The sequence below is a fragment of the Acinetobacter sp. BZX-2 genome, from assembly GCF_055179795.1.
Genome location: NZ_CM143686.1, coordinates 2,882,378 through 3,343,750 on the forward strand (window position 1 = coordinate 2,882,378; position 461,373 = coordinate 3,343,750).

Annotated in this window: 392 protein-coding genes, 14 tRNA genes, 3 rRNA genes, 1 other RNA gene and 9 pseudogenes (1 of these 419 running past the window's edge); 175 read left to right on the forward strand and 244 right to left on the reverse strand. The window is 38.0% G+C overall.

Going from position 1 to position 461,373, the window contains the following annotated elements:
- Window positions 1-17 precede the first annotated feature (17 nt).
- The 5 genes from moaCB to ACY45D_RS13595 all read left to right on the forward strand — a co-directional run bounded on the left by moaCB (window position 18) and on the right by ACY45D_RS13595 (window position 3,939).
- Window positions 18-941, forward strand: coding sequence for a bifunctional molybdenum cofactor biosynthesis protein MoaC/MoaB (gene moaCB, locus ACY45D_RS13575; protein ID WP_463107212.1), 924 nt, complete (start codon window positions 18-20; stop codon window positions 939-941).
- On the forward strand, window positions 938-2,176 hold the full coding sequence (locus tag ACY45D_RS13580; protein ID WP_463107213.1) for a molybdopterin molybdotransferase MoeA: 1,239 nt from the start codon (window positions 938-940) through the stop codon (window positions 2,174-2,176). The genes moaCB and ACY45D_RS13580 overlap by 4 nt, the downstream gene beginning before the upstream one ends.
- 163 nt (window positions 2,177-2,339) lie before the next feature.
- Window positions 2,340-2,933, forward strand: coding sequence for an NTP transferase domain-containing protein (locus ACY45D_RS13585; protein WP_463107214.1), 594 nt, complete (start codon window positions 2,340-2,342; stop codon window positions 2,931-2,933).
- 243 nt (window positions 2,934-3,176) lie between these two features.
- Entirely contained in the window at window positions 3,177-3,428 is a 252-nt protein-coding gene (locus ACY45D_RS13590; protein ID WP_089603885.1) for a MoaD/ThiS family protein, read from the forward strand.
- Between the two features lies 1 nt (window position 3,429).
- Window positions 3,430-3,939: a molybdenum cofactor biosynthesis protein MoaE gene (locus ACY45D_RS13595; RefSeq protein ID WP_463107215.1), complete on the forward strand. Its 510-nt coding sequence runs from the start codon at window positions 3,430-3,432 to the stop codon at window positions 3,937-3,939.
- Window positions 3,940-3,992: 53 nt separating this feature from the next.
- Here the strand turns inward: ACY45D_RS13595 and ACY45D_RS13600 are convergent, their stop codons facing one another.
- The gene (locus ACY45D_RS13600; RefSeq protein WP_463107216.1) at window positions 3,993-5,069 is read right to left on the reverse strand and encodes an AraC family transcriptional regulator; all 1,077 of its coding nucleotides are present in this window, start codon (window positions 5,067-5,069) and stop codon (window positions 3,993-3,995) included.
- 136 nt (window positions 5,070-5,205) lie between these two features.
- Between ACY45D_RS13600 and ACY45D_RS13605 the strand changes: the two genes are divergently transcribed.
- Entirely contained in the window at window positions 5,206-6,660 is a 1,455-nt protein-coding gene (locus ACY45D_RS13605; protein ID WP_463107217.1) for a coniferyl aldehyde dehydrogenase, read from the forward strand.
- A 318-nt stretch (window positions 6,661-6,978) separates the two neighbouring features.
- Here the strand turns inward: ACY45D_RS13605 and ACY45D_RS13610 are convergent, their stop codons facing one another.
- From ACY45D_RS13610 to ACY45D_RS13630, 5 genes are all read right to left on the reverse strand, one after another.
- Complete coding sequence (locus ACY45D_RS13610) at window positions 6,979-7,596, reverse strand: ATP-binding cassette domain-containing protein (protein WP_463107218.1); 618 nt, start codon at window positions 7,594-7,596, stop codon at window positions 6,979-6,981.
- Between the two features lie 4 nt (window positions 7,597-7,600).
- Window positions 7,601-8,293 (reverse strand): molybdate ABC transporter permease subunit, encoded by a 693-nt coding sequence (gene modB, locus ACY45D_RS13615; RefSeq protein ID WP_463109490.1) that lies wholly within the window; start codon window positions 8,291-8,293, stop codon window positions 7,601-7,603.
- Window positions 8,293-9,030, reverse strand: coding sequence for a molybdate ABC transporter substrate-binding protein (gene modA, locus ACY45D_RS13620; RefSeq protein WP_463109491.1), 738 nt, complete (start codon window positions 9,028-9,030; stop codon window positions 8,293-8,295). Before modA ends, modB begins: the two co-directional genes overlap by 1 nt.
- 134 nt (window positions 9,031-9,164) lie before the next feature.
- Window positions 9,165-9,704 (reverse strand): molybdopterin-dependent oxidoreductase, encoded by a 540-nt coding sequence (locus ACY45D_RS13625; protein WP_463107219.1) that lies wholly within the window; start codon window positions 9,702-9,704, stop codon window positions 9,165-9,167.
- A 12-nt stretch (window positions 9,705-9,716) separates the two neighbouring features.
- Window positions 9,717-11,726 carry a TonB-dependent receptor plug domain-containing protein gene (locus tag ACY45D_RS13630; protein ID WP_463107220.1) on the reverse strand — a complete coding sequence of 670 codons (2,010 nt, stop codon included), beginning with the start codon at window positions 11,724-11,726 and terminating at the stop codon, window positions 9,717-9,719.
- Window positions 11,727-12,359: 633 nt separating this feature from the next.
- Here ACY45D_RS13630 and ACY45D_RS13635 point away from each other — a divergent pair.
- Window positions 12,360-13,442, forward strand: coding sequence for an iron-containing alcohol dehydrogenase (locus ACY45D_RS13635; protein WP_463107221.1), 1,083 nt, complete (start codon window positions 12,360-12,362; stop codon window positions 13,440-13,442).
- Between the two features lie 47 nt (window positions 13,443-13,489).
- Window positions 13,490-14,986: a CoA-acylating methylmalonate-semialdehyde dehydrogenase gene (locus ACY45D_RS13640; RefSeq protein ID WP_463107222.1), complete on the forward strand. Its 1,497-nt coding sequence runs from the start codon at window positions 13,490-13,492 to the stop codon at window positions 14,984-14,986.
- 68 nt (window positions 14,987-15,054) lie between these two features.
- Here ACY45D_RS13640 and ACY45D_RS13645 read toward each other — a convergent pair whose 3' ends face one another.
- The gene (locus tag ACY45D_RS13645; RefSeq protein ID WP_463107223.1) at window positions 15,055-15,807 is read right to left on the reverse strand and encodes an IclR family transcriptional regulator; all 753 of its coding nucleotides are present in this window, start codon (window positions 15,805-15,807) and stop codon (window positions 15,055-15,057) included.
- Window positions 15,808-16,390: 583 nt separating this feature from the next.
- Between ACY45D_RS13645 and ACY45D_RS13650 the strand changes: the two genes are divergently transcribed.
- The gene (locus ACY45D_RS13650) at window positions 16,391-17,737 is read left to right on the forward strand and encodes a sphingomyelin phosphodiesterase (protein WP_463107224.1); all 1,347 of its coding nucleotides are present in this window, start codon (window positions 16,391-16,393) and stop codon (window positions 17,735-17,737) included.
- A 13-nt stretch (window positions 17,738-17,750) separates the two neighbouring features.
- Complete coding sequence (locus tag ACY45D_RS13655) at window positions 17,751-18,674, forward strand: lipase secretion chaperone (RefSeq protein WP_463107225.1); 924 nt, start codon at window positions 17,751-17,753, stop codon at window positions 18,672-18,674.
- Window positions 18,675-18,983: 309 nt separating this feature from the next.
- Here the strand turns inward: ACY45D_RS13655 and glpK are convergent, their stop codons facing one another.
- Window positions 18,984-20,468, reverse strand: coding sequence for a glycerol kinase GlpK (glpK, locus tag ACY45D_RS13660; protein WP_463107226.1), 1,485 nt, complete (start codon window positions 20,466-20,468; stop codon window positions 18,984-18,986).
- Between the two features lie 130 nt (window positions 20,469-20,598).
- Between glpK and ssrA the strand changes: the two genes are divergently transcribed.
- Window positions 20,599-20,957, forward strand: a transfer-messenger RNA (tmRNA) gene (gene ssrA / locus ACY45D_RS13665).
- A 376-nt stretch (window positions 20,958-21,333) separates the two neighbouring features.
- Window positions 21,334-22,527 (forward strand): Fic family protein, encoded by a 1,194-nt coding sequence (locus ACY45D_RS13670; RefSeq protein WP_463107227.1) that lies wholly within the window; start codon window positions 21,334-21,336, stop codon window positions 22,525-22,527.
- 121 nt (window positions 22,528-22,648) lie between these two features.
- Here ACY45D_RS13670 and def read toward each other — a convergent pair whose 3' ends face one another.
- Window positions 22,649-23,128 carry a peptide deformylase gene (gene def, locus ACY45D_RS13675; RefSeq protein WP_463107228.1) on the reverse strand — a complete coding sequence of 160 codons (480 nt, stop codon included), beginning with the start codon at window positions 23,126-23,128 and terminating at the stop codon, window positions 22,649-22,651.
- A gap of 226 nt (window positions 23,129-23,354) precedes the next feature.
- Between def and ACY45D_RS13680 the strand changes: the two genes are divergently transcribed.
- Window positions 23,355-23,558 (forward strand): amino acid transport protein, encoded by a 204-nt coding sequence (locus ACY45D_RS13680; RefSeq protein ID WP_463107229.1) that lies wholly within the window; start codon window positions 23,355-23,357, stop codon window positions 23,556-23,558.
- Between the two features lie 15 nt (window positions 23,559-23,573).
- Here ACY45D_RS13680 and ACY45D_RS13685 read toward each other — a convergent pair whose 3' ends face one another.
- The gene (locus ACY45D_RS13685) at window positions 23,574-24,743 is read right to left on the reverse strand and encodes a GGDEF domain-containing protein (RefSeq protein ID WP_463107230.1); all 1,170 of its coding nucleotides are present in this window, start codon (window positions 24,741-24,743) and stop codon (window positions 23,574-23,576) included.
- Between the two features lie 864 nt (window positions 24,744-25,607).
- On the opposite strand from ACY45D_RS13685, the gene ACY45D_RS13690 reads away from it, so the two are divergent.
- The gene (locus ACY45D_RS13690; protein ID WP_463107231.1) at window positions 25,608-27,098 is read left to right on the forward strand and encodes a long-chain fatty acid transporter; all 1,491 of its coding nucleotides are present in this window, start codon (window positions 25,608-25,610) and stop codon (window positions 27,096-27,098) included.
- Between the two features lie 89 nt (window positions 27,099-27,187).
- Here the strand turns inward: ACY45D_RS13690 and ACY45D_RS13695 are convergent, their stop codons facing one another.
- Window positions 27,188-27,802 carry a carbonic anhydrase gene (locus ACY45D_RS13695; RefSeq protein WP_463107232.1) on the reverse strand — a complete coding sequence of 205 codons (615 nt, stop codon included), beginning with the start codon at window positions 27,800-27,802 and terminating at the stop codon, window positions 27,188-27,190.
- Between the two features lie 326 nt (window positions 27,803-28,128).
- On the opposite strand from ACY45D_RS13695, the gene ACY45D_RS13700 reads away from it, so the two are divergent.
- A complete protein-coding gene (locus ACY45D_RS13700; protein WP_463107233.1) occupies window positions 28,129-29,163 on the forward strand; it encodes an alpha/beta fold hydrolase in 1,035 nt (344 codons plus the stop codon).
- 10 nt (window positions 29,164-29,173) lie between these two features.
- Entirely contained in the window at window positions 29,174-30,184 is a 1,011-nt protein-coding gene (locus ACY45D_RS13705) for a hypothetical protein (RefSeq protein ID WP_463107234.1), read from the forward strand.
- Between the two features lie 29 nt (window positions 30,185-30,213).
- Here the strand turns inward: ACY45D_RS13705 and nfuA are convergent, their stop codons facing one another.
- Window positions 30,214-30,852 carry a Fe-S biogenesis protein NfuA gene (gene nfuA / locus ACY45D_RS13710; RefSeq protein ID WP_463107235.1) on the reverse strand — a complete coding sequence of 213 codons (639 nt, stop codon included), beginning with the start codon at window positions 30,850-30,852 and terminating at the stop codon, window positions 30,214-30,216.
- Window positions 30,853-31,219: 367 nt separating this feature from the next.
- Between nfuA and ACY45D_RS13715 the strand changes: the two genes are divergently transcribed.
- Entirely contained in the window at window positions 31,220-32,770 is a 1,551-nt protein-coding gene (locus ACY45D_RS13715; protein ID WP_463107236.1) for a hypothetical protein, read from the forward strand.
- Between the two features lie 96 nt (window positions 32,771-32,866).
- Here the strand turns inward: ACY45D_RS13715 and ACY45D_RS13720 are convergent, their stop codons facing one another.
- A complete protein-coding gene (locus ACY45D_RS13720) occupies window positions 32,867-34,486 on the reverse strand; it encodes an inorganic phosphate transporter (RefSeq protein ID WP_463107237.1) in 1,620 nt (539 codons plus the stop codon).
- Window positions 34,487-34,949: 463 nt separating this feature from the next.
- On the opposite strand from ACY45D_RS13720, the gene metH reads away from it, so the two are divergent.
- On the forward strand, window positions 34,950-38,639 hold the full coding sequence (gene metH / locus ACY45D_RS13725; RefSeq protein ID WP_463107238.1) for a methionine synthase: 3,690 nt from the start codon (window positions 34,950-34,952) through the stop codon (window positions 38,637-38,639).
- A 48-nt stretch (window positions 38,640-38,687) separates the two neighbouring features.
- Here metH and ACY45D_RS13730 read toward each other — a convergent pair whose 3' ends face one another.
- The 5 genes from ACY45D_RS13730 to ACY45D_RS13750 all read right to left on the reverse strand — a co-directional run bounded on the left by ACY45D_RS13730 (window position 38,688) and on the right by ACY45D_RS13750 (window position 44,220).
- Window positions 38,688-39,977, reverse strand: coding sequence for a hypothetical protein (locus ACY45D_RS13730; RefSeq protein ID WP_463107239.1), 1,290 nt, complete (start codon window positions 39,975-39,977; stop codon window positions 38,688-38,690).
- A gap of 258 nt (window positions 39,978-40,235) precedes the next feature.
- Window positions 40,236-40,529 (reverse strand): cold-shock protein, encoded by a 294-nt coding sequence (locus tag ACY45D_RS13735; RefSeq protein ID WP_463107240.1) that lies wholly within the window; start codon window positions 40,527-40,529, stop codon window positions 40,236-40,238.
- A gap of 146 nt (window positions 40,530-40,675) precedes the next feature.
- A complete protein-coding gene (locus ACY45D_RS13740; RefSeq protein ID WP_463107241.1) occupies window positions 40,676-42,202 on the reverse strand; it encodes a DHA2 family efflux MFS transporter permease subunit in 1,527 nt (508 codons plus the stop codon).
- 6 nt (window positions 42,203-42,208) lie between these two features.
- Complete coding sequence (locus ACY45D_RS13745; protein WP_463107242.1) at window positions 42,209-43,366, reverse strand: HlyD family secretion protein; 1,158 nt, start codon at window positions 43,364-43,366, stop codon at window positions 42,209-42,211.
- Window positions 43,367-43,692: 326 nt separating this feature from the next.
- The gene (locus ACY45D_RS13750) at window positions 43,693-44,220 is read right to left on the reverse strand and encodes a thioesterase family protein (RefSeq protein WP_463109492.1); all 528 of its coding nucleotides are present in this window, start codon (window positions 44,218-44,220) and stop codon (window positions 43,693-43,695) included.
- Window positions 44,221-44,327: 107 nt separating this feature from the next.
- Here ACY45D_RS13750 and hemB point away from each other — a divergent pair, with 107 nt between their 5' ends.
- Window positions 44,328-45,341 carry a porphobilinogen synthase gene (gene hemB, locus ACY45D_RS13755; RefSeq protein ID WP_463107243.1) on the forward strand — a complete coding sequence of 338 codons (1,014 nt, stop codon included), beginning with the start codon at window positions 44,328-44,330 and terminating at the stop codon, window positions 45,339-45,341.
- 159 nt (window positions 45,342-45,500) lie between these two features.
- Window positions 45,501-46,610, forward strand: coding sequence for a glycine oxidase ThiO (gene thiO, locus ACY45D_RS13760; protein WP_463109493.1), 1,110 nt, complete (start codon window positions 45,501-45,503; stop codon window positions 46,608-46,610).
- Between the two features lie 46 nt (window positions 46,611-46,656).
- On the opposite strand, the gene ACY45D_RS13765 is transcribed toward thiO, so the two are convergent.
- From ACY45D_RS13765 to ACY45D_RS13775, 3 genes are all read right to left on the reverse strand, one after another.
- Entirely contained in the window at window positions 46,657-47,553 is an 897-nt protein-coding gene (locus ACY45D_RS13765) for a TIGR01777 family oxidoreductase (protein ID WP_463107244.1), read from the reverse strand.
- A gap of 53 nt (window positions 47,554-47,606) precedes the next feature.
- Window positions 47,607-48,056, reverse strand: coding sequence for an ABZJ_00895 family protein (locus ACY45D_RS13770; protein WP_463107245.1), 450 nt, complete (start codon window positions 48,054-48,056; stop codon window positions 47,607-47,609).
- 371 nt (window positions 48,057-48,427) lie between these two features.
- A complete protein-coding gene (locus ACY45D_RS13775; RefSeq protein ID WP_463107246.1) occupies window positions 48,428-49,645 on the reverse strand; it encodes a multidrug effflux MFS transporter in 1,218 nt (405 codons plus the stop codon).
- Between the two features lie 143 nt (window positions 49,646-49,788).
- Here ACY45D_RS13775 and yccS point away from each other — a divergent pair, with 143 nt between their 5' ends.
- From yccS to ACY45D_RS13795, 4 genes are all read left to right on the forward strand, one after another.
- Window positions 49,789-51,963 carry a YccS family putative transporter gene (gene yccS / locus ACY45D_RS13780; protein WP_463107247.1) on the forward strand — a complete coding sequence of 725 codons (2,175 nt, stop codon included), beginning with the start codon at window positions 49,789-49,791 and terminating at the stop codon, window positions 51,961-51,963.
- 99 nt (window positions 51,964-52,062) lie between these two features.
- Window positions 52,063-52,623 carry a hypothetical protein gene (locus ACY45D_RS13785; protein WP_463107248.1) on the forward strand — a complete coding sequence of 187 codons (561 nt, stop codon included), beginning with the start codon at window positions 52,063-52,065 and terminating at the stop codon, window positions 52,621-52,623.
- A 168-nt stretch (window positions 52,624-52,791) separates the two neighbouring features.
- Entirely contained in the window at window positions 52,792-55,476 is a 2,685-nt protein-coding gene (locus ACY45D_RS13790) for a PepSY domain-containing protein (RefSeq protein WP_463107249.1), read from the forward strand.
- A gap of 275 nt (window positions 55,477-55,751) precedes the next feature.
- Window positions 55,752-56,537: a YdcF family protein gene (locus ACY45D_RS13795; protein ID WP_463107250.1), complete on the forward strand. Its 786-nt coding sequence runs from the start codon at window positions 55,752-55,754 to the stop codon at window positions 56,535-56,537.
- A gap of 38 nt (window positions 56,538-56,575) precedes the next feature.
- On the opposite strand, the gene ACY45D_RS13800 is transcribed toward ACY45D_RS13795, so the two are convergent.
- From ACY45D_RS13800 to ACY45D_RS13845, 10 genes are all read right to left on the reverse strand, one after another.
- Complete coding sequence (locus tag ACY45D_RS13800) at window positions 56,576-57,046, reverse strand: DUF2750 domain-containing protein (protein WP_463107251.1); 471 nt, start codon at window positions 57,044-57,046, stop codon at window positions 56,576-56,578.
- A 72-nt stretch (window positions 57,047-57,118) separates the two neighbouring features.
- A tRNA-Val gene (locus ACY45D_RS13805) sits at window positions 57,119-57,194 on the reverse strand.
- A 103-nt stretch (window positions 57,195-57,297) separates the two neighbouring features.
- Window positions 57,298-57,374: transfer RNA gene (locus tag ACY45D_RS13810), tRNA-Asp, on the reverse strand.
- A gap of 8 nt (window positions 57,375-57,382) precedes the next feature.
- Window positions 57,383-57,458: transfer RNA gene (locus ACY45D_RS13815), tRNA-Val, on the reverse strand.
- Window positions 57,459-57,565: 107 nt separating this feature from the next.
- Window positions 57,566-57,642 (reverse strand) — tRNA-Asp (locus ACY45D_RS13820).
- A 5-nt stretch (window positions 57,643-57,647) separates the two neighbouring features.
- Window positions 57,648-57,723: transfer RNA gene (locus ACY45D_RS13825), tRNA-Val, on the reverse strand.
- A 76-nt stretch (window positions 57,724-57,799) separates the two neighbouring features.
- A tRNA-Asp gene (locus ACY45D_RS13830) sits at window positions 57,800-57,876 on the reverse strand.
- Window positions 57,877-57,920: 44 nt separating this feature from the next.
- A tRNA-Asp gene (locus ACY45D_RS13835) sits at window positions 57,921-57,997 on the reverse strand.
- Window positions 57,998-58,019: 22 nt separating this feature from the next.
- A tRNA-Val gene (locus tag ACY45D_RS13840) sits at window positions 58,020-58,095 on the reverse strand.
- Window positions 58,096-58,397: 302 nt separating this feature from the next.
- Window positions 58,398-58,760, reverse strand: a complete 363-nt coding sequence (locus ACY45D_RS13845) for a YbaN family protein (RefSeq protein ID WP_463107252.1) — start codon at window positions 58,758-58,760, stop codon at window positions 58,398-58,400.
- A 291-nt stretch (window positions 58,761-59,051) separates the two neighbouring features.
- On the opposite strand from ACY45D_RS13845, the gene ACY45D_RS13850 reads away from it, so the two are divergent.
- The 3 genes from ACY45D_RS13850 to ACY45D_RS13860 all read left to right on the forward strand — a co-directional run bounded on the left by ACY45D_RS13850 (window position 59,052) and on the right by ACY45D_RS13860 (window position 64,410).
- Window positions 59,052-59,429 carry a VOC family protein gene (locus ACY45D_RS13850; protein WP_463107253.1) on the forward strand — a complete coding sequence of 126 codons (378 nt, stop codon included), beginning with the start codon at window positions 59,052-59,054 and terminating at the stop codon, window positions 59,427-59,429.
- A gap of 106 nt (window positions 59,430-59,535) precedes the next feature.
- Complete coding sequence (locus tag ACY45D_RS13855; RefSeq protein WP_463107254.1) at window positions 59,536-60,804, forward strand: exonuclease SbcCD subunit D C-terminal domain-containing protein; 1,269 nt, start codon at window positions 59,536-59,538, stop codon at window positions 60,802-60,804.
- Window positions 60,805-60,813: 9 nt separating this feature from the next.
- Window positions 60,814-64,410, forward strand: coding sequence for an SbcC/MukB-like Walker B domain-containing protein (locus ACY45D_RS13860; protein WP_463107255.1), 3,597 nt, complete (start codon window positions 60,814-60,816; stop codon window positions 64,408-64,410).
- A gap of 62 nt (window positions 64,411-64,472) precedes the next feature.
- Here ACY45D_RS13860 and ACY45D_RS13865 read toward each other — a convergent pair whose 3' ends face one another.
- The 5 genes from ACY45D_RS13865 to ACY45D_RS13885 all read right to left on the reverse strand — a co-directional run bounded on the left by ACY45D_RS13865 (window position 64,473) and on the right by ACY45D_RS13885 (window position 68,593).
- Window positions 64,473-64,880 (reverse strand): hypothetical protein, encoded by a 408-nt coding sequence (locus ACY45D_RS13865; RefSeq protein WP_463107256.1) that lies wholly within the window; start codon window positions 64,878-64,880, stop codon window positions 64,473-64,475.
- A gap of 95 nt (window positions 64,881-64,975) precedes the next feature.
- Window positions 64,976-65,737 (reverse strand): hypothetical protein, encoded by a 762-nt coding sequence (locus tag ACY45D_RS13870; protein ID WP_463107257.1) that lies wholly within the window; start codon window positions 65,735-65,737, stop codon window positions 64,976-64,978.
- Window positions 65,738-65,966: 229 nt separating this feature from the next.
- A complete protein-coding gene (locus ACY45D_RS13875; RefSeq protein WP_463107258.1) occupies window positions 65,967-66,764 on the reverse strand; it encodes a hypothetical protein in 798 nt (265 codons plus the stop codon).
- 138 nt (window positions 66,765-66,902) lie between these two features.
- Window positions 66,903-67,700 carry a thioesterase family protein gene (locus ACY45D_RS13880; protein WP_463107259.1) on the reverse strand — a complete coding sequence of 266 codons (798 nt, stop codon included), beginning with the start codon at window positions 67,698-67,700 and terminating at the stop codon, window positions 66,903-66,905.
- A 206-nt stretch (window positions 67,701-67,906) separates the two neighbouring features.
- Complete coding sequence (locus tag ACY45D_RS13885) at window positions 67,907-68,593, reverse strand: YggS family pyridoxal phosphate-dependent enzyme (RefSeq protein WP_463107260.1); 687 nt, start codon at window positions 68,591-68,593, stop codon at window positions 67,907-67,909.
- 347 nt (window positions 68,594-68,940) lie between these two features.
- Between ACY45D_RS13885 and ACY45D_RS13890 the strand changes: the two genes are divergently transcribed.
- Window positions 68,941-69,978 carry a type IV pilus twitching motility protein PilT gene (locus ACY45D_RS13890; protein ID WP_463107261.1) on the forward strand — a complete coding sequence of 346 codons (1,038 nt, stop codon included), beginning with the start codon at window positions 68,941-68,943 and terminating at the stop codon, window positions 69,976-69,978.
- A gap of 24 nt (window positions 69,979-70,002) precedes the next feature.
- The gene (locus ACY45D_RS13895; RefSeq protein ID WP_463107262.1) at window positions 70,003-71,121 is read left to right on the forward strand and encodes a PilT/PilU family type 4a pilus ATPase; all 1,119 of its coding nucleotides are present in this window, start codon (window positions 70,003-70,005) and stop codon (window positions 71,119-71,121) included.
- Window positions 71,122-71,205: 84 nt separating this feature from the next.
- Here the strand turns inward: ACY45D_RS13895 and fur are convergent, their stop codons facing one another.
- Window positions 71,206-71,643 carry a ferric iron uptake transcriptional regulator gene (gene fur / locus ACY45D_RS13900; RefSeq protein ID WP_089606454.1) on the reverse strand — a complete coding sequence of 146 codons (438 nt, stop codon included), beginning with the start codon at window positions 71,641-71,643 and terminating at the stop codon, window positions 71,206-71,208.
- Between the two features lie 112 nt (window positions 71,644-71,755).
- Here fur and ACY45D_RS13905 point away from each other — a divergent pair, with 112 nt between their 5' ends.
- Window positions 71,756-72,154 carry an outer membrane protein assembly factor BamE gene (locus ACY45D_RS13905; RefSeq protein ID WP_089606453.1) on the forward strand — a complete coding sequence of 133 codons (399 nt, stop codon included), beginning with the start codon at window positions 71,756-71,758 and terminating at the stop codon, window positions 72,152-72,154.
- A gap of 83 nt (window positions 72,155-72,237) precedes the next feature.
- On the opposite strand, the gene ACY45D_RS13910 is transcribed toward ACY45D_RS13905, so the two are convergent.
- The 11 genes from ACY45D_RS13910 to ACY45D_RS13960 all read right to left on the reverse strand — a co-directional run bounded on the left by ACY45D_RS13910 (window position 72,238) and on the right by ACY45D_RS13960 (window position 83,630).
- Window positions 72,238-72,576 carry an RnfH family protein gene (locus tag ACY45D_RS13910; RefSeq protein ID WP_463107263.1) on the reverse strand — a complete coding sequence of 113 codons (339 nt, stop codon included), beginning with the start codon at window positions 72,574-72,576 and terminating at the stop codon, window positions 72,238-72,240.
- Entirely contained in the window at window positions 72,576-73,658 is a 1,083-nt protein-coding gene (locus tag ACY45D_RS13915) for a hypothetical protein (protein WP_463107264.1), read from the reverse strand. Before ACY45D_RS13915 ends, ACY45D_RS13910 begins: the two co-directional genes overlap by 1 nt.
- A 197-nt stretch (window positions 73,659-73,855) precedes the next feature.
- Window positions 73,856-74,311: a bacteriohemerythrin gene (locus ACY45D_RS13920; protein WP_463107265.1), complete on the reverse strand. Its 456-nt coding sequence runs from the start codon at window positions 74,309-74,311 to the stop codon at window positions 73,856-73,858.
- Window positions 74,312-74,789: 478 nt separating this feature from the next.
- On the reverse strand, window positions 74,790-75,635 hold the full coding sequence (locus ACY45D_RS13925; protein WP_463107266.1) for a class II glutamine amidotransferase: 846 nt from the start codon (window positions 75,633-75,635) through the stop codon (window positions 74,790-74,792).
- A gap of 156 nt (window positions 75,636-75,791) precedes the next feature.
- The gene (locus ACY45D_RS13930) at window positions 75,792-76,568 is read right to left on the reverse strand and encodes a GNAT family N-acetyltransferase (protein ID WP_463107267.1); all 777 of its coding nucleotides are present in this window, start codon (window positions 76,566-76,568) and stop codon (window positions 75,792-75,794) included.
- A gap of 154 nt (window positions 76,569-76,722) precedes the next feature.
- A complete protein-coding gene (argB, locus tag ACY45D_RS13935; RefSeq protein ID WP_463107268.1) occupies window positions 76,723-77,628 on the reverse strand; it encodes an acetylglutamate kinase in 906 nt (301 codons plus the stop codon).
- A 60-nt stretch (window positions 77,629-77,688) separates the two neighbouring features.
- Window positions 77,689-79,152: a phosphomannomutase/phosphoglucomutase gene (locus ACY45D_RS13940; protein ID WP_463107269.1), complete on the reverse strand. Its 1,464-nt coding sequence runs from the start codon at window positions 79,150-79,152 to the stop codon at window positions 77,689-77,691.
- Window positions 79,153-79,370: 218 nt separating this feature from the next.
- Entirely contained in the window at window positions 79,371-79,823 is a 453-nt protein-coding gene (dut, locus tag ACY45D_RS13945; protein WP_463107270.1) for a dUTP diphosphatase, read from the reverse strand.
- 206 nt (window positions 79,824-80,029) lie between these two features.
- Window positions 80,030-82,069 carry a UvrD-helicase domain-containing protein gene (locus ACY45D_RS13950; protein WP_463107271.1) on the reverse strand — a complete coding sequence of 680 codons (2,040 nt, stop codon included), beginning with the start codon at window positions 82,067-82,069 and terminating at the stop codon, window positions 80,030-80,032.
- 172 nt (window positions 82,070-82,241) lie between these two features.
- Window positions 82,242-82,874 (reverse strand): OmpA family protein, encoded by a 633-nt coding sequence (locus ACY45D_RS13955; RefSeq protein WP_463107272.1) that lies wholly within the window; start codon window positions 82,872-82,874, stop codon window positions 82,242-82,244.
- A 105-nt stretch (window positions 82,875-82,979) separates the two neighbouring features.
- Window positions 82,980-83,630 (reverse strand): OmpA family protein, encoded by a 651-nt coding sequence (locus ACY45D_RS13960; RefSeq protein ID WP_463107273.1) that lies wholly within the window; start codon window positions 83,628-83,630, stop codon window positions 82,980-82,982.
- 239 nt (window positions 83,631-83,869) lie between these two features.
- Here ACY45D_RS13960 and ACY45D_RS13965 point away from each other — a divergent pair, with 239 nt between their 5' ends.
- The 6 genes from ACY45D_RS13965 to ACY45D_RS13990 all read left to right on the forward strand — a co-directional run bounded on the left by ACY45D_RS13965 (window position 83,870) and on the right by ACY45D_RS13990 (window position 88,687).
- The gene (locus tag ACY45D_RS13965) at window positions 83,870-84,787 is read left to right on the forward strand and encodes an acyltransferase (protein ID WP_463107274.1); all 918 of its coding nucleotides are present in this window, start codon (window positions 83,870-83,872) and stop codon (window positions 84,785-84,787) included.
- Between the two features lie 103 nt (window positions 84,788-84,890).
- Window positions 84,891-85,967 (forward strand): preprotein translocase subunit SecA, encoded by a 1,077-nt coding sequence (locus ACY45D_RS13970; RefSeq protein WP_463107275.1) that lies wholly within the window; start codon window positions 84,891-84,893, stop codon window positions 85,965-85,967.
- A gap of 125 nt (window positions 85,968-86,092) precedes the next feature.
- Window positions 86,093-86,836: a septum site-determining protein MinC gene (gene minC, locus ACY45D_RS13975; RefSeq protein WP_463107276.1), complete on the forward strand. Its 744-nt coding sequence runs from the start codon at window positions 86,093-86,095 to the stop codon at window positions 86,834-86,836.
- A gap of 62 nt (window positions 86,837-86,898) precedes the next feature.
- Complete coding sequence (gene minD, locus ACY45D_RS13980) at window positions 86,899-87,711, forward strand: septum site-determining protein MinD (RefSeq protein WP_010115379.1); 813 nt, start codon at window positions 86,899-86,901, stop codon at window positions 87,709-87,711.
- 3 nt (window positions 87,712-87,714) lie between these two features.
- Window positions 87,715-87,987: a cell division topological specificity factor MinE gene (gene minE / locus ACY45D_RS13985; protein ID WP_004722763.1), complete on the forward strand. Its 273-nt coding sequence runs from the start codon at window positions 87,715-87,717 to the stop codon at window positions 87,985-87,987.
- 412 nt (window positions 87,988-88,399) lie between these two features.
- Window positions 88,400-88,687, forward strand: a complete 288-nt coding sequence (locus tag ACY45D_RS13990) for a PA4642 family protein (RefSeq protein ID WP_010115377.1) — start codon at window positions 88,400-88,402, stop codon at window positions 88,685-88,687.
- Between the two features lie 105 nt (window positions 88,688-88,792).
- On the opposite strand, the gene rhtC is transcribed toward ACY45D_RS13990, so the two are convergent.
- The 3 genes and pseudogenes from rhtC to ACY45D_RS14005 all read right to left on the reverse strand — a co-directional run.
- Window positions 88,793-89,413: a threonine export protein RhtC gene (gene rhtC, locus ACY45D_RS13995; RefSeq protein WP_463107277.1), complete on the reverse strand. Its 621-nt coding sequence runs from the start codon at window positions 89,411-89,413 to the stop codon at window positions 88,793-88,795.
- A gap of 171 nt (window positions 89,414-89,584) precedes the next feature.
- Window positions 89,585-91,915: pseudogene (locus ACY45D_RS14000) on the reverse strand (DNA translocase FtsK); the annotation flags it as partial.
- A 242-nt stretch (window positions 91,916-92,157) separates the two neighbouring features.
- Window positions 92,158-92,761, reverse strand: a pseudogene (locus ACY45D_RS14005) (DNA translocase FtsK 4TM domain-containing protein); the annotation flags it as partial.
- A gap of 293 nt (window positions 92,762-93,054) precedes the next feature.
- Between ACY45D_RS14005 and trxB the strand changes: the two are divergent.
- The 4 genes from trxB (at window position 93,055) to ACY45D_RS14025 (ending at window position 97,315) form a co-directional block, all read left to right on the forward strand.
- Window positions 93,055-94,008 carry a thioredoxin-disulfide reductase gene (gene trxB, locus ACY45D_RS14010; protein ID WP_463107278.1) on the forward strand — a complete coding sequence of 318 codons (954 nt, stop codon included), beginning with the start codon at window positions 93,055-93,057 and terminating at the stop codon, window positions 94,006-94,008.
- Window positions 94,009-94,122: 114 nt separating this feature from the next.
- Entirely contained in the window at window positions 94,123-95,676 is a 1,554-nt protein-coding gene (locus ACY45D_RS14015; protein WP_463107279.1) for a methyltransferase regulatory domain-containing protein, read from the forward strand.
- Window positions 95,677-95,745: 69 nt separating this feature from the next.
- The gene (gene aat, locus ACY45D_RS14020; protein ID WP_463107280.1) at window positions 95,746-96,477 is read left to right on the forward strand and encodes a leucyl/phenylalanyl-tRNA--protein transferase; all 732 of its coding nucleotides are present in this window, start codon (window positions 95,746-95,748) and stop codon (window positions 96,475-96,477) included.
- A 22-nt stretch (window positions 96,478-96,499) separates the two neighbouring features.
- A complete protein-coding gene (locus tag ACY45D_RS14025) occupies window positions 96,500-97,315 on the forward strand; it encodes an arginyltransferase (RefSeq protein WP_463107281.1) in 816 nt (271 codons plus the stop codon).
- Window positions 97,316-97,677: 362 nt separating this feature from the next.
- On the opposite strand, the gene rimI is transcribed toward ACY45D_RS14025, so the two are convergent.
- The 8 genes from rimI to ACY45D_RS14065 all read right to left on the reverse strand — a co-directional run bounded on the left by rimI (window position 97,678) and on the right by ACY45D_RS14065 (window position 107,982).
- A complete protein-coding gene (gene rimI / locus ACY45D_RS14030; protein WP_463107282.1) occupies window positions 97,678-98,136 on the reverse strand; it encodes a ribosomal protein S18-alanine N-acetyltransferase in 459 nt (152 codons plus the stop codon).
- 429 nt (window positions 98,137-98,565) lie between these two features.
- Complete coding sequence (locus tag ACY45D_RS14035) at window positions 98,566-99,447, reverse strand: metal-dependent hydrolase (RefSeq protein ID WP_463107283.1); 882 nt, start codon at window positions 99,445-99,447, stop codon at window positions 98,566-98,568.
- A gap of 254 nt (window positions 99,448-99,701) precedes the next feature.
- Window positions 99,702-101,192, reverse strand: coding sequence for a flavin-containing monooxygenase (locus tag ACY45D_RS14040; RefSeq protein ID WP_463107284.1), 1,491 nt, complete (start codon window positions 101,190-101,192; stop codon window positions 99,702-99,704).
- Window positions 101,193-101,720: 528 nt separating this feature from the next.
- On the reverse strand, window positions 101,721-102,911 hold the full coding sequence (gene tuf / locus ACY45D_RS14045; RefSeq protein WP_463107285.1) for an elongation factor Tu: 1,191 nt from the start codon (window positions 102,909-102,911) through the stop codon (window positions 101,721-101,723).
- Window positions 102,912-103,004: 93 nt separating this feature from the next.
- A complete protein-coding gene (gene fusA / locus ACY45D_RS14050) occupies window positions 103,005-105,143 on the reverse strand; it encodes an elongation factor G (RefSeq protein WP_463107286.1) in 2,139 nt (712 codons plus the stop codon).
- A gap of 190 nt (window positions 105,144-105,333) precedes the next feature.
- Complete coding sequence (gene rpsG / locus ACY45D_RS14055) at window positions 105,334-105,804, reverse strand: 30S ribosomal protein S7 (protein WP_005190966.1); 471 nt, start codon at window positions 105,802-105,804, stop codon at window positions 105,334-105,336.
- Window positions 105,805-105,984: 180 nt separating this feature from the next.
- Window positions 105,985-106,359 carry a 30S ribosomal protein S12 gene (gene rpsL, locus ACY45D_RS14060; RefSeq protein WP_002050319.1) on the reverse strand — a complete coding sequence of 125 codons (375 nt, stop codon included), beginning with the start codon at window positions 106,357-106,359 and terminating at the stop codon, window positions 105,985-105,987.
- Between the two features lie 147 nt (window positions 106,360-106,506).
- Window positions 106,507-107,982, reverse strand: coding sequence for an EcsC family protein (locus tag ACY45D_RS14065; protein ID WP_463107287.1), 1,476 nt, complete (start codon window positions 107,980-107,982; stop codon window positions 106,507-106,509).
- Window positions 107,983-108,219: 237 nt separating this feature from the next.
- On the opposite strand from ACY45D_RS14065, the gene ACY45D_RS14070 reads away from it, so the two are divergent.
- From ACY45D_RS14070 to hemJ, 7 genes are all read left to right on the forward strand, one after another.
- Window positions 108,220-109,311: an ATP-binding protein gene (locus ACY45D_RS14070; protein WP_463107288.1), complete on the forward strand. Its 1,092-nt coding sequence runs from the start codon at window positions 108,220-108,222 to the stop codon at window positions 109,309-109,311.
- 2 nt (window positions 109,312-109,313) lie between these two features.
- Window positions 109,314-111,974, forward strand: coding sequence for a DUF5682 family protein (locus tag ACY45D_RS14075; protein WP_463107289.1), 2,661 nt, complete (start codon window positions 109,314-109,316; stop codon window positions 111,972-111,974).
- A complete protein-coding gene (locus tag ACY45D_RS14080) occupies window positions 111,967-113,163 on the forward strand; it encodes a VWA domain-containing protein (RefSeq protein WP_463107290.1) in 1,197 nt (398 codons plus the stop codon). The genes ACY45D_RS14075 and ACY45D_RS14080 overlap by 8 nt, the downstream gene beginning before the upstream one ends.
- Window positions 113,160-115,304 (forward strand): hypothetical protein, encoded by a 2,145-nt coding sequence (locus ACY45D_RS14085; protein ID WP_463107291.1) that lies wholly within the window; start codon window positions 113,160-113,162, stop codon window positions 115,302-115,304. Before ACY45D_RS14080 ends, ACY45D_RS14085 begins: the two co-directional genes overlap by 4 nt.
- A gap of 117 nt (window positions 115,305-115,421) precedes the next feature.
- Entirely contained in the window at window positions 115,422-119,255 is a 3,834-nt protein-coding gene (locus ACY45D_RS14090; RefSeq protein ID WP_463107292.1) for a DUF4132 domain-containing protein, read from the forward strand.
- Between the two features lie 286 nt (window positions 119,256-119,541).
- A complete protein-coding gene (locus ACY45D_RS14095) occupies window positions 119,542-120,774 on the forward strand; it encodes a beta-ketoacyl synthase N-terminal-like domain-containing protein (RefSeq protein ID WP_463107293.1) in 1,233 nt (410 codons plus the stop codon).
- Between the two features lie 77 nt (window positions 120,775-120,851).
- Window positions 120,852-121,304 carry a protoporphyrinogen oxidase HemJ gene (hemJ, locus tag ACY45D_RS14100; RefSeq protein ID WP_089606157.1) on the forward strand — a complete coding sequence of 151 codons (453 nt, stop codon included), beginning with the start codon at window positions 120,852-120,854 and terminating at the stop codon, window positions 121,302-121,304.
- Window positions 121,305-121,358: 54 nt separating this feature from the next.
- Here the strand turns inward: hemJ and ACY45D_RS14105 are convergent, their stop codons facing one another.
- From ACY45D_RS14105 to ACY45D_RS14135, 7 genes are all read right to left on the reverse strand, one after another.
- Window positions 121,359-121,784, reverse strand: coding sequence for a hypothetical protein (locus ACY45D_RS14105; protein WP_463107294.1), 426 nt, complete (start codon window positions 121,782-121,784; stop codon window positions 121,359-121,361).
- Window positions 121,735-122,352, reverse strand: a complete 618-nt coding sequence (locus ACY45D_RS14110) for a hypothetical protein (RefSeq protein WP_463107295.1) — start codon at window positions 122,350-122,352, stop codon at window positions 121,735-121,737. The genes ACY45D_RS14105 and ACY45D_RS14110 overlap by 50 nt, the downstream gene beginning before the upstream one ends.
- 55 nt (window positions 122,353-122,407) lie before the next feature.
- Window positions 122,408-123,526 (reverse strand): acyltransferase family protein, encoded by a 1,119-nt coding sequence (locus tag ACY45D_RS14115; RefSeq protein WP_463107296.1) that lies wholly within the window; start codon window positions 123,524-123,526, stop codon window positions 122,408-122,410.
- Between the two features lie 142 nt (window positions 123,527-123,668).
- Window positions 123,669-125,099, reverse strand: a complete 1,431-nt coding sequence (locus ACY45D_RS14120; protein ID WP_463107297.1) for an amino acid permease — start codon at window positions 125,097-125,099, stop codon at window positions 123,669-123,671.
- A 151-nt stretch (window positions 125,100-125,250) separates the two neighbouring features.
- On the reverse strand, window positions 125,251-125,622 hold the full coding sequence (locus tag ACY45D_RS14125; protein WP_463107298.1) for a RidA family protein: 372 nt from the start codon (window positions 125,620-125,622) through the stop codon (window positions 125,251-125,253).
- Window positions 125,623-125,654: 32 nt separating this feature from the next.
- Window positions 125,655-126,758: an alanine racemase gene (alr, locus tag ACY45D_RS14130; RefSeq protein WP_463107299.1), complete on the reverse strand. Its 1,104-nt coding sequence runs from the start codon at window positions 126,756-126,758 to the stop codon at window positions 125,655-125,657.
- 81 nt (window positions 126,759-126,839) lie between these two features.
- The gene (locus tag ACY45D_RS14135) at window positions 126,840-128,099 is read right to left on the reverse strand and encodes a D-amino acid dehydrogenase (protein WP_296280309.1); all 1,260 of its coding nucleotides are present in this window, start codon (window positions 128,097-128,099) and stop codon (window positions 126,840-126,842) included.
- Between the two features lie 138 nt (window positions 128,100-128,237).
- Here ACY45D_RS14135 and ACY45D_RS14140 point away from each other — a divergent pair, with 138 nt between their 5' ends.
- Together ACY45D_RS14140 and ACY45D_RS14145 are read left to right on the forward strand one after the other, a co-directional pair.
- The gene (locus ACY45D_RS14140) at window positions 128,238-128,702 is read left to right on the forward strand and encodes an Lrp/AsnC ligand binding domain-containing protein (protein WP_010115212.1); all 465 of its coding nucleotides are present in this window, start codon (window positions 128,238-128,240) and stop codon (window positions 128,700-128,702) included.
- A 79-nt stretch (window positions 128,703-128,781) separates the two neighbouring features.
- Window positions 128,782-129,525, forward strand: a complete 744-nt coding sequence (locus ACY45D_RS14145; protein WP_463107300.1) for a sporulation protein — start codon at window positions 128,782-128,784, stop codon at window positions 129,523-129,525.
- 59 nt (window positions 129,526-129,584) lie between these two features.
- On the opposite strand, the gene ACY45D_RS14150 is transcribed toward ACY45D_RS14145, so the two are convergent.
- Window positions 129,585-130,229, reverse strand: coding sequence for an HAD-IA family hydrolase (locus tag ACY45D_RS14150; protein ID WP_463107301.1), 645 nt, complete (start codon window positions 130,227-130,229; stop codon window positions 129,585-129,587).
- 106 nt (window positions 130,230-130,335) lie between these two features.
- On the opposite strand from ACY45D_RS14150, the gene ACY45D_RS14155 reads away from it, so the two are divergent.
- Window positions 130,336-131,103, forward strand: coding sequence for a hydroxymethylpyrimidine/phosphomethylpyrimidine kinase (locus ACY45D_RS14155; protein WP_463107302.1), 768 nt, complete (start codon window positions 130,336-130,338; stop codon window positions 131,101-131,103).
- Window positions 131,104-131,387: 284 nt separating this feature from the next.
- Complete coding sequence (locus ACY45D_RS14160; protein ID WP_463107303.1) at window positions 131,388-131,870, forward strand: hypothetical protein; 483 nt, start codon at window positions 131,388-131,390, stop codon at window positions 131,868-131,870.
- Window positions 131,871-131,935: 65 nt separating this feature from the next.
- Here the strand turns inward: ACY45D_RS14160 and ACY45D_RS14165 are convergent, their stop codons facing one another.
- The 16 genes from ACY45D_RS14165 to ACY45D_RS14240 all read right to left on the reverse strand — a co-directional run bounded on the left by ACY45D_RS14165 (window position 131,936) and on the right by ACY45D_RS14240 (window position 147,391).
- Window positions 131,936-132,601 carry a nuclease-related domain-containing protein gene (locus ACY45D_RS14165; protein WP_463107304.1) on the reverse strand — a complete coding sequence of 222 codons (666 nt, stop codon included), beginning with the start codon at window positions 132,599-132,601 and terminating at the stop codon, window positions 131,936-131,938.
- Between the two features lie 33 nt (window positions 132,602-132,634).
- Window positions 132,635-133,117, reverse strand: a complete 483-nt coding sequence (locus tag ACY45D_RS14170; protein ID WP_463107305.1) for a methylated-DNA--[protein]-cysteine S-methyltransferase — start codon at window positions 133,115-133,117, stop codon at window positions 132,635-132,637.
- 209 nt (window positions 133,118-133,326) lie between these two features.
- Window positions 133,327-133,644: a quaternary ammonium compound efflux SMR transporter SugE gene (gene sugE / locus ACY45D_RS14175; RefSeq protein ID WP_463107306.1), complete on the reverse strand. Its 318-nt coding sequence runs from the start codon at window positions 133,642-133,644 to the stop codon at window positions 133,327-133,329.
- Window positions 133,645-133,895: 251 nt separating this feature from the next.
- Window positions 133,896-134,969: a copper resistance protein B gene (locus ACY45D_RS14180; RefSeq protein WP_463107307.1), complete on the reverse strand. Its 1,074-nt coding sequence runs from the start codon at window positions 134,967-134,969 to the stop codon at window positions 133,896-133,898.
- Window positions 134,956-136,968, reverse strand: a complete 2,013-nt coding sequence (locus ACY45D_RS14185) for a multicopper oxidase domain-containing protein (RefSeq protein WP_463107308.1) — start codon at window positions 136,966-136,968, stop codon at window positions 134,956-134,958. The genes ACY45D_RS14180 and ACY45D_RS14185 overlap by 14 nt, the downstream gene beginning before the upstream one ends.
- Before the next feature lie 58 nt (window positions 136,969-137,026).
- A complete protein-coding gene (locus ACY45D_RS14190; protein WP_463107309.1) occupies window positions 137,027-137,422 on the reverse strand; it encodes a hypothetical protein in 396 nt (131 codons plus the stop codon).
- Between the two features lie 445 nt (window positions 137,423-137,867).
- The gene (gene rpe / locus ACY45D_RS14195; protein WP_463107310.1) at window positions 137,868-138,554 is read right to left on the reverse strand and encodes a ribulose-phosphate 3-epimerase; all 687 of its coding nucleotides are present in this window, start codon (window positions 138,552-138,554) and stop codon (window positions 137,868-137,870) included.
- 203 nt (window positions 138,555-138,757) lie between these two features.
- The gene (locus ACY45D_RS14200) at window positions 138,758-139,909 is read right to left on the reverse strand and encodes a M48 family metallopeptidase (protein ID WP_463107311.1); all 1,152 of its coding nucleotides are present in this window, start codon (window positions 139,907-139,909) and stop codon (window positions 138,758-138,760) included.
- Window positions 139,910-139,942: 33 nt separating this feature from the next.
- On the reverse strand, window positions 139,943-141,049 hold the full coding sequence (locus tag ACY45D_RS14205) for a YjgN family protein (protein WP_463107312.1): 1,107 nt from the start codon (window positions 141,047-141,049) through the stop codon (window positions 139,943-139,945).
- Window positions 141,050-141,282: 233 nt separating this feature from the next.
- Window positions 141,283-142,119 (reverse strand): S-formylglutathione hydrolase, encoded by an 837-nt coding sequence (gene fghA, locus ACY45D_RS14210; RefSeq protein ID WP_463107313.1) that lies wholly within the window; start codon window positions 142,117-142,119, stop codon window positions 141,283-141,285.
- Between the two features lie 46 nt (window positions 142,120-142,165).
- On the reverse strand, window positions 142,166-143,602 hold the full coding sequence (locus tag ACY45D_RS14215) for a C13 family peptidase (protein ID WP_463107314.1): 1,437 nt from the start codon (window positions 143,600-143,602) through the stop codon (window positions 142,166-142,168).
- Between the two features lie 121 nt (window positions 143,603-143,723).
- Window positions 143,724-144,542, reverse strand: a complete 819-nt coding sequence (locus ACY45D_RS14220) for a class I SAM-dependent methyltransferase (protein ID WP_463107315.1) — start codon at window positions 144,540-144,542, stop codon at window positions 143,724-143,726.
- A complete protein-coding gene (locus ACY45D_RS14225; RefSeq protein WP_463107316.1) occupies window positions 144,536-145,360 on the reverse strand; it encodes an undecaprenyl-diphosphate phosphatase in 825 nt (274 codons plus the stop codon). The genes ACY45D_RS14220 and ACY45D_RS14225 overlap by 7 nt, the downstream gene beginning before the upstream one ends.
- 32 nt (window positions 145,361-145,392) lie before the next feature.
- Window positions 145,393-146,058, reverse strand: coding sequence for a tRNA (adenosine(37)-N6)-threonylcarbamoyltransferase complex dimerization subunit type 1 TsaB (tsaB, locus tag ACY45D_RS14230; protein ID WP_463107317.1), 666 nt, complete (start codon window positions 146,056-146,058; stop codon window positions 145,393-145,395).
- 157 nt (window positions 146,059-146,215) lie between these two features.
- Window positions 146,216-146,752: a gamma carbonic anhydrase family protein gene (locus ACY45D_RS14235; RefSeq protein WP_463107318.1), complete on the reverse strand. Its 537-nt coding sequence runs from the start codon at window positions 146,750-146,752 to the stop codon at window positions 146,216-146,218.
- A 24-nt stretch (window positions 146,753-146,776) separates the two neighbouring features.
- Window positions 146,777-147,391 (reverse strand): CoA pyrophosphatase, encoded by a 615-nt coding sequence (locus tag ACY45D_RS14240; RefSeq protein ID WP_463107319.1) that lies wholly within the window; start codon window positions 147,389-147,391, stop codon window positions 146,777-146,779.
- A 124-nt stretch (window positions 147,392-147,515) separates the two neighbouring features.
- Here ACY45D_RS14240 and ACY45D_RS14245 point away from each other — a divergent pair, with 124 nt between their 5' ends.
- Window positions 147,516-148,064 carry an NUDIX hydrolase gene (locus ACY45D_RS14245; RefSeq protein WP_463107320.1) on the forward strand — a complete coding sequence of 183 codons (549 nt, stop codon included), beginning with the start codon at window positions 147,516-147,518 and terminating at the stop codon, window positions 148,062-148,064.
- 103 nt (window positions 148,065-148,167) lie between these two features.
- On the opposite strand, the gene filF is transcribed toward ACY45D_RS14245, so the two are convergent.
- The 6 genes from filF to filA all read right to left on the reverse strand — a co-directional run bounded on the left by filF (window position 148,168) and on the right by filA (window position 156,407).
- On the reverse strand, window positions 148,168-150,117 hold the full coding sequence (filF, locus tag ACY45D_RS14250) for a putative pilus system protein FilF (RefSeq protein WP_463107321.1): 1,950 nt from the start codon (window positions 150,115-150,117) through the stop codon (window positions 148,168-148,170).
- A 10-nt stretch (window positions 150,118-150,127) separates the two neighbouring features.
- On the reverse strand, window positions 150,128-151,462 hold the full coding sequence (filE, locus tag ACY45D_RS14255) for a putative pilus assembly protein FilE (RefSeq protein WP_463107322.1): 1,335 nt from the start codon (window positions 151,460-151,462) through the stop codon (window positions 150,128-150,130).
- A complete protein-coding gene (gene filD, locus ACY45D_RS14260; protein WP_463107323.1) occupies window positions 151,462-153,126 on the reverse strand; it encodes a putative pilus system OmpP1/FadL family transporter FilD in 1,665 nt (554 codons plus the stop codon). Before filD ends, filE begins: the two co-directional genes overlap by 1 nt.
- An 11-nt stretch (window positions 153,127-153,137) precedes the next feature.
- A complete protein-coding gene (gene filC / locus ACY45D_RS14265) occupies window positions 153,138-154,370 on the reverse strand; it encodes a putative pilus system protein FilC (RefSeq protein ID WP_463107324.1) in 1,233 nt (410 codons plus the stop codon).
- A 51-nt stretch (window positions 154,371-154,421) separates the two neighbouring features.
- The gene (filB, locus tag ACY45D_RS14270; protein ID WP_463107325.1) at window positions 154,422-155,258 is read right to left on the reverse strand and encodes a putative pilus system C39 family peptidase FilB; all 837 of its coding nucleotides are present in this window, start codon (window positions 155,256-155,258) and stop codon (window positions 154,422-154,424) included.
- Between the two features lie 195 nt (window positions 155,259-155,453).
- Window positions 155,454-156,407: a putative pilus system protein FilA gene (gene filA / locus ACY45D_RS14275; RefSeq protein ID WP_463107326.1), complete on the reverse strand. Its 954-nt coding sequence runs from the start codon at window positions 156,405-156,407 to the stop codon at window positions 155,454-155,456.
- Between the two features lie 260 nt (window positions 156,408-156,667).
- Between filA and ACY45D_RS14280 the strand changes: the two genes are divergently transcribed.
- A complete protein-coding gene (locus ACY45D_RS14280; protein WP_463107327.1) occupies window positions 156,668-157,999 on the forward strand; it encodes an anthranilate synthase component I family protein in 1,332 nt (443 codons plus the stop codon).
- Between the two features lie 24 nt (window positions 158,000-158,023).
- Here the strand turns inward: ACY45D_RS14280 and hisC are convergent, their stop codons facing one another.
- Together hisC and hisD are read right to left on the reverse strand one after the other, a co-directional pair.
- Entirely contained in the window at window positions 158,024-159,121 is a 1,098-nt protein-coding gene (hisC, locus tag ACY45D_RS14285) for a histidinol-phosphate transaminase (RefSeq protein ID WP_463107328.1), read from the reverse strand.
- A 202-nt stretch (window positions 159,122-159,323) separates the two neighbouring features.
- A complete protein-coding gene (gene hisD, locus ACY45D_RS14290; RefSeq protein ID WP_463107329.1) occupies window positions 159,324-160,625 on the reverse strand; it encodes a histidinol dehydrogenase in 1,302 nt (433 codons plus the stop codon).
- Window positions 160,626-160,861: 236 nt separating this feature from the next.
- On the opposite strand from hisD, the gene ACY45D_RS14295 reads away from it, so the two are divergent.
- Complete coding sequence (locus tag ACY45D_RS14295; RefSeq protein ID WP_463107330.1) at window positions 160,862-161,293, forward strand: carboxymuconolactone decarboxylase family protein; 432 nt, start codon at window positions 160,862-160,864, stop codon at window positions 161,291-161,293.
- A gap of 1 nt (window position 161,294) precedes the next feature.
- Complete coding sequence (locus ACY45D_RS14300) at window positions 161,295-162,176, forward strand: sigma-70 family RNA polymerase sigma factor (protein WP_463107331.1); 882 nt, start codon at window positions 161,295-161,297, stop codon at window positions 162,174-162,176.
- Between the two features lie 29 nt (window positions 162,177-162,205).
- On the opposite strand, the gene hisG is transcribed toward ACY45D_RS14300, so the two are convergent.
- The 5 genes from hisG to ACY45D_RS14325 form a co-directional block, all read right to left on the reverse strand.
- Window positions 162,206-162,895, reverse strand: coding sequence for an ATP phosphoribosyltransferase (gene hisG / locus ACY45D_RS14305; protein ID WP_463107332.1), 690 nt, complete (start codon window positions 162,893-162,895; stop codon window positions 162,206-162,208).
- Window positions 162,895-164,160, reverse strand: a complete 1,266-nt coding sequence (murA, locus tag ACY45D_RS14310) for a UDP-N-acetylglucosamine 1-carboxyvinyltransferase (protein WP_463107333.1) — start codon at window positions 164,158-164,160, stop codon at window positions 162,895-162,897. The genes hisG and murA overlap by 1 nt, the downstream gene beginning before the upstream one ends.
- Before the next feature lie 6 nt (window positions 164,161-164,166).
- The gene (gene ibaG, locus ACY45D_RS14315) at window positions 164,167-164,418 is read right to left on the reverse strand and encodes a BolA family iron metabolism protein IbaG (protein ID WP_010116465.1); all 252 of its coding nucleotides are present in this window, start codon (window positions 164,416-164,418) and stop codon (window positions 164,167-164,169) included.
- Window positions 164,419-164,561: 143 nt separating this feature from the next.
- A complete protein-coding gene (gene hpf, locus ACY45D_RS14320; RefSeq protein ID WP_463107334.1) occupies window positions 164,562-164,900 on the reverse strand; it encodes a ribosome hibernation-promoting factor, HPF/YfiA family in 339 nt (112 codons plus the stop codon).
- Between the two features lie 183 nt (window positions 164,901-165,083).
- Complete coding sequence (locus ACY45D_RS14325; RefSeq protein ID WP_463107335.1) at window positions 165,084-166,541, reverse strand: RNA polymerase factor sigma-54; 1,458 nt, start codon at window positions 166,539-166,541, stop codon at window positions 165,084-165,086.
- A 520-nt stretch (window positions 166,542-167,061) separates the two neighbouring features.
- Between ACY45D_RS14325 and ACY45D_RS14330 the strand changes: the two genes are divergently transcribed.
- The 4 genes from ACY45D_RS14330 (at window position 167,062) to ACY45D_RS14345 (ending at window position 170,334) form a co-directional block, all read left to right on the forward strand.
- Window positions 167,062-167,961 carry an amino acid ABC transporter substrate-binding protein gene (locus ACY45D_RS14330; RefSeq protein ID WP_463107336.1) on the forward strand — a complete coding sequence of 300 codons (900 nt, stop codon included), beginning with the start codon at window positions 167,062-167,064 and terminating at the stop codon, window positions 167,959-167,961.
- Between the two features lie 93 nt (window positions 167,962-168,054).
- Complete coding sequence (locus ACY45D_RS14335) at window positions 168,055-168,897, forward strand: amino acid ABC transporter permease (RefSeq protein ID WP_463107337.1); 843 nt, start codon at window positions 168,055-168,057, stop codon at window positions 168,895-168,897.
- A 2-nt stretch (window positions 168,898-168,899) separates the two neighbouring features.
- A complete protein-coding gene (locus ACY45D_RS14340; RefSeq protein WP_463107338.1) occupies window positions 168,900-169,577 on the forward strand; it encodes an amino acid ABC transporter permease in 678 nt (225 codons plus the stop codon).
- A gap of 13 nt (window positions 169,578-169,590) precedes the next feature.
- On the forward strand, window positions 169,591-170,334 hold the full coding sequence (locus ACY45D_RS14345) for an amino acid ABC transporter ATP-binding protein (RefSeq protein ID WP_463107339.1): 744 nt from the start codon (window positions 169,591-169,593) through the stop codon (window positions 170,332-170,334).
- A 198-nt stretch (window positions 170,335-170,532) separates the two neighbouring features.
- Here ACY45D_RS14345 and ACY45D_RS14350 read toward each other — a convergent pair whose 3' ends face one another.
- From ACY45D_RS14350 to ACY45D_RS14380, 7 genes are all read right to left on the reverse strand, one after another.
- A complete protein-coding gene (locus ACY45D_RS14350; protein WP_463107340.1) occupies window positions 170,533-170,964 on the reverse strand; it encodes an energy transducer TonB in 432 nt (143 codons plus the stop codon).
- On the reverse strand, window positions 170,939-171,589 hold the full coding sequence (locus ACY45D_RS14355) for a TonB family protein (RefSeq protein WP_463107341.1): 651 nt from the start codon (window positions 171,587-171,589) through the stop codon (window positions 170,939-170,941). Before ACY45D_RS14355 ends, ACY45D_RS14350 begins: the two co-directional genes overlap by 26 nt.
- 166 nt (window positions 171,590-171,755) lie before the next feature.
- A 5S ribosomal RNA gene (rrf, locus tag ACY45D_RS14360) occupies window positions 171,756-171,870 on the reverse strand.
- Window positions 171,871-172,037: 167 nt separating this feature from the next.
- Window positions 172,038-174,928, reverse strand: a 23S ribosomal RNA gene (locus ACY45D_RS14365).
- 379 nt (window positions 174,929-175,307) lie between these two features.
- Window positions 175,308-175,383: transfer RNA gene (locus ACY45D_RS14370), tRNA-Ala, on the reverse strand.
- A gap of 66 nt (window positions 175,384-175,449) precedes the next feature.
- Window positions 175,450-175,526: transfer RNA gene (locus tag ACY45D_RS14375), tRNA-Ile, on the reverse strand.
- Between the two features lie 59 nt (window positions 175,527-175,585).
- Window positions 175,586-177,122 (reverse strand): 16S ribosomal RNA (locus ACY45D_RS14380).
- Together the 16S, 23S and 5S rRNA genes with 2 tRNA genes alongside form the textbook arrangement of a ribosomal RNA operon.
- A 576-nt stretch (window positions 177,123-177,698) precedes the next feature.
- On the opposite strand from ACY45D_RS14380, the gene ACY45D_RS14385 reads away from it, so the two are divergent.
- From ACY45D_RS14385 to ACY45D_RS14405, 5 genes are all read left to right on the forward strand, one after another.
- Window positions 177,699-178,649, forward strand: a complete 951-nt coding sequence (locus ACY45D_RS14385) for an MlaA family lipoprotein (protein ID WP_463107342.1) — start codon at window positions 177,699-177,701, stop codon at window positions 178,647-178,649.
- A 123-nt stretch (window positions 178,650-178,772) separates the two neighbouring features.
- Window positions 178,773-179,741, forward strand: a complete 969-nt coding sequence (gene gigA, locus ACY45D_RS14390) for an RsbU family protein phosphatase GigA (protein WP_463107343.1) — start codon at window positions 178,773-178,775, stop codon at window positions 179,739-179,741.
- 113 nt (window positions 179,742-179,854) lie between these two features.
- The gene (gene gigB, locus ACY45D_RS14395) at window positions 179,855-180,379 is read left to right on the forward strand and encodes an anti-anti-sigma factor GigB (RefSeq protein WP_463107344.1); all 525 of its coding nucleotides are present in this window, start codon (window positions 179,855-179,857) and stop codon (window positions 180,377-180,379) included.
- Between the two features lie 35 nt (window positions 180,380-180,414).
- Window positions 180,415-181,239, forward strand: coding sequence for a carbon-nitrogen hydrolase family protein (locus ACY45D_RS14400; RefSeq protein ID WP_463107345.1), 825 nt, complete (start codon window positions 180,415-180,417; stop codon window positions 181,237-181,239).
- A 220-nt stretch (window positions 181,240-181,459) separates the two neighbouring features.
- Complete coding sequence (locus ACY45D_RS14405; RefSeq protein WP_266130144.1) at window positions 181,460-181,885, forward strand: organic hydroperoxide resistance protein; 426 nt, start codon at window positions 181,460-181,462, stop codon at window positions 181,883-181,885.
- Window positions 181,886-182,003: 118 nt separating this feature from the next.
- Here ACY45D_RS14405 and ACY45D_RS14410 read toward each other — a convergent pair whose 3' ends face one another.
- Entirely contained in the window at window positions 182,004-182,885 is an 882-nt protein-coding gene (locus tag ACY45D_RS14410; RefSeq protein ID WP_463107346.1) for an SEC-C metal-binding domain-containing protein, read from the reverse strand.
- Between the two features lie 468 nt (window positions 182,886-183,353).
- Between ACY45D_RS14410 and ACY45D_RS14415 the strand changes: the two genes are divergently transcribed.
- On the forward strand, window positions 183,354-183,713 hold the full coding sequence (locus ACY45D_RS14415; protein WP_463107347.1) for a hypothetical protein: 360 nt from the start codon (window positions 183,354-183,356) through the stop codon (window positions 183,711-183,713).
- A gap of 66 nt (window positions 183,714-183,779) precedes the next feature.
- On the opposite strand, the gene gspE is transcribed toward ACY45D_RS14415, so the two are convergent.
- Complete coding sequence (gene gspE, locus ACY45D_RS14420) at window positions 183,780-185,267, reverse strand: type II secretion system ATPase GspE (protein ID WP_463107348.1); 1,488 nt, start codon at window positions 185,265-185,267, stop codon at window positions 183,780-183,782.
- 99 nt (window positions 185,268-185,366) lie between these two features.
- On the opposite strand from gspE, the gene ACY45D_RS14425 reads away from it, so the two are divergent.
- Both ACY45D_RS14425 and ACY45D_RS14430 read left to right on the forward strand, forming a co-directional pair.
- Window positions 185,367-186,188, forward strand: coding sequence for a hypothetical protein (locus ACY45D_RS14425; RefSeq protein ID WP_463107349.1), 822 nt, complete (start codon window positions 185,367-185,369; stop codon window positions 186,186-186,188).
- A gap of 16 nt (window positions 186,189-186,204) precedes the next feature.
- Window positions 186,205-187,143 (forward strand): mechanosensitive ion channel family protein, encoded by a 939-nt coding sequence (locus ACY45D_RS14430; protein WP_463107350.1) that lies wholly within the window; start codon window positions 186,205-186,207, stop codon window positions 187,141-187,143.
- A 511-nt stretch (window positions 187,144-187,654) separates the two neighbouring features.
- Here ACY45D_RS14430 and ACY45D_RS14435 read toward each other — a convergent pair.
- A complete protein-coding gene (locus tag ACY45D_RS14435) occupies window positions 187,655-191,224 on the reverse strand; it encodes a DUF2339 domain-containing protein (protein ID WP_463107351.1) in 3,570 nt (1,189 codons plus the stop codon).
- Window positions 191,225-191,407: 183 nt separating this feature from the next.
- Here ACY45D_RS14435 and polA point away from each other — a divergent pair, with 183 nt between their 5' ends.
- Window positions 191,408-194,173, forward strand: a complete 2,766-nt coding sequence (polA, locus tag ACY45D_RS14440) for a DNA polymerase I (RefSeq protein ID WP_463107352.1) — start codon at window positions 191,408-191,410, stop codon at window positions 194,171-194,173.
- A gap of 151 nt (window positions 194,174-194,324) precedes the next feature.
- Here the strand turns inward: polA and ACY45D_RS14445 are convergent, their stop codons facing one another.
- The 6 genes from ACY45D_RS14445 to ppx all read right to left on the reverse strand — a co-directional run bounded on the left by ACY45D_RS14445 (window position 194,325) and on the right by ppx (window position 200,197).
- Window positions 194,325-194,687 carry a hypothetical protein gene (locus tag ACY45D_RS14445; protein ID WP_463107353.1) on the reverse strand — a complete coding sequence of 121 codons (363 nt, stop codon included), beginning with the start codon at window positions 194,685-194,687 and terminating at the stop codon, window positions 194,325-194,327.
- 309 nt (window positions 194,688-194,996) lie between these two features.
- A complete protein-coding gene (locus ACY45D_RS14450) occupies window positions 194,997-195,566 on the reverse strand; it encodes a YggT family protein (RefSeq protein ID WP_463107354.1) in 570 nt (189 codons plus the stop codon).
- 28 nt (window positions 195,567-195,594) lie between these two features.
- A complete protein-coding gene (gene proC, locus ACY45D_RS14455; RefSeq protein ID WP_463107355.1) occupies window positions 195,595-196,425 on the reverse strand; it encodes a pyrroline-5-carboxylate reductase in 831 nt (276 codons plus the stop codon).
- On the reverse strand, window positions 196,422-197,813 hold the full coding sequence (tilS, locus tag ACY45D_RS14460; protein WP_463107356.1) for a tRNA lysidine(34) synthetase TilS: 1,392 nt from the start codon (window positions 197,811-197,813) through the stop codon (window positions 196,422-196,424). The genes proC and tilS overlap by 4 nt, the downstream gene beginning before the upstream one ends.
- Entirely contained in the window at window positions 197,750-198,574 is an 825-nt protein-coding gene (locus tag ACY45D_RS14465; protein ID WP_120384872.1) for an acetyl-CoA carboxylase carboxyltransferase subunit alpha, read from the reverse strand. Before ACY45D_RS14465 ends, tilS begins: the two co-directional genes overlap by 64 nt.
- Before the next feature lie 102 nt (window positions 198,575-198,676).
- The gene (gene ppx, locus ACY45D_RS14470; protein ID WP_463107357.1) at window positions 198,677-200,197 is read right to left on the reverse strand and encodes an exopolyphosphatase; all 1,521 of its coding nucleotides are present in this window, start codon (window positions 200,195-200,197) and stop codon (window positions 198,677-198,679) included.
- A gap of 293 nt (window positions 200,198-200,490) precedes the next feature.
- Here ppx and trxA point away from each other — a divergent pair, with 293 nt between their 5' ends.
- The 3 genes from trxA to ACY45D_RS14485 all read left to right on the forward strand — a co-directional run bounded on the left by trxA (window position 200,491) and on the right by ACY45D_RS14485 (window position 203,079).
- Window positions 200,491-200,817 carry a thioredoxin gene (gene trxA, locus ACY45D_RS14475; protein WP_463107358.1) on the forward strand — a complete coding sequence of 109 codons (327 nt, stop codon included), beginning with the start codon at window positions 200,491-200,493 and terminating at the stop codon, window positions 200,815-200,817.
- Window positions 200,818-201,148: 331 nt separating this feature from the next.
- Entirely contained in the window at window positions 201,149-202,417 is a 1,269-nt protein-coding gene (gene rho, locus ACY45D_RS14480; protein WP_120384869.1) for a transcription termination factor Rho, read from the forward strand.
- 380 nt (window positions 202,418-202,797) lie between these two features.
- Entirely contained in the window at window positions 202,798-203,079 is a 282-nt protein-coding gene (locus ACY45D_RS14485; RefSeq protein ID WP_089606022.1) for a hypothetical protein, read from the forward strand.
- Window positions 203,080-203,258: 179 nt separating this feature from the next.
- Here the strand turns inward: ACY45D_RS14485 and ACY45D_RS14490 are convergent, their stop codons facing one another.
- From ACY45D_RS14490 to pheS, 3 genes are all read right to left on the reverse strand, one after another.
- Window positions 203,259-203,555: an integration host factor subunit alpha gene (locus ACY45D_RS14490; RefSeq protein WP_010117259.1), complete on the reverse strand. Its 297-nt coding sequence runs from the start codon at window positions 203,553-203,555 to the stop codon at window positions 203,259-203,261.
- On the reverse strand, window positions 203,552-205,933 hold the full coding sequence (pheT, locus tag ACY45D_RS14495; protein WP_463107359.1) for a phenylalanine--tRNA ligase subunit beta: 2,382 nt from the start codon (window positions 205,931-205,933) through the stop codon (window positions 203,552-203,554). The genes ACY45D_RS14490 and pheT overlap by 4 nt, the downstream gene beginning before the upstream one ends.
- 240 nt (window positions 205,934-206,173) lie before the next feature.
- Window positions 206,174-207,154 (reverse strand): phenylalanine--tRNA ligase subunit alpha, encoded by a 981-nt coding sequence (pheS, locus tag ACY45D_RS14500; protein WP_463107360.1) that lies wholly within the window; start codon window positions 207,152-207,154, stop codon window positions 206,174-206,176.
- Window positions 207,155-207,371: 217 nt separating this feature from the next.
- Between pheS and ACY45D_RS14505 the strand changes: the two genes are divergently transcribed.
- Window positions 207,372-208,391, forward strand: a complete 1,020-nt coding sequence (locus tag ACY45D_RS14505) for a hypothetical protein (protein ID WP_463107361.1) — start codon at window positions 207,372-207,374, stop codon at window positions 208,389-208,391.
- 164 nt (window positions 208,392-208,555) lie between these two features.
- On the opposite strand, the gene ACY45D_RS14510 is transcribed toward ACY45D_RS14505, so the two are convergent.
- From ACY45D_RS14510 to ACY45D_RS14520, 3 genes are all read right to left on the reverse strand, one after another.
- Window positions 208,556-209,041, reverse strand: coding sequence for an N-acetyltransferase family protein (locus ACY45D_RS14510; RefSeq protein ID WP_463107362.1), 486 nt, complete (start codon window positions 209,039-209,041; stop codon window positions 208,556-208,558).
- 195 nt (window positions 209,042-209,236) lie between these two features.
- Window positions 209,237-209,434 (reverse strand): hypothetical protein, encoded by a 198-nt coding sequence (locus ACY45D_RS14515; RefSeq protein ID WP_463107363.1) that lies wholly within the window; start codon window positions 209,432-209,434, stop codon window positions 209,237-209,239.
- A gap of 127 nt (window positions 209,435-209,561) precedes the next feature.
- Window positions 209,562-209,939 (reverse strand): hypothetical protein, encoded by a 378-nt coding sequence (locus ACY45D_RS14520; protein WP_463107364.1) that lies wholly within the window; start codon window positions 209,937-209,939, stop codon window positions 209,562-209,564.
- A 62-nt stretch (window positions 209,940-210,001) separates the two neighbouring features.
- Between ACY45D_RS14520 and ACY45D_RS14525 the strand changes: the two genes are divergently transcribed.
- Window positions 210,002-210,406, forward strand: coding sequence for a DUF1398 family protein (locus tag ACY45D_RS14525; RefSeq protein ID WP_463107365.1), 405 nt, complete (start codon window positions 210,002-210,004; stop codon window positions 210,404-210,406).
- An 84-nt stretch (window positions 210,407-210,490) separates the two neighbouring features.
- On the opposite strand, the gene rplT is transcribed toward ACY45D_RS14525, so the two are convergent.
- The gene (rplT, locus tag ACY45D_RS14530; protein WP_004723060.1) at window positions 210,491-210,850 is read right to left on the reverse strand and encodes a 50S ribosomal protein L20; all 360 of its coding nucleotides are present in this window, start codon (window positions 210,848-210,850) and stop codon (window positions 210,491-210,493) included.
- A gap of 11 nt (window positions 210,851-210,861) precedes the next feature.
- Complete coding sequence (gene rpmI / locus ACY45D_RS14535; RefSeq protein ID WP_002054552.1) at window positions 210,862-211,056, reverse strand: 50S ribosomal protein L35; 195 nt, start codon at window positions 211,054-211,056, stop codon at window positions 210,862-210,864.
- A 226-nt stretch (window positions 211,057-211,282) separates the two neighbouring features.
- On the opposite strand from rpmI, the gene ACY45D_RS14540 reads away from it, so the two are divergent.
- A complete protein-coding gene (locus ACY45D_RS14540; RefSeq protein WP_463107366.1) occupies window positions 211,283-212,551 on the forward strand; it encodes an MFS transporter in 1,269 nt (422 codons plus the stop codon).
- 138 nt (window positions 212,552-212,689) lie between these two features.
- Window positions 212,690-213,445 carry a TonB family protein gene (locus ACY45D_RS14545; protein ID WP_463107367.1) on the forward strand — a complete coding sequence of 252 codons (756 nt, stop codon included), beginning with the start codon at window positions 212,690-212,692 and terminating at the stop codon, window positions 213,443-213,445.
- 52 nt (window positions 213,446-213,497) lie between these two features.
- Here the strand turns inward: ACY45D_RS14545 and ACY45D_RS14550 are convergent, their stop codons facing one another.
- From ACY45D_RS14550 to ACY45D_RS14560, 3 genes are all read right to left on the reverse strand, one after another.
- Window positions 213,498-213,923, reverse strand: coding sequence for a YqaA family protein (locus ACY45D_RS14550; protein ID WP_463107368.1), 426 nt, complete (start codon window positions 213,921-213,923; stop codon window positions 213,498-213,500).
- 26 nt (window positions 213,924-213,949) lie between these two features.
- On the reverse strand, window positions 213,950-214,237 hold the full coding sequence (locus ACY45D_RS14555) for a hypothetical protein (protein ID WP_463107369.1): 288 nt from the start codon (window positions 214,235-214,237) through the stop codon (window positions 213,950-213,952).
- Between the two features lie 70 nt (window positions 214,238-214,307).
- The gene (locus ACY45D_RS14560) at window positions 214,308-214,925 is read right to left on the reverse strand and encodes a glutathione S-transferase N-terminal domain-containing protein (protein WP_463107370.1); all 618 of its coding nucleotides are present in this window, start codon (window positions 214,923-214,925) and stop codon (window positions 214,308-214,310) included.
- A gap of 402 nt (window positions 214,926-215,327) precedes the next feature.
- Here ACY45D_RS14560 and ACY45D_RS14565 point away from each other — a divergent pair, with 402 nt between their 5' ends.
- Complete coding sequence (locus ACY45D_RS14565; RefSeq protein WP_463109494.1) at window positions 215,328-215,717, forward strand: hypothetical protein; 390 nt, start codon at window positions 215,328-215,330, stop codon at window positions 215,715-215,717.
- An 89-nt stretch (window positions 215,718-215,806) separates the two neighbouring features.
- Here the strand turns inward: ACY45D_RS14565 and infC are convergent, their stop codons facing one another.
- From infC to ACY45D_RS14595, 6 genes are all read right to left on the reverse strand, one after another.
- A complete protein-coding gene (infC, locus tag ACY45D_RS14570) occupies window positions 215,807-216,358 on the reverse strand; it encodes a translation initiation factor IF-3 (protein ID WP_463109495.1) in 552 nt (183 codons plus the stop codon).
- Window positions 216,359-216,363: 5 nt separating this feature from the next.
- Window positions 216,364-218,286 (reverse strand): threonine--tRNA ligase, encoded by a 1,923-nt coding sequence (gene thrS, locus ACY45D_RS14575; protein WP_463107371.1) that lies wholly within the window; start codon window positions 218,284-218,286, stop codon window positions 216,364-216,366.
- Between the two features lie 170 nt (window positions 218,287-218,456).
- Complete coding sequence (locus ACY45D_RS14580) at window positions 218,457-218,942, reverse strand: YecA family protein (protein WP_463107372.1); 486 nt, start codon at window positions 218,940-218,942, stop codon at window positions 218,457-218,459.
- Between the two features lie 403 nt (window positions 218,943-219,345).
- Entirely contained in the window at window positions 219,346-220,506 is a 1,161-nt protein-coding gene (locus tag ACY45D_RS14585; protein WP_463107373.1) for an alanine racemase, read from the reverse strand.
- A gap of 56 nt (window positions 220,507-220,562) precedes the next feature.
- On the reverse strand, window positions 220,563-221,840 hold the full coding sequence (locus ACY45D_RS14590; protein ID WP_463107374.1) for a D-arabinono-1,4-lactone oxidase: 1,278 nt from the start codon (window positions 221,838-221,840) through the stop codon (window positions 220,563-220,565).
- Window positions 221,841-221,852: 12 nt separating this feature from the next.
- Entirely contained in the window at window positions 221,853-223,577 is a 1,725-nt protein-coding gene (locus tag ACY45D_RS14595; protein WP_463107375.1) for a neutral/alkaline non-lysosomal ceramidase N-terminal domain-containing protein, read from the reverse strand.
- Window positions 223,578-223,698: 121 nt separating this feature from the next.
- On the opposite strand from ACY45D_RS14595, the gene ACY45D_RS14600 reads away from it, so the two are divergent.
- The gene (locus ACY45D_RS14600) at window positions 223,699-224,745 is read left to right on the forward strand and encodes an AraC family transcriptional regulator (RefSeq protein WP_463107376.1); all 1,047 of its coding nucleotides are present in this window, start codon (window positions 223,699-223,701) and stop codon (window positions 224,743-224,745) included.
- Window positions 224,746-225,228: 483 nt separating this feature from the next.
- Window positions 225,229-226,875, forward strand: a complete 1,647-nt coding sequence (locus ACY45D_RS14605; RefSeq protein WP_463107377.1) for an acyl-CoA synthetase — start codon at window positions 225,229-225,231, stop codon at window positions 226,873-226,875.
- Window positions 226,876-227,035: 160 nt separating this feature from the next.
- Here ACY45D_RS14605 and yjgA read toward each other — a convergent pair whose 3' ends face one another.
- From yjgA to mazG, 9 genes are all read right to left on the reverse strand, one after another.
- Window positions 227,036-227,575 (reverse strand): ribosome biogenesis factor YjgA, encoded by a 540-nt coding sequence (gene yjgA / locus ACY45D_RS14610; protein ID WP_463107378.1) that lies wholly within the window; start codon window positions 227,573-227,575, stop codon window positions 227,036-227,038.
- Between the two features lie 2 nt (window positions 227,576-227,577).
- Window positions 227,578-227,847 carry an HPr family phosphocarrier protein gene (locus tag ACY45D_RS14615; RefSeq protein ID WP_120384174.1) on the reverse strand — a complete coding sequence of 90 codons (270 nt, stop codon included), beginning with the start codon at window positions 227,845-227,847 and terminating at the stop codon, window positions 227,578-227,580.
- Window positions 227,844-228,695, reverse strand: coding sequence for an RNase adapter RapZ (rapZ, locus tag ACY45D_RS14620; protein WP_463107379.1), 852 nt, complete (start codon window positions 228,693-228,695; stop codon window positions 227,844-227,846). Before rapZ ends, ACY45D_RS14615 begins: the two co-directional genes overlap by 4 nt.
- Before the next feature lie 26 nt (window positions 228,696-228,721).
- Window positions 228,722-229,567, reverse strand: a complete 846-nt coding sequence (gene panC, locus ACY45D_RS14625) for a pantoate--beta-alanine ligase (protein ID WP_463107380.1) — start codon at window positions 229,565-229,567, stop codon at window positions 228,722-228,724.
- A 2-nt stretch (window positions 229,568-229,569) separates the two neighbouring features.
- The gene (gene panB, locus ACY45D_RS14630) at window positions 229,570-230,379 is read right to left on the reverse strand and encodes a 3-methyl-2-oxobutanoate hydroxymethyltransferase (RefSeq protein ID WP_089606000.1); all 810 of its coding nucleotides are present in this window, start codon (window positions 230,377-230,379) and stop codon (window positions 229,570-229,572) included.
- 44 nt (window positions 230,380-230,423) lie between these two features.
- Complete coding sequence (gene folK / locus ACY45D_RS14635; RefSeq protein ID WP_463107381.1) at window positions 230,424-230,909, reverse strand: 2-amino-4-hydroxy-6-hydroxymethyldihydropteridine diphosphokinase; 486 nt, start codon at window positions 230,907-230,909, stop codon at window positions 230,424-230,426.
- Window positions 230,906-232,378, reverse strand: coding sequence for a polynucleotide adenylyltransferase PcnB (pcnB, locus tag ACY45D_RS14640; RefSeq protein WP_463107382.1), 1,473 nt, complete (start codon window positions 232,376-232,378; stop codon window positions 230,906-230,908). The genes folK and pcnB overlap by 4 nt, the downstream gene beginning before the upstream one ends.
- A gap of 148 nt (window positions 232,379-232,526) precedes the next feature.
- The gene (locus tag ACY45D_RS14645) at window positions 232,527-232,982 is read right to left on the reverse strand and encodes a ComEA family DNA-binding protein (protein ID WP_463107383.1); all 456 of its coding nucleotides are present in this window, start codon (window positions 232,980-232,982) and stop codon (window positions 232,527-232,529) included.
- A gap of 7 nt (window positions 232,983-232,989) precedes the next feature.
- Window positions 232,990-233,754, reverse strand: a complete 765-nt coding sequence (gene mazG / locus ACY45D_RS14650) for a nucleoside triphosphate pyrophosphohydrolase (protein WP_463107384.1) — start codon at window positions 233,752-233,754, stop codon at window positions 232,990-232,992.
- A 104-nt stretch (window positions 233,755-233,858) separates the two neighbouring features.
- Between mazG and ACY45D_RS14655 the strand changes: the two genes are divergently transcribed.
- Window positions 233,859-234,635 carry an SDR family oxidoreductase gene (locus ACY45D_RS14655; protein ID WP_463107385.1) on the forward strand — a complete coding sequence of 259 codons (777 nt, stop codon included), beginning with the start codon at window positions 233,859-233,861 and terminating at the stop codon, window positions 234,633-234,635.
- A gap of 120 nt (window positions 234,636-234,755) precedes the next feature.
- Here ACY45D_RS14655 and ACY45D_RS14660 read toward each other — a convergent pair whose 3' ends face one another.
- From ACY45D_RS14660 to cysM, 4 genes are all read right to left on the reverse strand, one after another.
- Window positions 234,756-237,062 carry a RelA/SpoT family protein gene (locus ACY45D_RS14660; RefSeq protein WP_463107386.1) on the reverse strand — a complete coding sequence of 769 codons (2,307 nt, stop codon included), beginning with the start codon at window positions 237,060-237,062 and terminating at the stop codon, window positions 234,756-234,758.
- Window positions 237,063-237,089: 27 nt separating this feature from the next.
- Window positions 237,090-238,484 carry a 23S rRNA (uracil(1939)-C(5))-methyltransferase RlmD gene (rlmD, locus tag ACY45D_RS14665; protein WP_463107387.1) on the reverse strand — a complete coding sequence of 465 codons (1,395 nt, stop codon included), beginning with the start codon at window positions 238,482-238,484 and terminating at the stop codon, window positions 237,090-237,092.
- 8 nt (window positions 238,485-238,492) lie between these two features.
- Window positions 238,493-239,314: a 3'-5' exonuclease gene (locus tag ACY45D_RS14670; RefSeq protein WP_463107388.1), complete on the reverse strand. Its 822-nt coding sequence runs from the start codon at window positions 239,312-239,314 to the stop codon at window positions 238,493-238,495.
- 72 nt (window positions 239,315-239,386) lie between these two features.
- The gene (gene cysM, locus ACY45D_RS14675) at window positions 239,387-240,310 is read right to left on the reverse strand and encodes a cysteine synthase CysM (protein WP_463107389.1); all 924 of its coding nucleotides are present in this window, start codon (window positions 240,308-240,310) and stop codon (window positions 239,387-239,389) included.
- A 312-nt stretch (window positions 240,311-240,622) separates the two neighbouring features.
- On the opposite strand from cysM, the gene ACY45D_RS14680 reads away from it, so the two are divergent.
- The 5 genes from ACY45D_RS14680 to rsfS all read left to right on the forward strand — a co-directional run bounded on the left by ACY45D_RS14680 (window position 240,623) and on the right by rsfS (window position 246,659).
- Window positions 240,623-243,430, forward strand: a complete 2,808-nt coding sequence (locus tag ACY45D_RS14680) for a GacS-like sensor histidine kinase (RefSeq protein WP_463107390.1) — start codon at window positions 240,623-240,625, stop codon at window positions 243,428-243,430.
- Window positions 243,431-243,577: 147 nt separating this feature from the next.
- A complete protein-coding gene (locus ACY45D_RS14685) occupies window positions 243,578-244,366 on the forward strand; it encodes a crotonase/enoyl-CoA hydratase family protein (RefSeq protein ID WP_463107391.1) in 789 nt (262 codons plus the stop codon).
- Window positions 244,367-244,426: 60 nt separating this feature from the next.
- Complete coding sequence (locus ACY45D_RS14690) at window positions 244,427-245,308, forward strand: NAD(P)-dependent oxidoreductase (protein WP_463107392.1); 882 nt, start codon at window positions 244,427-244,429, stop codon at window positions 245,306-245,308.
- Between the two features lie 53 nt (window positions 245,309-245,361).
- Window positions 245,362-246,156, forward strand: coding sequence for a hydroxypyruvate isomerase family protein (locus ACY45D_RS14695; RefSeq protein WP_463107393.1), 795 nt, complete (start codon window positions 245,362-245,364; stop codon window positions 246,154-246,156).
- Between the two features lie 101 nt (window positions 246,157-246,257).
- The gene (gene rsfS, locus ACY45D_RS14700; protein WP_010113766.1) at window positions 246,258-246,659 is read left to right on the forward strand and encodes a ribosome silencing factor; all 402 of its coding nucleotides are present in this window, start codon (window positions 246,258-246,260) and stop codon (window positions 246,657-246,659) included.
- A gap of 90 nt (window positions 246,660-246,749) precedes the next feature.
- Here the strand turns inward: rsfS and ACY45D_RS14705 are convergent, their stop codons facing one another.
- The 7 genes from ACY45D_RS14705 to ACY45D_RS14735 all read right to left on the reverse strand — a co-directional run bounded on the left by ACY45D_RS14705 (window position 246,750) and on the right by ACY45D_RS14735 (window position 254,681).
- Window positions 246,750-247,994 (reverse strand): ammonium transporter, encoded by a 1,245-nt coding sequence (locus tag ACY45D_RS14705; protein ID WP_463107394.1) that lies wholly within the window; start codon window positions 247,992-247,994, stop codon window positions 246,750-246,752.
- 482 nt (window positions 247,995-248,476) lie between these two features.
- Complete coding sequence (locus ACY45D_RS14710) at window positions 248,477-249,016, reverse strand: TonB-dependent receptor domain-containing protein (protein WP_463107395.1); 540 nt, start codon at window positions 249,014-249,016, stop codon at window positions 248,477-248,479.
- 20 nt (window positions 249,017-249,036) lie between these two features.
- Window positions 249,037-250,644 carry a TonB-dependent siderophore receptor gene (locus ACY45D_RS14715; protein ID WP_463107396.1) on the reverse strand — a complete coding sequence of 536 codons (1,608 nt, stop codon included), beginning with the start codon at window positions 250,642-250,644 and terminating at the stop codon, window positions 249,037-249,039.
- A gap of 281 nt (window positions 250,645-250,925) precedes the next feature.
- On the reverse strand, window positions 250,926-251,630 hold the full coding sequence (locus ACY45D_RS14720; RefSeq protein WP_463107397.1) for an XAC2610-related protein: 705 nt from the start codon (window positions 251,628-251,630) through the stop codon (window positions 250,926-250,928).
- 133 nt (window positions 251,631-251,763) lie between these two features.
- Window positions 251,764-253,218, reverse strand: a complete 1,455-nt coding sequence (locus ACY45D_RS14725; protein ID WP_463107398.1) for an NAD(P)(+) transhydrogenase (Re/Si-specific) subunit beta — start codon at window positions 253,216-253,218, stop codon at window positions 251,764-251,766.
- 3 nt (window positions 253,219-253,221) lie between these two features.
- The gene (locus tag ACY45D_RS14730) at window positions 253,222-253,542 is read right to left on the reverse strand and encodes a proton-translocating transhydrogenase family protein (protein WP_463107399.1); all 321 of its coding nucleotides are present in this window, start codon (window positions 253,540-253,542) and stop codon (window positions 253,222-253,224) included.
- 11 nt (window positions 253,543-253,553) lie between these two features.
- Window positions 253,554-254,681, reverse strand: a complete 1,128-nt coding sequence (locus tag ACY45D_RS14735) for a Re/Si-specific NAD(P)(+) transhydrogenase subunit alpha (RefSeq protein ID WP_463107400.1) — start codon at window positions 254,679-254,681, stop codon at window positions 253,554-253,556.
- Window positions 254,682-255,593: 912 nt separating this feature from the next.
- Between ACY45D_RS14735 and ACY45D_RS14740 the strand changes: the two genes are divergently transcribed.
- A complete protein-coding gene (locus ACY45D_RS14740; protein WP_463107401.1) occupies window positions 255,594-256,520 on the forward strand; it encodes a DMT family transporter in 927 nt (308 codons plus the stop codon).
- A gap of 34 nt (window positions 256,521-256,554) precedes the next feature.
- Complete coding sequence (locus tag ACY45D_RS14745) at window positions 256,555-257,427, forward strand: LD-carboxypeptidase (RefSeq protein WP_463107402.1); 873 nt, start codon at window positions 256,555-256,557, stop codon at window positions 257,425-257,427.
- Between the two features lie 87 nt (window positions 257,428-257,514).
- Here ACY45D_RS14745 and ACY45D_RS14750 read toward each other — a convergent pair whose 3' ends face one another.
- The gene (locus ACY45D_RS14750) at window positions 257,515-258,111 is read right to left on the reverse strand and encodes a hypothetical protein (RefSeq protein WP_463107403.1); all 597 of its coding nucleotides are present in this window, start codon (window positions 258,109-258,111) and stop codon (window positions 257,515-257,517) included.
- A 101-nt stretch (window positions 258,112-258,212) separates the two neighbouring features.
- Window positions 258,213-258,725, reverse strand: a complete 513-nt coding sequence (soxR, locus tag ACY45D_RS14755) for a redox-sensitive transcriptional activator SoxR (RefSeq protein WP_463107404.1) — start codon at window positions 258,723-258,725, stop codon at window positions 258,213-258,215.
- A 73-nt stretch (window positions 258,726-258,798) separates the two neighbouring features.
- Here soxR and ACY45D_RS14760 point away from each other — a divergent pair, with 73 nt between their 5' ends.
- Together ACY45D_RS14760 and ACY45D_RS14765 are read left to right on the forward strand one after the other, a co-directional pair.
- Entirely contained in the window at window positions 258,799-259,230 is a 432-nt protein-coding gene (locus ACY45D_RS14760) for a RidA family protein (protein WP_463107405.1), read from the forward strand.
- Window positions 259,231-259,252: 22 nt separating this feature from the next.
- Window positions 259,253-260,443: an MFS transporter gene (locus tag ACY45D_RS14765; protein ID WP_463107406.1), complete on the forward strand. Its 1,191-nt coding sequence runs from the start codon at window positions 259,253-259,255 to the stop codon at window positions 260,441-260,443.
- 87 nt (window positions 260,444-260,530) lie between these two features.
- Here the strand turns inward: ACY45D_RS14765 and ACY45D_RS14770 are convergent, their stop codons facing one another.
- Window positions 260,531-261,175, reverse strand: coding sequence for a hypothetical protein (locus ACY45D_RS14770; protein WP_463107407.1), 645 nt, complete (start codon window positions 261,173-261,175; stop codon window positions 260,531-260,533).
- A gap of 289 nt (window positions 261,176-261,464) precedes the next feature.
- Window positions 261,465-261,872, reverse strand: a complete 408-nt coding sequence (locus ACY45D_RS14775; protein WP_463107408.1) for a PoNe immunity protein domain-containing protein — start codon at window positions 261,870-261,872, stop codon at window positions 261,465-261,467.
- Here ACY45D_RS14775 and ACY45D_RS14780 point away from each other — a divergent pair.
- Both ACY45D_RS14780 and ACY45D_RS14785 read left to right on the forward strand, forming a co-directional pair.
- The gene (locus ACY45D_RS14780; protein ID WP_463106851.1) at window positions 261,866-262,243 is read left to right on the forward strand and encodes an IS630 transposase-related protein; all 378 of its coding nucleotides are present in this window, start codon (window positions 261,866-261,868) and stop codon (window positions 262,241-262,243) included. The genes ACY45D_RS14775 and ACY45D_RS14780 overlap by 7 nt on opposite strands.
- Before the next feature lie 62 nt (window positions 262,244-262,305).
- Entirely contained in the window at window positions 262,306-262,770 is a 465-nt protein-coding gene (locus ACY45D_RS14785; RefSeq protein WP_463109496.1) for an IS630 family transposase, read from the forward strand.
- On the opposite strand, the gene ACY45D_RS14790 is transcribed toward ACY45D_RS14785, so the two are convergent.
- The 3 genes from ACY45D_RS14790 to ACY45D_RS14800 form a co-directional block, all read right to left on the reverse strand.
- Window positions 262,757-263,428 carry a PoNe immunity protein domain-containing protein gene (locus ACY45D_RS14790; RefSeq protein ID WP_463107409.1) on the reverse strand — a complete coding sequence of 224 codons (672 nt, stop codon included), beginning with the start codon at window positions 263,426-263,428 and terminating at the stop codon, window positions 262,757-262,759. The genes ACY45D_RS14785 and ACY45D_RS14790 overlap by 14 nt on opposite strands.
- A 26-nt stretch (window positions 263,429-263,454) precedes the next feature.
- The gene (locus ACY45D_RS14795; protein WP_463107410.1) at window positions 263,455-264,732 is read right to left on the reverse strand and encodes a hypothetical protein; all 1,278 of its coding nucleotides are present in this window, start codon (window positions 264,730-264,732) and stop codon (window positions 263,455-263,457) included.
- Window positions 264,733-265,141: 409 nt separating this feature from the next.
- Complete coding sequence (locus ACY45D_RS14800; protein WP_463107411.1) at window positions 265,142-265,948, reverse strand: helix-turn-helix transcriptional regulator; 807 nt, start codon at window positions 265,946-265,948, stop codon at window positions 265,142-265,144.
- A 68-nt stretch (window positions 265,949-266,016) separates the two neighbouring features.
- Between ACY45D_RS14800 and ACY45D_RS14805 the strand changes: the two genes are divergently transcribed.
- On the forward strand, window positions 266,017-266,430 hold the full coding sequence (locus tag ACY45D_RS14805) for an Mpo1-like protein (protein WP_463107412.1): 414 nt from the start codon (window positions 266,017-266,019) through the stop codon (window positions 266,428-266,430).
- 120 nt (window positions 266,431-266,550) lie between these two features.
- On the opposite strand, the gene ACY45D_RS14810 is transcribed toward ACY45D_RS14805, so the two are convergent.
- The 4 genes and pseudogenes from ACY45D_RS14810 to ACY45D_RS14825 form a co-directional block, all read right to left on the reverse strand.
- The gene (locus ACY45D_RS14810; RefSeq protein ID WP_463107413.1) at window positions 266,551-268,389 is read right to left on the reverse strand and encodes a monovalent cation:proton antiporter-2 (CPA2) family protein; all 1,839 of its coding nucleotides are present in this window, start codon (window positions 268,387-268,389) and stop codon (window positions 266,551-266,553) included.
- Window positions 268,390-269,040: 651 nt separating this feature from the next.
- Window positions 269,041-271,017, reverse strand: a pseudogene (gene uvrB / locus ACY45D_RS14815) (excinuclease ABC subunit UvrB).
- 288 nt (window positions 271,018-271,305) lie between these two features.
- Window positions 271,306-271,650 carry a DUF488 family protein, N3 subclade gene (locus ACY45D_RS14820; RefSeq protein WP_463107414.1) on the reverse strand — a complete coding sequence of 115 codons (345 nt, stop codon included), beginning with the start codon at window positions 271,648-271,650 and terminating at the stop codon, window positions 271,306-271,308.
- A gap of 219 nt (window positions 271,651-271,869) precedes the next feature.
- Window positions 271,870-272,247, reverse strand: a pseudogene (locus ACY45D_RS14825) (integrase); the annotation flags it as partial.
- A gap of 121 nt (window positions 272,248-272,368) precedes the next feature.
- On the opposite strand from ACY45D_RS14825, the gene dusA reads away from it, so the two are divergent.
- Window positions 272,369-273,391 (forward strand): tRNA dihydrouridine(20/20a) synthase DusA, encoded by a 1,023-nt coding sequence (gene dusA / locus ACY45D_RS14830; protein WP_463107415.1) that lies wholly within the window; start codon window positions 272,369-272,371, stop codon window positions 273,389-273,391.
- 80 nt (window positions 273,392-273,471) lie between these two features.
- Here the strand turns inward: dusA and ACY45D_RS14835 are convergent.
- From ACY45D_RS14835 to ACY45D_RS14920, 18 genes and pseudogenes are all read right to left on the reverse strand, one after another.
- Window positions 273,472-274,023: pseudogene (locus ACY45D_RS14835) on the reverse strand (plasmid pRiA4b ORF-3 family protein); the annotation flags it as partial.
- A gap of 39 nt (window positions 274,024-274,062) precedes the next feature.
- The gene (locus ACY45D_RS14840) at window positions 274,063-274,827 is read right to left on the reverse strand and encodes a tRNA threonylcarbamoyladenosine dehydratase (protein WP_463107416.1); all 765 of its coding nucleotides are present in this window, start codon (window positions 274,825-274,827) and stop codon (window positions 274,063-274,065) included.
- 140 nt (window positions 274,828-274,967) lie between these two features.
- Window positions 274,968-277,726 (reverse strand): annotated as a pseudogene (acnA, locus tag ACY45D_RS14845) (aconitate hydratase AcnA).
- A 142-nt stretch (window positions 277,727-277,868) separates the two neighbouring features.
- On the reverse strand, window positions 277,869-278,690 hold the full coding sequence (locus ACY45D_RS14850) for a TatD family hydrolase (protein ID WP_463107417.1): 822 nt from the start codon (window positions 278,688-278,690) through the stop codon (window positions 277,869-277,871).
- Window positions 278,690-279,652: an RsiV family protein gene (locus ACY45D_RS14855; protein ID WP_463107418.1), complete on the reverse strand. Its 963-nt coding sequence runs from the start codon at window positions 279,650-279,652 to the stop codon at window positions 278,690-278,692. The genes ACY45D_RS14850 and ACY45D_RS14855 overlap by 1 nt, the downstream gene beginning before the upstream one ends.
- 138 nt (window positions 279,653-279,790) lie before the next feature.
- Entirely contained in the window at window positions 279,791-280,606 is an 816-nt protein-coding gene (locus ACY45D_RS14860; RefSeq protein WP_463107419.1) for a hypothetical protein, read from the reverse strand.
- A gap of 94 nt (window positions 280,607-280,700) precedes the next feature.
- Window positions 280,701-282,293 carry a peptide chain release factor 3 gene (locus tag ACY45D_RS14865; protein WP_463109497.1) on the reverse strand — a complete coding sequence of 531 codons (1,593 nt, stop codon included), beginning with the start codon at window positions 282,291-282,293 and terminating at the stop codon, window positions 280,701-280,703.
- Between the two features lie 821 nt (window positions 282,294-283,114).
- Window positions 283,115-283,636, reverse strand: a complete 522-nt coding sequence (locus ACY45D_RS14870) for a hypothetical protein (protein ID WP_463107420.1) — start codon at window positions 283,634-283,636, stop codon at window positions 283,115-283,117.
- A gap of 239 nt (window positions 283,637-283,875) precedes the next feature.
- The gene (locus tag ACY45D_RS14875) at window positions 283,876-284,205 is read right to left on the reverse strand and encodes a DUF192 domain-containing protein (RefSeq protein ID WP_463107421.1); all 330 of its coding nucleotides are present in this window, start codon (window positions 284,203-284,205) and stop codon (window positions 283,876-283,878) included.
- Between the two features lie 2 nt (window positions 284,206-284,207).
- Window positions 284,208-285,083: a type II secretion system F family protein gene (locus ACY45D_RS14880; RefSeq protein WP_463107422.1), complete on the reverse strand. Its 876-nt coding sequence runs from the start codon at window positions 285,081-285,083 to the stop codon at window positions 284,208-284,210.
- 1 nt (window position 285,084) lies between these two features.
- A complete protein-coding gene (locus tag ACY45D_RS14885; RefSeq protein ID WP_010117325.1) occupies window positions 285,085-285,921 on the reverse strand; it encodes a type II secretion system F family protein in 837 nt (278 codons plus the stop codon).
- Complete coding sequence (locus ACY45D_RS14890) at window positions 285,922-287,628, reverse strand: ATPase, T2SS/T4P/T4SS family (RefSeq protein ID WP_010117324.1); 1,707 nt, start codon at window positions 287,626-287,628, stop codon at window positions 285,922-285,924.
- Entirely contained in the window at window positions 287,606-288,958 is a 1,353-nt protein-coding gene (locus ACY45D_RS14895) for a type II and III secretion system protein family protein (RefSeq protein WP_010117321.1), read from the reverse strand. Before ACY45D_RS14895 ends, ACY45D_RS14890 begins: the two co-directional genes overlap by 23 nt.
- Window positions 288,951-289,790: a Flp pilus assembly protein CpaB gene (gene cpaB / locus ACY45D_RS14900; protein ID WP_010117320.1), complete on the reverse strand. Its 840-nt coding sequence runs from the start codon at window positions 289,788-289,790 to the stop codon at window positions 288,951-288,953. Before cpaB ends, ACY45D_RS14895 begins: the two co-directional genes overlap by 8 nt.
- A 189-nt stretch (window positions 289,791-289,979) precedes the next feature.
- Window positions 289,980-290,558 (reverse strand): hypothetical protein, encoded by a 579-nt coding sequence (locus tag ACY45D_RS14905; protein WP_463107423.1) that lies wholly within the window; start codon window positions 290,556-290,558, stop codon window positions 289,980-289,982.
- A 41-nt stretch (window positions 290,559-290,599) separates the two neighbouring features.
- A complete protein-coding gene (locus tag ACY45D_RS14910; RefSeq protein WP_463107424.1) occupies window positions 290,600-291,328 on the reverse strand; it encodes a hypothetical protein in 729 nt (242 codons plus the stop codon).
- A gap of 16 nt (window positions 291,329-291,344) precedes the next feature.
- Complete coding sequence (locus ACY45D_RS14915) at window positions 291,345-292,724, reverse strand: Tad domain-containing protein (protein WP_463107425.1); 1,380 nt, start codon at window positions 292,722-292,724, stop codon at window positions 291,345-291,347.
- Between the two features lie 157 nt (window positions 292,725-292,881).
- Window positions 292,882-293,163, reverse strand: coding sequence for a Flp family type IVb pilin (locus ACY45D_RS14920; protein ID WP_010117315.1), 282 nt, complete (start codon window positions 293,161-293,163; stop codon window positions 292,882-292,884).
- Window positions 293,164-293,295: 132 nt separating this feature from the next.
- Between ACY45D_RS14920 and ACY45D_RS14925 the strand changes: the two genes are divergently transcribed.
- From ACY45D_RS14925 to ACY45D_RS14945, 5 genes are all read left to right on the forward strand, one after another.
- Window positions 293,296-294,366: a TadE/TadG family type IV pilus assembly protein gene (locus ACY45D_RS14925; protein WP_463107426.1), complete on the forward strand. Its 1,071-nt coding sequence runs from the start codon at window positions 293,296-293,298 to the stop codon at window positions 294,364-294,366.
- Window positions 294,367-294,390: 24 nt separating this feature from the next.
- Window positions 294,391-299,274, forward strand: coding sequence for a polymorphic toxin type 15 domain-containing protein (locus tag ACY45D_RS14930; protein WP_463107427.1), 4,884 nt, complete (start codon window positions 294,391-294,393; stop codon window positions 299,272-299,274).
- 11 nt (window positions 299,275-299,285) lie between these two features.
- Window positions 299,286-299,990, forward strand: a complete 705-nt coding sequence (locus tag ACY45D_RS14935; RefSeq protein ID WP_463107428.1) for a GAD-like domain-containing protein — start codon at window positions 299,286-299,288, stop codon at window positions 299,988-299,990.
- Window positions 299,991-300,217: 227 nt separating this feature from the next.
- Window positions 300,218-301,267: a hypothetical protein gene (locus tag ACY45D_RS14940; RefSeq protein ID WP_463107429.1), complete on the forward strand. Its 1,050-nt coding sequence runs from the start codon at window positions 300,218-300,220 to the stop codon at window positions 301,265-301,267.
- The gene (locus ACY45D_RS14945; protein ID WP_010115249.1) at window positions 301,267-301,758 is read left to right on the forward strand and encodes a hypothetical protein; all 492 of its coding nucleotides are present in this window, start codon (window positions 301,267-301,269) and stop codon (window positions 301,756-301,758) included. Before ACY45D_RS14940 ends, ACY45D_RS14945 begins: the two co-directional genes overlap by 1 nt.
- 181 nt (window positions 301,759-301,939) lie before the next feature.
- On the opposite strand, the gene ACY45D_RS14950 is transcribed toward ACY45D_RS14945, so the two are convergent.
- From ACY45D_RS14950 to ACY45D_RS15000, 11 genes are all read right to left on the reverse strand, one after another.
- Window positions 301,940-302,860: a recombination directionality factor gene (locus tag ACY45D_RS14950; protein ID WP_463107430.1), complete on the reverse strand. Its 921-nt coding sequence runs from the start codon at window positions 302,858-302,860 to the stop codon at window positions 301,940-301,942.
- 128 nt (window positions 302,861-302,988) lie between these two features.
- Window positions 302,989-304,044 (reverse strand): YqaJ viral recombinase family nuclease, encoded by a 1,056-nt coding sequence (locus tag ACY45D_RS14955; protein WP_463107431.1) that lies wholly within the window; start codon window positions 304,042-304,044, stop codon window positions 302,989-302,991.
- 232 nt (window positions 304,045-304,276) lie between these two features.
- Window positions 304,277-305,308: a DUF932 domain-containing protein gene (locus ACY45D_RS14960; RefSeq protein ID WP_463107179.1), complete on the reverse strand. Its 1,032-nt coding sequence runs from the start codon at window positions 305,306-305,308 to the stop codon at window positions 304,277-304,279.
- Between the two features lie 250 nt (window positions 305,309-305,558).
- On the reverse strand, window positions 305,559-306,182 hold the full coding sequence (locus tag ACY45D_RS14965) for a hypothetical protein (RefSeq protein WP_463107180.1): 624 nt from the start codon (window positions 306,180-306,182) through the stop codon (window positions 305,559-305,561).
- A 43-nt stretch (window positions 306,183-306,225) separates the two neighbouring features.
- Entirely contained in the window at window positions 306,226-306,537 is a 312-nt protein-coding gene (locus ACY45D_RS14970; protein WP_463107181.1) for a hypothetical protein, read from the reverse strand.
- Between the two features lie 4 nt (window positions 306,538-306,541).
- Entirely contained in the window at window positions 306,542-306,826 is a 285-nt protein-coding gene (locus ACY45D_RS14975; protein WP_463107182.1) for a hypothetical protein, read from the reverse strand.
- A 637-nt stretch (window positions 306,827-307,463) separates the two neighbouring features.
- Entirely contained in the window at window positions 307,464-308,525 is a 1,062-nt protein-coding gene (locus ACY45D_RS14980) for a hypothetical protein (protein ID WP_463107432.1), read from the reverse strand.
- Complete coding sequence (locus tag ACY45D_RS14985; protein ID WP_463107433.1) at window positions 308,525-309,799, reverse strand: hypothetical protein; 1,275 nt, start codon at window positions 309,797-309,799, stop codon at window positions 308,525-308,527. Before ACY45D_RS14985 ends, ACY45D_RS14980 begins: the two co-directional genes overlap by 1 nt.
- 265 nt (window positions 309,800-310,064) lie before the next feature.
- Entirely contained in the window at window positions 310,065-311,030 is a 966-nt protein-coding gene (locus ACY45D_RS14990) for a YagK/YfjJ domain-containing protein (RefSeq protein WP_463107434.1), read from the reverse strand.
- Between the two features lie 242 nt (window positions 311,031-311,272).
- Complete coding sequence (locus tag ACY45D_RS14995) at window positions 311,273-313,651, reverse strand: hypothetical protein (RefSeq protein ID WP_463107435.1); 2,379 nt, start codon at window positions 313,649-313,651, stop codon at window positions 311,273-311,275.
- Between the two features lie 405 nt (window positions 313,652-314,056).
- Window positions 314,057-314,920 carry a hypothetical protein gene (locus tag ACY45D_RS15000; RefSeq protein WP_463107436.1) on the reverse strand — a complete coding sequence of 288 codons (864 nt, stop codon included), beginning with the start codon at window positions 314,918-314,920 and terminating at the stop codon, window positions 314,057-314,059.
- 191 nt (window positions 314,921-315,111) lie between these two features.
- Here ACY45D_RS15000 and ACY45D_RS15005 point away from each other — a divergent pair, with 191 nt between their 5' ends.
- Window positions 315,112-315,333, forward strand: coding sequence for a hypothetical protein (locus ACY45D_RS15005; protein WP_463107437.1), 222 nt, complete (start codon window positions 315,112-315,114; stop codon window positions 315,331-315,333).
- Here ACY45D_RS15005 and ACY45D_RS15010 read toward each other — a convergent pair.
- From ACY45D_RS15010 to ACY45D_RS15030, 5 genes and pseudogenes are all read right to left on the reverse strand, one after another.
- Complete coding sequence (locus ACY45D_RS15010) at window positions 315,326-316,525, reverse strand: tyrosine-type recombinase/integrase (RefSeq protein WP_463107438.1); 1,200 nt, start codon at window positions 316,523-316,525, stop codon at window positions 315,326-315,328. The genes ACY45D_RS15005 and ACY45D_RS15010 overlap by 8 nt on opposite strands.
- A 218-nt stretch (window positions 316,526-316,743) precedes the next feature.
- A pseudogene (locus ACY45D_RS15015) lies at window positions 316,744-316,815 on the reverse strand (hypothetical protein); the annotation flags it as partial.
- Window positions 316,816-316,989: 174 nt separating this feature from the next.
- Window positions 316,990-318,006 (reverse strand): Fic family protein, encoded by a 1,017-nt coding sequence (locus ACY45D_RS15020; RefSeq protein WP_463107439.1) that lies wholly within the window; start codon window positions 318,004-318,006, stop codon window positions 316,990-316,992.
- A gap of 229 nt (window positions 318,007-318,235) precedes the next feature.
- Window positions 318,236-320,296 (reverse strand): bifunctional diguanylate cyclase/phosphodiesterase, encoded by a 2,061-nt coding sequence (locus tag ACY45D_RS15025; RefSeq protein WP_463107440.1) that lies wholly within the window; start codon window positions 320,294-320,296, stop codon window positions 318,236-318,238.
- Window positions 320,297-320,519: 223 nt separating this feature from the next.
- Window positions 320,520-322,703 (reverse strand): carboxy terminal-processing peptidase, encoded by a 2,184-nt coding sequence (locus tag ACY45D_RS15030; RefSeq protein WP_463107441.1) that lies wholly within the window; start codon window positions 322,701-322,703, stop codon window positions 320,520-320,522.
- Window positions 322,704-322,899: 196 nt separating this feature from the next.
- On the opposite strand from ACY45D_RS15030, the gene nagZ reads away from it, so the two are divergent.
- Both nagZ and ACY45D_RS15040 read left to right on the forward strand, forming a co-directional pair.
- Window positions 322,900-323,919, forward strand: a complete 1,020-nt coding sequence (gene nagZ, locus ACY45D_RS15035) for a beta-N-acetylhexosaminidase (protein WP_463107442.1) — start codon at window positions 322,900-322,902, stop codon at window positions 323,917-323,919.
- 86 nt (window positions 323,920-324,005) lie between these two features.
- Entirely contained in the window at window positions 324,006-324,860 is an 855-nt protein-coding gene (locus ACY45D_RS15040) for a class I SAM-dependent methyltransferase (protein ID WP_463107443.1), read from the forward strand.
- Between the two features lie 228 nt (window positions 324,861-325,088).
- Here ACY45D_RS15040 and ACY45D_RS15045 read toward each other — a convergent pair whose 3' ends face one another.
- Complete coding sequence (locus ACY45D_RS15045) at window positions 325,089-326,420, reverse strand: alpha/beta fold hydrolase (protein ID WP_463107444.1); 1,332 nt, start codon at window positions 326,418-326,420, stop codon at window positions 325,089-325,091.
- Window positions 326,421-326,723: 303 nt separating this feature from the next.
- Here ACY45D_RS15045 and ACY45D_RS15050 point away from each other — a divergent pair, with 303 nt between their 5' ends.
- From ACY45D_RS15050 to pta, 3 genes are all read left to right on the forward strand, one after another.
- Complete coding sequence (locus ACY45D_RS15050) at window positions 326,724-327,989, forward strand: glutamate-5-semialdehyde dehydrogenase (RefSeq protein WP_463107445.1); 1,266 nt, start codon at window positions 326,724-326,726, stop codon at window positions 327,987-327,989.
- Window positions 327,990-328,348: 359 nt separating this feature from the next.
- A complete protein-coding gene (locus tag ACY45D_RS15055) occupies window positions 328,349-329,566 on the forward strand; it encodes an acetate/propionate family kinase (protein WP_463107446.1) in 1,218 nt (405 codons plus the stop codon).
- 54 nt (window positions 329,567-329,620) lie between these two features.
- Entirely contained in the window at window positions 329,621-331,759 is a 2,139-nt protein-coding gene (gene pta, locus ACY45D_RS15060) for a phosphate acetyltransferase (protein ID WP_463107447.1), read from the forward strand.
- Between the two features lie 145 nt (window positions 331,760-331,904).
- On the opposite strand, the gene ACY45D_RS15065 is transcribed toward pta, so the two are convergent.
- Complete coding sequence (locus tag ACY45D_RS15065) at window positions 331,905-334,112, reverse strand: TonB-dependent receptor (RefSeq protein ID WP_463107448.1); 2,208 nt, start codon at window positions 334,110-334,112, stop codon at window positions 331,905-331,907.
- 403 nt (window positions 334,113-334,515) lie between these two features.
- Here ACY45D_RS15065 and ACY45D_RS15070 point away from each other — a divergent pair, with 403 nt between their 5' ends.
- The 4 genes from ACY45D_RS15070 (at window position 334,516) to ACY45D_RS15085 (ending at window position 339,164) form a co-directional block, all read left to right on the forward strand.
- Window positions 334,516-335,856, forward strand: a complete 1,341-nt coding sequence (locus ACY45D_RS15070; RefSeq protein WP_463107449.1) for an MFS transporter — start codon at window positions 334,516-334,518, stop codon at window positions 335,854-335,856.
- A 566-nt stretch (window positions 335,857-336,422) separates the two neighbouring features.
- On the forward strand, window positions 336,423-337,949 hold the full coding sequence (locus tag ACY45D_RS15075; RefSeq protein ID WP_463107450.1) for a fumarate hydratase: 1,527 nt from the start codon (window positions 336,423-336,425) through the stop codon (window positions 337,947-337,949).
- An 86-nt stretch (window positions 337,950-338,035) separates the two neighbouring features.
- Complete coding sequence (locus tag ACY45D_RS15080; protein WP_463107451.1) at window positions 338,036-338,587, forward strand: DUF2059 domain-containing protein; 552 nt, start codon at window positions 338,036-338,038, stop codon at window positions 338,585-338,587.
- A 49-nt stretch (window positions 338,588-338,636) separates the two neighbouring features.
- The gene (locus ACY45D_RS15085) at window positions 338,637-339,164 is read left to right on the forward strand and encodes a DUF2059 domain-containing protein (protein ID WP_463107452.1); all 528 of its coding nucleotides are present in this window, start codon (window positions 338,637-338,639) and stop codon (window positions 339,162-339,164) included.
- Window positions 339,165-339,292: 128 nt separating this feature from the next.
- Here ACY45D_RS15085 and ACY45D_RS15090 read toward each other — a convergent pair whose 3' ends face one another.
- The 4 genes from ACY45D_RS15090 to tig form a co-directional block, all read right to left on the reverse strand.
- Window positions 339,293-340,042 (reverse strand): DUF2846 domain-containing protein, encoded by a 750-nt coding sequence (locus ACY45D_RS15090; RefSeq protein ID WP_463107453.1) that lies wholly within the window; start codon window positions 340,040-340,042, stop codon window positions 339,293-339,295.
- Between the two features lie 167 nt (window positions 340,043-340,209).
- Window positions 340,210-341,520, reverse strand: coding sequence for an ATP-dependent Clp protease ATP-binding subunit ClpX (clpX, locus tag ACY45D_RS15095; RefSeq protein ID WP_463107454.1), 1,311 nt, complete (start codon window positions 341,518-341,520; stop codon window positions 340,210-340,212).
- Window positions 341,521-341,555: 35 nt separating this feature from the next.
- A complete protein-coding gene (clpP, locus tag ACY45D_RS15100; RefSeq protein ID WP_010115288.1) occupies window positions 341,556-342,167 on the reverse strand; it encodes an ATP-dependent Clp endopeptidase proteolytic subunit ClpP in 612 nt (203 codons plus the stop codon).
- A gap of 188 nt (window positions 342,168-342,355) precedes the next feature.
- Window positions 342,356-343,687, reverse strand: a complete 1,332-nt coding sequence (gene tig / locus ACY45D_RS15105; protein WP_463107455.1) for a trigger factor — start codon at window positions 343,685-343,687, stop codon at window positions 342,356-342,358.
- A 270-nt stretch (window positions 343,688-343,957) separates the two neighbouring features.
- Here tig and ACY45D_RS15110 point away from each other — a divergent pair, with 270 nt between their 5' ends.
- From ACY45D_RS15110 to rdgB, 10 genes are all read left to right on the forward strand, one after another.
- Window positions 343,958-346,144 (forward strand): TonB-dependent receptor domain-containing protein, encoded by a 2,187-nt coding sequence (locus tag ACY45D_RS15110; protein ID WP_463107456.1) that lies wholly within the window; start codon window positions 343,958-343,960, stop codon window positions 346,142-346,144.
- A 213-nt stretch (window positions 346,145-346,357) separates the two neighbouring features.
- Window positions 346,358-348,685, forward strand: coding sequence for a TonB-dependent receptor (locus ACY45D_RS15115; RefSeq protein ID WP_463107457.1), 2,328 nt, complete (start codon window positions 346,358-346,360; stop codon window positions 348,683-348,685).
- A gap of 593 nt (window positions 348,686-349,278) precedes the next feature.
- Window positions 349,279-351,600, forward strand: a complete 2,322-nt coding sequence (locus ACY45D_RS15120; protein WP_463107458.1) for a catecholate siderophore receptor Fiu — start codon at window positions 349,279-349,281, stop codon at window positions 351,598-351,600.
- 81 nt (window positions 351,601-351,681) lie between these two features.
- The gene (locus ACY45D_RS15125) at window positions 351,682-352,365 is read left to right on the forward strand and encodes a Fe2+-dependent dioxygenase (protein ID WP_463107459.1); all 684 of its coding nucleotides are present in this window, start codon (window positions 351,682-351,684) and stop codon (window positions 352,363-352,365) included.
- Window positions 352,362-353,474 (forward strand): alpha-hydroxy acid oxidase, encoded by a 1,113-nt coding sequence (locus tag ACY45D_RS15130; RefSeq protein ID WP_463107460.1) that lies wholly within the window; start codon window positions 352,362-352,364, stop codon window positions 353,472-353,474. Before ACY45D_RS15125 ends, ACY45D_RS15130 begins: the two co-directional genes overlap by 4 nt.
- Before the next feature lie 279 nt (window positions 353,475-353,753).
- Complete coding sequence (gene leuA / locus ACY45D_RS15135) at window positions 353,754-355,451, forward strand: 2-isopropylmalate synthase (protein ID WP_463107461.1); 1,698 nt, start codon at window positions 353,754-353,756, stop codon at window positions 355,449-355,451.
- A gap of 444 nt (window positions 355,452-355,895) precedes the next feature.
- The gene (gene metX, locus ACY45D_RS15140) at window positions 355,896-357,056 is read left to right on the forward strand and encodes a homoserine O-succinyltransferase MetX (protein ID WP_463107462.1); all 1,161 of its coding nucleotides are present in this window, start codon (window positions 355,896-355,898) and stop codon (window positions 357,054-357,056) included.
- Window positions 357,056-357,649, forward strand: a complete 594-nt coding sequence (metW, locus tag ACY45D_RS15145; protein ID WP_463107463.1) for a methionine biosynthesis protein MetW — start codon at window positions 357,056-357,058, stop codon at window positions 357,647-357,649. The genes metX and metW overlap by 1 nt, the downstream gene beginning before the upstream one ends.
- Window positions 357,646-358,239 carry a tetratricopeptide repeat protein gene (locus ACY45D_RS15150; RefSeq protein ID WP_463107464.1) on the forward strand — a complete coding sequence of 198 codons (594 nt, stop codon included), beginning with the start codon at window positions 357,646-357,648 and terminating at the stop codon, window positions 358,237-358,239. The genes metW and ACY45D_RS15150 overlap by 4 nt, the downstream gene beginning before the upstream one ends.
- Before the next feature lie 453 nt (window positions 358,240-358,692).
- Entirely contained in the window at window positions 358,693-359,316 is a 624-nt protein-coding gene (gene rdgB / locus ACY45D_RS15155) for an RdgB/HAM1 family non-canonical purine NTP pyrophosphatase (RefSeq protein WP_463107465.1), read from the forward strand.
- A gap of 114 nt (window positions 359,317-359,430) precedes the next feature.
- Here the strand turns inward: rdgB and ACY45D_RS15160 are convergent, their stop codons facing one another.
- Window positions 359,431-360,306, reverse strand: a complete 876-nt coding sequence (locus ACY45D_RS15160) for an AEC family transporter (RefSeq protein WP_463107466.1) — start codon at window positions 360,304-360,306, stop codon at window positions 359,431-359,433.
- Between the two features lie 375 nt (window positions 360,307-360,681).
- On the opposite strand from ACY45D_RS15160, the gene ACY45D_RS15165 reads away from it, so the two are divergent.
- The 5 genes from ACY45D_RS15165 to ACY45D_RS15185 all read left to right on the forward strand — a co-directional run bounded on the left by ACY45D_RS15165 (window position 360,682) and on the right by ACY45D_RS15185 (window position 365,878).
- A complete protein-coding gene (locus ACY45D_RS15165; RefSeq protein WP_463107467.1) occupies window positions 360,682-361,827 on the forward strand; it encodes an agmatine deiminase family protein in 1,146 nt (381 codons plus the stop codon).
- Between the two features lie 95 nt (window positions 361,828-361,922).
- Window positions 361,923-362,147, forward strand: a complete 225-nt coding sequence (tatA, locus tag ACY45D_RS15170) for a Sec-independent protein translocase subunit TatA (RefSeq protein WP_010114514.1) — start codon at window positions 361,923-361,925, stop codon at window positions 362,145-362,147.
- 17 nt (window positions 362,148-362,164) lie between these two features.
- The gene (tatB, locus tag ACY45D_RS15175) at window positions 362,165-362,638 is read left to right on the forward strand and encodes a Sec-independent protein translocase protein TatB (protein WP_010114512.1); all 474 of its coding nucleotides are present in this window, start codon (window positions 362,165-362,167) and stop codon (window positions 362,636-362,638) included.
- Between the two features lie 74 nt (window positions 362,639-362,712).
- Window positions 362,713-363,429 (forward strand): twin-arginine translocase subunit TatC, encoded by a 717-nt coding sequence (gene tatC / locus ACY45D_RS15180; protein ID WP_463109498.1) that lies wholly within the window; start codon window positions 362,713-362,715, stop codon window positions 363,427-363,429.
- Window positions 363,430-363,709: 280 nt separating this feature from the next.
- Window positions 363,710-365,878 carry a PhoX family protein gene (locus ACY45D_RS15185; protein ID WP_463107468.1) on the forward strand — a complete coding sequence of 723 codons (2,169 nt, stop codon included), beginning with the start codon at window positions 363,710-363,712 and terminating at the stop codon, window positions 365,876-365,878.
- A 279-nt stretch (window positions 365,879-366,157) separates the two neighbouring features.
- Here the strand turns inward: ACY45D_RS15185 and ACY45D_RS15190 are convergent, their stop codons facing one another.
- A complete protein-coding gene (locus ACY45D_RS15190) occupies window positions 366,158-366,952 on the reverse strand; it encodes an NRDE family protein (protein WP_463107469.1) in 795 nt (264 codons plus the stop codon).
- Window positions 366,953-367,045: 93 nt separating this feature from the next.
- Here ACY45D_RS15190 and lgt point away from each other — a divergent pair, with 93 nt between their 5' ends.
- The 3 genes from lgt (at window position 367,046) to ACY45D_RS15205 (ending at window position 368,804) form a co-directional block, all read left to right on the forward strand.
- Window positions 367,046-367,870 carry a prolipoprotein diacylglyceryl transferase gene (lgt, locus tag ACY45D_RS15195; RefSeq protein WP_463107470.1) on the forward strand — a complete coding sequence of 275 codons (825 nt, stop codon included), beginning with the start codon at window positions 367,046-367,048 and terminating at the stop codon, window positions 367,868-367,870.
- Between the two features lie 80 nt (window positions 367,871-367,950).
- Entirely contained in the window at window positions 367,951-368,331 is a 381-nt protein-coding gene (locus ACY45D_RS15200) for a hypothetical protein (protein WP_463107471.1), read from the forward strand.
- 98 nt (window positions 368,332-368,429) lie between these two features.
- Window positions 368,430-368,804: a hypothetical protein gene (locus ACY45D_RS15205; protein WP_463107472.1), complete on the forward strand. Its 375-nt coding sequence runs from the start codon at window positions 368,430-368,432 to the stop codon at window positions 368,802-368,804.
- Window positions 368,805-368,911: 107 nt separating this feature from the next.
- On the opposite strand, the gene ACY45D_RS15210 is transcribed toward ACY45D_RS15205, so the two are convergent.
- The gene (locus tag ACY45D_RS15210) at window positions 368,912-369,439 is read right to left on the reverse strand and encodes a CHAP domain-containing protein (RefSeq protein ID WP_463107473.1); all 528 of its coding nucleotides are present in this window, start codon (window positions 369,437-369,439) and stop codon (window positions 368,912-368,914) included.
- Between the two features lie 787 nt (window positions 369,440-370,226).
- Here ACY45D_RS15210 and thyA point away from each other — a divergent pair.
- The 6 genes and pseudogenes from thyA to ACY45D_RS15240 all read left to right on the forward strand — a co-directional run.
- Window positions 370,227-371,069 (forward strand): thymidylate synthase, encoded by an 843-nt coding sequence (gene thyA, locus ACY45D_RS15215; RefSeq protein ID WP_463107474.1) that lies wholly within the window; start codon window positions 370,227-370,229, stop codon window positions 371,067-371,069.
- Window positions 371,070-371,163: 94 nt separating this feature from the next.
- On the forward strand, window positions 371,164-371,676 hold the full coding sequence (locus ACY45D_RS15220) for a dihydrofolate reductase (RefSeq protein ID WP_463107475.1): 513 nt from the start codon (window positions 371,164-371,166) through the stop codon (window positions 371,674-371,676).
- A 26-nt stretch (window positions 371,677-371,702) separates the two neighbouring features.
- The gene (locus tag ACY45D_RS15225; RefSeq protein WP_463107476.1) at window positions 371,703-372,764 is read left to right on the forward strand and encodes an Lnb N-terminal periplasmic domain-containing protein; all 1,062 of its coding nucleotides are present in this window, start codon (window positions 371,703-371,705) and stop codon (window positions 372,762-372,764) included.
- A 121-nt stretch (window positions 372,765-372,885) separates the two neighbouring features.
- On the forward strand, window positions 372,886-373,329 hold the full coding sequence (locus ACY45D_RS15230; RefSeq protein WP_463107477.1) for an META domain-containing protein: 444 nt from the start codon (window positions 372,886-372,888) through the stop codon (window positions 373,327-373,329).
- A 215-nt stretch (window positions 373,330-373,544) separates the two neighbouring features.
- A complete protein-coding gene (gene msrA / locus ACY45D_RS15235; RefSeq protein WP_089604303.1) occupies window positions 373,545-374,063 on the forward strand; it encodes a peptide-methionine (S)-S-oxide reductase MsrA in 519 nt (172 codons plus the stop codon).
- A gap of 86 nt (window positions 374,064-374,149) precedes the next feature.
- Window positions 374,150-374,299, forward strand: a pseudogene (locus ACY45D_RS15240) (peptide-methionine (S)-S-oxide reductase); the annotation flags it as partial.
- Between the two features lie 122 nt (window positions 374,300-374,421).
- Here ACY45D_RS15240 and ACY45D_RS15245 read toward each other — a convergent pair.
- The 5 genes from ACY45D_RS15245 to ACY45D_RS15265 all read right to left on the reverse strand — a co-directional run bounded on the left by ACY45D_RS15245 (window position 374,422) and on the right by ACY45D_RS15265 (window position 378,076).
- A complete protein-coding gene (locus ACY45D_RS15245; RefSeq protein WP_463107478.1) occupies window positions 374,422-374,826 on the reverse strand; it encodes an ExbD/TolR family protein in 405 nt (134 codons plus the stop codon).
- Window positions 374,826-375,449 (reverse strand): MotA/TolQ/ExbB proton channel family protein, encoded by a 624-nt coding sequence (locus tag ACY45D_RS15250; RefSeq protein WP_463107479.1) that lies wholly within the window; start codon window positions 375,447-375,449, stop codon window positions 374,826-374,828. Before ACY45D_RS15250 ends, ACY45D_RS15245 begins: the two co-directional genes overlap by 1 nt.
- A 12-nt stretch (window positions 375,450-375,461) precedes the next feature.
- Window positions 375,462-376,211, reverse strand: a complete 750-nt coding sequence (locus ACY45D_RS15255; RefSeq protein WP_463107480.1) for an energy transducer TonB family protein — start codon at window positions 376,209-376,211, stop codon at window positions 375,462-375,464.
- A 220-nt stretch (window positions 376,212-376,431) separates the two neighbouring features.
- Entirely contained in the window at window positions 376,432-377,298 is an 867-nt protein-coding gene (gene purU / locus ACY45D_RS15260; protein WP_463107481.1) for a formyltetrahydrofolate deformylase, read from the reverse strand.
- A gap of 85 nt (window positions 377,299-377,383) precedes the next feature.
- Window positions 377,384-378,076: a TetR/AcrR family transcriptional regulator gene (locus ACY45D_RS15265; protein WP_463107482.1), complete on the reverse strand. Its 693-nt coding sequence runs from the start codon at window positions 378,074-378,076 to the stop codon at window positions 377,384-377,386.
- A 114-nt stretch (window positions 378,077-378,190) separates the two neighbouring features.
- Between ACY45D_RS15265 and ACY45D_RS15270 the strand changes: the two genes are divergently transcribed.
- From ACY45D_RS15270 to ACY45D_RS15285, 4 genes are all read left to right on the forward strand, one after another.
- Entirely contained in the window at window positions 378,191-379,639 is a 1,449-nt protein-coding gene (locus ACY45D_RS15270) for a coniferyl aldehyde dehydrogenase (RefSeq protein WP_463107483.1), read from the forward strand.
- A 165-nt stretch (window positions 379,640-379,804) separates the two neighbouring features.
- Window positions 379,805-380,041, forward strand: coding sequence for a 50S ribosomal protein L28 (gene rpmB / locus ACY45D_RS15275; protein ID WP_000048256.1), 237 nt, complete (start codon window positions 379,805-379,807; stop codon window positions 380,039-380,041).
- A gap of 12 nt (window positions 380,042-380,053) precedes the next feature.
- Window positions 380,054-380,209, forward strand: a complete 156-nt coding sequence (gene rpmG, locus ACY45D_RS15280; RefSeq protein ID WP_003654787.1) for a 50S ribosomal protein L33 — start codon at window positions 380,054-380,056, stop codon at window positions 380,207-380,209.
- Between the two features lie 150 nt (window positions 380,210-380,359).
- Window positions 380,360-382,078 carry a cation:proton antiporter gene (locus ACY45D_RS15285; protein WP_463107484.1) on the forward strand — a complete coding sequence of 573 codons (1,719 nt, stop codon included), beginning with the start codon at window positions 380,360-380,362 and terminating at the stop codon, window positions 382,076-382,078.
- Window positions 382,079-382,169: 91 nt separating this feature from the next.
- Here ACY45D_RS15285 and ACY45D_RS15290 read toward each other — a convergent pair whose 3' ends face one another.
- The 5 genes and pseudogenes from ACY45D_RS15290 to ACY45D_RS15310 all read right to left on the reverse strand — a co-directional run bounded on the left by ACY45D_RS15290 (window position 382,170) and on the right by ACY45D_RS15310 (window position 385,888).
- Window positions 382,170-382,448, reverse strand: coding sequence for a hypothetical protein (locus ACY45D_RS15290; protein ID WP_120382982.1), 279 nt, complete (start codon window positions 382,446-382,448; stop codon window positions 382,170-382,172).
- A gap of 109 nt (window positions 382,449-382,557) precedes the next feature.
- Window positions 382,558-383,061 (reverse strand): DUF6586 family protein, encoded by a 504-nt coding sequence (locus ACY45D_RS15295; protein WP_010114408.1) that lies wholly within the window; start codon window positions 383,059-383,061, stop codon window positions 382,558-382,560.
- Between the two features lie 73 nt (window positions 383,062-383,134).
- Window positions 383,135-383,497, reverse strand: a pseudogene (locus ACY45D_RS15300) (ASCH domain-containing protein).
- Window positions 383,498-383,556: 59 nt separating this feature from the next.
- Window positions 383,557-383,808 carry an RNA recognition motif domain-containing protein gene (locus ACY45D_RS15305; RefSeq protein WP_010114406.1) on the reverse strand — a complete coding sequence of 84 codons (252 nt, stop codon included), beginning with the start codon at window positions 383,806-383,808 and terminating at the stop codon, window positions 383,557-383,559.
- Between the two features lie 88 nt (window positions 383,809-383,896).
- On the reverse strand, window positions 383,897-385,888 hold the full coding sequence (locus tag ACY45D_RS15310; protein WP_463107485.1) for an ATP-dependent helicase: 1,992 nt from the start codon (window positions 385,886-385,888) through the stop codon (window positions 383,897-383,899).
- Between the two features lie 314 nt (window positions 385,889-386,202).
- On the opposite strand from ACY45D_RS15310, the gene ACY45D_RS15315 reads away from it, so the two are divergent.
- The 3 genes from ACY45D_RS15315 to ACY45D_RS15325 are packed head-to-tail and all read left to right on the forward strand — an operon-like array spanning window position 386,203 to window position 389,631.
- Window positions 386,203-387,315 (forward strand): S41 family peptidase, encoded by a 1,113-nt coding sequence (locus ACY45D_RS15315; protein ID WP_463107486.1) that lies wholly within the window; start codon window positions 386,203-386,205, stop codon window positions 387,313-387,315.
- A 55-nt stretch (window positions 387,316-387,370) separates the two neighbouring features.
- The gene (locus ACY45D_RS15320) at window positions 387,371-388,480 is read left to right on the forward strand and encodes a S41 family peptidase (protein ID WP_463107487.1); all 1,110 of its coding nucleotides are present in this window, start codon (window positions 387,371-387,373) and stop codon (window positions 388,478-388,480) included.
- Between the two features lie 35 nt (window positions 388,481-388,515).
- Window positions 388,516-389,631, forward strand: coding sequence for a S41 family peptidase (locus ACY45D_RS15325; protein ID WP_463107488.1), 1,116 nt, complete (start codon window positions 388,516-388,518; stop codon window positions 389,629-389,631).
- Between the two features lie 201 nt (window positions 389,632-389,832).
- On the opposite strand, the gene ACY45D_RS15330 is transcribed toward ACY45D_RS15325, so the two are convergent.
- On the reverse strand, window positions 389,833-390,963 hold the full coding sequence (locus tag ACY45D_RS15330) for a glycerate kinase family protein (RefSeq protein WP_463107489.1): 1,131 nt from the start codon (window positions 390,961-390,963) through the stop codon (window positions 389,833-389,835).
- Between the two features lie 45 nt (window positions 390,964-391,008).
- The gene (locus ACY45D_RS15335) at window positions 391,009-391,164 is read right to left on the reverse strand and encodes a hypothetical protein (RefSeq protein WP_157998079.1); all 156 of its coding nucleotides are present in this window, start codon (window positions 391,162-391,164) and stop codon (window positions 391,009-391,011) included.
- 152 nt (window positions 391,165-391,316) lie between these two features.
- On the opposite strand from ACY45D_RS15335, the gene ACY45D_RS15340 reads away from it, so the two are divergent.
- On the forward strand, window positions 391,317-391,766 hold the full coding sequence (locus tag ACY45D_RS15340; RefSeq protein WP_463107490.1) for a carboxymuconolactone decarboxylase family protein: 450 nt from the start codon (window positions 391,317-391,319) through the stop codon (window positions 391,764-391,766).
- 121 nt (window positions 391,767-391,887) lie between these two features.
- Here ACY45D_RS15340 and ACY45D_RS15345 read toward each other — a convergent pair whose 3' ends face one another.
- From ACY45D_RS15345 to ACY45D_RS15375, 7 genes are all read right to left on the reverse strand, one after another.
- The gene (locus tag ACY45D_RS15345) at window positions 391,888-392,454 is read right to left on the reverse strand and encodes an HdeD family acid-resistance protein (RefSeq protein WP_010114393.1); all 567 of its coding nucleotides are present in this window, start codon (window positions 392,452-392,454) and stop codon (window positions 391,888-391,890) included.
- Between the two features lie 130 nt (window positions 392,455-392,584).
- Entirely contained in the window at window positions 392,585-393,343 is a 759-nt protein-coding gene (locus tag ACY45D_RS15350; protein WP_463107491.1) for a hypothetical protein, read from the reverse strand.
- Window positions 393,344-393,395: 52 nt separating this feature from the next.
- A complete protein-coding gene (locus ACY45D_RS15355) occupies window positions 393,396-393,842 on the reverse strand; it encodes an NUDIX hydrolase (RefSeq protein WP_463107492.1) in 447 nt (148 codons plus the stop codon).
- An 89-nt stretch (window positions 393,843-393,931) separates the two neighbouring features.
- Window positions 393,932-396,577, reverse strand: a complete 2,646-nt coding sequence (gene topA, locus ACY45D_RS15360; RefSeq protein ID WP_463107493.1) for a type I DNA topoisomerase — start codon at window positions 396,575-396,577, stop codon at window positions 393,932-393,934.
- Between the two features lie 29 nt (window positions 396,578-396,606).
- Window positions 396,607-397,056: an ammonium transporter gene (locus ACY45D_RS15365; RefSeq protein ID WP_463107494.1), complete on the reverse strand. Its 450-nt coding sequence runs from the start codon at window positions 397,054-397,056 to the stop codon at window positions 396,607-396,609.
- A 325-nt stretch (window positions 397,057-397,381) separates the two neighbouring features.
- Complete coding sequence (locus ACY45D_RS15370) at window positions 397,382-398,428, reverse strand: hypothetical protein (RefSeq protein ID WP_463107495.1); 1,047 nt, start codon at window positions 398,426-398,428, stop codon at window positions 397,382-397,384.
- A 173-nt stretch (window positions 398,429-398,601) separates the two neighbouring features.
- A complete protein-coding gene (locus ACY45D_RS15375; RefSeq protein WP_463107496.1) occupies window positions 398,602-398,847 on the reverse strand; it encodes a SlyX family protein in 246 nt (81 codons plus the stop codon).
- 34 nt (window positions 398,848-398,881) lie between these two features.
- Here ACY45D_RS15375 and ACY45D_RS15380 point away from each other — a divergent pair, with 34 nt between their 5' ends.
- The gene (locus tag ACY45D_RS15380) at window positions 398,882-400,792 is read left to right on the forward strand and encodes an ATP-binding cassette domain-containing protein (RefSeq protein WP_463107497.1); all 1,911 of its coding nucleotides are present in this window, start codon (window positions 398,882-398,884) and stop codon (window positions 400,790-400,792) included.
- A gap of 145 nt (window positions 400,793-400,937) precedes the next feature.
- On the opposite strand, the gene ACY45D_RS15385 is transcribed toward ACY45D_RS15380, so the two are convergent.
- Complete coding sequence (locus tag ACY45D_RS15385; RefSeq protein ID WP_463107498.1) at window positions 400,938-401,915, reverse strand: acyltransferase family protein; 978 nt, start codon at window positions 401,913-401,915, stop codon at window positions 400,938-400,940.
- A gap of 30 nt (window positions 401,916-401,945) precedes the next feature.
- Window positions 401,946-402,497, reverse strand: a complete 552-nt coding sequence (locus ACY45D_RS15390) for an O-acetyl-ADP-ribose deacetylase (RefSeq protein ID WP_463107499.1) — start codon at window positions 402,495-402,497, stop codon at window positions 401,946-401,948.
- A gap of 180 nt (window positions 402,498-402,677) precedes the next feature.
- Here ACY45D_RS15390 and ACY45D_RS15395 point away from each other — a divergent pair, with 180 nt between their 5' ends.
- Window positions 402,678-403,613, forward strand: coding sequence for an LpxL/LpxP family acyltransferase (locus ACY45D_RS15395; RefSeq protein WP_463107500.1), 936 nt, complete (start codon window positions 402,678-402,680; stop codon window positions 403,611-403,613).
- Between the two features lie 417 nt (window positions 403,614-404,030).
- Here the strand turns inward: ACY45D_RS15395 and ACY45D_RS15400 are convergent, their stop codons facing one another.
- Window positions 404,031-405,140, reverse strand: coding sequence for an endonuclease/exonuclease/phosphatase family protein (locus ACY45D_RS15400; RefSeq protein WP_463107501.1), 1,110 nt, complete (start codon window positions 405,138-405,140; stop codon window positions 404,031-404,033).
- Window positions 405,141-405,325: 185 nt separating this feature from the next.
- Between ACY45D_RS15400 and asd the strand changes: the two genes are divergently transcribed.
- The 5 genes from asd to truA all read left to right on the forward strand — a co-directional run bounded on the left by asd (window position 405,326) and on the right by truA (window position 411,323).
- Complete coding sequence (gene asd, locus ACY45D_RS15405; protein WP_463107502.1) at window positions 405,326-406,444, forward strand: aspartate-semialdehyde dehydrogenase; 1,119 nt, start codon at window positions 405,326-405,328, stop codon at window positions 406,442-406,444.
- Window positions 406,445-406,605: 161 nt separating this feature from the next.
- Window positions 406,606-408,135, forward strand: coding sequence for a FimV/HubP-related protein (locus ACY45D_RS15410; protein WP_463107503.1), 1,530 nt, complete (start codon window positions 406,606-406,608; stop codon window positions 408,133-408,135).
- 48 nt (window positions 408,136-408,183) lie between these two features.
- Complete coding sequence (locus tag ACY45D_RS15415) at window positions 408,184-409,494, forward strand: hypothetical protein (RefSeq protein WP_463107504.1); 1,311 nt, start codon at window positions 408,184-408,186, stop codon at window positions 409,492-409,494.
- Window positions 409,495-409,542: 48 nt separating this feature from the next.
- Entirely contained in the window at window positions 409,543-410,517 is a 975-nt protein-coding gene (locus ACY45D_RS15420; RefSeq protein ID WP_463107505.1) for an asparaginase domain-containing protein, read from the forward strand.
- An 8-nt stretch (window positions 410,518-410,525) separates the two neighbouring features.
- Window positions 410,526-411,323: a tRNA pseudouridine(38-40) synthase TruA gene (gene truA, locus ACY45D_RS15425; RefSeq protein ID WP_463107506.1), complete on the forward strand. Its 798-nt coding sequence runs from the start codon at window positions 410,526-410,528 to the stop codon at window positions 411,321-411,323.
- Window positions 411,324-411,458: 135 nt separating this feature from the next.
- On the opposite strand, the gene ACY45D_RS15430 is transcribed toward truA, so the two are convergent.
- Window positions 411,459-412,469 carry an AraC family transcriptional regulator gene (locus tag ACY45D_RS15430; RefSeq protein ID WP_463107507.1) on the reverse strand — a complete coding sequence of 337 codons (1,011 nt, stop codon included), beginning with the start codon at window positions 412,467-412,469 and terminating at the stop codon, window positions 411,459-411,461.
- A 228-nt stretch (window positions 412,470-412,697) separates the two neighbouring features.
- Here ACY45D_RS15430 and infA point away from each other — a divergent pair, with 228 nt between their 5' ends.
- Entirely contained in the window at window positions 412,698-412,919 is a 222-nt protein-coding gene (infA, locus tag ACY45D_RS15435) for a translation initiation factor IF-1 (RefSeq protein WP_001284370.1), read from the forward strand.
- 461 nt (window positions 412,920-413,380) lie between these two features.
- Window positions 413,381-413,788 carry a hypothetical protein gene (locus tag ACY45D_RS15440; RefSeq protein WP_463109499.1) on the forward strand — a complete coding sequence of 136 codons (408 nt, stop codon included), beginning with the start codon at window positions 413,381-413,383 and terminating at the stop codon, window positions 413,786-413,788.
- A 52-nt stretch (window positions 413,789-413,840) separates the two neighbouring features.
- On the opposite strand, the gene leuB is transcribed toward ACY45D_RS15440, so the two are convergent.
- The 4 genes from leuB to leuC form a co-directional block, all read right to left on the reverse strand.
- Window positions 413,841-414,920: a 3-isopropylmalate dehydrogenase gene (gene leuB, locus ACY45D_RS15445; protein ID WP_463107508.1), complete on the reverse strand. Its 1,080-nt coding sequence runs from the start codon at window positions 414,918-414,920 to the stop codon at window positions 413,841-413,843.
- Between the two features lie 42 nt (window positions 414,921-414,962).
- The gene (locus ACY45D_RS15450; protein ID WP_463107509.1) at window positions 414,963-415,532 is read right to left on the reverse strand and encodes a hypothetical protein; all 570 of its coding nucleotides are present in this window, start codon (window positions 415,530-415,532) and stop codon (window positions 414,963-414,965) included.
- A 105-nt stretch (window positions 415,533-415,637) separates the two neighbouring features.
- Window positions 415,638-416,288 (reverse strand): 3-isopropylmalate dehydratase small subunit, encoded by a 651-nt coding sequence (gene leuD, locus ACY45D_RS15455; RefSeq protein WP_463107510.1) that lies wholly within the window; start codon window positions 416,286-416,288, stop codon window positions 415,638-415,640.
- 99 nt (window positions 416,289-416,387) lie between these two features.
- On the reverse strand, window positions 416,388-417,836 hold the full coding sequence (gene leuC / locus ACY45D_RS15460) for a 3-isopropylmalate dehydratase large subunit (RefSeq protein WP_463107511.1): 1,449 nt from the start codon (window positions 417,834-417,836) through the stop codon (window positions 416,388-416,390).
- Between the two features lie 357 nt (window positions 417,837-418,193).
- Here leuC and ACY45D_RS15465 point away from each other — a divergent pair, with 357 nt between their 5' ends.
- Window positions 418,194-418,442, forward strand: coding sequence for a DUF2061 domain-containing protein (locus tag ACY45D_RS15465; RefSeq protein WP_463107512.1), 249 nt, complete (start codon window positions 418,194-418,196; stop codon window positions 418,440-418,442).
- Between the two features lie 50 nt (window positions 418,443-418,492).
- Here ACY45D_RS15465 and ACY45D_RS15470 read toward each other — a convergent pair whose 3' ends face one another.
- Complete coding sequence (locus ACY45D_RS15470) at window positions 418,493-419,347, reverse strand: glycine-rich domain-containing protein (protein WP_463107513.1); 855 nt, start codon at window positions 419,345-419,347, stop codon at window positions 418,493-418,495.
- 213 nt (window positions 419,348-419,560) lie between these two features.
- On the opposite strand from ACY45D_RS15470, the gene ACY45D_RS15475 reads away from it, so the two are divergent.
- The gene (locus ACY45D_RS15475; protein WP_010116966.1) at window positions 419,561-420,418 is read left to right on the forward strand and encodes a LysR family transcriptional regulator; all 858 of its coding nucleotides are present in this window, start codon (window positions 419,561-419,563) and stop codon (window positions 420,416-420,418) included.
- A gap of 146 nt (window positions 420,419-420,564) precedes the next feature.
- Here the strand turns inward: ACY45D_RS15475 and ACY45D_RS15480 are convergent, their stop codons facing one another.
- Together ACY45D_RS15480 and ACY45D_RS15485 are read right to left on the reverse strand one after the other, a co-directional pair.
- On the reverse strand, window positions 420,565-420,807 hold the full coding sequence (locus ACY45D_RS15480; protein WP_463107514.1) for a DUF2789 domain-containing protein: 243 nt from the start codon (window positions 420,805-420,807) through the stop codon (window positions 420,565-420,567).
- Between the two features lie 262 nt (window positions 420,808-421,069).
- On the reverse strand, window positions 421,070-421,720 hold the full coding sequence (locus tag ACY45D_RS15485; protein WP_463107515.1) for an HAD family hydrolase: 651 nt from the start codon (window positions 421,718-421,720) through the stop codon (window positions 421,070-421,072).
- A gap of 183 nt (window positions 421,721-421,903) precedes the next feature.
- Here ACY45D_RS15485 and ACY45D_RS15490 point away from each other — a divergent pair, with 183 nt between their 5' ends.
- Entirely contained in the window at window positions 421,904-422,407 is a 504-nt protein-coding gene (locus tag ACY45D_RS15490) for an RNA pyrophosphohydrolase (protein ID WP_120383019.1), read from the forward strand.
- Between the two features lie 77 nt (window positions 422,408-422,484).
- Window positions 422,485-424,779 (forward strand): phosphoenolpyruvate--protein phosphotransferase, encoded by a 2,295-nt coding sequence (gene ptsP / locus ACY45D_RS15495; RefSeq protein WP_463107516.1) that lies wholly within the window; start codon window positions 422,485-422,487, stop codon window positions 424,777-424,779.
- A 29-nt stretch (window positions 424,780-424,808) separates the two neighbouring features.
- On the opposite strand, the gene ACY45D_RS15500 is transcribed toward ptsP, so the two are convergent.
- Complete coding sequence (locus ACY45D_RS15500) at window positions 424,809-424,997, reverse strand: DUF7230 family protein (RefSeq protein ID WP_463107517.1); 189 nt, start codon at window positions 424,995-424,997, stop codon at window positions 424,809-424,811.
- Window positions 424,998-425,214: 217 nt separating this feature from the next.
- Window positions 425,215-425,892, reverse strand: coding sequence for a hydrolase (locus tag ACY45D_RS15505; RefSeq protein WP_463107518.1), 678 nt, complete (start codon window positions 425,890-425,892; stop codon window positions 425,215-425,217).
- Window positions 425,893-426,010: 118 nt separating this feature from the next.
- On the opposite strand from ACY45D_RS15505, the gene ACY45D_RS15510 reads away from it, so the two are divergent.
- The 3 genes from ACY45D_RS15510 (at window position 426,011) to ACY45D_RS15520 (ending at window position 428,587) form a co-directional block, all read left to right on the forward strand.
- On the forward strand, window positions 426,011-426,907 hold the full coding sequence (locus ACY45D_RS15510) for a LysR substrate-binding domain-containing protein (protein WP_463107519.1): 897 nt from the start codon (window positions 426,011-426,013) through the stop codon (window positions 426,905-426,907).
- 292 nt (window positions 426,908-427,199) lie between these two features.
- Window positions 427,200-428,015 (forward strand): alpha/beta hydrolase, encoded by an 816-nt coding sequence (locus ACY45D_RS15515; protein ID WP_463107520.1) that lies wholly within the window; start codon window positions 427,200-427,202, stop codon window positions 428,013-428,015.
- A 122-nt stretch (window positions 428,016-428,137) separates the two neighbouring features.
- Window positions 428,138-428,587, forward strand: a complete 450-nt coding sequence (locus ACY45D_RS15520; RefSeq protein ID WP_463107521.1) for a winged helix-turn-helix transcriptional regulator — start codon at window positions 428,138-428,140, stop codon at window positions 428,585-428,587.
- A 63-nt stretch (window positions 428,588-428,650) separates the two neighbouring features.
- Here ACY45D_RS15520 and ACY45D_RS15525 read toward each other — a convergent pair whose 3' ends face one another.
- The gene (locus ACY45D_RS15525) at window positions 428,651-430,312 is read right to left on the reverse strand and encodes an acyl-CoA dehydrogenase family protein (protein WP_463107522.1); all 1,662 of its coding nucleotides are present in this window, start codon (window positions 430,310-430,312) and stop codon (window positions 428,651-428,653) included.
- An 80-nt stretch (window positions 430,313-430,392) separates the two neighbouring features.
- Here ACY45D_RS15525 and ACY45D_RS15530 point away from each other — a divergent pair, with 80 nt between their 5' ends.
- A complete protein-coding gene (locus tag ACY45D_RS15530) occupies window positions 430,393-431,007 on the forward strand; it encodes a TetR/AcrR family transcriptional regulator (RefSeq protein WP_463107523.1) in 615 nt (204 codons plus the stop codon).
- A gap of 38 nt (window positions 431,008-431,045) precedes the next feature.
- On the opposite strand, the gene ACY45D_RS15535 is transcribed toward ACY45D_RS15530, so the two are convergent.
- On the reverse strand, window positions 431,046-432,035 hold the full coding sequence (locus tag ACY45D_RS15535; RefSeq protein ID WP_463107524.1) for an AraC family transcriptional regulator: 990 nt from the start codon (window positions 432,033-432,035) through the stop codon (window positions 431,046-431,048).
- Between the two features lie 46 nt (window positions 432,036-432,081).
- Window positions 432,082-432,912, reverse strand: a complete 831-nt coding sequence (locus tag ACY45D_RS15540; RefSeq protein WP_463107525.1) for an oxidoreductase — start codon at window positions 432,910-432,912, stop codon at window positions 432,082-432,084.
- Between the two features lie 729 nt (window positions 432,913-433,641).
- Between ACY45D_RS15540 and ACY45D_RS15545 the strand changes: the two genes are divergently transcribed.
- The 3 genes from ACY45D_RS15545 (at window position 433,642) to ACY45D_RS15555 (ending at window position 436,099) form a co-directional block, all read left to right on the forward strand.
- Window positions 433,642-435,165, forward strand: coding sequence for a catalase (locus ACY45D_RS15545; protein ID WP_463107526.1), 1,524 nt, complete (start codon window positions 433,642-433,644; stop codon window positions 435,163-435,165).
- Between the two features lie 93 nt (window positions 435,166-435,258).
- Window positions 435,259-435,705 (forward strand): thiol-disulfide oxidoreductase DCC family protein, encoded by a 447-nt coding sequence (locus ACY45D_RS15550; protein ID WP_463107527.1) that lies wholly within the window; start codon window positions 435,259-435,261, stop codon window positions 435,703-435,705.
- Window positions 435,692-436,099: a DoxX-like family protein gene (locus ACY45D_RS15555; protein ID WP_463107528.1), complete on the forward strand. Its 408-nt coding sequence runs from the start codon at window positions 435,692-435,694 to the stop codon at window positions 436,097-436,099. The genes ACY45D_RS15550 and ACY45D_RS15555 overlap by 14 nt, the downstream gene beginning before the upstream one ends.
- Before the next feature lie 54 nt (window positions 436,100-436,153).
- On the opposite strand, the gene ACY45D_RS15560 is transcribed toward ACY45D_RS15555, so the two are convergent.
- Window positions 436,154-437,269, reverse strand: a complete 1,116-nt coding sequence (locus ACY45D_RS15560) for an MBL fold metallo-hydrolase (protein WP_463107529.1) — start codon at window positions 437,267-437,269, stop codon at window positions 436,154-436,156.
- Between the two features lie 2 nt (window positions 437,270-437,271).
- Window positions 437,272-438,210, reverse strand: a complete 939-nt coding sequence (locus ACY45D_RS15565; protein WP_463107530.1) for a cation diffusion facilitator family transporter — start codon at window positions 438,208-438,210, stop codon at window positions 437,272-437,274.
- Window positions 438,211-438,337: 127 nt separating this feature from the next.
- On the opposite strand from ACY45D_RS15565, the gene ACY45D_RS15570 reads away from it, so the two are divergent.
- The 3 genes from ACY45D_RS15570 (at window position 438,338) to ACY45D_RS15580 (ending at window position 440,888) form a co-directional block, all read left to right on the forward strand.
- Window positions 438,338-438,850 (forward strand): GNAT family N-acetyltransferase, encoded by a 513-nt coding sequence (locus tag ACY45D_RS15570; RefSeq protein WP_463107531.1) that lies wholly within the window; start codon window positions 438,338-438,340, stop codon window positions 438,848-438,850.
- A gap of 201 nt (window positions 438,851-439,051) precedes the next feature.
- Entirely contained in the window at window positions 439,052-439,957 is a 906-nt protein-coding gene (gene hcaR / locus ACY45D_RS15575; protein WP_463107532.1) for a DNA-binding transcriptional regulator HcaR, read from the forward strand.
- 253 nt (window positions 439,958-440,210) lie between these two features.
- Entirely contained in the window at window positions 440,211-440,888 is a 678-nt protein-coding gene (locus ACY45D_RS15580) for a DUF1345 domain-containing protein (protein ID WP_463107533.1), read from the forward strand.
- A gap of 127 nt (window positions 440,889-441,015) precedes the next feature.
- Here the strand turns inward: ACY45D_RS15580 and ACY45D_RS15585 are convergent, their stop codons facing one another.
- From ACY45D_RS15585 to ACY45D_RS15600, 4 genes are all read right to left on the reverse strand, one after another.
- Window positions 441,016-441,621, reverse strand: coding sequence for a glutathione S-transferase family protein (locus ACY45D_RS15585; RefSeq protein WP_463107534.1), 606 nt, complete (start codon window positions 441,619-441,621; stop codon window positions 441,016-441,018).
- 51 nt (window positions 441,622-441,672) lie between these two features.
- Window positions 441,673-442,386 carry a helix-turn-helix transcriptional regulator gene (locus ACY45D_RS15590; RefSeq protein WP_463107535.1) on the reverse strand — a complete coding sequence of 238 codons (714 nt, stop codon included), beginning with the start codon at window positions 442,384-442,386 and terminating at the stop codon, window positions 441,673-441,675.
- Between the two features lie 84 nt (window positions 442,387-442,470).
- Window positions 442,471-443,139: an HAD-IA family hydrolase gene (locus ACY45D_RS15595; RefSeq protein WP_463107536.1), complete on the reverse strand. Its 669-nt coding sequence runs from the start codon at window positions 443,137-443,139 to the stop codon at window positions 442,471-442,473.
- A 179-nt stretch (window positions 443,140-443,318) separates the two neighbouring features.
- A complete protein-coding gene (locus tag ACY45D_RS15600; protein WP_463107537.1) occupies window positions 443,319-444,257 on the reverse strand; it encodes an RluA family pseudouridine synthase in 939 nt (312 codons plus the stop codon).
- Window positions 444,258-445,023: 766 nt separating this feature from the next.
- Here ACY45D_RS15600 and ACY45D_RS15605 point away from each other — a divergent pair.
- From ACY45D_RS15605 to ACY45D_RS15665, 13 genes are all read left to right on the forward strand, one after another.
- A complete protein-coding gene (locus tag ACY45D_RS15605) occupies window positions 445,024-448,413 on the forward strand; it encodes an Rne/Rng family ribonuclease (protein ID WP_463107538.1) in 3,390 nt (1,129 codons plus the stop codon).
- 269 nt (window positions 448,414-448,682) lie between these two features.
- Complete coding sequence (locus ACY45D_RS15610; protein ID WP_463107539.1) at window positions 448,683-450,524, forward strand: long-chain-acyl-CoA synthetase; 1,842 nt, start codon at window positions 448,683-448,685, stop codon at window positions 450,522-450,524.
- A gap of 184 nt (window positions 450,525-450,708) precedes the next feature.
- Window positions 450,709-450,784: transfer RNA gene (locus ACY45D_RS15615), tRNA-Lys, on the forward strand.
- Window positions 450,785-450,803: 19 nt separating this feature from the next.
- A tRNA-Lys gene (locus ACY45D_RS15620) sits at window positions 450,804-450,879 on the forward strand.
- 104 nt (window positions 450,880-450,983) lie between these two features.
- Window positions 450,984-451,059 (forward strand) — tRNA-Lys (locus ACY45D_RS15625).
- Window positions 451,060-451,251: 192 nt separating this feature from the next.
- Window positions 451,252-451,324, forward strand: a tRNA-Lys gene (locus ACY45D_RS15630).
- 466 nt (window positions 451,325-451,790) lie between these two features.
- Window positions 451,791-453,032: an MFS transporter gene (locus ACY45D_RS15635; protein ID WP_463107540.1), complete on the forward strand. Its 1,242-nt coding sequence runs from the start codon at window positions 451,791-451,793 to the stop codon at window positions 453,030-453,032.
- 11 nt (window positions 453,033-453,043) lie between these two features.
- The gene (locus tag ACY45D_RS15640; protein WP_463107541.1) at window positions 453,044-454,426 is read left to right on the forward strand and encodes a NarK family nitrate/nitrite MFS transporter; all 1,383 of its coding nucleotides are present in this window, start codon (window positions 453,044-453,046) and stop codon (window positions 454,424-454,426) included.
- A gap of 229 nt (window positions 454,427-454,655) precedes the next feature.
- Complete coding sequence (locus ACY45D_RS15645) at window positions 454,656-458,357, forward strand: nitrate reductase subunit alpha (protein WP_463107542.1); 3,702 nt, start codon at window positions 454,656-454,658, stop codon at window positions 458,355-458,357.
- 21 nt (window positions 458,358-458,378) lie between these two features.
- Window positions 458,379-459,920, forward strand: a complete 1,542-nt coding sequence (narH, locus tag ACY45D_RS15650) for a nitrate reductase subunit beta (protein WP_463107543.1) — start codon at window positions 458,379-458,381, stop codon at window positions 459,918-459,920.
- Window positions 459,920-460,588: a nitrate reductase molybdenum cofactor assembly chaperone gene (gene narJ / locus ACY45D_RS15655; RefSeq protein ID WP_463107544.1), complete on the forward strand. Its 669-nt coding sequence runs from the start codon at window positions 459,920-459,922 to the stop codon at window positions 460,586-460,588. Before narH ends, narJ begins: the two co-directional genes overlap by 1 nt.
- Complete coding sequence (gene narI / locus ACY45D_RS15660; RefSeq protein ID WP_463107545.1) at window positions 460,588-461,277, forward strand: respiratory nitrate reductase subunit gamma; 690 nt, start codon at window positions 460,588-460,590, stop codon at window positions 461,275-461,277. Before narJ ends, narI begins: the two co-directional genes overlap by 1 nt.
- A gap of 76 nt (window positions 461,278-461,353) precedes the next feature.
- Window positions 461,354-461,373: the start of a HesA/MoeB/ThiF family protein gene (locus tag ACY45D_RS15665; protein WP_463107546.1), read on the forward strand. The gene runs 745 nt beyond the window's last position; 20 of the gene's 765 nt are visible here — the first part of the coding sequence; it begins with the start codon at window positions 461,354-461,356; the stop codon falls past the right edge of the window.

A 461,373-nucleotide genomic window follows, 5' to 3' on the forward strand; every position in this document is an offset into this window, starting at 1 on the left:
AATTTTCGGAATATTTTATGAAAAATGTCGGCATGAAGCCTGAGAGCTATCGAATTGCTACTGCAACTTCTGAACTGCTTGCACCAGCACATTGTTTACAACTTCTTGCAGATGGCAATACCGAAAAAGGTGATGCACTGAAAACAGCACGAATTGCTGGAATTTTAGCTGCAAAACGTACAGATGAACTGATCCCTTTGTGTCATCCTTTACCAATTTATCGTGCCGATGTTGATTTTGAATTACTCGCTGATCGAGTCATTATTCAAGCGACTGTTGAAACCATTGCACCAACGGGCGTGGAAATGGAAGCGCTCACCGCAGCCAGTCTTGCAGCATTAACCATTTATGACATGCTCAAACCACATTGCGAACCGCATGAACTGATTATTCAACAATGTAAATTAGACCTGAAAAAAGGCGGAAAATCGCATTATAAACGCCATTTACGTCAAGCTGTTTCAGCAGCAGTACTGGTACTGTCTGATACAGTTGCAGCAGGCCGAAAACCTGATACTGCGGGACGCTCAGTGGTAGATACCTTAAACGAAGCAGGTTTTGATCCGATTCATTATCAAATTTTACCTGATGAAGCAGATCAGTTAAAAGAATTGGTCTTAAAACTAACACAATCCTATGCTTGCGTGATTACTGTGGGTGGAACGGGTATTGGTCAACGAGATATTACTGTCGATACTTTAAAGCCTTTACTTGAACGCGAATTAAATGGCTTGATGGAAGCAGCGCGTGCATTTGGACAAAAACGCACACCTTATGCAGCGATGTCTCGTGGCATTGCAGGCTTTATCGATCGTTCACTGGTGATTACCCTACCGGGAAGTCGTGGTGGTGCAAGTGAATCTATGGCAGCAATTTTGCCTGCCTTGGTGCATATTTTTGATGTGAGCCGAAATCTGCCGCATCCCGGAGGTTATGAATGAGTTGCTCTGGTATCGGTTTAATTACACTTGATCAAGCTTTAGCTCACTACAGTTCAGTCAAAACACTGACCGTTATTTCTGTGCCATTAATTCAAGCGCATCAGCATGTTCTAACATCAGATGTGCAATCAACGGTTTCACTGCCATTGTTTACACAAAGTGCTGTCGATGGTTACGCGCTTAGAAGTGAAGATATACTAGCAGGTATCACTGAATTTGAACTGGTTGGTGAGATTCGTGCAGGTATAGCTGAGCAAGTAGAGATTCAAACAGGTCAAACGGTTCGTATTTTTACAGGTGGAAAACTTCCAGATTCGGCGGATACTGTTGCACGACAAGAGATCATCATACGTACAGACAATCAGGCTATTTTAAATCAAGCTTTAGAAAAAGGGACAGACATTCGTTATCAAGGCGAAGAACTCTCTGTCGGGACAATACTTGCACATAAAGGCCAGCGTTTAGGTAGTGGTTTAATCGCAGCGTTGAGTATGGCAGGCGTGCAGGAAGTACAGGTCTATAAACAACCTAAAATTGCTGTGTTGATTACAGGTGATGAAGTCAGTACTCAACTTGATAATGAGTCTAAAGTTTTCGATGCAAATGCACCGATGATTTTAACGTGGCTAAATGAACAAGGCATAACTGATGTACATTTAGAACATGTGATTGATGATGAAGATATGCTCACTCAAGCATTATCCAATGCAATGAATCACTATGATCTCGTCATTACCACAGGTGGAGTTTCTGTTGGAGATTATGATCTGATTCGACCTGTTTCTATGGCTTTGGGTGCCAAAGAAATCTTCTGGCAAGTTGCTCAAAAACCGGGTAAACCGCTTTATTTTGCAGAATATCAACCAAGCAGTATTAAAACTGGTATTGATAGCCACTGTACTTATTTACTTGGTTTACCGGGTAATCCCGCGGCTGTACTCACCTGTCTGGCTGTACATGTATCAACCTTAATGGCGACATTACAAGGCATAGATTCACCTGCACCAGTTTGGAAAAAAGCTCGATTCACAGAAACAGTCAAACAAGACAGTCGTGAACAATTATTACGCATGGTGGTTAATGTAGATGATTACGGTCAATTGACCGTTTCGAAACTAGGAAAGCAACAGTCACACATGCTGAGTAATTTGAATCAAGCCAATGCCATTGTTCGTATTCCAGCTAAATCTGATACAGCTGTGTCATTGGACTATATCGATTTTATTACGATTTGAAGGCGAATTGATTGCGACTAGTGAAGTATTCTGCATTACATTATGGGTGGTCACATTCATTATTTTGCGCTATTTAAAAGCAAATGCAGAAGTTTCAAAATAAATCATTCAACATCCATTCAAATATCATATATAGCTTTTAGGTAGAGATCAGGTAAATAGAATGCAAGACTACCCTGCAACAGCACTGGTCATTTTAGCAGGTGGGCAGGCTACACGAATGAATGGTGAAAATAAGCTTTTACAAAGCTTTGACCATGAAATTCAATTGTTAAAAATATATAAAGCTTTTCTAGGCCAAGTTGATGAAATATGGATCAATAGTCATAGAGACTATGATCGTTATTTAGAATTGATCTCTGATATTGGCTATTTTAAAGATGAGACCAATGGTTTTTTAGGGCCATTAATCGGCATGAAAAGTGCATGGTCACATGTTCAGTCTGATTATGTTTTATTTATCCCATGCGATATTACCGAGATTCCACAAGATATATTGTTGTATCTACATCAAGCTTTAGAACAAAATCCATTATCTTCCGTGGCTTATGTTTCTATCAACGAGCAAGCACTCTACCCTTTCTGCTTACTAAAACGCAGCAGTGTTGAGACACTGTCTAAGCATCTTGATCTCCAACAACTAAGTTTAAGACGATGTTTTGCAGAACTTGCACCACAAATAGTCAATATTCAGAATCAAAATCTGAATTACCATAGCCTGAACTCATTTGAAGAGTTGCAACAGTATCAGAAATAATCAATTGAAGATTTAATAATTTAATAGATAGATTATCAAAGGATATAAAGACTCAGTTGAGTGAGCAGGCTGTATTAAAAAATGGACGACCAAGTGAGTTTACAAGACAAGTGAGCAAGGTCACGTTCACACATTTACTTTTCGATTTTTGATGATTAAATTGGATAATGCTAAAGTGTGAATATCTATTTAATATCTATAAATGACTTATCATTTTTAAGCAGTTCCAATATAGAGGCAGATATGCAGGAAATTAATATCAAGGTTGAATCTTATGGTGCGATTGAAAAACACCTACCTGCTGACCTCAGCCTAAGTTGTGCATCAAATAGTTTGGTTGCTGATGTATTAGAGCAAATTAAAGGGCAATATCCTTCAGTTTCCGAGATGATAGAACGCTGTGCCTGTGCAATCGGTGAAGATATTATTTCCCGCCAAAGTGTCTTAGAGAAAGACAGCACCTTAGTTTTACTCTCACCTGTTGCAGGAGGTTGATATGCTACAGTTTGCTCGCATCCAAGATACTCCACTGAATTTAGATCGTTTTGACACCATTCAGGCTTTTCCAGAATGTGGTGGAACAGGTATTTTTATTGGTACGGTACGAAATCACCATGAAGGACGTGCAGTTCAAGCGCTCAAATATACAGCCTATGCACCTGTTGCAGAAAAAATGATCCGAGCGATTGAACAAGAAATACAAGAAAAATACGGTATTGGTTACGTCCGTGTTATTCATCGTATAGGAACATTAGATATTGGTGATAAAGCCATTATTGCGATTGCCTACGCTCCTCACCGTAGAGAAGCATTTCAAGCCTGCGAAGAAGCAGTTGAACGAGTGAAACATGAAGTTCCTGTATGGAAAGAAGAATTTTATACAGATGGAAGCAGTCAATACGTTGCGGGTTGTTGTATTCGCCAAGACCATGATCACACCCATGGCGATGAAAAACACCATCATCATTCAGACGAACCCCATTTTCATAGACATACGCATACATAAATGTATCTGTGTTGAAATACAGGGTGGATCTGAGTGGTATTGAGACGACGCTTTTACATAAGACGCAGATTAAAAGTATGATCTAGCTGTAATCGATATGCGTTGGGAGAGATTCCAGTCCAATGTCGATAGGCTTTTCTAAAATTTGATGTATCCGAAAAACCAAGCCGTGCTGCGATTTCATCAATAGTTAAAGTCGTTCCTTGCAAATATTCATCTGCAAGTCGCCGTCTTGTGCTGTCTATGATATCTTGATAACTGATCTTGTGATCTGCCAAACGGCGATACAATGTTCTTTTCGAAAGATGTAAACGTTCAGCCATTTGTTGAGCTGTCGGAAAACTATCCACTTGATCCATGAGAACAAGCCGTATGGTTCTGATTAATTCAGGCGTTTCATCATCCTCTATTCCGAGCATTCGCTCACAAAAAGATTTACACATATTAGCAGTCATTGGATTGGCATTTGGACAAGCAACATCAAGCCATTTCAAGTCAAAGTGCCATTGCAACACGCCTGTATCAAACTCAATTGGACAATGGAAAACCTTTTGATATTCATCTGCATACTCAGGGGCTGGATAAGGAAGTAACAGCTTTTTTGCCTGAAATGGTCCTTCCAATACACTCTCAATCAAAGTCTGCATTGAACTGAACCAAAATTCACAAATCAAGGGTAATAACTTGCCTAAAGCAATGACTTCTTTTCCTTCAAAAATTGCAGCATCTTGCTCAATTCGAAAAGACTTCTGTAGCACTGGGCCAGCCAATTTAATATGGCGAATACCTAATTCCACAGCTTGTTGAAAGTTTTTAGAAGAATAAAGTGCATAACCATAAATACCGAAATCTGAAAGTCTTTGTTTCTGTCCAGCTTTCATTCCGATCAATGGATCTTTCGATAATCGTAAGATATTCTGAAATAATTGTAATTTTTGGTATTGTGTAATCTGAGATGTCGCATTGTTCAGAACAGTATAGGTGATTCCTGTTCCTTGAAGTAGTTCCTGTAAAGAGTGTCCTTGTCGCAGCATTTCATCAATTAGACTGGTTAAGCCTTGTATGACAGTGCCTTGACCTAATGCTGAAGTATCATAACGTGCTTCAATGAAACTATGTTGTTGAGTCATTTTATTTACACCACCCATCGCACAAGACACTTAATGGCACTAAATTACCTCTCATTGTCTCAATTTAACATCGACTCTTCGTCCTATCAAGCATAAAATTTAACCTAGAATCAGTATAAATGGAGTAACAGCAGAAATGACGATCTTACAGGAAGTAGGCCATCCAGCACATGCTCATATGCAATCAGTCTTTGACAGACAAAGTGCTGCATTTAAAGCTGCGCCCTATCCCGATTCAGATTCACGCCGAACACACATCATCAAATTAAAAAAACAAATTATTCGTTATCAAGATGCAATTGCAACAGCAATCAATACAGATTTCAGTTCAAGATCTGTAGATGAGTCAAAACTACTGGATTTACTCGGTTCTGTTCTGGAAGCTGAACATGCGATAAGTCATTTACGCCGTTGGATGCGCCCAAGTAAGCGCAGCACAGAGTTACTCTTTCTATCCAATCGCTTATGCGTCCAATATCAACCCAAAGGTGTGGTTGGCGTGATTGTACCGTGGAATTTTCCTGTTTATTTAGCACTTGGTCCTCTCGTTGCAGCGCTTGCAGCAGGAAACAGAGTCATGATCAAACTTTCTGAGCTAACACCTGCAACCAATGCAGTGATGCGAAGAATGCTTGCCGAAATTTTCACAGAAGATCAAGTTGCTGTTTTTGGAGAGGAAATTACCAATCCAGCGGCATTTACCTCTTTGCCTTTTAATCACATTGTTTTTACAGGCTCTCCTGCAATCGGTCGTGTGGTGATGCGTGCTGCTTCAGAAAGCCTAACCCCTGTAACACTTGAACTTGGTGGTAAATCTCCTGCCCTTGTTAGTCGTCACTATCCACTGGCAGATGCTGCAAAGCGTATTTTGCATGGTAAAGCAACAAATAGCGGTCAAATCTGTGTTGCACCAGACTATGCATTAGTGCCTAAAGAAAACGTTGAACAATTTGCAGCAGAATGTAAATCTAATTTCACAGCCATGTATGGCAATAATATTCACAATAATGATAATTACACTTCAATAATCAATGAACGTCATTTAAAACGTATTCAAGAAATTTTAGCGGATGCACAACAAAAAGGTGCTCAAATCATTGCTTGTGGTGAATACAATCCTGAGCAAGATGCACGACGTATGCCTGTTCATATTGTGCTGAATTGCACAGCTGACATGCGTATTATGCAAGAAGAACTGTTTGGCCCTGTACTTCCTGTTGTAGCATACGACACCCTGCAAGATGCGATTCAGTATATTAATGCAGGTGAACGACCATTGGCTTTATATTGCTTCACGCATGATTCACAAGAACGTGATCATATTTTAAAACAAACACATTCAGGTGGCGTTACCGTCAATGACTGGGGCTGGCATGTGGTCAATCACGATGCACCTTTTGGCGGAATCGGAAACTCTGGAATGGGAACCTATCATGGCGAAGAAGGTTTTAGAGAGCTTTCACATGCAAAAACAGTGTTTATGCGCCACCGTTTCTTTCCAACCCAATTGTTCTATCCGCCTTATGGCACTTGGTTACAAAAACTTGCGATACGCTTTTTCTTAAAGAAAGCAGATCCTAATGTTAAATAAAGTCGAATGGATACAAATATTAAAAAGCACCTCTACCCATGTTAGGTAATGCCAGTCAATTGTGCATTTTTAAATCCTCCCCTTGCGGAGCATGCTCCGCAAGGGGATCTAAAATTATTTTAGATTCTCAATAGTTCCCCTCTTTTCCTTGCGCCATATATGGCTCAGGGTTAGGGGAGATTCTTAAATGAGTAATCACTAAATTACTCTTAACTGATCAGCACTAACCCATATTAAGTGCTTTTTAAATTTATTCCATATTTTGACTTTAGTTCAATCATCCGTACTAAATCAATTCAGCATTTTGCTCAAAACAACCTAAAGCAACCAAATATGTTCTGTTAATTGCCTAATTTCACTCATATCATGGCTGACATACAACATCGGAATATCTGTTTCTTGTAAAACTTTTTGAAAGAAAGGAATGATTTCTTGTTTATGTGCCGCATCAAGAGCTGATAAAGGCTCATCTAATAATAATAATTTTGGCGAATATAATAATGCTCGTCCTAATGCAATCCTTTGCTTTTCTCCACCAGAAAGTTTCATCGGCATACGACTCAGCAAATGATTTAATTTCAGTAATTCAATAATATAGTCTGGATCAAAACGCTGCTTTTCACTTGCAACCCGTTTATATCCAAACAATAAATTACGCATAACCGTCATATGTGGAAATAACTGAGCATCTTGAAAGACTAAACCCACGCTACGTTGTTGCGGACTTAAATTGATTCCTTGTTTTGAGTCAAACCAAGTTTGACCTTTGATTTTAATCCACCCATTTTCAGGAGTATTTAACCCTGCAATTGCATGTAAAATACTGGTTTTCCCTGAACCAGAAGCACCAAAAAGACCGATTACATGATGTTCAGATGTATATGTTTGATCGAGTTTAAATTTTCCTAAATTTAACTGAATATGACAATCAATCATCCAATTAACGCCCTCTCTTTTTTTTCTGATAGCGATGGAACCATTGTGCAAACCATAAGGCAAAGAATGCAACCGTTAATGAAAGGATGATTAGACGCCATACTGCATGTTCAGTATCAGGTTGTTGCATCAAACTATACATCGCCAATGGCAATGTTCTGGTTTCACCCGCAATATTTCCTACAAAAGTGATTGTTGCGCCAAACTCTCCAAGACTTCTGCAAAAACATAAAATTGCACCCACCAATATGCCACTACTCGCTAAAGGCAAAGTGACATAAAAGAACGTTCCAAAAGAAGACGCACCTAATGTTTTTGCAGCCATTTCTAAACGTTGATCAACCAACTCAATTGCGAGGCGAATAGACTGCACCAATAACGGAAAGCCCATCACCGCAGAAGCCAAGACCGCTCCTTTCCAATTAAACGCTAAATTGAGTCCAAACTGTTCTAAATATTGTCCCAATACGCCACGACTACCGAAAACTTGCAATAACAAATAACCTGGTACAACCGGAGGAAGCACCAAAGGTAAAAATACTAAAGTTTCAAATAACGATTTTCCAAAAAATTCTTTTCGAGCCAAAACCCAACCCACTGCGAGTGCAGGGATCAGGCTAAACGCCAAGCAAGCGGCTGCAACTTGGCAAGATAGTTTAAGAACTTCAAGCTCTTCAGCGGATAAGGAAAACACGATTATTGAGCAGGTAATAAGACAGTAAAACCATATTTCTTAAACACTGCATTGGCTTGTTTACCCTGTAGGAATTGATAAAACGCCGTAGCAGTTGAATTATTTTTGACTAATCCAAGTGGATAAACAATCGGGGTATGCGTACTGATTGGAAATACCCCAACCACTGTGACATCTTTACTGATCGCAGCATCAGTTGCATATACAATACCCAACTGACATTCACCACGTGCAACGAAGTTTAAGGCAGCTCTCACATCTTCAGTTTCAACCAAACGTGGTGCTAATTTTTGCCACCAGCCAAGTGAGGTTAAAGCTTGCTTGCCATATTTGCCTACAGGCACACTTTTGGTATCACCCGTACAAATTTTGCCTTGAAATGCGGTCGATGGATCGAAGTTTTTGTCCATTTTTATTTTGATAGGTTTAGATTTGGGTGAAATCAAAACCAAACGATTTCCCAGTAAATTAACGCGTTTATTTGATTCAATTAATTTTTTATTTTGTAAGTAATTCATCCACTGTTCATCGGCAGAAATAAACACATCAGCAGGTGCTCCAGCTTCAATTTGTTTAGCTAAGGTTGATGACCCTGCATAGGAGGTTTTTACTTCTACTTTTCTCTGCTTTTCAAATAGATGATCTAAATCAGTCATTGCATTGGTTAGACTTGCTGCAGCGTACACAGTAACAGATTGTTCCGCATGCGCATTCGCTCCGAAAAGCACACCACAACACATCACAACAGTTTGAATATTCTTCTTGTTAAAAATGAGAGACATCTTGTTCCCCTATCAAAGTTATATCGTTTTCGATATGTTTTTAAAAATATATTGATAAATAGATTAAATGAACAGCGCTAAAAAAACCACCATTAATTAGAAACTTTCAACACAGTAATTTTTTTCAACCACTTTACATAACGTGGCCCAGTTGCAGTATCTTGTGTAGAAATTAATGCGATTTCCCCTGATTTTGCATTTAAAAACTGATCATTTTCTTGGTATACCACCATTACACCTTGTCCTATAGCCGTATTAAACAGCTCACTCCAAGAGAAAATAACCTTATAGCCATCCGTCGCTTCTGCAATGACGACTGTTTTTTTGAAATCATGATGATCAGATGTTATCAGTTCAGCTTTATTGAGTAAGTCTCTTAATAAAACACCTTTAAATTTTAAAGTTGGACGACGAACTTCACCTTTCATCGTCACAATCGCAACATTCTGACTATGCTGTTTGGGAAATAAAGTCAGTTCTTTAACACTTAGTGTTAACTTATTTTTTACAAGACCATCTATAGTGAGTTGTTGACTTAGGACTTGATTGGTATGTTTTTCAACTTCTGAGTGTGCATAAACAGTATGATTTAAACTGAGAAATACAACACATGATAAAAATAGATTACGCATATTTTATTTCCTTTAAAATGAAAAATTTAGATTTGTAAACCACATTCGCCCTGCACTCGGATAGCCATCTGCTAAAGCATAATTTTTATCTGTAATGTTATTTATCCCTGCACTGAAATTCCATTGTCCAGTTCTATGTTTAAGCGCATACGACAGTTGAATATTGGCGATTTGATAACCTGAAAGTTTCAATGTATTTGATGCCCAACGACTGCTATTTCGTTCAATTTCTGTTTGTATTTTCAAACGTTCTATTGGCATTAACACAAGGTAACTGCTGAGTTTATGTTGTGGAATATCAGTAATTTTCTTTGCTGAATCTGTTTTATTCTTCAACTTTAAATAGGTGTAATTGCCTCCATAACTCAACCAGCTTGTGGGCTGATATTCAAGACCTAGCTCAGTACCTGCAATATGGATCTGACCAATGTTTTGCATTTGAGACTTATTGCCTTGGACATTTGCGACAGATTGAATTTTGTCCTGAATATCACTATAAAAAAGAGCGGTTTGTAGATTGAGTTGGTCGTAAAGCTTTCCTTTATAGCCCAACTCATAGTTCAAGGCTTTTTCTGCATGTAAACTCGGGTTTTCTATAAAAGTGCCCAAACGTTGAGAATAACGATCTTTTAAAGTCGGTAATCGTGTTTTTTTCGCAATCGTTGCATATAGCTGAGCATGATCAAATTCATTATAAAATACGCCCATTTGTGCATCTAACGCAGTTTGTTTATCGGGCAAAGCATACGGATTTCCAACACTAAATACCTTTTGAGGTTCTAAACGATGTTGGCTGATTCCGAGTGAAAGAAAAGTCTGATTCAGCAATTGAATATTGTCTTCCAAACCAATAGACCAAATTTTATCTTCAAAATGAGTATTTTTGTTTTTGTCCGCATCTAACTCTTGATGCTCATCCGTTTTGTAGTGGCTAATAACGCTGAGTTGGTGTCCTTTCAAACGATCAGATTCTAAAATGATTGAAGCACCATTCACACGATCATTATAAATGCTACGACCTGTACCCACGCTACCTTGACCAGAGGTTTTCAATTGTTCATAACGGTCATTGGTATAGGAATTCAATTCATTTTCATAGCGATCATGATAAGCCCGAATTTTTAAAGACTCTTTTGAAGTTAAAGCAGTTGTTGAATTAAAATACAGACTTTCTTTATCCCAATACGGCCACTTCCAATAGCGAATCGCCGTTGTTCCCGTTGTCGGTGGATTACCTTTTTCACCATCTTGCTTGATATAACTTAAAGCATATTCATCTGTTGGGTTTGGCGTAAAACCAAGTTTAAGTGAATATTTGCTGTCTTTACTTTGAGAATTATTGCGTAATCCACCATCTTCAGTCGCAGTCGCTTGAAAATCTGAGGATAATTTAAAACCATCCCGTTCTAGATAAGATGCAGCTGTTTGAATATACCAATTCTCTTGCTTGCTTCCTAAATTTATAGCAGCTCTGCGTTGTTGCCCTTCTCCAACGCCCAAACGAATATCCCCCTCAAATGCTCGTTGAGGTTTACGACTGACTAAGTTAATCGCACCACCTAAAGTATTTGCACCATATTGAATTGAACTGAAACCTTTAGCGACCTGAATTTCGGCTAAATCTGCTGTGGTAAAACGATTGAAATCAACATAACCATCATAAGGAACATAAACGGGTATTCCATCAATAAATAAGGGAACTTGACGTGCATCAAAACCACGCACATAGATCATTTGTTCATTTCTAGAATTATTTGAACTGGTAACCCCTGACAATAGATTTAACGCATCGCCAATGTTGTTGTGGTTAAACTGCTGCATCTTTTGATCATCTATTTTCGAAGCAACTTGATCAAACTGATTCTGTTCAGCCGTGATACGAATTGCACCAAGTTGAAAGATATCTTGCTGTTGATTGAGTGCAATATCATTCGCAAATGCCCATTTGGGTGCAGCAACCCCCATCAAAAAAATAGCACTATATTTATGTAAAGCATTTAATCTGAATATAGAATTCCTCACGTCTCATCCCCCTGAATGAATTTTAAAATTAATATTTATCTTTATATTCCAGTAAACATATCGAATCGCAAATAAAAACACCTATGCCTTTTCACTGATTTAAATGTTCGGTCATAGACGCTTTGTTTGGTTCCTACAACGAGAAATAGCCCTTGTTGTTATTTTATTCTAGTCCAAGAAGCACATATGTCAATAAAATTAAACTCACCTATAAGAATAACTTAAGATGAGTAGCCTATTTTTTGCTGAAGCTACCCTGTTATTGATAACAATACACGTCTCTTTATAGAAATTATAGAAAAGCCCAATATCACATTATTTATAAAAATAAATTTTATTTCATGAATCGATACTGATCCCTTTATATGCTGAAAAATTTTCTATTGACTTAAGTCTGATTAAATTATATACATTAATAATGATACAATATGTATCATTATACAAGATATGATATTTAAAATGATCAGTTCTATATAGGAGTGAGTTGTTCTTAACCTTGTTTATCAATCTGGCATATCAAGGATCCAACATGACTATTCCTCTGTTTGCATTAAGTGGTGTATTACCCATGACACAATATTTGCCCCATTTTTAAAATATGAATTATTTTCAAATATTTATAAGGATATAAAGATGTCACATAGCATAAACCTACCTCGAATTATGGAAATTGGGAAAAATTCCCGAAGTAAACTTCCAGACATTCTCAAGTCTTTGGGGGCTAAAAATCCGTTAATCATTACCGATAAAATGATGGTTTCATTAGGATATATCGAAAAAATTCAACAGCTTTTAAAAGAGGCAGAGATATATGCCGATTATTTTGATGAAACCATTCCAGAACCGACCTCTGGTTCTATCGCTGCGGGTGTGCAACATGTAAAAGACCATCAATATGATGCAATTATTGCTGTAGGCGGTGGCAGTCCAATTGATAGTGCTAAAGCGATTAGCATTTTAGGTAAATTCGGTGGCGAAATACGTGACTATAAATTCCCTAGACAAGTCAATGAAGTAGGTCTTCCGATTATTGCGATTCCTACAACTGCGGGGACAGGGTCAGAATGTACCCGATTTACCATTATTACTGATGATCAAAGCAGTGAAAAAATGCTCTGCGCAGGATTGGGCTTCTTACCTGTAGCGGCAATCATTGATTATGAATTAACCATGTCATTACCCGCACGTACAACAGCGGATACAGGTATTGATGCCTTAACCCATGCCATTGAAGCCTATGTCAGTAAAAAGGCAAATGCCTATAGCGATGCTCAAGCAATTGCAGCCATGAAACTGATTGGGCCAAATTTACAAACGGTTTATCACCAACCTGATAATGAAATCGCACGAGAAAAAATGATGCTCGGCTCTACATTAGCAGGGATAGCATTTTCCAATGCCATGCTGTTACCTATGATTACCTCATATTCCATACAAGCAGCGCCTGAGCGTTATGCAGATTGTGCAAAAGCGATTGGTATCGCAAATGAGGATGATGATCATCAAGTAGCAAACCAAAAACTGGTTCAGGCACTTATCAATATTAATAAAGATCTACAAGTGCCAACCCTAGCCGAATTTGGCGTGAGCAAACAGACCTTTGATGATCTTGTTCAAACCATGGCAGAACAAGCCTTGGCATCTGGATCACCTCTCAATAACCCACGTGTACCGAGTATTGCTGAAATGGTTTCACTGTATCAGCAACTTTGGTAAACGCTACATCATTAATTTTTTATAACAATTTAAAGAGGAAGTCACACATGGATATCATTGGACATTTAATTAATGGTCAACTCAACTACGATCATACAAGAACTCAACCTGTATATAATCCTTCAACAGGTGAGCACAGCAAAGAAGTTGCTATTGCCAGTAAAACCACAGTTGAACAAGCCATTGCTGCCGCAGAAGCTGCATTTCCAGAATGGCGTGATACCCCCGTGATTAAACGTGCCCGTGTCATGTTTAAATTTAAAGAATTACTCGAACAAAATGCAGATCAAATTTGTGCCTTAATTGGCCAAGAACATGGAAAAATTGTGCATGATGCTGCTGGTGAGTTGCAACGTGGAATTGAAAATGTGGAATACGCATGCAGTGCTCCTGAGTTTTTAAAAGGCGAATTTAGTAAAAATGTAGGGCCATCGATTGATTCTTGGAGTGAGTTTCAACCTTTAGGTGTCGTCGCAGGTATTACACCTTTTAACTTCCCTGCCATGGTGCCGTTGTGGATGTTTCCGATGGCAATCGTTTGTGGCAATACTTTTGTACTTAAACCGTCTGAAAAAGATCCATCATCTACTTTATTTATCGCTCAATTACTCAAACAAGCAGGCTTACCTGATGGGGTGATGAATGTTGTTAATGGTGATAAAGAAGCAGTAGATACTTTACTGTATGACAAGAGAGTTCAAGCAGTGAGCTTCGTTGGTTCTACAGCAATTGCTGAATACATCTATCAAACAGCGACCTCTACAGGTAAACGCTGCCAAGCCCTAGGCGGTGCAAAAAACCATGCGATTGTAATGCCCGATGCCGATATTGATAATGTTGTTAGTTCTTTATTAGGTGCAGCTTTTGGTTCATCTGGTGAACGCTGCATGGCGCTTTCAGTGGCGATTGCTGTCGGTGATGATATTGCAGATTTAATGATTTCTAAATTATCTGACGCTATCCGTAAACTTCAATACGGACCCTTTTCTGACAAAACCAATGATTTCGGCCCAGTGATTACAGCACAACATAAAGCAAAAGTTGTAGGCTACATCGACAGTGCAGCACAACAAGGCGCTACAATTGTAGTTGATGGTCGAAATGCAGCACCTCAAGGTTATGAAAATGGCTTCTATGTCGGCGCAACGCTAATCGATCAAGTGACATCAGATATGATCAGCTATAAAGAAGAAATCTTTGGCCCTGTCTTACAAGTCATGCGAGTAAAAACCATGCAAGAAGCTATGGATCTGATTGATAACCATGAATACGGTAATGGGACTTGTATCTATACGCGTGATGGTGAAGCTGCCCGTTACTTTAGTGATCACATCAAAGTTGGAATGGTTGGAATAAACGTACCGCTACCTGTACCTGTGGCATATCATAGCTTCGGTGGTTGGAAACGCTCATTATTTGGTGATTTATATGCCTACGGCCCTGATGGCGCTCGTTTTTACACGCGTCGTAAAACCATTACTCAACGCTGGCCTACAGCCAATGTTCGTGAAGGCGCACAATTTGCAATGCCAACATTGAACTAAACTATTTCATTGGAAAGAGCAAATTGCCAAGCTATTTGCTCTTTTTTATTCAGTTTTATTCGATCTTTTTATTCAAAATCAATAAGCTGATTGAGATCATTTGCAGCCTGACGTAACAAGGGTTCAAAAGCCAGTAAATCATCCAAAGATTTGCGTATCGTAGGTGCATGAGTATATAAACAAGCAACGATGGTATCTTTCCTTTGAATCGGCACAGAACATGCCACCATCCCTGAAATAAATTCTTCGTTATCTGTTCCGATCTGATGAAGGAAAATATCATTTAAGTTTTGTTCGAGTAAAATGGAATCGGTAATTGTATTTTTCGTTAGCTGCGTAATCGGTAAATTTTCTAAAATTTTCTTACGTTTACTTTCTGGCTGAAAGCTTAAAAATAATTTCCCACTTGAGGTACACCATAAGGGAACGGTTGAACCCACAGGTAAATAAACCTGTAATGGCCAATTTGCTTGTACCCGATCTGTATACAGCATTTGATTATTACTTAATATTGCAATTCCACAAGTTTCATTGATTTGATCTGACAGTTTTTGAAGTATAGCCAGTCGTTCCATCTTTCGTGGTTCTTGTTCCCAAGAACTCATCAATAATTTATAAGTTCGGTCACCGATAATATACCCCCCATATATATCATTTTTGATAAACCCTTCTTGTTCTAAGGTTTGTAATAAACGGTGAATACTCGGTTTTGGAATATCTAATTCAATGGCAAGGTCTAAGGGTGTAGGCGGATGTTTAGCTGTAGAAATCGCTTCGATAATGTCTAAAACTCTAGTAATTGATGACCCTTTTTTACTCATTTTGACTGCCAATAAAAATTGCTTAATTTATACTTTATTGTAACCGACAAAAGCTTGGTTAGATAATATTGACTCTATCTACCCTAAACAATTTTCTCACTCAAACGTCTAGCTCATTTAAGGCTTGATATATGTACATGCATCACTAAGTTTAAATAAAAATTATACTTTCATTTCTTAAGAATGCTCGCTTCACTTTAATGGGTTTCAATGATTATTTGAATTGTTTATTTAATTCAAAAAATTTTAAATAAAAGAATACTATACGTATTACTTTTCAGATTTTGCCCATTTATTATAAAAATGATGTGTTACTTTTCCATTTTCATTTTTGAATCATTCTTACTTTACTCCCAAAAAAATAATTCGTTACTTTTCTCCTATCATATTGAAAATTATCAATAACATATTGTTTTATATAAAATCAGATGAATAACCGCGAATTTAAATGATTTAGCAACATTTTTTCATTATTATAATTTTCGAACAAATAAAAATCATAAAATTTTCATTAATGAATAATTTAAAAAATTATTGATTATGTTTTGTTCGCAAATAATTAAACGTTATGGAGAGATGTATTATGGGGCTGAAGAGCTTAAAATTAAGCGCAGGAGTAGCGCTACTCGTGGGAGGTTTTGCAACGCAAAACGCACTGGCTGACTCTTATGTATTTGTTACGAACACCACACCACAAACAGTAACAATACAAGCCACTCAAACAGGGACACATATTTTACAACAAGGAAATGAGTGGGCTCAGGAAGCAACACAAATCGCGCCTTACGAGACTAAGCGTGTCCTTCGTATAAACCGCTATACAGGTTTAAAGACTGGGAAAACTTATAACTTTGATACAGTGATCAGCAGTGGTAGTTCTAAAATCACTTTGAAACAAACCATGACTGGAACATGGACTGGCAGTAATATTAAACACGGTATTCAAACAGCTTCGGCAACGTCACCGTGGTATTCAGACCGCAATGTCTATCGTCTCAATACCACTTATGGTGGTTTATCTGCTCAAGCTGCTGTTAAAGCTGAATATACAGGTGGCTACGATGATTTCCATTACACAATTCATCAAAACACCGTGCAAGAACCTGTTTCTAACAACGCTGATGAATTAAAAGTCCTGACGTATAATATTTATGCGCTACCAATGGTTGCGAGTAAAATTAGTGAACGTTTGGCTGAGTTACCAAATCACTTAAATGGCTACGATGTGATTATGATGCAAGAAGCTTTTGCATCTTCTCGTACAGGAATGTTGAACCAATTAGCACAACAATACCCATATCAAACCCATATTCCAGTAGGTTCTGGTTATAACTTATTTGACAGTGGTTTGGTCATTGTGAGTCGTTATCCAATTGTAAAAACTGCACAACTGATTTACCCAGATTGTACAGGTACAGATTGTTTTGCGGATAAAGGCGTATTGTATGCAGAGATCATTAAAAATGGTAAAGCGTATCATGTGACTTCAACCCATACAGCATCATTTGATACAGATGAAGCACGTGCGCTTCGTCAAGTTCAATTCCAACAAATTCGCCAATTGGTTAACCAACAAAACATCCCGAGTTTTGATGCTGTATTGATGGGTGGCGATTTTAACGTTAACAAGTTTTTATGGCCGCAAGACTATCAAAATATGTTGACTAACCTGAATGCAACAGCACCAATCAGCACAGGTTACACCGCGTCTACATTTGACCCGCGTGTCAATAAACTTGCTGGTGCAGCAGGTTCTGGTGGTACAACAGTTGAATATCTTGATTATGTCGTAGCTTCAAATACGCACCGCCAACCGACACAATCTCGCAATGATGTTCGTATCTTACGTACTACAGCTGACCCATTGTATATGACGTGGGATCTTTCGGATCATTTCCCTGTAATGGGACAGTTTAATTACAGTCCATAAAACGGAAAGCTGTATGAATAAAAGACTATTGCTAACAATTATTATTGTTTTAGCGGTCTTGGTTGCCATTGTAGTTTGGAAGAGCACCGCCTCTTCCGCTACAGTCCAGCAAGCAAAGCCATCATCACCTGACTCATCAACGCATGCAGCCGATGAAACCATGCAAAACAAAAGCAAGGACGAACTACTGCAAACAAACCTATTGAAACAATTACAAAGCTTACAAAAGCAACCAGGAAATATCACCCAATTTCTCAATGACTTTAAAGTAAACTGTCAGGTAGAAGACTGTGATGCTGCTTTAGCAAAAGCACTAGCAAACTACCCTGATCAAACATTTGCGCAGTTGGTTGAGAATTTAATAAAACGTATGCCGCAATATGAACAACGTATGCAAAGTACTGTGTTATCAACATCTTTATCACCTAAAGCGCGTTTTGATGCCTTATGGAAAATAAGAGAACAAACTTTGGGGCAAGCAGAAGCTATGCTTGGCTTTGGACAAGAACGTGATTATGCGGATTATCGTTTTGCGTACCAAGATTTAGCACAAAATCCAAACCTTAGTGCCGAGCAACGTTTAAAAGCTTTTGAAGAACTACAACGCCAATACCCAAATAGCAATCAACAGGAAAGTAAAATTGGGCTTTATGAGCAAGCTGTAACCCTTCTCAACCAAGGTCAAAATAAGACTGCTGAAACAGAGCGTTTAAAGCAGGAATTACAACAGCGTTACCTCACCCAACAGGAACGACAAGAGATCCAACAACGAGACCAACGTGAGGTTCAACAGCAACAACAAGCCAACCAATATCAACAAGCGGTCAGTCAATTACAGCAAGAGATGGAACCAATGAAAGCCCAACTCCCTGATGCTGAATGGCAAAAACAATATCAAGCACGTTTAGAAGACTTACGCCTTAAAATGTTTCCATAAAGTCTATTCCGCGATCTATATTTACGTATAGATCGCGGAATATTTAAGTGCTTTAAATTGTCATTTGTCTAAAGTTGATGATGTATAAATGAACTTAATCAATAATAAACTTAACTCATAAGCTATCTACAAAATTTTCAATTCAATCATTAACTTAAAATTAATTTGTGAATAAATTCATCTATAAGCCTGATGTAGCCAATAAAATCATGTAACACGTTGAATCACATACAGCTAACTTGAATTTAGCTGTATGTGATATGTGTTTAAATGATGGATTGATAAATTCATTTACCCCAATAGCATTGATCAAGCATGCGATTTGGTACGTTGCAATGCTTCATTCCATAAAGTTAAATGATACTGTCGCTGATCTTCACTCATATTCGGTTCAAAAGCTTTATCTAACTTCCATGATTCTGATATCTCACTTAAGTTATTAAAAATTCCTGCCCTCAACCCAGCTATGGCCGCAGCACCCCAAGCCGTTGATTCTAAAAGTTTCGGACGTAAAACAGGTACATTTAAAATATCAGCTTGGAATTGCATTAACATATCATTCTGACTTGCACCACCATCTACCCTTAACTCTTTTAAGGGTTGTGAAATATCAGATTGCATTGCGGTTAAAACATCTGACACTTGAAATGCAATAGACTCTAATGCAGCACGGGCAATATGAGACTTATTTGTACCACGAGACATTCCACACAATAATGCACGTGCATCACTATCCCAATGTGGTGCACCAAGCCCAGTAAATGCAGGAACAAGTACCACGCCATCCGTATCAGTCACTTGGCGAGCGAGGCTTTCTACTTCAGCACTATTTTCAATAATGCCTAAACCATCACGCAACCATTGCACAATAGCACCAGCCATAAATACACTCCCCTCAAGTGCATAATGCGGTTGCTTTTGACAGCTCCAAGCCAAGGTTGTCAATAACTGGTTTTTACTAAACTGGATCTGAGTTCCAGTATTAAAAAGCATGAAGCAACCCGTACCATAGGTATTCTTTGCTGTTCCTGCTTCAAAACAAGATTGACCAAATAAAGCGGATTGCTGATCACCTAAAACACCACAAATTGGAATTTCTGCACCAAGCAAACCAGAAGCGGTGTTGGAAATATAACAATCAGAATGAATAATCTTAGGCAGTACCGATGCTGGAATATTAAATAATTCAATCAATTCAGCATCCCATTGTTGGGACTCTAAGTTCATGAGCATCGTTCTAGAGGCGTTACTGGCCTCAATCACATGTTCAGAACCTTGGGTTAAATTCCAAATCAGCCAACTGTCCACTGTTCCAAAAGCAACATGACCTTGTTCAGCAAGTGCTCGTAAACCATCGACATTTTCCAGCAACCAAACTAATTTTCCTGCACTAAAATAAGGATCTATTCTTAAGCCTGTTTTTTTATGAATTTTGCTAGCAAGATCATTTTGAATCAGTTGATTACACCAATCTGTTGCACGGCGGTCTTGCCAAATAATTGCAGGTGCAAGTGGGCGCCCACTACGCTTATCCCAAACAATTGTAGTCTCCCGCTGATTTGTTAAACCCAGTGCTTTGATATCTTTGGCAAGCAATCTCGCTGATGCAATCGCTTGCTGAACAACACCAATTTGTGTTGTCCATATTTCCATAGCATCTTGTTCAACCCAACCTGAGTGTGGTGTCTTAATTTGTGTTTCTCGCTGGGCAGATGCATAGACTTTTCCATGCTCATCAAAAATAATTGCTCTGCTAGAGGTCGTTCCTTGATCAAGTGCGAGTAAATAGCTCATCTTTTCTTGTTTTAACTCTTGTAAAATGTTGATAGTAACGCAATTATATATTCAAACGCGTCATTTGCTATAACTGGCATGAATTATCTGCATAATTTATAACAGTTATGTTATGATAGCGTCGTTATCTGGGGATGTTATTGGCTTCGACGCTGATGATGAAGCTCATAGATGCATGCCGAGAGCGCATTTTCTCTCGTAAATCAAATTTGCATATTTTAGTCGCAAACGACGAATCATACGCTCTAGCTGCCTAAGGGCAGCTTGTCCGCTTCACTGAATACTTGTGGTCAGTGAACCCGACCGAAGCGCACGCACACAAGTCCGTATAAAGTCACGCCTCGGGGCTTTATACCAAACTTAGAGGATCGCGTTTTGTACCCTGTTCGTCGGGTCACTTAATGTTAAAATAATTGACGATATCTAAGCATGTAGTATTCTCGAGTGTAGTGTTGGCGGACGCGGGTTCAACTCCCGCCATCTCCACCAAATACCTTCCAAAACTTAGCAAAATATGCCAAGTTTTAAAGACAAAAGGCTTGAATCCTAAGGGTTTAAGCCTTTTTTCTTGCCTAGACATAACCGAACATAACTAGCTATAGTGTTGCTTTCCATGTATCCCCTTATGTATCCTTTAACAAATATTGAACTCAAGGGATACACGGATAAATGAAAAGATCAGAAATTAAACGTCGTTGCCTAAAAGCTTTTAATAATTTGATATTTAAGGGATAAAAAACAACCTATTTTATTTGACATTTTCTTTGACATTTTCTTTGACATTTTTCCAAATAAAATTTGACTAAATATATGAAATCAAATATTAATACCTTAACATTTTCTTTGACATTTTCACTGACAAATTATGCCAGAACAAAGTAAAACTTGGTTAAACGACACGACTCTTAGAGTTATGACATATAAGTCAGGCTCTTTTACATTTCAGTTAGGCTTTGAATTAAATAATGTTCAAGCCATGTTAGATAGAGTAAATGACTCACAAAATCGCTTTAATAAAACCCCTAGCCTATCTTTAATTATTGACCAAGTCCAAGAAAAAGTACTTGCTAGTAGTATTTATAGTACAAACACTATTGAGGGTGGCCAATTTACAGAAAAAGAAACAGCAGATATTTTAAAATTAGACCCGAATACTATTCAAAAATCAGAAGAAAGAAGACTAACCAACTTAAAAGAATCTATTGAATGGATTAAAAAATTTAGTTCAAAGCAATTAAGCCCTACAAAGGGAAAAGCTTTTGAACTTTCCACGATGTTCCAGCTACATACACTTGTATCTCAAAATTTAGAAGATCAACATAATCCAGCAGGACAGTTAAGGAATAATCAGCCATTCCAAAAAACAATCGTTGGTAATGATACTCATGGGGGAACTTATAGACCGCCTAAATGCCTAGAAGATATTGAATATTTAGTTCAAGCATGGGTAGAGTGGCTAAACAGTCCTCATATCATCAATCAACCCGTCGTTATTCGTGCTTGTTTAGCTCATTATTATTTTGAGTTAATTCATCCATTTTGGGATGGGAATGGTCGTACTGGTCGTTTGATTGAAATGTTTATCTTAGAACAATCAGGGTATGGGTTTAGTTCTTCAGCGATATGGAAATATTACCAAGTCAATATTCATGAATATTTTGCGTTATTTAATCACTGTCGCAAACAAGCAGATAAAAAGCAGGAGAACCCTAACCAGCTATTTATTGACTTTGTACTTAAAGGAATGTTTGAAATCATTGAATATTTACATGATGAAAGTAATAAACTAATTGAATTTCTGCTGTATCAAACAGCGTTGAATAGTGCCAAATTTAGTAAGAAAATTTCTGATCGACAATTTAATTTGATCCATAATTTAATGAGAGCTATTGGAGAAAATAGTAAGTTTTTATCTAAAGCGGATTTATATCGAAACCCACAAATTCAGATATTATATAACGGTAAGGTAGAAAGAACCTTTTATCGCGATGTGGATAAATTAATTGAGTTAAATTTCTTATCTGAGCAAGATGGACTCATTCTCATCGGTAGTGGATAACGAACCATTGAAACTCACTTTACGTTGAGCTGTTTTCGTGAACAGATTTTTTAACATTTTATAGATAGATCAATCTGAATTGCTTTGGGTTTCATACAGATATTTACGATAAACTAATAACCTAAAGACGCTCTATAAATAATATGCCATCTAAATGATCAACTTCATGTTGTATGATTCGGGCAGGAAAACCACTAAAATCCTGTATGATCTTTTCACCATTTAAAGTGCAATACTGCACTGTTATTTGTTCAGCCCTCTCAACTAACCCTCTTTCATTTGGAACACTTAAACAACCTTCTTCACCTAAAATGACTTGTGTTGATTTTTGAATGATTTCAGGATTAACCATTACGATTGCATCCATTTCAGGCGCATCTGGATATCTTGGATTTGCACGAGAAGCAACGATAATCATTCTTTTCGAAATATAAACTTGCGGTGCTGCAATTCCAACACCATTACGATTTAACATGGTTAGATGCATCGCATCAGATAGCTCTTGGAGCCAAATGCTAGAAAATTCCGTTTCAGCTACTGGTGAGGCAATGAGATTTAAAATCGCTTCACCACGTTGAGCTACGGGCAAAATTACTGACATTGTTATATTCCAAATCTGTACACATTCAATTTATATGATTTGACCAAAGTACTGTTCTAAATCACTGTTTAGATGGGCATTTAAAACCCAACGTTTTAACGCTAAAATTCACCCAAACCGACTTTCTATGATTGATAATACATTGCAATAAACTATAGTATTCTAAAATTTAAGAAAATTTTAATCTTTAAAACTTATAAGCATTTAAAACATCGGGAGTCAAATTATGAACAGTACCCAACTACTCTTTGGTGTCCTTTTTGGATCCATTGGTTTAGGTTATTTTATCTATGGAAAAAAACAGAAAACTGTCGTCCCATTTATCGTTGGGATTCTACTCATGACCTATTCTTATTTTATTGAAAGTACACTGCCTTTAGTTGGTGTAGGTGCTTTTTTAACAGTCTTACCGTATTTTATCCGCGTATAAAGATAGCAATTGGATTTAAATGATTTCTAAATAATGTCTAACTTGATTACGCCCACTGCTTTTCGCAAGATATAAAGCTTGGTCTGCTAAGCGGACAATATTTTCATGGCTATCCTCTTGATTTCCAACAGCTATACCTAAACTTGCAGTGATGTTAATACTTAAATCATTATAGACTTGGACTTGGGTCTTTTCAATTTGGTGACGACAACGTTCAGCAACCTCTTTTACCACGCTTAAATCATCTTCATTTAAAATTAGAATAAATTCTTCACCACCAAAACGCCCAACCATATCTTTATAACGAATATTTTGCGCTAAAATTGATGCAACACGACGCAACACACGGTCGCCAATCTCATGACCATAATTATCATTAATTTTTTTAAAATGATCTAAATCCAACAGTACTATTGCATAAGACAGGTCGTGTTTATCTAGACGTAAAAGCTTTTCGGAAATACTTCTTCTGTTATAAACATTGGTTAACCCATCTTTTTCACTAATTTTTTTAATTTCTTGTTCTCTATTACGCCACTGGTTGAGCAATATTTCGAATAAACTTGTACATATCAAAAAGATAGGAAAGTATAAAAATGCCATACTTCCAACCCAATAGGTATTTTTATAAATATTACTCGAATTTAATTTATCACTGAATACTGGCGCATATCCAATTTGGTTAGTTGCGCTTAAATAAATTAAGTAAAGCAAAACAACAGTTGAAGGAAAAATAACAATATAAATATATTTTCTTTCTATAAATAAGAAACCTAATGAGACAATACTAATATAACCACCGATGGTCGTTGGACTGGTTATCCCTATAGAAAATGCCGCATGTATATATAATATGGTAAATATTGAGATCACCAACAGCGGTGTAATTTGATAAAGAAGCTTATAATGGCGAAATTTATGTAGACCAACCAAACTAATAAAAGTGATCACAATAGTGACACTAATTTCAATAGTACGCTGAAGCATATAGTCAGGATCAATCCACTCCTGAACTTCTGGGGTAAAATAACTATAAATACACCAAATCCACCAAATGAATTGATCTAATCCACTCAATAATAAAATCAGTAAACTTTTGTCAAATGCACTCCAATTCATCATCATCCCTTGCGGAACAATACTCTGCAGCTTTGCTTTGATGGATTGAAGAAAAGTGAGTTTCATAATTTTATATACTAATTTTTAAGATCTTTATTTGATAAGGATTAATATTAACATTAATATTTCTTTTTTATAGCATTTGTTAATTTTTTCCAAGTAAAAATCGTACATGCAAATAATGCAATTGTTCAGCAGCACAACTGTTATGAATGATAAGTATAACACGATGAATTAAAGCTAAAATTTTACTGAATTTTTGTATCTTGCTTTCCTATCATGTCAGCAAGAAAGAACTGTTGTACGTTTTTAAGATATAAGCCTCTCTTCTTTTATTTCTTATTTCTTATTTCTTATTTCTTATTTCTTATTTCTTAAACATTAGAACTGAACTCCAAGCTTCTCTTTAAAGACTTTGCTTTGAGAATTTTAAAACCGCAATGAATCACCATACGACAAGGATGGTAAAATCTGCATCAATATTCATCAATCTTACAGACAATTGGGTAATGGCAATATTAATGAATATCAGCAAATTTAGTCCTATTCTTGTTTTCAAACCGTCATGCTGATCGCTCGGGACTTTTAAATATTCACAACATCAAACTTATCAAGTTGAAATCTCCAGTTTTTTTAAGACAAAATGAATCATTTAAAAAATCATTTTTAATGAAAATGTAGACATATACTTTAAATAATGAAAACCAATTCTCATAATTTAATATTTTCTGATACTTTACAACAAAGTACTAAACTAGCTAGTTCACTTTTTTTTTGTTAATTCACTTGCTAGAGTATTTACTCTTAATTTTTATATGTTATTTTGTAAAAAGAAGTAACTTTGAGTTATTTTTAGACATTTAAATCGCTTCTAGCTTACTCATTAAGCGCTTCAAAATATTCATTTTATTATATTAGGGAAAAATTAAAATGAAATTAAAAAATTTAACGATCGCACTGATTGCTGCAACAGTACCAACGACAGGTGTGTTTGCAGCTGCATTAGACCGTTCAGGTCAATCTATTTCAGCATTTCTTCAACCAAACAACTATTTTGAAGCTGGAATTTCTGTTTTAGATCCAACGGTTGAAGGTAAAGAAGCTGGTACAAGTCTAAGTCGTAATGACATCGGTGACATGGGTGATGACTATTATTTCCCATCAGCAGCAGTCAAACTTCAATTAACAGATAAAGTTTCATTCGGTCTTTTATATGACCAACCTTTTGGTGCAGATGCTGCTTATCATGGTGATAACGTATTCGTATCAAACTCAACAAATACTGTTTTACCTCCAGCGTCAATGGCTGCAATTCGTACCAGTACGATTGAAAGCACTTTCAATGGATTATCTGCTCAACAACGTGTGGGTGCATATCTACAATCGCAAAATATTGCCCCTACTTCAACTGCTGGTCAGCAAATAATAGCAGCCTACAGTACAGATGCAGCAACTAAAGCAGCGATTGATGCTGGTGTTAAGCAAGTCGTAACGTCACGAGTTGATGCTGGTCTTGCTCAAGTCAATTCAACACTCGGTAAAGGCAACACTAAAGTTGAAGTTGATACTCAAAACATCTCTATGATTTTTGGTTTCCAACCAACTAAAAATGTGAATGTTTACGCAGGTGGTGTTTACCAAACCATTAAAGGTAACGTAAGCCTACGTGGTCAAGCATACAGCCTATACAATGGTTATGATGCAAGTATTAAAGAAACTGGTGGTACAGGTTGGTTAGCTGGTGCTGCATTCCAGATTCCTGAAATTGCATTAAAAGCATCTGTGACTTATCGCTCTGAAATCGATCATGATGTTGAGGTTGATGAATCACTTTCTGCACTTGGTGCTTTAGCATTATTGCCAAATGGCGCTGCTGCTGTTGCTGATATTGCAAATGCAACAGGTAAAACAACCATTACTACACCTCAGTCTGTTAACCTTGATTTCCAAACAGGAATCATGGCGAATACCGTTGCTTTTGCTAACGTACGTTGGGTGAACTGGAAAGACTTCTCTATTCAACCATTGAAATTCGGTAAAGTTTCACAAGCTGTTGGTTCATTGGTTGGTCAACCAAATGGCTTTAACTTAGTTGAATATTCAGATGATCAATACTCTGCAACTGTCGGTGTTGGCCGTAAAGTGAATGAGCAATGGGCGGGTAACGTTTCTGTAGGTTGGGACTCTGGCGCAGGTAACCCTGTAACTACACTTGGTCCAACAGAAGGTTATTGGAACGTTGGTTTAGGTGTTCAATATAGCCCTACACCTTCAACCTTTATCGCTGGCGGTGTTAAATACTTCTGGTTAGGCGATGCTAAAGCGCAAACTGGTGCTCAAGCAGGTACAGATGGCTATGTTGCAGAATTTACAGACAACAATGCTCTCGCTTATGGTTTAAAAATTGGTTATAAATTCTAAGCATTTATAATAATAAAAAATCCCACAATCTTGTGGGATTTTTTATGTCTTAAACATTTTAAAACAGATCTTAAATCTAATTTACGAGCTTAGAAATCGTAAAAAGAAACTTCACCTGTTTCAAGAGAATATTCAGCACCGACCACTTTTAACTTGCCTTGTGCGATAAGATTTTCTAATACTGCAGAGCCATGACGTAATTGATTGACAGAAGCAAAAACATTCGATTTGATCGCATGTACTGATAACTTTTCTAAATCATTTTTAAGCTCAGTTTGCATCAAAATTTCAACGGAAGGACGTACTCGATTTACAATTGACATCAAGTTTGCTGATGATGGTGCGTTTGGATTTTGAAGCGCTTCAATGGTCGAATGAATCGCTCCACAATGACTATGTCCAAGAACGACCACCAATGGGCAGCCAAAGCTATCTGCGGCAAATTCAACACTTCCAACTTGCGAAGGCGCGACAATATTGCCTGCAACACGAATCACAAATAAATCACCAAAACCCTGATCAAAAACCATTTCCGCAGGAACACGAGAATCAGAACATCCTAAAATGATTGCAAATGGTTCTTGACTATCGACCATTTCTGATCGCTGCTGATGCGTCAAAAATTTAGTCAGATTTGTTTCACCATGTGCAAAGCGTTCATTACCTTGTTTCAATCGTTCTAAAGCTTCTTGAGCAGTTAGCATGTGTATTTTGTTCCAGTGAGTGGAGGTTGTATTTAATTCTAATGCCGTGGAATATGAAAGTCACTGACTAAAAATAAACTCTGTTACAATTTTTGTTAAGTGATATGAGCTTTATTAAAATACGTATTTTCAGTTTATATTGTCACTTATTCCTTAATAATTGATGCAATTGTCACAAAAAATCTTACAAATTCACTGATTATATCGTTTCAGCTTTGGCAAAAAATATACAAATATAACCAATACGGCAAATGTCGAAAAAATTAAAATCATCAATAATATATTTGCTTTATATAATGGCAAGCCATTAGCAAGGAACCATGTGAATGTCTGAACTGTCCAATAAAAAATTTCTTCATCTTTTAAATAGCATATTACTCAGTATGTCCACACTCGGACTATTTACTTTTAGCAATCACGCACTTGCTGCCAGTAATCCCCCTGAATCTATTGACTATTTAAAGATCATACAAGAAGAACGTGCTTGGGCAGGTTTAACATCAAAAACCTTACGTGTTGGCGATGTTGTTTGGTCATATAGCGAAGGTGGCGATAAAAACAAACCAACGGTTTTACTCATTCATGGTTTAGCCAGTAGCCGTGACACATGGAACAATGTTGCAAAATCACTTACACCTTATTATCACGTGATTATTCCTAATCTTCCTTCTGCGGGAAGTACACAAGTTCCTGAAAATTTTGATTTATCCGTTCCAAATGTAACCGAACAACTTAGACGCTTTATTGAAGCAGCCCATATTCAAGATAATTTAAATATCGCGGGTCACTCATTGGGTGGGACGGTAGCCATGTTCTATGCCGCTCAATACCCATTTGACACCAAAAGCCTGTTCCTCATGAGCACAGGTGGAATCTTTAAAAATAATAATACCAACTACTTAAAGAACCCTATTTATTTAAAACAATTACTGATTACTCAAAAAGGTGATTTAGATTTTGTAATGAAAAAGGTGATGTTTGATCAACCTTTTACAGCAAGTGTTATCCGAAATGAACAAGAAAAACTATTCATTGCTAAAGCGCCAGACACAGCAAAAATCATTAATCAAATTGATGCATTAAATCGACTTTATACTCCGACGACCTTCACAACGATGGTTAAAAATATTGAAGCTCCAACGCTGATTCTATGGGGAAATCAAGATCAAATCGTCAATGTTGATGTTGCAAATGAATTAAAATCAATTTTAAAGCGACCTGAAGAGCCTGTACTTTTAAATCGCGTGGGTCATATGCCACTTTTGGAAGCTCCAGAACGTGTGGCTGATTACTATTTGAATTTTTTAAATAAAACACAACCTTTAAAAAATCCCCTAGCCGATCAGAAAATGTATAAATAGAGCTTATAGAATGAAAAATAATCTTGTTGAACAACTCATTGATGCGCAGTTAGCTTTTATTGATCAAGAGTTTTCACAATCTGACACGATTAAAATTGAATTTACTGAATTTTATCATTGGTTTAGAAAGCACACTTTAAAGGATCTTTGGTCTTTTGAGGATATTAATCAACTCATTCAAAAACAAATTTTAGCAACACCGACAAGTCACTTTTTAATTGAACAAATTGCTGAACATATTCGTTTTGCATTGATCCACCCGAGTAATGATGACACCTTAATAGAAGATATTATCCCCGTACTCACCATCGATAAAATTGCACAATATGTTGCGAGTAAATCCGCTCATCGCCAAGCTTTGATTAAGCGTATTGTAAATAACCCATCATTTTCAATCATGCTGACGCAACTGATTCATCATTCAATTCAAGATTATATTGATAATGCTATGGTGAATAAAAAAGTGCCCGGTGTTGGCCGTTTTATGAAAATGGGGAAATCAGTGTTGGAATCGGTGACCGATACCAACTTAGATGATACCGTTAAACATTACCTACAGAAAAATATTATTAAAATTAGTCAACTCAGCGAACAAGTCATCAATCAACAATTTGATGATCATAAGCTCTATCATTTCCAAGCCAATCTTTGGCACAAGATCAAAAAAGTCCCGATTGGTGCATTACGTCAGTATATTGAAGTCAATGATTTACCCAATACAGTCGAAATGGGACATGAAATTTGGGAACATCTTCGTCAAACAGATTATTTAACCAAACAAGTACATGATGGTGTTTTTGCTTGGTATGTTCGCAATGAGGAACGCCCTTTTGATCTTATTTTAAGAGATATCAATATTGATGAATCTTTGATTCAAAATGAATTACAGATGTTGCTTGAACCGATTATCCAGAAAATGATTTCTTCTGAACATTTAAAATCACGTGCTCGTATTTATTTAGAAAAATTCTATTACTCAGATGAAACTTTAAAAATCTTAGGCATAGAAAAAGGCGCATAAAGCGCCTTTATTCTTTCTAAATTGACCGATTATTTAAAGTAAGCACCTTCTGCTTGACTATGGTCAGTTTGGTCAACAACACGTGCTAATTCAGGTACATGTTGTTTTAAAGTTGTTTCAACACCCTGTTTTAAAGTGACATCAATAGCTGAACAGCCTTGGCAACCACCACCAAATTTTAGTACCGCAGTTAAGCCATGTTCTTCATCTTCAACCACTTCTACCAATGCACAATTACCACCATGCCCCGCAAGACCAGGGTTGATTTCGGCTTGAAGGACATACGTGATTCGTTCTTCAATTGATGCATCAGGCCCAACACGTGGTACTTTTGAATTTGGTGCACGGAAAGTTAACTGCCCACCAAAACGATCTTTATTGTAATCAATAACTGCATCTTTTAAATATGGAATAGACGGCGCGTCCACAAATGCAGGGAAATCCGCATAATCTTGTCTGTAATCTGTAGGTACAACTTCTTCAGGTGCACTATATGCCATACAACATTCGGCACGTGGAGTACCCGCATTTTCTACGAAAACACGAACGCCAATTCCTGGAGTGTTTTGCTTCTCCAAAAGATCTTTTAAATACTCTTGCGCATTTGGAGTAATCAATAAATTTGGAATTTCTTCTGCAACTGCAGTATTGGTGTTCTCAGTCGACATAACTCTATCCTCAAGCTGAAGTCGGTATTTTAACTGAAGATGGGGCTGAATGAATAAAAATCAACTAAAATTGTCGGAATTGTTATAAATTTATTGGATAATCAATAAATTAATGGTTTTTTAATTTAGAAATCTTGAGTGACTAAGTGATCACCCTATATAGAATGTGTGATTTGCAGTGCTTGAAAAATTTTGTGATCTTAATCATCAAAAAGATGACTAAAATCCGAAAGTTATTTTAGAGCTCGACCACAATATAAATATTTTTCTGACAATTTTGGTAGATAATGCCACCCTATTCTTGAATATGGCATGGATAATGTATACATCTGTATATTAATAATGCATTAGAAGCGAGATATTTTGCATGTCCAGTTCAAGTGATGGTTTACAATTTCCAATCGACCCTGCAACCCAAAAATCTAGCTCCTCTAATGTAGGAAAAGAAATCGTCGCAGAAGCATTATCAACTGTTGATAATCAAACAGCTAAACAGGTTTTGAATGAAAAAAATTGGCGTAAAAATTATCCTCTATATTTTAAAGCCTTAGTCAAAAATGGTATCAAGTCGGTAAGCAACCCCATCACCATTGCCAAGCAAGGTTTACACAAAGCGCAACATAGTTTTGACTTTTTTAGACATGGGCAACGTTATTCTTTAAAAGATGTCATGAACGTTCTCATCACCGAACAGATTCAAACCATTACTGTTAAAGGTCATGCCCAAACTCAACCAGAATGGTTTGTGCCTTATCATGGTCAACACTTAAAAGGTACAGCTCTACTCAAGCAAATCCAAGTTTGGGAAGACACTGGCATTATTGAAAGCAGTCATGCACAAGCTTTACGTGAAGCTATTGCACATCCTGAATGGTTTGACTTATCTGATCGAACAATGGTGCTATTTGGTGCAGGCTCTGAAGCTGGGCCACTCACGTGGTTATCCCAATGGAAGGCCAATATTATTGCTATTGATTTGCCCAATCAACGTGTTTGGGAAAAAATCCTCAAAACTATTCAAGCTGGTAATGCCACGCTATACGCTCCTAGTTTTGAACATATTGATGACATTCAAAATATTCAAGAACTTAAAACTAAATTAGGTGCAAATCTACTCACCCAAATCCCAGAAATTACGCAGTGGTTATGTGACAATCCGCATAAACTGGATTTGGCGTCTATCGCGTATTTGGATGGCGAAAAGCATGTCCGTGTTTCTATGGCAATGGACAGTATTATGAGCCATGTCAGTGAACAAAAACCTGATTCATCACTGATGTATATGTGTACACCAACTGATGTATATGCGGTTCCTAAAGAAGTGATTTACGGTGCAACAGAAAAAAATCAGCAACGTTCAAAACTTGAAACACTTTTAAGTAAAAGTATTGCAACAGTTTCAATGAAGCAATTCTTTCAAAATAACGATCAACAATTAATCCATTCTGACAATGGACAATCTTACGGCATTGCAGACTGCTTAGTTGTGGAACAAGGTCCAAATTACGCCTTGGCAAAACGTATCCAACAATGGCGAGCGACTTTGGCACGACATGAAGGACAGCATGTCAGTATTAATATTGCTCCTTCAACAACAACGCATTCCGTCACTAAAAATCCACTGTTAAAAGCAGCATTTAATGGGGCAAGTTTGTTCAATGTTGAAGCATTTCATCCTGAAACCACCAATGCCATCATGGCTGCACTGTGGATCCATGATTTAAGGAACCCAGATTCTGTTTCTAATCCCAAAACCACAATGCAACACCCATTAGAATTGATGATGGAAGGTGCTAACCATGGTGGTTTATGGCGTGTTGCTTATCTTGCGCGAACAGCCTTACCTTTTGCTGCAATCTATGGTTTCGCTACAGATAAATTCCCCATCAACAAAGCATTCAAAAAACTCAAAAAGTAAACTTTGGCGTTAATTGATATTCACGAAAATACATTCTCAAGCCAATAAAAAAACGCTGCAATTGCAGCGTTTTTTGGTTTTTAATTCAGTTGAAAATTAGAATACTTTCAATAACAACCAGTACAACGCACCCGACAAACAGATTGTTGCAGGTAGTGTAAAAATCCATGCCGAAAGAATCGTACGTACTGTCGCAAAATTCAGTCCAGTCTTATTGGCAACCATCGTTCCTGCTACAGCACTGTTCAATACATGTGTTGTAGAAACTGGCATACCAAAACCGTCAGCAGCAGCAATTGTAGACATTGCAACCAATTCAGCAGACATCCCTTGACCATAAGTCATGTGATGTTTACCAATACGCTCACCTACAGTTACAACGATACGTTTCCAACCCACCATTGTTCCTAAACCCAATGCAAGTGCTACAGCAACTTTCACCCAGTTCGGAATGTATTGAAGGAAAGAATCAAGGTTTTTACGATACTCTTTCACCGTTTTGTCTTGTGACTCACTCATTTTTGGCAATTGATCTGCTTTTTCTAAACGTTTGAAAGCCGTCGTACTTAAGTACATATCATTACGTAATGAAGAAACTTCAGCTTCAGGAATATCTTTTAGATTATCAAAATGACCAACACGCTCACCTAAATGATCAGTCAAACTTGCCAAAGCAGGTACAACGTCTGGTGTGATTTCTTTGGTTTGAATATATTTCGTGATGGTTGTACGTGCTTGTTCATCTGAAATATTTGAGTGCTCAGCATAAATTGCTGTTGCAGTTTGACCCGATAATTGAGAGAAAGACTGCAAATGATGCTGATCTAAATTTTTATTTAAAGAATAAGCCAATGGAACCAAGCCGATCAGAATTAACATGATCAAACCCATCCCCTTTTGCCCATCATTTGAACCATGTGCAAAACTTACACCTGTACAAGTGAAAATCAGAATTGCACGAATCAATGGTGGTGGTGGCTTATTGCCTTCTGGTGGTTGGAACAATTCTAATTGTTTTCTAAATATTTTTTTCACGATCAAGAATACAATTGCTGCAAAAGCAAAACCGATTAAAGGTGAGAATAATAAAGCCTTACCTACTTTAATCACTTGGTCCATGTCTACACCGCTTGCACCACTCGATGAAAACAAAATGTAGTTCATGATGCCGACACCTAAAATCGAACCGATCAAGGTGTGAGAACTTGAAGCAGGAATTCCGAGGAACCATGTTCCCAAGTTCCAAAGGATCGCAGCGATGAGCATGGCAAAAACCATAGCAAAACCAGCACCGCTTCCGACATTCATAATTAATTCGACAGGAAGCAATGCAATAATGCCGTACGCGACAGCACCACTTGCAACCATCACCCCAAGGAAGTTACAAAAACCAGCCCACATCACAGCAACAGGTGCAGGTAATGCATTGGTATAAATAACCGTGGCTACAGCATTGGCTGTATCATGGAAACCATTTACAAATTCAAAGCCTAAAGCGATAAATAATGCTGTCGCTAAAAGGATAACCGAATATAAGCTTAAAGGTGGAACATGTGCCAAATCTGCACTTAATTGCACACCGATATAGATCAATGTTGCAACGATAATCGTCAAAAACACCGGCATAAAAAATTTCGGTGTTGGTACGTGTACATTCGTCGACTTTACAGTGTTTGAATGTGCAGAATCTGAGACGGGAGGTAAATTCGAATTCATGCAGACGGTTAAGAGGATAATAAAATCCCCTTATTGTTCAATTTAATTGTGACAATTATATGACAAACAGCTGTAATAAATAGCGAATTTATTCACTATTTTATTCTTATTACACCGACTAAAAATGATTTTTTAAATATCCATATCTTTTAAATTCAATAATTTAAATCAACAAAAACCAAAATTCACTTACCAAATAATGACTATTTCGACTGTAATAATATTTGTAATATTTCAGACGAATATTACAGATAAGCGCTAAGTAACACAGATTTTGCCTTGTTTTTATGACAAATTGATGAAAAAACACACGCTATTCTTTATTTCAACTATATAAAAATGTTCAATTTAACAAATCAAACATTCCCATGAATAAAACGACATTGAAATTGGCTTTTGCAGTTTTCACTTAGAGTATCTGTTAATATATTGCACGTTTAAAAAAACTGTCTGAGAGTTTTGAATGTCGACACTTGCCACTTTAAAAGAGCTTCTTGCCCAACGCATCCTGATCATCGACGGTGCGATGGGAACCATGATTCAGCGCCATAAATTAGAAGAAGCAGATTATCGTGGTGAGCGTTTTGCAGACTGGGCCTCTGACTTAAAAGGCAACAATGACCTTTTGGTACTGACGCAGCCTCAAATTATCCAAGGGATTCACGAAGCTTATCTTGATGCTGGTGCAGACATCATTGAAACCAACAGTTTTAATGGTACACGTGTTTCTATGTCTGATTATCACATGGAAGATTTAGTCCATGAAATCAACTTTGAAGCTGCACGACTTGCCAAAGCAGCGTGTGAAAAATATTCAACCCCTGAAAAACCACGTTTCGTGGCAGGTGTACTTGGCCCAACTTCACGAACTTGTTCGATCTCTCCAAATGTCAATGATCCTGCATTTCGTAATATTACTTTTGATGAACTCAAAGAAAACTATATCGAAGCAACACATGCACTCATCGAAGGTGGTGCTGACATTCTCTTGATTGAAACAGTATTTGATACCTTGAACTGTAAAGCTGCAATCTTTGCGGTAAAAGAAGTCTTTAAACAGCTTGGTCGTGAATTACCACTGATGATTTCGGGAACAATTACCGATGCATCGGGTCGTACCCTCACAGGGCAAACGGCGGAAGCGTTCTGGAACTCAGTACGTCACGGTGATTTACTGTCGATTGGTTTTAACTGCGCATTAGGCGCAGATGCGATGCGCCCGCATGTAAAAACGGTTTCTGATGTTGCTGATACCTTTGTTTCAGCGCATCCAAATGCAGGCTTACCCAATGCTTTTGGTGGATACGACGAAACGCCGGAAGAAACGGCTGCATTCTTAAAAGAGTTTGCGGAAAGCGGTTTGATTAATATTACAGGCGGTTGTTGTGGTACAACCCCCGATCATATTCGTGCCATTTACAATGCCGTTAAAGACATCAAACCCCGCCAAGTACCTGAAACAAAACCAGCATGCCGTTTAAGTGGTTTAGAGCCGTTTAACATTTATGATGATTCATTATTTGTTAATGTCGGCGAACGGACTAACGTGACAGGTTCTAAAAAATTCCTCCGCTTAATCCGTGAAGAAAACTTTACTGAAGCTTTAGATGTCGCATTGCAACAAGTGGTTGCTGGTGCGCAAGTCATCGACATTAACATGGATGAAGGTATGCTCGATTCACAAGGTGCAATGGTGCACTTTTTGAATTTGATCGCCTCTGAGCCTGAAATTTCGAAAGTACCAATCATGATTGACTCATCAAAATGGGAAATCATAGAAGCAGGTTTGAAATGCGTACAAGGGAAACCAATTGTCAACTCGATTTCCTTAAAAGAAGGTTATGACGAATTTGTTGAAAAGGCACGTCTATGCCGTCAGTACGGTGCTGCGATTATCGTCATGGCTTTTGATGAAACTGGACAAGCCGATACCGCTGCACGTAAGCGTGAAATCTGTCAGCGTTCTTATGAAGTATTGGTCAATGATGTCGGCTTCCCTGCGGAAGACATCATTTTCGATCCAAACGTGTTTGCTGTTGCGACAGGTATCGAAGAACACAACAACTATGCTGTGGACTTTATTGAAGCAACGGGCTGGATCAAACAAAACTTGCCACATGCGATGATTTCGGGTGGTGTGTCTAACGTATCCTTCTCATTCCGTGGCAATGAACCTGTTCGTGAAGCCATTCACTCAGTTTTCCTCTACCATGCCATCAAACAAGGTATGACCATGGGAATCGTCAACGCGGGTCAAATGGCGATTTATGATGATATTCCAAAAGAGCTGAAAGATGCCGTTGAAGATGTCATTCTTAATCAAAATCAAGGCGACAGCGGTCAAGATGCCACTGAAAAACTGCTCGAAGTTGCAGAACAATACCGTGGTCAAAGTGCTGCACAAAAACAAGTTGAGAACCTTGAGTGGCGTAACGATACCGTTGAAAAACGTCTTGAATATGCTTTAGTCAAAGGAATTACTGCTTTTATTGATGAAGATACGGAAGAAGCTCGCCTAAAATCTAAACGTCCATTGGATGTGATTGAAGGGCCACTCATGGACGGCATGAACGTGGTTGGTGACTTGTTTGGCTCAGGCAAAATGTTCTTACCGCAAGTGGTGAAATCAGCCCGTGTAATGAAACAAGCGGTCGCTTGGCTGAATCCGTACATTGAAGCTGAAAAGACAGGTAGCCAATCTAAAGGTAAAGTGTTGATGGCGACCGTGAAAGGCGACGTTCACGATATTGGTAAAAATATCGTTGGCGTGGTTTTGGGTTGTAATGGCTATGACATTGTTGACCTTGGCGTGATGGTACCTGCGGAAAAAATCTTACAAACAGCGATTGATGAAAAAGTCGATATTATTGGTTTGTCCGGTTTGATTACCCCTTCTTTGGATGAAATGGTTTTCGTTGCCAAAGAAATGCAACGTAAAGGTTTCAATATTCCTTTATTGATCGGTGGTGCAACGACGTCTAAAGCACATACTGCGGTAAAAATTGACCCGCAATATTCAAATGATGCAGTGATTTATGTAGCAGATGCTTCTCGTGCTGTGGGTGTTGCGACAACATTACTATCAAAAGAAATGAAGCCTGCTTTCGTTGCTGAACATCGTGCTGAATATGAAAAGGTACGTGAACGTATTGCCAATAAGCAACCTAAAGCAGCCAAACTGTCTTATGCAGAATCGATTGAAAATGGTTTGAAAATTGACTTTGCAGCCAATAAACCTGCAAAGCCAAACTTTATTGGAATGCAGACTTTGACCAATTATCCACTAGAAACTTTAGTGGAATATTTTGACTGGACACCTTTCTTTATTTCTTGGAGTTTAGCGGGTAAATTCCCGAAAATTTTACAAGATGAAGTGGTCGGTGAAGCTGCAACGGATTTGTATAATCAAGCTCAAGCAATGTTGAAAGACATTATTGACAATAAACGCTTTGATGCACGGGCTGTGTTTGGTATTTACCCTGCCAATCGTTCAGCGGCAGATTCTGTCGAAGTCTTTAGTGAAGATGGTCAATCTGTAACACATACCTTCCACCATATTCGCCAGCAGTCGGACAAAGTCACAGGTAAACCAAATTTATCATTGGCTGATTTTGTTGCAACTAAAGATCAAGCTGAAGACTACTTGGGTGGTTTCACGGTTTCAATCTTTGGTGCGGAAGAAATGGCGCATGAGTTTAAAGCCAAAGGTGATGATTATTCTGCCATCCTTGCACAATCTTTAGGTGACCGTTTTGCCGAAGCTTTTGCTGAACATTTGCATGAGCGTATTCGTAAAGAGTTTTGGGGTTATCAGGCCGATGAACAACTCTCTAATGAGGAATTGATTAAAGAGAAGTATGTCGGTATTCGTCCTGCACCAGGTTACCCTGCTTGTCCTGAGCATTCTGAAAAGGCGTCTTTGTTTGATTGGTTAGGTACGACTGATAAGATTGGTACGCAATTGACCAGTAGTTTTGCGATGTGGCCACCTTCAAGTGTCAGTGGTTTTTATTATTCAAATCCGCAATCTGAATATTTTAATGTGGGTAAAATCTCTGGTGACCAGTTAGAAGATTATGCAAAACGTAAAAATTGGACTTTGGATGAGGCGAAACGTTGGTTAGCGCCGAATTTGGATGATTCGGTGGGTTAATAAGTTTAATGTTTAATTAAAAAATCGCCTCATTTGAGGCGATTCCATTTAATTTCGATCAACTAAACCTGCGATATAAATTGTCCCATTTAAAATATTATCGCCTAATCTCACATGATCAAATCTAAAAACTTTCTTATCTGTATCAATTGTAAGTCCTGAACAAAGATTTTCACGATCTCCACAGTTAATTTTATTTACACCATCATTATATTCAAGTGTAATGTTGCCATTAAACTCTTGAATAAGTTGAAAAGGCAGTGTTTTAATCTCACTTTCTAATCGAACATTATATATCTTTTGATCATTTACAACACGTGCTGAGTAACCATCTCCTGAAAACTCCAAAAGCGCTTTTTCAGTATTAAGAGTAATATTTGCAGTGCTTCTTGGAATAACTAGATTAGAATTAATTGTTTTTTCTATATTCTTATTTTTGTCATAGAACTTTACTTTATTTAAATTAAGTGACAGTAATTTACCATCTTCTCCCCAATTAACTTGAGAGGAATCAATATCTAACCACTCACTAGAAAATGAATCATCAAACTCATTACTATTGCTTATATACAGACTTACAGAGGGAGTATTAAAAGAATTTGAATCTTCAATATTTTGATTTAAATATAAATAAACAGACTTATCATTATATTGTAATTGAATAACATCAATAGATCCAATATACGTGCGCTCTATATTATCTACAGTTTCAATATACCTGTGCATATCAGTTTTAAAATTGGAAAGTTTATAATCTTGACCATTTATACTAAAACTTCCAGTTTCTTTCACAATAGGAAAACGATCTTTGTTAAAAGCAATCCAATTTTTAGGAATTAAAAATTCGAACTTACCTGAAATGATTGCTTCGGATTGTTCCGAAAACTTAAAATAATCTTTGATTAAAATATTAGGTGTATTACTAAACTTGATATTCAATTTTCGAGTTGACTCATCAAAAGAGTACGTTGAGTTCTCTTGACATCTTATATTATTAAAGCATTGTAATGCACTTACGTCATATCCTGAAGACCAAACAAGACTAGAAAAATTAACCTCTTTTGTGTGTTGATCAAGCTCTAACCAACCAAGAGAAGAATTGTTACTATTTTCTAAATCAGAATTGCTAATACTAAGCGTAACTTTAGAGATATTTCCATAAGCAGAGAGCTGATACTCCTGCTCATTAAAAGGCAGCTTTAGTCGCTTTTCAAAAGCATCTGATTTTATTGTGAGTAAATTATCTGTAGATTGATCAGTTTTATTATCAGAACCCGAACCACCACAACCTACTAAGAATACACTCAATATTAACACATTGAATAATTTAGATTTCATTTATAATCCGTAATGTGATACCTACTCAAAAAGTATACAATAAACCTACTTGACCACGTAATACTTATTAGCTCTCTTAAGATAAAGGAAAAAAATTATTCATAACCTTTTCCAAAGCAGCAACTCTGCATCCGTCATATTATTTCTAAGGTCACGTGAGGGTTGTTTTAAATTTTTATTATAGGGTTTCATTTTTATTCTTTTATGTAATCCCTCCTAACTTCCCTTTAAGAAAGGAGATTAGAAGGGATACACCAATCACTTTCTAAAATTAGACAACAAGGTATTGGTAATCGACTTATTATTTTCAACGATTCTAGTCTTTTTAGCCTTTGCTGATTGATCTTCAACACGTTCAATTTTCATCGCTCTTAACTTACCATCGTTTTCAACCACGATAAATTTAACTCTTTCGTTTCGCTTCGGCTCACCCTCTGCAAGCGGAAAATCAGAAATATGAAAGAAAATATCTTGTTCAAGCCCGCCAATAAACCCGAAGCCTCGATCGGCGTCGTATTGTTTAATTTTTCCTTGCTGAAATTCAGACTTCATAGATATTCCCCATAGTGGTACACAATCGTATTATTATACCCTGATCTAAATAAATAAAGAAAAATACCAAAAAATTGCCTTGCTCAAACAGAACAGCGGCCATAAAAAAGCCCACTTTTCAGTAGGCTTTCCATTTAAATCAAAACTTAGTGCGCATGCCCTGCACCGACATTTCCTTTTGGTCTAGGACATAACCAAATAATCAATCCTGCGAAAATAAAGATCATCGCAAAAATCAAAAACACATGATTGACTGAAAGAGTTAAAGCTTCTTTATCGACTAAATTGGAAATCGTACCTAAAGCCATTTCAGGGCTAAAACCATTATTAACCAAGTTACGTTGTGTTTCTTCAACATGCATAGTCGAAACAATCTCACTACGTGCCAACTTCGCATGATCATCCCAAATGGTTACGGCAATAGATGCACCAATTGCTCCCGCCATAGTTCGCATAAAGTTCATCAAACCCGCAGCTGAAGCCACTTCATCAGGACGAACAACACCCAAAGCAATATTTGACAATGGAATAAAGAACAGTGGAACTGCAAAACCTTGAATAATCTGCGGTAAAGCCAATGCCATAAAGTCAGCATCTGTAGTCCAAAAAGAACGCATCAGTGTGACGCCGCCCAAGATCATCAAACCAAAGCTCGCTAATGCTCTAGGATCGTATTTGGTCGCCATTTTTGCCACAATAGGTGACATTAACAAACTACCAAAACCCATCGTTGCTGTCAGATAGCCTGCCCATGAAGCGGTATAGCCCAAGTTGATTTGTACCCATTGCGGAATCAAAACAATACTGCCAAAGAAAGCCGCAAAAGCAAATGCTAAGGACAGCGTTGCAATGGTAAAACCACGGTAGCGGAAGATTTGAATATTGACGATTGGATGCTTTTCATAATATTCCCAGATAAAGAAAGCAATAAATCCAATCACGAGAATCACAGCAAGTATGCAAATAAAGCTGTTATTAAACCAATCTCGTTCATGCCCTAGATCGAGCATCAACTGAAGCGCACCAATCCACACAATTAAAAGTGTTAATCCTATCGTATCAATCGGAAGCTTGGCAGTTGGTGTTTCCGCAACTTTCATTAAGCGCATAACACCTAACGCACAGATCACACCCACAGGAATGTTAATGAAGAAAATCCAGTGCCAAGAGAAATTATCACTGATCGTTCCACCCAGAATCGGCCCTAAAATTGGGCCAACAACAGTGGTCATTGCCCACATGCCCATCGCTTGAGAGTGCTTTTCAGGTGGGAAAATACGCATGAGCAAAGTTTGGCTGAGTGGCATAATTGGCCCACCGAATAGGCCTTGTCCAATACGACAAAGCACAAGCATAGCCAAACTATTGGATAAACCACACAAGACTGAAAATGTAGTAAAACCAATCAAACTAATAATAAAAATACGTACCGCACCAAAACGCCCTGCAAGCCACCCCGTTAAAGGAACGCAGATTGCTTCTGCTACGGCGTAAGAAGTAATCACCCAAGTTCCTTGCGAACTTGAAACAGCTAAACTTCCTGTAATATGAGGCACGGATACATTGGCAATGGTCATGTCTAAGACAACCATGAAATTTGCCAATGCAAGGAAAAAGGCAGCCAGTAACAACTTACCGCCTTTTAACTCGCCTTGAAAAGTTGCGCTATTCATAAGCCATTACTTCGCTGCTGAGGTATCGACCTCTGCTTCCATGGATAAACCCACACGTAATGGATGTTCAGCCAATTCTTTAGGATCTAGCTTGATTCGCACAGGTAAACGTTGCACCACTTTAATCCAATTCCCTGTTGCATTTTGTGCAGGGATTAGAGCAAATGCTGAACCTGTACCACCGGAGAAACCGATGACAGTGCCATGATATTCAACGTCTTTGCCGTATAAATCTGAAGTCAGAGTCGCTTTTTGACCGACTTTGACATTTTTCAATTGGCTTTCTTTAAAATTCGCATCGACATATAAAGCATTGATTGGAACAATTTTCATCAAACTTGAACCTGTTGCAACACGTTGCCCCACTTGAATACTACGACGTGTAACCACACCATCTAAAGGCGCTTTGATTTCTGTACGTTGTAAATCAAGCAAAGCTTGGTCAAGTTTAGCTTGCGCAACCAATACAGCAGGTGTCGAAGATTGCGATGAACCTTTGATCAATGCTTCATTGGCATCTAAGTTACTTTGTGCCGCTTTACGCTTAGATTCAGCTTGCGCAAGCGATGCTTGAGCAACATCAACACTGGCTTTGGCATTATTTAAAGCACTTTGCGATTTGGTAAATTCTTCTTTAGAAATTGCACCTGAAGCACTCAATTGCTGACGGCGTGCAAACTCTTGTTGAGCTTGTTGATAAGCCACTTCCGCTTGCGCCACTTGTGCTTTAGCACTGTTAATATCATCGGCACTGACTAAAATTTGTGAAGACAATGAACTGCTATTTGCTGAACTCTGCGTATATTGGCGCTTGGCTTTGGTCAATTCTGCTTCGGCTTGAGCAACTGCAATTTTCGCATCACGATGATCAATAATAACTAAAACATCGCCTTTTTTGACTTGTTGTGTATCACTCACCAATACTTTTTCAACTTGCCCACTGACCATAGAAGTAATTTCGGCAGTTTCCGCACCGACATAGGCATTGTCTGTGTCTACTGAATTTCCAAAAAGCAAAGCCCAAATTGCATATAAAGTCGCTGCAACAATGGTGATCATTGCAAATATTTTCAGCATTTTCTTACGTTTTTGCTGCGCCTCTAAATCTGTTTGAGAGTCTTGTGCCTCATTGGGAGATGCATTCGTCGTTTGCGCTTCAGTCATCGCATATTCCTGGCGTTTATGGCCTCTATCACTATCTTTAGCCGAGTTTAAGCATTGAAGCTGAATTCCAACTTAACAACTTAAATGAAACAAATATTAGATAATGCGTAAGTCCATTTTTTTAAATTTGTGGCGGTCAATTTTACAGATAAAAATCATTATGTGAGAATAAAAATATTACTCACCAGTTTAACTAGAAAATTTCCCGTAAAACTATTGGTTTTAATGGGTTCTCCATAAAAAAAATAAGCCACCAAAATAATCATTTTGATGGCTTATATTGACATAAAAAATACAATCTGTACTAGTCAGTACACTTAAAAAATTTAATAGGCATAAGATGCGATTGCAGTTGCAATGGCTTGACCTTCATCATTGACCATCGTCATACGCATGGTGCAACCTTTACGTCCCATTCGTAAAGTTTCAGCTTTAGCAATGAAATGTTTACCACGGCCAGGTGCCAAATAGTCAACACGCATATCAACCGTTGCTAAACGAGATACTTTCTTCAATGTATCTGGAAGTTGGTCTGGTTCTGCTCGTTTATAAAGCTCTCCCATCGCCACAATTCCACCAATACTGTCCAACAATGTTGCAGCAACACCGCCATGTAAAATCTGAAAGGCAACATTTCCGATCAAGAAAGGTTGCATTTCGATGTAGCCTTCAATTTCATTATTCACAACACGCATTTGCATGGTGTTGTGTGAAAAATAAGGAGAACCGTTAAACGCTTTCGTTAACTGATTCAGGACGACATTTAAGTCTGCTTTCGCACCTAAATGTAAATTACCCGTCCACTTTTTTTGTGATTCGCTTGGTGCAGAATCAGTTTTAGAAGAATCACTCATCATAATTTCGAAACCAATAATGAGAAAAAACTTGAGTTTTTTCCCAAAAGACATGTGAAAGGACTACAATTATGACCTAGTTTAATACTGAACAACGAGATTGTGTTATGACTTATACGTTCAATCGTCCTGCTTTTCCCGCTACGCGTATGCGCCGTATCCGTAAAAACGACAAACTTAGAGCGATGGTCAGAGAGACTCAACTCACAGCAGATCATCTCATTTATCCAGTATTCGTACTTCCAGGACAGAACCAAACCCAAGATGTGCCAAGCATGCCAAATGTACAGCGTTTATCTGCCGATTTACTGTTGAAAAAAGCAGAAACCTTGCTAGAACTTGGTGTTTCTAAACTTGCCCTCTTTCCAGTAACACCACAACAAGACAAAAGCTTAACCGCAGAAGCGGCATGGCATGAAGATGGTTTAGTACAAAATACGCTACGTCTTTTGAAAAAAGAGTTACCTGAAATGGTGCTCATCACCGACGGCGCATTAGACCCTTATACAACACATGGCCAAGACGGTATTATCGATGAAACAGGTTATGTTTTAAATGATGAAACTGTTCAATGTTTGATTAAACAAGCTTTAAGTCATGCCGAAGCAGGTGCAGATGTGATTGCACCGAGTGATATGATGGATGGGCGTATTGGTGCTATCCGTACTGCATTGGAAAGTCATGGTCATATTTATACCAGTATCATGGCATATTCTGCAAAATACGCATCAAGCTTTTATGGGCCATTCCGTGATGCAGTCGGTTCATCATCGAACTTAAAAGGTGGCAATAAATACAATTACCAAATGGATGTCGGTAATCGTGCAGAAGCATTGCATGAAATCGCACTGGATATTCAAGAAGGTGCCGATATGGTCATTGTTAAGCCAGGCATGCCTTATTTAGATGTGGTGCGTGAAGTTAAAGACACCTTTGGCGTACCGACCTTTGTCTATCAAGTCAGTGGTGAATATGCGATGCTCGCAGCAGCAATTCAAAACGGCTGGTTGTCTGAAAGCGTCATCATGGAATCACTCATGTGCTTCCGTCGTGCAGGTGCAGATGGTATTTGGACATACTATGCTGAACATGCGGCACGTCAGTTAAAAGAAATGAGGTAATCAATCCCTCCCAACCTCCCTTTTAAAAAGGGAGGCATTCATTATCAATTTAATGAAAAGTTGAAAACCCTATCTACGCAAGTTTTAAAGAGCAACTATCAAAACTGTGCGTAAATGGGGTGAATGAAAATAAAATTGAGTATCGGTATAAAATACAAAATGCACATCGCCATTATTGGTGCAGGAGTAAGCGGATTACTCACTGCCTTAGAACTTGCAGAACAAGGCTGTAAAATTACACTTTTTGATCAGCAGCAAGCTGGACATGCTGCCTCATGGGCAGGAGGTGGTATTCTCTCTGCAATGTATCCATGGCGATATCCTCAAGAAGTCAACGACCTTGCCCAATACGCAAAACAGTTTTATCAACAATGGAATGCAAAATTACAACCTGAGACAGGAATCGATTTTCAAATCCATGAAACAGGCATGCTTATTTTTGATGAAGATGATTTTGATATTGGACTGAATTATAAAGAAAAATATCAAGATCCAATACAGCATTGCGAATATTTAAAAAGAACGCAACTTGAACAAGTAAACCCACATATTTCACAACAATTTCAACATGCGATCTATTTTCCACACTTGGCAAATATACGAAATCCAAGGCTGCTCAAATCACTGATTACTTATCTCAAACAACTTCCCAATGTTGAGGTGCATGAAAATACATGGATTGAAAAATTTAATATTCAAAATCAACACATTCAATCCATTCAAACCTCAAGTGGACAACATTTTGTAGCAGATCAATTCGTGATTGCGACAGGTGCATGGTCAAACTGTTGGTCTGAACAATTACAACTTTCGATCCCAGTTGAACCCGTTCAAGGGCAAATGATGCTATTCAAAACCCCTGAAAATTGGTTACCAACGATGTGTATGAACAAAGTGATGTACCTGATTCCACGTATGGATGGTCATATTGTTTGTGGTTCAAGTATGCAACATATTGGTTTTGATCAACGACCAAGCGTACAAACACAGCAAAACATTTATAAAGCTTGTGTAGAAATGGTGCCTGAGCTTGCTGATTTTCCAATAGTAAAACAATGGGCGGGCTTACGACCAAGTTCACCTACAGGTATTCCTTATATCGGACAAATGCCTGAGCTGGATAACCTTTGGGCCAATTTTGGGCATTATCGTAATGGTTTATGTATGGGGCCTGCGTCTGCTCAATTACTGAGACAACTTATTTTAAATCAGGACACTATAGTCAATGCTGATGCGTATTCTACCGAACGCTTAAAACAAGCTGGATGAAAAACAGAGCCTTATAAGCATGATGTCGATGATGAGTCACTGGAGTTTACGCATTCATAATTTGCTTTAAAGCACTGGTTAAATCTACATATTGAAATTGAAAATTCTCTTTTAGCAAAGCTTTGGATTGAACATATTGCCCATTTAAAACCAATTGAGATTGTTCCCCCATCAGCATTTTCATCATAAGACTTGGCAGGAATAATAAAGGTTTACGCTTTAAAACCTGCGATGCTGTCTGGGCAAATTGCGACTGAGAAATATGATCAGGTGCAACCACATTATAAATTTCCTGAGGAGAATTGCTTTTAAATAAAAATAGAATGGCTTGAATGACATCATCCACATGTACCCAAGTCATCGGTTGGCGGCCTGAACCAATTTTCCCTATTAAATTTAGTTTAATGGGCAATAACATCTGTGGCAATATTCCACCACCTTTTCCAAAAACGACAGCTAAACGCATGATTTTAGTATTTTGATCGAGATGACTGAGCGCTTCGGCTTCCCATTTTTGGCACAATTCAGACATAAAGATATTTTGAGATGGTGATGTTTCATCACATTCAACCGACCAATTTTCATCAAGATCGATACCATAAAAACCGATCGCAGAAGCTGAAACGATACATTCAGGTTTGATCTGAAATTTCTCTAAGCTTTGATAAAGTTTTTGCGTTGTAACAACACGACTTTGAATCAGTTGTTGCTTGCGTTTAGCTGTCCAACGCCCTTCTCCAATACTTTCTCCTGCCAAATTCACCACATAATCTATCGATAAGTTTTCAATTTCAGAAAAATCTTGGATCCATCGAAGCTGTACATTAGTCGATGTTTTTTGTTGTCTAGAATATCCAACCACCTGAAAGCCATGACTGAGTAAATATTCAAGTAAATGACTGCCAATAAATCCTGTCGCCCCTGTGACTAAAACTGTTTTCATTTTCTATTTATTCCTGTTTTATTTTTTGAGTTATTGAGAAAGAGAGAGTAAAACTATCCTCCAAACATTTTTGCTGCCATACGTTGTGCTTGTTTGCCATAAAACCAGTAAGTAATTAAATATAAAGGAACAGCAAGCATGAGTAACATTAAAATTGAAATGCTTAAAAATTGAATATTTTGTAAGCCTGATAAAAAGTTTGTTAGAACTTCAGGATTCTGCTGAGAAAAATATATAATTTCTCCAACTAAACCAACTAAATTATAGCCCCAAAAAATCAGGCTAAAGCCGATGGTGAATTTTTTCTGCTCTTGTTGAGTTGGTGCTCGTTTTTGTTGCTTTAAAAACAGATGCAACACGATAATCATGCTGATTAAATATGGAAATGCAATTAGAATCCCTGCAATTTGATTCGGTACAAGTAAACTGATTAAACCCATCACCATAGTCAACACTAAACAAAGAACAAAAAACCATAAAAAATATTTGCTTAGCGAAACCATCGATACTTATCCAAACTTCAAAAATACATTATAAGAAATTTTTTTTAATTTTTTTAATTTTCTTGTCAACCAATCCGAAACTTATGTCGTTATATAAGTATAAGGTCGCAGCAACCAAGTCCTAGTGCACGGCATCCGCATAGATTTGGAGACCTTCCTCCCTAGAGAGACCTAAAACTTATGCTTCAACATCTAGATTTAGAATAGCAGCCTAAATCTAAATTGAAAGAAGTATTTTGGCCGACGATTTATCATCACTCGAATCGTCGGCTTTTGTTTTTTATAGAATCCTTTTTTAGTTTGATTTGATTATTACGATACAAACTATGAATCAGCTAACACCCAAACATCGACATCGAGAATAACTATAACTAAGCAACTTCTTGTTTGAGTCGGATTTGCTGAGCAACTTTTAGAATCATCATCATCCCCATACACGTAAATGCTAACATTAAAATTCCCATATTAAACAGTTGACTCCAAACCAAGAAATTCAGAACCACGCCACCTAAAAGCCCACATGCAAACTGCATACTTCCCATAATCGCACTTGCCGTTCCAGCCCTTGCACCTTGTCCAGACATTGCCAAAGCCATTGCATTTGGCCCAGTAAACCCAATGCCTGAAACTGTGAGGAAAAGCCCAAACATGACTAAAGCAAATGGCGCAGTCGCCAATAATCCTGCGAAAACAATAATCGAAGCACCAAGCACTTGAATCAGACCACCTATTTTCAAACGGTTAATGACAGAGACTTTATTGGCTAAACGCTTATTTAAAGACGATAAAATAATAATACCAAAAGCGTTAAAACCAAATGCATATGCAAATTGTTGCTGAGACAGATGATAACCATCCATCAACACGGCTGAAGCTGAACTGATATAACAGAACAAGGCAGCACCCGTAAAACAGCCTGCCATCATAGGAAAACGGAAAGTTTTATCTTTTAAAATAGCCGCATATAAAATAAAAACTTGTTTGAAATTCAAATTTAATCTGCGCTCTGGAGTGAGTGTTTCTTTAAATAAAAAATGTACGCACAACAAACAAATGAAACCGATTAAAGACAATGTAATAAAAACCACATGCCAATCAAAGAAATGTAGAATTGCTGCACCAATGCTTGGTGCAAGAATTGGTGCAATCCCCATCACAATCATCATACTCGCAAAAGCTTGTGCTGAACTTTGGATATCCAGACGATCACGAATCGCAGCTCGTGCCATCACCACGCCGACACAGCCACCCAGTGCTTGTAGAATTCGTGCAGCAATCAAAGACCAATGATCTGGTGCTATGACACATAACAAACTGGCAATCGTGTAGAGCACCATACCAAAATACAATGGTTTTTTCCGCCCAATACGATCACTAATAGGACCATAAATCAGTTGTCCAATGGCTAGACCTAAAAAATAAGCGGGTAAAGTATTGGCTATTTGTTGTGTCGAAACATGGAAGTCTTGTGCCATTTCAGGCAATGCAGGCAAATACATATCAATGGATAATGGCCCCAAAGATGTAAATAAAGCCAAAAGCATAATCCAACCAATAGAATACTGTTGCCTAGCGTTTTTTTCAGACATAGATCATTTATAATTGCATACGAAGATTACAGACAAGTTTACACTGTCCGATGTATGATTTGACATTGATAAGAGTGAAAAATCACATAAATCACCTATCCTGATCAGCACCATAACACCTATTGATTAAATAAGGATTTCCTTTGAAGACTTGGTTGTTAAAACTCCGAAAAGCCACCTATAACACAAGTTTTATGTATAACTTGCGAATGATCATTGCCTTTTCAGGTACAGCTTTTGTTCCTTATTTTATGGACAATCAGTTAATGACCATTCCTTTAACCTTAGGTGTTCTTGCCGCAGGTTTAAGTGATATTGATGATCGCTTTTCAGTACGTATTCAAAACTTATTGTATACCTACATTGGATTTTTCATTACCGCAACTTCAGTCACTCTACTTTTTCCTTATCCAATTATATTTGCCATTGGGTTGATAGTTTCTTGTATTGGCTGGATTCTCTTAGGTTCTTTAGGGCGTCGTTATGCCACGATTTCCTACGGCTGTTTGGTGATTTCTGTATATGCCATGCTTGGTGTACATTTATTTGATCAGTGGTATATGCAACCAACTTTATTGGTTATTGGGGCAGCTTGGTATGGGTTGATTTCAACAATTAGTTTTCTACTTTTCCCAGTTCGCCAAGTCCAAGACAAATTATCACAGTGTTATTCAGCACTGGGCGATTTTTTATTTTCAAAATCGAATTTGTTTGATGTCGATATGACCTCAGACAGCTATCAACAAAGCATGATTAGTTTATCCTTAGAAAATGGGCAATTGATCACCATCTTCAACGAAATGCGTACTGCCCTACTCACTCGGTTAAAAGGTGATAGAGGTCAACGTGATACGCGTCGAAGTTTGCAATACTATTTTGTCGCCCAAGATATTCATGAACGCGCTGACTCTGCGCATATTGACTATCAAAAATTAGCCAAACTGTTTGAACACAGTGACATTCTATTTCGTTTCCAACGTGTTTTGGCATTACAAGGTAAAGCATGTAAGGATTTAAGTGATAGTATTTTGCATCGCACCACATATCGGCATAATACGCGCTTTGAACATGCATTTAAAAACCTGCGCTATTCTTTAGATAAGTTAAAACAAGAAGAAAAATATGATTTGATGTGGATCAATGCTTTCTTTTCTCTTTATCAAAACCTCAAATCGATTGATGCTCAGTTGAGAAATCTCGAAACTGAACGTCATATTACGACTGATCAAAGCAAACATATTGAACACCAACTCAAAGATGATGATTTAAAAGGTTGGGACGATATTTTTATTCGGATTAAACAGAATTTAACGCCTGAATCTGTTCTGTTTAGACATGCGATTCGTGTTTCGATTGTACTTTTCATTGGTTATGTTTTTATTCAAATGACCAATATTGAATATGGTTACTGGGTGCTACTCACTGCGCTTTTTGTCAGTCAACCCAATTTTAATGCAACTAAACGTCGTTTACGTTTAAGAATTATCGGTACATTGGCTGGCATTATTTTAGGTTATGCCATTTTATATTTTGTCCCATCCATCGAAGGGCAACTCTTATTATTGGTGCTCACAGGTGTGCTGTTCTTCGATTTACGCAGTAAACAATATGCCCAAGCCACTGCTTTTGTAACAACTTTGGCTTTAATTAACTTTAATCTTGATGGCAGTGGCTTTGACGCAGGTCTGCCCCGTATGATCGATACGATTATTGGTTGTGCTTTGGCATGGTTTGGCGTGAGTTTTATTTTCCCCGATTGGAAATTTCGCCGCCTACCAAGAACCATTCAGCGTTCTTTGGAAGCACAATGTAACTATTTGGCTGAGGTAATCAATCAATATCATCATGGTCGAAATAATGCTTTGAATTATCGAATTGTCCGTCGTGCTGCACACAATACCGATGCTGATGTGGCTTCACTCATTTCAACTTTAGCCACTGAACCTGATTTTGATCCAAGTCAAAAAGCTTTAGCATTTAAATTTTTAGCATTAAATCATACATTTATTAGTTACATTGCCGCATTGGGTGCACATCGGGCGAAAATACAAGATCAAGAGGTGTTAAATTTAATGGATCAAGCATTAGATGACATTCGTGGGGCTTTGTTACGAGATGAAACACCCGATCTTACAGCGCAAAATATGTTGCAGAATATACGAACCCGATTGAACCAGTCAGAACTAGACCAATCTAAACCTTTGATTATTCTTCAACAATTGTCACTTATGTTTAGTATTTTAGACCAATTAAGAACTTTAAAACAAAATTTAAGCCATGCACGTGATGAACATTCGACTGAATTGGCATCTTTATAAATGTGTATAAAATTTGCTTCGTTATTTGGTACAATACGCGCACTAAATCTGAGGATTTAGTGCTAAACTCTGACTAGATTTATACACACTACTGACACTATGACTGCCAAGAATATTTACGCTTATACTTTACAACCTGTTCCGTACGAAGTTTCGGAAGCTGAACAACGTAACGCTCAACTCGCAATTTGGCGTAGTACCAATAAAATTGGAACGAAAGCTTGGGCAATTATGGGCGTAGTTGTAGCGCTGGCTTTGTTGGGTCTTATTTTTATCAAGAACTATTCAACTGTTATTTTTTGGGTACTCCTTGCCTGTGTTGCAATATATCTATTGGTACGTAAGTTCGGTCTTGAATGGTACGTAAAACGCAAAATGAATGAATTTCCAGTTCAGGAAATTAAAGGCATTAAACTTGGTGTACAACCAAGTGGAATTGTCATGCGTCAGCAAATGGGCGTTCAAGAAGGTGTCGGAACGATTAGTTGGAACGATATTTATGAATGGTATAACACCCCTGATTTTATGTTGGTTAATTTTAAAGTGAAAGGTCAACAAGGCGCTTATATCCTACCTAAACGTATGGACAGCCGAAACTTTCCTTTTGCCACTGTACGTAAACATTTACAAGAGTCTGTTGGCGAAGCTAAAACACTATAAACATTCATTTTCTGAAGAACCTCCAAATCATGGAGGTTTTTTTATATTTCACTACAAATCTTTAATAAAAATGATAATGAGAATAAATATTATCTTCAAAATTCATTTTCTCTTCTAAATCTTCAGTTATAATTTGTTCATCAAAATTACATTTTCTCTTCCACGACCATGTTTAAAAAGACATTTTTCCAAATACATTGGTTCTTAGGGATTACAGCAGGGTTAATTCTTTCCATTATGGGGGTGACTGGTGCTATTTATTCTTATGAACAACCTATTCAGAAATGGTTAAATCCAAATAGTTTCACTGTTCAAGTTGAAAATAAAGCAAAATTGACCCCTGCTGAAATTTATCAACATTTTCAAACAGAAAGCCCCGAAACTAAAATCAATAGTATTACCATTGCAAAAGCACCAGATGAGTCTTCTAGCATCAATATTGTAAAAGAAGGCGCGCGCAAGGGTTATACCATGATGATTAACCCATACACAGCGGAAGTTTTACCTGAAGTCAAAGGCAAAGATTTTTTCCAGTTTATACAACAGTTGCATCGTAACTTGACTGCTGGCGAATTCGGCAAACAAATTACTGGTGCCAGTACATTGATGCTGATTTTCTTTGTTCTAAGCGGTTTGTATCTACGTTGGCCGAAAAAGCATTCTTTTAAACAATGGTTTGTGGTTAAGCCAAAACTCAAGGGGCGTAATTTTCTTTGGGATTTACATGCAGTTGTGGGCACATGGGTGGTTATTTTCTACTTAATTCTCGCATGCACAGGCTTGTATTGGTCGTATGACTGGTGGCGCAATGGCATGTTCAAGGTGTTAGGTGTAGAAAAGCCTCAACCTGAAATGCAAGCGGGTCGTGGCGAAGCGAATCAACGTCCTCAAGGCAATCGTACAGAAGGACAATCTGATGCTAGAAACCGTGGCGAAGGCCATGATGATTCTGCTCGAAGCGAAAAACAAGCAAAAGGCAGCCCAAATCGTGGTGAACAGTCTGGTGGAGAAAGTCGAGAACGTAATGAAAAACAAGGTTTAAAACCCGAACAAATTCAAATCGCGCTCACACAAACTTGGAGTGGATTCAATTCTCAGATTAAACGTGACTACTCTACTCTCACCGTTTCTATTCCTAAAAAAGCGGATGGTAAAGTTGAGGTCTCTTTTGTAGATGCAATTCCTCAACATGAACGCGCTCGCAACAAGGCTATTTATAACTATCAAAGTGCTCAACTTGAAAAAGTAGAGTTATATGAAGATAAAAAGCTCAATGAAAAAATCATGAGCAGCATGCTTCCTGTGCATCGTGGTAGTTTCTTTGGTCCTGTTTATCAGTTCATTGCGATGCTTGCTGCATTGGTTATGCCATTATTCTTTGTCACAGGTTGGATGCTTTATCTCAAACGTCGTAAACAAAAGAAACTGACTTTAGCAGCAAAACAGACTACCTCAGCAGTTCAGCTTGATCCAAATGCAACACCTTGGCTGATTACCTATGCATCGCAAACTGGCGTATCTGAACAATTGGCTTGGCGTACTGCCAGTAGCTTACAAGAGGCTCGTCAACCTACAACTGTAAAAGCAGTACAACAACTGACTGTAGATGACTTAAAACAAGCCAAACAAATTCTCTTTGTTGCCAGTACTTATGGAACAGGTGAAGCACCTGATCTTGCATCAAGTTTTGAGAAAAAACTGATGAGCATGTCTCTCGATCTTTCTCATTTAAAATACGCTGTTTTGGCACTAGGTTCACAGGACTACCCTGACTCTTACTGCGGTTTTGGGCATCGTATTGATCAATGGTTAAAGCAATCTGGCGCACAACAATTTTTTGCAACAATTGAAGTCAATAATGCAAATAATGATGACATTCAAAAATGGAACACTGCTTTAGCACAAACCACACATCTTGATTTAAAAGCGATGTCGATTGAAAAAACCTTTGATCAGTGGGAATTGACGAAGCGTGAATTGCTCAATCCAGACAGTATGGGTGCTCCTGCATTTAATCTTGAACTGCAAGCACCGTATGATGCCAATTGGCAAGCGGGTGATATTGCTGAAATTCAAACGGGCAATAGTGCAGCTCGCATTCAGTTATTTTTGGATAAACTTCAAATCGATGCTGAAACTTCAGTCCCAAGTTTGAATCAAACCATTCAACAAGCACTTTGGGATCGTGATCTCACTATAGAGGTGGCTTCATTTTCAAGTATGCAACAGTTACTTGAACAATTACCGACTCTACCAACACGTGAATATTCAATTGCCAGCATTCCAACTCAACAGGTTTTACGTTTAGTGGTTCGTCAGCAACGTAATGAACACGGTGAACTCGGACTCGGTTCTGGTTGGTTGACTGAGCATGTGGCATTGCGTAATAAAGTTGCTTTGCGCATTCGCACCAATGAATCCTTCCATTTGATTTTAGATAATCGTCCAATTATTTGCATTGGTAATGGTACGGGTATCGCAGGTCTTATGAGTTTAATTCATGCGCGTGTGCGTTTGGATTACACCGATAACTGGTTGATTTTTGGTGAGCGTCAACAAGCTCATGACTTCTTCTTTAAAGATACTGTTCAAGCTTGGCAGAATACTGCGATGCTTAAACGTATTGATTTAGCCTTCTCTCGTGATCAAGCTGAAAAAATCTATGTGCATCATAAATTACGTGATCATGCCGAAGCACTTAAAGCTTGGGTAGCAAATGATGCTGTGATTTACGTATGCGGTAGCATCAATGGAATGGCAAGTGATGTTGAGCAAGCTTTGATCGATATCCTTGGTCAAGATCGTGTAGATCAGCTACGTCTTGATGGTCGTTACCGTCGCGATGTTTATTAATTGTTTATGAACATATTCTAAATCTTTTTAATAACCAATAGACCGAGCCAAAGTGCTCGGTCTTGTCTTTTGGGAAATAGATTTTTAAATATAACAAAAGCAACCGATATTATTGACTACACTGAGCCGTTGTTACGCATCTGATTAGTACAGTGATTTACATCAAACCGAAAATGCCACACCTTACATTAGCGACCTTGAAAATAAGATTTATTTACAAATAATCTTACGATTTCAGTTTAAAATAATAAAATACTTAAACTATTTTGATTGATATGTATAAAAACAAAGTGTTGTGGTTTGCCCTATTTATTATCGGTTTTTTACTTTTTCTAGATGGATTTATTCTTATTTTATTTAAAAAAATCCATTTGGGAACAATACTTCCGCTGTTAATTGGTCTCGTTTTTTGTGCGACAGCACTATGGATAAAGCAAATCAACACTTTTCTAAATCAACATTTAAAGTTAAAAAAGATTTGGTACTTGGGTTGGATGGCATTTGGAATCTGGTTGATTAGCCTGATTGGATTCTTTGGCTACATACTGATTAAATCTAATCAAAAACATCAAATTGAAAATGTTCAAGCGATTATTGTATTGGGTAGCGGAATTACCCAAGGCAAAGCATCCCCTACACTCGCGAAACGTTTAGATACTGCAGGTGAAATTGCAACGCAACAACCTCAAACACTGATCATTGTCAGTGGTGGGCTGGATTATGGCGAAGTAAAAACTGAAGCTGAAATCATGTCCAATTATTTACAAGAATATTCAAAAATTCCAGCCAAACGTATTCTCCAAGAAAATCAAAGTACAAGCACCGATTTAAATCTCAAAAATAGCCAATTGATTTTGACAAAGCATCAACTCGGCTTAGATTCCAAAATCGCCATTGTCACCAGCGACTTCCATACACTGCGTGCGGGTGCAATCGCCAACAAGCAAGGTTATCGTAATTTTATCACCGTTGGCGCAGAAACCCCGATTACAACACGCTATAACGCATGGCTCAGAGAATATTTTGCCTATATCAGTGGCTGGTTATTGGGTGAGTATTAAAAATCAACGCACCTGATGACCCGTGAATAATTCATTGATTACATTTGATTAATGCGAATCTTTCTCGGCAAAGGGAGATTCACATTATTTCTAAACAACTCAGGCTGTGTTGTATAAAGTTGATATAAATAATTTTTGATATCGATCAAAAACTTATGCCCCGAGACCAAAACATTTTGCCCTTCTGGGGTGAGATTGATTGATAATAACGTATTATTTTTGGCAATAAATGGAATCATTTCATCTAAAAAAGGGATTAAATCAATTTCTTGGAGTGTATAGCGACTCCAATTATCCTTAATCAATAACTGAGCTAGACTTTTACTTTGCCAAACGGCTAAAGACTGTTGACCTGTAGGTGTTGAACACAATGCCCAGCCATCATCATAAAGTGCATATAGTTTAGTTTGAGAAACAATTGTTTCTACAAAACTTTTATATTGATCAATGGCTTGAACTGGCCCTTTTTGAGTTAAAGAAGCAGCTTTACGTTGATAAGGATTTCTCATAGTAATAGGTAATTTTTAAAATAATTATATGCTGATTGTATAGAAATTTATGAAATGAATAAAGAGAGAATATGGTGGGCGCTGACGGGATCGAACCGCCGACATTCTGCTTGTAAGGCAGACGCTCTACCAACTGAGCTAAGCGCCCTGAGAGTTGTAAATAAAGTGCGTTAAGGAGATTAGAGAGTTCTAAAAACGCTGAAACTTTATCAACTTATTTACTATTGTCTTGATCTCAGGAATCAAGAGAATGGCGCAGCGGACGGGACTCGAACCCGCGACCCTCGGCGTGACAGGCCGATATTCTAACCAACTGAACTACCGCTGCGTTGTATATGGTGGGCGCTGACGGGATCGAACCGCCGACATTCTGCTTGTAAGGCAGACGCTCTACCAACTGAGCTAAGCGCCCTGAATGAGGATAAACAAAACAAGGTTTTGTCTGAGTAAAATCAGAATCTATGATTCTTTTTATACTCTACTCTCCACAGAGTAATTTAATGTATTTCACTTAAGAAATGGCGCAGCGGACGGGACTCGAACCCGCGACCCTCGGCGTGACAGGCCGATATTCTAACCAACTGAACTACCGCTGCGTATATGGTGGGCGCTGACGGGATCGAACCGCCGACATTCTGCTTGTAAGGCAGACGCTCTACCAACTGAGCTAAGCGCCCTGAGCGAGAATTAACTAAAAAGTTTAATTAACAACGCTAATCAGGTATTACACCTTATTGCAAGATTCTTGTAAAGTGGCGCAGCGGACGGGACTCGAACCCGCGACCCTCGGCGTGACAGGCCGATATTCTAACCAACTGAACTACCGCTGCACTTCTACAATAAAAATTGCAAACAAACGAATGATGAATTTAAGTGGCGCAGCGGACGGGACTCGAACCCGCGACCCTCGGCGTGACAGGCCGATATTCTAACCAACTGAACTACCGCTGCACTAAAATTCAACGTTAAAGCTTGGTGGGCGCTGACGGGATCGAACCGCCGACATTCTGCTTGTAAGGCAGACGCTCTACCAACTGAGCTAAGCGCCCTAACGACTTCATCGTTTGTGAGGTGCATTATAGAGAATCTTGACTGTGTGTCAAACGCTTTTATCTATGTTTTAAGGATTTTACGTTTGAGTGATTAAAAAATAGATCATTTTCAGTCAATAATCGTTTTTTTGTTTATTATTTATCTATTTATCAATATTTATATCTGTTTTAGTTTGTGATTATTGGTGGATGATGAACGTATTAACAATGAGAGAATCATCATCATCCTATTTATAGTCAAATTAAGACAACAACTGTAACAACTTTACCCAACTGGTATGCTTTAGATTGGATTATGACTAAGCCGCAGGTTCAGGTCTTAACCACAACCAAATCGCAACAATGAACATGGTTAAATCTGTAAAAATTTTGACAGCGAGTGGTGCAGTGGTAAACAACATAATCACACCGCTGACGAGCATCATAATCGTTGCAAACCATTTCGCCTTACGTGGCACAGTGCCATTTTCACGCCATGCACGTAGCGTTACACCATACTTAGGATGGTTCAGTAACCAATGATCTACTTCTGGCCACCCTTTTGAAGCTGCCCATGCGGCCAAAATCAAGAAAACTGTTGTTGGCATTCCAGGTAATATTGCACCAATGATTCCAAGCACAATAAAAATAATCACCAAGGTTCGCCAAAACAAAACTTTCATAGAACAACTCAACTTTTCTCTTGAAGAAGTATAACGTTTTAAAATCAGGCATTCAGTATTGTTTTTGGAAATTTTAAATACTTCACAATTTTTCTATCTTGTTTGTGTTTTTATCTTCATTTGTTAAAACAAGAACTTCATTTACTTTTACTTCTTGGATAACAATTCTAATTCACACAGATTCACTCAAAATGACCAAAACATCATTGAATAAGTAAAGCTCACTCGAATATGTTGATTCTAAATGACCAAAACAATACAACATGACACAATATTGAGATGGAGCATTTAATGAATAACATCGCTTATTTTGAAATCCAGTCATCAAATCCTGAAAGAGACGTACAATTTTACAGTGAAGTCTTTGCTTGGACATTTACCAAAGTAGACGGTTTACCCATTCAATATTATCAAATAGCAACTGCTAATTTGCACGGCGGGCTACTTGAGCGTCCTGCACAAACACCTCCCACGCATTGTGGAACCAATGCTTTTACTTGTTCCATAGAAGTTGAAAATTTTGATGAAACTGCTGAGAAAATTTTAGCCTTAGGTGGGCAAGTTACAATGGAGAAGTTCGCTATTCCCAATAAATGTTGGCAAGGCTATTTTATTGATCTCGATAATAATACCTTTGGCTTAGTTCAAGTTGATGAAAATGCACAGTGATCGAAATCATCCGAGCGACTAAACATGTCGTTTCATCACACTCTTTATGATTCAACATTGTAAAATATGCTAAGTTATACAGGGCATTTCAAACACTTGAGTTCACATGACTGTACGCTTTTTTCATACATCTGACTGGCATTTGGGACAATTTTTTTATCAGCATTCTCGCCAGTATGAACATGAACAATTTCTAGCGTGGTTATTGGAACAAATCCAAATTAAACAACCCAATGCCCTACTGATTGCAGGTGATATTTTCGATGTCATCAATCCTGCATCGTCGGCACAGAAGCAGTTATACCAATTTTTAGCCGATGCCCATGCTATTGCGCCACATATGCAAACTTTAATGATCGCAGGCAATCACGACTCTGGTTATCGTATTGAACAAATTGAACCTTTACTTGAAAAATACAATGCTAAAACAGTCGGTGTCATCCATAAAAATAGTGAAGGATTAATTGATTTAGAACGCTTACTGGTGCCAATTTATGATGAAAATAAAGTCATTGTGGCATGGTGTTTAACTCTACCGTTCTTACGCCCTGCTGAAATTACTGGTTTTAATGAACAAAACACGCTTGAACAAAGTACCAATACTCAAAAAGCAATTGCTTATTTACATCAACAGCTTATTGCCGAAGCAAAAAAAAGAAAAACACCTGATCAAGCTTTAATTCTGATGTCACATGCACATATGCAAGGTGGAGAAACTTCGGATTCCGAACGCCCTATTATTATTGGTAATGAAGAAGCACTTTCCACTACATTATTTGATGAAGTGATTGATTATGTGGCGTTGGGGCATTTACATAAACCACAGAAAGTTCAGGACGCACATATTCGTTATAGTGGTTCACCGATTCCGTTATCGTTTAGTGAAATTAACTATAAACATCAAATTGTTGAAGTCACAATTGATCCTACTCAAACCGATGCACCAAGATTTCAGTTTGAAGCGATTGCCATCCCGCGTAGTGTGCAATTGCATAAAATTAAAGGTGAGTTAACAGAGGTTTTCAAGCAATTAAGCGCCTTACCAAGTGGTGCGATCGAGAATATTGATCATCGAGAATATGTCGATATTGAATATCATACCCATATTCCACCACAGCCTAATTTACGACAACAGTTTGAAGATGCATTGCCCAAAGATCGCTACCGTTTAGTACGTATCTCTCGACAATACTTAACGACTGAAAAGAATAGTGATGCCACCACTGCAATCAGTTTAGAACCACCAACACCTGAAAAACTATTTCAACAAATTTGGGAAAAGAATGGCTATTTAGACGATGATGCGGTACTCAAAGATTTTTTAAGTTTGGTACAAGAAGCAGAAAAATCACCTGAAGATGAACAAAAAATTTAAGGATTTATCATGAAAATTGCATCAATACGACTTAAAAATTTGGCATCTCTTTCAGGTGAACATTTTATTGATTTTGAATCTGAACCTTTAGCATCGGCAGGTTTGGTTGCTATTGTTGGTAAAACAGGTGCAGGAAAATCCACCATTTTAGATGCCATGTGTCTTGCGCTTTTTAATAAGATTCCTCGCTTAAAAGACAGTGATGGCAAGCTCACAGACGTAGATGGTTCAGAGGTATTGACCAATTCCCCATTGACCGTTTTACGCCGAGGCACAGCACATGGTTTTGCTGAACTCACTTTTATTGCGCAAGATCAGAAACACTATTTAGCCCGTTGGGAACTGAAACGTTCACGTGAAAAAGCAGATGGCAAACTACAAAGTGTACAGCGCTATTTAACTTGTATCACTGACGGTGTTGTGATTGCAGATAAAGCCAAAGCCGTTGAAGCCAGTATTTTAAAAATCACACAGTTAAGCTTTGAACAATTTACTCGAGCAGTATTACTTGCTCAATCAGAAGTGACTGTATTTTTAAAAGCACGTGACAATGAACGTGGTGAATTACTTGAATATTTAACCAACTCATCCATCTTTGGAAAAATTGGACAATTAGCGTTTGAGAAAACCAAATTCGCTGCCAACGCTCGTAAAGAACTCGAAAATTTGCTGGGCCATATTGAGGTTTTATCCGACACAGACTTTGCTGAGTTTACAATTCAATTTCAACAGATTGATGCCGATTATAAAAAGCTTGAACTTGAAAAATCACAGCTTGAAAAACAGCAACAATGGTTTGACCGTAAACATAAATTTGATAGCGATATTATTCTCAAACAACACAATGTAGATCTACAACTCAAATCTCAACAAAATCTAGCATCTGAAAAAGATCAATTAAAACGACTGGAAATATTTTCAAGTATTCGCCCAAATGTATTTCAACAGCAGCAATTTTTGAAAACTGAACAGCAACTTGCGCCACAAATTCAACAGCAACAAGGTTTGTTTGATGATTTAGCAAAGCAATTTGAAGTTGAAAAATCACAATATCAACAGGCTGAGACTGCTTTAAATACTATTCAGAATTTTGAAAATACACATAAAACTGCATTCAATCAGGTTCGAAAATGTGTCCAAGAACGTGAATTTTTGGGTACTGAATTTAAGAAAATGTACGCCAAACTACAGGATTTAGAGCAATTACAGCACCCTTTACTCACTCAAAAACAAGATGCTGAACAACAAATCCAACAGTTCAATCAACAACAAAGCAAGCTAAAGCAACAGCTTGAAACCAGCCAACAATTTAATCGTTTAGACAAAGGATTATCTGCACATCTGCAACAATTAGGACAATTTATTCAGCAATATCAAAATATTGAGAATCAATGCAAAGATTTAAATCAGACAGCTCAACAGCTCGTTGAATACAAACAACAGTTACAACTCAGCCTCGAACAGCATGGTGCTTCGGAGCAGATCGAAACGCAGCTTGAACAATTGCGCCAACAACGAGAGCAAAAGCTTAAACAATTGAACCAATTGGATTTTATTCAACAAAAACTGAGACATTTTTTTGACATAAAAGCTGAATCGCAACAACTCAACGACAGATTAAAAACTTCGACTGATCAATTTCAAAAGTTGCAACAAACCACCTTACAAACTGAACAAGATTATTTAGCTGCACAAAAAGCACGCCAGCAAATACAACTCGTTTTACAGCAACAGCGTTTATTACATGCTGAAAATGTAGAACATTTACGTGCCGAACTCAAAGATGGTGAAGCATGCTTAGTTTGCGGAAGTACCACACATCCTTATAAAACTGATGATGCTGTTGTGTCTAAAACATTGTTTGAATTACAGCAACAACAAGAACAGCAAGCAACTTTAAAGGAACAAGCGGGTTTTACACTTTGGCAAAATGCCCACAAAAGTTTGACTCAATTAAATGCAGAACTTGATCAATTTAAATCTGCACATCAATCACTGGCAGATAAGACATTCATTTTACAAGATGATTTGATTCAACAATTGAACCATGTGAATATCCAACTGGATTTAAATCAATCACAAGCTGAAATTCACTTAAAATTCAAACAATTTGAGCAACAACAACAAACTGAAATTCAACAATTGGAAGCGCAACTGAATACTGCTATTCAGGCGAATAAACAGCAACAGCAGCTTCAACAACGCATTCAAAACATTGAATATTTATTTGACACAGCCAAAAGCTTACACCAACAGGTTCAACAAATTACTCAGTGTTTATCTGAAACAGAACAACAAAATTGGCAACAACAAACTACTCAAACAGCGCAACATGTTTACTCAAAATTAAATCAACGTGTTCAGCTACTTGAACAACTTGAGCAACATGCCAAACAGCTCGATCAAACAACGCAACGCTTGGCTTCTATTCAAATTAAACTTGAAAATGCAACGCAACACATAGCCAATACTCAGCAAGAGCTAGAAAAAATTAAACAACAAGGTCAAGAAAATACCGAACTCGCTCAACAATTGATTCAAAACATGGCCGGTTTAAGTGAAGTAAAACCGAATGAATGGTTGGCTGAACATGATACGAACCGTCAACATTTACAAAGTCAATATCAACAATCTAAACAAAGCTTTGATCAGCTACGTCATCAGTTTGAACAACACAAAGGACAACTGGAACAACTCAAAGCACAATTGCAACAATGTCAAAATAATTTGAATCATGTGAATCATGAAATACAAACTTGGCTCAAGCAACATCCTGATTTTCAACAACAAGACTTAGATGCTTTAGCGCAAATCAATTCATCTCAAGAGCAACACATTCGTCAACAACTACAAAATGCTGAACGTTTACTCAATGATGCAACGTCTGCGCTCAAAACCGTACAAGAGCAATTGACTGAGCATTTGCAGCATCAACCTGAGATTGATTTGACTCAATTACAGCAATTGATTTTGGATAATGTAAATACTCTCAGAACACAACTTGAAATCAGAGATCAGCTCAAACTGAAACTTGAAGTGCACCAACAAAATATTGCTAAGCAAAAACAGTTCTCAGATAAAATTGAGCAAATACAACAAGAAGAACATCGTTGGAGTAAAATTTCCAGTTTGATGGGAGATTCTACAGGTAAAAAATTCCGAGATTATGCACAGCAATATAATTTGGATATTTTATTGGAATATGCCAACCAACAACTTGCCTTGTTATCTCAACGTTATACCTTGAAACGTCTGGAAAATTCGCTAAGCCTTGCAATTATCGATCACGATATGGATGGTGAAACACGTTCTGTCGCTTCACTCTCAGGGGGAGAGTCTTTTTTAACGGCTCTTGCACTGTCTTTAGCGATTGCCAGTATGGCCTCAGGCTCTATGAAAATAGAATCTTTATTTATTGATGAAGGTTTTGGCACATTGGATGCATCATCGTTACATATGGTGATGAATGCTTTGGATCAATTGCAAAATCAGGGGCGCAAAGTGGTTCTGATTTCACATATCCAAGAGATGCATGAACGGATTCCTGTACAAATTCAAGTACGTCCTTTGGGTGCAGGTGCGAGTACGATCCAAATCGTCAGCTGATACAGTTTAAAGGGAGATAAATTCCCTTTACTCAGGTTGTGAACCCAACATTTAAATATCAATTAAATGGTAATATTTTGGAAGTAGTATTTTTTCCCTTCTTCACAAAGTTCTTTTTTGTCGCTCAATCCGTGGCTTGCATTGGCTAAAGTTTCATCAAATGTCGTATTAAATGGTTGGTAATCTTTATCATAGTCAGCTTTGAATTTTTTATTATTTTTCAAAGCTGTTATTGCACTTTGCATCGCTACACACATCGGATAAAGTTCAGCTTTGTCTTGTGTACGATTTCCACGCTCAGCAATCGTTTCAATTTCACCGAGAATAGTATCAAAGTTTTTTTGAAATTTAGCATAGGTTGGTTGTGGTGCAATCAAATCTTTAAATCGATCTTGCACTGGATCTGCGAATGTATGCATGGACAATGTCGCAACGAATATCGCTGTAGATATTTTCAATAATTTCATCATCTGAATAATCCTCAATATACTTTATATTTCTACTGTTTAAATTTAAAAATCGTATGCAGACATGTTAAATCAAACATGTCTGCCTTTATGTAAAGTTACTTATGATCGGCTGGAAATGCATTCGGTGGCTGAGCATATTTATTGACGGGCTGAGCATCTTCTTCAGGTGCGTCCAACTCATAAACAACAGTGCCAATTACACCTGCGTTTTGAATAGAACCATGTTCTGAGTTTGTAGCATAAGACTCCTCAGGCTGACTAAAGGTAAAAGAAGCGACAGCGGAATCACTCTTACGGAAACCTTCAATTGTCAATGAATCATGCGCATTTAACACATAACCTGAATTACTTCGAGACGCTTCGCTCCCATTAATCACATCAACACCATCGACGCTCGCAACAACTTCAAAAGTTCGTCCCGTATGATTTTCATATTTTAGTTGATAACTCTGCCCTTCACGCCCAGATAAATAATACGTTTGACCTACGCGATACATTGGAATGTTGTTTCCATGATCATCTACAACAGAAAAACTCATTTTCCCCGCAGCCAGTGAAATAGAGTTTACTGATTTTCCTTGATATTTTTTATCGGCATACTGCACGATTGCTTCAGCCAATGGTGCATCTGTCTTACGTTTTAAATCGACTTCAGTCACATGGGAATCAATTTCATCACCCCACTTAGTTCCAAGTTTTTCATCCGCTGCAACATCATTATTTGTCGCTTCTGCGGCAGCATCTGCTGTGCTTGTTGATTCAGCTTTAGTGGTTGAATGGTTTTCTTCTGTTTTTTTCGAACATGCAGCGAGAAAAACACAGAACAATATGCAAATTAAAATATGTATTCTTTTCATTATGTCACCTATTTAAAAGCATGATTTATCGTCCAATATGAATGATGCTTTTTTTGTATTTTAGGCATCAAATTATCGGAGGTATTAGGCAACTTAGATTATTATCAATAACCAGCATAGCTTGACTGCTTAAATTTCACTATTCAGTAATTTTTATAATTTTGTAACATTATAACATTGTTAAAAAAGAGGAATCCGCTCACTCCTCTTTTAACGAAAATCACCGTTTTCAATCCGCTGGGAAAGCGTTCGGCGCGGGTGCATAACCATCATTCGGCTTTTTAGCAGGATAATATTTAGGTGCTTTAAGTTCATAAACCACCGTACCAATCACGCCTACATTTTGAATAGAACCGCTTGAACTATTTGCAGCATAGGAATCTTGAGGTTTACTAAAGGTAAATGATGCCACCGCTGAATTACTCTTTCTAAAACCCTCGATTGCAAATGAACTGTATGGACGAAGCACATAACCACTGTTCGATCTAGATGCCTGACGACCATCTAGAACATCTAAACCATCTACACTTGCTACAATTTCAAAGGTTTGTTGACTGGTATTGGAATAACGTAATTGATAACTTTGTCCATCATTGGCGACTAGAAAATAGCGTTGTCCATCACGATACAACGGTAAAATACGCCCTCGATCATCGACAACAGAAAAACTAATTTTTCCAGCAGCTAAAGAAATGCTGTTTATACTACGCCCTGAAAATTGCTTACTGGCATAGCGTATTTGAGTTTCATCAACTGGATTTTGACTTAAACGTTTTAAATCAATTTGTGTAACATGGGAACTAATATCATCGCCCCACTTAGTGCCTAAGCGTTCTTCTGAACGGACACGATTTTGAGCAGAAGTCGCTTGAGGCGATGCCATTTTGGCTGCTGGCGGTTCGGGCGCAGGAGCAGGTGCATAGTCTGCCTCAGAAGCTGTTGAAGAGTGCTGTGTGGTATTTGTTGTACTACATGCTGTAAACAATCCACTGAGCAATAAGCACAATAAAATTTTAGACTTATTCATTCTCTAATCCTTGTTTTTGAATTATATATTGCACCAGTATAGTAAATTCAGCACTGAGAATTGTTGAATAATCTTTAAACCGTTTACATTCAGCATCAATAAAAATATCAACCGATATACATCATTAAAATGTCACATTCATGATAGCTGTCTCAGTGTCAAAATCTGCTCACTACGTCCAAATGGCCCATGTACATCATGCAAAATTGAACTTGATAAACCAATGCCATCCATACCATATTGTTGTACAGCTTCAATACCCAACCATTCACCTTGCGGCATGCGGAATAGATGAATTTGCAAATCTAAGTTTGGGAAACCCCATTCAAATGGTCTAGGCTGTCTCGGGACAACACCATTCGCCATATCGGACATACAGACTAAACGAACAAAATCAGAGGTCTTTTGCCCTTCAACCATTTCAGTTTGTGTTCTGAGCCAAACTAGCCCCTTACCATGACGTTGAATATTCGATCTTGCTTCAACAGTCCGAGTATATTGACCACTCCATTGATGAATACCATCAAAAATAGGCATATTTTCAGGGGTTTCTACTTTTGAGTCCTCCAATCCAGCGATTGCAGAACTGTCTGAAAGCATCATACGCCAAGTACGTGCGACAACTAAGGTTTTGCCTTGCCCCTTCATGGTCGATTCAATCAACTCAATGGTTTTTCCTGCACGTATGCTTTGTGTGGTAATTTCAATTTCACCCAAAGCAATCAAACCGTAAATATCTAGACTAATACGCCCAATACGCATTGTTTCACGTGGATAAAACTGTTCCAATTCAGCACAAATTACACCTGTTGCAGGTGCCATATGCTGTTCATTGGGATTCCATGCACCTTGAGCATTGATTGTAGATTGATAACGTGCAGTCACAGTGCCTTGCTCGTCAACATGACGGCTCAACAATTGATAATAAGCAGACATAAACTTCCTTGTAACGATTTCTTGCTGAATTAAGTTCATTCATTGTTTTTATTTTTGTACTCAACTTTACTACGCATGTCTATGCTTAGAATCGAAACTGACCTCATCAGTTTTAAAGTTTGCTTTTATTCGGCTTTTTCATCATTTGAATGAAAAGATCAAGCTTTGAAAATATGAACAACTCGTTAAAATCTAAGCATAGATGCTTATTGATGATAATCGCGAGCGCCAAAGAGTGCTGTTCCAACCCGAACCATGGTTGAGCCTGCCATAATCGCATGTGCCATATCATTCGACATTCCCATACTCAAAGTATCCCAATCTTCAGGGTGAGCATGCTGTGCTTTCACATCGTCAAATAAAGTTTTAGCGTCAACAAAAGCCTGTGAATGATCTGGAGCGGGTATCACCATCAAACCGCGCAGTTTTAAATTCGGTAGTGGGCTGATTTGTCGTACCAACGCTGCAACCTCTTCAGGCTGACAACCATCTTTGCTGTCTTGCGCATCTATATTCACTTGCAAGCAAATATTCAGTGGAGCTAATGTAGTCTCACGCTGATTTGAAAGCCGTTCAGCAATGATTAAACGATCAACGCCATGCACCCATGCAAATTTCTCAGCAAGATGTTTGGTTTTATTACGTTGTACATGACCAATAAAATGCCATTCAATATCTAAATCTTGAAGCGCTTCAATTTTATCTAAAGCTTCTTGTAAATAATTTTCCCCAAAAGCACGCTGTCCTGTCATGTACATTTCACTGAGCATTTCACTTGGATGTGTTTTTGAAACAGCCAATAGCATCACTTGATTGACATCTCTATGTGCAGCTATGCAGGCTTGCTCAATCTGTTTTAATACATGATTTCGAGCTTGATTTAGATCATTCATCGACAAGTTTCTCATTTCTAAAAAATTTCAGCTTCCAAGCAATTAAATTGTTGGTTATGCTGAGTGAAAGGCATTATTATTCTACAAAATAATAAGGGTATGTTAACAGTTCATATATAACTTGCGTTGTGAGTTTAAATTGAGCAAACAAGGAATGGAAATGGAGAAAATTGTGAGACTATTTTCAAAGTTCATTACCTCGTTTGAAATCATTTTATTCGATACAACCTGAGCAAAACATTGTGTATATAGCTTTATGCATTGTTTGCAATGCAAGAGCGAACAGGAACTAGAATATATGAATAATCAATATACCCTAGGCAAATAGGTTTTTATTCGGGGACATTATGGATATTACAGAATTATTGGCGTTTTCCGTCAAAAACGGTGCATCGGACTTACATCTTTCAGCAGGTATGCCACCGATGATTCGTGTCGATGGTGAAGTCCGTCGAATCAATTTACCAGCCATGGAACATAAAGACGTTCATCGACTTGTTTATGACATCATGAATGATAAACAACGTCGTGATTTTGAAGAACAATTAGAAACCGACTTTTCGTTTGAAGTGCCTGGCGTTGCTCGTTTCCGTGTAAACGCATTTAACCAAAACCGTGGAGCAGGTGCAGTATTTCGTACCATTCCTTCAAAAGTTCTAACTATGGAAGACCTTGGTTTAGGGCAGACGTTTAAAGACCTATGTGAATTACCTCGTGGTTTAGTTCTCGTGACGGGTCCTACAGGTTCGGGTAAATCGACAACGCTAGCGGCAATGATCGATTATATTAACGACAACCGTTATGACCACATCTTAACGGTTGAAGACCCAATCGAATTTGTACACCAATCTAAAAAATGTTTGATCAACCAACGTGAAGTGCATCGTGATACCCATGGTTTTAACGAAGCACTTCGTTCGGCACTTCGTGAAGACCCTGATATTATTCTTGTCGGGGAGATGCGTGACCTTGAGACTATTCGTTTGGCGCTCACAGCAGCAGAAACAGGTCACTTGGTTTTCGGTACACTACACACCACTTCTGCGGCAAAAACCATTGACCGTGTGATTGACGTATTCCCTGCTGAAGAAAAAGACATGGTTCGTGCCATGTTATCTGAATCTCTTCAAGCCGTAATTTCACAAACACTACTCAAGAAAACAGGTGGTGGTCGTGTTGCTGCACATGAAATTATGATTGGTATCCCTGCTATTCGTAACTTGATTCGTGAGAATAAGGTTGCACAAATGTATTCTGCAATTCAAACAGGTGCAAACTACGGTATGACCACACTCGATCAAAGCCTGAAAGCTTTGGTTTCTAAAGGTGTCATTAGCCCTCAGGTTGCAAGAACTATGGCCAAACAACCAGAATCATTCTTATAAGAAATGGATTATTGAGGTTTAAAGATGGACTTTAATGACTTGCTCAATATGATGATTGAGCAAAAAGCGTCCGACTTGTTTATTACTGCAGATGTTGAACCATCAATGAAAATTAATGGTCAAATTGTACCTGTGGTCAAAACCAAGTTAAACGGCGAAATTATTATGTCGTTGCTCAACTCAATCATGAGTGAAAAACAGCGTAAAGAATTTGCCGATACCCGTGAATGTAACTTTGCCATCACTAATCGTGATAAAACAGCACGCTTCCGTGTTAGCGCTTTCCAACAACGTGACATGCCCGGTATGGTGTTACGTCGTATTGAAACCACGATTCCAACTATGGATGAGCTGAAACTGCCACCAATCTTGAAAGATTTAGCCATGACTAAGCGTGGCATTATTATCTTTGTAGGTGCGACAGGTACAGGTAAATCGACATCTTTAGCTTCAATTATTGGTTATCGCAATCACAACTCTAAAGGTCATATCATTACTATTGAAGACCCGATTGAATTTGTACACGAACATGCAGGTTGTATTATCACGCAACGTGAAGTTGGGATTGATACAGATTCTTTCGAAATTGCGTTAAAAAATACACTACGTCAAGCACCAGATGTCATCTTGATTGGTGAGATTCGTTCGCGTGAAACTATGGACTATGCAATTGCCTTTGCGGAAACAGGACATTTGGTTTTTGCTACACTACACGCCAACAACGCCAACCAAGCGATTGACCGTATCATTCACTTCTTTGAATCTGACCGACATAGTCAATTGTTCATGGACTTATCGCTGAATTTAAAAGCGATGATCGCTCAGCAGTTGATTCCGACACCAGACGGAAATTCACGTCGTGCAGCCATTGAAATTCTCATCAACTCACCTTTAATTGCCGACTTGATCCGTAAAGGTGATGTACATGAAATTAAAGATTTGATGAAACGCTCTCGCGAATTGGGTATGCAAACGTTTGACCAAGCTTTATTCGATCTCTACAAAGCAGGTCAAATTACTTATAAAGATGCCTTAAAACATGCCGATTCGCCAAATGACTTACGTCTACAAATCAAATTAGATGAAGAAGGTGGCGCACAGTTGCTCAATGCACACAGCAAGCTAACCTTTGACGGGCAGTAATTCATTTTCAAACCCGATCTAAAGCATTAAAAAAGGGAGCTAAATTGATTTAGCTCCCTTTTAATTTGTTGTATTTGTGTGATTTTATTTCTTACGATAAGCATCCTGACATTCAGTCGCATCACAAAAACCATATAAGTTTAATGAATGTCCTGTCAGTTTAAAACCATGCTTATCCGCTACCGCATGTTGCTCATGCTCAATGGTATCATTTGTAAATTCAATGACTTTATTACAATTTAGGCAGACAAGATGATCATGATGATCTTCCTGCATAATTTCAAAAACAGAATGATTGTTTTCAAAATGATGACGCTGAATAATCCCAGCCGCTTCAAATTGCGTTAACACACGATATACGGTTGCAAGACCGACATCTTCACCTTGTTCAAGTAATGTTTTATAAATGTCTTCCGCGCTCAAGTGGTGTTGTCTTGAATTTTCTAATAATTCCAAAATCTTGATTCGTGGTAGGGTAACTTTAAGTCCAGCTTTGCGTAAATCTTGATTTGAAATAGGCATATAAAAAGGTCTCTCAACAAATTTTAAGTTGGAATATGCAACAGAGTTGAGATGCAGTATGATCTATCCGTGGATCAATTGCATCATAATTAATTTGGGATAGTGTAGCAAAATGCAAAAAATCATGCTGACGTTATTCGTCGCTTCTTTACTTGGTGGCTGTTCTGTATTTGGAGTATACAAAGTTGATATTCCTCAAGGAACACCGTTAACCCAAGCTCAAGCTTCAAAAATTCAAGTCGGTATGACTTACCAACAAGTACGTTTTTTGCTGGGTAGTCCAACGGTTACAGATCCATTGAATCCTAATCGATGGGACTACATTTACAATTATATCCCAGGAACTTACGCTAAAAAAGCCAAGATTCCCGTAGCACATGGCCAACACTTAAAGGTTTATTTTGATCAATCAGGTATTGTCAATAAAATCGAAGGCTTGGAAACCATTCCTGAATCACAACCTGGTTTGCCTGCTTCCAAAGAAGCAATTTTGAATGCGCCCCCACTATAGACACTTTGTCATAAAAATAAACCCCTCAATGAGGGGTTTTTTATATTGACTCAATTGTTTAAAGCGATTGGTCAAATAACGGATTATTTTGAAAGCAATTGGCGATAACGATTTCCTCGGCAATAACGTCCCACAGGATTGGCTTTTGCACGATTACGGCGAATATCTTTCGGATTAATGGTCAAAGCTCTATAGATTTCAACACGATCCCCTGCTTGTAAAAGCTGGTTTATGTCTTTGCTTTTAACACCAAAGATACCAAAACTAAAACTTTCAGGTAATTGTACTTGTTCAGCTAACCCGCTTTGGGTAATTGCATCAGCAATACTCATCCCTTGAGAAAATTGTAACTCAATATGAAATTGTTGATTTTCGGCCGCATAAGCCACCCAAACCTTCTCACCTTTGGTCAAAATTTCCATCAAATCAATTGCCCAATGTAGGCTGCAATTGCCAAGAGAATCGCTAAAGGTATAACAATCCGTACTGCAATACGCCAAATATTATAAAAAGCTTCTGAACTAAAGTTCATGGCTTTACGTAGATGGCTAATCTTCATAATCCATCCTACAAAAACAGAATAGATCAAACAAATCACTAAGCCCCAAAGCATCAGTAATGGATTAAATACTAAACTGATATTTGGAATAGCCCAAATAAACAAACCAGCCAATAACACGACGAATTGAATGACGACTGCGATTTGACGTTGTGCCAACTGTTCTTTTGCCAATTGTAATAATAATGCTGCTGAAATAATGGCTGTAAATAACAGTGTATACGCTGGAATTTGTGCCGAAACAGCAAAGAATCCAAAAGCAACCACAGCAACTAGTTGTGCAACCCAAATCGGTAAAGCTGTTTTAGAGGCTTCATTTTGCTGTTGGATGCTCGATAAACTTGTTTGCCAGTAGAGACCTAATCCTAATCCAGTCGCGACTAAAGCAAGAATACTCGCACTCCCCCATTCCTTAAACTCTACAGGAGTCACATGCCATGGTTGTAAAGCTGTACCAAACACATTGGCAAGCAGCAATGACAACACCACACCCACTGCAGTCAAAGCAATCAGAAACTGGCGAGGAACAAAAGACAAAGCAAAAGCGAGAATTGCAGCACCAGCAAACAAAATATGAGTTGCTACAGGAATTTGTGCAATCTGTACTGCACTTTGGCTAATATTGAATAATATGCCACCTGCCAAGAACGGAATAAAAACAACAGCCAACCAACCTACGATACGCCAAGATTGAGAAGCATCAGCATCACGTGTTAAGCCTGACAAAGCATTTAATGCTGTCGTTTTAGAGCGCTTGGCCAAAGCAACTTCCAAATAAGCTATAGGCAATGCTAAAACGAACATTGACACTAACCACAATATCCAAAAATCAATTTGTCGATCAATTTGAATACCTAGACTTGGCGCCAAGCCTGCGATAATCATAAATGACAAACAAAATGCCATGAGCGGCGATAACCATCGTGACATAGAGTAATCCTGCATGAGGTGTTTCGTAAAAAGTTCTGCTATTTTGCCTTTCTCGATTGTGAAAATCAAAGTTTAAAAGAAAAAAGCAAATCATCTTGTTCAGATGACTTGCTGCGCTAGATTTCTGTTCTATTTTTTCTTTTTATTCCCTCTGAATTTTTTTAGTTAGAGAGCCGAGTATTTCTCATAATTCCCAAACTCAAAAAGACGGATTATGAAAAAAATCTTGCAAACCAGTTCTTCCCTTTTTTCTTTTCATTGTCTTTAATAATTCCCATCATATTTAACTTTACCGCACCCACATAATCAGCATCATCATGTTGAATATGGTTAATTAACCATTTAGACAAAACTTCATGTAATTCATGTTCTATCGAATGACCTTGTTCAAAACTCGTCCGATAGCCTTCAATACGTTTAATAAATAGATCATGTACACGTTTATGTGGAACACGATATTTATAGCCTGCTTCTTCTTGTAAACTTTCTTCAAATGTAAAATGTGACTGGGTATAATCGATAATATTATCCAGAACATTCTTAATTTTAGCCCGATCCGTATTTACCCCAACTTCATTTATTTCATTGATATAATCCAAAATTCTTTTATGCTGATCGTCAATCACATCGATACCAGTATTATAATCTGGAATCCATTTCATCTTCATACGATCACCTTTTAAATAACATTTTCACCTTTTCAAATCATAGTAACGCCTTAATTTCAAAATAAAAATAAACTGTATTAGTCGGAATTCACCATAAAAACCAATTATTTACTTAAACCACTGTTTAAACTAAGTTATTATTTTAAACTCAACCAAAAGAGTCAGATATTTTTTAATCAATATGAAAATATCATCAGATTACAGAACAAATTTAAATATATAGAAAATAAAAGACCTTTAATAAAATTAAAGGCTTTTTATTATTCATTAAAAATAAGTTAATATTAGACTATTTGCGAATAGTAAAATTGTGATGCACTTTTAATTTATAATAGAAGTTCCCTCTCCTTTTAAAGGAGAGGGCTAGGGAGAGGATTTATATGATAAATATCCCTCATCCTAACCTTCTCCCAGCGGGAGAAGGGACTTTCAATATTAATTTTTGATTACTTTTCGACTTATACAATAAACAAAAAGTCTATTGATCTGCTTTAGTCATCCTAACTAAACTAGGGTTTTCAGCTTCACGCAATAATCGTTCAACTTGAGTGATTGCTGTTTTAATAACTCGACCATCTTTAAATAAAATCATTTCTCCTGCTTTATAGGCAGTCCATGTCTCATTATGGGTTAATGGTTCAGTCGTAATCACAGCAACACGATCTTCAGCCGTAGTAAATTTACTAAAATCAATATCGACATCTAAATCGACTAATCTGGCATGTTTAAACGGATACTCTCGAACAATCCAATGCAATTTGGTCGTCGCATAACTAAAGAGAGCTTGCCCATTGGACAGACAAAAATTGAATGTGCCATGTTCTGCAATTTGTGGTGAAATTTCTTCTAATAACGCAAAAATATCGTTCAAACTTGGCTCATCATAACCAAACTTTAACACCAATTGTTCAAGTAAATAACAAAATGCCAGCTCACTATCCGTACTTCCAACAGGTGTAAAATGCCCTGATAATCTTGGATTAAAGTCATGTAAATCACCATTATGTGCAAAAATCCACTGTCTTCCCCATAGCTCACGCATAAAGGGATGTGAATTTTCTAAAGTGATTTTACCTTGAGTGGCCTTGCGAATGTGCGCAATCACATTACGAGACTTGATTGGATAATTTCGTATCAATTCTGCAATCGGAGATTCAACCGCAGATTGATTATCGACAAATAAACGGCATGCTTTATCTTCAAAAAATGCGATACCAAATCCGTCAGAATGATCAGATGTTATTCCTGCACGTTGTGAAAAACCACGAAAGGAAAAAGTAATATCTGTTGGTGTCGCACAGTTCATTCCAAGCAATTGGCACATAGTTCATTCATACAGCGTTTTAGTTATGCGAATATTGTGCATGAGTCAGTACCTGCTTGCAAATCAGAATCATGAATAAAGTTTGCAAACAGGTTTATATCCAAGCAAAACTTAACAATGAAGCCAGACCAACTAAGTATTATCTCAATGATATTGTTAACGATTGACCATTTTGTTTAATACAAAATTTTTCACAATGTCATTGATCTCTACAAATACAAAATAGTCTAGGCAATTAAATGTTTCATCGTGATAGGCTTGTTTAGACAATTGAGCATTCATTTTCAAATATACATCGAATAATTTAGGAATCCGCTCATCTTGCGGAAAACTATACTCAGGATGACTAGGCTCATAAGCTGGTTTTGCTTTTACATCAATACATTGGTCAGCATTTAATTGTTTTAGATATTGATGTGTATAGTAAGCACGTGCTTTATTATCTTCCAGACGAATGCTGACACAGCCAATCAAGTATTTGGCTTTCATTTTCCATAATACTGTAGGAACAAGATTGAGCCATAACATCGATAATGCACGCCCATTACGATAGCGTGGATGTACACAAGTGCGTCCTATTTCAACGATATTACTCAATTCTGAAAACTGTGATACATCAAACTCTTGTGAACTATAACTCTGTTTTAATTCATGGCCTTGAAAGCATTTTAAGCGTGTATAAGCAACAATTTCATTGCTCCATTTATCACGTAACACGGCGTGTTCACAATCAAGATCATACAAGTCCTGATCTATACCATTTTCAAAATGAATGCCGAATTGATCTGCAAATTGTACTGCTCGAAATTTTTGTACTTCTTTGAGTTGTTTCAGGTCTTCAACCCATTCAAATTTATATTGTGATTGTGCTTTTTTTGGTTTTGGTAAAGGTAAGCTCAAGTTTTGACGATATTGATTTAGTTTTGCAAACATGTCTTCGGCTCCTAGTGCTTTTACTTACACTAGGCATTCTGCATGACACTGATATGACTAAATAATGAATATTTTAAAACAGTGGATACATGATTATTTTCAATAATAAGATACAAAAAAGCCAGTGTTTTCACTGGCTCAATGTTTATATGAATTAATGTGTTGGTTTTACACGATTGGTAATCAGCGTTCCAACACCATGATCGGTAAAAATCTCAAGCAAGGTTGCATGTGGTACACGACCATCGACAATATGCGCGCTCACAACACCACCTTTTACAGCATCCAATGCACATCCGACTTTAGGAATCATACCGCCATAAATCACACCTGTTTCAATCAGACGATCGACTTCTTGTGTCGTTAAGCCAGTCAACAGATTCTTATTTTCATCAAGCACGCCTGAAATATTGGTCAGGAGGATTAATTTCTCTGCGCCTAAAGCTTCAGCGACTTTACCAGCAACCAAATCTGCATTGATATTATAAGTTTGACCATCTTCATCTACACCTAAAGGTGCAATGACTGGAATAAAATCACTTTGGGTAAACATTTCTAAAACATCAGTTTTAACACCTGTGACTTCACCAACTAAACCTAAGTCAATTTGAGTTACGGTGCCATCATCCTGTATTTTTTCCATCAATAATTTTTTGGCACGAAGCAAATTACCATCTTTACCCGTCAGACCAATTGCACGACCACCATGTTTATTGATCAAATTTACGATCGATTTATTGACACTACCACCCAAAACCATTTCAACCACATCCATGGTTTCAGAATCAGTCACACGCATGCCATCGATACGATCAGACTCACGCCCTAACTGCTTGAGTAATGAATCCACTTGAGGGCCACCACCATGCACCACAATCGGGTTTAAGCCTACAGTTTTCAAAAGTACGATGTCACGAGCAAATGAGCTTTCCAAAGCTGGATCCGTCATTGCATTACCACCATATTTTACAACCAGTGTTTTTCCTGAAAAACGTTGGATGTATGGCAAAGCCTCAGTCAATATTTGTGCTTTGTCGATGCCAGCATGCTGATGTGACATTCGCCTCTCCTTAATGAGCTGTATAGGTTAGACTGATGTATGCGGAGGACGCAAAAACAGTCAATGCGCTTGAAGAATATCTTGAGCGATCATAGGATAACGATCACTGAGCATAGACGCAAATGTCTGACGAATTTCATTGAGATGAATTGGACAGTCCGCATCAAAACGCACAGTGAAATACTCACCTGTATTTGATGCTCGAATAATGCCAAAACCATGTTCAAAATCAAGTCGAACACCATCAATTTTGCTCAGTTCAGCGGCAAACTTTTGACTTAAATGTTCAATTTCATTCAACACAACTTTAGGGTCGGTTTGATGGGTACTGATATAAGTATCTTCAGTATAAAAACGATCTGGATAATGGACTAATATTTCAGATAATGTTGCTTTTGGAAATAAACACAAATATTCCATCACACGTAGTGCCGCATATAACCCATCATCATAGCCCATGCCACGACCATCATTAAATACATAATGCCCTGCATATTCTCCACCAAATACAGCACGACCTTTCGACTGTGACATATATTTGCGTAGGAAGCTGCTTCCTGTACGAATCATCTTGGCATGACCGCCTAAACGCTCAACGGCTTGACGCACCATGGATGAACATTTCACATCAAAAACGATTTCGTGTTGCGGATGTTCTTTCAAACACATCTGCGCAAACAAAGCCAATAAACGATCTGCTGAAATAATGTGTGCCATTTCATCTAATATCACGACACGATCACCATCACCATCTAAGGCAATTCCAATATCTGCTTGGTGGTTTAAAACATTTTGGCGTAATAATTCTAAATGCGTTGCTTGTGAAGGGTCTGGTGCATGATCAGGGAAATTACCATCCGCATTACAACGAATTGCGATCACCTCACAACCCAGTTTCTTCAAGACCAAATTGGCACAATAACCTGCTGAACCATTTAAACCATCAATCACCACTTTTAAAGGCTTAGATAGGTGAATGTCTTTTAAGATTGCGGTTTGATAAGGTACACAAAATTCGGATTTAATCTGATGAACAAGGCTTGGATTGTTTGTTAATGCTTGAGTAGCTTCAAACTTTTCATTTTGAAGATATTTTTGTTGATTAGCTTGAAAATAATGTTCCGCTTGAAGCCCTACTTCTTGAATCATTTCAGGTGAAGGCGGTTCACTTTGCATAATCCATTTGAAACCATTGTCTGTTTTAGGATTATGACTGGCTGTGACCATGATACCATTACCCGCTGTTTGTCGTGCAGCAAAGTACAGCTGTGGTGTTGAACAGCATCCAATTTCTATAACTTGGATATTTTTTTGTTGGAATACATTTTGAATAATATGAGCAAAAGTAGGACTGGTTAAACGTGCGTCATAGCCTAAACTAATCTGAGATTGACCATTTTTTATAAATTGATTTGCCAAGGCATCAGCAATCGCCTGAACACATTCAGGTCTAAGCAGGTCAACTTTTCCACGAATATCATATGCACGGAAAATTTGGAAAGGAAAATCGTTCATTTCAATCATAAGCAAAACTTCTAGCTGCTTAACCTTATATCTCTCAGCTAAAGACACTCAATGATGCCTTAGCAACTTATTCAAATTTTTTGTTCAAGGTTAGAGGCAAAATATATAAACTGACAATACTATATGCAAATTTGAAATATTATATATACATACTTTTTGTTACATATTAAAAATATATAAAAAAGCCTGATAAATCAGGCTCTAAAACTCAGTAAAACTTAGTTTTTACCCGTATGACCAAAGCCACCTGCACCACGCTCAGTGGCTTCAAATTCATTTACAACATCAAACTGCGCTTGAATTACAGGAACAAGTACATACTGTGCTAAACGTTCGCCGGGTTCTAAAGTAAAGCTATTTTGACCACGGTTCCACACAGAAACCATCAATTCGCCTTGGTAGTCTGAGTCAATTAGGCCAACTAAATTACCCAAAACGATACCGTGTTTATGACCTAAACCCGAACGCGGTAAAATTAAACCTGCAAAGTTTGGATCTTCAATATAAATCGCCATTCCTGTTTTGACTAAAACAGTTTGACCTGGTTCAATTTGTATTGCCTCTTCAACACATGCACGTAAGTCCAAACCTGCTGAACCAGTTGTTGCATAGGTTGGCATTGGCCATTCTTGACCTAAACGTGGATCAAGTACTTTTACTTGAACTTTCATATTGAAATCCTTTAGTGGAAAAATTAAAAATTTATTGCCAACTCATTAAATATCTTTGAAATCTTATTCATCTCAAAATCACCGTTTTCTCACAGCAAGAGTAGAAATCAATAGGATAAAATCCACCCTTGCTCAAACCTTCCTCTTTATTTAGAGAAAGGTTCGGTGAAATTGGGCAATATTCAACAGATTGGCTTGAGTTAAAATCAACGTTTTAATAACGCCTTTAAGTTCTGCAAATACTGCTGAGCTTGTTGTTTAGGATCGACATTTTCAGCCAATTTTTTCTTACGTCCTAACCAATCCAACTCATCTTGTGGTAACTCATCTAAGAAGCGACTTGGTGTCATTTGCTTCATTTGTCCGCCATTTTTACGCTGTTCAGCTAAGGTCAAAGTCAAACCTTGCTGAGCACGTGTAATGCCCACATACATCAAACGGCGTTCTTCTTCAATGGTTTCAGCAGCAATCGAGTTTTTATGCGGAAGTAATTCTTCCTCAAGGCCCATGATATAAACGAATGGAAATTCCAAACCTTTAGATGCATGTAAGGTCAACAAATTGACTTTATCGGTGTCTTCTTCTTCCTGTTGCTGCTCAAGCATATCGAGCAACACCATTTTACGAATCACACTTTCGATGTTCTTTTCATCGACATCTTCTGCACGGTTAATCAAGCTTTGAATACTGGTATATAGCATTTCAACATTATCAATCTTGGTTTTTTCTTGTGCAGGTGTTGCCGCCGTTTCACGTAAATAATCGATATAACCTGCTTCATTCATCATCTGACGGATTTTAGGTACAGGTTCATCATCATCTAAAAGTTCACGTGTGAAATCATTGATAAACCCTGCAAATTCAGCCAATTGAGTCGTCGCTTTCTTTGGCATAACCATGGTTAAACGTTGATCACTGGCTGCCGACAATAAAGATAAGTGATTTTCTTGAGCGAATAAGCCCAATTTTTCCAAAGTTACAGGTCCAATTGCTCGTTTCGGTGTATTGATAATTCGTAAAAATGCACTGTCATCTTCTGGATTGATAATGATGCGTAAATAACTCATCACATCTTTAATTTCTGCACGTCCAAAGAAAGATTGACCACCTGAAAGTTTGTAAGGAATCTGCATTTGGCGCAGTTGTGTCTCCAGTACACGTGCTTGGAAATTTCCACGGTACAGTACCGCGTAATCCTTCCAATTTTTCCCATTCATTAATTTGTGTGTCAATAAATCCTTTACCACGCGCTCTGATTCATCATCATCATTGCGACAAGTGATTACTCGAATCACTTCACCATGACCTTTATCACTCCACAATTTTTTATCGAATAAATGTGGATTATTTTCAATCACCTGATTCGCCGCTTTTAAAATACGACTGGTCGAACGATAGTTTTGTTCTAATTTAATGACTTTTAGATTGTGAAAATCTTCTTTCAGCAATGCCATATTTTCAGGCTTAGCACCACGCCATGCGTAAATAGATTGGTCATCATCACCCACTGCGGTGAATTGTCCCATTACACCAACGAGTAGTTTGACGAGAATATACTGTGCTGTGTTGGTATCTTGGTATTCGTCGACTAAAAGATAACGCACACGATTTTGCCAACGATCACGTACTTCAGCATTGTCTTGAAGTAATCGGGTTGGCATGACAATCAAATCATCAAAATCTACAGCATTGTATGCACGTAAATTACGCTCATAAAGTTGATATAAATGTGCCAGTTGCACATCATCATTCGTCTCACAGGTGGTATGCGCCTGCTCTGGAAGAACAAGGTCATTTTTCCAGTCAGAAATCTTCTTCATTGCCTTGGCAATCAATTCTTTGCTTTCTGCACCCGACATGTTGTCACGGTGCATTAAGTCCATCAGAATCCGTTTACAATCATCTGCATCAAGAATAGAGAAGTTCGCTTTAAGTGGTGTATTTTTAAGTTCTAGACGTAATAAATTTAGACCGAAATTATGGAAGGTAGAAACCGATAAACCTTTACCTTCTTCTTTTCCCAAGAGTTTTCCTACACGCTCTTTCATTTCACGTGCAGCTTTATTGGTAAATGTCATTGCCGTAATTCGATACGCAGGAATACCACACTGCTGTACGAGATAAGCAATTTTTCTTGTAATTACAGAAGTCTTACCTGAACCGGCCCCTGCAAGTACTAACAAGGGTCCTTGAGTATATTTCATGGCTTCAAGTTGCTTGTCATTCAATTGACTTGCTTTAGACATCGTTCATCCTCTAAAAACTTCGAGCTCGATTATAGTCATCAAAACCACAGTTGCAAAATGCTTTATGTGAATGTGTCCGACTAAAAAATTGAGCGCATAAAAAACCACCCGAAGGTGGTTTTAACAATGCCATCATTCTCAAAAACTTAACGCTTTAGAGAAAAGTTCAGCATTATTTTGTTTCATAAACTGTAATTTCTACACGACGGTTTTGCTCACGCCCAGCAGCCGTTGAGTTGTCTGCAATCGGAGAGCTTGAACCATAACCACGAGCCGTCATACGACTTGCAGAAATCCCTTGAGTAGAAAGGTAGTTCAATACAGATTGAGCACGATTTTGTGACAATGGATTATTGATTGCGTCACTACCCGTATTATCTGTATGACCATGAATGACCAATGCAAGTTTGCCTGCTGTACCACCTTCAGCCAATACACGTGCAACATCATTCAACGCTGACTGGAATTTTGGCTGAATAACAGCTGAATTTGTTGCAAAAGTTACGCTAGGCATCACCATGTTAATTGAGCCATCTGGATTACGGTTAACATCAACACCAGTACCCGCAAGTTCTTGGCGTAAACGTTTTTCTTTTTGATCCAACAATAATCCTGCGCCACCGCCAACGACTGCGCCAATTGCAGCAGCTTGCCCCATTTTATCTTTATCTGCATTTGAATATGCGATACCTGCGCCAATTAAAGCACCGATACCAGTACCAATAGCAGCTTTGTCATATTCCATATTTTGGCAACCAGTCAGTGCCAAAGCGCCAACAACCGTAGAAATTACAAGTGCACGCATTTGCTTTCCTCTTTTTCTTTGATATTAAAAAAATCGAATCATAGCAAACTACAATTCGATTTTTGTGTTTTGACTACAAAATCGCCTTCATTCTATAACGATTTCTTAGCTTGCAGCATAAATACTAATTTCTACACGACGGTTTTGCTCACGACCAGCAGCAGTTGAGTTATCTGCAATCGGGTTTTGAGAACCATAGCCTTGCGTGTCAATACGGCTTTGAACACCTTGACCTTTCAAGTAGTTTGCTACAGAAGCAGCACGGTTTTGTGACAATGGGATGTTGATCGCATCCGTACCTGTATTATCGGTATAACCAGTCACAAGAATTACGCTCTTGTTATCTTCTTTCAAGGTTTGAACAACTTTATTCAACGTACTGTAAAAGTTAGGTTTGATATTTGATTTATTGGTATCGAAAGTAATGCTACCCGGCATAATTAGGGCAACAGAACCATCTGGATTACGGCTTACATCAACACCAGTACCTGCCATTTGTTGGCGAAGTTTTTTCTCTTTATTGTCTAAATAAAGACCTGCACCTGCACCCAAAGCTGCACCAATTGCTGCTGCACGGTTATTTTGCGCAGAGCTATTTGCATTTCCACGAGACAAACCGTAGCCTGCCGCTGCACCAATTAAACCACCCAAGGCAGCTTTGTCGTATTCCACGCCGCCAATGTTATTACCAGTTGTTTGACATCCTGATAATGCCAAAGCCCCTGCTGTTAAAGTTGTAATTAATAGTGCACGCATAGCATGCCTCCTCGTTGTGTTTTTTGTTAAGCTTAAGTTTCTTATAAATAATAAATTTCCACTAGGGGCATTTTGTTAAGAATCTCTCATTTTTTTACATTTTGTAATATATTGCGCAAAGTTTGCAAAACTGATCATCATAATTTGTACACAGTTTATAAATGTCCCTTTTTAATTGAGCAACGAACGTCTATATTTAGGAATTCATTCGAATATGCAAAAATGATTAGGACTGTTCTATGTCATCTCAGCAACAGAAGCAACCTATTTTAAAAAAAATTACGAAAGGACTAACCGTTGGCACAGTGATCACTGGGAGCACCTTTTTTCATGGCCCTCCAGTTTTAGCACTTGGCTTAACCAAACTGGTCCAAAAATCTAAAAAAATCGATGAAACCAATATCAATATTGCCAACAGTTGGTTAAGTATCAACAACTGGTTAATCGACCATGTTTTGTCCGAAACGCAATGGGATATGAGCATTGATGACGGTTTAGACCTGAATATGCAAGGGCGTTATCTCATGACATGCAATCATCAAAGTTGGGTAGATACCACTGTAAATCAATATTTTGGTTTAACACGTATGCCACTTACTCGTTTTTTTACCAAGTGGGAACTGATTTTCATCCCTTTTGTGGGACAAGCCTTTAAAATTCTAGGTTTCCCAATGATGAAACGACATACCAAAGCCCAAATCTCAAAAAATCCTGAGCTAAAGTATCGTGACTTAGAAGAAGCTCGCAAAGCCTGTGAACAATTACTGAGTCAACCTTTCACTTTATTGAACTATTTGGAAGGTACACGTTTTACTCCAGAAAAGCATCAACATCAGCAATCTCCATACACCAATCTACTCAAACCTAAAGCAGGTGGTTTGGCTTTAGCACTCAATATTTTAGGTGATAAGATTGACGCTTTAGTAGATATGACCATTGTTTATCCAGAGGGTGCGCCCGGTTATGGTGAGTTTTGGTTAGGTGAAGTGCCTCGAATTGCAGTCAATATACGCAAGATCGAGATTCCTGATTGGGTTCTTGGGGGAAATTACGAAGACGACGCTGAATACCGTGAACGTTTTCAAAAATGGGTTGATGATTTGTGGACTGAAAAAGACCAATTGATTAGTCAGATGAAAAACAAATACATAAGCTAAATAGATACGCTAAGCTGAAGGCTTCTTTCATCGTATTATTTAACAATCAATATTTCTCAGTTTAAAACACTATGAAAGAAGTCAGCTTTTAAAAGGAATTGTAATGACAGCGCAAGAAATCAAACAAGAACCTAGCCAAAATACAATAAATAAAACAAGCATTCGTCAGCATATCCGTCATGATACAGTCGGTTGGAAACTGTTTTTAGCTTATGACATCTTTATGATGTTCATCATCGTATTCAACTTATTTTGTTTATGTGCCAATGCACTATTGATGAGTAACTTTGGGAACTGGTTCTTTGAAAGTATTCATCTACCTCAAGTTTTACAATATTACAAAGATGCTCTACACCCATGGGTAGTTAAAACCGAAAGTTGGTTTATTACTTTTTTAATTGCAGAATTACTCATCCGTTGGTTCATTGCCATTATTTATAAACATCATACACGTTGGTTCTTCTTCCCTTTTATTCACTGGTATGAAATTTTAGCCATTAGCCCTTACTTACGGTTTTTACGTCTCATTCGTGCGGGGGTTATTGCTTATAGATTCCATGAAATGGGCTATAAAGTCGTTCCCGACAGCATCATGAAACGTGTTTTGTTTTATTATCGTGTGGTGATGGAAGAATTATCTGATCGTGTTGTGATTACTGTGATTGATGGCGTAAAACAAGAGTTGGATACCAGTTCCAGTCATAAAAAAATTATTCATGATTTGGTCGATCATCATCGTGAGATATTCGCCAAAGCGATTGCGGAAGTTTTACAAGAATCTTTAGCCACTGAATTGAATGCACAACGTCAGTTAATCACCAATAATGTGGGGCAAATTGTTCGCCAAGCGATTGAAGATACACCGCAATTAACGCAATTACTGCGTATGATTCCAATCGCAGGCAGTATGATTGAGAATCAAATTCAGAATATTGGTCAACAATTAGGTGAAAATATCACTCAAGGTCTGATTCAACCTTTTACTGAAGGCAATGTGAAGCATCCCAATGCAACCTATCAACTCATTTCAACAAAACTGAGTCAGTTAAATATTGAAAATCAATCTCTTGAAGAATTGGTTGAATCTGTGGTCTATGAGAGTTTAGAATCACTGAAGAAACAAGTTGCTGTAAAACAATGGCAACTGGAATTGAATAAAAATGATCAAGCTGAAAAATAAATTTTTCATTGAAATTATTTGTATCTTTGCTAGAGAAATCGTTCAATTTGTTCTAGCATTTGCGCTATTTCACAAATTAACTTTAGATAGAAAATTTTAGGTCACAAGCCTTTTAAGGAATAATTATGGCTGATATACGGATTACAGGCAGAATGGTTAATTTTACACGATTAACCTTTGATACAAATGATCATGATGCCATCCGCCAGCAATTAACTTCGATGATGAGTGAAACCTCTTATCAAGGGGCTTTAGTCATTATCGATACCACAGTTGAACAAGAGCTTATTGCGCTTATTCAACTGATGATTAGTCTTGATTTACAACCTATGGCCGTCATTGATGGTTTATTGGGTGATCAGGCACGTGCGATTCAATTCCCTGTTTTGCCAGCAGATCGTCCTTTACAACGTATCAAACCGACCAAAGAACAAGTGGTCGAAACACCTGTAAAAGAACAAAGTTCTTCTGCCAAAGTTGTTGAAAATACTGCGCTTGCAAATGCTCAATCGGAAACACCAAAATCCTTTAGTCATGTGACGTCTTATCACGATGAAATCTTAAGAACTGGGCAATGCCTTGTTCAAGATCATGGTGATATTATTCTCAACGCTGGGATTAACAGTGGTTCTGAAGTAATTGCTTCAGGAAATATACATATCTATGGCAGTGTTCGTGGTAGAGTCATCGCAGGCGCAGGCGGGAATACCGCTGCAAGAATTTTTTGTCATTCATTAGAAGCCGAATTGGTTTCTATAGCAGGAACATATTGTGTAGCTGATGATATTCCACAAGATGTGGTCAAAAAAGCTGTACATATTCACCTGAATGATCAACAAGAGCTAGTCTTTGAAGCTCTTCAATTTTAATGTAAATTAAACACCATAAAAAATCCCCAATTAAAGGGATGACCATAACAGGAGTGGATTCGGTGGCCAAAATTGTTGTCGTTACATCAGGCAAAGGCGGCGTAGGTAAAACTACGACGAGCGCATCTTTTGCAACAGGTTTAGCCCTACGTGGTCATAAAACTGTTGTTATCGATTTTGACGTAGGTTTACGTAACTTAGACTTGATCATGGGTTGCGAACGTCGCGTTGTTTATGATTTTGTAAATGTTTTAAATAATGAAGCACGTTTGCAACAAGCCTTAATTCGCGATAAAGATATCGAAAATTTATATATTTTACCTGCTTCACAAACACGTGATAAAGACGCATTAACAGATGATGGTGTCGCTCGTGTTATGGAAGAACTTTCACAAGAGTTTGATTATATTATTTGTGACTCACCTGCAGGTATTGAACGTGGTGCTATTTTAGCCATGTATCATGCAGATGAAGCGATTATTGTGACCAACCCTGAGATTTCATCTGTACGAGATTCAGACCGAATTATTGGTATGCTCGACAGCAAAACCAAGAAAGTTGAAAATAACGAAGGCCGTGTTCGTAAACACTTATGTATCACGCGTTTCAACCCTGAACGTGCTGATAAACAAGAAATGTTAACGATTGAAGATATTTCTAAAGATATTTTACGTGTTCCAACGCTAGGTGTTATTCCTGAATGCCCAAGTGTGCTTCAAGCATCGAATGAAGGTAAACCTGTTATACTTTATCAAGAAGCATCTGCAGGTCAGGCTTATGATGACTTAGTTGCACGTTTCTTAGGTGAAGAACGCCCTTACCGTCACATTACTGTGAAACCTAAGGGTTGGTTAGCACGATTATTTGGAGCGTAAAAAATGGCAGGATTTTGGAGTAAACTTTTCAGCAACGATGACAAACCATCTAGCGCCCAAACTGCTAAAGATCGCTTAAAAGTTATTGTTGCTTCTGAAAATGGTTTAGGTAAACGTCTAAGCCAAGACAAGATTGATCAAATGAAGAAAGAAATCATGCAAGTGGTCAATCGTTATGTTCGTGGTGTAGATGAACAACACATTCAAATGCAAGTTCGTTCAGAAGCGAATATTGAAATGTTAGAAATGAATATCAATTTACCTGAAGAACGTTAATTTCATTATTGATTAGTCAAGTAGATTGAATCAGGGCAAAATATGAGACAGGATTAGCGAAGCACCGCTTCGCCCTGTCGCAAGACGAGAAGCTGTGCTTCGAGTGGACTGGATTAGCAAACTTAAAGCACTGCTTTAAGGCTTCGCCCAGTCGCAAGCGAGAAGCTATGCTTCGAGTGGACTGGATTAGCAAACTTAAAGCACTGCTTTAAGGCTTCGCCCAGTCGCAAGCGAGAAGCTATGCTTCGATTGGGCAGGTGAAGTTAAAAGGGCTTTTCTTGCCCATATTTTTGCCCTTTTTATTAGACGAATTTCGTAGATACATTGCTGTTTTCTTTCTAACTGTAGATGAAAAAGCTTTTATAATATTGAAAATAGTCAAACATTTATTTTATTTTGAGGAGATGCTGTTATGGCACTTTCACAGCCAGCAACGTTCAATGAAGAATGGTCAGACGAGCGTGTATTTGCCTATTTAACCCAACTTCCTCCTGAAGGTACCAACGCAGATTTTCACGTGCTTTATCATGCATTCAAACATATGCGTCCATTTGATTATGAGCGTTTATTGACTCAGTTTGTTGCTGATGGTCGTGACATCAATGCAACCAACCCAGAAGGTCAACGCATCCATGATGTGATTGCGCAATACCCACGTCAAAAAGATGGTTTTTTAGAAGTTTTGGCTAAATTTGCTTAACATTTAAAAGCTGAAGCTTAAAAACTGGAAAATGAACTATAAAAAACCTGCTTTCAAGCAGGTTTTTTATAGTATTAAACACGGGTCTAAGCAATGGCAACCGTATTAACGGTTTCCAATCAAGTATGCACCAAACAATGTAAATATTCCGCCAGAAACTCCATCAATCCATTTTGCAGCATTCTGATACGCGGCTTTAAAACTGGGTAATGAAAATACAAAAGCCACAAAGCTAAACCAAATCAATGTTTCTATAGACACAATCACAAAAAGTAGAGAATGAACACCATCTAAATTGGGATTCGCAAGAAATATTGAAAATACACTACCAAAATAAATCACAGCTTTCGGATTGGATAAATTGGTTAAAAATCCTTTCAGAAAAAAACGCAAATTGCTTTGTGGTAATTCAAATTTCTGTTGCTCTGTAACAGGTGTTTTACTGAAAGCCGACTTAAGCATTTGAAAACCCAACCAACACAAATAAATTCCGCCGATCACCAGCATGACTTGCTTTAACCAAGCCATTTTTTCAAAAATAATATTGAGTCCCAATAATGCTAAAAGTGCCCAAAACATCACTCCAGCGGTAATCCCAATCACAACAAACATCGATTGCTTTCTTGAGCGACTAATCGCCGTTTGCGAAACAAGGAAAAAGTCAGGTCCCGGTGTGATTAAAGCGCAAAAATGAATAAAAATTAATGTACATAAAGCAATCAACATCTTGAGAATCTCGTTGAATTTGGATAGTTATCTTACTACATTAATGTGAAAAGTTGTGTTTCTCTTGGCTTCAAATAAGACGTTATTCACGTATAAAAAAAGCAGATCTGCAATAAAAAATGCCCCAACATTTTGATGGGACATTTTCATCATTTTATAAAAGATAGTGTACTAAACCAAAATATCACGTTTACCATTAGCACCTTGTTCACTGACAATGCCCTGTTCTTGCATTTGATCCACAATACGTGCCGCACGGTTATAACCTAAACTGAACTTACGCTGTAACGATGAAACTGAAACCTTACGTGTTTCTAAAACAAAGGAAACACATTGATCATATAAAGCATCACGATTTGGATCACCATCACCATCTTCAAAACCACGTGAAGTTGGTTCTTCATCGTAAGGTGTCAAGATTTCATCGACATAATCTGGATCACCACGCTCACGCCATGCATCACAGATACGGTTGACTTCATCATCACTGATAAATGCGCCATGTACACGCTCAGGATCAATTTTACCCGGTCCGAGGAATAACATATCACCATGACCTAATAAGTCTTCTGCCCCACCACCATCAAGAATAGTACGTGAGTCAATCTTACTGTTTACACGTAAAGCGACACGGGTTGGAATATTGGCTTTGATCAAGCCTGTAATCACATCAACAGATGGTCGTTGTGTTGCAAGTAATAAATGGATACCCGCAGCACGTGATTTCTGCGCAAGACGAGTAATCATTTCTTCGGCTTTCTTACCCACTTGCATGATCATATCCGCGAATTCATCGGCAACAATCACAATCGATGGTAAAGGTTGTAATCTTGGCGCACGCTCATGCATAACCGAATCGCTTGGCTTCCACGTTGGATCAATGAGATCTTCACCATTGGCAATGGCTTCTTCAACTTTACGGTTATAGTCTGCCAATTTACGAATCTTTAAGAAAGACATCAACTTATAACGGCGTTCCATTTCATTGACACACCAATTCAACGCACTCACTGCATCTTTCATATCCGTCACAACAGGTGTCAATAAATGAGGAATATCATTATAGTTCGCCAATTCCAATTGTTTTGGATCGATGAGAATTAAACGCAATTGATCAGGTGTATATTTCAATAACATCGATAAAATCATCGAGTTCACTGCAACAGATTTACCTGAACCTGTAGTACCCGCAACCAGCATATGCGGTGCTTTACCCAAGTCAGTAATCACGGGATTACCCGAAATGTCCTTACCCATTGCCATTGAAAGCATCCCAGATGGGTCTTTAAACATTGGCGTTTCAAGGAGTTCAATCAAGCGAACCATTTCACGAGTGCTGTTTGGCACTTCAATTCCGATATAGGGTTTACCTGGAATCACCTCAACCACACGTACAGATGCCATCGACATTGAACGGGCTAAATCGCGTGAAATATTCGTCACTTTAGAGGCTTTCACACCCGGTGCCAAATCAAGCTCAAATCGAGTCACGACTGGTCCTGGCTGTGCTTCAATCACTTTTGCTTTGACATTGAATTCTTGAAGTTTTATCTCCAAAAGTTCTGATAAGCGTGAAAGTTGCTCTGCGGTAAAATTGACTTTTTTATTTGGATCAACTTTATCTAACAACTCTAAGCTGGGTAATGTTGGTAAATCACGGCGCTTTTGTGCAACTTGCATTGCGCGTGACATAGGACGCCCATAAGCATCTGTCAGTGGTGCATCTAAATCAAAATCATCATCAATTTGTGTTTGACTTTCAATGTCATCTTGAGGTTTACCAGCCGTTTCCTGCCATGCATCTCTAAAGGCGTCTTTATCAGAAGATATTAAAGATTTCTCTTCTTCACTCACTAAAGATGATGTTTGTAAATTTGTTTGGATTTCAGCACGTGCAAATGCAGTTGATTGTGCATAATTTGCAGTTGTTCTCGCTGCTGTCTGATGATCTGCTTGATGTTGTTGATCATTATCAATATCAATGAAATCATCATCTGCCAGCATTGCTAAATCATCTAACTCATTTACAAGACTTGCTGTTGCGGCCAACGTCGTTGCAGATGGACGATGGTTAAATTCAGCAAAAGTATGTTCAGAATGATTAGCCGAAGCATGATTTAGATGACTCTCAATTTGAGTTTGAGCTTGAACCGTTTCACTATTAAATGGGCTATGCACATCCGTTGCAGTCTGACCATTTGGAACAACGGCCAATAGCTCATCAAAAACTTGATCATCATCCCAGTTTAAAGACTTTGCTTGATGATTGTGTTTTGTTTCAAAAGCATCACGTGCAATATGTTCAGGCTCATTAAAAGCGTATTGTTGTTTTGAATCTATACGGTCTTGAGGATGATTGGCTGAATCATCCTCTGAAGCTTTTAAAAGCGCGTCAATATCACGATTATGATCTTGATCCTGTTGTAACGCCTTCCAAACCTCACCTGATGAAACTGTGCGTTTACTCTCTTGTTCTAAGCGATGGGCTTTTTCCAAGGTACGCTCTAGTTCTAAATCATCAATATCAGCAAAGTCATCTTGATCAAACTGTGGATGATGTTGAGTATTCTGTTCCTGCTCAACCATATCATCAAATAGACGTTCAGCGGCTTGAGAATGCTTACTATTTTTAACAACTAAATGTTCTTTTGCCGTCGTTTGATCGTCAGATTCTACAAACTCTGCTTGAGCAGTGATTGGTTCAGGTTTTTGAGTTGTTGAACGGTTTTTATTTCTTGGAGGTGTGGTTAAGTCAAAAGCAGACTCACTTTCAGGAACATTTCTATAAAATAGTTCTTGTAAATATGCGGGTGTGGCTTTTAATGTTGACCATGTTTTATTCCATTGAATCCCAAAGGCCAAAGTAAATAAAACACCCAATAAAATCAGTAGTAATGCAACAGCACCATAAATGGTAATCAATTGAGTCAGGCTTTCTCCTAACTCATACCCAATGATTCCACCAGATGCATTTGCCAGTGTGTCTGCAGGTACATTCCAAATCAGATACAAAAGACTGGCACTTGCAAGTAAAATGAAGAATTGTGCAGCATAGCGAAATGGACGGCTTAAAAAACTTCTTGGCCACCATACTTGTACAGCTTCAACAAATATAAATACAGGGATAAGTAAACTTGCCCAACCTAAAAAACCAAACAATAAGTCTGCAATCCAAGCACCCGCAACACCACTGGCATTGGAAACCTGTTGAGTATCACTTGAAAGATGCATCCAACCTGGATCAAATGGTGTATATGTCACTGTTGCGAGGAACAGATATATCCCAAATGAAATCAAGAATATTGTTGTTAAAAAGCGCTGTGCATAAACATTTGACACCGCAGTCATATACTATCCTGTAACCAATTATTCAAATTACTCTTTTCTGAAGCTTTTAAACGCTCTTCAAAGCAGAAATCTTTATATTATGCACCTGTTCAACAAAAAAAGATGCACTATTATTTACCTGTGTTGTAAGTGTTTTTAAGAGTTCCGTGATTTATTTTCTAACAGAATTCTCTTCTATATAGCTCATTTCGATTTAGATGATCAATATTATCCACATCGATGCCACACAACTTTGCTAGAGTTTCACGTATAATTCTAGCAATTTCTATATTTTTTATAAAAAAGGATGACTCATGAGCGCTCGTCACTCTCGGTTAATTATTTTAGGTTCTGGTCCCGCAGGTTATAGTGCGGCGGTTTATGCTGCACGTGCGAATCTCAAACCAACCCTCATTGCAGGTATGCAATTGGGTGGTCAGCTGACAACGACAACTGAAGTAGATAACTGGCCGGGCGACCCTATCGGCTTAACTGGCCCTGCCTTAATGGATCGTATGCAAGCGCATGCTGAACGTTTTGGTACTGAAATCCTTTATGATCATATCAATGAAGTTGATTTGAACGTTCGTCCATTCGTTTTGAAAGGTGATATGGAAGAGTACACTTGTGATGCTTTAATTATTGCAACAGGTGCAACTGCACAATACTTAGGTTTGGAATCTGAGCAAGCCTATATGGGTCAAGGTGTGAGTGCTTGTGCGACCTGTGATGGTTTCTTCTATAAAAACCAAAAAGTGATGGTGGTAGGTGGTGGTAACACTGCTGTTGAGGAAGCGCTTTATTTATCAAATATCGCAGCGCATGTCACATTGGTACACCGTCGTGACAAGTTACGTTCTGAGAAAATCCTTCAAGATCATTTGCATGAAAAAGTGAAAGAAGGAAAAATTTCAATTATCTGGAATCATCAGGTCGATGAAGTTTTAGGTGATAGCGCATCTGGTGTGACTTCAGTGCGTATTAAATCGACTCAAGATGATTCAACTCAAGATGTTGATGTTTCGGGTATGTTTGTAGCGATTGGTCATAAACCCAATACAGGCATGTTTGAAGGACAACTTGAATTGCGCAACGGCTATATTCAAGTACATAGCGGTACTGCGGGTAATGCAACTGCAACTTCTGTTGCTGGTGTGTTTGCAGCTGGTGATGTTGCAGATGATGTTTATCGTCAAGCGATTACCTCTGCGGGTTCAGGCTGTATGGCTGCTTTAGATGCTGACCGTTACTTAGATGGTTTAGAATAAATATCCCCCATCGATTATTTTTTGTAAAAATAAACCGCCTATATGGCGGTTTATTTATTTTTAATTTATAAATAGTTGAATCATTTTTTATAATTTTAATATGGGAATAATATTGTGACTACAGCATGGACAGATGGTTATCAAACTGAAGTAAATTACACCTATGGTTATTACAAAGATTTAAGCCCAAACTATCAAAAATTTTGTTTACTTTTAAATGGCGTAGATTGTTCAAGCAATGATTTAGACGATATGCATTGTGAGCTTGGTTTTGGTCAAGGCGTGAGTCTCAATATTCATGCTGCTTCAAATTTTGGTATATTTTACGGCACGGATTTTAACCCTGCACATGCAGCACATGCTGATCAATTGGCAGAACAATGTCTCGTTCCGCATCATTTCTATGACGCAAGTTTTGAAGAATTATTAAATAAAGATTTACCCATGTTTAACTCGATCAGCTTGCATGGGATTTGGAGTTGGATTAGTCATGAAAATCAACACATTATTTTAAAATTCATTCGGAAATTCTTAAAACCCAATGGTATTGTCTATATCAGCTATAACTGCGTGACGGGTTGGGCAGCCAATATGCCAATTCGTGAGTTATTTCATAGCCATTTTAAATTTAACAGCACCAGTACCAACCCGATTCAAAAGGTCAAAGATTCTCTCGCATTTAGCGAATCTCTTTTACAACAAAATCCAAATTTCGCTAAACGTAATCCAAATGCGTTAAGTAAAGTACAAGATTTACAAAATCAAAACCCGAATTATTTGATTCATGAATATTTAAACCAAGATTGGCAATGCTTTTCATTTCAACAAGTGGTTCGAATTTTAGAAGACGTTAAACTGTCTTATGCAGGTTCAACTGATCTAAATACGCAATTGGATAATATTAATTTTACTCAAGAGCACCAAACTTTTCTGAATCAAATTGAACATCCCATTTTTAAAGAACAATGTCACGACTATTTTGCAAATACACAATTTAGAAAAGATCTATTCATCCGTGGAAAAAATAATTTAACAGCTTTGCAAAAACAGCATCGTCTTAGAAATACAGCCTTTGTATTGCTTACGGCACCTGAAACTTTGCCAAAAACTATTAATGGGTATTTGGGTGAATTTAATTTAATTCAAGATATTTATGAACCTTTAGGTGCGTATTTCAAAAAGCAGGACTATCAACCTCAGACCATTGCTGAATTAGAAAAAGCAATTCCGAATTTAAATTATGCGCAAATTTTAAATGCATTGGTCATTCTCTGTCATTTAGGTTTAGCTTTACCTTGCTCACAGAATCCAGCAACAGAAGAACAACTTCAATATTCTCAAAAGCTCAATCATTACATGCTAGAGCAAGCCAGTTATCATCAAAATTATCAAGTGTTAGCATGCGCAATCACTGGAATTGGCATTCCTGCAGATCAATTTAGCCAATTGTACTATCGCGCTCATTTTGTCGATGGTCTTAAAACAGCAAAACAGTTCGCTGAATACATTCAAGACGTTCTTGATCAATTGGATTGGAAAGTTTTAGATCAAGATGGAAATGCAGTATCAGAGCGAAAGAAAAGTTTGGAAGTATTACAAGAAAAAGCGCAAAAGTTTATTCAGAGTGATAAATTAAAAATTGCCAAGCAACTGAAACTTTTTGCATAACATCTAACACGACACAACCCGCAAAGATCAGCTAATATAAAGCTGATCTTTTTTATTTGATGATGCAACGTGAGTCAACTTCCTCTTTCACAATTTATATTTCCAGATCCAGTTGAAGCTGATCCAGATGAACAAGGTCTTATTTGCATTGGTGCAGATTTAACAGCGCCCACGCTTTATGAAGCATATACCCATGGGTTATTCCCATGGTTTTCAGAAGGTGAACCCATCTGTTGGTGGAGTCCTGAACCACGCTGTATTATCCGTCCGAATGATTATCAACCCAGTAAATCTTTGCTGCGCAATATGAAGAAGTTTGACTATGCGATTACCATCAATCGTAACTTTGAAACAGTCATTCGTTCTTGCGCGATGCCACGTAGCTATGCAGATGAAACATGGATTTCTGAGGATATTATCCAAGGATATTGTGATTTATTCGAAGCAGGTTATGCATACAGCGTTGAAGTTTGGGATCAAAATACCATCGTTGGTGGACTATATGGCGTCACTATTGGTCATGGCTGTTTTGGTGAATCTATGTTTAGTACGCAAACTGACGTATCCAAAATGGCTTTTTATACATTAATGTTGATTGGTCGAGAAAATCATTTACCTTGGATTGATTGTCAATTGGTCAATGATCACCTCATCAGCCTCGGTGCTTGTACACTTTCTCGTCAGGAATACCTTAAATCGTTACAAGATGTAATAAAACAGCCCCCTATAGATTGGAAAAGTTATCAAGAGCGTGTATTTTCAAGTAAAACAATAGCGAATTTTTCGCATTTAATGGAATGAAAATAAAGGAGGGACATGATTTATGAATTCGTATCATCCCAAGTCCCTGTTAAACGACTTACAGTACTATATTACACCACCCCATGATTGTAGTTATTTGGAAAATAAATCTGCAAGAATGGTCTTTCTTGATCCTATTCAACGAATAGACGTGGTCACACTTTCTGAACTGTCTAGGGTTGGCTTTAGACGCAGTGGTGATTTCGTTTATCGTCCAGAGTGTCATCTTTGCCGACAGTGCCTCTCCTGCCGTGTGCCTGTTGCCGAATTTAAAATGAGTAGTGCCCAGAAAAAAGCATGGAAACGCAATCAAGACTTAACCGTTAAAATTATTCCAACCCAACAAGCCACTCAAATACATTATCAGCTTTATGAACGCTACATTCTTGAACGGCATGCAGATGGAGATATGTTTCCGCCTAGCTATGATCAATTTGAGAAATTTTTAATCCACAGTTGTACCGATAGCTTCTTCTTAGAATTGTGGAAAGATGACCGACTGATTAGTGTTTCAACTTGTGATCAATTAGATGATGGCGTATCTGCTGTTTATACTTTTTTCGATCCAGATGAAAACAAACGCTCATTGGGTGTTTTTGCGGTGTTAAAACAAATCGAATATGTGCAATCACTTAACTTAGATTATGTGTATTTAGGCTATTGGGTTCCACACTCCAATAAAATGAATTACAAATCTCAATATGCACCTTTTGAACTTCTATTAGATGGTCAATGGCGACGTATTAACCGCCATTTAGAAGCGCAAGAGATTCAACAATTGGGAGACATGCTGATGACTACACTACCTTCTGAATGGAACGAGCCGATTATCAAATAATCGGCTTTTTTAGCTTTGATTTTGCTTTAAGATTTTTACTTTAATTTAACGTCAGTTCGGGATAAATTCTGATGTAAGTTATTGAAAAGATAGATCATGCACAACGGAGTCTTACCGTTTAAAGTCAAATGTAAGGATTAACCTTCGGTTCGACCTGAGAGGTATTACCTCGCAAGGCTTTCGGGAAAAGTAGGCAAAACCATTTGTCAGTCGCCAACTCGACAGATACTATCTAGTCCCTAATATATCGCAAAAACAGTATATTACAGATGTAGTCCTGCCTCGAACAATGCGACTGACGTTTCCGCGTATCATATAGTTGAGAATATACTTATCTCGAGTTCAGGTTAATTTAAATACAACTACTTAAACAACTGAGAAAAATCATCACCGCAGGTTTTGACCATGATAATGGCATGTTCACGACCACCCTCTTTTTTAGGATAATAATTTCTTCTTAAATCAATTTGATGAAATTCTGCCTTTTCATATAAAGCGATTGCCGCTTGATTTGACTCACGTACTTCAAGAAAAATTTGCACAGGATTATTTTTGAGTAATGCAATCGATTCATCTAAAAGCTTAAAACCCAAACCTTTGCCCTGCTGACTCGGATGAATTGCCATCAATAACAAATTCGCCTCATCTAAAACAGGCTGTAAAATACAAAAGCCAACAACTTGATGATCTTGCTCAATCACTGTAGCCAAATAACCATCGATTGATTCTTCAAATTGTTTTTTTGTCCACGGGTGACTTTGCACCAAGTTTTCAATTTCAACGACAATTTGCACATCGGAAGCTTGCATTAAACGAATCATCTTCGTTCATCAACTTAAAATAAAAAATGAATTATAAGAAATTATCAAAAGATGTCTAATAAAAAGAGCAACGATTGTTGCTCTCTTCAAAACGAACACATGGTCAACCATCAATTTAAAATATTAGATAACCTGAACTCGAGATAAGTATATTCTCAACTATATGATACGCGGAAACGTCAGTCGCATTGTTCGAGGCAGGACTACATCTGTAATATACTGTTTTTGCGATATATTAGGGACTAGATAGTATCTGTCGAGTTGGCGACTGACAAATGGTTTTGCCTACTTTTCCCGAAAGCCTTGCGAGGTAATACCTCTCAGGTCGAACCGAAGGTTAATCCTTGCATTTGACTTTAAACGGTAAGACTCCGCTGTGCATGATTTATCTTTTCAATAACTTACATCAGAATTTATCCCGAACTGACGTTAGATACCTAATTTGGTTTTCCATTTCTCCAACAACGCAACAGTATCTAAATCATTTGGATGAAAGCCAGGTTTAAAATATGCCAGCATCTCGCCCGCCATTCCTGCAATGATCCCTTTCGATGGGCTGTAGGCATATTTATAAATCATACCTAATTCTTTCAAATTCAGCTTACCATCTTGCTTGAGTAAACGTAAAACAAATGATGTTTGCGTTAACCCTATCAATATCATCGCAACAACTAATGCGGTATTACGTAACGCATATGCTTTTACGCCGCGCCCAAAAATTTCTTCATAAACATCGTAGGCAACGGCTTTATGTTCATTTTCTTCTACCGCATGCCATAACCACATATATTGCATGGTCTGGTCTTTCATCAATTCTTGAATATGCGGATTACGCAGTAATTCTGAAGCAATTGTCGCGGTAAAATGTTCAAGTGCTGTTGTCGCAGTCAAATCTACCATTTCTTGAGTCATACCAAATGGTTTAACCAATTTAGCAAATAACTTACGTCCTGTTTGGATGACCACACCTGTTCTGCGTTCCAAGGTTTCAATGTCATGCCCATATTTTTGGGCTGAAGCATTGAAGTTAACATGTTCTTGGGTATGCATTGCCTCTTGACCAATAAAAGCACTGATTTCTTTTTGCAGTTTTTCATTGTCTTTAATGGCAGGGTGATAACGTACAGCACGGACTGAATCAATAAATAATTTTTCGCCATCTGGAAATAGTGCAGATAAAGCCGTCATAAAGTGAGTTAAACCTGCTGAACCACTCACCCAATATTCTGGAACTTGATCGAAATCAAAATTCATGCGACGTACTGGGAATGATGCACCTGCACGGTTGGAAATATTCACTTTAGCATTCATTGCTGTTGCTCCTTTTAGCGTACTTTTCAGTACACAAAACTTTATGTTTGTTTTTCTTAATTGTTATATTACGTCTTTATTAAAATGTAATAAGTGCAATTTAGGTCATACAAATATCAGTTAAGGACAGCTTTAGAGTGAAATTGTCGAACAATTTTATTGATGTTTAAAAATCATAACTTAAGCTTAATATTGACTTAATTTTATTCATTACTAAGGCCCATAAATGCATATGAGCCGGATCCACATAAAACTTAGGCGACTTTTATTTTTGCTTTGGCTTTCGGCTGTTGTGTTGCCGCAGACCAAACCAAGTTACGACTCTCTATAGGCTGGCTGTATATTTCAGTATCTTTCTCTAAATTATGGCTTACAAACCATTCAGAAGATTGACCTTGACGAGGTAATACCCAATCACCACGCTGTATATAACCAGACTGCATACCGTGAACAATACTATGACCTGTACTCTCATTCGCTGGTGCAACAGCTTTAACGACAGCCATTTGACGAATATCCATCTCATTCAGTAAACGGCAAATATAGTCACAAGCTAGATCAATTTTTAGCGTCCAAGGTGCATTGGTATAACCAAATAAATAAGCAAAATTTGGAGCATCCTCAATCAATACCCCCTTATAGCTCATTTTCTCATTTGCTTTGATTTGCACGCCATCCACTGCGATTTCGATACCGCCCAACATTTGCAATTCAAGACCCGTTGCCGTCACAATGATATCGGCTTCAAGCGTTTTACCAGATTGAAGTAAAATACCTGTTTCAGTAAAACGCTCAATTTGATCGGTCACAACAGATGCCTTACCATCACGAATGACTTTGAATAAATCATTGTCAGGAATAGCACATAAACGCTCATCCCAAGGCATATAAGTCGGCGTAAAATGCTCCATATCACATTGGCCACCTAACTCTTTCTGCGCACCTGAAAGTAAGAATGAACGCATTTGTTTAGGGAACCGACGTGATAATTTATAAATGCCACGCTGCATAAAGATATTACGTTTACGGAAAATTTTATAAACCAATTCTTCTGATAACACGCGTCTACAAGCATCTACCAATTTGTCCGTATTAGGTACATTAATCACATAGCTTGGTGAACGCTGAAGCATGGTGATATGTGCGGTATCATTGGCCATTGCAGGAATCAAAGTGACAGCCGTTGCACCACTTCCAATCACAACAACTTGTTTATTCTTATAATCTAAATTTTCTGGCCAGTGTTGTGGATGAACAATACGTCCCTTATAGTTTTCTACACCTTCAAATTTCGGCGTATATCCCTGATCATGGTTATAATAGCCCGTTGCAGTGATCAAAAAATTACAGGTAAATTGGCATGCTTTACCATTAGACTCATCAATGGCATCTACAGTCCAACGATTTGTTTCCGTTGAAAAATTTGCAGAGATGATTTTAATACCATAGCGAATTTTTTTATCCACACCAAATTTTTGCGCAGTTTCTTGTAAATATTGCTTGATCGATTCACCTGCCGCCAGCACTTTATTGCTATTCCACGGACTAAATTTAAAACCAAAACTAATCACATCTGAATCCGAACGAATCCCAGGATAGCGGAACAAATCCCACGTACCACCTAAAGACTGTCTACGCTCTAAGATCGTATAAGATTGATTCGGATTCTGCTGTGAAAGCTGACATCCCATGCCAATTCCAGACAGTCCTGCACCAATAATCACCACATCATATTCCATGTTCATTTTAAATATCCCTATCTTTGTTCTTTGGATAACTTAAATATTATCGATAATCCCAGTTTAAACTTGACTTTATGAGACATATATTTAACTCTATGAGACATGCGAATTCATACCTACAGAATGGTTAATTTGGTGGATAAATACAATATAAAATATTGATTTTTAATAATATTAATTATTTAAACTTTATAAAATGATATGGAAATAGTTTAAACAAAACGATTTTTATTTCACCACTGCAAATATTTATGGCAGGACCAAGGTACCGTTTTTTAAAATGAATTCTTCTTATTTTGGAGTAACATATTCAATATTTTCAAGATATTCATTGATATATTGTTTCTGTTAAACAGCATAGTTAGCGACAACAAAGTGCTCAGCTTTTTTACTCAATTTTAGTGAAATTTTTATACTGCTTAACTGATTTTAGGCAGGTCTTGAATCTATGTTTCAATCTAATTTATTTGAGTAGAAAAACCAAAGCTATAAAAAAACGCCCCAGAGGGGCGTTTTTTTATACATAAGGGCTTATAGAGTTACTTTCGCAACAACACCAGCACCTACTGTACGACCACCTTCACGGATCGCAAAACGTAGACCTGGGTCCATTGCGATTGGGTGAATCAATTCTACTGACATTTCAACGTTGTCACCTGGCATAACCATTTCAACGCCGTCTTGTAATTGGATTGCACCAGTTACGTCAGTTGTACGGAAATAGAACTGCGGACGGTAACCGTTAAGGAATGGAGTATGACGACCACCTTCTTCTTTTGAAAGTACATATACTTCCGCATCGAATTTAGTGTGTGGCTTGATTGTACCTGGTTTAGCAAGTACTTGACCACGTTGTACGTCTTCACGCTTAGTACCACGTAAAAGTACACCACAGTTCTCGCCTGCACGACCTTCGTCAAGCAATTTACGGAACATTTCTACGCCAGTTACAGTTGTTTTAACTGTATCTTTAATACCAACGATTTCTACTTCTTCGCCTACTTTAACAATACCAGACTCTACACGACCTGTTACTACTGTACCACGACCTGAAATAGAGAATACGTCTTCGATTGGCATTAAGAATGCTTTGTCGATCGCACGTTCTGGTTCTGGAATATAAGAATCAAGTGCTTCAACAAGTGAAAGTACTGCAGATTCGCCATATTGACCAGCATCACCATTAAGTGCAGCAAGTGCTGAACCACGGATGATAGGTGTGTCATCACCTGGGAAGTCATAAGTAGAAAGAAGTTCACGAACTTCCATTTCTACTAATTCTAGTAATTCTTCATCATCAACAAGGTCACACTTGTTCAGGAATACTAGGATGTAAGGTACACCTACTTGGCGAGAAAGAAGGATGTGTTCACGTGTTTGTGGCATTGGACCATCAGTCGCAGCACATACAAGGATCGCACCGTCCATCTGAGCAGCACCAGTGATCATGTTTTTAACATAATCGGCGTGTCCTGGGCAGTCTACGTGCGCGTAGTGACGAATTGGAGAATCGTATTCTACGTGTGAAGTATTAATTGTAATACCACGTGCTTTTTCTTCTGGTGCAGAGTCGATTGCTGCGTAGTCTTTCGCTTCACCGCCGTAAGTTTTTGCACAGATTGTTGCAATTGCAGCAGTTAAAGTTGTTTTACCATGGTCAACGTGACCAATTGTACCCACGTTTACGTGTGGCTTATTACGTTCAAACTTAGCCTTAGCCATGAGAGCTTCCTTTTTAAACTACTCATGCAGGGTCACTGCATGAGCATTTGGTTTTTAACTATGAATTAGTTTGGGCTTATAGTAATCGAAAGATTACTCGTCGTCACCTTTTTTACCGCCAGACTGGAATTTAGAAATGATGCCTTCAGCCACGTTACGTGGAGTTTCAGCATATTTAGCAAATTCCATAGAGTATGTCGCACGACCTTGAGACATAGAACGCATTTGAGTCGCGTAACCAAACATCTCAGCAAGTGGAACTTCAGCACGAATTGCTTTAGTACCGCCAGGAAGATCGTCCATACCTTGAACCATACCACGGCGACGGTTTAAGTCACCCATGATATCGCCCATGTAGTCTTCAGGAGTTTCTACTTCAACTTTCATGATTGGTTCAAGCAAGATAGGATCTGCTTTCATGAAACCATCACGGAATGCGTAAGAACCTGCCATTTTGAACGATAATTCGTCAGAATCGACATCATGGTAAGAACCATCAAATAATGTCGCTTTGATACCCACAACAGGGTAACCAGCCAATACACCATTCTTCATACGTTCTTGAATACCTTTGTCAACCGCGCCGAAGAATTCTTTAGGTACAACACCACCTACAACTTCTTCAACGAATTGGTATTCTTTACCAGCTTCTTCAACATCCATAGGCTCTAAACGAACATATACATGACCGAATTTACCTTTACCACCTGTTTGACGTACGAACTTACCTTCTTGCTCAACAGATTTCTTAATCGTTTCGCGGTAAGCAACCATTGGTTTACCAATGTTCGCTTCAACGTTAAATTCACGTTTCATACGGTCAACGATGATGTCAAGGTGAAGCTCACCCATACCAGCAATAATTGTTTGACCAGATTCTTCGTCTGTGCGAACACGGAACGATGGATCTTCTTTCGCCAAACGACCTAAAGCAATCGACATTTTTTCTTGGTCTGCTTTAGTTTTTGGTTCAACTGCAAGTGCAATTACTGGCTCAGGGAATTCCATACGCTCTAAAGTGATGATGTTTTTCTCATCACAAAGTGTATCACCAGTAGTTACGTCTTTAAGACCTACACACGCAGCGATATCACCCGCACGGATTTCTTCAACGTCTTGACGATCGTTTGCGTGCATTTGCACGATACGACCAATACGTTCACGTTTAGATTTAACTGGGTTATAAACAGAATCACCTTGTTTAAGAACACCCGAGTAAACACGTACGAAAGTCAAGTTACCTACGAATTTGTCGTTCATGATTTTGAACGCTAACGCAGAGAACGGAGCTTCGTCAGATGCTTCACGAATCGCTTTAGTTTCAGCTTTATCGTCAAGTACACCTTCGATTGCTTTAACTTCTGTAGGCGATGGTAAGAATTCAATTACAGCATCCAACATACGTTGAACACCTTTGTTTTTGAACGCTGTACCACAAAGCATTGGTTGAATTTGACAAGCCAAAGTTTGAACACGTAAACCATTAACGATTTGCTCTTTGTTCAAATCGCCATTGTTAAGGTATTCATCCATTAACTCTTCAGAAGCTTCAGCAGCAGCTTCAACCATGTTTGTACGCCATTCTTCAGCAGAAGCTTGAAGTTCAGCTGGAATTTCACCGTATTCGAACTGCATACCTTGTGAAGCTTCATCCCAAATGATCGCTTTCATTTCGATCAAGTCGATTACACCTAGGAAATCTTCTTCAGCACCAATTGGAATAACCACTGGTACAGGATGCGCACCAAGACGAGTCTTCATTTGTTCAACAACGCGGAAGAAGTTTGCACCAGTACGGTCCATCTTGTTCACGAATGCTAAACGAGGTACTTGGTATTTGTTCGCTTGACGCCATACAGTTTCAGACTGAGGTTGAACACCACCTACAGCACAGTAAACCATACACGCACCATCAAGAACACGCATAGAACGTTCAACTTCGATTGTGAAGTCTACGTGTCCCGGAGTATCAATTACGTTGATACGGTGTTCAGGGAACTGCTTACTCATACCTGACCAGAATGTAGTCGTCGCAGCAGAAGTGATGGTAATACCACGTTCTTGCTCTTGCTCCATCCAGTCCATTGTTGCTGCACCATCATGTACTTCACCAATTTTGTGAGATACACCTGTGTAGAACAAGATACGTTCAGTCGTTGTAGTTTTACCCGCATCAATATGTGCAGAAATACCAATGTTACGATAACGAGAAATTGGGGTTTGACGAGCCATGATTTCTTGCATTCCTAAATTTTGTTGTTTAAAACAGGACGCATCAATAACTTATTGATGCGTACGGATACTCAATACGAATTTAAGGACAACTTAAATTCCCGCGAATCCCCCACTAGAGTAGAGGGCGATGTTAAATCGAGCTGCAATACGCATGAGTATTCTCCTGATTAGGGACTGTTTTAGCCGCTTAGAAGCGGTAGTGAGAGAAGGCTTTGTTGGCTTCAGCCATACGGTGCACATCTTCACGTTTTTTGATCGCTGAGCCTTTACCTTCAGCTGCATCTAGCAACTCACCAGCAAGACGTAACGCCATAGTTTTTTCAGAACGCTTAGCAGCAGCATCTACTAACCAACGCATAGCTAGGGCAGTACGACGGGATGGGCGCACTTCCATAGGTACTTGATAAGTAGCACCACCAACACGGCGTGCTTTTACTTCGACCATAGGACGAACTTTTTCAAGAGTAGTCTCGAAAAATTCAACTGGGTCTACTTTGTTTTTTTCTTGAACGCGATCTAAAGCACCGTAAACGATACTTTCTGCAATCGATTTTTTACCATCTTGCATTACGTGGTTCATGAATTTAGCGATTGTTTGGCTACTGAACTTCGGATCCGGAAGGATTTCACGAGCAGCGACTACGCGACGTCTTGGCATTTTAAACTACCTATAAATATGACACTTCAGGTTTATCCAGCATGAGCACAAAGTGTCGTGTGCTATTCACTGGCCTTACTACACGTCGCTTGAATTTCACAAAATTAAATGCAGAAATCAGACAAGCGAGACGATAAAGGATTGCGGTTCTATTGTCTAAAGAAGCTAATTCTTAACGAATTATTTCTTAGGACGTTTAGTACCGTATTTTGAACGAGACTGGTTACGATCTTTAACACCAGCACAGTCCAAAGAACCACGAACGGTATGGTAACGTACACCCGGTAAGTCTTTAACACGACCACCACGGATAAGAACAACACTGTGCTCTTGTAGGTTATGACCTTCACCACCGATATAGCTTGAAACTTCGAAACCTGAAGTTAAGCGAACACGGCAAACTTTACGCATTGCTGAGTTAGGTTTTTTAGGTGTGGTTGTATAAACACGTGTACAAACACCACGGCGTTGTGGACAAGCCTTTAACGCAGGAACTTTTGATTTTTCAACCAAAGTCGTACGACCCTTGCGGATCAACTGATTTGTTGTTGCCATATGGCAATTCTCCCGTTAATAAAAAGCCTCAAAAAAGTACCACTTTTTGAGGGCATGCAATTGTAAGCCAAGAAGTAAAAATGGTCAACATTCAACATACCGTCAAATATTGACCATCCGATCTTTTAACTCAAATTTCAAACAATTTTACTCAGCATTATTTCCTGATTTATCAATCGCTTCATTATTTAGCTTTTCTGTTTTTGCTGTGACTGCCTTAGGTTTTGCAGGTGCGCGCTTTTTTGTTACAGTTTTTGCTGTAGCTTGATTTTTCACTTCAGGCTGTACTGCTGTCGCCGCCGTCTTTTTTGGAGCAGTACGACGAGGCTTGGTTTGAGTCGGTTTAACTTCGGCCTTTTCTTGCACATGCGTATCTGCAAGTGATTGAATACCTTGCTGAACTTCTTGCTCAATTTGTGGCTTCTGTTCAGTTGCTGTTGTTTTTACTTGGACTGCAACTTGTTTAATGCTGTCATTCTCAGTCGATGTTTGTACTGATTCATCAATTGCGCTCAGCTCTGCATGCTGATTTTGATGACGGTCTTGCACAGAAATATCATTTAACAATAAAGGGCTGGCTTGAGATAACAACTCTACGGATTTCTCATAAGCGTCTAAGACACTGATTTGTGCATTCGAATGTTGTAATAAATAATTTTGCGCACCTGAGAAAACAAGCTCTGCCTGATCAGTTGCATCTTCAACCAATTTCCAACTATAAACTGCACTTATTCCCATGGTTGCCAATGGTGTTAAACGAGAAAGCAAACCCAATTGTGGTAAGTTATTCATCCAATTTAATTTAAATGAACCATCATCATTGGCAATCCACTTTTTAAGTAATTCAATATCATTACCAGAACCTAAAAGTTGCTGCAATTGAGTCACATTATGTGTTTCCATCACGCCAGTAAATGCACGAATGGCTGCCATCAACGCTTGTTTTTCCGCAACTGAACCTAAATCAATTTGCTTAAAAATATATTCAACGACTGCTTGATCTTGAAGATTTAACTCAAAACCATGTGCTCGACCTGTTTGATAAATACTTCTTAAAGCAAGTGCAAGTGAAGTCGGAACATCAATAATTGCACCTATACCGCCTACAGCACCTGTTAATGTGCCTTGAATCGCAGCAATAATTTTATTTTGATTGGCAATTGCAGTACTAATTCGTTTTGACCGCGCAGGATCATTCGCCAATTCAGTTAGGTTTTTTGCACCAACTTCTTTTAATAACGCCTCTACTGAACTCCACTCAGAAACAAAATCATTCAATTTATCAAAAAGGTAATCTGACAATTTATCGTTCAAATCAGGGGAAATAAAAGCAGCAACATTGTTAATCTTTTTATAATGTTTGCCTAACAACTTACCTGTGACACTGGGCAAATGTTCACGCATCATTTGTTGAGGATTCTCGTATTTTTTCGGTTCAAATGCAGTTTTCTCTTTGGCAAAGCCTTGAATCACTTTTTCATCTTTAGGGTTTTGCACTAACTTACTCACCGAACCTGGTGCAACATGATTGATCATATCAAGCCCTGTTTCACCCAGCTTTTTCGCCATACCAAAAGCGTTAGAGATCAAACCACCACGTTGTTTATTCTTCGAATCAGACATAATCTTTTGCTCACCCATTTATATTTCTATACAAAATCATCGGTATTGTTGCACTCGTTATCCACTGTAATCTGTTTTGATTGGTTAAAGAAGTAAAAATTTTAAACATTTACTGTTGTTTTTTTTACTGTTGTTCTTTGTGACACAATTTGTCGCAGTAGCGTAAATACTAACTTTGCATTTGTATTTTTATTCACTAAGATAAATTTAGACTTTAGTTTTTTGAATTTATTTAAAATGATAGAAAATATTCGCACTCAGATAAAACAAACTTCTGAACAAAAATATCAAGCAGAACTTTCACGTTTAAAAGAACAAGATAAGCATAGAAAACCCGCTGGATGGCAACTTTCTGCTTATGCTGTGCGTACCTTTATTTTGGGCGATGCCAAATTAGAAATCCAAAAGAAATTTTATGGTGATGATGCACTGGTCGATCGTGCATTGGTGACGTTGATGGGCAATCAAGGTTTGATGTTAGTCGGTGAGCCGGGTACGGCTAAATCGATGCTTTCTGAATTATTTAGTGCTGCAATTTCAGGAAATTCTCAACTCACCATCCAAGGTACAGCAGGTACGACAGAAGATCATATTAAATATTCATGGAATTATGCGCTGCTTTTATCGGAAGGCCCGACCGATAAGTCGTTAATCCCCTCGCCTTTATTTCATGCCATGAAAAATGGGCAATTGGCACGTTTTGAAGAAATTACTCGTTGTCCGCCTGAAATTCAGGATGTCCTTGTTTCCTTACTGTCTGAGAAGCAAATGATGATCCCTGAAATGGGTCAAGACTTTAGTTTGCAGGCAACACAAGGCTTTAACATCATTGCTACAGCCAACTTAAGAGATCGTGGCGTACATGAAATGTCTGCTGCACTCAAACGCCGTTTTAACTTCGAAACAGTCAAACCAATCCGTGATCGCCAGTTTGAGATTGAGCTAGTTGGATTACAACTCAAACAACAACTTGCTGACTTATATACTGAAATCCAAATTCGCCCTGAAGTGATCGAACTTTTAGTCACTGTATTTAATGAACTCAGGACTGGACAAAGCTTACAAGGTGCAACGTTAAAAACACCTGATGCCGTAATGTCTACTGCGGAAGCCGTCAATATTGCACATGCAGCGAGTTTACAAGCGATTTATTTGAGTGATGGTAAATTAAAAGCAGATCATATTGCACAACAGTTGATTGGCGTGGTGTTTAAAGACAATCCTGATGATGCTAAACGCATGCGATATTATCTTGATACAGTTGCTAAAGAACGCGCACGCAAAGACGCCGATTGGAAAGCTTTTTTTGATGCAAGTCGTGAGTTTTGATCATGCAACAACAGGCTCAAAATGATGTATTTGGTGAAATGCCTGCACGATTAAAACAGGCGTTTCAGCTCAAACAAAAGTTAGCAGAACAGAATATTTATTTTGCACCGATTCGCCATCACAGTCCTGCTTGCGCCTATGCGTTAAAAAAATATATTGATGAAATACAACCCACCCATATTTTAATTGAAGCACCAACAAGCTTTGAATTTTTAATCGAAAGCCTACAAGATATAGAAACGCAACCACCGATTGCGATCTTTGCGCAAGCCCAACCTCTACATAAACAACCACTCAATCCCAAAGCATCCTCAAAGCAAAAAACCAAGGATGATGAGGATGAAACCGAAGCACTGCCCGAATTATTTTCAGCCTATTTTCCGTTTTGTGAATATTCACCAGAGTGGGTTGCGATTCAACAGGCTAAAAACATTCAAGCAAACGTTAAATTTATTGATTTAGCTTGGGCAAAACAAAGTGCATTGAAAACTGAACAACCTGATTTGGATTGGCAACAAAAAAGCCTCATGTCTGAGCGTTATTTTGCACATAGTCAGTATATTCAAGAACTGGCTTTGAAAATGCACTGTCGAAATCATGATGAACTTTGGGATCATTTGTTCGAACTGCAACAGACTGAGTCTTTAGCCAAACCTGATATCTTTTTTGATGATGTTTTTGCATGGTGTTCTTTAGCACGATTAGATTATGAAAAAGATGTACTGTTGCAAGAAGCATCATTACACCGTGAAGATGTCATGTGGAATTGCATTCAGGACACCATTCACCCTGATCATAAAATTTTAGTGGTTACAGGCGGTTTTCATACCCTTGCATTGGTTGAAAACTTAGCCAATCCTCAAAAAGCTGAACGTTTTATTGTCAAAGATCAAAAACAAAACTGGCAAGAACAGGCATGGTTGATTCGTTATAGCTTTGATCGTTTAGATGCTTTAAATGGTTATGCATCAGGTATGCCCTCGCCAGCTTATTATCAACATATTTGGCAAAATTTAAATCAAAACCATCCACAAACATCTGAACAAATTCAATTTAACTTCTTTCAATATTTAAATGAACTCTGCCATTTTCTAGCGCAAGAACAAGCCTTAGACGTGACACCGTATATTGCCTTAAAAAATACAGCTGAATTGGCTTGGCAATTGGCAATGCTTCGAGGGCATTATCAACCGAGTCGTTATGACCTATTAGATGCCTTGCAAGCGGCTTTAATTAAGGGCGAAATTGAAGATGGTCAGCATCATTTGTTTAGCTGTATTTTCAAATTTTTAAGTGGTCAACAACTTGGAAAAGTCGCAAGTCATCAACATAGTCCTGCACTTTTACAGAATACCTATCAACAAATTAAAGATTTCCGTTTTAATCTAAATGATACGATTCTACGCAATCGTAAACTGGATATTTACCGTAAGCCATTACATCAAAACATCAGCCAATATTTGCATTTACTGGAGTTTGTCGATTGTCACTTTGCACAGCGACTCTCAGGGCCAGATTTTGTGCATGGCGCAAGTTTGGATTTATTGTTTGAAGAATGGCGCTATGCATGGACACCGAGTGTAGAAGCACGTTTGATTGAACTGGCTGAAATGGGCAATCAACTTGAACAGATTGCTCTGCTAAAAATCATCAAATTACAACAAGACAATGAACAGAATGGTCTTGGTCAATCTGCATATGAAACAGCAAAACTGTTGGCCTTAGCCTGCCGTTTAGGTTTAAAACAGCATTTACAATTACTCAATCAACAACTGGATGCTTATCTTGAAACAGATCAAAATTTGACTTCTGTGATTGATGCTGCTCAGCAACTTTATTATTTATGGCATGCTCGAAAGTTGTTAAATCTGCCTGAACATGCTGTTGCGCATAGTTTAAATTTTGCTGTGTATCAAGCCTGCTTTCTATTGGATCAACTTTACGATACACATGAAGAAAAAATTGAAAGCAATTTAAAAAACCTCAAAACCTTACATGAATTAATTTTAAATCTAAAACAGCATAATATTCCATTCAATCACCCAATATTCGATACACAACATTTAGATTTATTAGATTTGATGTATGCACAAATTGATATGAATAAAATCAATGAATTTCACCTGAATCAACTTAAAGGCGCAATTCATGTTTTACAATTTTTAGACCATCGAATTGAACAAAATCAATTGCAACAGCAGCTTAAACTCGCCTTTGCAATCGGCAGTGAGTCTGAAGAATCTGTGCAATATTTACATGGAATGTTCTTCATCGCACCTGAAATTTTTGTGCAATCCAAAGTTGCAATTGATGCATTATATCAACTGGTTACACATTGGTCAGAAGAGACTTTTATCCAAATCCTACCGGATATGCGTTATATCTTCAGTCAACTTACCCCCAAACAAAGCAGTAAAGTGTCTAAAATCATTGCTCAAATGACAGGATTGGGTGATGAAGCAATTTTAGATCAAGTGCTCAGCCATATTGGTGAAAAAGACCTATTACAAGGCGTTCAGCTTAATCAACAATTACGTACCTTATTTGAATATGACCATTTAGATCAATGGATACTGGAAAGCTCAAACGACAGCGATTCTAAGACAAATCAACATATTCAAGATGCTCAGATTCTAAATGCTCAAGGAGCAGACAATGAGTAAATTGCTTCCTGATCAAAATACGATTGAAAATAAAGATACAAACAATGAATCGCCAACAGCTCTTGATCAAATGGATCAAGCTCGGCGTTGGCGCTTAATGTTAGGTCGTTACGCAGATCAAAACTTATCTGCTGCGACCTTATATAGTGACCAATTAAAGCTTGAACGTAATCTGGATTATTTATATCAAAATGAATATAAGCGTCGTGGCATTGAACAAGGTAAAAATAGACATGGTGGCTTAGAAGCATCGCAACTGAATGCCATCAATTGGCTCAATCAAAGTCGAAAACTTTTTCCCAAATCGACATTTGAGCGCATGCAAAAACAAGCGATTGAACGTTATCAATTGACAGAATTACTCAAAAATCCAGAGCATGTGCGACAACTTGAACCGAATCCTGCCATCGCAAAGGCATTGCTGAGTATGCGAGGTCGTTTAAGCAATGAAATGAAAGATGCGATTCGAGAGTTGATCCAAAAAGTCGTAGAAGAGTTGCTGCAAAAAGTCCGTTCACAATTTTTACAAGCCTTACAAGGTCGTCGAAATCGTTTTAAACGTTCGCATATCAAACAAGCACAGAATTTTGACTGGAAAAAAACCATTCAAGCCAACCTCAAAAATTATCAGCCTGAATTACAAAAACTGATTATTCAAACCCCTTATTTTAACGCACGTGTGCAAAAGCATTTGCCTTGGGAAATTGTGTTATGCGTTGACCAAAGTGGCTCTATGCTTGATTCTGTCATGTATGCAGCGGTCTGTGCCAGTATTTTAGCTGCACTGCCTGCGGTCAAGATCAGTCTGGTTTTATTTGATACACAAATCGTCGATTTGAGTCATTTAGCTCACGACCCTGTCGAAGTTTTATTGACCATACAATTGGGCGGTGGAACCAATATCGGGCAGGCACTGCAATATTGTCAAAGCAAAATCAAACAACCGAATCGTAGTATTTTGGTTTTAATCAGTGATTTTGAAGAGGGTGCATCCGTTCAACAGATGTTGAATATAACCAGTCAGCTCAACCAACAAGGCTGCAAACTTTTAGGGCTTGCTGCACTGGATCAAGCTGCAAATCCTGTCTATGACATGAATATGGCACAAAAACTTCAAGAACGTGGAATGCAAATCGCTGCTATGACACCAGAGCATTTGGCAACATGGTTTGCAGAGGTGATGCAATGAGTTGGCAAATTTATACCCAATATGATGAAGATAGCCTCACCATGCACAGCAATGCAGGCTTATTAAGACGAGCACGCAAAGCTTTGGCTGAGGTTGAATTGCTATCGCAAAATACGACTGAGCTGTTATTTAAAGTTGAAGAGTGTGAAGTTAAATTGCCCAATGAAGGCATCACAAAAGCCACTTGTAACTGCTCTGCACAAGGTAGCTGTAAGCATATTTTAAGCAGTATTTTATGGATTCAGGACAATATAGCTGTTTTTAGTGAATCAGCCATACAAACTGACAATATCGAGCAAACCTCTCAGCATGAGCTTCAAGATCAAAATACAAATATTTCAGCAGCACAAGCGATTGAAAATACAAAAAGTGCTTTAGATCTTATTTTAGAATTTGATCATACCAAAATACAAAAAAAAGCTGGCAAAGCCAATGTTCGCCTTGCTTATGAATTTGTGCAAAATTGGCAATCCAATCAAACGCTTTGTACATTTGATATTCAAGCTGAAAAAATTAGTTTCCTTAGCGATTTAAGCCCAAACAAAGTGCTGCTCTACCCTACAGCAGGTTTTGAAGGCATGCTTTCGGATATTCCAGATAAGCAGAAAATTGCAGGACATTTAGCCTGTATTGCTTATTTATGGCTTAAGCAACGTCCTGAAACATGGCAATGGTCAATTGATACTACACAACACGAACAAGGTGCAGAGCATCAACTTTCAACTGATGACCTTGAATTTATTGATGAATTAAAAACTATTTGTGAAAGTTTTATTCAACAAGGACTTTCGCACCTTGCTAAAGAATCTGTGATGGCATTACACATTTATAATATGCAGGCTCGTGCACAAAGTTTGCCACGACTTGGAGGTGTATTACGTACTTTACATGGCACGATGCAACAGTTTTTAGAAAATAATGTCCAAATCGAAGAGCAACAAATCTTCAATCAAATTGCATATTTATATGCGTATTTAGTGGCATTGTCTGAGGTTCAACGCCTCGCTCCAGAACTACAAACAAAAGCACTGACAAAATTACGTGGTTCAGTTCAGCGTGATTATCAACAGGAAACGGTTGAGCATCTGATTCCACTAGGTTGTGAATGGTGGAATACAGAAAGTGGTGCGCGTGGCTTAACCGTATGTTTTTGGGATACCAGTCAAAATCAACTCAAAGAAGTTACTCAAGCCCGTGCCAACCATTTAGATCGTACTTTTGATATGCATAGTGCAGCTGCCACAGGAATTTGGGGAAGTTCACTGAGTTATTTACTGCAACATCAACTTGAATTGATCGATGCGAAAGCCAGTTCAGAGACATTATTGAGTGCAAGTAGTGAGACTCGTTTTATACAGAAAGGTTTAGTCAGTGATCTTACAAAAGCCGATCTTGATCAATTGAATATCGGTGTTTCTAAATGGCACGACTTACAGGCGTTGATTACACCACACTCTAGTTTAGAGCCACCCAAGTCTCGTTATGTATTACTACGTCACAACAGTATTTCAGCGCCTGATTTAAATGAATTTGAACAAAGTTTTGAATATCGTGTGGTTGATGAGCAAGGTATTGCTGTTAAATTATCGATACCCATTGAACCTGAATATCGTGCACGTATCAAACATTTAACCCAGTTGATTCAAAACGATAAAATTGTCGCAAGTTTGATCCGAATCGATACAACGACAAAAGCGATTCAATTGACTCCATGCAGTGTGTTTTTAGACACAACAAAAGGCTTAAAAATATTTAGTTTGGACTATGATTATCCAATACAAAAGAAAAGCACATTAGCTGAGTTAATCACAGGCCGTTTTGAAAAACTTTTAGCCGAAAAGAAACAATGGAAGAACCATCAAAACTATTCTGCAATTGATCTTTTAGTCATCGAAATTCAGACACTTTTAGAATTTTATGCCAATACTGGGCGTGCTGTAGTTGATCAAGAGGATTTACATAAAATCCAAAATATTGCACAGCAGTTTTCAGATTTAGGTCTTGATTTTATTGCATATAGTTTAAGGTTCAATCTTGCTAAAAATAACTTAGCCACACATTTACTCAAATGGCGACACGTTTTATTACAACTACAACGCTTAAATCAACGGATAATTTTAGAAGGTCAAATTATGTCGTGATAGATTATTTTCGACATTTAAATTTGTTTAAGTTTCTCTATAATTTTGATGAATAACCAAGTGAAATTTTAAATCTAATATTGAAGTCATGGCATTTTGTCACTTTAGGAAATCATTATGTTCAATCAATTATTTTCAAAAATTGAATCTTTATTTTCCAAATCAGAGAATAAAGAAGCAACTAAAACAATAGAAACAAAAACCCAAGAAAGCGTTGACCAATATAATGAGGACTTCCAAAAAAAAGTCGAAGCACTCTATAAAATATTCTTACCCTTGGCTGAAATTGAACAAGACTTACACAAGGAAGTTTTGGCGTTTATCGTTGAAGGTGACAACCCGGATGTGTTACTTAAATTAAATCAATTACCTGATGAAAAAGCGCTCCTTCTTTTAGGAAAACCAGGTACCTATGGTTGGTACTGGGGCAATATTCAGCTTGATAAAAAGCAAAATAAACTTGCAGAAAACTCACTTCAAGCTCGCCGTCAATTCTATGGGAAAATGTTTGAATATTTAGATGCTGCACAAATCATTCGTTTTGCAAAAGTCTTGGAAGCTTCAACCCAACAAAGAAACTTTAAAAACTTATACGACAAAATGCCTGCATGGTTTATTTATCTGACGATCGATATCTACATCATCATGTTTGAAAATAGAAAGTTTTCTGAAGCAGATCCAGCCAAAGAAATTAAAAATAATTTATCACTTGAACAGTTTAGACAATTACTTGAATATGACCAACAAGGTTTAGGTGAAGAGTTACTCGCCTATTTATTTGAACGTAAACAAGTAGATAGTTATCACCGTGCAAACTTCCATCGCATTTTAGAAATTAAAGATTGTCAGGCATATATAACCGCTCGCCTTGACCAGTTAAGACAAGCCATTCCCACACTTTCAGTCACTGGACAAGAAACATTCTTGGAATATATTGCTGAAAAGAAAGATTTATTGATTCAAATCCCTGATTTAATTGTAAAACTGGCTGTTGGAAAATCCAAAACAATTCGTACATTAGCCACCAGTTTACTTGCTCAATTAAATATCCATGATAATCAACAATATTTAGGTGAATTCTTACGTGAAGGATCAAGTCAAGAACGTGGTTTTTCAGCAGATTTATTGGCGCGTTTAGGTGTCGAGAATTTAGAAATTTTAGAACAGGCTTTAGCGCAAGAAAAACAAAAGTCTGTACAACAAAACCTACAAATGGCGATTCAACGACTGCAATCCGTTGATTCAGCAGATCAAATACAACACTTTGATATTCCAGAAAGAACACCGTTGATTATCGAAAAAATTCCGCAAAGTTTCACACAGGATATTTTAGACAATTATAAAGAGTTGCTTGAAAAAGCAGAACAAGCACTACTGGATGAGGTTGAATACAATAAAGCAGAACCACAGTACAAACGGCACTGGGCAAAAGATGGCTTAAAGCAGCTGAAAGAAGTCAAAGAAAGTACTTTATTGGCCACTGTTGATGCGCTGAATGAAGATAAGCCGATGATCAAATATCATCGTTATGAAAATATTATTACCTATAAGAACAAATATAAAAAATACCCTGAATTTTCCATCGTTCATGCAGCACGTTTGCTCGGTTATCAAAATCGAGATTGGATTTATTGGGCCAATTTATTTGACATGCTCAACCCTGCTGAATATGGCAAATATGAATTACGAGACTTGGTTCAAGCTTTAGAAATTGCTAAATTTATCGAACCGAAACGTAAAGTTGCCAAAGGCGTTTTGATGGGTTCTTCTTATTATTCAAGTCTAACTGAATATATCAATGATCCTGAAAAGATTTGGCCGTTCTTTACTGAAAATATGGACTTTCTGACGGAAGCGCTTGGGCTTTCTCCTTCTTTGGAGAAAAATCAATATCAGGCATTTAATGCCTCAGATGCGATCTATGTTTTAAAGTGCTTCCCTTCTATTCCAAGCCAATTTATTCCACGTTTACTTGAATTTGCTTTGGGTGAAAATAAACGTTTACGTTTTGACGCACAACAAGCGTTGCAAAACATTCCAAATATTCAGCAACGGGCGATAGAAGCACTTGAATCTGGCAAACAAGAAATTCGAATTACAGCAATCGAATGGCTTGCTCGTTTGCAACATCCAGAAGCCATTAAGCCACTGAATGCATTATTGAAAAAAGAGAAAAAAGAAGTGGTTCGTGCAGCATTACTCACCGCACTGGAAAAATTAGGCGAAGATATTAGCGCTTATCTCAAACCTGCCGTTTTACTCAAAGAAGCAGAGCAAGGTTTAAAAGGCAAACTTTCAGCAAGTTTTACGTGGTTTGATTTTAAAACCTTACCCAAAGCAACATGGCAAGATGGCAGCGATGTCGATCCTGATATTATTCAATGGTGGGTGGTTTTAGCAGAAAAACTCAAAAAACCCAAAGCCAATGAATTGTTGCAACGTTACATCGGGTTACTCGATGCAAAAAGTCAACAGCTCATCGCTAATCATCTATTACAAAGCTTTATTCACCAAGATACGTTAAGCCCAAGTTTAGATGAAGCGAGTGCGTATGCGACTAAAGAAGCACCAGCTCGACTAAACAATTATCGAGACATGTATAAACGTTATGGTGAAAAATACCCTGAATATTACGGAAGATATGGCACGATTAGTTTAGAAGAAATTATTGAAGAAATTAAACGTGAACAATTGGCGATTTACTTAGGTTCTGCAATTAAGAGCAAAGGTATGCTCGCTTTGACTGTAAATGCACAAGGGAGTTTTGCTGTCAAACAACTACAAAATTACATGAAGCAACACTACCCTCGCCGTTCACAAATTGAAGCCATGATTAGTGCATTATCGCTCAGCAATGATCCGTTGATTATTCAACTGCTGCTGTCTTTATCACGCCGCTATAGAACAGCTTCCGTTCAAACTTTGGCAAATATTTTAGTTTCTGAAATTGCAGAACGTAACCAATGGAGCAGTGATGAACTGGCAGACCGTACTATTCCAACCGCTGGTTTAGATGAAAATAGCGTGCTAAATCTGCAATACGGTTCTCGTCAATTTACAGCGATTGTGGACGATAAAGACAAATTCATTCTCAGAAATGAAGATGGAAAGGAAATCAAAGCGCTTCCAGCAGCACGTCAAAACGATGATGAAAGCTTAATTAAAGAAGCCAAAGCTCTATTTAGCACCAGTAAAAAAGAGTTTAAGCAAGTTGTTGATATGCAAACAGGTCGCTTATACGAAGCGATGTGTAGTGAACGCCAATGGAATGTTGCTGAGTGGCAAGAATATATTTTTGAACATCCTATTATGAAACGTTTAATTCAGCGTTTGGTATGGTTAGAAGTCAAAACCGATGGTGAGAAAGTCAGCTTTAGACCGAGTGATGATGGCGCTTTACTCAATCTTGAAGATGATGAAATTACACTGAATGATGATAGTAAAATTCAAATTTCACATGCCGTTTTAGTCGGTGAAGATGAAGCCAAAGCTTGGATTGCACATTTTAAAGACTATAAAGTGAAATTCTTGTTTGAGCAGATGACACATCATGTGCCTAAACTGGACAATGATCATGTGACTGAAATTAACGATCGTAAAGGCTGGTTAACCGATACCTTTACCTTACGTGGTGTCATTACCAAACTCGGTTACCAACGTGCCAGTATTGAAGATGGTGGCTCATTTGATCGTTATACCAAACCCTTTAAACAATTGGGGATTGATGTAGAAATCACGTTTAGTGGTAGCTATGTACCAGAGGAGAATATCCCTGCTGTGCTGTATGAGTTGGCATTTTCTAAAAAAGGCAGTCGCTCTTGGAATAATCACGAACTCCCAATCAAAGAAATTCCTCCTATTTTATTGGCTGAAAGTTATGCCGATTATTTAAAAATAGCAGACTCAACCCATGGCTTTGACCCTGACTGGGAAAAGAAAACACCTTGGTAAAATCTTGTAAAGTGTCAGCCCTTTTTAGGTGCTGACATGCAATAACCATCTATAATGAATCAGTGTTATGGATGGTTTTGCCTAATTTTAGCTAAAAATATAGCTGAAATATGCGTTTTAAAATCAGCAATAAAACTAAGTATGACCATGCTTTACACTAAATTTGATACAAATTTCAGTTGAATGAAAGCTGAGTGACGAAACAGTATCTTTCGCCATTGCGATAGAAAACTAAAAACGTTTAAATGACTCCATTGTATCCCTATTTATAAATAAAGGACTTTGCATGAACCGTCGTGTTGTAATTACGGGTATGGGTATTAATTCGTGTATTGGTAATTCCCTAGCAGATGTAACACATTCTTTGCAAAATGGTATTTCTGGAACACACCATAATCCTACTTATGAAGAATTGAATTTCAAAAGCCATGTCAGCGCAGCAGCTGAACAAGATTTTGATGGCATCGACCGTAAATTAAAACGCTTCATGGGCGTTTGTGCCATGTATGCCTACAATGCTGCACTCGCTGCTGTTGAAAATGCAGGCTTAACCCCTGAGCAAATTGGTGGCAATCCTCGTTATGGTATTGCAGGTGGTTCAGGTGGTAACTCAACGGCTTCTGTTGCTGAAATGGTCAAACTTCTAGAAGAAAAAGGCGCACGTAAAATTGGTCCTTTCTTCGTACCACGTAACATGTCAAATACGATTACGGCAAACGTTGGTGTTGCATTTAAAATGCAAGGTATCGCACATTCAATTACCAGTGCATGTGCAACTTCTGCCGATGCGATTGGTTATGCATACAACCTAATTCAATTGGGTAAACAAGATTTAATGCTTGCAGGTGGCGGTGAAGAAGATCACTGGTCACAAAGCTTGTTGTTTGATGCAATGGGTGCATTGTGTTCTAAATATAATGACACACCTGAAACGGCATCACGCCCTTATTCAGCTGATCGTGATGGTTTTGTGATTGCGGGTGGCGGTGGTTTCGTGGTGCTTGAATCCCTTGAACATGCTCAAGCTCGTGGTGCAAATATCCTTGCTGAAGTTGTTGCTTATGCGGCTAACTCTGACGGTGCAGACATGGTTGCACCATCAGGTGAAGGTGCGACACGTTGCATCTTGATGGCTTTAGAAGAAGCGAAACAACATGGTGTAGAGACTGTCGATTATGTCAACACACATGGTACCTCGACTCCTGCAGGTGATATTACTGAACTTAAAGCTATGGAACGTGCTTTCGGTGAAGGTAAAGTTCCTGCGTTCAGCTCAACTAAATCAATGACAGGTCATAGCTTAGGTGCAGCGGGCGTTCAAGAAGCAATCTATTCTGTATTGATGATGCAAAACGACTTTATTGCACCAAACATCAACGTCACTGAGTTGGATGAAGGCGCAAAAGGTTTTGATATTGTACTTGAAAAACGTGACGCAAAATTGAATACTGTGATGAGTAACAGTTTCGGTTTTGGCGGTGTAAATGCTTGTCTTATTTTCAAAAAATGGGAAGGCTAAGCAAAGAAATATTGATCATTCAAAATTCATTTTTGAGTGATCAATTTCAAACACACTGCCCTTAAAAGGGTAAATTGATGGATGCTCCTTCTGAAGCTTTCCTTTGGGTAAAGGCTTTACATATCATTGCAGTCGTGTGTTGGTTTGCTGCTTTATTTTATTTACCACGTTTATATGTTTACCATGCCATGAGTGATGATGCAGTGAGTCATCAACGCTTTGAAGTGATGGAACGTAAATTGTACCGTGGCATTATGTGGCCTGCGATGATCGCAACGCTGATCACGGCACACTTCTTGGTCGATTGGGGCGATGCAACATATCATTACCATGAAGCTTTATGGTTTTATCTAAAAGTGGGTTTAGTGGGACTACTGGTGATTTACCACTTTGTTTGTGGTTATTATCGTAAAAAGCTGATCGGCAATGCCCATTATAAATCACATAAGTTTTGGCGCGTCTTTAATGAAATGCCAACCTTGATTTTATTAGCAGTGATTATTTTGGTTGTGGTTAAACCTACCTTCTAATCCATGCATTAAAAAAACCTCCTAGATGGAGGTTTTTCCTAAACTAATTAAGTTTTAAGAGTTTTCAGCTTCTTTTTCAAATCGTTCCAGCAACATAATCACTACATTACGATAATTTTTCCAATTAGCCGTTACATCTCCAGAACGCATTGGCGTAAGAATATTTACATAATGCTTTTTATAAAGAAATCGAATATTACATCCAATTAGTCGACATTCGATAGCCACCATATCTTCTTTGGGTGTTGTAGATGGTGTAATCCAAAATCGACTCCTTAAGTCTGCAATACAATTTTCTGGCATATCTTTTTCATCATCACTCTTATGAGCTAAACGATATAATTTTTCTTCTTTATAATAATTATGTGGATCAGCTTTAAATTCATCTTTAAGTTTCTTTATATCAAAACACTCTGGAATCATATAAGTTTCAAGACCTGCTATATCTTTTCCCCCTAACAAAGTCTTTTTCTGTGCCAATACCAGGAAAGCTAAAATAATCTTCTTTTTCAATAGGATCACTATATCGATCTGAAAGTGAAAACCGAAACAAGGATGATTCATACTCGCTTATTTTATTTGATCTTTCCTCTGAATGAAAAATAGATCTGAAATAATTAATTGCGGGCTCACCATTCTTAGTAATTTGAAAATTTATTGTAGCTATCAGTTTTTTGTTGTTTGGATCATCCTTGATCTTACTTTCGGGGTTATAATTATGCCCAACCGACATAGGATCCAATGCTCTACCAAGATATCCTATCGTGCCATTCTCAGACAAAACATCTTGTAAATACGACAACGGAATTTTTAATTTCAAAGGTGCCTCTTTCCTACCAACTATATCTCCACGCCAGTTGTGTTCAATCACTACTCCATCCCAATCTACGTATAGATTTTTGTCAATTATTTTATAAGATGGTGCATAATCTTGATTAAATTCTTTTATATCTTCATCATCAGTAACAACGACAATCAGCCCACACGCTACCAAATTCAAAACAATACAAACATAAATTGCAATTGGAAATATATTCTTTATTTTCATAATTCCCCCCTAAAAATAATCATTTTATCTAAAGTTTTTTTAATATATTCCGATTCTATACCTTATTTTTATTAGCTAAAAATTTATCTCTAAATATTCTATTCAACGGCGTTGAATAATACTTCTCAATCGCCCAACTCAGAATAAAAACACCCATAAAATAAATGGGGAATAACATTAATTTTTCGATAGGCAAGGTTGCTTTAGGCAAATAGAACACCTTAAATAAACCCAAAATAATCAAATGAAATAAGTACATTTCATAACTACGCTGACCAATCCATAGCATACCCTTTAAGAAAATAGATGCTGATTCAGATTGTGGATTCTGTGCAAAACAGAAAATTAAAATCGCAGATAATATTGCAAAAAGACTGATCCCCCAAATGCTCACTTCTTTAATTGGTGCGTACAGATACAATGTAATCATTAAGATAGAAACTACGGGAATAGTTAATTTAGGGATTTGGATTTTCTCATGCATATTCTGAGCAATTAAAGCGGTTAAACAACCTATTGCAATTCCATCAAAACTGGAAAAATAATGGTAAAGATAAGCACCGCTTTCCTCCCCAAAGTGTAGGGCACGAAAATACGGTGCATAAACAATGATAACGAGCAGAAATACAATAAAACCTTTGCCTCGACCAAATGCTAAACACAGAATCGGAAAGGCTAAATAGAAGACCTCTTCAACAGACAATGACCACAAAACACCAAGCGCATAATTGACCCAACCATTTTCAATGATCAATATATTCATCCAAAATGTAAAAGCAGAGAAAACAGTTAGTCCATAGGAGACTTCAATACCATTCGGTGCTTGATTCATAAATGGCTTAAGCCCCATTGCACCCAATATTGAGACCATAGCGATCAGCAATATCAAACATGGCATAATCCGAGCAATACGACGGATATAGAAATCTTTGAGATTGATTTGAGCTAGGGAGTGACTGCGTTGTAATGTATGTTGTGTGATTAAAAAGCCTGAAATAACAAAAAACATGGTCACACCATAATTACCATTACGCGCAACTAAAGTACTTAGACTTTCACCAAAGATTGGCATACCTAAAAAGGTATCATACAATTTATAAGGAATATTAAAATGGTGGATCAAAACCAAAAGAATAGAAATCCCACGCAGTACGTCAATTTTATAATTTCTCATAACATGCTTATTAATTTTGAATGCTGTTATTAAAATAGATTTTTATATTTATTTCACTATGAATTCAATATTTTAATTTGATCAAAATGTAAAACCATATTCAGGAGATGAGCCAAAGTTCATCCCCTGATTATTGGAATCATTACAATTTTTGATTACGCTTTTTCATACGAGGTTTGTACAACACTTGATAAGTGATCGCTAGAATAATTAACCATAACGGACTAATCATTAATGCTTTTAAGGTATCTGGCTCTAAACTTAAAATCACCAATGTAAACGCTAAAAATACCAATACGACATAAGACATCCAAACGCCACCTGGCATTTTAAATGTTGATTTATCATGTAGTTGAGGGGTCAATTTTCTGTAGCGAATATAACAAACCATAATAATACTCCAAATGCTAATGAATAAAATCACGCATAAAGAGCTTGCCAAAGTAAATGCTTCAACCGTATTTGGAACAAAGTACTGTAATGCTGCACCTGCCATAATAAAGCCACATGAAAACAGTAAGCCTTTTGCAGGAACCGCACGTTTAGAAAGTTCAGCTAATTTCTCAGGCGCTTGCCCTTCTTTAGCCAAACCAAATAACATACGGCTGGTTGAGAACACACCACTATTCATTGACGACATTACCGAAGATAACACCACCAAATTCATAATAACGGCAGCGCCACCAATTCCTGCATGTAAGAATAGCGAAACGAATGGGCTTTGATCTGCTGGAATTTCTGTCCACGGTGTAACCGACATCACAATAAACAATGCCAATACATAGAACAAAATGATACGTGTTGGAATCGCATTCACCGCTTTCGGTAAATTCTTTTCAGGATCTTTGGTTTCAGCAGCCATCGTACCAATCAGCTCTACCCCAACAAAGGCGAATAAAGCAATTTGGAAGCCCGCTAAGAACCCACTGACACCTTTAGGGAACATTCCGCCATGCGACCAAACATTACTAAAGCTTGCAACTGAACCACTTGGTGCTTGGAAATGGCTAAAGACCATATAGCCACCAATTAAAATCAGTCCAATAATGGCGAGGATTTTAATTAAAGCAAACCAAAACTCAATTTCACCAAACAATTTAACGGTTAATAAGTTGATACCTAAAACCAATAATACACAGGCGGCACTGATCAGTGCTTGCCCCATGGGCGTAAAGGCCATTCCATCGGGAAGCCAAAAATTGAGATAGTTGATAATGGCGGCTAAATCAGCAATACCGACCAGAATCCACCCGAGCCAATATGACCAACCAATATAATACCCTGCACCTGGACCAATCAGGTCATGTGCCATATCGATAAAAGATTTGTAGTGGAGATTTGAAAGTAAAATTTCACCCAATGCACGCATGAGGAAAAAGAACATCGCACCAATAATCATATAAATGATTAAAATTGAAGGACCTGCGAGGGAGATTGTTTTCCCAGATCCCATGAATAAACCTGTACCAATCGCACCACCAATTGCAATTAACTGCAAATGACGATTCGATAATTTTCGTTGTAGCTCATGTGGCGACGATTGTGCGTCATCTGAATGGCTTGAAGTTGTCATAAAAATATCCTTTTTGACATTTTCTTGGAGGTCAAACTCGCTTTTGGCGTCAGAACATCCTCGTTCTATCGTTTTTCCTATTACAAAACTGAACCATATTGCTTAAACATGGTTCAGTCTTAATTCACAACAGCTGTTGTTATTACAGCGATTATTTCTGTGCAGCAGTCACTGCGATTTCAATCAACCAATCTGGATTCACCAAATCAGCTTGGATCGTTGCACGTGAAGGTGCTACGCAACCTTTTAACCAATCAACCCAAACAGCATTAAAAGTTTGGAAGTCTGAAAGGTTTTTAATATAAACATGTGCAGACAATAAGCGTGATTTATCGGTATTCGCCGATGCTAATAATTCATCAATCGTCGCTAAAATGTTCTGTGTTTGTCCTGTGATATCAGCATCGGTATTTTTAGGTACTTGACCAGATAAATACACGACTTTATTGAATATTGTCACAGCACTCATCACTTCTGTGCTGTTGATTTTTTGTATATCAGTATGTTGTAAATCATTTGACATGAGGATTTCCTTGTCGTTGATAATGGTTTTGATTAATTCGTTTGGGTAATAAATTGAACACGTGCAGTCACACCACACATCAACTCATAACCCACTGTTCCTGAGCTTGCTGCGACTTCATCAATTGGAAGCACAGTACCCTTGGACGATGTACCCCAAAGCACCACTTCACTTCCAACGTCTGCTTCAGGAATATGGGTTAAATCTACTGCCAACATATCCATACTGACACGTCCAATCGTGCGAGTACGAACGTCATTGACCAAAACTGGTGCATCCATAGAAATACGTTGATAACCATCTGCATAGCCGCATGCCACGATGCCAATTTTCATTGCATGTGTTGCGATAAACTTAGAGCCATAACCTACAGTCTCATTGGCTTCTAGGTTTTGAACAGCAATAATTTCACTGCGTAAACTCATGCTTGGTTTGAGATTCCAGTCATAGATTGAGTGGGTTGGATAATCAGGAGAACTGCCATATAGCATGATGCCACTGCGGATATAATCAGAATGTAACACTTTGGAATATCTTAAAATCGCAGCACTGTTACACAGTGAACGTTCACCAGCTAAATCTTTGATGGTTTCTTCAAAAAGTGTACATTGATATTCAATTCCAGACTGACCAAAGCGGTCGCCATCTGCATCTGAAAAATGCATCATATGCGTAACTGATTTCACAGATTTACACTGTTTTAATGCATGCCATACCGTTGGATAAATTTGCGGTTTAAAGCCTAAACGATTCATTCCCGTATTCATTTTCAAAAACACATCAAATTGTGCAGAACCTTGATAATGTTCAAGCCAATGTAGTTGATTTTCATTATGAATACTAAAACTGAGCTGATAGCGTTCGCAATCAACTAAATCTTCGGCTGAAAAGATACCTTCTAACAATAAGATAGGGCCAGTCCAACCTAAATCACGGATACGTTTTGCTTCTGCAATATCTAATAATGCAAACCCATCAGCAGACTTAAATGCATCATAAACTCGCTCAAGACCATGCCCATAAGCATTGGCTTTTACCACAGCAAAAACTTTGCTATCCGGCATGAATTGTCGAGCAACATTTAAATTATGCTGCAATGCATCCTGATGAATAATTGCAGTAATGGGTCTAGGCATTGCATTCGTCCTTGAATCTTAAACGTCTATCTTGTTGGATAACTTTGAATGAATTAATCGGTACTTCACAGCTTATTGAGTTTATGCAGCATGCGGATAGCGCTGAATAGATAAGCCTTCTGTACTAATATCCGTTTCATGATTAAGGACTAAATCACTAATCAATTTTCCTGAACCGCATGCCATTGTCCAACCTAATGTGCCGTGTCCAGTATTGAGAAATAAATTCTTAAAGCGTGTTGCGCCGATAATTGGCGTACTGTCTGGCGTCATTGGTCGTAAACCTGTCCAGAAAGATGCTTGCGCCAAATCACCACCTGGGAATAAATCTTGAGTGACCATTTCCAAAGTACCACGACGATCGGTATTTAAACCGTGGTTAAATCCACTGAGTTCAGCCATACCACCTACACGAATACGTTGATCAAAACGTGTAATCGCAATTTTGTAAGTTTCGTCAAGCACGGTAGATTGTGGTGCATAAGCTGCGTCAACAATTGGAATAGTGAGGGAATAACCTTTCACTGGATAAACCGGTAAATTCAATTCAAGTGGTTTTAAGAAATCACGTGAATAACTACCAAAAGCCAGTACATAACGATCAGCTGTTAAAACTTCACCATTCACCAATACGCCTTTAATTTCATCGCCTTCAGTAATCAACTTTTCAACATTTTGATTGAATTTGAACTCAACACCTAAACCTTTCGCTAAATTTGCCAAAGCATTGGTAAATAAATAGCAGTCACCTGTTTCATCATTTGGGAGATGTAAACCACCAACCAATTTATCTTTAGCATGTTCTAATGCAGGTTCAACTTTGGCTAAATCATCTTTCAACAATAGCTCATGTGGCACGCCACATTCTTTAAGTACAGCGATATCACGTTGTACCATTTCAAGTTGCGCTTCATTACGGAAAACTTGTAATGTTCCCTTTGAACGGTTTTCGTAACTAATACCTGTATCTTTTCTTAGCTCACGTAAACAATCACGGCTATATTCAGCCACACGAGTCATACGTTCTTTATTAATTGCATAACTTTCTGAGTTACAGTTTTTCAGCATTTGTGCCATCCACTGTAACTGCCACATGCTACCATCAATATTAATGGCAAGTGGTGCATGATGTTGGAACATCCACTTCACAGCTTTGAATGGAATACCCGGAGCAGCCCATGGCGTCGAATATCCAGGAGAAATCTGACCTGCATTACCAAAACTGGTTTCTTCTGCTGGCCCTGCTTGACGATCTAAAACTGTAACTTGTGCTCCCTGCTGCGCGAGGTAATATGCACTTGCTACACCAATTACACCACTACCTAATACGATTACACGCATTTCTCATCCTTTACGCATTTACTAGTTTATTTCACTAGTATATTTTTGGTTCAATAGTTTATTTCACTGTTTTTGAGGTTATAATTTAGGTGTTTTAATTTTTTGTCGTGAAAAAAGATTAAAAAGAGGAAATTATTGATGCATAAATTAGACCGTATCGATCGGATGATTTTAGATATTCTACAAAATGAAGGTCGAATTGCCATCAGTGAGCTTGCCTCACGGGTCAGCTTATCGACAACACCTTGTTCTGAGCGTGTGAAACGACTAGAACGTGATGGTGTGATCATGGGTTATCACGCTCGGCTAAATCCTAAGCATCTGGATCGAAATTTATTGGTCTTTTTAGAAATCAGTCTTTCTGCAAAATCTGGTGATGTTTTTGAACAAGTTGCCAAGGATTTAATGGAAATTTCAGAAGTACAAGAATGCCATTTGATTTCAGGGGATTTCGATTATTTAGTCAAAGCACGCTTAAAAGAAATGAGTGCTTACCGCCGACTGTTAGGTGATTTGCTGAAAAAGCTACCCTCCTCTGCTTCATCACATAGCTATATTGTGATGGAAGAAATCAAAGAATCATTGTATTTAGATGTACATTAAGACGTGATATTGACATCGCTCTAGTCTCATATTTGAATAGCAGAAAATTAACAAACTAAACGTTGGAAGTTCAAAATAAATGTTCAATAAACTGATGTCTGGTCTTGGTATGCAAGGCATTCAAGTGAATACCTGTATTTACACAGCAACACCACAAGCTGGTCAAGTGATCAATGGTGAAGTGATTTTTAAAGGCGCTTCATCCAATAAAAATATCAATGGTATCTTTTTAAAATTGATGACCACTGCTGAAGTTGAGACTGATGATTCTGAATACAATACAGCTTTAACCATTGCCCAATGGCATATTAGCGGTGCTTTCGAATTACAAGCAAACCAATCGCACAGTTTGCCATTTTCAATCCAATTGCCTTTTGAAACACCAATCACTCACGTGCCTTGTCGTATCAATAAAACTCGTGTTTGGTTACATACCCATTTGGATGTGGATTGGGGAATTGATGCAACAGACAAAGACCATCTACAGATTTTACCAACACCGACTATGCAAGCTTTTATTCAAGCGATGCAACAATGTGGCTTTCATTTGGCAACTGTAGATGTAGAAAAAGGACAGCTGCGTGGACATGGTTTTCACTCAACCATTGGTTGTTACCAAGAATTAGAGTTTAAACCGACTACATTTTTCAATGGAATCAACGAAATTGAAGTTTCATTTGTTGTCGAACAACATCAAACGCATGTGCTACTCGAAGTTGATCGCAAGTTTAGAGGCGATGGTTTTAAAAGTTTAACCATTCCTCATCAACATGCCAATCCAGCAACTTTGGTCAATGAAATCCGAAGAATGCTCGGAATCTAAAATTAAACGCCACTTTTGTACTTAAAGTGGTGTCTAATTCAGTGATGTGAAGAAAACTTTTAAATCACATTCAATAGGTCTGAGAATGTCTGAATTCTTACTTTAGGTTGCGCTTGATCTAATTCTTGTTCTGTACCATAACCATATTCAACTGCAATGGTTTCAATTCCATTATTTCGTGCACCAAAAATATCATGCTCACGGTCTCCGACCATTAAACATTCCTCAGGATTTAATTGCTCTTTTTTTAGAATATAAGCAATCAAATCTCCTTTATTGGTCCGCTCACCACTCAATTCGCTACCATACGGGTATTCGAAATATTTTAATAAATCAAAATGGTCGAGAATTTGACGTGCATACACTTCAGGCTTAGCCGTGGCTAAAAATAAACGATATCCTTGATTTTTTAGCGCTGCCAAAGTTTCAGCAACATCTTCAAAAACATGATTTTCAAATAAGCCTGTAACTGCAAAACGCTCACGATAGCTAAGTAAAGCTTGGTCTGCTAGCACATCATTCACATCTACATTGAGGATTTTAGCCAGTGAAGCTTTTAGCGGTGGGCCAATAATCCAATCAATATTTTCAGACTCTGGAATAGCATGTCCTACTTTGGCCAAACCATAACGTGCAGAAGTGGTAATACCAACTTTGGGGTCAGTTAATGTTCCATCCAGATCAATCAAAATATTTTTAATCATAACTTCACCTTGCACTCAAATAGATCGATATCTATAAAAAAATACTATCGAGAGTTTTTCTAAAGTTGCCTATACTAACGCAAATTTGTGAATTAAGGACATCATCGTGCGCCCTACAGTACTTTGTTTTTCAGGTCTTGACCCTTCTGGTGGAGCAGGATTACAGGCAGATATTGAAGCGATTGGTCAAAGTGGTGCGCATGCTGCAATTGCTTGTACAGCCTTAACCATTCAAAACTCTCAACAAGTTTTTGGTTTTGAAGCAACCTCTAAACAATTACTTCTCGCTCAAGCCAATGCTGTAGTCGGTGATTTGCCCATTAAAGTGGTTAAATCTGGCATGTTAGGTACCACGGATAATATTGCTGCTTTAGCTGAATTTTTACGTGAACATCCTGAATATTTATATGTGCTTGACCCTGTTTTAGTGGCCAATAGTGGTGGGTCTTTGGGTGATCAAGCAACCCTCGTCAAAGCTTTTGTTGAATTGATTCCTTTGGCAAGTGTACTCACACCCAATACTGTGGAATTATGTGCTTTAACGGGTGAAACTGAGATTGAAAAAGCCACTGCAAAACTTTTTGCTATGGGTGCAAAAGCCGTTTTAGTGAAAGGCGGCCATGAAGATACACCTAACTATATTCGCAATGCACTTTATGTGAATGGTGAAATGGTGACTGAATCGAAATGCCCTCGCCTAGCTGGTGAATATCATGGTTCAGGCTGTTCTTTAGCCAGTTTTATTGCAGGTCGTTTAGCTGTTGGAGATAACCTAAAAACCGCTGTTCAACATGCTGAAACTTGGTTATTTGGCGTATTAAAAAATGCTGAAACACCGATTGAAGGCGGTCAAAAGATTCCAAAGCGTTTTTGATTATTTACAATCGTGTTTCAAGTTTCATCACCCAGTTGAAGCTTGAAACTCGGCCATCATAATAAAAGCAATTAATAAACAATATGTTAATAATAATTTTAAATCATTTCTTAATTAACTTAATCGTTTTTCTTTTAATTTTAGAGTAATTACTCTAAAATATTTTTTAGTGATGAATTTTTCATCATTATTTACACATCCTTTTTTGTCTTTTTGAAAGCGATTGAAAGAAGAAATTTAAAAGGTTTATGACAATAATTGAATAATTTTTATTGGACTAGAATATGAAATATGAACAATATCAACAAGATTTAAATAAAATTTTAGAATCGGAGATTTTTGGTGAAGCGTTATTTAAGACCGCTGCAAAGCACACTAAATCCGAAGCTAAACAACAAAAATGGCTAACACTGACTGCTTTAGAGTCACAAACTTTGCATCGTTTAGAAGTATTCTTACAAGCAAATCAGTTGCAAGCTTCTTCACGTTTTCATATCAAAGCACAAGGCGTTGCACTGGGTTATCTATTATCAAAATTACCTTGGTCTGTGGCGATGTATTTAGTCAAAGATGGCACTCAGCCTTTTATGCAAGTCTTTGAACGATTGTGTGCTCATGCAGATCAGGACTCAAAACATTTCTTTGAATATGTATTGAACCATGAAAAAAGTATCCATGAATTTGCCAATAAAGAATTAAAGAACCGTGAATCTACTTCTTTAGAAATGGTTTTAGAACTCTTGGATCAGCCCAAATCGTTCAACTGACTGATACTTGTCGTTTAAACATATTCAATATAAATGGTGAAAAGCTTTAAATCACAATCAGCAATTCACCCTTCTATACTTTCGGTATGTTTACTTTTTAAATTTTGTACATGCTGACGATTGGTTTTCCATGATTTTTCTAGAATTTCTTTTTCGATACGTAATTGAATACGCTTCAATTTCATTGTAGGGATTACAGCGTCCTTAAAGTTTTTCACATAATCTGTCCAACCGGCTCCACGGAAAACATTTTCAGGCATTTGCGTTTTAAACTCACAATCTGGCATAAAAACGATCACCGAATGAATCATGGTTGGATCAACAATATCAGCCAATACCTGTTCCAATACTTTTTGGTGTTTATAATTTTGATGTAATGGATTTTGGAATTTATAAGTCTTTTTATAAATCTTCTGAGTCCACATTTTTTGGCGCTCGCTACCAAAGATCCAACCTTTATAATTTTTTGTTTCAATCACAAAAATACCATAAGGACTTAACAAAATATGGTCAATTTGAGTCGTCTGATTTTGCTCATCGGGTAATGTACAATCATTTAATAAAGTGTAGTTTTCTTTATCTAAATACAGTTGGACATGTGCACTCACCGCAAATTCGCCAATTTTTCCTTTTAGAAAGGGCTTAAAGAGCTTAATAACGGCTATAGCTGCAAAAAGTAAAACCAACCACCAAAGATTCGATAACAATGGTGTAAAAATCTGAGAAATCATTTTAAATTTTAATTGAGTAAAAACGCTTTAAGTTTATGGTAACTTTTCAATTTTTAAAAGAATATCTTTATTCTCCAACCCACCTGCGAAACCTACCAACTTACCATTTGCACCCACCACACGATGACACGGCGCAATAATCGAAATTGGATTTTTACCATTTGCTGCACCAACAGCTCGCACAGCTTTTACATTGCCGATCTGTTCAGCAATATCTTTATAACTACGCGTTTCGCCAAAAGGAATACTCAATAAAGCCTGCCAAACTTTTTGTTGAAATTCAGTCCCTTCAAAATCTAAAGCTAAGTCAAACTTTTGACGTTGCCCTGCAAAATATTCATTAAGCTGTTTTTGTGTTTCTAACAAAATTGGATGTTGTTGATCTTCAATCAATTCTGCTAAACGAACCCGTTTTGGATTTTCATTTTCCCAAAGTACAGCAACCAAAGCACTATCATTGGCCACAAGTTTTAGCAAACCAACTGGCGAATTCATTTCCATAAAAGAAAGTTGCATCTTTCTACCTTATATTCAATTTTTAATCAGGTTAACCCAGCGAGAAGATAATTTCATTAAAATTAAAGTGGAAATAATCAACGCAGACCAAGTGTCATTGCAAAACTTCACCGAGAAATAATTCATGGGCAAGTAAATATAAGAATTTTGGACATAAAAAAACCAAGCTTATCCATTGAATAAACTTGGATTTGAAATAAAAGCGCTGATTAAGAAGATGACAGTTTCATCAAAATTAAACCCGAAATAATCAACACAGCTGCAACCATGCGCATAGCCGTAGCAGGTTCACCTAAAATAAAAATCCCGACAAGAAATGAACCCACTGCCCCAATTCCTGTCCAAATCGTATAGGCTGTTCCCAAGGGCAAAGTTTTCATTGCATAAGCTAAAAGCGCAAAACTTAAGATCATGAAAAATATCGTGATAATACTCGGTGTTAGCTTCGTAAATCCCTCAGACATTTTCATAGAATATGCCCAAACGATTTCAAACACACCTGCAAAAATAAGTACAATCCAAGCCATGACGACCTCCAAATTTTAATGAGAATCAGGTCGTCCTGACGAATTTTCTCAGTGAGTTTTCCATTACGAATAAAACACTCAGGGAGGTCGTTCCTCCTAATGATGCTTAAAATTATACTGCAAATTATTTTAAATGGATGCCTTTTTACATTTAATGACCCAAAATACACCTATAAAAATTAGGGCTTTAAAGTCGTAACTTTAAAACCCTTTTACTAAATGATCTTGAATCAAAATATTAAAATTAAGTATTAGAACTTAAAGCGAATACCTGCACCGTAAAGCCAGCCTTTTTCAGAATCGCTTTCTAACTGCCAAGTCGTTAAATCATTACCTTTAGAATATTCATAAGCAATATCAAGGTAAGGCATGACTTTTTTACTGATTTCATAACGTGTTTCTAAACCAGCAGTGACATTGCTTAAACCTGATTTCTTGGCATATTTAGAATCATCACTAAACACAACATCCAAATCTAAATAAGGTTTAACAATCAGCTTTTGCGTGAATAAGAGATCACGTTCAGTTTCCAAACTAAACCCAGCATAATGATCTTCACCTGCATAGAAATAGGCATCGGTTTCAAAGAAATACGGCGCCATACCATGCAAACCGATCACAGCATCCAATTTTTCCTCAGTATCTTTACGATGCTGATCTAATTCAACTTTTTCCACACGGTATCGCGCACCTATTTGTGCATCCCAAAAGTCTGAAATCATACGGCTATAGAGTGCTTTGACATCATATTCAGCATCATGTGACTCATGTTTATCTACATGTGCTTTGATGAAGATCTTATTTTCATCTGTACCAATACGTGTTTCAAACTCAGATTTTAATGCACCTTTGCTATCTTCATTGACTGACCATTTATTATCCACAGTTGTGACTGCATAAATCTGTGCGCCGTGTTCTGTACGATGGTCATGCCCTTGATGGTTTTCAGTCATCTTCTTTGTTTGGGAATGTTTAGTCTGAGAATATTCAGTTTGAGCATACTGGGTCTGAGAAGATTGATGCTGAGAATGATCTATTTTATCTAGAGAATATTGCTCTATTGAATCATCAACTTTTACAGCATTCTTACTCGATACAGTTGGCATAGTGTGATGCATCATTTTCGAATGATCCATCGGTTGCATATCATCATGGTTCATTTTGGTATGATCCATTTCAGACATATCATGCTGTTGTTCAGATAGCTGTTGCGGTGAAATATCCGCATGCCCTTCATGAGCAAAAGCCACGCCACAAAGCAATAACAATGAACTCGCTAACATTGTTTTTGGAAACGTTTTAGGAAATAAATTAGTGATGTGCATGTTCATCTCCTTTCTGTTCAGTTGTTGAATTTGCCTCTATCGTGCTGTTTGGTTTAAGTATTGGCGTAGTTGATTGCTTTGCATCTGTCACATTGGCAACAATTAATTTATTCATCATGCCCGCACTCATGTGGTACAGCAAATGACAATGAATTGCCCATTCACCTAATTCATCTGCGGTAAGCAATGCAGTAACCGTTTTTGCAGGTGGCACGACAATGGTATGTTTATTCGGCATATCAACAGCAGCTTGACCATTTTCCAACTGCATAAACATGCCATGTAAATGCATTGGGTGCGCCATCATGCTGTCATTGATAAATTTGATTCGAATACGCTCGCCATATTTCACTTTGAGTGGTTCTGCATTACTGAATTTCTTGCCATTGATGGTCCAAATATAGCGCTCCATGGTTCCACCTAAACGAATCACCAATTCACTGGTCGCTTCACGAGTATCAGCTTGCGGTATTAATGACTTTAAATCACTGTATTGCAATGCTTTATCACCTGCTGGTGTAGATGCATTTGCCCAACCCTCAACCACATCATCATTTTTAGAAGATGTAGTTTGTTGATGCGGTGAATGATCATTAGCTTGCATAGCATGATTCATTTTTGAATGATCCATACCCTGCATATCGCCATGATTCATTTTTGAATGATCTATGTCTTGCATATCATCATGATTCATTTTTGAATGATCCATATCTTGCATATCGTCATGATTCATTTTTGAATGATCTATGTCTTGCATATCATCATGATTCATTTTAGAGTGATCCATATCTTGCATATCATCATGATTCATTTTTGAATGATCCATGTCTTGCATATCATCATGATTCATTTTTGAATGATCCATACCCTGCATATTGCCATGATTCATTTTCGTATGATCCATGCCTGAATCACCACCACCATGTCCCATATCGGCCATATTGAGTAACGCACGTGGACGGGCTTGAGGTTTTTGTACCGTGGCGATCTTAGGTGCAAGTTCATTTTGCAAAGTCGCTATGGCAAAACCAGAACGATCAATTGATTCAGCTTCGATTTGATAATGTGCAGTTTTTGGCTCGACAATCACATCATAAGTTTCTGCTGTCCCGATACGGAACTCATCAACATTTACAGGTTTCACTGGCTGACCATCTGCACTCACCACAGTCATTTTTAAATTGGGAATACGCACATCAAAGAAAGACATGGCTGAGGCATTAATAAAACGCAAACGTACTTTTTCATTCGGTTTAAACAACCCTGTCCAATTTTGTTCAGGTGTTTTACCATTCACGAGAAAGGTATAGCCTGTCACATCAGACAAATCTGTTTTGAGCATACGCATCTGATTCCACATTTTGCGATCAGACCACGTAGCACCTAAACCGTCACGTTGAGCTTGCTTCCAAACATCGCCCAAAGTTTCACGTTGATTTTGATAGTATTCAGCTGAAATTTTTAGATTTTTTTGAATTTCATCACTTTTTTGCTCATGAAAATCAGAAAGCATCACCACGTAATCACGTTCAGCTTTTTCATGTGTCGCCAAAGGTTTTTTATCTTTTGGATAGATGACTAAAGCACCATATAAACCATCTTGTTCCTGACCTTTAGAATGCGCATGATACCAATACGTGCCACTCTGACGAACCTTGAATTTATAAGTAAAATCTTGGTTCGGTTTAATGCCATTAAACCCATTAAAACCAGGTACACCGTCCATAATTCCGGGTAAAAGTAACCCATGCCAATGTAGTGATGAATCCTGATTTTTTAGATTGTTATGCACATGAATAACGGCCTCATCACCTTCTTCAAACTCAAGAAGTGGTGCAGGAAACTTTCCATTCACCGTAATCCGTTGTAAGGGCGTACCTGTCACATTGACAGTCCCTTCATCAATCGTTAAATGATACTCTTTCACTGCTGCAAATCCCCATGATGAGGACATTAAACCAACAGCGAGCATGATGCTCCGCGATAATTTTATAGACATGACTTAATCCTGTAATTTTAAAAAATATTAAAAAAATTAATGATTTAAAAATTAAGAATTAAGCTTTGGGAGGGCGTAAAATTTCTTGCCAGTGCCCTGCAAGATGTTGGGCCTGATAAAAACTTTGTAGAGAATCTAAGTGCTGTGAATGTTCTGGCGAACTGAGCTGAGGAATATCAGTATTAAACCAAACAATTGAAGATTGACATGAGAATAAAGCACAATCCTGACATTCAGAATGCTGAACTTGCTTAGATTGAATTAACTGCTTATGACAATCTGTCAAATTTTGCTTTTGCACATCTGTTTGGACATCTGAATGTACATGTTGATTTTCTGTCTGTATTTGCATATCTGCACAATGCGCTTTCATATCTTGAACAGACATGCCTTGCATCGTTTGCTGCTGTACAGAATCCGTTTGATTCATCATCTGTTCATGTTGCATTTGCATCGTTATATGCATCGTTTTTACTGATGCAACAGACACACTACTCCAGCCTATGGCAAAAACCATAAGACAAACAAACCAAGCCTGTTTGCAGAGTTGAGTCAACATAGAAACCAAATGAAAACGATCAATAGATATAGATTAAGCATATAGAATTATTGGATGTGTAGCAAATACACTTAACAAAACATCCATAAATCAGTTGCTTAATGATTGAGCTTTTAATTTCCCTAAAAATTGCTCAAAATAAATACGCTATTTAACTTTATAAATCATATAAAAAAGAGCTCATTTGAGCTCTTTTTATACACAACTTGCCTACTTTACAAACCATTGATATTTAGTTGATTATTTTAAAACCAATTTATCCATGTGGTTATCAACACAGTTATCCATAGAGTTATCGTCAAAGTTATCCACAGACACTCTATCTAAACAGTAGAACGATTTAGACATTTACGCTGCCAACTTTTGCAAGTTCTGCACGCATTTCATCAATGACAGCTTGATAATCAGGTTTGCCAAAAATAGCAGAACCAGCAACAAACATATCTGCACCAGCCTCAGCAATTTCACGAATATTGGCAGGTGTAACACCACCATCGACTTCTAAACGAATATCTCGACCCGATGCATCAATGATTTGGCGCGCTTGGCGTAATTTATCTAAAGTCATTGGAATAAATGTTTGACCACCAAAACCAGGGTTTACACTCATCAATAGCACTTGATCAACTTTATCTAAAACATAGTCTAAATAATGTAATGGTGTTGCAGGGTTAAAGACTAAACCTGCTTTTGCACCACCAGATTTAATCAACTGTAAAGAACGATCAATATGATGCGTCGCTTCAGGATGGAAAGTAATAATATCCGCACCTGCTTCTAAAAAGTCACCAATCATACGGTCTACAGGTGAAACCATGAGATGCACATCAATCGGCGCCTTGATTCCGTATTTTTTCAACGCCTTACATACGCCTGCACCAAAAGTTAAGTTTGGAACGTAGTGATTATCCATGACATCAAAATGGACAACATCAGCACCCGCTTCCAATACTTTTTCAACATCTTCACCTAAACGGGCAAAGTCAGCAGAAAGGATTGAAGGTGCAATCAGATAGGGCTTGGACATGAATCAACCTAGCGTAAATTTGGATTTTACATAGTATAACAAACTTAAAACGCTGAATTGTTTCAAAAACCAACAGTTTTACCGATCTTGATCATTTAGAAATGAGGGCAAGCCATGATCAAAGATTACGATCTATATGAACTATATGAACTATATGAAAATGACCTGAAGGATTTAAAATTTAAACCCTTCATATCGCTTGATTAATGTTTGGATTGTTGCTGCTTTTCAAAATCACGAACCATTTGAATACGTTCTTCAGTCGCAGGATGTGAAGATAAAGCATCTAAAACCGCTAAATGCGTATTTTCTTCGGTTTGTTCTTTCTGTGTTTGCGCTTTGCTTTGATCGGTCTTTTTATCCGAATCAGTCTTTTTATCCGAATCTGACTTCTTAGTAGAATGAGTAGAATCTTCTGCTTTTTCTTCGGCCGCGACTTCATCATTTAAACGCTGTAAAAAGTTCGCAAAATGCGCCACTTCTATGTGTTTACGATCCATCAATTTTAAAGCATATAAATCAGCTTCTTTTTCAAATTTACGTGAATAATTCGCACCAATCATTGCTGCGGGTAGAGAGGTCAATAAATCTGAACTATCCCCTGTCATTGCAATATACAACACGCTCATTCCTAAACTAGAAAGCCCTTGTTGCAAACTATGTCGCTCAATCAAATGTCCTTGTTCATGCGCCAAAACCCCAAGAATCTCTTGATCACTATGCGCTAATTCAATCAATTCATCTGTAATAATAATCGTATTATTTGGAAGCGCGACTGCGTTTGCACCTAAATGATCGCCTTCTCGGAAAATTAATTTAGCAGGCTGACCTTCTGCAACCGTAGCTAAATATTGTGCCTTGATCTGATCTCGTTGCCCTTGAGCCAGATGACTTGGCTTCGTCATATTTTCAATCACATATTCTTCAACTTCATCGCCAATTTTATCCAAAGTGTTTGCAGGTAATTTAAATGCGACATAATGAGAAGCTGCGGGGATGCCCCATTTAATTAAAGCAAAGCAAAAAGCCACCACAAAAACAAGACTAAAAATGATCAAACTTGGAGAACGTTCCAATTTCCAAACAGAATGCTGAACACCTTTTGTCCCATAATTGAACCACTCAGGTAATGGAGCTTGAAATTCAATCCGAGCATCATCTTTGAGTTCAATCACGGGGTGTAATTTCCCTAAAGCCCCTATAAGCACCATATCGTCGTACAAATAGCGCCGTTGCTGTTGTAACTGCTCACCATAACGAATCAGAATTTCTGAGGGTGATGATGCAGAAATACGTGCCTGTTGCGGCTTAGACACCACACCATCATAGAAAATTACGTCAATAGATTGCGACATATATCATCCAATTCAGCTCATGGGTTTTTGTGGTTATAAAGAAATATCGATATCAAAGATGTCACTAATTTCTTCTGCAAGCGCACTATGGTCTTGTTGAGCAAGATTCATCATCTGATCAGGATCATCATGTAAAATCAGGCTCATCGATTCAACTTGATATTTGTGAATACGAATCGCAGCCCAAGCTGACAATAAACCGATACTCAAAATTTTTGCAATCCAGTTCGATGCAACAATCCATGCATAACGCCATTGATTACAGTCTGTTTTAAATTGACTATGTCCAACCGTGGTATTATTCCAGGTGGTAATAAAAATACGCGCTGCACTCAGTGGATAAATAAATAACCCTGCAATCGCATAAATAGCGAATACACCAATCATCACCATCTCTGGCGAGAACCCTGCAATTGCACCAACAATTGAAAAATAGACAATGCCAAACGCAATCATCACACCAAAAGACATAAAGATTGGAATATAAACTGCACTCATATACGCAGGCCAATCCGCATGTAGTTTGAACTCTAATTGCCCAGCATACAGATGATTAATATAATATTTTTTATACAACCAAATCGCTACAGGTGCGAAAATACCCAAAGAAAAAAGATAAACAGCAATACTAAGGAAAAAGACTTTATATGACTCTTTGGTTGTTCCATCAAAGTAAAAGCGACTATTTCCAAATTTACTATTTCTGGCGGTAAAACGCATCGTGGCACGAATTAGCCAAGGCACAGCCATATAAAGTAAAACAAGACCCACCAATGTTGCAATTCCAGAGTATTGCGATGAAATACTGAACGCAGCATAAATACCCAAAGCAATAAGACGGCCAATTAAGATTTTTGTCGGTATGCCTGTAAAGTCAAAACGTCTACGGAAAAACTCAGTATTGCCGTAGAAATAACGTAAACGACGTACTTTTGCCCACGGTGCATACAAACTTAAAGTCACAATAGTTAATAGAATATTGACGATCCAAATACCAAAATATTCCATCGCATCGCCATGAAATTTAAAACGGCGAACGCTTGGATATTGTTGCTCCGTTGGTACCTCTATAGGCGGCGGTGTTTTATTTAAGTTTAAAGTTGAACTTTCAGGAAAATCTGACGTTGTTTGGTTCTGCATCATCCTTCTCTTATTGCCAAATATTATTTGATTTTTAATTCAAAAAATTGTTTAACTCAGTGTATATTTTTTAACAGCATAATGAAATAGTTTCTCCGTTGTAGAAGTCTATCCATAAATAAACATCTACAACCCAGTAGCAATAGATCGAATAAAAAGTCTTATTTTTAAGTGTTTTTAGAATATGCGAATCTTGAATCTATCATTTTTAAACAATCTAATGATTTAAAAAATTATTTCTGTAATTGGATCGCATGAAATTGCAAATGATCATCAATAAAACTTTGTATAAAATAATAGCCATGATCATAGCCTTCTTGAAATCTTAGCGTCAGTTTCTGTCCTACTTCGCTACAGGCCTGCTGATATTTTTCAGGGTTTAATTGGCTATAAAATTGATCGTTAACACCTTGATCAATTAAAACCTCATCAAATAATTGTCCTTTGGCTAAAAGCAATTGTGTTGCATCATGCTTTGCCCATTCAGATCGATCATCACCTAAGTAATTTGAAAATGCTTTTTCACCCCAAGGACATTCACAAGGAGCGCAAATTGGAGCAAATGCAGATACTGATTTAAATTTCTCAGGATATTTCCAAGCCAAGGTTAATGCACCATGCCCTCCCATACTGTGCCCAAACACACCAATCGCTTCAGCTTGTATCGGTAACGCTTGAATCAGTAAAGGATATAGTTCCTCGACAATATAGCTTTCCATCTGAAAATGTTCAGCCCAAGGCGCTTGCGTTGCATTTAAATAAAAACCAGCACCTTGTCCTAAATCCCACGAATCACCTTGAGCAACAGCATCACCTCGTGGTGAGGTATCAGGAGCAATCAGAATCAAACCTAATTGCGCAGCTAAGCGTTGCGCATGTGCTTTGATAATAAAAGTTTCTTCAGTACAGGTTAGACCTGCTAAATAATATAGAGCAGGACATTTTTGCCCATCTAAGGCTTGTGGAGGAATAAAAGCAGCAAACTTCGTCGGACCTTTTAAAGCTTGAGATTGGGTTTGATAGACTCTTTGTTCACCATCAAAACAGATATTTTTATTGAGTAGTTCCATCTTAAAATCCCCTATGTTTTGATATTTAAAGCCAGCAACACGCAACTTAAGGCGTTGCTGTTAAAAGTGGCTTCTGTTGTGTATCCAACGCTATGTTTTTGCTTTGTGTCGTATTCGCCACAGCCTGTTGCGGGAATAAATGCTGCTCTAGTTGTGGCAACATCATTTCCATGTTTTTACCGATCACCCATTGTGGTTCAGAAGGTTCAAAGCCTTGTGCATTTTCCCACTTAGCAACTGTCTCAGTGGCCTCTTTAAATGCCGCTTTCAAGGTCGTTTGCTCTCGCATCGCTTGATCAAAGAATGCTCGCCCAAAATAAGTGTAATCCGCTTCATTTGAACAACCGAAAGAAGCACGATCTGCAGCAGATGCAGTAATAATCAGAGTATCTGGCGATTGCAAAGCTGAAATAAAACTACCTGAATAACAAGCAGAAATCACAATAACTTTCCAACGGATTCCAGACTTGTCTAAACTTTCTCGAAGCCATTTAGGATCGACATCATCTAAATCAATCGGCTCATTTTCCATTTCAAATTGATTTGGCAAGCCATGCGATGTCATATATAAAAATAACACATCACTTTCACGATTCATCTGTTGACCAATACGGCGTAAAGCAAGATCTATACTGGTTTTCGAGGCAATTGGGATTTCATTGATACTTGCTGGATTGTTGACCAATTCGATAGAACGCCCAAAAGTACCAAAACGAGTATCAAATTGTTCTTTAATTCGATCTATTTCAAACTTAAAAACATCTTGGTAACTTGCACCTGCAACACCTAAGAAATACCAATGTGTTTTTGCAAATTCTCCAAATTGAACTTGTTCTAAAGCTTTATTGAGTAGCTGACCTTGCCCATAAAAGGCTTTTTCACTCAAACTGGCTGGTGTTTCTTCCACCTTCCAAATCGGTTGTTCTTTAATAGAAACTTGCCATGTAAATAATGTTGCTACGGTCGCAAACATGATCAAAGCACGTTCCCACCACGGCCAATGTAATTCTCGAGAAATCACCCAAACCACTGCAAGGCTTTGCCAAATGAACAAAGCAAAAAAGAGCAGTGGAATCACATCATAAAAAACATACGGTAAAAGATCTTGATTGCCTAAATATTGTAATAAGCATTGAAACAACATGATGTGTGTATCGAGGACTAACCACAACAGTGCAGGAACAAGCATCAACCGAGGATTATTGGTACGCTGAGATAGGAAAATACCCACAATCAGTGCGATGAAAGGCCATAGTGCATAACTGACCAAACCTTGTTTATTGAATACACCACCATCGCCTGCCACTAACCAACTGAATAATGTGTTGGCACAGCCCCCCAATAGTCCCCAAAAGATCAGTTGGAGAATAGAGGGTCGAACAATTTGTAAGGACTTTCGAGATCCTAAAAATAACCAAACCCCTGCACGTTGGTTACTTTTTAAATCATGCCAGAAGTTAATTGATGGTTTAAGATCTATCATAAAGATTCTTTAAAGGCGGTGGCATAAATCAGCATATCTAGTTTATGCTCGGCTAAAATTTTATCAATGCTTCATTTAACTATATATCAATAATTCGACTATTATTGAAACAGTTACCAAATTACTCAATAACCTTATTGCTAAAATAAGCATCAAACCGACAAGCATCACCTTGCCACTGATGATCGGGCTGCTGATCATTTAAAAATACAGCCAGTCTTGGACGTTTTACCACAACACGCTTGGCGATTTGTTGCGCTAAGACTAAAAGATGATCTCCTAAATCCATCTCACCATCTTCGGGTAAAAGCATATGTAGTAACTGCATTTGCTTTTTAACTTGCGCTTGCTTTTTAACGGCTTGTTGATTTTGATCACGTTGCGGAAACATTGGATCTAAATAAACCACATCGACTTTTTTTTCTGCAAGAATAGCTTGATTGAGATATTCACTTGAATCAGCAAAAATCAATTGAATACGACTGACCACTTTAGATAAAAATGGATCATTTTCAGCCTGAGCTTTTGAGTCTTCCAATAATGTAAATAAAATCGGATGACGTTCGATTAAACTGACATCTGCGCCCAAATATGCCATAAGCAAAGTGTCATGTCCCAAACCTGCTGTTGCATCAATCAATGACGGCTTTTCAGAAATATTACAGGCTCGAGCAATCATTTCAGACTTGATACTGGCACGTTTTAATCGTGGAATCTCAGCTTTCCAATCTGGCTGCATTTTCATGCCATTGGCAGATAAACTTAAACCTGATGAATCTACGCATAAAGCAAGTTCAGGGTTTAACCTTAAAAAACGTGCATTGAGCTTTTCGATGATTTCAACATTTACGCTCACTCCACGCGAAAAAAGCACAGTTTGATAAGACTGTGCTTCCTTTACAAATGTGGATTCTGCAAATAAGCGAATACCGCTTACCATAATCTCCAACCTGTTAATGCAAATAATAAAATCAATAGCCCTGATGCAATACGATACCAAGCAAAGACCATAAAGTCTCGTTTAGCCACATAAGCCACCAAAACACGAATCAAAATCAAAGCAGAAACAAAAGAAACGATAATTCCTGTTGCTAAAACAGCCCAATCTTGATTGGTTTTAAATACATCATAACTTTGATAAAGATCAAGTAAACCTGCCCCAATGATGACTGGAATACCAAGGAAAAAAGAAAACTCAGTTGCTGCTTTACGTGAAACACCAAGCATCATCGCACCAATAATGGTTGCACCTGAACGAGAAGTCCCTGGAATCAATGATAAAATCTGAATCAAGCCAATATATGCTGCTTCTTTAATCGAAATATTCTCGACTTCCATAGCGTTGACTTTTGGAGGATTCTTTTCAACCCACCATATAATCAAACCACCGATAATCAAACCAATAGCAACCGTAATATCATTAAATAATAGATCTTTAACCACTTGCCCGAATGAAAGCCCAACAATAATAATTGGAATCGAGGCAACAATAATACTGATACCTAGGTGTCGACCTTTTTTCTCACCTGTGAACAAGCCAGTAGCTGCACCCCACAGTTTTCCCCAATATTCATAAATAACTGCTGCAATCGCCCCCATTTGGATAGCGATAACAAATACGTCACTTTTTTCCTTGGTCCAAAAGTTCATTAATTCAGAAGCAAGAATTAAATGCCCTGTACTTGAAATAGGTAAGAATTCAGTAATACCCTCAACAATACCCATGATAGCTGCTTTGAGAAGCAGTAAAAGATCCATGTTCAATCCTAAAAATTAAATCTAAAAATTGGTTATGATTTGCCTTGTTCTGGAATTTTTTTCCACGCATCATCACGTAAATATACAGGCAACGCCTGTTCAGCACTGAACCAATGTTTTTCAATTGCATTTTGACGTGCAATCCTCGCAACATCTTCGGCTGTCGCAGTAATGTGTTGAAACTCTATAGCGGATTCCTTAACTAAAGCTGAACCTGAACCAATCAATGTATATTTTTGATATTCAGCAGCATGTTGATAATCGAGTAGCTTTTCTTCATCGATAAGTTGCATGATATTATTTTGATCTAGCTTGAAACTCGCCATATAGACTTCTTTCATTCTCGCATCTAATACAGCGGTAACTTCAGTCAATTGTTGTAATCTAAATGCAGCTTGAGCGAGCGCTTGCAAAGTTGAAACAGGAATAACGGGAATATCATTTGCCCACGCCAAAGCTTGTGTCACAGCAGCATTGATACGCACGCCACTAAATGAGCCTGGGCCTCGACTAAAAGCAATCGCAGTGAGTTGCTCGTTTTTAATTTGAGTTTGCTCAAAGCCCTGCTCAATCATTGGTAAAATGGTTTGAGTTTGTGCCTTTGCTCGTTCATCAAGTTGAAAATATAGCGTTTTTGTTTCATCAACAATTGAAACGGAACACTGCTCATTGGCAGTTTCCAATGCCAGCAATTTCATGCACAACCTTAACTGTATTAAAAATGCTGACTATGATACTCCACTCATTTCAAGAGTGCGAGCGCTTAGCACCAAAGCCAAATATATAAAAATCACCCAAAATAAAGCCAAGAATGACTTCTTGGCTTTATTCTCAAACATTCATCCGTTTTAAAAATCATTTTTCAAATTGAAATTCTTCTAAATCGATAAAATCTTTATAATGCGATGCATAGTGCAAAGCGCTAATTTTCAATAAATTTTCTGTATTTTCATCCAAAGTACGCACAACCTTTCCCGGTGAACCAACCACCAGTGAATTATCTGGTATCACCTTACCTTCCGGAATTAAGCTATTTGCACCAATGATACAATTCTTTCCAATTACGGCGTTATTGAGGATAACCGCATTAATCCCAATTAAGCTATTGTCCCCAATCGTGCAACCATGCAACATTGCTTGATGCCCAATAGTTACATAGTTTCCGACATTTAGCTCAATACCTGCATCGGTATGTAGCACAGCATTTTCCTGAACATTACTAAAATCACCAATTCGAATTTTAGAATTGTCCGCACGAATCACTGCACCAAACCAAACACTAACTTGTTGACCAAATTCAACTTGGCCTATCACGGTTGCATTATCTGCAACCCAACCATCAAAAGGTTCATGCAATGCCTTGGGTACATAACCTTTAAATTTGTACATCATAACAACCAATCCTTGTGTAACTTATTACTTTTTATTAAAAACTTGTGAATTAAATGCTGGAGAATTCAACAAAAAAGGCCAGTTTTTTTGATAATCCAAACCATACTTGAACAATGAAATTAAAATTCGTGCAGTCAATCCCCAAATGACTTCATTTTCAATTCTTAAACTAGGAAAATAAACAGACTGATGTGCCAGTCGCACTTCGTAAGGAATCGGCTGTGCTTCCAACATTTTCCGAATGGGTGCATAAAAAATACGATCTATTTCAGTTGGTTGAGCAACTAAATTTATATCTGGAGGAATTAAACCCACAACAGGTTTTACGGTCATTCCACTTTTGGCACGCTCCATGGGTAAATCTCCAATGAGCTGTACATCAAAGGGATTGAGCGCTGTTTCTTCCCATGCTTCACGTAATGCGACAACAATATTGCTTGTGTCATTGGGATCGCGTTTACCGCCGGGGAAAGAAACCTCACCTGCATGATTGGACAAATAAGCAGATCGTCTTGTGAGTAATACTTTAGGATCTTTTTCTTGAGTGATTGCGACAAGCACTGCTGCATTGGCAGGATGTGTTCTTTTGCCAAAACGTAACCGATTTTGCAATACTTGGGTTAACTCTTGATCCAGCATTTACGACACTCTTACTTTTAATTCTCATTACATCATATATGAAATTTTATAGATAAGGCTATAAATGATGCGAAACTAAAATTTTTCAGTTATGCTGAGTTATCTCAAATTTTCAATGAAGCTTATGAGTTTTTGTACTGCTTGTGGTCAAACGACAATAGAAAAAATACCATTAGGTGATCAAAAAGTCCGTAAAGTCTGTACCAGCTGCGGTACCATTCATTATGTTAACCCTAAAGTCATTTGTGGTGCACTCGCAATTTGGGAAAATAAAGTTTTGTTATGTCGCCGTGCGATTGAACCTCGTTATGGTTTATGGACATTGCCTGCGGGATATATGGAATTACTTGAAACCATGGAACAAGGTGCGGCACGTGAAACACGTGAAGAAGCGGAAGCCGAAGTAGACATCGAACAGCTTTATTGTATGTACAATATTCCACGTATCGGTCAAATTTACGTGTTATTCAAAACAAAAATCAAAGATGGCGTATTTGGTGCTGGTGAAGAAACTATTGAAAGTCGTTTATTTGAAGAACATGAAATTCCTTGGAATGATTTGGCTTTTCCAAGTGTCGAACGCACATTAAGACATTATTTTGAAGATCGTAAAAACAATGTTTTCCCGATGCATTTAGAAACTTTAGGCACTCGTTTAGATCAAACGGGTTAAGGTTTTATTGATAAGCACAATACAATTAAATGTAATAAAAATAGCCCCAATCAAAGTGGATTGGGGCTATTTTTATAAGTTAATTTTATCAATAAAATCAGCTTTATGATTTTGTTTTAACCGTATAACAGCTTGGTAAACTGACCGATAAAGTTCCTGAAACTCGTTTTGCCAATTCAGTTTGATCAGGTGTTACCTTATCTTTATTCGCTTCAACACTATTATAGATGGTTTGATAAACGGCTTGTAAATTAATCCAAGTCGCTTGAGTCGTGGTATCACCCGACCAACTGGTGATATTGACACCACTTGACGTATTTTGCTCATTAATCAATCTTTGAAGATTTAAACGAATACCACCTGAAGCAATTGTAGAATTTTCAAGATTAGAGCCATCTGTTGGTGCGATAACCAATGTCTCATTTAATCCAAGTAATGCGCCATCAAGATTTTTAAAGATTGGATTGGCTAAAATCATACGCAAGGTAATTGATTTTTCTACATTACCATTGATATATGCTGTCCCTGTTGTTCCTACACGATATTGTTGTACATCCGAATTGCTATAACGATAGGTAGTTTTATCAAAGTTTTCACTATCACAACGTGTTCCCGACAAATCTGTTGCGGATGTCATATTAGTACGAATATCACCATTCTCATCAATCACAATACCTAAAGTTTGTGTTTTTGGATTTACTTCAGGATTATCAAATGCAAAGGTTAAGTTTACATAAAGTGGGAAATAATATTTCTCACCTGTTTTCACAGTCCTTTGTGTAAGGAAGACTTGTTTATCTAAATAATTAGCAGGATTGGTTTTATAGACATCAATACTTCCTGAAAGTTGATCACCATTTAAAGTCTGACGCCATTTACCATAAACTGTGTTATCTGTAGGTGCTGTCGCTGTTCCCATCGCGCGCTTGTACATATATTCTGTACCCGCGATATTGGTATTATTGACTAATGCACCTTGATAAATTTCTAATTTATCCGTGCTATTACTATCTGACTTAAATACCAAAGGAGTAGCAGTTTTACGTGATAGCGGGCTAATCCAGCCTTGCTGTGCATCTACATTCAATTTATGTGGAAGCGCTTGATTCAACAATACAAATCTCAATAATGAGTCTGCAATAGGGCTTCCCTCAACCTTTTGAGGTACACCGACCCACTGCATAGCATAACCCGTGGTATAGCCTTGGCGATCTGTCACAAGGTACATATTGGCAATCGATTCATTCTTGGTACTTAAATCACTCTTACCTGTAAAACCTTGAATATCAACATTTGCACCACTAAAAATTAAGAAATTTGTTGAATAAATATTCACCAAAGATTGCTGAATTAAACGTTGTGCTGTTTCTTTTGCCGTATTTTCATCGATTGCACCAACATTTAACCACGGCTTCAATTTCTCGACATAAGTCCCATCTAGGAAATCAGCAGGCCCAATATCTGTTGCCAAGTTTTTTAAATTATTTTTAATTTTTTCACTCAGTTCAACTGGTTGTATATCACCCGCTTGATTCGCATCTTGCTCCACAGCAATCGCTTGTAATACTCGAACCAATCCAACCGTGACTTTAAAAGTGTCATCACTCATGGTCATACTGGTCGGCACTTTACCTGTCATTGCACTTGCAATATCAATTAAACCAATCGCTGCTGGCTGACCACGAACTTTTAATGGTCTAATTTTAGATAAATCCACATCACCCAGCGTAATTTTACGCGCAGATTCAGTGCCTTGGATAAAGAACTTTGCTTTATCTCCAGTTAAACAACCACCTAAAGCCAAACCACCTTCTATTTTTGTGGAATAATGATTTTGAGTATCTGTACTACAGTCAAAGTTTAAACCTTCAACAGGATAATCGACGTAAAACCCTAAGCATTTTTCTGTTGAATCTGCATCACATCCATTGGTATAGGTTTTTATACCTTGATATGGGTTCTCATGCACAGTTGAACTTTCACCACCGCCACAGCCAACAAGAGCAAGTGTTAAACCTGTTAAGGCAAAAGGGATTAAAAATCTTTTTTTCATCATTACGTCCTTACTGAATAACACTCAGCTTAATTTGTCCATGATTTGTTAATTGTTTATTTTCAACATCTATTGCTGAGGATAAAGGGGTTAAAAACATATAAACCGCTTTTTCAGGCTTTCTTAATAAGCCTTCCATCGCAGAAAATTGTATATTGTTATCTTGCAATTCTTCATTTTTAAAACCACTTACGCCTTCTAAAACACAACCTTGCTGATCAAGAAAAACCACCAAAGGCCAATAATATGAAGGAACTTTTGAAGAAGATGCATATGAAGTGAGTAAAATATTTTGCACTTGTGAATCTAACTCAACAACTTCATAAGCAAAATTTTCTTTAATTGGAGCAACCGGCCAAACCCCAAGCTCTTGATTTTTCATAGATAGTTTTTTTGCTTTTTGAACTTTTTTATCAGTAAAGCAACTTTTTTCAAGATTTTGAACGACTTCATTTTGTGGTAAGCGATAATAAGTAGATGCTAATACAATTGCTTTCTTTTCTGCAACTTTTGAATTACCACGTATCCGATCTAATAAGCTGGCACTTAAACCTTTTTGACGTTCAATTGTCTCATAACGACCATGGACAGCCCCAACTTCAGGTGTCATATAGAATCGTTTTTTTCCTTCTAAATTAAATTCCTGATCTTCCAAATATTCATTATTGACATATTTTTCCCCATCAATCACAGTGAAATTATGATTTTCATTCTGCTTCTGTGGCTCTTGAGTTTGGGATAAATCTAAATTTTGCGTAGGAGACTCTTTAGTGACTACTGCTTGTTCAACATTTTGAGCTTTAGCAGGTTGAGCTATAGAACGAGGTGCTGATTGAACAACTGGAGTAGGTTGTTTTTTTTCAGCTAAAGCGATACTTGTTTTTTGAGTTTGTTTATCTTCTTGCTGCGTAATGATTTGATCGACAACATTTGTCTTTTGCTGTTGCTTTTTTTGCTGTTCGCTGTTTTGCTTTGACTCAGGTTGCTGCTGTTGGGAAACAGAAACTTGAGTATTGGTTTCTGTTGATTTGGTTTTTAGAACAGGCTGTGCTTTGCTCTGCTGATTGATAACTTGTTTGTTTTGAGCTGCAGGTACTGACTCTATACTTTTTGCTTGAGTATCAGAACTTCTAGAAATTTCTTTTTTTGACTCTTCTATTTTAGATGTCTGCTTTTTAGATATTTCTTTAGGTGCGTCTACAGGTTTTTGCACAATCATTGGATGCCCATCTGGCCCAATGATTGTATAAAAATTTGCAGCATAAGGTGTTGTTATGGCTAGACTCATACCTAAGGCTAGCCATAGTGGTTTTAAAACTTTTGTATTACTCATTTTCAAACGCATTACCATCTCGTTCTATAGTTAATACCTAAGATAATTACATCCGTTTTTGTTTTCACATTTAAACCCGCATATGGATTAAGCAATAAGTTATCTACACCCGTTTGGTTGGCTAAGCTACTGGTGTTTGCAGGAATATTATCCTTACTGCGCAAATAACCCGCAGACAAGTCAATATCCGTATCTTCATCAAAACGATAAGTCAGTCCTAAACCATATAATTGTGCATTGTTAATTGGCACCATGGTATTACGTTTATCATCTGGAATTGAACTGGCACGAGGTTCATAACCTGCTCGTAATGTTAAACGGTCATTGGCTGAATACTCTACCCCAATACCCCAACTCCAAGGTGACTTAAAGCCTAACGGTAATGCTAATGACTGATCTGTTACGTTATTTGATAGTAGTTTTGCAATTTTAAGTGCTGAAATTTGACGATCAAATTCGAATTTAAATTTTTCCCATGCTTTAAAATCAGTCCAACCTACATCGAAGTTAACTTGTAAATCGGGTAGAACTTTATATTTAATCCCTGCCTGAAAATGTGCTGGATATTCTAAATCCATTGCAATTAATCCAGACTCTGTCGGCGGAATATAACCAGGGAAACCTAAAATCGCTGCTAAAATTTGCCCTGTAGCAGATGAATTTAAACCTTTTATTAACTCTCTAGGCGCATTGGCATTGTCAATAAAGTATTTACCCTTCATGCGCATTTTTGCCGAACTTTGGTAGACCATACCAAAGCCGAACTCTTCTGTCGGTTCCCACATCAAACCTAAGTTATAACTTGGGCTTAAACTTTGCTCAAGAGATACTTCCATTTTCCCGAATTTACCAAACGGATTCATCCCTTCATCGGCATTACAAATACCAAATAACAGTAAGTCTGTAATCGCATTCGAGTTATTACGAAACGGCGCACAAACGGACTCATCGATCATCCGTAATACACCAATCATTTCATTGGGAAATCTCAAATCAGTTTTTAACGCCATTGCGTTATATGACATACCGACTGAAGCACCAATCGAGAGTTCGTCATTCACCTGATAAGCAATCGATGGCGATAAATAGGTAATACGCTCAATCGCGATCTGCTGGCCCATATAATTACCGGGGTTACCATCTTCAGCACCAAAGCCCGCAACCATCGGCGCGTACGCAGCCGTTGCAAAGGTGAGCTTTGAACCTGGCGGGTTATAAGAAACCCCACCCGTAGGTGCTAAAACAGGCCAACCTGGACCTAAATCGACAACTTTTTTTAGAATTGGAACATAGAGGCTTGCGTATTCAACATCCCCGCTAACTGAATCTTTATAATCCGTACAAAGATTTGATGGGTTGTCCGCAGTATCATTACAAATGAGCGGATCATCAGAATATCCAAATACGTTATAACCAACGGGAGCAGAAAACTCACGTTGGACACTAAAATCAGCAACAATCCCCTGCACATCTGTCTGTAAACCTTTCAGTTTAGTTAAACCCGCAGGGTTAAAATGAATTGCACTAATTCCAGGAGGGTCAGCTGTAACAGCATTACCCATTGTTAATGAGCGTATATCTACAGAAAGGTTTAAACCTAAATGCGCAAACGCTTGTGTTGAGCACCCTGTCAAAAAGATCGCTGTAACTAATGGGCGCAATCGTATGTTTTTCATACATCACTCCCTTATTTAGCTTTCTTCTTACCAAAGCCCAAAATATCAAGCGGGAAAGATAAACCTAAAGAAATATCTGGTGAATCTTCAGTTAAACCAATACCCAAAGTACCATTTACAATTGTTTCAGGGTTAACACGAACCCCTAAAGCAATTGAGAACATACCACTCGACTGGTCTGCTGCTTTATATTCATCAGACATGCCAGCAACTGGTTTATATTTAAATGATGTATTCATGTTAAACGACTGTTGATATGACATTGTCATCGATACATCGTAGTTAAATGAATAAGCAAAACCGAAAGAGAATCCGCCTGTCATTCCAGGATCGAACTCATCTAAAATACGGCCACCAGCTTGGTTTCCGCCTTCCCCTTCGGAATTACCACCGCCACGTACTTGATTAAGCCCTGTTTCTTTAAAACCATAGTTTGCAGAAACTGAAGCGAATAATACGACTGGGTCTATGTATTTACGAGTACTTGCACCAACGCCAACTGAATAGTAGCCTTTACCAGTAGAAAGATCTGTTTCTGGATTAATTTCATATGGGCTATCACCCGTCTTGGTTGACAGGCTTCCGAATAAAATTAGCGGTAAGCGACCAGCCTTTAATGGGAATGGTTCCCAACGCGCACCTAGGTTGATATCGCCTAAGCCTGCTGTTGTTGTATCTTTTAAACTGTCTGACTTTGCAACCAACGGAAGTGAAGCTGTAAAGGTTAAATTATCACGTACGCCGTATTGTGCAGTAAAGGTATTGGTAATGGTATGGTTAGCATCTTCATCAACACGCAATTGATAAAGTTGCCCCTCATTCATCCCTGCATTAATTTGACTATCACGATAATAAGAATAATCTAAATCATAAAAAGTCGAAAACTCACCTTTTTTAATCAGTGAGTATTGGCGCTCATTTGAAGTAAAAACTTCTTGTAAATTCGTTTCTTGGGTTGCATCACCCTCTTTCTTTTGCAAAGCTTCTGCAGCTTGAGAACCTGGTTTCGGTACTAAAGATTTTGTTTCATCTTTATTGATTGCTACTTCTTGATTAGATGCAGTAGTAGTCGGATTTTTAGCCTCAGCACTTGGCGTGCTTGCAGTATCGGTAGATACAGCTTGATCTAGTTGTGCAGCCTCATCAGTGCTAACATCACTTGCTTCTTCCGCAGCATACAAACTCCCCATTACAAATTGAATACTAATTGCAAGTAAAGTTCTTTTCATCCATTGATTATTCATTTTATTCCTACCCAAGATTCAATTCCGTTATTTAATTTTTTAATCCATCTTCTACTTACGTTTATAATAGAGTCGCATATAGGTTGTAATTGGCTGATTATATGTCGCTGAGTTAACATCTCGGTCAATGACCTTACGCATAGTTGATGCTTTGTCCGCAACTCGATTGGCATAATCAGGGGTTGCAAACTGTGCATCGACCAATGCATAACGGTTGATAGTCGCATCATCGACATGACGCAAATCTGCATCTTGTAAAGCAAGCATATCGCGTTGTTGGTCTTTTGCGACATTCACAATGAATAAAGTATTATTTTCCCAAATCTGTTTGAATCGTTCTTGGTCAAAACTAATATTACCTAATGCAGGATCAGCGACATAAACTCGACCATCTTTATAGGCCTTAAAAACCACGAAATGTTTAAATCCAGCATAGGAAATAGGTACGATGACTGGCTGATTTTGATTAATCAGATCGGTAAACTCACCTTTAAAACCGCCACTTTCATAACCTATCGCAGCAACAAAACGCTTCATGTCTAAAAGTGAAAAGCTTCTTCGTTCTACAATACGATTGTATTCTCCAAAACGAAGTAAGCCTTCCATGGTTTGTTGTTCTGTAAGATTGGTGCCTACATAACCATTGAGTAATGTAGTGAGCGCTGCAGAACCACAGCTGTAGTCATACGCTTGACGTACAATACCACGGAACTGATTTTCTAAGGCTGGTTTGATGGTCACCACTTCACGATGGTTACGTGAAAATGATTTATCTCGTGAATCCGCAAGCTCTGTATAGTACACAGCATCTTTTGGCTTAGGTTTCACATCTAAGGCATGGCTGGCAAAATAATAGATTAATGCCGAACCTAAAGTAATTTCTAACATAATTCTAACTATCAAGTAGCGGCAGTGTTTTGCCAAAGTGTTAATTTTATTTTTAGAGTGAACACTCTACGTCCCTGTGACTAGAAGATAACGCTTTTTGAGAAAAAAAACAGTACTTTTTTAAACTTTTGTCGTATTTCATAAGTTTTTTTGTAAAAAAAAGCGCGTATAAAACGCGCTTTTTTAAAATTTGGATTAGTGACCAGAAATCGTGATCACAGCACCAGGTGTTGTACCAGCAGCACCATTAAATACTTTCATGCCAGAGATTGCAACATCACCAATCGATGCACTACCTGCTCCAGTACCTGTAAATGCAGTTCCACCAGTAGCGATAGTACCACCGCCTAGAACAACTTTAGTTAGGTAAATATTTGTACCAGCTGCATTTTTCATCGCTGTAATTGCAAGACCTGTAGGTTTAACAGCAACATCTGCATCCATCGCCAAGTTGCCACTACCATCAGCATCAGTAACTTTGATACCACTGATTGCAACATAACCACCACCACCAGTAGAAGCATCTTTAATAGCTAGCTCTTTAATCTCAAGACCACCTACCATCGAACCAGCCAACTTAATCATTGCACCTTGAGGTGTATTACCTAATTGTACAACAGCATTCATTTTACCTGTTTTTAAGCTTAAGCCACTTAAAATTTCAGCAGAACTTGTACCAGCAACATAAGCACCTGAAGTACCTGTTGCATTATTCACTTCGATTTTACCCAAAGAAATATCTAAACCAGATACAGCAGCAGCAACATTTAGGAAAGGAGCAGTGCCACCAGCACCAGCATCTGTGTCAATTTTAATATCTGCTAAATTACCAGTTGCCAACATACGAGTAGTATCTAAAGTCCCATCAGTGTTATGTGGACCACTCACAACAACATTATTTAAAGTGATCGCACCAGCTGCTGCGGTTCCACCAAAACCTGGGGTTCCAGCCGCACCAGCAGCAGCCAAACCATCACCATCAAAAACATGCACTTTAGCAATATCAATTTTTGAAATACCGATACCAATTGAGATACCGTCTTGACCAGTTGTTGCGCTTAGTGCAGCATCATCCATTGCTTGCATAGCCATTGCGTTTGAACTGATAGCCACTGCAGAAACTAAAGCAAGTTTAGTGAATAATTTCATAATATGTACTCTCCCAAGAGCATTTTTTTTCATTTTTAACCACTCTCCGCAGTTCCATGTTGTTTTTGTTTTTTTACAACAGAAACTTCAATCCTTGAGTAGTCCGTTTTGCCTTTTTAAATTAACTGCATGTTACTTTTTGTTCAACTGCTGTTTGTCAAAAACGACAACTAACCGATAAACGGTAAACACTTTTTAAAGCTTAATTTTCAGGTAAAATACTCGGTATTATTTTGCATTTTATCGAGTTAAAACTCCCTATGTTTCGGAAGCCATTAGATTTTTCCTCAAAAAGCATTTCAGATACATTGCAGAAGTTTAAACTGTTATTTGGCTGTACTTATTTAAAAAACTCAGGTGAATTATTGGTTTCGTTTTTACCTGAAAGTTATTGTATTGCAACAAAAGACCAACTTTACTTTTATCAAAGAGACAATACTTTTAACTATCAAATCAATCAAAACATAACACAACTCAATCAATTTATTGAATTTTCAACACCAACAACGTATTCAAATTCTTTTCAAGGCGGTTATATTGGGTTTATTGATTATAATTATGCAAGTCAGCAAAACATTGATGCTCAATTTAAAAATCAACCCAATCTATTTATTGGTAAATATAAAACATTTATAAAACTTGAAAAAAATCAATGGTTTTTCTACAGCACTGAGTCTTGCGCAGAAGAATTATTCCAATATATTCAAGATTTACTCTTAACCACAAAAAATAATTCTCAAGATTTCAAATTACTCACACCTTGCCATCCTACATGGTCTAAATCACAGTATTCTCATGCATTTAATCAAATCCAAGATTACATAAAAGCTGGCGATTGTTATCAGATTAATTTAACTCAGGAATTTACAGCGCAGGCGAGTGGCACATTACTTGATACGGCTGAACAATTTTGGCAACTCACGGATGCACCCTACTCAGGTTATTTAAAGATTGATAATTTTGAATTACTCAGTTGTTCACCTGAATTATTTATAGATTTTGAAGCCAATCGCAAAATCGTGACAAAACCGATTAAAGGAACCATGCCTCGTTATGAGGATCCAGTTCAAGATGAACAATCCAAACAGACATTAATTCATTCTCAAAAAGATCAAGCTGAGAATGTCATGATTGTCGATCTGTTACGAAATGATTTAAGTGTTTATGCAGAAGTCGGTTCTGTTCAAACCCCAAAACTTTTTAATATTGAATCATTCAACCAAGTACATCATATGGTGAGCGAGGTAACTGCCACATTAAAAGAGAATATTAACCCTTTTGAAATGTTGCTTTCAGCCCTTCCCGGTGGTTCGATTACAGGCGCACCTAAAATTCGTGCAATGCAAATTATTGAAGAATTAGAAAGTGCTCCACGTGGTGCATATTGCGGATCTATGGGATATTTCAATTTTGATGGGACGGGTTCTTGGAATATTTTAATTCGTTCAATCCAAAAATACCAAAATCGAGTGTCTGTATGGGCAGGTGGCGGAATCACCATTGCATCTGACTGCGATGCAGAATACCAAGAATGTTTTGATAAAGTCTCCGCCATGCTTGATTTACTCAATACATGGCATCGACCTGAATAATTTCAATTCAATATCTTGGCTCATTTAAGCCAAGATATCATTTTTCAATGTATCCACTAAACGTTGATTTTGCTCATCTGTACCAATGGTTATACGTAAAAATTGATTGATTCGTGGCTTATTGAAATAACGCACAATAATACCTCTTTCACGTAATTGTTTTGTTAATTCGCCTGCATCCGTTGAGGGTAAAGAAGCAAAGATAAAATTAGCTTTTGATGGTAATACCTTAAAACCAATCTCTTTTAAATCAGCAGTTAATTTCTCACGGCTATCAATTACTTTTTGACATTGTGCTTCAAAATATGCCTGATCTTCAAAGGATGCTACGGCAGCAGCAATTGCAAAACGATCTATTGGATAAGAGTTAAAGCTATTCTTCACAGCTTCTAAAGCGGCAATTAAATGGGGTTGTGCAATTGCAAAACCAACACGCAATCCTGCTAAAGAGCGCGACTTAGACGTGGTTTGGCACACCACTAAATTGTCGTATTTTTCAACCAAACTCACCGCTGATTCTGCACCAAAATCAACATAAGCCTCATCAATCACAACCACCGAATCAGGATTCGCCTTTAGCACTTGCTCTATCACATCTAAGCCTAATGCAATACTGGTTGGCGCATTTGGATTGGTGATAATAATCCCACCATTCGGCTGCTTGTAGTCTTCAATATTTATTTCAAAGTCATCATTCAATGGCAAAATTTTAGTTTGCGTACTGATTTGAAAAAACTGACTATAAACTGGATAAAAACTATAGGTAATGTCAGGATACAAAATTGGCTTATCCTGCACAAAAAATGCTTTAAAAATATGTGCTAAAACTTCATCCGAACCATTTCCAACAAAAACATGACGAACATCAACATGCTGTTGTTTTGCAATCGCCTGTTTCAACGCGGTTGCGTCAGGATCAGGATAGAGACGCAATGCATCTGCTGAATCCACTAAAACTGCCTGAACAGCAGCCACCACTTTAGGTGAAGGTGGATACGGATTTTCATTGGTATTTAATTTTAGTAAGTTTTGAATTTTAGGTTGCTCACCTGGCACGTATGGCTCTAATTCACGTACAGATGGACTCCAAAAACGCATTTGTTCAGTTGTGATATTTGACATTTTAATTTCTCAATATTCTCTCTTCTTTTAGGAGAGGATTAGGATGAGTTTTATATCCTCCCTCCCCTAACCTCTCCCAAAGTGAGAGGAATCTCCATCTGCTAAATGATCAAAACGATTTTCATCACTAGAATCCCCTCTCCTTTCAGGAGAGGGTTAGAGTTTTAGAAAACTAGGTTTTTTCACCTAGACTATAATTCAATTACTGATAACGATATCGTGCTGATCTTGCATGTGCATCTAAGTTTTCTTGTTGTGCAAGAATGTCGGCAGCTTTAGCAAGCGGTTTCACACCTTGTTCTGTACACATAATCAAACTTGAACGTTTTTGGAAATCGTATACACCCAATGGTGAAGAAAAACGTGCTGTACCTGAGGTTGGCAATACGTGATTCGGCCCTGCACAATAATCACCAATCGCTTCAGGTGTATATCGTCCCATGAAGATTGCTCCTGCATGGCGGATACTTTCTGACATTTTTTCAGCTTCATCTAAACAAAGTTCTAAATGCTCAGGTGCAACTTGATTAATCAAATCTATTGCTTCTTGACGATCTTTCACCAAAACCAATGCGCCACGATTCGCAATTGAAGTTCGTGCAATTTCAGCTTTAGGCAAAGCTGCTAAATGTGCTTCAATGGCTTGTGCAACGTCATTTAAAAGTTGCTCATCAGGGGTAATAAAAATAGCTTGAGCAACAGTGTCATGTTCTGCTTGCGACAAGATATCCATCGCCAACCATTGCGGATTATTTTCACCTTCTGCATAGACTAAAATTTCAGAAGGCCCTGCAATCATGTCAATACCGACTTGACCGAATACAGCCCTTTTTGCTGCGGCAACGAAACGATTCCCTGGCCCAGTGATTTTATCCACTTGGGGAATAGTTTCCGTACCATATGCCAATGCCGCAACAGCTTGTGCACCACCAATCGTAAACACACGATGCACACCAGCCAAATACGCTGCTGCCAAAACCAATGGATTTAATTCACCATTTGGCGCGGGTACAACCATAATAATTTCTTGCACACCTGCAACATGCGCAGGAACAGCATTCATTAACACTGAAGATGGATAAGACGCCAAACCACCCGGAACATAAATGCCAACACGATCTAAGGGTGTTACTTTCTGCCCGAGTGTATTCCCCAAATCATCAATATATGTCCAACCCTCTTGTTTTTGAGCTTGGTGAAAAGTACGAATACGATGTGCAGCCATTTCTAAAGCGTCACGTACTTCTGTCATCAAACCTTCAAATGCTGCTTTAAGTTGCTCTTGTGACAGTTCTAAATCTGAAAATTGATGCGCTGGATGTCGATCGAACTGTTGAGTGAGTTTAAGTACATGCGCATCACCATGTTGGCGTACATCTGCAATAATTTGGTCTACTGTTTTTAACAGCTCTGAATCACTCACTGTTTCAAAAGCCAACAAATCAGCAAAGACTTGTTTAAAGTTTAGCTCTTGAGTCGATAAACGTCGCATCAATTTACCCACAAGGTTGTTTAGGAAAGATTTAGTTTACCTTGTTTTGGCTATCTTGTGGGCAAGATAACATCATCTATTTTATTTTGTTTAATAGGAAAATACTTTTAATTATTTTTAGAAATATAAAAATAAAAAACAATCACTTCTTTCTTTGTTCTATAAGAATCAACGATTTTAATGTCACAAAAATACGAGCTCAATCGTCATATTTATACATTCATTTTTGTTTAAATAAAGAGACCACGATGCCAACATCAAATATTGATCCAAATACTCACTTAACTTCTGTTATCCAAAACCTTATTCAAGTCCATGTCAGCTTGGATGCCTTATCTCTTTTAGACACAAGACTCAAACATCTAATTTTACTTAGAGTTTCTCAAATTAATGCTTGCGCTTTCTGTGTCAAAATGCATTTAGCAGAAGCAAGAGCAAACGGAGAAACATCAGAAAGGTTAGATCGATTAGTGGTATGGCGTCATTGTACAGATTACACAGATCAAGAAAAAGTAGCTTTTGAATGGGCCGAATCTTTAACAACTCTTCAAATTAAAACAGATTATGCCACTTTACGTGAAAATCTTTTGAAGCATTTCAATGAAAAACAAATTTCAGCTTTGACCGTACTGATTAGTATGATTAATTTATGGAATAGAGTTCAAATTTCACAACATTAATATGAATACTCAGCACAACACACATTCGCATGATGTTGAGACTTTCCTAGAGCATCGGGCTTTTTTGCTCGGTCTCGCCTACCGTATACTCGGAAGCAAAAGTGATGCCGAAGATATATTACAAGACATTTTCATTAAATGGTCTCAACATCCAAAATCCAATATTGCTACACCAAAGGCTTGGTTAACAACTGTTTGCACTCGACAAAGTATCGACCTATTACGCTCAGCACATAAATCTCGCACCGAATATATAGGAACATGGCTTCCTGAGCCCTATCAACCAGTGAATCATATTTCGATTGAATCTGATTTTACCTTATCTACAGCATTCCTATTATTATTGGAGAAGCTTTCTCCAAAAGAACGTGCAGCTTATTTATTACATGACATTTTTGATTATGACTATTCTGAACTCTCAGAAATTTTAGAAGAAAATCAAAATTATTGTCGAAAGCTTATTTCAAGAGCAAGAGAAAAGCTTGTATTTGACCGCAATCAAAATTTTATACTTCCAAATTCTCAACAAATTGAACTTCTTCACGCATTTAAAGATGCAACTCAGTCAGGTAATCTTGATCAATTAACAATCCTCCTCACTCAAGATATTCAATTATTTGCAGATGGTGGAGGGAAAGTATCTGCAATTTCCAAGCCTTTATTATCTATTGATCGTGTTACTAAATTTTTCCAAAGGCTTTTGTTTCAGGCATGGCGTGAATTTAGATGGGATTTGCAACAGATTAATGGTGCTTTAGGTTTTAATTTTTATAATGCTTCTGAAAATTGCATTATGATCATTACATTCAGCTTTAGCCCAGATCAACGTATTCAAAATATTTTTATACAACGAAATCCTGAAAAAATAAAAAGATCAGCATAAAGCTGATCTTTTTAGACGGTCAAAAAATATTATTTCTGACGCTCTGCAACTGCTTTTTCAAGCTGTTCAAGAATTGGATTTAATAAAGCTTGTTTACGTTTAAAACTCGCTTTATTCACAATCAAGCGTGAAGACACTTTGCAAATTTCTTCTAATGGCTCTAAACCATTAGCACGCAACGTATTTCCAGTATCTACCACATCGACAATGTAATCACCCAAACCAACCAATGGCGCAAGCTCCATCGATCCATAAAGTTTAATCACATCAACTTGCTCACCAAGGCTTGCATAATACTGACGAGTTAAATTTACATATTTGGTTGCGATTTTTAAACGCCCTTTTGGACGTACCATGCCAACCTTGCCTGCTGTCATTAATCTACAGTTCGCAATTTTCAAATCCAATGGCTCATAGACATTTTGCGCACCATGTTCCATCAAAACATCTTTACCTGCTACACCAATATCTGCCGCACCATTTTCAACATAAGTTGGCACATCTGAAGCACGTAAAATTAAAATACGGACTTGTTTGTGCGTCGTTGGAAAGATCAACTTACGAGATTTATCTGGATCTTCCAATAAGTTAATTCCAGCAGTTTCAAGTAAAGGTAAAGTTTCCTTTAAAATACGTCCCTTACTTAATGCTAAAGTTAAACCATGATCAAAATTGCCCATTACGTCAAAGTTTGGATCATCGTTTCTCATATCGCTCATTAACTTTTCTCGCTCACACGCTGAATTTGGGCACCAATACTTTGTAATTTCGCCTCAATATCTTCATAACCACGATCAATATGATAAATACGATCAATGATTGTTTCGCCCTCAGCAGCCAAAGCAGCCAATACGAGGGAGAATGAAGCACGTAAATCTGTTGCCATTACAGGAGCAGCAGAAAGTTTTTCCACGCCAGTCACAACAGCATCATTACCTTCAACCTGAATATTTGCGCCCATACGTGCCAATTCAGGAACATGCATAAAACGGTTTTCAAAAATCGTTTCAGAAATTGTTGCGAACCCACGACCAATCGCATTGACTGCCATGATCTGCGCTTGCATATCTGTTGGAAAATCAGGATGTGGCAAAGTCTGGAAGCTTACAGCTTTAGGACGCTTACCCATCATATCTAGTTCGATCCAGTCATCACCACGCGTGACTTCTGCACCCATTTCTTCAAATTTATCGAGTACAGATTCTAATAAATTTGGATCGGTATGTGTTGTTTTAACTCGCCCACCAGTAATTGCAGCGGCCGCTAAATATGAACCTGTTTCAATACGGTCTGCAACGACTGCATATTCACAACCATGTAAACTTTCAACACCAGTAACAACCAATGTATCTGTGTCTAGACCTTCAATTTTTGCGCCCATTTTAATCAGCATTTGTGCAAGGTCTGTAATTTCAGGTTCACGTGCTGCATTACGAATCGTGGTTACACCATCAGCTAAAACTGCAGCCGTTAAAATGTTTTCCGTTCCGCCTACAGTCACCATATCAAAAATGACTTCACCGCCTTTTAAGCGACCATCCACTTTTGCATGAACATAACCCGCTTCGACCTCAATTTGTGCACCTAAAGCTTCAAGTGCTTTCAAATGTTGATCAACAGGACGAGAACCAATCGCACATCCACCTGGAAGCGAAACTTTAGCACTACCATAGCGCGCCAACAAAGGCCCTAGCACCAAAATTGATGCACGCATGGTTTTTACCAATTCATAAGGTGCAAATTGGTTATCTAATGTAGAGGTATCAGCAACAACTGTATCCCCCTGATAAGTCATGGTGACACCTAAACCACCAATCAATTTAACCAAAGTGTTCACATCTTTAAGATTTGGAACATTGGTTAAAGTAATTGGGGTATCAGCAAGAATCATGGCTGCCAATAAAGGTAAGGCAGCATTTTTCGCACCTGAGATACGAACTTCGCCTTCTAGTTTTACACCGCCTTGAATGAGAAATTTATCCATTGACGCTTAAGCTCCAAACATACTGGCTTTGCGCCATTCTTCTTTAGTCATTGCACGAATAGTCACAGCATGTACTGCACCACTTGCGATATATGAATTAAGCGGCTGATAAACTGTTTGTTGACGAGCAACAGGACGCTTGCCTTCAAATTGATCGTCTACAATACGGAGGTCAAATTTACCTGCTTGTCCACTGACAGCAACTTCAGCATCAGGAAAAGCTGCTTTTAAGATTTCAGTGAGCTGTTCACTATTCATTGCATCGACCTCTTATAGGACTGACAGTGTAAAAACCGAATATTTTACTATAACTCTGCAAAATAATTCATTATCTCGTACAAAATTATCAATAAAAAAAAGAGGTATTTGCAACCTCTTTTTACCGTTCAATTTTTTCTATTCTACACAGATACCAACAAAGGTTGATAATTTAACTGCATTTTACGATGTCGTTCTAACTGCCTTTTTAATTTATCGGTGAGTTTTGCAATCGCATTATACATATCATCAGCAGATGCTTGAGCAAACAGCTCGACGCCCGGTAGTCGAACAATCGCTTCTGCGATATGGTTTGCACTCCCTTTTTTTGATCTTTTATCTAATTGATGATCTTTACTCAGCTTCACCTGCATACTATTAACTTGATCTATATGCTTTGTCATCTGCGTAAATTTATCTCGAATACTTTCTTCTATTGCAGGTGTAATACTTAAATGATGTCCACGAATTGTAATTTGCATAGTTCGATCCCTCTCCTTCATGATGAAGATATGAAAGTCATAGTCAAAATGATCCCATGCCAGAATTCACGTAGAGAGAAATACTGTACCTTAAATCATGTCATCATTTTAACCACTCAAAAAACTAACAAGCGATTCATTATTTGGTCATAATGAACATTTAGAATAGTCACACTTTAAAAATTAGATCAAGACTTTTCGATCTGAAGATGAAGGAATATGTAACGATTCACGATATTTTGCGACCGTTCTGCGAGCAACTTCGATCCCATCCTCTTTCAATAGATTTGCAATCGTATTATCTGACAATGGTTTACGTGGATTTTCATCTGAAATTAACTTTTTGATTTTTGCACGAATCGCTGTTGAAGAAGCCTCACCACCTGCTGTTGTTCCCACATGACTTGAAAAGAAATATTTCAACTCAAACAAGCCACGTGGCGTAAGCAAAAACTTATTGGTTGTTACACGAGAAACGGTAGACTCATGCAATTCCACTTCTTCTGCAACATCACGTAAGACCAGTGGTTTCATGCCTTCAGCACCCACTTCTAAAAATTCACGTTGATGTCTTACGATGCAACTTGCAACCTTTAATAAAGTCTTATGCCGCTCATCAACACTTTTAATAAAGTTCTTTGCTTCCAGCATTTGATTACGTAAATATTGATTATCATCACTTTGATCTGCGCGCTTAATCATTCCAGAATAAAAAGAATTGATTCTTAATTTAGGTAAAATATCTGGATTCAGTTGTACATGCCAATGTTCATTTTTCTTAGACACCACAACATCTGGAATTTGATAATCCGATTCTTTTTGCTCAAATTCAGCTCCCGGATAAGGCTTTAAAGTCTTCAATAAATCAACGGCTGACTTTAATTGATCTGCATTCAAACCCGTTTGCTTCACCAATTTATTTAAATCATTACTGACCAAAAGTTCATAATGTTTTAACAACATTAAGGCTTCTTTTCTAAATAAAGTCGTATTTGGCAAAGCATCTATTTGTATAAATAAGCACTCTGCCAAGTTTCTAGAGCCAATTCCAATCGGCTCTAAGCGCTGAATATGCTTTAAAACAACAATAACTTCGTCAGATTCAACCTCGATTTCATAGTCCATTTGTTGCAATAAATGTTGTACAGAACTGACGATTTCCTCTACATCTGCATCTAAAAAACCTTTTTCATCTAAAGCATCAACAATACAGTATGCAATTAACTTATCTACTGGCGAAAAGTGCAACAGATTAACCTGTCCAAGCATATGTTCTTTTAATGATGCGTCTGCATGATGATTGTCTTCACGATCATCAAACTCTGGGCGTTCCATTGCGGTAGATTGATGTGTATAGACATCATCCCAATCGGTATCCACAGGTAATTCATCAGGCAGATGATCTGCATTTAAAGACTCTGAAAGTTCATATTCTTGTTGTTCTTTTTTTATATCATCTAAACTTTCAATATGTTCATGGCTTTCTTCCTCTACTTTTTCGAGCAGCGGATTACTATCTAATTGTATTTGAATTTCTTGTTCAAGCTCTAAACTCGATAATTGGAGCAATCGAATGGCTTGTTGCAGTTGTGGCGTAAGCGACAACGAATTTGCAACCTTCAATCCAACCGATAACTTCATAGAAATGCGCCCCACACTGTTAACACGTACCGAATATAGATAAGCAAAATTCATGCCTATTTATATTTTATAGCATATTGAATGATATGCGCCTAGTGATAAAAAAGAATGAATCGGTAAAAAAATATTTATTATTGATCAACTAAAATTAATTTCAGTTCTTGTATTGATTTTATTAAAAATAAAACCCTTACATTGAAATTTAATATTGTCAGTTTAATTATCAAACAAAGAAATACTGTTTAAAAACGCATAAGCTAAAATAAATACCTTACCCTCTATTTATTTCATTTTTTTTAAATACAATACCAAACCTATCGTGATCGATATCACATTATATTTTGATCAAAATTTACTATTTATTATGTTTTATCCTTTACTTATTTAAAGGGTAGGTATAAAAATAAATAGGAATACGGTGTTTGACGGATCATGTATTGCAAAATACATAACACCAAAAAATGTAACAATTCGAACCTAAAGCTAGATTGCTCAATAAAAGCAAATGGAGACTTCAAAAATGAAGAAATTATCGACAAAGGTATTAACGACTACACTTGGCGTACTTATGGCTGGTGGTGCTTTTTCGCAAGTTCAAGCAGCAGATACTCTCGCAAAAATTAAGCAATCAGGGAAAGTCATTATTGGTTATCGTGAATCATCAGATCCGATTTCTTATATTGTTGGCGGCAAACCAATGGGTTATGCAGTAGATATTTGCAATAACTTTGCAAATGAACTGAAAAAATCATTGAAAATGCCAAATCTTAAAGTTGAATATAAAGCCGTTACTTCTTCTACTCGTATTCCTGAAATGTTGGCAGGCAATATTGATATGGAATGTGGTACAACGACAAACTCTGTACAGCGTCAACAACAAGTTGGTTTTTCTACAAACTACTATGCAACTGAAGTTCGCATGGCTGTAAAAGCAAACTCACCAATCAAATCCATTGCGGATTTAAATGGTAAAGCGGTTGTAACGACTCAAGGTACAACTTCTGATAAATACATCAAAATGGGTGAGAAAGGTGAAAAAGTAAATGTGAATAACGTTTACGGTAAAGACCACTCAGATTCATTTGCAATGGTTGCGTCAGGTCGTGCTGCTGCATTCGTAATGGATGACAATATTCTTGCAGGTTTAATTGCAAAATCTTCAAATCCTAAAGATTTCAGAATCGTTGGGCCAGTTTTATCTTCAGAACCATACGGCATTATGATTCCTAAAGGTGATGCAGCATATAAAGCAATTGCTGACCGTGTTGTCACTGGTATGTGGAAAAATGGACAAATGGCTGCTTTATACAAAAAATGGTTCTTGTCTCCAATTGCACCTAAAAATGTCAACATGAATATGCCGATGAGCTCATCTTATAAAGCGCTGATGGCTAAACCTACTGATGCTGGTATCAACTAAGTTACCCACTTATTAGAAAATAGTGTGTAGATCAAAATATAACCTATATTTTGATCTATAATTTTTTAAAAATTAAAATTGCAAGGAGCACGCATGTCAGTAGGCTCACTTAACTGGACAGCATATTGTCTACCTTCCAACGAATACAGTTTAGAAAAAGCAGCATGGGCAGAATCTGTATGTAAAGCAATTGGTGGTGAAAGCTACTCCTCTGTTGCTGATGCACCAACTTGGTTACAACTCCTCGGTTCTGGGGTTTGGACGATGGTTTGGACAGCTGTTTTAGCTTTCTTTTTGGCATTCGCTATCGGATCTCTCATCGGTATATTACGGACATTACCCAGTAAACCATTGTCATTTATTGGTACCTGCTACGTAGAACTATTTCGAAATATTCCTCTTATTGTTCAACTTTTCTTCTGGGCATTTGTATTTCCAGAATTACTCCCGAAAAGTTTAAGTACAGGCAGTGGAGAAATCGTAAATGGTGGATGGTGGCAAAACATTCTCAATGATAATCCTGCTGTAATCGGTGTTTTTGCACTAGGTTTATACACCGCGGCTCGTATTGCAGAACAAGTCCGTGCAGGGATCAACACCGTTTCACGTGGACAAAAAAATGCGGCATTCGCAATTGGCTTAACCCAAAGCCAAAGTTATCGCTATGTTATTTTACCAGTCGCATATCGTATTGTTTGGCCAACACTTACATCTGAAGCGATGAACGTGTTTAAAAACTCAGCCGTTTTATATGCATTAAGCGTTCTTAACTTCTTTGCTTATACTAAAACAATGCGTGAAGAAACATCCCAAGATATCGTTATTCTTATTCTCTCTACCCCAGTATATTTAGTGATCACCTATTCTATTAAATACATTATGGCTTGGATTGAAAAGCGTATGGCTGTTCCTGGGCTAGGATCAGGGGGTAAATAATTATGGATTTCAGCATATTACAAAACCAAGATGTGATCCAAACTTTACTCGCTGGTTTCAAATTTACAGTAACAGTTACAATACTTTCTGTGATTGGCGGTATTCTTATTGGTACGCCACTTGCAATGATGCGACTTTCTGATAATAAAATTGCCAGTGGTTTTGCTAAAATTTATGTAGATTTCTTTCGTGGTGTACCACTGATTCAAGTCATCTTCATCTTTTACTTCTTACTGCCTAAATTTTTTGAATTCCAATCAGATACATATTACGGGCCACTTTTTTCAAGTGTAGTCACTTTCGCAATTTTTGAAGCTGCATTCTTTTCAGAAATTGTACGTTCTGGTATTCAATCGGTATCTAAAGGTCAGGTTAACGCAGGTTATGCACTCGGCTTTACATACGGACAAACCATGTCCAATGTTGTATTGCCACAAGCTTTTAGAAATATGCTACCTGTACTACTCACCCAATCGATCGTTCTTTTCCAAGACATATCTTTGGTATACGTGATTAGCGCTCCAGACTTTTTAGGCAATGCCAATACATTGGCAAACACCTATGGTGCTGAAACTAAAGCAACTTTCTACTTAGTCGTAGCCCTCGTTTACTTCTGTATTTCCTTTGCGCTTTCAAGACTTGTGAAGCGTTTACATCAAAAAATAGCAATTATTCGTTAATTGGAGAATCGATATGCCAATGATAGAAATACAACATATCTCAAAATGGTATGGAGATTTTCAGGTTCTAACTGATTGCACAACTTCTATCGAAAAGGGTGAAGTTGTGGTGGTTTGCGGGCCATCAGGCTCAGGTAAATCAACACTGATTAAAACTGTTAATGCTTTAGAACCATTCCAAGAAGGCAACATTATTGTCGATGGAACAGCGCTAAAAGACTCTAAAACGGATTTAGCTCAATTTCGTTCACGTGTAGGTATGGTCTTCCAACATTTTGAATTATTCCCACATATGACTGTTTTAGATAATCTCACCATCGGTCAAATGAAAGTACTCAAACGCTCTGAACAAGAAGCTAAGAAAAAAGCACTGGAATACCTAGATCGTGTTGGCCTTTCTGCACACAAAGACAAGTTTCCAGGACAGCTTTCAGGTGGACAACAACAGCGTGTCGCAATTGCCCGTGGTCTATGCATGGATCCAGTATGTATGTTGTTTGACGAGCCGACCTCTGCCCTTGACCCTGAAATGGTCGGTGAAGTACTCGATGTGATGAGTCAGCTTGCAAAAGAAGGCATGACCATGATGTGTGTTACCCATGAAATGGGCTTCGCACGCAAAGTTTCAAGTCGTGTGATCTTTATGGATCAAGGAAAAATTATTGAAGACTGTAAAACAGAAGACTTCTTTAACAAACCTGAAGAACGCCATGAAAGAACCAAGTTTTTCTTAGACAAGATCTCGATGGTTCATTAATAAATAGTGCCTCAACATCAAAATTGTTGAGGCATTTTTCTATCTAGGAAATTGTAATTCAAATAGCTGATTAACACGCTATCAAAACAAAAAAGTAAGATCTTTTAAATAATCAATTTTCTGCAAAGACTAGGTTCACTCATCACATAAATAACCTTTACTTAAATATCGCACACCGATCAACATCTCGATTTTTAATTATTCAATAGAGATCGGTAATTGTAATTTGGTAATGACAGGCTTTCCATTCTTCAAGGGCTTCTGAAATTGCCAACGTTGCACCTGTGTAAGTAACAACCACGTAAGATCATCGTTTTCTGCTGAAATGACTTTAGGTAACTGAACCATTCCCTCTTCATCCAAATAAAATTCAATAAGAACCTCATTGTATTTTTTACTCTTAATAAGTTCTGAAGGTATATTGGGATATGGACTATACAATGCTACTGGAATCGAATCTAACTGATTGGCGCTAACCAGTCTTCCATCATTATTTTCAATATATTTTAAAATTCTTTCAGCTGAAGGATTTACCCCAGTATCCCTGTTCATTGGTTTAAAAATAAACTCTTTCGATAGTGCAGCCCAACTGGGTTGCCCACCTTTAATTGCTGGTAATTGCTGGTTCAAAAACCCATGAACTAAATGAAGCTTGGGCTGATAAACCAAATTCAGGTTGAGTTGATGACAATATTTTAGATTCCACAATATGGCCATTAGGGTCAACTATGATCATTATATTTGCTTTGCCAGTTTGATTTTTTTCCAATAAATCCAAGGGATAAACAACAGGGACAACAATTTTTATTTGTGGTGCGACATCAAACTGAAATTTTTCTTGTAAATAAGTAGAGGCATTTGATGTTTTAAATGGAATATCTTTATTATCTGCATTTAGCTCCTCAATCATAAAATCATAGGGTATTTCAATTTCAACGTCTTCTTTTATAGGCTTAAATTTAGTCGCCAAAATATTTTGAACAACCACTTTTTCTAAATCAGGATGACTTGATTCTAAGACGATAACTTTACTCACCTCTCCTTGCTTATTAATTACTACTTTAATATTCACCCTCCCACCATTTCCTACCTTAAGTAAGTTTTTCGGATAAATCATTTTAGGTATTACTAATGGCTCTAGACTTGATCCTTTGAGTTCTGATAATTTTGGACTTGCATCTTGCAAAGCCTCAGACTGCGCGTGTGCTGCTAAATGAACAAATATTGATGTAGCTAATACCCAAACAAACTTCATAAGAATTCCATTTTTATTTTTCAATAAGCACGATTTGCAAATCTAAATCACGGATTATTTATACTGTATTTAGTTTTTAATTTATGGGCAAGATTATTTTTCAATAGAATAACCAAGCAAAAAAAAACACCCCCAACTATCGAGTTGGGGGTGTTTTGAATTTAAAAGCTGGCGATGACTTACTCTCACATGGGTAACCCCACACTACCATCAGCGCTAAGAGGTTTCACTTCTGAGTTCGGGAAGGGATCAGGTGGTTCACTCTTGCTATTGTCGCCAGCAAACTGTTATGGACTTGTTCGGGTCTTATTTAAATGCCTTACTTGGTACCAAATGAGTTTAACAGAACATTTGAGTTGGGTATTGTAACTAGCTTTACAACTAAATCAAGTATGATTGATCTTTTATGAATCAAATGATGCTCTATATACAACTGTTTGGGTGTTGTATAGTCAAGCCTCACGAGCAATTAGTATTGGTCAGCTTCATACGTCACCGTACTTCCACATCCAACCTATCAACGTCGTAGTCTTCAACGGCTCTTTAGGAGGCATAAAGCCTCGGGGAAATCTTATCTTGAGGTAGGCTTCCCGCTTAGATGCTTTCAGCGGTTATCCCTTCCGAACATAGCTACCCGGCGATGCGACTGGCGTCACAACCGGTACACCAGAGGTTCGTCCACTCTGGTCCTCTCGTACTAGGAGCAGATCCTCTCAAATTTCCAACGCCCACGGTAGATAGGGACCGAACTGTCTCACGACGTTCTAAACCCAGCTCGCGTACCTCTTTAAATGGCGAACAGCCATACCCTTGGGACCTGCTTCAGCCCCAGGATGAGATGAGCCGACATCGAGGTGCCAAACACCGCCGTCGATATGAACTCTTGGGCGGTATCAGCCTGTTATCCCCAGAGTACCTTTTATCCGTTGAGCGATGGCCCTTCCATACAGAACCACCGGATCACTAAGACCTACTTTCGTACCTGCTCGACTTGTGGGTCTCGCAGTTAAGCGCGCTTTTGCCTTTATACTCTACGCGTGATTTCCGACCACGCTGAGCGCACCTTCGTACTCCTCCGTTACTCTTTAGGAGGAGACCGCCCCAGTCAAACTACCCACCAGACATGGTCCTCGTCCCGGATAACGGGACAGAGTTAGAACCTCAATATTACCAGGGTGGTATTTCAAGGATGGCTCCATTGGAACTGGCGTCCCAATTTCATAGCCTCCCACCTATCCTACACAAGTAAGATCAAAGTTCAATGTCAAGCTGCAGTAAAGGTTCACGGGGTCTTTCCGTCTAGCCGCGGGTACACCGCATCTTCACGGCGATTTCGATTTCACTGAGCCTCTGCTGGAGACAGCGCCCCCATCATTATGCCATTCGTGCAGGTCGGAACTTACCCGACAAGGAATTTCGCTACCTTAGGACCGTTATAGTTACGGCCGCCGTTTACTGGGGCTTCGATCAAGAGCTTCGCTTACGCTAACCCCATCAATTAACCTTCCAGCACCGGGCAGGCATCACACCCTATACGTCCACTTTCGTGTTTGCAGAGTGCTATGTTTTTAATAAACAGTTGCAGGGGCCTGGTTTCTGTGGCTGCCAATAGCTCAAGGAGCAAGTCCTATCACCGTCAGCAGCGTACCTTCTCCCGAAGTTACGGTACCATTTTGCCTAGTTCCTTCAGCAGAGTTCTCTCAAGCGCTTTGGTCTACTCGACCTGACCACCTGTGTCGGTTTCGGGTACGATTCCTGTGTAACTGAAGCTTAGAGACTTTTCCTGGAAGCTTGGTATCAGCCACTTCGCTAGTAAACTAGCTTGTTATCAGTTCTCAGCATAGAGTACCCCGGATTTGCCTAAGATACATGCCTACAACCTTTCACCTGGACAACCAACGCCAGGCTGACTTAACCTTCTCCGTCCTCTCATCGCATTACACAGAAGTATTGGAATATTAACCAATTTCCCATCGACTACGCCTCTCGGCCTCGCCTTAGGGGTCGACTCACCCAGCCCCGATTAACGTTGGACTGGAACCCTTGGTCTTTCAGCGAACGGGTTTTTCACCCGTTTTGTCGTTACTCACGTCAGCATTCGCACTTCTGATACCTCCAGCATGCTTCTCAACACACCTTCATCGGCTTACAGAACGCTCCCCTACCACGTGCACTTAGTGCACATCCGCAGCTTCGGCATATAGTTTTAGCCCCGTTACATCTTCCGCGCAGGCCGACTCGACTAGTGAGCTATTACGCTTTCTTTAAAGGGTGGCTGCTTCTAAGCCAACCTCCTAGCTGTCTATGCCTTCCCACATCGTTTCCCACTTAACTATAATTTTGGGGCCTTAGCTGGCGGTCTGGATTGTTTTCCTCTTGACTACGGACGTTAGCACCCGCAGTCTGTCTCCCGGATAGTACTCATAGGTATTCGGAGTTTGCATCGGTTTGGTAAGTCGGGATGACCCCCTAGCCGAAACAGTGCTCTACCCCCTATGGTATTCGTCCGAGGCGCTACCTAAATAGCTTTCGGGGAGAACCAGCTATCACCGAGTTTGATTAGCCTTTCACCCCTATCCACAAGTCATCCCCTGGCTTTTCAACGACAGTGGGTTCGGTCCTCCAGTTAGTGTTACCCAACCTTCAACCTGCTCATGGATAGATCACCCGGTTTCGGGTCTATACCCAGCAACTAAACGCCCTATTAAGACTCGATTTCTCTACGGCTCCCCTATACGGTTAACCTTGCTACTGAATATAAGTCGCTGACCCATTATACAAAAGGTACGCAGTCACCGAACAAGTCGGCTCCCACTGCTTGTATGCATGCGGTTTCAGGATCTATTTCACTCCCCTCACAGGGGTTCTTTTCGCCTTTCCCTCACGGTACTGGTTCACTATCGGTCAGTCAGGAGTATTTAGCCTTGGAGGATGGTCCCCCCATATTCAGACAAGGTTTCACGTGCCTCGCCCTACTCGTCATCATTATATGTGCACTTTCGTGTACGGGACTATCACCCTCTACGGTCGCACTTCCCAGAGCGTTCCGCTAATACACATATAACTTAATGGGCTGATCCGCGTTCGCTCGCCGCTACTGACGGAATCTCAATTGATTTCTTTTCCTAAGGGTACTGAGATGTTTCACTTCCCCTCGTTCGCCTCGCATGACTATGTATTCATCATGCGATACCTACCTTATGGTAAGTGGGTTTCCCCATTCAGAAATCTCCGGATCACAGGATATTTGCCGCCTCCCCGAAGCTTATCGCAGGCTATTACGTCTTTCTTCGCCTCTGACTGCCAAGGCATCCACCACATGCACTTAATTACTTGACTATACAACCCCAAACAGTCGCTAACACATACAAGTGAGTGTTATCGTTGCAAACTTAATTGCTACTATCTGTTGTTCGTGCACTTAAGCACTGTACAGCTTCAATTTAATTCATATACCAAAACGCTTGATTCAGTTTTATCGCTAGTGCTCATTTCATTCAACATTAACAATTGCTTGTTAATTTGCTTGAAACGAGTTAAACAATTATTTCAACTCAAATTTATTCTGTTAATGATTCACTACCGCCTCGTCAGCAAGTAGTTCACTGTGATAAATCACAGAAGTTAATAAATCAAGACCATGTGATCTTCTTATTCATTAATTTCTATAAACTATCTTTAGGATTTAACTTTCGTTTTCACATTACTTCGTAATGTATGGTGGAGACTAGGAGAGTCGAACTCCTGACCTCCTGCGTGCAAAGCAGGCGCTCTACCAACTAAGCTAAGTCCCCAGCTTAAGATCTTAATATATCTGTTTCTCTGTAATCTTGAATTTCTTCAATTTCAATCAGTAGACTTGGTGGGTCTGACAAGACTTGAACTTGTGACCCCACGCTTATCAAGCGTGTGCTCTAACCAACTGAGCTACAGACCCTCAGATACATCAATGAAGAACAACTTGTTGTGGATTCTTACCAATAACCAATCTTTCGTTAAGGAGGTGATCCAGCCGCAGGTTCCCCTACGGCTACCTTGTTACGACTTCACCCCAGTCGTCGGCCACACCGTGGTAAGCGTCCTCCCTAAGGTTAGACTACCTACTTCTGGTGCAACAAACTCCCATGGTGTGACGGGCGGTGTGTACAAGGCCCGGGAACGTATTCACCGCGGCATTCTGATCCGCGATTACTAGCGATTCCGACTTCATGGAGTCGAGTTGCAGACTCCAATCCGGACTACGATCGGCTTTTTGAGATTAGCATCCTATCGCTAGGTAGCAACCCTTTGTACCGACCATTGTAGCACGTGTGTAGCCCTGGTCGTAAGGGCCATGATGACTTGACGTCGTCCCCGCCTTCCTCCAGTTTGTCACTGGCAGTATCCTTAAAGTTCCCACCCGAAGTGCTGGCAAATAAGGAAAAGGGTTGCGCTCGTTGCGGGACTTAACCCAACATCTCACGACACGAGCTGACGACAGCCATGCAGCACCTGTATGTAAGTTCCCGAAGGCACCAATCCATCTCTGGAAAGTTCTTACTATGTCAAGACCAGGTAAGGTTCTTCGCGTTGCATCGAATTAAACCACATGCTCCACCGCTTGTGCGGGCCCCCGTCAATTCATTTGAGTTTTAGTCTTGCGACCGTACTCCCCAGGCGGTCTACTTATCGCGTTAGCTGCGCCACTAAAGCCTCAAAGGCCCCAACGGCTAGTAGACATCGTTTACGGCATGGACTACCAGGGTATCTAATCCTGTTTGCTCCCCATGCTTTCGTACCTCAGCGTCAGTATTAGGCCAGATGGCTGCCTTCGCCATCGGTATTCCTCCAGATCTCTACGCATTTCACCGCTACACCTGGAATTCTACCATCCTCTCCCATACTCTAGCTTCCCAGTATCGAATGCAATTCCTAAGTTAAGCTCAGGGATTTCACATCCGACTTAAAAAGCCGCCTACGTACGCTTTACGCCCAGTAAATCCGATTAACGCTCGCACCCTCTGTATTACCGCGGCTGCTGGCACAGAGTTAGCCGGTGCTTATTCTGCGAGTAACGTCCAAGCATCTAGGATATTAGCCTAGAGCTCCTCCTCCTCGCTTAAAGTGCTTTACAACCATAAGGCCTTCTTCACACACGCGGCATGGCTGGATCAGGGTTCCCCCCATTGTCCAATATTCCCCACTGCTGCCTCCCGTAGGAGTCTGGGCCGTGTCTCAGTCCCAGTGTGGCGGATCATCCTCTCAGACCCGCTACAGATCGTCGCCTTGGTAGGCCTTTACCCCACCAACTAGCTAATCCGACTTAGGCTCATCATTTAGCGCAAGGTCCGAAGATCCCCTGCTTTCTCCCGTAGGACGTATGCGGTATTAGCATTCCTTTCGGAATGTTGTCCCCCACTAAATGGCAGATTCCTAAGCATTACTCACCCGTCCGCCGCTAGAGATATAACCGAAGCTACATCCCCCGCTCGACTTGCATGTGTTAAGCCTGCCGCCAGCGTTCAATCTGAGCCATGATCAAACTCTTCAGTTAAAATCATTAGTGACTTAAGGTCACAATTCTGGCTCATCAATTTCCTGACAAATTCTCTCAAATAAACTTCGAGTAATTTAAACCTTTCAATCAATGAAATATTTTCGATCAATCAATCAGTAAAAATCCACACAAGTTGTTCTTCATATTCTCTTAATGATCTTCTCAATGCTTCGTCAGCATCAAGCTAGGTCGGCTATATTACTCTCAATCTCTTAAAAGTCAATCGTTAATGTTAATCTTTTTTCTAACAAATCATTCTTTAATCAATTCAACAAATTTCCTTTAGAAATCTATCTAAACCTTTCAAGCTATTGATTTATCAGAAGTTTTATTTAACATCACCGCCGATGGATGTGCATTCTACACCATTCCTAAACCAACACAACCCCTTTCAGCATCTTTTTTTGGTTTTTTAGGTTATTTGGTTGTTTATTACCCATTAATCACATTTTTTCACATTTTTTGATCAAATTTGCTTTAATACACATGCAATAATTCTTGCTAGAATATAATTCAATGTCGTTAATACTGTTATTGACTACTTTTACTATTAAGAAAACCTCAAGGAATTCTATGCGTCCTTATTCTTTACTATGGGCATGTTTACTAAGCATTGGCGTCACAGGCCAAGTTTCTGCCCAAACAAATTCATCTACTCAAACAGATTCTGATGAAACTGTATCAGCAGCAACTCCCAATGCTGTTTCTACGGATGCTATTCCTAATGAAGATTCTGTAGTAGTTGAACAACAACAGTCTAAACATCCTAGAATCGATGCTTTAAAAGAACTCAAAAATGTTAATTCTAAAGATTTAAAAGTAAATGCGAATGCATCTCAACCTGACAGCGTAAAAGATCCACTACAGCCGTTAAACCGTGAAATTTATCAATTCAATGATCTGTTAGACCGTAATATTGCTCGACCAATAGCCGTTCAATATGTACAAAAAGTTCCTGGTGAAGTTCGTAGTTCATATCGTTTATTTAGAAAAAATATGGCTGAACCATGGAATGCCGTAAACCAAATTGCTCAAGGTCGTTTTAGCCGTGCAGCAAAAAGCCTTGGTCGTTTTACCATTAATACAGTGACATCTTTAGGCTTAGCAGATCCTGCTCGTCGTTTAGGTTTAGGCACTGAAGAGGAAAGCTTAGGAATGACTTTAGGCTATTATGGTATTCCAAGTGGACCTTATTTAATGTTACCTATATTAGGACCAAGTACTTTCCGCGGTGCTTTGGATTATCCTGCTGAAAGTTATGCAAAGCCAATGACTTATATCTTGTCTAATAACAATCAAACAGGATTAGCTTTAGGCCAAACATTCTGGAGTGGTATTGACTCTCGCTCTAACCTTTTAGAAGTTGAGGATGTTTTGCAAGGTGATCGTTATGCTGCGATTCGTGACATTTACTTACAACGCTTAGCATTCCAAATTGCTGAGAAGAAAGGTCAAGGTGAAGAAGCTGTGTCTTTTGTAGATGACGGTACTGATGACACCACAGATTCGGACGATACTCCGTAATAACAATATTTTGTTAAACTTATTTGCTAGTAATTTGTATCGTTTTACTAGCAAAGTATCGTTATCTATAGTAAATCTACTTGTTATAACTGTTCATACTTTTTAGGATCATCTATCTCTTCTATGTATTTCATTCAACCAAGTCGTCAAATTTCTAGCCTTGAGCACGTCTTAAATGCTCTTCCGAGCTTACAGATGATTAACATTGAAGATATTCATCTTTATGATCCGACGATTATTACGATTGCTGATGTGCATGACTTCCTACAACATCAATGGTCTTTACCGACTATTGTCATCGCCAAAGAAAATGAGGGTACTGAACTTTCTCAGGCGTGGGAATTAGGTGCATTAGCTGGTTGGATTTGGACACGTTTACCAGCCAATCTTGAACATTCACTGTTTAAAATTGATGCCCAATATAAGCGTAATCAAGACAGTCGAGATCTTCCTTCAGCAGCCGAATTACAGAAAAAACTCCTGCCTAATCCAATGGAGTTGCAAAACTATAAAGTGGAAACCTTGTTTCAGCCATCTGCTTATTTGTCTGGTGATTGGTATGATTATTGGAAAATTAGCGATAAAGAAATTATTTTTTATTTAGCCGATGTTTCAGGACATGGTGTGACCAGTTCACTGCTTACCTCTTGGATGGCTGCATTTCATGGTCGTTCTAAAACCCCAAGAGAACTGATTAAAAAGTTAAATGGCATGTTGGTTCAAGAAAATATTGAAAAGCATATCACTATGCTTGCAGGTATTTTAAATCTTGAAACACACCAACTACGTTGGTCTAGTGCAGGTCATTATCCTCCACCGATTATTTTTGAACCCAATCAAGCACCTCGTGTTTTAAATACCAGTAGCTTTCCTTTAGGTTTAACAGAAGACCTTGAAGTCGAAGAGTTTGAATGTACCTTAAATAAACATGCACGATTCATTATTTGCTCTGATGGCGCACTAGAACCATTCACTGGTGGATTGAATGAGCAATTCGCTCAATTGGTCTATCATTTACAAAATCAATCATTTCGTGCACCCGATCACGTCGCAGATGATATTGCAATTCTCAGCTTTAGAAGAATGAATTAATTTAAAAATCAATCAGATAATCAAATATAGACTATTAACCTATACGCAAATGCTTGAGTATAGACTTGCGCTATGTGATAATTTTCCTATCCTTCTCTGCAAATGGCATTTATATGTCAACAGGTCATGTTGAATATGCAAGCTTGAATGGAACGCATATCTTCAAACTTATTGGTGAAGTGCGAGCCCAGTCTTGTATAAGCTTAGACAAACTTTTGGCGAGGATTGAACAGCAAGAAAACGTCGTTGGCGCTATTGTTGATTTAACCGAAACCACATTTATTGATAGCACAGTTCTTGGAATACTTGCCAAATTAGGCTTAAAGCTTAAACAGGTTCATCATATCCAAGCGGTCATGCTGTCTACAAACCCAGATATTACTACTCTAGCCAATAGCATGGGCTTAGGGCAGGTTTTTGTCATCTTAAATTACTGTGGTGACTCTCAGGTATGCACCAAAGCGTTGCTAGATGACAACATAACGCATAACTCGATGTTATGTACTGTACTTGATGCACATAAAACGTTAATGAAACTTAACGAAAATAACCAAAATATGTTTGAACCATTAGTCAAACAACTTGAAAAGCAACAAGATACGATGAAATGCACTGCTCCAAATCAGGAAAGTGTTTAATCATCATTTCAAAGTAATATTTTCAAGGATGCGATATGTCTTTACTTTCCGTTGTTCAGATGAATTCTCAGAATGACATTGAAGCTAACTTCAGTGTCATTGAATCATTGATTCAACAAAGTAAAGCTGATGGCGCATCTTTGATTGTTTTTCCTGAAAATTTTGTATGTTTCGCTGCGGGTAAGCAACGTGAAACAGCTGAACGTTTCGAAGAGTTTCAACAACGTCTTGAACACATGGCACAGCAATATCAAATTTGGATCGTTGCTGGAACTTTGCCCTGCCCATTCCGTCCAGATGGTTCCATCATTCAAGACGGTCGGGTACGCACTGTAAGCCTGTGTATCAGCCCTGAGCGAACTGAAGCACGTTATGACAAAATTCACTTGTTTGATGTACAGGTGGGTGATGCTGTGGGCGGTTATCAGGAATCTAAATTCTTTGAACCAGGTACTGACCTCGTTGTTGCAAAGACTCCTTTTGGCAATATCGGTTTAATGGTTTGTTATGATTTGCGGTTTCCTGAACTTGCACTCACGCTTCGCGCACAAGGTGCAAATATCCTAACTGCTCCCGCTGCATTTACTTATACGACTGGACAAATGCATTGGCAACTATTACTGCAAGCCCGTGCAATGGATAGTCAATGTCAGGTGCTTGGTGCAGCTCAACAAGGTTGGCATGGTGAAAAACGTCAAACTTGGGGGCATGCAGGTGTGACAAATAGTCGTGGGCAGGTTTTAGAGATCGTGGATGCTGAAGGTACTCAATTGATTACTGTGCCTTTTGATCTTGAAGAACAAGATTCTATTCGGGCATCTATGCCACTCATGCAACATCGTAAACTTATTACATTTTAATGTTATAAATTCAATTCAGAAATTGATTCTGCCATGTATCAAAATTAAATAAAAATACAGTTCTATTAAAGCTCCTTTTTTCTTTACGATTCATCAAACCAATCAGCGTTTACTTGTCTCTTTCATGCTCAAAATAGGTATAAATTTACAAAAACACTGCTTATTCTTTTTTTAATTTAAGACAGGATAATGGTTCCAATAAAATGTTCAGGGAATCAAAATGTCTTTAGAAAAAGTAGTTTATACAGCTCATGCAAAAGCAACTGGCGGTCGTGATGGTCGTGCAACATCTTCAGACGGTATTTTAGATGTTAAATTGGCAGTACCTAAAGAAATGGGGGGTGCTGGCGGTGGTACAAACCCTGAACAACTTTTTGCAGCGGGTTATTCAGCATGTTTTCTTGGTGCGATGAAGTTTGTTGCGAATCGTGATCACTTAAAAATTACCCCTGATGTTTATATCGAAGGTGATGTCGGTATTGGCCCTATTCCAACAGGTTTTGGTATCCAAGTCACTTTAAATATTCATCTAGAAGGTTTAGAGCAAGCTGAAGCGCAAAAACTCGTTGATGCTGCACATATCGTTTGCCCATACTCAAATGCAACGCGTGGCAATATTGATGTTACTTTGAATGTGATTGTTTGATTTTTTAAACAATAATTGAAATCGTTATATTCCAAAAAGCCAATTTTTTCTAATTGGCTTTTTTATGAATGGATGTTTCATAACACCCATTATATTAAATGAAGATTTACAAATAAAATTAGTTCCCTAATTCTATTTTTCCATGACAGTATTTGTATCTATAACCACTATTACATGGGCATGGGGCTGTTCTATGACTAGGAACTGGTATTAAATTCCAATTTTGGCGCCATTTTATTCCTAAATTTAACATCATACCTACACCACAATTATATGAAAAATTTCCTATAAATTGATTTGTTTGAATGTTTGTACCTTTTGGTGAAACTTTTATATCTATACCAGATACTTCAAAGTTAATTTCAGAAATAGTTAGAGGAAATTCTAAGAAATCAGGAGCTTCTCTATCAAAATTATTTTTAAATAATTCTTTATTATTAATGACATAAAATTTAATTGATAGAATATCTCCATTTTCATATTTAATCTCAATTTCTTTACCACTAGGGGGGCACTTAAAATCAATAGGATTTCCTATATTTTCCCAACAGTTCTCCCTCATTACTAAACGCTCTTCCTTAGACACACTTAGCATTTCAACATTTACTAGTAAATAACCACTTTCATCCCTTGTTAAAGAAACTACATCATAATGATCAATTACGAGCGCACGAGGTGTTTCATAGTAGAAATTCCCCCCTACTACGGTTAATAATTTATTTCTCCGCCATTCAAAATTGCCTTTTACTTTTTCTGAATTAACCTTATTTTTTTTAAACTCTATTAATTGATCATTGGTATAAGCATAGTTATCAGCATTTTTATGATGCTGTGTACAAAGAGCAATCATACCTTCTGGTCTGTGATGATTTTCAATACTCCAAGGTGGATCAAAATGATGCCATTCAAGATAAGGGTTTCCACAATTAGGAACAGGACAGCCAAATCCTACTTCCTGTCTAAGAGTTTGAATTACTTTTTTAGGGGGTGTCCTATTCATTGATGATCTGCCATTTGATTTTTTAAATTGTCTACAATCAACATAATACAGCTTATACTAAATCGCTTATATTAATTTATTTCAATAACTTACTACCCATAAAAAAGCTCAGCTTTGTCAAACTAGGCTTTTTTCTGATCCTTCATGTACAACGCCTACTATTTAATCAATGCTTTATAGATTTGATAGGTATAGTGAATAATGTCCTCCCCCATTAACTAAACAAAAGACTGCCCCCTGAGATTTCGACTCTTAAAACTTAGCTTTCAACTTATCAGCATTCAAGTGCAACTAGAAAAGTATTAAAAAAAATATTACAATCAATGTACTTACATGAAATTTTAGACTTTCATCAAACAATGTGTTTATTGCCGAAACAGCTAGCACAACTGCGATATGAAATAGCGCTAAAACAATGTGAACTAGACAATCAAAATTAAAAACTAAACACACTTTTAAGGACAATAAATGAAATTTCTACTTACAATCATATGTATTTTTAGCTTATTTTTAACTGCTTGCAACAAACAAGTAGACAAAGACTTTTCAGGGGAATGGATTCAAGTACCAAAGACAGAGAATAGCACTCGTAAGCTTTTTATAGAAAAATCGGGCAATGACTATCAAATTAAAGATGAGTTCTGGCTTAATAAAGACTCAACTCTCCCATCAACCTCAAGTGAGGCGATTGCGGAAGTTTCGTCAAATGGATCATTAAAATATAAAGATCTAAACACCATTGAATTTCAATTGAATACTACTTCAGATCAACTTACTTTACATGACAAAAGTTACGATGCAAAAGTGACTTTTGAAAAAGCTAACTAAAGACTATTTTATCAGAATAGAAGCAATCTCAAAGACTGCTTCTATTCGATTAAAATATACTTCTTTTTACTCCGCCGCTTCATTGGTTACACGTAAAACCTCTTCCATCGTGGTTTTACCTGCCAATACCTTACGCAAACCATCATCACGAATTGAGCCTGATGCTTTACGTGCATAATCCTCAAGCTCATACTCCGCTGCATTACCATGAATCAAACGGCGCATCTGCTCATCAATTGGGACAATTTCATAAATCGCAGTACGACCAGTAAAACCCGTATGCGAACAATAGTCGCAACCATTCGGTACAGGTAACTGTAAGTTTAAATCAGTACTAACAGGTTTAAATACATCTTTCTCAAACTGATCTGCATCACGCCATGTATGACAATGCGCACATAAAGTACGCACTAAACGCTGTGCAATCACACCAATCAAAGAACTCGATAATAAGAACGGCTCAATGCCCATATCTTTTAGACGGGTTACTGCACCAATCGCAGTATTGGTGTGTAGCGTAGATAAAACCAAATGACCTGTTAAAGACGCTTGAACTGCAATTTCAGCAGTTTCCAAATCACGAATCTCACCGACCATCACCACATCAGGATCTTGACGTAACATGGCTTTTAAAGCACGTGCGAAAGTCATGTCCACTTTGGTATTGACCTGCGTTTGTCCAATCCCTTCAAGTTGGTATTCAATCGGATCTTCAGCAGTGAGAATGTTTTTCGAACCATCATTTAAATCAGACAAAGCTGCATAAAGTGTTGTGGTCTTACCTGAACCTGTAGGGCCAGTCACCAAAATAATGCCATGCGGACGATGAACCAATTGCGTCAATCGCTCATAGTCATTATTCATTAAACCCAAATGGGTCATATTCAAACGTCCTGCTTGCTTATCGAGCAAACGCATCACCACACGTTCACCATGCGATGACGGTAAAGTCGAAACACGCACATCGACCTCACGTCCTGCAAGACGCAAAGAAATACGACCATCTTGCGGAATACGTTTCTCTGCAATATCCAGTTTCGCCATGACTTTAATACGAGACACCAATAACGGCGCAAGCTCACGGCGTGGTTGCACAATTTCACGCAATTGACCATCCACACGCAAACGTACAGATAATTTCTTTTCAAAGGCTTCAATATGAATATCGGAAGCCCCAACTCGAATGGCTTCAGACAATAAAGCATTGATCAAACGGACAATCGGTGCATCATCTTCTTGATCCATCAAATCTTCAGTTTCAGGGACTTGATCTGCAAGACTCAGTAAATCAGGATGATCCTCCAAACCAGCAGCCACTTGCTGAGATTCCCCAGTTTCACCTGCATAGCTTGAACTGAGCATATGATTAAATTCAATTTCGCTACATAATTGATGTTGTGCTGTACGACCAAGATAGCGACGTGCTTCCTGAATCGCAATTTGTGCGGTATCCTGACGGCGAACAATAAAAACTTGATCACCCTCATAACGCAACAGCACTCCATGCCGTTTTGCAAAACTATATGGTATTTGTAATTGTTTAAGGACTTGCATTACAACTTATATTAATGATTAAAATTGCTTTGAGTGTACTCTATGCGTATGACAGCGTGAAGTCTGTTTTTAAAGATTTAATGAGAAGGATGAACACTTTTGTCTAAAAAGAATGAACATCTAGAGCCAGATCTCCCTGATTTAAAATGGTGGGGAGAACAACACTTTGAACTTTTGCAATCCAAAGCATGGCAATTTGGCTCAATGGTGTTGCGAATCACCCGTGGTTTGCAAGAATGGCGTTTGGAATACTACCGACCACATTTTCAATATGACTATGAACAACAATGGCATCAAATTCATGATGTAAATTTTGGTTTCCCTGAACCTGTACACGTTGAACGCTATATGTTTAGGGAAACCCATAGTACATTTCAGTTAATGCCACGTTTAGCAGATCGTTCTGTGGTGATCCGCCCTGTTGATCCAATTTATATTCCTGCTGGGCAACGTGGTACCTTGTATATCAGCACGCCGCTTTGGGTTTCTGGTTTTGTGCAAGCACAAAAAGAACCGTTGTTTGACATACCTGTGATCTTACCTAAAGATACGTGGTTTGGCCCTGACCAACGGACTGGTGAAATGTGCTACGCCACCTCTGTGGATGGTCGTACAGAATTGAAACTATTACGCCCACGTGCTTTCCGTGCAGTAACGCCGATTGATTTCCACAATGTAAGTAATCATCAATTGCGTTTTGACCGCATGAATGTTCCAGTTCCTGCGCTCCCTCTATTTTATAGTGAAAGTACGAGACGACTTTGGACATCACAAATCAAAGTATTGTATGAGGGAAGTGACCGCCCTGCCCGTGTCAGAATCGAAAATCGCACTCCACCACTCGCAGGTGAAGTGACTTATGTACATCCGCCACGTTCGCCAGGTGGTGCATTGTTCAATATGTTTGATTCATTCTTCTAAGGGCTGAGGTAAAAATATGGCTGAATCCAATATTCCCAAAGACATTATAGACAGCTTGAAAGGCGTATTTACCAATGTAAATGTTGACCGTTTAAGTGAAATTGCAGTTGCTCTGGTTTTATGCTTTGTCGGTTTCGTTCTCGCAAGAGTCGTTTCCAATACCTTTATTCGCACCATTGGTGCACGTTTTAATGCACATCAACGTTTGGTTTGGCGTCGAGGTATTTTCTATTTTATTTTCTTACTGTTTGTAATTGCGAGCCTAAAAGAAGCAGGCTTTAAACTCAGCGTGTTCTTAGGTGCAGCAGGGATATTAACGGTTGCCTTAGGTTTTGCCTCACAAACATCTGCATCAAACTTGATTAGTGGATTATTTTTGATTGGTGAAGGCTCTTTTGAAGTCGGTGATACCATTCAACTCACCCTGATTCGTGGTCATACCATTGAAGGTGAAGTGATTTCAATTGACCTTCTTTCAGTCAAGCTTTTGACCTTGGATAATGTGTATGTACGACTTCCAAATGAACAGTTAATTCGAGCACCTGTACATAATCTATCTAAATTTCCTATACGACGACTTCCTATTATTGTTCCAATTAACTTTGACGAAGACATTAACAAAGTCCGTGAAGTTTTGATCGACATTGCAAATGCTTATCCATTGGTATTGGCCGATCCAAAACCGCATGTCACGGTTTCGTCCTTTGGTGAGTCTTCAATTGAAATCTTGTTTGCCCTATGGTGCAAACAAGATAATTATTTACAAGTCAAAGATGAAATCCATGAGTTTATTCGAAATCGCTTTGTTGAAAGTAAAATTGAAATCGCTGTGCCTAAAATTGGCTTTGTAGATCGCCCGATACCAACGACAGCAACATCCACAAATGGCGATATTGATGACTATGCCAATGCTCAAGATTTAAAACTTGAGAAGAAGCAAGATAAGCAGTTGTAAAATCAAAAGAGAAAATTATCTTTAGATTCTATTATTAACTAATGTTACGCAGTGATAATCAAAGAAGCATTTTTTCAATTCGTTTCACAACGATTAATTGATACACGGAAATGTCATCCGCTATTGTTTGAGGCAGGACTACATTTGAACAAGAATGTTTTTGCGATGAATTTGATTAATAGAAGGTATTAAACGAGTTCAGCGGTGAGGAGCAAAGCTCCGCAAGGTGGTTTTCTTGCAAAGCTTCGCTTTTCATTTTCCCGAAAGCCTTGCGAGGTAGTACCTCTCAGGTCGAGCCTGAGCTCGGTTAAAGTACTACTTTAACCGTAGCGCAAGACGCAGTGGGCTTACCTCTAAATATAAACTTTGAAATGTAAAACTTTGCTGGGCAATCTATTAATTTAAACATCAAAACCGTGCACATCATTTCAAATAAGTAATATCCGTTATAAATAACGATAACAATTATTTAGAATTAGAAACCTCACAAAACACCATTTCAAAATCCACTTTAGTCTTTATTTTCAGTACTTAAATCTTTCGGTGCAGGTGGTAAAGGCGCAAAATAACCAATCACCAACATCACCAAACCACTGCCAATAAACGAGACAATTCGAGTAATGGTATGTGTATGCGACAAATCTAAGAAAATTAATTTAGCAATCACCAATGCCAATACTGCAATACCCATCATCCATACATAACGTAAGGCTTTTTTACTTGCAAATGTGGTCAGAACAAGGGCTAAAACCACCCATAAAATCGTTAAACTGGCTTGAACCGTTCCATTTTGCCACGCTTCAATTGACCAATAAGGCAGCTGTAAATAATGATGTAAACTGCGCAACAAGATACTACTGATCAACGTCAAACCTGTAAGTATCACCACAGCCATACTGACTATTTGCAAACTACGCTGTTGCCCTTGCAATATCGGTTTTATTGCAACAATGAGAATAATAAATAAACCGATACTCAAAATATCGATTGGATTCAACAGAGTCACATAACTTAGATTCCAATGACCATCATGGAACAGACTCACACCCCATAAACTCACTAAAGCGAGTCCAGCAATGGCAAAGTTAGCAATCCAGTAATCTTGTAAAAATTGTAAAAATTGTAATGCTTTAATTTTTAATGATGCGAGTAACACGACGATTGGGAATAATAAAAGCAGTGGTGTGAAAGACAACGCATTTGAGGCAATCAGACCGCCAAAGATTGCTAGAAGTAAAACAGCGATCAACATTAAAAATTGCGCAAGTACTCGATTGAGTTGTGCAGTAAATACTTTTAAAACAAAGATAAAAGCAACACACCACATCACAATCGTCATCAGCATCGACAAGTGATACTTATCGGACATTGCCCATAACTGCAAGTCATCTGCCACAAACAAGCTCACCAAAGCGATTTCTACTGCACTGATGAATAACAACCCAACCGTAAAAAACAACCAAACATGGTCCAGTACACGTTGCTTAAAGCGATAAATAACCGTCAATATCCCCCACCACAATAACATGGGTAAGGTAATACTGCGTAGATCCCATGACAACGTATCAAACAGCTGATACGCCAAATACGGCGTAAACATGAATGAAATCAGTAAACTGATACAAGCAAAGATACGATCTGTTGACATTGTCGTAGGTTGCGTTTTATACCTCAACCAATATGCTGAAACCGCCAAACTACAGATCAATACAGTCGCTGCAAAATAACGTAGTGGATCATCATTTAAAATTGCCACGACTACAGCGAATGCACTTGAAAATAGCAGAATTGATGCAAAATTTCTCAAACCTACAATTGCATAACGACTGGTGAATATCAGCATAGATACGGCTTGAACAGTCCACCACAATGAAACGATATCCGCCTGCCACAACATAACTGGAATCAAGGCAAAATAAAATAATCCACACCCTGTAAATAACTGAACTGCTGCTGAAACCTGTTGCTGTACTTGATGTATTCGCCATGCAATCGCTATAGCGACTACGGTCAAAATCGACATCAATATTGCATTGTGATCGAGTTGTTCCATTCTGTATAAGGTGCAGCTATAACTGAGAATGACCAACTGTAATGTAACAAAGCAAACGACTTGAGTAATCTCAATCAATGCTTTGAACATTGAGCTGTACTTCATCTGTGAACTGACTTCAGTCTGCGACATGATATCGGATTGCTCATGTTCTGATCTAGAAGGTGATTCATCCAACTGAGGGGTGTAGAAGATATACAGACTCAGCATCAATGCAATACTCAGGAATGTGACTGCAACCAAGCTGATATTCTCATCGATAAAAATGCTTTTAAACCAAGAGCCTGTGCTTAACCCCAATAAAACGAGGCCAAACAACGTACTATTTTTAAGCTGATGACGGCAACCAATCCAAATCAAAGCCAGTGCTTGAACTGCCCATCCTGTACTTGTCCATTGCGCATTAAATGCAAAAGGTAAAACCAAGGCTAGGAAAGTCAGTCCTAGACCATAGAAGCTTTGAATCAACAAAGTCAGTGATTGATATTTTTTATGTAAAGCGTAACCAATAGCAAAATAAACCAATGCCAGTACAGCACTCGCGAAACTCAAACGACTGGCACTGTGATAGACCAGTCCTGCGTATAAGGTGAAAGCCATAAACGGCGTAGCAAAAATTAAACCTGTATCAATTACAGGTATATTTTTAAAGGCAATTTTATATTTTGAAATGTTTAAGCTGTAGCGTATAGAAATAAATAGATATAAAGCGAAATGTAACCAAACTAAAAGTGTTAACACAGCATATTGTTCAGGCTGTGCTTTCATCCAAATACTTAAACCACCGACTCCAAATGTTGCCAACAACGAAACTGTATTTAAAATTCGCCACGGTTTAAAGAATGCAATCACTGCAAGTGCTGTATTTAAAGCCAAATAATAGCTGAATAATGCAGGAATATTATTGCTTCCTGTATTTAAAATAAAAGGTGCAACAAAACCACTTCCCAATGCAATAAATGCCAGAATTAAAGCATTTTGTCGTAATGCTAAAAGCAAGGTTATTGCTAATAAAATGATCAGCAAACCATAGCTCACCCCGATTGAAGTGATCACAGACAATTTAAATGCACTGAACAGCACTAAAAATAGAATGCCCAGCCCTGCCCCTTGCACACTAATCGCATAACCATAACGCTTACGTCTTAGTCGATAGCCAATCACTGTCATGACTGTACCTGCAACGGCGATCCCTATCATTTTACTGCTTAAAGTCGGTTGCCAATATTCACTGGCAAAGCGCAGTAATAAAATTATCCCGATCAACAGGATAATAATCGCAACCCGAACAATACTGTTACCGCCCTTAAACCAATCAACAAAAGCACTCCATAAAGAGGTCATACCTTTTAAGTCTTTGAGCAGATCACTGTCTTTTAACTGGCGGTCTTTGAATGAAGATTGCTGTTTTTGTTGCGAATTTGGATTGTTGTTGATTTCTAAATCAAGATTGGATGATGCTGATGTGTCTAACGTAGAAGATGCAAAATCGGTATGGTCTTTGAATGAATGCGCTTGCGACCCATCTAAATCCGTTGTTACTACCTCAGTATTGTGAACATGATCCGTGACCTTTGAATAATCATCGAATGGCGTCAGTGTTGTTGTCTGTATTGAGTCTGTCTGTGTTGAATTTGTTTGTTCTGAATTTATCTGTGCTGATAATTCTGCTCTAAGCACATCATTTAGTTGGACTTTATCAATATGCTCAGTTCTTGCTGCAACAGTTTGAGATGGTGTCTCAGTTATTTGATTAAGCTTCTGTGCTTCCAGTAAATCCTGAATCTGCCTTTGCTGAAAACGGATCATATTCTGCTGTTCAGCTAATGCTCTAAACACAAAAATAAGAAGAAAACAGAAAAATGCCCCTATGCCACAAACCCAGCCTTGCTCATCCATGACAAAAAAAGCCAAAACAAACCCTGCAAGTGCAAACAGATTTAATTTTGCTGGCCAGCTATAACGATTTACAGGGGCAGTGCTGTGATTAAAACCCTGATTGCCATTATTTTTTTGTTGTGAATGCATAGATTTCCTTGATCAGCTTATCGGTTTAAATCACGAAATATCAAATGAGTTATCGGTTTTATAGAATACTTTCTATACTTTGTCTTAGAGATAGATGAATTGTCAACAGACCTCACTCACAGCACCCTGAGTGAGTATTTTCAATGTACACTATACCCAGTTTAATCAATTAGAGAAATTGCCATGCCACCATTTGTCTTGGTCGATGGGTCATACTTTTTATTTCGTGCCTTTCATGCACTCCCACCGTTAACAACATCAACTGGATTACAGACCAATGCAATCCGTGGTGCAATTTCCGCAATTCAAAAATTGATGCGTCGTACTCAGCCTACGCATATGGCGGTTATTTTCGATACACCTGAACCTACTTTTCGCCATGAACTTTCACCGATTTATAAAGGTGATCGTCCAAGCATGCCTGATGAACTTGCCCAACAAATTCCGTATTTACATGCCTTAATTCGTGCATTGGGAATTCCCTTACATATGTTACCCGGTGCGGAGGCTGACGACATCATCGGTACATTGGCCAAAAGAGCTGAAAAAGAAGGCTATCAAGTCCTGATTTCAACAGGTGATAAAGACATGGCGCAGTTGGTGACTGAAAAAGTTACCCTTGAAGATAGCTTTAAAGACAAACCAATGAATATTGAAGGTGTTATTGAAAAGTTTGGGGTACGTCCTGACCAAATTATCGATTACTTAACTTTAATGGGCGATGCTTCAGATGGTATTCGTGGTGTTCCGGGTGTAGGTGCAAAAACTGCCGCTAAGCTCTTGAATGAGTATGATTCCATTGGTGGCATTTTAGAAAATGTTGATAGCATTAAAGGCAAAGTGGGTCAAAGCATTAAAGACAATGTCGAAGGGATTGCCCTTGATCATCAACTGGCAAGTATTATCATCGATTTGGATTTGAATCTCACTTATGACGATTTAAAACTGTGCGATCCTGATGTAGAAGCATTGCGCAATTTGTATACTGAGCTTGAATTCCGTAACCAATTGCAGTCTTTGGATCACCCTAATAATCCTAATAATGGCACTTATCAACAAGCCTCTAAGCAGATTGAAAAATCAGTGCAAGCCGCTGATGCAGAAATTATCACTGACCATGCAACCAGTAGCAGTGTTGATGATCGCCTCGGTGAAGCCAATTACCATACCGTTTTAAGCCAAGCCGATTGGGACAGATTATTTCAGCGTTTAAGCACTGAAAAACGTTTTGCCATTGATACTGAAACCACAAGTTTAGATTATCGTATCGCCGAGATGGTGGGTTTTTCTGTTGCTTTCGATGCCAAAGATGCTTATTACATTCCTTTGGCGCATGATTATGAAGGCGCTCCTGAACAGCTAAATCGTGAAATCATTCTCAAACAAATTAAACCGATTTTAGAAGATCCAAAAGTTGAAAAGATTGGTCATCATTTAAAATATGATGCACATATCTTTGAAAATCATGGCATTCATTTACAAGGTTGGTATTTCGATACCATGTTGGCGTCGTATGTGTTGAATTCAGTTGCAACACGACACGGTATGGATGATGTTGCTCGAGTTTATTTAAGTCACCTAACCACAACCTACGAACAAGTTGCAGGTAAAGGTGCAAAACAAAAAACCTTTAATCAAATTGAACTTGAAACAGCAGCACATTATGCCGCTGAAGATGCGCATGTGACTTATCGTCTTTATGAGGTTTTAGACCGTAAGCTAAAAGAAATTCCTGAATTAAGCGGTATTTTGCATAACATCGAAATGCCAGTTGCCCGTGTTTTGACCACCATGGAAGAGAATGGGATTGAACTCGATCTAAGCTTCCTTGATCAACTGAGTGTAGATTTTGCCGAGACGATTCAAAACTTAGAAAATCAAATCATTGAGATTGCGGGTGAATCCTTCAATGTCGGTTCACCTAAACAAGTCGGCGAAGTATTATTTGAAAAATTAGGCTTAAAAGGTGGTAAAAAAACTGCAACTGGTCAGTACAGCACTTCTGAAGCTGTTTTAGAAAAAATCGACCATCCAATTACTGAATTGATTATTGAATATCGTGGTTTAACCAAACTCAAAAGCACTTATACCGAAGCTTTGGTTAAACAAGCCAACACAGACTCACATCGTGTACATACCAGTTATCATCAAGCTTTAACAGCAACTGGTCGCTTATCGTCTACCGATCCAAACTTACAAAATATTCCTGTTCGTGAGGAAATTGGTCGTCAAATTCGTAAGGCTTTTATTGCACCAAAAGGTCGTGTGCTGCTTGCTGCCGATTACTCGCAAATTGAATTGCGTTTAATGGCACATTTTTCACAAGATGATGCTTTGGTTGATGCCTTTAAACATGGTCAGGATGTACACCGTCGTACAGCATCAGAGGTTTTGGGTGTTGCTCTTGAAGATGTGACCAATGATCAACGTCGTCAGGCTAAGGCAGTAAACTTCGGTTTACTTTACGGTATGTCTGAATTCGGTTTGATTCGTCAACTTGGCTTTACCCGTGAAGAATCACAAAACTATATCAAACAATATTTCCATCGCTATCCGGGTATTTATGAATACATGCAACGTACTCGTCAGGTGGCTTTGGAACAAGGTTTTGTAGAAACCATTACAGGTCGTCGTTTATATACGCCAGATATCGATGCTCGAAATATGATGGTACGTAAAGGTGCAGAACGTGCAGCGATTAACGCACCACTGCAAGGTTCTGCGGCTGAAATCATTAAAATGGCGATGATTGAAGTCGATAAAATCTTACCGCAAGATCAGGCTAAACTTTTACTTCAAGTGCACGATGAATTGGTATTTGAAGTTGATGAGGCAATTGCAGATCAATTGACTGAACAAATCCAAGATGTGATGCAAAAAGTCGTGACTTTATCTGTACCTTTAGTGGTTGAAGTCGGTAAAGGTAACAATTGGGATGAAGCGCATTAAGCGCTTTTACCTCCTTCCTTCACTTAGAAAAAAGCTTGTGAAGTGCAAACCCCTTCCTCCTCTCAGGAGGAAGGTTGGGATGGAGGTGCTTTTAAAAGAACCTCTTTACCAAACATATCTCTGATTTTTCTTCAAATAACACATGATATTATTAATCTAAATCATACTCATCCATTGACAGTTCTATACTTAAATTCATTTCTTTATAATCTAAATGTTTTATAATTTTCAAACATTTAACCCTCAACTTATCAATCATTATTTGTTGTTTTTCTAAACCATTTTTTGGATCTAAACTCGTCCATACATCAATCTCATCAAGACAACCAATCACATATTTTAAATCCTCTGATAAAAATAAAGAATTTTCAAATTGTTGTGAACATTGTAATTTTCCTAATGACCAAATCCCAACATCTGGATGTACAATACCTTGCTTTATTGCTTCCAAAATGCCTAGTGCAAGCGAAGCCAAATAAAACTCTGCATTAAGATTATGGGTTTCAAATTTCATATTATTCACTTTTTTGTTATTTAACGTTTTTGCAATATATCAGTACAGTCTGATAATCGATATTAAAAAGAATGCTGCAAAGTAATATAACCTATTCAGCGCTTTCCCCTTCCTCCTCTTAGAAAAAAGCTTGTGAAGTGCAAACCCCTTCCTCCTCTCAGGAGGAAGGTTGGGATGGAGGTGCTTTTAAAAGAACTTCTTTACCAATGGAAGCCAGTAATTGATAAACACCATTACTTCTTTCTTACAAATTTCCAAACAAATAAAAAAGGACTCATTTGAGTCCTTTTCCAATTCTAAATCAACAAATTAAAGACCTGTTAATAGAACCTTAGCCACTTCATTCATCAAAATTTCTGCAATATACAACGCAAGGAATGCCAAAATTGGAGATAAATCAATCATTCCCATATTCGGCATAATCTTACGGAACGGTGCTAATAATGGTTCTGCAAGCTCTTGAATCACTTCAATATAAGGCGATCTAGATTGAGTAAACATCACCACCCAACTTAAAATAATCGTTGCAAAAATTAAATAACGACAAAAACGAATTAAATCCTGAATCATCGTGACAAAAGTCAGAATCAGCAAATGTACAGGGCTATTTGGCATTGCCCCTTGCAAATACATCATGCCGAAAATTTTAAGTAAATATAAAATCACCATCAACACTAAAGCAGCCGTGTTGACACGACCCTTGCCAAGTGTTGGGAAAATGCGGCTAAACACATCCACAATTTTCGTTGCTTTTACTGTCGACATAACCACAGGGTTATATGGACTCACCATCGCCAATTGCATTAAAAAACGGAAGAATACGAGCAAAATCGCTACGTTAATAATAATGCCAAAAATCTGCGCAGAATTTGCACCCATATTGGAACGTTCCTAAAAATTCAATTAATTATTTAATACTGTCACTTAACTCTTGAGCCAATTCCTGACTACGCTTTTGCGCAGCAGCCAAAGCTGTCTGAATATTTTGTGAAATTTGAGCACGATCAAATACTTCAAGTGCCGCTTGGGTTGTTCCATTTGGCGAAGTTACATTTTTACGTAATTCTGAAGGAGAATTCGAACTGGTGATTGCCATTTGGGCAGCACCTAAAGCTGTTTGTAATGTTAATGCTGTTGCTACTTTTTCATCGAGTCCCATATTTTTTCCAGCACGAATCATACTTTCCATCATATAGAAAAAGTATGCAGGGCCAGAACCTGAAACCGCTGTAACAGCATCGACTTGAGCTTCTGAGCTCACCCAAATCGTTAAACCCGTAGCAGCAAGCACTTGTGTCGCAAGTTCACGATCTTTAGTTTCAACGGCATCATAGGCGAATATACCATGCGCACCCGTTTGAACTAAAGCTGGTGTATTTGGCATCACACGAACCACACGATCATTTCCTGTTAATGCTGAAATGGTTTTAATTTCAGCACCAGCCACGATCGAAATGATCAATTTACCATCAAATAAACCTTGAAGTGGTTTAAGTACCGTACCTAAAACTTGTGGCTTCACAGCAAGAACAACAATATCCGCATGTTTAATTGCCGCAGCATTATCATCTGTGACATGCACATCTTTTTCGAGCAGTAATTGTCTCACACTTTCTACAGGGTCTGAAACTGTAATACGAGTTGCAGGTAAACCACGACTAATCAAGCCTCCTATCAGGGCTTGAGCCATATTCCCACCACCAATAAAAGTAATATTACAATTGAGAACTGCACTCATGAATCACACTCGACCTTATTTTTAAACGCTGAGATTAAATTTGGTTGCCATCCACCTATTTCACAATATTGAGATTGCGCCAACCAAAATCCTTTTGGTGTAAAAACACCAAGCATAACATTATCTACACTTAATATTTGAATTGTATGACGCATCCAAGGAAAAATATGTGCTTCTTGAATGGCTTTTTTCAAAGGCCAAGCACCGACTCTGCCATAGAGATGAACTTTTTCACCGCCCAAACGTGCTTTCAATGTCAGCTTACAATTCAGCAATGCAAAAGACAGACCCATTTTAGCCGTTTCGATGACAAATGCACCTGATGCTAAATCCAATTTATCTTTGAGATTCAAACTCAATTGTTGCTCCAACTGATACTCTGTTGATTTTGAAGCTAAATATTTTTCTTTTTCAATACGATACAAATAATTTTGATAACGCAGATAATAAAAATGATTCCACTGCAATGCAGCTTGTGAATCCACTTTTGAATCAATCACCTCATCAAAAATTCGGTTCACCATATCAAATGCAGGGCGGTAGGTATGTTCCCCTTTCATCCAAGCAGATAATAGTTGCCGCTGCCGAGCCAATGAAAGTTGTTGAAATTTATTTAGATCAAGCCGTTCAGCATTACCACAAAATGCTAAATCTTCGACTAAAACCTCATTCAGAATCTGCTCGGCATCCTGCATCAAATAACTGGTTCGAGCCAAAGCTTGCTGCATTTTGGGATAACGGCTTTGCAAAATATGCCAAAGTTCATGCCTACACCATGCGCGGTCATATTGAGTATCAAGATTGGTTGGATCATCAACATAGTGAATATCCTGTTGTTCTACCCATTGGCAAATCTGCTCACGCGAAAGGTCTAATAAAGGACGCCATACCGTTATTTTTTGTTGATCGATAAGCCGATAATCTACAATTTGCATTGCAGACAAACCCGAAACACCTGTCCCAGAAAGTAGTCGCAATATCACCGTTTCAGCTTGATCTTGTTGATGATGAGCAAGAACCAACACTTCATTTTCATGTAAATGCTGTCGATATGCTTGATAACGGGCTTCACGAGCTTGATTTTCAAGATTGCCATTTGCAACTTGAACATTCTGAATAATATAAGGAATATTAAGAATTAAGCATTGCTGCGCGACAAAATCCGCCCACTCATCACTGACTTTTTGTAATCGATGATTGACGTAAATTGCACGTATTTGCTGAGGGAAAAGTTGAGCCATCAAATGTAGCAAGAGCATGGAGTCCATGCCACCGCTACATCCGATTAAAAAGTGTGTATTTTCAGAAAATTGCGAATATTGCTTTAAGAAGCGAGCCCTAAATTGTCGCTGCCAAACTTCATTAAACGCTGGTAACGTGCTTCGCATCGTTCTTCTGCACTCATTGGCTGTAATTCATCAAGCGCTTGTTTTAACACATCCTTCAGTTTTTCCATAACTTCAAATGGATGTAAATGTGCGCCTTCACCTTCATCAACAACATATTCAACAATGCCGATTTCTTGCAATTTGTCTGCTGTTAATGCCAATGCTTCGCTGGCCTGTTCTGCTTTTTCAGCAGTTTTCCATAGAATAGATGCACAACCTTCAGGCGAAATCACCGAGTAAATACTGTGTGAAAGCATAACTACACGGTCTGCAACACCAATACCAAGCGCACCACCTGAACCACCTTCACCTAAAACAGTCGCAATAACAGGGACTTTTAAGCTAGAAAGTTGTGCCAAACTGGTTGCTATCGCTTCCGCTTGACCACGTTCTTCCGCACCCACACCTGGGTATGCGCCCATTGTGTCAATAAAGGTAAATACAGGTAAATTAAAACGTTCTGCCATATCTAATAAACGTTGAGACTTACGATAACCTTCAGGATTACTCATCCCAAAATTATGTTGTAATTTTTCACGTGTACTACGACCACGGTGCTGGCCTACGATCATTACGGGCTGACCATTAAAACGCGCTAATCCGCCGACCATTGCACCATCATCGCCATACAAACGATCGCCATGCAAAGCATCAAATTCTGTAAAAATTTCGCCTACATAATCCAAAAATTGCGGACGTTCAGGATGACGTGCAATTTGAACCGTTTTCCAAGCTTTAGACTGAGCAGCTTTATTTTTCATGAGTCGAGTATTATCCCTAATTCACCGATGGGTTAGATCGGAGGTTTAGAATTTTGTGATACCAAATCGTCTATACAATTCAATCATCACAAAATCTTTTCGTTAATCGATAAACTGTTCCGACTGAATATTCAATTCAATGTCCCAATGCTTAAATTGCACTTGCTCATCATGCAAATCTGCAACGAGCAACGGCCATTGTTTGGCATCACCAGAAACGCTGAGGTGCCATTGTTGCTCATTATCCACTGTCAATTCAATGGCAGGAAGCATCTCATCGCTACGGCTATGATTCAGTAAAACTGCGAGACGAAGCAATAAACAGAGATAAATAAGCTTGTGTCCACCGACTTTAAGCACATCTATTTTGGCATCGCCACGTAATTTTCGACGATGATGAGCGACCAAATGTGACAAATGGTTTTGATCAATTTGCGAAAAACCAGGAATGTCTGAATGCTGTAATAAATAAGCACTATGTTTTTGATAACCACTATGACTAATCGCTAAACCAATTTCATGCAAATAAGCCGCTCGGCGTAACAGATCACTATCATCACTGCTGAGTTTCAAGGATTGTGCAACACCATCAAATAAATGTTGTGCAGTCTCGACCACACGCTGTGCTTGCTTAGTATCTGCGCCATAACGGCCCATCATGGCCTGAACACTACGATCTCGAATGTCTTCATGCTGGAAACGTCCCAACAAGTCGTACATGACCCCTTCACGTAACGCACCATCCGAATAGACTAATTTATCGATATTTAAAACTTCAAAAACGGCGTAAAGAATCGCTAAACCTGCGGGTAAAACAGCACGACGATCTTCTTTTAAACCATCAAATTCCATATCTGAAATATGTTTATATTTCAGCATTTTATCTTTTAGCTTATCTAAACCTTCACGTGTAAGGTTTTCTTGAGCATCACTCCAGCCCATATTGACTGCAATTTGTCGGCAGGCTTTGATCGTACCACTTGAACCCACCACAGTATCCCAACCCGCTGCTTTATAGGTATTGGCGATTGAAGATAACTCTTTGCGTGCTGCAACTACTGCTTTATCAAAAGCTTTAGAGTTGATTTCACCATCGGTAAAATAAGCTTTGGTAAATGCAACACAGCCCATTTGTAATGATTCTGTATGAATAGGCTCAAATTCTTCGCCAATAATTAACTCAGTTGAACCACCGCCAATATCAATCACTAGGCGACGACCACTATTTGCCATAGTATGTGAAACGCCTAAATAAATCAGACGAGCTTCTTCACGACCTGCAATAATTTCAATCGGTTTTGGCAGTATTTCAGCCGCTTTTTGAATAAATTCATGACCATTCTTCGCTTGACGCAAAGCATTGGTCGCAACGATACGTAAGCGAGTTGGTTGTACCGAGCTTAAACGACCAACAAACCGAGCTAAACACGCCAAACCACGTTGTTGTGCGGCTTCTGTTAAATTTTTATTTTCATCCAATCCAGCAGCAAGCTGAACCTTTTCTGACATAGAAGCAACTTTTTTAACTTCACCATGATCCACACGCGCAATCGCCAAGTGGAAACTGTTCGAACCCATATCGATGGCAGCAAGTAATTCTTCATCAATCAAAAAATCAGACATTATTTATACAAACTCATACAGATGTGTGCTTAGATTAATTCACATACACGCTTTTTAAAAGCCATTTATTTAGACAATTTACTGAGACATTATTTTTTCAACATATATGACAATGATGTGACAATTTAAGTTATTTCCGCTAAGGATCCGATTGTAAATATCGACAGCTCCAATTGGACAAATTTACAATAAAGTCTGAAAATTTACGCATCCCCCTACATTGTTAAAGATGACTATGTAATACTTATATTTATAGAAGATTCATCTTTAAAATATTTTTTGGAGCACATTCCATGTCTGGCAATATCGTAAACACGACTGACGAAAACTTTGAAACTGATGTACTTAAATCTGACATCCCTGTCATTGTAGATTTCTGGGCAGGATGGTGTGCGCCATGTAAAGCCATTGCACCAGTACTTGAAGTTTTGTCGAACGAATACGAAGGTAAAGTTAAAATCGTTAAAGTTGACGTTACTGCATGTGAAGCGACTGCTGTAAATTACAATATTCGTAATATCCCAGCGTTATTGATGTTTAAAAATGGTGAAGTGGTTGCTCAACAAATTGGTGCAGCACCAAAATCAAAATTAGCGGCTTTTATTGAAGAAAATATTTAATTTTTAAAATTTAGCCGTACACGTTGATGTAAAAGAAAAATACGTTAGATTTTCTAGCGTATTTTTTTGACTATAATTTGACAAATCTATTGATCTCACTTATATTCCATGCTCAAGGAACATTAGGATTATCTTCCTGTTTCTTAAAAGACAACACATAAGATCGCCGCTCGGCAACAGAAATTGTTTTACATATTTCTCCTCGAAACAACTATATAGATTCTGAGTTTGCTATTGTTCACACACAGTTTCAACTCACCTATTGCACTGCGGACGACTTTTGCTTCTTTTTTATCTGTGTTCCACACATCCTTATTCAATCTGATCATCTATGAATTTAACTGAACTCAAGAAAAAACCGATCGGCGAACTCATTAAAATTGCTGAGTTTATGGGCCTAGAAGGAATGGCTCGTAACCGTAAGCAAGACATCATTTTTGCCATCTTAAAACGCCATGCAATGAATGGCGAAGAAATTTTTGGTGATGGTGTTCTTGAAATTTTGTCTGATGGTTTCGGCTTTTTACGCTCTGCTGCTGGTTCTTACCTTGCAGGTCCTGACGATATCTATGTGAGTCCATCACAAATCCGTCGTTTTAACTTACGTACTGGTGATACCATTACAGGTACGATTCGCCCACCAAAAGAAGGCGAACGTTACTTTGCTTTATTAAAAGTTAATCAAATTAACTACGACACACCTGAAAACTCTCGCAATAAAATCTTATTTGAAAACTTAACTCCACTGTTCCCGACTGAACAATTGGTTATGGAATTAGGAAATGGTTCTTCTGAAGATTTAACTGCACGTGTCGTTGACCTCGTTGCTCCAATTGGTAAAGGACAACGTTCTATTATCGTTGCACCGCCAAAAGCGGGTAAAACGATGTTATTACAGAACATTGCCCAATCGATTGTACGTAACAATCCTGAATGTTTCTTGATTGTACTTCTGATTGACGAACGTCCTGAAGAAGTGACTGAAATGGAACGTACTGTTCGTGGTGAAGTGGTTGCGTCTACTTTTGACGAATCACCTGCTCGTCACGTACAAGTTGCTGAAATGGTCATTGAAAAAGCAAAACGTTTAGTAGAGCACAAGAAAGATGTCGTGATTCTACTCGACTCTATTACGCGTTTAGCACGTGCCTACAACACTGTTGTTCCTTCATCTGGTAAGGTTTTAACAGGTGGTGTGGATGCGCATGCTCTAGAACGCCCTAAGCGTTTCTTTGGTGCTGCACGTAATATCGAAGAAGGTGGTTCACTCACCATTATTTCTACTGCCTTAATTGAAACAGGTAGTAAAATGGATGAAGTGATCTATGAAGAATTCAAAGGTACAGGTAACCAAGAGATCACGCTTGATCGTCGTATTGCTGAAAAACGTGTCTTCCCAGCAATGAACATCAAGAAATCTGGTACTCGCCGTGAAGAACGTCTCATGAGTGAAGAAAATTTACGTAAAGTTTGGATTCTGCGTAAACTTCTTCACCCTATGGATGAATTAGCTGCAATGGAATTCTTACTTGATCGTATGAAAGAAACCAAAACCAATGATGATTTCTTTGATCAAATGAAGCGTAAAGCTGCAAACTAAGTCAATAAGCACATAAAAAAGCTACCTACAAAGGTGGCTTTTTATTTGGTTGACATTTTTTACATAAATATACAAATGCCACTTTAGCGTGTTACCTAACATTGCAAGCAATTGAATAATAAAATCATTACCAAATAAATTCTATGTTTTTTAATAAGTTATTTATCGACAAACCAATCTAAAAACACAAATCAATTGTAATTTTCTGTTAAAAAAACAACATTTTTTCATCAATTTCATCAGTTTTTTTACTTTAACCAGTAGCAATTCAAAATGCGCAGTGATAGCATATTCGCATACCAGTTAGGCTGCCCATGCAAAAAGCAAAAAACAGGCTAACTTGGGTTTTTTGTCTCAATTTAATTTATGAGAGTGATGCCATGTTATTCAAAAAAATCGCTATTGCTGCTGCAGTTGCTACTACTTTAGCTTTCGTTGGTTGTGCTAAAAAAACTGAAGAAGCTGCTGCTGATGCAAACGCTGCTGCTTCTCAAGCTGTAGAAGCTGCTTCTGAAGCTACTGCTGCTGCTGACGCTGTTGCTGCTTCTGCTGTAGATGCTGCTGCTGACGCTTCTGCTGCTGCTGCTGACGCTACTGCTGCTGCTTCTGACGCTACTGCTGCTGCTGCTGACGCTACTGCTGCTGCTTCAGCTGCTCACTAATAATCGCTTAGATTATTATCGAAAAAAGAGAACCTTTGGTTCTCTTTTTTTTGCTTTAAAAATAAAAAGATAAATAAAAAACCTGCAACACATTAAACAAGCTTCTCAGCCCATAAAACCTTAGGCATAAAAAAAACCCCGGGTTAAACTCAGGGCTTCTTTCACAATACAATTAATGATTAATCGTCTTGCTCTGTACCTACACGTTGTCTAAATTTCTGACCTGCACGGAATGTAACAACACGGCGTGCTGAGATTGGAATTTCTTCCCCTGTTTTTGGGTTTCGACCAGGACGTTGACGCTTGTCACGTAATTCGAAATTACCAAATCCTGAAAGTTTGACTTGTTCACCAGCAATTAATGCTTGGCTAATTTCATCAAAAAACAACTCGACCATTTGTTTTGCTTCACGACGGTTCAAACTCGTAAGCTCACTTAAATGATCAGCCATTTCTGCTTTTGTTAATGCTGTCATGAGGCCCTCAATGTCGCTTGATAAGTGTTTTCTAACACTTGAATAATATTATCCATACCAGATTTAATTTCAGCATCTTCCAAAGTACGTGACGGGTGTTGCCACAACAATGCAAATGCCAAAGAGCGTTTACCGTTTTCAACACCTTGACCGGTGTACACATCGAATAGCCAAGTTGAGTTCAATAACGCTCCACCTGTTTGTTCGATAAGTTGCTGAATTTCGCTAACATTAATCTTATCATTAATTAAAAGCGCAATATCACGTCTAACCGATGGAAATCGTGATAATTCTGTAAAATTAGATACATAAGTTTGCAAAACAGCCGACTGATCGAGTTCTGCAACCCAAGTTATGCCCAAATCTAGTGCATCTTCTAAAGAAGGGTGTAAACGACCTAAATAACCAACTGATTTTCCAGCAACTATAATCTCAGCAGATTGACCTGGATGCAACCATTCTCGCTCAGTGCGTACATATTCAACTTTAACACGACCAGCAGCTAAAACCTCTTCTACCTCACCTTTGAGATCAAAGAAATCCATTGGCTGTGCTTTACCATGCCATGATTCTGCTTGTTTAGCACCTACAGCAATCATCGCTAAAGTCGGTATTTGTTTGAGATCATCAATTGTTTGTGCATTTTGATAATCAAAACGTAAACCTAATTCAAAGAAACGAACTCGGTTTTGCTGACGATTGATATTATGTTGTACACATGGAATCAAACTTGAAAGCAAAGTTGAGCGCATCACCGCTAAATCACTTGAAATTGGGTTGGCCAATACCAAAGGATTCACTTGCGAATTTAACTGCTTTTCAAGTTTCAAATCTGCAAAACTAAAACTAATCGCTTCCTGATAACCTAAAGTCACCAAAGTTTGACGAAGTTGGTTTAGATCAAATTGATCTTGATGCTTTGCAAGTTGTACATCTATCACAGGCAAGCTGATTTGAATATTGTCATAGCCATGAATACGTGCAACTTCTTCAATAAGATCTTGATAAATTGCCATATCATAACGATATGATGGCGGTACGACTGTCCACTCACCTTCAGCATTCTCAGTCACATTACAACCTAAACGCTGTAAAGCATCTGTAATAAACGAAGATTCAACCTGATAACCGAGCAATTGATCTACTTGAGCTTGTTTTAACACAATTGCTTCACGTTTTGGCAATAGCTCAACTTTTTCAGCCACAGTGATTGGACCAAATTCACCACCCGCAAGTTCTTGAATCAATTGTGATGCACGATGCATTGCAATCATCGGTAATTCAAAGTCTACACCACGTTCATAACGTTGTGATGCGTCTGTATGCAATCCATAACGACGTGCGCGACCTGCAATATGCAATGGCGCAAAGAAAGCCGATTCAAGGAAAATTTCAGTGGTTTCATCTGTAACAGATGAAGATAAACCACCCATAATCCCTGCAATTGCTAATGCTTTTTCATCATCAGCAATCACCATCACATCTTCAGTGAGCTCGATTTCCTGATCATTTAACAACACCAATTTTTCTTTGGCATTGGCTTGGCGTACATGCACTGAACCTTGAACTTTACCACCATCAAAGGCATGTAATGGCTGACCAAGTTCGATCAATACATAGTTGGTAATATCCACCAAAATACTATGCTGACGAATCCCTGAACGTGCAAGTGCTTGCTCCATCCATTCAGGTGTGGGTGCTTTGGTATTGACGTTTTTAATCACACGACCTAAATAACGAGGGCAACCATCTGTATCAACATTAACTTGCTTTTGATCTGTGATCGTTGAGCTAACTTCTTTAATTTCTGGTGCTGTGACTGGAAGTTGGTTAATCACACCAATTTCACGAGCAATACCACGAACACTAAAACAGTCACCACGGTTAGGTGTGATACTGATATCAATCACATGATCATCAAGATTTAAATATTCACGGATATTGAGGCCAATAGGTGCATCGGCAGGAAGCTCTAAAAGCCCATCAATCTTATCTTCTAGGTCAATTTCAGAAGCACCACAAAGCATGCCTTGTGACTCGACTCCACGAAGTTTGCCTTTTTTAATTTTAAAGTCACCTGGAAGCACAGCACCAATCGTTGCTACAGGAACTTTCATCGCTACACGTACATTCGGCGCACCACATACGATCTGCAAAGGCTCGCCAGTACCAATATTAACCGTGGTTACACGTAGACGATCTGCATCTGGATGCTGCTCTACCGTCACAACCTCACCAACAACGACACCTGTAAAAGGTTTAGCCGCAGGTGTTAAGTCATCTACCTCTAAGCCCAACATGGTGAGTTGGTCAGATAGCGTTTCACTATCAATTGCAGGATTTACCCACGTGCGAAGCCAATTCTCGCTAATTTTCATACATTCATTCCTTAATCTCCCCTAACCCCTCTTTCAAAATGAGGGGAAAACCTCGCACTGCATTGCTGTCGGTGAAAGTCCCCCTTTTTTTTAAGGGGGGTTTAGGGGGATTGATCAATACCTATAAATCTAAATTTTAGAATCCCTCTCTAACGCTCCCTTTTCCAAAGGGAGAGAACCCTGTGTTATCACGAACAACCCCTCTCCTTTTAGGAGAGGCAGGGAGAGGTATAAATCTGTTTAAGCAAATTGGCGTAAGAAACGCACATCATTTTGGTAGAACATACGCAAGTCATTGATGCCATAACGTAACATCGCAAAACGCTCTACACCCAAACCAAATGCGAAGCCTTTATATTTTTCAGGGTCAATACCCGCCGCTTGCAGCACGTTAGGATGCACCATACCGCAACCCAAAACCTCTAACCATTTGCCACGTTCATCCATAATATCGACTTCAGCACTTGGCTCAGTAAATGGGAAGTAAGATGGGCGGAAACGTACTTTCAAATCTTTTTCAAAGAATTCATTTAAAAGATTCACCAATAAACCTTTTAATTCTGCGAAGCTGGTATTTTCCGCAACATATAAACCTTCAATCTGATGGAACATCGGTGAATGCGTTTGATCAGAGTCACAACGGTACACACGACCTGGGCAGACAATACGAATTGGCGGTTGAGAACTTTCCATCGTACGGATTTGCACACCTGAAGTGTGCGTGCGCAACAAATGGTTTGCATCAAAATAGAAAGTATCATGCATTGCACGTGCAGGATGATGCCCCGGAATGTTCAATGCTTCAAAGTTATGATAATCATCTTCAACTTCAGGACCTGTCGCAACCGTAAAGCCAGCTTTAGTAAAGAATTGGCAAATACGTTCTTGAACCTGAGTCACAGGGTGGATACTACCCACAGTTTGCCCACGACCCGGCAAGGTAATATCAATCGTTTCGCTTGCAAGCTTTTGTTCTAACGCAGCTTTTTGTAATTCCGCTTGGCGTTCTGTGAGCGCTGTATTAATCGCTTCACGAACAGCATGAATTGCAGCACCCTGAACTTTACGCTCTTCAGGATCCATTTTACCAAGTGCCTTAGATTGTTCCGCAAGCTGGCTTTTTTTCCCTGTAAATTGCACTCGTACTTGATCGAGTGCAGCAAGGTCTTGAGCTGCTGCAATCGCAGCGAGCGCTTCAGTGGTCAGGGCTTCCAGTGACATAGTAACTCTCAAAGCAACAATTTAGAAAAATAATATAACTCGGTATTCTACCAGTTTTTATGCAGTTGGATGAAGTTTCCCCGCGACAAAAATGATGATTAGTCACTCCTTAGACCCAATAAATTGTATATTTTCCGATACGAATGAAAATGAAAGGCTAGAACTCTGATTTATAATAAGTATAAAATGAAACGAATGTCGCTGAGATTGATAAAAAATGGCACTCGATCAAATCTGGAAACAACAACTTACTCTTGTTACTTATGGCAATGAATATCTATCCCAAGAACTCAGCTTCAACCGCTGGGTAAATCATGCCATATTTAATCAGCATACTTTTGCTTTTCGAGATTTACTCAGTCAACACTTACTTGCTCAACATTTTCAAGTTTGGTTAGAGGGGCTTAAAAAACAAGGCGTTAATCGTTTAAGCCTTCATCTCTCATCAGTACTGAATGAAGAAAAGAACCCAAATCCAAATGTTGAACTACTGCCAATTACACATTTTATTGTCAGTCACACCCCTCAGAAAAAGACAGCTTGGATTTTTGGTAAAGAATTGGCTGAATGGTATAACGCTGATAATGATTATGAAGCACCGCTTGCTCAGCGAACCAAACTTCGCTCGGAAGTATTTTGGCAATTTGAACTCAATACAAAATACAACAAACGCATTGAACAAGATTTAGCCCCACCCAATTGGGATGATATTGATACTTATACCGATAATGAATTATTTAATACAAAATATGCGCAAGGCTTTCAAGAACCAATCAATAAAGACCAACCCTATTTAGGTTTAAGTACAACAGAACAATTAGATGAAGAAATTGGGCAAAAGCTGTCATTATTACCAACAGACGATCAAGCAGATTATGCTCATGAAACGCTGCATCGCTTAGAAGCCTTGTCTCAGTTTGTACACGCTAAACTTCAGCATCCTTATGATGAAAATGAACATGCATTAAGTGCTGATGAACAGCTGAATTTGCGTCATTTTTCTCAGAAATTGGATGATCTTACTGCCAAATCAGTAACTAAAATCGCCAATCACTACAAATCCGCTCGCTTAACACCGAAAGTGGTCGCTTCACCGTTTGAGAATACAAAAACAGAACAACGTCAATCGTTTAGTTCAAAACCAAGTGGTGATCATAAGGTTGGAAAATCGAGCGTCTTAACCTTAATCATTATTACCATCTTAATTTGTATCGCTGCTTATTACTTTGGACTATAAATACACTCAATTGTGCAACTAGACAGCAATATTGTTCCTCGACAATTGCTGTCTCTTTTTGATTAAAAAACCAAATAAATCATAACCTTACCCATAACAAACCAATGTTTTTTAGCTTACTAAATATCTCAAACCTGACATCGATCACTTCTGATTCTTAATTTTCAAAAAATTTTCCATTGATAAGATACTTCCGTAACCCCTTCTCCGAGATCAGAAGCATCTTCCTCTCCCACAGCCTGTCCACCCATTTTTTCATAAAAATAGCGACTTGGGTTTTTATTGATCACTTCTAAACGAAGAATACTGTGCTGCTTCGGATGCACAAGTTGATGAAATGTTTCAAACATCGCACGTCCAATCCCTTCACCTTGAATATTTTTCAATAAATAAAATGCTCGAATTTCTGCAATATGACTATTCGGATTCAAATAGCCATCTAAAAATCCTAAAATTCGTCCATTTTTTTCATACACAAAGAGCTGATGGTCTGGATCAGGAATAATGTGTTGCCAAAGCGTCAATCTTTTGGGAACACTCAAATTATCTAAAACTTCTGGTTTTATGATACCTGTATAGGTTTCTTTCCAACTTTGTACATGAATTTCTGCAATTTGTTGTGCATCACTGTCTAAAGCAATACGAATCATTTGAATCTCCCCATATTTTTATTGTCAATTTTTTAGCTGGCTCATGAATGATTTATTCACTTCTTAAAATTCTGCCGATGCTTTTAAACACGCACCAAATAAAAAAGCAGCTAAATTTAGCCACTTTCTTATTGAATTTGTAAAACTTAAATTAAGAAACTATCGTTAGATTGTCAACTTTAGAATAATGAACATTTAGAATAATGGTCGAATCGTTAAAATCACCTTTTGTTCATTGGCATGTTGGTTAATGTAATGTTCAATACCAGTCACTTCGCCTTTGACTTCTGCATCTGCGCCATACATCACTTTAAGCGTTTCCCCGATTCTTGGTAAAACTTGTAACTCTACTTCGATTGAACCTTGTTGCAGACCTTCAATTTCAACTCGCATGCTAAAACTCCAATTTTTATTGTCAGTTTAACTTTATTTCACGTACCGCCAAAGACCTATACTTTTCATGTTGATTTTGTGTATAGATTCAGCATTTATGCGATTTTATAAGCTTATAAAGTCTTGATTAATCTTCATAATCAAGCTCATCTTCATCAATATTGATAAAATTTGGTTGTGGCGTGATTTCAAACTGTACAGCATGAATAGTTGGTAAATTCAAAAGTTTGGCTTTTGCTATTCGATGCATACCATCCATCACTCGCCCATTGGCACATAAAATAATAGGATAGTTAAAATCTGCTGCTTGAATTAGTTTGAAATGTTCAATGATTTGCTGAGTTGTTGGATGTGTATCTGGAAACCAATATGCTTCATCTAATTCTTGAATATTTGCTAATGGGACTTCAATGATTGGAAAATCTTGACTCAGTTGAATCAGATGATGCACATCCCAAATATAACTGTCTTCACCAACTTGACGAAAATGGTATTGTTTGCGCATAGAACCACACTCTATAATTTGATCAAATAAATGCCATAAACAAAATAGTTAGAGCAGTAACAATGACAGATTTTACATCAAAACAAATTTCAACGATTAATGCTGTATTTGAGCAATCCAACTCAGGTGAAATTCATTTTGGCGAAGTGATTCAGCAACTAATCTCTGTTGGCATTGAATCTTACACTGTAGATTATCGACGTGGTGAAACAACCTATTACCTTCCCAATGGGGCAAGTGTTCGCCATACTTTTGAAACTGATGCAACTTCAATCGCCGCACATTTTGATGCACAATTGGTTAAACAAGCTATTCTAGGCGCGCAGTCAGGACAAGTGATGTATCCACTTTTCAAAGCATTAACTTATCAAGCAGCTTGTATTGGTTATTCTGTATGGATTACAGGTAAAAATGTGCAATATTTTGGACGTCTTGGGGAAATTCATTTAGAAAAATTTCCACAATAACAGTTCAAAAATAAAAATAGAGAATAAACACCAGACATAAAAAAGACCGCTATAAAAGCGGTCTTTTTTAATCATCTAAGACGATTAAGCAGCCAATGCGCCTTTAGCTTTTTCAGCTAAAGCAGCAAATGCAACTGAATCATGCATAGCGATGTCAGCAAGTACGCGACGGTCGATGATCACTTGAGCTTTTTTCAAGCCATCGATCATACGGCTGTACGACAAACCATTTTGACGAGCACCAGCATTGATACGCGCAATCCATAAAGCACGGAATTGACGTTTCTTCTGACGACGGTCACGGTAAGCGTATTGACCTGCTTTAATTACTGCTTGGAACGCTACACGATAAACACGTGAACGCGCGCCATAGTAACCTTTAGCACGAGCAAGAATTTTTTTATGACGGCGATGAGCCTGTACACCACGTTTTACACGAGCCATTTATAATCTCCTTAGATGTATGGGCACATACGACGAACTGAATTCATGTCACTTACGTGAACCATGACACAACCGCGCAATTGACGAATACGTTTAGCAGATTTTTTGGTCAAAATGTGGCGTTTGAACGCTTGTTTACGCTTGAAACCGTTAGCAGTCGCTTTGAATCGCTTAGCTGCACCACGGCGAGTTTTTAACTTAGCCATAACAACCTCTTTAAACACCTGTTCGGTACGTTCGCACCATTGCGATGACGACCTGCAGGTAAGGGAGGCAATATTCTAAATCATCTTTGTATAAAACAAAAGCAAAACTGTGGTTATTTTATCTATCTATTCACAAGTCACAGAGTTGTATTATTAACAATAAAAATAATTCATCATGTTTATTATTCACACTATAATAATCACATTATGATAAAGCTGGATAATTATGAACCCTGCTCAGGATGCTTTTGCTGCACTCCGCTATCGAGATTTTTCAATTGTCACGATCAATCAATTCTGTTTAACACTGGCCATTTTAATTCAAGAAATTATTGTTGCCTATTCACTTTATCAAATTACTAAAGACCCACTTACACTGGGTTTAATTGGTTTAGCAGAAGCGATACCTTTTATTGCACTCTCTCTTTGGGGTGGTTATTTTGCAGATAAGTTGAATAAACAAAGCATTATGAAAGTGTGTTTATTTTTTTCTTTTCCTCTGCCTTTAGTATTGTGGTGGTTATTTCACAATTATGATCAAGGACAAATCAGTGTAAATACACTATCTTGGGGAATTTATGCGGTTATTTTTGCACTTGGTACCATTCGAGGGTTTTACAATCCTTCAGCTACATCATTAAAACCCTTTTTAATCCCACGTGAATTGTATGCTAACGGTGCTACATGGACGACCATCGGCTGGCAAAGTGGTGTCATTATTGGGCCTATGCTCGGTGGTTTCATGCTGGCAGGATTAGGTCGAGAAACCAGTTTACTCTCTGTTGCTGTACTTTTATTTATCTGCTTCTGTCTAATTTCTCTCTTAAAAAAACGTACATTCCCAACCATGGAACACGATCATCTTTGGGACAGTTTAAGTGAAGGTTTCCGTTTTATTTGGAAAACCAAGATTGTCCTGTGGGCGATCTCATTGGATTTAGTTTCAGTATTATTTGGTGGCGTGATTGCACTACTCCCCATCTTTGCCGAAGATATATTGAAAGTCGGCCCTGAAGGCTTGGGCTATTTACGTGCTGCGCCTTCAATAGGTGCTCTCATCACCATGATTGCATTGACAAAATTCCCACCGACCCAACATGCATGGCGAAATATGTTATTGGCTGTTGCAGGTTTTGGGGTATTTACCTTGTTATTTGCATTTTCAAATCATCTTTGGCTTTCATTATTTGCACTTGCTATGACAGGAGCTTGTGACAGTATTTCTGTGGTCGTTCGCCAAACCATTTTACAAGTCTATCCCCCTGAAAATATGCGTGGTCGAGTTGCTGCAGTGAATGGCATGTTCGTATCTTCCAGTAATGAATTAGGCGCTTTTGAATCAGGCTTGGCTGCAAAATATATGGGCACAATTGCTGCAACAGTTTTAGGGGGTTGTACGACCATGGCCGTTGTAGCGATTAGCTGGGTAAAAACAACTGATTTATTTAAGGTTGATATTACTCAAGGCCACTCAGAATCTTCTAACAAGTCATAAACGATTCATCCCACAATTTAGAAATGATAAAAAAATGCACCTTTGGGTGCATTTTCTATTGCTTGAACATCAAATTCGATAAATACTTCGTTCAATTTAACAACTCTCATGCAATATCAATGCATGATCGCCAATTCTATGAACAAAGTTCTTGTATTAAGTTGCCTTTTATATCTGCCTGTTTACTCACATGGCACAGAAAAACTTCCAACGATTAAAGTCGAAGGCACAACCACCGAGCAATCGGGTGCTCAGCATCTCACTACACGTATTCAATGGTTGAAATTTCCTCAGCTTAGTTACCAAACGGCGGATTTAAAGAATGAAGATCGTTCTGCAATTATTCGAGTGCAGACAGATCAAGCAGGAAAAGTGATTGAAGCTGATGTGCAAGAAAGTACAGGACTTCGTGCATTGGATCAAAAACTGATTGATGCTGTTGAGAATGCGAAAGTTAAACCCATACAGAAGAATGGTAAAGCCGTTCCAATCGTTGGCTATCAGACATTTACCTTAAGTTTAAATAATGCTGAAGACCGAATATCTTCAAAGAAACAATGTACTTATTCATTTAATTCTCAAAATTGGATCAAACAAGAAAAAGATAAATCAGTTGCATTCCGTTATCTTCAACAACCTTCACTCGCACTCGATCAATCACTACTAAAAAATAAAGATCGTGTGGTCAAATTCAAATTTAAATTGAATAAACAAGGTGAAATTACTCAGGTGAAACTCACAAAACTTTCTGGTGTAAATGCAATAGATCAACAGGTTATTGAAGCCGTTGAACACGCTCAAGTCAGTGTGAAGCGCTCATACCGCACCTTATGGATCTATAAAAAATCAAGTTTTAGTGATCAAATCCAATTTAAGCAAAATGATTGTAAATAAGCTTTTGCAACAAAATTAAAGGCGCTATTTGCGTCTTTAATTTTAGAGCTTTTCAGAATAGACCTAGATAAACCCAATAAATAAACAGATAACGACTGGATTTTGCAAACGTTACGATAAAAAGAAAACGCCAAAAATTTTCCTTCATCAAACCTGCAACCAAAGTGATTGGATCACCAATGATCGGTGTCCAACTCAATAATAATGACCAAAAACCGTATTTTTGATAAATTTTCTCAGCTTTCAGCATATTCCTCTCAGACACTGGAAACCATTTTTTATTTTTAAATTGCTCTATTTTAAAACCCAGAAACCAATTGACACATGAGCCTAAAACATTACCAATCGTCGCGACCAAAAGTAGTAAATATGAGGAAAACTGAGCTTGTGCCAACAACCCCAACAAAACAGCTTCAGACTGTAAAGGCAATAAAGTTGCTGCACCAAATGCCGAAATAAACAGTACAAAATAAGCCATGAAACGCTTAATCTTTGCTTAGAATCTTACTGCAAATTCAAACGCTTTTTTGCTTTAAAATATTCAAATACTGACCACAATATAGCAATACCAAATACCACAAAACGTGCTGTTTGGTAACGTTGCGCGATCGGATCGATCATCGCTCTTACAACGGAAGTATCTTGAGAATTGATTTGAGAAAATAAATTTTGAATATGAACAATTTCAGCAATATATAAAATTAAACATCCAGCAATTCCAACAATCACACTCCAATAAATTTTTGAATTGGATTCGAGAATACCAGTTAAGTTTAAAAAGAATGCTTTCATCATCATATCCAAATACAAAAACTCAAAAACCACCAAGATGGTGGTTTTTGAGTTTAGCATAAAAACATATTTATACTTTGATCGATAATGCTCTTTGCACTGCTGGACGAGCCGTCATACGCTCAACATATTCTTTAACATAAGGATAATCTTCAAGCTGAATCTGTTGCCATTCATAGCGCAAAATCCACGGTAGAATTGCCATATCGGCGATTGAATATTCACCTGCTACAAACTTTTGACCAATGAGTTGTTGATTTAAAACACTGTATAAGCGTTTTGTTTCAGTCACATAGCGATCAATTGCATAAGGAATTTTTTCTTTGGCAAATTGACTAAAATGATGATTTTGCCCAAGCATTGGACCAAAGCCACCCATTTGCCACATGAGCCACTGTTCCACCTCAACACGATCTTGTTCATTTGTTGGATAATACAATCCTGTTTTTCGCCCTAAGTATTGCAAAATAGCACCAGACTCAAATACAGAAATTGCCTCTCCATTCGGCCCATCTTGATCAACAATTGCTGGGATTTTATTGTTTGGTGAGATTCTTAGAAAATCAGGTTGAAATTGATCATTCTCTAAAATATTGATGGGGAAAATTTGATAATCCAAACCCATTTCTTCTAAAGCAATGGTAATTTTATGACCATTGGGTGTGCCCCAATAATATAAATCAATCATGTTTCATCCTTCTGCATTTTCATATCTTTCTAAATTTTATAGCTGGGGAAAATATTCATTGTATAACATGATTCAATACTCAACCAATATAAGTTTTTTGCAATTATTATCCAATAAATTGTGATCACCACCTTTAGAATTCAGATAAATATCACCTTTTGATATTGCCTAACATTTTCATATTTCAAGCAAAGAGTGTATTCAATAGATTGACTGGTTTCAGATAGAGACCCAGCAGATTTTCAAAAAAGTTTTTATTATGCATATAAGATGTTAAATTCTTTAAACAACCGATTGCATAGATTGAAACAAAGAAAACAATAAAGCGATCTGATTACAGCATGCGTATATTTGAAACCAATACGCTTATTTCAATCCAAACGTAGGTGAAAAATGAACGATATGCGACAAAAAAATTTAGACCTGTTTGTCGTACTTATTGGTGCGATCTTTCTTGTTGTATTCATTATTTTATTTTTATTTGGCTGGCCACATTACAAAGTCTGGAAACAAGGCATGGATGGTCAGGCAGCCTTAGCCGAGGCTGAACAATCTAAAATGATTCAGGTACAAGTCGCTAAAGCAGAATTAGAAAGTGCTAAGTTACGTGCCGAAGCAATCAAGCTGGTTGGACAGGCTGCAAAAGAATATCCTGAGTATCGTAAGCAAGAGTTTATTGGTGCTTTTGGTAAAGCACTACGTGATGGAAGAATTCAACAAATTATTTATGTCCCGACTGAAGCAAATATTCCGATTGTTGAAGCAGGAAGTAAACCTCAACTCAATGAATAATCTAAGTATTGAAAAGTTGCTTGAATCGCTTTCATGAGCCAATAAAAAAAGCACTGCTGAGAGCAGTGCTTTTTGATACAAATGAATGATTACTTTTTCTTTTTCGGTCCAAGTAACATACCCATTTGACGACCTTCCATTTTTGGCGCTTGTTCGATCACACCATGATCAACCACATCTGCTTCAATTTTTTGTAATTGAGCAAGACCAATCTGTTGGTGAGCCATTTCACGACCACGGAAACGCAAAGTAATTTTAACTTTGTTGCCTTCTTCAAGAAACTTCAGAATGGCACGCAGCTTGATGTTGTAATCACCAACGTCTGTACCTGGACGCAATTTAATTTCTTTAACCTGAACTTGATGCTGTTTCTTTTTAGCATCTTTTTGCTTTTGCTTCAGATCAAATAAATGTTTGTTGAAGTCCATGATTTTACAAACAGGCGGCTCTGCATTTGCCACAATCTCAACAAGGTCAAGATCTGCATCTTCAGCAGCACGCAACGCTTCTGCAAGCGTCACGATACCTTTTTGCTCACCATCTGCAGCGACAAGACGGACTTCTTTTGCCTTAATCTCATCGTTTAATGCAGGACGATTGCTTTTAGCACCTTGTTGTTGGTTACGGTCAGGCTGTTTAATCTTTCTTACTCCACAATATACCGGCCGCGTTCGGCAACGGCTACTTTCACTAGGTCAACAAATGCATCAATTGACATAGTACCTAAATTTTTTCCAGAACGAGTACGTACATTGACTGTACCCTCTTCCACTTCACGATCACCAAGAACCAATAAATATGGAATACGTTCTAAAGTACGCTCACGAATCTTAAATCCGATTTTCTCATTTCTCAAGTCTGAAATTGCTCGAATTCCATTTTCTTTGAGTTTTGCGACGACTTGCTCACATGCAACCGCCTGAGAATCGGTAATATTCATTACACATGCTTGGACTGGAGCCAACCATGGTGGCATAAAGCCAGCGTAGTGTTCAATTAGTATACCAATAAAACGCTCAAAACTGCCAAGAATTGCACGATGTAACATCACTGGATGGTCACGATCGTTATCTTCAGTGACATAAGAAGCATCTAAACGCAATGGTAAGTTAAAGTCACACTGAATTGTACCGCACTGCCAGATACGTCCCAAACAGTCTTTCAATGAAAATTCAATCTTAGGACCATAGAACGCACCCTCACCCGGTTGTTCTTCCCATTCCAGACCCGCTTCATCCAAAGCATCTGCTAAAGATTTTTCTGCAACATCCCAAAGCTCATCAGCACCTACACGTTTTTCAGGACGAGTAGAAAGTTTCATTTGTACTTCTTCAAAACCGAAGTCTTTATAAACTTCTAAAGTCAGCTTAATAAAGTCCGCAACTTCTTTACCAATTTGCTCAGTTGTACAGAAAATATGTGCATCGTCTTGAGTAAAGCCACGTACACGCATGATCCCGTGTAAAGAACCTGATGGTTCATTACGATGACACGAACCGAACTCTGCCAAACGGATTGGAAGATCACGGTATGACTTCAAACCTTGGTTAAACACTTGAACGTGACACGGACAGTTCATTGGTTTAACCGCATAGTTACGGTTTTCAGAATGTGTGGTAAACATGTTATCTGCATAGTTTGCAGCATGCCCAGATTTTTCCCAAAGCGTAAAATCTACGATTTGTGGTGTTTTAATCTCTTGATAACCATTGTCTTGCTGAATTTTACGCATGTACTGCTCAAGTACTTGGTAAATCGTCCAACCATTGGCATGCCAAAACACCATACCCGGTGCTTCTTCTTGCATATGGAACAAGTCTAAAGCTTTACCAATTTTACGGTGATCACGCTTTTCTGCTTCTTCAATACGTTTGATATATGCAGCTAACTCTTTTTTATCAGCCCAAGCCGTACCGTAAATACGTTGTAATTGTTCATTTTTTGCATCACCGCGCCAGTAAGCACCAGAGATTTTAGTGAGCTTGAATGATTTTAAGAATTTAGTATTCGGAACGTGTGGACCACGACACATATCTAAATAATCTTGATGATAATACAAGCCCATTTGCGTTTCTTCAGGCATGTCTGCGATCAAGCGTAATTTATAGTCTTCACCACGTGCAGTAAATTCTGCGATGACTTCATCACGAGGTGTCATTTTTTTGACAACGTCATAATCTTGATCGATGAGCTTTTTCATACGCTCTTCAATCGCAGCCATATCATCTAATGTGAACGGGCGTGGCATCCAAATGTCATAGTAGAAACCTTCTTCAATGACAGGGCCAATCACCATTTTTGCTTCTGGGAATAATTGTTTTACCGCATGACCCACCAAGTGTGCAGATGAGTGACGAATAATTTCTACACCTTCTTGATTTTTAGGTGTAATAATTTCTAATGTAGCGTCTTCGGTAATTAAATCACTTGCATCGACTAAGCGACCATTTACTTTTCCTGCAACTGTATTTTTAGCAAGTCCAGGCCCAATACTTTGAGCAACTTCCATCACAGATACAGCTTGGTCAAAACTTTTTTGATCGCCATTTGGCAATGTGATAATAGGCATATTTAAAAATCCTTAAGGAGTGATGCCCCGTACAATGGAGCATGTCACCGCGAGATTATGATCGAGGAAATTCCTCAAGATAAAATCGGTGGAACAATATAAAAGTGTGTGAAATTTTACACCTTTGCTGAATATTTATAAACCTTTGTCTTCAATTAATCGCTATAAACTTATTTCAGGCAACATTTTTTATATTTTTTACCGCTACCACATGGGCAAGGATCATTTCGTCCAAATTTTTCTTCCGTTCTTTGAAAGGGTTGATTCATTTCATACATGTTTAGCAATGCCGAATGAGGTCTTAGTGGTGGGTTATCTCGTAATCCGAATTCATACTCAATCTCTTCTATTGAGCCTGCATATTGTGGATCAAAGCATCCTTTTTGATTGAGCTCACGAATTAAGTCTATACGCTCAACAGCCTTCATATCCATCCATGCCATTAAAACCGCAGTTTCACCATAAAAAATCGCATTCGGATTAAACATTGTCTTTTCAAAGCGTTCATGTAATTGATCTAAAGCACCTAAAATTTCTTGACGATATTGTGGAAATTGAAGAGCTAAATCACCTAAACACTCTGTAAACACATAAATAATATCTAATTTAATTGTCTGTAAGCCTTGAAGTAAATAAGGAATAACTGCTTCCCCCATGATTGAGAAAGCATCTGAAAAGCTACATGCCCACTCATCATCAAGATCATCAAGTCGGTAAAATTGAGTAAAAATCTTAGGACATGCTTCTACATACTTTAAGCCGCCAAGTGCAAATAATGCATAATGAACGGCAAAAAATTCAGAAGCTGTACCTGCTAATAAACTTTTATTGGTTGCAATTTCTACAAGCTCTTCAGCATCTGCAAGTGTAATTCCAAGTTGGTCAATTGTGTTGGAAACTTCTTGAGCCGTGGATAGTTCTCTTCAAGCGATGGTAATTGAAGCAACTTTTGCAATAGTGGTGAATTTTTTTTCATAATAAAATCGAATAACAAATATCTTTATTTCTGTGATTCTAGCAACAAACAAATCATTCACCTAAACACCTGTATGATTTTCTCTACTCCCTAAACGTTTCCCACGCTGCAAATGTCCCATTCTTATAACAATACAATCTAGCAAACTGCGGAATAATCGCCTCACTTTGTGTCGGTCTTAAAAACACATAATCATCCACATTTATTGCTGTGTCTTTCGGTACATTGACCATTTCCTGATTTGAACTGCGTCCATACAGCAAATGCGGACGAATACCTTTGGGATAAATATAATCTGCCATCCAATAGCCTCCATAAACAAACAAAGCCTTAAATCGATGAGGTAATTTGTTCAAAATGGGTAATCCTGGAACTTGCGTATATGGCAAAACTTTCAATACGGGCGCTGCAATCCATAATGCTGCTTTTAAATCACTTAAACTTGTACTGTCAAAATCACTTGGTTTGAGCAACATCGAACCAAATGACAGATCATTACAGACACTATGTTTCACGTGAAAATTAAAACTTGGGCTACCACCGCCATTAAAACAAAGTTTATTCACACAAAGATCAGGAAAGTGTTGCTGAATCATGGCAATATAGCGCTGATAAATCTCTTGAGACTCCCGATAAGCATCGTTTGCTTTCTTAATGACTGATGGCAATTTAGCCACATGTGCGTCATAACCCATTAACCCTGAAAACTTTAAATATTCAGGATAACGGCGAATTGTTTTAAGCATATCTGACAAGGTTTGTAGCGAACTCACCCCGCCTCGATGTAGTCCTACATCAATCTCTATATTCATTTTCAGATTTAAAGAAAATCGCTTGGCGACCTCAAGATATTGCAATAAGCGCTGAGGGGTATCGACCAACCATTGAATATTTGCGTCTTGCCAATGATGATTCATCTCATAAAAATGTTGTACTGAACTCACAGGCATAGGTTTACCCCAAAGCACATCGGCCTCGGAGAAGTTTTCAAGTATTGGAAGTAATTGTGGTAAATGAAAGACCATAAATCTTTGTGTAACAAGCTGTTGGCTAATCCGTTTTAATAATTCAAGGCTAGCTAAAGACTTCACTACGATTCGTGGCTGTACATGCTTTGCAGATTGCAATTGTGTTGCAACATACTGTAGATTTTGCGCAAAAGCCTGATCATCGATAATCAAGCGTGGCAGTGCATTATTTTGCTGTTTTAAGTCATCATTCAATTGTTCAAAAAAGTCATTCATACACGCCTCACTTATTTTCAATCTTTATATTTCAACATTTATATGCGATCACTTTTTCATAGAAATAAGCTTTCTAAATAGGGATTTAAAAACTTCTGTGTTGGATCGAGTTGTTCACGAATCTGCATAAACTCATCCCACTTCGGATAAAGTAGTTTCAGTTGCTCACTGGTCATGCTGTGCATTTTCCCCCAATGCGGACGACCTTGATAACGCTGTAAAATGGGCTCAATCACATCAAATAGCTGCCTTGGCGCTTGTTTGTGATATTGATGAATTGAAATTGAAACTGAGTCTCGTTGATAAAAAGGACTCAACCAAATATCATCCCCTTTAACAAATCGGAATTCCACTGGAAAGAAGGTTGGTGATTTTGCATGTTTTAGGGCTGCCAAAACCTCTTGTAAGCAGGCGACACCGAGTTCAGCAGGAACTTGATACTCCATTTCATTAAATCGGGTATTACGAACTGTCGGGAAAATTTGACTCGACCAATCCACGCATGTTGTCGGTTTAATAAATACGCCTAAAAGCTTCTGTAACTGTGCATTCAATGCGGGAACTTTTCCTATTAATTCACAACACATTGTCAATAAAGCATCTTCCGAAGGCCAACTTTCTTTTCGAGGCTGAACGTCTTCATCTGTAACATCTAATGTTTTCAGCATCAGCTGCTTTGCATGTGAAAAAGCAAAACATTCAATATGACGATGTTGTGTTTTCCAATGTTCAATATTGGCAATAAAATCTTCGACAGAGCACAGTTCAACATGTTCTTTTAATTTATAACGTGGCTTATTTTGCATGGTGATTTTGGTCAAAATCCCTAGACTGCCTAAAGACACACGCCCTGCATCAAAAATATCTTTATTTTCCAGCGTATTACAACGTAAGATTTCACCCGAAGCCGTTAATAATTCAAATTCTTTCACATAAGCAGAAATACAATGTAAATCGATACCTGTACCATGCGTCCCTGTCGATACCGCACCTGCTAAACTTTGTTGGTCAATATCACCCTGTTGCATTAAAGCTTGATTGACAGGCCGTAGGTATTGATCAAGATTGAATAAACGAGTGCCTGACCAAATACTGGCCTGTGACGATTCAGCATTCACCGAGTCCACACCTGCAATATGATCCAGTGAAAGTAAAGTTGCATCCGTACACACCAAGGGCGTAAAAGAATGCCCTGCACCAACCACCCGAATCTTTGAATGTTCTCGAACCGACTGTTGCAACTGTTCAATATTTTGTGGTCTTAGAATATGTTCAGGCTGTGCCTTTTGATAGCCCGACCAATTATTCCACTGATTCTTTCCTTGTGAACTCATCTCATTATTCCTTTAACGTACTGCAGTTTTAAGACTGCCAAAATTGGTTCTTTGATCAATTTCATACTGAGGGATTGCTACAGGTCGTGTGCTTTGATCATAGCTACGCAAAGCTTTTTTTAAATTGATTTGCTTTGCCAAGCCTTGAAACTTGTACTGAACAGCAGCCAATGTCCATTGACCATATAAAGTATGCCCGCCCTCATAAGCTTGCTGCTGATACTCCTCATTGGTGGTGATATAACCCATATAATCATTGCAATAAGAGGCTAACCAAACCTGACTCGTTGACAAATTGCCTTGCACAGCCTGATAAACCGTTTGAATCACGCGGTATGCTGAGGTTGTGGTGATTTCTCCAGGACAGCAAATCAATAACAGTTGTCCTAATTTTAAAATCTGTAACGGGACAATACTGGGCACCAATGGGCTGTGTTGAATTGCACCCGCTTTAACTTGACGATTCATTTCCCGAATCAAAGGATCTAAAAAACTCGGTTGCACATCCAATCCTTTTCCAAGCAATTGGTTATCAGGGCTTTCTAAAATAATGTCTTTGGGAAATTGTGATGCGTATAAAGCATGATATTTGTCATAATCAGGCGCATTCGGATCAGCTAAACGTTTTTTACGTACTTGCTTGGACAGCAAAGACATGGCCATGGTGATGGGTTTTGCTGCACCTTTGCCATCAACAGGTGTTCCGCCAAAGAAAGCCACGCCATGACAGGCAGCACTGGTCTTGGCTTCTTTGATTCCCTTGGAAAATTCAGTCGGAATCTCAACCTGACTTAAATCGACATAAGACAAAACTGCATCCAATTCCCCCTCTAATGTCTGACTTGAAGATGACAAGGCTTGAAGGGCTAAATCACTTTGATAGCGTCCATTCTGTTGCGCATATTGGTATTCTGCTTCACCCTGAATTTTATTGCGAATTGCATCCTGATTTTTCCCATGAAAATGCGGCGATACATCCCCAGCAGAAGCTTGCGCAAAAATCGCCACGGGTTGCTCTATGCCTTGAGCAGTGAGATATTTTTCAGTGAATGTCGCAGCATAGCCTTTATTGTCGCCATCATAAGCATTCAGTTTGTTGCCCAAGCAAGTGGCATGAACACCAAATAAAGAAATTAATCCACAAAGCTGTTGTTGGCGATAGAACCCAAGCAATTGCATTTCACGATTCAATGCTAAATGTGTTTCATGAATATCTCGTTGAACCACATCAGGATTACGATTGTAAGACTTTAAAGCTCGATTCCATGCAACAGGGGTATTTTCATCAAATTGCCCCGTGTTATAGCGAATCTCTGTTTCTTGTTCAGTTTCTATAGCCAATAGAATACTCTGCACGACAGCTTCAACCACGGCATTTAAATGTTCTGGGACAAAACCGGGCGTCGGCATATTGTATAAAGCTTCATAAGCGCAGCCTCCCGGTCCTGAATGGGTATGCGTTGCCATCAAGACCAGTTGCTGCTCATCAAAGCGTTCCGCTAGTTTCTGTTTTAAAACTTCGACCACACCACTACGCATCGCATGGGTAATACAGCCAAAATCAAGACAGCAGATCAAAATCGGTTGTACTTCATTCACATCGCGGATAGAAAATGTACGTGCAAATAGTGCTGTCCGTTTTTTATCGGCACGGTGTGTCCACATTCCATAACCAAACATGGCATAGCCTTTAGGCTGAATAGGTATTTCTTGTTTACTCCAACCAACCATATACATTTTCATTGTCCTGTATTTGAATTCTATTTCTCATCATGAGAAGTACATTGAAAGTTAATCAAAAATATGCGATACCCACTAGGGTTAAAGCAACAAAAATAAGGGGGGCTAATCGGACTTTATGCCTATTCAACAAACGGAACTTGTCACTTCTCAATTTCTTATTCCACCCACACTGCTGAGTAGCTTGATTCATTATGCAGAACAGCAACAGTGGTCTTATCAACCGTGGTTTAAAGACGTTAATCTCAATATGGATCAAATGATTCAAAACCAAGGCTTTGTTCATTTCTCAGATATTTGCAATGTGGTACAACATGCCGTTAACCATACCCAACGACCAAACCTTGGTTTATTACTTGGCAGTCATGAAGGACAAGTTGCCATGGGAATCCTTGGTTTTGCGATGCAAGCCTGTAAAACTGTGGCTGAAGCTATGCAAACAGCACTGCATTATCATCCTATTTCGGGCAGCGTTTTAAACCTAGATGTTCATATTCAACCTGATTATTGCGAAATTGAAATCTCCGAACGCAGTCCATGCGGTGCTTTAACAGCCTTTTTTTGTGATGAAGTCTTTTCTAGTATTATTACCTGTCTAAATATGATGTTAGGCGACCATCAAGAACTTATTCTCTTAGAGCTCAGTTACGATGGTTCTGCTTATTTAGAAGATTATCAGCGTATTTTCAATTGCCCTATTCAATTCAATAGCACTCGAAATTTAATCCGTTTTAACAAAAATATATTATCTAGAGCACTGAAAAATTACAGCCCTGCGAATTATCAAACTGCAATTAAAATTTGTGATTTAGCTTTTGAACAATTCAAACAGATCAATCAGCCTAGCCTTGTTCACGTTTTACAGCATTTGATTGAAACTCACCTTCCTGACCGTTTTGACATGCTGCAAGCCGCACAACATTTTCATCTCAGTGAACGACATTTAAGACGTCTGTTAATGAATGAAGGCATCAATTTTCAATTGATTAGACAACAGGTTTTAGAACATAAAGCCAAAACGCTGTTAAGCGAAAATTATACGATCAGTGAGATTAGTCATCTTCTAGGATTTAGTGAGTTACGTGAATTTAGACGAGCATTCAAAAGATGGACGGGATTTTCACCAACGGACTATAAAAAAGTTGAATTAAGCAAACTCATTTAACCTTAATTCAACTAATTTTTTATTTTTAAATCATACACTTACAACATAGTCATTAAATAGATTAACCTGAGTTCGGGATAAGATATAGGCTCAACTATATGATACGCGGAAACGTCAGTCGCATTGTTTGAGGCAGGGCTACATCTGTAATATACTGTTTTTGCAATATATTTGGTACTGGATAGTATCTGTCGAGTTGGCGACTGACAAATGGTTTTGCCTACTTTTCCCGAAAGAAAAGTAGGTCGAACCGAAGGTTAATCCTTACATCTGACTTTAAACGGTAAGACTCCGCTACACCTGATCAATCTTTTCAATAACTTACATCAGAATTTATCCCGAACTGACGTTAGATCATTTAAAAATAAACGATTTATTTAAACTATGATTAACGTGAATACTCGACTAAAGCATAACTGCATTTCAGTGTTGTTATGCATATCTTTGAGTTGAGAAATTAGAATAATAGACATGGAGTTTAAAATGGTAAGCGCATACGATGAATTACCTCGCACCCCTGCAAATTTTGTAGCCTTATCACCGTTACGTTATCTTGAACGTGCTGCTTACATTTACCCAAACCAAGATGCAATAGTGCATGGTTCGCGTCGTATTTCATGGCGTGAGACCTATACGCGTTGTCGCCAATTCGCACATCAGTTGCAAAATTTAGGAATTCAAAAAAACGATACTGTTTCTGTTTTACTACCCAATATTCCAGCCATGATTGAAGCGCATTTTGCCGTGCCAATGTCAGGCGCTGTTTTAAATACATTGAATACTCGTTTAGATGCAAAAACCATTGCATTCATGCTCGAACATGCTGAAACCAAAGTGCTATTAGTCGATCCTGAGTTTGCAGCACTGGCCGCTGAAGCTGTTGCACTTGTCCCACAACAGATTTATATCATTGATGTTGCAGATGTCGAGTATGAGAAAAATGATACAACGACAGGGGTCGGACAAATCGAGTATGAAGACTGGCTCAAAGGTGGGGATGTCAATTTTGAATGGCACTTACCACATGATGAATGGGATGCGATTAGTCTAAATTATACTTCGGGTACGACAGGCAATCCCAAAGGCGTGGTTTATCATCATCGTGGTGCATATATCAATGCTGCCAGTAATATCATTGCTTGTGGCATGACACCACGTTGTAAATATCTTTGGACACTACCTTTATTCCATTGTAATGGCTGGTGTTTTGCTTGGACGATAGCAGCCAATGGTGGCACCAATATTTGCTTGAGAAAAGTTGATCCTGAGTTGGTTTTTAAACTGATCGATCAATATAAAATTGATTATCTATGTGGTGCGCCTATTGTATTATCCATGCTAATCAATACACCCAAAGAGAAGCAAATTAAATTTGCTCATCGTGTAGAAGTCATGGTGGCTGGTGCTGCACCACCTGCTGCAATTATTGAAGGCATGCATCATATTGGTATTCAAGTCAATCACGTTTATGGTTTAACTGAAACCTATGGTCCTTCTGCACTCTGCGCATCCCAAGCAGGCTGGAGTGACTTATCCATTCAAGAACAAGCACAGCTACATTCACGACAAGGTGTGCCATATCCTTTGCAAGACAGTATGCGCGTCCTTGATCCTGAAACGATGCAACCTGTGCCAAATGATGGTACCACCATGGGTGAGATCATGTTCCGAGGCAATATTGTCATGAAGGGCTATTTAAAGAATAGCAAAGCCACAGAAGAAGCCTTTAAAGGAGGATGGTTCCATACAGGTGATTTAGCAGTAAGCCAACCTGATGGTTATGCCAAAATCATGGATCGCTCCAAAGATATTATTATTTCAGGCGGTGAGAATATTTCATCTTTAGAAGTTGAAGAAGTGCTCTATACCCACCCTGCGATTATGACCGCTGCCGTTGTTGCGAAACCTGATTCACGTTGGCAAGAAGTTCCTTGTGCTTTTATCGAGTTAAAACAAGATGCTGAAACCACAACAGATGAAGTCATTGAATTCTGCAAACAACATTTAGCTCGTTTTAAAGTTCCAAAGGATGTGGTGATTTGTGAAATTCCAAAAACTTCGACAGGTAAATTACAAAAATTTATCTTACGAGATTGGGCAAAACAACGTGCTGAAAGTGAATTAAGTTAAATCACTCAAAAAATAAAATCTCCTCTCCTTTCTAAGGAGATGAGAAACTCTGCTTCGCAAGGGATAGATTAAATTCCCTCTCCTTTTTGAAAGGAGAGAGTTAGGGACATGTTTAAATAAAAAACGACCTTTTTAGGTCGTTTTTTTATAGAAAAATCAATTACTTTGAATTATCTGAAATCAATGCAACTTGTTGTGCATAATTTAACAACTTCAATTTAGAAGCCTCTAACTCTTCAGCAGATACTTCTTTCGCAATATCACGATGAATACGTAAAACATGCTGACGTAAAGAATGGCTTTCAGCTGCATTATAAGATTTACAAAATTCTTTAATGGCAGGATCACGCTGTTCGATCATACGATCAACCCAACGATCAAGTTGTGCTAACTTTTTAGCGCCTTGCTTAGGTGTAAGATAAGACAAAATGACAGCCTCATCTTCATTACGTAATAATTTACCAATACGCTGAAACTGACGGCGACGTGCTTCAAAAGACGTAATCAATTGCACATCCAGCAATGCCTCAATTAAGCGCTCTTCAACAGGTAAAGCTTGAATTTGTTTCTTTGACAACTCAGCGAGTTGCTCACCTAAAGCAGCCATGCGTTGCACAGCTTTCTTCTGTTCGGTTTTACTTGCACGCCCTTCCAAAGAATCAAAATCATCTTCAGTAAAACGTTGCGGACGACGTGCCACGATTATTCTGCCTCGTAAAATTTATCTGCAAATAGTGCAAGGACCTCAGACAAAGCTTTTTCTTCATCTGCTCCATCAACCACTAGACGCAAGGTGGTTCCTTTACCAGCTCCAAGCATGAGTAAAGAAAGAATATTTTTGGCATCGACTAATTTATCGCCCTTACCAATTTGAATAGAACATTTAAATTTAGTCGTGACTTCGATTAGTTTTCCAGATGCACGCGCATGTAATCCTAATTTATTAATTACGTCAACAGTTGTGTCGATCATGACCAGTGCTTCATTTCTCTATGTAATATCTGAACAGGCCATTGAGACTCTAAAGCCTTCTTCAACCTATCCACAATATAAACCGAACGATGTTGCCCTCCGGTACAGCCGATAGACACCGTAATATAATGACGATGACCTTCTGCGAAAGCAGGCAACCACTTATTTAAAAACTGATAGATGTCTTGGTACATCTCATTTGCTTGGTCACTGGCTTCTAAAAACTGACGCACAGGCTCATCCAAACCTGAAAACTTACGTAACTCTAAGTCCCAATGCGGATTAGGCAAATGTCTAACATCAAAAACAAAATCTGCGTCTAATGGAATACCATGTTTGTAGCCAAAAGACTGTAAAATTAAAATGAGTTTATCGGACTGTCCCAGTTTGGACAATAAGGTATCCTTTAAATCATGTACACTTTTATCTGTTGTATCAATATGTGCCGTTGCTCTTAGCTGAATGGGTAGTAATAAATGTTTTTCTTCTTGTATACATTCATTCAAACTTTGAAAGCGACTTGATAATGGATGCGGACGTCTTGATGCGCTAAAACGAGAAATTAATTCCTGATCACGCGTCGTCAAATAAATAACATCTACACTACCATGCTTCTGTAATTGCTGAAATACATCATCAAAGCCATGTAAATCTTCTTTTGCACTTCGAACATCAATCCCCAGTGCAAGCAATTCCAAATTATTTTCTTTATCTAATTTTTCAACAATTTCAGGAAGCAATGCCAAAGGCAGATTATCAATACAGTAATAACCTAGATCTTCAAGCACCTGCAAAGCAGACGATTTACCCGAACCAGACTGTCCTGTGACGATAAGTATGCGCTTCATGGCATGGCAATCCTAAAAAGCAAAGGTTAAGCAGGATGTTTAACCTGCAAATTATCAATCAAGCGTGTTTTGCCTAATTTTGCTGCAACAAACAATACAACATCTTGGTCAAACTGATCAACCTTTTGTAACATTGGGCTACGTGCCTCAACATAATCTACAACTAAACCAGCTTCGTTCAAACTTGCACGAATTTGAGCAAGCACTTCAGACAATGCCTGACCTGTTTGTAAATCATGTTCCGCTGTTTTTAAAGACTTATAAATTACGGGTGCTGTTTGACGCTCTTGTTCAGATAAATAACCATTACGAGAACTTAAAGCCAAACCATCTTCTGCACGAGCAATTGGAACACCAATCACTTCAATTGCCATATTTAAATCACGAACCAACTGCTTAATTACAGCCAGTTGTTGATAATCTTTTTGCCCAAAGAATGCAAAATTTGGTTGAACGATATTAAATAGTTTCGTCACCACAACTGCAACACCATCAAAGTGTCCAGGACGCTGTAAACCGCATAGGTCATTGGTGATATCACTAACAGTAATATTGGTTAAACGTGTATGTTTACCATACATCTGCTCAACAGATGGTGCAAAAACAATATCACAACCGACTTCAGCCAAAAGATGACTATCCTGCTCCAAAGTACGAGGATAATTATCAAAGTCTTCATTCGGTCCAAATTGAATTGGATTCACGAAAATACTGACCACCACAACATCACATAGCTTACGCGCCTCACGAACCAGATTTAAATGTCCTTGATGAAGATTACCCATCGTCGGAATAAATCCAATACTTTTACGTGATGATCGAGCAGGACTAAGCGATGCTGTTAATCCTTGAATGGTAGTTTCTGTTTTCATGTTTACAGCTCGACTTGGAAAGTATGTTCTTGTGCAGGGAATGATTGATCTTGCACAGCAACATGATATGCCTTAAATGCGTCAACAATAGCAGTTTCACCTGCTTGTTCTTTCATAAAATTACGGACAAAACGTGCCACTTTACCGAAGGTCAATCCAAGCATATCTTGTACAACGAGAACTTGACCATCTGTTTCCACACCTGCACCAATACCAATCACAGGTACATGTGGAAACAATTCAGTAATTTCTTTACCTAATTGTGCAGGTACACACTCTAACAAAAGCACTGCTGCGCCTGCTTCGACTACAGCTTTACAATCTGCAATCAGCTGATCAGCCGCTTCACGTGTTTTAGCTTGTAGTTTATAACCACCAAATACATGAACAGATTGTGGCGTTAAGCCTAAGTGTACACAGACAGGAATACCGTTACGTGTTAACACCTGAACCGTTTCAGCCAACCAAGCACCGCCCTCAATTTTAATCATTTGAGCGCCAGCTTGCATCACAGTTTTAGAATTTATCAACGCATCATTCAGCGTTGCATAACTCATAAAGGGTAAATCGCAAAAAATAAATGAATGTTGATTTGCACGACGCACTGCTGCGGTATGATATGCCATATCAGCGACAGTCACTGGCAAAGTAGAGTCATGACCTTGAATAGTCATTCCTAAAGAATCGCCAATTAAAATAGTATCAATTTCAGCAACTTCCATGCCTTTTGCCATACTTGCATCATAGCAAGTCAAACATGAAAATTTACGATTCTGAGATTTAAACTGTCTTAAATCACTTAGACTAATCATGACGATATTCCTCTATCGATGAGAATTCTTGCATATTCACAAAATCAATCTGCCCAAGTCTGATCTGCAAGAGCACTGAGTGTTGAATGTTGCACGAGATCTAAATTTTGTAATGACTGCCCTTTCACTTGCAGTGAAGGATCGAGATCTAATAAGGGGATCACTACAAAATCACGCTCAAAAATACCGATATGCGGTACTGTGAGTCGCTCATTTATAATGTTTTTTTCAGCATAAAGCAAAAGATCTAAGTCTAAAGTTCTTTCACCCCAACGACGCAACCGTACACGACCTGCTTCATTTTCAATACGTTGTAGTTCATCTAACAAAGCTAAGGGCGCTAAATGAGTGCTGAGTTGTACAACAGCATTATAATAATTGGGTTGATCTTGCGGCCCCATCGGTGGGCTCTGATACAGTTTTGAAACCGAAACACTACCCAAAGCTCTGAGCTTTTCTACGGCTTCACGTAAAATTTGCTCAGAATCACCTAAATTACTGCCTAAACCAATATAGGTTTTCATCATCATTGCGTCGGCCCAAAAATCACTTGACTAAGATCACGTTGCACACGTCTACGTTTAGTAATTGGATGATCCGCATTGATTTCACCAGTATTCACTGCTGATTTAAAATCATTTCTGCTACGAGAATCACTCGATGAAGTATGCGACGTAGATTTATTACGTGTACGACGACTACGTGACTCTTGCTCTTTCACCAATGGTTCAATTTGCGCAGAAGTTGCTTTTTCATCTACAGCCGTTTCTGTCGTTTTACGACGGCTCTTGGCACGTTGGCGATTATAAAGACTGATTGCACGTTCTTTTTCATCCGCAGACATGTCTTGGTAAGCTTCCCACCAAGCGCCCATGCCATTGGTCGAAGTATCACCTGACTTTTCTCTGAGCAGTAAAAAGTCAAAACCTGCACGGAAACGTGCATGTCCTGAAAGCGCCTCAATTTGCTGAGGTTTTGGATTCAGCAAACGACTTTGCATTTCCCAAACTTCACGAATAAAGGTTTCAGCAAAACGAGGAATAATGGTACGTGTGGCTTGACGCTTTAACACATCCAAACCAGCTTGAGCACGCGCTTCCGCCGCGACTACACCTTTTGCTTGATAAACATCACAACGTGCTAAGAAATTATTCCACAACAATACCGCATAGAAAAATGCAGGATTAATGGTTTTACCCATTTGAATCCGCTGATCGGTATTCTTCGCCGCACGTTCAATGAATGGTGTGATTTCAGTGTCAATGTCTGCAAATAACTGCTTCCATACACCAAACTCAATCAACATTGGCATAACACGATGCAAATGCCCCATTGTAAAAAGCTTTTGAGACTCATCATAAAGACGATGTGGAGACACATCTCTTAATAATTGAGTCATATCTTCAGTAAAAATTTCTAAAATTTTAGGATCAATACTGAAATTTAATTTTGCCGCAAAACGCAAAGTACGTAACATCCGTACAGGATCTTCTTCAAAACGTAAGGTTGGATCACCCAATAAACGTAATGTTTTATTTTTTATGTCATCAATTGCATTGCAAAAATCTAAAACTTCGCCTTTACGCGGTTGGTAATACATTGCATTAATCGAGAAATCACGACGAGAAAAGTCTTCTTCTATCGTGCCCCAATTATTATCACGTAAAATCATCCCTTGAGCAGAAGTGATTGCTTTCTTTGGTGGCGCACGGAAAGTTGCGACTTCAATCAACTCGCGACCAGAATAAACATGAGCCAATTCAAAACGTCGCCCAATAATTCGACAACGGCGACCAAACACTTCCTTGATTTGAGAAGGTGTTGCATCAGTTACAGCATCGAAGTCTTTAGGATTTAGACCAAGCATCAAATCACGTACACCGCCACCGACTATATATGCTTGATAGCCAGCTTTGGTGAGTGAATCAATAACATCTAAAATGGAAGAAGGTAATTGGGCGGTGGATAATCCACTCTTTGACGCACGCAAAGTTTGCAAAAGACACTGTCTCCTACGTCAGGACGTAAAAATCATAATTGTGCTAATGATATCGCTTACACAGCTAAAGGGCAATTTGATTCTCACCAACTTATTTTGAAATTTAGTATCTAATCTCAATTTTCCGTTGAATAACATGCAATAAAAACTACAAAGTTAGAATTGAACGATTCTTTTCAATAAACTTCACGCCTATTCCTTTCACTTTTTGTAAATCATCAATCGACTTAAATTGACCATTTTGTTTTCGATAATCAAAAATGGCTTGGGCTTTCTTTGGACCTGCCCCATTGAGTTGCTGCAATTGCTCTATAGTTGCAGTATTAATACTCACTTTATTTGTGGAACTGCCATTCGACGTCTGATTTACAAATGTTTTTTGTTGCGCTACAACCGAAGGACGAGACAAATAATAATTTTCATTTTGTTTATTTAATTTGACATCTTGCTCTTGTTGCTTGGCTTTCCATTTCAAATAATTTTGATCAAATTGCTGAGCTTGCACTACGCATGGCAAGCTCAACAATGAGAATAAAATAATCCAATACAAACGCCAATTATTTAATTTTATTAATTTAATATTTTTTAATTCTGAAAAAACCATGAATAACCTAGTATTTTAATTTTTGCTTTGCTTGATCCCAAAATTGATCCATTTCTTGTAAACTCACATCTTCTAATCGTTTATTTTTTAAATTTATTTGGTTTTCAATATAAGCAAAGCGTGATTTAAATTTATGAACAGTGCCGAGAAGCGCCATTTCACTTGAGATGCCTAGTTTACGCCCAACATTGATTAATGAAAATAAACAATCTCCAAATTCTTCAATTATTTCATCGGATTTTTGCAACTGCATTGCTTCTTCAAACTCAGACAATTCTTCTTTGACTTTGTCATAGGCTTGTGCAACATCAGGAAAGTCGAAACCAACCTTGGCTACATTTTTTTGAATATCCTCTGCTTGAGTTAAAGCAGGGCCATGTTTCACTTCATCTAGGCGAGATTGAGGTTTACCCTGTTTTTCTTGTTGTTTAATCTCTTTCCATAATGAAGATACTTGTTCAGGACTTAAATTTTCAAATTGATCTTTTTGAAATACATGCGGATGACGACGGATTAATTTCTGACAAATCGCCTCAACCACATCCGAAAAATCAAAAGCACCTTGCTCACTATACATTTGTGATTGAAACACCACCTGCAACAGTAAATCACCCAACTCGTTTTTCACTTCATTAACATCGCCTGAACGAACTGCCTCTTCGACCTCATAGGCTTCTTCAATTGCATATTGCGTTAAACTTTCAGGTGTTTGCTCACGATCCCAAGGGCATTCTGCACGCAGTTGTTTCATGATCGCCAATAACTGTTCCATTTTTATATCCTTAAAGATCAATAACAAATGACTTATCAGCCCTTGTTCCCATGCATATTTTATGTTCAACTCGCTACATGCAAAAACAAGAAAAGGGAAATTCAATGAGTCAAAGTATCTTCATTAGTGGTGCTGCACAAGGTATAGGTGCCGCAATTGCCCGCCTATTCTACCAACAAGGCTATAAAGTTGGTATTTATGATATTAATGTCGATCAAGCTCAAATCTTAGCAGACCAACTAGGTTCGAATGCTAAAGCTGGAAAGTTAGATGTCAGTCAATACGATCAATGGCAAGTAGCTTTAAAAGAATTCGTCACATGGGCAGGAGAACTCAATATTCTGGTGAATAATGCAGGAATTCTCTATTCAGGTGATTTTGAAAAAACTGATATTGCCGCACACCACCGAACCATCAACATTAATGTCAATGGTGTTTTGAATGGTTGTCATGCAGCACTTCCTTATCTGAAGAAAGCAAAGTTTGCACGTGTGATTAATTTATCTTCTGCCTCAGCAATTTATGGACAAGCAGATTTGGTGTCATATTCAGCCAGTAAATTTGCAGTTCGTGGTATTACCGAAGGCTTAGATATCGAATGGCAAAAGTATGGGATTCGTGTATTGGATGTCATGCCTCTCTTTGTACAGACAGCAATGGTCAAAGACATGGATGCAGGAAGTATCAAAAATATTGGCGTACATTTAAGTGCTCAAGATGTTGCAGAAAAAATTTTCGCCTTGGCCAAAGCCAAAGGTACGATTCTTACAGCAACACATACCCCTGTGGGGCTAAAAAGTAAAATCATGTACCAACTTTCCAGTATAAGCCCACAATTTCTCAATCGTTTGGGGAATATGGTGCTCACTAGAAAGCCATAATGCTACATCAGTTCGATATTCAATCAGATTGAGGAATATCAAAAGCAACATTTTGTAAAACAACTTAGTTTGATTTAGACAATAAAAAACCTGCTTCAGCAGGTTTTTTTATTCCAACATTTAATTCCCTTGCACCAAACGTCGTGCACTAATAATACCCGGTTGTTGTTCTAATCTTGCCAATAGTCGAGAAAGTTGTGCTAAACCTTTCACTTCAATCAACAATTTCATATTGGCAATACCATCTGCTTCAGAAATCGTATTCACTTGACGAATATTAATTTGATCAGAAAAAATCACTTGGGTTAAATCTTTTAACAGACCACGGCGATCATAAGCTTCAACAACAATCTGTACACTTTGACCACGTGTTGGCTGCATTTCCCAATCCGCTTCTACAGCACGATCAGGTTCCAATTTGATCATACGCAGATAATCAGGACATGCAACTTTATGAATACTCACACCACGATTTAGCGTGATGTACCCTGCAATTGATTCACCATGTACAGGCTGACAACACTGTGCAATATGCAATTCAACATTATCCAGACCATCAATCAAAATACCATGCGCAGATAGCGTATGACTTGCACGTGGATTCAACGTTGGCTTTAACACCAATTCAGGCTCATCCTGATCCAAATGCATATGGCGATTGACTTGATTGATCAGGGCATGAAGACTGATGTCACCACTGACCAAAGAAACAAGAATATCATCGCCAGATTTAACATTGAAATGATTGCAATAATCACTCAAATCAATACTTTTTGGATGAATCGCTAAACGAGAAAGTTCTTTATTGAGAATTTCACGTCCAACTTCTAAATTCTTACTACGATCTTGTTGTCTAAACCAATGACGTAATTTGTCACGAGCACGTGACGTTTTGATATAACCCAAAGAGTTCACTAACCAATCACGGTTCGGATCACGATCTTTTTTGGTTAAAATCTCAACTTGCTCACCTGTTTTCAAGGTGTAGGTTAATGGTACATAGCGCTGATTGACACGTGCTGCATAGCATTTATTGCCGACTTCTGTATGCACATGATAAGCAAAATCAAGGACTGTAGAGCCACGTGGTAATTCTTTAATATCACCATCACGGCTAAATACATAAATTTTCTCAAATCCCTCAAAATCTTGAATCTGCTCAAAATTTTCAGGTTCATCATCATTGGCATGTGCACTGGTTTCAGTCCGTTCTTGATAATGCTCCAGTACAGCGCGTAAAGAATGCAAACGATGGTTAAATGAGTAATCTGTGGTTTTAGAACCTTCTTTATAGTTGAAGTGTGAACACACGCCCAACTCTGCCTCATTGTGCATCTCTTTGGTACGAATTTGAATTTCCAAAGATTTGTTTTCAGCAATCACCGCAGTATGTAAAGAACGATACCCATTGGCTTTTGGATTGGTAATATAGTCATCAAACTGATGCGGAATATGTCGCCAAATTTGATGTACGATGCCTAAAGCGTGATAACACTCAGAAACCGATTTAACCAATACACGAAGTGCTCGAATATCATAGAGCTGATCAAAACTCAGACTCTTACTCTTCATTTTGCGATAGATCGAATAAATATGTTTTACCCGACCTGAAATTTCAGCTTCGATATCATGTTCAGCCAATTCATGCTTCAAGCGATCGACGACGAATTGAATATATTGCTCACGTTCTAAACGCTTTTCATTCAATAACGAGGCAATTTCTTTATAGCGTTCAGGTGCCAAATAACGGAAAGCAAGATCTTCAAGCTCCCATTTTAATTGAGCAATCCCTAGACGATGTGCCAAAGGTGAATAAATAGTCAAGATTTCACGTGCAACACGTTCCTGACGTTCTTTTGGAGAATGCGCCAATTCACGTAATGCAAAAGTACGCTCAGCCAACTTAATCAGTACAACACGAACATCTTCTGTGACAGAAATCAGCATCTTATAGATACCTGTCAAATGTTCACGTTGATTATTATTAAAGTGATCTTCTAAACGTTTATTTTTTTCGATCAATTCAGAAAGTTTACCCATCGCCAAAGTGCCTTTGACGAGGTTATAGACTTGCTCTCCGAATAGTTGTTGAATTTCATCTAAAGTGGTTAAGCCTTCACGCACACTACGATAAAGCACTGCTGCTGCCAGCGTATCTTCATCGACATGTAAATGCGCCAAAATATCGGCCATACCAATACCTGTTGAAAAAGTATTGGTTCGATGATTGACTGTTGTCGCTAATTCTTTTTGTAATACTAATTGAGCAACTTCTTCTAACTGTATTAATTTAGCACCGTCTAAAATTCCACGCACACGATCCAGCCATGTCGCCAAAGCTTGTTGCGCTTTATCGGCATGCTCTACAGTCGCTTCATCTGATAACTCATTGAGTTGATCTGGAAGCTGTTCACGAACTGTGACCATACCCTTCTCCTCTAACTCTATACTTCATTATAAATCGTTTATCTCTAATTTCTTTTCAAACAGTGCAATGGATTCAACATGTCCCGTATGAGTAAACATATCCATTACACCTGCTTTTTTTAACTGATACCCATGTTGTACCAAAATTCCAGCATCTCTAGCTAGGGTTGCTGGATTACATGACACATAAACGATTCTTTTTGCACCAAACTTTGGAACATAATGCATAATTTGCTCAGCACCTGCCCTCGGAGGATCAATCAATAATGCATCAAATCCTTGATTTGCCCAAGAAAAATGTGAAAAGTCTTTTGTTAAATCTTGTGAATAAAATTTAACATTGGTTAAACGATTGTTCAGTGCATTTTGTGTACCGCGCTTAACCATTTCCTCACTTCCTTCAACTGCAACCACTTTCCCTGTTGTACCGACTTGTGTTGCAAGAGGAAGTGAAAAATTCCCCAATCCACAAAATAGATCCAAAACAGTTTCGCCTTGTTGCAATTCAAGCAAATCACATGCCAGTTTAACCATTTGCTGATTGACCGTTGGATTGACTTGAGTGAAATCCGTGGGATTAAAATCAAACTCAACATCAAAATCATTTAAACGATAATGTAAATGCATTGCTGCCTGAGCATCGTCCACCCGATGTAAACTTTCTACACCAAACGGCTGCAAATACAACTGCCACTGTTTCTGTAACGCATATTGGCGCAATAGGTTGACATCATGCTCTTTTAATTTTTCAGTATGACGAACTAAAAGAGAAATTTCTTGATCACCTTTGGCTAATTCTATATGACCAATCGCACTTTTGCCTTTTAGACTTTCGAGTAATACTTTTAACTCAGGTAAAGCCTGATTTAAGGCTTGAGCCAAAATATTGCAACTTTGGATTTCAGTTAAATGATTGCTCTGCGCTTCTCGAAAACCCATCAACAACTTATTTTGCTTCGGCAAATAGCGCACACCAATCCGTGCTTTATGACGATAATCCGTTTGCTGTGACCGAATGGGTTCAAGCCATTGCATTGGCTCTAAACCCGCAAAATGACTCAAATGCGATTTTAAAACTTCTTGTTTTAAACGAATCTGCTCATCTGGGTGAATATGCTGCATATTACAGCCACCACATATTCCAAAATGAGGGCAGAAAGGTTCTATCCGATTTGGATTGGGATCGCTGATTAAAGCAATACTATCCGCCTCTTCAAGCTTTGAAACTTGACGGGTAATCTGTGCTTTAACAGTTTCACCCGGTAAAGCATAACGAATGAAAACCTTCTTTCCGTTTTTATCATTCGGATGATCTGTATCCGTTCCATAGTGTGCAATCCCTCGCCCTTCATGTGACAATCTCTCAACTTTAAAAATATACTGTGGAAGCTGAGATGGACGAGTTTTAGCTCTATGTTTCAAAGGAATACCTAATTGGGAAGAGAAGAAAAATCTGAAGCAGTAAAATCTGTCCGTTGTGAAGTTTCACGCCAAACATCCAAGAACGCTTGCTGCTGCGGTTGACCCTGCAAATAGTGAATGGTTGCCTGAATCCAAAGACGGTGATCATTCAAAGAAAGCTGCCCTTTGAGCAAAGACCACCTTAAATAAATCAACCAAGTATTCAAAACATCACCTTCGCAATAACTGGTCAATGCCAACCATTGCTGAGTTTTCACATATTCAGGAACAAAATAACCTGAAATACCACGCTTACCGGGATAACCCAGTAAATGTGCTGCATCATCCAACTTCTGAAAATGTCGTCCATTGAACATTGCCATCACATCCATCAAATCGACATGACGTGTGTGGTAACGATTCTGATAGTTATTATACCTTTTTTGCGTATCAATCTCACCCTGATCGAATAAACTTGGTGCAGAAAGTCCATGATACATCGCACGAAATAAGATCACTGGAATATCAAATTGTGAACCATTCCAACTCACTAAGGTCGGATGACGCTTATCAAAAATAGACAAAAATTTTTGTAAAATTTCAGCTTCTGAATAATGCTCACGACTAAAAGAAAACAGTTTGATTGAACCGTTTTCATCGAGCCATAAGCCTGAAATACAGACAATTTCATGCAAAGCCAAGCGTTGGAAATCCATGCCTGACTCTTGGCGACGCAATTTTGCCAAAGCTTGCGCTAAATCATCTTCGGGCAAATCTAAACCATATAAATGCGCCCCTGATTTAAGATCAGTCAGGGTTTCAATATCAAACACTAAAACGGGAAGGCGCATAAATAAATTTACTCTAAGGCTAAAAATACAAGCCGATGATCATCATTGTTTAAATGACTTATTATGAATCAGTTATGAATCAGCATCATCTACAGAAAACAATCCTGTCGATAAATAACGATCACCACGGTCACAGACAATGCATACAATCACAGCATCTGGATTTTCCTCAGCCAGTTTAACCGATGCCCAAACTGCACCACCTGAAGATGTCCCTGCACTAATACCTTCTTGGCGTGCTAAACGGCGTGCGGTTTTTTCAGCTTCAATCTGAGGAATATCCATAATACGATCAACTCGCTTAGGATCAAAAATTGTCGGTAAATATTCTTGAGGCCAACGACGGATTCCCGCAATATTTGAACCTTCAGAAGGTTGTAAACCTACAATTTGAATCTCAGGATTTTGTTCTTTTAAATATTTTGAAATTCCCATAATCGTGCCAGTTGTTCCCATAGAACTCACGAAATGGGTAATTTTCCCTGCTGTTTGCTGCCAAATTTCAGGACCAGTGGTTAGATAATGCGCTTCAACATTGTCAGGATTACCAAACTGATTCAACACCAAACCTTGACCTTCAGCCTGCATTTGTAAAGCCATATCACGAGCGGCTTCCATATTGGGCGCTTCGATCAATTCAGCACCATAAGCACGCATTGCATCTTTACGCTCTTGGCTAGAATTCCCCGGCATGATCAGCTTCATTTTATAGCCACGCATTGCAGCGACCATTGCCAGTGCAATTCCTGTATTTCCACTTGTCGCTTCAATCAATGTATCACCCGGCTTAATCTGACCGCGCTGTTCCGCTTTCATGATCATATTATATGCTGGACGGTCTTTTACAGAACCCGCAGGGTTATTCCCTTCTAGTTTTGCCAATACTGTTGCTTGAGTATGACTTGCCAAACGCTGTAGACGCACCAAAGGAGTTTTTCCTACATAATGGTCTAATAAAAATTCATTGGCTAAGAAATCAGATTGTGTATTACTCATGAATTGCACCTATACTGAGGTGGACGTATTGTATGAAAAAAAGTGTATAACTGCACATCTTTCAAGGTTATTTTAAGAACAATGCTCAAAACAAGCCGATGCAGAAAAGTGAGACTCAAATAAAGAAAAAATATTTAACTCAATAAAATTAAACACATAATATCACAAGCCTATAACTTAGCATTAGAAGTGATAACCTTATCTTTAAATAAGCATAACTATTCTCAATTCAGAAGCTTTTTAATCATATTGTCATGCAGGATGAATAAAGCATGTTAATATCCTTTGCATGGGCAATAAGTAGCTGGATCCATGTCGAATTTCAATAAAAAACTGTTTAAACGCTTAAAGCTCAATCATGCTTATGGGCAACTTATTGCGATGATTTTTGTGCCTATTATGATTATGGCATGCGTAGGGACTGCACTGGTTCTGTCCGAAACATCTGCGGCTGCAAAATCCAAACAACGCTTTGCAGCGATTGCTATTTTAAGTCGTTATCAATATACCACGGAACAACTCACCAGTATCATTGATCAAAGCCCTACCCAAAAAGCAAAAGCTGAAAATATTTTGCAAAAAATGTTCAATGAAAAATATTTACTCAGTGCCGCAGTCTTAGATGAACATAACGTCAATCATTTGAGTATTGGCTATCAAAATAAACGTGACTGGCCCAATATTCCTAAAACAGATACTTTTTTTGGCCCAATATCGAGTAAACATAACAATATTTATGGACTAAAACTTAATCCAACCGAGTCCGCCAAAGACATGTGGTTGGTGATTGAACTGGATAATCAACCTTTAGAAATCGCACACTATCGTGTCATGATCGTGCTTATCACGACTGCATTATTCACCTTACTTTTACTCTTATTGTGTTTGAATTTTTATTCTCGACGCTGGATTGCACCGATGTATGAAATTCGCATGCAATTACAACGTTTAAATGCAGATACATTAGATCAGCACATGATCATCAATAGTACTGGTGAGCTGCGTTTATTGCAGCGAGATATTGCTAATGTTGTGAAACGTTTACATTTCAGTTTTCTCGAACTCAAAGAACATACTGAACAAACTGAAGATGATTTACGTCGTACCTTAGACACACTAGAAGTCCAAAATATTACGTATAAACAAGCACGTGACCAAGCGATTTCATCCAATCAAGCTAAATCTGTATTCCTTGCCAATATCAGCCATGAACTGCGTACGCCTTTAAATAGTATCGATGGTTTTATTCATTTGATGTTACGTCAGGATAATCTGAGTAATGATCAAAGCTTATATTTACAAACCATTCGCAAATCTTCTGCGCACTTATTGGCACTGATCAATGATGTATTGGATTTCTCAAAAATTGATGCAGGTAAATTAGAACTCGAAACCGCTCCTTTTGATTTGGAAGAAGCTATTTTTGATGTTATGGATATGTTGTCACCTTTGGCTGCACAAAAGCATATCGAAATGGCGTTCTATTTTGCCGACAACGTTGCTAAGTACGTGATTGGTGATGCTTTACGCTTTAAACAAATTCTGACCAACTTAATTTCCAATGCCATCAAGTTCACACCTGATGGTGAAATTATTGTTCGTGTACGTATGGAACATGATGATATTGGACAATGCTTACTGCATTTTAGCGTACAAGACAGCGGTATCGGTTTAAGTGGTACTGACCGTAAAAAACTGTTTGAATCATTCTCGCAAGGTGATGCATCCGTCACCCGCCAATTTGGCGGTACAGGTTTAGGTCTTGCCATTTCTAAACAGCTAGTACACTTAATGCAAGGTCAAATTGGCTTTGAAGATAACCAAGAACGTGCGCCAACGGAAAAAGGGGCGACCTTCTGGTTTACCGCAATGTTTGTGGTGAACGAAGATGAAGAAATTGTTCATCCATCATTTAAAGAAATGAAAGTCGTATCATTCTTGGCACATCCTGCAACGGCCAATGTATTGCGTCATTATTTAGAAGATTACCAAGTTCAACACACCGAAGCGCAATCAATTTTGGATCTCTTTAGTCGCCTAAATAGTCTTGATCAGCAGTCTGAAAACACATGGCTCATAGTTGATCATAGTGGCGATACAGAAGCCTTATTGAAAGAAATTCGTAATCGTTATCAAGGTCATTTAGCCGTTTATGGTTATCAAATGTCACTTGATCCAAACATGTTAAATGAATATAAAGCACGCCCATTGTACCAACCACTGAGCCGTAGCTCAGTGATCCAGTTATTGAGCAATCAACCTGTATTTGATCAAGAACATCATCAAGACTTCAAAGGTCGTGATTTACATATTTTGGCTGTAGATGATCACTTACCGAATCTTATCGTTTTAGAAGCGCTTCTCGGTGAATTGAATGTCAAAACCACCAAAGCACAAAGTGGGCAAGAAGCATTAAATTTAATTCAATATCGCATTGATCATGATGAAAAAGCATTTGATTTAATATTCATGGACATCCAAATGCCCGTCATGTCTGGGATTGATACCACCCGTGCCATTCGCTCTCTTGAGTCGACGCTAGATGATCTACGTATGCCGATTATTGCTTTAACAGCACATGCTTTGGCAGATGAAAAGCAAAAACTTCTCAAAGTGGGGATGGATGACTATGTCACCAAGCCTATTCAGATCGAACAAATTATTCAGATTTTGACAAATTGGACTTCAGATACCTTCATCCAAACACACCAACAAGTTGAAAATTCTGTTTATATTGAAGCATTTGATTCAGATATTTTAGATTGGAAACAAAGTTTAGCTTTGGCAGCCAACAAGGAAGATCTTGCTCAAGATTTATTGAAAATGCTGGTTGATAGCTTCCCTACAGAATTGGATGAAATTCAACAATTGGTTGAGCTTGAAGATTTTCCACAGCTTGAACATGTATTACATCGTTTATACGGCGCAACGCGTTATGTCGGGACACCTAAACTACAACGCGTGACTGGTGAATTTGAACAATTCGTATCAACACTCAGAAAAGAACGTCGTAAAGCCGATGAAGATTTTATTCAAGAAGTCATACAACGTTTAGATCATTTACAACTGGTGATCCATGAAGTTGAAACAGCGGCACAACAAATTTTTCCTACAGCCTAAATTTGCTCTAAAAATTTAAGTCTATGGTTTGGCTTATGCTTTTCAGTGGCTTTGAAATCACTTTCCGTGACTCTCGTGTCATGCAACTCTTTTAAAGTCCATGCTATGCTGATGATTAAGGAAAAATAAGAGTTCAGAGTTGAGTTCATGGCACTATTACGTATCGAAAAAAATAATGGCATCGCAACGGTTTATCTAAATCGTCCTGATAAACGCAATGCAATGAGTTTTGCGCTACTGCGTGAATTGGTCAGCACAGCAAAAAAAATCAAACAAGATCGTTCGATTCGTTGTGTCATTTTGACTGGTGAAGCAAATGTTTTTAGTGCTGGAATTGACTTAGCCGATTTAAACAACCCGAAAAACAAAGCCTATGCAGCGTGGGAATTGATTAAGCCAGGTCAAAGTTTATTTCAAAAAGCATTCTTGATTTGGCAAGAACTTCCTGTACCTGTCATTGCAGCACTTGAAGGTTTTTGTTTTGGCGCAGGAATGCAATTGGCACTTGCGGCAGATATTCGTATTGCTCACCCAGACACAAAAATGTCGATCATGGAAAGCCGTTGGGGGCTGGTTCCAGACATGGGCTTAACCCGTTCAATTAAAGGTGTTATCGGTATCGATTTAGCCAAAGAGTTGACTTTGACTGCACGAGTTTTTGATGGTCATTATGCAAAAGAAATTGGCTTGATTACCCATGTGGATAATTCACCTTTAGCAAAAGCACAAAGTATTGCCGAAGAAATGTTGCAACGTTCACCCGATGCACTGATGGCAGCAAAACGTGTCCTAGATGCAATGGAACATGAACCTAAAAAATCACTTCGTTTAGAAAAAATTTGGCAATTGAAATTACTGATGGGTAAAAATAGTCAAATTGCACGTAAAAAGGATAAACATCCAGAAGTGCAATTCTTACCTCGCCAATATAAATAATTTTTATAAATCATCTTTTGATCGTCTTTTCAAAATGATTCAAAATCGTTGAGTTGCAAAATGAATTTTGACCGTAACAGTAAAATTGCATTTTTAGGTATGGGGCTGATGGGAAGCCGCATGGTCACTCGTTTAGTCCAAGCAGGATTTGATGTTGCTGTTTGGAATAGAACAGCAAGTGCTTGTGAACCACTTATTGATATGGGCGCACATGCACTTGATTTGGACAATATTGCAAAATACCCGATTATTCTCACCTGTCTTGCAGATGATCAAGCCGTACAAGCCGTTTTCGGACGTATTCAGAAGCACTTAAAACCTGCGCAAGTTATTGTCGATTTCTCAAGTCTATCAGTAGACAAAACCAAACAACTTGCAAACCTTGCCGCACAGCAACAGGTGACTTGGATTGACTCCCCTGTCTCAGGTGGGACTGCGGGTGCTGAAAATGGCACTTTGGTTATTTTTGCAGGTGGTGATGCTGAAACCATTCAAGATCTCAGTTTAATTTATAATGTTCTTTCGCAACGTGTAACACGTATGGGAGACACTGGCACAGGACAAGCAACCAAGATTTGCAACCAGTTAATCGTGGCCGCAAACAGTACCCTCATCGCAGAAGCAGTCGCATTAGCAAGACAAGCAGGTGTAGATACCACGCTACTTGCTCCTGCACTTGCTGGTGGTTTTGCAGACTCTAAACCTTTTCAGATTTTGACACCCCGCATGGCAACGCATAGTTTTGAACCTGTGCAGTGGAAAGTACAAACTTTGTCAAAAGATTTAAATAATGCGGTCAAACTTGCAGAACAATTTAACTTAGACATTCCTGTGGCAAAAAAAGCATTAACCCAACTACAAGATCATCAACAACAGGGGTTTGCAGAATCGGACTTAGCAACAGTTATTCAGCAGGTTGAACATAAAGCAGTTGAAAAATAATGGATTGCCAACTACATTGGGAATAGAGGCAATCTAAAGCAAGGAGCATGACGATGACTAAACTCGCAGTAAACCTATCGATGATATTTACTGAAGTGCCACTCATTGAACGATTTGCATTGGCTCATTCACATGGTTTCCACAACATTGAAATTCAGTTTCCATACGAGTTGAGTATTGACGATATTCAATCTCAGCTCAAATTATATGATTTGCACCTTTGTCTGATTAATGTTCCTGCTGGCGATTTAATGCAAGGTGGCTACGGACTCGCAGGTATTCCCGGACGAGAAATTGCATTTCATCAAGCGCTAGAGCTTGCGATTGAATATGCCAATGTGCTGAATGTACCCAGCGTTAATATTTTGGCGGGTAAACAACCTGAAGATGCAGACTTATTACCCTGCCTCAACACTTTAGCCAATAATCTTAAATTAGCCTGCCATATGCTGACTGACCACGGAATTCAACCGCTTTTTGAAATGATCAACGGTACAGATATGCCACGTTTTTTAATTCAAAATATTGCCCAAGCTCAGGAAATGTTAGAGGCTGTTCATCATCCCGCGTTAAAGATGCAGTTTGACTGTTACCACATGGCAATGATGGGTGAAGATGTCCTTTCAGCATTAAAAGAAAATATAGATTGGATTGGGCATATTCAATTTGCAGACTGTCCGGGACGCCATGAACCTGATACAGCACAAATTGATTACTCATCGATTTTTACATGGTTAAAACAAAGCACTTACTCAGGCTACATTGCGGCTGAATACAGACCACAATCTCATTCAAATCAATCTTTTGCATGGAAGGATAAATATTTTTCGAACAATCACAGTTACTAAGTCAACTCACTTTTAATAGACCAAAGCGTTCTAGAATTTGAATTTTTAGAACAAAAGCGCTATATTAGAAGGTGAGATATTGTTTGGAAAATATACACTATATGAATTTAGAACCATCGCCCAGCGCTTCTAATTCTCACGAACTTGCAATGAACACCCAAAATCAAGATGTACGCACTTGCTTGAAAGTCGTACAAGAAGCCCTACTTGATGTAAAAGCCAAAGATATAATCGAACTAAATGTAAGTGCGATCAGTAATGTTGCAGATGCAATTGTTATTGCGAGCGGAACATCTACTCGTCATGTTAAAGCACTTGCTGACAATGTTGCTGAAGAAGCACGTAAAGCAGGTTTTCGCCCAATTGGTGTCGAAGGTGAGAGAGATGCTGAATGGATTCTAATTGATTTAGGATTAGTCGTAGTACATGTCATGTTACCGACTGCTCGTAAGTTTTATGATTTAGAAAGCTTATGGCGCACCACACCTGAAAGTGTTGCCTGATTTGAAAAAAAGCGACTTTAAAGTCGCTTTTTTAATACTTTGCGTTTTATCTCTTCTGTTCTGAGACAGATTTTTATAATTTAATGCATATTATTTGATTAAATCTACATCTAAATTCGCCATTTGTTTTCTTGTGGTTATCCAACACATACATTTGAAAACCACATAGGCAATGGTAAAACTCCAAATAAAATTCACAAAAATACCAAAACTCTGAGCGATCAAACTTCCCTTACCCACCAATTCAGCTGCGGCATTTTGATTGAATGCAACTGCTAATGTTCCCCAAACCCCACAAACACCATGCATCACCAAAACATCGCGCACATATCGAGAATCTATCCATCGCGCTAAAATTCGAGGTGCATATAACGTTAATACGCCTGAAACTAAACCGATAATAAATGCTAAAGACGAACTGACAAATGCACAACTTGCCGTGATCGCCACCAAGCTACCCAAAGTTGCTTTAATCAATTCAGACCCTGAAATAATTTTATGATTTAAAAATAAGGAAAATAACAAAGGAGAAACGATTGACCCAAATAAAGCTAAAAGTGCATTAATCACCACCATCCCAATATTCACATGAATCGCAGAAATATAGGTCACATTTAAGCCAGACCATGCCAACCAGAGTACAAATCCAGCCAAAGCTAGAGATAATATTTTATAATCTTCAAATATGAGGTCTTTTTTAATAATCTCTTGTTTATATTTAGATTTCAAAGATAAATAAGCTGCTAAAACAATCCATGCAGCCGTTGAATGAACCACCGTTGAACCTGCAAAATCGATAAATCCTAAAGATTTTAACCAACCATCCCCTAAAATAAGATTGCCCCACACCCAACCACTAAAAAACGGAAAAATCACAGCAGAAATCATCAAACCTGTCGCCCAATTGACTAAAATTGATGATGTACTTGGAATAATTCGCCCCACAACTGTGGTAATTGTCGTTGCCATCAAGGTATAAAAGAATAATAAGTTCCAGTGCCAACCTTGAATATTATTTAGATTTCTAGGACTATCGATAAAACCTAAGACCATCAGTTTTGAAAAGATGATTTCAAAAAGTACAGTTCCAACAATTGCAGAAACATAATTGATGATAAGACTGTAAATAGATTTTAAATTATGCTCATAGCCACCTTCAGCAACAGCAAAACCTGCTTGCATGAGAAGAACAAAGGCACTACCGTAAAATAAAATTTTAAAATCTGGAACTAAATTAAATGCAGCAATATCATTTTCTAAAGACGTAGCAAAAGCATAACTTGGCAAGGTCAATATGATTAAAATTAAACCGATTAAATACTTTAATTTCACCATATTTACATCCAAAGCTACTGTGACTTTCTCTTTTTTAAAATTTCACAATAATTATCAATTATGATACCTAAGTATCATTTACATAACCAAGTATAAGGATTCTCAAAAAATAAAAAAACCTTTTTACATCGGATAGCATATTAGCTATTGTTTTTGAAACATTTATTTTATCGTTTTTATTCAATATACGCCAAAATAACATGAAATATAACTTAACAACTATTGTTATAGATGATTTTTAGCCCAATATTTTTGGGCATAGAAAGTCAATATATTCAAATTATAGGATCACTTCCTAAGCGCCTTAATCTTTAAGCAATTCCACTTTTACTGATTGCATGAGTAAAGATTAGAAGAAAATCGATTTAAATTTTTGAATCTACGGATTAATGAAATTAACCATTTTAAAAGTAATCATACAATCCAAATAACTCGCTTAAATGAACATTGCCGATCTAAAATCAATTGATCCAAACAAAAATTTAGAACTTAAAACTACTGGAAACAGTCAATGTTCTTGGTGCACCGAGTGTCGATCCACCATTGCCATTCCAGTAATGCTTATTCAGCACATTATGTAAATCAGCTCGGAACGTGATTGGCCATTGCTCACGATTGAGAACATATCTTGCACCAAGATCAAATAAAACATAGCTTGGAACAATATCCGTATTCATCTGATCCGCAAAACTGGATGCATTATAATTCACCGCTCCCGATAGACTCAGATTTTCAACTTCTGGCACCGTATATTCCATACGTACTTTAAATATTTGATCAGCAACATCGACAGGACGTTTACCTTCTAACAAGACATTTTGTTTTTGCTTTTTAATTTTTGTGTCTAGCCATGTATAACCACCGATCACGCTGACATGCTCTGTCAATTTACCAATCGCTGTCAGTTCAAATCCTTTATGTACTTGTTGTCCATCTTGCACATATTTAGGCGCATTCGGATCACGTACATCGTAATATTGTAAAGCTTTTTCAATATTGAAAAGTGCAACACTGAGCAGCAAACCTCGCTCAAATGAATATTTTAATCCAAGCTCATATGCTCACTCACCAATGGTTTAAATACTTGTCCTGCATTCACAACAATAGCATTTTTATAGGTATCAGCAGCAACTTCACCTTGCTCCAGTGCCTGAATATAACTTGCATAAGTTGTTAGCTGTTCCAAAGGTTTAAATATCACAGATACTGACGGCGTAACTGCGGACTCTTTATAAATTGAATCTTGCTTGGTCTGAACTGTCGCATATGCAACACCCAATAATGCTGACCATTGTTGATTAAACTGCACGTCATTACCAAGCAAGATATTTTCATTACGATTATTTCGGATGACTTGCATCTCCCCACGGTCTATTGAGTTCAGTTGAGGAAAAGGCATCTGTGTTGGTTGTTGTAAAGATAGATCAGTAAATGTAACTTTTTCGGTGCTATTGCCTTTGGCTGGGCGTAACTGCACCGTATCGCTCCACTGAAATCCTGTGGTGAGTTTATGTTGTATCTGCCCCGTGTTGAATTTCCAATCTGCATAAATCGCACTACGCTCATCTTCTTGTTCACTTTGAATCGGATTCGCACCATTCGCAAAAACATTGAGTAAGGTTTGATCATAGCTTTGTGCTGAAGTGATAGTATTTCGTGCATTCGGAACACTACGTGTGCCATGACTTTGTAAATAATTCAATCGAATGGCGATATCATCATTAACCGCCCATTTTACATTTGCACCATAACGCTCAGCATCGTACCAACGATGTGTCCACGACTGTCCCCAAGAAACATCATTTTGAATTTTACTGGCATCGAGTCGAGACACCCCTTCTGCAAAAGACCACGCAGCCTGTCCACCATTGACCTCATATTTGCGATTCATTCCGTTGATTTGTAACCACAAATTATCCAGTGCTTGCCAATCCAACCCCAAACTCATAAAACGTATTTTGATCTCCTCACCTTGAATTACACTATCACTGCCTTGTTTGGCAATGTTCAGTCGATAGCCTAACCTGCCATCTTCATCAAATTTTCCACCAAAATCACCGTGAACATTCCAGCTTTCATTCCCCAAACTGCTGAATGTCATTTCATTCAATCGTTCATCTGTCGAGCGTTTAGTCACATAGTTGATTACACCACCAATATTATTCACACCATAAAGAAAGCCTGATAAACCATTAAGGATTTCAACACGCTCCGTATCTTCAGTGGTAGTACTATGATTATATTGGTCGCTCGGCACACCGTCACGATAAGATGCTCGTACAGGGAATCCTCGCATCTGCACATGCGGTTGATCATTTTCACGTTGCTGTCGTGTGAGTTGGGTTAAAGGATTAATCCGATAAATTTGATCTGGTGTTGTTGCTTGTATATTTTTGAGCAAATCCTCAGAAAATACCGTTACGCTATATGGTGTGTCCTGCAAATCCCTTCCTTGCCAAGGGCCAACCTGAGAAATCTGATTGTCTAAATAGCCTTGTTCAGCAGTTCCCTGCTTTGATTCAGCTTGGAAAACAAGATTGGGCAATTGTGTCACTGCATCCTGATTTGTCTCCTGTATTTGCCCATTGCTTTCAGCAAAAACCTTTGTGCTGTAGCCTGACAGGGTCACAATACCCAGTATCAGAGACACTGAAAGATAGGAACACGCCTTAGAATGATCAGACAGCTTTTTGAATATTTTTTCTTGTGTATTTCTCTTATATAAAATTAACATTTTAAAATGCTCTAGTTAATAAAAATGATTATCATTATTATTCATAATATTAACATATTCTAAACTTATTACTACAAATAATAAGTATAGTTACACTTATATAAAAATCGAGAAAAAACAATTAAATGTAGACATTTCTGCCCACAGTCTTCATTTTTATGGCTTTTACTTTTTATCGCTCTTAATCTTTACTGCTCTTACTCTTTATAGTACTGCTTGATTGGATAATATTTTGTGTTTTCTACCCAACGCCCTTTGTTTAGCGTTCTTTCCGTAACTTTGACTTTATCTCCTGCCGCCACAGTTGCATCTTCTATAAACTCTTTAACTAAACGCAAACCTTTTTGTGGAACAACAATATATTCCGAACGTATGTGATAGCAGCAACCACTTTTATTAAACGTCAAAATTCTTTTTTTATCTGCATCTAGCTTAAACATGCCCAAATTTTCATGGGTCAATTCAGATAATTCATCACTAAAAACAAATTTATTTCGAGTGCGGTTAAAGACATAAATGTCATAGGTCGGCCCACCATAAGCACCCTCATTTCCATTGCGGATGGCTATATCTTCTTGACCATCAAAATTAAAATCATCAAAAATTAAAGGGCTTTGCTCACCATAGAGTTGGACTACATTTACAGAGGGTTTGAAATCTTTGCCTAAATAGGTCGTCAAATCTGCCGATGAAAAGCTTTGAAACTTCTTGGTTTTACCTTTTTGATAGAGATCTATTTTCGCTTTACCACCACATTTATTTTGATCGCATGGTACGTCGACAGCAACATCATAAAGTTTTGATGCTTTTTTGATTTCAAAAATTTGAGCAGTGGTATTTTGGCTCAACATGAATACGCTACACGTCAGGATGAGGTTGAACGGCTTCATTTTTATTTTCATTGGATAGGTGCTCTTATTCAAGATCAGTTTAATCATCCTAACAAAAGATTCAAATATAAAAAACCACCCGAAGGTGGTTAGGCTCCCTCCTTTATCAAAGGAGGGTTGGGGTGGATTTAATCCGATAGCGGAATTAGTGTCCGCCACCATTAATTGCTTTCGTCATTTCTTCAACAACTTTCTTGGCATCACCAAAGATCATCATGGTCTTGTCATTGTAGAACAAGTCATTATCTAAACCTGCATAGCCTGTCGCCATAGAACGCTTAATCACCATGATTGTACGTGCCTTATGTGCTTCAAGAATTGGCATACCATAAATTGGTGAACTTGGATCATCTTTAGCAGCTGGGTTTACAACGTCATTCGCACCGATGACAAGGACTACATCTGTTGCAGGGAAGTCTGAGTTGATCTCATCCATTTCCAAGATGTCTTCATACGCAACATCGGCTTCTGCAAGAAGTACGTTCATGTGACCAGGCATACGACCTGCAACAGGGTGAATCGCAAAACGAACTTTTACACCTTGTTCTTTTAAGATTTCACACAATTCTTTTACTGCGTTTTGTGCACGACCTTGTGCCATACCATAACCCGGTACAATCACAACGCTATCTGCATTTGACATCAAGAAACCAGCATCATCCGCAGAACCTGAACGGTAGTTACGTTGAACTTGTTCACCTTTATCTGCCGATGCTACAGCTGCTCCGCCCATTGCGCCACCAAACAATACGTTGATGATAGAACGGTTCATCGCTTTACACATGATGTAAGACAGAATCGCACCAGAAGAACCTACAAGTGAACCCGCAACGATCAACATGTTATTTTCAAGTGTGAAACCGATCCCAGCAGCAGCCCAACCAGAGAATGAGTTCAGTAACGATACCACTACAGGCATATCACCACCGCCGACTGGTGCAATCCACACCCATCCGAAAGCCAATGCCAATGCTGTCATTGCCCAGAATGCATTCATGTTGCCTGTCGTGAAGAAGTAGATACCACACGCCAACATCGCTAGGAAAATGATTGCTTGAACAGGTTTAACCCATGCACCAGAAATCGTTTTTGCCCACTTTTTCGCAGCCAATTTACCATAAGCAAATACAGATGCTGTAAAGGTAATTGCACCAACGAAACAGCCTACAAACAATTCAAACAAATGAACTTTGCTCATGTGCGCATGTTGTACACCCGCAGCAGTTAACGCAGCTTCATTTTCTGCAAATAAAGCAGTCAATTGGTTATTGTGTAGAATTGCAGCAATTGCAATTAAAACAGCAGCTAAACCAACAAGTGAGTGCATTAAAGCAACTGTTTCAGGCATCTGCGTCATTGGAACAGTACGTGCACGAGCAATACCCACCACAGCACCCAAAACCATTGCGCCAACAATCATCCAAACAACAGGATGGTCTGCAACAAAGAAGGTAGTGATTACCGCAATCGCCATCGCGATCATACCGTAACGGTTACCTGCAATCGCAGTTTTAGGACCTGAAAGACCACGTAAAGTTAGAATGAAAAGGACTGCACCAACAAGGTAGAACCAATCCGCATATTCTCGAATAAATTCCATGTATTAGCCCTCTTTTTTCTTTTGCTTTGGCTTAAACATTTCAAGCATACGTGCTGTTACAGCAAAGCCACCAAAAATGTTAATACTTGCCAAGAACACTGCAACTGCACCAAGTACACTTACAACATTGATCGATTGGAATTGCACATTTGCATCAACAATACCTGGAATACCTACAGTTTGAATCATTGCACCGACCACAATAATCGATGACAAAGCATTGGTCACTGCCATAAGCGGCGTATGCAATGCAGGTGTAACACCCCAAACCACGTAGTAACCAACAAAGATGGCTAAGACGAAAATAGTAATAGTTTCAACCATGATGACTCTCCTTAACCACGCTTGAGCAGTACTTGACCGCCATGAGTTACTAGAAGTGCTTTTTGAATTTCGTCTTCTTGATTGATCGCGAAGTTTTTCTCTTTATCAAATAAAGTTTCAACGAAATTAAATACATTACGTGCATACAGTGACGATGCTTCAGTCGAAACTGTAGAAGGAATATTTGGAATACCTAAAATAGTGACACCATTGTCAGTGACAACATTTTCACCATTCTTAGAGCCTTCAACGTTACCGCCTGTTTCAACAGCCATATCAAGAATGATTGAACCGGGTTTCATTTTGGCAACAGTTTCAGCTTTAATTAAGCGAGGTGCATCACGACCTGGTAACAGCGCAGTTGTAATCACGATGTCTGCATTTGAAACTGCTTTATCTACGATGATGGCTTGGTCTTTGATGTATTGCTCACCTGGCATCCATCCATAACCGTTTTTAGCAGCATCAGCAGCTTTTTGCTTTTCTTCATCAGACATAGGTACGTCTAACCACTTACCACCCAGTGATTCCACTTGATCACGTGCAGTTGGACGTAAATCTGTTGCTTCTACGACCGCACCAAGGCGTTTTGCAGTTGCAATCGCTTGCAAACCAGCAACACCGACACCCATGATCACGATACGAGCAGGTTTAACCGTACCAGCAGCAGTCATTAGCATTGGGAACATACGTTGATATTCCGCAGCAGCTAAAAGGACTGACTTATAACCCGCAAGGTTGGCTTGAGAAGACAATACGTCCATATTTTGCGCACGAGATAAGGTACGTGGCAAAAGTTCTAACGCAAATGCAGACACTTGTTGTGACGCAAATTGATCGAGCTCTGTATTGCGGTAAGGATCAAACATTGCAACGACTGTCATACCAGCAGCAAGTTTTTGAATTTCTTCACCATAAGGTGCGCGAACTTTCAAAATAATTTGACTGCCTGTATAAGCATCGTCTGTAATTTTTGCACCAACCTGTTCATAGGCACTGTCAATAAAAGCGGCTTTTTTACCAGCTCCACGTTCAATGACTACACTATGACCAGCGCTGATCAACTTTTTTACTGTTTCTGGTGTAGCAGCAACACGGTGTTCACCAGTAACAGTTTCTGTTGGGATACCAATCTGCATGAGCGTTCCTCAAGCTAATTTTTCTTCAAGTAAACATCGTGAAACACGATGTTTTCCTCAGGATGCGTTCTTATGTATTTTTGGATTCTAATTGAACTTAAATAAAATGCTACCCAATATTTATTTAATAAATACCCATATTTTGAACTGATGATTCACAAATATCATTCTACGACATACTAGGTATTCATTTTTATTACACTTAATTTGAACAATTTTCCACTTTTTCTGTCGAATCTGTATTTTCAAACATTAAAATGCTGTTTTTTTACGCTCAGCTTTGAGCTGTACTTTGCTTATAATCCATTCTAGATTGGCATTTTAGGCATAGCACACTTTATTGGGCTTAAATTTTTAACCTTTAAATGGTCAAGAAAACAAGCCTATTCGTGATCATGCCATTTCAAATTGGCCTTTCTGACAAGATATAACATGATTTTAAAGATCTAAATTGGCTATTTATGCCATTACTCCTGTCAAAAGTGTGAGTTTAATCTATTCCTTTTTTTAATTTAATTAATAAAAAAAAGTACTTGGAATATTTTTCCATACAGCCCATTTCTAACGCTAGATTAAATACATAAAAAACGCATTTTAGCGCTTTAGCCATTTTATCAAGTAATACTACAGTAGAATATTTTTAGCTTAGTATGAAAATGCACCATTTTTGTGCTATTTTCAGCCCCATTTAGATGTCAATTTTCGTTCTTCTCAAATATTTTCCTGTATTTTTCATGTTTTTATTATTTTGATACATATTTATTGCATTTTAAATATTTTCTCTCCATGCAATATAGACCTATTACATTTTTTGATTGAATTGATTCTTTTTTTGCATTTTCCCTCTGCACCACCTACAACTATACTTCTCTATAGATTTTGATTTACGCCTCTATCAACAAAGTAGCTCACATGAAACTCACCCTCTCCAGCACTCAAGTTGGTTCGCTGTTCGCACTTGGTGCTGCATTTCTATTTAGCACCAAAGCTATTTTCATTAAGCAAACCTATGCACTGTCCCCACTGGTGGATGGAACTGTATTAATGGCTTTAAGAATGGCGAGTGCACTTCCTTTCTTTTTACTGCTTTGCTGGTTTAACCGTCATCATAATAAAAACATCACAGCAAAAGATTGGGGAATGCTGATTTCAGCAGGTTTGATTGGTTACTACTTTTCCAGTTGGTTGGATTTTGCAGGCTTAATGTATATCAGTGCATCATTAGAGCGGATTATTCTATTTTTATATCCAACGCTTACAGTCATACTGACCAGTGTTATTTATAAGCAAAAACTAAGTTTGAAAACCATCATTGCTATTGCTCTAAGCTATGGCGGTACTGTGATTGTGATGCTACAGGAACAAAATACAGTATCGCATGAGGGCAGTTTTTGGTTGGGTGTCAGTCTAGTCTTTGCCAGTGCCGTATGTTTTGCTAGCTATTTGTTAATGACTTCACGCTTAATTCAAAAATTCGGCTCTTGGAACTATACAGGTTTAGCGCTGAGCATCGCATGCTTCGGAACATTGATCCATTTTATGATCGCAACACCGCATCCGATTCAATTGCTCACACAACTTCCTGCACAAGTTTTGTGGTATGGCATAGCCTTGGGGTTACTGGTGACGGTTTTACCGACCATATTCATTGCACAAAGTATTTCTCGTTTAGGTGCAGCTCAATCTGCCATGATCGGTTCAATTGGCCCTATTCTCACCATTATTTTAGCAGTTGCTTTGTTAGGCGAGCACATGAATGCGATACAATGGTTTGGTTGCTTGTTAAATATTGTCGGTGTCATGATGATCACTTTATCTAAAAAGAAACTCGCACATTAAGGCTTAAATACTCAACACATCAATCGGGACATCTATGCACTTCAAAATTGTATCGCCAAGCGCATGCGTCGATATTGAAAATATTCAAATGGCTCAATCTCATCTTGAATCCTTAGGGCATCAAGTCAGTTTAGGGCAACACGTATTTTCACAATATCGATATTTGGCAGGAACAATCGAGCAACGCATTGAAGATTTAAAACAAGCCTGTTTAGACCCAACGGTCGATGCGGTTTGGTGTGGCCGTGGTGGTACAGGGGCAGCAATGTTACTCCCCTACTTAGATGAATGGATTTTAAATAAACCGATTATTGGCTATTCAGATACAACCGTGCTGTTAAATTATGTCGCAATGCACGGTGGTAAAGCATTGCATGCACCTGTTTTTCAAGAAATAGCTGTTAAAAATTTAGACGGTAGTCCATTGTCTTATGATGCATTAAAAACCATCAGTTTATTCAATACCGATCAAGATAAAGTACAGCATTATGCATTAACTAGTTTGAATAGTTTTGCTCAAGATCAAACACTTGAAGATGTAAAAATCTTAGGTGGAAATTTAACTGTTTTATGTACGTTACAAGGAACGCCCTACTATCTTCAACTTCATCAACCCAGTGTATTATTGATCGAAGATGTCGGTGAACCGTATTATCGAATTGAACGTTGTTTAACTCAACTTCTACAAAGCATTGATACAACTCATTTAAAAGCTGTAGTTTTAGGTGACTTTTACCAATGTCCACAAAAAAATGTACCGCAAAGCATTGCTGAAATTGCCAATGAACATTTAGAACCTTTAGGCATAGCACTATATCAATGCGATTGGTTCGGGCATGGGGAACATAATCGTCCATTTTGGATTGGTAAAAATGGAAAGATTATTGATTCACAATTGATTTTATAAAGCCGAGGCTTTGCTCTGCTCGTTTATCACCGTATCGATTTTGCGCCCAATACGGTGTAAAAGTGAGTGGAAGTTATTCAATGTAGTTCATTCTGCTGAAAAACGCCTTTTGAGCTTTTTGGTAAATTGATCAATATCTTTATAATAAGTTAGAGTGCTACTGATAGTGAAATACAGCACAATCAACCAAAATAAGAAAGCGGTAAAATGCAATGAATTTTGCGTTGATACAACCATCGATATCGTGATTAACCACCAAATGCCCAAGAATAAAAATGGGGCTTTGCTGTAATTTGCATTGAACTGTAAGTCTTCTTGAGCCTTTCTACGCATCTTCAATTGATCGCTTATGTCTTGAACATCAATATCATTGTGATATTCATGTGCACTCTTAAACACTTTTAAAATTGGAAAGCATTCTTCTAAGGCGACTTCTTGCAATGTACTGAGCGACATAGACTGATTATTTAGTCCATAAGCAATGCTAAATAGATACTTTAACCCTAGTTTTTTCAGATGTTTTAATCTTATTTCATTTAAAACAGCATTGAGTAATACAATGTCCTGCTCAATTTTTTCTAGGATTTTCTTTATTTCAGCCACTTTTTCTTTGCCTATGAAAAAAACAAAAAAAACAGCAAGCGTTAAGAATGCACCAAAGACCAACACACCCAAAATCAACAATTTATGCCCCCCATTGATTGATTATGTATTTCTATATTTTAGTCAAAAATTTAAAATAAGAATCATGTATTTATATAAAATTCAAATATCTACCTATAATCTTAACGCTCATCCAACTGTTCGTCTATTGGCGCGTTTAACAAAGTCATCAAAACATCTTGAAAATGAGCCCCTGCGGACTCTTGCCCCAATTGATCATCAGGATTACGCAAAGGACATTGCTGTAAAGACAAACAACCACAACCGATACACTTATCCAATTGCTGTCGCAATTTTAATAAATTGATAATCTGCTGATCCAATTGGGCTTGCCATGTTTGTGACATCTTTTGCCAATCTGCTTTACTCGCCACTTGATGCTTAGGTAAAACCTGAAAAGCATCTTTCACTTGTTGTAGGCTAATCCCCACCTGTTGTGCAATTTTGATAATAGCAACACGGCGTAACATTGCCCGTTGATAACGCCGCTGATTGCCCTGCGTACGTGTACTCCAAATCAGTTCTTTTTCTTCATAAAAACGAATTGCTGGGACACTGACATCACTACGCTGTGCCAATTCTCCAATGGTTAACCATTGCTGTAATCCTTTTTCATTTTCATTGTGTAATTCCAATTCTCACTTGACCTCAAGTTAACTTGAGCTTTGATACTAACAAATATTTTAAAACTATTGTAAGTATAACAACGTGAATTCAACACCTGAATTGTGGCAAATCAAAGCATTCGAAATGTTTAACCCAAATACGCTTTATAATCCAAATGCATTTGCGTATAGTCATGTCGCTGAAGTGCGTCATTATTTGCGTATTCTTCACATATCTGGACAAGGTGGTGAAAACCAACAAGGACAACTATCCAAAGATTTTGCACAACAAGTTCATCAAGCTTTCTCAAATGTTCAACATGTTTTAGATGAAGTCGATGCATCAATATTGGATATTGCTGTTTTAAGAATACTCGTGGTTGATCACAGCCCTAAAAAACATCAGTTTTTAATTCAGGAAATGCAACAGCGTTGGAAAGGTCATGCTTTTCCAGCGTGTACCCTCATTCCTGTCCCGTGTCTTGCTTTACAAGGGATGCTCATTGAAATTGAAGCAACCGCTTACTGTATGTAACTCCAAGAACTAGGAAACCTTTATGAATGCTCAACTCGATATTAGCCAAGATAAAGCATTGCTTTGGTTAATGGCGATTGCCTGTGGTTTATGTGCAGGAGCAAACTATTATTGCCAACCGTTGATTCATTCAATTCAACAATATTTTCAAGTCCCTGAGTCACAAGTCGCTTTAACCGTTACTTTTGCTCAGGTGTCTTACGCCCTCGGATTATTATTTATTGTTCCAATGGGAGATATTGTTAATAAAACCAGATTCATTCCACTTCTCATGTTCTTTGCCGCAATCGGGTTATTAATCTGTGCCTTTGCTGTCAATCTTCCAATGTTATGGATTGGTACGATATTGGTCGGGCTATTTTCTGTTGCTGCACAAGTTTTGATTCCACTGGCGACAATGGCAGTACAACCTGAAAAAACAGGTGAAGTTGTTGGTTTTTTAATGAGTGGGCTTTTGGTTGGACTATTACTTTCGACCAGTTTAGCAGGTTTATTTTCAAATTTAGTCAATTGGAAATTGATCTACATCGTCAGTTCTATTCTGATGTTAATTTTAGCATTTATGCTAAAAAAACGTTTGCCTCACGTACCGACGGCTAAAATGAGTTATGCAAAAATCTTCCAGTCGATGGCAGTACTTTTATTGGAAGAAAAACGTCTTATTTACCGCTCGTTGATTGGGGGTTTTGCCTTTGCAGCAATGAGTACATTATTTTCAACCATTGCGGTTTTACTGACATCAGAACCCTTTAAACTCCCAGATGTTATGGTCGGTGTTGCCACACTCATTGGCGTATTTGGCGCACTCAGTACAACTAAAATTGGGAAAATCGCAGACCAAGGCTATACCTCATTGCTGACTTGGATTGGCGTTGCCATTTTAGCGACAAGTTGGATATTTTTATACTTTGGTGGAAAATCGCTTATTAGCTATATCTTAGGTTATGGCGTGATTAGTTTAGGTTTAGCCATTGTACATACCAGCAATCAAAACATTATTTTTAGGCTACGTCCAAATGCCAAATCACGTATCAACTCTATTTACATGACGGTATATTTTACAGGCGGTGCATGTGGTTCTGCCCTAGGTGTTTATGCATGGCACCATGGTGGTTGGACAATGACCTGTATTGTAGGTTTATGCTTAGTGGCCGGCTCGGCACTGTTTGCATTATTAGACCGTTTGCTTTTACCAAAAACTCAAACTGCTTAAATACTTTAAGCATTGAATAAAAGGAATCCTTCGAACATCGAGGGATTTTTATAGCTCTTTTATTTTAAAATGTTAATACTCAATAGATTAAGACATTTGTTGCACAGGATAGAATGGTTTACCCAAGTCAAATTTGGTAGGGTTTTCTAAAAGGATATACAACAATGTCGGTAAAATTGCACTTAAAATCGTGCAACCTTCATGAAGTTGCTTACGATTCATCGCACTATTATAAGTTGAACCACCTTGTTGAAGCTGATTTTTCAATGTGCTCAATCGATTAAAAACAACGAAAACCAAAGCCAGTGTATCTTTAGATTGCACAGCTTGATGAATTTGCTTTTTTTCTATTTCAAAAGCATCTTTCCAAGCGGTTTGGCTTATTTTTTTGTTTTGATAATCCCAAAATGGCTGAAAAATATATGAACTTTCTATGAGGTGCCCCATCGATTGACTGAGCTTATCCCAAACTAAATGATAGATTCTATGCTCTTGATCCGATTGTAAAACATCATTTAGAAATAACTTAAAGCCTTGATTGTCCGGAGTTAGTCCTATTTCTTGTGCATAGGCTGCATTTAAACTGACCCATAGGCTGATAAATTTAAGATCAATATCCTCATTTAATTGGGTCGCTTTTTTTAACCAACTGAGACTGCGCTGAATACGTAAGTTAAATTGATCTGAATTTTCTGGCTTTTTACTTTTATAAATTTCTTCTAAAACAAACATTAACTTTCTCAATATCATATTGTTATTTATTAAAATTATCCTATTGGATTTTTAAAAACTACTCAAGAGTTTTTAAGCCTTCTGATTTGGGTACTCGACTTGGGAAAACAGATTGCACACGACCCATCTGTTCAAATGAAGGATATACCAATACAGGTGTTAGCTTTGCACAACATGTCTCTGTTTGGGGTGAAATATTAAGACAAGATAGCAATTTCCCGAGTGGAAGCTATTCCAATACCGTTATCGCTGTAGTTAACTATTGAGCAATTGTTAGGTAAAAGTTAATTTATTCTTCCCCACTAAACTGCCAATACACCATGCCCCAATTATTTTTAAAGTTCGGGAATACTTCGCCTTCATTAAAATATTGACGTGAATTTTCCTTCGCTATAGTAAACCAATAGCCTGATCGTGGACAAATTTCTCCTGCGGCAATACTGTACTGTTGGGTATCTAGACTTGGATCATGACTTGGTTTTTGGCTTCGTGCCCACTGAACGATATCTTTTGGATAAAATAAATACTTATGTAATGCGCTATCCTCTAAATCTAATAAATAAACCAGTGCAGCAGCTTCAAATGCCCAATAGCCTGAATACGCAGAGCTATTTTCTAAGTCTAAATGACCGTTATAGAAAAAAGATATTTTTGAGCTACAATAGATAAATTCTTTTAAACTGTTTTTACATGCCAAAAATATATTCAGAAGACTTACGTCAGAAAGTCATGGAGTTCTACACAAAGAGCAACCATAAATCAAATACCTGCACGACTTTCAACATCGCCCGAACAACATTGGATGACTGGATTCTACTTGAACAGCAGACTGGACAACTGGCTCAGCCTAAACTTGTCAATGTTGGTAGACCATCATCCATTAAGGATTGGCAGGCATTCAAAGTATTCGTGGAAAATACAAAGTTTTCACAGGCAAAAGACTTAGTTGCCTTATTTGAAATTCAGTTTGGATATGCGATTACTTATGATGTCGTGCTTGCTGCACTTCATAAATTAGGTTGGACTCATAAAAAAAGAGTTTCCTCTACAGACAAGCCTGCAAAATAAGCAGAACGGTATTTCAATGGATTCTCCCTCAATGGGAAAGTGAATATGGTCAGGAAAATATTCTGTATGTAGATGAATCTGGAATAAACAGTGCTGAGACAGCAGAATATGGCTGGTCATTTAAAGGGAAACGTTGTCAAGATTTAAAATCAGGTGGTCATGGAAAAAGAATAAGTATGCTCAGTGCCGTGAGATCAAATTCCCCATACAGTTTTTTGTCACCAATAGTTTTTCAAGGTTCATGTGACAGAAAGTTATTCACAGGATGGCTTGATTATTTATTTCAAAATTTACCTAGGTCAAAGTATCTTTTGATTCTAGACAATGCTTCTATTCATAAAGGCAAAGAGATAGTACAGCTTGCGGAAGCGTATAATGTACGAATTGCCTATCTTCCTGCATATAGCCCTGATTTAAATCCAATTGAACAAGCATGGTCTGTACTAAAAAGGAAAGTCAGAAATATTGTAAGTCAGCAGAGTATTTCTATCTCTGAGGCTTTAGATATTGGATTTAAAGAAATGTAGCCTTTAATTTACATGTGGCTATATACCACGATTCATACTTATTCATTTGGTACCAATCAGACAAATATTCATCTAACAACTCTAAAGCATGAATTTTATTTTTTTTAACTAAAACATTGTCTATCACATCGCATAATGATGAATAGGCTAAAGAAAACAAATTACCTTCGTTTATAGTCGGATGTTTTGAATCATTCAGCTTAAAAAATTTATTTATAATTTCATCTTCACCTGAATGTCTCTCCCCTTCTCCATTGACCAGTTGATGTATTCGTACAAAGAGATCATTCCGATTTAATAAAAAAGCCAAACCTAATATATTCAATGTAGCAGACTCAGTGGCAATGACTGATGGCTTTTCTGATTGATTATAGACTGCTAAAGCCTCTGATTTTTTTTCATAACTTTCAATTACTTGATTAAATAAAGGAGTTAGTTCCTCTATAAATTTCCCTGCTGTATATTCTATATATAATAAATCTCTATAAATATAAGTTATCAATCCCCATCTCTCAGATTCACCACAATTATATTGATCATCCTCAAAGGCATCACTTTCTAGATATAGCTGAATACTTTCTGCATAATACTCTTTTGTTTTTAAATAGTATTCTTCTGTTAGAAATTGCTGTCTACGCTGTTCTATGAAATTTGTCATTATTTATTCCTTATATAAGTAAATCTTTATTTAGTATGACCATTTTTAATGTTTGCTCGAGTAACGCGACTATTTAAAGCCTCATCTATTTTCGCTGCACCCCAAAAGTTGGAAGGTGTATGCTCATTTAGATGATCTCGATGATTAACAGGTCGAGCTTCTTGAATAGATGAAGCTAAAGCATTGAGATGTTCAATTGTTTCAGGATGCGCATAATTAAAATATAATAAATGTTTGGAATATCCAGCAGCGCGTACCGTATTCAAATTAGCAGTCTGTAATTTATTATTAACCCATTCATTACTCATTTGTTGATTTACTAAGTGTTTTTCCTTTGGTGTTAGTTTCTTTTCAGCCCGTTTTTCTCTTCGAGCATTTTCTCTTTCTTTACGCCGATTTCTATCATCTTGTTGTTTATCTGAGTCAAGTAATAAAGACCCCGGCCCTTTGCCAACGCCCATACTTAGACTCGCTTTAGCTTCAATAATCGCATAAGTCTTGGTATTCATTATGCCTATATCTTTCTTATCCGATTTCCATATCGCATCAATCCCTTGATCATTTACACCAATATGTAGCCTCGTCATAATCCTTTGGAGCTTTTGTGGGAGTTGTTGTCCAGAATCATGAACTGCAAATACAGCTAGCTGTTTAGCAACCCAATAATCTGCCATATGTTCACCCACACCACCAACCTCTAAATTCGTCAAAACTTTTGAAAGATCTGCTTTTGATAAGCTCCGTCCTTTATTGCCTTGTCCATTTCCATTTTGTCCAGTTTTACCATCATAGGTGGTTTTATTTGCAGTACGATTTTCGTATCCTCTTCCTCCTTTCGAGTTATTTCCACCATGCATCGCAGAGGTTTTGGGTACTTTTGTTTTCCAATGTAAAATCTTTCTTGCAAGTAGTTGTATTAACGATGAAACTGAAGCTTCAATAAAATCAAATGTAATTTCGATACTTTCATTGATCCAATATTTCGCCCATTTATTGTCAATATTTTTATTGGATGCAGTTAAAGCTTCTCGCTTAGCACTTTGAATTAATGCTCTTATTGTTTTATCACTAACGACTGCACTCAACCATTTTTCTGGGTCACCATATATTTTACAATGTGCCATGATAAAGCGAATAAGCTCAAAGAGTATTTCAGGTCTCCGATTCACTATTCTTAAACCTGCTTTGACGCCATCTCCAGGCCCAGGAATAAAGCCAATAATGCATAAAATTACTTCAAAATAATGATCATCTGTTTTTTTCTTGATATAAATTGTACGAAGCTCTTGCCAAGTCTGCGACATCAAAGGCTACACCAGCTGGCGAAAAACCGATTGCGATTGCTTGTGTAATAAGTGCCACATCATCTTTATTAAAATCAACCATATATAACCTATTCTAATTTTCAATATTCCAATCTTTTAATAATTCTTAAGGCGGTAAGCTATAAATCACTTCCTCCCTTTCTACAAACTTATACTGCCACCGAATATTCAAACAAATTACTCACCTTTCAATAAAAATTCGAATCATTTAAAGCTATGAGTCCAAAATGTTTTAAGGAAATGAATATTTAAGTGACACATATAACTATTTAATAAAATATTGCATATCAATATACAAAATAAAGAGTTAATTGTCCATTTCACCTTAAAGTTTTTATTGTTGTCATAGTTTAAAAGTTAAATCTTGGCTATAAACCATCAACTACACTTAGACTAAATCACTCATAAAAATCGCTTTTTCTTTTAGCATGGAAGGAGCAAAATCGACCATACTCCGCAAAGTACGTGTGTAATGTGCTTGATCTGAAAACCCTGCTTCCAATGCAATATCAATAAGATGATAACCTACAACCCATAGTTTGATGGCATAACGAATACGCAACCATAAAATATATCGCCGCATCGAAATACCCAATTGTTGACTAAACAAATGCATCAGTCTTGATTCAGACAGACCGACTTGTGCCGCAACCTGTGCAACAGTTGGAATTTGCTGAGGAACGAGCTGTTTTATGTAAGTACATGCTTGCAAAATACGCAGATCCCAAGGCAATGTGGGCAGTGTTTTTGGGTTTAAAGCGGTAAGTACGTTAATTAAAAGCTGCTTGGCATCATCAAGACTCAAATACCCTTCAATAAGCTGTTGAAATTGTGAATGAAAGGCATCTAAATATGAAGCGGGTAAAGAACATATTGCCTCGTCATTTAATAATGGATGCAAATAGCAATATAACTCGTGGTCAGGATCAATAAGCACAGCAATATAAGGTTGTTTTTCTGAATCCGTACTGTGACTCACATTCGGCGCCATCACCACAATATCGTGATAGCTTCGTACTTCATGTTCTAAAGTGACAGCAAATGTTGTACCTAAACCAATTTGTAATAATGCAGGAAAATGCGCATGGGTTTTATTTAAATGCTCTCGTGTGACATACATCATCACGCCATCCCAAACGTAAATCCTACTTTTAATTGCAATGTCTAAACTTGATTCCGTGTGTAGTGGTAGCATATTCGTTCAAGACCATCCTCGACATACTGTTTAAAAATACCCTTTATTCACACTAAAGGAGTAGTTAAATGTTACAGGATACCCAAACACTGGTTCAAAATCATATAGATCATCTGGTTAAAAACTCAAACCTCACTTCTGAACTGGTTCCAAGCCCTTCAATTGAAATCATGGGTAGTGATGGTCGTTATAAAACCTTAAAAGAATTTTATCCTTTCTACCTATCACAACATGCCGATCCAACTTGTCGACGTCTACACTTCGTTGGTACAAGTTGCGTGATTGGAATTGCAGCTACAGCTGCTATGACGAGAAATGCCAAACTACTTTGGGCATTGCCTGTTGTCGGCTATGGTTTCGCATGGGTTGGACATTTCTTTTTCGAACACAATAAACCTGCCACATTTAAACAACCGATCTTCAGTTTGATCTGCGATTTTAAAATGTACAAAGACATTTTACTAAAACGTGTTGATTGGTAAATATCAATGTCATTGCCCTATAAAATTCGTCTTATAGGGCAATTTACTCAGCCTTAAAACTAAGCTTTATGAGCTAAAAATAGCTGATTTAAAAACGATTCAAATTTTATAAAATTGAATCTAATGCTGATCACCTGCTTGCTGATTTTCCACCTCAATATTATTTAATAGTTGTCCACTGTGTTGCGGTTTTATTAAAGGTGCTGTTGGACGAGGATTTCGCTGTGTATATTGCATCCCTATACCTGCATTTACATCATCAGCAGCAACCTCTGTTTCAAATCGTTGATTATCTAAAGTTCGAATATCATCACTTAATTGCTGAATCTCTTCAGGGCTTACGCCCAATTGTTGCAATGCAATCTGCCCAAAAGCCATCGCAGATTCAAAAGTTTCTCGAACCATAAAATCAACATTGTGCTTTGATAAATACAAGGAATGTTCACGATCATAAGAACGCACGATCAACTTTGCTAAAGGAAACTCTACACTCACCAACTCGGCAATTTTATTGACTGTTTCTTTTTTATCGACACAAATTAGAATCGCTTCCGCTGTGTCTGCTCCTGATGTATGTAAAATATCTAAACGAGATCCATCACCATAATAAACATCAAATCCAAATTTTTCAGCATTTTGGATCATATTGACATCAGTATCAATAATCGTAACATCTACATTTCGTGCCAACAGTAATTGACTCGCAACCTGACCAAAACGACCAAAACCGATAATCAACACTTTACCGGTTAATCCATTTGCAACTTTCACCTGATCTAATAAATTTTCATCGGTAGGTTCTGTAAACCGTTTAAAAACAATACCGATAATTGGTGTCAGTACCATGGACAAGATCACAATAGCTGTCAAATTTGACCTGATCGTATTATCTATAATTTGTGCTGTGGTTGCTGCACTAAATAGAACAAATGCAAACTCTCCGCCTTGCGCCATCAATAAAGCTCGGTCTAATGCCTCAAAATGGTTACTTTTAGTGAGTCGTGCAACCACATAAATCATGAGAGCTTTGGTTAACATCAACGCAACCACACCACTGAGAATGAGCGGCCAGTTTTTAGCAACCACCGCTAAGTCTAAGGACATACCTACGCCTAAGAAGAACAAACCGAGTAATAAACTTCGAAAGGGTTCTATATCTGCTTCAATTTGATGACGGAAGGTTGATTCTGAAAGCAATACCCCTGCGAGAAAAGCGCCAAGCGCCATAGATAGACCACTTAGTTGCATCAATAAAGCAGCCCCTAACACAACTAAAAGTGCCGCAGCTGTCATCACTTCTCTAGCTTTAGCTGCTGCCAAAATCTTAAATAAAGGATTTAACAACCAATGCCCTGCAATAATTAATGCAGCAATTGCAAGAAGTCCTATACCAATCCCTTGCATACCTGCAGATGCACTTTCAACGGCTTTATTTGGTGCCATGAAAGCAACCAATGCGAGTAGTGGGACAATCAACAGATCTTCAAATAATAATATGGCGACAATCTTTTGACCTCGAGGTTGATGCAACTCACCATTATCGCTTAGCAATTGCATAACAATAGCGGTAGAAGTCAGTACAAAACCTGCAGCACCAATAAATGCGATTTGCCAACTAAAACCAAAGAGTATCCCCATACCAGTGAGTGCAATGACTGAGAGTAGAATTTGCAAACTACCTAATCCAAAAATTTCTTTCCTCAAACTCCATAAATGAGAGGGCTGCATCTCCAATCCAATGATAAAGAGATACATCACAATCCCTAACTCAGCAATATGCAGAATTGACGTAGGATCGTTAAAAAAAGCAAAACCAAATGGGCCAATGATTAACCCTGCGATTAAATAACCTAAAATAGATCCCAAACCAATACGCTTAAAAATAGGCACAGCAATCACGGCTGCACTCAATAACACGACTGGGCCAATTAAACTTATTGAATCTGCTTCCGTACTCATCTGCTTTCCATCTTAGTCTGTGGTCATCCTCATGAATTCCACGATTATCTTCAGTTTATTCGATATATTTCATTCAAAACTTCATTACTATTTGCTTCAACAGTCATTTCTCTATGTATGCGCAAGTGCTCATAAGTTTCTTCTAACACACTTAATTTGAGTCGCTTTTATTGCCATTATTTGAGAACTTGGTCAAATTAATTAAAGGATTTGAATATTTGGAACTATATACAGCTTTGATATTCAACTTCAAGAGACTTCGCACAAATATAGTAATAGTGTAGTGAAAACCTTGAATATGAATCTTGCTTTAATGCTTCATTTTAGTATGCACTGTGCTTATCACATCAACACGACTTAAAAACGCTACAATTATCTAATCGGATGAAAGAAGCGTTAGGATTTGACAAAAGCTCGATATTCTTTTCCAATTCGCCTTCAATTTTCTAATCTAATTTTCACAGATACGCGAGAACTAAATATTTTCAGTCTCGAAAAAATCTACTCCTTTCTTCCGAATTTTATTTCGCTGTGAGTTTCTTTTTCAATTGTACGTGAGACATATTCATTACAACAAAAAGGTGTCATGTGACACAACACGTATGGCTTTAAGTTATTACTATTTCAAATAATTTCCGCTCATCATACAAATCACATATAAATGAATTGTCGATATAAATCATCTAATTGCTGACGAATGTCTTCTACTTTCTCCTCATCTCCTTTGTCTTCAAACTTAAGAAGTTCCTGTTCTTTACTGGTAATTTGTTGGCAAAGAACAGATAAATTCTCACAGAAAGCGACTGAATGTACTGGATTGAGCATGTCCTGATTTTCTTCAGAAGCTAATTTACGTTTTGATGTAATCGGTGAAATTCCATTCTCTTGATTGAAAACCATTTGGCGTTCTCTTCTATCAGCGGTTTCATCAATTGCCCTTCTCATCGCAGAAGTCACAGTGTCGGCATATAAAATAGCTATCCCGTTTTCATTACGTGCGACCCGACCAATCATCTGAAGTAGTGCTTGAGTTGAGCGTAAAAAACCAGCCTTATCCGCATCTAAAATTGCAATCAAAGATGCTTCAGGAATGTCTAATCCCTCACGTAACAGACTTACACCAATCAAGACATCAAACTCGCCAGCACGTAAACCCTCAATAATCTTGATTCGATCGTCAGTTTTAATATCCGAGTGCATATAGCGCGCTTAAAAACCCTGATCTGAAATAAAATCATGTAGTTTTTCAGCCGAGGCCTTGGTGAGTGTCGTTACTAAAACCCGATTTTTATCATTCACACATTTTGCAATTTCCACGAGCAGATCATCGATATATCCTTCCGATTTTCTGACCTCAACTTTAGGATCAAGCAATCCTGTTGGTCGAATGATCTGATCAATTACTCTCGGCTGAGAAGCTTTTAGCTCATATTCTCCAGGTGTAGCAGAAACAAAGACCGTTTGCGGTTTGATCTTTTCAAATTCCTGAAAATTTAATGGACGATTATTTTTTGAAGATGGTAGACGAAAGCCGAACTCGATTAAGGTTTCTTTACGACTTTGATCACCTCGATACATTGCAGATATCTGAGGCACCATGACATGTGATTCATCAATAAATAACAATCCATCTTTAGGTAAATAATCCAATAAAGTTATGGGTGGTAACGCAGAATCACGACCACTGAAATAGCAGGAATAATTTTCCATACCTGAGCAATATCCCAACTCTTGCATCATTTCTGTATCATTGCTAATACGTTCATATAAACGATTGGCCTCAATGAAGCGATTTTCTTGATTTAAAGATTCAACTCTTTTTTCCATATCAGCACGTATTTGAGGTATACCTAATTCGATTTGATTTCTCGGTGTGGCGAATAATGTTTTTGGTGAAACTAAATATCGATCAATTTTATCTAACTTTTTCCCCGTTACGGGGTCTAACCATGTCAAGGATTCAATTTGCCCATCGAAAAGTTCAACACGAATTGCGTGGTGCTCTGAATCAGCAGGAAAAATATCAATAATATCCCCTCGAACTCTAAACATTGCACGCTTTAAAGTGCGTTCAGTTCGCTCATACTGTAACAGCGCCAATCGGTGAATCAGTTCATTTTGTTCGATTTGAATATCTGGTGCCAATAATATCTGCAATGCTTTATAACTATTTGGATCCCCCAAACCATAGATTGAAGATACTGATGCAACAACAATCACATCACGACGTTCAATCAATGATTTTGTGGTAGATAAACGTAATCTTTCGAGATGGCTATTGATTGCAGAATCTTTTTGGATAAAACGATCACTGCCAGGAATATATACTTCGGGTTGGAAATAGTCGTAGTAAGAAACAAAGTATTCGACAGCATTTTCAGGGAAAAAACGCTTCATTTCATCATAAAGCTGGGCCGTTAATGTCTTATTCGGTGCCAATATCACAGTCGGTCGGTTTAAACGATGAATCACATTTGCCATGGTAAATGTCTTACCCGACCCCGTAATTCCTTTTAATGTTTGATGCGTTGCGTCATGATCTATACCCGATATCAATCTCGCGATGGCCTCAGGTTGATCTCCAGCGGGGATATAATTTGAGTGTAAAATAAACTTACCGTGTGGCATTGAAATCCCTCTCTATTTAACTATTTTCAGAATTAAACGACTTCAAAACGATCCAGAATGATGGGTTCGTTAAAATATGTATGCCATGTTTTTATATTAATGTTTATTACAATATAGTACACAATGTCAAAATTTATTTATGTCACAATGTTTATCAATATAAGATATTGAATTATATTGAGTTTTATGTTAATTAAGAAAATCAATTTGCGCATTACTTCTTGTATAGTTAGCGTAGTTATGACGATTAGACATTATGTGAAAGCAATCAACCAAGCTACGTTTGAACTAGAATAGATCTTTAATACTGTGTTGATATTCAGTGTGTTGTTGTAAATATTCTATAACTAAACGGCGATGGCATTGGTGTGGTAAGTTCTCACTACACAGCAAACAGCCATTTTCAAATTGCTGAAGGTTGGCGTATTTTTCTATATTTCGTTGAGCCATCAAATTTAAAAATTTTTCTTTATAAATGACCCAAGGTATATCGCCACTTTTATAAGGTTTTAAAATTTCATTCGTGGGGGCCAAATCAGGTATATGTTCATATTCACAGTTACATATCTCACGTAAAAAGAATGCTAAGTCATCACGTTTGGCAAAACCTGCCAGTTGTGAAACATTATTCAAACGGACATCTATTATTTTCTTAACTTGATTGTCCTTGAGTAAATTAAAAAAAATGTTCGCACTTTTTTTGTAAAACCAATGGTATATATAGTCATCTGTTCACCTTTGGATAAGGAGTTGAATCGTACCGTATTTATTGGAGATAGTTTATTTAAGTTAGGCGACCAAGCCTAACCATTCAATCTTATCATAGTACATTGTTTCAAATTGAAATGCCAAAACACCACCTTTTCGTAAAGCAACATGCTCGGCTAAATGTACTGATTTTATTTTTGTGATAATATTGCGCGCAATTGGTAGCTTCTTAATTAAGAGCAGAGAATAGCGTTTCGTCCTCCCGTACTCGCTCCCGACTTCATCCAAATATTTATCTATGGCATCTGCTAAGGTCAGATCAATGGGCTTTTCTTTGCCAAGCAAAATATCAGGATTTTCTTGAATTTCGACTTCTCGTTTCTTAACCCAGTTTTCAGCCAACGTCTTTGAGTGAAATGTTTTACTTTCAGAGAAAGTAGGAAAGCCCTTTCGATTGATTCGAATCGCAGCACGATAATTAACTTTACCATCTGCACCTTTCCTTGTTGTAATTGACCCAATAATTTACACCACAACTTGTTTTTTTGATTATGGTGTAAATGCAAACCGATTAACCCACCTAAACACAGGTTAAAACAGATTCGCACAGGTTGTGAAATACAGATTAAAGGTATGATTTTTAATGACTATTAATAAAACCATTGAAACCCCTCAATCTCCACGAATCAGTGTTGCACCTATGATGGATTGGACAACCAAAGATTATCGTTTCTTTGCACGCTTATTTAACCCGAATATCATCCTTTATACAGAAATGGTAACAACAGGTGCGATTCTGTTTGGTGGTGCCAATCGACATCTCGATTATAACAATGAAGAACACCCGATCGTTCTACAACTCGGTGGTTCAAATCCAAAAGACTTAGCCACTTGTACCAAAATGGCACAAGACTGGGGCTATGATGAAGTCAACTTAAATGTCGGCTGTCCAAGTGACCGTGTACAAAATAATAAAATCGGCGCCTGCCTCATGGCAGAACCTGATCTCGTTGCAGAATGTATCGCCGAAATGCAAAGTGCTGTAGATATTCCAGTGACAGTTAAGCACCGTATCGGGATTGATGACATGCATTCTTATGAAGAAATGCTGCATTTTGTAGATACTGTAGCCAAAACGGGCTGTGATAATTTTATCGTACACGCGCGTATTGCCTTGCTTCAGGGGCTTTCTCCGAAAGAAAACCGTGAAGTTCCCCCACTACGTTACGAAGATGTTTATCGTTTAAAGCAAGAGCGTCCGAATCTACTCATTGAGATTAATGGTGGAATTAAAACTTTTGCAGAAACGCAACAACATCTACAGCATGTCGATGGTGTGATGATTGGTCGTGAAGCCTATCATAATCCCTATCTTTTGGCTGAAATTGGTCAATTGTGGAATTTGGATCTACCTGATCGTTTTGAAATAATGGATCAAATGTTGCCGTATATCGCTCAGCGTATGCAAGAAGGCGCACCGCTATCAATTATCACTCGTCATATCTTGGGTTTATTTCAAAATCTTCCAGGTGCTCGAAAATGGCGTCAAGCTTTAAGCGGTGGAAATGCAAAGACTTTTGCAGATGTTGAAAATGCGATTCTCAACATTAAAGAAGCGATGAAACGGACTGAGGATTATTTGAAAGAGCAATCCATTGCTCAATAATTTAACCTAAAAGTTGAATCAAATATCGATAACAGTTAGGTTTAAGCCAATATATTTTAACTGCTAAATTATTTTAACAGTTAAAATTTTATCTTTTTGGGATCAAAAAATGTAGGATCAAATTTATTAATCTTTGCTGCCCCATAACACTCCTTTAACCAAGACTTCAATTCTTTATATTCTTCGTGTTGAGGATTATTTAATACTTCTAGAGCATGCTGATAACCATAGACCCCTCCAATATCTTCAAATGCATGGTTATTTTCACCAGCAAGACAAACTGGATATTTTTGCTTTTTGGCCTCAATGAGTACACCTTCAACTAAAATATCATGAATCCAATCATCACCAAAATCATAGTGATATTCAAAATTCATCCCTAACTCAAGCTGATCTTCTAATGTGTACTCATTTTCATCCAAAGATTCCAATGCAAATGAGTCAAAATCATTATCTTTAACACCCAATTGCACAAGTTCAACACCATGATCTGTCAATTTTAACAAGTGCAAATGCTGATCCTCCCAACCAAAAGCTTTTTGAATCACTTGATGTAACTGTGCAAAAGTATAATCAACGGGAACTTGTATACGTCTCCATATTTTCGGTTTCGAATTTTCAAGTTCAATATAAAGTTGTAATACTGTTTTAAACTGTTGGAATTTTTTTTTTCATATTTTAATCTTCTCTAATTTTTTTAATACTTCCGCCACTGCAATCATGGCAAAACTTGAAGTCACAACCACAGCAGAGCCATAACCACCACAACGTAATCCAGCACTTGCACAGACATCAGCACTCGAAAATGGATTATCGATCGAGTAAACACAGGTAATGCCAAACTTTTCTTTCGGCTTTTTACAGATTCCTTTAGAACGTAATTGTGCACGTAACTTTGCGAGCATCGGATCTTGTTCAGTTTTAGATAAATCAGCAACCCGTATTTTCAATGGGTCTAATTTTCCACCCGCCCCACCTGAAACAATCAGTGGAATTTTATTAAACCGACAATGTAACATCAGTGCCAATTTTGCTTTGACATCATCAATACAATCTAAAATTAGGTCTGGGACATTTTCTAAAATGTCTTTGACATTCTCAGGTGTTAAATAGTCTTCGATTAAGTTTATTTTGATGCGTGGATTAATCGAACGGCAACGCTCTGCCATGACTTCAATTTTTTCCTGACCTAAAGTAGAAGTCATCGCAGGCAATTGTCGATTAATATTCGATGCAGCGATTGAATCCATATCGACCAAGGTTAACTCTCCAACACCTGTACGTGCCAAAGCTTCTACAGCCCAAGAACCAACTCCACCGATTCCAATCACCATCACATGACTTTTTTCATAGTGATTAAATGCATCATCCCCATAAATCTTGGCTACACCTGCAAAACGGCGGTCATATTCATCATCTTGGAGAAGGTCGGTCATGTTCTACATCAATTAAAAAGTACATTCCGCTATTTTACTCATTTATCTAAATATCCAAAAGGTGTCTAGTCTAAGCTCATCAAAAAAAGCCCTGCAAGATCAGCAGGGCTTGGAGAACTGAAACGTAGACTTAACTTGCATCAAGAAGCGATCAAATTACGTAAGACATAATGCAAAATTCCACCAGCTTTAAAGTATTCAACTTCATTCAAAGTGTCGATACGACATAACACTTGGAAATGATCTAAGCGACCATCAGCACGTTTCACCTCAACCGCTAGTATTTGATGCGGTTGAATAGCATCTGAAATTCCAATGATAGAAAGTTGCTCATGCCCTGTCAGTTGTAAGCTTTGACGGGTTTGACCTTCGATAAACTGTAAAGGTAAAACGCCCATACCCACCAAATTGGAACGATGAATACGCTCAAAACTTTCTGCAATTACCGCTTTAATACCGAGTAAGTTAGTGCCTTTAGCCGCCCAATCTCGTGATGAACCTGTACCGTATTCTTTACCTGCAATAATGACCAATGGTGTACCATCATGTTGATATTTCATCGCCGCATCATAAATAGCCAGTTGTTCTCCTGTCGGAATATATAGGGTATTACCACCTTCAGCGCCACCTAACATTTCATTCTTAATACGAATATTGGCAAATGTTCCTCGCATCATGACTTCATGGTTACCACGGCGAGAACCATAGGAATTAAAATCTACGGGTGCAACGCCTTGAGCCTGTAAATATCGTCCTGCTGGACTATCCTTTTTAATATTCCCCGCTGGCGAAATATGATCTGTGGTAACAGAATCACCCAGCACTGCAAGAATTCTTGCATGCTCAATATCATGAAGTGATTTAATCGGCTGATTGATCTCATCAAAGAATGGTGGGTGTCGGATATACGTTGAATAAACATCCCATTCATAGGTTTGACTGTCTGGAATTTGAATGGCTTTCCATTGCTCATCGCCCTCAAAAACAGCAGCATATTCTTTATGAAACATCGCTGTATTGACTTTTTGCAGTACTTCTTCAATTTCAGCTTGGGTTGGCCAAATATCTTTTAGATAAACATTCTGCCCGTTATGATCGACACCTAAAGGCTCAACGGTAATATCATTCCGAATCGTACCTAATAATCCAAATGCAACCACCAAAGGCGGTGAAGCCAACCAGTTGGTTTTGACTAGAGGATGTACTCGTCCTTCAAAGTTCCGATTTCCCGAAAGTACAGATGCAACATTTAAGTCATAACATTGAATTGCATCTTCAATCGGCTTGGGCAATGGCCCTGAATTACCAATACATGTGGTACAACCATAGAGCCTACCAAGTTATATCCAAGTTGGTCCAAATAGCTCATTAAACCTGATGCTTTGAGATAGTCAGTTACGACTTTAGAGCCTGGAGCCAGTGAACTTTTGACCCAAGGTTTTCGTTGCAAACCGCGTTCAACTGCTTTTTTAGCCAACAACCCTGCTGCTAGCATGACGCTTGGATTTGATGTATTGGTACATGAAGTAATCGCTGAAATAACGATATCGCCATGTACTAAAGGATAATTTTTACCATTGATCACACAATGAGGATGTTCAGCTTGTACCGTAGATTGTTTTGCATCGACCGCTGTCCCTGCGCCTCCCTCATTGATTAAACGTTCTTGATCAACTTTGGCAGGCTTGAGATCAAGCTCAATGAGTTTTTGGAAAGTTTGTGGTATATCGGATAATTTAACGCGATCTTGAGGTCGTTTAGGGCCTGCAACACTGGCTTCAACCGTACTCATATCTAAGGATAATGTATCTGTAAAAATCGGTTCATCCCCAGCATGACGCCATAAACCTTGAGCTTTGCAGTATGCTTCGACCAATGCGATACGATCTGCATGACGCCCTGTTAATTTTAAATATCCTAAAGTCACTTCATCAATCGGAAAGAAACCACATGTTGCACCATATTCAGGTGCCATATTGGCAATGGTGGCACGGTCTGCGAGTGGTAAATCCGCTAAACCATCACCATAAAACTCAACAAATTTTCCTACAACGCCTTTCTGACGTAACATTTGGGTAATGGTCAAAACAAGGTCTGTTGCGGTGATTCCTTCAGGTAATTTTCCAGTGAGTTTAAAACCAATCACTTCAGGAATCAGCATAGAGATCGGTTGCCCAAGCATTGCTGCCTCAGCTTCGATTCCACCGACACCCCATCCCAGTACCCCTAAACCATTGATCATGGTGGTATGAGAATCTGTACCAACTAAGGTATCTGGAAAAGCAAAAGTTGCACCTTCATCCTCATTTAACCAAACCACTTGGGCTAAATATTCAAGATTGACCTGATGGCAAATCCCAGTCCCTGGTGGTACAACACTAAAATTATTAAATGCAGATTGGCCCCAACGTAGAAACTGATAACGTTCACCATTACGTTGCATTTCAATTTCAACATTCTCTGAAAAAGCATTTTTATTGCCGAAATAATCAACCATAACAGAATGGTCAATCACTAAATCTACAGGTGATAACGGGTTGATCAAATTAGGATCTTTTCCTGCTTCTTGCATCGCTGCACGCATGGCAGCTAAATCGACAACAGCAGGTACACCTGTAAAATCCTGCATCAGAACTCGTGCAGGTCTGTATTGGATTTCTTGATCAGAAGTTCGTGTTTTCTGCCAATTCACAATGGCTTCAACATGCGCCTTGTTCACTGTAATATCATCTTCAAATCTAAGTAAATTTTCTAATAATACCTTGAGTGATTTGGGTAGCTGAGATAGATCACCTAATGTAGATTGAGCATCTTCCAAACTGAAAATTTGATAGTCTTTTGAACCGACCTTTAGATTTTTTAAAGCCTTAAAACTATTGATATGACTATACGTTGCCATAGGTGAATCCTCCGGCTGAGCATGATTTCCATTCGAACTTTTATTATTCAGGTGAGTACGAGGTACAACACTATTCTTCTAATGTAAGCCAAATTTTGGCTATTCGTGTTATGAATTGGTTATTTTTCTCACTTAGATTAGCTCAATGAGCTAAAGCCAAAGCATTCAAAGAATTTTGCCATAATTGTTGCGCAAGTTGCTGTTGCGGAAGAGATAATATTTTTGCCAAACCTTCCAACACATAAGGTAAATTGACTGGTGTATTACGTGTGTGATGTTCGCTTGAAGTTTGACAGCATAACGGTGTCATATCGGGACAATCCGTTTCAATGACTAAATGCTCTGCACCGATTTCTTGAACCACTCGATGCAATTTTTTGGCATTTGGATTGGTGATTTGCCCTGTTACACCAATTTTAAATCCTAATTTAATGAAAGCTTTTGCTTCTTCAACGCCCCCGCTAAAAGCATGTGCAATTCCACCATTATTGAATTGATGCTGTTTTAGCATTGCCAAAACATCTGCATGTGCTTTGCGAATATGTAGAAGAATCGGTTTATGAAATTGCTGTGCTAATTCAATTTGCGTAGCAAAAAAATCCTTTTGTTTTTGAAAAACTTCTGTTTGCTTATGCTGCTTTAAAAAAGTATCTAAACCAATTTCACCAACTGCAACACAATCATGCATTTTAAGTATTTTTTCTAAATCATCCAAATATTCAAGTTGATGCTGTTCGATATAGAATGGATGCAAACCAGGAGCAAGATAACTTTTCGGCGCGTCGACCAAACGATTCAAATAATGATGTGTATCGACTAAATCATTAAAACGCTCATGTAAAAAGCCAATCAAAATTAAGCGTTCAACCCCAACAGCCTTGGCTTGATACGCTAAAGTTTCCCGATCTAAATCGAAATCGGGAACATCGAAATGTGTATGCGTATCAAACAAAGGCAAGGTCATTATGATTTCGCTTTCTGATCAGTTACAACAGACGATGCTGCTGGTTGATCCACTTGCATTTCTGCTGGAAAATATTGTGGTTTTAACACCCCTTTTAACTGATCATAAGGAATGGTTAAGCGAGGCAACCCCACCACATAAGGTCCAATATCATATTCACCATATTGTAAGATCAAGCCCTGTTTGCCTAAATAGAAGTTGTCCGTTAATTTGAATTTCCAAGCTTGTTCATACTCTGCTACATTTTCAGCCAATTTAGAATCAATAACCCACACCTTAAACGCGTCATGTGCCAATTGTTTTAATTTGCCTTTTTGATTACTTTCTATAATTTGATCTAATGCAACTTGCTGCTTGGTTTTCAAATCAAAATTAAAATAGGTTTGTGCAGAAGAGCCATGTGCTCCGCCTAAATAGCTACTGCTATTTAACACAACCGTTGCCAACGGTCGTTCTGCATTTAAAATTTTTGGACTAATGGTTAAACTGAGTTGACCACTTGCACCTAAATTTTGTAATTCTTTCTGCAATTCAAGGAAAGAATTGACATAAGGCTGTACCCGATCTTGCATTTGTTGCGCAGGTGTTTTAGTTGCATTTTCCTGAACTTCACTTGCAGAAGATTGATTTTTCTCTTCTTTGGTTTTATCCAATTGAGCAATATCTAAAATATGATCCAAATTCTTTAAAATGGCTTGATCAATAATTTCATCAACAAATGCTTGGTTGCTGTGTAAGCGATCTACAGAAAATTCAGGACAACTATTCCCACCACACTCAGGCAAACTCAGTTTGAGCTTTTCCGTATCACCTTGTAAAAGCATTGATGTATCAATTACTTGTGATGCAGCAGTTTGATCTACAGGTTTATCTGTATTTTTAGGATCGGTCTTTTGACAGCCAGTTAGTCCTAAAATAACGACCAGTACTGATAAAGCCAAAGTATTCTTTTGATTCAACATCTCACAAACCTATCTGAGATTTAAAAATATGTATATTCAATAGCCTATTCTTCTCAACGCAAATGCTCAATCCAAATTTGTATTGAATTAGAACATTATTGAAAATACTAAAGTGATCTTTGATGTGAATAAAAGCAATTAAAACATTTGCTGATAAACATCTGCTTTTAAAATTTGCTGAGTTTGTTCTTTACTCAAGTAAATATCTAGCTGCGTACCATCTTTCACTATTTCACTGGCACGATAATGCAAACCGACACCTTCACCATCAAAGAACCAATCTGCTTGCCCCCAATATAGTTTTTTAGGTGCTTGTTTTTTCACATCAACATCTTGTTTATCTAACCATTCTTGATATTTAGCTTGTACCCAATTATTGAGTAAATTCTGTTGCTTAGGCTGAATCACTTCAAGAATGCTCAGCGCTTTTTTTAACTTACGATCTGCAACATAGAAATATTGACGCTCTTGTATACGGACATCGGCTTGTACTGTATTGATTGAAATTTGTAGCAAAACATATTGATTCCGTTGTGAAGCCATACGTGTTTGCATATGCAATTCAAAAGCTTTGTTTTTAGGAAACTCCGCTTGCCAAACATCCGACTTTTTTACAAAAGCATTGATCGCTTGTTGCAACGTCATATTTTGCTTTAAATCAATCTGCGCTTGGATCACATGTGATTGATTATTCGCAATCCACTGATTTAACCATTCATCTTGAGTTTTAATCGTTTGAATGTCGATTTCAATACAGTTTTTCTTTTCACAAAATGGCAATGCATAATCAGCTTTGCTTTCCTGAATATTTAAATACGGTAATACTTCAGCTACATCTTGTTGAGCATGACCTTGCTGAGTCGCAGAATCGTTTTGATCTTTTTTTGAATCACACGCAACCAAAAGCAGTGTGCTTAGACAAAGTATTGATGTTATTTTTTTTGTAAACTGCATGACACGAGTCCCAACCTCAGAGGCCTAGTATTCTGATACAAAAACAGCTTCACAAGGAAGCTGTTTTTACATTTTTAAATGGGTTTATTCAAACTTAGTGCTCTCTTGTCGCACGGAATTGAATATCAGGATAGCGTTCTTGCATCAATTGTAGATTTACACGACTCGGCGCAAGATACGTTAAATGACCACCACCATCGACAGAAAGTTGATCATGGGCTTTTTTCTTAAACTCATTGAATTTCTTCTCGTCATCACAAGACACCCAACGTACTGTATTGATATTTACTGGTTCGTAAATACAGTCCACTTTGTATTCTTCTTTCAAACGATATGCAACTACATCAAACTGCAACACACCTACCGCACCAACAATTAAGTCATTGTTGATTTGTGGCATAAACACCTGTGTTGCACCCTCTTCTGAAAGTTCTTTTAAACCCTTTTGAAGCTGTTTAGATTTCAATGGATCTTTTAAACGAACACGGCGGAACATTTCAGGAGCAAAGTGCGGAATCCCAGTAAAGTGAAGATTTTCACCTGCTGTGAAAGTATCACCAATTTGGATCGTACCATGGTTGTGTAAACCAATAATATCGCCCGGCCACGCTTCTTCAAGCTGTTCACGCTCACCTGCAAGGAAAGTCAAAGCATCACTGATACGAATATCTTTGCCAATACGCACATGATTCATTTTCATGCCTTTTTCATATTTACCTGAGCAAATACGCATAAAGGCAATACGGTCACGGTGTTTGGGATCCATATTGGCTTGAATTTTAAAGACAAAACCACTAAAGCCATCTTCCGTTGCTTCTACAGCACGTTCTTCTGTTGGATGCGCTTTAGGCTCTGGCGCCCATTGAATAAATGTATTTAAAACATGATCTACTGCAAAGTTGCCCAATGCTGTACCAAACAAAACTGGGGTTTGGCGCCCTGCTAAAAACTCAGCATGGTCTAAAGGATCATTCGCCATTTGAACAAGTTCTAAAGACTCTTCAAATGATGCAAACGCTAACTCACCAACACGGTCACGTAAATCAGGATAATCATAGCCATCACGAATTTCGATATCGGTAATGGTTGAACCAAAACCTGCCTTATAGACATAGAACTTATTTTCTAACAGGTTATATACCCCTGCAAAATCACGTCCTGTACCCATTGGCCATGTTAATGGAACACATTTGATTTTCAATACATTTTCAATTTCATCAAGCAATTCCAATGGTTCTCGAATTTCACGGTCCATTTTGTTGACGAATGAAATGATTGGTGTGTCACGCATACGACACACTTCCATCAGTTTAATGGTACGTTCTTCGACACCTTTTGCACCATCAATCACCATCAATGCTGAGTCAACCGCAGTCAATGTACGATAAGTATCTTCTGAGAAGTCTTCATGTCCCGGTGTATCAAGTAAATTGATCACGTGATTTTTATAAGGGAATTGCATCACAGATGTGGTAATCGAAATACCACGTTCTTTTTCCATTTCCATCCAGTCAGATGTTGCTGCACGATCTGACTTACGGCTTTTTACCATTCCCGCGATCTGAATCGCTTTACCCCAAAGTAACAGTTTTTCTGTCATTGTGGTTTTACCCGCATCGGGGTGGGAAATGATGGCAAAAGTCCTACGAACCTTTACTTGACTAGCTAAATCTTCTTTAAACATGATAAAAATCTACAATATGTACACAGTTATGTACACATTTCTAAATATGTACTTAAACTGAAAAAAATGAGAATTCAAAATTGACGTAATTGTAGCAGATTTATAAGTTTAATTTACCTACCTTTACTGAGTCGCAGATAACAATCCTAGGATGATGTTTCGCAGACAACATGGCTATTTTTGTTTTCATACTCTTTACTGTTATCCAAACCTTTAAACTATGTTTAGGATAGAGTTTAAGAAATTAAAGAGAATTCTACGGAGTAATTTAAGAAAGTTAAGGTATTAATTAGCATGCTGATATTTAAAGCGATACTCTATTTTTAATTTGATGAGCTTTTTTAGCACAGCCCCCAAATGATTCTATGGCGTTGATATGACGTTCTTCATAGGCGAATTCATTGTTACCATAATTCACTATTAAGTGCTTATAAAAGCCCATATCTACTAAATTAGCACATCTTCTCCTGCCATCATCAAGGCCTATATGACATTGGATAATATCTTGTAATATATAGCTTTGGACTACTTAAGCATAATTCCTGTGTATGCTTCCCTTTCACTTGAGCAAGTCAAATACAATAGTTTTTCTAGAAGCACCTCGTCCTTACACTGCAGTGCTGCTCATACATAACGAGCACCAAAATAGGATTTATCTAATTCAATAATATCTTGAAAGAAGGTATTTCTTAACATTTGACAGCTATTTTTTACATAGATTGATAGAAATCCTGTAATAGTGGATATTTTCATACAACTGACCAGTAAATTTCATTCTAACTAATCAGTTGTTTTTATCAAATTGATCAATGGAAAATCATTGTTTAAAATAAGCCAAAAAGCTTCTTTTTAGGCATCTTTAATTTTTCCATAGCTATGGTTAAAATAAGGTTGTTTTCGTGCTCAATTCTTCCTTCTTTATAAAATAAATAATAATTATTCTGTGGATCAACGAACGGAAATACAAAATTAGGTTCAGTAAATTTCATACATTCCTCAGCCAAAACTTTAAGTAAAATATCATTATTTGGTAGAAAACCAAGCAGCTCATGAATCTTATTCAATGAAAAATAAGCCTCTACACCTCTAAATAAATATTGCTGATCCTCGGCTGTCGTAGGAAATGTCAAATGAGTAGCAAAGCAATTTCCGCACAATTCATACATAAATAATTTCAATTCAGTCATTTGCTCAGTTGTTGGATTTTCTAGCCGTGTTGTTTGAACGTATGATGAATGAATTCTCTGTTTTTCCATGTATTCTTCCGAACGATCAAAAAACCAAGATTCTTTTAATCCAAATAAAGAATAAAATTCACAACTTTTAGTATTGTATTTTGATGGCATAATTAAATTCAACTTTATTAGTTATGGTCATTTTAAATGAATATGATTGTTCATTACTATTAGCACATTTTTTGCAGCATCTGATGTCGTAAAATCTATGGTAAAAAACGAATGATTTACCTGAATTTTGCCTCTGCAATTCTTGGACGGAAATAGTATTCATTTTTTATGTTTTATATTAGTAAGTCATCATATAATTTGGGTATGTTTACTTCCTAAGCTCTTACAAAATATGTTCCTTATTTTATAAAAAATAACTCATTAAGCTTTAACTCTTCATTTTTCAATTCACCACCTAAAAACTCTATAACTGAGCAAGCTTCTTTTGAGGCACTTAATACTTTAAAAGGTGAAACATCATAATAAATATCTGTAATATAGCCAAATGCATCTATAAAAACCACATCAATACTATATCGCATACCAATTGTGTGTATGGATTTACACGGTGTTATTAACAAACACTCTTTGTCACTTAACTTCTTTTTGAATAAAAGGCCAAATGCGCGAGAAAAAAAATTCCTCGCAATTTTTACTTCAAATTTTCTTTGACTACTTACCAGTTTCATAATTATCCAAATGCGTCTTTCATCATAATATATAAAGGAAATCCAATAACAATAAATGTGCATGGGAAAATAAATGCGACTAGTGGAAATAGCATTTTGACAGGTGCTTCCAGTGCAAGTTTTTCAGCTCGTAAAAACCGTTCTACACGCCTCTGTTCAGCCTGTCCACGTAAAATTGGTCCTAAATTCATTCCCATATTTTCAGCTTGAATAATTGCTGAAACCAAATTTTGTATTGAAGCATGATCTATACGCGAAACCATATTTCTAAGTGCATCACTCTTAGACACACCTTTACGAATATCTGCTAATACTCTAGAAAACTCATACCTCATAGGGCTTTGTACCGACTTAGTGACAGCTTGATCAACAGCATTTACAAATGTTAATCCTGCCTCAACACAAAGGACAATAATATCTAAAAAAAAGGGAATTTCTTTGAGTATTATATTTTCTCTTTTTTTCTTTTCACTTTTTAACCATAAAATCGGATAAATTAATCCATAAAGAAAAAATAGGATACTATAAAATAACTCAATATTAGCAATATACAGCAACACTAAACTAAAGGTAAAAAAGAAAAATGCAAATACAATTTGTGAAGAAATTATTTCCTTGGCTTTAAAAACATAATCATAGCCTGCATAAACTATCTTCCTTGTTAATTTTTCTTCTGTTTTTTTTGAAATAAACGGTTCAATATAGAATGCCAATGTTTTTATTGGAACCCAAAGAATATAAAATAGAACTGGTGGCTTGTCTAAATAACTTCTATTTTCATCTGGAACCGCATTTATAAAATTAAAGACCTGCCAACAAATAAATGAAATGACACATCCCATAAAAAAGGTACTTGCATATAAAATAAACTCATTCATGTTAGACATCTATACTCACTATTTTTCTTATGACGATCATGCCTAAAAGCTCAAAAATGATAATTCCAGCAAGGGCGATCCACCCTGCTGGTGTAGACCATAATTTACTCATCGCCTCAGGTTCCATTTGACTCAAAACAAAAATTAAACCAACAGGCATTAAGCCAACTACCCAAGCTTGCATTTTTCCTTGAGCTGTTAAAGCTTTTATTTTTCCTTCAGATTGATTGATTTGTCTTAAGGTTTCTGCTGCTTTAGTCAGAGTTTCTGCTAATTCGCCTCCAGTTTCTAATGCAATTCGGATACTTGTTGTCATTAAAACAACAGATTTAATTGGTAATCTGGTTTGAAAGTTCATTAGTGCATCTGTTAAGGGTAAACCAACCTTCTGCTCTTTAATGATTAATGAAATTTCATTTTTCAAAGGTGGTAGACATTCATTTGTCAACTGAAACAATGCAGTGCTCAAGCTAGCGCCTGACCTCAATCCTCCAGCAATCAACATTAAAGCATCTGGTAATTGTTGTTCTATTTTCTCAATTTGATTTTGCCTAAATTTTTTAATTACAATAAATGGCAATATACTTAAAAAGAGTGCTAAAAATATATAAACAATACTGAATTTTAAAAATAAAAAGATGATTGAGAAAACTACAATTAAGAATAGAAAATATATAAAAATAATTTTCTTAATGTTTAAAAAAACATAGCTTAAATTTAACTGCTCTTCTAATTTATTTGTTTTCCTTAAAAAAGTATTTTGAATAACATCCGATGTTATTAAATAATATGTTAAAAAAACAATCACAAATGATAATATGATTAAATAAATATACATTTAGAACCCATTATTTTGGAATTTTGAAATATCAACGTTTAACCCTGATTCTTTTAGTTCTTGTAAAAAAGTTGGTATCAATCCAGTTGCACCAAAATATCCTTTAGTTTTTTGTAGCTCTAAATCAAATCCAGTTTTATCAAATTTATAAATATCTTGGAGCTGAAGTTTACCACTTTCAATCCCAGTGATTTCTGTAATATAGGTTATTTTTCTAGCTCCACAGGAAAAGCGTGATTGTTGAATCAAGACGTCAACAGCTGAAGCTATTTGTTCTCTAATTGCGTTTAACGGTAAATCCATGCCTGCCATCATAATCATGGTTTCTAAACGGGCAACTGCATCACGTGGTGTATTCGCATGTAAAGTTGTTAAAGATCCTTCGTGCCCAGTGTTCATTGCCTGTAACATATCAAGTGCTTCCGCACCACGGCATTCACCAATAACAATTCTATCAGGTCGCATCCTTAATGAGTTTTTAACTAAATCCCTGATGTGAACAGACCCTTTACCTTCATTATTTCCAGGTCTTGCTTCTAATGAAATTAAATGATCATGATCTAATTTAAGTTCTGCAGCATCCTCAATCGTAATAACTCGCTCACCATTCGGAATAAAACTTGCTAAAACATTAAGTAATGTTGTTTTACCAGAGCCTGTACCACCAGAAATAATAATATTTTTCTTTGCTTTTACACATAGCTGTAAAAAGTCAGCCATATCATCATTTAGACTTGAATAATCAACAAGATCTTCAATTAATATTCTTTTCTCTGGGAATTTTCGAATCGTAATTGTAGGCCCCTTAATAGCTAAGGGGGGGATAATTGCGTTTACTCGAGAACCATCTTTTAAACGGGCATCAACCATTGGTGAACTTTCATCAATCCGCCTACCCAGCGGTGTTACGATTCTTTCAATAACATCTAAAATTGCTTTATTACTGGTAAACTCTAAATCACTTTTGATGATTTTTCCTTTTTGCTCGATAAAAATTTCATCTTTTGCATTGACCATAATCTCAGTAACAAGCGAATTTGCCAATAACTCTTCCAATGGTCCTAGACCTATCGCTTCATCAATAATTTTTTGTTTCAATCGATCTACATTTAATATTTGAGGAAGCTCCTCATCTATTTCAAATAGAACCTGATCTAAACAAGTTAATGTTTCATTTTTTAGCTCATCAGGCGTCATCGTATTTATATCTTTACGCCTCAAATCCATTTTCTTGACTAATTTTTCTCTTAAAATTTGTATCCATTCTACTTCAAGAGATTTATATGCTTTTGAGTTATACTGAAGGTTTGCTACCTGAGTTGAATGGACTGTATCTTCATTTGATACATTTATTAAGCTTTCTAAAACACTATGATCTATTGAATGTGAATTAACAATTTTAATTTCATCATCACTATCTTCCTCTAATATATTAATAGAATAGTTATTGATAAAAATAGTATCATTCGTTAAATCCAACGGGCCAAAGAAATCAATCTTTTTTTTATTTACAAGTGTTCCGTTTGCACCACGATTTAAATCTTCAACAACATACCCACCACTTAATTTTTTAATCGCACAATGCTTATCCGCAATAAACCAACCCTTTAATTGTAAATCACAGTCCTTAGACTTGCCTATTACGATCTCATTTTTATCAATGTGCAAGATAGATTCTTGTTGTTTATTTTTTATCTTGAGCTTCATTGGTATTCTCTAATTGACTATTAAAATCTTTTGGTAAAATTAAACCTGCACCTAATTCATCTTTCACGATGCTGTCTGATGCCTCACCCACTTTTTCCATTTTCTTACTAAAATCATTTTCATATACATAAGGGGTAACAAAGAAAACCAATTCATTCTGTTTTTTTGCTTTAGATTTACTTTTAAATAGATTACCAAACAATGGAATTTTACCTAGTCCCGGAACAGCACTTTGTGTGTCACTAATATCTGCTGCAACTAAACCACTTAGTACTAAGGTTTGACCTTGCTCAACCACAAATTCTGTTTCCGTACGCCGTGTTAAAAAACCTGGCATTCCAGAAATTTGAACAGATTGATCAATATTACTCACTTCAGCAAGTATCTTTGCCACGATCCCTTCATTCGTAATGGTTGGACTAATATCTAATTTTATTCCATAGTCTTTAAATTCTATAGATGGCGTTCCTGTCGCACCTGAAGATTGAAAAGGGACTTGACCACCTGAAAGGAATGTCGCGTTACCACCATTTTTACAAGAAAGTAATGGTCTTGCGATGATTTTTGCAGTTCCATTTTCTTGTAGTAAATTTATTTTACTGTCAATAAAACTTGCTAATCCAAAATAGGTTTGAAATGGATCAATTTTTGGAAGTGCTGGAATACTTCCAGCTAATGGATTGGTATCGGATGTAAATGCACCACTCCGTTTAAAGTCACCTAAAATGCCGAATTTAGGTCCATCGATTGATGCCGTATTCCAATTAATACCTATTTCTTTTGTAGATGAGGTTGATATTTCAACAACTCTTACATCTAAATAAACCATTTTTTGTTTTTCTTGGACATTATTTTCTTTTGTTTTAGTAAGGTTTACTACATTTTTAAACAACGTCGAATAATTATCAATGCGCTCTTTGTTTTCTAGAGAAATATTATTTCCTTGTATAATAATATTATCACCAATCAGTTCAATTGAAATATTCGGAATATTGGATAAGGCCTGTTGTAAATCATTTAAAGTTTTTTTAACGTTACTTGGATATACATGAACATCTGAAGAAATATATTGCCGACCATTCCATATTTTTACTGTTGTATCACCAGCTGTAACACCCGTTAAAGCAACTCCTTTACGACCGACTGTTTTCGCCTTGACTATCTGATCGTTTCCAATAACGACATCAGTAATTGTAGGATCATTTAAATAAATTGTTTCACCTATATATAAATGATCTGACATTGCATGAGCATTTAATGTGATAAAACTGGCAATCAAAGATAAATATATTTTGTTAAACTGCAAAATGTTACTCACTGTTTTATTCATCTTTATTTCCATAAATAATATTAAAATTAGAATTTTTAGGTTTATCTAAATTTGCCATTTGATTATTTGTCTGAATGGTATTTTTGGGTTCAGATATAAGTTTGGTGCTTAAAGTCACTCTTTTCTGTGCATTGATTTGTTGAATAAAACTACTTGTATCTGATATGACTTGATCATTAGGGTTTCTTAATATCGCTGAAATCTTGCCTAAACTTGCCGCTAAAGTAATATTTTTGGCATCCTCTGCACTTACATCCAAAGTAATATTTGTATAACCAGTTGTTTCTGTACTTAAGTCATTTGTATCTAATTGATTACCTGTTGCAAGAATTTTTACCCCTTGCATCAAAGGTAATGTTGCCGTTTTCTCAGAAGACTGCAAGGTTATGATTAGATCAATAAGATCACCTGGTTTTAACATGGTAGAAATTGAACTTTCATCATCAACAGGAATCGTTATTGCCCTTCTACCAGGTGAAATCAATTTAGAAATATCTTTTTTCATTTCCACCATCGAAGACATAATTAAATCACCAGGTTTTAAATCCACTCTTAAAGGCATCCCTTCTATTGCAGCGAAGTTATCTGCAGTAATTGCATTTGATTGTTCATACTCAGAAGGTAACTTTCTTTGTGAAACAGTTTCAGGTGAAATAATAGAGCCAGCAGGAAGATCTTTGCTTGCTACAACATATGCTATTTCAGGTCCTTTTTTATTTAAACTTTCCACTTTTGAATCGAAAGCAGTCTTAAAACCCCATATACTCAACACCCCAATCAGTATTGAAATAATTAGAGCAACAACCTTTTTATTGATATTTTGTATTTGCATTAGGGTATAGCATCCAAATTTAAAACTGTAGCATTAAATTTATTCATAAATAACTCATATGACTTTTTAAACATCATAAACAAACTTCCATCACCAAAGATTCCATTTCCTGCAACAATAAGTATCAAAACAAAAGTCATGCATATCAAATATTCTGTTGTAGTATTACCACGCTTGTGTTTATACATATTAATTTCCATTCCTAACATATACAACAACTAGGTTTCCAGTATTTCTTCTCATATCAAAAACAAGATTAAATTCACTTTTGTCATTCAATTCAAAATATGAGAAGGCATTATTAATATCTACATTATTTGATTTTGACTTTAAAGTCTTTATTAAACTCAAATACACAGTCCTATTAACTTTAGGATAAGATAATGTTCTACTTGTCGACTTATTATCTGTTGTTTGAAAATCCGTAGTTTGACCCTTTATTTTAAAATAACTTGGTAAAGCCAACTTTTTGTAATCTTTTTTTGCCTTACAAATTAGCCGACCATCAAAACCGCTTTCATTATTATTTAAAACCTGTATTGTAATTCCTCCTTTTTTTTCAATATAAAAAAGAACACCTTGTTTAGAGAATTTTACATTATTTTTATCTAAAAATTTAGCATAACACTCTAAATTACAATCACGCGAAACTAAGTCATACATATCAACCGATGACCCATTTAATATACTTTGTTTTCCAATAGGATTTAATAGCATCCCTTGAGCATATATATCTTTATCAAGACATGCATATAAGTTTGTATGCATAAAAATCATTCCAAAACCGAGAAAATATGAAATTTTTTTTATCATCTAATTTGTTTCTTTCTATCATCTGGAACGATATCCATTTTATAAATGCCATCATCCTGAATTTTATGTTCAAATCCCATTGAAGCTATTGCTGTATTATAAACTTTGTTTATATTCACTTGTACAACTTCATATGGTTTTAAATAATCAGAATTTTTAACTACATTTTTTATGTCTGAAGAGTTATTGGCTGCCCAATTGTTTCTAAGCGTTCCTGTAGTACTTTTAATTGTAAAAGTCTCAGGAAAACCCTCTATTCCTGTCACACTATTTACTGGAACGGCAACATTAATTAAATATTGTCCATTTGATTTTAAATTATCAAAACCTTTAGTGGCTAATTTTAACGGATCTGTCCCAAATGTTTTACTATATTCTTCGCGCTTTGAACTATTTTTCACTGAAATCGAATCCCAATTTACTAAAGAAGTACCCGCAATATCTTTGTCAGAAGCATCATCGCAGTCAGCATTACGATCACTCAAAACATCTGCCCCAGTTCTTGCAAAAAATCTTTGTCCAACTTCTCTTGATAACTCAGCTTCATCATTGACATAAACACCTTTATTCACCCTCCAAGCAACATAGTCTGCAGCTTGTTCAGATTTCAATTTTACTGTAGCCACTTTTGAAACCATGGGTATTGCAATCATTAACATTCCCATTACACCAGAAGCAACAACAAACTCAGCAATGGATTGACCTTTTTGTTTATATTTATTCATAAAAAAACTCACTGCTTTAATGCAAAGTAATCGCTTCTACAAGTGACACTGTTCTTTTTGAAATTTCCATATCATCATTCAATCTAACTTTCCAGTAAGGGCTAAACAATGAACCATACTCATGATTAATTACTCTACTATTTGAATTTGCAACTTCTAGTTCCCATGGTCTCTGGAAATAAACTTCGGCTTTTGTCAATGCTTGCATATCACCATTACTGATCGTACCTTTTTCAAGCTCATCATAATTATCCAATATCGTAAACTGTTTTGATATTTCTAAATTTGAGTTTCTATTTACAGTTTCTAATTTATTTCGACTTTTTTTTGCAGATACAACTAATGGAAATATGGTTTCTTTATCACTTAAATCTTTCAATTCATAAAATTTAGGTATACCCACGCCTGTAAGTTTTGAACTATTTGATCTTGGATCCCAATAATTTGGTACATTATTTTCAGCACGACCTCTAGCACTTGGATTAGTTGAAGCTGCACCACCATACGAACCCGATCGTTTAGCTTTATCTTCTCCCAAAGCACTACCAGCAGCGCTTCCCCAACCTATAGGAATTTCTCTATGCCGACTTTTAACCCCTCTCCAACTAACTGTTTTATAATAATGATGTAAAGATAGGGTATCTACTCCCTTCCACTCATCTAATTGAACAAGTTCAGTTCCTCCTGCTTTATGGATTCGCCATTCATCCCATCCTCCAGGTGCTAAAACAAGTTTCGGTAAAATATCTGTTTTAGTTCGGTTGGTAATGAAAGGATCTGCTGAGCTTAAAACAACTTTTGCCATTCTTTCTCGTTCTTGTGCAGAATATTGTTTAATTAGTTGAGCTGGGAATTTAGATGTCGAAGCGATCAATTTAACATCATATTCAGAGTGTTGATTTTCACTGACTAAATCTGAGAACTCCTGCGGCGCATTTAGGATGGTCACATTACTTGCTAAATTCAAAGTACTTTGAATTGTTTCCAAAACCTTAACTTCGACACCATATGCTGCAATATAAGCCCCCATACCATCTGCAAAATAATTTAAACCTGTTCCTATATTTGCAAAAACAGCACTCACTGGAGGAAACCATGATGTAGCCCTACTTATATTCGTTGAAGTTTGTGCTGCATATTTTGACCATGAACCAGTACTTACACCTTGTGCTATTGCCAACTGGTTCGCAATTTGTGTTCTATTTATATAAGCATTCAAATTCATCAGTCTGGCTTGACGCGTAGCAGTTGCATATGCAGCATGATCAGCCAACATTTTTGCCTGTTGTCGTTCAGATAATAGTTGTGATGTATTAAAGACGAAAACTAGGGTCAGCATTAAAACGAGTGATAAAATCAACATAAGCATTGTTGACTGACCAGACTGATATTTCATAAAAGACCCACTATAAAAAGTATCAAAAATTTTTTTAATACAAAGTGTTATTTAATCTATTTAAGTGAATTTTAAAATTTAATATAAATATTTATATAAGTGAAACTTTAGCTACATTCAAATATGCTTTAAATGTAGCTAAAACTGAACAGAGTAATTATTGAGAACCTTTTTCAAAGTCATTAAGTTTTTTGTCTTTTCCACCTTCAGTAACAGCTGCTTGACCAGCAGTCGTAGCAGCACTTCTTGCTTTAGCAGAATCTTGTCCACCTAATTCAGATGCTGCAACTGCAACTTGCGAACGAGCTGTATTCCCATAGAAGCGGAATACACCAATAGCGGCTACAGCAATTAAAGCAACAATAATAATATACTCAGTCATACCCTGACCGCGTATTGCTTTATTATTTAACGCATTTATTAGTTGTTTTGTTTTCATGAGTAAACCTTGTATAACTTAAACTTGTTGTAATGTTTTCACACGTACAGTCTGTTATTTGTACGATGTTTACTATATTATACATAACTCATCAAAAAGAAAACATTTTTAGAATTAAAAAATGGGCTACTTATGAGTAGAAAAAAAAATCAACTTGGTGTTTCAATCACTGAATTTATTATTGTTGCCCCTTTAGTCCTTTTTATGGGCTTAGTTGGTATTCAATATGGACTAATATATGTTGCAAGGCTCAATGTAACTTATGCTGCTTATGAGGCTGCTAGAGCTGGAGCAATTTATAATGCAGATCCAGCACGCATTCAAAATGCTTTTTTCAAGGGTCTTGTTCCTTATTTTTCAACCCCAGGAATCTATTTGCCTGGTAATGTTCATATTGACAGCCCGATAAGTGGAACAAATCCAAATTTGGCGCAAGTTGGTTTACAAGGTACCGCGTTAAAAGAAATTATCAAAAAATCAGAGTCTGCATTCGTCCATATGCATATGGTGAATCCTTCAAAAGCCTCTTTTGACGACTGGAATGATCCTATTCTTTCAACAGCTTATAAAATAAAAACTGGGCAAACCGTTAGGGTTATACCGAATGAAAAGTTTAATTTAACAAATAACTTGCAAATTAAGCCGAAGTCTAAACAAAATCTTCAAGATGCAAATGTTTTGAAACTACGCTTTGTATATGGTTACGAGCCACGAATTCCATTGATGAAAAATGTGTTTAGTTCTTTAACCTCCTTTTTCTCTAGCGACCGTGATGCTGCAAATATTCGTATGCTTGCAGCTGGTCGTATCCCTATCGTTGTCGATATTTCATCGCAAATGCTAAGCCCACCAATTGAAGGGGGATTACCTACAAATACCGTTAATCGGAATGGTTACATTGTGGGTGAAGACCTCATTGATCGCCTAACTGAAAATCAAGCAATGCAATGGCAAGTTGGTCAAAAGAAAACTGACCTATTAGACGGAATCACTGACTCCGCTGAACAGTCTTTAATTTCTAATTTTGAAAATGATATAACCAATTTTAATGGAGTTTCCGATATTGGCTCTCAGCTAGCAGGTGGGCTTTTAGGAAACAACTCACCCACTGGGCATACAGGTGCATCTACCAATAGCATTATTGGTGATACAAATAACTTGATCAGCTGTAGTTCAGGTCAAACCATTACTAATTTTTATTAATTTATACTTTAAAAGAATTTAAAAATGAAAAATATTTTGTCAGTAGGAATATTCTATTCAGCTCTCTTGTGTAGCTCGTATTCCTCTTCTTCTTTTGCAGGCGTTGTGGACTTTAGCCAATGTGGTGCAAACTCTTCTTTCGCTATCGTCACTCAAAGTGAAGGGCCAACCTATGCTTGTGGTGGGATCGACACTGGCGTTGGTAACCCTATCAATGTCCTCAATGGCAATAAGTTTGAAGCTGTGGAAGACTTTAAAGAACTCCCCGCTTTTAAAGGTCTCTCCTTCTCTCGGTTTTATAATAGCCAAAGTCATGCCAATACTCCTTTCGGCTATGGTTGGTACAGCTCTTTTGATCTTAAACTTTATGAACAACCCGATATTATCCAGATTCGTCTTGAATCTGGAAAACGTATCAATTTCAAAAAAAATAAGATTAACCTCGGTAATAATCAGTTTGTTATTCGTGCTCTTCCTCTAAATCCTTCCGATGGTTGGATTGAAAAGAAAATTGATGGTTCTGGATGGGTTTGGCACAAAACTCAATCCAATCAAGATTATTTCTTTCAGTATTTAGGTGGGAAAGATCCTCATCTAGCACACATCACCAAGATTACTGCTCTCGCAGATATTGAAAAAAATGATCCTACTCTGAATTTTTCTTTTGCTTATGATCAGCAACAGCGCTTAGTTAGTGTTAAAAATGGGCAAGGTCAGCAGCTTAATTTTGCTTATTCAACAACTAAGTTTGGTTTGCCTCAAATTGTTTTAACCACACCACTTGGTCAATATTTCTATTTTTTAGATCGTAATAACAATCTCGCTCAAGTCGTTTATCCTGATGGGCGCCGCTTTAAGTATAGCTATGATCCAAAGTTTCAAGGCGGGGATATTCATAATCTCACTGCGAAGTCTGTCTTTGATCGAACAACGAAAAAGTTTAAGTTGCTCTCTCAGTGGCAGTATGACAATCAAGATCGTGCTTTTTTAAGTCAGCATGCGGGTGGGGTTGAAAAAGTCACCATTCAGTTTGATGCTCGTACTCGTCAGGATATGCCAGCCAATTATGCTGCGACTAAGTCTGTTTTTAAAAATATTGTGACCAATAGTTTAGGTCAGAAAACTGCTTATTCGTATCAAATTGACGGTACTCAATTTCAGTTGTTAGAAAGTCTTGGTGCTGGTTGTGCCAGTTGTGGTGAGGTCAATAAGCGTTATCGTTTTAATGCTCAAGGTTTGGTGAGTTATGCTGCTGATCTTGATTCTAAAGGGAGCGCCATTCGTGCAATTGATCTGAAATATAATGATTTGGGTGAAGTCATTGCGCGTACTGTTTCTGGAGTAGGTGTTCAACCTCAAACTACTCATTATGAGTATGAGGCTTTTCAATTAAAATCTTCGAATCCTTTAAATACCAATCCCCTGCTTGCTCAATTAAATCAACGTGATTCTCGCCGTTTAAAAACTGAATTTAGGAATAGTGTTGTTGCAGGTAAGCAGTATCGTAAGTCTTATGCTTATGATCAAGATAATCGTTTGATCTCGGTTAAAGAATCTGGGTTTTCTCCTTTGGGCGATACTTTGGTTCGTGAGTCTAAGTATGGTTATGATGCTCAAGGGCGTTTAGCTTGGGAGGATGGTCCTCTACCGAATGGAAAATCTAATTCTCCTAAAGATAGTGATATTACTCAATATGTGTATACCTCTGATCAATCAGATTTAATTGCACGAATTATTTACCCTGAAAATTTACAAGCCCAATTTAAATATGATACTCAAGGGCGCTTAGTTAAATATATTGGTGTAGACCACCTTGAAGCCGAGTTGAGTTATAACGCTCAAGGTGAAGTCAGTCAATTTAAGTACGCTGGAACATCAACTCAACTTGACTATACCAACAATGGGAAATTAAAAGAAATTCTTAACCAAACTGGTCAAAGAATGAATTTTAACTATGATGAAGCAGATCAATTATTATCTCTCTATGATGGGCAAAATAATCAGATTAGGCTCATTAAAAATTCTGAAAATCAGGTAAGCCAAGCACAGTTATTGAATCCTGATGGTTCTATCGCGCAAGAAAAGACCTACGATTTAAATAGTCATCCAAATAATGATCCTGTTTTATCAGCATTAAAAAATACCCCTAGTACACCTAATGATGCTGTTGGCAATATTGCCCGTCCCGATTTACAAGGGCTGTCAGCCTTGAAATTGTATAATTTAATGCAATCTCCCAAAGGTTTAGATTGGGCTACACCGCTTCAAGCTAAAAACACTGATCTAGACTCTCAAAATAGAACGACCTCGTATTTTTATAATGATTTTGGTGAGGTGGTTAAAGTCCATAGTCCTGTTACTGGCGTAACGACTTATCAATACAATGCGAGTGGTTTAATTATTGGTCAACAACGCCAGGATGGGAGTCGTAGTCTTTACACTCGTGATGCAGCTCAACGTGTGGTTGAAATTAAATCTTTAAATGCTCAACAACAAATTGATGAGCATGGAAAAGTACTTTGGGGCAAATATAATAAGCCAAGCAGTATTCAATTTAAAGTAGGCGAAGAGCGTTTTTCTTATAATGAAAATGCACAACTGCTTAAACATGAACTCTTTGTTGATGGTCAACGTTTTAATATAGCTTATGCGTTTAATAAAAATGCCCAACTGGTTGGAAGAACCTTACCAGATGGCCAAGAATTAGAATATCAATATAGGACTAAAGATGAAGTTCGTGCAGGTTTACTTGCATCTATTCATCTTAAACGTGGTCCATTAGGACTCATTTCTCAATCTATTATTGAAAATTTAAACAGTGCAAAAGATACTTCTGTCAATTATGGCTATCAGTTTGGTAATGGTTTAGAACATCGTGAAGTTCTTGATAAACAAGGACGTATGATTACTTCTGGTAATGTCAATACTGGTGAAACTACTTTAGATTATTTAGATGATCAAAGTAATGAACCTACTCAGGTTTCTTATCACAGCAAAACTTATTTAGGTACAAATGCACCTAAGCAATTTAATCCAACTTTAACCAATCAAGTTTTAAATTTATTTGATCGCTCCCCTTCTGCATCCGTTAAAGCAATTCCTGTCAGTGGTTCTGATAATCTAAATTATAAGGACTATCTCAAAACGGCACAGTATGGTGCTGAGTATGATCAGTTGGGTCGTAAGCGTTGGGTAATTGAAAATGATAAGGTTCTATTTTTTAGTTATGACAGTATAGATCGTCTGGTTAAGGTTGAATATCTCAAGCCAAATGAACAAACTAAAACGGTGAGTGATTATGTAGCTCCTGATGTTCAGTTAAGTAAACACACTTTGGCTGAGTATAAGTATAATTTGTTTGGTCAACGTATTCAAAAAACGGTTGCAACGACGACTGGAAAAGGTACAAAGACCACTTATTATTTTTATGATGGTAGCCAGTTGGTTGCTGAGGCTGATGATCAAGGTAAAGTTGAGAAATCCTATATTTGGATGAATCAGATTCCTGTGGCAATGATTGATCATGATGAGTTGTTTTATATTCATGTCGATCACCGTCAAGCACCTATTTCTGTTACCAATAGTCAGCGTAAGGTGGTTTGGCAAGCTGAACTGAGTGATAACTTATATGCCTCGCCTCTTGCCTACAATCATGGTCGGTTTGGTTTTATTGAGTTTAATTTACGAGGCTCTAATCAGTATTTTGACTCTGAGACCAATTTACATTACAACACAAATCGTTATTTTGATGCGAAGAATGAAAAGTATATTACACCTGACCCGTTAGGTTTAGCTGTTGGTCCTGATTTATATGCTTTTGCATTGGGACAGCCTCATACAACAAGTGATCCTTTGGGATTAGCACCAGTTAATTATGGAGAGCAAACCTTTGCATGGAAATTGGAATGGGTATTAGTCTATGCAGTCAAAGCGCCTGGCGTTGTTGGAATAGGAAATGAATTACAAAACACACTTCAAGACATGGTTAATGATTTACCAACGGTTGTCGCTACATTTGTTGCATGGCAAGTCATTACAGCGATTCCATTTGTAGGTGCTATTACCAATGCTTTAATGGTTGGATATGCAGCCTACAGTATGGGTAAAGAAGCCATAGATATGGCAATAGGTTTAGGGAAATGGGTTGCTCAAGTAAGTAGAGCAAAATCCAGAGGGGAGCTAGAATGTGCATCCAAAGAACTCGGACGCTTACTCACACATGTATTTGGCAACATTATTGGTGGTATTAGTCCAGCAAAGCGTCTTAAACTCATGGTTGCCTCGGGCAAAAAGGTCAGTAAGACAGTTGCTCCAAAACAAGACAGTAAAACCAGTGGTAGTCCTAAATCCAAATTAAAACTGGATTTGAAGAAGTTTAATAAATGCTTTAGTCCTTATGGTTCAGGTTATAAAAAGCTAACATCTAGTAAAGATAAACAGGATTATGTCACTGAATATAATCGTCAATTGAGCAGGCAACAGCAAGCACTTAACAATATGAATGCAGCACAATATAAAGCTGCTCGAGATGCCTATAAAAAGAATGGAAGACCACCTGAATCAGCTAAAGAGCAAAAAGCCTATCGAGATAAATATCAGGCAGATATGGAAAGCGATCTGTACGAGCAAAATATCGCCAAAGGTCTTGATGATGATATTGCTAAAACGATGGCAAAAGCAGATGCCTCAGATGCTATGAAAAATATGGCAGCCTTACATGAGCCTGATATGTTTGCAGGAGGTTACTTTGACTGTAAACCGACCTGTATGGGTGATGCTAGCGTTAACTCATCTATTGGAGCACAATGGAAAAAAATCATTGGTGATATGGATAAATATGCAGAAAAAGCTATTAAAGATGGTACGGGTAATGCCAAACTCAATCTACAATTAGATGTTTGCAAATAAGTGAGATTAATATGCGCCAAGGTTGTATAAAAAACATCATTGATTCACTTGGAGAACCAATACCAGTGAATCCAATTTCAAAAGAGGTTTTAGACAGATATGAAAATATCATGCCACCAATTTTATTGGAAATTTGGCAACAGGAAGGGTTTTGTCAATTTCAACAAGGATTATACAATATTATAAACCCTGATGATTGGCAGGATGTAGTTGATGTCTGGATGGAAAATACCCCTTTTCAACAGTTAGGTAATTTTTATGCTTTAGCTCGTAATGGTTTTGGTTGTATATATATATATAATCCAGATACGGGGACAAAACTAACAATTGATACTATTTTAAGAACTATTAGCGGGTCACTTAAGGAACATTTTACAAATAAAGAAAAAGAAATTTCTATTCGAAGCTTTTTTGGTTTGGTTGATTGGGATAAAGAAGATTTCACTCTTTTAGATAATAAACCCATTTTTAAAAAAGCAGTCAAAAAACTTGGTCCTTTAGGCTGGTACGAAATGTATGCTTTTGAACCAGCTTTTGCGATTGTTGGTGATGCAGCCTTAACAATGGATAATCTTGTCAAAGTCGATGCTCGTGTACACATGCTACTTCTACGTGACCTTATCGATCAGCCCAAAATCTGGTCTTTTAATATTGAAGAAGATTTAAAACGTATAGGGACATCCTTAGCCGAAATTACTGGAAAAAATAGACCATAATAATTACTCTCTTAAATAAATAGATGGGTCAAACGCTCATCTATCTTTCTTTAGAATTATTCCAATTCATACGAAGATCTTATAATTTATAAAATTATTGAATCTACATCAAAAGCTAAAATTAAAAAAGTTATGCAGGTTTCATTACCTAAATTAGGTGAATCAGGTAACACTATCACTAAATCATTTGATTGGAAAGCAGGAAGTAAACCTACGGAGTTATTAAAATGAATTCAGATATAATAGATATCAAACGACAAGGAATCTATAAGAAATTTCCAAGTTTTGAGTTTTATATTCAAAGTTTGGATAACTCTAATGATCAAATTTTCCTTGATTTATTAGATAAATACATAAAAGATGGGAATTTTCAACATAAATCTGAATTTGGAGTATTAGATTACAACATATTTTATGCTTTCAATGGTTTGGGAAGTTATTTACAACGTTTGAAGCAAAAGTCATTCGAAGATTTTCAAACTAAAAATATATTTAATGAAAGTTATTTTTTTCAAGCCATTAGCTATCTTTATTGGCAAACTTGTTTTGAACTACATCAATGCTCAAAATCTATCGAGCTATTCAACAATGGAGTAAATGATCAATTAAATACTACGTTCTTCTTAAAAAGTAAAGTTTCTGATCTTGGAACATATTTACAATTTGACATGTTAGAGGAAGCCAAATTTCTAACTAATAAATATTTAGATTTTATTAATTCACCTACATCTTTAAAAATATTTAATGACGAGGGTGATTTATATCATCGAAGAACTCAATATTTTGTATTACGACTTTTAAACAACTATTGGTTTAAAAAAGATATTAATTTTCCAACATGTGCATTTGATGAACCATTATTCAATCAATTAATTGAAAATTGGGATACAGAAAATATTATATTATTAGAACATTTATTACTATGCTTATGTGATAGACACACTCATCAATCAAAATTTGATACAGCAACAAAATTTTTTGATATCTCAGATTTTACATTCTCATATTTGCCCTTTGAAATACATACAATCTTAAGGTTAAGAACAGAAAAAGGCTTAGAAAATCCTATTTTAAACCATGTAATTATGACAACTCCTTTAGGAAAATTTTATCCAAATAAAAAACCTTATATGGACGATTTTTTATTAAAAATCTTGAAACGTGCAAGATTAGAATATCCAGACTTTGCAGATGGTCTTTTTGCAAAGGAGGGACTTTATGCTGACACGATTAAACCAAGTGCCGATAAAAAACCTTGGCAATTTTGGAAAAAATGATGGAAATTTCAAATAAAGAGTTTGAACTATTAAAAATCATTCTAGAAGATAGTATTAGTTATTTTGAAGATAAGAGTGGTAATGACTTTTACCTTGAAGGTGATGACTCTCCTGAACGCTTGAATGTATTTCAAGAAATTATTGAAACTCAAGCAGATGAAGAAGACAAAAAAGAACTTCTAGAAAATATAACTTGTTGGACATACGATATATGGGTGGTTCGCTACTTGACAGAGCTCAACCCCCAAGTAAGTTTAAATCATACTCAATTAGAAATGTGCTTACTTTTACTTGAAGAAATACAACAAGTTCCTTGTTTACTACGTGGTGAGTTTAGGTTCAATAAATCTGAAATTGATTTTGTGGAAGAGATTTTGCATTTAAACAAACCCAATGTAGATGATGAAATTTATTATATAAATAGCTTGAAAATTACAAACTATTTGATTAAAAAAATTAGAAATTACCTATTTAAACCTAAGTTGTATTAGCTCCAACTTAATCTGGCTGTACTAGCTTAAACTTGATCTGACAGTTACCTTTTTTTAATTTGCTTTATCTTTGTTCCCATTTACTCCATAGGGATGGTTAGTATTTTAATTCACCAAGCTAAAATATTTGGTTTTTAAGATTCTGAAAAAGCCTTATATTTTTAATATAAGGCAAATTCACCTAATTAACTGCCCTCACACTCCCCTGCAATCCCTTCTGAATATCTTGCACGAATCCATCCCCCTGATTGAATTTAGGCTTTGTCTTGGTTCTAGTTGTTGTTTCAGACTCAACAAGCTCATCCGTATAAAACTCCTCGACCAAATCCAATCCCTCCTCCGAATTCACCTCAAACCGTGCATTACCATAACCCTGCCGTGCCATTTGATCTAAAGCCTGTTGATTAAACCCTGAGGCTTTACTTTGTTGGTCAATCTCTTTCGCCATTTGAATCGCTTGTTGCAGATTAACGCCATCCCTGAGTGTCAAATCCACGTAATACACAGGGGTACGATAGCTTTGTGCGGTGGACTTGCCTCTCAAGGTCAATTGCAATGGTAGGCAGGACAGTAAGCCATTCGATGCCGCATGGTAATAGCTCAGTCGTGCTGACAAAGTCCGAATACTGTTGAAACCTGTGGTTCTAAAAATAAATGTACCCAGCTCATCACTTTCATCTAAGTTGACATGCAAACGTCCATAAGGCTTACAGTTGCCGCCTTGTGCTAATGGACATAAATCAGGGGATGGACATGGATGTTGTTCTACACCTTGATTGGTGAGGCGTTGGCAAGTTTCTCCATTCCCTACACAAACGGGACGTCCTGTTTGGCGGTCAAATAGGCTGTACTCCGCTCGTAGATTGAGTTCAGGATCGTTAAAGATCATCCGCACAGGAATGGTTCTGAATTTTTGGTTGGTTGCTTTGGCGCGAAGCTGTTCATCTAAGGGGTGCTTGACCCATCCTTCTTTGCCTTGGATTTGGCTAGTAATCGTGAACTGGTCATCCTTTTCGGGCAATCGTTTACCATTCTTTTCTACCACTTTACCGATACTGATTCTGCCAAGTATGGGTGGCGTGATTGCTAAACCTTTGATCATGGTGATTTCCTCTATTGTGTAAATGAAATTTGCATAAAAAAATCCCATGCGCTGAGGCATGGAATGTTTAGGTTGCTTGGGTGTTTTAATGTTAAGTGGTTGAATATTTTGCTTAGGCTAAATCGCTTTCAATCATCATTGGTATAGATGTTGAAACGCCGTGAACCTGTTTTACTTTGTGGAAATTGATTCAGATATTCAGGATGTTGTTTGAGTAAAGCCTTGCTGTCTAAACTGATTGAGTCCTTGGACTTTTTCCACGTCACTGAGCCATTGGTGAATGTTGCACGTTCAGCCTGTTGCATCTTGGCTTGTAACTGGTGTTTGAGTAGGTCGAATTGCTCCTGATGCTTTTCGATTCGGTTGCGCGCTTGAAGCAGTTGCTCAAACTGTTGATTGGCTTGCGTATCTTCAGTGAGGTCTGTGGTGCTGAGTGGTACATGTTCAGGATAAAGCAGTTGTAGGGCTTTGGCTGCCGACTCACTGGCATCTGCTTCAGGTGGTGTATCCTTTTCCACACACTCCCAGAAATATCGTTCAGCATTGATGATGTGTTGAATCACTGATTCAGAACGGGTCACTTTAAAGATTCGGGTTTCATGCCCACAAATCAGCACACAAATATGCGCAGCTTTCTTACCTGTCACCGCCAATTGATGTTGTACCTGACACAGCACGTATAAAGGCACACCATCTCGCCACAACTTAGCACCATATTCCCCTGCTGTTTTACACTCCAAGATTTGCACATCAGCATCACCCACCACGGAATAATCCAAGTTAGCCAACATGAAGTGTTTATCAGCTTCAGGATGTTGTAGCACTGCATTGACCCGACGAACTTTGTAATTGGTATGCATGCTGTAGTATTCAGCGACCAAGGGTTCAAGTCGTTTGCCCCAATACAAAGGCGCATGCCCTTCACTTTCATCTTCGATGCTTTGTTGAATCCGACCTGTCTTGATCATCCACAATTCGAGCATCGACATATAGGGATTGAGTCCACAGGCTGCGGCGCAATCACTGCTACCGATGCCTTGTCGACGTACTGCTAACCATTCGGCTTGGCTGAGTTTCTTGGTGTCTACAAAGCGTTTAGCGGTAAACAGTTTGGGACGATGGGTATGAATATTGACCATTGGATTCGGTGTTACATTGAGAGGCATGTTTAGTGCTGTATTCATGATGATTTCCTATTTTGTAAATTTCGGGCATAAAAAAGCCACATCCGAAGATGTGGCTCTGTGTCGTGGCTCAATGAATTTGAGTGACTGAAATGAGGTGTTTAAAACAGCAGGCATAAAAAAAGCCACATCGTGTGATGTGGCTATAAAGGGTTTATGCTCTGGAGGTGGTGCAACATAAACTTTGCTTGATTGACAATTTTTAATTTAATCTCAAAAGCTTAAAGCAAACTTAAGCAATCATCCTTAAAGCTTGCTCCAATCCACGTTGTTTTAAACCTGCCCCTGCACCAAACCATGCAGAATCAAGTCGATGATCTTGGCTCATAGCACGACGTTCGTGATCGCAGAATTCTGTGATCGAACACAATAAGCCATAGGCGGTGTCTTTGGCTGAACTGAGTTCTGCCCCTCGTCCATGTCCATTAAACATGGTCATGACTTTAGACATTGCTCGTCCATTGGGTTCGGCTTTTGTAGTCTCAGTCTGATTAGCAACATTACGATAGAACTGAATAATGCTGTCATCCTGTTCGGCAATACTCAGACTAGTGTTGTTAAACACTGCATCGAAATAAGCCGCCGCTTCTTGTTGCGTCACTTTACGTTGACTCAGTTGTTTCATTTCATACATATGATCTTCCCATGCACGCACGGAAATACCCAGTTGCTGTTTAATTTTCTCAGCATCGAATTTGGTGCTGTGTGGCACTTTGACCACGCCTGCACTTGAGTTCTGTCCTTTTAAGGCAATGGCTAAGGTGTTATTACACACCACTCGAATACTGGTGAATTGTGCGGTGGTGGCAAGGGTGCCATCGCAAGCCGTTGCTAAGAGAATATAGCCATTGCTGACATCTTTCCCCTTGAGTGATGTTGTTTGTCCTGTTCGTGCCAATGCCCAGAACTTCTTTCCACCTTTGAGTACACCTGCGGTTTCTAATTCAAAGCCAGATTGTTCGGTCAGGTCTTTATAGAAATTTAAGATTTCCAATGGTTGGACTTCCTGATAACGCTGACTGACTACGGATAGCGGTGCATGGGTATCGGAACGATAAAGTACTCGCTGTTCCTCATAGGGCATGATGATGCTTTGCCCTCGTTCATTCTGTGCCATATAGCTAACATTGGAGGATTCAATCCTCCAGTCCATGCCTGCCTGCTGTGCCCAGACCTCGATGGGTTGGTTTTGGGTGAGTTGGTTGCCTAAGCCATGCCAAGGGGTTTCGCCTACATACGCCATTTGTTCAAGTTGATGTGCCATGCGTTTTGTCCTTATAAACAAAAAGGCTGCTGAACCCCATCCCTTGATTGGAATGAAGTCCAGCAGCCTGATTCAGATTTGTCTTGTGAATGTGCTTATTAAGTCCTGTGTAATAGGCTCAATAAACACATTCAATGTATTGATTCATCTTTATGTTATATAAGTGAAATTTCTTTCAATCCGTTCAAAAGCTTCAACGACTCAACTGTATAGTACGTGGTGCGTATGTAGAATAAATATCGCCTTCAGCTTATTGTGGTGACATCACAATTTCACGTCCATCCTTGAGTACTGCAACCACCTCTCTGACATTGCGTGGATCACAATTCAAGAAGAAGCGCATGGATTTCCCATACAAAATAGGATTGGCACCATCACGGTAATCTGCTTTACAGTTACCCCGATTCACCACCACTCGATCCAATGTAATGCTATCGGACAATGAAATTAAATGGAGGTAGGCTGTTTCAACCTCATGTTTCTCACCAAAGACCTGATTCTTAATTTCAATACGATATTGCATTGAAGCATCGCCTTGGTCGGATGATGTTTGTTGTGCGTCCTTCTCCGCTTCTTGTCTATTCAGGGTTTCCCATTCATCCCAGCCTTTGGTAATAAATTCTCGTATTTCCGCAACGGGTGTCACTTCCAAATTACTGAGATAATAGCCTGCGGTAGCTGCCGTTTCTTCACTAGGCGATTTTTCTAAGGACTCCAAGTCCTGTAATTCTTTCTCGGTCAGTTTGTCTGTTTGAGCCTTTGCTTTGACTGCTTCGGTTTTCACTGCGTTATTCTGCGCTTGTGCTGCTTCTGGTTGTTTTTCACAACCGACTGTGAACATGGCTATGGTTGCCAACATTATGATCTTTTTCATTTTATCTCTTTTCCCTTATTCCCCATATGCTTAGGTATTCACATCAAGGTGCTGGTCTATCCATGCATTGTTGGTAGTATTTGTCTTTAAAAACTTGTTTGGTTTTTTCAAAAGTTGCTGTCCCACCTCGACTATATTCAAAGGCATCATGAATCATCGGTCTGAGTTGTTCTCTCAGCTCATCGTTATCGCCTGCAAGCATGTAAGTCGCTTCGGCAAAACCACCGTAGGTCAAACGAGCCTGCATCACGGTTTCAGCTACATTCGCTTCTTCCTGACAGGCTTTCTCTTGTTTGGAGCTACAGCCTGTCAGCAAAGCAACGGCTATGATGAAAAGTAATTTTTTGTTTATCATGTTCCTACCCTCTGCATTTGCCCACGGTATAGCCTCTGGCAAAGTCCAGACGACGTCTGTCTTCATCATTGCTGATCGGTACAGTAAAGAATGGCTTGCCGTATTGTTCACGGATGCTGTCATAGCGACAGCTACAGGCTTCTTCACTTTCCACTGCGGTTTTAATGGCAGCGTTTGGATACATGCATTGTTCGATATAAGCTTTACGGTCTTTGCTATCCGTAGATGAACAAGCAGATAAAATAGGTAAAAGGAATACAGCAAGCATGCTGAATGTTTGAATTCTCATAAAGCTCCCCTTTGGTATTGTTCTGTATTGAAATCAAAATTTAAGACACAACGACGCATGCTCCCGAGTCAGGAAGATGTGCGAATATGAATAAAATGAGATGAATAAATCCCATCAACTGCTTGGTGAAAAGTCAGTTGTTTGAAATAGAATTCAGTACAGTAAGGGGATGTTTTGAATGACCATGATAGACTCCTAGATGTAATAGAAGTTCTGCCGAATCACTGCTATTTGATTATGGTGGCAGAACGAAAGGGGGTTAGCAGACTGATCATCTAGTATCAGCACGCGCGAACGCGTCCCCCTCCCGTTCTACCGCAAAGGGGGACGAGAAGGTTTCGCACAAGACTTATACTCAGGAAGAATATAAGTACCTGATACGCTAGATGGATCGGTCTGCTAAAACCGACTGACAATGTAGGTCAGCATACTAAGAATAATGGTGAGGGGGATTGAAGTCAATTCAGATGGTTATTTTATAGGTTAATTAGTAAGAAAGTACCATGATTACCCAAAATTTTAGTGTAGTGGAAGCTCTAATATTCACAATGCTTTAGGTTTAAAACCTACCATATAGAACACTTAATTAATTTTAATAAAAAAGCGTGGTAAACCACGCTCTTAATCTACAAAAATATTAACTACTTTCAGTAAGACTCATAGCAGCTGAAAATTCTTGCCTGTTTATTTGCCAATAATCTAAAAGACAATATAAGTATCCTTTAATATCAAGTGTCTCTGGTAAAGTTGGATTTTTAGACTGCATAGCCATTTGCTCTAACGTCTTTGCAAATTGAAACATATGATTAATATTTTCAGTTTTAGCAAAATACTCAGCCAAGATATTTACAGGAAGATTTGATACATCACTGTCAAACCTTTGTTTTAAAAGCCTTGCATGAACATCTCCACCCTCTACATATTGAGTGATCATATTCATTGAAAACTTAATTAAATCATTGGTACCTGCAAACCCCCTATCACCGAAAAGGAATCCTTCTTTGAGTTTTTCAATTCTCTCATGAGGGTCAAGAAAAGAAATTTCTCTCATGCAAAAATCTATTCCCAAAGCTAAATAAGAACAGATCAAATATAAGCATCTAATAGCTGTATATCTTTCTCTTTCCCTAGTTAAAACTAATTGAGCAAAGAACTTCCCTTCAGCAAGCCATGAATTACAGGAATCAAAATTAATTGGTTTAGATAAAATAGATTTACAATATTTCATCCTGTTTTTCCAATCTCCATCTACTTTTTGTAATTCATATGAATCTATCAAATTTGATAGCTGCTCTTCAAAAAGTCTTTCTTCATTCGGACTTTGATTTCTAACTAACTTTGATAAAAACTTTCCATCCAATACCATTACATCTTGTTTCTTCGCAAAAGTTTTAATAAGCGGTCTAGAATCAGTTGTAGCAACAATAGCTTTGTTGCTATATGTCGCTTGCTTCAAGCCATTTACCCAAAAAATTCTTTCTAGAGCATGAGGTACTTTTTTATTTTTTATATCAACGACAGTTATTTCCCTAGAAAATGACGAGGCTCTCGAATATACCCATAGATCTATATCGGTTACATCATCATTTTCATACACAAATGGAACACCACGAACAACGTAAGATCCTGTTTTTAGAAAATAGTCTCTTAAAACTTCTTCCAGTGCCATACCTTTAGGTAAAGTGATTAAATCAGCCATTAAATGCCTCCAGTCCGTAAAGCATCTAACATGTTATTAGTTGCAGTCGGATTCACTTTTACTTGTTTTTTTCTTAATAAATCACGATTTATTTCTGGTCCACTGAATTGAGTAGCTGCAGTCGAAGGTATTAAGCTATCTGAAATTAGAGCATGTTCACTAGCATTTCCTGAAGTTAAGACTAGTAAAGCTATTTCGCCAACCTCTTTTTTTAAGAGTCTTAAGTAAAATCTATCATTTGCATAAGGAATGACTTGAACAACTCCCTTTAGTTCAAGAACTCTATAATCCTGACCTATTGCAGTAACAGGTCCAACCTGCCCTCCCGAAATTAATTTTCTTAATAAAGGTTCTATTGCTTGAATTTGCCCTCTTCCATAAGCACTTCGTGTCATTCCGTATTTCAAAGAACTAATAAATGCTTTAGCTAGATCAAAAGTATCATCAACAATAGAGTTACTTCCAAATTTTGAAAAGGACTCTGGTAGAGTAAGAAAACCTATTTCTTCCTTAGAATTGGATACTATGTTTACCTCATATACACCAATAGGTAGCAACTTATCTAAAAGCTTTTGCCCTAGTACACGTTCACCTTCACTTATTGCTACACAACCTTCCGAACGAATAATAGAATTTAACTCATTTATCTTTATACTCTCTTGAGCTGATAAAGACTGAAAGACTCGTCCTATTTTTTCAGAATATTGCCTCTTAAAAAGATTACCATTAAATAATAATTTACCTTTATCAGATAATGTTTCTACATCGGTAAAGCCTATAGTTTCGGCAGATGTGAATAAATAATCTAAATTCTCAGAAGTAAGCTTAAACTCATCGCTTAGTAAAGGTTTTATTTCATTTTGAAAAATAGGTTCCTGAGATGCTTTTTCAGCCAAAAAGATCGAAGCATTCTCAATATTATCAAAAGAATCAATTGATTGGTCAAATATACTAGCTGTATGCTCTAAAATTGAATGCTGAGTTAACCCTAAAGTTACAACATCACCATTTTTACTATAATCAATTAATTCTTTTTCTTTTAGTAACTCTAGTAACGGTTTTCTTTCTAAATTAGATATTCCTACATAAGTACTGAGAGCCTGTACTTTGGAAGAAGTTATTTCAGATTCATCATCCTTAGATAAGGATGATAAAAGTAGACCAGCCTTACCAGCAGTTAAAGTGTTATCAAAAGTATTATCTGCATATTTTATCTCATTTAATTTTTGTGCGTGGTGAATAATCCATGCACCCTTAAGTTTTTTTTCAAACATGTTTTATCCTTTTAAAAAGAATAGATACTACATGAAATTTCGTAAATGGCTAAATTATCAAAAGTTGTAACTAAGCCTTAAAACATAATTTAGTATAAAGCTTTTATATGAAATTATTATGTACTCCTAACCAAGTAGACTATCCAAACTTCATCTAAAGGTTGAGCCTTCCCTGAATCAATTCCTTAAGAGCCCCAAATGACTGTTTTAGCTAATAATGTATAACTCTATCCTACTGTATTGAGATGTATAGTCTTTTAATCAATCAACATGAAGAACAGCCAAAAGCCCTCATACCTTTCACACGCACTCTAAGACGCTGCTCAATCTTTTCAACAGTCATACGAGCTAAATAGCCATACACAGATTTAAGCCTTGCTAATCCTATTGGATCTTCACGCTGAATCATTCCCAAGCCATTAAGATATTTATAATTTTCCTTTTCCTGACTGTTTTCTGTATTCGCCACCATAATTTCACTGTCTTCCACATCTTCATCCGCATGTTTACAAGTATGACAATTCCAATAATAACCAAGCCCTTCCGTTATTTCATCCATCCATACCCTGCCTACCCATCTAGCGAGCTTGCAGTCATAAGTAGATGTAGAACCATCGTAGATCAAAAACAAATGAACATGATAACTCCCTAGAGGAGCCTGCTCTAAACACCAAGCATTCAGTTTCAGATTTTTAAAACACGTATGCTTATTTGCCATACGGTTACGAAGCGTTTGAACATGTAGATTAAACATTTCAATATCAACCATATGCTGTTTATCCACGTGATACTTCAAATCCACCCTGACAACGAGATTACGGCTATAACGATGGAACAATCTTTCTGAGAGCTGCTTAAGCCTTTTAAACCGAGCACTTACTCCAAACCTATATTGACGTAAATCACTTTTAACTTTTGACCGATACTCATGAAACAGTTTGCTGTATTCGTTTAATATTCCCTCATCTACCTTTAGAAGGGAGTCATACGTAAAGTAGCCATTTTCCATTTTCCTGTAACGTTGAAGTTCACCTTTGGCTATGACATGAAAGACATCAACATAGTCTGCATATACATGATTACAGGAATAAATTTGTTCAAAGGCATTTAGCAATCTAACCAGTTCAGGTAAGTCTTTTCTCTTCAAACCATCATTGATAATTCTTTTAGTAAAAGATTCAATTTCAATCAGTCGCTTTGGTTCATGGAGAGTGTGTTGGTGAATGTTCATGATGAGTAATTCCGTAATATGCTCATCAGATCAGGTGTTTGAGTATTTTTTAATTCTTAATCTTTAGTTATATAATTCATATATATAATATCTACTACAGCTTTTCAGACAAAAAAATGCCCTAAGATTCATTGAAATATAGAAACATTTCAATCAATTTACCCTAGGGAATGATAGAAAATTGATCATTTTCAGCAGAGCTAAAGTTATTCAACGCTTTCAATGAAAAAACACGCAAACAATCATGATTGTTCATCGTCATTTTTCTTGACAAGCACATGCTTTGATTTAGGTTTTTGCCCTGGTGTTAGCCTTTTTTCTTTAGGCACCCAACCTTGAATTGGGCTAAATAAACTCTTGTAACAAATATATGGCAAATACTTTTCTTTAAAAGCTCCCCTAGTCACTTTGTCTATAGTCTCAATTTTTAAGGGTTTTGACGAAAGTTCGATCACTCCATCCCAAATAACTTGGGGATCTAGAAGGTAAGTAAACTCTGCTTTTATAAAAGCAAGAGAACCACTATGAGATAAATCCTCTGAATTTCGATATTTTTCATTGCGCTGGTCAATAAACCTTTTCAAAAATGAATCTAAACTTTGATATATATCAATAGACTGTAACTCTGAGTCATAATTAAAAATCAAGGTTAGGTCTGCATACAACGTTTTGTCTTGCCCAACTACAAATCCTTTTTCATCCCAACGCAGTATATACCCTCTTAACCAACGTAAAGGTTGAGTTGAGCGCCCTACCCGAAGGAACTCTGTCAAAATTGCCGATTGCTCTTTTTTGCTAAAATTACCACCATGTAGACGACCAAACTTCAGATGCAATCGATAAACAAGTACATCCTTTTCTAAAAGGTATTCAGCATATTCTGACAACTTTTCAAATGACTTATCTAATTCTTTTAGTTGCTTGTTATAAGTGTTCACATTCAGACTTGCTTTAAAACTTCTTAATATCTCTTCATACTTTTGAATTGTTTCAGGGCCTATTGTGTGATTACATAAATCCAATAACTCACTCGCCTTGGAAGAAAAGAAGCTCCTAAAATCGATTACATTTTGTGATTCGAAACCAAGCATTTCTATTTGAATAAAAGGATAATCCACACCGTTTAAGTGTTTGAAAAGACCAAACCAAATACGCCCTAAACGCGTCATGCTATCGCTATAAAATTTAGGAGAACGATTCTTATTAGAAGTGGCTGGCGTTATTACTACATTGAATAGTTTTGCTGGAACCGTTTTCAACGTCTCACAGAACAGCTCCATCAAATAAAGTAAGCTACTGCGTGGAATCTTATCCTTGTGACTGATAGGAGGAGGTAAAACAGAACGTAAATCCATCAATGCAACTTTATCGAGATAATTTTGAGCTATTTGAGGGAGGTGCTGGCAATCGTAGCTTTTATTGCACTTAGAAAGTGTTAAAAGCTCATCAAATGTGATCTGTTTTGTTATATCCTTTTGCAGTAATGCCCCTTGAGGCATTAAAGACTTATTTGAGTGAGCCTTAAAAATATCATCGTTACTATTATAGCCGTCTATGTTCAGGCTTATGACTTGGTCTACAGAAAAAAAATAGCTGTAAACCCAGTACCAACAATAATAAAGTGAAAGCTCATTGCCCTTACCCTTCTTTATTAAACCCACGGCATTACTATGATGATAATCTCGAAGATGCTTATTCCAATTCTTTAGGTCGTAACTTTCGGCAGACAGACCAGCCTCCTGTTTCATTTTCTTATCTAATTGAGCAATAATCCCATCTTCTGAGAAGTTCAAATGTTTACAATTAAACATCAATATACAATGCAAATTTAGACCAGCTTCCTGCATCGGTTCTAATTTTAATAAATAACTTTGTAAATTCTCAGTTTGAGCTATCAACTGGCGTATAGCATCAATTTTACCTTTTAGTACTTTGAATAAGCTGGTGTAACTGTTTGAACAATCATCGGAAGGTGCATACAGATTAATGTCCAAACACATGACGTACACTTGCCCATTTCGATCTAATGTGTCTTTGAAATACTGAAAATAGCTCTCTTCTTCATCCGACAAGGCAAATGTTTGTTTAACTGTTTCATCAGTTTTCATTTTTGGGTTTAAATATTCAGATATTTCAAAATAAACCTGTGCCAATTGCTCACGAGGAATAGAACTAAAATCCTGAGGGCTGTTCATACAAAATTTATTTTGTTGAAAAAACTGATTAAACCACATAACAATATTTGTCTGATTTCCCCACCCGCCTTGCACTTCTGGTTCCATCAAATATTGTACAAATTTTCTAAATGCGGGTATCTCCAATCCATGCCATTCAGGCAATAATCCAGATGCATATTGCAAAGAACCAACATCTTTTAAGAACTGTTCTTTACGACTAAAGTCCATTTTTTCAAATCTTCTTTTACTCATCACCTCATCATTCTTGATATTTAACAGCCACCAATCATAGAGCTGAATGACATCAATTGATTCCCTAAAAATGAGAATATTCTGATCCACCCCCTCTTGCTTGGCTTCATCATAAGTCTTTCTATATCGAACCCTAAGTAAATCATACATTTGTTCTTTTGAAATTTTAGATAAAGTTGGAGTTATATTCATTAAAAACCTCTATATACGGTACTTATGAAATTTTTAATTCAATGTTATTCAGTACTTTTTATCATAATAATCATATTTTTTAAATCAAAAATTACACTATTTATAGTTATTATTCAAAATATCAGAGAGACTATTAGCCAAAAAAAATTAGACACACCTATTCAATTTTTAAATACTACTTGACGCTTTTAAGGCAAAAATCCTCTTAGCCCTGCAAAGTAAAACAGGCTGCTGCTGGCGATACTTTAAAAATACAAAGTGAATTCTGTGCGATTTATGTGGGGAAAGTAGAGCTGTAGAATCTGATAGCGATCTAATAAAAAAGTACTGTAATAAGTACCGCTCTCCCCTAATCCATATGAGGGAATAATTGGGTGTAACAGTAAAAATGTGATTCTCTCTTATTTAACTTTCATTTTTTGGGATTAAAATTTCTTTCAATAAATCGTGATTTTTTCTTAACTCGTGGATAATTGTTTCCTCCATGTAGTCAGTATTGTTATATGGCATATTGTAGCCAAAACGCTTTAATGCAACGGAGGGGTTTTTCGAATTTAGAATGCTTGTTAGATTTTCAATTTCTTCTTGTAATTCTTTTACTTGCCTAGCCTTTTTATCGGATAATACTTTACGGTGCTTATACCCATCACTCATTACCTCTCCTAACTCTTCTTCTTTTTCCTTAATTAAGGCTTTCACCCAATCAACATCAAATTTTTCAAATTCTTTTATCAATGTCGGAATTATTGAAGTTACAGCCTGATTCAAGCTCTTCCACTTACACCCATTTAAAGCACATTGCTCACGTAAAACACTGTATAAAATTTCACGCCTAGGTAATAATTTTTTATCATAGCGCGCCCTAACTGCACGAATTGCACTCACTTTTCTTGCTAATCCAATGTTATAACAATAATAGTAAGCCCCCATTGTATCTACATATGCCATTAAAATTTCGGAAAACCGTTGCTTACAAGTTCTTGAAGATAAATGACCACTTTCACTTTTTAACAAATCTATTTTTATAAAAAAATCATATATTTGATTTGGTCTAAAACTAGGATCATTTGAAAACTGTGGAAGTACTGTCACTCTAAGTGGGTTCTTTAAGAAATCATTTTGTTGCATTCTCAGTATGATTTTATCTCTAGCTGCTACATATGAAGGATGCGTAATATCAGCCTCAAAATCACAGTCATACCAATACTTAAATGTGAAAAGCATTTCTTGCTCTAAATCATTCAAATCAGAAATGATGTCTAAATTCACTATTTTTAATCCTTTAAATAACAATATATTGAATAGCATGATACGCTAGTTATTTACTAATTACGCACCACTCTACTTTTTATTTTTATGAAATTCTATAGTTGCATTATCAACAAACAAGACAGATTCTTAAACCTTTCAGGTTAAAAATCCGATCTTTATATAGACATTGTTTCAAAAGGATCAAAGATATGGGTTACCTAACATCTAAAGAAATTCGCCAAAAACTCAAGGATTGCTCCGCATCAACGTTATGGCGCTATCAACAACCTAATCAAAGAATGTTTAAAAAACCAATGCCACAGCCTATAAAAAAATGTACTGGTTCCACCAATCTCTGGGATGAAGAAATATTTAATGAATGGTTACACAACCATTTCAATAACAATCAAATTAGCAATCTATCTAGTTAGATAGATTGCTAAGCTTTTTCCACCATTTCTTATACGCTTTAGACATTTCTTTTTGATAATCATAATAGTCATATGTGCTCTGCTCCCCAGGCATTACATGACCAACCATCAATTCAGCAACATCCCTACTTGTAAACGCACTAAAATTTGTCCTAGCCGTACGACGTAAATCATGCATAGACCAATGACCCATATTTACACCAAAATTCTTACGTGCAAATTGCATAAAATTATAAGGAGTATCAGTTGGTCCACTGCGCCCCATAGGCTCTTTACCATTTTCATGTGGGAAGATGTACTCAGAATTACTCAAATCTATTGCAGACTGAAGCCAAGGTTTTATCTCTTCAATGATTGGTCGAATGATATTACCTTTGCTCTCTCCTGTCTTATGATTCTCGTAAGGTACTGTCCATGTATTTTTGCTAAAATCAAATTCTGATTTCCTTGCAAGTCTCAGTTCACTGTAGCGATTACCATAAAACAAGCATAACTTAAGAAACAAAACATTTCTAAGAGACGTCCTTGACTCATCACAAATTCTAAAAATTAAAGACAACTCATCATCCCGTAGCACTCGATCCGTTTTATTTTTCTTAATATTTAAATCACGCTTTCCCGTAATATGACGTATAGGATTTTGCTCGATTAACTTTCGATTAATCCCCCAATCCAAGCATTGCTTAGTATTTGTGAGAATGCGGTCAGTAATTGATGGAGATTGTTTAAATTGCTCTTCCAATAAATCCAACCACATATGTAAGGTAATTTGCTCAGCAGGTATTCCACCTAATTTAGGAAAAACATAAAGTTCAAATGATCTTAAATATTGATCTGCATTCTTCTTATTCGGAATACTATATTTAGTGTGCCATTCTCTAAACAAAGCTTCAAAAGTAATCGCATCAGTAATTTTGTGAAGTTCGACTTTTTTGTGAATACGAGGATCATGTCCTTTTTCTAAAATTGCTTTCATTTTCTGCAATTCAACACGGGCTTCTTTAAGACTCATATTTGGGTATGTGCCAAGGTCTAAACGGGCCTGTTTATCATTATACCTAAAGCGCATTTGAAAAGTGAGTTTGCCTTTTTGCGACACACGAACGCTCAGACCATCTTGATCAGGCTCAATATGTACCACAGAACGTTCACGATCTAAATTCTTCTTAAGCCAAGTATCTGTTAAAGGCATTTTGTTCCACCTGTGTACATATTTTTTTCAAATCGCTAATCCTAGAAAATATGTACACACTTATGTACACAAACATACTGACTAGACTTGAAATTCATTGAATGGGGTTGAATGATATTTTAGATAAATAATAACGATATTTATATATATTTTCATCACTTAGATTTTTCTATAATTAAAATTGAAATAGGTTGAATGAGCTTAAAATGGAGTCAAATATTTGGGTGGGAAATAATAGCGAACGTACGTCGCTGAGCGACCTGAGTCGCTAATTCATTTTGAAAGCTCATGCAAAATACCTACTGCGAACACGCAGTTGTAAGGATCAAAACTGACCCAAATATAAAATTGGCAATATTGTAGCAGAATTACGCCATGCTACGCTGTAATCTTGAAAGTAGTTTTAACTACAGTGCCGAGTGTTCACATTGGTAAATACCTTGTTTTCATGTTTATAAAGATTTTTAGCTTTTCAATCTATAGCGCTGCTTCGGACTTTTGGGTTTATCTGGAATTGTCCGTTCAATCAAATTTGCTTCTATCGCAGGATTTAAGTAATTCTTTTGGAATGTCGCTCGATGGGTTAATCCTACCAATTGAATTAATTCAGCCAAAGTATAGTCTTCTTGTTTCATTGCTGAAATTAACCGTTGTACTTGATCATTCATTCCTTGATAAGCTTGTACGTCAGCTTGAGCGGTAGCATGATCGCTATCTTGAGCGGTATCAGTTGAACTAAGGATTGCATCTAAAATCATCTGTAAGATGAATTCAATAAATGGCGCTGAATCAGTCCGATCAGTGCTTGTCTGTAAAGCTTCGTAATAAGCATTTTGATTTTGGTAGACTAAACTTTCAACTGGAATATTGGCAAAAATTGGATTCCATTGGCTAAGGATCAATGTTTGCCAAAGCCTACCCATCCGCCCATTACCATCTGTAAATGGATGTATAAACTCAAATTCATAATGAAATACAGAACTACGGATCAAAGGATGTTCTTCACTTTCACCCAACCAATTGAGTAAATCTACCATAAGACGATTAATCTGATTGGCTGGTGGAGCCATATGTACTATTCGATCACCTGACATTACACCTACACCACTACGCCTATATTGACCGACTTCATCAATCAAACCTGTCATTAAAATTTGGTGTGCTCGTAATAAATCCACTTCTTGACTAGGTTGCCATTGTTGAAATGCTTCATAGGCTTTCATGGCATTTCGAACTTCCTGAACTTCTTTAGGAGGTGCGATCACAGGTTTACCATTTAGGATCGCCGTGATTTGCTCGGTACTCAGCGTATTTCCCTCAATCGCAAGAGAACCTTGAATAGTACGAATACGATTAGCTTTCCTAAGTTTTAAGCTACCCTGAATTTCCTCCAAAACAGTTAAACGTCCTACATTCTCACTAATCTGAGCGATCAAATGAATAATTTTTGAAGTTATAGAATAAGGCGGTTGGTATTTCATAAATAATAGGTCTACCTCTATAAATTCACTTTAGAATGAAATTCACAGCTTGCATCTCAAGCCATTCCCCTCCTTCAAACTAAGGGACTCAAAACTCAATAAAATTGTACTCACATCAATCTGACCTTGATGATTACTCTTACTTTTTAACATAGCTACCCGTTTAAATATGAGTGAGTATATTTAAAATCCTCAATAACCCAAAACCATTCAACTCATGATTTTTATATCAAGCAAATACAGGGTAACACGATTCCAAACGATCTACAGGCAACGGCATGCCAAGCAAATAACCTTGTAGTTGCTGGCAGCCTAAACGTTTTAAAATCTCAGCTTGCTGTTCAGTCTCCACACCTTCAGCTGTTACGACAAGCCCCAAACGAATAGCCAACTGAATAATGCTTTCCAAAATAATTTCTTCTTTTGAACCCACACTTAAATTACGAATAAATTCACGATCTATTTTCAATTCATCTACAGGTAAATCTTTTAGATATAAAAAGCTTGAATGCCCTGTTCCAAAATCATCAATCGCTAATTTGATACCTAAATTTCTTAATTTTTCAAAAGTTTGAATGCTACTTGAAATATGGTGCATCGCAGTAGATTCAGTTATTTCTATAATTAAATTGCCACGCTTAACATTATATTTTTTAATCAGTTTCTCTAGCGATTCGATCAAATGTTTATGTTCAAATTGTACGGCAGAAAGATTGACTGCAATTGGTCCAAAAGCATATTGCTTCTCCTCCCATTCTCGCATCTGCATGCAGGCTTGTTCGAGCGCCCAATACCCCATTCGAATGATTAAACCCGTCTGCTCTGCACCATCAATAAACATGCTCGGTGCAAGCAAACCTAAAGTAGGATGCTTCCATCGAATCAACGCTTCAACACCACAAATCTGATAATTTGCAGTAAACTTGGGTTGATAAAACAAGATAAACTGTTGGTCTTCAACTGCTTTATAAAGATCATTAATCAGTTTAGATTGGCTTCTACTTAAGAGCTGTTGATCAGAAGAATTACTATAAATACTAAATGTATTTCGTCCCTGCTCTTTAGATTGCATCATTGCTGAATCAGCATTGATCAATAGATCCTGCAAACTCTTCCCATTGTCAGGGAAAAAAACGATACCAATACTTGCAGAAATATTGATTTCCTTACCTGAAATTTGAAAACTATCTTGAATTTTTTGTAGAACTAAATCTGCAATCTGTTCAGTTTGCGCTCTATTGACACTTTCTGCGATCAGAATAAATTCATCGCCACCAATCCGAATCAGCTTTTGTCCTTCTTCTAATAATGGGTATAGACGCTGTGCTAATTTAACCAATAATTCATCACCAACATGATGACCAAATGCATCATTTACCGATTTAAAACGATCTAAATCTATATAAATCAAAGCAATTTTAGATTTTCTTTCTTTATTTTGTAAGAATAAAGCATCTGTGTATTCAACTAAAAATAAACGATTAGGTAACTTGGTTAAATTGTCTTGTAGCGCCAAACTTTCCAGTTCTTTATTGACTTGCAATAATTGTAGATTACGTTCTTCCAACCTTTTTTCTAAGATCGCCACACTAAATGCGGCAACTAAAACCAAACTGGTCACGAAAATAATGGTAAACAACAGAACATCTTGTCGCTCTTGCCCATGCTGTGTCGCATTGACCATATCACCAACTGGATAAAATATCGCTGAAGCCATACCTGTATAATGCATACCGGATATTGTAAAAGCGATCATAAACGCAACAGCAATTTTATATAATGTCTTGTGATTGAATGTATTTTTATATTTAAAAGCGAGCCAGAATGAGAGTCCCGAACCACTAATTGCAATGAGTACAGAAAACACCACCAATGGAATATTATAATAAATCAGTTGATCAGGAATATTTAACCCCATCATACCGACATAATGCATTCCTGAAACGCCTAGACCCATTAACATAGCGCCCAAAATCAAACGTAAAATAGGTAAGGTATCACGAGTAGTCAACCAAACCGCAAATGTAGAAGCAATCGCAGCAATGACATAAGAAATGATGGTTAAACTAAGATCAAACGAATAGCCTTTAGGTAAATGACAAGCAAACATTCCGATAAAATGCATAACCCAAATCGCAAAACCAAAGACCATTCCACATATACACAACATCAACTTTTTTATATGGGTAGTTTGTTGTTTAAATATGAGTTGTTGCAATGAAATAGCCACGTAACAAATGATTACTGCAGCGCATACAGAACCTATTACGAGGTTACTATCATAACTCATACAATATTTCTTCCCGTAATAAATCTATTTTTGTTATAAGAAGCCCCTATAAATACGACGCATAACTGCGATCAGGTTCACCTTTTTTAAATATCTTTAGTTACCCTTAAAATATCACTATCCTATTGAACGTCAAGTTATTTTTTAATGATAAAAGAGAAAAAAGCATATATTAAATATGCTTTTTAATTTGACTAAATAGTATATTTAGTTAGGGGCTTAGTTATTTACTTTTCAGACTCGCCATATCCATTAAAACATTGGCTGCTTCGGTGACAAAAGTTTCTTCTTCGGCCAATGCAGGGCGTTGATTTGCCTTCATTTTTGCTCTCGATTCAGCTAAAGCATCTAAACTCGCCTGATAACTTTCCCAATTTGAATAAGGCTTCAATCCTGTTTCTGTACGGCGCTTATTTTCTGCGGCTAGCGTTTTCGCTTCAAGCGCATTGAGTTCTGCTTTACGCAAATCGATATCCAAAGAGGTCTTTTTCTGGTCTTTCGCTTGCTGCGCAATCGCTTTACGCGCTTCTAAATACTGAAATTGTGGATCTACCGCAACACGCACTTTTGATTTTTCACCCAACTGTGCAACATAGGGCTGAATTGACCCTTCACGCTTGAATGGTGCAGTTGGAATGGTATCCCATTTCAAAGCATTTTTAGCTTTACGCTCACCAAACTCTTCATCATAAATATCGACCAGTTTAATATCTGGAACTACGCCTTTATTTTGTGTACTCCCACCTGTTACTCGGTAAAATTTACGTTGCGTCAGCGTTGCTTGACCATAAGCCAAACTGTCTAATTGAACTTGTGCTGTTCCCTTACCTGTTGTGGTGCTTCCCAATACAATCGCACGATCATAATCTTGCAATGCAGCCGAATAAATTTCACTGGCTGATGCCGATGCCAAATTGACAAGTACAGCCAATGGTCCTGCATAAGTTTGAGCACCACCGTCGGTGTCTTCAAACACACTCACATTACCATTACCATCACGAATTTGAACAACAGGCCCTTCTTTAATGACTTGTCCAATCATCTTGGCAACTTCTTCTAAAGAACCACCTGGGTTATTACGTAAATCAATGATAATGCCTTCTACTTTTTGCGAAGCAAGTGACTTCAAGGCATTATTGGTATCTTCCGCAACTGAGCGATATTCAGTTCCTGCTCTTCGAGCACGATAGTTTAAATAGAATGAAGGAATTTCTAGCACACCGAATTTATGCTTCACACCATTGCGTGTCACATCCACGGTACGTGAGCGCACACCTGCATCTTCTTCTTGAATCACATCACGGGTAATCGTGACCACTCTCGCTTGATTCATCGATGCGCCAGCCGCTAAAAGTTTGACTGAAACTTTTGTGCCACGCTTACCACGAATTAACCCGACAATTTCTGAACTTGGCCAACCAATCACATCAACCATTTTGTCGCCATCTTGGGCAACACCGATAATACGATCGCCTGATTTTACCTGTCCTGTTTTACTTGCAGGCCCACCATCCACAATGGTTTCAATCTTGGTGTAATCTTCATTGCCACGTTCAGGGCGAATAGAAACCCCAATTCCTTCCAGCTGTAAGGTGGTTTGGCGATTCAACTCCATTGCATCTACTGGTGGGAAATAGTTACTGTGCGGGTCATACGTCAGTGTCATTGCATTTAAAATGCGCTCTAACACATCATCACTTTTGGTTCGTCCAATACGTTCTAGTTGACGGGTATAACGCTTAGTCAAGGTTTGAACTGGGGTTAAATCTTCAGATGAAGCAAGATCTTGCCCATTCGCCAAAGATGGATCATCTTTTAAGGCCTTTTGTTTAGCCTGATCTTCTTGTTTCGCAATGGTTAGGTTAATCAATTGCGAAACTAGCATTTTACGCCAGTAATTTTCTAGCTCTGCTTTGCTTCCAAAGAATGCTGCTTTTTCACGATCTGTGTCGATAAACTGATTTGGCTGATGTAAGTTTTGTGTTTTCTTGAGTTCAGCCAATTCAAATTCATAAAATTCTTTTAGACGAGCGCGATACTGCGCATGTATTTCATACGGCGCAGACAAATTACCTGCTTTTAAGGCAGCACCTAAAGTCGATCCATACTTTTTCTTATAGTTTTCAACTTCAGAAGCTAAAAATAACGTGTGCTCAGGATCAAGACTGTCGATATACATTTCTAAAATACGATTTGATGTATTGGCATCTAAGCGCATATTTAAATAATGTTGACGATCAATCAACGTGGCGAGCTGTCGCGTAACCAAAGCCTGCTCTTGCGTAGGATGAATTGACTGAGAAACATTTGTAGCATTGGTTTCAGCCATTGCCTGATTGATGGTATGCGAAAAAAATAAACCACCAGTTGCCAGAGCTATAGCGCAAGCGAGAGTTTGAAGTTTCATAAATTCTTAATATTTCCTTGGGTTTTCCAATTTCTATATCGTTTTTCAATCTGAACTCAACAGTTTCAAGATCTTAAACGACTTTATCTGTTTATGTTGTGTAGTTTTATCATAATCTGTGCAGACTAAATGTAGCAAATCATTGCAGAAATCAGGTATTGTTTCTAGGTTTCTATAAATACAACCACGGATTCTTATGATCGGCGCATTGATGCTTGATATTGCAGGCACAAAACTTACTCAAGAAGATATTGAACTATTACAGGCTCCGCAAGTCGGCGGCATGATTTTATTTTCAAGAAATATAGAATCACCTGCTCAAGTCCGTGCTTTAACTGATCATATGCGCCAAATTCGCCCAGATATTCTGATCGCGGTGGATCAAGAAGGTGGTCGCGTACAAAGACTCAGAACAGGTTTTACACTTCTTCCAGCAATGGGACATTTTGGTGAACTTTACTTAACGCAACCTGAAAAGGCTTTAGATTTAGCTGAAAAATGTGGTTGGTTAATGGCCATCGAGGTGCTTGCGGTTGGTATTGATTTTAGTTTTGCTCCTGTTTTAGATATTAATGCAATTAGTGATGTGATTGGTGATCGTGCATTTGCAAAAAATGTACAAGATATTGTGCCACTTGCAAGTGCCTTTATGGCGGGTATGCAACGTGCGGGTATGGCAACCACAGGAAAGCATTTTCCCGGTCATGGCTCAGTAAAAGCAGATTCACATATCGCCACAGCCATTGATCAGCGTGAATACCAAGAAATTTATAACAATGACATGCAAAGCTTTATTCAATTGCAAGCTCAACTGAATGCGCTCATGCCAGCCCATGTGATTTATGAAAAAGTTGATCCAAATCCAGCAGGTTTTTCACCCTATTGGATTCAAAAAGTATTACGCCAAGAATTGAAGTATGATGGTGTACTCTTCTCAGATGATTTGAGTATGCAAGCGGCTTGTGTGGCAGGTCATGCCGATGCACGTATTCGTGCGGCTTTAGATGCAGGTTGTGATATGGGCTTGGTCTGTAATGATCGTGAGGCTGCATGTACTGCATTGATGGGTATTGAAAACTTACCACTCCCCAACCAAGAACGTTTAGAACGTATGCGTGGTAAAATTCCAAATATTCAGATTGGTGAACAACTGGATTTAGGAAATGAATGGCAATCTGTCAGAAAAGTCATTGAAGATTTTAAAAATTCCCTTTAAAAAGAATAGGAACACTTCGGTGTTCCTTTTTTGATGTTCATTATGAATTGTAATCAAAATTAGAAAAACAAAAGTTAAGGATAACTATGTCAGATCAATCAGAGCAACAACTTTCCAAGCATCGTCATATTTCATTTACAGCCCATTACACAGGCTATATTTGGTATCAGATGGGGATTTCACACCCTTTACTCGCAACATCTAAAGGCAAAACGTTAGCCATGATTGCACATCCAATTGAAAGTTGGGGTGAAAAATATGTGGGTGGCAGTATGCGTACCACACTCAAAGAACGACACACCATGCTGGATGAACGTCTTAAACAACTCATTGAACAATCTCCAGATTTACAAGTTTTAGAAATTGCTGCAGGGCTATCCCCTCGTGGCTGGTGGTTTAGACAACATTATCCAACCATTGATTATCGTGAACTTGATTTGCCCGACATGGCAAAAACCAAACAAACTGCACTCAAACAAATTGATGCACACAGCCCAGATGTACTTTCTGTCGATTTATTTACAGCAGATTTTCAAAAGGCTTTTGAGGTATTTGATCCTCATCGTCCGCTTGTGGTCATCAGTGAAGGCTTGATTAATTATTTTAATAAAGATCTTTTACAACAATTGATTCAATCCATTGCACATTATGGAAAAGACTTTAAAGCCTTGTATTATTTAACTGATTTATACCCTGAACCTGTCAAAAACAAACTGGCAAAGGTCATCTGGAATAGCAGTAAACTATTAAAAGTGATGTCACGTAGTGCTTTTAGCTTTCACTTCGTTACGCCTGAAGAAGTAAGAAATTTTATACAACAGGCAGGTTTTAGTACAGTTAAAGTGATTCAACCAAGTCTTTACTTTCATCAAGATACTGCAGACTTAAACCCTGAAGAACATTTGGGCGACTTGGTTTGGATGATTGATGCTCAGTTGTAAGGCGACTGAGGCACTTTTTAAGAAAAGAAAAACCGTCGATTGACTAATACTGATCAGTTAAGCCTTTCAAAATCCTCCCCAAGGAATCTAAAATTACTTTAAATTCTCGATAGTTCCCCTCTTTTGTAAAGAGGGGTTAGGGGAGATTCTTAGATGAGTAACTACCAAATTACTCTTAGCTGACTGGCATGAATCAATCGACTGGTTTTAGCCTCTAATCTGGTTAGATCAAACTATTACATCTGTCTGTTCTTCTTGAGTCTGACGTGCCACAAAACGCAATAAACGATCTGCATTTTCAAAACTACCATGTTTAAACAATGCACGAACACCTTGTTCAGATGTTTCAAAAATTAAGCATTCAATCGCAAACTCGCCTTCATCATCACTTAAATTCAGCGCCAAATCACGTGGATGATCATTCACAAAAGTTAAATCATCTTGATTATTTAACTTCATCCATAAACCAAAATAGTTTAAATCGACGATTTCAACATTTACAACTTGCTCAGAATGACGATGCGTCAACTGACGTTGTGATTGCAACACTTGAATACGTGCTTCGCCACGACGTTCTAATTTTTGCATCTCTTCACGTGTCAGGTTAATGATGCCATCTAGACCATGAATCGACTCACCTTTTAAGTAAGTGGTAAATAAAGTCATGGTTTCTTTACGACGTTGCAACTGCGGTACGTGATCTGCATTGGCAATCATTGCGAACTGCATATCTGGGCACTGCAAAGCAAAATGTGCATTTTCATGAGGCAATGTAAAACTGTCATATTGACCACATGCAACCAGTGTATCTGTTTGTGGAACAGGGACATGATTTAAGCGTAATAAGCGATTACAGTTAATTTCGTAACGCTCTTGCTCAGTATTTGAAAACTCAGCCATTTGTTTAAAAAACAATCTTTTCGCTGTCGGTGACATTCGTGTTTTATCAAGTTTCGCATGATTAACCAAATATAAAATCACAGCTTGACCAAACTCATCCATACGCTGCTCTTTCATGAGCATCAAGGATTCCTCTAACAGCATGCGCCAACTCTTACGGGTTTCTTGCATCACGCCCATAAGAATCATTTTTTCGACAAGTTCAGAACGCTGATGTGCAAAAAAAGAGGCGATCACTGAACCCAATGAAATCCCAACGACATCGACTTTAGAAATTCCAACAATGTCTAACCACTCACCTAACATGCAAGATAAGTCAGGTAATTCTAATGTTCCTGCCGAACGACCTGTATCTACATTGGTGATTTGTTGATTTGCGCCCATCGACGGTAAATCAATCAGAATGACGGGCCCACTTTCAAAGAACTGTTCAACACAATACTTATAAGAGTTAAAATTTTGAAATGCGCCCCCGACAATCACAATAGGGGTATTGTGAATCGTCTTAGGATCCGCAATGGCCATATATTCAATTTTCCAACCATCGATCCACGTGGTACGAGGAGGTTGTTTAAAACTGTGTTTGTGATATAGATCGAAAAAACCAAAACTTGTAAAAGATTGGTGTGATTCATTGTCCATTTGGATAATGGAATTCATATCCTTCCTCCATCCCTGCTTTATTCTTTTAATATGCAAGATAGTTTAACTCACATTATTATCGCTAATAGTAATACAAGGTGTGTTTTGTATTACGTCAATGTCCTTATTGTTTCATTCTATACAGATGTGTGATTTATACGCAATCGCTAAATTGACCGCTCATCTAGTTTAAAGGGCAAAAAGATTGCAAAATATTTATCTCATCGATTTTTAAGCAGCTTTATTTCAGCACAATACTTCCTTGCCCGTGCGTAGACTGTTACTATCAAAGAGATATTTTTAATGATCAAATAAACCGCTATGCAAGATTCAATTGAACAGTATATGCAAACTGTAGGAAAACAAGCTCGCCAAGCTGCTGGTGTTTTGGCTGGTACAACTACACTTGTAAAAAATAATGCCTTATCTGCTATTTATACTGCTTTAAAAAATAGTGAACCCGAAATTTTAGCTGCCAATCAAATTGACATGACCAAAGGTCGTGAAAATAACTTGGATAGTGCTTTACTTGATCGCCTTGAACTTAACCCCACACGCTTTAATGGGATGTTACAGGGTCTAAAAGATGTAATTGGCTTGGTTGACCCGATTGGTGAAATCACTGATTTAGCTTACCGCCCGACAGGTATTCAAATTGGTAAAATGCGCGTGCCTTTAGGTGTGGTTGGCATGATCTATGAATCACGTCCAAACGTCACACTAGAAGCTGCGTCTTTAGCATTAAAATCTGCCAATGCCATTATTTTACGTGGTGGTTCTGAAGCTTTGCACTCAAATCAAGCCATTGCTCAAGCGATTCAACATGGTTTAAAAACGGTTGGCTTACCTGAAACATGCGTACAAGTCATTAACACCACTGACCGTGCAGCTGTAGGGCAATTAATCACCTTGTCTGAATATGTAGATGTCATCGTTCCACGTGGCGGCAAAGGTCTGATTGAACGTATTACCAATGAAGCAACCATTCCAGTGATTAAACATTTAGATGGTAACTGCCATGTTTTTGTTGAGGCACAGGCGGATTTACACAAAGCATTACCGATTGCACTCAATGCAAAAACACATCGTTACGGCGTGTGTAATGCAATGGAAACCTTGTTGGTTGATGAAAAAATTGCTGAAGAATTTTTACCACGTATTGCAGAACTGTATGCTGAAAAGCAAGTTGAACTTCGTGGTTGCTTAAAGGTTCAAAAAATCTTAGGTGCGACAGTTAAACCTGCTAGCGAAGAAGATTGGTATGAAGAATATTTAGGGCCAATTTTAGCAGTAAAAGTTGTTTCAGGACTTGAAGAAGCGATTCAGCATATTAATAAATATGGTTCACATCATACCGATGCCATTATTACTGAAAACTTCAGCCTAGCACGTCAATTTTTGACCCGTGTAGATTCAAGCTCGGTCATGGTGAATGCTTCAACTCGCTTTGCCGATGGTTTTGAATATGGTCTAGGTGCTGAAATTGGCATCTCTACTGACAAAATTCATGCACGTGGCCCTGTCGGCTTAGAAGGCTTAACCTCGCAAAAATGGATTGTGTTAGGCGATGGCCAAATTCGTCAATAATTCAGTCTAAAAAACTCATCAAAACTCAGTATTTATGCTTTGTAAATACTGAGTTTTCTTTTATCATTTTCAAATTAACAATTTTGAAATCAACACTTACAAGAAACTATATTTTGCGAATGGATAAAAATGGCAATGAGTGCTAATTTTTACTAATTAAATGAATAATCAACTGATAAATATTAGGTATTAATCATTTTCAGGTCGATAGTTCTAAAGTCTAATCACCTAAAGTCTAGCTAGGACAAAAAATCTACACATGGTAAAACATACGCACTGATCTCATTTACCCTATTTATAAAAAGTGTAATCAGATCAATCAGGAAGACTTTTCAAATTACAATTTCGGGTATTAAAACGTGTCTACATCAGTATTAGTCATTAACTGCGGTTCTTCATCAATCAAATATGCGCTTATTTCTGAAGATCGTGAAAATCGCATCTTTGGTTTAGCAGAAAACTTGGGCTCTGCTGATGCACGTATTAAAGGAATCACTGCGGGTAATCAACCGCTTGAAATACCGATTCCATACGCCGACCATGAGAAAGCTTTAGAAACGATTTTAGGTCGTTTATCTGAATACAAACCTCAAGCGATTGGTCACCGCGTCGTTCACGGCGGTACAATTACCAAAGCTGAATTATTAACCCCTGAAATTATCGAAAAAATTCGTGAAGCAACCCCTCTTGCTCCACTACATAATCCTGCACACCTTGTGGGAATTAATGCAACCATGCGTTTATTTCCAGAATTACCACAAGTCGCTGTGTTTGATACGGCATTCCATCAAACCATGCCACCGCATGCTTATCGCTATGCATTACCTAAATTCTTATATACCGACCACAATGTACGTCGTTATGGTTTCCACGGCACAAGCCATGCTTATGTTTCTGAGCGAGGTTCTGAACTTGCAGGAAGTTTCAAACAAGGCGGTTGGCTCACTGCACACTTAGGCAATGGCAGCTCAACATGTGCAATTTGGAATGGGCAAAGTGTTGATACCTCTATGGGCTTAACACCGCTTGAAGGTGTGGTGATGGGCACTCGTAGTGGTGATGTAGACCCAAGTCTTCACAGTTTCTTGGCTTCAAACCTAGGTTGGGACATCTATAAAATTGACAAGATGTTAAATAGCCAATCGGGTTTACTCGGCCTATCAGACCTCTCAAATGATATGCGTACGCTGATTGAAGCTTCTGAACAAGGCAATGAAGATGCAACCTTAGCCATTGAAGTTTTCTGCTACCGCTTGGCAAAATCATTAGCAGCTTTAAGCTGTGGCTTACCGCGTATTGATGGTTTATTTTTTACTGGCGGTATTGGTGAAAATTCAGCTTATATCCGTGAAAAAACTGTTGCTTACTTGCCTCACTTTGGTTTTGACCTCAGTAAAGACAAAAATAACAATCTAAAACGTGGTACAGAAGGTCGTATCGATGCGGGTCACGGTCCTCAAATTTGGGTCATCCCTACAGATGAAGAAGGACGCATTGCACAAGAAACTGTCAATGTTGTAGAACATGAGGTACAACAGGCTGCAAAAAAGTCTGAATCTGAGGTTACGACAGTTTAAGCTGTCGTAGCACTTTATTTATTTTCAAATCTCTTTATTTTTCAAGAATCGTCTATGAAAACAATTTTATTGGTTCCTACTGGGGAAGGCGTTGGTTTAACCTCTGCTTGTTTAGGTCTTGTTTATGCTTTGGAATGCCAAGGTGTAAAATCAGGTTTTTTAAAACCATTCTCACAAGAGTTAAGCACTGAACCTGACCGCACCACTGCGCTATATCGCCATATCTCTAATTCAGAAACAGTCGAACCGATTTCTTTTGCAAAAATCACTCAACAATTAAATGCCAATGAAACAGATGAACTCTTAGAAGAAGCAGTCAGTCTACATCGTCGAGTTGCGAAGTTACATGACATTATTATTGTTGAAGGTCTTGTTCCGACTTCACGTGATTCTTTCGCAAGTGATTTAAATGCCTCTTTAGCACAAGCTTTAGATGCGAAAGTCATTTTTGTCAGTAATGCAGATATTCACAAACCCGAACAAACTGCTGAAAAAATAGAAACCCAATTGCGTAATTTTGGTGGCACATCTTCATCACGTAATGCGGGCGTTTTGCTCATGCGTACTCGTGGTTTACCCGCTGATTCTGCACAAATTCCTGTAACCATTGATACAGATTTACGCTTAATCAGTGATATTGAAAAATTCAGTACTGAAATCCAAAAAAGCCATCCATACATTGGTTCTGCGAAATTACCGATCATCGGTATGGTACCATTCAGCGATATTTTAAGCGTGCCACGTGTTTCAGATCTTGCAAAACAAATCCAAGCAACGTGGATTAATGAAGGTAAGGCAGCGACACGTCGTGTATTACACAGTAGCTTAATCGCATCCAACATTGAACATGAATTGGATAAGTTCATTGCAGGTGAGCTGATTATCAGTGCATCTGATCGTATTGATGTGTTATTGGCAAGTAGCTTAGCCACCAGTAATGGCATCCCATTAGCAGGTTTGGTATTAACAGAACATTATGAGCCCAATGCTTTGGTTCTTGAGTTCTGCCAATCTGCGATTAAGAATGGTTTACCGATTTTACATACACCTCTCAGTACCTTTGAAACTGCACAAAAGCTTTCAAATTTAAGCAATGAAATCCCTGTTGATGATATCCAACGTGCTGATCAAGTGACCCGCTTTGTATCGAGTCATATTGATCCTGTTTGGTTGACTCAAATGCTCAATGGCGATTACAAACCGCGCCTTTCCCCTTCTGCGTTCCGCCATGAATTGGTACAAAAATCAATTGCTGCAAAAAAACGTATTGTTCTGCCTGAAGGTGATGAGCCACGTACTGTTCAAGCTGCTGCAATCTGTCAGTCGCGTGGTATTGCTCAATGTGTTTTATTGGCAAAACCTGAAGCTGCGATTGAAGTCGCTAAAGCACGTAATATTGAATTACCTTTTGATTTAGAAATCATTGATCCTGACCTGATTCGTGAAAATTATGTCACTAAAATGGTTGAATTACGCAAAGGCAAACTCAACGAATTGCAAGCTCGTGAACAACTTCAAGATACTGTGGTTTTAGGTACCATGATGTTGGCACTCGATCAAGTAGATGGTTTAGTTTCTGGTGCAATACATACCACAGCAAATACTGTTCGACCCGCTTTTCAGTTGATTAAAACCGCACCAGACTATTCTTTAGTATCTTCTATATTTTTCATGCTGTTACCAGATGAAGTTTATGTCTATGGTGACTGTGCGATTAATCCCGATCCTGATGCAGAACAGTTGGCGGAGATTGCCATCCAATCTGCCGATTCAGCAAAAGCTTTTGGCATAGACCCTCGCATTGCGATGATTTCTTACTCTACAGGAACATCAGGCACAGGTGCAGAAGTGGAGAAAGTTGCTAAGGCGACTGAAATTGCCAAACAACGCCGCCCTGATTTACTCATTGATGGCCCGCTCCAGTATGATGCAGCATCAGTTGAAAGTGTGGGACGCTCTAAAGCGCCAGACTCTAAAGTTGCAGGTCGTGCCAATGTATTTATTTTCCCTGACCTCAATACAGGGAATACCACTTATAAAGCGGTGCAGCGTTCTGCTAACGTAGTGAGTGTAGGCCCAATGTTGCAAGGTTTAAATAAACCTGTAAATGATCTATCTCGTGGTGCTTTGGTCGATGATATTGTATTTACCATTGCTTTGACTGCAATCCAAGCAGAGCAACAAGAAGTTTAATTTAAGACGTTCTAGTCGATAAAAAACTTCTTAATATAAAAAGCCATCCAATCGAACAATTGGATGGCTTTTGTTTTATAGATCAAATACTATACAGGAATACAAAGTATTCATATTCCATGTTTAGAAAATGCTTACCGATGACTTAGAAGAAATAATTCACTCGGAATAAATAATTGCGTGGCGTTCCTGGCATAGAACTCGAACGCCAGTATTCTTTATCCGTTAAATTATTCACGGCAATAGTTGCACCCCATTTGTCATCTTTATAACCAATTGCAGCATCTACGCGAGTAAAGTCTGGCATTTTTGCAATATTTTTATCTGTCGTATAATAAGAACCCACGTAGGTTGCACCCACTTCACCATACCAATTTTGAGTCGGTAAATAACGAACAAATAAGTTCCCTGTATTTTCAGAAATACCCCCAAGTCGATTGCCTTTTAAGTTATCAGCTTCCTTCACATTACGACTATCATCTTTCCATTTTGCATCAGTAAAGCCATAACCACCACGAACGTAGAGATTTTCAAGTACTTTACCGATAAAACTAAACTCTACACCTTTTGATTGCTGTTTTTGTCCCACTTCCCATTCATCTGGCTTATTGATAGCGTCCGGCTGATAGCGGATATTGTTTTTGGTAATATCGTAGATCGAAAGTTGTGTATTCAAATTGCCATCTAACCAATCACTTTTTACCCCAATTTCATACTGTTCGTTATATTGCGGCTCAGCATCATATAAACTCGGATCGATCGAAGCACTCACACCTAACAAACCTCGACCACCATACGGTGAAAAACTTTTACTATAAGATGCATAAAAACTTTGGCTTTCAACTGGCTGCCAAACAAAACCAATATTCGGACTTACGCTATCATCACTATAAGATCGAGTGCTGTTTTTACGAACATCATGAGTTTTAAAATCATAACTGTCATATCTCAGACCAAGCATCATCTTGTATTTTTCGTTGAATGAAATCAGATCTTGAAGGAAAAAACTCAGCGCATTGGCATCCGTTTGACTGTGCGATGTTTCATCAGGTCGCGCACCATTCAATGCTGTCCAACTTGGAGACAAGAAACTATCCGTTGTATCAAATGGATTGACATAACGATAATAAATTCCCGCCTTTTCTCCACTTGAATAGTTTCCAAGGATTGGTTCTCTCTTTTCATTTGACCAATCGCTGCCTAGCATAATTTTATGGTCTAAAAGACCCGTTTTAAATTGACCAGTAATATCAAAAGTATTCACCAATGTTTTATTTGTGGTTTGCTGCCAAGCGTAGTTTTGGCGGATTTTACCTTGCCAATCACATGGCTTACCGTCATTTTGTAGTCCCTCTGTTGAACACCATGTTCCAGCAAAGAAATTATCAAAATCTTGGAATGATTCACGGTGACTGAGTGCCCAATGAAACTTCCAGTCAGGTGCAAATTCATATTTTAAGTCAGTTCTAAATGACTTTGTTTCATCAACAATATTATCATTTGGTCCAGCAAACCCTGTTTTGATCGAAACACCTGCGGGTAGATTTACATATTCTGGCCCACGATCTGGTGTTCTGTTCAGGCTGTCATAGGTGAATTCGGTTGTCCAAAGCAACTTTTCATCATCACTACGATAGGTCACACTAGGTGATAGCATTTCCTGATTAAATCCGATGCCTGAACGGAAACTATTGCTATCAGACTTTTCGCCAACCAAACGTACTGCCCAGTTATCATTTAAAATTTTATTCAGGTCAATGGTTCCACCTACGTTATCGTAAGAACCCACATAGGCGCCAACAGAACTTTTAGAATCAAAGTTCGCAACCTTAGTCACCATATTGATGACACCGCCACCTGCGCTGCGACCATAAAGTACTGATGCTGGGCCTTTTAATATCTCGATACGTTCAATATTTGCAGTGCTACGACGATACTGTCCACTTTCACGTACACCATCACGGTAAATATCATTGGTATCTGCATTAAATCCGCGAATAGAAATACCATCATTTCGTGCATCATAACTTGTCGAAACACCTGGTGTACCTTGCAACATCACACTTAAGTCATTTGCACCATAAAGCTTGTATTTTGATACATCAATGGTATCAATCGTTTGTGGAATGTCTTTTTTATCTAAGCCATTTCGTGTGACATTTGCTTGTTTATAATCGACATAAGTCTTGATTGGATCCCCTTCCTCCATTGCCTCAATAACAATGGTTGGAAGTGTTGCAGAACTACTTTTTTGTGTTTCATCAATTTCTGAATTGGCAAAAACTGTAGAAGAAACAAAGAAAAAACCTGTTGATAACATCATCAAAGTTAAGCTTTTTTTAGCAAATGGCATGACACACCGAAAACATAGTGATAATAATTATCATTATAATACAAGTTTATAAAACTTTACAAAACATATTAATTCAACTACAGAATAAACCACTTTTACACTATATCAGCTCAAAATTATGTTAAAAAACTGATAAATATTGAGTGATTTCTCATATTACGAACTTATATTAAATTTTTTCAATCAGAAGATGCCTTGATTAAACAATAAAAAACCAGCCAGTACCATTATGATTAAGCAGTTTACACATTCTAAAATTTTCATGATTTTTATCTAAAAAATTGCAAAAATAAAATCGATTTATGAATGTTTTAAAGTTGCTAAATACTTTCTATTTCAATATCTTTAAAGCCAATAGATAAAACATAATTTGAACAGAAAATAAAAACTGGTAGCTACCTCGATGAATGAAACAAGTACAAGCAAATTTCCATTTGGACGAAATTTTTATTTCATTCAGTTCTCTGCAATTTTTAACAGTATTGCTTCTCGCTGCACATATCTTGCACTTGCTTGGTGGGTACTTTCTGTCACCCATGATGCAACTGCTTTTGCAGTTTTTGTTGCTGTAGGCGCTGCGGCTGATATCTTAGCACGTGGATTATTTGGCTCACTTGGTGATACTTACGACAAACAAAAACTGATTTCAATTTGCTATTTGATGAGTTTAATTTCATCAGTGGTTATTGCTCTGCTTGCTACAGCAAATTTGTATTGGTCAGGATTGCTGATTTTTTGCCAAGTGATCGCTGGTTTAGCGGTCGGAATCCGTGAACCATTACAAAATAGTATTATTCCTTTTCAAGTGACTAAAGCATTGCTTTCTAAGGCAATTCAATGGCGTTCAGCTGCTATCACCATCGTGACATTTTGTTCACCTATCATGGGGACTGGATTCATTTCAATCATCGGTGCACAAAATACCCTTTGGCTAGGTGTTGGGTTAATTGTTGTTTCAATCGTACTTTTAGCATTTGTTAAGCCAACAAATCTTCCTCAAGATTTCGAACATGCACCCAAACGCCCCAAATGGTACAGTGGCTTTTCTGCAATTTTACGACTACCACCTGAAATCAGTTTAATTAAAATTACTTTTTTCATGAACTTAGGGCTTTATCCATTTTTAGGCGTCGTTCTACCTGCGTTCTTTTATCAAAATTACAGCAAAAGTCCTTGGTTGTTTGGGATCGCAGATACTGCTTTTGCGCTCGGTATGTTTATCGGTGCAACAAAAATTGGGGTCGCGGCTAATACTCATTTTGGTCGTGCACCCACCACCTATATGGGGTATTTAGGTTTAGGTGTGGGTATTTTTATTACTGCGCTGATGTGCCAAGTATTAAGCGTTTTTCATCTAGCTTATTTTCTACTCTTATGTTTTGGAATGGGGTTAGCTGGCTGTGGCTTAATGGTGGCTGTGACCAATACCAGTTTTATGCGTAGCGCTGCATCTCCAAATCATTTTCTCAATAGAATCAGTGCATCATCAACTTTTGGTACAGGTATTGCCAGTCCTCTTGGCGTTGTGATTGCAGGTATGTTTATCACTTATTTAGGTTTATATACAACAATGATTGTACTAAGTTTGATCATTGTATCTGCTTCAGTCGTATCATTTTTTAGTTCAGACCTTCGACAAGTTTTGGCTTTACCTGAAGATGAAATTCATGGGGCTTATTCTCGCTTTTATCCCAAAGCTTTTGATAAAAATGAGCAGATTGTGTTGAATGAGGATGTTGTGTAAATGCGAGAGCAAATACTTATCTTGGGAAAGCTTTATTTAGACAATAAATTGAAATTATTTTATTAAAGTAAATATAACGGTTTTAAGCGGAAAAGAAGACGTATTTTTAAAATTTAGACATAAAAAAAGAAGATAAAGCTTTAGGCTTGATCTTCTTTCTGACCATAAATCCAAGTTGCTGCAATAAAGGTACTAAAAGCTACAACCATCAGGACACTTAACATTGTCATATTTCATCACTCACTTTTTGTTATGACTATTATGTGAAAGTATTATGACAACTTTATGACAATATCGTCATATTTAAAAAATTAACATTAAATTACTTTTTAATCATAAATTACAAATACTTATTAATAAATACTTATTCCGACCGTTAAAAATAATTAATTTTCTTTTAAAATATTACCTTAATTATGACACTGCATAATCACCAAATATGAGCATAAATGATAAGTGATATTTATTAAACTTTAGCCCAAATCTTAAGCAAAGTACCCACAAATCTTGCTTTATCACGTATAATTTAGCCCGCTAGCTATCAGCCCGCTCAAGAGATTTTCGATATGACAACTATTATCAAGCAAGATGACTTGATCACATCGGTCAAGGATGCGCTTCAGTTCATTTCTTACTATCATCCACAAGACTTCATCCAAGCGATGAGCCGTGCTTATGATCGTGAAGAGAACAAAGCCGCAAAGGATGCAATTGCACAAATCCTCATTAACTCACGTATGTGTGCAGAAGGTCATCGTCCAATCTGTCAAGATACTGGTATTGTTAACGTATTTGTTGATGTGGGCTTAGATGTTAAATTTGATTTAACCATGAGCTTAGATGATGCAATTAATGAAGGTGTACGCCAAGGTTATTTAGAAAATAGTAACGTTCTTCGTGCATCTGTACTTGCTGACCCTGCTTTTGGTCGTAAGAATACCAAAGATAATACACCTGCTGTGATTCACTACAAACTCGTACCGGGTAATAAGGTAGATATCACTGTTGCCGCTAAAGGCGGCGGTTCAGAAAATAAATCTAAACTTGCGATGTTAAACCCTTCTGATTCTATCGTGGATTGGGTGCTAAAAACTGTTCCTACCATGGGTGCAGGTTGGTGTCCTCCAGGTATGTTAGGTATTGGTATTGGTGGTACTGCTGAAAAAGCCATGATGCTTGCAAAAGAATCACTCATGGAAGAAATCAACATGGACGAGTTACTTCGTCGTGGGCCTGAAAATAAAATCGAAGAACTCCGTATGGAAATTTTCGAAAAAGTAAATGCACTTGGTATTGGTGCTCAAGGTCTTGGCGGTTTAACCACTGTTCTTGATATTAAAATCAAAGATTACCCTTGCCATGCTGCGGGTAAACCAGTCGGTATGATTCCGAACTGTGCTGCAACTCGTCATGCACATTTCCAACTAGATGGTTCTGGTATTGCACATATTCAAGCACCTAAAATTTCTGATTATCCTGAAGTGACTTGGGATTCTTCAAGCTCTAAGCGTGTTGACCTAGACAATATTACGCAAGAAGAAATGAACACTTGGCAACCAGGTGACACATTATTGTTGAACGGTACGATCTATACAGGTCGTGACGCTGCACATAAACGCATGTGTGAAATGCTGGACAATGGCGAAGAGCTTCCAGTCGATCTTAAAGGTAAATTTATTTACTACGTTGGTCCTGTAGATCCTGTAGGTGATGAAGTGGTTGGCCCTGCTGGTCCAACAACTGCTACACGTATGGACAAATTTACACGTCAAGTTTTAGAAGCAACTGGCTTGTTCGGTATGATCGGTAAAGCGGATCGTGGCCCTACAGCAATTGAAGCAATCAAAGACAACAAAGCGACTTATTTAATGGCTGTTGGTGGTGCTGCTTACTTAGTTTCTAAAGCAGTTCGTCAAGCAGAAGTTGTTGCATTTGCTGATTTAGGAATGGAAGCAATCTACAAATTTGTGGTTGAAGATATGCCTGTTTCAGTGGCTGTCGATGTGAATGGTACATCAATTCATGCAACAGCGCCAAAAATCTGGCAAGCTAAAATTGGGAAAATCCCAGTGGTCGATGCTGCTGCAAGTTGATCCATCATTCTTTTCAGATTCAGCTTGAATCTTGATAAAAAAGCACTTTATGATGAGTAAGGTGCTTTTTTAATTTGGATTAAATAATGAAAATAAAACAATGGATCACATCACTTCTATTTACCAGTTTATTATTGGCAGTCCAATCGAGTGCTTTTGCCAATCCTGCAACAGATAAAAGTATCGATAAACTGATGCAGCTTTCAAATATTTCCGAAATATTTAAGCAAAGTACCAGAGACATGCAACCTTATTTTGATGAACAAGCGGAAGACCTTGTACGTCAAGTGACTGGTGCTCAAACATTAAATATTGATCAACAAAATGCAGTTCTACAAATCAGTGCACTTTACAGTGAAGTTCAACAAAAAATTACTACAGATCCACAATTTATTAATATGTTTAAAGCCTTATTCAAAAAGACTTTTACAGAAGAAGAAGTTCAAGCCAATATCGAATTTTTAAGCACTCCGATTGGACAATCGATTAATCAAAAAATGAATCTGCTGATGTCAGACATCATGTTAGAAACAACAAAATTTTCCCAAGAACAGATGCTAAAAGAAGAAAACCAAAAGCTGATTAAACAAAAAATGGAAGCAATCTTAGTGCCTTTGGTTCAAGGGCGAGAAGACTGAATTTATAAATACATCCAATTCTAGATATAGTAGGTATAAAGGAAAAAATATGAAAATCATCAACTATCTCATCTGTGGTCTGTTCTGTTGTTCTGCAAATTTAAGTTTTGCAGCCCAAGCATCCTCTCAAGATGTGGATAAATTAATCAATGTGATGAATTTAAATCAACTGATCCAAGATACTCTCAAGCAAATTCGCCCACAGCTCGACCAACAGGCTTATACCATTGTACAAAGCATTGTAAAACATGAAAATTTAAGCCCACAGGAACAAGTGATAGCCAATCAATTGGCAGATAAGCTGTATGGGCAAAGCCAGAAAATGTTGGCATGGGATAAATTAAAACCTGTTTATTCAAAAATTTATAGCAATGTATTTAATGCCGAAGAAATCAAAGCACAGATTGATTTTTATTCGAGTCCTATTGGCCAATCGATTTTACAAAAAACACCACTGGTCGCTCAGGAAAGTATGAAAATTATGAATGACCAGTTATTTTCAGTGATGCAAACCACACAACAAGATTTTGCAGATATTGATAAACAGTTACGTGAACTAAAAAAACAAGCTGATTAAAACGACGAAAATAATGGCGATAAAAACAAAGAAATCGAGTTAAACGATTAACTCGATTTCTGATAAGAGGATCAGTCTATTTCAGCTCAAAAGCACTGATTTAAAAACCACTGACTTAACTTGTTGAATTACCAAGTCATTGGGTTCCAAATTTTGAATGGTTGAGTTAAATGCACATCATCACTGACTTTATAATCTTCACCTTTAATTTTTTCTTTAGGCTTGATCACACGACCATCTGCTGTAACTTCTGCAACAAAATTTAATCCCGGTGATTTTAACTGCGTCATTGCGATTTCTTTTAACGCTTGACGTGTTGGCATTTGCATTAAAGGGCCGACACGTAGCAAACCTGCTTCGCCATTGGGGCCACCACGAAACTTCTCTTCCTCATATTTCACAAAATATTGCCCACCCGCTTCAACAGAAAAATAGGCAACTTTCGGTTTTTGGAAATGTAAAACACCCAAAGGGCGACTTAAGCTTAACTTATAATCCCCTTCCGCTAACTCAACCCAATAATAATGGTTACTGATGAGACTTGGGATATGTTCGCCATTTAAAAAGAAACTGGTTGGAATGATTTCCTGTCTGTTCCATCGGCTATCTGGGCGATAAAAATAAACGATCGCAGCTTGTGGATTTTGAGGTTTCACCAGTTTGAAATATTGACCTGGTTTTTGTTTCATCCAAGAGCCAGCAGAAAATGAAGCAATCTTATATTGATCAAGTTTCTCATGAATCAATGAGTCTTCTTTTTTCAAATCAATTGGATCTAAAGTCGAAACAACTTTTACAGATTGCTGTTCAACTGATTGATGACTTTGACACGCTGCTAAACCACAACTGATCAAAACAACTAAACCGATGTAACGCATGATTATCCCTCACCGCGTATTTTTTATTTTTCGTTCTTGATAAACACTATTTTCGCCATTGAGCTTAACATTTCAATGACCATTTAAAAATAAAAAACGTGTAAATAGTCAAACTAATTACACGTTTCAGATGAATTGCATCAGTTATTCAAACAAAATCCACGGAATTAAGCAGATTTTGTATCAAGTACCTTTAAATCCACTTTTTCTACATCGATTTGTTCTTGCTTCGGCTGACGTCCTGCTTGATAAACAGGTTCAGCTTTATCGTTAATCACTGCTTCATTGATAATGACTGTACCGACATCTTGACGGCTTGGTAAGTCATACATTGTTTCAAGCAATACATTTTCAAGGATAGAACGTAGGCCACGCGCACCAGTATTACGATCAAGTGCTTTTTTCGCCACTGCACGTAAAGCAGAGTCTTCAAAAATCAGGTCAACATTTTCCATCTCAAACAGGTATTGATACTGACGTGTTAATGCATTTTTAGGTTCAGTCAAAATCTGCATCAACGCTTCTTCATCAAGCTCTTCAAGCGTTGCAATGACAGGTAAACGACCGATGAATTCTGGAATCAGACCAAAACGAACCAAGTCAGCTGCTTCAACTTGACGGAACAATTCAGATAATTTTTTACTATCATCTTTATTCTTCACATCAGCCGTGAAACCAATACCACCCTTCTCTTGACGTTGTTGTACAACCTTCTCAAGACCTGAGAACGCACCACCGCAAATAAACAAGATATTTGCAGTATCCACTTGAATAAACTCTTGTTGTGGATGCTTACGACCACCTTGTGGTGGAATCGATGCAACGGTACCTTCAATCATTTTTAATAATGCTTGCTGTACACCTTCACCAGACACATCACGGGTAATCGATGGATTTTCAGATTTACGGGTAATCTTATCAATTTCATCAATGTAGATAATGCCCTTCTGAGCTTTCTCTACATCATAATCCGCTTTTTGCAGTAGCTTTTGAATAATGTTTTCAACATCTTCACCGACATAACCTGCTTCGGTCAATGTTGTCGCATCTGCCATCGCAAATGGAACATCTAGCAAACGAGCAAGTGTCTGCGCAAGTAAAGTTTTACCTGAACCAGTAGGTCCAATCAGCAAAATATTACTTTTCGCAATTTCCACGGCGTCAGCAGGCTTATGACCTGTTTGGCTTACTTTTAGACGTTTGTAATGGTTATATACTGCAACAGAAAGGGTTTTCTTTGCTGTATCTTGACCAATCACATACTGGTCCAATGCCGCACGAATTTCATGTGGTTTTGGTAATGGACGCGTCGCCCAATCACCTGTTTCCACTTGCTGGCTGGTTTGGACTAAGTCTAAGCATACATCCACACATTCATTACAAATGTATGCGTCCTCGCCTGCAATCAGTTTACCGACTTCAGACTGCGTTTTACCGCAAAATGAACAATGCTTTTGTCCTTGAGGAAGATCGGACATTTTCACTCCAAATTCTTAAATCTTGTCTTTAAAGTTTAGTTTTGAGGGCGTTTACTTAATACCTGATCCACTAAACCATATTCTTTCGCTTGCTCAGCAGTCATGAAATTATCACGATCTGTATCTTTCGCAACTCTTTCATAATCTTGACCACTGTGTTCTGCCATCAAACGATTTAATCGTTCTTTAATGAACAAAATTTCACGTGCATGAATTTCAATATCAGATGCTTGTCCACGGAAACCACCTAATGGTTGGTGAATCATCACACGTGCATTTTCCAAGCAATAACGCTTGCCTTTTGCACCCGCATTTAATAAAAATGCGCCCATTGATGCTGCTTGCCCCATGCAATAGGTCACAACATCAGGTTTAATAAATTGCATGGTATCGTAAATTGCCATACCAGCAGTCACAGAACCACCCGGTGAGTTGATATATAAATGAATATCTTTGTCCGGATTTTCTGCTTCCAAGAACAACATTTGCGCAACAATTAAGTTCGCCATGTTGTCTTCAACTTCGCCTGTTAAAAAAATCACACGCTCACGTAAAAGACGTGAAAAAATATCGAAAGAACGCTCACCACGAGAAGATTGTTCTACGACCATTGGTACTAAAGCGTTTTCAATTGATGGAACATACATATGTTATTTATTCCTGAATTTTTGTTACTGCACTCATAGTCACAATATGAGGGATAATGACTGAAAATGCAAAATATTCCCAACCAAATATCCGATATTTTTTGCATCAGTATTGTGAATGAATCTAACAAGCCTCTATCAAATCGCATAAAAAAAGGCGCCGAAGCGCCCTTTTTAGACTGAAGAACTTAGCCTTGTTGACGAGCTTGTTGTTCTTTCAATAAGTCTTGGTAACTTACAACTTCGTCAGTTACTTTTGCAGCAGCAAGAAGATGATCTACAACTTGATCTTCTAACACAACGCCTTCAATTTGAGCGCGTTGTTGTTTATCAGTTTTGAAGTATTCGATTACTTCTGTAGGATCTTCATAAGAAGAAGCCATATCTTCGATATAAGCATCTACACGAGCCGCATCTACTTCAAGTTTAGCATCAGCCAATACTTTGCTGACTAATACGCCAAGTTTAACTGCTTTTTCAGCTTGTTCTTTGAACAATTCATCTGGAAGCATGCTGCTGTCAAATGCTTTTGCACCTTGAGCACCAAACTGTTGAGTGAATTGTTGAATCATTTGTTGACGTTGACGATCAATTTCTTGAGCCAACATAGATTCTGGAACTTCAACTTCGTTTGCAGCAACAAGTGCATCAAAAGTTGCACCTTTCACTTGGTTACGAAGACCATTTTTCACTTCACGTTCCATATTTTTGCGAACGTCAGCTTTTAATTTTTCAACGCCTTCTTCTTCAGAAATACCAAAGATTTTTAAGAATTCAGCATCAATTTCTGGAAGCTTTTGCTTTTCAACAAGTTTTACATTGATTTTGAATTGAGCAGCTTTACCAGCAAGGTTTTCAGCTTGGTAATCTTCAGGGAAAGTAACATCGATTACTTTCTCTTCGCCTTTCTTCATACCAACGATACCGTCTTCGAAGCCAGGGATCATACGACCAGAACCTAAAACAAGTTTAAAGTCTTCAGCAGCACCGCCGTCAAACTTCTCACCATCTACAGTGCCTTCAAAATCGAAAGTCACTTGCATGTCTTTTTTAGCCATGCCTTTAGTTTCAGTCCACTCAGCACGTTGCTTTTGAAGATTTTCAAGCATTGCGTCAACATCTTTGTCAGTCACTTCAGATGTTTTACGTGAAACTTCAAGACCGTCGAATTTAACTTCAACTTCTGGATAAACTTCAACAGTTGCTTGATAAACTAAAGCATCATCTTTGTTCTCAACTTTATCGATATTTGGCATACCAACAGCGTTGATTTTTTCTTGTTGAATCGCTTCAAATACGGTGTCACGAATAATGTCGTTGACAACTTCTTGGTAAATGCCAGCGCCATATTCACGACGTACAACATTTACAGGCACTTTACCTTGACGGAAGCCGTTAATCTTCACAGTTTTAGCAGTGCGTTTCAAGCGAGCTTCAAACTGCTCGTTAATACGGCTCGTCGGTACAGATACATTTAAACGACGGGCAACGCCCGAAACCGCTTCAGAAGTTACTTGCATGGCTTCCTCGATAGAATTTAATAATTACAGTTTTTAAAAAAGTGCCACATTATATGACAACATTAAAGGATATACAAAACAGGATGACGAAACTATAAGATTTTATCTTGTTTTATTCGATTATTTCGTTTTCTTTTATTTTTTTGAGTAAATACTCAACTTTTGTATGATTCTTATTGCAAATGATAAACTTTATCATTATCATTACTATTGTTTTTAATATTTTATTAATTTTCATATATTTATCTCGTCCAATTTGGAATTCTATTTATGAGTAAGTTCAATCTCCGCCCATTAAGCCTCGCTATTATCGGAATAACCGCAAGTTCAGCATTTGCAAGTACGCAAACTGAGGATTCCTCCTCAATGCATCAACTTTCAACAATTGTGGTTTCAGCTGCGGGGTTTGAACAAGATATTAAAAATGCACCAGCTACAATGACTGTGATTACTGCTGAAGATTTAAAAAATAAACGAATTAATTCAATAGCGGATGCGTTGATTGATGTCGAAGGTGTCGATATCAGTCCTACAGCAGGAAAAACAGGTGGTTTAAATATTCGTATTCGTGGTATGGATTCTGAATATACATTAGTTTTAGTCGATGGCCGTCGCCAAAACAGCACTGGAGACATTACACCAAATGGTTTTGGTGAATCGAATAATAGTTTTATTCCACCTATTTCAGCGATTGAACGTATCGAAGTAATTCGTGGTCCAGCATCAACTTTATACGGTTCTGATGCAATGGGCGGTGTTGTTAATATTATTACAAAAAAAGTTTCAAATGAGTGGACTGGATCTATCACCTTAGATGGAACATTATTACCTAATAATTCTGATTTTGGTAATCAATATTCTGCTGATACATTTGTTTCAGGTCCAATCGTTAAAGACTTACTTGGGCTTCAAATTCGAGGAAGAAAAGCTGAAAGAAGCCAATCACATATCACACGTACAGATGACAAAGATAATTCAACAGAATTAAATATGGGCAATAACCCAACAAAGTCTGATTTAGAAACCATAGGATTACGTTTAACATTAACACCAACAGATCAGCACGATCTTTCAGCTGAATATGAACAAACTGAACAATGGTATGACAATTCACTCGGACAACTAGGTACTTTGGGTGCAAATGGTGGTTATGACAAAGCACAAGAATATAACCGAGAAAAAATGATATTGGCGCATACATGGCGCAACAACATCGGCACTTTAGACTCTAGTATCACCAATACTCAAACTGAAACGATTGGACGCCTAATTCCTTCTCGTGCACAAAATGGTTCTACAGCAATTACCCCTCGCTTATTAGAAAGTGAAGACACCATTTTTGATACTAAATTTACAACCAAATTCTTTGATGCACATAACATTACAGTAGGCGGACAATGGTGGGATGCCAGTATTAAAGATGGTCTTAGAGCCAATAAAAAAGTTTCTTTTGAGCAACTTGGCATATTTGCCGAAGATACATGGGCACTTACAGATTATCTAGCTTTAACGCTTGGTCTACGTTTTGATGACCATGATACTTTTGGGGATTTCTGGACTCCACGTGCATATTTAGTTTGGAATGCCAATAATAACTGGACTTTTAAAGGTGGTTATTCAGAAGGTTATAAAGCGCCACGATTAGAACGTTTAACCGATGGTATTTATAATGTCGGTGGGCAAGGACGCATACCTTTATTTGGTAATCCTGATTTAAAACCAGAAACCAGTAAAAACTTTGAACTTGGCGCATACTTCAATAACATTTCAAATTTCGATGCCAATATCACAGCCTTTTACAATCAAGTCGAAGATAAAATTGTTTCTGGGCCAATTGAAGAAACGTGTGATGCGAATATAAACAAAGCCTATTGTGAAGGAATAATGGTGAGTATTGGTACGCCATGGGTCATGCAATCAGGTGATAGTGGTAGTCGTTCTTGGACAATTTCACGTTCTGTAAATGCTGAAGAAGCTAAAATTTATGGTATTGAAACGGGTTTAAATTGGGAATTCCTTCCAGCTTGGAAATTAGGCTTAAATTACACTTGGACAGAAACTGAAATAAAAGACTCTAAAATTGGAAATCCACCTTTAAATGATACGCCTAAGCATATTGTTAATGCTTCTTTAAAATGGCAAGCAGACGAAAACATACAATTATGGACTCGGGGTGAATATAGAAGTGATCGAGCTCGCTTCACCTCTACTTATGAAAACTTAAGTACTGCAAACAAACAAGTATATGATGCTTTAGGCGATTATGAATCATATGCACTTTTACATGTTGGTTCGAATTTCTCTGTCAATGACCAATGGGACATTGGTGTTGCTTTATATAATGTCTTTGATAAAAACTTCATTGATTATGAAAAAGTAGGTTCAAGCTATTACAACCGATATAGCAATACTCAAGAAGGCCGTCGAGTTCAGCTAAGTACTTCATTTAAATTCTAAATCTAAAATTTCAATGAAAAACCCTGTTTTAACAGGGTTTTCTTTTTTCACAAAAAATCATACGTTTAAAAACATATTGTTACACTATTTCATTTATTTTTTCACTTTATCATAAATCTACAATCGTTAATTTCAATTTAGATAAATTGGTATAAAAAACAAGAATCATTATTATTCGCATACAAATTTGCATTACTCTTTGTGAGTTCCAGTATGTCTTTTATCAAATCACGTAAAAAAATTGTTACTACAGCAATTGCCTCTTCTTTATCAGTCATCGCCACTACAGCCATTGCACAAGAAGAAACTGCTCAACTACCAACAATCAAAGCACAAGCTACAAGTGAACAAAGCTTAAAAGTAGACCAATCTGCAAATACAAAATTTGTAGCTCCTCTTTTAGATACGCCTAAATCTGTATCTGTGATTTCAAAACAACTGATTCAAGACACTCAAGTCACAACACTTGCAGACGCACTTCGTACTGTTCCGGGGATTACACTAGGTGCTGGTGAAGGTGGTAACCCAAACGGTGACCGTCCATTTATCCGCGGTTATAACTCTGAAAGCTCAATGTTTGTAGACGGTGTACGTAATTCAACATCACAAAACCGTGAAATGTTTGCCGTAGAGCAAGTTGAAATTACCAAAGGTTCTGCATCTGCTATGGGCGGTGCAGGTACAACTGGTGGCAGTATTAACATGATTTCTAAAGTCGCTAAACAAGGTGACTTTTTAGAAGGTTCTGTTGGCGCTGGAACAGACGATTACCAACGTATTACTTTAGACGGTAACAAAGATTTTGGTAATGGTATTGCTGCACGTGTTGCTGTCATGGGACATCACAATGACAAAGCTGGCCAAAAAGATGGTACTGAATATGCACGTGCTGGTATCGCTCCAAGCATTACTTTTGGCTTAGACAGTGATACACGTGCAACATTAAGTTATTACTACTTAAAAACTGACGATACGCCAGATTCAGGTATTCCATATAACAACCCATTTCCAGCTACAAGTCCTAAAGTAGGTTTAAATGGTAATGGTAAGCCGATCGATGTTAAACAAGGCATGTACTATGGCTGGAAAGATCGTGATTTCCAAAAACAAGAAAACCAATCGGGAACCATCAAGCTTGAGCATGATTTTACTGATGATTTAACCATTAGCAATATTGCTGTTTATAACAAATCAAAGAACGATTACCTTTGGACTAACCCTGATGATTCAAAAGGGAACTTCTATAATGCTACAGGTGATTTAACAGGAAATGTTTGGGCTCGTGCAAACTCACGTGTTGGTGATACCGATGCATTTACAGATCAACTGGCTTTAAAAGGCAAGTTTAATACTGGTCGCTTCAAGCACAGCTTCAACTTAGGCGCTGAATACTCTGAGCAAGATACAGATCGTACGCAATATATTATTAATGGCGACAACACAACTGGAAATAAATATCAAAACTGCACCCCAACTGACTCAGTAAGTTCGGGCTGGTGTACTTCTGTACAAAATCCGAATCGTGGTCAATGGACGGGGACGCTTAGCACAGTAGGTGCCGATCGTTATAAAATTGAAAATGAAAATACCTCAGTTTACTTCCTTGATAGTATTGAATTACACCCACAATGGATTTTAGATTTAGGTCTTCGTTGGGATGATTATTCTGCTAAACAGACTATGACTTATGGTGCACTTAACAATTCCGTTACTGGTGCAAATAATACTAAAATTACTGCGAAAGCAGGCGATCAAGTTGCCATTAAAAATGATTCTGATTTTATCAATTATCAAGCTGGCTTAGTTTATAAACCTGTAGAAAATGGTTCGATCTATGTAAGTTATGCAACTTCATCAAATCCAGTCGGTGTAGATGGCGGTGATGGTTCTGAGGGTATTACTACTGCAATCAAGAATCTAAAACCAGAAGAAGTTCGTACGATGGAACTTGGTACGAAATGGGATGTTTTAAATGACAAGTTAAACCTAACTGCTGCCATTTTCCGTACTGAAAAAACCAATACTCGCGCAACAACTGACGAAGGTACAACCCAAAATATCGGCGAGACACGTGTCGATGGTTTGGAGTTAGGTATCAACGGTAATATCACTGAAAAATGGAGTGTATCTGCGGGTTATACTTATTTAGATAGCGAACTTGTCGATGGTGGTTTCGAGAATATCGGAACATCTACAGCACCAATTTATATTACAAACCGAAGCAACGGTAACCAAGTTCAAAACGTTGCAAAAAATAGTGGGACACTTTGGACGACATACCAAGTTTTACCTGAACTTACTTTAGGTGCTGGCGCAATTGCTATGGACAAAGTCTATGGAAATGCGGCGAATACTAAATTTGTTCCAGGCTATGTTCGTTACGATGCAATGGCACGTTATAACGTGAATAAGAATGTTGATTTACAACTCAATGTAAACAACCTTTCTGACAAACGTTATTTCACCAAAGCATACTCATCTCACTATGCAACAGAAGCTGAAGGTCGTAGCGCAGTACTTTCTATTAATTTCAAATACTAAGATCGAAAAATTAAGATCGAATACTCCTGTTTTGACAGGTAGCACTTAGAGAAAAAGGAGTCTTTGTACTAAAGGCTCCTTTTTTAATCCAAAAAATTCAGTAAATATTAAACTCATCATTCTAATCATGTAGATGAATAAATAAAATCAACGCCATCTACACAAAGCCTCCCCCTGCTCTTTTATCCTCTTTATTTTTTGATTTTCGATGACTTAGTTCATCTCAATAGTTGTTCATTTTCACATCGTGATTCTATGCAATAAAAAGTTAAATTGATGACTGAAGATTTTTAGACACTAAAATTTACCACCAATTAAAAAACACTGATTTTTAACAGAAAAAATCACTCAACTTTTACATTCTGTCATTGTTTTACTGAATCAAAATATCGAAATTAAACATTTTTTTCATCAATATTTATGCATAAACAAAGATAATAGCCATTGTTAATGATAATAATTATCACTAAAATTCGCATCAATTGTTACAGGCCTTAACAATATCTTCACTTTTACTGCATATTCAAATTTGCCAATACGCAATGCCATGCAGTCAAAGAATTTTGTCATTCATATACTAGGGATACCCTACAATGGCGCAGATTAAAAGCCGTAAACATAACAGATCAACTCAGCTTGTTGCTCTAGCAGCTTCTTTTCCTTTGATGGCACATGCCGCTCAACAGGAAAGTGACACAGCAAAATTACCTGTGATCGCAGTTGAGGCAAAAGCTGAAAACAACTATAAAGCTGAACGAGTTAGTTCTACGAAATACACTCAGCCATTGGTGGATACCCCACAAACCATTTCTGTCATTAAAAAAGAAATTTTAAAAGAACAAGGCGCGACTTCGCTTGTGGATGCTTTGCGTAATACGCCGGGAATCACATTGCAACTGGGTGAAAATGGTAATACCAGTGCAGGTGATGCATTCCAAATGCGTGGTTTTGATACTAAAAACTCGATTTATGTCGATGGTATTCGTGACATTGGTGCTGTTAGTCGTGACGTATATAACATTGAACAAATTGAAGTGGTAAAAGGGCCTTCTGGGGCAGAAGCTGGACGTGGTGGTGCGGGCGGCTATATTAACCTTGTCAGCAAACTTCCTTATGCTGAAAATAGCCGTGAAGTTTCTGCGACCTATAAAACAGCAGAACATGGTCGTTTAGCCGCTGACATCAATCAAGCAATTAATGACAGCGTGGCTGTACGTTTAAATGTCATGGGTCAACAAGGTGGTGTAGAAGGTCGCGATTATGTTGAACAAAATGGTTGGGCCGTCGCACCATCGATTGCTTTTGGTCTAGATAGTGACACTCGTTTTTACTTATATTCACAACATATTCAACAACGTAACGTTCCAGATGGTGGTATTCCCACAATCGGGATGAAAGGTTTTTATTATAATAATACCGACACTAAACTAACGCAGGCACAGCGCGATATTATTAACAATGCCGTTAACTCTGCAAGACCTGTTGATAGTGAAAATTTTTACGGCAGTATCGACGACTATGAAGATATCGATGCCAATATGGTCACTGCAAAAGTTGAAAGTGATTTTGCTGAAAATGTGAAACTGACCAATATCACACGTCTTGGTAAAACAGAAATGGACCGCGTATTAACTGGAGTCAATGCACTGGTCATTAGTGATTTAAATACACCTAAAGATCCAAACTCTTGGTCTGTGGTTCGTACTCGTCAAGGCGTAGATCAAACCAATAAAATTTTAACCAATCAAACCTCTCTCAACTTGAATCTTAAAACAGGTTCGATTGAACATGACGTCGTGGCAGGCCTAGAACTCTTAAGAGAAGAACAGTTTAACAATACATTGAATGTTCAAACGCCTGGACAAGCAGCGCCTGTTATTCCACCTGCAAGCTTATACGATCCTAATCCATATTCGAAATTACCAGTCTTAGTACATACTGGAGCATATGCAAAAGGCAAAACGGATACGGCTGCGGCGTATTTGTTCGACACTTTAAAATTTGGTGAACGTTTTCAGCTCAATGGTGGTGTTCGTGTTGATTATTATGATACTGAATATGATGGACTGACTGTTGCAACCGATGCGAAAACGTTGGCGGTCACCAATACAGCGAGTCATTTAGGTACCAATGGCACTTTAGTCAGTTGGAAATTAGGTAGCGTATTTAAACCAACGCCTGCAAGTAGCATTTATGCATCTTATGCAAAATCATTAACGCCTCCAGGTACGGCTTTTGTTTTAACTGACAGTTCAACGTCTGCAAACAACGTTACCAATAACCCAGCAGCGAAGCCACAAAAAACTCACCATTATGAGGTGGGGACTAAATGGACACTGAATGACGACAAAGTCATTCTAACCGCTGCGGCTTATCATACTGAAAATGAAAATCAAATTACGCAAGATCCGATTAGCCTACAATATGTTCCTGAAGGGAAAATGACAGTTAAAGGCTTGGAACTTGGGGCTGTAGGTCAAATTACACGTGCATGGAATGTTTCAGCAGGTGTTGCCTTCATGGACACTGAGCAAGAGAATCAGCAAACCTACAATACAACAACAAAAGTTTGGACTGAAACCAATGCCGTTCGTTGGTCACCAGACTTAACTGCGACGTTATGGACAACCTATAGCATTTCAGGATTTAAAGCGGGTGTTGGCGCACGTTATGTAGATGAGCAAAAACGTGCCATCACAGCAGGTTCGACCTCAACGACCAACATGCCTGCGATTCCGAGTTATGTCGTATTTGATGCCATGGCGGGTTATACGTTTAATAAAAATGCATCCGCAAGTCTGCATATTTATAATCTAGCAGATAAAGAATATATCAGTACGTTAAATAATGGTGGCTCACGTCTAGTACTAGGCCAACCTCGTTCTGCTGCATTATCTTTTAACTATAAGTTCTGATAAATTTAACACTCGTTTTTTATATCGTGTATTCTCAGGAATGCACGATTTTTTCTTTTTAAATCTTGGGAAAACTGAACCATGATGCTGCATATCCCTGACGTTTTGACCAAACAACAGGTTCTCGATATTCGTCACAGACTTGACCATTCAACAGCATGGATAGATGGTAAAAAAAGTGCTGGCTCACAGGCTCAGTCAATTAAGAATAATCTACAAATCGATGTCCATTCAGACATTTATCAGCAAATTTCACCATTTATTCTCACAGCTCTCAAACAGCAAGCGATGTTTCAATCAGCAGCATTGCCAAGACACTGTCTTATGCCGATGCTGAATTGTTACCAAGACTCAGGAAACTATGGCAATCATGTAGACAATGCCGTGCAATATTCATCAGAAACAGGACAACCGATCCGTACCGATGTGTCTATAACGGTATTTTTATCAGAACCTGAAGAATATGAAGGCGGTGAATTGGTCGTTGAGGACAATTATGGCACTCACGAAGTTAAACTCAATGCAGGTGATGCCATACTCTACCCTGCAACCAGCTTGCATCGGGTTGAACCTGTAACCGCAGGCAAACGTATTGCAGCATTTACGTGGATACAAAGTATGGTCAAAGATGATTGGCAACGCAGCATGTTATTCAATCTAGATATGACCATTATGCAACTGCGCCAAAAGTACGGTGATTCAGAAGAAACGGTGAGTCTAACCAGTCATTATCATAATTTATTAAGACAATGGGGCGACTTATGAACCAAACGGATTCTAAAAAAATTCTGCCTCCTTTTGCACAAATCCCAGCCTACTTACAGACCATAGCAGACTATGAACAACAGGCAGAAAAGCATTTAGCTGTAAATACTTGGCATTACCTACAAGGCGGTGCTATGGATGAATACAGTGTCAGAGACAATCTGCAACAGTTTAAAAATATTCAACTTATTCCACGTTTATTAAATGACCTAACCCAAGGCAATACTGCATGTGAGATTTTAGGACAAAAATTTCCGCATCCGATCTTTTTAGCGCCCATTGGACATCAACAACTCTTTCATAGCGATGCAGAGGCGGCTTCTGCTCTTGCTGCTGAAGTTTTAGGCAGTAATTTTGTTTTAAGTACCTTTACCAATACCAATATTCAAAATCTTAAAAAAGAAAATCCATACAAATGGTTTCAGCTCTATTGGCAAGGGGATCGTGAAAAATCATTAGCCTTGATTAAGCTCGCTGAACAACAAAACTTTAAAGCGATTGTAATTACGATAGATTCACCACACACTGGTATCCGAGATCGTGAGCGTCGTGTTTTCTTTCAACTGCCTGAGAGTATGCAGCATCCGCATACGCCGACTCATATTCCTTTGCCTGTAATAACAGAAGATCAACATCCTGTTTTTAGTGGGCTTATGCATATTGCACCCAAATGGGCGGATATTGAATTTATCATTGCCAATACGGACTTGCCTGTTATTTTAAAAGGTGTGCTTCACCCTTTAGATGCAAAAAAAGCAATAGACATCGGCGTAAAAGGCTTAATCATTTCCAATCATGGTGGGCGTGTTTTAGATACGGCTATTTCTCCACTCAAAGCCTTAGAGAAAATTAAAGCCGTTGTACCGAGTGATTTTCCATTGTTATTGGATGGCGGTGTTCGCCGTGGAACAGATGTATTCAAAGCCTTAGCACTTGGTGCTTCTGCTGTGTTGATTGGTCGTCCTGCAATTTATGGACTGGCAGTTGCAGGTGCTTTAGGTGTTGCTCATGTCATCAAAATCTTAAAGGAAGAATTTGAGATTACTATGGCTTTAATGGGAACAGCTACCGTAAATGAGATTAATCAAGAATACATTTTTCAAGATTAACGATTTTAAAGAAAATTTTTCTCTTAATTCGATTAAATAGTGCAAATTAAGAAAATTATTCCCGAACCATCTGTTTTACAATTAAGCTTAAGTTAAACCATTTACAAGCAGTCAGAGTCTGACTTTATGTGATGTTATTTCCATCCATAATTTTATGCCACTTTAGGCGAATATACTCCGAAAAATACTTGTAAATTGCGTGAATAGACACAATCTATAGAGTAGTAAGTTGCCTTTACCCAAGATACGAGCAACGACAACTACACAAGGAGTTATCTCATGATGTTGGCTGATCCAAGTAAAAAATATCGTCGCATGTACCAACGTGTTGACTTGCCTGACCGTCAATGGCCAAACAACGAAATCAATAAAGCGCCGATTTGGATGAGTACCGACCTCCGTGATGGTAACCAAGCGATTTTTGAACCGATGAACATTGAACAAAAATTCAAAATGTTTCAAATGTTGGTGAAAATTGGCTTTAAACATATTGAAATTGGCTTCCCTTCTGCATCACAAGTTGACTTTGACTTCACGCGTAAATTAATTGAAGAAGGTCATATTCCAGAAGATGTTTATATCGAAGTTTTAGTACAAGCACGTGACCATTTGATTGCACGTACTTTTGAGTCTTTGCAAGGTGCAAAACGTGCCATTGTGCATATTTACAATGCAAACTCCCCAACCTTCCGCCAAAAAGTATTAAATGTTGATGTGGCTGGTGCAAAACAATTGGCAATCAATGCAGCAACTAAAGTCAAAGAATATGCTTCAAAACAGCCTGAAACTGATTTTATTTTCCAGTACAGCCCAGAATGCTTTACGGCAACAGAACTAGAAGTTGCTAAAGATGTTTGTGATGCTGTCACTGAAATTTGGGAAGCATCTCCTGAGAATAAAGTGATCTTGAACTTACCTGCAACGGTTGAAGTTTCAGGGCCTCACGTTTATGCAGACCAAATTGAATGGATGCACCGTAATTTACAACGCCGTGATGGTGTGATTATTTCTGTACACTGTCATAACGACCGTGGTTGTGGTATCGCTGCATCTGAATTGGCAATCATGGCGGGTGCTGACCGTGTCGAAGGTTGTGTCTTTGGCAATGGTGAACGTACTGGTAATGTAGACGTTGCAGCAATTGCTTTGAACATGTACACCCAAGGCGTGGCATGTGAATTAGATTTCTCAAATATCAATGAAATCATTGCAACCATTGAAGAATGTACAGGCTTACCCGTACACCCACGTCATCCGTATGCAGGTGATTTGGTCTTCACCGCATTCTCTGGTTCTCACCAAGATGCGATTAAAAAAGGCTTTGAATACCAAAAAAATGAAGAAATTTGGGATATGCCTTACTTGCCAATCGATCCGAAAGATTTAGGGCGTGACTATGACGCAGTGATTCGTGTCAATTCACAGTCTGGTAAAGGTGGTATCGCTTACTTATTAGAATCCAACTACAACGTGGTATTGCCTCGTCGTTTACAAATTGAATTCTCGCAAATCGTTCAACAAGTTGCAGATGACGAAGGTGTTGAGGTTTCAGCTCAACAAATTTGGACATTATTCCAAGACACTTATGTTGAAATAAAAGATGCACATTATGCTGCTAAAAACTACAGATTATCTGATGATAATGGCAACCAAGTGATTGAACTTGATGTGGTTGTAAATGGTGAAGTACAGCATTTACGTGGTGAAGGTAATGGTCCTATCTCTGCAATTTTGAATGCGCTTCAATTACCAATTGACGTCGTGAATTATGAAGAGCGCAGTATCAGCTCTGGTGCGCATGCCAAAGCACTCGCTTTAATTGAACTTCAAGTACAAGGCACAGGTAAATCTGCATTTGGCGCAGGTGTACATGACAATATCGTCACCTCATCGATTGAAGCGATTATTGCCGCAACCAATCGTTTGATTGATCAAGGTGTATTAAGCACTGAGCAAGTGATTGCAGCTGCCGTATAAGCCATATCTATATAAGCAATATCAATTAAATGACTTTAGAAAGGATGTCCCAAGTGGTATCCTTTCTTTTATTCATTGATGTTACACAACAGCATTAAAAGTTTATTTTTTAATCTTGATGTATATCGATACGCGATGAGGTCATCCGCAACGTGTTTGAGGCAGGACTAAATTGATAAGTTAACGTTTCTGCGATATATCAATCAAAAGATGGTTGTTGACGAGTTTTGCGGTGAGGAGCAATGCTCCGCAAGGTGGTTTTCTTGCAAAGCTTCGCTTCTCATTTTGTCGAAACAAAAGTAGGGCGAGCCGCAGGCTAATTTCTAAATCAAAACTATTGATATAAGACTCCGTCAAAACTAAAAAATCGGTTTAATATTTTTGAGTGTGTAACATCAGTTATTCATCTATACCCTTTTTATCATTTTAAGGCGAATTATTTCTGTGTCTTTTCCAGCTGACTCGGTGGGTGTAGTCACCCCGCAAAAGTTCCAATTTGAAGAACCTTTAGAGCTAGAGTGTGGCCGTGTTTTACCACGTTTTGAAATCATGGTTGAAACCTATGGCGAGCTCAATGCTGATAAATCCAATGCGATTTTGATTTGTCATGCGCTCTCTGGTCATCATCATGCAGCAGGTTATCATCATGAAGATGATAAAAAAGCAGGCTGGTGGGATGCATGTATTGGCCCGAATAAAGCGATTGATACCTCGAAATTTTTTGTTGTTGCTTTAAACAATATTGGGGGCTGTAATGGTTCAACTGGCCCAACTTCACCGAACCCTGAAAATGAAAATCGCCCCTATGGCCCAGACTTTCCTTTAGTCACAGTACGAGACTGGGTGAAAACCCAGACCATGCTTTCTGACCGTTTAGGTATCGATATTTGGTATTCAGTGATTGGTGGGTCTTTAGGTGGAATGCAAGCTTTACAATGGTCTGTAGATTATCCTGATCGTTTAAAAAATTGCGTCATTATTGCCAGTGCGCCAAAGCTTTCTGCACAAAATATTGCCTTTAACGAAGTTGCACGCCAGTCAATTTTATCTGATCCTGATTTTCACAATGGTCGTTATTTAGAACATGACAGCTATCCAAAGCGTGGCTTAATTTTGGCACGTATGGTTGGACATATTACTTACCTGTCTGAAGAAGCGATGAAACAAAAATTTGGTCGTGACTTAAAATCAGGCAAATTTATGTATGGTTTCGATGTTGAATTCCAAGTCGAAAGCTATTTGCGTTATCAAGGTGAACAATTTAGCCGTAACTTTGATGCCAATACTTATTTAATCATGACCAAAGCTTTGGATTATTTTGATCCATCTCGTGAATATGAGCTATCACTCAAAAAAGCTATGGCCAATACAAAATGTCGATTCTTGGTGGTGTCATTCACTACAGACTGGCGTTTTACCCCACAACGTTCACAAGAAATTGTCGATTCACTGATCAGCAATCATAAATCTGTCAGTTATATCGATATTGATGCAGAACAAGGGCATGACTCATTCTTATTCCCAATTCCGTTGTATGTCAAAACATTACGTGCTTTTTTAGGTGGTCCTGAACACCTCAAGGCGACACTAAAGGAGGCATTGTAATGCGTATAGATCAACAACTGTCTGAAAAATGGATCACCCCTGGTGCAAGTGTGCTCGATTTAGGTTGTGGTGATGGCGAATTATTGGCACAAATGGGCAAAAAGCAGCAAATTCGCGCTTATGGCTTAGAAATTGATCAAGAAAAGATTGCAATTGCTGTAAGCAAAGGGTTAAATATTATTCAACAAGACTTAAACCTCGGTTTGGGACGCTTTGCTGACCAGTCTTTTGACTACGTGGTTATGGCACAAGCTTTGCAAGCTGTAGATGCACCTGATGTGTTATTACGCGATATGGTGCGTGTGGGGAAACAAGCGATCATTACCTTTCCTAATTTTGCATATTGGAAGACTCGTTCTTTTCTTGCACTTAAAGGGATGATGCCCGTTTCTGATGCATTACCGTATATGTGGTACAATACGCCCAATATCCACTTATGCACCTTTCGTGATTTTGAAGCACTGTGTGCAGAAAATCAGATTCAAATTATCGATCGACTCGCCGTGAATGGGAACCAACAAGGAAGCTTTTTAAGTAAAGCTGTACCGAATTTGTTCGGCGAAGTCGCTATTTATCGAGTGAGCGCTCTATGAAAAAATTATTATTAGGTAGTACCTTATTTTTTGGACTGTTAAGCATTCAAGCCCATGCGGACTATGTTCCGCAACAACAATCTGTATCTCAAATGGCTGCACAATATGCACATATGAATGTTGCAGATTTGCAAAAAGCAGCTAAATCTGGACAAGCAGCAGCACAATTTTATCTCGCAACCCATCTCCAAGCTGGAACTGGTGGCGTTTCTAAAGATATGAAACAAGCTTTTGCTTGGTATAAAGCTGCTGCTGACCAAGGTGTTTCTGCTGCGCAACTGAATGTTGGTCGTATGTATGCAGATGGTCTTGGTGTTTCTAAGAGTGAAACTTCTGCGCGTCAATATTTTGAAAAAGCAGCTAGTCACGGCGATAACCGTGCTAGCTTTAACTTAGCGGTAATGGAAGAGCAAAAGAAAAACTACATGGGTGCTTACCAATGGTATGAACTTTCTACACGTGATGGGATGCTAGACAATAAAGTCATCAGCATGTCTCAAAGCAAGAAAACTGCCTTGGCTGCAAACTTAACTCAAGACCAAATCCGTACTGCAACTCAACGTGCAGACCAATGGATTCAAGCACAATAAGCTGAATTTATTGGAAATCATTTAAAAGCACCTTCGGGTGCTTTTTTATTGACTGATTGTTACGTAGTAACTCTAAAATTAAACATTAGACCTAACAGAATGTGGATACGCAAAAGCGTCATCCGCAATTGTTTGAGGCAGGACTTCTTCTAATAAGTAAAGTTTCTGCGAAACTTTGAATATTTTGACGATAGTGAACGAGTTCTGCGGATGACAATGGTTTTGGGTACTTTTGCCAAAACAAAAGTACCTCGAGCCGGAGGCTATTCCCTAAATTTAAACTTTGGATGCAAGACTCCGTCATGTAAGTCTAGCTTTTTTTTCACCTACTTAATTTAAATCAAGTGCATAACATCAGTTAGTGATTTTCAAAACTCATAAATATCACTATTTTCAATTTATTAACAGAATCAGCTAAAATACGTCACATTATTCAAAATCAGAGCAATTGAAATGTCTGCACAAGATTGGTTATTCCATGGAACATTGGTACTCGCAAGTAACAACAAAGGCAAAATTGCTGAATTTGAAAAAATGTTTGCCGAATTAAACCTACCTGTAGACGTGGTTCCACAAGGGAAACTCGATATCGAAGATGCGATTGAAGATGGTTTAAGCTTTATTGAGAACGCCATTATCAAAGCACGTCATGCAAGCCGTATTTCGGGTAAACCTGCAATTGCAGATGACTCAGGTATTTGTGTACCAATTTTAGGCGGTGCACCGGGGATCTATTCAGCTCGCTATGCAGGTGAACACGGCGATGATGCTGCCAATAACCAAAAACTATTGGCTGATCTTTCCTTCCGTGAAGAGGGTGACGTAATTGAAGGTATGTTTGTTTGCGTACTAGCTTTGGTTCAACATGCCGATGACCCACTTCCACAAATTTTCCAAGGCATTTGGCAAGGTGAAATTTTAGAACAAGCACGTGGTGAAAATGGTTTTGGCTATGACCCTCTGTTTTGGTTACCTGAACTGGGTATTTCTAGTGCTGAAATGAGCAAAGAAGAAAAGAATAAAATCAGCCATCGTGGTCAAGCAATGCAATTGTTTAAAGCGAGTTTGGAAAAGTAAAACCTTGTAAATCCCCTCTCCTTGTAGGAGAGGGTTAGGGTGAGGTCTATACTATATCCTCCCTCAATCCCTTCCAAAGGGAAGAAAGCTTTTCCTTATTGTTATTATAATTCTCTACAACACATGCACCGCCACCCCATAAATCACACAGACGACACAACTCACAATGGTTCCAGAAGCAATATATTTTGCAGAAATACCTGTCCCTTGATAATGCGTTTCTAATGCGACAATATTTGCGGCTGGCGGTAGGCAAAACAGTAAAAACATGACCCCAATATAGTTTTCAATGTGTGGTATCGATAAAAAATAAAAAACAAAGCCACAAAGTATTGCACCACAAAACAGTTTGAGTATCGCAACACGAAAACTCCACAGCAAATCTTCGATATGCACTTTGGTTTTGCGTAACCACATTCCCAAAACACACATCCCTGCAAAGCTCATACACCATTTGGCAAGGGTATAAATCCAGTCGATGACAATATGATTTTGAAATTGTTGCACATCAAAACAACGAATTATTCCAGCCATGATTAATGCAATAACAGGTGGTGATTGCAGCATTTTTTTGAGAATGGTGAAAATCGATTGAGGCTCAGAACTCACTGAGGTGACAGCCCATGAATTTCCAAAGATTGAAACGCCAATATAGAGTGGAATCATGGCCATACTATGTTCAGAACCAAAAATTGCCAAAGCAATTGGAAAACCCAACCATGCCATATTGGTATAACTGAAACACAATGCGGCCAAACGATCTTTAAACAGTTTCAAATAAACAAAGAACAGAATAAAACAAGAGAAAAATGCAAATAGAATTAAAGTAATACTTCCCGATTTATAAAAAACCATATTGTAAATAATCACAATCGGAATAAATAACCGAGCAAGTAATAATGACAGTATCGATTTTAAACTGATTGTAAATTTGCTATTCGCCAGTATTAAGCCACAAATAAAAGACAATAGTGGAAATAACAAAGCCACAGTACGCATCTCAAGTGATTAGAGTGTCGATAGTAACATATCGTATTGAACGACAAACCAAACTCGCCATTAAACGTTTTTATAAAAATAATTATTATTAAATATATTATTATAAATTAAATATTTAATAATAATTATCATTACAAAAAGCAACGCTTTTAAGTGAATATTTGAGTACATATTCAAGTATTATTTATTGACAATGTTTTCGTTTGAATTAGTATGGAAAATATCTGGTATTTGGAAAATCCAGTGATTCCCCGCTGATACGAATAAAAATTCTACACGTTGGGCAACGATGAATAATCACTCAGAATTTAAATAAAAGAGTCATTATGATTGAGCACAAATTATAAAATGGTAAAGGATTCTATAATGATCAATGTAACACGTAGAAAATTTCTAGGTTTATCTGCTGCAGTAAGTGCTTTAATCATTACAGGTTGCGGTGGTAGCGATGGTGATGACAACTCCTCTTCTGAAGGCTCTACAGGGGGAAATGGTACAGACACAAAAAATATCGGTACAATGCCCGATGAAGCTGAACTACATACACGTACATGGATGGTCTTTGGTGCATCTGATCAAATTCATGAGCCTAAAAATATCAATGGTTTGCGTGATGACTTAGCGAGAATCGCACTGAGCATTGCTGCTTTTGAGCCTGTTTCGATCTTGGTTCGTGCAGAGGAAATGGATATTGCACGAGCAAAAATGAATCATTCAAATATTACTTTGGTTACAGGGACTATGGATGACTTTTGGGCACGTGACACTGGTCCAGTCTTTGTAAAAAATGCTCAGAATAAATTAACAGGTATTGATTTTAATTTTAATGGTTGGGGCAAAAAACAAAGCCACAATAACGATAAAACCGTTGCAGCACAAATACTTAATAATGTGAATATTGATCGAGTTAGCTCTACATTAACACTTGAAGGTGGCGGTATAGAAGTCGATGGCCTAGGTACAGCTATTATTACCGAAAGCTGTGTATTAAATGACAATCGGAACCCAGGTGTTACAAAAGCTGCTTGCGAAGCTGAATTGAAACGTTGCCTTGGAATTAGCAAAGTGATTTGGCTACCGGGGATTAAAGATAAAGATATCACAGATGGACATACCGACTTTTATGCGCGTTTTGTTAGCGAGGGTGTTGTTGTTGCCGCGTATGATAGCGATCCTCAATCTTATGATCACGCTGTCACCAAACAACATCTTGAAATCTTAAAAACAGCGACAGATGTGAAAGGCAATAAATTAAAAGTGATTGAATTACAAGCACCGACTACCCTTCGTGCAGAAAATCCTAGCGAAGACTTTGCTGCTGGTTATATCAATTATTATGTCTGCAACAAGGCAGTGATTATGCCTGAATTTGGTGATCCAGTTGCAGATGCTGAAGCTAAACAAAAGCTTCAAGCCTTATTCCCAAATAGAAACATCGTGCAAATTAATATTGATTATATTGCTGCTGGTGGCGGTGGTATTCATTGTACGACGCAACAACAACCGGTGTAATTGAATCAACTTAATCATAGACGACATATTTTTGTCATTTTAGCTTGTTATAGTGAAAACAATTAATATTTTTAATTTAAAAAAGGAAATGAATCATGGCAGGATTATCAATTTGGCATGTACTGATTTTTGCTATTGTAGTGATCTTATTGTTCGGTACATCTAAGCTTAAAAATCTAGGTAAAGATGTTGGTGGTGCAGTAAAAGACTTTAAAAAGTCGATCAAAGATGAAGAAACCACTGCAAGCTCAACGGCTGAACCACGTACTTTAGAACATCAAAATACCAATACTGATGTGAACTCTACTGTAAAACATTAATCGTAGAGGCGTAGATCATGTTAGATGTCGGTTTTTCTGAATTACTCGTTTTCGGGATCATTGCACTGCTCGTGCTCGGTCCTGAAAAACTTCCTGAGGCTGCGCGTTTTGCTGCTAAATGGTATAGCAAATTTAAGCGAGCCATTACGAGTGTTCAAAATGATATTGACCGTGAATTACGTCTTTCCGAATTCCGTGAGCAAATGCAGCAAGAAATGAAACGAATCCAAGAGCTTGAACAAAAAATGCAAGCTCAAATGAATGAGTTACAACAACAATCCATACTTGCTGCAGAGCAACAAAAACAGGCAGCGCCCTCGGATAATAAAAATTTCTCCTATACTTTTACTGATTTCACTCAGTTAAGCACGACGGTTCCTCCAAGTTATATGGCTAAAGTTTGGCTCGACCAACAACACTGTACACAACACACCATTCAAACTATGAATGTCCAAACAATGAATACAGCAGAACTTAAGGTGGCTGTATGACAGACTCATTAATCCCACAAATTCAAACATCTGCAGAAAAACAGCAAGATTCTGAGCAACCACAACTTGAAGCTATGCCAATTACCCAACATCTTGTTGTGTTACGTAAGCATTTATTTAAAATCGTTGGTGCATTATTACTGATTTTTTTCTGTTTATTGCCCTTTGCCAATAAAACCTATATTGCATTATCTGAGCCACTCAGAAAGCAACTGCCTGCAAATTCAACCATGATTGCAACAGATGTTACTGCAACATTTATGGCACCTTTTAAGTTGAATTTCTTTATTGCACTGATGTTGGCAATGCCCTTTATTATTTATCAATTATGGGCATTTATTCGACCTGCTTTATATGAAAAGGAAAAGAATCTCGCCTTTCCATTGTTATTGGGCAGTATTGTTCTGTTTTATTCAGGCATTGCTTTTGCCTACTTCATCGCATTGCCATCGATATTGCATTTCTTTATGAGTGTTTCTCCTGAAACGGTTGCACCCATGACAGATATCAATAGCTATCTTAACTTTTGTTTGAAACTGTTTTTGGTCTTTGGCGTAACTTTTGAGATCCCCATTATCACGCTAATCCTGATTTTAGTGGGTCTGGTTTCGACAAAAACACTCGCAGAAAAACGTCGTTTTATTATTGTTGGATGTTTCTTTATTTCAATGTTTATTACGCCACCTGATGCTATTTCAATGATTATGCTCGCAATTCCAATGTGGATGCTGTTTGAACTGGGCTTACTGTTTGGTAAATTACTCGAAAAGCGTCATAGAACAGAAGCTTAAATCATAATCGAATAATCTCAACATCATAAAAAAGCGACTTTATCATAAGTCGCTTTTTTTATATTTAAGACTTTGCTAAAACATAAAACACAATGTTCTCAAAACACCTAAATACTTCCCTTTCCCATCAAAAAATTGCTTAAAAATTTTAAACTTAAATAAAGCTTAAATTTAACCAATATTAAATATAAACGTAAGAAAGCTTACATATTACTTCGCTATGGTCTATGGCTTATTCAATATTTTATTTATCAATTACTTTAAGCCAAAGGGAAGCATCATGACAGACCTCACGCCATATCATGAAGAGCAAGAGTTAGACAATAACACTTCAAATAATATTCATTTTCGTGACATTTTAGAACAACGTATCTCTCGTCGTAGTCTTATTACCAAAACAGCAAGTGGTGCAGCAGCACTTGCCATGGCATCAAGTCTTACAGGCTGTAATGATGATGACAATTCAAGTACGACAACACCGCCAACAACGATTAAGAAACCAGAAAAATTAACTTTCAAACCAGTTGCAAAAAATCTAAATGATATCGTTACAGTTCCTGAAGGCTATGAGGCAAATGTGCTTTATGCAATGGGCGACTCAATTAACCCTGCATATGCAGAGTGGGATGATAATAACGTTCCAACAGGTTTAAGTTTTCAATTCCGCTCAGGCGATTGCCATGATGGTATGAGTTATTTTGGCCTAAATGGCTCAACACAAAAGTATGATGCAAAAGCTGCTGATCGTGGTTTATTGGTGATGAATCATGAGTACATCAATCCGACATTTTTACACCCTCAAGGCGCAACCAAAGTCGATGGTCGCCGCCCTGAAGACGAAGTCATTCGTGAAGTGAACGCACACGGTGTTTCGATTATTGAGTTAAAGAAAGACAGTAAAACTCAGAAGGTCGAAATCGTTAAAAACTCGGTGTTAAATCGTCGTATTACCGCAGCTACAGTCATGGACTTTGGCGGTATCGTGGCAGGTAGTGAGTTAGTTACAACCAAATATTCTCCAGTAGCGAAACAAACTCGTGGTACACATAATAACTGTGGTAATGGTTATACGCCGTGGGGAACATATTTAACGACTGAAGAAAACTATATTGGTTACTTCGTGCGTAATAAAGGTGATGATGCAAAACGTACAGCTGCTGAAATTGTGGCGCTCAATCGCTATGGTTTAAAAGATGGTGCAAGCTCTCGTTACGGCTGGGAGACAGCAATTGGCTCATTACAAGAACAAGATTTATATGACCGTTGGAACGCATCTGTAACAGCAAACTCAGCGACACAAGACTATCGCAATAGTGCAAACACCTTTGGCTGGATCGTTGAAATTGATCCTTTTGATCGTAGTCAAAACCCAGTAAAACGTACCTCTTTAGGGCGTTTTGCGCACGAAGACTGTCGTGCAAGCCGTTTAATCGAAGGTGAAAACCTTGCCTTCTATATGGGCGATGACTCTCGTGGTGAGTACATCTACAAATTTGTTTCTGATGCAAAATGGGATGCCAAAGATGTCAATGGTGGCTACCGTGCTGGTGACAAATACATGAACTCAGGCAAATTATATGTTGCTAAGTTTAATAATGATGGTACTGGGCAATGGATTGAACTTGCTTATGGTAAAAATGGTTTAACCAATACCAATGCAGTTTATCCTTTTAAATCACAAGCTGAAGTAACCACTTTCGCTCGTTTAGCAGGTGATGCAGTCGGTGCAACCAAGATGGATCGTCCAGAATGGGTTGCCGTCAATCCTGAAAATGGCGAAGTCTACGTAACACTGACCAACAACTCAAACCGTGGTACTGCACATGCATTAGATGCAGCAAACCCTCGTAACTATGTTGATCCTGAAGGTGGCAAAGGCAATGTGAATGGTCACATTATCCGTTTCCATGAAAAAGACAACAAAACCACAGCTGAAAGTTTCACTTGGGATATTTACTTATTCGGTGCTGAAGCAAAAATGGCAAGCAACATCAACCTTTCTGGTTTGAATGATAATAATGATTTATCTTCTCCAGATGGCATGTGGTTTGATCCACGTGGTGTATTGTGGATACAAACCGATGATGGCGCATATACAGACACTACAAACTGTATGATGCTCGCTGCCCTACCGGGTAAAGTGGGTGACGGTGCTAAAGCGACAACTTCAGCAGGACAAGAAACCATCGTCGGAGCAAAAGTAACCGATGAAAACTTACGTCGCTTCCTGACCGGACCTAAAGAATGTGAAATCACAGGTGTAACCATGACACCAGACTTCAAAGCCATCTTTATCAATGTTCAACACCCGGGTGAAGATTCGAAGTCTTATAGCACACCAACCAGTCATTGGCCTGCTACACAAAAAGATCCAAACAATAAAACAGCTCGTCCACGCTCAGCAACAGTTGTGATTACACGTAAAGACGGCGGTTTGATTGCTGGTTAAGACTTTGAATTTGCCTTGAATTTTGTATCAGAAGCTTTCATTTTCAATACGTGTTGTTTCAATAGACTTCTTTCGTAAGTCGAGTTGTGATAGACATTGATTCACAAAGGAAGTTCCCTCTCCTTATATAAAGGAGAGGGTTAGGGAGAGGATTTATATGATAAATCCTCTCATTCTTTTGTTGAACAATATTCATTATCCCAGAGAGAGAGAAGAGACTTTTAATATTCATTTTACTGCTAATTTCTTGTTTTTTTGACTATGGCAAGAGGTTTAATATCAACACGTGTTTTTTTCAATCATGGGCAATTTGATTTCTACAAAATCACCTTGATGTTCACCCTGTTGGGTCTTTTCTACCCAATCTATATGTGATTTGCTTATTCTTAAAAAATTGGAGCAACGTGTCCCATAAATTGGACTTTGAATAAAAGTAGAAGACAATAATTCTTCCATTTCTAAATTGATTCCCGTATTTGGCAATAAGTCTGGAATTATTTTTCGTTCATCTTCTAGAATATCCCACACAGCATATTTTAAATCTGCTTCTGGCGTTGAAGGCAATTGCATCATTGGCAAAAATTCTTGAGTAAACCGTTTACGTAAATGTTGGGTCTTTTCCCAATCGTCAGACATGAGTCCATTAGAAACCACAAATACACCTTTGGATAAAACCTGCGGTGCTTCACCACGATTACTCATATAAACAGCTTGATGTTGATCCCCAATAAATAAATTAAAACCTGCATAATTCATTTGTGATTGTTCTAATTGTTGTGCAAAACGAATCGGCGTTTGTTCAGATTCTAAAAAAGCTTGGATCAAATGACCACGTGAAGTTGGATAGCCTCGCTGATCCGTTCCATCACGATAATTGGTGACAATCGCCCAACGTCCTTGATGGGTTACACCCATCCATGTTCCACCCGATTGTAAGTCTTGCCCTGCAATAATTTGGCTTTTTGTCCACTGGTGCAGTTGTGATGTCGGACGATGATAAAACTCATCACGATTTGAAATAAGACAAACAGGTAAATCATCCAAAACCTGCCAAGCCAATGCCACAATACACATAAATACACTCCATGAACTTTACACATTGAATGTACAACATTTTTCATATCTTTCAGCTAAAATCTGTGCGAAATATATAATCAAGGAATAGGAATGCTCACCTACCCGAATATTGACCCCATTGCAATTGCTCTGGGGCCTGTAAAAGTCCATTGGTATGGACTGATGTATTTATTGGCATTTTTATGTGCTTGGGGACTTGCAACATATCGTGCTAAACAACGTGACAACTGGAACGCGGAAATGGTTTCAGATCTGGTTTTCTACGGCGCACTCGGGGTCGTCCTTGGTGGTCGTCTTGGTTACGTTATTTTCTATGAGTTTGATAAGTTTCTTGCAGACCCGATCTGGCTGTTTAAAGTCTGGACTGGCGGTATGAGCTTCCACGGCGGTTTCCTTGGCGTGATGATCGCGATGCTATTGTGGTGTCATAAATACAAAAAAACATGGTTTGAAGCCCTTGATTTTATTGCACCTTGTGTACCTACAGGTTTAATGTTTGGTCGTATTGGCAACTTTATTGGTGGCGAATTATATGGTCGCCAAGTGACTGATCCAAACTTTGCTTTGGGTATGATCTTCCCAACAGATCCTTTGCAATTGGTTCGACACCCTTCACAAATTTATCAAGCGCTTTGCGAAGGTTTATTGCTGTTTATAATCCTTTGGTTCTATAGTGCCAAACCACGCCCACGTTATGCAGTTTCAGCTGTCTTTTTAATGGGTTATGGTTGTGCTCGCTTCTTTATGGAATTCTTCCGTGAGCCTGATGCAGATCAGGGCTATATCTTGTTTGGATGGATGACCAAAGGACAAATGCTGTCGCTACCTATGATTTTGATTGGTGTATGGTTAATTTGGTACGCATATCAAAAGAAAATCTTTGATTGGGGTCCGCAAAAGACCACATTGAACTAAATTGATTCGGGAATAATGAGCAAGTGTCTCATTATTCCGACTATGTTAAAGTACATATAATATTGACACGTTGATTGATTATGCTTGAATTTTGGTTTGATCCTAAAGTAGCCATTGCTAAGAAATTGGCATTCTTTCTTGTGATTGTCATCGCTTCAATCGCACTGTACTGGTACCAACCTTTAACATTAGATAACATCTTACTGTTTGCAGGTACTGGGATTATTTTTTTAATCTGCCGTTATTGCAAAGTGCATTTTGCAGCAAAAAATCCAACAGGTTTACTTTATCGTTTGTTGACTTGGATTCCAATTGCGATTCTTTTAGCGCTTATTTTTAAAAATATGAACAATGGTGAAATCTTGATTCCTGGTGCTCAAGGCGTTGCATTTATGGCTTTGGCAGTCTGTATTTTCTCTCCACTGGCGTTATTGAATAAGAATACGCCTGAACAAAACTAAACCATACATTCCCCAATCATTTTGATGATTTATAGGGCTGTTCATAGCAACATTATCAGTCAAAATGATTTCTTTTCATTTTATGGCAATCACTCAATATGCTATTAGACTTTTGGTACTCAGAGCGTTGCACAAAACACACTAAACTAATTGTTTCAGTCATCACCTGTGCAATCATTTATTATTGTTCAACCTTTGAAAAGCTAAGCCCTATATTTACCCTCGCAAGTTTAGCGATTGGTATTTCCATCCATGTACTTAGAAAAATATCCATTAAAATCGCAACGGGTACGCCATATCTCACGCTTTATAAAATTTTATTTGCAGTCTTTCCAATATTCACTTTTTCAATCTTAGTCTTCCTCTTACCCAACGCCAATAAGCTTTATACAGCTATTCAAGCTTTAGGATTTGTTGCTTTAGGTCTGTTTGTTGTTTCGATTTACGAAAGTCGTCAAAAACGCTTTGAATAAAAAAGGAAGCGGTTGATTAAAATCGCTTCCTTTTTTATCTTTTCGCAGATTGATTTACAATCAAAATCAGTTTAATTGCTCTACAATCTCGTATTAATCAAGATAAATTAAGCATTTAAACGGTAATATTCATACGTCACGTTTGGATCTTTATACACGTCGTAACTACGCTGTCTAAAGTCTGAAACCCATTGTGAACCTGTAAATCCTGCAATATGTCCATAACGATGACGGCTGGTTCTATTGATAATGTAAATATCGCCTTCTTGTGGATTATCAAAATCAGGGCGGATTTTCTTATAACCAATTTCAGTCAAGGTACTTCCCCAATCTGAAGCTGCGACTGGATGATCAGAAAACCGTGCACCCGCCGATTGTAAAGCAATACGCACATATCGTGCGCAACGATGCGCTGTGGTACTACGTGACATACTGACGAGCTTTTGTGTGAATTTTTCAATATCAATCAGGCTTTCTTGTTTAAAATTTTCAGTTTGGTTTTTAAAATTTTCTAATGCTTTGTTTTTTAAGTATTGTTCTGGTTGGAAAGTATTATTTTGATTTTCCGATCGTATTTGAATATGAACCGTGGGGCTCACGTATTCATTCATATTAACATTATGGTCGTAAATCATGCCTAATCCTCAAACTTCGCATCATGAATTGGTTAAAACACCTTGTAAAAACCAATAACAACATTTCATAAGCAAAGCATACTAATCAGCGAAACTTAAAAAGTAGATTAAAAACATGTAAAAAAATATGTAAGTGTTAATAAATCTCATTTGTATATTTTTAACTGACTGAAACCAATGATATTGTGCCGCTGCTCGTTTGCATCTGTTTGATCAAAATTTATACTCAATAAAAAATACACTCTAAGCCATATTGGTAAAAAATTAACTCAATTGAATCAATAGCTTTTAATGTCAATTGAGTCACATTTTTAGATTTACTCAACCTTCAACAACACCCTAACCTCATCATTTTTAAAATAAAAAGCTTATAAATATTTATAAGCTTCTATCACTTCAATGAAAGTAAATATTCATAAAAGCCTCCATCAACAAAATTTTCTCGGCAAAACTAATTTACGCATAAATTGTAAATTTTGCTCATTCAAACCTTATCGTTTGAAAACCTTACATTCATGGATCTTTTTGTTTTAAAGCACGCTACAGATCAGAGAATTTACTTAAATTGCTATTCATAGAGCAATTTCCAATTTTTGATAAAACAGCGATTTTAATTAGAATAAAAATAAAAGATTAAAGTGAAAATACTCAGGCAGAATCAATCAGTCTTAAAAAAAACTTCAGTTTAGTATAAACTCAGGTGTCATTTAAAGCAGTGTGAATCCGTGCTTAGATGGCAGAATTTGTCTCTCTTGTTACAATGATTCACCCTCAGATTGGAAAATTTATGAAAGCGTATTTAGACCTCTTACAACATATCCTAGACAATGGCGGTGACAAAGGTGATCGTACAGGTACAGGTACACGTTCTGTATTTGGTCATCAAATGCGTTTTGACCTTTCAAAAGGTTTCCCTTTATTGACCACAAAGAAAGTACATTTCCGTTCTATCGTGATTGAACTGTTGTGGTTTTTAAAAGGCGATACCAATGTTCAATATTTAAAAGACAATAAAGTTTCTATTTGGGATGAATGGTCTACCGCAGAACAAACTGCCCGTTTTGGACGCCCTGAAGGTGAATTAGGTCCAGTCTATGGTCATCAATGGCGTAACTTTGGCGCAACCAAATTAGACAACGGTTTGTATGAAAATGATGGTTTTGATCAGATTAAATGGTTGGTGAATGAAATCAAAACCAATCCAAACTCACGCCGTCTGATCGTTTCAGGTTGGAATCCAAATGAAGCAGGTAATGTTGCATTACCGCCATGTCATACTCTATTCCAATTCTTTGTTCAGGATGGAAAACTCTCTTGTCAGTTGTATCAACGTAGTGCTGATGTGTTCTTAGGCGTGCCATTTAATATTGCCAGTTATGCATTGCTTACCCATATGATTGCGCAAGTCTGTGGCTTAGGTGTAGGTGATTTCGTTTGGACTGGTGGTGATACACATTTATATGTCAATCATTTTGAACAAGCTCAACTACAATTGACTCGTGACCCGTTAGCATTATGTCAATTAAAGTTAAACCCTGAAATCAAAGACATTTTCGATTTTAAATTTGAAGATATCGAAATCGTAGGTTACGAATCACACCCTGCGATTAAAGCGCCTGTAGCGGTTTAATTTTATAAAATACCTTCATTTCCTTGAACTAGGGGAAATCACCTCTCTTTGACAATTGGCAAAGAGAGGTGGGAACGATTAGAAAGAGTAAGTTATGAGCTTTAAAAATTTTGAAATTGTGCATGTGGTTGCAATGGATCAACAGCGTTGTATCGGTAAAGGTAATGACCTTCCGTGGCATATTTCCGCTGATCTCAAACACTTTAAAGAAATTACTCAAGGTGGTGTGGTGATCATGGGGCGTAAAACCCTTGATTCGATGGGACGTGCGCTACCAAAGCGTGTGAATTGGGTCATTACTCGAGATACAAGCTGGTCATTTGAAGGTGTAAAAACTGCACACAGTATTGAACAGGCTTTAGAGTTGGCGATCCCTGATGTTCTAGCCTCAGAAAAACCTGACAGTATCTTTATTATTGGCGGTGGTGAAATATTTAAACAAACCATGGCTATTGCCGATCGTTTAGAGCTGACTCATGTTGAGCTTGATGTTCAAGGTGATGCACATTATCCAGAAATTCCAAAGGAATTTAGCAAAGTTTCGAGCGAATCACATATTGATGACAAAACAGCTATTGCTTTTGAGTTCGCAACCTATCGAAAATAGAGTAGCTAAATAAAAACGCACTCATTATGCATAATACTGGAAAAAAACAATTTATTTATTCATTAGGAATGTTCTTAGCGCATTCCTTTTTTAGTCTTTTTGTCCTCTTCAGTTCTGTTTGGTTTTGCTTAGCAATCTGGATTCAACAACCTTTCGGGCAAACGTTTAGTTATACGTTAATCGTCATTTGGAGTGTCTTTGCACTCGGTATTTTAGGCATTTATTTCACAAAAAACCTTTTCAATCGTAAAACTGACAGCTTGATTTATCTTTTGGTCTTTATGGTCAGTTTACTGTGGTATTTCAATATTCCTGCAAAGCAAGATCGAGAGTGGAGTCCTGAGGTTTCGAGAATTTTCAGTTACCAACAGCAAGGGAATGTGGTCACCATTCACAATGTTCGAAATTTCAATTGGCATTCAGAAAGCCAGTACGATGAGCGTTGGGATACCCGCAGCTACAATCTCGACCACATCACTGGGATAAATGTCATTACCTCCTATTGGATGGGGCCTGAAATTGCACACACCTTGGTTAGTTTTAATTTTTCAGACCAAAAACCGTTAGTATTTTCAATTGAAATTCGAAAAGAAAAAACTGAAAGTTTTTCTGCCATTGGTGGTTTTTTCAGAAAATTTGAGCTGAGTTTGATTGCTGCGGATGAAAAGGACATTGTTTATACCCGTAGTAATATTCGTGGGGAACAGGTGTATTTCTTCCCAGTCCAAATGCCAAAACATGAAATGAAAGCACTGTTTCAAGAATACTTAAGTAAATCAAGTCAATTGGCGCAACAACCAAAGTGGTATAACACCTTAACCAGTAACTGCACGACATTGGTTTTTGATATGACCCAAGCAATTTCACCGAAAAAACTCCCGATTGATTATCGCTTATTTGCTTCTGGTTATTTACCAAATTATCTTTATGATCTTGGTGCACTTAACCATAAATGGACAATGAAAGAATGGTATCAAAAAGCACACATTAACCCACGAACCGCTAAATTTGCCCATTTTAAATACCCCAATAGTACCAATTTTTCAAAAGTGGTTCGTTTAGGGTTACCTGAAGAGCAAGCGCAGTAATATATAACTTCAAATATACAACATCGTTTTGTAATTTTGTTTGTGTATAGATCAAGATTCAGATATTTTTTATTAATATAAAACGACACCTTTAAAACAATTGAAATTCAAGAGAATAGCTATGTTGAAATCTGTATTTGCAACCACGTTAATCAGCGCGACCTTATTCGCAGCTGGCTGTACCTCTATGCCAAGTGCAGACCAGCAAGCAAAGAATTTAAGCCTATTGCAGAATAAAAGTTGGGTACTGACATACATCGGAGCAACCGAATACAAAGCGGTTTCCACTGTAAATACACCCATCATTCAATTTGGTACAGACTTACGTGTGAGTGGCACAGATGGCTGTAATCGCTTGATGGGGCTTTATGCGATCAAAGGAGAGCATATTAGCTTAGGTCAATTGAGCTCAACTAAAATGCTTTGTAAAAACAGCATGCAACTTTCAGCTAAATATAGCGAAGCTTTAAATAAAGTGACCGCTTATCAAGTCTATGACAAAACACTTAAGCTGTTAGATCAACACGGCAATCGCGTATTGCAATATACAACCACGACCCCATAAATAGCCTACTCCCCTCATATTACAATGAGGAATTAGAGAGTATCAAATTGAACCAATGGTCGGTAATAAGCTCCATTCACTGAATGATAAAATCGGCTGAATAGAGTTCACATGTTCAAAATATTGTTACCGTTCAATCTCAATTTCACATGACTAATTCACATTAATTTTCTATATTCTCAATACTAAGTATTGATCAATAAAAGGATATCACAATGCAACAAGCGCTTTTGGGTGGTGGATGTTTTTGGTGTACTGAATCCGTTTTTCTGCAATTGAAAGGCGTAGAAAAAGTGGTGAGCGGTTATGCAGGCGGTACAACTCAAAACCCAAGTTATGAGGATATCTGTACAGGCAATACAGGGCATGCTGAAGTAATTTTGATTGATTTTGATGAAAATCAAATTAGTTATAAACAATTACTTGATGTATTTTTTGCAGTCCACGATTCAACGACGTTGAACCGTCAAGGCAATGATATTGGAACCCAATATCGTTCAGTGATTTATTACTTTAATGAGCAACAAAAAGCTGAAGCTGAACAATATATTGAGCAATTAAAAGCAGAGGGTCTGCCTATCGTGACTGAACTCAGCCCTGAACCGACATTCTATGCAGCTGAAGAATATCATCAAAATTTCTTTGCCAAGAATCCCTCTCAAGGCTATTGCAACTTTTCGATTCCACCTAAATTGTTAAAATTACGCACCAAATTTCAAGATTTACTGAAATGATCTATTCAAATGATTGACTTCAACAATTGGGTGAAGTGATAGCGTTAAAAAAAAAGCGATCTTTTATAGATCGCTTTTTTACATCAACTGAACTCAGCCCTGAACCGACATTCTATGCAGCTGAAGAATATCATCAAAATTTCTTTGCCAAGAATCCCTCTCAAGGCTATTGCAACTTTTCGATTCCACCTAAATTGTTAAAATTACGCACCAAATTTCAAGATTTACTGAAATGATCTATTCAAATGATTGACTTCAACAATTGGGTGAAGTGATAGCGTTAAAAAAAAAGCGATCTTTTATAGATCGCTTTTTTACATCAATTATTTTAATAACTAAACATACATTGATGCTTAAATTAATTATCACTCATAAAAGCCAAATCATTCAGACCTGCTTCACTGGCACGAGACATGACTTGTGCAACAGTATCATAACGGGACTCTTTATCTGCACGAAGCTGTACAGCAGGCTTGACTGGCTTTTGACCTGCTTCATTAAAACGAGTAGACAATTCATCTAACGTAATCATTTGATCGTTCCAAGCCACTTCACCTTGCTGGTTAATACTAATCGTAATTGCTTCAGGTGGTGGAGCAAGGACTTCAGCAGTGGTTTTTGGTAAAGTTAATGGTATCGATGGGTTAGCAACGGTTGCTGTCACCAAAAAGATGATCATCAATACCAACATAATATCGATCAGCGGAATGAGATTCATCTCATTCATGCCAGAATCGTTGTCTTCTCCCAATTGAAAAGCCATTAAGCTTGACCTCCAACTAAACCTTTTTGTGTAGATGCAGATTCAACTTTTTGAGTTGAAGAATCTTGTTGTAGCATCGTATCAATTAACAAACCATGTGCATGATCTTGTAAATCATTTGCCAATGTACGATTAAAACGCACACAAATGTTATAAGCCAATACCGCAGGAATCGCCACAGCAAGACCAAGACCAGTCATGATCAATGCTTCACCGACAGGCGTAGCAACTTGAGCTAAACCAGCTTGACCACTCTTACCTACAGCCACCAATGCATGGAAAATTCCCCATACTGTACCGAATAAACCCACAAATGGAGCAAGAGAAGCGATCGTACCTAATACAGAAACGCCTTTTTCAGCATTGGCTTTTTCTACTGAAATTTGACGTAATAAAGCTTGTTCTGCAACAGCCTTACGTTGTTCAAAACCTAATGGCGCAAGCTTAGCTTTAAGCGCACTCATTGCTTGAGTCAATTGAGCTTGAGCAATTTGCTTGAGTTGACGCGTGCCTAAAATACGCAAAACGAACACAGTCCAAGTTGCGATAGACATTGCCAATAACACGAAATACAGTGTTTTACTGACTGCATCAGCATGTTGCCAATAAACTGAAAAGTTCATGTAGAACTCCTATTATTTTGTAGTCGGTGTTAAATCAAATGGTTGCTCTGCACTAATTGGATAAGCGACACCATTTTCTTTATAAGGTTTAAATTTTGCATTACGTACTGAATTTGCAACCTTACTGGTCAATTCAGGACTACAGCTTGAATTTTTCACACTCGCCGTGGTGACACTGCCTTTCTCATTGGCTTTAATCGAAATAACAACACGGCAACTCGTGGTTATTTCACTCGATTTAAAACTCAATTTAGGAGATCTGCTCCACTGCACGCCTGCTCCACCAATAGCAACACTTTTTGGAGAGGATTGTACAGGTTCAGCCACAGGCTCAGGTTTTGGATCTTGTACTGGTTCAGGCTTGGGTTTTGCTGTGATCTTGGTTGTCACTGTCGTTGAAACCACAGGAGTAGGTTCGGCTTTTACAGTCTTCTCTACAACTTTCTTGGTTTCAGCTTTTTTAACTTCTACCACTTTTTCCACTTTCTTCGGTGGCGGTAATTCTTTTTCAACAATCTTCACTTGTTTAGGTTTTGGTGGCTCTTTCGGCTTAGGAAGCTCTTTCGGCGGTGGTGGTTCTTTAATTTTTACAAATTTAACTTTTAATGGTTCTTTTTTGATTTGAGGTAACTCTGGTGCTTTCATTTGACTAACAGCCCAGAGAACACCGACATGACCAACGATCACTGCTAAAATAGCAGCAACAACTTTTTTCTTCATCGATGGAGGCGTATGAAGTGGTGCAGTGGAAGAGTGACTCATAAGAATCTAAATACCTAAAACTGACTCAAGCTACAAAAAAAGCATTTCATAGATCAAGCACGTCGAATAGAACAACTAAAGTGGGCTAATGATAAATGAGAAGTGTTTTCATTTGCAACTGCTTTTTCGTTGCAGTTAATCGATTTTACGAATCAAAAATGTAAAAAGGATGCTAAAAGCATCCTTTTCTCAAACCATAATATACGATAATTTTCACATATTATTGAAATACAACCGTCTTATTCCCATCGACAATAATACGGTCTTCAAGATGCCACTTCACTGCTCTTGCTAAAACATTACGCTCTACATCTTGACCCAGCTCACGCAATTGCTCAACTGTGAAATCATGGTTCACACGCTCTACATCTTGTTCAATAATCGGGCCTTGGTCTAAATCAGCAGTGACATAATGCGCTGTTGCACCAATCAACTTCACACCCTTTTCATACGCTTGCTTATACGGATTTGCGCCGACAAATGCAGGTAAGAATGAATGATGAATATTGATGATCTTCATTTCCCATTTTTGAACAAATTCTTCATCCAGAATTTGCATATAACGAGCAAGAACCAATAAATCATTGCCTTGCATCAATTCATCAATCTGCGCATACGCTTCACGTTTGTTCTCTTTATTGACTGGAACAACATAGAATGGGATACCAAAGTTTTCGACTGACTCACGTAAATCTTCATGGTTTGAAACCACTTGAGTAATTTCGCATGGTAAACCACCACGTGAGTGACGCCATAACAATTCAAGCAAAGCATGATCAACTTTAGAAACTAAAATACCGACTTTTTTAATATCACTGACTAAAGCCAAGCGCCAATGCATTGCATAACGCTCTGCAACATTCGTTGCAAAAGTTTGTAACAAACTCTCACGGCGTGACTGTAAATGATCAAGTTCAAACTCAACACGCATAAAGTAACGCCCACCCTGAGCTTCTGTAGCATATTGATCAAGCGCAGTAATATTTGCGCCTTGATGATACAAAAAGCTCGATACAGCTTGCACGATACCTGGCTTGTCTTCACAAGTAATCAGTAAACGTGCTGTGTGGGCAGTAGTCATGTTCATGTTGATGGATATCACTTATAAGTTAATTTTAAAAACAGCCGAATATTCTAACGCTTTTTTACCAGCTTTCAATCATCGTTATAAATCAATCTTGATGAATGGACGATAAACTGGCAAATAATTCGGAAGAACCAAAGCTTTCTAATAAGCGCTCATACGTTTCACGACTCTCGCCACGCAAATAAGGACCTTCTAAAAACACCATTTGTCTTAAAGCTTGCCAAATCCATTTTTCATCTAAATGATTTGAATCACTCAAATGTCCAGACATATATAAGAAGTTTGTCCAGTTGGTGAGTACAATCCAAATATTGATAATCAGCGCTTCAATTTCTGAATGAGTCATTTGCATCAAACCCGCTTCAACAAAGGCATGATAAATCTTTTGCCCCTGCTGCATCACCTTGCCTGCAAAGCGTGGATAAATTTTCCTAAAATCTTCGTTATTCTCAATCAAATGATAAACATCACGATGCAAAAAACGGAATTCCCAAAGTTGACTGCTTAAGACTTGGAAATAACGAATCTTATCATTTGCATTGACTGCACGGTCATCGGGTAATGAGAGCATGTCTAATGTTTCTTTTTGGTACTGCTCCATCAACTCTTTGATGATTTCTTGTTTGTTTCGAAAATGGTAATACAAATTTCCAGGACTGATCCCAAGCTCAGCAGCTATATGGTTTGTCGTGACAGAACGTTCACCACGTTCATTAAAAAGTTGCAGACTAATCTGCAAAATTCGATCTTTCGTTTTTGAAGTTTTGGAGCTCGACATCCTATTACCATTCTTAACCGTTAGCGCAAGCTAAACATAAAGTGACTTGACTATTTAGAGTATTTACTCTAAAAAAATACATTATATTAACCTAATCCGTAAATGGTGCTTGTCATGAACAGTCATACAAAAACAAATTCAATGACTCCCTTTTCCCCTGAAATTCAACATATGCATGATGTTCTTCAACAACAAAAAACTGCATATCAACGTTATCCTATGCCAACAGCGAAGGAACGTATTGAACGCTTAGCTCGTTTGAAGAAAGTTTTGGTTAAATATCAAGATCAGTTTGCAGAAGCAATTAATCAAGATTACGGTAACCGTTCATACAGCGAGTCAAAAATCGGTGAGTTACTTACATGTTTAGAGCAAATTAAATATTATAGCAAGCATTTAACCGCTTGGATGAAACCATCTAAACGTCACGTTTCTATGTTACACCAACCTGCTAAAGCATGGGTACAATATCAACCTCTAGGTGTGATTGGAATTATTGCACCTTGGAACTACCCATTACTACTCTCAGTTGGACCTTTAATTTGCGCATTGGCTGCGGGTAACCATGCCATGATTAAGATTTCAAGTGCATCTGCAAATTTGGGTCTTGTTTTAGAAAATGCTTTATCTGAAGCTTTCCCGCAAGAGTTAGTTACTGTCATCAATGGTGGTGGACAAATTTCGGATGAGTTCAGTCATTTAGCTTTTGATAAAATCATTTTTACGGGTTCAAGCAATGTCGGTAAAACCGTGATGGCAGCGGCGTCAGAAAACCTTGTTCCTGTGATTTTAGAATTGGGTGGTAAATCCCCTGTTATCGTTCATCCATCAAGTGATATGAAAGTCGTTGCTGAACGTATTTCTTTTGGTAAATTATGGAATGCAGGGCAAACCTGTGTTGCACCTGACTATATCTTCTTACCAAAAGGCAAAACTGCAGAATTTATTGACAGCTTTAAAGAAGTTGCGACAGAAATGTATCCAAGCTTGCGTGACAATCAGGACTACACATCGATCATTAATGATAAACAATACAAGCGTATTCAAAATTATTTAGAAGATGCCCGCCAACAAGGTGCTCAACTGATTGAGCTTAATCCGAAAAATGAAGATTTAGCGCCAGTGCGCAAAATTGCACCAACATTTGTAACAGGTGTATTGCCGACCATGGAGATCATGAAGAATGAAATCTTTGGTCCAGTCCTTCCAATCATGGAATATGATCAAATCGACGATGTTATTGACTTTATTAATAGCAGACCTCGTCCACTTGCATTATACTACTTCGACTTTGACGATGCTCGTGCAGAGTATGTTGCTCAACGTACACATTCTGGGCACTTTGGTCAAAATGCAGTAGTTACCCATGTTGCACAAGACGACCTACCATTTGGTGGCGTTGGTGCATCAGGAATGGGCAAATATCACGGTCCGGAAGGTTTCTTTAGTTTATCGCATGAGCGTTCAATGATGTCTATTCCTAAGCTTTTCAGCTTAAAATTCATCTTGCCACCATACGATAAACCATTAAATAAAATTTTAGAGAAAGCCTTTCTCCGCTAACTGATCAAGGCATGAGCTATTGAGATAGTTCATGCTACGTTTTTGTCGATTCCGCTTGTCTTTTAAGCGGAATTTTGATATAAAACGCCCCTTGAATGAATTCAATCCGTTTTATTTTGACTGGCCATACAGATTTGCTGTTGGCTAAATCAATGGAGTTACACCATGTCTAAGGTTTGCCAAGTTACCGGCAAGCGTCCAGTCGTTGGTAACAACGTCTCACACGCCAACAACAAAACTAAGCGCCGGTTCGAGCCGAACCTGCATCACCACCGTTTCTGGTTAGAAAGCGAAAAGCGTTTCGTACGTCTTCGTTTAACCACTAAAGGTATGCGTATTATCGACAAATTGGGCATTGAAAAGGTTGTTGCTGACCTACGTGCTCAAGGTCAAAAGATCTAAGGAGTCTGAACCATGCGTGATAAAATTCGCCTAGTTTCTACTGCTGGTACAGGTTATTTCTATACCACAACTAAGAACAAACGTACTATGCCGGAAAAAATGGAAATCAAAAAATTTGATCCAAAAATCCGTCAACACGTAATTTTCAAAGAAGCTAAAATTAAATAATTTCAGCTTTCTTAAAAAATACGACCCATTTGGGTCGTTTTTTTTGCCTTTTTTTTACTCAAGTTGTTAAAATTCTCAATATTTTCTTTTGACACTGTTTGTGCTTTTAGTCATTTTATTTAATTCCTCCAAATTTTTAAGGAGTGTTTAGTGCCTCATGATGTAGATTTGATCATTTTACTTGCAGTTGGTTTTGGTATCGCGCTTGTTTTTGGCTATATCGCTGCACGGCTACGTCTTCCCCCTTTGATTGGGTATTTAATCGCAGGAATCATCATCAGTCCAAACACACCTGGGATTGTTGCAGATATAACACTCGCCAATCAGCTTGCTGAATTAGGCGTCATGTTCCTGATGTTCGGTGTAGGGATGCATTTTTCTCTAAATGATCTAATGCAAGTCCGCCGAATTGCTTTACCTGGTGCAATTCTACAAATCGCAGTAGCCACCTTACTTGGTATGGCAGTATCGTTGTTTTGGGGTTGGAGTTTTGGATCTGCTTTAGTCTTTGGTCTGAGCTTATCATGTGCGAGTACAGTGGTTTTACTCAAAGCTTTGGGAGATAAAGGTTTACTCAGCTCAGTTAACGGCAAAATTGCGGTCGGTTGGCTTTTGGTTGAAGACTTGGTCATGGTTTTGGTCCTCGTTCTTTTACCTGCAACTGCGGCACTTTTGGGTGGACATCCAATTGCAAATCAGCAATCAGATCAAAATATTTGGTTAACACTCGGCATTACACTATTAAAAGTGACTGGTTTTATTGCCTTCATGCTGATCATTGGTAAACGTTTAGTGCCTATGATCATGCAATATGTCGCTCGTTTAGGCTCTAGAGAACTTTTCACTTTAACCGTTGTTGCAGCAGCAGTATCAATTGCCTATGGCTCATACGCGATCTTTGGCGTTTCTATGGCATTGGGTGCATTCTTTGCTGGGATGGTAGTGAAAGAATCCGACTTCAGTCATCGTGCTGAAGAAGAAACTTTACCTTTGAGAGAAGTTTTCTCAATCCTATTCTTTATTTCAGTGGGAATGCTGTTTGACCCAAGAATTATTGTTGAACAACCTTTACATATTCTGGCTGTCATCGCCATTATCATGATTGGTAAAACTATTGCTGCGATGGCTTTGGTTTTATTTTTCCGTTATCCGATCAATACAGCGCTGACTGTAGGCGCAAGTTTGGCTCAAATTGGTGAGTTCTCTTTTATTTTAGCCACACTCGGTCTATCACTCGGTTTACTTAGCTCTGAAGCGCAAAATCTGATTTTAGCAGGCGCTTTGTTCTCGATTACGCTCAATTCATTCCTATTTTCAGCGATTGAACCTGTGCAAAACTGGATTCGTGAACGCTCTCATTTAGCACGCTTACTTGAGCGCAGTGGCGACCCATTAGCGATGCTTCCAGATGAAGTCGATCAAGATTATTTACGTGATCAAGTGGTCATTGTTGGATATGGCGAAGTTGGACGTCGTATTACCAAAACCTTAATGCAAAATGGCATTAAAGTTGTAATCGCGGAAGAAAATCGTGAAATCGTTGAAAAACTACGTGAAAAAGAAGTTGCAGCAGTTTCGGGTCGTGCAACTGAACCAAGTGTGCTGATTCAGGCACATATTCAACACGCACGCTTACTGATCATCTCACCTATGGATATTTTAGATATTCATAAAATTGTAGATACAGCAAAACTGCTGAATCCACAAATTCAAGTCTTGGTGTGTGCTGAAAATAAAGAAGAAGCTGAGATCATTCGTGAGGATGCGATCGGTGATGTTTATTACGCAAAAGAGGAGATGGCAAAAAATATGAGTACGCATATTTTAAATCAGATCCAACTTGCTCATCAGAACGAAACAAGTCACTGATATAGTAAAAGTAAATATATCGTAAAAACAAAAAACGCACTCTTGAGTGCGTTTCGTTTTATTTATTTTATGAAACTTAACATTAGCTGTATTAGCTCAGAAATTGCGGTTGTTCATCTACAACTTCCGCATGCCACTCATTGGATTGTTTTTCAAGCAAACCAAATAATGCAGCTTGAATCATCTGTTGAGCAATCATTGGTGTCTGATCACCAAGCAAGGCTTTCACTTCTTCATTAAACTGAATAGTGACTAAAGGCTCTTTTTCAGAACCTGCATTGCGTAGAGCCAACTCCCCGCTTTCAAGTTGAACCAACTCTAAAATTGCTTCTTGATTCCCGAATAACTCTTTTAACTGTTCAATAGACATAAAATCCTCCATGCTCAACATGGGGCAAAATGCCGAATGCATTTTGCATCTTGTAGATAATGTATATAGTCATTTAAACCATAATTTCAAGTAAAACCAATCAAAAAGATCAGAATTCAACCATTTCGTTACGAAAACCATCTATAAGTTGGGTTAAATCACGATGCCATTCTCTTAAAATTTTAGTATCAGGCAACCACGCTTGTGGTGTTTGAGTGACTTTGATAATTAGATTTGAAGAGGTTTCATCTTCAGGCTCTGGTGCACTTGGTTCTGGCGCATACTGACAAAGGCGATACGCTCTTTTAAGCTCTGCAATAAATCCGTCTTGAGCTAATTTTTGCATCACCAATACTTCGGGTGAAACTTGCCCTTTTGCCGCCATGTTTTCTTCAATTGACTTCAATGTTGGAGCAAAATCATTTAAACGGTAATAACGTACCAATTCTTGCAAAAATGCCAAAATCCCACCATGTAAGTGGAATACAGCAGCTTCACGGTGTGCCTGAGCTTGTTGAACATTTTCAGATTGCTCTGCTTGCACACATGCAAGGCGTGCAAAATAAAGTTTTTGATTGGTACGGTCTGCATGAAAGCGAGCTACACGTGACATGAAAGTTCCCTAAGGTTTTGGCATTTATTACAAGCTTAGCTTAATCTTTATTTCACTAAAATCACAATAAATTTTACTCAAGATCGACATCAATAGAATATATTTTTCGTTTTGCAGTAACTTCAACAAATTTTTCTATTGGACGAACATTGCTGATCACCCATGCCCAATAGCCTTCTTCCCAATATGAAGCTGCTGCTAACGCTAATTCATTTTCTGTCCATAGATGAACAGATTCAATATCAACAATAGCGACAGCTCGTCCAATTTCCTCATCTTCATCTTGGATTAAATAATTTTTATTTTCTACGATGAGTAAATCTTTAAGTGGTAAAGACTCAGGTTGTCATGAACGAATTTCTAATGTCTTTTTACCTTCAGAAACTCATTGCCCAGCAGGAGCAACAATGGACAAAGCTTGGTATGTTCTCTTCATTTTTCATCCAATAAAAAGGAGCAATTTCTGCTCCTTTTACATCAACACATTCATAACAGTTAAGCTTCTGGTTTCTCATCCGCAGCTTTAACTCGAATACCATGTCCATGCAAACGTAAAGTATTCAAAGCTTTAATCGCTTTTACTGCTTCACGACCATGTGGCATTTCAACAAAAGCAAAACCTTTCGATTTTCCCGTTGCAGCATCTAATACCAAAGTACATGAATCCACAGTACCGTATTGCTTAAACAATTCAAGTAATTCTGCTTCTGTCACTGTACGTTCTAAACTACGAACTAAAATTTTCATCTCACAACCTTAAACATAAAATAGGCAAAAAACATCAAAAAGCACTCGCCTACTCTACTTTTTGAATGAAAAACATAATAATGCTAGTTTAATCTAGATCTATACCAAAATCTAAATTAATCGCCTGACGTTCGATGAGCGCGCTTTTTACAGTTTGCTGACGTTGTTTATAATGTGTTTCAGTCGTGCATAAGTTTCGTGTTAAATCATTCAGAAAATAACTTTCAATATGACGACCTTGATCATCTGTCTGACTATGTGCCCAAAAACTTAAATTTTGTTTGGTCAGAATTAATTCATTTTGCGCACGAGTTAACGCCACATACAGCACACGGCGTTCTTCCTCAACTTCATCAAAATCACCTTGCGCACGTGCATGAGGATATTGCCCTGCTGACACATTCGCCACATAACACACTTTTTGCTCTGTACCTTTGGCAGAATGAATGGTGATTAAAGTGACGACATCATCTTGCGATTGACGTTCAATTTCACTAATCGATACTGGATCAAGCACGTATTCCTCTAAAAATTCACTCAATTGTGAATGTTTAGAAGCCAGTTGCTTAACTAGATCAAAATCCCCGACCCGTTTATGCCAATCCTTCTTGGCATAATTTTCTTCAAGTTGATTGAGAATGGCTTCTACGCCCAGTTTCACACAGGCTTCAACTTCTGTTTTTAACACACTCATTTGCTTCATGATCAGCAAAGTATGATCAGGAATACGACCAAATTTTTCGAGTTTTTCAGTAATTTTATCAATATCAGGTTCATGTAATAACTGCTGCGCTAGTTTACTTGCGCCTACATCCCCCACACCATTCCACAAGGTTAAAAAGCGCATCCATGCAATATCATCCAATGGATTGGCGATTACCCGCAATAAACTCAATAAATCTTTAACATGTGCAGTTTCAAGAAGTTTCATTCCCCCAATAAAACGGTATGGCACATTGGCCTGAATAAATGCAGCCTCGATATGACGTGCCGCAAATGCTGAACGCACCAACACCATATGTTCATTCCACGCTGAGCCTTCAAGTAAATGACGCTCTTTGATATCTATTGCAATCCATTTGGCTTCATCAAATTCATTCGGGAAAACATGCATACGTGGTTTAATACCATCTCCACGATAAGCTTCCAATTTTTTATCGTAATGAATCTCGCTTTGATCTAGTAACCAATTGGATAGATCTAAAATCTCCTGAGTTGAACGATAATTTTTTTCTAGTTTGAAAATCTGCGCATCAGGTACACGTTCTTTAAAATGGTGAATATTTTCAAAATCTGCGCCACGAAAACCGTAAATAGACTGTGCATCATCACCGACACAGAAAAGAGCGCTTTTGTCTTTCAACGGTTCGAGAATTGCCCACTGCAAGGGATTGGTATCCTGCATTTCATCGACAAGTAAATGCTGGCATAACGATGCCACATAATCCACCAACCCTTCTGACTGTGCCAAAGCAGAAGCAACAACCGCTAAAATATCATCATAATCTAGAAAAGAACGAGCACGTTTTCGAGCTTCATACTCTTTCATAATCTCAGCAATTTGATCTTTGTATTCTAAAAACTCAGGCAGTTGCTTTTCTAAAGCCAGACTTAATTTTTGACGGGTATTTCGTGCAAAAGAGTATAAATCACATAGCTCTTTGGGTTTTGGCAATGCATTCGGGTTCTTTTTATCGTCCTTTCCACGAATAAGACGGAACATCATCAGTTGATCATCACGATCTATAATCGAAAATTGATCTAAACCGAAAGCTTTAGGTGCACGACGCAATAAATACATACAAAAGGTATGAAATGTTGAGGCGCGTAGCCCTTTAGCTTGATCACCTAAAGCCAGTTCTACACGTGCCACAATTTCACTTGCAGAACGACGAGTAAAAGTGAGAATTTGAATTTGATTGGCAGGCACACCTTGATCGATCAGGTATGCAGCTCTCGCCACGATAGTTTTGGTTTTGCCACAGCCTGCCCCTGCAAGTACCAAGCTATGCTTTGAATCTGTTGTTGCAGCTTGTTTTTGTTGCGGGTTTAATTCATTGATCAGGTTGGCTAAACTCATGTGCACTCATCGTTTTGTGGATGACGCTAGTTTAACAGAGCTGGCAGACGATAACAGAATTTCATCGTTTCTTCGCACATGGTTTCACAATCAATTTGGTATACTTATTTAAATCTCTATTTACAATAGCGTTGTTCTTTAAAAATAATTTCAAAATAAAAAATTTCTACATTCCAAACAAGAAAATCTTGTACTAAATGATAAAAATAAGTACATTCAAAGTATAGCTAAAACATTTAAAATCAATTTATTACTCCAATAAAATGATGATTATCGAATAGAAAACCAAACTTAAAGATACAGGATTTTACTCAATGTCGTATCGTTTCACACATGCTACTTTTTTACTACTCACGAGTTCTATTCTACTAACTCAAAACGTTCAAGCAACTGAAGATGCTGCGCCTATGACTAGTGCTGAATGTTTACAGGATATTGACTTTACTGCCCAATTTTTGTTGGAAAATGATGCAGGTATTCGAGTACAGAAATGGACGGCATACCCTGACAATATTCAAAACATTCTGAATACTCAAAAAGAAAAAGCAACCCAAGTTCAAACCGTAAAACAATGCCAAGATATTGCTAAATCTTTTCTTCAAGCCATTCGTAAAGGACATCTTTGGTTAAGTCGCCAATCAATTTCGAAATCTATTCAAGAAAGTTCTACGCCACAACAAGATGATTTAGTGACAACAAAAAAAATATCAGACTCAACCACTTATATTTTTATTCCTTCTTTTGGGCTTTCGATAAAAGATCAACTTGAAAAAATTATTCAAAATAATAAAGACAATTTACTCAATGCTCCTTATTTAATTTTAGATTTGCGTAAAAATACTGGCGGATTCGATACATCTGCAGAACCACTTTATTCAATTTTGGGAGAAGCAGAATATTGGACTGAAATCCCTCAGATTTATACATCAACTGTAACGATACAAGCTTGGAAAGAATTGGAAGCAGGAATACCTGATCCCGACTCAAAGAAAATGCTCAATCAAATGGTCAAAAAGATGGAGTCCAATAAAAATGGCTGGATCGGCTTAATGGAGCAGCAAGAAGTAAGTCAAAAAATATCAGGCAAAGATATTCTAGCAACACCGAAAAAGGTTGCGGTATTGATTGATGAAGACTGTGGTAGCTCTTGTGAAGAATTGGTCAAAACCATTCGACAAAATCCTCGAGTTATCACCATGGGTAGAAATACTTTTGGTGCATTAGATGCGTCTAACGTCAGAGATGTACCTGCGCCATCTAAGAAGCTCTCTATAAACTATGCGACTACTTATGTACATCGCCGTGCGGGACAAGAAATCGACAATATTGGCATTCCGCCCAATATCAAATTATCCATTCCTAAAGATCAGCAAGCTTATGATGATGAAATTAAATTTGCTCAAAAATATTTAGAACAGAAACTGTAATTTTTGTTTTTCAAAAGATTGAGAACACAACTATCAAAATATAGGACTCAAACCAATGCCACACCGTTCTGTGCATGCTACTTTTTTACTACTCGTGAGTTCAATTTTACTCACTCAAAACGTTCAAGCAACTGAAGATGCTGCGCCCATGACTAGTGCCGAATGTTTACAGGATATCGACTTTACTGCTCAATTTTTATTGGAAAATGATGCAGGTATTCGAGCACAGAAATGGACGGCATATCCTGAAAATATTCAAAATATTCTGAACACTCAAAAAGAAAAAGCAACCCAAGTTCAAACAGTAAAACAATGCCAAGACATTGCCAAACCTTTTCTTCAAGCTATTCGTAAAGGGCATGTTTCTCTAAATAGCAGATCAATGGAAGATTATGTGCAGACCAGTTCTACACCTCAACAAGATGATTTAGTAACCACAAAAAAACTATCAGACTTAACCACTTATATTTTTATTCCTTCTTTCGGGCTCTCAATAAAAGATCAACTTGAAAAAATTATTAAGAATAATCAGGACAATTTACTCAATGCTCCTTATTTAATTTTAGATTTGCGCAAAAATTCAGGGGGATTTGCTCCATCTATCGAACCACTCTATCCACTATTAGGTGAAGCAGAATATTGGACTGTATTGCCTTTAGTCTACTCCTCAAATGCCAATATTCAATCATGGCAAGATATTGCAGGAAGTATTCCAAATGGATCAATGAAAGAAGAGTTTGGTCGAATGATTAAGGAGATGCAACTAAATAAAAATAATTGGGTTGAAATGACTAATCAAAAAGAGATAAGTCAAAAAGTATCAGGCAAAGATACTTTAGCAACACCAAAAAGAGTTGTGGTATTGATTGATAAAGACTGTGGTAGCTCTTGTGAAGAATTTGTGAAAACGGTAAGACAAAATCCGAGAGTAATTACAATCGGCAGAAATACTTTTGGTGCATTAGATGCATCTGAAATGAGAGAAATAAAAACACCATCTGCAAAACTATCACTTAATTATGCAACATCCTATGTACATCGCCGTGTAGGGCAAGAAATTGATAATATTGGTATTCCGCCCAATATCAAATTATCGATTCCTAAAGATCAGCAAGCTTATGATGATGAAGTGAAGTTTGCTCAAAGATATTTAGAGAAAAATTAATATTTTTAAGCAATCAAAATAAAGGATTTCACTCAATGTCTTACCCTTTCACTCACGCCTCTTTATTACTTTTGACAAGTTCAATTTTACTGACTCAAAACGTTCAAGCAACTGAAGATGTTGTACCCATGACCAGTGCTGAATGTTTGCAAGACATCGACTTTACTGCTCAATTTTTATTGGAAAATGATGCAGGAATTCAAGCACAGAAATGGACAGCATATCCTGAAAATATTCAAAACATTCTGAATACTCAAAAAGAAAAAACTACGCAAGTTCAAACAGTAAAACAATGCCAAGACATTGCCAAACCTTTTCTTCGAGCTATTCGTAAAGGGCATGTTTCTCTAAATAGCAGATCAATGGAAGATTATGTGCAGACTAGTTCTACACCTCAACAAGATGATTTAGTGACAACAAAAAAATTATCAGACTTAACCACGTATATTTTCATTCCCTCTTTTGGGCTCTCAATAAAAGATCAACTTGAAAAAATTATTAAGAATAATCAGGACAATTTACTCAATGCTCCTTATTTAATTTTAGATTTGCGCAAAAATGCTGGAGGTCAGGACAGTTCTGCTGAACCCGTATATAAACTACTTGGTGAAGCCGAATATTGGAGTGAAATACCACAACTTTACACTTCACCAACAAATATTCAAGCTTATAAAGACCTACAAAAAGTAATGCCCTATGCTGAAACAAAAAAGGAAATTGGCAAAATCATCAATAAAATGGAACACAATAAAAATGATTGGGTCTATATAGAAGGTAATACATCATTATTTGTAGACAAAATTAAGAAAAAAGATGTATTAGCAAACCCTAAAAAGGTTGTTGTTCTGACGGACGAAGATTGTGGAAGTTCAGGTGAAGAGTTTGTTAAAACTGTTCGACAAAACCCAAGGGTTGTGACCATGGGTAGAAATACTTATGGAGTATTAGATGCTTCTAATTTAAGAGACATAAAAACACCATCTACCAAATTGTCTTTATGGTATGCAACATCCTATGTACATCGTCGTGCGGGACAAGAAATTGATAATATTGGTATTCCGCCCAATATCAAATTACCGATTCCTAAAGATCAGCAAGCTTATGATGATGAAGTGACGTTTGCTCAAAAATATTTAGAACAGAAACTGTAATTTTTGTTTTTCAAAAAATTGGAGCATTTTCATCTCTCGAATGAAAATGCTCCAATTTTTCAATAAAAAGAACACTATTATTTATCGATACGAATCGTTTTTGAATCAATAACTTGGTATTTCAACCCCAGTTTTTGAGTCGTCATTTCAAGATAAGCGAGGAAATTTTGATCTCTTAAATTGATCGTTAATAGCAAAACTCTATTTTAAAAGTCGTGCCACATTTTCACAGGTTCTTTCTAAGTTTCTCTCGCCATTCTTTAGTGCTGTCTGCAAATCACATACACCACCAACAATCCCCAAAATAGCAGTAAATCCTTCTGCATAGAGTTCTTCAACCCCCTCACCAATATAACCTGCACAGGCAATCACAGGTTTATTCAAACGTTTTGCCACTTGAGCGACACCAAAAGGCGTTTTACCAAATTTGGTTTGAAAATCAATACCACCTTCACCAGTAAATACATAATCTGCTTGAGCAATCTTTTCAGCGAGTTGCGTTTCTTCAATCATTATTTCAACACCTGAACGGATTTTCGCAGTTGCAAAAACCATCAGACCAAACCCTAAACCACCTGCGGCTCCCGCTCCTGCAATATTTTTGACATCGATATTGAGTTGTCGTTTTACAAGATCGGCAAAATAATTCAGATTGCGATCTAAAATTTCCACCATTTCAGGATGAGCACCTTTCTGTGGTGCAAACACATGCGATGCACCATTTTCACCACATAAAGGATTATTCACATCACTGGCTATAATGATTTCAGTTTGAGCCAAACGGGGATCTAATTCAGAAAGATCAATCGTGCAAATTTGATCAAGATGACCACCACCTTGTTCAACTTTTTGACCATTTCGATCTAAAAATTTCACCCCCAATGCCTGTGCCATGCCTGCACCTGCATCATTGGTGACACTACCGCCAAGCCCAATAATAATTTTTAAGGCACCGTGATCCAACGCAGCCTTGATCATTTCTCCCGTACCAAATGTACTGGTCAATAAAGGGTTACGTTGTGATTTTTCGATGAGATGAATACCATTTGCCATCGCCATTTCAATGACAGCCGTTTTATCCGTATCAATAAAGCCGAAATAGGAATCTATTTTTTGATGAGTGAATGGGCCTGAAACTTGAATCTGAATTTTCCTGCCTTGCCTTACGGTAATTAAGGCATCGACTGTACCCTCACCACCATCTGCCATTGGAACATGGATAAATTGAGCATTGGGAATCGCTTTTTGAATACCTCGCTGCATTGCACTACATGCTTGCTCTGCGGTCATGCTTTCTTTAAAAGAATCAGGTGCTAAAATAAAGGTTTTCATCGTCCAGCATTTTTATCAAACTTATTTTATTAATAACATGATTTCTTAGTCACGACGTTGTTCTTTTTTACTCAAATATCGTTTTTCTTCACTTCGTAGATATAAGTAGCATGCGATTATCATCAGCAGTGCAAAGAACCCAAGAATCATACCTATCCCAAAATCAATACGAATACCATCCTGCTTTAATTCTTCAGCCATGAAAAATACGATGCTCGCCATAGCAGAGAGAATGAAAGAAATTTTATAGCTTTTATTCATGATTATTTTTATGCGTAAACTAAACAAAGTGAGATTCATTTTACAGATAAAATCATTCTGAACAATAATTCTCACTTCAAAATAGGTTGTATATGGAACGTGTAAATTTAGGTAAAACTGCTCCTGAACTTTATAAAGCGGTATTAGAACTCGAAAATCTATCTATGCAAAAAGTTAAGCAAGCTGGACTAGATATTGGATTCTCTCACCTACTCAAACTCAGAGCTTCACAAATTAACCAATGCGCCTTCTGTGTACGCATGCATACGCAAGACGCAATTAAAGCAGGCGAATCAATGGAGCGTATTGCCTTGATCAGTGCTTGGCGTGAAAGTGGCTATTTTTCAGAAAAGGAACGTGCTTCATTGATTTTAATTGAAGAAATTACTTTAATTGCCAATCAACATTTCCCAGACTCAGCTTATCAAAATGCTACAAAAGTATTATCCGAAGCTGAAATTACTGCAATTGAATGGGTTGCGATTGTGATTAACACATGGAATCGTATTGCCATTTCAAGCCAATATGCAGTGAATCCTTAAGCAAAAATGCAATACATCACCAAAAGAATGTGAAAACTTATCATGAGTTAGGCAAAAATAACAAAGGAGTCTGAATTAGACTCCTTTCGTTTTAGTACTTTTCTATGCTCATCATTGAGTATTAGGAATGGCTTGCAGGTGGAATTTGTTTGATCGCTGCTGCAAAAGTGAGATAATTTACACCTTGGAATAAAATATCAATCCCTAAAAACATACCTAGCACCCAGAATGGCGAATCAGGTGATGCAAGTATGATTGCACCTGTTGCTAAAGTGAGTAGACCTGAAAATAATGTCCAACCCCAACCTGACATGGGCTTCAAAATAAATGCATTAAAGATTCGAATAAAGCCACCGATCAATAAAGCAATCGCCAATAAATTTGTTAATACCACAGCAGTAGTGATCGGTGATTTAAACGCATAATAGCCTGCGATAAAATACAACACAGCAAACAATGCCCAAAGCCAGCGAAAACCACCATCAAAAATTTTAAATGCCGCAATCAGGTGCAATACACCACCCACCATCATCAATACACCAAAGAGAACCACAACGGTCAATGTCGCCATTCCCAACGAGGCAAGTAAAACCAATCCAAAGATCACCAATAATGCCCCGAGTAGCAGATACCATTTTCGATTTTCATGTAACTGGTGACGAACCAAATCATTTCCAACTGTACGCATATTCTTCTCTTGGTTGTTATTCGTTAATTTATTGTTGATCTAATTCACTTTTTTGTCTGTATAGAATCTGCATCTAAACCAAAATAAAGCATTGCTTTACTCTGGTGATCAGATACGCATAAAACAATGTTTATTTCGCCCATCCCATTTCTTGCGCAGTTAAACGGCTAATCATAGTGTCGTGCAAATTGTTCGGTATTTTGCTCTTAGTTTGAGAAAGTGGAATATACCCTCCCATAATTTCAGCACGTTTTTGTGGATATAAAGGTTTTTGCTCAGGATTGGCATAACCGAGTGGATAAATTGGCTGTACTGTTGCTCGATCATATTTATCTTTTGCACCAAAGGTATGTAGCAACTCATGTACCAAAACCACTTGATTGGTTTCCATTTGCTTATGAGATGCAAATAAGTTCACCATGCCAATACGACCACGTTCTAGCGCAGTAGAATGTTTTAAGGTTTTGTGAATTTGAGGATCATAATAATTCAGATACAAAGTTACTGATGGCGATCCATCCATACCCTCATGTTGATTCCACGCATAAAATCTGAATTTTAAACTCCACAGAATATTATCCAAAGCACTTGGTTGCTCAGGAACTTTCGGGGGAAGTGCTTTGAGTTCTCTGCCGAGTCGAAAGTGGAATGCAACAGGTTGACCACGAAACTCTTTAGACTGGGTTTGTAAATAGTTTTGGATTTCATCTAAATCATGACTAGAAATTTGCTGAATATAGCGTGATGTACTTGCTTGACCATCTGCATTAATCGGATGAAGCAACACCAGAATTGGCTTAGACCAATCTTGATTCATCTCTCGCCAAGCATTCACACCGACAATCAATAAAATTGCCAATAAAATAATAACTCTAATCGTTTTCCACATTTCAACCTCAATCATAATGAGATAATGTTGCGCCAATAATAAAAATTAATATTTATTCAATTTTCAATAGAGCTTCTGGTTGTTTTAATACAAAATTTTCCCAAACAAAATCATAAAGCTTTTTCTGATTTAAATATGCAGCCATTGCTTTTGCTTCAGATAAGTTACACCATTTATAATCGGTATGTTCATCATTTAGAACCACAGTTTGATTTTTCTCACAAAATCCTACAAATGCAGGAATCATTTCAATCACATTCTGACTCGCTTCATAAAATTGTTCTAAATAATCTGCACTAAATAATTGTTGAACTTGAATACTTGTTTCTTCACGAATTTCACGCAGAATAGTCTGACTTGCGGTTTCATCTGCTTCGACTTTGCCAGCAACATGACACCAAAAACCACCTTTTACACGTTTCATCAATAAGATTTTTAATTCACCATCTATTTCAGATAATAAAACTGCGGATACAGCAATCGAGCGTATTGGAATCATTTTCAAACTAAACTTATTTTTATGAAATGACCTTTATCATATAAAAAATGCCCACCAATGTGAGCATTTTTTAGCAATTATTTTAAAGCTTAGGCTTCAACCCATTTTCCATCTTGGTAAACCAGCGACCATTTGCTTTGTTTACCTTCAGGCGTTTCCGAACCAATATACTGCGCTTGGTTTTTACGGCTGAATTTTACCAATGTCGGATTACCTTCTGGATCTTCATCAGGCGCATTCAAAATAAATTGATACTTCGGATCAAGTTGATCTGCAACAGAACGTAATTCAGCAACTTTTGGCGCACGTGTTTCACGTACTTTCGGGAACTTGCTTGCTGCCAAGAACAGACCTGCGGCACCATCACGAAGAACAAAGAAGTCATCGTGTTTAGTTGAGCGTAAGTGTTCCATTTTGATCGGGTCTACACGTGGTGGCGCAGGTTGACCATTTTTCAATACTTTACGGGTATTGTCACAGCTCATACATGCGAAATATGGACCAAAACGACCCGTTTTCAACTGCATCTCACCATCACATTTATCACATGGAATGGTTGGGCCATCATAACCTTTGATTTTGAACTCACCTTCTTCAAGTTCATAACCGTCACAATCAGGATTGTTCCCACAAATATGCAGTTTACGACCACCATCGATCACATAACTGTCCATTGCTGTACCACAAACTGGACAACGTTTTTTCGACATTAGATCAGCAGTTTCAGCACCATCGTCATCAGAAAGCACAGCCAATGACTCAACAGGTGTCAGGTTCAACGTCCCTTTACAACGTTCTTTCGGTGGTAAGTTATAGCCAGAACACCCAAGGAATACACCTGTCGTTCCAGTACGAATCTGCATTGGACGCTCACATTCTTTACAATGTACAGCTGACACTTCTACAGGTAAATTACGGCGCATACCGTTTTCACCCTGAGCAGTCGTTAAACGCTTTTTAAAATCACCATAGAAACTGTCTAAAAGCTCTTTCCAATTACGCTGACCATCTGCAACTTTATCCAATTGACCTTCTAAATCTGCGGTAAATGCATAATTCATGAGGTTATTGAAGTTTTCATCCAAACGGTCTGTGACAATTTCGCCCATCTTTTCTGCAAAAAGACGGCGATTATCCAACTTCACATATCCACGATCTTGAATAGTTGAAATAATCGCAGCATAAGTCGAAGGACGACCAATTCCACGTTTTTCCAACTCTTTAACCAATGAGGCTTCCGTAAAGCGCGCAGGTGGCTTGGTAAAATGCTGTGATGGATCAAGTTTTTCAAGTTTCAGCACTTCACCGACTTTGACTGCTGGTAGAAGCACATCATCATCAGATTTGTTTTGACCACGGACTTTAGTAAAACCATCAAAAACAAGAGTACGGCCTTTGGCTTTAAGCTCTACACCATTTGCATCGACTAGAATCGTTGATGATAGATATTCTGCAGGTGTCATTTGACATGCAACGAATTGACGCCAAATTAAATCATAAAGACGTTGAGCATCACGTTCTACACCAACCAAACTATCGCCTTTTAAGGCAACATTGGATGGACGAATCGCTTCATGGGCTTCTTGCGCATTGGCTTTGTTACCATAACGATTTGGCTTGGCAGGTAAATATTTAGCACCAAACTCAGTTTCGATATGAGTACGTACCATATTGACTGCATCATCACTTAAGAATGTCGAGTCTGTACGCATATACGTAATAAAACCAGCTTCATACAAACGCTGTGCAAGCATCATGGTTTTCTTTACCGAATAACCTAGACGTGTACTTGCCGCTTGTTGAAGTGTTGACGTGATATAAGGCGCACTTGGATTGACCTTCGTCGGCTTATCTTCACGTGTCGCAACTTTATATTCAGCATCATTTAAAATTTTCAAAACAGCATCTGTTTGTGCTTTATTTTGTAATTTTAAAGTTTTACCGTTTTGCTTAACGGCTTCTAAACGAATTTCATCTTTTTGAGACTTGGTATCTGCAAAAACTTGCCAATATTCTTCGGGAATAAAAGCACGAATTTCACGTTCACGCTCTACCACCAGTTTTACTGCAACAGATTGCACACGACCTGCTGAAAGACCACGTGCAATTTTCTCCCAAAGTAATGGAGAAATCATAAAGCCAACAACACGGTCTAAGAAACGACGTGCTTGTTGTGCATTGACTTTATCGATATCAAGGCGTGCAGGATGTTTAAAGGCATCTTGAATCGCATTTTTGGTAATTTCGTTGAAGACAACACGCTGATAACGTGAGTCATCCCCACCAATCACTTCTTTTAAATGCCAAGCAATTGCTTCCCCTTCACGGTCCAAGTCCGTTGCGAGATAAACCTCGTCAACTTGCGAAGCAAGCTTTTTCAGTTCAGCAACGACATGTTCTTTGCCTGGTAACACTTCATAGTGTGCTTTCCAGTCATGTTCAGGGTCTACCCCCATACGATTCACTAAAGCTGTTTGTGCTTTTTCAGCCTTCTGCGCTTCGGTCAATTTAGTACGGGTAACAGGCTTTTTTTCTGCCGATTTACTTGAACCACCTGTAGGTAAATCACGAACATGACCTACCGATGACTTCACAATATAATCTGAGCCTAAGTATTTATTGATGGTTTTCGCTTTTGCAGGCGACTCCACAATCACTAAGGCACGTTTTTTCCCAGCATTAGGAGAGTCTGCTGTAGTGCTTTTGCTTGTTGTGGACCGAGGAGCTTTCGCCATAATGAACCAATTATCCTGTGTTTATGAAATTAAAATTCAGCCAATTTAAGTAAAAATGCTTTCATATCATCAAGTTGTGTCGCTCTTAGGTCTATTTCTTCATCCCAATACATTCCGACACAGTTTGCCTGCATATCAATAGCATAAATACCTTTTAATGCAATGGGAAGATCATTAAATTTATCATCACCTTGGACGATTATTAATTTTGAATCCTCAACCCTTGCACGCATCAAAGGCAAACGAGCTTCTGGGATAAGCACACTATAATATGCCACCATACTTGCTCTCGTTTCTGTTGCCTTGGGTATTTTAGTCCAATCTGGCGCAGCCACTAAACGCGGGTGTAAACCCATCTTACGCGCTTTTTCTCGCATTAAACCTAATGCTTTTTCTCTAGGGCTTACGCGTAAACCAAAGATTGAACCCAATACAAAAATAATAATGATGAGCGCAACCCAAAGACCTGTGTGTTCCATAGTTCACCTTTTGTTACCTATATTAGAGTTGCATAAGCTGAATATAAAACGCAAGTTTGTCAGATAAATTAATTTGCAAATAGAATTCAGCTATACTCCAGACAAATCCAAATAACTATCTGAAATATTTAATTATTCATAAGTAAAAATAATGCTAATTTAACTCGTTTTTCAGTTCAATATTTTTTAAGAATAAATACTCGACGATTTAAAATTTGCAATTTAATGGGTTTAACGCCCCCGATATACGATTAATTCAGCTGAATAAATCGTAATAATCACAGTTCTATAACCACTCAATCCAATAAAAAATATAAGATAGAAATCAGTTTAAATACATTTCATGGCTATATACAACTTCATGCCCATTCCAATAAATATAGCCCTTTTCAATCAATTCTTTGAGCAATAAACGAATATCTGTCTTTGGAAACAACTGTTCCAATACATCTCTGAGTTGGTAAATATCTTTGGGTTTATTATTTTTCAATTCATTCAGTTTACGAATAACTTCCATTTGCACTGGATCAATTTTTTCAAAATTCTTAAAAAGCGCTTTTTGTACATTATCTGTAGCATCTGGATGCGCAACTTCACTAAGATCTTGACCTGCATTTTGTTTTAAACTTTCTAAAATTTGATCAATTTTTTCTAGCTTCATTTTAGGAAGAACTTTTACATCCGCCGCATCTGCACTGAGTTCAGCCGATAATTCTTGCTGATCAATGTTTAACATGACCCATTGTTTCAAAACTTTCTTACGAAAAGAAACTTGCTCATCAAGATGTTTGACAATTCTCAGGTTAATTAACATTCCCACCAAATGTTGTGCTTTCTCTGGAACAACTTGCAAAACATTGCTGATCGAATTTCTTAACTTTTCAACTGTATTTGGCTTTCCTGACATTTTCCCTAAAGCATCACAATACTTCTTCACCAATTGTAAATAAGGCTTTTCTTGAATCGTAGCCACACTCGGAAGGTTGCTTTTATGCGTTTGTACTTCAATATCCGACTGAGTCTGGATTAAACTACAACTCAAATCCGAACCACATAAAAGCTCTATCAACATTTCACTATTGGGCATTGCAGAAATCACTTCGATATGTGTTTCTGAATCTAATAAGGCCATCAGTTGACCTACCACAACAGCATATTCATACTCTCTCTGAGAGGCTTCAGGTGTTTCTAAGATGACAACTTGTCCACTACTGATCCAGCTTGAAAATTCAGTTAAATCTTCAAGCGAATATCGAAAACCACCCTCACAATTAAACAGATATAAAGTTGGATAATGCTCAACAATATCTCTCAGCATTTTTGCTGATGGCATATTATTTTCAAGATCAAGTAAAACGACTTTATTCTGCATGGTTAAAGAGTTTGCTATTTATCTAAAGTCATGCATTACAACGAGCTTTTGGCTAAAGGTCAAATAGAAATATCAAATAAACCGATAAATTGCATATCTCCTATTTGACATTAACCCAATCCAATATCCAAACTTTTAGGTCGATATAGAAATTCAACATTTATAAATGTGGATTAATAATGCGGAGGGCGATTGGTCAAAGGATCAAAGGCAGCAATACCTTCTGACAAATCTGAAGATTCCACACGTTGATACAATAATTGCATTTGTTTCTTTAAATCAGCAAGTTCTAAGCTTTGTTGCGTCACTTGATCATTTAATTGTTCGACTAAATCATCTAAAAATGCAATTCGGACTTGCAAATCTTCTATGGGTGCGGAAAATGACGCCTGATCATCAAGATTTTTATGTTTAGTCATTTTAAGTCCTCATTTGGGATGTTTAGGAAACAGTATGGCCTATATTACGTTAAGGGATGTCCAACTCGCGTTTGGTGGACCTGCCCTGCTCGACGGCGCAAACTTCAATTTAGAACGTGGCGAGCGAGTCTGTTTGATTGGTCGTAACGGTGAAGGTAAGTCTACTTTACTCAAGCTGATTGAGGGAAGTTTATTACCCGATCGTGGTGAGATTGCGTTACAAAACGGGATCACCATTTCCATGCTTGCTCAAGATGTCCCAATGGACTCGGGTAAAGTTGCGGACATCGTTGCTGAAGGTGCAGGCGAAGCTGCTCAAGTGCTTAAAGAATACCATGAAGCCAGTGATGCATGTGTACTCGGCGATATGGAAGCCTGTGACCGTATGGGAAATCTACAGCACAAGTTAGATCTTCTTGATGGATGGGCTTTAGAAACCAAAGTCAATTCTATCCTCAGTAAAATGGGTTTAGACCCTGAAGCTGATCTTGCTGACTTATCTGGTGGTCGTAAACGTCGTGTACTTTTAGCACGTGCATTGTTGACCCAGCCTGATGTGTTATTACTGGATGAACCAACCAACCATTTAGATGTTGAAAGTATCGAATGGTTAGAAAAATTCTTACTTGATCAAAATAATTTAACCTTACTTTTCATCTCACATGACCGTGCATTTGTAGATAGCATTGCGACTCGTATTGTCGAACTTGATCGTGGAATTTTGCGCAGCTACGAAGGTAACTACTCTCGTTATCTCGATTTAAAAGCACAGCAAATGGAAGCTGAAGAAAAGCAAAACGCTTTATTTGATAAACGTTTAGCTGAAGAAGAAGCTTGGATTCGTCAAGGTATCAAGGCACGTCGTACGCGTAATGAAGGCCGTGTGCGTGCGTTAAAAGATTTACGTGAACAGTCTAAGGCGCGTCGCTCGCAACAAGGCAAAGTCAGCATGGCGACCCAAGAAGCCAATCGTTCTGGAAAATTGGTCTTTGATATTGAGCATCTCAATGTCACATTTGGCAACAATGCACCGATTATTAAAGATTTTTCTGCACTGGTTTTACGTGGTGATCGTATTGGTTTAGTCGGTGATAATGGTGTCGGTAAAACCACATTGGTGAAAGCGATTTTAGGTGAATTAGAGCACGGCGGTTCAGTTAAAACGGGTACCCAGCTTGAAGTGGCTTATTTTGACCAATTACGCAACGCTTTAGACCTTGAAAAATCAGTCATGGCAAACGTCTCTGAAGGTTCTGACTTTGTGGATGTGAATGGTGGTCGACGTCATATCTACAGCTATTTACAAGACTTCTTATTCTCTCCAGAACGTGCACGTACACCAGTTAAAGCGCTGTCTGGTGGTGAGCGTAATCGTATTCTTTTAGCGAAATTATTGCTTAAACCATCAAACTTAATTGTGATGGATGAGCCAACCAATGACTTGGATATGGTGACTTTAGAATTACTCGAAGAAATGTTGAGTGATTATAAAGGCACTTTATTATTGATCTCGCATGACCGTGCCTTTATGGACAATGTTGTGACATCGACTTGGGTATTTGATGGCAAAGGTAATATTGATGAATACATTGGTGGATATCAAGATTATTTAGAACAACGTCCTGACCAAAAAGTTGTTGATCAAAAGAGCGATGTAAAAAAGGCCATTGCCAAAGCTGAGGCAGCGGCCGCACCTGTAGATGCGCCTGCTAAAAAAGTAAAGTTGAGCTATAAAGATCAACGTGCTTTAGAGCAACTTCCTGCTGAAATGGAAGCTCTGGAAAAAGAACAAGCTGAAATTAATGAATTACTTGCAGATGGCTCTTTATTTGTTTCAGATGCAGACCGAGCAATGAAGCTATCCGCTCGCTTAGCAGAAATTGACGATTTGCTAATGGAAAAATTAGAGCGTTGGGAAGCGTTAGAAACCCTCAGTAAGGGTTAATCGATCATTCCATTAAAAACTCCGCCATCGTGCGGAGTTTTTTTATTGAGCTAAGGTTTTTATAATCCATTCCCCTTGCGGAGGTATATACCTTCACCTTTTTCAAAGAAGGAATGAGCAGCACAGCTGCACAAGGAATATAAAATTATTTCAAACCTAATTTCTCAACAGGTTTCATCAACCATAACGACATTTTTCTTAATAACATATCAAAAAATTGCTGTTGGAAAACCCAACAGGTTATTACCGACAATCCTATACAAATCATGATCTCAATAAAAATATGACTCTCTAATTTCCAGTATTTTGAAATAAAAATAACAACAAAACCATGCAGTAAATAAACAGCTAAAGTATTTATCCCCAATTTAAGAAAGCGAGATTGGCATCGTTTTACGATTGCGAAAATAGCAAAAATCCCCAAGCTTGAAACCGCCATACAACCTAGTCGCATTAGAGTGCCATCAAATGCACTGACTTTCAGTTGTTGATAACTTAAACTTCCATACAGCCAGAATTGATTGATTTGGCTCAAATAAACCAAACTGACAATACCTAGAAAAATCAATACTGCAAACCATTCTGCATAGCGAATGGATCGAATACTTTGAATGATTGCTTTGCCATAAACCGCACCAATCACAAAAAATGGTAAGAATGTAAAAATTCGTCCGACTGAGTATTGATAATTATTCCAAGGGCTTAAACCAATACACAGTGCCAAAATCAAAGCAATCCATACTGCAAATTTTGTTTTGACCAGAAAATGTGTCAGCAATGTCCAAACCATCATGCCAAGTAAATACCATAGGATCCAATACGGTCGTTCAAATAGATTCCAATTGATTTGAACATTACCCGACCAAATTGCATCAAAAGCAGGAAATAAAATCTGAAAAGGAACATACAATGAAATAAAAAACAGAATATTTTTAAACCAATTTTTATCTTTAAACAGCACCCCTGAAATAAAAATAAATGCAGGCATATGCACAAAATAAATCGTACCTAATAATGTATGCCCAATTGGATCATTCCACCCGATCATTCTTTCTAAAAAATGCCCCAATACCACAAGAAAGATCAGAACAGCCTTGCTGGTATCTAAATAGGTATCTCTCATGGTTATCTTTTTCTATTTAAACAAATTCAATTATATACCTAAAACATGAAATTGATTTTGATCAACTTCAGCCAGTTGTCTACGATAAATTTTAAAATTTTCTAGGTCAAAACAGACAAAATTAATTTCATCCAAGCTCTGTGCATTTTGCATATATTCAAGCACCACTTGAATCGCAATATTCGCTGCCTGATGTTTAGGAAAATGATAAACACCCGTTGAAATATTTGGAAATGCAACGGTGGTCAATTGGTTTTTTTCAGCAAGTTTTAAACTATTCAAATAGGCATTTTTGAGTAATTCATCCTCACCCCCTTGGCCATTTTGCCAAGTCGGCCCTACTGTATGAATCACATAACGGCTTGGCAATAAACCTGCTGTAGTAATCACAGCCTCACCAACTGCGCAACCACCTTGTTTTGCTCTTATTTTTTGACAATCTTCCAGTATTTGGGCGCCACCTTTTCGGTGGATTGCACCATCAACGCCCCCTCCTCCCAATAAAGAGCTATTTGCAGCATTTACGATGGCGTCTACTTTTTGAATCGTAATATCACCTTGAATCAAACGTAGCGTTTTCATTCTCTTATCCTTGTTATTCATTATCCATTTCAACGATTACAGCGCTTTGATCATGCGTTGAGAATGCAATTGATCTATTTCCCTATCGAATTGTTCCGCTGAGCATGCAATTTTCTACTTTAATCAGGTTCATGCTACACTTCTTTCAGTCTTAACTTACCCCAAATTTACAAAATTGCTATGAGCAAAAAGCATCAGTACGAACCTGGAGAATTTTATTGGGCATTCTTACAGCCTAAATACTGGGGAATTTGGATTGCCATCGTATTTCTAATGATGCTTGCAATCTTGCCATGGTCTATTCAACATCGTTTAGCCAAGTTTTTGGGTAATATTGCATTTAATCGCCTCAAATCACGGCGTAAAACCACAATACGCAACTTAGAAGTCTGTTTTCCTGAATGGTCAGCTGAACAAGTGATTGAACATTCACGTCAAGTTTTTATTGACCAAATGATTGGTGTGTTCGAAACACTCAATGCATGGTATTCACCGCAATGGTTTAAAGATCGTGTCACGATTCAAGGTTTAGAACATATCACGCATGCGCAACAACAAGGTCAGGGAATTTTACTCCTTGGAACACACAGTACCATGCTCGATGCAGGTGGCTATTTATGTGCTCAATTCTTTGAACCTGATGTTGTTTATCGTCCGCAAAATAATCCTCTTTTAGATATGTTGATCTATCGTTGTCGAGCAACTATTTATAAAGCTCAGATAGACCATGATGATATGCGTGGGCTGATTCGTCATTTAAAAGATGGCGATGCGATTTGGTATAGCCCAGATCAAGATTTCGGTTTAAAACAAGGGGTGATGGCACCATTCTTTGGAACGCCAGCAGCAACGGTAACCGCACATCGTCGTTTACTGAAAATATCAAAAGCCGTCGCGATTCCACTGTATTTTTATCGCGATGGTGATATTAAAAATCCTAAATACCATGTCCTGATTGAACCTGCTGTCGATCCTTTACCAAGTGAAGATGAATTAAATGATGCAATTCGTGTCAATAAAATCATTGAAAATCAGCTTCGTATCGCACCAACCCAATATATGTGGTTTCACCGTCGCTTTAAAACACGTCCTCAAGGTTACGAAAAGATTTATTAAATTAAACTAGATTTAACTTGCTCGGACTGAGCGATGTGTACAAAAATCGAATGTATAGCTTTCAGTTTTCATTATTGTCACTTTTGTAATTGTCTTAATTGCTGTCTTTTTAATTTTCAATATCCATAAAAACACAACCCGAGTTCTGCATCCTGCAAAACTCGGGCTTATGAGGTTGTGCTTTCGTGTCTTATTGTTATTTTATTTGGTGATCCATTCCAACATCAAATCCATGATGATTATTCCATCAGCTTCGTCTTCCTTAGTGGGACTCTTCCTTTCCCATATCCGTTTGCCGATGAGTAAAGATTAAGCCTAAATGCTTTGGGATACTATCCGCTTAGAGACTAAATCCATGTAAGCAATTTCTTACAAATCTCAGACATTTTAAGCAATCATTGTCAAACAATTTGTTATTTACCGATAGGAGTCAGTTATCTCATCGGTCACTCTTTTTTCTTCTTTTTCTGCTTTTTCGATTCCTTCTTGAATCGCTTGCTGTGCTTCTTCTTCATCTGCATCTGACTGTTCGAGTTCTTCCTGAATCTGTTCAAAGACTCGCCCTGTTTGCAAAACCACATAAATAGGAAAATGATCTGATCCGATATGTGGTAAACGTTCCATATGCACTAAAGCAAAATCTGTACTGTGAAATAAGTGATCCAAAGACCATCTTAAAAACGTATAATCCGCGTGAAAAGTGTTGATATATCGACGTCCGACACGTGGATCGAGTAAACCACTGATGCGCTGAAATAATCGTGTTGTACGTGACCAAGCAACATCGTTTAAGTCCCCCATCACAATACTGCTTTCATCCAAATCTTTTATTTGATCTCCCACGATCAGCAATTCAGCATCACGTAATGTTGAATCCTTCGCTTCAGTCGGACTTGGTGGTTTAGGATGTAAACAATAAAGTTGAACTGGCTGTCCAGAACGTAGAATCACACTGGTATGAATCGATGGAATTTCATCACTCAAGATAAATTTAATATCTGTATCAACCAGTTCTAATTTGCTATAGAGATGCATACCATACAAATTATCTAGAGGAACAGAAACTCGATATGGATAATCTTTTTCAATTTTAGCAAGTTCATTTTGCCAAGTTTGATCTGTTTCTAAAGTCAGAACAATGTCAGGTTGATGTTTTTCAATTTGCTCAATCAGTAAATGATATTGTTGATTCGGCGTAAGCACATTAGAAACAATGACTGAAATTTGTTGATCGCTATTCAATTGATGTTTTTTAACCTGCTTAACCTGTTTTTTCCATAAAAAGGTATAGGGTAAAACCATCTTCAACTGAAAGGCCAAAGCTGCGATGAGAAAGAATAAAATAACTTCACGGCTTAGATCCCACGGTGCTTTCCAAAACAGCAAAAACAATAAGGCGATAATACCTAAAGCCAAGATCTGTAGTCTTGGAAAATCCGCACCACGAAACCACCACTCATCCCGAGGAATCAGTGACCAAAAGCTTAGCCAAATCACAATAGCTGCCAGCATTTCCATCCAAATCATATTTTGTCACTCTTATATTCTTAATTTTTTATTCATTCATAAATTAATATCAATTTTGCATGTATCATAAACAAGATATATTGCACAATATAGTTGTGTTTTCATTGTGTATGCTATTGCAGTTACACACCCTTTTGATACACTCAAGCCCCCTTTTATTTTTTAACGCACCGAGGCAAAGTGACATGAAAGTAGGTCTGGTCGGTTGGCGCGGGATGGTTGGTTCCGTCCTTATGCAACGTATGGTTGAAGAGAATGATTTTGCTCATTTTGAGCCGTTCTATTTCTCTACCAGTAATGCAGGTGGTGAAGCCCCTGCTTTTGGTGGTAAAACTGCTCCAGCACTTATGGAAGCGACGGACATTACCAGTCTGAAGCAAATGGATGTCATTATTACCTGCCAAGGTGGCGATTATACCTCTGAAGTTTTCCCGAAGCTAAAAGCTGAAGGTTGGAATGGTTATTGGATCGATGCAGCGTCTACCTTACGTATGGATGATGAAGCAATTATCGTGCTTGACCCAGTGAACCTAAATGTCATCAAAGATGGTTTAGTCAATGGTACCAAAACATTCGTTGGCGGTAACTGTACAGTTTCGTTAATGTTGATGAGCATGGGTTCTTTATTCCAACAAAACTTGGTGGAATGGATGACGGCGATGACTTACCAAGCAGCTTCTGGCGCTGGCGCGCAGAACATGCGTGAGCTGATCACAGGTATGGGTTATCTTTATAACAATACCAAAGATCTCTTGGATGATCCTCGCTCAGCGATTTTAGATATTGATGGTAAAATTGCTGAATTACAACGTGGCGAAGGCTTCCCTTCTGCAAACTTTGGCGTACCTTTAGCGGGTTCATTGATTCCTTATATCGACAAGCAACTTGAAAATGGTCAATCTAAGGAAGAATGGAAAGGCCAAGTTGAAACCAACAAGATCTTAGGGAATTCTCAAATCGTTCCTATTGATGGTCATTGTGTACGTATTGGCGCAATGCGTTGCCATTCTCAAGCATTAACATTGAAATTGAAGAAAGATGTACCGCTTGATGAAATTGAAGACATGATTCGTCAGTCTAATCCATGGGCAAAAGTTGTTCCAAATACGCGTGAAGCATCTATGACCGACTTAACGCCAGTGGCTGTAACAGGTACTTTATCTGTACCTGTAGGTCGTTTACGTAAGCTCAACATGGGTAAAGAGTATTTAGGCGCATTCACAGTGGGTGACCAATTACTTTGGGGTGCTGCTGAGCCTTTACGCCGTATGTTACGTATTTTAATTGACTATAAAAATAGTTAAAATCGTAAAAAAGCACAACATTAAAAAAAGCCGATCTATCTTGATCGGCTTTTTTATGTAACTATATTTATGTAACCACAATGTTAAAGTTTTACATTTAGAATACAGCTAGGTATTGTATAATTTTAGTGGCTTGTACTTCGTCAGAGCAATGGATAGAGATGACTAGATATAACAAATTAAAAATTGCCATTTTAACCATCATGACTTCGCAATCAATCAGTGCGATTACCATCAACCCGATTCAAATTCAATCAGGGTCTGGGGATTTGCTCTATGCAGAAATGAAGTTTAGTAATGCAAATCCAAATGAAAAAATCGAAGTTGGCTTAGCAGAAGCTGAAGATATGATGAGCGTAGGGTTTGCAAATCAACCACCAGGACACTTAAATTTTTATACTCGGCGCTCTAATGATGGTACTGGGGTTATTGTAATCACCTCTTCTCGTCCTATGGTTGAGCCTGAACTCAATATTTTATTAAAAGTAAAAGAAGGGAGTGCAACTCATCTTCAACAAATAAAAACAGCTTTAACACGTGGTCGCCCCAATCCTGCAACAGCTAAACTCACTGCCACAAATAATGAAACATTGCTAAAACCACAAGTTATTGTCAGTGAGAAAGATATCGCACTCAATTTGCCAAGCAGCACCTCGTATCAAGCGAACACGCCCATATCGACTCCAAGTACAGCAAAATCAGTTGCTTCCATAAACGCTCAACGACCACTCGTGATTAGTGTTACCGCTCCACCAATATTACAAAGCACACAAAAAACTGCGCCTCAAGTGATCGTACCTAATAATATTCCTGCGATCACTCAACAAGCTGCTGTAGCTCCGGTGCAAACTATTCAACAAATTCAAAACGTGCAAAAAATAACAACGCCAACTGAAGTCGCAACCGTAAAAGCGAAGCCTGAGCTAACAAAAACAGAAGCCACGCAACCTAAGCCAGAAACCGCAAATACAGAAGTGGTAAAACCTAAGCCTGAAACGACCAAGACAGAAACTGCGAAATCTAAACCAGAAGCTGCAAAGGCAGATACGACAAAATCGAAACCTGAAACAGCAAAAAATGAAACTGCTAAGGCTGCTGCAAAAACAGCTCCACCAGTAAAACCACATACGAAAAAAGCAAACAACGGCAATGATCCAGAGCATGTTGTGCAAACCAATGAATCACTTTGGACAATTGCTTCAAGAATTGCAGCTGAAACCCACCAAAGCATTCCTCAAGTCATGAAACAAATTAAAGAAAATAATGCCAATGCATTTATTCAAGGTGATATTAATCGTATTCGTCGTGGTGCTGCGTTAAATTTAGCAGCAAGTTATAAGCAAAGCCCTCAGGTCAAATACAAAACACCGACTGCGCCAATCACCACCAGAAAACAGTCAGGATCTGCAAAGTATCGTTTAGATCAGGCTGAAATGAGTTTGGTTGCAGACAATGAACAAAATTCTCCACAAGGGTCTGCCAAGAAAAATACTCAGGTGAATCAGACAAATACTGAATTATCTACAAAAGTTATGACATCCCGCGAAAAAACGGTTAAATTACAGAGGGACGTAACTCAACTTGCATCGGCTTTACAAGAAAAGAACCGACGAATTCAACTATTAAATGCTCGGCTTGCTCAGTTGCAACAACAATTGCAGCAACAAAGTGTAAAACAGCCAAAAAGTTAGAATATATTTAGGAAATTGTTTCATTGTGCTCAATGAAGGGGAAATAAAATGTTGTTGTATGTGATTCCATTTATTTTACTATTGGTTGTTGCTATCGTTTTGAAAAAACGTGAAGATGCCAACAAAGAAAATACCAGTTCTAACACCAGCGCTAAAAAGAATAACAATAAAAAGACTGCGAAGAAGAATGTAGCGCGTACTGCACGTAGCACGTCTCAACGACAAACTGCTGTTGTTAAAGAAGAAGTTGTTATTAAGCAAACAGCAAAACCGTTAAGTCCTGAATTAAAAACAAATATTGAGAAATTAATTTCAGATAAGAATTACTCCTCTGCTGAAGCAAAAATCAATCAAGCTTTAAATCAAGATAACGCACAGCATGAACTTTATCTTTATCTAGTCGATATACATTTAGCGCAAAAAGATGAATTAGCTGTCAATCAATTGGTGAATCATATCCGTTCACTGGGTTTAGATGAGATTGTTACTCAAGCTGAAGAAAAACAAAAAGCTGCTCAAGCTGAAAGCCCAATTGAATCGATTGCATTTGAACCTACACGATCAAATACACCTGAAACTAAGACCAATCACGCTGCATTTGATGCTCTAATTGATCATTCAGCTACGCCTGATCAAGCAGATCAAGTCGCTGAACAACAAACATTAGATAATACACTTGAGTTTAATGCGTCAGTTGGTCGTGAAAACCAAAATGATTCACTACAAGAACAAATTCAACCCTTAGAATTTAATCTTGATTCAATCACTCAAAAAGACACAACGCCTACTGCTGATTTTTCATTTGAAGCGCCCGCTCCAGTTGAAGAAAAGAAAGCAGAAAATATTGCACCTTTAGAATTTAGTTTTACACAAACTGAAACAGCAACACCTGTTGTAAATGATCAGCCAGCAGAAGAAATTAGCACTGAATTTAAACTCGACTTTGCAGAACCTTTAGTTAAGCCAAGTGTAATTGAAGAAGAAACAACCGTCACACACTCAAATGAATTAGAGTTTAAATTTACCCCGAACGAAGAGGTCGAGACACAACCAACGTTTAGCTTTGATTTAGATCAGAAAACAGAGCAAGTAGAAGTAGCATCTCCTACGTTAAACTTTGAAACTGCGCCAACCACAACTGAAATTGGTGCAACTGTAGATTCAAATGATCCTTTAGTTCAATCTTTCCCCGAGTTAGCTCAAACAGATGAAATTCAATTGGATTTAGATCTTGCTCAACAATATATTGATTTGGGTGCATATGCATCTGCACGTGAACTTCTCTCACAAAATGAATCACAATATACGGCTGAACAACGTCAATTATCTCAAACACTACTAAATCGCATAGCTTCTTAATTCTATTCGTTCTAAGATAAAGCAGTCATTCATGGCTGCTTTTTTATTATGAACAAGAAAATTGCTTTAATTTATATGGGTGGGACTTTTGGCTGTGTGGGTGAACCTTTGGCACCAATGCCTGAGGCTGAATTTCTACCTCGGCTACAACACGTACTTCCACCACACCTTAAAATTGAGTGCTTTAAAGCACCGAACATTAAAGACAGCAGTGCTTGTACTGCCTCAGATTGGCTAGCACTCATTCAACAAATACAAAGCCTTCAACTACAAAATTTCCAACATTTTGTCATTATTCATGGTACTGATACACTCAGTTATGCTGCAGCGACACTTTCTCGATTCCTTGCTGAATCTTGTCATGTAGTCATCACGGGGAGTCAGTACCCACTTCTGAATATTTCAGGTGAAAATACTCGTGAATTTACAGATGCCATTGATAATTTAAATACAGCATTAGATGCCGTCCTTAACCTTCCTGTTGGTGTCTATCTCAGTTTTTTTCACCAAGTGATTCATGCTCGGACTGCATTAAAAACCCACAGCACTGCACTGGATGCATTTAGAGGGCAAATCGCAGATCAAGAGATTAATATTGATCCTCACGTTATCAATGTACAACTTACACATATTGAAAAGGCCGAAACACTCAATATTATCAATTGGATGATGTTGCCTATCGAACAAGAACAATTGGCTCATAATTTAGATTTAATACTCAATAAACCACCTCATTTTTTAATTATTCAGGCCTATGGTGTAGGTAATCTTGCTGTAAATGATCGCATTATCGAAAAGATCAAAGCACTACAGTTGAATGACTGCCAAGTGGTTCTCTCTACACAAGTCCCATTAGGCGGTATGGACCAACGCTATGCAGTGAGTCAATGGATCAAAGATGCAAAGATTTTAGTCAGCGATGCACTCAGTCAAGCAGATCTTTATGCCAAAATCCTCAAAATTTATTTACAATACCCCACTTCGGAACAATGGCACGACCATTGGTATGATCTTCCTGAATAGAGGTTTTTATGCAACGCTTTGCAATTGGTATTGAGTTTTGTGGCATTCGTTATAAGGGTTGGCAAACTCAGCAAGCAGGTGTGCGAAGTATTCAGGAAACCATGGAAAAAGTTCTGAGTAAAATTGCTGATGAACCCATTATTTTACATGGTGCGGGTCGTACCGATGCTGGTGTACATGCGACCAATATGGTGGCGCATTTTGATACCAATGCAATCCGTCCAATCCGTGGCTGGTTAATGGGTTCAAATAGCCAATTGCCAAAAGACATTTCGATCCAATGGATTAAAGAAATGGATCACGATTTCCACGCCCGTTTTAAAGCACAGGCACGACGCTACCGTTATGTGGTCTATCAATCTGCAAATCGTCCAGCTTTATTACATAAACAAGTGACACATGCGTTTTATCCGCTCGATGTCGATAAGATGATTGAAGCTGCCACAAAATTTGAAGGTACACATAATTTTGAAAGCTTTCGTGCCGCAGCATGTCAGTCTAATCAACCTGTACGTCATGTTAAACACTGCCGTTTAATTAGACATGGCAATTATTTGGTTTTAGATATTCAAGCTGATGGTTTCTTACACCATATGGTACGCAACATCATGGGCTGTTTATTGGAAATCGGTCAAGGGATGTATGAGGTGGATCATATCGATCAAATTTTTGCTGCCGAAGACCGTAAAGCAGCAGGAATCACAGCACCACCAGATGGTCTGTACTTCATCCATGCAGATTATCCTGAACAATTCGAATTACCTAAAATGCCCTTAGGACCACATTGGCTGAATATGCCAGAGTAGTTTATTTTTGAATCCTTTCCCTAACCTCCCTTTTTTCAAAGGAGGGATGAGCAGCACAACTGCGTAAGGGAATCTAAAATAATTTTAAATTCTCAATAATTCCCCTCTTTTTAAAGAGGGGTTAGGGGAGATTTCTCAACGCTGTTTACGTTTTCTATATTCCACTGGCGTTTCATTGGTCCAACGCTTAAACGCTCTATAAAACGTACTTGGCTCAGAAAAACCCGTTAAATAAACGATACGCTCTACACTTTCATTGGTATTGGCCAATAATTTTTTAGCTAAGCGACAACGATAGTCAGAAAGAATTTGCTGAAAGCTAGTATTTGCCTCAGAAAGCTGAGTACGTAAACGACGTGGAGTAATATTCAATTGTGCTGCAACTGTTTCCAGCGTGGTTTCACCACTCTCTAAAGTTGAACCAATCGCACGGCGAACTTCTCCAACAAGATCATAACGTGCAAGCTCTTGTAGTTTTTCTAGCGCCAATTGCTCATGTAATTGTAAAAGCTCAGGTTCAGCTTGCCACAATGGATAATCTAAAATGGCTGGATCAAAATACAAACGCGTTTCTTTCTGCCCCAAACTTACTGGGCATTCATAAACACGAAAATATTCTGCATCAGAAGCACCTTGGCTGAAATTGAAGTCGATATAAATCGGTTCAAAACGCCCTTCGGTAATAAATTTAAAAAATCGTAATATCCCAGAAAGTGCACATTCTGAAAAATGACGATTGACAATATTATCTCCCCAAGGCTGCTGACCATTGGTTAAATAACAACGTCCATTGTCATCGATCACCAGTGTGGCATGAAAAGCATCACTAATTAAACGTTGATAGGCCAAAGCGCGCTTAAGCCCTTCACCAAAGTTTTCGCTTGAAATAAACAGGTGTTCAATCACTTGCCCTCGGTATAAAGGTAAGTGCTCTCCAAGATGTAACCCGATATCAAGATCACGGCTAACTTCTTCAGCCGCAGTCCAAAAAGCATATTGTGCGTTAAGCGGAGTACGTGCATTTTGATCAACTTGATTTAATGTCACTCCCGCTTTAGATAATATTTCTTCTGTCGGCAATCCTGCACGACGGATCGCTTGATAGCCTAATCGTAAAACAACCGAAGCATCAGTTAGCTGACTCACGCAGTGCCCTTCCTTGTATGTTATTCATTTATACTTAAATCATCAGTTTTAGATTACAGTCGATTGGCTAAACTGACAATATTTATCCGCTTTTTTTTGTAGAAATTGTTTAACAATATGTTCGCCTATTTTCAAGTCATCTGCCACCTTGTAAAGTCGAATAATCTTGTCTTTCTATAAAAAATTGCCTATAATTTGCGCCTTTCCAATTTGATCATCAGGTAGGCTATGGCCAATAAAGAGGAACTTATCGAGTTCGAAGGCGTTGTCACCGAAACGCTTCCTAATACTATGTTCCGTGTACGTCTAGAAAACGGTCACGAAGTGATTGCGCACATTTCTGGTAAAATGCGTAAACACTATATTCGTATTTTAACTGGCGACAGTGTTAAAGTCGAAATGACACCATATGACTTAACCAAAGGTCGTATTACTTATCGTGCACGCTAAGTTTTAGCGGAAGCAAAAGCCACTTTGAGGTGGCTTTTTCATTCTCACGATCATTCTTATTCCACTCATCGATCGATTGCTATCGTTTAGCAACTCTTTCTTTTACCCACAAAAACTTGATCAACTCAGCGCCAATGCTGTTTTTCAAGATATTTAGATGACTAATATAAAGTTAAAGTTGCTGTTGAATATCAATCTTCACTCCAAGCTTATTCGCTCTTTCTATAATATTGAACAATATTGAAAAAATAATTGAGAATATTGCGGTGAATATCACAATCCAATATTAAGTGCATTTTCAGCGCCAATTATTCAACACTCTTGCATACTACGCTTATCATTCAATCTATAGATGCTTCCTTTTGTCTATTTTTCATTATGTACATCAACTGAGATTTGTTTATTAATCGCACTACGACTACACTAATTAGATATAGCGCAATATGGCTTGAGGTGCAATGATGAAGTTAACTCAACCGCTTTTATGGACAGTCTGTTTAATGACAATCCCTTTCGCAGGATGCCAAACAAGTGCAACTCGGCAAGTGAATTTAGATGAATATTTACAGCAATTTATAGGCTCTAGCAGCTCAGATATTCAAAAGAATTTAGATTTTAAAGCATTGGGTTACCAAACTACCAAAGATGTACAAAGCAGCGACTCAGCGCTCAGCTATACCATTCTCAGACCAGTGAGCATTCCTATGCCAGGTAATGCCACTGTAGGTACAAATTCAATGGGCGCGCCTGTGATTCGTCATAACACGACAGCAGTACCCACTTATGATATTAATTTTAATTGTAAAGTGACCTTTATACTTAAAGATGGTATTGCACAATCTATTCAGTATTTAGGTAAAGCGTGTTAATCGCGCAATAAAAAAACACAGCCGAAGCTGTGTTTTTTATTAAACTCAGAATTTAAGCAATTGCTGCAACAACAGCATCACCCATTTCAGATGTTCCAATTTTATTCATACCTTCAGACATGATATCGCCAGTACGTAAACCTTGATCAAGCACACGTCCCACGGCATCTTCAATTGTTTTTGCAGCTTCTTCTTCACGGAAGGTATAACGCAACATCATTGCAACAGAAAGAATGGTTGCCAATGGGTTTGCGATATTTTGCCCTGCAATATCAGGTGCTGAACCGTGACATGGCTCATACATCCCTTTACCATTTTCATCTAATGATGCAGATGGCAACATCCCGATTGAACCTGTAAGCATTGCCGCTTCATCAGACAGAATGTCACCAAACAAGTTTCCAGTCACAATCACATCAAATTGTTTTGGCGCGCGTACCAACTGCATTGCAGCATTGTCCACATACATGTGTGATAGGTTAATTTCAGGATACTGTTCTTCTTTCATCGCAGTGACTGTTTGTTTCCAAAGCTCAGTCACTTCAAGAACATTGGCTTTGTCTACTGAACACACTTTACCACCACGTAAATTTGCCATTTCAAAAGCAACTTTGGCAATACGCTTAATTTCAGACTCAGAATAAACGTCCGTGTTAAAACCTTGCTTCTCACCATTTTCGAGTTCACGAATACCACGTGGTTGACCGAAATAAATTCCACCTGTTAATTCACGAACGATCAAGATATCCAAACCAGCAACAATCTCAGGTTTTAAACTTGAAGCATCAGCCAATTGTGGATAAAGAATCGCTGGACGCAAGTTTGCGAATAAGTTCAATTCACTACGAATTTTTAATAAACCACGCTCAGGACGGATCGAACGTTCAATGTTATCCCACTTTGGCCCGCCTACTGCCCCAAGTAAGATTGCATCTGCTTTTTTGGCTTGTTCAGATGTCACCGCTGGGTATGGCTCACCATGGGCATCAATCGCTGAACCGCCCAATAAACCATGTTCCCATGTTAATCCTAAATTAAATTTTTCATTGACACGTGTAAGTACTTTTTCAGCAGCAGCAACGATCTCTGGACCAATACCATCACCTGCCAAGATCAAAATTTGTTTAGACATTTGTCGTTCCGATTATATGAACAGCTTAACTGTTGTTTGAGATTAAATTTTTTGTTCTACAAATTCGCTAACACCCGTTACCGCATTGTGTGGTCGGCAAAAACGGCGAATCGTACGCTTTTCTTGAATCATATCTACACAAAGCGGCGTAGGTGCAGAAACATTGAGCAAACTGCCTGAATTTGATGATCTTTGACGATACATTTTAAATGTATAAGTTTGATCGCCTTCAAATTGATGAATCACGTGAAACACTTCAGCATGTTGTTTGGTGATTGGATAGAATCGAATCACCATTTCATATTGCTGAGGTGGAATCGTTAAATACACACCATTTTGATCCAAAGGTTCACCTGTTAATTTCAAATAACCTTTTTCAATGGCTTTACGATTGGTACGTGCTACTTTTTCATCAACAATGACTAAATCATTTAATCGTGCAAATTCACAATGTTCTGCGCCCGAACAATAAACAGCAACTGTGTTTTGACTATACTGTTTTTTTGAAGCTTGCTTAATTCTATTCAAATCAACCATTTGATTCGATTGGCAAGCACTCAAGACTAAGCTTGATAAACCAATTACAACACTACAGCCTAAAAGCTTCGTCATTGTTCAAACCCAACCTTACTTCACTGAGTAAACATTCATTTTTTATGTTCAACATGTTAACAAGACTTGGGCGCTCACGCTATGTATAAAGTGTGATTGACTTCACTAAGCTTTAATTTCAGCAAATACCCAAGGACGCGATTGTTTAGTTTGTTCTTCATAAGCATGAATATCATCGGCTGCTTGCAAAGTTAAACCAATATCATCTAAGCCATTCAATAAACAGTGTTTACGGAATGGATCAACTTCAAATTTAAAAGCTTCACCATTTGGTGTACGTACTTCTTGAGCTTCTAAATCAATCGTAAGTTGATAACCTTCATTTGCAGCACATTCTCTGAATAATTGATCAACAATCTCTTCAGACAAAATGACAGGTAACATGCCATTCTTAAAACTATTGTTGAAGAAAATATCGGCATAACTTGGAGCAATCACGGTACGGAAACCATATTCTTCCAATGCCCACGGTGCATGTTCACGACTTGAACCACAACCAAAGTTGGCACGTGAAATCAGCACTGTTGCGCCTTGGTAACGTGGTTGATTCAAAGCAAAATCTGGATTTTTAGGGCGTTTAGAAATATCTTGACCTAAATAGCCTTCATCTAAATAACGTAATTCATCAAATAAGTTATCGCCAAAACCTGTCCGTTTGATTGATTTCAAGAACTGTTTTGGAATGATTAAATCTGTATCTACATTGGCACGGTCTAATGGTGCAACGATACCTTGTTCAACGGTATAAGCTTTCATGATTATTTCTCACTGAATCCGTAACCTCTCTCTAGCCCTCTCCTTAAAGGAGATGGAACTCCTTCTCCCTCTGGGAGAAGGTCGGGATGAGGGATTAAACTAGAATGTACGTACATCAACAAAATGGCCTGCAATTGCAGCAGCAGCTGCCATCGCTGGGCTGACCAAATGTGTACGACCACCATTACCTTGACGACCTTCAAAGTTACGGTTTGAGGTTGAAGCGCAATGCTCACCCGGTTGTAACTTATCAGCATTCATTGCCAAACACATTGAACAGCCTGGTTCACGCCATTCAAAACCAGCTTCAAGCAAAATTTTGTCCAAGCCTTCAGCTTCAGCCTGCGCTTTTACTAAACCAGAACCAGGAACAACCATGGCTTGTTTTATTGAAGAAGCAACTTTGCGCCCTTTCACCACTTTCGCAGCTGCACGAATATCTTCAATACGTGAGTTGGTACAAGAACCAATAAATACACGATCTAATTGAATATCTGCCAATGCCTGACCTGCATTTAAACCCATGTATTGGTAAGCACGTGTCCAGTCATTGCGCTGTACTTCATCTTTGGCTTGTTCTAATGTTGGCACAGCTTGTGAAACAGGAATCACCATTTCAGGAGATGTTCCCCACGATACTTGTGGTTCAATCTCTTCACCTTGTAACACAACCACAGTATCAAAATGCGCATCATCATCAGAATGTAAAGTATCCCAATACGCAACAGCAGCATCCCATTGTTCACCCTTTGGTGCATATGGGCGATCTTTAACGTACTCAATGGTCTTGTCATCCACAGCGACCATACCGACACGTGCACCACCTTCGATTGCCATATTACACACCGTCATACGGCCTTCAATAGACATATCACGGAACACTTGACCGCCAAATTCAATGGCATGACCTGTACCACCAGCCGTACCAATTTTACCGATGATCGCCAGTACCACATCTTTAGGTGTAACGCCTTGACCCAATACGCCATCAACACGGACTAACATGTTCTTCATTTTCTTTTGAACTAAGCATTGGGTTGCCAATACATGTTCAACTTCAGACGTCCCAATACCATGTGCTAAACAACCAAATGCACCATGCGTTGCAGTGTGCGAGTCACCACATACAACCGTCATTCCCGGTAAAGTTAAACCTTGTTCAGGACCAACCACATGTGCAATACCTTGGCGGACATCATTGATGTCGAATTGAACCACATCAAAAGTTTTGCAGTTGTCATCTAAAGTCTGTACTTGGATACGAGAAGTATCATCTTCAATGCCTGCAATCCCTTCTGAACGCTCTTTGCTTGATGTCGGAACGTTATGGTCAGGTGTCGCAACATTGGCACTTAAGCGCCAAGGTTTACGACCTGCAAGTTGTAAGCCTTCAAAGGCTTGCGGAGAAGTCACTTCATGCAATAAGTGACGGTCAATATAAAGTAATGCAGAGCCATCATCTCGTTGTTTTACTAAATGGTCATCCCACAATTTGTCATACAATGTTTTTGGAATTGAGGTATTTGCTTTTTGGTTTTCGCCTGCCATGTCGAGGTGCTCCACTGGACTGGGTAATTCTTTCATTAATATCGATTATAGCGACGTTTTCACATAAATCTAATTTATCATTTTTATTAATTTAAAAACTTTTTGGAATTATTTCAAGTAAAAAAACGCTCATGTTTAATGATTTCTTTTTCATGAATGATCGATAAGTTTAACCATTGAAATCATTTGAAAGTTTTTGTGTGTCGCTCCCTCATTATAATTTCGCTCCATAATTATGTTTATTTTTCTCTCAAAGATCATACTCATTTAGAAAACCAATCAGCATCAATCAAAAATTCTTTTTTACTTTTCAAATGATAATGATTATTATTTAATTAACTTAAAGCATTTGTGGTGATGATCATGGCGCGTATTCAAAACTTCGTACAAAGCAATCAACGTATTTTCAAGAAAACCTTAAGCTATTACATCATGCATATTACCGTGGCAATGCTTGTAGGTTATGTGATTACAGGTAATTTATGGATGGCAGTGACATTAAGTTTAGTCGAACCGACTGTTCAAGCCGTTGCATTCTTCTTCCATGAAAAAGCATGGAACAAAAAAGATCAAAAAGTAGCGCGGACTCAAATTGTTAAAGCCTAAATCTAGGCTTGATTAAAATCTAAATTTTAAACATCAGCTGTGAAAGTGTACTAATCACCACCACCGCCACAGCTGCTACAACTACTACATGATGAGTCTGAACTTGAATCTGAACCATGATGAGAATGTCCAGAATCAGAAGATGAACCTGAACATGCCGTCGATGTAGATGAACAAGAGGATTGCGTTGGCGTTGTCATTGTTACATCAGAAGTTGTTTGCATCGTTTGGGCATACATTGCCGCCATAAAAGGCAAACTAAAAATCAAACCTTGTTCCCATCGAATATGTTCATCAATTTGGAATAGTCGAGGTAGGCATTGAGGGTCTTGTGGATTTAACCCATGTAAATGACATGCCCCGTGCCAAGTATTTACTAATTGTAATTTTTGCGATGCTTTTTGAGATGCAGTTGGTTGCTGATCATGTGGCTTATGAATCAGCTTATAACCTAAAAAGTTTTGACACATGAACTGATAGAAATCATCAAACTCTTCAATCAACAGATGCCACAAAGCATCTACAGCATTGGAAGGCATTGCATAAGAATTTCTACGCCACATATGAATTGCCAAGTAGTCTTTAAAACCCTCTTCAATCCATGGATATGTCGCTGAGTTTAGATTTGGATGCCTTTGCTTAAAAGCAATCCAAATATTATTGGGTATTTTAAAATCAGCTAAATCTTGTATTTTCTTCAAATGATTCAAACGTGCTCTGAACCAAAATAATGCAATGATTATCATGATTATGATTGGAAAATAAACATTGAAGAAATATGCAAACACTAAACCGATACAGCAAAGAATAAGAAGAGTGATCGAGAAACTTAACCATGTTTTTGTTAGCGTATTTCGATTAAGTTGTTGAAAATAACGGATGGGTGTAGATGTTGTTTGATTCAAATATTTTTTCCTTTTTGTTGTTTTTATGAGCTCACTATAAAGCATGATCATCAATCATGTATAGCAAAAACTTGTATGCAAATTTTTCTAAAATTGCTAGAACCATCGCCTTTTCATAGATAAATCAAAAAAAATTTGAAAATTGCTTTGATTAATTCTTAAAACTTCTAAATAATGAATTACGCATAAAAATTCTTTATGGATGTAAATATTATGAATCTCGCTGCTTTTGAAGCTTTTGTTAAAGTGATGGAAACTGGTTCTATTTCGATGGCAGCAGAACATCTGTTTATTACCCAACCTGCGGTGACCAAACGCATACATAGCTTAGAAGAATATTTTGGGGTTAAACTCTTTGAATCTGCTGGTCGTGGTGTACAAGCAACGCATGCAGCACATTCATTATTGCCTAAAGTAAAGAATTGGTTGAATGAACTCGGCGATATTCACCACACACTCAGTCATGAACAAGGCGAAGTTCGTGGAAAATTGAAAATTGGCACCAGTCACCATATTGGTTTGCATCATTTACCGCAACATCTAAAATTATATGTGCAACATTTCCCAGAAGTAAAACTCGACGTACACTTTGTGGACTCAGAACAGGCGCATGAGCAAGTCCTTGCTGGAGATTTAGAACTTGCCTTTTTAACCTTACCACCACAGGGTGATGATCGTTTAAGTTATATCACCATTTGGGATGATCCACTGGTTTTCGTTGTTGCACCATTTCATCCTTTGGCGCAAAAAACCAATTTAAAACTTGAAGACCTGATTGAGTATCCTAGTCTATTGCCCGCAGCTCAAACTTATACCAGTCAAATCACTTTAGCTGAGTTTGAAAAGCAAGGACTCAAACCTAAAATCACCATGAGTAACAATCCCTTAGAATCTATTCGCATGTTGGTTTCTATTGGTTTGGGGTGGTCTGTGCTACCTAAAACTTTGCTGAACCAAGACTTACGACAGTTGGATATTGATTTTGAAATGAATCGTCAGTTGGGCATGGTTTGGCATCCAGCACGTACACAATCACGTGCAGTACAAGAATTGATTAATATGATGAAATAAAATAACCCATAATTTTCTTTGCTGTTAAAAAGCCTTTCTGCATTTAAATGATAAAAATCACTTATAGGCGGAAAGGCTTTAATCACAATACTTCTAAAAGAATAACTTTTAAAATAATGAATCGTGAATAATCACTTCAAAAGTGACTATTTCACAGAATCTTCATGCAATGACTCATTTAACTGATCCACCACCAAAGCCCATTCACCGTCTGATTCTATTTTTTCTTCTAAAAACTGGCGTTGAGCCTCTGTCCAAAAACTTGCTTGCGTCAAAAAGGTATCTGCATCTAATTGATGAGTTGCAATAAACTTTTGAATTGCTTCCTCACTTGAATCTAAACCAAGTTGTTCAAATAAATTGGTCATTCTTGGGCGAGTTTGGCTCATTTTATATTCTCCATCTATTTATAAAATTTTTAAAAGCTCAACTCAACATAGCATTTTTATCATTAAAGTGAAGCGCAAAATCTTCATTTATAAAAATATTTACAAAACATAACGATGATTTAGCATCTGTTCAGATTTCATAAAAGACTTAGATTGTAGCTCAGTATTTTGATGTCTAAAGTGCCTCAATAAAAAAGGCAGTGATGATCACTGCCTAGCTATAACACTACAGCACTAAAACGCTATGCTGTCTCGCCAATCACTAAATCGACCAGTCTTGAATATCCCAAGCTTGCTCTTTGGCCAATACTTCCAAACGATCATCGGGATTGACCGCAATAGCATGATCTGCGTATTCCAATAAAAAGCGATCATTGATGGAATCTGAATATGCCCAAGATTCCGTGACATCACGACCTTCTAACCACTGATCTAAACGTGCCAATTTACCTTTTTGATAACATGGAATATTGATCACTTTACCCGTGTATTTTCCATCTTTTACTTCGGCATTGGTTGCAATAATTTCGCTAATACCAAACTCACGAAAAATGGGTGCAGTAATAAAATCAGAAGTTGCTGTAATCCCGACAAGTGCATGCCCTGCTGCTCTATGTTTTTCAATCGCATCAAAACCCTGTGTACGCATTTGTGGGCGAATCACTTTTTTCATAAACAACTGATGTAACTCAGTTAAGTATTCAGCATCATACTGAGTTAGAAATTCAAAAACAAATTCGTTATAAGCAATCGGATCAAGCTGCCCTGCTTTATAGTCTTCATAAAATTTATCATTCATTGCACGATGACGGACTGGATCGACCAAGCCTTCGTTGACTAAAAACTCGCCCCAAGAATGGTCAGAGTCGGTATTTAATAAGGTGTGATCTAGGTCAAACAACGCCAATTTCATGAAAATACTCGTTCAAACTGAAATTTAAGAAAAAAAATGTAAATCTATCACCGCTAGTCGATAGAAATTCGTTAAGATCATAGCAATTTTATAACATTATTACTTTGACTGCGTCGAGTTGGACTAAAGAGTGTTCGTCCCCATATACAAAGTCAATGAAATTCACAAAATTTAGGTAGCCAAATGATCGACTCAGAAGGTTTCCGACCCAACGTCGGGATCATTTTGGCAAATGATATTGGACAAGTCTTATGGGCAAAGCGCATTGGTCACAATGCATGGCAATTTCCTCAAGGGGGGATCCAGTTTGGAGAAACTCCTGAGCAAGCTCTTTATAGAGAACTACGAGAAGAAGTTGGGCTCCTACCCGAGCATGTCCAAATAATCGCCCAGACAGATGACTGGTTGCATTATCGTTTGCCGCTTCGATACATTCGTTCGGATTCCGATCCGATTTGTATTGGGCAAAAACAGAAATGGTTTTTATTAAAATTGGTAGCTTCAACAAAGCATATTCAGTTGAATCTATCTGATCCGCCAGAATTTGATCAATGGCAATGGGTCAGCTATTGGTATCCACTTGGGCAAGTGGTGAATTTTAAACGTGATGTTTATCGTAAAGCGATGTTGGAGTTATGTATGCAAATGCCACAACATACACCTGAAATTTCTTCAAAATATGAATGATTTTTCAAGCCCGTACTGTTATAAATAATACTAATTAAATCGCTTTAAAATATACATTAAATAGGGAGCATACATTCATGTCGAACATGCAACTAGACACATTAAGACGCATTGTACAAGAGATCAATGCGTCCGTCAGTTTGCATGATTCTTTAGAAATTATGGTCAACCAAGTTTCCGAAGCCATGCATGTGGATGTTTGCTCTATTTATTTGCTCGATGAACGCAATCAACGTTATGTGTTGATGGCAAGTAAAGGCTTAAATCCTGAATCTGTAGGCAATGTTTCACTACAACTGGGCGAAGGTCTAGTCGGTTTAGTGGGACAACGTGAGGAAATTGTCAACTTAGACAATGCCTTCAAGCATGAACGTTTTGCATACTTTCCAGAAACAGGTGAGGAAATCTATAACTCCTTCCTTGGCGTACCCGTAATGTACCGTCGTAAAGTGATGGGCGTCATGGTGGTTCAAAATAAAGAGCCGCAAGATTTCAGCGAAGCTGCTGAATCATTCCTTGTCACTCTTTGCGCTCAACTTTCAGGTGTAATTGCACACGCACATGCAGTCGGTAATATTGATGTATTCCGTAAGCCTAGTAATTCTCCAAACTATAAAACCTTCCAAGGTGCATCAGGTGCGGGGGGTATCGCCCTAGGTCGTGCCATTATTCTCTATCCACCTGCGGACTTGGCAGCAGTTCCAGACCGTGACGCAGATGATATTAGTGAAGAACTTGAGCTATTAGACCGAGCTATTGAGTCAGTTCGTGCTGAAATCGAATCTCTTGATGAAAAAATGCAAGACTCCCTCATGTCAGAAGAACGTGCTCTTTTTAGTGTGTTCTTACGCATGTTAGATGAAAATGCCTTACCTTCTGAAATTAAAGAAATTATTCGAGATGGTAGCTGGGCGCAAGGTGCTGTAAAGCATGTGATCGAACGCCATGTCGCACTGTTTGCACAAATGGAAGATGATTACCTACGCGAACGTGTTTCTGATTTAAAAGATCTTGGTCGGCGGATCTTAGCTGCATTACAAGAAGGTGATACCAGTCATAAAGAACTGACTTCTGAAAGTATTCTGATTGGTGAAGAAATCAGTACCGCTGCTCTGGTTGAACTACCCGTTGATAAAATTGCGGCTATCGTCACTTCAGAAGGTGCAGCCAACTCACATATGGTCATCGTTGCTCGTGCTTTGGGTATTCCAACAGTGGTTGGGGTAACTGAACTACCTGTTAATACCCTTGATGACGTTGAAATGATTGTGGACGCATATCAAGGGCGTGTTTTCGTCAATCCTCCACGCCGTTTGCGTACCCGCTACAAAGAAATCCAAAAAGAAGAAGAACAAATCGCTAAAGATTTGAAGCAATACGAAACCAAAGATGCAATCACTCCTGATGGCGTTGCTGTAAAACTGTACGTCAATACAGGCCTAATGATTGATGTGGTTCGTGGTGTACAACGTGGTGCCAAAGGTGTCGGTTTATATCGTTCTGAAATTCCATTCATGTTACGTGAACGCTTTCCAGGTGAAGAAGAACAACGTGCGATTTACCGCCAACAATTAAGCCACTTTGCCAACAAACCAGTCGTCATGCGTACACTAGATATTGGTGCAGATAAAGACTTACCTTATTTCCAAATCGAAGAAGAAAACTCAGCATTAGGTTGGCGTGGTATTCGTTTCACACTTGATCATCCTGAAATTTTCTCTTCACAAATTCGGGCAATGCTCAAAGCCAGTATCGGTTTAAATAACTTACATATTTTATTGCCAATGGTGACCAGTGTCAGTGAAGTCGAAGAAGCTCTTTACTTATTGGAACGCGACTGGTTAGCGGTACAAGAAGAAGAACAAGTCAAAATCACCAAGCCAAAAATCGGCATCATGGTGGAAGTTCCAAGCGTGTTGTTGCAAATTGAAGAGTTTGCGCCTTTGGTAGACTTCTTCTCTGTCGGTTCTAATGATTTGACGCAATACTTATTGGCTGTAGATCGTAATAACCCACGTGTTGCAAACGTTTATTCACATTTCCATCCATCTGTGATTAGAGCACTCACACGTTTAGTCAAAGAGTGTCATAAATACGATAAACCTGTGAGTATTTGCGGTGAAATGGCAGGTGATCCATTGTCTGCGATTCTACTCATGGCAATGGGTTTCAATACTTTATCGATGAGTTCAAGTAATATTCTGCGTGTGCGTAAAGCCATTTGCCACGTGTCGATGAGCGATGCTCAGAAGCTGTTAAGTGAAGTAAATGCGATGAATAATCCGCTGATGGTGAAAAGTTGGATGGAATATTATTTTAGACATCATGGTCTAGGTGACATGGTCAAATCAAATCGTATGGTAAATGTCTAACGCTTTATTTTTCTGTATCTTCTAAATTTTTAAGCAAAAATAGCGGCGCATAAAAAAGGTCGATAATCATCAGAATATCGACCTTGTCTGTGTTTGTTATAACCACGTTTTGCATTTTTCTTTCGATCTACAAACACTTGGCTTTTGTTCACTTCATGCATATGTTTTGCTACAAAGTTGTTGATTACAACCTCAAGCTGTTGCTTTTTCTTTGCCATGTTCTTCACCTTTATGATGGGCTTCCCACGCGATATGTGGGAATGTGATATTACGCCTTTTTGTACAGAATACAAGCACTTTACAGCATCGTTTTAAAGTGGATTTGTATTTAAGTCTCCATTTTTTGATCAAGATAAATCACTCAAAAATGAGTTCGATCATTAAAAAAAGCCATCAATAGAAATGATGGCTTCTTAGTATTCATTCAAGTGCGGATTAACGATTTGAATCTAAAATTTCGTTATGGCTAATCACATCTTGAGCTTTGGCATAACTTTCCATAAGCAACTGATATGCGGGGAAAATTTGTGTATAAACTTGCGCCCACTCTTGCGCATCTGGACGATTCCAAGTTTTCTGAATTTCAGACGCTACAGCAGCTGTATCCATGGGTACGACACCCGCTTGAACCACACGCGCTAAAGTAATCTCTTGTGCCATTTTGGTATAAGTTCCAGACGCATCAACCACGGCAAATACTTTATAACCATCAGCCACAGCACTAATTGCAGGGAATGCCATACATACACTGGTGATTGTTCCAGCAATAATTAATGTTTTCTTACCTGTTGCTTTGACAGCTTCGACAAACTCAGGATTATCCCAAGCATTAATTTCACCTTTACGTGCAACATATTGTGCATGTGGTGCATTGTTATGAATCTCTGGAATAAGTGGACCATTTGGACCTTGTGGTACTGATGCCGTGGTAATCACTGGAATATTTGCAAGTGATGCCATTTTCGCCAATGCAGCTGCACGCTGACGTAACTCAGGCATTGGCATATCACCAACGGTTTGAAATAAACCACTTTGATGATCGATTAATAGCATTGCTGTATCTGCAGGATCGATTACAGGACGTTGGCCGTTGAAGTTTGCTGGTGTAGACATTTTTATGACCTTAATGTTGCTTAACTTGTGTAACCAATATTATTTATAAAACAATCTTTATTAAATATTTAAAATATGACACATTGTCTTATGTAGAGAACAATATTAAGAGGCAGAAATGAAAGATTTAAATGATCTATATTATTTTGCAAAGGTGGTTGAATACGGCGGCTTTTCTGCTGCAAGTAATGAATTGATGCTGACCAAATCTTTACTCAGCCGTAGAATTGCAGAACTTGAAGCACGTTTAGGTGTCAAATTATTAAACCGTACAACACGACAAATTTCGATTACAGAAGTTGGAAAGATTTACTATCAACATTGTAAAGCCATGCTCATTGAAGCAGAGTCTGCCGATGAAGCCATTGAAATGCTCAGCGCTGAGCCCATGGGTACGGTTAAAATTTCATGCCCAACCAATCTATTACACCTCAATGTCAGCACGATGTTTAATCAGTTTTTAAAGCAATATCCAAAAGTTAAACTGCATGTTGAAGCGACAAATCGAAAGGTGGATTTAATCAATGAACGCTATGACATCGCGATTCGAATTAGACCCTTACCATTAAACGATAGTGATTTAGTTGTTCGAGACTTATCTGTATCTCGCCAATATATCGTCGCTAGTCCTGACTTAGCACATCAATATTATTCTGTTCAATCTCCTGAAGAATTAAATACATGGCCCGTTTTAATGATGGAATCATTTTCGCCTGAATATCATTGGAATTTATTTAATCAAAACAATGAAAGCTATTATTTTAAATGTGAGCCTAGACTGACAACCACAGATCTTAGTGCTTTGCACTCTGCAACATTACAAGGCTTAGGTGTTGCAAAATTACCCGATTTGATTGTGAGTGAAGACTTAAAATCAGGTCGATTGGTTAAAGTCATTCCTGAATGGGAACCTAAACCTGAGCTGATTCATTTGGCATATACTTCTAGAAGAGGACTCTTGCCTTCTGTCAAAGCCTTAATCGACTTTTTAGTGAATGCGTTTAGAGCTTCCTAACAATTTTTTGTTTTGAATTGACAAAATAAATCAGCCTTTTTCTTTATTGTTATGATTGTGAGAAAAAGGCTTATATTTCATCAGAATAGAATATAGTCTGACCTATATGATCGTTTATCTTGTTCGATCAGGGTCAAATATTCTAATCAACTCATTCAGTATTTATGACGACACCACCACATTCAAAATATTTGTTTTAAACATATCAGAATAAATTCACTAGTTGCTTTCATTATGAAAGTAAGTTATAAAAATGACTCCTCCCTATTCAAAAAACAAACAGGAAAATTGAATGAATCACATTGCACATAGAATATTAAGAAAACCTTTTTTTGGTCGCTTTGAAACACCGTGGAATTGGCCTCAAGATATTTCACAAGATGGCTGGGAACATGTTGCGTTCAAAAATGCCAAAGGCGTTCAACTCATTGGTTATTGGAAAAGTGCCGTAGCACCAATAGGTACTTTAGTATTAGGCCATCCTATGGGGAAAGCCGCCAAAGGTTTTTGGTTACGTTATGGACATGCAGAATTATTCCTAAACAATAATTTTAATGTTTTTTTATTCGATGCGAATGGTTTTGGAGAAAGTGAAGCTGCATCCTTTGACTATCCTGCCGACTTTTTAGCCGCAGGTATATATGCGAAGAATAAAGCACCAAGTTTAGATGTAGGTTTGGTTGGTGCATCATTTGGTGCAGGTTGGGGACTATGTTCTATGGCAAGAGAAAGAAGTCCATACACCACTGCAATCTTGGAAGCAGTATTTCCAACACTTCCTGATTTCTGGAAACATTATCCAATCGCACATACCGCAATCCAAACCTCTAAAATTATTTGGCCGTGGATTGAACGAGATCTTAGACCGATTGAAGATGCATCTCAGCTTTTAGGTAAACCCAATATCATGTTGATCTATGGAGATGAAGATATTTATACACCACCTAAACATGGAGAAAAACTCAGCCATGCCATGAGAAACTCTGCAAATGTAGAAATGCACGTCATCTCTGGTGGAAAGCATACATATATCTATCGAGATCAACCTGATGAATATACAAAATATGTTCTACCATTTTTAAAAAAATCTTTTGCAAAACCAAGCTAACAAGACTCACAACATATTATGATCTATGATGTGAGATTAAAATTCATAATGATTCAAACAAAAGAGGTGGTTTACCTCTTTTGTGCTTTTATAAAGATGTAAAGTCATTCGAGATCATTAAAATGCAAAAGAAAAGTTTTAGTAGTATGCAATGCCCTATTGCTCAAAGCCTTGATAATGTTGGAGAATGGTGGAACATTCTCATTTTAAGAGATGCATTTTATGGTATGAAACGTTTTGATGAATTCCAAACCAGTCTAGGCATTGCTTCTAGCACACTAACTCGTAGATTGAATGGATTGGTTGATTCAGGCTTATTAGAAAGATACCAATATTCATCTAAACCACCTCGTGATGAATATCACTTGACCCAACGAGGTCGAGATTTTAAATCTGTTCTTATCTCACTCATGGATTGGGGAAATCAGCATTTCCCACCTGAACAGGTCACTGTTGTGATTGCGGATAAGCAAACAGGACAAGCAACCCAGCCTATTTTGATTGATCAAATCACTGGTAAAATCATTACTGAGGAAACCCATGCGATTCAAAGAACCCGCAAAGACAAGTAATACCCAATTGCCTATTTAAAAGCCTCACCTAATTTTAAATAGGCAAGGCTTTTAAATGTAGAGTTAGCTCGCCAAAGCCCGTTCCAATATTCGCTCTACATCGACAGTTTTTGGATCGAGAATACCAACAACTCTGCCATGAAACTCACTATAACGACTTTGAATAAAAGCATGAGCAACATAATCTGGCGCATACTGTTTAAGTAAAATCGCTTGTGCAAGAATCACCAAACGGCTGACCAAACTGCGTGCCATGAACTGCAATTCATCCGCTTGTAAACTACTGAATAGTTTAAACAAAGACTGTAATTCATTTTGTAAGATTGCATCTTGGCTTGCCACTTTGGCAAATGATTTAAACAATATTTCAATCGATTCACGCTCACGTTGAATCGCACGCAATACGTCTAAACACATGACATTGCCTGAACCTTCCCAAATGGTATTCACAGGTGCTTCTTTAAAAATACGTGCCATGATTCCAGTATCGACATAACCATTGCCGCCAAAGACTTCCATCATTTCACCAGTCAATTCCACAGCACGTTTACATACCCAGAACTTAGCCGCAGGTGTCATGATACGTTTCCATGCCAAGGACAATTCATCATCATTTTCATAACAATGTGCAAGATGAAAACTGAGTTGCATCGCAGCTTCGGTTTCCAGTGCTAAATCTGCCAAAACCGCTTGCATCAAAGGTTGTTCAGCTAAATGCTTTCCAAATGCTTTACGTTGCCGTGTATAAGCAATACATTGCACCAAAGCTTGGCGTAGCATGGCACTTGAACCGACTGAACAGGTTAAGCGTGTATAGTTTGCCATTTCGATAATGGTCGGAATACCTCGCCCTGCCTCACCAATCATAATGCCCCAAGCATTTTTAAATTCTACTTCTGAGCTTGAGTTACTACGGTTACCGACCTTAACTTTTAAGCGCTGTACTTGAATCGTATTCTTAGTGCCATCTTCCAACCAACGAGGAACAAAGAAACATGCCAAACCATCTTGCTCAGTTTTAGCCACGACAAGATGCGCATCACACATTGGTGCAGAGAAAAACCATTTATGTCCTGTGAGTAAATATGCTTGTCCACGGCCAGACTCAGTGACAGGAACAGCAAAGGTTTCATTGGCTCGAACATCTGAACCACCTTGCTTTTCCGTCATACCCATGCCCATCCAAATGGATTTTTTTTGGCTAATCGGCACGTCACGTTCATCGTATTCTTTACACAGTAATTTCTCACCGATTTTTGCCCAAAGCTCAGGTTCATTCTGAATCAGAGGAATACTCCCCAAAGTCATTGAATTAGGACATAAATTACCAGCCTCAACCTGCCCACTCAGGAAAAACCGTGCCGCCCAATCCACCCATTTACTCGATGATTGAGGATGATTAAATGGATAAGCATGGGTATCGAATTGTCGATTCAAGCGCATCCATTTATGCCATGCAGGATGAAATTCAAGAAAATCCTTACGGCGACCACGTGCATCAAAACTATGTAATTCAGGAGTATGTCTATTGGCTAAATCTGCATATTCATAATATTCAGCAGAACCTACAATTTTTCCAAACTCAGTTAAATTGTATTGATCCTGACTACCGTAGCGCTGCAAAATTTCTTGCAATACTTGATCTGTACTCAACACGTTGTAATTCTGCAATTCATCAAATTGATTATGAATTTGGTGTGTTTGCCAGTTGTGTGCCGTATTCATCCTGAATCTTCACCTTGTTGTTTTATCGAATTACATTCAGTATAAGATAAAATTCTTTTGCGGGTGTTCAGCTTTAACTTATGAAAATTCCTGACATTCAAGTCCGTCGTAAGCCACGCCAATCAAGAGCGAGAATGACTCAAGAAGCATTGATGGAAAGTTTTGTTCGGCTTTTAGCTGAGCGTTCAGCCAATGAAATTACCATTCGTGAAATTACCGATCTTGCAGGTGTAGGCTTAGGAACATTTTATGAATACTTTTCGAAGAAGGAAGATTTGATTGCATTAACCATTCATCAGCATGTCAAAAGTAATGCAGAAGTCTTAAAAAGTTATGCACAAAGCCAATATGAGTTATCCACAATTCCGAGTTTTCAAGCTTATTTACAGCAGATTATTCATTTCCAGCTTAAAGAAATTAAAGCGCAACAGTTTTTGTGGGCACAGTCTTTTTTATTGGAACGGCAAGTTTCAAGCATTAAAAGTTATCAAAAAAGTTATGCCATGATGGTGCACATGTGGCAAAGCATTCTTGAACCGTTTATTCAGGATAATCATCAATTGCAACATACCAGTTTAAATGTTCAACGTATTTGCTATGGTTTTGTTTCTCAGACTTTATTGACGCAGCCTGAGTTTGCAGAATGGGAGATTTTGGAGAAAGAGATTATCAATGGATTAAACTGTTTTGTATAACGTTCAAAACCATGGAGCGTAAACTAGGGACAGCAATACTATTGAAATCTATATGTATTAGGAGTGTGTCCAGTCCAACTTTTAAAAGCTCTTGCGAATGAATTGACTTCCTGAAAACCCAATAAGAATGAAATTTCACTTGGACTGATGGAGGATTGCTTTAAGTAATACTGTGCTAAAGCTTGACGAGTATCATCCAATATCGTTTTAAAACTTGTATCTTCTTCTTGCAATATTCTTTGCAAAGTCCGTTTGCTGAGTGCTAATTTTTGGGCAACCATATCTACACTACTGTGTCCCGCAGGTAAGCTTTCTAATAATATCGCTTTTACTTTCTCACTCATGACCACATCATTTTCAAGGCTAACTAACTTTTGTTGTAAATTGGGTTCAAAAAAATCCCACATCATCGCATTGGAAGTTAGAAAAGCGCGTTCGCCATCATCTTTTGAAAAATGGATTGAAACTTGATTTCCCTTTTTCGGGCGAATACCAAAAAATTCTTTATATTCTTCAAGATGGCTTGGAAGTTCAGGTAGATAAATTGCAAGAGGAATAATATGAGAACGTGTGCAAATTCGGGCAAGTTGTATAAAAAACACCAATTCCGTCATGATCAAACTGGTAGGAATATTGCTTTGCACCTCATAAAACTCAATATCCAAACATAGCTTATCCTGCTCAACTGCCACATTTAACAACATTGGCCCAATGAGTTTTTTAAAATGCGATAAGCGTTGTAATGCAATGGTTAGATTGGGACTACATACACATGCAAAAATTGCAGGATCAAATAACTCAACTGTTATCATTTGTCCAATTTTTAAGGGTAAATCTTCGATACCGGATACAGTTTCTATCGCACTCCAAAATTGAAAATACTGATCAGGTTTTACATAAAAATCTTTTCGATTGAAGGTATCAAGGGGTAATGAAGCTAAACGTAAAACATCTTCGGGCTGCACGCCTAAATCCATGAGAAAAAGCTTCCAATTCGGTTGCAACATAAATTTTGAAGAATATTTCATGACTGTTCGTCCCATTGATACCTATTCATAAATTTATTTGGTAAAGCTATTTAACAACAGACATCACCATTTTGTCGAATATCCGATCCCCAAACCATTTTCTAACAAAAATCATAAGCTTGGCATATTTTCCACCCACATAACGTGTTTTGGGGCGATCTGCTTGTACGGCTTTCATCAACATATCAACTACAACCTGTACATCAGATAAGTTGCCTTTTTGTACAGATTCATGGGTTGTATTCGCGACTGCATTAGCCATTTTGCTATAAGCGCCAAAGCCTGAACGTTGAATTAAAGGCTTGACCATAACATCTGCAAACTCTGTTGCAATTGCACCTGGTTCAATCAATACAACATCAATATTAAAGGGTTTGAGTTCTAACCGTAAGCAATCTGACCAGCCCTCTAAAGCATGCTTACTGGCATGATACCAACTGCCCATCGGGGTATAGATTTTCCCACCCATCGAAGAAATATTAATAATACGACCACTCTTTTTCTGACGCATGGATGGAATCACTTTCTGAGTTAAATACGCCAAACCAAATATATTCACTTCAAATTGGTAACGTGCATCCTCAATCGAGGTATCCTCCATCGCACCATATAAACCAAAGCCTGCACAGTTTATAAGGATATCTATACCGTCAGTTTCTTTTTCAATATGTTGAATAACTTCATCAACCTGTTGTTGGTTGGTGATATCCATTTTTAAGATACGTGCGCCAAGCTCAGCTAAATCATGCATTGCTTCAACACGGCGTGCTACTGAATATACAATCGCCCCTTGCTTAAGCAGCGCTCGAGTAAAAGCTTTCCCCATTCCAGAAGAAGCGCCAGTAATCAGTACAACTTGTTTTTGAACCTTATTCATTTCTATTACCTCAGTATTCATATTGCGTGTATTTGCATTGCTTAGAGGTATTTTAGAAATTTTAATGCGTGAGTCATAAATCGGATCACGACAAATGATATGCAAATAGCGCCAAAAAACTGATGATACTCAATCCAAATAACTACAAAGTTTTCTTTACCTGCACTTTACCTAGTTATCTAGCTTCGCTACTTTTTGCTACTTGCTACTTAAGAGTGAACTTTTTAACTGATTTAGCCGATGATTTTGAATGTCGCTCGTCACCAATAAGAATCCTCTAAAAACATCACTTCCCCCAACAAGGAATAAAACACATACCATCCACACATTAAAAATATTAGAATTGAAACAGATTATTTCTTACACATATCCAGTTTTATAGCAAAAAAATCGCTAAAGCTACGCCCTGTTTCAACTGTTCAAATTAAAAGCTTTTTAATCGAATTTACCTATAAAACCAACCTTTTTATTTTGTTTGCTAAATGAATATTTGACCGATACATTTATAGCGTAGGTATATATTTTTAAGGCCGTTATATTTTAAAAATCACAAAATTGAATCTGTATATTCAAGTTGTGAATGGCGACTAAAAACAACCTGTCATTGCCATATGACTGCCTTATAAAATGTTAACAAAACAATTAATGTCATGTGAAAAGAAGCGTGTTATCCATATTGATGGATGGAACATTGCTCACAATACCTGATGAAAATAATGGAGAATTAAGATGAGCCAAGATGATACTAAAAAGTGTCCCGTCACTCACCTCACAACTGATTTTGGTGCGCCTGTAGTAGACAACCAAAACAGTATGACGGCAGGTGCACGCGGCCCTCTCCTCGCTCAAGATCTATGGTTAAATGAAAAGCTTGCCAACTTTGTTCGAGAAGTGATTCCTGAGCGCCGTATGCATGCCAAAGGTTCTGGCGCATTTGGTACCTTTACGGTTACACATGATATTACCCAATATAGCTGCGCTAAAATTTTCAGTGAAATTGGTAAACAAACCCCTATGTTTGCACGCTTTACCACAGTCGCAGGTGAACGTGGTGCTGCCGATGCTGAACGTGATATTCGTGGATTTGCCCTGAAGTTTTATACTGAAGAAGGCAACTGGGATATGGTCGGAAATAATACCCCTGTGTTTTTCTTACGTGACCCACGTAAATTCCCAGACCTCAATAAAGCAGTAAAACGCGACCCAAAAACAAACTTGCGTAGTGCAACGTATAACTGGGATTTCTGGACACTGCTTCCAGAAGCACTACATCAAGTGACGATTGTCATGTCAGATCGTGGTATTCCAAAAAGCTATCGTCATATGCATGGTTTTAGTAGCCATACCTATAGTTTTATTAATGCAAATCATGAACGGTTTTGGGTGAAGTTTCATTTCCGTACCCAACAAGGCATTGAAAATTTAACCAATAGTGAAGCTGCTCAAGTCATCGCCGATGATCGTGAAAGTAATCAACGTGATTTGTATGAAGCGATTGAACGTCAAGATTTTCCAAAGTGGAAAATGTACGTGCAAATCATGCCTGAAACGGATGCAGAAAAAGTACCGTATCATCCTTTTGATTTAACCAAAGTGTGGCCACATGGCGATTATCCATTGATTGAAGTGGGTGAATTTGAACTAAATAAAAACCCTGAAAACTTCTTCTTAGATGTTGAACAATCTGCTTTTGCTCCAAGCAATCTCGTGCCTGGGATCAGTGTTTCACCTGACCGTATGTTGCAAGCACGTTTGTTTAACTACGCAGATGCGCAACGTTACCGTTTAGGGGCGAATTATCAACAAATTCCAGTCAATGCTGCGCGTTGCCCTGTACATTCAAATCACCGTGATGGTCAAGGCCGCAGTGATGATAATTATGGTGGCTTGCCACACTATGAGCCGAACAGTTTTGGTCAATGGCATGAACAACCGCAGTACAAAGAGCCTCCTTTGAAAATTACAGGTGATGCTGATTTTTGGGATTATCGTGAGGATGATTCTGACTACTTCAGTCAACCACGTGCTTTGTTTAATTTAATGAATGATTCACAAAAGCAAGCACTGTTCAACAATACCGCGGCTGCAATGGGTGATGCTTTAGATTTTATTAAGTACCGTCATATCCGTAATTGTTATGCATGTGATCCTGCTTATGGTGAAGGTGTGGCTAAGGCTTTAGGCATGACTGTTGCAGATGCGCAAGCTGCGCGTGAAACTGACCCAGCCAAAGGTTTACCTAGCTTTCTTTAAAATATAAACCCACTATAAAACCACCTTCGGGTGGTTTTTATTTGTCCACTAAACTGCTAAATTGTAAAAAACGCCCTGAGTGAATACATCATCATGCGATACAACATCGAAAAGATTATTCAACAGCATGACATTGTGCTATTCGATGAAATTTGTGTACTTTGCAACGGTTGGGCAAAATTTCTAATTCAGCACGACACACGTGCACGATTCAAATTAGCCTCTGTACAATCAGCACTTGGGCAAGAAATTTTGAAATATTATGCAATGCCCACCGATCACTTTGATACCATGTTAGTTATTAAAAATACTCAGGTTTATTCTGAATCAACCGCTTTTTTAAAAGTTATTCAAGAGATCAAATTTCCGTTTTCAATACTCAAAATCGCTTATGTTATACCCAAATTTATTCGTGATTTTTTATATCGGCGTGTTGCGTTAAATCGATACCGTTTATTTGGTACAACGGAGCACTGTCTACTCCCCTCTGTGCAAAATAAAAAGCATTTTTTGGACAATGTCATCCATGAAAATATCTAAATCGGTACAGCAGCCTTTACTGACAATTAACTCAATTTTAGCGATCTTGTGGATTTATCAAGGTTTAGTGCCCAAAATTATCTACCACACCGTTGAAGAACAACGATTCTGGCAATATTTAGGTATAGATGAATTACTGATGCTGTTTTTAATTAAAGTTTCAGGCTTCATAGAAATTATTTTTGGTCTGTTATTTTTAATTTTTAGACACTCCAAAATTCTACATGTCTTCAATATTCTAGGGCTAATTGCTTTAACTGTTGTTGTGGTTGTGATTTATCCACTTTATTTCACCTCTTCCTTCAACCCTTTTGTAATGAATCTTGCCATGATCGGACTTTCAGTGGTTGCAATCCAACTCATGTCTCCAAACATCAACACTCCCCCAATTTGAATAAAACACCATTCAAATTGGGTTTAAAGTGATCACCATCATTAGCTATGAAAATCACACCACCAATTTACGTCCTTCTTTGATGCAATAAAATGGATTCACCATTTTCGAAGAATGTTTCATGGCTTTGTGTAAGTCATGCTCGGGTTGCTCACGCTCTTCATCCGTCAGTTGATAGGTGCGATAATGAATTGCCAATGAGCGCTTAGCCTGTAAATCTAAATGTGCTTGAAACGCATCTTGTGGATTCATATGCATATACTTCATCAATGCGCGAGGTTCATAAGCACCGATTGGTAGCAGTGCAATACGAGGCGCTCCTAGTCGCTTATGAATTTCTTTAAAATGCGGCGCATAGCCTGTATCTCCCGCAAAGAAGAAATGACCATGTTGTGAAACCACTGAGAAACCGCCCCACAATGCAACGTTTTGATCTCGTATGCCACGACCTGACCCATGTTGTGCAGGTGTGTAGATGATTTTGAGCTCTTTATAGAGTGCCGACTGCCACCAATCCATTTCGATGACATGAAATTCTTTAGGTAGATAATGTGAATTTCCTAGCCCTGTATAAATTGGCATCGCAAATTTATTGTGTAACCAACGCAGTGAAGCTAAATCCATATGATCATAGTGATTATGACTCAATAGAACAGCATGGATTTGTGGCAGTTGCTCTAAGGCAATACCTGCTGGAATCACACGTTTAGGTCCTTGCCCATGTTTCGGACTGACATAATCTGCCCAAACAGGATCAGTTAAAAAGTTGTAAGGCCCAATCTGAAGCAAAACAGTTGCATGGCTCACAAACCAGACTTGCCAATCATTTGGATCTGCATCAGGGCGATTTTGTGGAAGCATTCTTTTCGTCGCATAAAACTCTGCGGATTCTTTTTGACTATCTACATTCCACGTATATGATTTTCGAGTACCTAACCATTTCAGTAAATCCCAACGGTTACGCCCTTCTGGCTTGCGAACCTCATTAAAAAAACGTTCACCATTGTGATGATTTGAACCAATTACCTTAAAAAATGGCTTAGACCAAGTATGTGACATACAATTTTCGGTCACTAAACGATAGTGTAATTGTTTGATATTCTCTGGTAGAACTTCTTTGTCTGATATTGTCTTATCTTCAATACCAGCAGTTTCCGTTTGCTTCGACATGGTTACTCTAAACGCCCTTTCATTCTTTCGAGCCAAACTAACTTGGTTTGTGGTTTGATAAATAATGCCACGATTTCAGGATGAATGCTCCTAATTTTGGTTTCAATCCGATTTACGCAGGTTTCAATTTCATCTGAAGTTAGATTGTCTTTAAATTCTAAACTTAAAGAAGCAATCACTTGATGTGCCCCCATTTGCTCAGTCAATACACCATTTGCAGAATAAACTGCGGGATCTTCTTGAGCGACTTTTAAAATATTATGACGCAATTGGGGATCAGCCGTTTCGCCCAACAGCAATCCTTTCGTTTCTCTTGCCAAAAGTAAAGCGGAAATTGCCAAAACCACACCAATTAAAATAGAAGCTACACCATCCAATACGGGCATATTCAATTGATGCGCACAGAAAATACCAATGAACGCAATCAATAGACCGATCAAAGCAGCTGTATCTTCAAATAATACCGTAAATGTTGTTGGGTCTTTGCTACGACGAAATGCCTCAAAATATCCCATATCACCTTTCATCTTTTTAAAAGACTTCAATGCAACACACCATGAAGCACCTTCACATAGAATAGCGAACCCGAGCACTACATAATTCACCAATGGAGATTTCATCTCCTCTGGTTGCCGAATATGTTGAATTCCTTGATAAATGGACACAACAGCACCTAAGGCAAAAACTAGCAAAGCCACAATAAATGCCCAAAAATAGAGCTCACGACCATAGCCAAAAGGATGCCTGTGATTTGCAGGTTGCTGTGACTTTTTTAAGCCGTAGAGCAATAAAACTTCATTGAGTGTATCAACAACCGAATGTACAGCTTCACTGAGCATTGCCGAACTATTTGTTATATATGCTGCAACGAATTTCACACAAGCAATCGCCAAGTTACCCAAAAGTGCTGCATAAACGACAATTTTGTTGGAATCTGACATTTATTGTCCTACTTTTTATAATCAAATACATAGATTTGATTTTTATACCAATCTTCATTCATATTAGCTAAATAAGTTGTGATTTTTCTTTATTTTTTGTTGCTTTTCACCATTGAATGAATTTGATATGGAACCTGTTTTAACCAATATTTTAAATACTCATTCGAAATCTCATTCTGAATTATTAAAAATTTGGGAAGCTTCTGTACGCGCGACACATGCGTTTCTCAATGAACAACACATCTTACAAATCAAAGAATTGATTATCCAACATCATTATTTTGACCATGTACAACTGTTTCATGTGGAACGAAATGGGCAGATTATTGGTTTTATGGGGCTCGCCTATCACAAGATAGAAATGCTTTTTATTGATCCTGCATTTTTTAATCAAGGTATCGGTTCGCAATTAATTCAGTATGCATTGACTTTGGGAGCTTATGAAGTTGATGTGAATGAGCAAAATCCAAATGCGTTTAACTTTTATAAAAAGCATGGTTTTGAACAAGTGGCTCGTTCTGAATTTGATGCTGAAGGTAACCCTTTCCCAATTTTACATTTAAAACGTAAAAAACCAGGATCATCTTTTTCAGATGATGCACAAACTCAACCCAATCAATTGACGCAAGCGCTCAACTGATGCGAACTTCAAAGCATCCTGTTTGATTAATATTTTTTATAGATTATTTATCGCAATTTTTTAATATAAAAATAACCATCATTGAAATTTAGCTATTTATTTTTTAAATATTACATCATCTTCACTGCGCTGTTGTTTATAGATTATACTCAAGTGAATTTACAGTAAGACATTTTTTGGATTACTCTATGGAAAGGTTATATGGAATTACGACACCTTAGATACTTCATTGCTGTTGCAGAAGAACTTAATTTTAGTAAAGCTGCTTTGAAACTTTATACTGCACAGCCCTCTCTCAGCCAACAAATCAAGGATCTTGAAGAAGACGTCGGTGTTAGACTTTTAAATCGTACAAAGCGCAAAGTAGAACTTACAGAAGAAGGGGCTGTATTTCTTGAACAAGCTCGTTTAACTTTAGCCCAAGCTGAAAAAGCTGTTGCGATGGCAAGGCAAGTTTCTCAAGCCAAACAACAATTATTACGTATTGGCTTCGTCCCTGTTGCTGAAATAAAAGTTTTCCCCTATGTCTTACCTAACTTACGCGTACAAAATCCTGAGCTTAAGATTGAATTGCTGAGTTTAAATAACCTTGAGCAAATGCGAGCCATCAAAAAAGGGGAACTGGATGTCTCCTTCACTCGCCATAATTTTCAAAGCAATGAAATTGAAAGTAAATTTGTGTTCCGTGAACCCTTAATTTTTATTTTGCCGAAAGACCACCCTTTAGCAAAATATGAAAGAATCCCTGTTAAAGCGTTAAATGGAATCGACTTTGTGATTCCTGCAGAAGAGCAATCTGGTACTTTACACAACATCATTTTAGACTTTGCCAAAGCACAAGGCATTGAACTTAATATTGTGCAAAAAGTCGATAATATTCTATTTAGTATCAACTCTATTGGTTTGGGCGTAGGTTGCACAATCTTACCCGCTTATATCGCGCCATTGGCCATGGAAAATACAGTCATTCGCCCTTTAGATGTTGAATTGCCTTATTTTGATTTATATGTCAGTTATCGTAAAAACTTAACATCGATTGCTGTTCAAAAGTTTATTGAGCTACTCACCAAAGTATTTTACTTAGACATGAATAATACTGATATTTAAAGCATATTCAATCGCCTCATCGTACTGGATAGAACAGTGATGATGAGGTGTTAAGCAAAGATTGATCTTTCTTTTAGAATAAGTAATATTCATACAACAATGGCTTGTACTCTTTAAAATTCCAAAATTTAAAGTACCGAAACTGAAAGCAACAAAACCAAATAAACAAACGGCTAAATCCAGCTAAAATTGAAGTTTGATTGGTCATTTACTTCAATTTTAGTCAAAAAATAAACCAAGCACAGAGGGTTTTATGTCTATACATGCCATTCATCAGATCCGATCTAGCTTTGTATCTCGCCCCTATTTTTTTATTACCTTTCTACTGACTGCCATTTTGTACGTTGTGATTGGTTTATTCACAGATTGGACTTGGTCAACCCGACTTTTACTGGGTTGGAATATTTCAATTTTGACTTATCTAGTACTGACAATGCGAGTGTTATGGACGATCAACCATGCTCACATCTTAAAACGTGCTCAACAACAAGATGCCAGTAAGTGGTTTATTTTATTACTGGTCGTGATGACTTTAGTTATGTGTTTTATTGCGATTATTGTCGAACTTAGTCATTTACCTAACATTGCAATCGTTAAATATGGGCATTTGGCACTTTCAATTCTGACGATTATTTTTGCATGGCTATTTATGCATACTGTGTTTGCGATTCATTATGCACATGACTATTACTTGGCTATAGCCAAACATCAAGATGGCGGTTTGGATTTTCCCAAAACCACTGAACCGACTTACCCCGAATTTATCTACTTTAGTTATGTGATTGGAACTTCTGCACAAACAGCTGATGTATCCATTACCTCTCGTTCAATGCGAATTTTAAATATTTTACACATTCTGCTGGCTTATGGTTTCAACACCACGATTTTAGCAATCTGTATCAATGTTGCCGCTAGTTTTATTATGACTTAAAGAATTACTTATATGAGAATAAGATTGATGATCAAAAACTTAAATCATATTAAAGTCTAAATAGCAAAAAATAAGTCACTGGGTTGAGCAACTTATCTTTCCTTTAAAATACAAAACCCAGAGTCAATTATAAAGTAAGATTGGCCTGATGCTTCTGTAAACTTTCTCGTTGTTGTAATGCAGCAACATAACGATCAATGGCTGGATGTGGTTGGAGTTTACCCATTTTCAATTGCCACATAATCATCGCTCCAACACTAATGTCTGCCACTGTAAACTGTTCACCACACAAATATGGTTGAGCCTGTTCTAAACCTTGAATCAAGGCATTGTAAACATCCTCGTAATCACCATAACCAACATGCATTTTTTGTTCTGGCGTCACTTTGATATTTAAATATTCATTATCTGAGGCAGCAGCCAAAGGCCCTGCACCAAAAAATAACCAACGATAATACAAACCTCGTTTTGGATCATTCAATGCTGGCGCTAAACCTTTTTCAGAAAACTTATCTGCTAAATATGCACAAATGGCATCCAACTCATAAATGACCACATCACCATCCACCAAAACAGGAACTTTGCCGAAAGGATTCAATTTTAAAAATTCTGCGGATTTCATCTCTGCGCCATAAGCGATTTCTTTACGCTCCAGCTCAATCCCGAGATCTAAAGCCAACCAATCTACGACTAGGCCACGAGATTGCTTATTTGTATATAAAGTTAAAGCCATTGTTCTACCCTCTGTTGTTTTGTTCTAAATCGAGTGTAGAGCGATGCTGTGTCAGTTTTTGTCAGTAGTGTTTTGTTTTACTTCAATGGCTAAATTTTCTTTTTGACACCATTGTTCATAAAGATGGCGTTTGAACTGAGGGTAATGTTGCTCAATCAACTCTATTTTTTGAATCCGATCCAATCTAAAGTTACGAAAGTCTTCACGCAATTCACACCATGCGGCTACTAACATTTTGTCGTTAAAATACCCAAGTGCAAACGGCCATAATTGTCGTTTCGAAACGTGTTGTTGTTCATCTACATAATCAATTTGTAGCTTAAATTGCATACGAATCGCGATACGAACTTGCTGCACAATAGCTTGATCCACCTCTACCCAAGAGTGAATCGATCTTAAATAAGTATTGTTTAAAAATGCTTGCTTCTGCGGTGGCATCACCGCTTTAAGTTTGGACAATACCGAATGTGAAGCATGTTGCAACGCTTGGTCTGGTATCGATTTCACCCATTGCAAAGCCAAATATACAGCTTCAACCTCAGTCTCATTTAGACTCATTGGTGGCAATAAGAAATTTTCTTTCAGTTGAAAACCCAGTCCTGCACTACCTTCAACATTTACACCTTGCTCACGCAAACTTTCAATATCCCGATAAACACTTCTCACACTTATTTCCAAGTGCTCTGCCAAATGTTGTGCTGTAATTGGATAACGCTGTTCACGTAAAAGTTGTAATAAATTTAACAGTCGAATCGAACGGCTCATAAGGTATATTCTTATTATTTAACTCATTATGCGATTGAGATGAGTGTTATAAATAAGGCATATTTTTTATATGCCTCGATCTGTTTAAGCGACCTCAGATGTACTGACCTGAGCATTTAAGAATTGATGTAGTGTACTTACATTATGAACAACTATTAAAGGATTAAAACGTTGTAAAACATCCACAGTATGCACGCCATAACTTACACCGACACGTGGCATGGCAATATTTTGCGCCATCTCTAAATCATAAGATGTATCACCAACCATAATTGCACGTTCAGGGTTTACACCAGTGAAATCCAATATCTCCGCAAGCATGAGCGGATCGGGTTTAGACTTAGTTTCACTTGCAGCTCGTGTAATTTCAAATAAATCACGACTGTTGGTTTGAGCTAAAACACGATCTAAACCTCTACGACTTTTTCCTGTTGCAACAGCCAGCTTGATATTCTGATTTTTCAAACCATACAACATCTCTGCAACACCGGAAAACCACTGATCATCCTTTGAATGCTCAACATAATGATCACCATAACACTTTAGAATATCTGCATGTAACTCTGACACATTTGGAAATAAAACTTGCGCAACTTCAGGTAAGCCCAAGCCAATAATACTTTTTGCTGCCTCAGACGTTAACGGTTGCGCAAACTGCTCTGCTGCATAAAGTAGGCTCGTTACAATTTGCCCAACTGAATCAAATAATGTTCCATCCCAATCAAAGACAATCAGTTCTACAGGTTTTTGCATGAATTTCCTCTATAAGATCCTCTCTCCTTTCAGGAGAGGGTTAGAGAGAGGTTTTTAGTAAATACCCCCTCATTCAAATCATTCAAACCTTCGTCCCAAGGGAAAGATTCAAAAATTAAATTCTATCTTTCCATAATTCCCTCTCCTTTCAGGAGAGGGTTAGGGAGAGGTAAAAAAACTCAATCTTTCTTCTGCGCTCTTAACTGCGCCACCAAACTTTGCATATCTTCAGGCAAAGGCGCTTCAATCATCGCATAACCTGGGATTTCCAAACGCATCGCATGTAAACATAAACGACGTGGGTTTGGCCCTCTATACTCGGTTTCATGACCATATTTATCATCACCAACAAGTGGATGACCAATACTTAAACCATGCACACGAATCTGATGCGTACGACCTGATAGCGGTGATGCATAAACCAAGGTGGCATGCATGAAACGCTCAGCTACTTTCCATTGTGTCTTCGATTCTTTACCATCTTTTGACACACGAACACGTCGTTCACCATTGGCCAATTCATAACGCAATAAAGGTTGGTCAATCAATTGATCATCCAAACTGACCTGCCCTTTCACAATCGCAGCATAGGTTTTACGAATTTTATGTTCACGTAATAAATCTTGAAGTGTTTTTAAAACGCTACGCTTTTTACTGATCATCACCAAACCAGAAGTATCACGGTCAATACGATGAATCAATTCTAGATATTTTTTACCTGTTGCAGCACGTAAACCTTCAATCAGACCATATGCCACACCACTACCACCATGCACTGCGATTCCTGAAGGTTTATTGACCACCATTAAACCTTCATCTTCATAGACCACACGACTAAGTAGGCTTTGAGCAACCTTATCGGATACAGGTGCATCGCTTTCATCTTTTTGCTCAAAGCGAATTGGCGCAACACGAATTTGATCACCAATCGCCAATTTAGTTTCAGCCTTAATTCGCTTTTTATTAACACGAACTTGACCTTCTCGAATCAAACGATAAATGCGGCTTTTTGGCACACCTTTTAAACGTGTAAATAAGAAGTTATCGATACGTTGACCTTCTTGATGCTCATCGACTTCAAACCAAGTTACACTTTGCCATTGTTGCGTAGAATTCATACAGTTAGGTGATCCAATAAAAAACGAAATTTGATTAAAAACTGATCATTTAGACTATGCTTTTCATACAAAATAAGCGTATAGCCCATAGGCAGATGATGCAAGGTTTGCTATAGTCAGCGCACGGATACCGCCGTAAGTGAAATTTACTCTGCACTTTTCAAAAACTTGGAAAGCAAAACACATTGTAAAAATTCACCACTAGCTCGGAATGGTCCCAAAAGAATATGCCGACGCCGAAGGCTTTATTATATCGGCAAAAAGACAAACTGTTGCGTTTAATTGTACTTAAAGTACAGAAATCGGTTTGTTTAAAAATATATGTCGCCAACCGAGACGTTGGTTTTTAAACATAAACTGATGCACGCCAGACAAGTCGCTTTAGAGTGTTATTCAGGACATAAGTGTTTGAGGCATTGGAACTGCATAGTTTGTAAAGATACGATGATCATTCCGTATCAAGACACCCTTACCTATGAGTAGAGTTGATCTTCGAGCAATATGACAGTGAAAGACGAACAAAATAAGTCATCCAATGCACCACTTTAAGTGCCAGTGAAAAGCTCAAAACTTTAATTGTGCAAAGATTAAAGAAGTATTGCAACATCAATAGGTATCAAATCCAAACCTTTTGAAAAACAGGTTGGTGAATACTCAAGACATGTAGATGTATCCATGTTTTTGAATATTGATCCAAGCTTTTAGATGTTCGCATCACTTAAAGATAGCGAGTTGTTGGTGTGAATCACTACTAGGTGTTACACCCATGAAACGTATGTTGATCAATGCAACACATGCCGAAGAAGTTCGCGTTGCACTCATCACTGGTCACCGCCTTTACGATTTTGACTTAGAAAATCGTACGCGTGAGCAAAAGAAAGCCAACATCTATAAAGGTCACGTTACGCGTGTTGAACCTTCATTAGAAGCAGTATTTGTAGAATATGGAGCAGGTCGTCAAGGTTTCTTGTCGATGCGTGAAATTGCCAATACCTATTACAAAGCTGACCCTCGCCAAACTTCAAATATCCGTGAATTGATCACGGAAGGCACTGAACTTCTAGTTCAAGTTGAAAAAGAAGAACGTGGTAATAAAGGCGCAGCCCTTTCTACTTATATTTCTTTAGCAGGTCGCTATTTAGTTTTAATGCCAAACAACCCTAAAGGTGGTGGTATTAGTCGTCAAATTTCAGGTTCAGTTCGTGAAGAATTAAAAGAAATGTTGGCATCGTTGAACACACCACGTGGCATGAGCGTTATTGTCCGTACTGCAGGTATTGGTCGTTCTCAAGAAGAATTACAACTTGATTTACAGCATCTGTTAGACCTTTGGGCTCAAATCCAAAATACGGCAAGTTCTGGCCCGTCACCAATGCTTGTACATCAAGAAGCGGGTGTTGTGACTCGTGCTATCCGTGATTATTTACGCGATGATGTGACTGAAATTTTAATTGATTCTGAACAAGCATATAACGAAGCATATAACTTCGTAAAAGCAGTGATGCCGAATCAAGTTGATAAGCTTAAAACTTATACTTTAAATGAACCACTTTTTGCTCATTTTGGTATCGAAAGCCAAATTCAAACGGCTTATGAACGTGAAGTAAAACTTCCTTCTGGTGGTTCTATTGTCATTGACCAAACTGAAGCTTTGGTTTCAATTGATATTAACTCTGCAAAATCAACTCGTGGTCATGATGTAGAAGAAACTGCGCTAAGCACCAACTTAGAAGCTGCAGAAGAAATTTCACGTCAACTTCGTTTACGCGATATTGGCGGCTTAGTCGTCATCGACTTCATCGACATGACCAAAGAACGCAATCAGCGTATGGTTGAAGCAAAACTTCGTGAATCAACGCAAAGTGACCGTGCACGTATCCAGTTTGGACAATTGTCTCGCTTTGGTTTAATGGAAATGAGCCGTCAACGCTTACGTCCATCTTTAGAAGAAGCAACAGGTTATGTCTGCCCGCGCTGTCATGGCACAGGTATGGTACGAGACTTACGCTCTTTATCACTTTCAATCATGCGTAAAGTGGAAGAAATTGCTCTTCGCGAACGTCATGGTGAAGTTCAAGTCGAAGTTCCTGTAGAAATCGCAGCATTCTTATTGAATGAAAAGCGTCACAGCCTTGTTTACTTAGAACAAACTTCAAATGTACGTGTGACTGTATTGCCACATCCACATTTAGAAACACCACATTACGAAATTTCGTATAACCCTGAAGGTTTTGCACCAACAAGCTATGAACGTACAGAAGCGACACGTTCAAGTGAAAAAGAATTGGGTTACCAATCTTCTGAATGGCATTTAGAGGAAGAGCCAACGCAACCAGCTGGTGCTCCTGCTCAAAACAATAAGTCTCAAAGAAAGCAACAAAACCAACAACAGCAAGCTAAACCAGCAGCCGTTCAAGCTCAAGTTGCACAAACATCATCAAGCCCATGTGCTTGGTTAGAAAACTTGTTTGTACAAAAGCAAGCAGCGACTGTTGATCAATCACGCTCTGCAAATAATGCAGCAGCTGCGATTGAACAAATGGTGAATGGTGGTGCAGTCAGCCGTGGCCAATTTGGTCAAGTCAATGCAACAAGCACTGCAGTTGAAGCGCGTGTTGTTCCTGAAACCAATGCTTATCTTTCACAAAGTCCTGTTCAAAAACAAGAACCACGTGAATATGAAAAGTCAGCGGAGAAAGAAGAAAAAACTCAGCGTAATAATAACAACAATAAAAAGCGTAACAAGCATAAAGAACCACGTGAACAATCAACTGAACAAAATCAGATGATTGAAGAAGTTGTTCAAATATCTCATCAAGAGCAACGCCAAGAACAGCGTCAGGAACAACGTGATCAAAGACGTCAGCAAAAACAACGTCAACAGCATGATCAACAACCTGAAGTCAATGCTGAGCAGTCAGTTCCTCGTCGTGATCGTCATAACAATCAACGACCAAACCGTCCAAATCGTCATCGCGATAACAACGTGTTTAATGATGAACAGCAACCGGTCGCTAACAATGCTGTAGCTGAACCGAATAAGGCAGCTGTATCTGACAAACAACTTAAAGTTGAAGTCGTTGATGCACCTCAGCATGCACCATTAACAACCGCTTTAGTGGTCAATGTTGATCAAGCACAAAGTGAAATTTTAGCGTTGAACCAACAGCAACCTAAAGCACCTGCGAAAACGAAAAAACATGCTCCAGCAGAAGCTAAAACAGATAAACCTGTTGAAGTCACTGCACCTGCTGTTGTCGAAGCGAAAAGTGAACCTGTTGCCGTTGAACAAACTACACCTGTTCAAGAGCCAGTGAAACGTGCGAGCAATGATCCACGTCAAAAGCGTCGTGAACAACGTGCTGCTGCTCAAGCAAAAGCTGAAGCACCTAAAATCGTTCCTTCACAAGTACCGACGTTAAATCAGTACACTGTGGGTACTTTAATCCGTGCGGTTTATGGTGATGATTGTGCAGTTCTTATCGAGCAATTTGGTTTAATTCCAACATTTAACCGTGCATTGCTTAAGTTCACTGAAGAATATGCCGCAACGTTGACAGTTGCCGCAGCTCCAGAAGCGCAAGAAAAGAAACCTGTCACACGTGATGTTGCCATTAGCAAAGCTGCTCCTGAAGCGCAGCCTGCTGAAAGACTTGATTTAACACCGCCTAAAGCTGTGAATGATCAACGTGTTGCAAATGACCCACGTGAACGTCGTCGTTTAGCAAAACAAGCAGCGGTACAAGCAAAGCAAGAGCACCAAGCTGAACTTGAAAATAACCAAACTCAAGTGAAAGTTGTGGAAGCAACTGTAAGTGAAGTAACAGCACCTCAAACAGAAAATACGACTGTTGAAGTACAAGCTGAAACTGTTGTTAATACTACGACTCAAGTGAATGCTGAAATCGCACCAGTTGAGACTGTTGAAGTTCAAGAAACTGTTGCAGCAATTGAAGTGCAGGCTGAGCCAGTCACTCCAACTGAAACATCAAGCCCAAAGGAAGAAACTCAGCAATCTTTAGCTTTGGACACAACAGCGAAGGAAAAAGCGAGTAATAACGACGAGGCAGACGTTTCAACTGATGAAAAACCTGCTCGACCTCGTCGACCTCGTGGACGTCCACCAAAGAAAACCACTCCGCCAACTGCAGAGTAATGCGTAATTGGCTATAATTTGCATAAAATATAGCGAGAAAAGAAAACCTAGTCATTTCGATGGCTAGGTTTTTTTGTTATTTTGGAAGGATTATAAATACATTTGTCAGATTAGGTTGATTGCACTAGACCAAAACCATTAAAAAGACACGTGTAAATTGGATTATTTTATTTCCATATTTTGCTTTATCCCAAAATGTGAAAATAACAATATTGAGTTTATGATGCTCTAAAAATTGTATCGGATTACGAAAAATAAATAGGATTGATATGAGTCAAACAACACAGACCGATCTCATCGGATTTGCTGATGTAGCAGAACGCTTACCACAGTTAATAAGCAAACTTCCCAACATCTTGACTGGTCTAAAACAAGCGTATATTAGAACGCCACAAACACCCACTGGTCTAGGTTTAGCTTTTGAACGTGCTGTAAAGCGTAATCCCTATGGAGATGCGCTATTATTTGAAAATCAACGTTACAGTTATCAAGAGCTGAACAATTGGGCAAACCAAATTGCTCACTTTTATCTCTCTAAAGGTATCAAAAAAGGCGATGTGATCACTGTAATGATCGAAAATCGCCCTGAATTGATTGTTTCGGTTATTGCACTTGCCAAGATTGGGGTCACTACAGCATTAGTGAATACTTCACAAACAGGCAAAGTACTGACCCATAGCATCAACTTAGTCAATCCTGTTGCCATCATTGTTGGTGAAGAATGTCGTGCTGCTGTTGATGAAATACGCCAAGACTTAAATATTGCCCAAGATCGCTTTCATTGGTTTGCAGACCAAGATACCTTTAAGCAACCGGGTACTGCACCACAAGGCTTTATTAACCTTGCAGAACAAACGGATCAATTTCCTAAATTTAATCCATCTACGACTCAAAGTGTCAAAGGTAAAGATGGTTTATTTTATATCTATACATCAGGAACAACAGGTTTACCTAAAGCTGTGATCTTCACCAATAGCCGTTGGACACTCGCTTACGGAACTTACGGCCATATCTTAAACCTTGGTGAAGATGATGTCATGTATTGTACCCTGCCGCTTTATCATGCTACAGGTATGGTGGTGTGCTGGTGTGGTGTGATTGCTGGTGGTTCAGCACTTGCAATCCGTCGTAAATTTTCAACTTCGTCATTCTGGTCAGATGTTAAAAAATTCGATGCATCTGCAATTGGCTATGTCGGCGAACTATGTCGCTATCTCATAGATGCACCAGCATCAGAACTTGACCGCTCTCATCGTGTCACCAAAATGATTGGTAATGGTATGCGCCCGAATATTTGGGGTAAATTCAAACAACGTTTTGGTATAAAAGAAATTCTAGAGCTGTATGCTTCAAGTGAAGGTAATGTAGGCTTTAGTAATATTTTTAACTTTGACAATACTGTTGGTTTCTCTCCAACGCCTTATGCGATTGTTCAATTTGATAAAGACAAAAATGAACCTGTTCGTGATTCAAATGGTCATTGCTGTAAAGTTAAAAAAGGTGAAGTTGGCCTACTGATTGGAAAAATTACCAGCCGTTCACCTTTTGATGGATATACAGACCCTGAAAAAAATAAATCTGTGATTATGAAAGATGTCTTTCAAAAGGGGGATTCTTATTTCATCACGGGTGACTTAGTTCGAGATATTGGTTTCCGTCATGCACAATTTATCGACCGTTTAGGGGATACTTTCCGTTGGAAAGGTGAAAATGTTTCAACTACAGAAGTTGAAAACATTGTCAGTGAATACGCTAAGATCACTGAAGCAGTGGTTTATGGCGTTGAGATCCCCAATACCAATGGTCGTGCAGGTATGGCAGCGATTACACTACATGATGGTGAAAGCCTCACAAGTGATGATTTAGAGCAAATGGTGGCAGAGTTTAAAAAGCACCTTCCTGCTTATGCTGTTCCAGTTTTTTTACGTGTACAACAAACTGTTGAAACCACAGGTACCTTTAAATATCAGAAAAATAAATTGAAAGAGCAAGCTTTCGATCCAAATAAAACGTCTGATCGTTTATTGGTTCTGTTGCCAAGCAAAACAGCTTATTGCGATGTAAATGCTGAAATTCTTGCAAATATTGAAGCATATCAATATCGTTTCTAAGACAAATTCAAGCCATTTCACCTGAGAAATGGCTAAATTTGTGTTATTTATAACCGAACGTTGCAAACTTTATTAATTTTCACTTGCGCTCTATCAATAACTTGCTAAAATACGCTCCATCAAAACAAAGTAGTGTTAAAATTCATTTTGCACTGCATATTTAAGTGAAAACTTAAATATATGTGGGTCGTTAGCTCAGCTGGTAGAGCAGCGGACTTTTAATCCGTTGGTCCCGCGTTCGAATCGCGGACGACCCACCACTTATTTTGATTCCTTGATGGGTCGTTAGCTCAGCTGGTAGAGCAGCGGACTTTTAATCCGTTGGTCCCGCGTTCGAATCGCGGACGACCCACCATCTCCTTGTAAAATCTAATTTTACATACCTGCTCAGGTCGAATGTTTTAAGAAAATCCCTTTTCTAAAAACTTCAACGAATATTTTTTCGTTATACCTCGCTCAGGGTCGTTAGCTCAGCTGGTAGAGCAGCGGACTTTTAATCCGTTGGTCCCGCGTTCGAATCGCGGACGACCCACCATTCTTCTTTATTCTCAAATTGTTAATGTTGCTTTCTGCACTGCTAAATTCAGATTATAATAGTGTTTACAGAAAAGCATATTTGCATATGTTCCAGTTCAGATATTCCAAAGTAAATATCCGTTTTTAAACAATTCACCATTCTTGAAATTTCGCGACATCTTCTACATTTTTAATGTTTTAAATCTGTTCTGGGTTGTTAGCTCAGTTGGGAGAGCAGTAGACTCTTAATCTATTGGTCGTGGGTTCGAACCCCACACAACCCATAAAATACCAATTACCGATCAGTTTAAAAATTATTTTAACAATGGATTCTTATATTTAAAAATTGAAAGACTAAATAGATCTCTTAATTTATATTTTTGACAATATTCTTCATAAATACAAAATTCAGCTGCTCCAAACAATAAGCTATCTCTGCTTTAGGCTACAGCACAAAAACATTGATGAGATGCATCTAATTCCTAACGATTTACTTACAACACGATAATCCTTGATCGTGATTTTAGTATGTTTAATCGTTTGGTTTATGTCTAAACACATCTTCTTATCACATCAAATATCGCTTAAATAATAAGATCAATGGTATTCCACCTAATCACACACTCTCCAAAATAACTAGTTCCTTCTCCCTCTATTTTCCTAATTATCTCGCCAATCTGATGAATATTTTCTTCACATACAAAGCATTACCCTACACCTAAGAAACTAACTAAAGTCAGGGGGATGCTCATGGAAACGCAACGTTCCAAAGCCAATAGTATTTTAATTTCAAGTACCTTGTCTTTTACTGTGTGTTTTATGGTGTGGATGATCTTTGCAGTCTTGGGGATTCCAATCAAGGAGAAACTGGGGCTCAGCCAGACCCAATTTGGTATTTTGGCAGCAATGCCTGTGCTATCAGGCTCATTGGCTCGAGTACCACTCGGTATTTGGACAGATCGCTACGGTGGTCGAATTGTCTTTTTTTGCTTAATGCTGTTTTGCACACCTGCGGTTTTTTTATTGCAATACGCCACCAGTTATTGGCAATTCCTTGCTTTAGGTCTGTGGATGGGTCTGATTGGCGGCTCTTTTTCGGTCGGCACACCCTATGTTGCAAAATGGTTTGACCGTGAACATCAAGGCTTCGCCATGGGTGTTTTTGGTGCAGGAAATGCAGGCAGTGCCTTAAATAAGTTTATTGCACCTGCGCTGATTATGAGTTTTGGCTGGGCAATGGTTCCCACAGTCTATACCCTGATTTTACTTGGCGCTGCAATTATATTTTGGTTCACCACCTATACCGATCCCACCCATCAAACGACATCCAATATCAAACTTTCTGATCAACTACGCTTAATAAAAGATCCCGCTGTACTCCGTTATAGCCAATATTATTCCGTGGTTTTTGGAGGCTATGTCGGTCTGGCGCTGTGGATGGTGAGTTATTACACGCAAGAATATGGTTTTGACCTCAAACATGCCGCCTTTCTTGCAGCCTGTTTCTCTCTCCCAGGAGGGGTACTGCGTGCTTTGGGTGGCTGGTTATCTGACAAATATGGCGCATATAAAGTCACTTGGGCGGTGATGTGGGTCTGTTGGGTTGCGTTCTTTATCTTGTCTTACCCACAGACAGCAATGGTCATTCAGACAGTCAATGGACCATTGGAATTTAAGATCTATCTGAATGCCACGATCTTCACGATTATTTTATTTATCGTCGGAATTGCGATGGCGATTGGCAAGGCATCTGTTTTCAAATTCATTGCTAATGATTTCCCCAATGAGATTGGCATGGTATCAGGTGTGGTTGGTCTCGCTGGCGGCTTAGGTGGTTTTTTATTACCGATTTTATTTGGTTTGTTGGTTGACTTCACAGGCATACGTTCAAGCTCTTTCATGCTGCTGTATGGCTGTGTTTGTGTCAGTTTGATCTGGATGCACTTTTCTTTCAAACCATTACAAAAACAACACATCCTTAATCAAGGTTAAAAGGTGTCATCATGGCTAAAAATTTATCAGTTTGGCAACCTGAAAACGAACAATTCTGGAATCAGACAGGCCGCGCCATCGCTCGCCGTAATCTGTGGATTTCTGTCCCAGCATTACTGCTTGCCTTTGCGATTTGGCAAGTATGGAGTGTAGCGGTGGTCAAACTCCCGACCATTGGCTTTACCTACAGTAAAAATCAATTATTTTGGCTGGCAGCCTTGCCTGCATTATCTGGTGCAACATTACGTATTTTCTATTCTTTCGTTATACCTATCTTTGGTGGGCGACGCTGGACGGCGATTTCTACAGCAAGCTTATTGATTCCTGCGATAGGTCTCGGCTTTGCTGTGCAAAATCCTGAAACCAGCTACACCACAATGGTAATTTTGGCATTATTGTGTGGTTTTGGTGGGGCGAACTTCAGTTCCTCCATGTCTAATATCAGCTTCTTTTTCCCCAAGTCAGAGAAAGGCAATGCGCTGGGAATCAATGCAGGTCTAGGCAATTTAGGGGTGTCTACAGTACAGTTTGTCGTACCGATCGTGATCACCTTTTCTTTGTTTGGTGCAATAGGTGGTGCACCACAAACTGCAACACTCCCTGATGGTTCGACCCAACAAATTTGGCTACAAAATGCAGGGTTCGTTTGGGTGCCATTTATCATTTTATCGACACTCTTTGCATGGTTTGGCATGAATGATATCGACTCAGCCAAAGCATCCTTTAAAGACCAGGCAGTGATTTTCAAACGTAAACATAACTGGCTGATGTGCTGGCTCTATATCGGCACATTTGGTTCATTTATTGGTTTTTCCGCAGGTTTTGCACTACTGACCAAGCAAGTCTTTCCTGATATTGATCCGATCAAATATGCATTCTTTGGCCCTTTGATAGGTGCGATCATGCGTGTGGTGGGTGGGTGGTTGTCTGACAAATTCGCAGCATCTCAAGTCACCCAAATCAGTTTTATTCTAATGATTGCCGGCGTGATAGGCATCATTATTTTTATGCCCACACATGGTATGGGTGGTTCATTTGCAGGTTTCTTTGCGTGCTTTATGTTGTTATTTGCAGCCACAGGTATTGGCAATGCCTCTACCTTTGCTCAAGCACCACGTATCTTTGCTACCCTACATCGCCAGCACGCCAAAGCCTATGGTCTATCTGAATCTGAAGCGGATAATAATGCAACCAAAGAGTCCGCAGCAGTTGTTGGCTTTATGGGCGCAATCGGAGCTTATGGTGGTTTCTTTATTCCCAAAAGCTTTGGGACATCTATTGATCTGACTGGTGATGCCTTAGCTGCCATGATTTGCTTTATTTGTTTTTACCTCTGCTGTATTTTTATCAATTGGTGGTTTTATGCACGTAAAAATGCCGAGGTAAAATGCTAAGTTAATAATAATGATATCGGAACTAACATACTAAAACTACACATTTTCTTTTTTCCAACAAGCACCTTATAGATTTGTAAGGTGCTTCTTTTTTCAAAAGAACTATTCACCCTCCACCAAAGTGATTAGTTATACCTATTCATAACGCTACCTCTGACCAATAGTTGATTATTTTGTCAATTTGTACAATGACTTCATAACCACAGACCCGTGATAGACGGAGAGTTTCATGAGTCACTTTTTAGATCGTTTAAACTTTTTGAGTCATACAACCGAGACCTTCTCAGATGGTCATGGCAGTGTCACGAATGAAAGCCGAGCTTGGGAACAAGCATATCGCAACCGCTGGAGCCATGACAAGATCGTGCGCTCTACGCACGGCGTCAACTGTACAGGTTCGTGTAGTTGGAAAGTCTTTGTTAAAAGTGGGCTGATTACCTGGGAACTTCAACAAACCAATTATCCACGTACTCGTCCTGATTTACCTAATCATGAACCACGTGGCTGCCCTCGTGGTGCATCTTATAGTTGGTATGTCTACTCTGCTCAACGTGTCAAATATCCAATGATGCGTGGACAGCTTGCCAAGTTATGGCGTGAAGTACGTAAGACACGTGATCCAATTACAGCCTGGGATTACATCACCAGTGATCCTGAACTCAGCAAATCCTATAAGTCCAAACGTGGTCTAGGTGGTTTTGTACGTAGCTCATGGGATGAAACTTATGAACTCATCGCCGCAGCGAATGCCTATACTATCAAGACTTATGGCCCTGATCGTGTGTTTGGTTTCTCACCCATCCCTGCAATGTCAATGGTCAGCTATGCTGCAGGTACACGTTATCTCAGCCTGATTGGTGGTGTTCCCCTATCATTCTATGATTGGTATTGCGACTTGCCTCCATCAAGCCCTCAAGTCTGGGGTGAACAAACGGATGTTGCCGAATCCGCAGATTGGTACAACTCAACATTCCTGATGGTGTGGGGCTCGAATGTCCCGATGACACGTACACCCGATGCACATTTCTATACAGAAGTCCGCTACAAGGGGACAAAAACTGTTGCCGTTTCCGCTGACTACGGCGAAATGGTCAAATTCAGTGATATTTGGCTCGCACCAAAGCAAGGTACCGATGCTGCCTTAGCCATGGCAATGGGTCATGTCATTCTTAAAGAATTCCATTTAAACAATCCATCAGATTATTTCACTGATTACTGCCGTCGTCTCACCGACATGCCTGTTCTTGTGATGTTGAATGCAAAGAATGATAGCTACACGCCAGGGTATTACCTACGTGCCAGCCAATTAAACAACGACTTTAATGAAAATAATAATCCAGAATGGAAAACCCTCGTCATTGATGAAAATACAGGCGAACTTGCTGCACCAAAAGGCTCAGTTGGTTTCCGCTGGGGTGAAAAAGGCAAATGGAATCTCAAAGATGAACGCAGTGATAGCACCGTCATCAAAGCACAACTGAGCTTGATTAATCATCATGACGACGTGATTGATGTCGCATTTGACTACTTTGGTGGAACAGATGCCAATGATGTCATGATTCGTAAAGTTCCAGTGAAGAAAATTCAACTGGAAAATGGTGAAACCTGCTATGTCGCCACAGTATTTGACCTATCCATTGCCAACTATGGTATCGATCGTGGTCTTGGTGGTGGCAATGTTGCATCCAATTATACCGATGATGTGCCATATACACCGACTTGGCAGGAAAAACATACAGGTGTTCCTGCGGACAAGGTCATCCGTGTAGCACATGAATTTGCACAAAATGCCCATGACAGTCATGGTAAATCCATGGTGATCGTTGGTGCAGGTCTCAATCACTGGTATCACATGGATATGTCCTATCGTGGCATTATCAATATGCTAATGATGTGTGGTTGTGTCGGTCAATCAGGTGGTGGATGGTGTCACTATGTTGGACAAGAAAAATTACGTCCACAAACAGGCTGGGCACCGCTTGCCTTTGCTCTTGACTGGCAGCGCCCACCTCGCCTGATGAATGGTACATCCTTCTTCTATGCGCATACTAGTCAATGGCGTCATGAAAAACTGGGTATGGATGAAATCCTTGCACCAACACAAGGACATGAGCTCAGTAATATGTCGATGATTGACTATAATGCAAAATCTGAGCGCATGGGATGGTTACCATCAGCACCGCAGCTTTCGGTCAATCCGATCCAAATTACCAAAGATGCCAAGGCACAGGGTAAAGATGCAGTGACCTATACTGTTGATGGGCTGAAAAATGGCAGCATTGATATGTCATGTAATGATCCTGACAATCCAGCCAATTTCCCACGTAACCTTTTTGTGTGGCGTTCAAATATTTTGGGCTCATCCGGCAAAGGACATGAATATTTCTTAAAATACTTACTTGGTACACAAAATGCTTTGATGTGCGATGAAGGAGACTGTATTAAGCCACAGGAAATCACGGTACGCCCTGCCGCCGAAGGTAAACTAGATTTACTCACCGTACTTGACTTCCGTATGTCCACCACATGTCTCTATGCCGACATCGTGCTACCAACGGCAACTTGGTATGAAAAAGATGATCTAAATACCTCCGATATGCACCCATTCATTCACCCACTCAGTGAAGCCGTACAGCCACTTTGGGAAAGTAAATCGGATTGGGAAATCTATAAAGGCTTGGCGAAGAAATTCTCTGAACTCTCTAAAGACTATCTCGGCGTACAACAAGATATCGTCTTGACCCCATTGATGCATGATACCCCACAAGAATTAGGTCAACCTTTTGATGCCAAAGACTGGAAAAAAGGTGAATGTGAACCGATTCCAGGCAAAACTATGCCAGCCATGACCGTAGTCGAACGTGACTATGGTGCGATCTATGATAAATACACCGCAATCGGACCACTACTGGAAAAAATTGGTAATGGTGGTAAAGGGATTGATTGGGAAACCAAGCATGAAGTAGATATCTTACGTGGCATTAACAAGATTCATAACACAGGGATTGCCAAAGGTCTGCCAAAACTCAATACAGCCATTGATGCTGCTGAGATGATTTTGACCTTAGCACCTGAAACCAATGGTCATGTGGCGGTCAAAGCATGGGCTGCGTTATCAGAAGCGACCGGTATTGACCATACCCATTTGGCACTACCACGTGAGCATGACTCAATTCGATTCCGTGATGTACAGGCACAGCCTCGTAAAATCATCTCCTCACCAACATGGTCAGGGCTAGAAAGTGAAGAAGTCAGTTATAACGCAGGTTATACCAACGTCCATGAACTCATTCCTTGGCGTACCATTACAGGTCGTCAGCAATTCTACCAAGATCACCAGTGGATGCGTGGATTTGGTGAAGGGTTCTGTGTCTACAAACCCGCGGTTGATCTCAAGACGACTGCCAAAGTGTTGGGACATTATCCAAATGGTGAAAAAGAGATTGTTCTCAATTTCATTACACCGCACCAAAAATGGGGTATCCACAGTACTTACTCTGACAACATTCGTATGTTGACCCTATCTCGAGGCGGTCCACATGTATGGATTTCTGAGATTGATGCTCAAAAAGCAGGGATCGTTGACAATGACTGGGTTGAAGTCTTCAACATCAATGGAACGATTACTGCACGCGTCATCGTCAGTCAACGTGTCCCAGAGACCATGATTCTGATGTACCACGCTCAGGAAAAAATCATCAATGTCCCAGGTGCGCAAGTCTCAGGTAAGCGTGGCGGTATTCATAATTCAGTGACGAGAACGGTATTAAAACCGACCCACATGATCGGTGGTTATGCCCAACTGGCGTGGGGATTTAACTACTACGGTACAGTAGGCACAAATCGTGATGAATTCGTCATCATTCGTAAAATGACCAAAATTGATTGGATGGATACGCCTGTGTCAGGTAATACCCAACAAGACGCCTAAGCTCAAGATAAGGAAAGTGATATGAAAATCAGAGCACAAATTGGTATGGTGCTAAACCTTGATAAATGCATAGGCTGCCATACTTGTTCAATTACCTGTAAAAATGTATGGACGAGCCGTGATGGTGTCGAATATGCATGGTTTAACAATGTCGAAACCAAACCAGGGATTGGCTATCCAAAGCAGTGGGAAAACCAGAATATCCATAAAGGTGGCTGGATTCGTAAATCCAATGGTAAACTGGAACTAAAACAAGGCAGTAAGTTAAAAATTTTGGCAAATATTTTTGCCAACCCTAACTTGCCAAGTATTGACCAATACTACGAGCCATTTACCTATGATTATGAGCATTTACAGAATGCTCCTGAGATGCCAACACCACCAACAGCACGTCCTGTATCGATCATTACAGGCAAAAAAATGGATAAAATCCATTGGGGACCAAACTGGGAAGATGATTTAGGTGGTGAATTCCACCAGCGTGCCAAAGATGAGTTATTTGAAGGTATTCAAAAAGAAATGTACTCTACATTTGAAAATACCTTCATGATGTATCTGCCACGTCTGTGCGAACATTGCTTAAATCCTGCATGTATCGCCTCTTGCCCATCGGGTTCGATCTATAAGCGTGAGGAAGATGGGATCGTCCTCATCGACCAGGACAAATGTCGTGGCTGGCGGATGTGCGTGTCTGGCTGTCCATACAAAAAAATCTATTATAACTGGACCAGTGGTAAGGCAGAAAAATGCGTATTCTGCTACCCACGTATTGAGGCAGGCGAACCAACCATCTGTTCAGAAAGTTGTGTCGGTCGTATTCGCTATCTTGGTGTCCTACTCTATGATGCTGATAAAATTGAACAAGCAGCAAGTACAGAAGATGAACAAGATCTCTATCAGGCACAGCTTGATGTATTCCTAGATCCAAATGATCCTGCAATTCAAGCTGAAGCGTTAAAACAAGGTATTCCTCAATCCTGGGTGGATGCAGCACAGAACTCACCCGTATATCGTATGGCGATGGAATGGAAAGTTGCTTTCCCACTCCATCCTGAATATCGTACTCTACCAATGGTTTGGTACATTCCACCACTATCACCAATTCAGTCTGCTGTTGAGAGTGGTGTGATTGGCAAACACGGTCTGATTCCTGATGTCAAAGATTTGCGCATTCCTTTGCAATATCTCGCCAATCTACTCACCGCAGGAAAAGAAGAACCTGTACTGGATGCGCTAGAAACCATGCTCACCATGCGTCGATATATGCGCCAAAAGAATGTACCCCAGCCGAATATCAGTGTTGATGAAATTCTGCAAGGCTCGCATCTGACTGGTGAACAAATCGAAGAAATGTATCAGATCATGGCGATTGCCAACTATGAAGATCGGTTCGTCATTCCAACCTCACATAAAGAATATGCTGAAGATACCTTTGCTGACAAAGGTGCATGTGGATTTACCTTTGGCAATGGCTGCTCAGATGGTGCATCTGAAGCCAGCCTCTTTGGTCAAAATAAAGCATCTCCAACGATCTTCTTTAGAGCACGAGAGGAGAAAAAATAATGAATGCATATCGATTATTTTCTGCCTTATTGACCTATCCATCGGCTGAGCTACAAGCAGCCGTAGATCAAGAGATACTGCCGCAATTAGCACAATACTCAAAATGGCAAGAAGAGCTCAGTATATTATTACGCTATATCGCTGATACTGATCTCATCACAGTACAAGAAAACTATGTTGCGACATTTGATCGCAGCCCTAACCATTCTTTGCATCTATTTGAGCATTTACATGGTGAAAATCGTGATCGTGGTGATGCAATGGTCAATCTATTGCATGAATACCAGCAACAAGGGTTCGAACCTCAAGGCTATGAACTGCCTGACTATCTGCCTTTATTTTTAGAATTTTTGTCTTTGCAAGAGGCAGAACAAGCAACACATTTATTGAATGAGGCTGTGCATGTCATTCATTATGTTGCTGAAAAACTACATGAACATCAATCCATATATGCCAGTGTATTTGATCTACTGATTAGCCTCGCAACGGTCGAACCACAAGCCTTAACTGTCGCACCAGTACGTGATATGGACGAAGCTTTAGAAATGTTCGGTCCAACAGCGGACGGTGTTGAACCTTTATTAAAACCTACAATGAAAGTAGACGATGTCCAGATCGTCAAAATTTCTCCACGACGCTCAGTAGATGAAAATATGGGAGTGAAATAATGGATACCATACATCAATTTATTTTTGGAATTTACCCATATATCGCCCTGAGTATCTTTTTGCTGGGTAGCTTGATTCGCTTTGATCGAGATCAATATAGTTGGAAAAGTGAATCCAGCCAGCTCTTGCATCGTGGTCAATTACGACTGGGTAGCATTCTATTCCATGTGGGGATTCTAGGGCTATTTTTTGGACATTTATTTGGTTTACTCACACCCGTTGCTGTATGGGACTATTTGAGTATTGCCCACGGTACAAAGCAAATCTTCGCCATGGCAGCAGGTGGCATCATGGGGACGATCTGTCTGATCGGCTTAGTGATCCTGATGATCCGTCGCTTTAGCTCAGATCGCTTAAGTGCCAATACCACATGGCGTGATAAGCTGGTACTCATCTGGATTTTTGTCACATTATTACTTGGTTTATCTACGATTTTTGTTTCAGCACAACATACCGATGGGCATGAAATGGTCTTACTGATGACTTGGGCACAGCATATCGTGACTTTCCAGGGTGATGCCGCATCTTATATCGTACATGCCAGTTGGTTATTTAAACTGCATATGTTTATGGGGATGAGTTTATTTATTATTTTCCCATTTACACGTCTAGTCCATGTATGGAGCGGTTTTGGTTCAGTAACCTACCTGATCCGCAGCCCACAGTTGGTACGCCGTCGTCGTCGTTAATTTGTACACACATTCTATTACCCAGTGATACAACTCGCTGGGTAATTTATTTCGCATAATACGCAAGAGTGATTGTATGAATGAAACACAGCTTAT

Bases quoted from the DNA above. Each gene is read 5' to 3' on its own strand.
- ACY45D_RS14430 (WP_463107350.1), top strand. From the start codon at position 186,205: ATGGCTGAATCCAATATTCCCAAAGACATTATAGACAGCTTGAAAGGC.
- ACY45D_RS14840 (WP_463107416.1), bottom strand. From the start codon at position 274,827: ATGACCGACCTTCTCCAAGATGATGAATATGACCGCCGTTTTGCAGGT.
- ACY45D_RS15210 (WP_463107473.1), bottom strand. From the start codon at position 369,439: ATGATTTACGACCATAATGTTAATATGAATGAATACGTGAGCCCCACG.
- ACY45D_RS14945 (WP_010115249.1), top strand. From the start codon at position 301,267: ATGGAAATTTCAAATAAAGAGTTTGAACTATTAAAAATCATTCTAGAA.
- glpK (WP_463107226.1), bottom strand. From the start codon at position 20,468: ATGAGCTATTTACTCGCACTTGATCAAGGAACGACCTCTAGCAGAGCA.
- rpsG (WP_005190966.1), bottom strand. From the start codon at position 105,804: ATGCCAAGACGTCGCGTAGTCGCTGCTCGTGAAATCCTTCCGGATCCG.
- ACY45D_RS13650 (WP_463107224.1), top strand. From the start codon at position 16,391: ATGGGGCTGAAGAGCTTAAAATTAAGCGCAGGAGTAGCGCTACTCGTG.
- clpP (WP_010115288.1), bottom strand. From the start codon at position 342,167: ATGTATGTTCCATCAATTGAAAACGCTTTAGTACCAATGGTCGTAGAA.
- ACY45D_RS14905 (WP_463107423.1), bottom strand. From the start codon at position 290,558: ATGCATACAAACTTATATGCATGTCTTGATAAAGATATATATGCTCAA.
- ACY45D_RS14940 (WP_463107429.1), top strand. From the start codon at position 300,218: ATGAATTCAGATATAATAGATATCAAACGACAAGGAATCTATAAGAAA.
- ACY45D_RS14150 (WP_463107301.1), bottom strand. From the start codon at position 130,229: ATGATTAAAAATATTTTGATTGATCTGGATGGAACATTAACTGACCCC.
- ACY45D_RS14590 (WP_463107374.1), bottom strand. From the start codon at position 221,840: ATGAGTTCACAAGGAAAGAATCAGTGGAATAATTGGTCGGGCTATCAA.
- ibaG (WP_010116465.1), bottom strand. From the start codon at position 164,418: ATGAATAGTGAACAGCTCACTGAAATCTTAAAAGCAGCTTTTCCTGAT.
- ACY45D_RS15110 (WP_463107456.1), top strand. From the start codon at position 343,958: ATGAGTAAGTTCAATCTCCGCCCATTAAGCCTCGCTATTATCGGAATA.
- ACY45D_RS14780 (WP_463106851.1), top strand. From the start codon at position 261,866: ATGCCAAAAATATATTCAGAAGACTTACGTCAGAAAGTCATGGAGTTC.
- ACY45D_RS13590 (WP_089603885.1), top strand. From the start codon at position 3,177: ATGCAGGAAATTAATATCAAGGTTGAATCTTATGGTGCGATTGAAAAA.
- ACY45D_RS15415 (WP_463107504.1), top strand. From the start codon at position 408,184: ATGTTGTTGTATGTGATTCCATTTATTTTACTATTGGTTGTTGCTATC.
- ACY45D_RS13990 (WP_010115377.1), top strand. From the start codon at position 88,400: ATGGCACTTTCACAGCCAGCAACGTTCAATGAAGAATGGTCAGACGAG.
- ACY45D_RS14540 (WP_463107366.1), top strand. From the start codon at position 211,283: ATGAACCCTGCTCAGGATGCTTTTGCTGCACTCCGCTATCGAGATTTT.
- ACY45D_RS13865 (WP_463107256.1), bottom strand. From the start codon at position 64,880: ATGATGAAATTATTGAAAATATCTACAGCGATATTCGTTGCGACATTG.
- ACY45D_RS14125 (WP_463107298.1), bottom strand. From the start codon at position 125,622: ATGTCAAATGATTTACAACATACTGATATACAAAAAATCAACAGCACA.
- hisG (WP_463107332.1), bottom strand. From the start codon at position 162,895: ATGAGCGATATGAGAAACGATGATCCAAACTTTGACGTAATGGGCAAT.
- cysM (WP_463107389.1), bottom strand. From the start codon at position 240,310: ATGAGTAATACACAATCTGATTTCTTAGCCAATGAATTTTTATTAGAC.
- ACY45D_RS15270 (WP_463107483.1), top strand. From the start codon at position 378,191: ATGAACAGTCATACAAAAACAAATTCAATGACTCCCTTTTCCCCTGAA.
- filB (WP_463107325.1), bottom strand. From the start codon at position 155,258: ATGTTAGAAATTACTTTAGGTTCGGCATTAATCTATTATTTTGCCAGC.
- ACY45D_RS14280 (WP_463107327.1), top strand. From the start codon at position 156,668: ATGTTTCGGAAGCCATTAGATTTTTCCTCAAAAAGCATTTCAGATACA.
- ACY45D_RS13600 (WP_463107216.1), bottom strand. From the start codon at position 5,069: ATGACTCAACAACATAGTTTCATTGAAGCACGTTATGATACTTCAGCA.
- rpsL (WP_002050319.1), bottom strand. From the start codon at position 106,359: ATGGCAACAACAAATCAGTTGATCCGCAAGGGTCGTACGACTTTGGTT.
- ACY45D_RS14885 (WP_010117325.1), bottom strand. From the start codon at position 285,921: ATGTATATTTATTTAATCATATTATCATTTGTGATTGTTTTTTTAACA.
- purU (WP_463107481.1), bottom strand. From the start codon at position 377,298: ATGAACATGACTACTGCCCACACAGCACGTTTACTGATTACTTGTGAA.
- ACY45D_RS14975 (WP_463107182.1), bottom strand. From the start codon at position 306,826: ATGAGAATTCAAACATTCAGCATGCTTGCTGTATTCCTTTTACCTATT.
- nfuA (WP_463107235.1), bottom strand. From the start codon at position 30,852: ATGTCGACTGAGAACACCAATACTGCAGTTGCAGAAGAAATTCCAAAT.
- ACY45D_RS14235 (WP_463107318.1), bottom strand. From the start codon at position 146,752: ATGATGTACAAATTTAAAGGTTATGTACCCAAGGCATTGCATGAACCT.
- ACY45D_RS15115 (WP_463107457.1), top strand. From the start codon at position 346,358: ATGTCTTTTATCAAATCACGTAAAAAAATTGTTACTACAGCAATTGCC.
- ACY45D_RS14325 (WP_463107335.1), bottom strand. From the start codon at position 166,541: ATGAAGTTATCGGTTGGATTGAAGGTTGCAAATTCGTTGTCGCTTACG.
- ACY45D_RS15485 (WP_463107515.1), bottom strand. From the start codon at position 421,720: ATGAAATTGGCGTTGTTTGACCTAGATCACACCTTATTAAATACCGAC.
- ACY45D_RS13655 (WP_463107225.1), top strand. From the start codon at position 17,751: ATGAATAAAAGACTATTGCTAACAATTATTATTGTTTTAGCGGTCTTG.
- ACY45D_RS13690 (WP_463107231.1), top strand. From the start codon at position 25,608: ATGAAATTAAAAAATTTAACGATCGCACTGATTGCTGCAACAGTACCA.
- ACY45D_RS13930 (WP_463107267.1), bottom strand. From the start codon at position 76,568: ATGTTTGCAAAACTAAATCAATATCGTCAAAACTTGAGCTTACCTTTA.
- ACY45D_RS13960 (WP_463107273.1), bottom strand. From the start codon at position 83,630: ATGCGTGCACTATTAATTACAACTTTAACAGCAGGGGCTTTGGCATTA.
- ACY45D_RS14910 (WP_463107424.1), bottom strand. From the start codon at position 291,328: ATGAATAAATATAAACAAAAAGGTCAATCCATTGCTGAGTTTGTTGTT.
- ACY45D_RS13640 (WP_463107222.1), top strand. From the start codon at position 13,490: ATGGATATCATTGGACATTTAATTAATGGTCAACTCAACTACGATCAT.
- ACY45D_RS15585 (WP_463107534.1), bottom strand. From the start codon at position 441,621: ATGGCTTTAACTTTATATACAAATAAGCAATCTCGTGGCCTAGTCGTA.
- ACY45D_RS14770 (WP_463107407.1), bottom strand. From the start codon at position 261,175: ATGTTTGTTTTAGAAGAAATTTATAAAAGTAAAAAGCCAGAAAATTCA.
- ACY45D_RS13890 (WP_463107261.1), top strand. From the start codon at position 68,941: ATGGATATTACAGAATTATTGGCGTTTTCCGTCAAAAACGGTGCATCG.
- ACY45D_RS15340 (WP_463107490.1), top strand. From the start codon at position 391,317: ATGGAACGTGTAAATTTAGGTAAAACTGCTCCTGAACTTTATAAAGCG.
- ACY45D_RS13735 (WP_463107240.1), bottom strand. From the start codon at position 40,529: ATGAAGTCTGAATTTCAGCAAGGAAAAATTAAACAATACGACGCCGAT.
- ACY45D_RS13705 (WP_463107234.1), top strand. From the start codon at position 29,174: ATGAAAAATAATCTTGTTGAACAACTCATTGATGCGCAGTTAGCTTTT.
- minC (WP_463107276.1), top strand. From the start codon at position 86,093: ATGGCTGATATACGGATTACAGGCAGAATGGTTAATTTTACACGATTA.
- ACY45D_RS15190 (WP_463107469.1), bottom strand. From the start codon at position 366,952: ATGTGTATTGTGGCATTGGCTTGGCAGGTTTTGGATGATTTACCTGTT.
- ACY45D_RS14950 (WP_463107430.1), bottom strand. From the start codon at position 302,860: ATGATCAAAGGTTTAGCAATCACGCCACCCATACTTGGCAGAATCAGT.
- ACY45D_RS14090 (WP_463107292.1), top strand. From the start codon at position 115,422: ATGTTCAATCAATTATTTTCAAAAATTGAATCTTTATTTTCCAAATCA.
- thiO (WP_463109493.1), top strand. From the start codon at position 45,501: ATGCACATCGCCATTATTGGTGCAGGAGTAAGCGGATTACTCACTGCC.
- rpmG (WP_003654787.1), top strand. From the start codon at position 380,054: ATGCGTGATAAAATTCGCCTAGTTTCTACTGCTGGTACAGGTTATTTC.
- ACY45D_RS14415 (WP_463107347.1), top strand. From the start codon at position 183,354: ATGAAATTTCTACTTACAATCATATGTATTTTTAGCTTATTTTTAACT.
- leuD (WP_463107510.1), bottom strand. From the start codon at position 416,288: ATGAAAGCTTATACCGTTGAACAAGGTATCGTTGCACCATTAGACCGT.
- ACY45D_RS14705 (WP_463107394.1), bottom strand. From the start codon at position 247,994: ATGGTGAAATTAAAGTATTTAATCGGTTTAATTTTAATCATATTGACC.
- ACY45D_RS15375 (WP_463107496.1), bottom strand. From the start codon at position 398,847: ATGACTAAACATAAAAATCTTGATGATCAGGCGTCATTTTCCGCACCC.
- ACY45D_RS14075 (WP_463107289.1), top strand. From the start codon at position 109,314: ATGCAACAACAGGCTCAAAATGATGTATTTGGTGAAATGCCTGCACGA.
- ACY45D_RS15420 (WP_463107505.1), top strand. From the start codon at position 409,543: ATGAACAAGAAAATTGCTTTAATTTATATGGGTGGGACTTTTGGCTGT.
- ACY45D_RS15500 (WP_463107517.1), bottom strand. From the start codon at position 424,997: ATGGCAAAGAAAAAGCAACAGCTTGAGGTTGTAATCAACAACTTTGTA.
- ACY45D_RS15315 (WP_463107486.1), top strand. From the start codon at position 386,203: ATGTCGTATCGTTTCACACATGCTACTTTTTTACTACTCACGAGTTCT.
- ACY45D_RS14585 (WP_463107373.1), bottom strand. From the start codon at position 220,506: ATGAATGACTTTTTTGAACAATTGAATGATGACTTAAAACAGCAAAAT.
- ACY45D_RS14205 (WP_463107312.1), bottom strand. From the start codon at position 141,049: ATGCAGAACCAAACAACGTCAGATTTTCCTGAAAGTTCAACTTTAAAC.
- ACY45D_RS14860 (WP_463107419.1), bottom strand. From the start codon at position 280,606: ATGCAGTTTACAAAAAAAATAACATCAATACTTTGTCTAAGCACACTG.
- ACY45D_RS14140 (WP_010115212.1), top strand. From the start codon at position 128,238: ATGCATAAATTAGACCGTATCGATCGGATGATTTTAGATATTCTACAA.
- pheS (WP_463107360.1), bottom strand. From the start codon at position 207,154: ATGTCACTGGAAGCCCTGACCACTGAAGCGCTCGCTGCGATTGCAGCA.
- rpmB (WP_000048256.1), top strand. From the start codon at position 379,805: ATGTCTAAGGTTTGCCAAGTTACCGGCAAGCGTCCAGTCGTTGGTAAC.
- ACY45D_RS13880 (WP_463107259.1), bottom strand. From the start codon at position 67,700: ATGTCTGCTTATTATCAATTGTTGAGCCGTCATGTTGACGAGCAAGGC.
- ACY45D_RS14505 (WP_463107361.1), top strand. From the start codon at position 207,372: ATGGCACTCGATCAAATCTGGAAACAACAACTTACTCTTGTTACTTAT.
- ACY45D_RS15345 (WP_010114393.1), bottom strand. From the start codon at position 392,454: ATGCGTACAGTTGGAAATGATTTGGTTCGTCACCAGTTACATGAAAAT.
- panC (WP_463107380.1), bottom strand. From the start codon at position 229,567: ATGAAAACAGAAACTACCATTCAAGGATTAACAGCATCGCTTAGTCCT.
- ACY45D_RS15005 (WP_463107437.1), top strand. From the start codon at position 315,112: ATGGGTTACCTAACATCTAAAGAAATTCGCCAAAAACTCAAGGATTGC.
- ACY45D_RS14745 (WP_463107402.1), top strand. From the start codon at position 256,555: ATGCACTTCAAAATTGTATCGCCAAGCGCATGCGTCGATATTGAAAAT.
- ACY45D_RS14685 (WP_463107391.1), top strand. From the start codon at position 243,578: ATGGCACTATTACGTATCGAAAAAAATAATGGCATCGCAACGGTTTAT.
- filC (WP_463107324.1), bottom strand. From the start codon at position 154,370: ATGAATAATCAATGGATGAAAAGAACTTTACTTGCAATTAGTATTCAA.
- ACY45D_RS13695 (WP_463107232.1), bottom strand. From the start codon at position 27,802: ATGCTAACTGCTCAAGAAGCTTTAGAACGATTGAAACAAGGTAATGAA.
- rpe (WP_463107310.1), bottom strand. From the start codon at position 138,554: ATGTCCAAGCCCTATCTGATTGCACCTTCAATCCTTTCTGCTGACTTT.
- ACY45D_RS15255 (WP_463107480.1), bottom strand. From the start codon at position 376,211: ATGAGTCACTCTTCCACTGCACCACTTCATACGCCTCCATCGATGAAG.
- ACY45D_RS13950 (WP_463107271.1), bottom strand. From the start codon at position 82,069: ATGTCTAAAGCAAGTCAATTGAATGACAAGCAACTTGAAGCCATGAAA.
- ACY45D_RS14765 (WP_463107406.1), top strand. From the start codon at position 259,253: ATGAATGCTCAACTCGATATTAGCCAAGATAAAGCATTGCTTTGGTTA.
- ACY45D_RS15265 (WP_463107482.1), bottom strand. From the start codon at position 378,076: ATGTCGAGCTCCAAAACTTCAAAAACGAAAGATCGAATTTTGCAGATT.
- ACY45D_RS14790 (WP_463107409.1), bottom strand. From the start codon at position 263,428: ATGACAAATTTCATAGAACAGCGTAGACAGCAATTTCTAACAGAAGAA.
- tatB (WP_010114512.1), top strand. From the start codon at position 362,165: ATGTTAGATGTCGGTTTTTCTGAATTACTCGTTTTCGGGATCATTGCA.
- ACY45D_RS13870 (WP_463107257.1), bottom strand. From the start codon at position 65,737: ATGAAAAGAATACATATTTTAATTTGCATATTGTTCTGTGTTTTTCTC.
- ACY45D_RS13670 (WP_463107227.1), top strand. From the start codon at position 21,334: ATGCCAGAACAAAGTAAAACTTGGTTAAACGACACGACTCTTAGAGTT.
- ACY45D_RS14095 (WP_463107293.1), top strand. From the start codon at position 119,542: ATGAACCGTCGTGTTGTAATTACGGGTATGGGTATTAATTCGTGTATT.
- ACY45D_RS15125 (WP_463107459.1), top strand. From the start codon at position 351,682: ATGATGCTGCATATCCCTGACGTTTTGACCAAACAACAGGTTCTCGAT.
- metW (WP_463107463.1), top strand. From the start codon at position 357,056: ATGCGTATAGATCAACAACTGTCTGAAAAATGGATCACCCCTGGTGCA.
- ACY45D_RS14490 (WP_010117259.1), bottom strand. From the start codon at position 203,555: ATGACAGCATTAACAAAAGCAGAAATGGCTGATCATTTAAGTGAGCTT.
- ACY45D_RS14615 (WP_120384174.1), bottom strand. From the start codon at position 227,847: ATGATCGACACAACTGTTGACGTAATTAATAAATTAGGATTACATGCG.
- ACY45D_RS15165 (WP_463107467.1), top strand. From the start codon at position 360,682: ATGATCAATGTAACACGTAGAAAATTTCTAGGTTTATCTGCTGCAGTA.
- ACY45D_RS15020 (WP_463107439.1), bottom strand. From the start codon at position 318,006: ATGAAATACCAACCGCCTTATTCTATAACTTCAAAAATTATTCATTTG.
- ACY45D_RS13635 (WP_463107221.1), top strand. From the start codon at position 12,360: ATGTCACATAGCATAAACCTACCTCGAATTATGGAAATTGGGAAAAAT.
- ACY45D_RS15070 (WP_463107449.1), top strand. From the start codon at position 334,516: ATGAATGAAACAAGTACAAGCAAATTTCCATTTGGACGAAATTTTTAT.
- filA (WP_463107326.1), bottom strand. From the start codon at position 156,407: ATGAAATTATTCACTAAACTTGCTTTAGTTTCTGCAGTGGCTATCAGT.
- rho (WP_120384869.1), top strand. From the start codon at position 201,149: ATGAATTTAACTGAACTCAAGAAAAAACCGATCGGCGAACTCATTAAA.
- ACY45D_RS15185 (WP_463107468.1), top strand. From the start codon at position 363,710: ATGACAGACCTCACGCCATATCATGAAGAGCAAGAGTTAGACAATAAC.
- rpmI (WP_002054552.1), bottom strand. From the start codon at position 211,056: ATGGCTAAGTTAAAAACTCGCCGTGGTGCAGCTAAGCGATTCAAAGCG.
- ppx (WP_463107357.1), bottom strand. From the start codon at position 200,197: ATGTCTGATTTTTTGATTGATGAAGAATTACTTGCTGCCATCGATATG.
- ACY45D_RS15410 (WP_463107503.1), top strand. From the start codon at position 406,606: ATGACTAGATATAACAAATTAAAAATTGCCATTTTAACCATCATGACT.
- mazG (WP_463107384.1), bottom strand. From the start codon at position 233,754: ATGGAACAGTTATTGGCGATCATGAAACAACTGCGTGCAGAATGCCCT.
- ACY45D_RS14545 (WP_463107367.1), top strand. From the start codon at position 212,690: ATGAACAAAGTTCTTGTATTAAGTTGCCTTTTATATCTGCCTGTTTAC.
- ACY45D_RS15130 (WP_463107460.1), top strand. From the start codon at position 352,362: ATGAACCAAACGGATTCTAAAAAAATTCTGCCTCCTTTTGCACAAATC.
- proC (WP_463107355.1), bottom strand. From the start codon at position 196,425: ATGAGTGCAGTTCTCAATTGTAATATTACTTTTATTGGTGGTGGGAAT.
- ACY45D_RS15400 (WP_463107501.1), bottom strand. From the start codon at position 405,140: ATGATTTGGATGGAAATGCTGGCAGCTATTGTGATTTGGCTAAGCTTT.
- ACY45D_RS13965 (WP_463107274.1), top strand. From the start codon at position 83,870: ATGTCATCTCAGCAACAGAAGCAACCTATTTTAAAAAAAATTACGAAA.
- ACY45D_RS15610 (WP_463107539.1), top strand. From the start codon at position 448,683: ATGAGTCAAACAACACAGACCGATCTCATCGGATTTGCTGATGTAGCA.
- ACY45D_RS13910 (WP_463107263.1), bottom strand. From the start codon at position 72,576: ATGGAAATTTTGACCAAAGGTGAGAAGGTTTGGGTGGCTTATGCGGCC.
- nagZ (WP_463107442.1), top strand. From the start codon at position 322,900: ATGATCGGCGCATTGATGCTTGATATTGCAGGCACAAAACTTACTCAA.
- fghA (WP_463107313.1), bottom strand. From the start codon at position 142,119: ATGGAACTACTCAATAAAAATATCTGTTTTGATGGTGAACAAAGAGTC.
- ACY45D_RS15510 (WP_463107519.1), top strand. From the start codon at position 426,011: ATGAAAGATTTAAATGATCTATATTATTTTGCAAAGGTGGTTGAATAC.
- ACY45D_RS14725 (WP_463107398.1), bottom strand. From the start codon at position 253,218: ATGGAATTTATTCGAGAATATGCGGATTGGTTCTACCTTGTTGGTGCA.
- ACY45D_RS15355 (WP_463107492.1), bottom strand. From the start codon at position 393,842: ATGATTCCAATACGCTCGATTGCTGTATCCGCAGTTTTATTATCTGAA.
- ACY45D_RS14690 (WP_463107392.1), top strand. From the start codon at position 244,427: ATGAATTTTGACCGTAACAGTAAAATTGCATTTTTAGGTATGGGGCTG.
- ACY45D_RS14670 (WP_463107388.1), bottom strand. From the start codon at position 239,314: ATGCGCCTTCCCGTTTTAGTGTTTGATATTGAAACCCTGACTGATCTT.
- ACY45D_RS13970 (WP_463107275.1), top strand. From the start codon at position 84,891: ATGACAGCGCAAGAAATCAAACAAGAACCTAGCCAAAATACAATAAAT.
- ACY45D_RS15370 (WP_463107495.1), bottom strand. From the start codon at position 398,428: ATGCAGAATAAAGTCGTTTTACTTGATCTTGAAAATAATATGCCATCA.
- ACY45D_RS14220 (WP_463107315.1), bottom strand. From the start codon at position 144,542: ATGGTAAGCGGTATTCGCTTATTTGCAGAATCCACATTTGTAAAGGAA.
- msrA (WP_089604303.1), top strand. From the start codon at position 373,545: ATGCAACAAGCGCTTTTGGGTGGTGGATGTTTTTGGTGTACTGAATCC.
- ACY45D_RS14800 (WP_463107411.1), bottom strand. From the start codon at position 265,948: ATGCTACCACTACACACGGAATCAAGTTTAGACATTGCAATTAAAAGT.
- ACY45D_RS15220 (WP_463107475.1), top strand. From the start codon at position 371,164: ATGAGCTTTAAAAATTTTGAAATTGTGCATGTGGTTGCAATGGATCAA.
- fusA (WP_463107286.1), bottom strand. From the start codon at position 105,143: ATGGCTCGTCAAACCCCAATTTCTCGTTATCGTAACATTGGTATTTCT.
- ACY45D_RS15540 (WP_463107525.1), bottom strand. From the start codon at position 432,912: ATGAATAAGGTTCAAAAACAAGTTGTACTGATTACTGGCGCTTCTTCT.
- ACY45D_RS14040 (WP_463107284.1), bottom strand. From the start codon at position 101,192: ATGAACATGGAATATGATGTGGTGATTATTGGTGCAGGACTGTCTGGA.
- murA (WP_463107333.1), bottom strand. From the start codon at position 164,160: ATGGATAAATTTCTCATTCAAGGCGGTGTAAAACTAGAAGGCGAAGTT.
- ACY45D_RS15085 (WP_463107452.1), top strand. From the start codon at position 338,637: ATGAAAATCATCAACTATCTCATCTGTGGTCTGTTCTGTTGTTCTGCA.
- ACY45D_RS15120 (WP_463107458.1), top strand. From the start codon at position 349,279: ATGGCGCAGATTAAAAGCCGTAAACATAACAGATCAACTCAGCTTGTT.
- ACY45D_RS14550 (WP_463107368.1), bottom strand. From the start codon at position 213,923: ATGGCTTATTTTGTACTGTTTATTTCGGCATTTGGTGCAGCAACTTTA.
- ACY45D_RS14295 (WP_463107330.1), top strand. From the start codon at position 160,862: ATGCCAACATCAAATATTGATCCAAATACTCACTTAACTTCTGTTATC.
- ACY45D_RS15395 (WP_463107500.1), top strand. From the start codon at position 402,678: ATGAGCAAAAAGCATCAGTACGAACCTGGAGAATTTTATTGGGCATTC.
- ACY45D_RS15205 (WP_463107472.1), top strand. From the start codon at position 368,430: ATGCTATTAGACTTTTGGTACTCAGAGCGTTGCACAAAACACACTAAA.
- ACY45D_RS13920 (WP_463107265.1), bottom strand. From the start codon at position 74,311: ATGAAGATGAAATGGATTCCAGATTATAATACTGGTATCGATGTGATT.
- ACY45D_RS13605 (WP_463107217.1), top strand. From the start codon at position 5,206: ATGACGATCTTACAGGAAGTAGGCCATCCAGCACATGCTCATATGCAA.
- ACY45D_RS15600 (WP_463107537.1), bottom strand. From the start codon at position 444,257: ATGAATTCTACGCAACAATGGCAAAGTGTAACTTGGTTTGAAGTCGAT.
- ACY45D_RS14930 (WP_463107427.1), top strand. From the start codon at position 294,391: ATGAAAAATATTTTGTCAGTAGGAATATTCTATTCAGCTCTCTTGTGT.
- ACY45D_RS14720 (WP_463107397.1), bottom strand. From the start codon at position 251,630: ATGAAAATAAAAATGAAGCCGTTCAACCTCATCCTGACGTGTAGCGTA.
- moaCB (WP_463107212.1), top strand. From the start codon at position 18: ATGAAAAATGTCGGCATGAAGCCTGAGAGCTATCGAATTGCTACTGCA.
- tatC (WP_463109498.1), top strand. From the start codon at position 362,713: ATGCCAATTACCCAACATCTTGTTGTGTTACGTAAGCATTTATTTAAA.
- rimI (WP_463107282.1), bottom strand. From the start codon at position 98,136: ATGATTCGTTTAATGCAAGCTTCCGATGTGCAAATTGTCGTTGAAATT.
- ACY45D_RS14730 (WP_463107399.1), bottom strand. From the start codon at position 253,542: ATGGTTGAAACTATTACTATTTTCGTCTTAGCCATCTTTGTTGGTTAC.
- ACY45D_RS14795 (WP_463107410.1), bottom strand. From the start codon at position 264,732: ATGTCGCAGACTTGGCAAGAGCTTCGTACAATTTATATCAAGAAAAAA.
- ACY45D_RS14695 (WP_463107393.1), top strand. From the start codon at position 245,362: ATGACTAAACTCGCAGTAAACCTATCGATGATATTTACTGAAGTGCCA.
- ACY45D_RS13750 (WP_463109492.1), bottom strand. From the start codon at position 44,220: ATGAGTGATTCTTCTAAAACTGATTCTGCACCAAGCGAATCACAAAAA.
- ACY45D_RS13585 (WP_463107214.1), top strand. From the start codon at position 2,340: ATGCAAGACTACCCTGCAACAGCACTGGTCATTTTAGCAGGTGGGCAG.
- ACY45D_RS14065 (WP_463107287.1), bottom strand. From the start codon at position 107,982: ATGTCTGATTCGAAGAATAAACAACGTGGTGGTTTGATCTCTAACGCT.
- pta (WP_463107447.1), top strand. From the start codon at position 329,621: ATGAAAACAATTTTATTGGTTCCTACTGGGGAAGGCGTTGGTTTAACC.
- rhtC (WP_463107277.1), bottom strand. From the start codon at position 89,413: ATGTTGATTGCTTTATGTACATTAATTTTTATTCATTTTTGCGCTTTA.
- ACY45D_RS13885 (WP_463107260.1), bottom strand. From the start codon at position 68,593: ATGAATGATCTAAATCAAGCTCGAAATCATGTATTAAAACAGATTGAG.
- ACY45D_RS15305 (WP_010114406.1), bottom strand. From the start codon at position 383,808: ATGAAAATTTTAGTTCGTAGTTTAGAACGTACAGTGACAGAAGCAGAA.
- ACY45D_RS15590 (WP_463107535.1), bottom strand. From the start codon at position 442,386: ATGAGCCGTTCGATTCGACTGTTAAATTTATTACAACTTTTACGTGAA.
- ACY45D_RS15050 (WP_463107445.1), top strand. From the start codon at position 326,724: ATGCAAGATTCAATTGAACAGTATATGCAAACTGTAGGAAAACAAGCT.
- ACY45D_RS13850 (WP_463107253.1), top strand. From the start codon at position 59,052: ATGAATAACATCGCTTATTTTGAAATCCAGTCATCAAATCCTGAAAGA.
- ACY45D_RS14240 (WP_463107319.1), bottom strand. From the start codon at position 147,391: ATGCTGGATCAAGAGTTAACCCAAGTATTGCAAAATCGGTTACGTTTT.
- ACY45D_RS14580 (WP_463107372.1), bottom strand. From the start codon at position 218,942: ATGGGGGAAGCAGTTATTCCTTATTTACTTCAAGGCTTACAGACAATT.
- ACY45D_RS15505 (WP_463107518.1), bottom strand. From the start codon at position 425,892: ATGTCTACACCAGCAAACTTCAACGGCCAACGTCCTGTAATCGATCCT.
- ACY45D_RS14515 (WP_463107363.1), bottom strand. From the start codon at position 209,434: ATGCGAGTTGAAATTGAAGGTCTGCAACAAGGTTCAATCGAAGTAGAG.
- ACY45D_RS13745 (WP_463107242.1), bottom strand. From the start codon at position 43,366: ATGACTGAAGCGCAAACGACGAATGCATCTCCCAATGAGGCACAAGAC.
- minE (WP_004722763.1), top strand. From the start codon at position 87,715: ATGGCAGGATTTTGGAGTAAACTTTTCAGCAACGATGACAAACCATCT.
- ACY45D_RS13895 (WP_463107262.1), top strand. From the start codon at position 70,003: ATGGACTTTAATGACTTGCTCAATATGATGATTGAGCAAAAAGCGTCC.
- ACY45D_RS13765 (WP_463107244.1), bottom strand. From the start codon at position 47,553: ATGAAAACAGTTTTAGTCACAGGGGCGACAGGATTTATTGGCAGTCAT.
- ACY45D_RS14385 (WP_463107342.1), top strand. From the start codon at position 177,699: ATGCGTCCTTATTCTTTACTATGGGCATGTTTACTAAGCATTGGCGTC.
- hcaR (WP_463107532.1), top strand. From the start codon at position 439,052: ATGGAATTACGACACCTTAGATACTTCATTGCTGTTGCAGAAGAACTT.
- ACY45D_RS14965 (WP_463107180.1), bottom strand. From the start codon at position 306,182: ATGAAAAAGATCATAATGTTGGCAACCATAGCCATGTTCACAGTCGGT.
- truA (WP_463107506.1), top strand. From the start codon at position 410,526: ATGCAACGCTTTGCAATTGGTATTGAGTTTTGTGGCATTCGTTATAAG.
- ACY45D_RS15440 (WP_463109499.1), top strand. From the start codon at position 413,381: ATGAAGTTAACTCAACCGCTTTTATGGACAGTCTGTTTAATGACAATC.
- ACY45D_RS14035 (WP_463107283.1), bottom strand. From the start codon at position 99,447: ATGAATGCTAAAGTGAATATTTCCAACCGTGCAGGTGCATCATTCCCA.
- ACY45D_RS15025 (WP_463107440.1), bottom strand. From the start codon at position 320,296: ATGAGTTATGATAGTAACCTCGTAATAGGTTCTGTATGCGCTGCAGTA.
- ACY45D_RS14435 (WP_463107351.1), bottom strand. From the start codon at position 191,224: ATGCATTCACAACAAAAAAATAATGGCAATCAGGGTTTTAATCACAGC.
- clpX (WP_463107454.1), bottom strand. From the start codon at position 341,520: ATGTCCGATCTTCCTCAAGGACAAAAGCATTGTTCATTTTGCGGTAAA.
- ACY45D_RS14160 (WP_463107303.1), top strand. From the start codon at position 131,388: ATGAAATATGAACAATATCAACAAGATTTAAATAAAATTTTAGAATCG.
- ACY45D_RS13795 (WP_463107250.1), top strand. From the start codon at position 55,752: ATGTATAAAAACAAAGTGTTGTGGTTTGCCCTATTTATTATCGGTTTT.
- ACY45D_RS14400 (WP_463107345.1), top strand. From the start codon at position 180,415: ATGTCTTTACTTTCCGTTGTTCAGATGAATTCTCAGAATGACATTGAA.
- ACY45D_RS14955 (WP_463107431.1), bottom strand. From the start codon at position 304,044: ATGAATACAGCACTAAACATGCCTCTCAATGTAACACCGAATCCAATG.
- ACY45D_RS15330 (WP_463107489.1), bottom strand. From the start codon at position 390,963: ATGAAAACCTTTATTTTAGCACCTGATTCTTTTAAAGAAAGCATGACC.
- ACY45D_RS14995 (WP_463107435.1), bottom strand. From the start codon at position 313,651: ATGAATATAACTCCAACTTTATCTAAAATTTCAAAAGAACAAATGTAT.
- ACY45D_RS13715 (WP_463107236.1), top strand. From the start codon at position 31,220: ATGTCCAGTTCAAGTGATGGTTTACAATTTCCAATCGACCCTGCAACC.
- hisC (WP_463107328.1), bottom strand. From the start codon at position 159,121: ATGTCAAATATCACAACTGAACAAATGCGTTTTTGGAGTCCATCTGTA.
- ACY45D_RS13645 (WP_463107223.1), bottom strand. From the start codon at position 15,807: ATGAGTAAAAAAGGGTCATCAATTACTAGAGTTTTAGACATTATCGAA.
- ACY45D_RS15310 (WP_463107485.1), bottom strand. From the start codon at position 385,888: ATGAGTTTAGCCAACCTGATCAATGAATTAAACCCGCAACAAAAACAA.
- ACY45D_RS14600 (WP_463107376.1), top strand. From the start codon at position 223,699: ATGCCTATTCAACAAACGGAACTTGTCACTTCTCAATTTCTTATTCCA.
- ACY45D_RS15535 (WP_463107524.1), bottom strand. From the start codon at position 432,035: ATGAAATATTCTTCAAAATTTATGTTGCAACCGAATTGGAAGCTTTTT.
- ACY45D_RS15150 (WP_463107464.1), top strand. From the start codon at position 357,646: ATGAAAAAATTATTATTAGGTAGTACCTTATTTTTTGGACTGTTAAGC.
- ACY45D_RS14595 (WP_463107375.1), bottom strand. From the start codon at position 223,577: ATGTATATGGTTGGTTGGAGTAAACAAGAAATACCTATTCAGCCTAAA.
- ACY45D_RS13925 (WP_463107266.1), bottom strand. From the start codon at position 75,635: ATGTGCCAATTGCTTGGAATGAACTGTGCGACACCAACAGATATTACT.
- ACY45D_RS15230 (WP_463107477.1), top strand. From the start codon at position 372,886: ATGTTGAAATCTGTATTTGCAACCACGTTAATCAGCGCGACCTTATTC.
- ACY45D_RS13730 (WP_463107239.1), bottom strand. From the start codon at position 39,977: ATGAAATCTAAATTATTCAATGTGTTAATATTGAGTGTATTCTTAGTA.
- ACY45D_RS15250 (WP_463107479.1), bottom strand. From the start codon at position 375,449: ATGAACTTTTCAGTTTATTGGCAACATGCTGATGCAGTCAGTAAAACA.
- argB (WP_463107268.1), bottom strand. From the start codon at position 77,628: ATGTCACATCAGCATGCTGGCATCGACAAAGCACAAATATTGACTGAG.
- ACY45D_RS13610 (WP_463107218.1), bottom strand. From the start codon at position 7,596: ATGATTGATTGTCATATTCAGTTAAATTTAGGAAAATTTAAACTCGAT.
- leuA (WP_463107461.1), top strand. From the start codon at position 353,754: ATGATGTTGGCTGATCCAAGTAAAAAATATCGTCGCATGTACCAACGT.
- ACY45D_RS15565 (WP_463107530.1), bottom strand. From the start codon at position 438,210: ATGTCAGATTCCAACAAAATTGTCGTTTATGCAGCACTTTTGGGTAAC.
- ACY45D_RS14190 (WP_463107309.1), bottom strand. From the start codon at position 137,422: ATGCAAATGCAACATGAACAGATGATGAATCAAACGGATTCTGTACAG.
- ACY45D_RS13775 (WP_463107246.1), bottom strand. From the start codon at position 49,645: ATGTCTGAAAAAAACGCTAGGCAACAGTATTCTATTGGTTGGATTATG.
- ACY45D_RS14135 (WP_296280309.1), bottom strand. From the start codon at position 128,099: ATGCGTGTAATCGTATTAGGTAGTGGTGTAATTGGTGTAGCAAGTGCA.
- ACY45D_RS14245 (WP_463107320.1), top strand. From the start codon at position 147,516: ATGAGTTTTTGTACTGCTTGTGGTCAAACGACAATAGAAAAAATACCA.
- ACY45D_RS14070 (WP_463107288.1), top strand. From the start codon at position 108,220: ATGATAGAAAATATTCGCACTCAGATAAAACAAACTTCTGAACAAAAA.
- ACY45D_RS14085 (WP_463107291.1), top strand. From the start codon at position 113,160: ATGAGTTGGCAAATTTATACCCAATATGATGAAGATAGCCTCACCATG.
- ACY45D_RS14605 (WP_463107377.1), top strand. From the start codon at position 225,229: ATGGTAAGCGCATACGATGAATTACCTCGCACCCCTGCAAATTTTGTA.
- panB (WP_089606000.1), bottom strand. From the start codon at position 230,379: ATGATTAGTCTAAGTGATTTAAGACAGTTTAAATCTCAGAATCGTAAA.
- ACY45D_RS15090 (WP_463107453.1), bottom strand. From the start codon at position 340,042: ATGCGTTACATCGGTTTAGTTGTTTTGATCAGTTGTGGTTTAGCAGCG.
- infA (WP_001284370.1), top strand. From the start codon at position 412,698: ATGGCCAATAAAGAGGAACTTATCGAGTTCGAAGGCGTTGTCACCGAA.
- filF (WP_463107321.1), bottom strand. From the start codon at position 150,117: ATGAAAAAAAGATTTTTAATCCCTTTTGCCTTAACAGGTTTAACACTT.
- tatA (WP_010114514.1), top strand. From the start codon at position 361,923: ATGGCAGGATTATCAATTTGGCATGTACTGATTTTTGCTATTGTAGTG.
- ACY45D_RS14355 (WP_463107341.1), bottom strand. From the start codon at position 171,589: ATGAAGTTTGTTTGGGTATTAGCTACATCAATATTTGTTCATTTAGCA.
- modA (WP_463109491.1), bottom strand. From the start codon at position 9,030: ATGTGTTGTGGTGTGCTTTTCGGAGCGAATGCGCATGCGGAACAATCT.
- ACY45D_RS15200 (WP_463107471.1), top strand. From the start codon at position 367,951: ATGCTTGAATTTTGGTTTGATCCTAAAGTAGCCATTGCTAAGAAATTG.
- ACY45D_RS13855 (WP_463107254.1), top strand. From the start codon at position 59,536: ATGACTGTACGCTTTTTTCATACATCTGACTGGCATTTGGGACAATTT.
- ACY45D_RS14215 (WP_463107314.1), bottom strand. From the start codon at position 143,602: ATGATAGATCTTAAACCATCAATTAACTTCTGGCATGATTTAAAAAGT.
- ACY45D_RS13860 (WP_463107255.1), top strand. From the start codon at position 60,814: ATGAAAATTGCATCAATACGACTTAAAAATTTGGCATCTCTTTCAGGT.
- ACY45D_RS13680 (WP_463107229.1), top strand. From the start codon at position 23,355: ATGAACAGTACCCAACTACTCTTTGGTGTCCTTTTTGGATCCATTGGT.
- ACY45D_RS13955 (WP_463107272.1), bottom strand. From the start codon at position 82,874: ATGCGTGCACTTGTAATTTCTACGGTTGTTGGCGCTTTGGCACTGACT.
- ACY45D_RS13770 (WP_463107245.1), bottom strand. From the start codon at position 48,056: ATGGTTTCGCTAAGCAAATATTTTTTATGGTTTTTTGTTCTTTGTTTA.
- ACY45D_RS14340 (WP_463107338.1), top strand. From the start codon at position 168,900: ATGGATTTCAGCATATTACAAAACCAAGATGTGATCCAAACTTTACTC.
- gigB (WP_463107344.1), top strand. From the start codon at position 179,855: ATGTCAACAGGTCATGTTGAATATGCAAGCTTGAATGGAACGCATATC.
- ACY45D_RS14560 (WP_463107370.1), bottom strand. From the start codon at position 214,925: ATGATTGATTTATATTATTGGGGCACACCCAATGGTCATAAAATTACC.
- ACY45D_RS14990 (WP_463107434.1), bottom strand. From the start codon at position 311,030: ATGAACATTCACCAACACACTCTCCATGAACCAAAGCGACTGATTGAA.
- ptsP (WP_463107516.1), top strand. From the start codon at position 422,485: ATGTCGAACATGCAACTAGACACATTAAGACGCATTGTACAAGAGATC.
- ACY45D_RS14180 (WP_463107307.1), bottom strand. From the start codon at position 134,969: ATGCACATCACTAATTTATTTCCTAAAACGTTTCCAAAAACAATGTTA.
- ACY45D_RS15030 (WP_463107441.1), bottom strand. From the start codon at position 322,703: ATGAAACTTCAAACTCTCGCTTGCGCTATAGCTCTGGCAACTGGTGGT.
- sugE (WP_463107306.1), bottom strand. From the start codon at position 133,644: ATGGCTTGGATTGTACTTATTTTTGCAGGTGTGTTTGAAATCGTTTGG.
- ACY45D_RS14450 (WP_463107354.1), bottom strand. From the start codon at position 195,566: ATGGGTGCAAATTCTGCGCAGATTTTTGGCATTATTATTAACGTAGCG.
- ACY45D_RS14660 (WP_463107386.1), bottom strand. From the start codon at position 237,062: ATGGTCACAGTTCGTGAACAGCTTCCAGATCAACTCAATGAGTTATCA.
- ACY45D_RS14120 (WP_463107297.1), bottom strand. From the start codon at position 125,099: ATGACAACTTCAAGCCATTCAGATGACGCACAATCGTCGCCACATGAG.
- rapZ (WP_463107379.1), bottom strand. From the start codon at position 228,695: ATGAAGCGCATACTTATCGTCACAGGACAGTCTGGTTCGGGTAAATCG.
- ACY45D_RS14445 (WP_463107353.1), bottom strand. From the start codon at position 194,687: ATGAAATTTGAAACCCATAATCTTAATGCAGAGTTTTATTTGGCTTCG.
- alr (WP_463107299.1), bottom strand. From the start codon at position 126,758: ATGCCTAGACCCATTACTGCAATTATTCATCAGGATGCATTGCAGCAT.
- ACY45D_RS15045 (WP_463107444.1), bottom strand. From the start codon at position 326,420: ATGAATTCCATTATCCAAATGGACAATGAATCACACCAATCTTTTACA.
- ACY45D_RS14970 (WP_463107181.1), bottom strand. From the start codon at position 306,537: ATGATAAACAAAAAATTACTTTTCATCATAGCCGTTGCTTTGCTGACA.
- ACY45D_RS15545 (WP_463107526.1), top strand. From the start codon at position 433,642: ATGAGCCAAGATGATACTAAAAAGTGTCCCGTCACTCACCTCACAACT.
- ACY45D_RS15490 (WP_120383019.1), top strand. From the start codon at position 421,904: ATGATCGACTCAGAAGGTTTCCGACCCAACGTCGGGATCATTTTGGCA.
- ACY45D_RS14165 (WP_463107304.1), bottom strand. From the start codon at position 132,601: ATGATTTCTCAGATTTTTACACCATTGTTATCGAATCTTTGGTGGTTG.
- ACY45D_RS15065 (WP_463107448.1), bottom strand. From the start codon at position 334,112: ATGCCATTTGCTAAAAAAAGCTTAACTTTGATGATGTTATCAACAGGT.
- ACY45D_RS15530 (WP_463107523.1), top strand. From the start codon at position 430,393: ATGAAAATTCCTGACATTCAAGTCCGTCGTAAGCCACGCCAATCAAGA.
- ACY45D_RS15075 (WP_463107450.1), top strand. From the start codon at position 336,423: ATGACAACTATTATCAAGCAAGATGACTTGATCACATCGGTCAAGGAT.
- ACY45D_RS15010 (WP_463107438.1), bottom strand. From the start codon at position 316,525: ATGCCTTTAACAGATACTTGGCTTAAGAAGAATTTAGATCGTGAACGT.
- ACY45D_RS14935 (WP_463107428.1), top strand. From the start codon at position 299,286: ATGCGCCAAGGTTGTATAAAAAACATCATTGATTCACTTGGAGAACCA.
- ACY45D_RS14345 (WP_463107339.1), top strand. From the start codon at position 169,591: ATGCCAATGATAGAAATACAACATATCTCAAAATGGTATGGAGATTTT.
- ACY45D_RS14410 (WP_463107346.1), bottom strand. From the start codon at position 182,885: ATGAATAGGACACCCCCTAAAAAAGTAATTCAAACTCTTAGACAGGAA.
- metH (WP_463107238.1), top strand. From the start codon at position 34,950: ATGTCGACACTTGCCACTTTAAAAGAGCTTCTTGCCCAACGCATCCTG.
- narI (WP_463107545.1), top strand. From the start codon at position 460,588: ATGGATACCATACATCAATTTATTTTTGGAATTTACCCATATATCGCC.
- ACY45D_RS15080 (WP_463107451.1), top strand. From the start codon at position 338,036: ATGAAAATAAAACAATGGATCACATCACTTCTATTTACCAGTTTATTA.
- ACY45D_RS13940 (WP_463107269.1), bottom strand. From the start codon at position 79,152: ATGATTGAAATGAACGATTTTCCTTTCCAAATTTTCCGTGCATATGAT.
- ACY45D_RS13845 (WP_463107252.1), bottom strand. From the start codon at position 58,760: ATGAAAGTTTTGTTTTGGCGAACCTTGGTGATTATTTTTATTGTGCTT.
- filD (WP_463107323.1), bottom strand. From the start codon at position 153,126: ATGAAAAACATACGATTGCGCCCATTAGTTACAGCGATCTTTTTGACA.
- ACY45D_RS15560 (WP_463107529.1), bottom strand. From the start codon at position 437,269: ATGTCGAAGCAAACGGAAACTGCTGGTATTGAAGATAAGACAATATCA.
- ACY45D_RS14810 (WP_463107413.1), bottom strand. From the start codon at position 268,389: ATGAGTACGGAAGCAGATTCAATAAGTTTAATTGGCCCAGTCGTGTTA.
- ACY45D_RS15555 (WP_463107528.1), top strand. From the start codon at position 435,692: ATGAAAATATCTAAATCGGTACAGCAGCCTTTACTGACAATTAACTCA.
- ACY45D_RS14680 (WP_463107390.1), top strand. From the start codon at position 240,623: ATGTCGAATTTCAATAAAAAACTGTTTAAACGCTTAAAGCTCAATCAT.
- ACY45D_RS14740 (WP_463107401.1), top strand. From the start codon at position 255,594: ATGAAACTCACCCTCTCCAGCACTCAAGTTGGTTCGCTGTTCGCACTT.
- ACY45D_RS15605 (WP_463107538.1), top strand. From the start codon at position 445,024: ATGAAACGTATGTTGATCAATGCAACACATGCCGAAGAAGTTCGCGTT.
- trxA (WP_463107358.1), top strand. From the start codon at position 200,491: ATGTCTGGCAATATCGTAAACACGACTGACGAAAACTTTGAAACTGAT.
- ACY45D_RS15335 (WP_157998079.1), bottom strand. From the start codon at position 391,164: ATGGCTGAAGAATTAAAGCAGGATGGTATTCGTATTGATTTTGGGATA.
- ACY45D_RS13740 (WP_463107241.1), bottom strand. From the start codon at position 42,202: ATGAATAGCGCAACTTTTCAAGGCGAGTTAAAAGGCGGTAAGTTGTTA.
- polA (WP_463107352.1), top strand. From the start codon at position 191,408: ATGCCACCATTTGTCTTGGTCGATGGGTCATACTTTTTATTTCGTGCC.
- ACY45D_RS14110 (WP_463107295.1), bottom strand. From the start codon at position 122,352: ATGAAAATAAAGAATATATTTCCAATTGCAATTTATGTTTGTATTGTT.
- ACY45D_RS14510 (WP_463107362.1), bottom strand. From the start codon at position 209,041: ATGATTCGTATTGCTTTAGACAGTGATGCACAACAAATTGCAGAAATT.
- ACY45D_RS15580 (WP_463107533.1), top strand. From the start codon at position 440,211: ATGTCTATACATGCCATTCATCAGATCCGATCTAGCTTTGTATCTCGC.
- ACY45D_RS15040 (WP_463107443.1), top strand. From the start codon at position 324,006: ATGTCAGATCAATCAGAGCAACAACTTTCCAAGCATCGTCATATTTCA.
- ACY45D_RS15550 (WP_463107527.1), top strand. From the start codon at position 435,259: ATGCGATACAACATCGAAAAGATTATTCAACAGCATGACATTGTGCTA.
- ACY45D_RS13800 (WP_463107251.1), bottom strand. From the start codon at position 57,046: ATGAGAAATCCTTATCAACGTAAAGCTGCTTCTTTAACTCAAAAAGGG.
- ACY45D_RS14980 (WP_463107432.1), bottom strand. From the start codon at position 308,525: ATGGCTGATTTAATCACTTTACCTAAAGGTATGGCACTGGAAGAAGTT.
- ACY45D_RS14300 (WP_463107331.1), top strand. From the start codon at position 161,295: ATGAATACTCAGCACAACACACATTCGCATGATGTTGAGACTTTCCTA.
- ACY45D_RS14115 (WP_463107296.1), bottom strand. From the start codon at position 123,526: ATGAGAAATTATAAAATTGACGTACTGCGTGGGATTTCTATTCTTTTG.
- ACY45D_RS14960 (WP_463107179.1), bottom strand. From the start codon at position 305,308: ATGGCACATCAACTTGAACAAATGGCGTATGTAGGCGAAACCCCTTGG.
- ACY45D_RS14645 (WP_463107383.1), bottom strand. From the start codon at position 232,982: ATGGTTTTTTCAGAATTAAAAAATATTAAATTAATAAAATTAAATAAT.
- fur (WP_089606454.1), bottom strand. From the start codon at position 71,643: ATGCCTATTTCAAATCAAGATTTACGCAAAGCTGGACTTAAAGTTACC.
- ACY45D_RS14330 (WP_463107336.1), top strand. From the start codon at position 167,062: ATGAAGAAATTATCGACAAAGGTATTAACGACTACACTTGGCGTACTT.
- ACY45D_RS13785 (WP_463107248.1), top strand. From the start codon at position 52,063: ATGACTGCCAAGAATATTTACGCTTATACTTTACAACCTGTTCCGTAC.
- ACY45D_RS15380 (WP_463107497.1), top strand. From the start codon at position 398,882: ATGGCCTATATTACGTTAAGGGATGTCCAACTCGCGTTTGGTGGACCT.
- ACY45D_RS13720 (WP_463107237.1), bottom strand. From the start codon at position 34,486: ATGAATTCGAATTTACCTCCCGTCTCAGATTCTGCACATTCAAACACT.
- ACY45D_RS14985 (WP_463107433.1), bottom strand. From the start codon at position 309,799: ATGTTTGAAAAAAAACTTAAGGGTGCATGGATTATTCACCACGCACAA.
- ACY45D_RS15520 (WP_463107521.1), top strand. From the start codon at position 428,138: ATGCAAAAGAAAAGTTTTAGTAGTATGCAATGCCCTATTGCTCAAAGC.
- ACY45D_RS14850 (WP_463107417.1), bottom strand. From the start codon at position 278,690: ATGACCTTGCCTTTGTTTGATACGCATACACATTTCGATGTTCCCGAT.
- ACY45D_RS14855 (WP_463107418.1), bottom strand. From the start codon at position 279,652: ATGTTGAATCAAAAGAATACTTTGGCTTTATCAGTACTGGTCGTTATT.
- ACY45D_RS15595 (WP_463107536.1), bottom strand. From the start codon at position 443,139: ATGCAAAAACCTGTAGAACTGATTGTCTTTGATTGGGATGGAACATTA.
- ACY45D_RS14875 (WP_463107421.1), bottom strand. From the start codon at position 284,205: ATGAAACTGGTAAGTAGTCAAAGAAAATTTGAAGTAAAAATTGCGAGG.
- tig (WP_463107455.1), bottom strand. From the start codon at position 343,687: ATGCAAGTAACTTCTGAAGCGGTTTCGGGCGTTGCCCGTCGTTTAAAT.
- ACY45D_RS14185 (WP_463107308.1), bottom strand. From the start codon at position 136,968: ATGTCTATAAAATTATCGCGGAGCATCATGCTCGCTGTTGGTTTAATG.
- ACY45D_RS15450 (WP_463107509.1), bottom strand. From the start codon at position 415,532: ATGACGAAGCTTTTAGGCTGTAGTGTTGTAATTGGTTTATCAAGCTTA.
- ACY45D_RS15320 (WP_463107487.1), top strand. From the start codon at position 387,371: ATGCCACACCGTTCTGTGCATGCTACTTTTTTACTACTCGTGAGTTCA.
- ACY45D_RS13580 (WP_463107213.1), top strand. From the start codon at position 938: ATGAGTTGCTCTGGTATCGGTTTAATTACACTTGATCAAGCTTTAGCT.
- rplT (WP_004723060.1), bottom strand. From the start codon at position 210,850: ATGGCTCGTGTAAAACGTGGTGTACAGGCTCATCGCCGTCATAAAAAA.
- ACY45D_RS14895 (WP_010117321.1), bottom strand. From the start codon at position 288,958: ATGAATAAAACAGTGAGTAACATTTTGCAGTTTAACAAAATATATTTA.
- ACY45D_RS13875 (WP_463107258.1), bottom strand. From the start codon at position 66,764: ATGAATAAGTCTAAAATTTTATTGTGCTTATTGCTCAGTGGATTGTTT.
- ACY45D_RS15475 (WP_010116966.1), top strand. From the start codon at position 419,561: ATGAATCTCGCTGCTTTTGAAGCTTTTGTTAAAGTGATGGAAACTGGT.
- hemJ (WP_089606157.1), top strand. From the start codon at position 120,852: ATGGATGCTCCTTCTGAAGCTTTCCTTTGGGTAAAGGCTTTACATATC.
- folK (WP_463107381.1), bottom strand. From the start codon at position 230,909: ATGATGATGAAAACCTATATTGGTTTAGGCAGTAATTTAGGTGATTCT.
- gigA (WP_463107343.1), top strand. From the start codon at position 178,773: ATGTATTTCATTCAACCAAGTCGTCAAATTTCTAGCCTTGAGCACGTC.
- ACY45D_RS15290 (WP_120382982.1), bottom strand. From the start codon at position 382,448: ATGTCTATTGAACAGTTAAAAGAGTTATTCGGGAATCAAGAAGCAATT.
- ACY45D_RS14145 (WP_463107300.1), top strand. From the start codon at position 128,782: ATGTTCAATAAACTGATGTCTGGTCTTGGTATGCAAGGCATTCAAGTG.
- ACY45D_RS14805 (WP_463107412.1), top strand. From the start codon at position 266,017: ATGTTACAGGATACCCAAACACTGGTTCAAAATCATATAGATCATCTG.
- leuC (WP_463107511.1), bottom strand. From the start codon at position 417,836: ATGGCAGGCGAAAACCAAAAAGCAAATACCTCAATTCCAAAAACATTG.
- filE (WP_463107322.1), bottom strand. From the start codon at position 151,462: ATGCGTTTGAAAATGAGTAATACAAAAGTTTTAAAACCACTATGGCTA.
- dusA (WP_463107415.1), top strand. From the start codon at position 272,369: ATGACTATTAATAAAACCATTGAAACCCCTCAATCTCCACGAATCAGT.
- rdgB (WP_463107465.1), top strand. From the start codon at position 358,693: ATGTCTGCACAAGATTGGTTATTCCATGGAACATTGGTACTCGCAAGT.
- ACY45D_RS14890 (WP_010117324.1), bottom strand. From the start codon at position 287,628: ATGAAGCTCAAGATAAAAAATAAACAACAAGAATCTATCTTGCACATT.
- ACY45D_RS14225 (WP_463107316.1), bottom strand. From the start codon at position 145,360: ATGGATCTTTTACTGCTTCTCAAAGCAGCTATCATGGGTATTGTTGAG.
- tilS (WP_463107356.1), bottom strand. From the start codon at position 197,813: ATGCGAAGCACGTTACCAGCGTTTAATGAAGTTTGGCAGCGACAATTT.
- def (WP_463107228.1), bottom strand. From the start codon at position 23,128: ATGTCAGTAATTTTGCCCGTAGCTCAACGTGGTGAAGCGATTTTAAAT.
- ACY45D_RS15480 (WP_463107514.1), bottom strand. From the start codon at position 420,807: ATGAGCCAAACTCGCCCAAGAATGACCAATTTATTTGAACAACTTGGT.
- ACY45D_RS13790 (WP_463107249.1), top strand. From the start codon at position 52,792: ATGTTTAAAAAGACATTTTTCCAAATACATTGGTTCTTAGGGATTACA.
- ACY45D_RS13685 (WP_463107230.1), bottom strand. From the start codon at position 24,743: ATGAAACTCACTTTTCTTCAATCCATCAAAGCAAAGCTGCAGAGTATT.
- narJ (WP_463107544.1), top strand. From the start codon at position 459,920: ATGAATGCATATCGATTATTTTCTGCCTTATTGACCTATCCATCGGCT.
- ACY45D_RS14525 (WP_463107365.1), top strand. From the start codon at position 210,002: ATGACAGATTTTACATCAAAACAAATTTCAACGATTAATGCTGTATTT.
- ACY45D_RS15295 (WP_010114408.1), bottom strand. From the start codon at position 383,061: ATGTCACGTGTAGCTCGCTTTCATGCAGACCGTACCAATCAAAAACTT.
- leuB (WP_463107508.1), bottom strand. From the start codon at position 414,920: ATGTCTAAACAAATTTTGATCTTGGCAGGTGATGGTATTGGTCCAGAG.
- ACY45D_RS14920 (WP_010117315.1), bottom strand. From the start codon at position 293,163: ATGAAAACAAAACAACTAATAAATGCGTTAAATAATAAAGCAATACGC.
- hemB (WP_463107243.1), top strand. From the start codon at position 44,328: ATGACTTATACGTTCAATCGTCCTGCTTTTCCCGCTACGCGTATGCGC.
- cpaB (WP_010117320.1), bottom strand. From the start codon at position 289,790: ATGCAAATACAAAATATCAATAAAAAGGTTGTTGCTCTAATTATTTCA.
- ACY45D_RS15225 (WP_463107476.1), top strand. From the start codon at position 371,703: ATGCATAATACTGGAAAAAAACAATTTATTTATTCATTAGGAATGTTC.
- trxB (WP_463107278.1), top strand. From the start codon at position 93,055: ATGAGCGCTCGTCACTCTCGGTTAATTATTTTAGGTTCTGGTCCCGCA.
- rsfS (WP_010113766.1), top strand. From the start codon at position 246,258: ATGAATTTAGAACCATCGCCCAGCGCTTCTAATTCTCACGAACTTGCA.
- thrS (WP_463107371.1), bottom strand. From the start codon at position 218,286: ATGCCTATTATCACATTGCCAAATGGCGATCAAAAAAGTTTTGACCAA.
- ACY45D_RS14485 (WP_089606022.1), top strand. From the start codon at position 202,798: ATGTTATTCAAAAAAATCGCTATTGCTGCTGCAGTTGCTACTACTTTA.
- ACY45D_RS15385 (WP_463107498.1), bottom strand. From the start codon at position 401,915: ATGAGAGATACCTATTTAGATACCAGCAAGGCTGTTCTGATCTTTCTT.
- ACY45D_RS14925 (WP_463107426.1), top strand. From the start codon at position 293,296: ATGAGTAGAAAAAAAAATCAACTTGGTGTTTCAATCACTGAATTTATT.
- ACY45D_RS15635 (WP_463107540.1), top strand. From the start codon at position 451,791: ATGGAAACGCAACGTTCCAAAGCCAATAGTATTTTAATTTCAAGTACC.
- hpf (WP_463107334.1), bottom strand. From the start codon at position 164,900: ATGCAAATTACAATTCGTGGACATCATTTAAGTATTACACCTGCAATA.
- gspE (WP_463107348.1), bottom strand. From the start codon at position 185,267: ATGCAAGTCCTTAAACAATTACAAATACCATATAGTTTTGCAAAACGG.
- ACY45D_RS14465 (WP_120384872.1), bottom strand. From the start codon at position 198,574: ATGAAAAATAAAGCTGCTCAGTCTAAAGCTTGGAAAACGGTTCAAATT.
- thyA (WP_463107474.1), top strand. From the start codon at position 370,227: ATGAAAGCGTATTTAGACCTCTTACAACATATCCTAGACAATGGCGGT.
- ACY45D_RS13915 (WP_463107264.1), bottom strand. From the start codon at position 73,658: ATGCAGGATTACTCTATGTCACGATGGTTATCGCCGCTCATGGCATTT.
- ACY45D_RS14025 (WP_463107281.1), top strand. From the start codon at position 96,500: ATGAATTCGTATCATCCCAAGTCCCTGTTAAACGACTTACAGTACTAT.
- ACY45D_RS14915 (WP_463107425.1), bottom strand. From the start codon at position 292,724: ATGAAATATCAGTCTGGTCAGTCAACAATGCTTATGTTGATTTTATCA.
- tuf (WP_463107285.1), bottom strand. From the start codon at position 102,911: ATGGCTAAGGCTAAGTTTGAACGTAATAAGCCACACGTAAACGTGGGT.
- ACY45D_RS15640 (WP_463107541.1), top strand. From the start codon at position 453,044: ATGGCTAAAAATTTATCAGTTTGGCAACCTGAAAACGAACAATTCTGG.
- ACY45D_RS15515 (WP_463107520.1), top strand. From the start codon at position 427,200: ATGAATCACATTGCACATAGAATATTAAGAAAACCTTTTTTTGGTCGC.
- ACY45D_RS15350 (WP_463107491.1), bottom strand. From the start codon at position 393,343: ATGTGGAAAACGATTAGAGTTATTATTTTATTGGCAATTTTATTGATT.
- ACY45D_RS14335 (WP_463107337.1), top strand. From the start codon at position 168,055: ATGTCAGTAGGCTCACTTAACTGGACAGCATATTGTCTACCTTCCAAC.
- ACY45D_RS13700 (WP_463107233.1), top strand. From the start codon at position 28,129: ATGTCTGAACTGTCCAATAAAAAATTTCTTCATCTTTTAAATAGCATA.
- ACY45D_RS15465 (WP_463107512.1), top strand. From the start codon at position 418,194: ATGATCATGGCGCGTATTCAAAACTTCGTACAAAGCAATCAACGTATT.
- narH (WP_463107543.1), top strand. From the start codon at position 458,379: ATGAAAATCAGAGCACAAATTGGTATGGTGCTAAACCTTGATAAATGC.
- ACY45D_RS13625 (WP_463107219.1), bottom strand. From the start codon at position 9,704: ATGCGTAATCTATTTTTATCATGTGTTGTATTTCTCAGTTTAAATCAT.
- ACY45D_RS14555 (WP_463107369.1), bottom strand. From the start codon at position 214,237: ATGAAAGCATTCTTTTTAAACTTAACTGGTATTCTCGAATCCAATTCA.
- ACY45D_RS15570 (WP_463107531.1), top strand. From the start codon at position 438,338: ATGGAACCTGTTTTAACCAATATTTTAAATACTCATTCGAAATCTCAT.
- ACY45D_RS14405 (WP_266130144.1), top strand. From the start codon at position 181,460: ATGTCTTTAGAAAAAGTAGTTTATACAGCTCATGCAAAAGCAACTGGC.
- ACY45D_RS15365 (WP_463107494.1), bottom strand. From the start codon at position 397,056: ATGGAACACACAGGTCTTTGGGTTGCGCTCATCATTATTATTTTTGTA.
- tsaB (WP_463107317.1), bottom strand. From the start codon at position 146,058: ATGAAATTGCTGGCATTGGAAACTGCCAATGAGCAGTGTTCCGTTTCA.
- ACY45D_RS14735 (WP_463107400.1), bottom strand. From the start codon at position 254,681: ATGCAGATTGGTATCCCAACAGAAACTGTTACTGGTGAACACCGTGTT.
- ACY45D_RS14870 (WP_463107420.1), bottom strand. From the start codon at position 283,636: ATGCCATCAAAATACAATACTAAAAGTTGTGAATTTTATTCTTTATTT.
- ACY45D_RS15390 (WP_463107499.1), bottom strand. From the start codon at position 402,497: ATGAAAACGCTACGTTTGATTCAAGGTGATATTACGATTCAAAAAGTA.
- ACY45D_RS14655 (WP_463107385.1), top strand. From the start codon at position 233,859: ATGAGTCAAAGTATCTTCATTAGTGGTGCTGCACAAGGTATAGGTGCC.
- topA (WP_463107493.1), bottom strand. From the start codon at position 396,577: ATGGCGAAAGCTCCTCGGTCCACAACAAGCAAAAGCACTACAGCAGAC.
- ACY45D_RS14520 (WP_463107364.1), bottom strand. From the start codon at position 209,939: ATGCGCAAACAATACCATTTTCGTCAAGTTGGTGAAGACAGTTATATT.
- ACY45D_RS14200 (WP_463107311.1), bottom strand. From the start codon at position 139,909: ATGTCGCAATCTATTGACGTAATTTTCTATGATGGTGTGGTGTCTAAG.
- ACY45D_RS15325 (WP_463107488.1), top strand. From the start codon at position 388,516: ATGTCTTACCCTTTCACTCACGCCTCTTTATTACTTTTGACAAGTTCA.
- ACY45D_RS13595 (WP_463107215.1), top strand. From the start codon at position 3,430: ATGCTACAGTTTGCTCGCATCCAAGATACTCCACTGAATTTAGATCGT.
- pheT (WP_463107359.1), bottom strand. From the start codon at position 205,933: ATGAAAATTAGCGAGAATTGGCTTCGCACGTGGGTAAATCCTGCAATT.
- ACY45D_RS14880 (WP_463107422.1), bottom strand. From the start codon at position 285,083: ATGAATGAGTTTATTTTATATGCAAGTACCTTTTTTATGGGATGTGTC.
- ACY45D_RS13905 (WP_089606453.1), top strand. From the start codon at position 71,756: ATGCAAAAAATCATGCTGACGTTATTCGTCGCTTCTTTACTTGGTGGC.
- ACY45D_RS14565 (WP_463109494.1), top strand. From the start codon at position 215,328: ATGCGACAAAAAAATTTAGACCTGTTTGTCGTACTTATTGGTGCGATC.
- asd (WP_463107502.1), top strand. From the start codon at position 405,326: ATGAAAGTAGGTCTGGTCGGTTGGCGCGGGATGGTTGGTTCCGTCCTT.
- ACY45D_RS14080 (WP_463107290.1), top strand. From the start codon at position 111,967: ATGAGTAAATTGCTTCCTGATCAAAATACGATTGAAAATAAAGATACA.
- dut (WP_463107270.1), bottom strand. From the start codon at position 79,823: ATGAAAGTTCAAGTAAAAGTACTTGATCCACGTTTAGGTCAAGAATGG.
- ACY45D_RS15525 (WP_463107522.1), bottom strand. From the start codon at position 430,312: ATGAATACGGCACACAACTGGCAAACACACCAAATTCATAATCAATTT.
- ACY45D_RS15245 (WP_463107478.1), bottom strand. From the start codon at position 374,826: ATGGCTTTTCAATTGGGAGAAGACAACGATTCTGGCATGAATGAGATG.
- ACY45D_RS15645 (WP_463107542.1), top strand. From the start codon at position 454,656: ATGAGTCACTTTTTAGATCGTTTAAACTTTTTGAGTCATACAACCGAG.
- ACY45D_RS14170 (WP_463107305.1), bottom strand. From the start codon at position 133,117: ATGCAACTTTCTTTTATGGAAATGAATTCGCCAGTTGGTTTGCTAAAA.
- lgt (WP_463107470.1), top strand. From the start codon at position 367,046: ATGCTCACCTACCCGAATATTGACCCCATTGCAATTGCTCTGGGGCCT.